This is a genomic window from Roseomonas sp. F4, from assembly GCF_053891155.1.
Window position 1 is genome coordinate 502,654 of record NZ_JBSSHK010000003.1, and the last position, 377,301, is coordinate 879,954.

General features: G+C 69.6%; 358 protein-coding genes, 2 tRNA genes, 2 pseudogenes and 2 riboswitches (1 of these 364 only partly in view). Of the genes and pseudogenes, 179 read left to right on the forward strand and 183 right to left on the reverse strand.

The genetic code is table 11. From position 1 onward, the window contains the following. Together ACVFYP_RS14625 and ACVFYP_RS14630 are read left to right on the forward strand one after the other, a co-directional pair. On the forward strand, positions 1–692 hold the end of the coding sequence (locus ACVFYP_RS14625; protein ID WP_499200921.1) for a HAMP domain-containing sensor histidine kinase. The gene continues 811 nt to the left of window position 1, outside the view; only the last 692 of its 1,503 coding nucleotides appear in the window; its start codon lies off the left edge, out of view; its stop codon occupies positions 690–692. 58 nt (positions 693–750) lie between these two features. Next, positions 751–1,020 carry a hypothetical protein gene (locus ACVFYP_RS14630; protein WP_499200922.1) on the forward strand — a complete coding sequence of 90 codons (270 nt, stop codon included), beginning with the start codon at positions 751–753 and terminating at the stop codon, positions 1,018–1,020. 54 nt (positions 1,021–1,074) lie between these two features. On the opposite strand, the gene ACVFYP_RS14635 is transcribed toward ACVFYP_RS14630, so the two are convergent. After that, positions 1,075–2,043, reverse strand: a complete 969-nt coding sequence (locus ACVFYP_RS14635) for a Bug family tripartite tricarboxylate transporter substrate binding protein (protein WP_499200923.1) — start codon at positions 2,041–2,043, stop codon at positions 1,075–1,077. A 110-nt stretch (positions 2,044–2,153) separates the two neighbouring features. Here ACVFYP_RS14635 and ACVFYP_RS14640 point away from each other — a divergent pair, with 110 nt between their 5' ends. The 3 genes from ACVFYP_RS14640 (at position 2,154) to ACVFYP_RS14650 (ending at position 5,337) form a co-directional block, all read left to right on the forward strand. Further along, on the forward strand, positions 2,154–2,864 hold the full coding sequence (locus ACVFYP_RS14640; protein WP_499200924.1) for a glutathione S-transferase N-terminal domain-containing protein: 711 nt from the start codon (positions 2,154–2,156) through the stop codon (positions 2,862–2,864). Beyond that, positions 2,861–3,559: an RraA family protein gene (locus tag ACVFYP_RS14645; RefSeq protein WP_499200925.1), complete on the forward strand. Its 699-nt coding sequence runs from the start codon at positions 2,861–2,863 to the stop codon at positions 3,557–3,559. Before ACVFYP_RS14640 ends, ACVFYP_RS14645 begins: the two co-directional genes overlap by 4 nt. Positions 3,560–3,654: 95 nt before the next feature. Then, entirely contained in the window at positions 3,655–5,337 is a 1,683-nt protein-coding gene (locus ACVFYP_RS14650; protein ID WP_499200926.1) for a Na/Pi cotransporter family protein, read from the forward strand. On the opposite strand, the gene wecC is transcribed toward ACVFYP_RS14650, so the two are convergent. From wecC to ACVFYP_RS14675, 5 genes are all read right to left on the reverse strand, one after another. Further along, positions 5,338–6,585, reverse strand: a complete 1,248-nt coding sequence (wecC, locus tag ACVFYP_RS14655) for a UDP-N-acetyl-D-mannosamine dehydrogenase (protein ID WP_499200927.1) — start codon at positions 6,583–6,585, stop codon at positions 5,338–5,340. Next, the gene (wecB, locus tag ACVFYP_RS14660; protein ID WP_499200928.1) at positions 6,567–7,697 is read right to left on the reverse strand and encodes a non-hydrolyzing UDP-N-acetylglucosamine 2-epimerase; all 1,131 of its coding nucleotides are present in this window, start codon (positions 7,695–7,697) and stop codon (positions 6,567–6,569) included. Before wecB ends, wecC begins: the two co-directional genes overlap by 19 nt. Further along, complete coding sequence (locus tag ACVFYP_RS14665) at positions 7,694–8,533, reverse strand: LysR family transcriptional regulator (RefSeq protein ID WP_499200929.1); 840 nt, start codon at positions 8,531–8,533, stop codon at positions 7,694–7,696. Before ACVFYP_RS14665 ends, wecB begins: the two co-directional genes overlap by 4 nt. Positions 8,534–8,680: 147 nt before the next feature. After that, a complete protein-coding gene (locus ACVFYP_RS14670) occupies positions 8,681–9,412 on the reverse strand; it encodes a DUF2076 domain-containing protein (protein ID WP_499200930.1) in 732 nt (243 codons plus the stop codon). Positions 9,413–9,545: 133 nt separating this feature from the next. Further along, entirely contained in the window at positions 9,546–9,968 is a 423-nt protein-coding gene (locus ACVFYP_RS14675) for a CoA-binding protein (protein WP_499200931.1), read from the reverse strand. A gap of 96 nt (positions 9,969–10,064) precedes the next feature. Here ACVFYP_RS14675 and ACVFYP_RS14680 point away from each other — a divergent pair, with 96 nt between their 5' ends. Together ACVFYP_RS14680 and ACVFYP_RS14685 are read left to right on the forward strand one after the other, a co-directional pair. After that, positions 10,065–10,463 (forward strand): RidA family protein, encoded by a 399-nt coding sequence (locus ACVFYP_RS14680; protein ID WP_499200932.1) that lies wholly within the window; start codon positions 10,065–10,067, stop codon positions 10,461–10,463. Further along, positions 10,460–11,434 (forward strand): Bug family tripartite tricarboxylate transporter substrate binding protein, encoded by a 975-nt coding sequence (locus ACVFYP_RS14685; protein ID WP_499200933.1) that lies wholly within the window; start codon positions 10,460–10,462, stop codon positions 11,432–11,434. Before ACVFYP_RS14680 ends, ACVFYP_RS14685 begins: the two co-directional genes overlap by 4 nt. 60 nt (positions 11,435–11,494) lie before the next feature. Here ACVFYP_RS14685 and ACVFYP_RS14690 read toward each other — a convergent pair whose 3' ends face one another. Then, positions 11,495–11,884 (reverse strand): ElaB/YgaM/YqjD family protein, encoded by a 390-nt coding sequence (locus ACVFYP_RS14690; RefSeq protein WP_499200934.1) that lies wholly within the window; start codon positions 11,882–11,884, stop codon positions 11,495–11,497. A gap of 218 nt (positions 11,885–12,102) precedes the next feature. On the opposite strand from ACVFYP_RS14690, the gene ACVFYP_RS14695 reads away from it, so the two are divergent. Next, entirely contained in the window at positions 12,103–12,840 is a 738-nt protein-coding gene (locus ACVFYP_RS14695; RefSeq protein WP_499200935.1) for a metallophosphoesterase family protein, read from the forward strand. 43 nt (positions 12,841–12,883) lie between these two features. On the opposite strand, the gene ACVFYP_RS14700 is transcribed toward ACVFYP_RS14695, so the two are convergent. After that, positions 12,884–13,630, reverse strand: a complete 747-nt coding sequence (locus ACVFYP_RS14700) for a maleate cis-trans isomerase family protein (protein ID WP_499200936.1) — start codon at positions 13,628–13,630, stop codon at positions 12,884–12,886. Positions 13,631–13,777: 147 nt separating this feature from the next. On the opposite strand from ACVFYP_RS14700, the gene ACVFYP_RS14705 reads away from it, so the two are divergent. Further along, positions 13,778–14,773, forward strand: coding sequence for a Bug family tripartite tricarboxylate transporter substrate binding protein (locus tag ACVFYP_RS14705; protein WP_499200937.1), 996 nt, complete (start codon positions 13,778–13,780; stop codon positions 14,771–14,773). 138 nt (positions 14,774–14,911) lie between these two features. On the opposite strand, the gene ACVFYP_RS14710 is transcribed toward ACVFYP_RS14705, so the two are convergent. Genes ACVFYP_RS14710 through ACVFYP_RS14730 form a run of 5 tightly spaced genes read right to left on the reverse strand, consistent with a single transcriptional unit; the run spans position 14,912 to position 19,815 of the window. Next, on the reverse strand, positions 14,912–15,901 hold the full coding sequence (locus ACVFYP_RS14710; protein WP_499200938.1) for a Bug family tripartite tricarboxylate transporter substrate binding protein: 990 nt from the start codon (positions 15,899–15,901) through the stop codon (positions 14,912–14,914). A gap of 47 nt (positions 15,902–15,948) precedes the next feature. Continuing rightward, positions 15,949–17,337, reverse strand: a complete 1,389-nt coding sequence (locus ACVFYP_RS14715; RefSeq protein ID WP_499200939.1) for an amidohydrolase family protein — start codon at positions 17,335–17,337, stop codon at positions 15,949–15,951. Further along, positions 17,334–18,266, reverse strand: a complete 933-nt coding sequence (locus ACVFYP_RS14720) for an AEC family transporter (protein ID WP_499200940.1) — start codon at positions 18,264–18,266, stop codon at positions 17,334–17,336. The genes ACVFYP_RS14715 and ACVFYP_RS14720 overlap by 4 nt, the downstream gene beginning before the upstream one ends. 8 nt (positions 18,267–18,274) lie before the next feature. Next, on the reverse strand, positions 18,275–18,913 hold the full coding sequence (gmk, locus tag ACVFYP_RS14725) for a guanylate kinase (RefSeq protein WP_499200941.1): 639 nt from the start codon (positions 18,911–18,913) through the stop codon (positions 18,275–18,277). Continuing rightward, complete coding sequence (locus tag ACVFYP_RS14730) at positions 18,910–19,815, reverse strand: YicC/YloC family endoribonuclease (protein ID WP_499200942.1); 906 nt, start codon at positions 19,813–19,815, stop codon at positions 18,910–18,912. Before ACVFYP_RS14730 ends, gmk begins: the two co-directional genes overlap by 4 nt. A 38-nt stretch (positions 19,816–19,853) precedes the next feature. Between ACVFYP_RS14730 and ACVFYP_RS14735 the strand changes: the two genes are divergently transcribed. Then, on the forward strand, positions 19,854–20,639 hold the full coding sequence (locus ACVFYP_RS14735) for an SDR family NAD(P)-dependent oxidoreductase (RefSeq protein ID WP_499200943.1): 786 nt from the start codon (positions 19,854–19,856) through the stop codon (positions 20,637–20,639). A gap of 4 nt (positions 20,640–20,643) precedes the next feature. Here ACVFYP_RS14735 and ACVFYP_RS14740 read toward each other — a convergent pair whose 3' ends face one another. The 4 genes from ACVFYP_RS14740 to ACVFYP_RS14755 form a co-directional block, all read right to left on the reverse strand. Then, positions 20,644–21,372 carry a TerC family protein gene (locus ACVFYP_RS14740; protein ID WP_499200944.1) on the reverse strand — a complete coding sequence of 243 codons (729 nt, stop codon included), beginning with the start codon at positions 21,370–21,372 and terminating at the stop codon, positions 20,644–20,646. 57 nt (positions 21,373–21,429) lie between these two features. Further along, entirely contained in the window at positions 21,430–22,299 is an 870-nt protein-coding gene (locus ACVFYP_RS14745; protein WP_499200945.1) for a DMT family transporter, read from the reverse strand. 128 nt (positions 22,300–22,427) lie between these two features. Further along, positions 22,428–24,119 (reverse strand): thiamine pyrophosphate-requiring protein, encoded by a 1,692-nt coding sequence (locus ACVFYP_RS14750; RefSeq protein ID WP_499200946.1) that lies wholly within the window; start codon positions 24,117–24,119, stop codon positions 22,428–22,430. 122 nt (positions 24,120–24,241) lie between these two features. After that, positions 24,242–25,219 carry a Bug family tripartite tricarboxylate transporter substrate binding protein gene (locus ACVFYP_RS14755; protein WP_499200947.1) on the reverse strand — a complete coding sequence of 326 codons (978 nt, stop codon included), beginning with the start codon at positions 25,217–25,219 and terminating at the stop codon, positions 24,242–24,244. A gap of 167 nt (positions 25,220–25,386) precedes the next feature. Here ACVFYP_RS14755 and ACVFYP_RS14760 point away from each other — a divergent pair, with 167 nt between their 5' ends. Then, complete coding sequence (locus tag ACVFYP_RS14760) at positions 25,387–26,253, forward strand: serine/threonine-protein kinase (RefSeq protein ID WP_499200948.1); 867 nt, start codon at positions 25,387–25,389, stop codon at positions 26,251–26,253. A gap of 17 nt (positions 26,254–26,270) precedes the next feature. Here ACVFYP_RS14760 and ACVFYP_RS14765 read toward each other — a convergent pair. After that, a tRNA-Ala gene (locus ACVFYP_RS14765) sits at positions 26,271–26,346 on the reverse strand. A gap of 155 nt (positions 26,347–26,501) precedes the next feature. Between ACVFYP_RS14765 and ACVFYP_RS14770 the strand changes: the two genes are divergently transcribed. The 6 genes from ACVFYP_RS14770 to ACVFYP_RS14795 all read left to right on the forward strand — a co-directional run bounded on the left by ACVFYP_RS14770 (position 26,502) and on the right by ACVFYP_RS14795 (position 30,204). Further along, positions 26,502–26,813 carry a YggT family protein gene (locus tag ACVFYP_RS14770; protein WP_216873671.1) on the forward strand — a complete coding sequence of 104 codons (312 nt, stop codon included), beginning with the start codon at positions 26,502–26,504 and terminating at the stop codon, positions 26,811–26,813. A 7-nt stretch (positions 26,814–26,820) separates the two neighbouring features. Next, positions 26,821–27,120, forward strand: a complete 300-nt coding sequence (locus ACVFYP_RS14775; RefSeq protein WP_499200949.1) for a DUF167 domain-containing protein — start codon at positions 26,821–26,823, stop codon at positions 27,118–27,120. After that, a complete protein-coding gene (gene folD / locus ACVFYP_RS14780) occupies positions 27,117–27,959 on the forward strand; it encodes a bifunctional methylenetetrahydrofolate dehydrogenase/methenyltetrahydrofolate cyclohydrolase FolD (protein ID WP_499200950.1) in 843 nt (280 codons plus the stop codon). Before ACVFYP_RS14775 ends, folD begins: the two co-directional genes overlap by 4 nt. Positions 27,960–28,022: 63 nt before the next feature. Beyond that, entirely contained in the window at positions 28,023–28,898 is an 876-nt protein-coding gene (locus tag ACVFYP_RS14785; RefSeq protein ID WP_499200951.1) for a DMT family transporter, read from the forward strand. Positions 28,899–29,045: 147 nt separating this feature from the next. Further along, the gene (locus ACVFYP_RS14790; RefSeq protein WP_499200952.1) at positions 29,046–29,660 is read left to right on the forward strand and encodes an FMN-binding negative transcriptional regulator; all 615 of its coding nucleotides are present in this window, start codon (positions 29,046–29,048) and stop codon (positions 29,658–29,660) included. Further along, positions 29,647–30,204 (forward strand): NUDIX domain-containing protein, encoded by a 558-nt coding sequence (locus ACVFYP_RS14795; RefSeq protein WP_499200953.1) that lies wholly within the window; start codon positions 29,647–29,649, stop codon positions 30,202–30,204. Before ACVFYP_RS14790 ends, ACVFYP_RS14795 begins: the two co-directional genes overlap by 14 nt. Before the next feature lie 27 nt (positions 30,205–30,231). On the opposite strand, the gene ACVFYP_RS14800 is transcribed toward ACVFYP_RS14795, so the two are convergent. Continuing rightward, a complete protein-coding gene (locus ACVFYP_RS14800) occupies positions 30,232–31,215 on the reverse strand; it encodes a Bug family tripartite tricarboxylate transporter substrate binding protein (protein WP_499200954.1) in 984 nt (327 codons plus the stop codon). Positions 31,216–31,259: 44 nt separating this feature from the next. Next, positions 31,260–32,036, reverse strand: a complete 777-nt coding sequence (locus ACVFYP_RS14805; RefSeq protein WP_499200955.1) for an enoyl-CoA hydratase/isomerase family protein — start codon at positions 32,034–32,036, stop codon at positions 31,260–31,262. Between the two features lie 77 nt (positions 32,037–32,113). Between ACVFYP_RS14805 and ACVFYP_RS14810 the strand changes: the two genes are divergently transcribed. Then, on the forward strand, positions 32,114–33,295 hold the full coding sequence (locus tag ACVFYP_RS14810; protein ID WP_499200956.1) for an enolase C-terminal domain-like protein: 1,182 nt from the start codon (positions 32,114–32,116) through the stop codon (positions 33,293–33,295). After that, positions 33,295–34,434, forward strand: a complete 1,140-nt coding sequence (locus ACVFYP_RS14815; protein WP_499200957.1) for a 2-methylaconitate cis-trans isomerase PrpF family protein — start codon at positions 33,295–33,297, stop codon at positions 34,432–34,434. Before ACVFYP_RS14810 ends, ACVFYP_RS14815 begins: the two co-directional genes overlap by 1 nt. Before the next feature lie 3 nt (positions 34,435–34,437). Here ACVFYP_RS14815 and ACVFYP_RS14820 read toward each other — a convergent pair whose 3' ends face one another. Then, positions 34,438–35,445 (reverse strand): alpha/beta hydrolase, encoded by a 1,008-nt coding sequence (locus tag ACVFYP_RS14820; RefSeq protein ID WP_499200958.1) that lies wholly within the window; start codon positions 35,443–35,445, stop codon positions 34,438–34,440. Positions 35,446–35,596: 151 nt separating this feature from the next. Here ACVFYP_RS14820 and ACVFYP_RS14825 point away from each other — a divergent pair, with 151 nt between their 5' ends. The 3 genes from ACVFYP_RS14825 to ACVFYP_RS14835 all read left to right on the forward strand — a co-directional run bounded on the left by ACVFYP_RS14825 (position 35,597) and on the right by ACVFYP_RS14835 (position 39,964). Continuing rightward, complete coding sequence (locus ACVFYP_RS14825) at positions 35,597–35,821, forward strand: zinc-finger domain-containing protein (protein WP_499200959.1); 225 nt, start codon at positions 35,597–35,599, stop codon at positions 35,819–35,821. A 4-nt stretch (positions 35,822–35,825) separates the two neighbouring features. After that, on the forward strand, positions 35,826–38,654 hold the full coding sequence (gene polA / locus ACVFYP_RS14830) for a DNA polymerase I (RefSeq protein WP_499200960.1): 2,829 nt from the start codon (positions 35,826–35,828) through the stop codon (positions 38,652–38,654). 110 nt (positions 38,655–38,764) lie between these two features. After that, positions 38,765–39,964 (forward strand): MFS transporter, encoded by a 1,200-nt coding sequence (locus ACVFYP_RS14835; RefSeq protein WP_499200961.1) that lies wholly within the window; start codon positions 38,765–38,767, stop codon positions 39,962–39,964. A 10-nt stretch (positions 39,965–39,974) separates the two neighbouring features. Here the strand turns inward: ACVFYP_RS14835 and ACVFYP_RS14840 are convergent, their stop codons facing one another. From ACVFYP_RS14840 to ACVFYP_RS14865, 6 genes are read right to left on the reverse strand one after another with little or no spacing between them, the layout of a single operon-like run. Further along, positions 39,975–41,183 (reverse strand): MFS transporter, encoded by a 1,209-nt coding sequence (locus tag ACVFYP_RS14840; protein WP_499200962.1) that lies wholly within the window; start codon positions 41,181–41,183, stop codon positions 39,975–39,977. Continuing rightward, positions 41,180–42,517: an LLM class flavin-dependent oxidoreductase gene (locus tag ACVFYP_RS14845; RefSeq protein ID WP_499200963.1), complete on the reverse strand. Its 1,338-nt coding sequence runs from the start codon at positions 42,515–42,517 to the stop codon at positions 41,180–41,182. The genes ACVFYP_RS14840 and ACVFYP_RS14845 overlap by 4 nt, the downstream gene beginning before the upstream one ends. A gap of 49 nt (positions 42,518–42,566) precedes the next feature. Beyond that, positions 42,567–43,958, reverse strand: a complete 1,392-nt coding sequence (locus tag ACVFYP_RS14850; RefSeq protein ID WP_499200964.1) for an AMP-binding protein — start codon at positions 43,956–43,958, stop codon at positions 42,567–42,569. Further along, positions 43,955–45,199: an acyl-CoA dehydrogenase family protein gene (locus ACVFYP_RS14855; protein WP_499200965.1), complete on the reverse strand. Its 1,245-nt coding sequence runs from the start codon at positions 45,197–45,199 to the stop codon at positions 43,955–43,957. Before ACVFYP_RS14855 ends, ACVFYP_RS14850 begins: the two co-directional genes overlap by 4 nt. 4 nt (positions 45,200–45,203) lie before the next feature. Then, positions 45,204–45,905 carry an alpha/beta fold hydrolase gene (locus tag ACVFYP_RS14860; RefSeq protein WP_499200966.1) on the reverse strand — a complete coding sequence of 234 codons (702 nt, stop codon included), beginning with the start codon at positions 45,903–45,905 and terminating at the stop codon, positions 45,204–45,206. Beyond that, complete coding sequence (locus tag ACVFYP_RS14865; RefSeq protein WP_499200967.1) at positions 45,902–46,939, reverse strand: 2,5-dihydroxypyridine 5,6-dioxygenase NicX family protein; 1,038 nt, start codon at positions 46,937–46,939, stop codon at positions 45,902–45,904. The genes ACVFYP_RS14860 and ACVFYP_RS14865 overlap by 4 nt, the downstream gene beginning before the upstream one ends. A 74-nt stretch (positions 46,940–47,013) precedes the next feature. On the opposite strand from ACVFYP_RS14865, the gene ACVFYP_RS14870 reads away from it, so the two are divergent. Next, the gene (locus ACVFYP_RS14870; protein WP_499200968.1) at positions 47,014–47,433 is read left to right on the forward strand and encodes a MarR family winged helix-turn-helix transcriptional regulator; all 420 of its coding nucleotides are present in this window, start codon (positions 47,014–47,016) and stop codon (positions 47,431–47,433) included. A gap of 132 nt (positions 47,434–47,565) precedes the next feature. Continuing rightward, positions 47,566–48,462, forward strand: coding sequence for an L-threonate dehydrogenase (ltnD, locus tag ACVFYP_RS14875; protein ID WP_499200969.1), 897 nt, complete (start codon positions 47,566–47,568; stop codon positions 48,460–48,462). Here the strand turns inward: ltnD and ACVFYP_RS14880 are convergent. From ACVFYP_RS14880 to ACVFYP_RS14890, 3 genes are read right to left on the reverse strand one after another with little or no spacing between them, the layout of a single operon-like run. Further along, on the reverse strand, positions 48,459–48,656 hold the full coding sequence (locus ACVFYP_RS14880) for a heavy-metal-associated domain-containing protein (protein ID WP_499200970.1): 198 nt from the start codon (positions 48,654–48,656) through the stop codon (positions 48,459–48,461). The two genes, ltnD and ACVFYP_RS14880, sit on opposite strands and share 4 nt — an antisense overlap. Beyond that, entirely contained in the window at positions 48,653–49,045 is a 393-nt protein-coding gene (gene cueR, locus ACVFYP_RS14885) for a Cu(I)-responsive transcriptional regulator (RefSeq protein ID WP_499200971.1), read from the reverse strand. Before cueR ends, ACVFYP_RS14880 begins: the two co-directional genes overlap by 4 nt. Positions 49,046–49,050: 5 nt before the next feature. Then, a complete protein-coding gene (locus ACVFYP_RS14890) occupies positions 49,051–51,468 on the reverse strand; it encodes a heavy metal translocating P-type ATPase (RefSeq protein ID WP_499200972.1) in 2,418 nt (805 codons plus the stop codon). Between the two features lie 176 nt (positions 51,469–51,644). On the opposite strand from ACVFYP_RS14890, the gene ACVFYP_RS14895 reads away from it, so the two are divergent. The 8 genes from ACVFYP_RS14895 (at position 51,645) to ACVFYP_RS14930 (ending at position 60,286) form a co-directional block, all read left to right on the forward strand. Next, positions 51,645–52,721: a trypsin-like peptidase domain-containing protein gene (locus ACVFYP_RS14895; protein ID WP_499200973.1), complete on the forward strand. Its 1,077-nt coding sequence runs from the start codon at positions 51,645–51,647 to the stop codon at positions 52,719–52,721. Positions 52,722–53,091: 370 nt separating this feature from the next. Next, positions 53,092–53,697, forward strand: coding sequence for an ATP synthase F1 subunit delta (atpH, locus tag ACVFYP_RS14900; protein WP_499200974.1), 606 nt, complete (start codon positions 53,092–53,094; stop codon positions 53,695–53,697). Next, on the forward strand, positions 53,697–55,235 hold the full coding sequence (gene atpA / locus ACVFYP_RS14905; protein WP_499200975.1) for a F0F1 ATP synthase subunit alpha: 1,539 nt from the start codon (positions 53,697–53,699) through the stop codon (positions 55,233–55,235). The genes atpH and atpA overlap by 1 nt, the downstream gene beginning before the upstream one ends. An 11-nt stretch (positions 55,236–55,246) precedes the next feature. Beyond that, entirely contained in the window at positions 55,247–56,140 is an 894-nt protein-coding gene (locus tag ACVFYP_RS14910) for a F0F1 ATP synthase subunit gamma (RefSeq protein ID WP_499200976.1), read from the forward strand. Positions 56,141–56,156: 16 nt separating this feature from the next. Then, the gene (atpD, locus tag ACVFYP_RS14915) at positions 56,157–57,587 is read left to right on the forward strand and encodes a F0F1 ATP synthase subunit beta (RefSeq protein ID WP_499200977.1); all 1,431 of its coding nucleotides are present in this window, start codon (positions 56,157–56,159) and stop codon (positions 57,585–57,587) included. Between the two features lie 144 nt (positions 57,588–57,731). Beyond that, positions 57,732–58,142 carry an ATP synthase F1 subunit epsilon gene (gene atpC / locus ACVFYP_RS14920; protein WP_499200978.1) on the forward strand — a complete coding sequence of 137 codons (411 nt, stop codon included), beginning with the start codon at positions 57,732–57,734 and terminating at the stop codon, positions 58,140–58,142. Between the two features lie 129 nt (positions 58,143–58,271). After that, entirely contained in the window at positions 58,272–59,129 is an 858-nt protein-coding gene (locus ACVFYP_RS14925) for a ferritin-like domain-containing protein (RefSeq protein ID WP_499200979.1), read from the forward strand. Positions 59,130–59,131: 2 nt separating this feature from the next. Continuing rightward, positions 59,132–60,286, forward strand: a complete 1,155-nt coding sequence (locus tag ACVFYP_RS14930; RefSeq protein ID WP_499200980.1) for an endo-1,4-beta-xylanase — start codon at positions 59,132–59,134, stop codon at positions 60,284–60,286. Positions 60,287–60,290: 4 nt separating this feature from the next. Here ACVFYP_RS14930 and ACVFYP_RS14935 read toward each other — a convergent pair whose 3' ends face one another. From ACVFYP_RS14935 to ACVFYP_RS14950, 4 genes are all read right to left on the reverse strand, one after another. Further along, complete coding sequence (locus ACVFYP_RS14935; RefSeq protein ID WP_499200981.1) at positions 60,291–60,776, reverse strand: RNA pyrophosphohydrolase; 486 nt, start codon at positions 60,774–60,776, stop codon at positions 60,291–60,293. Positions 60,777–60,793: 17 nt separating this feature from the next. After that, positions 60,794–62,200 (reverse strand): divergent polysaccharide deacetylase family protein, encoded by a 1,407-nt coding sequence (locus ACVFYP_RS14940; RefSeq protein ID WP_499200982.1) that lies wholly within the window; start codon positions 62,198–62,200, stop codon positions 60,794–60,796. A 64-nt stretch (positions 62,201–62,264) separates the two neighbouring features. Beyond that, positions 62,265–63,722: a S41 family peptidase gene (locus ACVFYP_RS14945; protein ID WP_499200983.1), complete on the reverse strand. Its 1,458-nt coding sequence runs from the start codon at positions 63,720–63,722 to the stop codon at positions 62,265–62,267. 121 nt (positions 63,723–63,843) lie between these two features. Further along, entirely contained in the window at positions 63,844–65,142 is a 1,299-nt protein-coding gene (locus ACVFYP_RS14950; RefSeq protein WP_499200984.1) for a murein hydrolase activator EnvC family protein, read from the reverse strand. 90 nt (positions 65,143–65,232) lie between these two features. On the opposite strand from ACVFYP_RS14950, the gene ACVFYP_RS14955 reads away from it, so the two are divergent. Further along, positions 65,233–66,153 carry a DnaJ C-terminal domain-containing protein gene (locus ACVFYP_RS14955; RefSeq protein ID WP_499200985.1) on the forward strand — a complete coding sequence of 307 codons (921 nt, stop codon included), beginning with the start codon at positions 65,233–65,235 and terminating at the stop codon, positions 66,151–66,153. Beyond that, the gene (locus ACVFYP_RS14960) at positions 66,150–66,404 is read left to right on the forward strand and encodes a chaperone modulator CbpM (protein ID WP_499200986.1); all 255 of its coding nucleotides are present in this window, start codon (positions 66,150–66,152) and stop codon (positions 66,402–66,404) included. The genes ACVFYP_RS14955 and ACVFYP_RS14960 overlap by 4 nt, the downstream gene beginning before the upstream one ends. A gap of 167 nt (positions 66,405–66,571) precedes the next feature. On the opposite strand, the gene ACVFYP_RS14965 is transcribed toward ACVFYP_RS14960, so the two are convergent. From ACVFYP_RS14965 to ACVFYP_RS15005, 9 genes are all read right to left on the reverse strand, one after another. Next, entirely contained in the window at positions 66,572–67,231 is a 660-nt protein-coding gene (locus tag ACVFYP_RS14965; RefSeq protein ID WP_499200987.1) for a flavin reductase family protein, read from the reverse strand. A 121-nt stretch (positions 67,232–67,352) separates the two neighbouring features. Continuing rightward, entirely contained in the window at positions 67,353–68,885 is a 1,533-nt protein-coding gene (gene gpmI / locus ACVFYP_RS14970; protein ID WP_499200988.1) for a 2,3-bisphosphoglycerate-independent phosphoglycerate mutase, read from the reverse strand. A gap of 74 nt (positions 68,886–68,959) precedes the next feature. Beyond that, entirely contained in the window at positions 68,960–69,814 is an 855-nt protein-coding gene (locus ACVFYP_RS14975) for an ion transporter (protein WP_499200989.1), read from the reverse strand. Positions 69,815–69,885: 71 nt separating this feature from the next. Continuing rightward, complete coding sequence (locus tag ACVFYP_RS14980) at positions 69,886–70,557, reverse strand: NnrU family protein (RefSeq protein WP_499200990.1); 672 nt, start codon at positions 70,555–70,557, stop codon at positions 69,886–69,888. A gap of 30 nt (positions 70,558–70,587) precedes the next feature. Further along, positions 70,588–71,043, reverse strand: coding sequence for a 23S rRNA (pseudouridine(1915)-N(3))-methyltransferase RlmH (locus tag ACVFYP_RS14985; protein ID WP_499201277.1), 456 nt, complete (start codon positions 71,041–71,043; stop codon positions 70,588–70,590). 10 nt (positions 71,044–71,053) lie between these two features. Then, positions 71,054–72,496, reverse strand: a complete 1,443-nt coding sequence (rsfS, locus tag ACVFYP_RS14990; RefSeq protein ID WP_499200991.1) for a ribosome silencing factor — start codon at positions 72,494–72,496, stop codon at positions 71,054–71,056. A gap of 117 nt (positions 72,497–72,613) precedes the next feature. Further along, on the reverse strand, positions 72,614–73,222 hold the full coding sequence (locus ACVFYP_RS14995) for a nicotinate-nucleotide adenylyltransferase (protein ID WP_499200992.1): 609 nt from the start codon (positions 73,220–73,222) through the stop codon (positions 72,614–72,616). Between the two features lie 4 nt (positions 73,223–73,226). Continuing rightward, a complete protein-coding gene (locus ACVFYP_RS15000; protein WP_499200993.1) occupies positions 73,227–74,084 on the reverse strand; it encodes a 2-keto-4-pentenoate hydratase in 858 nt (285 codons plus the stop codon). A gap of 28 nt (positions 74,085–74,112) precedes the next feature. Beyond that, positions 74,113–75,378, reverse strand: a complete 1,266-nt coding sequence (locus ACVFYP_RS15005; protein WP_499200994.1) for a glutamate-5-semialdehyde dehydrogenase — start codon at positions 75,376–75,378, stop codon at positions 74,113–74,115. A 240-nt stretch (positions 75,379–75,618) separates the two neighbouring features. Between ACVFYP_RS15005 and ACVFYP_RS15010 the strand changes: the two genes are divergently transcribed. Beyond that, positions 75,619–75,975, forward strand: a complete 357-nt coding sequence (locus ACVFYP_RS15010; protein ID WP_499200995.1) for a hypothetical protein — start codon at positions 75,619–75,621, stop codon at positions 75,973–75,975. 72 nt (positions 75,976–76,047) lie between these two features. Continuing rightward, the gene (locus tag ACVFYP_RS15015) at positions 76,048–76,407 is read left to right on the forward strand and encodes a hypothetical protein (protein ID WP_499200996.1); all 360 of its coding nucleotides are present in this window, start codon (positions 76,048–76,050) and stop codon (positions 76,405–76,407) included. A gap of 56 nt (positions 76,408–76,463) precedes the next feature. On the opposite strand, the gene ACVFYP_RS15020 is transcribed toward ACVFYP_RS15015, so the two are convergent. The 4 genes from ACVFYP_RS15020 to ACVFYP_RS15035 form a co-directional block, all read right to left on the reverse strand. Next, positions 76,464–77,969, reverse strand: coding sequence for an ABC transporter substrate-binding protein (locus ACVFYP_RS15020; protein ID WP_499200997.1), 1,506 nt, complete (start codon positions 77,967–77,969; stop codon positions 76,464–76,466). Between the two features lie 66 nt (positions 77,970–78,035). Next, positions 78,036–79,427 (reverse strand): MATE family efflux transporter, encoded by a 1,392-nt coding sequence (locus ACVFYP_RS15025; protein WP_499200998.1) that lies wholly within the window; start codon positions 79,425–79,427, stop codon positions 78,036–78,038. Continuing rightward, positions 79,424–80,212, reverse strand: a complete 789-nt coding sequence (locus ACVFYP_RS15030) for an SDR family NAD(P)-dependent oxidoreductase (RefSeq protein WP_499200999.1) — start codon at positions 80,210–80,212, stop codon at positions 79,424–79,426. Before ACVFYP_RS15030 ends, ACVFYP_RS15025 begins: the two co-directional genes overlap by 4 nt. A gap of 14 nt (positions 80,213–80,226) precedes the next feature. Further along, the gene (locus ACVFYP_RS15035; protein ID WP_499201000.1) at positions 80,227–81,153 is read right to left on the reverse strand and encodes a 2-dehydropantoate 2-reductase; all 927 of its coding nucleotides are present in this window, start codon (positions 81,151–81,153) and stop codon (positions 80,227–80,229) included. Positions 81,154–81,256: 103 nt separating this feature from the next. Between ACVFYP_RS15035 and ACVFYP_RS15040 the strand changes: the two genes are divergently transcribed. Beyond that, complete coding sequence (locus ACVFYP_RS15040; RefSeq protein ID WP_499201001.1) at positions 81,257–81,823, forward strand: TetR/AcrR family transcriptional regulator; 567 nt, start codon at positions 81,257–81,259, stop codon at positions 81,821–81,823. 6 nt (positions 81,824–81,829) lie between these two features. Here ACVFYP_RS15040 and ACVFYP_RS15045 read toward each other — a convergent pair whose 3' ends face one another. From ACVFYP_RS15045 to rplU, 5 genes are all read right to left on the reverse strand, one after another. Continuing rightward, positions 81,830–82,807 carry a Bug family tripartite tricarboxylate transporter substrate binding protein gene (locus ACVFYP_RS15045; RefSeq protein WP_499201002.1) on the reverse strand — a complete coding sequence of 326 codons (978 nt, stop codon included), beginning with the start codon at positions 82,805–82,807 and terminating at the stop codon, positions 81,830–81,832. Between the two features lie 61 nt (positions 82,808–82,868). Then, positions 82,869–83,999: a glutamate 5-kinase gene (gene proB, locus ACVFYP_RS15050; RefSeq protein WP_499201003.1), complete on the reverse strand. Its 1,131-nt coding sequence runs from the start codon at positions 83,997–83,999 to the stop codon at positions 82,869–82,871. Between the two features lie 10 nt (positions 84,000–84,009). Beyond that, positions 84,010–85,035 (reverse strand): GTPase ObgE, encoded by a 1,026-nt coding sequence (gene obgE, locus ACVFYP_RS15055; RefSeq protein ID WP_499201004.1) that lies wholly within the window; start codon positions 85,033–85,035, stop codon positions 84,010–84,012. Between the two features lie 76 nt (positions 85,036–85,111). Beyond that, positions 85,112–85,381, reverse strand: coding sequence for a 50S ribosomal protein L27 (gene rpmA / locus ACVFYP_RS15060; protein WP_499201005.1), 270 nt, complete (start codon positions 85,379–85,381; stop codon positions 85,112–85,114). Positions 85,382–85,409: 28 nt separating this feature from the next. Then, positions 85,410–85,727, reverse strand: a complete 318-nt coding sequence (gene rplU / locus ACVFYP_RS15065) for a 50S ribosomal protein L21 (protein WP_216879195.1) — start codon at positions 85,725–85,727, stop codon at positions 85,410–85,412. A 265-nt stretch (positions 85,728–85,992) separates the two neighbouring features. Between rplU and ACVFYP_RS15070 the strand changes: the two genes are divergently transcribed. Next, positions 85,993–86,832, forward strand: a complete 840-nt coding sequence (locus ACVFYP_RS15070; protein WP_499201006.1) for a substrate-binding domain-containing protein — start codon at positions 85,993–85,995, stop codon at positions 86,830–86,832. Beyond that, complete coding sequence (locus ACVFYP_RS15075; protein WP_499201007.1) at positions 86,829–88,649, forward strand: putative bifunctional diguanylate cyclase/phosphodiesterase; 1,821 nt, start codon at positions 86,829–86,831, stop codon at positions 88,647–88,649. The genes ACVFYP_RS15070 and ACVFYP_RS15075 overlap by 4 nt, the downstream gene beginning before the upstream one ends. A 65-nt stretch (positions 88,650–88,714) precedes the next feature. On the opposite strand, the gene ACVFYP_RS15080 is transcribed toward ACVFYP_RS15075, so the two are convergent. The 6 genes from ACVFYP_RS15080 to ACVFYP_RS15105 all read right to left on the reverse strand — a co-directional run bounded on the left by ACVFYP_RS15080 (position 88,715) and on the right by ACVFYP_RS15105 (position 92,885). Beyond that, positions 88,715–89,437, reverse strand: coding sequence for a class II aldolase/adducin family protein (locus ACVFYP_RS15080; protein ID WP_499201008.1), 723 nt, complete (start codon positions 89,435–89,437; stop codon positions 88,715–88,717). After that, positions 89,434–90,618, reverse strand: coding sequence for a 3-hydroxybenzoate 6-monooxygenase (locus ACVFYP_RS15085; protein WP_499201009.1), 1,185 nt, complete (start codon positions 90,616–90,618; stop codon positions 89,434–89,436). Before ACVFYP_RS15085 ends, ACVFYP_RS15080 begins: the two co-directional genes overlap by 4 nt. Further along, complete coding sequence (locus ACVFYP_RS15090; RefSeq protein WP_499201010.1) at positions 90,615–91,577, reverse strand: Bug family tripartite tricarboxylate transporter substrate binding protein; 963 nt, start codon at positions 91,575–91,577, stop codon at positions 90,615–90,617. Before ACVFYP_RS15090 ends, ACVFYP_RS15085 begins: the two co-directional genes overlap by 4 nt. Positions 91,578–91,628: 51 nt before the next feature. Next, the gene (locus ACVFYP_RS15095; protein WP_499201011.1) at positions 91,629–91,919 is read right to left on the reverse strand and encodes a hypothetical protein; all 291 of its coding nucleotides are present in this window, start codon (positions 91,917–91,919) and stop codon (positions 91,629–91,631) included. 32 nt (positions 91,920–91,951) lie between these two features. After that, positions 91,952–92,059: riboswitch (SAM-I-IV-variant riboswitch) on the reverse strand. 64 nt (positions 92,060–92,123) lie between these two features. After that, positions 92,124–92,456, reverse strand: a complete 333-nt coding sequence (locus tag ACVFYP_RS15100) for an FKBP-type peptidyl-prolyl cis-trans isomerase (protein ID WP_499201012.1) — start codon at positions 92,454–92,456, stop codon at positions 92,124–92,126. A 15-nt stretch (positions 92,457–92,471) separates the two neighbouring features. Continuing rightward, the gene (locus ACVFYP_RS15105) at positions 92,472–92,885 is read right to left on the reverse strand and encodes a DUF3830 family protein (protein ID WP_499201013.1); all 414 of its coding nucleotides are present in this window, start codon (positions 92,883–92,885) and stop codon (positions 92,472–92,474) included. 137 nt (positions 92,886–93,022) lie between these two features. On the opposite strand from ACVFYP_RS15105, the gene ACVFYP_RS15110 reads away from it, so the two are divergent. Beyond that, complete coding sequence (locus tag ACVFYP_RS15110; protein ID WP_499201014.1) at positions 93,023–93,910, forward strand: YihY/virulence factor BrkB family protein; 888 nt, start codon at positions 93,023–93,025, stop codon at positions 93,908–93,910. 22 nt (positions 93,911–93,932) lie between these two features. On the opposite strand, the gene dut is transcribed toward ACVFYP_RS15110, so the two are convergent. The 6 genes and pseudogenes from dut to ACVFYP_RS15140 all read right to left on the reverse strand — a co-directional run. Then, entirely contained in the window at positions 93,933–94,379 is a 447-nt protein-coding gene (gene dut, locus ACVFYP_RS15115) for a dUTP diphosphatase (protein WP_499201015.1), read from the reverse strand. Beyond that, positions 94,380–95,555 carry a bifunctional phosphopantothenoylcysteine decarboxylase/phosphopantothenate--cysteine ligase CoaBC gene (gene coaBC / locus ACVFYP_RS15120; RefSeq protein ID WP_499201016.1) on the reverse strand — a complete coding sequence of 392 codons (1,176 nt, stop codon included), beginning with the start codon at positions 95,553–95,555 and terminating at the stop codon, positions 94,380–94,382. Positions 95,556–95,625: 70 nt separating this feature from the next. Beyond that, the gene (locus ACVFYP_RS15125) at positions 95,626–96,351 is read right to left on the reverse strand and encodes a lysophospholipid acyltransferase family protein (protein ID WP_499201017.1); all 726 of its coding nucleotides are present in this window, start codon (positions 96,349–96,351) and stop codon (positions 95,626–95,628) included. Further along, positions 96,348–96,968, reverse strand: coding sequence for a YdcF family protein (locus ACVFYP_RS15130; protein ID WP_499201018.1), 621 nt, complete (start codon positions 96,966–96,968; stop codon positions 96,348–96,350). The genes ACVFYP_RS15125 and ACVFYP_RS15130 overlap by 4 nt, the downstream gene beginning before the upstream one ends. Beyond that, the gene (locus tag ACVFYP_RS15135; protein WP_499201019.1) at positions 96,965–97,831 is read right to left on the reverse strand and encodes a cell division protein FtsX; all 867 of its coding nucleotides are present in this window, start codon (positions 97,829–97,831) and stop codon (positions 96,965–96,967) included. The genes ACVFYP_RS15130 and ACVFYP_RS15135 overlap by 4 nt, the downstream gene beginning before the upstream one ends. A 275-nt stretch (positions 97,832–98,106) precedes the next feature. Next, positions 98,107–98,775 (reverse strand): annotated as a pseudogene (locus tag ACVFYP_RS15140) (cell division ATP-binding protein FtsE); the annotation flags it as partial. 107 nt (positions 98,776–98,882) lie between these two features. Between ACVFYP_RS15140 and ACVFYP_RS15145 the strand changes: the two are divergent. Continuing rightward, complete coding sequence (locus ACVFYP_RS15145; RefSeq protein WP_499201020.1) at positions 98,883–99,341, forward strand: zinc-ribbon domain-containing protein; 459 nt, start codon at positions 98,883–98,885, stop codon at positions 99,339–99,341. Here the strand turns inward: ACVFYP_RS15145 and ACVFYP_RS15150 are convergent. The 9 genes from ACVFYP_RS15150 to ACVFYP_RS15190 all read right to left on the reverse strand — a co-directional run bounded on the left by ACVFYP_RS15150 (position 99,317) and on the right by ACVFYP_RS15190 (position 106,240). Then, positions 99,317–100,252: an SAM-dependent methyltransferase gene (locus ACVFYP_RS15150; RefSeq protein WP_499201021.1), complete on the reverse strand. Its 936-nt coding sequence runs from the start codon at positions 100,250–100,252 to the stop codon at positions 99,317–99,319. The two genes, ACVFYP_RS15145 and ACVFYP_RS15150, sit on opposite strands and share 25 nt — an antisense overlap. Beyond that, entirely contained in the window at positions 100,249–100,611 is a 363-nt protein-coding gene (locus ACVFYP_RS15155; RefSeq protein WP_499201022.1) for a DUF423 domain-containing protein, read from the reverse strand. Before ACVFYP_RS15155 ends, ACVFYP_RS15150 begins: the two co-directional genes overlap by 4 nt. Before the next feature lie 9 nt (positions 100,612–100,620). Then, positions 100,621–101,298, reverse strand: coding sequence for a deoxyribonuclease V (gene nfi, locus ACVFYP_RS15160; RefSeq protein WP_499201023.1), 678 nt, complete (start codon positions 101,296–101,298; stop codon positions 100,621–100,623). Between the two features lie 73 nt (positions 101,299–101,371). After that, complete coding sequence (locus ACVFYP_RS15165) at positions 101,372–101,827, reverse strand: hypothetical protein (protein ID WP_499201024.1); 456 nt, start codon at positions 101,825–101,827, stop codon at positions 101,372–101,374. Next, on the reverse strand, positions 101,827–103,011 hold the full coding sequence (locus ACVFYP_RS15170) for a CaiB/BaiF CoA transferase family protein (RefSeq protein ID WP_499201025.1): 1,185 nt from the start codon (positions 103,009–103,011) through the stop codon (positions 101,827–101,829). Before ACVFYP_RS15170 ends, ACVFYP_RS15165 begins: the two co-directional genes overlap by 1 nt. Beyond that, positions 103,008–103,703, reverse strand: a complete 696-nt coding sequence (locus ACVFYP_RS15175) for an IclR family transcriptional regulator (protein ID WP_499201026.1) — start codon at positions 103,701–103,703, stop codon at positions 103,008–103,010. The genes ACVFYP_RS15170 and ACVFYP_RS15175 overlap by 4 nt, the downstream gene beginning before the upstream one ends. After that, positions 103,700–104,668 (reverse strand): Bug family tripartite tricarboxylate transporter substrate binding protein, encoded by a 969-nt coding sequence (locus tag ACVFYP_RS15180; RefSeq protein ID WP_499201027.1) that lies wholly within the window; start codon positions 104,666–104,668, stop codon positions 103,700–103,702. The genes ACVFYP_RS15175 and ACVFYP_RS15180 overlap by 4 nt, the downstream gene beginning before the upstream one ends. Before the next feature lie 131 nt (positions 104,669–104,799). After that, the gene (locus tag ACVFYP_RS15185; RefSeq protein ID WP_499201028.1) at positions 104,800–105,240 is read right to left on the reverse strand and encodes an ester cyclase; all 441 of its coding nucleotides are present in this window, start codon (positions 105,238–105,240) and stop codon (positions 104,800–104,802) included. Between the two features lie 109 nt (positions 105,241–105,349). Further along, on the reverse strand, positions 105,350–106,240 hold the full coding sequence (locus ACVFYP_RS15190; RefSeq protein WP_499201029.1) for an SMP-30/gluconolactonase/LRE family protein: 891 nt from the start codon (positions 106,238–106,240) through the stop codon (positions 105,350–105,352). A 55-nt stretch (positions 106,241–106,295) separates the two neighbouring features. Here ACVFYP_RS15190 and leuC point away from each other — a divergent pair, with 55 nt between their 5' ends. The 5 genes from leuC (at position 106,296) to ACVFYP_RS15215 (ending at position 115,155) form a co-directional block, all read left to right on the forward strand. Then, positions 106,296–107,681, forward strand: a complete 1,386-nt coding sequence (gene leuC, locus ACVFYP_RS15195) for a 3-isopropylmalate dehydratase large subunit (protein WP_499201030.1) — start codon at positions 106,296–106,298, stop codon at positions 107,679–107,681. Continuing rightward, positions 107,681–108,277 (forward strand): 3-isopropylmalate dehydratase small subunit, encoded by a 597-nt coding sequence (gene leuD, locus ACVFYP_RS15200; RefSeq protein ID WP_499201031.1) that lies wholly within the window; start codon positions 107,681–107,683, stop codon positions 108,275–108,277. The genes leuC and leuD overlap by 1 nt, the downstream gene beginning before the upstream one ends. A gap of 68 nt (positions 108,278–108,345) precedes the next feature. Further along, a complete protein-coding gene (locus ACVFYP_RS15205; RefSeq protein ID WP_499201032.1) occupies positions 108,346–109,578 on the forward strand; it encodes an efflux RND transporter periplasmic adaptor subunit in 1,233 nt (410 codons plus the stop codon). A gap of 6 nt (positions 109,579–109,584) precedes the next feature. Beyond that, the gene (locus ACVFYP_RS15210; protein ID WP_499201033.1) at positions 109,585–112,737 is read left to right on the forward strand and encodes an efflux RND transporter permease subunit; all 3,153 of its coding nucleotides are present in this window, start codon (positions 109,585–109,587) and stop codon (positions 112,735–112,737) included. Between the two features lie 90 nt (positions 112,738–112,827). After that, the gene (locus ACVFYP_RS15215; protein WP_499201034.1) at positions 112,828–115,155 is read left to right on the forward strand and encodes a xanthine dehydrogenase family protein molybdopterin-binding subunit; all 2,328 of its coding nucleotides are present in this window, start codon (positions 112,828–112,830) and stop codon (positions 115,153–115,155) included. Positions 115,156–115,194: 39 nt separating this feature from the next. On the opposite strand, the gene ACVFYP_RS15220 is transcribed toward ACVFYP_RS15215, so the two are convergent. The 3 genes from ACVFYP_RS15220 to ACVFYP_RS15230 all read right to left on the reverse strand — a co-directional run bounded on the left by ACVFYP_RS15220 (position 115,195) and on the right by ACVFYP_RS15230 (position 117,399). Further along, positions 115,195–115,884, reverse strand: coding sequence for a hypothetical protein (locus ACVFYP_RS15220; protein WP_499201035.1), 690 nt, complete (start codon positions 115,882–115,884; stop codon positions 115,195–115,197). Positions 115,885–115,970: 86 nt separating this feature from the next. Next, the gene (locus ACVFYP_RS15225) at positions 115,971–116,708 is read right to left on the reverse strand and encodes a Crp/Fnr family transcriptional regulator (protein ID WP_499201036.1); all 738 of its coding nucleotides are present in this window, start codon (positions 116,706–116,708) and stop codon (positions 115,971–115,973) included. Between the two features lie 250 nt (positions 116,709–116,958). Further along, a complete protein-coding gene (locus ACVFYP_RS15230) occupies positions 116,959–117,399 on the reverse strand; it encodes a DoxX family protein (protein ID WP_499201037.1) in 441 nt (146 codons plus the stop codon). Positions 117,400–117,554: 155 nt separating this feature from the next. Here ACVFYP_RS15230 and ACVFYP_RS15235 point away from each other — a divergent pair, with 155 nt between their 5' ends. The 5 genes from ACVFYP_RS15235 to ACVFYP_RS15255 all read left to right on the forward strand — a co-directional run bounded on the left by ACVFYP_RS15235 (position 117,555) and on the right by ACVFYP_RS15255 (position 123,130). Next, positions 117,555–118,487 (forward strand): LysR family transcriptional regulator, encoded by a 933-nt coding sequence (locus ACVFYP_RS15235; protein ID WP_499201038.1) that lies wholly within the window; start codon positions 117,555–117,557, stop codon positions 118,485–118,487. Continuing rightward, complete coding sequence (locus ACVFYP_RS15240) at positions 118,484–120,064, forward strand: GMC family oxidoreductase (protein WP_499201039.1); 1,581 nt, start codon at positions 118,484–118,486, stop codon at positions 120,062–120,064. The genes ACVFYP_RS15235 and ACVFYP_RS15240 overlap by 4 nt, the downstream gene beginning before the upstream one ends. Then, on the forward strand, positions 120,061–120,561 hold the full coding sequence (locus ACVFYP_RS15245; protein WP_499201040.1) for a GNAT family N-acetyltransferase: 501 nt from the start codon (positions 120,061–120,063) through the stop codon (positions 120,559–120,561). The genes ACVFYP_RS15240 and ACVFYP_RS15245 overlap by 4 nt, the downstream gene beginning before the upstream one ends. A 79-nt stretch (positions 120,562–120,640) precedes the next feature. Beyond that, positions 120,641–122,524, forward strand: coding sequence for a transglycosylase domain-containing protein (locus ACVFYP_RS15250; protein WP_499201041.1), 1,884 nt, complete (start codon positions 120,641–120,643; stop codon positions 122,522–122,524). Between the two features lie 12 nt (positions 122,525–122,536). Further along, complete coding sequence (locus tag ACVFYP_RS15255; RefSeq protein ID WP_499201042.1) at positions 122,537–123,130, forward strand: histidine kinase dimerization/phospho-acceptor domain-containing protein; 594 nt, start codon at positions 122,537–122,539, stop codon at positions 123,128–123,130. Positions 123,131–123,136: 6 nt separating this feature from the next. Here the strand turns inward: ACVFYP_RS15255 and ACVFYP_RS15260 are convergent, their stop codons facing one another. The 9 genes from ACVFYP_RS15260 to ACVFYP_RS15300 all read right to left on the reverse strand — a co-directional run bounded on the left by ACVFYP_RS15260 (position 123,137) and on the right by ACVFYP_RS15300 (position 130,804). Further along, a complete protein-coding gene (locus ACVFYP_RS15260; protein WP_499201043.1) occupies positions 123,137–123,742 on the reverse strand; it encodes a DNA-3-methyladenine glycosylase I in 606 nt (201 codons plus the stop codon). 4 nt (positions 123,743–123,746) lie between these two features. After that, a complete protein-coding gene (locus ACVFYP_RS15265; protein ID WP_499201044.1) occupies positions 123,747–124,034 on the reverse strand; it encodes a YciI family protein in 288 nt (95 codons plus the stop codon). 11 nt (positions 124,035–124,045) lie between these two features. Further along, entirely contained in the window at positions 124,046–124,609 is a 564-nt protein-coding gene (locus tag ACVFYP_RS15270) for a TetR/AcrR family transcriptional regulator (protein ID WP_499201045.1), read from the reverse strand. 79 nt (positions 124,610–124,688) lie between these two features. Next, positions 124,689–126,725, reverse strand: a complete 2,037-nt coding sequence (locus tag ACVFYP_RS15275) for a DUF4139 domain-containing protein (protein WP_499201046.1) — start codon at positions 126,723–126,725, stop codon at positions 124,689–124,691. Between the two features lie 408 nt (positions 126,726–127,133). Then, positions 127,134–127,520: an H-NS histone family protein gene (locus tag ACVFYP_RS15280; protein WP_499201047.1), complete on the reverse strand. Its 387-nt coding sequence runs from the start codon at positions 127,518–127,520 to the stop codon at positions 127,134–127,136. Between the two features lie 224 nt (positions 127,521–127,744). Further along, positions 127,745–128,488, reverse strand: coding sequence for a RadC family protein (radC, locus tag ACVFYP_RS15285; RefSeq protein WP_499201048.1), 744 nt, complete (start codon positions 128,486–128,488; stop codon positions 127,745–127,747). A 63-nt stretch (positions 128,489–128,551) separates the two neighbouring features. Then, the gene (locus tag ACVFYP_RS15290) at positions 128,552–128,941 is read right to left on the reverse strand and encodes a DUF2306 domain-containing protein (protein ID WP_499201049.1); all 390 of its coding nucleotides are present in this window, start codon (positions 128,939–128,941) and stop codon (positions 128,552–128,554) included. 91 nt (positions 128,942–129,032) lie between these two features. Then, positions 129,033–129,842: a type I methionyl aminopeptidase gene (gene map / locus ACVFYP_RS15295; protein WP_499201050.1), complete on the reverse strand. Its 810-nt coding sequence runs from the start codon at positions 129,840–129,842 to the stop codon at positions 129,033–129,035. Positions 129,843–129,940: 98 nt separating this feature from the next. Then, positions 129,941–130,804, reverse strand: a complete 864-nt coding sequence (locus ACVFYP_RS15300; protein WP_499201051.1) for a methyltransferase domain-containing protein — start codon at positions 130,802–130,804, stop codon at positions 129,941–129,943. 81 nt (positions 130,805–130,885) lie between these two features. On the opposite strand from ACVFYP_RS15300, the gene ACVFYP_RS15305 reads away from it, so the two are divergent. From ACVFYP_RS15305 to ACVFYP_RS15355, 11 genes are all read left to right on the forward strand, one after another. Beyond that, entirely contained in the window at positions 130,886–132,457 is a 1,572-nt protein-coding gene (locus tag ACVFYP_RS15305) for a rhodanese-like domain-containing protein (protein WP_499201052.1), read from the forward strand. Then, positions 132,435–133,220, forward strand: coding sequence for a double zinc ribbon domain-containing protein (locus tag ACVFYP_RS15310; protein ID WP_499201053.1), 786 nt, complete (start codon positions 132,435–132,437; stop codon positions 133,218–133,220). Before ACVFYP_RS15305 ends, ACVFYP_RS15310 begins: the two co-directional genes overlap by 23 nt. Before the next feature lie 31 nt (positions 133,221–133,251). After that, complete coding sequence (grxC, locus tag ACVFYP_RS15315; protein ID WP_499201054.1) at positions 133,252–133,509, forward strand: glutaredoxin 3; 258 nt, start codon at positions 133,252–133,254, stop codon at positions 133,507–133,509. Between the two features lie 28 nt (positions 133,510–133,537). Further along, positions 133,538–134,053, forward strand: a complete 516-nt coding sequence (locus tag ACVFYP_RS15320; RefSeq protein WP_499201055.1) for a DUF1178 family protein — start codon at positions 133,538–133,540, stop codon at positions 134,051–134,053. Between the two features lie 11 nt (positions 134,054–134,064). Then, the gene (locus tag ACVFYP_RS15325) at positions 134,065–134,748 is read left to right on the forward strand and encodes a hypothetical protein (protein WP_499201056.1); all 684 of its coding nucleotides are present in this window, start codon (positions 134,065–134,067) and stop codon (positions 134,746–134,748) included. Positions 134,749–135,185: 437 nt separating this feature from the next. Continuing rightward, entirely contained in the window at positions 135,186–136,163 is a 978-nt protein-coding gene (locus tag ACVFYP_RS15330; RefSeq protein ID WP_499201057.1) for a tripartite tricarboxylate transporter substrate-binding protein, read from the forward strand. A 13-nt stretch (positions 136,164–136,176) separates the two neighbouring features. Then, entirely contained in the window at positions 136,177–137,160 is a 984-nt protein-coding gene (locus tag ACVFYP_RS15335; protein WP_499201058.1) for a dihydrodipicolinate synthase family protein, read from the forward strand. Then, positions 137,157–138,068: an amidohydrolase family protein gene (locus tag ACVFYP_RS15340; RefSeq protein WP_499201059.1), complete on the forward strand. Its 912-nt coding sequence runs from the start codon at positions 137,157–137,159 to the stop codon at positions 138,066–138,068. Before ACVFYP_RS15335 ends, ACVFYP_RS15340 begins: the two co-directional genes overlap by 4 nt. A 75-nt stretch (positions 138,069–138,143) precedes the next feature. Beyond that, positions 138,144–144,659, forward strand: coding sequence for an autotransporter-associated beta strand repeat-containing protein (locus ACVFYP_RS15345; protein ID WP_499201060.1), 6,516 nt, complete (start codon positions 138,144–138,146; stop codon positions 144,657–144,659). A 22-nt stretch (positions 144,660–144,681) separates the two neighbouring features. After that, on the forward strand, positions 144,682–145,302 hold the full coding sequence (locus ACVFYP_RS15350) for an invasion associated locus B family protein (RefSeq protein ID WP_499201061.1): 621 nt from the start codon (positions 144,682–144,684) through the stop codon (positions 145,300–145,302). 150 nt (positions 145,303–145,452) lie between these two features. Next, a complete protein-coding gene (locus ACVFYP_RS15355; protein WP_499201062.1) occupies positions 145,453–146,625 on the forward strand; it encodes a sensor histidine kinase in 1,173 nt (390 codons plus the stop codon). A gap of 59 nt (positions 146,626–146,684) precedes the next feature. Here the strand turns inward: ACVFYP_RS15355 and hemC are convergent, their stop codons facing one another. The 6 genes from hemC to ACVFYP_RS15385 form a co-directional block, all read right to left on the reverse strand. Further along, entirely contained in the window at positions 146,685–147,728 is a 1,044-nt protein-coding gene (gene hemC / locus ACVFYP_RS15360) for a hydroxymethylbilane synthase (protein WP_499201063.1), read from the reverse strand. Positions 147,729–147,730: 2 nt separating this feature from the next. Further along, on the reverse strand, positions 147,731–148,960 hold the full coding sequence (locus ACVFYP_RS15365; protein WP_499201064.1) for a geranylgeranyl diphosphate reductase: 1,230 nt from the start codon (positions 148,958–148,960) through the stop codon (positions 147,731–147,733). Beyond that, positions 148,957–150,288 carry a BCD family MFS transporter gene (locus ACVFYP_RS15370; protein ID WP_499201065.1) on the reverse strand — a complete coding sequence of 444 codons (1,332 nt, stop codon included), beginning with the start codon at positions 150,286–150,288 and terminating at the stop codon, positions 148,957–148,959. Before ACVFYP_RS15370 ends, ACVFYP_RS15365 begins: the two co-directional genes overlap by 4 nt. Further along, positions 150,285–151,184, reverse strand: a complete 900-nt coding sequence (chlG, locus tag ACVFYP_RS15375; protein WP_499201066.1) for a chlorophyll synthase ChlG — start codon at positions 151,182–151,184, stop codon at positions 150,285–150,287. The genes ACVFYP_RS15370 and chlG overlap by 4 nt, the downstream gene beginning before the upstream one ends. Before the next feature lie 4 nt (positions 151,185–151,188). Then, entirely contained in the window at positions 151,189–152,604 is a 1,416-nt protein-coding gene (gene ppsR, locus ACVFYP_RS15380; protein WP_499201067.1) for a transcriptional regulator PpsR, read from the reverse strand. 119 nt (positions 152,605–152,723) lie between these two features. Then, positions 152,724–153,665, reverse strand: a complete 942-nt coding sequence (locus tag ACVFYP_RS15385) for a cobalamin B12-binding domain-containing protein (RefSeq protein ID WP_499201068.1) — start codon at positions 153,663–153,665, stop codon at positions 152,724–152,726. Positions 153,666–153,931: 266 nt separating this feature from the next. On the opposite strand from ACVFYP_RS15385, the gene bchF reads away from it, so the two are divergent. From bchF to ACVFYP_RS15475, 18 genes are read left to right on the forward strand one after another with little or no spacing between them, the layout of a single operon-like run. Beyond that, entirely contained in the window at positions 153,932–154,516 is a 585-nt protein-coding gene (bchF, locus tag ACVFYP_RS15390; protein WP_499201069.1) for a 2-vinyl bacteriochlorophyllide hydratase, read from the forward strand. Then, positions 154,513–155,790, forward strand: coding sequence for a ferredoxin:protochlorophyllide reductase (ATP-dependent) subunit N (locus ACVFYP_RS15395; RefSeq protein ID WP_499201070.1), 1,278 nt, complete (start codon positions 154,513–154,515; stop codon positions 155,788–155,790). Before bchF ends, ACVFYP_RS15395 begins: the two co-directional genes overlap by 4 nt. A gap of 4 nt (positions 155,791–155,794) precedes the next feature. After that, positions 155,795–157,381, forward strand: coding sequence for a ferredoxin:protochlorophyllide reductase (ATP-dependent) subunit B (bchB, locus tag ACVFYP_RS15400; protein ID WP_499201071.1), 1,587 nt, complete (start codon positions 155,795–155,797; stop codon positions 157,379–157,381). Between the two features lie 45 nt (positions 157,382–157,426). Beyond that, positions 157,427–161,029, forward strand: a complete 3,603-nt coding sequence (locus tag ACVFYP_RS15405) for a magnesium chelatase subunit H (protein ID WP_499201278.1) — start codon at positions 157,427–157,429, stop codon at positions 161,027–161,029. Next, positions 161,026–161,928 carry a ferredoxin:protochlorophyllide reductase (ATP-dependent) iron-sulfur ATP-binding protein gene (bchL, locus tag ACVFYP_RS15410; RefSeq protein ID WP_216838745.1) on the forward strand — a complete coding sequence of 301 codons (903 nt, stop codon included), beginning with the start codon at positions 161,026–161,028 and terminating at the stop codon, positions 161,926–161,928. Before ACVFYP_RS15405 ends, bchL begins: the two co-directional genes overlap by 4 nt. A 1-nt stretch (position 161,929) precedes the next feature. Continuing rightward, complete coding sequence (gene bchM / locus ACVFYP_RS15415) at positions 161,930–162,631, forward strand: magnesium protoporphyrin IX methyltransferase (protein ID WP_499201072.1); 702 nt, start codon at positions 161,930–161,932, stop codon at positions 162,629–162,631. Beyond that, on the forward strand, positions 162,628–164,058 hold the full coding sequence (locus ACVFYP_RS15420; protein ID WP_499201073.1) for a BCD family MFS transporter: 1,431 nt from the start codon (positions 162,628–162,630) through the stop codon (positions 164,056–164,058). Before bchM ends, ACVFYP_RS15420 begins: the two co-directional genes overlap by 4 nt. 24 nt (positions 164,059–164,082) lie before the next feature. Next, complete coding sequence (gene puhA / locus ACVFYP_RS15425; protein ID WP_499201074.1) at positions 164,083–164,859, forward strand: photosynthetic reaction center subunit H; 777 nt, start codon at positions 164,083–164,085, stop codon at positions 164,857–164,859. After that, positions 164,856–165,518 carry a photosynthetic complex putative assembly protein PuhB gene (gene puhB / locus ACVFYP_RS15430; protein ID WP_499201075.1) on the forward strand — a complete coding sequence of 221 codons (663 nt, stop codon included), beginning with the start codon at positions 164,856–164,858 and terminating at the stop codon, positions 165,516–165,518. Before puhA ends, puhB begins: the two co-directional genes overlap by 4 nt. A 12-nt stretch (positions 165,519–165,530) precedes the next feature. Beyond that, positions 165,531–165,977, forward strand: coding sequence for a photosynthetic complex assembly protein PuhC (gene puhC / locus ACVFYP_RS15435; protein ID WP_499201076.1), 447 nt, complete (start codon positions 165,531–165,533; stop codon positions 165,975–165,977). 5 nt (positions 165,978–165,982) lie between these two features. Further along, positions 165,983–166,315 carry an O2-dependent cyclase accessory protein gene (locus ACVFYP_RS15440; RefSeq protein WP_499201077.1) on the forward strand — a complete coding sequence of 111 codons (333 nt, stop codon included), beginning with the start codon at positions 165,983–165,985 and terminating at the stop codon, positions 166,313–166,315. After that, complete coding sequence (gene acsF, locus ACVFYP_RS15445; RefSeq protein WP_499201078.1) at positions 166,303–167,406, forward strand: magnesium-protoporphyrin IX monomethyl ester (oxidative) cyclase; 1,104 nt, start codon at positions 166,303–166,305, stop codon at positions 167,404–167,406. Before ACVFYP_RS15440 ends, acsF begins: the two co-directional genes overlap by 13 nt. 4 nt (positions 167,407–167,410) lie before the next feature. Further along, on the forward strand, positions 167,411–168,199 hold the full coding sequence (puhE, locus tag ACVFYP_RS15450) for a putative photosynthetic complex assembly protein PuhE (protein ID WP_499201079.1): 789 nt from the start codon (positions 167,411–167,413) through the stop codon (positions 168,197–168,199). A gap of 52 nt (positions 168,200–168,251) precedes the next feature. Then, positions 168,252–169,463, forward strand: coding sequence for a 5-aminolevulinate synthase (gene hemA / locus ACVFYP_RS15455; protein ID WP_499201080.1), 1,212 nt, complete (start codon positions 168,252–168,254; stop codon positions 169,461–169,463). Further along, on the forward strand, positions 169,463–170,524 hold the full coding sequence (gene bchI / locus ACVFYP_RS15460; RefSeq protein WP_499201081.1) for a magnesium chelatase ATPase subunit I: 1,062 nt from the start codon (positions 169,463–169,465) through the stop codon (positions 170,522–170,524). The genes hemA and bchI overlap by 1 nt, the downstream gene beginning before the upstream one ends. Further along, on the forward strand, positions 170,521–172,260 hold the full coding sequence (locus ACVFYP_RS15465; protein WP_499201082.1) for a magnesium chelatase subunit D: 1,740 nt from the start codon (positions 170,521–170,523) through the stop codon (positions 172,258–172,260). Before bchI ends, ACVFYP_RS15465 begins: the two co-directional genes overlap by 4 nt. Continuing rightward, a complete protein-coding gene (bchO, locus tag ACVFYP_RS15470; RefSeq protein ID WP_499201083.1) occupies positions 172,260–173,150 on the forward strand; it encodes an alpha/beta fold hydrolase BchO in 891 nt (296 codons plus the stop codon). Before ACVFYP_RS15465 ends, bchO begins: the two co-directional genes overlap by 1 nt. Beyond that, a complete protein-coding gene (locus ACVFYP_RS15475; RefSeq protein ID WP_499201084.1) occupies positions 173,147–174,160 on the forward strand; it encodes a phytoene/squalene synthase family protein in 1,014 nt (337 codons plus the stop codon). Before bchO ends, ACVFYP_RS15475 begins: the two co-directional genes overlap by 4 nt. A gap of 7 nt (positions 174,161–174,167) precedes the next feature. On the opposite strand, the gene ACVFYP_RS15480 is transcribed toward ACVFYP_RS15475, so the two are convergent. After that, entirely contained in the window at positions 174,168–174,968 is an 801-nt protein-coding gene (locus ACVFYP_RS15480) for a DUF2189 domain-containing protein (RefSeq protein ID WP_499201085.1), read from the reverse strand. Positions 174,969–175,182: 214 nt separating this feature from the next. Here ACVFYP_RS15480 and ACVFYP_RS15485 point away from each other — a divergent pair, with 214 nt between their 5' ends. From ACVFYP_RS15485 to ACVFYP_RS15545, 13 genes are all read left to right on the forward strand, one after another. Then, positions 175,183–176,055 (forward strand): polyprenyl synthetase family protein, encoded by an 873-nt coding sequence (locus ACVFYP_RS15485; RefSeq protein ID WP_499201086.1) that lies wholly within the window; start codon positions 175,183–175,185, stop codon positions 176,053–176,055. A 125-nt stretch (positions 176,056–176,180) separates the two neighbouring features. Then, positions 176,181–177,203 carry a methyltransferase gene (locus ACVFYP_RS15490; RefSeq protein ID WP_499201087.1) on the forward strand — a complete coding sequence of 341 codons (1,023 nt, stop codon included), beginning with the start codon at positions 176,181–176,183 and terminating at the stop codon, positions 177,201–177,203. A gap of 78 nt (positions 177,204–177,281) precedes the next feature. Further along, a complete protein-coding gene (gene bchC / locus ACVFYP_RS15495; protein ID WP_499201088.1) occupies positions 177,282–178,211 on the forward strand; it encodes a chlorophyll synthesis pathway protein BchC in 930 nt (309 codons plus the stop codon). 41 nt (positions 178,212–178,252) lie between these two features. Beyond that, positions 178,253–179,224 carry a chlorophyllide a reductase iron protein subunit X gene (locus ACVFYP_RS15500; protein ID WP_499201089.1) on the forward strand — a complete coding sequence of 324 codons (972 nt, stop codon included), beginning with the start codon at positions 178,253–178,255 and terminating at the stop codon, positions 179,222–179,224. A gap of 3 nt (positions 179,225–179,227) precedes the next feature. Next, positions 179,228–180,709, forward strand: a complete 1,482-nt coding sequence (gene bchY, locus ACVFYP_RS15505) for a chlorophyllide a reductase subunit Y (RefSeq protein WP_499201090.1) — start codon at positions 179,228–179,230, stop codon at positions 180,707–180,709. A gap of 3 nt (positions 180,710–180,712) precedes the next feature. Beyond that, on the forward strand, positions 180,713–182,173 hold the full coding sequence (gene bchZ, locus ACVFYP_RS15510) for a chlorophyllide a reductase subunit Z (RefSeq protein ID WP_499201091.1): 1,461 nt from the start codon (positions 180,713–180,715) through the stop codon (positions 182,171–182,173). Positions 182,174–182,312: 139 nt separating this feature from the next. Beyond that, positions 182,313–182,492 (forward strand): hypothetical protein, encoded by a 180-nt coding sequence (locus ACVFYP_RS15515; RefSeq protein ID WP_168034689.1) that lies wholly within the window; start codon positions 182,313–182,315, stop codon positions 182,490–182,492. A 36-nt stretch (positions 182,493–182,528) separates the two neighbouring features. Continuing rightward, positions 182,529–182,714, forward strand: coding sequence for a light-harvesting antenna LH1, alpha subunit (pufA, locus tag ACVFYP_RS15520; protein WP_499201092.1), 186 nt, complete (start codon positions 182,529–182,531; stop codon positions 182,712–182,714). A 119-nt stretch (positions 182,715–182,833) separates the two neighbouring features. After that, the gene (gene pufL, locus ACVFYP_RS15525) at positions 182,834–183,658 is read left to right on the forward strand and encodes a photosynthetic reaction center subunit L (RefSeq protein ID WP_499201093.1); all 825 of its coding nucleotides are present in this window, start codon (positions 182,834–182,836) and stop codon (positions 183,656–183,658) included. 21 nt (positions 183,659–183,679) lie between these two features. Beyond that, a complete protein-coding gene (pufM, locus tag ACVFYP_RS15530; RefSeq protein ID WP_499201094.1) occupies positions 183,680–184,675 on the forward strand; it encodes a photosynthetic reaction center subunit M in 996 nt (331 codons plus the stop codon). Then, positions 184,672–185,745, forward strand: a complete 1,074-nt coding sequence (pufC, locus tag ACVFYP_RS15535; RefSeq protein ID WP_499201095.1) for a photosynthetic reaction center cytochrome PufC — start codon at positions 184,672–184,674, stop codon at positions 185,743–185,745. The genes pufM and pufC overlap by 4 nt, the downstream gene beginning before the upstream one ends. Before the next feature lie 114 nt (positions 185,746–185,859). Beyond that, positions 185,860–186,297 carry a YqaA family protein gene (locus ACVFYP_RS15540; RefSeq protein ID WP_499201096.1) on the forward strand — a complete coding sequence of 146 codons (438 nt, stop codon included), beginning with the start codon at positions 185,860–185,862 and terminating at the stop codon, positions 186,295–186,297. Between the two features lie 13 nt (positions 186,298–186,310). Beyond that, positions 186,311–187,828, forward strand: a complete 1,518-nt coding sequence (locus ACVFYP_RS15545) for a phytoene desaturase (protein ID WP_499201097.1) — start codon at positions 186,311–186,313, stop codon at positions 187,826–187,828. Here the strand turns inward: ACVFYP_RS15545 and ACVFYP_RS15550 are convergent, their stop codons facing one another. Beyond that, positions 187,829–189,334, reverse strand: a complete 1,506-nt coding sequence (locus tag ACVFYP_RS15550) for a winged helix-turn-helix domain-containing protein (RefSeq protein ID WP_499201098.1) — start codon at positions 189,332–189,334, stop codon at positions 187,829–187,831. A gap of 187 nt (positions 189,335–189,521) precedes the next feature. On the opposite strand from ACVFYP_RS15550, the gene ACVFYP_RS15555 reads away from it, so the two are divergent. Further along, positions 189,522–190,238 carry a hypothetical protein gene (locus ACVFYP_RS15555; protein ID WP_499201099.1) on the forward strand — a complete coding sequence of 239 codons (717 nt, stop codon included), beginning with the start codon at positions 189,522–189,524 and terminating at the stop codon, positions 190,236–190,238. Positions 190,239–190,330: 92 nt separating this feature from the next. Here ACVFYP_RS15555 and crtD read toward each other — a convergent pair whose 3' ends face one another. Next, positions 190,331–191,812 carry a 1-hydroxycarotenoid 3,4-desaturase CrtD gene (gene crtD / locus ACVFYP_RS15560; RefSeq protein WP_499201100.1) on the reverse strand — a complete coding sequence of 494 codons (1,482 nt, stop codon included), beginning with the start codon at positions 191,810–191,812 and terminating at the stop codon, positions 190,331–190,333. After that, positions 191,812–192,546 (reverse strand): hypothetical protein, encoded by a 735-nt coding sequence (locus tag ACVFYP_RS15565; protein ID WP_499201101.1) that lies wholly within the window; start codon positions 192,544–192,546, stop codon positions 191,812–191,814. The genes crtD and ACVFYP_RS15565 overlap by 1 nt, the downstream gene beginning before the upstream one ends. Before the next feature lie 76 nt (positions 192,547–192,622). Between ACVFYP_RS15565 and ACVFYP_RS15570 the strand changes: the two genes are divergently transcribed. Both ACVFYP_RS15570 and ACVFYP_RS15575 read left to right on the forward strand, forming a co-directional pair. Continuing rightward, positions 192,623–194,008 (forward strand): cytochrome P450, encoded by a 1,386-nt coding sequence (locus ACVFYP_RS15570; protein ID WP_499201102.1) that lies wholly within the window; start codon positions 192,623–192,625, stop codon positions 194,006–194,008. Then, complete coding sequence (locus ACVFYP_RS15575) at positions 194,008–195,123, forward strand: ATP-grasp domain-containing protein (RefSeq protein WP_499201103.1); 1,116 nt, start codon at positions 194,008–194,010, stop codon at positions 195,121–195,123. Before ACVFYP_RS15570 ends, ACVFYP_RS15575 begins: the two co-directional genes overlap by 1 nt. Here ACVFYP_RS15575 and ACVFYP_RS15580 read toward each other — a convergent pair. Beyond that, positions 195,120–196,070 carry a LysR family transcriptional regulator gene (locus ACVFYP_RS15580; protein WP_499201104.1) on the reverse strand — a complete coding sequence of 317 codons (951 nt, stop codon included), beginning with the start codon at positions 196,068–196,070 and terminating at the stop codon, positions 195,120–195,122. The genes ACVFYP_RS15575 and ACVFYP_RS15580 overlap by 4 nt on opposite strands. A 145-nt stretch (positions 196,071–196,215) precedes the next feature. Here ACVFYP_RS15580 and ACVFYP_RS15585 point away from each other — a divergent pair, with 145 nt between their 5' ends. The 6 genes from ACVFYP_RS15585 (at position 196,216) to ACVFYP_RS15610 (ending at position 203,060) form a co-directional block, all read left to right on the forward strand. Further along, positions 196,216–198,039 (forward strand): CocE/NonD family hydrolase, encoded by a 1,824-nt coding sequence (locus ACVFYP_RS15585; protein WP_499201105.1) that lies wholly within the window; start codon positions 196,216–196,218, stop codon positions 198,037–198,039. A gap of 20 nt (positions 198,040–198,059) precedes the next feature. Further along, positions 198,060–199,655, forward strand: a complete 1,596-nt coding sequence (locus ACVFYP_RS15590; protein WP_499201106.1) for an ABC transporter substrate-binding protein — start codon at positions 198,060–198,062, stop codon at positions 199,653–199,655. Positions 199,656–199,657: 2 nt separating this feature from the next. Continuing rightward, the gene (locus ACVFYP_RS15595; protein WP_499201107.1) at positions 199,658–200,185 is read left to right on the forward strand and encodes a GAF domain-containing protein; all 528 of its coding nucleotides are present in this window, start codon (positions 199,658–199,660) and stop codon (positions 200,183–200,185) included. A 2-nt stretch (positions 200,186–200,187) separates the two neighbouring features. Continuing rightward, positions 200,188–201,180: a Bug family tripartite tricarboxylate transporter substrate binding protein gene (locus ACVFYP_RS15600; protein WP_499201108.1), complete on the forward strand. Its 993-nt coding sequence runs from the start codon at positions 200,188–200,190 to the stop codon at positions 201,178–201,180. 38 nt (positions 201,181–201,218) lie between these two features. Beyond that, positions 201,219–202,826, forward strand: a complete 1,608-nt coding sequence (gene ggt, locus ACVFYP_RS15605) for a gamma-glutamyltransferase (RefSeq protein WP_499201109.1) — start codon at positions 201,219–201,221, stop codon at positions 202,824–202,826. Positions 202,827–202,970: 144 nt separating this feature from the next. Continuing rightward, positions 202,971–203,060 (forward strand) — tRNA-Ser (locus tag ACVFYP_RS15610). A gap of 707 nt (positions 203,061–203,767) precedes the next feature. Here the strand turns inward: ACVFYP_RS15610 and ACVFYP_RS15615 are convergent. Together ACVFYP_RS15615 and ACVFYP_RS15620 are read right to left on the reverse strand one after the other, a co-directional pair. Continuing rightward, entirely contained in the window at positions 203,768–204,829 is a 1,062-nt protein-coding gene (locus tag ACVFYP_RS15615; RefSeq protein WP_499201110.1) for a DNA cytosine methyltransferase, read from the reverse strand. Between the two features lie 69 nt (positions 204,830–204,898). Continuing rightward, positions 204,899–205,387 (reverse strand): very short patch repair endonuclease, encoded by a 489-nt coding sequence (locus ACVFYP_RS15620; RefSeq protein ID WP_499201279.1) that lies wholly within the window; start codon positions 205,385–205,387, stop codon positions 204,899–204,901. A 367-nt stretch (positions 205,388–205,754) separates the two neighbouring features. On the opposite strand from ACVFYP_RS15620, the gene ACVFYP_RS15625 reads away from it, so the two are divergent. After that, the gene (locus ACVFYP_RS15625; protein WP_499201111.1) at positions 205,755–207,530 is read left to right on the forward strand and encodes an AIPR family protein; all 1,776 of its coding nucleotides are present in this window, start codon (positions 205,755–205,757) and stop codon (positions 207,528–207,530) included. Positions 207,531–207,555: 25 nt separating this feature from the next. Here ACVFYP_RS15625 and ACVFYP_RS15630 read toward each other — a convergent pair whose 3' ends face one another. The 9 genes and pseudogenes from ACVFYP_RS15630 to ACVFYP_RS15670 all read right to left on the reverse strand — a co-directional run bounded on the left by ACVFYP_RS15630 (position 207,556) and on the right by ACVFYP_RS15670 (position 220,168). Further along, positions 207,556–209,451 (reverse strand): hypothetical protein, encoded by a 1,896-nt coding sequence (locus ACVFYP_RS15630; protein WP_499201112.1) that lies wholly within the window; start codon positions 209,449–209,451, stop codon positions 207,556–207,558. Further along, on the reverse strand, positions 209,448–210,851 hold the full coding sequence (locus tag ACVFYP_RS15635) for a DEAD/DEAH box helicase (RefSeq protein ID WP_499201113.1): 1,404 nt from the start codon (positions 210,849–210,851) through the stop codon (positions 209,448–209,450). The genes ACVFYP_RS15630 and ACVFYP_RS15635 overlap by 4 nt, the downstream gene beginning before the upstream one ends. Further along, entirely contained in the window at positions 210,848–212,680 is a 1,833-nt protein-coding gene (drmB, locus tag ACVFYP_RS15640) for a DrmB family protein (protein WP_499201114.1), read from the reverse strand. Before drmB ends, ACVFYP_RS15635 begins: the two co-directional genes overlap by 4 nt. Beyond that, the gene (locus tag ACVFYP_RS15645) at positions 212,677–216,027 is read right to left on the reverse strand and encodes a helicase-related protein (protein ID WP_499201115.1); all 3,351 of its coding nucleotides are present in this window, start codon (positions 216,025–216,027) and stop codon (positions 212,677–212,679) included. Before ACVFYP_RS15645 ends, drmB begins: the two co-directional genes overlap by 4 nt. 17 nt (positions 216,028–216,044) lie before the next feature. Then, the gene (locus ACVFYP_RS15650) at positions 216,045–217,103 is read right to left on the reverse strand and encodes an AAA family ATPase (protein WP_499201285.1); all 1,059 of its coding nucleotides are present in this window, start codon (positions 217,101–217,103) and stop codon (positions 216,045–216,047) included. Positions 217,104–217,316: 213 nt separating this feature from the next. Continuing rightward, positions 217,317–217,682 (reverse strand): annotated as a pseudogene (locus ACVFYP_RS15655) (nuclease-related domain-containing protein); the annotation flags it as partial. A gap of 265 nt (positions 217,683–217,947) precedes the next feature. After that, complete coding sequence (locus tag ACVFYP_RS15660) at positions 217,948–218,322, reverse strand: hypothetical protein (RefSeq protein ID WP_499201116.1); 375 nt, start codon at positions 218,320–218,322, stop codon at positions 217,948–217,950. Continuing rightward, positions 218,319–219,671: a recombinase family protein gene (locus ACVFYP_RS15665; protein WP_499201117.1), complete on the reverse strand. Its 1,353-nt coding sequence runs from the start codon at positions 219,669–219,671 to the stop codon at positions 218,319–218,321. The genes ACVFYP_RS15660 and ACVFYP_RS15665 overlap by 4 nt, the downstream gene beginning before the upstream one ends. Further along, entirely contained in the window at positions 219,668–220,168 is a 501-nt protein-coding gene (locus ACVFYP_RS15670) for a DUF2924 domain-containing protein (protein ID WP_499201118.1), read from the reverse strand. Before ACVFYP_RS15670 ends, ACVFYP_RS15665 begins: the two co-directional genes overlap by 4 nt. 244 nt (positions 220,169–220,412) lie before the next feature. On the opposite strand from ACVFYP_RS15670, the gene ACVFYP_RS15675 reads away from it, so the two are divergent. The 5 genes from ACVFYP_RS15675 (at position 220,413) to ACVFYP_RS15695 (ending at position 226,661) form a co-directional block, all read left to right on the forward strand. Continuing rightward, positions 220,413–221,372 carry a hypothetical protein gene (locus ACVFYP_RS15675; RefSeq protein WP_499201119.1) on the forward strand — a complete coding sequence of 320 codons (960 nt, stop codon included), beginning with the start codon at positions 220,413–220,415 and terminating at the stop codon, positions 221,370–221,372. A gap of 66 nt (positions 221,373–221,438) precedes the next feature. Beyond that, complete coding sequence (locus tag ACVFYP_RS15680) at positions 221,439–224,273, forward strand: hypothetical protein (protein WP_499201120.1); 2,835 nt, start codon at positions 221,439–221,441, stop codon at positions 224,271–224,273. Positions 224,274–224,516: 243 nt separating this feature from the next. After that, positions 224,517–224,942, forward strand: coding sequence for a hypothetical protein (locus tag ACVFYP_RS15685; protein ID WP_499201121.1), 426 nt, complete (start codon positions 224,517–224,519; stop codon positions 224,940–224,942). Continuing rightward, the gene (locus ACVFYP_RS15690) at positions 224,935–226,239 is read left to right on the forward strand and encodes a site-specific DNA-methyltransferase (RefSeq protein WP_499201122.1); all 1,305 of its coding nucleotides are present in this window, start codon (positions 224,935–224,937) and stop codon (positions 226,237–226,239) included. The genes ACVFYP_RS15685 and ACVFYP_RS15690 overlap by 8 nt, the downstream gene beginning before the upstream one ends. Further along, positions 226,227–226,661, forward strand: coding sequence for a hypothetical protein (locus ACVFYP_RS15695; protein WP_499201123.1), 435 nt, complete (start codon positions 226,227–226,229; stop codon positions 226,659–226,661). Before ACVFYP_RS15690 ends, ACVFYP_RS15695 begins: the two co-directional genes overlap by 13 nt. A gap of 88 nt (positions 226,662–226,749) precedes the next feature. On the opposite strand, the gene ACVFYP_RS15700 is transcribed toward ACVFYP_RS15695, so the two are convergent. From ACVFYP_RS15700 to ACVFYP_RS15725, 6 genes are all read right to left on the reverse strand, one after another. Further along, positions 226,750–227,199 (reverse strand): GNAT family N-acetyltransferase, encoded by a 450-nt coding sequence (locus tag ACVFYP_RS15700; protein ID WP_499201124.1) that lies wholly within the window; start codon positions 227,197–227,199, stop codon positions 226,750–226,752. A 51-nt stretch (positions 227,200–227,250) separates the two neighbouring features. Next, positions 227,251–227,943: a recombinase family protein gene (locus tag ACVFYP_RS15705; protein ID WP_499201125.1), complete on the reverse strand. Its 693-nt coding sequence runs from the start codon at positions 227,941–227,943 to the stop codon at positions 227,251–227,253. Beyond that, on the reverse strand, positions 227,943–228,719 hold the full coding sequence (locus ACVFYP_RS15710) for a DUF3489 domain-containing protein (RefSeq protein ID WP_499201126.1): 777 nt from the start codon (positions 228,717–228,719) through the stop codon (positions 227,943–227,945). Before ACVFYP_RS15710 ends, ACVFYP_RS15705 begins: the two co-directional genes overlap by 1 nt. Before the next feature lie 97 nt (positions 228,720–228,816). Next, positions 228,817–229,044, reverse strand: a complete 228-nt coding sequence (locus ACVFYP_RS15715) for a hypothetical protein (RefSeq protein WP_499201127.1) — start codon at positions 229,042–229,044, stop codon at positions 228,817–228,819. A gap of 557 nt (positions 229,045–229,601) precedes the next feature. After that, on the reverse strand, positions 229,602–230,060 hold the full coding sequence (locus ACVFYP_RS15720; protein WP_499201128.1) for a hypothetical protein: 459 nt from the start codon (positions 230,058–230,060) through the stop codon (positions 229,602–229,604). Between the two features lie 141 nt (positions 230,061–230,201). Beyond that, on the reverse strand, positions 230,202–231,062 hold the full coding sequence (locus ACVFYP_RS15725; RefSeq protein ID WP_499201129.1) for a hypothetical protein: 861 nt from the start codon (positions 231,060–231,062) through the stop codon (positions 230,202–230,204). 172 nt (positions 231,063–231,234) lie between these two features. Here ACVFYP_RS15725 and ACVFYP_RS15730 point away from each other — a divergent pair, with 172 nt between their 5' ends. The 4 genes from ACVFYP_RS15730 to ACVFYP_RS15745 all read left to right on the forward strand — a co-directional run bounded on the left by ACVFYP_RS15730 (position 231,235) and on the right by ACVFYP_RS15745 (position 233,678). Beyond that, the gene (locus ACVFYP_RS15730) at positions 231,235–231,438 is read left to right on the forward strand and encodes a hypothetical protein (protein ID WP_499201130.1); all 204 of its coding nucleotides are present in this window, start codon (positions 231,235–231,237) and stop codon (positions 231,436–231,438) included. 46 nt (positions 231,439–231,484) lie between these two features. Continuing rightward, positions 231,485–232,177 (forward strand): SOS response-associated peptidase, encoded by a 693-nt coding sequence (locus ACVFYP_RS15735; protein WP_499201131.1) that lies wholly within the window; start codon positions 231,485–231,487, stop codon positions 232,175–232,177. A 138-nt stretch (positions 232,178–232,315) separates the two neighbouring features. Then, entirely contained in the window at positions 232,316–232,762 is a 447-nt protein-coding gene (locus ACVFYP_RS15740) for a hypothetical protein (protein WP_499201132.1), read from the forward strand. 4 nt (positions 232,763–232,766) lie between these two features. Continuing rightward, complete coding sequence (locus tag ACVFYP_RS15745; protein ID WP_499201133.1) at positions 232,767–233,678, forward strand: PHP domain-containing protein; 912 nt, start codon at positions 232,767–232,769, stop codon at positions 233,676–233,678. Here the strand turns inward: ACVFYP_RS15745 and ACVFYP_RS15750 are convergent. Both ACVFYP_RS15750 and ACVFYP_RS15755 read right to left on the reverse strand, forming a co-directional pair. Then, positions 233,656–235,917, reverse strand: coding sequence for a Rab family GTPase (locus ACVFYP_RS15750; protein WP_499201134.1), 2,262 nt, complete (start codon positions 235,915–235,917; stop codon positions 233,656–233,658). The two genes, ACVFYP_RS15745 and ACVFYP_RS15750, sit on opposite strands and share 23 nt — an antisense overlap. A 12-nt stretch (positions 235,918–235,929) precedes the next feature. Beyond that, positions 235,930–236,232, reverse strand: a complete 303-nt coding sequence (locus ACVFYP_RS15755; protein ID WP_499201280.1) for a MerR family transcriptional regulator — start codon at positions 236,230–236,232, stop codon at positions 235,930–235,932. 50 nt (positions 236,233–236,282) lie between these two features. Here ACVFYP_RS15755 and ACVFYP_RS15760 point away from each other — a divergent pair, with 50 nt between their 5' ends. From ACVFYP_RS15760 to mcrC, 3 genes are read left to right on the forward strand one after another with little or no spacing between them, the layout of a single operon-like run. After that, positions 236,283–236,762, forward strand: a complete 480-nt coding sequence (locus ACVFYP_RS15760; RefSeq protein ID WP_499201281.1) for an ADP-ribosylglycohydrolase family protein — start codon at positions 236,283–236,285, stop codon at positions 236,760–236,762. Beyond that, on the forward strand, positions 236,763–239,000 hold the full coding sequence (locus ACVFYP_RS15765) for an McrB family protein (RefSeq protein WP_499201135.1): 2,238 nt from the start codon (positions 236,763–236,765) through the stop codon (positions 238,998–239,000). After that, the gene (gene mcrC / locus ACVFYP_RS15770) at positions 239,000–240,124 is read left to right on the forward strand and encodes a 5-methylcytosine-specific restriction endonuclease system specificity protein McrC (RefSeq protein ID WP_499201282.1); all 1,125 of its coding nucleotides are present in this window, start codon (positions 239,000–239,002) and stop codon (positions 240,122–240,124) included. The genes ACVFYP_RS15765 and mcrC overlap by 1 nt, the downstream gene beginning before the upstream one ends. A 204-nt stretch (positions 240,125–240,328) precedes the next feature. Here mcrC and ACVFYP_RS15775 read toward each other — a convergent pair whose 3' ends face one another. From ACVFYP_RS15775 to ACVFYP_RS15810, 8 genes are all read right to left on the reverse strand, one after another. Next, the gene (locus ACVFYP_RS15775; protein WP_499201136.1) at positions 240,329–241,054 is read right to left on the reverse strand and encodes a hypothetical protein; all 726 of its coding nucleotides are present in this window, start codon (positions 241,052–241,054) and stop codon (positions 240,329–240,331) included. 755 nt (positions 241,055–241,809) lie between these two features. Continuing rightward, the gene (locus ACVFYP_RS15780; RefSeq protein ID WP_499201137.1) at positions 241,810–241,956 is read right to left on the reverse strand and encodes a hypothetical protein; all 147 of its coding nucleotides are present in this window, start codon (positions 241,954–241,956) and stop codon (positions 241,810–241,812) included. Positions 241,957–242,249: 293 nt separating this feature from the next. Then, positions 242,250–243,074: an ABC transporter ATP-binding protein gene (locus ACVFYP_RS15785; protein WP_499201138.1), complete on the reverse strand. Its 825-nt coding sequence runs from the start codon at positions 243,072–243,074 to the stop codon at positions 242,250–242,252. Further along, a complete protein-coding gene (locus tag ACVFYP_RS15790; protein WP_499201139.1) occupies positions 243,071–243,856 on the reverse strand; it encodes an ABC transporter permease in 786 nt (261 codons plus the stop codon). Before ACVFYP_RS15790 ends, ACVFYP_RS15785 begins: the two co-directional genes overlap by 4 nt. Continuing rightward, complete coding sequence (locus ACVFYP_RS15795; protein ID WP_499201140.1) at positions 243,853–244,692, reverse strand: sulfurtransferase; 840 nt, start codon at positions 244,690–244,692, stop codon at positions 243,853–243,855. Before ACVFYP_RS15795 ends, ACVFYP_RS15790 begins: the two co-directional genes overlap by 4 nt. A 12-nt stretch (positions 244,693–244,704) precedes the next feature. Then, a complete protein-coding gene (locus tag ACVFYP_RS15800) occupies positions 244,705–246,075 on the reverse strand; it encodes an NtaA/DmoA family FMN-dependent monooxygenase (protein WP_499201141.1) in 1,371 nt (456 codons plus the stop codon). 19 nt (positions 246,076–246,094) lie between these two features. Continuing rightward, entirely contained in the window at positions 246,095–247,066 is a 972-nt protein-coding gene (locus ACVFYP_RS15805; protein WP_499201142.1) for an ABC transporter substrate-binding protein, read from the reverse strand. A gap of 106 nt (positions 247,067–247,172) precedes the next feature. Continuing rightward, a complete protein-coding gene (locus ACVFYP_RS15810) occupies positions 247,173–247,412 on the reverse strand; it encodes a hypothetical protein (protein ID WP_499201143.1) in 240 nt (79 codons plus the stop codon). A gap of 350 nt (positions 247,413–247,762) precedes the next feature. Here ACVFYP_RS15810 and ACVFYP_RS15815 point away from each other — a divergent pair, with 350 nt between their 5' ends. After that, complete coding sequence (locus ACVFYP_RS15815) at positions 247,763–249,166, forward strand: FAD/NAD(P)-binding protein (protein WP_499201144.1); 1,404 nt, start codon at positions 247,763–247,765, stop codon at positions 249,164–249,166. A gap of 171 nt (positions 249,167–249,337) precedes the next feature. Beyond that, a complete protein-coding gene (locus ACVFYP_RS15820) occupies positions 249,338–250,084 on the forward strand; it encodes a phosphoadenylyl-sulfate reductase (protein ID WP_499201145.1) in 747 nt (248 codons plus the stop codon). Positions 250,085–250,095: 11 nt separating this feature from the next. On the opposite strand, the gene ACVFYP_RS15825 is transcribed toward ACVFYP_RS15820, so the two are convergent. The 9 genes from ACVFYP_RS15825 to ACVFYP_RS15865 form a co-directional block, all read right to left on the reverse strand. Further along, the gene (locus ACVFYP_RS15825; RefSeq protein WP_499201146.1) at positions 250,096–251,187 is read right to left on the reverse strand and encodes a sulfate/molybdate ABC transporter ATP-binding protein; all 1,092 of its coding nucleotides are present in this window, start codon (positions 251,185–251,187) and stop codon (positions 250,096–250,098) included. Further along, the gene (cysW, locus tag ACVFYP_RS15830; RefSeq protein WP_499201147.1) at positions 251,184–252,023 is read right to left on the reverse strand and encodes a sulfate ABC transporter permease subunit CysW; all 840 of its coding nucleotides are present in this window, start codon (positions 252,021–252,023) and stop codon (positions 251,184–251,186) included. Before cysW ends, ACVFYP_RS15825 begins: the two co-directional genes overlap by 4 nt. Further along, positions 252,020–252,835, reverse strand: coding sequence for a sulfate ABC transporter permease subunit CysT (gene cysT / locus ACVFYP_RS15835; protein ID WP_499201283.1), 816 nt, complete (start codon positions 252,833–252,835; stop codon positions 252,020–252,022). The genes cysW and cysT overlap by 4 nt, the downstream gene beginning before the upstream one ends. A 47-nt stretch (positions 252,836–252,882) precedes the next feature. Further along, positions 252,883–253,899: a sulfate ABC transporter substrate-binding protein gene (locus tag ACVFYP_RS15840; RefSeq protein WP_499201148.1), complete on the reverse strand. Its 1,017-nt coding sequence runs from the start codon at positions 253,897–253,899 to the stop codon at positions 252,883–252,885. A gap of 93 nt (positions 253,900–253,992) precedes the next feature. Continuing rightward, entirely contained in the window at positions 253,993–254,970 is a 978-nt protein-coding gene (locus tag ACVFYP_RS15845) for a Bug family tripartite tricarboxylate transporter substrate binding protein (protein ID WP_499201149.1), read from the reverse strand. 379 nt (positions 254,971–255,349) lie between these two features. Further along, on the reverse strand, positions 255,350–255,901 hold the full coding sequence (locus tag ACVFYP_RS15850; protein WP_499201150.1) for a precorrin-2 dehydrogenase/sirohydrochlorin ferrochelatase family protein: 552 nt from the start codon (positions 255,899–255,901) through the stop codon (positions 255,350–255,352). Beyond that, complete coding sequence (locus tag ACVFYP_RS15855; protein ID WP_499201151.1) at positions 255,901–256,389, reverse strand: DUF934 domain-containing protein; 489 nt, start codon at positions 256,387–256,389, stop codon at positions 255,901–255,903. The genes ACVFYP_RS15850 and ACVFYP_RS15855 overlap by 1 nt, the downstream gene beginning before the upstream one ends. Further along, positions 256,376–258,061, reverse strand: a complete 1,686-nt coding sequence (locus ACVFYP_RS15860; RefSeq protein ID WP_499201152.1) for a nitrite/sulfite reductase — start codon at positions 258,059–258,061, stop codon at positions 256,376–256,378. The genes ACVFYP_RS15855 and ACVFYP_RS15860 overlap by 14 nt, the downstream gene beginning before the upstream one ends. Positions 258,062–258,075: 14 nt before the next feature. Beyond that, positions 258,076–258,390 (reverse strand): DUF2849 domain-containing protein, encoded by a 315-nt coding sequence (locus ACVFYP_RS15865; RefSeq protein ID WP_499201153.1) that lies wholly within the window; start codon positions 258,388–258,390, stop codon positions 258,076–258,078. A gap of 215 nt (positions 258,391–258,605) precedes the next feature. On the opposite strand from ACVFYP_RS15865, the gene cobA (ACVFYP_RS15870) reads away from it, so the two are divergent. From cobA (ACVFYP_RS15870) to ACVFYP_RS15880, 3 genes are all read left to right on the forward strand, one after another. Beyond that, complete coding sequence (gene cobA, locus ACVFYP_RS15870) at positions 258,606–259,421, forward strand: uroporphyrinogen-III C-methyltransferase (RefSeq protein WP_499201154.1); 816 nt, start codon at positions 258,606–258,608, stop codon at positions 259,419–259,421. A 104-nt stretch (positions 259,422–259,525) separates the two neighbouring features. Beyond that, complete coding sequence (locus tag ACVFYP_RS15875) at positions 259,526–259,675, forward strand: hypothetical protein (protein WP_499201155.1); 150 nt, start codon at positions 259,526–259,528, stop codon at positions 259,673–259,675. A gap of 161 nt (positions 259,676–259,836) precedes the next feature. Further along, complete coding sequence (locus ACVFYP_RS15880) at positions 259,837–260,094, forward strand: hypothetical protein (RefSeq protein ID WP_499201156.1); 258 nt, start codon at positions 259,837–259,839, stop codon at positions 260,092–260,094. A 5-nt stretch (positions 260,095–260,099) separates the two neighbouring features. On the opposite strand, the gene ACVFYP_RS15885 is transcribed toward ACVFYP_RS15880, so the two are convergent. From ACVFYP_RS15885 to ACVFYP_RS15910, 6 genes are all read right to left on the reverse strand, one after another. Continuing rightward, a complete protein-coding gene (locus tag ACVFYP_RS15885; protein ID WP_499201157.1) occupies positions 260,100–260,423 on the reverse strand; it encodes a thiosulfate oxidation carrier complex protein SoxZ in 324 nt (107 codons plus the stop codon). After that, positions 260,420–260,848, reverse strand: a complete 429-nt coding sequence (locus ACVFYP_RS15890) for a thiosulfate oxidation carrier protein SoxY (RefSeq protein WP_499201158.1) — start codon at positions 260,846–260,848, stop codon at positions 260,420–260,422. The genes ACVFYP_RS15885 and ACVFYP_RS15890 overlap by 4 nt, the downstream gene beginning before the upstream one ends. Beyond that, positions 260,848–262,125 carry an FCSD flavin-binding domain-containing protein gene (locus ACVFYP_RS15895; protein WP_499201159.1) on the reverse strand — a complete coding sequence of 426 codons (1,278 nt, stop codon included), beginning with the start codon at positions 262,123–262,125 and terminating at the stop codon, positions 260,848–260,850. Before ACVFYP_RS15895 ends, ACVFYP_RS15890 begins: the two co-directional genes overlap by 1 nt. After that, positions 262,125–262,427: a c-type cytochrome gene (locus tag ACVFYP_RS15900; protein ID WP_499201160.1), complete on the reverse strand. Its 303-nt coding sequence runs from the start codon at positions 262,425–262,427 to the stop codon at positions 262,125–262,127. Before ACVFYP_RS15900 ends, ACVFYP_RS15895 begins: the two co-directional genes overlap by 1 nt. 86 nt (positions 262,428–262,513) lie before the next feature. After that, positions 262,514–263,662, reverse strand: coding sequence for a YeeE/YedE family protein (locus tag ACVFYP_RS15905; protein ID WP_499201161.1), 1,149 nt, complete (start codon positions 263,660–263,662; stop codon positions 262,514–262,516). 66 nt (positions 263,663–263,728) lie between these two features. Then, on the reverse strand, positions 263,729–264,172 hold the full coding sequence (locus ACVFYP_RS15910; RefSeq protein WP_499201162.1) for an RrF2 family transcriptional regulator: 444 nt from the start codon (positions 264,170–264,172) through the stop codon (positions 263,729–263,731). A gap of 252 nt (positions 264,173–264,424) precedes the next feature. On the opposite strand from ACVFYP_RS15910, the gene cysK reads away from it, so the two are divergent. Together cysK and ACVFYP_RS15920 are read left to right on the forward strand one after the other, a co-directional pair. Then, entirely contained in the window at positions 264,425–265,381 is a 957-nt protein-coding gene (gene cysK, locus ACVFYP_RS15915; RefSeq protein ID WP_499201284.1) for a cysteine synthase A, read from the forward strand. 674 nt (positions 265,382–266,055) lie between these two features. Beyond that, the gene (locus ACVFYP_RS15920) at positions 266,056–267,738 is read left to right on the forward strand and encodes a methyl-accepting chemotaxis protein (RefSeq protein WP_499201163.1); all 1,683 of its coding nucleotides are present in this window, start codon (positions 266,056–266,058) and stop codon (positions 267,736–267,738) included. Between the two features lie 275 nt (positions 267,739–268,013). Here ACVFYP_RS15920 and ACVFYP_RS15925 read toward each other — a convergent pair whose 3' ends face one another. The 3 genes from ACVFYP_RS15925 to ACVFYP_RS15935 all read right to left on the reverse strand — a co-directional run bounded on the left by ACVFYP_RS15925 (position 268,014) and on the right by ACVFYP_RS15935 (position 270,205). Beyond that, entirely contained in the window at positions 268,014–268,343 is a 330-nt protein-coding gene (locus ACVFYP_RS15925; RefSeq protein ID WP_499201164.1) for a hypothetical protein, read from the reverse strand. Positions 268,344–268,656: 313 nt separating this feature from the next. After that, positions 268,657–268,890 carry a hypothetical protein gene (locus tag ACVFYP_RS15930; RefSeq protein ID WP_499201165.1) on the reverse strand — a complete coding sequence of 78 codons (234 nt, stop codon included), beginning with the start codon at positions 268,888–268,890 and terminating at the stop codon, positions 268,657–268,659. Between the two features lie 277 nt (positions 268,891–269,167). Then, positions 269,168–270,205: a LacI family DNA-binding transcriptional regulator gene (locus ACVFYP_RS15935; protein WP_499201166.1), complete on the reverse strand. Its 1,038-nt coding sequence runs from the start codon at positions 270,203–270,205 to the stop codon at positions 269,168–269,170. Positions 270,206–270,424: 219 nt separating this feature from the next. On the opposite strand from ACVFYP_RS15935, the gene ACVFYP_RS15940 reads away from it, so the two are divergent. Genes ACVFYP_RS15940 through ACVFYP_RS15970 form a run of 7 tightly spaced genes read left to right on the forward strand, consistent with a single transcriptional unit; the run spans position 270,425 to position 276,835 of the window. Then, positions 270,425–271,348, forward strand: coding sequence for a TauD/TfdA dioxygenase family protein (locus tag ACVFYP_RS15940; protein ID WP_499201167.1), 924 nt, complete (start codon positions 270,425–270,427; stop codon positions 271,346–271,348). Positions 271,349–271,353: 5 nt separating this feature from the next. Beyond that, the gene (locus tag ACVFYP_RS15945) at positions 271,354–272,157 is read left to right on the forward strand and encodes an NAD-dependent epimerase/dehydratase family protein (RefSeq protein ID WP_499201168.1); all 804 of its coding nucleotides are present in this window, start codon (positions 271,354–271,356) and stop codon (positions 272,155–272,157) included. A gap of 43 nt (positions 272,158–272,200) precedes the next feature. Then, positions 272,201–272,971, forward strand: a complete 771-nt coding sequence (locus ACVFYP_RS15950; protein ID WP_499201169.1) for an HpcH/HpaI aldolase family protein — start codon at positions 272,201–272,203, stop codon at positions 272,969–272,971. A gap of 1 nt (position 272,972) precedes the next feature. Continuing rightward, positions 272,973–273,890, forward strand: coding sequence for an SMP-30/gluconolactonase/LRE family protein (locus ACVFYP_RS15955; RefSeq protein ID WP_499201170.1), 918 nt, complete (start codon positions 272,973–272,975; stop codon positions 273,888–273,890). 28 nt (positions 273,891–273,918) lie between these two features. Then, positions 273,919–274,791: a beta-keto acid cleavage family enzyme gene (locus ACVFYP_RS15960; RefSeq protein ID WP_499201171.1), complete on the forward strand. Its 873-nt coding sequence runs from the start codon at positions 273,919–273,921 to the stop codon at positions 274,789–274,791. Between the two features lie 48 nt (positions 274,792–274,839). Then, positions 274,840–275,820: a Bug family tripartite tricarboxylate transporter substrate binding protein gene (locus ACVFYP_RS15965; protein ID WP_499201172.1), complete on the forward strand. Its 981-nt coding sequence runs from the start codon at positions 274,840–274,842 to the stop codon at positions 275,818–275,820. Then, a complete protein-coding gene (locus tag ACVFYP_RS15970; protein ID WP_499201173.1) occupies positions 275,813–276,835 on the forward strand; it encodes a Bug family tripartite tricarboxylate transporter substrate binding protein in 1,023 nt (340 codons plus the stop codon). Before ACVFYP_RS15965 ends, ACVFYP_RS15970 begins: the two co-directional genes overlap by 8 nt. Before the next feature lie 92 nt (positions 276,836–276,927). Here ACVFYP_RS15970 and ACVFYP_RS15975 read toward each other — a convergent pair whose 3' ends face one another. From ACVFYP_RS15975 to ACVFYP_RS15990, 4 genes are all read right to left on the reverse strand, one after another. Beyond that, positions 276,928–277,884 (reverse strand): Bug family tripartite tricarboxylate transporter substrate binding protein, encoded by a 957-nt coding sequence (locus ACVFYP_RS15975; RefSeq protein WP_499201174.1) that lies wholly within the window; start codon positions 277,882–277,884, stop codon positions 276,928–276,930. A 30-nt stretch (positions 277,885–277,914) separates the two neighbouring features. Then, positions 277,915–278,832, reverse strand: coding sequence for a DUF6282 family protein (locus ACVFYP_RS15980; RefSeq protein ID WP_499201175.1), 918 nt, complete (start codon positions 278,830–278,832; stop codon positions 277,915–277,917). Between the two features lie 43 nt (positions 278,833–278,875). Beyond that, positions 278,876–279,724 (reverse strand): DNA-binding transcriptional regulator, encoded by an 849-nt coding sequence (locus tag ACVFYP_RS15985; protein WP_499201176.1) that lies wholly within the window; start codon positions 279,722–279,724, stop codon positions 278,876–278,878. A 114-nt stretch (positions 279,725–279,838) separates the two neighbouring features. Beyond that, on the reverse strand, positions 279,839–280,018 hold the full coding sequence (locus tag ACVFYP_RS15990; RefSeq protein ID WP_499201177.1) for a hypothetical protein: 180 nt from the start codon (positions 280,016–280,018) through the stop codon (positions 279,839–279,841). Positions 280,019–280,294: 276 nt separating this feature from the next. Here ACVFYP_RS15990 and ACVFYP_RS15995 point away from each other — a divergent pair, with 276 nt between their 5' ends. Then, entirely contained in the window at positions 280,295–281,053 is a 759-nt protein-coding gene (locus ACVFYP_RS15995; RefSeq protein ID WP_499201178.1) for a molybdate ABC transporter substrate-binding protein, read from the forward strand. Between the two features lie 106 nt (positions 281,054–281,159). Here the strand turns inward: ACVFYP_RS15995 and ACVFYP_RS16000 are convergent, their stop codons facing one another. After that, positions 281,160–282,839, reverse strand: a complete 1,680-nt coding sequence (locus ACVFYP_RS16000; protein ID WP_499201179.1) for a methyl-accepting chemotaxis protein — start codon at positions 282,837–282,839, stop codon at positions 281,160–281,162. A 305-nt stretch (positions 282,840–283,144) separates the two neighbouring features. Here ACVFYP_RS16000 and ACVFYP_RS16005 point away from each other — a divergent pair, with 305 nt between their 5' ends. Together ACVFYP_RS16005 and ACVFYP_RS16010 are read left to right on the forward strand one after the other, a co-directional pair. After that, entirely contained in the window at positions 283,145–285,952 is a 2,808-nt protein-coding gene (locus ACVFYP_RS16005) for an ABC transporter transmembrane domain-containing protein (RefSeq protein ID WP_499201180.1), read from the forward strand. Then, a complete protein-coding gene (locus tag ACVFYP_RS16010; protein ID WP_499201181.1) occupies positions 285,925–286,713 on the forward strand; it encodes an ABC transporter ATP-binding protein in 789 nt (262 codons plus the stop codon). The genes ACVFYP_RS16005 and ACVFYP_RS16010 overlap by 28 nt, the downstream gene beginning before the upstream one ends. A gap of 23 nt (positions 286,714–286,736) precedes the next feature. Here the strand turns inward: ACVFYP_RS16010 and ACVFYP_RS16015 are convergent, their stop codons facing one another. Continuing rightward, positions 286,737–287,294, reverse strand: a complete 558-nt coding sequence (locus ACVFYP_RS16015; RefSeq protein ID WP_499201182.1) for a phosphonate degradation HD-domain oxygenase — start codon at positions 287,292–287,294, stop codon at positions 286,737–286,739. A gap of 175 nt (positions 287,295–287,469) precedes the next feature. Between ACVFYP_RS16015 and ACVFYP_RS16020 the strand changes: the two genes are divergently transcribed. From ACVFYP_RS16020 to ACVFYP_RS16040, 5 genes are read left to right on the forward strand one after another with little or no spacing between them, the layout of a single operon-like run. Further along, positions 287,470–289,026, forward strand: a complete 1,557-nt coding sequence (locus tag ACVFYP_RS16020) for an ABC transporter substrate-binding protein (protein ID WP_499201183.1) — start codon at positions 287,470–287,472, stop codon at positions 289,024–289,026. Between the two features lie 50 nt (positions 289,027–289,076). Then, a complete protein-coding gene (locus ACVFYP_RS16025) occupies positions 289,077–289,964 on the forward strand; it encodes an ABC transporter permease (RefSeq protein ID WP_499201184.1) in 888 nt (295 codons plus the stop codon). Further along, positions 289,961–290,815 carry an ABC transporter permease gene (locus ACVFYP_RS16030; protein ID WP_499201185.1) on the forward strand — a complete coding sequence of 285 codons (855 nt, stop codon included), beginning with the start codon at positions 289,961–289,963 and terminating at the stop codon, positions 290,813–290,815. Before ACVFYP_RS16025 ends, ACVFYP_RS16030 begins: the two co-directional genes overlap by 4 nt. 10 nt (positions 290,816–290,825) lie before the next feature. Next, entirely contained in the window at positions 290,826–291,803 is a 978-nt protein-coding gene (locus ACVFYP_RS16035; RefSeq protein WP_499201186.1) for an ABC transporter ATP-binding protein, read from the forward strand. After that, entirely contained in the window at positions 291,800–292,600 is an 801-nt protein-coding gene (locus ACVFYP_RS16040) for an ATP-binding cassette domain-containing protein (protein WP_499201187.1), read from the forward strand. Before ACVFYP_RS16035 ends, ACVFYP_RS16040 begins: the two co-directional genes overlap by 4 nt. A 12-nt stretch (positions 292,601–292,612) precedes the next feature. Here the strand turns inward: ACVFYP_RS16040 and ACVFYP_RS16045 are convergent, their stop codons facing one another. Further along, positions 292,613–293,515, reverse strand: coding sequence for a CehA/McbA family metallohydrolase (locus tag ACVFYP_RS16045; RefSeq protein WP_499201188.1), 903 nt, complete (start codon positions 293,513–293,515; stop codon positions 292,613–292,615). A 133-nt stretch (positions 293,516–293,648) separates the two neighbouring features. On the opposite strand from ACVFYP_RS16045, the gene ACVFYP_RS16050 reads away from it, so the two are divergent. After that, positions 293,649–294,605 (forward strand): LysR substrate-binding domain-containing protein, encoded by a 957-nt coding sequence (locus ACVFYP_RS16050; RefSeq protein ID WP_499201189.1) that lies wholly within the window; start codon positions 293,649–293,651, stop codon positions 294,603–294,605. On the opposite strand, the gene ACVFYP_RS16055 is transcribed toward ACVFYP_RS16050, so the two are convergent. The 6 genes from ACVFYP_RS16055 to cobA (ACVFYP_RS16080) form a co-directional block, all read right to left on the reverse strand. Further along, a complete protein-coding gene (locus ACVFYP_RS16055) occupies positions 294,582–295,151 on the reverse strand; it encodes a histidine phosphatase family protein (protein ID WP_499201190.1) in 570 nt (189 codons plus the stop codon). The two genes, ACVFYP_RS16050 and ACVFYP_RS16055, sit on opposite strands and share 24 nt — an antisense overlap. Continuing rightward, entirely contained in the window at positions 295,145–295,897 is a 753-nt protein-coding gene (locus ACVFYP_RS16060; RefSeq protein ID WP_499201191.1) for an adenosylcobinamide-GDP ribazoletransferase, read from the reverse strand. The genes ACVFYP_RS16055 and ACVFYP_RS16060 overlap by 7 nt, the downstream gene beginning before the upstream one ends. Positions 295,898–296,030: 133 nt before the next feature. Then, positions 296,031–297,029 (reverse strand): nicotinate-nucleotide--dimethylbenzimidazole phosphoribosyltransferase, encoded by a 999-nt coding sequence (gene cobT, locus ACVFYP_RS16065; RefSeq protein ID WP_499201192.1) that lies wholly within the window; start codon positions 297,027–297,029, stop codon positions 296,031–296,033. Between the two features lie 14 nt (positions 297,030–297,043). Continuing rightward, entirely contained in the window at positions 297,044–297,694 is a 651-nt protein-coding gene (bluB, locus tag ACVFYP_RS16070; RefSeq protein ID WP_499201193.1) for a 5,6-dimethylbenzimidazole synthase, read from the reverse strand. Further along, entirely contained in the window at positions 297,691–299,004 is a 1,314-nt protein-coding gene (locus ACVFYP_RS16075) for a cobyrinic acid a,c-diamide synthase CobB (protein ID WP_499201194.1), read from the reverse strand. The genes bluB and ACVFYP_RS16075 overlap by 4 nt, the downstream gene beginning before the upstream one ends. Positions 299,005–299,009: 5 nt before the next feature. Beyond that, a complete protein-coding gene (cobA, locus tag ACVFYP_RS16080; RefSeq protein ID WP_499201195.1) occupies positions 299,010–299,804 on the reverse strand; it encodes a uroporphyrinogen-III C-methyltransferase in 795 nt (264 codons plus the stop codon). Between the two features lie 35 nt (positions 299,805–299,839). Between cobA (ACVFYP_RS16080) and ACVFYP_RS16085 the strand changes: the two genes are divergently transcribed. Beyond that, positions 299,840–300,940, forward strand: coding sequence for a cobalt-precorrin-5B (C(1))-methyltransferase (locus tag ACVFYP_RS16085; RefSeq protein WP_499201196.1), 1,101 nt, complete (start codon positions 299,840–299,842; stop codon positions 300,938–300,940). On the opposite strand, the gene cobM is transcribed toward ACVFYP_RS16085, so the two are convergent. Genes cobM through cbiE form a run of 3 tightly spaced genes read right to left on the reverse strand, consistent with a single transcriptional unit; the run spans position 300,907 to position 303,268 of the window. Beyond that, a complete protein-coding gene (gene cobM, locus ACVFYP_RS16090; RefSeq protein ID WP_499201197.1) occupies positions 300,907–301,671 on the reverse strand; it encodes a precorrin-4 C(11)-methyltransferase in 765 nt (254 codons plus the stop codon). The two genes, ACVFYP_RS16085 and cobM, sit on opposite strands and share 34 nt — an antisense overlap. Beyond that, positions 301,668–302,051 carry a cobalamin biosynthesis protein gene (locus ACVFYP_RS16095; protein WP_499201198.1) on the reverse strand — a complete coding sequence of 128 codons (384 nt, stop codon included), beginning with the start codon at positions 302,049–302,051 and terminating at the stop codon, positions 301,668–301,670. The genes cobM and ACVFYP_RS16095 overlap by 4 nt, the downstream gene beginning before the upstream one ends. Beyond that, positions 302,048–303,268 carry a precorrin-6y C5,15-methyltransferase (decarboxylating) subunit CbiE gene (gene cbiE, locus ACVFYP_RS16100; RefSeq protein WP_499201199.1) on the reverse strand — a complete coding sequence of 407 codons (1,221 nt, stop codon included), beginning with the start codon at positions 303,266–303,268 and terminating at the stop codon, positions 302,048–302,050. The genes ACVFYP_RS16095 and cbiE overlap by 4 nt, the downstream gene beginning before the upstream one ends. On the opposite strand from cbiE, the gene ACVFYP_RS16105 reads away from it, so the two are divergent. Next, a complete protein-coding gene (locus ACVFYP_RS16105) occupies positions 303,267–304,025 on the forward strand; it encodes a cobalt-precorrin-6A reductase (RefSeq protein ID WP_499201200.1) in 759 nt (252 codons plus the stop codon). The genes cbiE and ACVFYP_RS16105 overlap by 2 nt on opposite strands. On the opposite strand, the gene ACVFYP_RS16110 is transcribed toward ACVFYP_RS16105, so the two are convergent. Genes ACVFYP_RS16110 through ACVFYP_RS16140 form a run of 7 tightly spaced genes read right to left on the reverse strand, consistent with a single transcriptional unit; the run spans position 303,998 to position 311,888 of the window. Further along, positions 303,998–304,753, reverse strand: a complete 756-nt coding sequence (locus ACVFYP_RS16110) for a precorrin-3B C(17)-methyltransferase (protein ID WP_499201201.1) — start codon at positions 304,751–304,753, stop codon at positions 303,998–304,000. The genes ACVFYP_RS16105 and ACVFYP_RS16110 overlap by 28 nt on opposite strands. Then, a complete protein-coding gene (locus ACVFYP_RS16115; RefSeq protein WP_499201202.1) occupies positions 304,750–305,469 on the reverse strand; it encodes a precorrin-2 C(20)-methyltransferase in 720 nt (239 codons plus the stop codon). The genes ACVFYP_RS16110 and ACVFYP_RS16115 overlap by 4 nt, the downstream gene beginning before the upstream one ends. After that, the gene (locus ACVFYP_RS16120) at positions 305,466–306,092 is read right to left on the reverse strand and encodes a precorrin-8X methylmutase (RefSeq protein WP_499201203.1); all 627 of its coding nucleotides are present in this window, start codon (positions 306,090–306,092) and stop codon (positions 305,466–305,468) included. The genes ACVFYP_RS16115 and ACVFYP_RS16120 overlap by 4 nt, the downstream gene beginning before the upstream one ends. Beyond that, positions 306,085–307,218, reverse strand: coding sequence for a ferredoxin-like domain-containing protein (locus tag ACVFYP_RS16125; protein ID WP_499201204.1), 1,134 nt, complete (start codon positions 307,216–307,218; stop codon positions 306,085–306,087). The genes ACVFYP_RS16120 and ACVFYP_RS16125 overlap by 8 nt, the downstream gene beginning before the upstream one ends. After that, positions 307,218–310,469: a cobaltochelatase subunit CobN gene (gene cobN / locus ACVFYP_RS16130; RefSeq protein ID WP_499201205.1), complete on the reverse strand. Its 3,252-nt coding sequence runs from the start codon at positions 310,467–310,469 to the stop codon at positions 307,218–307,220. The genes ACVFYP_RS16125 and cobN overlap by 1 nt, the downstream gene beginning before the upstream one ends. 4 nt (positions 310,470–310,473) lie before the next feature. Beyond that, positions 310,474–311,514, reverse strand: a complete 1,041-nt coding sequence (gene cobW, locus ACVFYP_RS16135; RefSeq protein ID WP_499201206.1) for a cobalamin biosynthesis protein CobW — start codon at positions 311,512–311,514, stop codon at positions 310,474–310,476. Further along, the gene (locus tag ACVFYP_RS16140) at positions 311,511–311,888 is read right to left on the reverse strand and encodes a DUF1636 family protein (RefSeq protein WP_499201207.1); all 378 of its coding nucleotides are present in this window, start codon (positions 311,886–311,888) and stop codon (positions 311,511–311,513) included. Before ACVFYP_RS16140 ends, cobW begins: the two co-directional genes overlap by 4 nt. Positions 311,889–311,995: 107 nt before the next feature. After that, positions 311,996–312,209: riboswitch (cobalamin riboswitch) on the reverse strand. Positions 312,210–312,261: 52 nt separating this feature from the next. Between ACVFYP_RS16140 and cobU the strand changes: the two genes are divergently transcribed. The 3 genes from cobU to ACVFYP_RS16155 are packed head-to-tail and all read left to right on the forward strand — an operon-like array spanning position 312,262 to position 314,868. Further along, the gene (gene cobU / locus ACVFYP_RS16145; RefSeq protein ID WP_499201208.1) at positions 312,262–312,762 is read left to right on the forward strand and encodes a bifunctional adenosylcobinamide kinase/adenosylcobinamide-phosphate guanylyltransferase; all 501 of its coding nucleotides are present in this window, start codon (positions 312,262–312,264) and stop codon (positions 312,760–312,762) included. 13 nt (positions 312,763–312,775) lie between these two features. Continuing rightward, positions 312,776–313,384, forward strand: a complete 609-nt coding sequence (cobO, locus tag ACVFYP_RS16150) for a cob(I)yrinic acid a,c-diamide adenosyltransferase (RefSeq protein WP_499201209.1) — start codon at positions 312,776–312,778, stop codon at positions 313,382–313,384. Beyond that, positions 313,384–314,868 carry a cobyric acid synthase gene (locus ACVFYP_RS16155; RefSeq protein WP_499201210.1) on the forward strand — a complete coding sequence of 495 codons (1,485 nt, stop codon included), beginning with the start codon at positions 313,384–313,386 and terminating at the stop codon, positions 314,866–314,868. The genes cobO and ACVFYP_RS16155 overlap by 1 nt, the downstream gene beginning before the upstream one ends. On the opposite strand, the gene cbiB is transcribed toward ACVFYP_RS16155, so the two are convergent. From cbiB to ACVFYP_RS16170, 3 genes are all read right to left on the reverse strand, one after another. Next, positions 314,825–315,784 carry an adenosylcobinamide-phosphate synthase CbiB gene (gene cbiB / locus ACVFYP_RS16160; RefSeq protein ID WP_499201211.1) on the reverse strand — a complete coding sequence of 320 codons (960 nt, stop codon included), beginning with the start codon at positions 315,782–315,784 and terminating at the stop codon, positions 314,825–314,827. The two genes, ACVFYP_RS16155 and cbiB, sit on opposite strands and share 44 nt — an antisense overlap. Then, positions 315,781–316,776: a threonine-phosphate decarboxylase CobD gene (cobD, locus tag ACVFYP_RS16165; RefSeq protein ID WP_499201212.1), complete on the reverse strand. Its 996-nt coding sequence runs from the start codon at positions 316,774–316,776 to the stop codon at positions 315,781–315,783. Before cobD ends, cbiB begins: the two co-directional genes overlap by 4 nt. Positions 316,777–316,852: 76 nt before the next feature. Next, entirely contained in the window at positions 316,853–317,371 is a 519-nt protein-coding gene (locus ACVFYP_RS16170; protein ID WP_499201213.1) for a Fur family transcriptional regulator, read from the reverse strand. Positions 317,372–317,399: 28 nt separating this feature from the next. Here ACVFYP_RS16170 and ACVFYP_RS16175 point away from each other — a divergent pair, with 28 nt between their 5' ends. From ACVFYP_RS16175 to ACVFYP_RS16195, 5 genes are all read left to right on the forward strand, one after another. After that, entirely contained in the window at positions 317,400–318,200 is an 801-nt protein-coding gene (locus ACVFYP_RS16175; RefSeq protein WP_499201214.1) for a class I SAM-dependent methyltransferase, read from the forward strand. A 3-nt stretch (positions 318,201–318,203) separates the two neighbouring features. Then, on the forward strand, positions 318,204–320,378 hold the full coding sequence (locus ACVFYP_RS16180; protein ID WP_499201215.1) for a TonB-dependent receptor: 2,175 nt from the start codon (positions 318,204–318,206) through the stop codon (positions 320,376–320,378). 74 nt (positions 320,379–320,452) lie between these two features. Further along, on the forward strand, positions 320,453–321,271 hold the full coding sequence (locus tag ACVFYP_RS16185) for an ABC transporter substrate-binding protein (protein ID WP_499201216.1): 819 nt from the start codon (positions 320,453–320,455) through the stop codon (positions 321,269–321,271). Continuing rightward, positions 321,268–322,239 (forward strand): FecCD family ABC transporter permease, encoded by a 972-nt coding sequence (locus ACVFYP_RS16190; protein ID WP_499201217.1) that lies wholly within the window; start codon positions 321,268–321,270, stop codon positions 322,237–322,239. Before ACVFYP_RS16185 ends, ACVFYP_RS16190 begins: the two co-directional genes overlap by 4 nt. Next, the gene (locus tag ACVFYP_RS16195; RefSeq protein WP_499201218.1) at positions 322,232–322,999 is read left to right on the forward strand and encodes an ABC transporter ATP-binding protein; all 768 of its coding nucleotides are present in this window, start codon (positions 322,232–322,234) and stop codon (positions 322,997–322,999) included. Before ACVFYP_RS16190 ends, ACVFYP_RS16195 begins: the two co-directional genes overlap by 8 nt. A 51-nt stretch (positions 323,000–323,050) precedes the next feature. Here ACVFYP_RS16195 and ACVFYP_RS16200 read toward each other — a convergent pair whose 3' ends face one another. Genes ACVFYP_RS16200 through phnA form a run of 7 tightly spaced genes read right to left on the reverse strand, consistent with a single transcriptional unit; the run spans position 323,051 to position 331,423 of the window. Continuing rightward, positions 323,051–323,926, reverse strand: coding sequence for a transglutaminase-like domain-containing protein (locus ACVFYP_RS16200; protein ID WP_499201219.1), 876 nt, complete (start codon positions 323,924–323,926; stop codon positions 323,051–323,053). 18 nt (positions 323,927–323,944) lie between these two features. Next, positions 323,945–325,564 carry a dipeptide ABC transporter ATP-binding protein gene (locus ACVFYP_RS16205; RefSeq protein ID WP_499201220.1) on the reverse strand — a complete coding sequence of 540 codons (1,620 nt, stop codon included), beginning with the start codon at positions 325,562–325,564 and terminating at the stop codon, positions 323,945–323,947. Beyond that, positions 325,561–326,472 carry an ABC transporter permease gene (locus ACVFYP_RS16210; protein ID WP_499201221.1) on the reverse strand — a complete coding sequence of 304 codons (912 nt, stop codon included), beginning with the start codon at positions 326,470–326,472 and terminating at the stop codon, positions 325,561–325,563. The genes ACVFYP_RS16205 and ACVFYP_RS16210 overlap by 4 nt, the downstream gene beginning before the upstream one ends. Further along, positions 326,469–327,317 (reverse strand): ABC transporter permease, encoded by an 849-nt coding sequence (locus tag ACVFYP_RS16215; protein ID WP_499201222.1) that lies wholly within the window; start codon positions 327,315–327,317, stop codon positions 326,469–326,471. The genes ACVFYP_RS16210 and ACVFYP_RS16215 overlap by 4 nt, the downstream gene beginning before the upstream one ends. Positions 327,318–327,319: 2 nt before the next feature. Beyond that, on the reverse strand, positions 327,320–328,864 hold the full coding sequence (locus ACVFYP_RS16220) for an ABC transporter substrate-binding protein (RefSeq protein ID WP_499201223.1): 1,545 nt from the start codon (positions 328,862–328,864) through the stop codon (positions 327,320–327,322). Then, positions 328,857–330,152, reverse strand: a complete 1,296-nt coding sequence (locus tag ACVFYP_RS16225) for an alkaline phosphatase family protein (protein WP_499201224.1) — start codon at positions 330,150–330,152, stop codon at positions 328,857–328,859. Before ACVFYP_RS16225 ends, ACVFYP_RS16220 begins: the two co-directional genes overlap by 8 nt. Further along, positions 330,149–331,423 carry a phosphonoacetate hydrolase gene (gene phnA, locus ACVFYP_RS16230; protein WP_499201225.1) on the reverse strand — a complete coding sequence of 425 codons (1,275 nt, stop codon included), beginning with the start codon at positions 331,421–331,423 and terminating at the stop codon, positions 330,149–330,151. The genes ACVFYP_RS16225 and phnA overlap by 4 nt, the downstream gene beginning before the upstream one ends. Before the next feature lie 146 nt (positions 331,424–331,569). Here phnA and ACVFYP_RS16235 point away from each other — a divergent pair, with 146 nt between their 5' ends. The 6 genes from ACVFYP_RS16235 (at position 331,570) to ACVFYP_RS16260 (ending at position 339,039) form a co-directional block, all read left to right on the forward strand. After that, the gene (locus ACVFYP_RS16235; RefSeq protein WP_499201226.1) at positions 331,570–332,466 is read left to right on the forward strand and encodes a LysR substrate-binding domain-containing protein; all 897 of its coding nucleotides are present in this window, start codon (positions 331,570–331,572) and stop codon (positions 332,464–332,466) included. A 115-nt stretch (positions 332,467–332,581) separates the two neighbouring features. After that, positions 332,582–333,529, forward strand: a complete 948-nt coding sequence (locus ACVFYP_RS16240) for an extracellular solute-binding protein (RefSeq protein WP_499201227.1) — start codon at positions 332,582–332,584, stop codon at positions 333,527–333,529. Between the two features lie 62 nt (positions 333,530–333,591). Further along, positions 333,592–334,560 carry an ABC transporter ATP-binding protein gene (locus ACVFYP_RS16245; RefSeq protein ID WP_499201228.1) on the forward strand — a complete coding sequence of 323 codons (969 nt, stop codon included), beginning with the start codon at positions 333,592–333,594 and terminating at the stop codon, positions 334,558–334,560. Then, the gene (locus ACVFYP_RS16250) at positions 334,557–336,617 is read left to right on the forward strand and encodes an ABC transporter permease (protein WP_499201229.1); all 2,061 of its coding nucleotides are present in this window, start codon (positions 334,557–334,559) and stop codon (positions 336,615–336,617) included. The genes ACVFYP_RS16245 and ACVFYP_RS16250 overlap by 4 nt, the downstream gene beginning before the upstream one ends. Continuing rightward, positions 336,614–337,804 (forward strand): aminotransferase class III-fold pyridoxal phosphate-dependent enzyme, encoded by a 1,191-nt coding sequence (locus ACVFYP_RS16255; protein ID WP_499201230.1) that lies wholly within the window; start codon positions 336,614–336,616, stop codon positions 337,802–337,804. The genes ACVFYP_RS16250 and ACVFYP_RS16255 overlap by 4 nt, the downstream gene beginning before the upstream one ends. A 359-nt stretch (positions 337,805–338,163) precedes the next feature. Then, complete coding sequence (locus ACVFYP_RS16260) at positions 338,164–339,039, forward strand: Bug family tripartite tricarboxylate transporter substrate binding protein (RefSeq protein ID WP_499201231.1); 876 nt, start codon at positions 338,164–338,166, stop codon at positions 339,037–339,039. A gap of 45 nt (positions 339,040–339,084) precedes the next feature. Here ACVFYP_RS16260 and ACVFYP_RS16265 read toward each other — a convergent pair whose 3' ends face one another. The 3 genes from ACVFYP_RS16265 to ACVFYP_RS16275 all read right to left on the reverse strand — a co-directional run bounded on the left by ACVFYP_RS16265 (position 339,085) and on the right by ACVFYP_RS16275 (position 343,403). Continuing rightward, positions 339,085–339,765, reverse strand: coding sequence for a Fe2+-dependent dioxygenase (locus tag ACVFYP_RS16265; protein WP_499201232.1), 681 nt, complete (start codon positions 339,763–339,765; stop codon positions 339,085–339,087). A gap of 130 nt (positions 339,766–339,895) precedes the next feature. Continuing rightward, positions 339,896–342,136: a TonB-dependent receptor gene (locus ACVFYP_RS16270; protein WP_499201233.1), complete on the reverse strand. Its 2,241-nt coding sequence runs from the start codon at positions 342,134–342,136 to the stop codon at positions 339,896–339,898. A 154-nt stretch (positions 342,137–342,290) separates the two neighbouring features. Continuing rightward, positions 342,291–343,403 (reverse strand): alpha-hydroxy acid oxidase, encoded by a 1,113-nt coding sequence (locus ACVFYP_RS16275; protein WP_499201234.1) that lies wholly within the window; start codon positions 343,401–343,403, stop codon positions 342,291–342,293. Positions 343,404–343,567: 164 nt separating this feature from the next. Between ACVFYP_RS16275 and ACVFYP_RS16280 the strand changes: the two genes are divergently transcribed. From ACVFYP_RS16280 to ACVFYP_RS16305, 6 genes are all read left to right on the forward strand, one after another. Beyond that, entirely contained in the window at positions 343,568–344,728 is a 1,161-nt protein-coding gene (locus tag ACVFYP_RS16280) for a M20 aminoacylase family protein (RefSeq protein ID WP_499201235.1), read from the forward strand. Further along, the gene (locus ACVFYP_RS16285; RefSeq protein WP_499201236.1) at positions 344,728–345,951 is read left to right on the forward strand and encodes an MFS transporter; all 1,224 of its coding nucleotides are present in this window, start codon (positions 344,728–344,730) and stop codon (positions 345,949–345,951) included. Before ACVFYP_RS16280 ends, ACVFYP_RS16285 begins: the two co-directional genes overlap by 1 nt. Positions 345,952–346,081: 130 nt before the next feature. Beyond that, complete coding sequence (locus tag ACVFYP_RS16290) at positions 346,082–347,713, forward strand: (2,3-dihydroxybenzoyl)adenylate synthase (protein ID WP_499201237.1); 1,632 nt, start codon at positions 346,082–346,084, stop codon at positions 347,711–347,713. 17 nt (positions 347,714–347,730) lie between these two features. Beyond that, entirely contained in the window at positions 347,731–347,994 is a 264-nt protein-coding gene (locus tag ACVFYP_RS16295) for a phosphopantetheine-binding protein (RefSeq protein WP_499201238.1), read from the forward strand. Beyond that, positions 347,987–351,865, forward strand: a complete 3,879-nt coding sequence (locus tag ACVFYP_RS16300; RefSeq protein ID WP_499201239.1) for an amino acid adenylation domain-containing protein — start codon at positions 347,987–347,989, stop codon at positions 351,863–351,865. The genes ACVFYP_RS16295 and ACVFYP_RS16300 overlap by 8 nt, the downstream gene beginning before the upstream one ends. After that, entirely contained in the window at positions 351,862–352,422 is a 561-nt protein-coding gene (locus tag ACVFYP_RS16305; protein WP_499201240.1) for a cytochrome b, read from the forward strand. The genes ACVFYP_RS16300 and ACVFYP_RS16305 overlap by 4 nt, the downstream gene beginning before the upstream one ends. Before the next feature lie 26 nt (positions 352,423–352,448). Here the strand turns inward: ACVFYP_RS16305 and ACVFYP_RS16310 are convergent, their stop codons facing one another. Next, the gene (locus ACVFYP_RS16310; RefSeq protein ID WP_499201241.1) at positions 352,449–353,570 is read right to left on the reverse strand and encodes a YncE family protein; all 1,122 of its coding nucleotides are present in this window, start codon (positions 353,568–353,570) and stop codon (positions 352,449–352,451) included. Between the two features lie 176 nt (positions 353,571–353,746). Between ACVFYP_RS16310 and ACVFYP_RS16315 the strand changes: the two genes are divergently transcribed. The 3 genes from ACVFYP_RS16315 to ACVFYP_RS16325 all read left to right on the forward strand — a co-directional run bounded on the left by ACVFYP_RS16315 (position 353,747) and on the right by ACVFYP_RS16325 (position 357,390). Then, positions 353,747–354,121, forward strand: a complete 375-nt coding sequence (locus ACVFYP_RS16315; RefSeq protein ID WP_499201242.1) for a hypothetical protein — start codon at positions 353,747–353,749, stop codon at positions 354,119–354,121. A gap of 69 nt (positions 354,122–354,190) precedes the next feature. Next, the gene (locus ACVFYP_RS16320; RefSeq protein ID WP_499201243.1) at positions 354,191–356,272 is read left to right on the forward strand and encodes a TonB-dependent receptor family protein; all 2,082 of its coding nucleotides are present in this window, start codon (positions 354,191–354,193) and stop codon (positions 356,270–356,272) included. Between the two features lie 299 nt (positions 356,273–356,571). Continuing rightward, the gene (locus ACVFYP_RS16325; RefSeq protein ID WP_499201244.1) at positions 356,572–357,390 is read left to right on the forward strand and encodes a GNAT family N-acetyltransferase; all 819 of its coding nucleotides are present in this window, start codon (positions 356,572–356,574) and stop codon (positions 357,388–357,390) included. 13 nt (positions 357,391–357,403) lie between these two features. On the opposite strand, the gene ACVFYP_RS16330 is transcribed toward ACVFYP_RS16325, so the two are convergent. Next, complete coding sequence (locus ACVFYP_RS16330) at positions 357,404–358,288, reverse strand: LysR substrate-binding domain-containing protein (RefSeq protein ID WP_499201245.1); 885 nt, start codon at positions 358,286–358,288, stop codon at positions 357,404–357,406. 157 nt (positions 358,289–358,445) lie between these two features. On the opposite strand from ACVFYP_RS16330, the gene ACVFYP_RS16335 reads away from it, so the two are divergent. The 4 genes from ACVFYP_RS16335 to ACVFYP_RS16350 are packed head-to-tail and all read left to right on the forward strand — an operon-like array spanning position 358,446 to position 362,284. After that, on the forward strand, positions 358,446–359,414 hold the full coding sequence (locus ACVFYP_RS16335) for a Bug family tripartite tricarboxylate transporter substrate binding protein (RefSeq protein ID WP_499201246.1): 969 nt from the start codon (positions 358,446–358,448) through the stop codon (positions 359,412–359,414). 34 nt (positions 359,415–359,448) lie between these two features. Continuing rightward, positions 359,449–360,126: an RraA family protein gene (locus ACVFYP_RS16340; protein ID WP_499201247.1), complete on the forward strand. Its 678-nt coding sequence runs from the start codon at positions 359,449–359,451 to the stop codon at positions 360,124–360,126. After that, positions 360,126–361,142 (forward strand): C-terminal binding protein, encoded by a 1,017-nt coding sequence (locus tag ACVFYP_RS16345; protein WP_499201248.1) that lies wholly within the window; start codon positions 360,126–360,128, stop codon positions 361,140–361,142. The genes ACVFYP_RS16340 and ACVFYP_RS16345 overlap by 1 nt, the downstream gene beginning before the upstream one ends. Before the next feature lie 2 nt (positions 361,143–361,144). Next, positions 361,145–362,284 (forward strand): alpha-hydroxy acid oxidase, encoded by a 1,140-nt coding sequence (locus tag ACVFYP_RS16350; protein ID WP_499201249.1) that lies wholly within the window; start codon positions 361,145–361,147, stop codon positions 362,282–362,284. A 194-nt stretch (positions 362,285–362,478) separates the two neighbouring features. Here the strand turns inward: ACVFYP_RS16350 and ACVFYP_RS16355 are convergent, their stop codons facing one another. Genes ACVFYP_RS16355 through ACVFYP_RS16365 form a run of 3 tightly spaced genes read right to left on the reverse strand, consistent with a single transcriptional unit; the run spans position 362,479 to position 365,775 of the window. Further along, positions 362,479–363,456, reverse strand: coding sequence for a Bug family tripartite tricarboxylate transporter substrate binding protein (locus ACVFYP_RS16355; RefSeq protein WP_499201250.1), 978 nt, complete (start codon positions 363,454–363,456; stop codon positions 362,479–362,481). Beyond that, positions 363,453–364,652, reverse strand: a complete 1,200-nt coding sequence (locus tag ACVFYP_RS16360) for a 2-methylaconitate cis-trans isomerase PrpF family protein (RefSeq protein WP_499201251.1) — start codon at positions 364,650–364,652, stop codon at positions 363,453–363,455. Before ACVFYP_RS16360 ends, ACVFYP_RS16355 begins: the two co-directional genes overlap by 4 nt. A 4-nt stretch (positions 364,653–364,656) precedes the next feature. Further along, a complete protein-coding gene (locus ACVFYP_RS16365; RefSeq protein WP_499201252.1) occupies positions 364,657–365,775 on the reverse strand; it encodes a 4-oxalomesaconate tautomerase in 1,119 nt (372 codons plus the stop codon). A gap of 99 nt (positions 365,776–365,874) precedes the next feature. Here ACVFYP_RS16365 and ACVFYP_RS16370 point away from each other — a divergent pair, with 99 nt between their 5' ends. The 9 genes from ACVFYP_RS16370 (at position 365,875) to ACVFYP_RS16410 (ending at position 374,166) form a co-directional block, all read left to right on the forward strand. Continuing rightward, positions 365,875–366,789: a LysR family transcriptional regulator gene (locus tag ACVFYP_RS16370; protein ID WP_499201253.1), complete on the forward strand. Its 915-nt coding sequence runs from the start codon at positions 365,875–365,877 to the stop codon at positions 366,787–366,789. 424 nt (positions 366,790–367,213) lie between these two features. Continuing rightward, positions 367,214–367,924 carry a YncE family protein gene (locus ACVFYP_RS16375; protein WP_499201254.1) on the forward strand — a complete coding sequence of 237 codons (711 nt, stop codon included), beginning with the start codon at positions 367,214–367,216 and terminating at the stop codon, positions 367,922–367,924. A gap of 144 nt (positions 367,925–368,068) precedes the next feature. Further along, positions 368,069–368,557 (forward strand): hypothetical protein, encoded by a 489-nt coding sequence (locus tag ACVFYP_RS16380; protein ID WP_499201255.1) that lies wholly within the window; start codon positions 368,069–368,071, stop codon positions 368,555–368,557. Further along, on the forward strand, positions 368,554–368,937 hold the full coding sequence (locus tag ACVFYP_RS16385; RefSeq protein ID WP_499201256.1) for a DUF305 domain-containing protein: 384 nt from the start codon (positions 368,554–368,556) through the stop codon (positions 368,935–368,937). Before ACVFYP_RS16380 ends, ACVFYP_RS16385 begins: the two co-directional genes overlap by 4 nt. After that, entirely contained in the window at positions 368,934–369,491 is a 558-nt protein-coding gene (locus ACVFYP_RS16390; RefSeq protein WP_499201257.1) for an RNA polymerase sigma factor, read from the forward strand. Before ACVFYP_RS16385 ends, ACVFYP_RS16390 begins: the two co-directional genes overlap by 4 nt. Further along, positions 369,488–370,303 (forward strand): anti-sigma factor family protein, encoded by an 816-nt coding sequence (locus ACVFYP_RS16395; protein ID WP_499201258.1) that lies wholly within the window; start codon positions 369,488–369,490, stop codon positions 370,301–370,303. The genes ACVFYP_RS16390 and ACVFYP_RS16395 overlap by 4 nt, the downstream gene beginning before the upstream one ends. A 329-nt stretch (positions 370,304–370,632) precedes the next feature. After that, complete coding sequence (locus ACVFYP_RS16400; RefSeq protein ID WP_499201259.1) at positions 370,633–370,797, forward strand: hypothetical protein; 165 nt, start codon at positions 370,633–370,635, stop codon at positions 370,795–370,797. After that, entirely contained in the window at positions 370,797–372,281 is a 1,485-nt protein-coding gene (locus ACVFYP_RS16405) for a mechanosensitive ion channel domain-containing protein (RefSeq protein WP_499201260.1), read from the forward strand. Before ACVFYP_RS16400 ends, ACVFYP_RS16405 begins: the two co-directional genes overlap by 1 nt. Positions 372,282–372,411: 130 nt before the next feature. Beyond that, entirely contained in the window at positions 372,412–374,166 is a 1,755-nt protein-coding gene (locus tag ACVFYP_RS16410) for a TPR end-of-group domain-containing protein (protein ID WP_499201261.1), read from the forward strand. A 15-nt stretch (positions 374,167–374,181) separates the two neighbouring features. Here ACVFYP_RS16410 and ACVFYP_RS16415 read toward each other — a convergent pair whose 3' ends face one another. Further along, the gene (locus ACVFYP_RS16415) at positions 374,182–374,655 is read right to left on the reverse strand and encodes an ester cyclase (RefSeq protein WP_499201262.1); all 474 of its coding nucleotides are present in this window, start codon (positions 374,653–374,655) and stop codon (positions 374,182–374,184) included. Between the two features lie 246 nt (positions 374,656–374,901). Here ACVFYP_RS16415 and ACVFYP_RS16420 point away from each other — a divergent pair, with 246 nt between their 5' ends. From ACVFYP_RS16420 to ACVFYP_RS16430, 3 genes are all read left to right on the forward strand, one after another. After that, positions 374,902–375,543, forward strand: a complete 642-nt coding sequence (locus tag ACVFYP_RS16420; protein WP_499201263.1) for a helix-turn-helix domain-containing protein — start codon at positions 374,902–374,904, stop codon at positions 375,541–375,543. Between the two features lie 120 nt (positions 375,544–375,663). Further along, positions 375,664–376,200: a fasciclin domain-containing protein gene (locus tag ACVFYP_RS16425; protein WP_499201264.1), complete on the forward strand. Its 537-nt coding sequence runs from the start codon at positions 375,664–375,666 to the stop codon at positions 376,198–376,200. Between the two features lie 186 nt (positions 376,201–376,386). Beyond that, the coding region (locus ACVFYP_RS16430; RefSeq protein WP_499201265.1) for a hypothetical protein at positions 376,387–377,301 on the forward strand (915 nt) is incomplete at its 3' end.

Genomic DNA, 377,301 nt, shown 5'->3' on the forward strand with positions numbered 1-377,301 from the left:
TCGCCCGCGCCCGCGCCAAGCTGGAGGAATCGCTGGATTCGGCGGTGGATGAGGAGGCGCTGCGGGCGGCGGTGGAACAGGGCATCGCCGACCTCGACGACATCGCCCGGGTGTTCAAGGCGGTGCTGCGCATCGCGGAGGTGGAGGCCGGCGCCCGGCGCGCCGCCTTCGCGCCGCTCGACCTGGCGCCGATGCTGGCCGATGCGGTCGAGCTATATGGCGCGGCGGCGGAGGCGCTGGAGCAGGTGCTGGTCGCCGAGCTGCCGGACTCACTGCCCCTGGTGGGCGATCGCGACCTGCTGCTGCAGGCGGTGGCCAACCTTCTGGACAATGCGCTGAAGTTCAACCCGGCGGGCGGGCGCGTGCTGCTGGCCGCGCGGCAGGTGGCGGGGATGGCGGAAGTGACGGTCTCGGATGACGGCCCCGGCCTGCTGCCGGCCGAACGCGCCCGGGTCGGGGAACGCTTCTTCCGCACCGACGCCGCCCGCACCACGCCGGGTTCCGGCCTGGGCCTGTCGCTGGTGCGCGCGGTGGTGACGCTGCATGGCGGAGAGGTGGTGCTGGAGGATACCTATCCCGGCGCGACGCCCTCCGGCCTGCGGGTGACGCTGCGTCTGCCGCTGGGGGCGGCCAGCACCGCCGCCGCCGCGCCGCATCTGGTGATGGAAAGGCCTGGCGCCGCCGGCGGATGAAGGCCTTTTCATCACGTCGCCACGCTGCGCTGCGACGTTCTGCGTCAGCATGCACCGCATGCGCGTACATCTGATTCTTGGCTTCGCTGTCTTCCTGGCCATTCCCGCCAGCGCGCAGAACCTGAATCCCCAGCCGGCCCTGCGCGTCACTACCGACAGCACCGAATATTGCCGAGCCCTCGCCGCCCGCCTGATCGGCCATCCGCCGGATGCCGAGGCGGACCAGCGGCTGGTGGAGGAGGGGCGGCGGCTTTGCGAGGATGGTCACCCGCGCGCCGGCATCGCCAAGCTGCGCCGCGCCCTGCGGGCGGGGCAGCCGACGCGCTGATACCCATCCCGTCTCAGTGGGACCTGGTGGGTCCCGGATGTCGTCCGGCCAGCTTCAGGAAACCCGAAGTCCGGCCTTCTCGATTACCCGCGTCCACTGCGCGTTTTCCGACTGGACGAAATCGGCGAAGGGGCCGGGGGCCATGAAGCGGGCGGTGCAGCCCTGACCATCGAGCTGTGCGATCACCGCCGGCGTTTCCAGCGCCGTCTTCAGCGCGGCCGACAGCCGGTCCAGCACCGCCGGCGTCAGCCCCGCCGGGCCGACGATGCCCCACCAGGGGGCGGCGGTGAAACCGGGCAGCGCGGCTTCGGCGATGGAGGGCACGTCCGGCGCCTGGCTGGCACGCTCCAGCGTGGTCACGCCCAACGCCTGAATGCGGCCGGCGCGCACATTCTCCTGCACCGAGGAGAAGGCGTCGAAGTAATAGTCGACGCGGCCGGAGACGAGGTCGATCGTGGCCTGGGAAGAACCGCGATAGGGCACATGCGTGGCCTCGACCCCGGCCGAGGCGTTGAAGGCCTCCGCCGCCAGATGGCTGGTGGAGCCGATGCCGGAGGAGGCGAAGTTCAGCTTGCCCGGATTGGCCTTGCCGTATTCGATGAAGCCGCGCAGCGTCGTCGGCAGGCCGTTGCGGGTGACCAGGCAGAAGGGGCCGACGCCGATCAGGCCAAGCGCCGTGAAGTCCCGCTGCGGATTGAAGGGCGTGTCCTTGTCGATCAGCGGCCGGTAATAGGTGGCGGCGCCGGAGATCAGCAGCGTGTAGCCGTCGCCGGCCGATTTCGCGACATTCTCGGTGCCCAGCGCGCCGCCGGCGCCCGGACGGTGGTCATAGACCATGGCATGGCCCAGCGACGCCGCCATGGCATCGCCGACGATGCGGGCGATATTGCCGGTGGACCCGCCGGGCGCCCAGGGGACCACGAAGCGGATCGGCCGGCTGGGATAGGCGGCCGCCTGCCCGAAGGCCGCCGGTGCGGCCAGGAGCCCGGGCAGGGCGGCGAGCAGGGTGCGGCGGGTGGTCATCGCAAGGTCTCCGGAAAGCAGAACCCCGATGTTGCGCCGCACACTGAAATCTTCGCAAGATGCATTATTGACGGTGCGAAATTGGGCGCAAGTCGATCGAGGTTAATCGTATGCAAAATGTGCTGTACGTCGGCAGTGCCTGGTCCTCCTCCTGGTCCGTGGTCGGCTGGATGGCCTGCCGGCTGGGTGGCTTGCCGGTGGAACTGCGCCGCATTTTCCTCTCGCGCCCCGACAGCCCGCCAAAGCTTCGCGCCGTCTCGCCTTCCGGCCGCGTTCCTGTGCTGCATCTGGCCGGGCCGCCGGATGAGGCGGAGGCCGGGATGGTGCTGTGGGACAGCATGGCGATCGCCGAATGGCTGTGGGAACGCGACCCGGGCTGCGGCATCTGGCCGCAGGACCCGGCGAGGCGCGCCTATGCCCGCTGCGTGGCGGCGGAGGTGCACAGCCATTTCGATGAGCTGCGCAACGGCCTGCCGATGAACCTCATCAAGCGCTGGCCGCTGCGCGATGGCCTGCCCAGCAACGTCAAGCTGATGAACCGCCCCGGTGTGCGGACGGGGACGGAACGGCTGGAGGCAATCTGGCGCGACGCCCGCGCCCGCTGGGGCGGTCCCTACATCGCAGGCGCGGAGTACTGCTTCGCCGATGCGGTGTTGGCGCCGATGTGCAGCCGCTACGTCACCTATGGCGTGGAGCTGGCGACCGACAGCATGGAATTCATCGCCGCCCAGATGGACAGCCCGCTGATGCGCGCCTGGCTGGCGCGGGCGGAGGCCGAGGCGGAAGAGGTGGGGCGCGATATCGTGCTGATGTATCCATGACGCCCGAAACCCTGGCGCTGCTGCGGCAGGTGGCGGTGCCCACCTTGTCCGCCGTGATGTTCGCCCGCGGCCTGCGCAGCCGCTTCCTGCACGGCATCGTCCCGGCGAACCCGGAGGCCGCGCGTTTCATCGGCCCCGCCTATACCATCCGCGCGATTCCGGTGCGGGAGGATCTGCGGGATGCGGTGGCGGCCGGCCGCCTGCCGAACCTGCACCGCCAGATTTTCTCGGATACGCCCGCCGGCGCCGTGCTGGTCTGCGCCACCGGGGGCGCGGCGCATGTCTCCGTCCTGGGCGACATCATCGCCACGGCGCTGCACCGCAAGGGCGTGGCAGGCGTGGTGGTGGATACCGGCGTCTCCGACCTGCCGGTAGTCGCGAGGATGGCCCTGCCGGTGCATCACGGCGGCGGCTCCGCCCCCGTGCCGTCCTCCGCCGTGGTGATGGTGGTGGACCATTCCCTGCCCATCGGCATCGCCGGCGTTGCGGTGTTTCCGGGCGATATCATGGTGGGCGACGCCTCCGGCGTGGTCTGCATCCCGGCCGAACTGGTCGAGGAGGTGGCGCGGGAAGCCGCGGAGAAGGAACGGCTGGAGGCCTGGATCCTGACCGAGATCGAGGGTGGCGCACCGCTGGAGGGCACCTATCCCCCCGACGCCGCCACCAAGGCGCGCTACCGGGCGGCGCAGGGCTAGAACCGCGCCGCCGCGAGACCGTTTGCATCCGTGGGGGAGGGGTCTAGGCTGCAATATTGCAGTTTTATGACACGACTCAGATGAGGTGAGCGGGATTGTCCCAGGCGCTGCTGCTGGTGGAACTGGCGGGCCATGCGGCCCTGCTGCTTTGGGGGCTGCATATGGTGCAGTCCGGCGTGCAGCGCGCTTTTGGGATGCGGCTGCGCCATGTGCTGGGCATCGGGCTCGGTGGACGCGGCCGGGCGGTGCTGGCCGGGCTGGTCATCACCGCCGCGCTGCAATCGTCCACCGCCACCGCGCTGATGCTGGGCAGCTTCGCCGCCGGAGCTGGGGTGGCGCTGGCGCCCGCCTTGGCCGGCATGCTGGGCGCCAATCTCGGCACCGCGCTGATCGTGCTGGCCCTGTCCTTCCCGAACGGGGCGCTGGCGCCGGGGCTGGTGCTCGGCGGTGTTGTGGCCTTTCGGCGGGGTGGGGCCGGGCGCGTGCGCGATATCGGCCGGGTGGCGATCGGGCTCGGCCTGATGCTGACCTCGCTGCATCTGCTCGGGCTGGCCATGGCGCCGGTCGAGTCCTCCCCCGCGCTGCATCAGGTGCTGGGGGCGGTTGCCGACATGCCGCTGCCCAATCTGCTGGTGGCGGCGGTGCTGGCCTGGGCGGCGCATTCCTCGGTGGCCGCCATGCTGTTCATCGCCGCCCTCGCCGCCTCCGGCGCCGTGGGGGCGGAGGCCTGCCTGGCCATGGTGCTGGGGGCCAATCTCGGCAGCGCCATGAACCCGCTTCTGGCTGCGACCGGGGATGTCGGGCCGGATCGCGCTAGGCTGCGCGTGGCGCTGGGCAATCTGGCGAACCGGCTGGTCGGCGCCGCGCTGGTCCTTGCGCTGCTGCCGCAGGCGGCCGCGCTGCTCGGGCCTGTCACCGCCCTGGCGGCGGCGCAGGCGCATCTGGTCTTCAATATCGGCACCGCCCTGCTCGCCTGGCCGCTGCTCGGCCCGCTGTCGCGGCTGCTGGAACGCTTCCTGCCCGACCGGCCGCAGACCGAGGATGCCGGCGCGGCGCGCTATCTCGATTCCGGCGCGCTGGATTCCGCCCCCGTCGCCCTGGCCAATGCGGCGCGGGAGGTGCTGCGCATGGCCGATGCGGTGGAGGCCATGCTCGCCGCCTCCGCCACTGCCTTCCAGGAAGGGCGGCGGGAGGGGCCTAAGGCCGCCAAGCGGCTGGACGATGTGGTGGACCGGCTGCACCGCCAAGTGCAGACCTACCTGGCCCGCATCCCGCAGGAAAACCTGGGCGAGGAGGAAGCCCGCCGCCTCGACGAGATCCGCGCCTTCGCCGTCTCCCTAGAACATGCGGGGGATGTGCTGGACCGCGATCTGGGCGGGCTGGCGACCAAGCGCCTGCGCCGCGGCCTGGTGCTGCCGGCCGATATCGCCGCCGAGATCACCGGCCTGCATCTGCGCCTTCAGGCCCAGCTTCGCCTCGCCGTCGCCGTCTTCATGCGGGAGGATGCGGAAGCCGCCCGGCGCCTGGTGCGGGAGAAGGAAGGGCTGCGGGAGGCGGAGCGTCTCGCGCTGACCCGAATGGCCGAGGCGGCGGATCGCTCCGCCGCTGAAGGCGGGGCGGCGGCCGGGCTGCTGCTGGATGCGGTGCGCGACCTGCGCCGGATTGGCGCGCATTTCGCCATGGTCGCCCACCCCCTGCTGGAACGCCGCGGCGAATTGCTGCCGAGCCGCCTGTCCCCTGAGGTGCGGTTGGAGGAGGCGGGCCAGCCCGGCCGGTAGTCAGCGGCGGAGCAACCCGACCGCATCCAGCACCGGCCGGCCCCCCATGGCCGCTTGATTCAGGGCGCGGAAGGCACGGTGCGGCACCAGGATGGCGAGCACATCCGCCTGCGCCAGCGCCGCTTCCAGCCCCAGCAGTGCCACACCCGACCGGCCGGCCAGCGGCGCCGGCAGGGCGTCCAGCAACGGATCGCAGCAGACCAGCCGCAGGGTCCCTTCGCGGGAAAGCGTCTCGGCCACCGCCAAGGCCGGGCTGGCGCGCAGATCCTCGACATCCGGCTTGTAGGTCAGGCCGAGGCAGGCCACGACCGGATCGCGCAGCCCGGCCGCCAGCGCACGGATTGCCGCCGCCACCTCCCCGGGCCGGGCGTCGTTCACCGCCCTTGCGGCGCGGATCAGCGGCGCGCCGCCGGGCGCGGCCTCCGCCAGGAACCAGGGATCGACGGCGATGCAATGCCCGCCCACGCCAGGGCCGGGCTGCAGGATCGCCACGCGCGGGTGGCGGTTGGCCAGGGCGATGGCGGCCCAGGGGTCCACCTCCACCCCCCGGCAGATCGCCGCCAGCTCGTTGGCGAAGGCGATGTTGATGTCGCGATAGGCGTTCTCCGCCAGCTTCGTCAGCTCCGCCGTGCGGCTGTCGGTGACATGGCAGGTGCCGGTGACGAAGCCGGCATAGAGGGATTGTGCCTGCGCTGCGCAATCCGGGGTCAGGCCGCCGATGATGCGGTCATTCGCCACCAGCTCCCGCAGCATGGCGCCGGGCAGCACCCGTTCGGGGCAATGCGCCAGATGCACGCAGCCCGGCGGGGCGGGGGCGCCGCGCGCGGGCAGCCGCAGATCCGGCCGGGCGGCGGCGATGCGGGCCGCCAGGGCCTCGGTGGTGCCGACGGGGCAGGTCGATTCCAGGATCACCAGATCGCCCGGCTTCAGCAGCGGCGCGATGGCATCGGTTGCGGCATGGACGGCGGAGAGGTCCGCGCGGTGGTCCGCCCCGAGCGGCGTTGGCACGGCGATCAGGAACACCTCCGCCGGTCCCGGCCTGTCCCGCGCCACCAGCCGCCCCGTGGCCAGAGCGGCGGCCAGCAGCATGTCGAGGTCGGGCTCGCGGAAATGCGCCTGGCCAGAGGCGACCGCCGCCACCACGCGCGGATCGGTGTCGCAGCCCAGCACCGCATGGCCCCGGCTGGCCAGCATCGCCGCCGTCGGCAGGCCGATATAGCCGAGGCCCATTATGCAGAGGCGTCGCACCGGGCCTCCCACCACGCCGCCACGGCCTCCGCGATCCGGTCGGCGGCGCGGCCGTCGCCATAGGGGAAGACCGGGCGGCTCATCGCCGCGAGGCGCGCGGGGTCGTCGAGCAGGTTCCGGGCGGCCGACAGGATCGCGGCGGTCTCCGTGCCGGTCACCAGCGCCGCGCCGGCCTCTACCACCTCAGGCCGCTCGGTCACGTCGCGCAGCACCAGCACGGGGCGGCCCAGCGCCGGCGCTTCCTCCTGCAACCCGCCACTGTCGGTCAGCACCAGGGTCGCGGCGTGCATCAGGGCGATGCTGTCGCAATAGGGCAGGGGGTCCAGCAGATGCACGCCGGGCAGGCCCGCCAGCCGCGACGTGACCGTGTTGCGCACCGCCGGGTTGGGATGCAGCGGCCAGGCGATCTCGACATCGCCCCGCGCCGCCAGCATCGCCACCGCCTCCGTGATCCGGGCCAGGGGCGCGCCCCAATTCTCCCGCCGATGCGCGGTGACCAGCAGCAGGCGGCGGCCAGGGGCGATGGCGATCGGCACCACGCCGCGGCGGCGGTGGCGGAACAGCGCGTCGATGCCGGTATTGCCGGTGACCAGCACGCGGCCATCGCCATATTCGGCCCGCAGATGCGCCGCCGCCGCCGCTGTGGGGGCGAAGCGCAGCGCCGCCAGGGCATCGATGGCGACGCGGTGGAATTCCTCCGGCCAGGGATTGCCCAGGTCGCCGGAGCGCAGCCCGGCCTCCACATGGCCGACCGGAATGCCGGATTGATGCGCTGCCAGCGCCGCGGCGAAGGCGCTGAGCGTGTCGCCCTGCACCAGCACCAGATCCGGCCGGGCCGCCGCCAACGCGCCGGCCATGGCGGTCAGCAGATAGGCGGTGAGCAGCGGCAGCGCCTGGCCGGCGGGCTGGGCGCCGAGGTCGATCTCCGCCCGTTCGTCGAATTCCGCCAGCACCTCCGCCACCAGCCGGGCATGCTGGCCGGTGGCGCAGGCGGTGGGCGTGAGGCCGGGCTGGCGGCGCAGGGCGGCCAGAACCGGCATCATCTTGATCGCCTCCGGCCGGGTGCCGAACACCACCAGCACACGGCAGGGCGATGCGGTCCGGCCCATCATCCGGCGGTCGCGGCGCCGAGCGACTCGCGGATGAAGCCGATCAGGGGCTGCACCACCTGGCTGCGGCCCTCGGCATCGCCGAAGACCGCCATCTCCACCTGCCCGAGCTCCGGCAGCCCCGTCACCTCCCGCAGCCCGACAGGGAAGCCGCTGCGGCCGAGCACGGTCAGGGCGAAGCCGGCCTGGGCGGCGGCGGCGAGGCCCAGCAGGCTGTCGCAGGTGAAAACCGGTTCGAAGGCCAGCCCCGCCCGGGCCAAAGCGCGCAGGGCGCGGTCGCGGAACATGCAGCCTTCGGGCAGCAGCGCCAGCGGCAGCGGCCGGCCCTCCGGCGCCGCCCAGCCCGGCGCGGCGGCCCAGACCACCGTCTCCGTCCAGATCGCCACGCCCGCCACCTCCCCATCCCGGCGCTTGCCGAGCACCAGGTCGAGGCTCCCGGCCTCCTGCTTGGCGCGGAGTTCGTGGCTGCGGCCGACCTCCACCTCCAGCCGCGCCTCGGGATAGGTGCGGGCGAAGCGGGCCAGGATATGGGCGAGGCTACGCGGCACGAAATGATCGGCGACCCCCAGCCGCAGCCGGCCAGCGACCGGCGGGGCGACGAGGCGGCGCACCGCCTCATCATTCAGGGCCAGCATGCGGCGGGCATAGGCCAGCAGGGTTTCCCCTTCCGCGGTCAGTTCGACGCGGCGGCTGGTGCGGCGGAAGACCGGGCGGCGGACCAGATCCTCCAGCCGCTTCACTTTCAGGCTGATGGCCGATTGGGTGAGGCCGAGCGCGGTTCCGGCGGCCGTGAAGCCACCCTGTTCCGACACCATCACGAAGCAGCGCAGCAAATCCAAGTCCAGATCCGGTATTCGCATGGTTAACACATGATGGAGAATTATCGTCGGGTTCGCAACTAGCGGTTGAATAGCAAAAGGGCGCCACGATCCCTCGTGGCGCCCTTCCATCAACCGAAACGCGGCCCCGGCGGGGGCCGGGCGGTGTCAGATATCCTCGTCGTAGCCACCGCCATCGTCATAGGCGCTGGCATCGTCCTGGTAGCCGCCCTGGTCATAGGGCTGCGCATCGGCCTGGCCCGGATCGGTCCAGGGGGAGGAGGTGGGCACCTGTTCCTGCCCAAAGGCCCCGGCGGCATCGCCCGCCGTCGTCGCCGCTTCCGCCGCGCCGCCGCCGGAGAAGGCGGACATCAGCGCATTGCCGAGCATCATGCCGCCGGCCACGCCGACCGCCGTCATCATCGCGGTGCGCATGAAGCCGCCGCTCTGGCCCTGCTGCAACGCCTGCGGATTATAGCCGGGCGGATATTGCGGCTGCGGCTGCGGGCGGGTGCGCATCATCGGGCGCTGCTGCTGGCCGCCGCCGAACATGCCGCCGAACAGCCCGCCACGCGGCTGCTGCTGGGCCTGCTGCGCCTGCATCTGGGCCTGCTCCAGCTCCCATTCCAACTGCTGGATGCGGTTCTGCATCTCGACCACCGCATGCTCCTGCACGAAGGCGGTCTGGGTGATGCGGTAGCGGGCCTCGGGGTAGCGGGTGAACAGCTCGCCGATCAGCCGGTCGGCTTCCGGGTCCACCGGCGGCAGCGGCTGCGCCGGTGCCTGCTGGCCGCCACCCAACGCCCCCCAGGGCGAGGCCGGGCGCGCTGGTGCCGCGCCGGCGGCGCCGCTCACCCGCTCCACATAGCCGGTGATGATCCGGCGTTCCTCGTCCGTCATGGTCCCCTGTTTCCTCTGCGATGGCCGATGACATGCCGGACCCCGGACCAACCCAAGGATCGTTACCGACATTTCATCCGCGGGCGGAATTGGCCCGGCGAAGGGTGATTTTCAAGCGTTGGTCGTGTGACGTTCAGTGAGCGATCCGCGGTGGCAGGCCCAGCCGGCGCCACTCGATGGCCGGGCATCGGTCCATCACAACCACCAGCCCCGCCGCCCGCGCCCGGGCCGCCGCAGCCTCATCCACCACGCCCAATTGCAGCCAGACGGACTTCGCCCCCAGCCGCACCGCCTCATCCACCACCGCGCCGGCTTCCGCGCTGCGGCGGAACACATCGACCATGTCGAGCGGCGCCGCCTGTTCCAGCCCCGCCAGCACCGGCCGCCCCAGAATGGTCTTGCCGGCCAGCACCGGGTTCACCGGGACGGCGTCATAGCCCCGGTCCAGCAGGAAGCCGAAGACGCCATGACTCGCCCGGTCCGGACGGTCGGAGGCGCCGACCACGGCGATCCGCCGGGTGGCCAGCAGAAGGTCTTTGATCTGGTCATCGTTCATAGGCTCAAGATGGGCGGGTCGCGCGCGGGTTGAAATGGGTTTGGGCGCATGCAATCGTTTGCATCCCGCGCTCGCGTCGCCGTGAAAGGGACCGGAATGAGCTTCAGCGTCACCCATCTGGAAGGGACGGACTTCCAGAAATCCCGCGCCTTCTCGCCGGCCGTCATCACCCAGGGCGGCCGCACCGTCTGGCTCTCCGGCCAGACCGCCACCCAGGACCTGGAGGGGCGCGACATTTCCTGGGATTTCGAGGCGCAGGTCCGCACCTGCTACGCGCTGATGGACCGCACCCTGGCCCGCGCCGGCGGCGGCCTGGCCAATCTGGTCTGGACCACCGTCTATATCCTGGACCCGCGCCATGGCGACCTGCTGGTGAAGCTGCGGGCGGAGCATTTCCCGGGCGGCCACTTCCCTTGCAGTGCCCTGCTGACCGTCAGCGCCTTCGCCCGGCCCGGCATTCTGGTGGAGATCCAGGGCATCGGAGTGGTGCCATGACCCGTCTGACCCGGCGCGCCCTGCTGTGCACGGCCCCCGCCTTGGCGCTGGCCAGCCCGGCCCTCGCCCAGGGCTATCCGACGCGGCCGATCCGCATCCTCGTCACCATCGGCGCCGGCTCGGCCGCCGATATCCTCACCCGCGCTTTGGCGGATGAGCTGGGCCGGCGCCTCGGCCAGAATGTGGTGACGGAAAACCGCCCCGGCGCCGGCGGCAATATCGCCGGCGAGGCGGTGCGCCGCGCCGATCCGGATGGCCATACGCTGCTGATGGCGACCGTCAGCACCCACGGCATCAACCCGGCCCTCTACGCCCGCATGCCCTTCGACCCGGTGGCGGACTTCGCGCCCATCACCCTGGTGGCGAGCAGCCCGAACGTGCTGGTGGTCCACCCCTCCTCGCCCATCACCACGGTGGCGGAGCTGATCGCCGCTGCCAGGGCGAAGCCGGGGGAGCTGACCTATTCATCCGGCGGGTCCGGCACGTCCCAGCATCTCGGCGGCGCGGTGCTGGAACAGATGACGGGGGTGAGGCTGACACATGTGCCGTTCCGCTCCGCCCCGGAATCGGTTAATGCCGTGCTGGCGGGTACCACCAGCATGACCTTCGCCTCCGTCCCCGTGGCGCTCAGCCAGGTGCGGGCCGGAAGCCTGCGGGCGATTGGCCTCAGCAGCGCCACGCCGATGGCCGATTGGCCGGAGGTGAAGCCGCTGGCCGAGCTAGGCCTGCCGGGCTTCGATGTCTCCGCCTGGTTCGGCCTGGTGGCCCCGGCCCATACCCCGGCACCCATAATCGCACGGCTGCATCAGGCGACGCGGGACGCCCTGCTGGTGCCCGCGATCCGCGAGCGGCTGGCGGGCCAGGGCATGCAGATCCTGGACGCAGACCCAGCCGCCTTCGCCACTTTCATCCAGTCGGAAATCACCCGCTGGGCGCCCATCGTCCGTGCCAGCGGCGCGACGGCGGGCTGACGCGAAAAGGTCGGGCGACCCTGGTCACCTGGCCCCATCGCGCCCCAGGGCCTGTATCGCTTACCGGTACCGGTCGGGCGAATACCAGGGCCGCGGGGTCGGGCGCTGCGCGATGATGCAGCCGATCAGCACGCCGACGGCCGCCACGATGCCGATGGCATAGGCGGGGTGTTCCTTGACCATCGCGGTGGTCCGCTCGGCACCGCTCACCACGGTGTCCCGCGCCTGGCGCGAATAGCTGCTGGCGGTATCGGCGGCATTCGCCAGAGCGGGCGTCACGCGCTCATCCATCAGCTTCTTCACCTGCTCCCGCAGGGAGGCGAGTTCGGTCTGCACGGAATCGCTGACATCGCGCGCCGTGTCCTCGGCGCGATCTGCCACTTTCCTGGCCGTCTCGCCACCCTTGGCGGCTGCGTCCCGGATCGTGTTCTTCGCCTGCTCGTCGCTCATCATGGATGCTCCATAGCGTTTGGCTGCTGAGATGGTGCCGAGTAGATCGGCATGGCGAAGTAACACTGGGGATGACAAGTGGTTGCGAGGGGCCGGACGCGCTGTGATGGCACAGAGCGCAGATCGTCGGGCCGAGGTCGCGTGCTGCAACGGAGGATGGACATGGCACAGGACGCCTGGGGTTCTGACAAACCCTTGCCCCGAAAGGGCCGGGGCTGATGCGCGTCGCCATCATCGCGGATACCCACGGCAACCTGCTGGCTCTCGAAGCCGTGCTGGCGGATGTGCGGGCGCAGGCGCCCGACCTGGTCGTCAACCTGGGCGACCTGTTCACGGGCCCTTTCGACCCGGCCGGCAGCGCCGATGCGCAGATTGCCTTGGGGTGCCCGACCCTGGCCGGCAACCATGAGCGCGACCTGCTGGAAGGCAACGACGCCAGCGGCTCCGTGGCCTTTGCGCGCCCTCGTCTGTCGGCGGCGCATATGGAATGGGTACGGCGCCTGCCGAAGACACTTCGGCTGGCGGATGATGACGTCTTCGCCTGCCACGGCAGCCCCGCCGGGGGTGACCTCGACTACCTTCTCGACGACGTCGACAGCGGCCGGGCGGTCCTCGCCCCGGAGGATGTCATCCGGCCGCGGCTGGCGGGCATCGGGCCGGCGCGCCTTGTCCTGTGCGGCCATACGCATATGCCCCGCATCGTCCAGATCGGGGCGGTGACGGTGGTGAATCCCGGCAGCATCGGCATGCCGGCCTATACCGATGACAATCCGGTGCCGCACGCGATCGAAACCGGGGCGCCGCATGCTCGCTACGCCGTGGCGACCCGAGGGCCAGGCGGCCGCTGGTCGGCCGACCTGCGCGCGGTCGCCTATGATTGGGATCGTGCCGCCCGGCAGGCGCTGGAGAACGGCAAGCCAGCGGTGGCTCGCTGGACAGCGACCGGGCGGGTCTAGCGGGCGGCCGAACGATCCCCCGTTCAGGCCGCGCCCGCTCTTGTCAGAATCGCTCGAGCAGGCTGCCGCAACCCGCGACCTTGTCGGTGATGCCGCGCGAGCGCAGCGCGTGCCAATAGGTGGCGGTGTTGATGGCGATGACGGGCTTGCCGAGCCACATCTCCGCCATGGCGGCCAGCTTCACCATCGACAGGTTGGTGCCGACCTGGACGATGGCATCCACGTCGTCGCCATCGATCTCCTTGATACCCTGGACGCAGCGCGCCGGGGTCTGGGCGGCGATATCGGTCCAGGAGGTGCAGCGGAAGGCGGTGTCGCGCACCACGGAGAAGCCCATGTCGGTGAAATAGCGCGCGACCTCGATATTCATCGCCGGCCAATAGGGAGACATGATGGCCAGGCGCTTGACGCCGCCATAGGCGTTCAGCGCCGCGGTGCAGGAGTGGCTGCCGACGCTGATCTTCAGGCCGGAGACCTCCTCCACCTCCTTCACGAAGCGGTCGGCGCCCTTGGCACCGTCGAAGAAGGTGACGGCGGACATGCCCATGACCAGCGCATCCGGCAGGCAGGTCATCACCGACTTCACCGCGTCCAGCGTATTGCGGCCGATCAGCTCGGCGCCGGCGCGAAAGGTCTCGTTGGAAACCGCATCGGCATTCGGGGTGAAGATGCGGGCGTAGTGGTTGGTCACGCCGGCGGGCCGCATCATGTCGAAATCGGGCTGCACCACGGTGTTCGTGGAAGGTCCCATCACGCCGAACTTGCACCGCCAGCCGAGAACGTCACCCATCATTCGCATCCTTGCGCCGAAATCGGCGGCAGCTTGCCACATCGCCGGGCGCACGCCAGACCCGATGCGCCACTTTTCAGCGGCTATCCCCTTGCAAGAAGGTAAAGTCGGACGTCTGCTGTCCGTACAAATATGGGAGACATCACGATGGCCTTTCCGCACCTGCCGCGACGTGCCGCGCTGCTGGGGATCGCTGCTGCCGGCCTGCCCTGGGCGGCACGGGCGCAACCCGCCGCCTCGGTCGGGGATTGGCCGAACCGGCCGATCCGCTGGATCAATCCCGGCCCGGCCGGGGGCGCGGGCGATGTGATTTCCCGGCTGATCGCGGATCGGTTGCAGGGCGTGCTCGGCCAGCCGGTGGTGGTGGACAACCGCCCCGGCGCTGGCACCAATATCGGCATGACGGCGGTGGCCCGCGCGGCGCCGGATGGCTACACGGTCGGGCTGGCGACCATCGCCGCCAATGCCGCGAACAAGTGGCTGTATCGTAGCATGCCCTTCGACCCGGAGAAGGATTTCGCGGCCGTCGGCATGATCGCGCTGGTGCCGAATATCGTGGTGATTCCGCCGGCCCTGTCGGCGCGCAACCTGCAGGACTTCATCGCCTGGGCAAAGGCCCAGGGCCGGCCGATCAATTTCGGCTCGGTCGGCGCCGGGTCGTCGCAGCACCTGGCCGGATCGCAGTTCCAGATCATCACCGGGCTGCAATTGCAGCACCTGCCCTACACCAATAGCGGCCAGATGAATTCGGACCTGATGGAAGGCCGCATTGACCTGCTGTTCCAGTCGATCTCGGCCGTGACTCAGATGGCGCAGGCAGGGCGGATGCGCGCCATCGCGGTCAGCGGCACCGCCCGCGTCGACGCCTTTCCCGATGTGCCGACGATGCAGGAGCAGGGCGTGGACATCACCTCCACCGGCTGGTTCGGCCTGTGCACCCCGACCGGGGTGCCGGAGCCGATCCTGGCGAAGCTCGACAGCGAGTTGCAGACCATCGTGCGCGACCCGGCCCTGGCCGGCCGGCTCTCGGCCAGCGGCGCCATCCCGCGCGCCATGGGCCGCGCGGATTTTGCGACCTACATGGCAGAGGAAAGCGCCAAGTGGCGCGTGGTGGTCGAGGCGGTCGGCGCCCGCGTGGATTGAATGACCTTTGCAGCCTCAGGCGCCGGCGCCCCCTCCGGGGGCTAGGCTGCGCACCACCGGGCGCGGCGGCCATTCGGCCGCTCGGCCGGCGAAAGACGCCGGCCGCAGATCGTGCTCCCGCGCCGAATGGTTGCGCGGCTACTGCCGCGCCGCCCCTGAAATCTCCACCAGCCGGCGCCAGATCGGTGTTTCGCGCGCGATCTGCGCCGTCATCGCCGCCGGGCTTTCGCTGACCACCGCGTCGTAGCCGAAGGGGCGCAGCGCAGCGGCGAAGCTGGGGTCCTGGCCGACGCGGCGGATCGCGGCGAACAGGCGCTGCACCTCCGCCTCGGGCGTCGCGGCCGGGGCCAGGATGGTGTTCCAGGACCGGACATCGATGCTCTGCAACCCGGGCGTCTCTGCCAGCGCCGGCACATCGGCCAGGAAGGCGAGCCGGCTGCCGGAGCTGACGCCCATCGCCTTCATGCGGCCGGAGGCGATATGCGGCAGCAGGGCCGCCGGCAGGTCGGCGGTGGCCTCCACCGTGCCGGCGATCACATCCATCGCCTGCTGCGCCCCGCCGCGATAGGGCACGCTCGTCAGCTCCACCCCCGCGGCTGTGTTGATGGCGGAGAGCACGAGATGGGTCACGGTGCCGACGCCGGCATTGGCCACCCGCACGCCGCCCGGATTGGCCTTCGCCCAGGCGAGCAGGGCGGCCATATCCGTCCAGCCATGCCGCGCCGCGACATCCGTGCCCACCGCCAGCACCACGGCGCTGTCCGAGACCTGGGAGATGGCCCGGAAATCCTTGGTCACGTCGAAGGGCATGGTCGGCTGGATGAAGGGCGCGGCGCAGAGCGTGGCAGCGCCGATGACGCCGATGATGGTGCCATCCGCCGGCCCCTTGGCCACCGCATCGGCGCCGATCAGCCCGCCGCCGCCGCTGCGGTTTTCCACCACCACCTGCTGACCTTCCAGCAGCGGCGTCAGGCGCTCCGCCAGCAGTCGGCCCAGGCTGTCCACGCCACCGCCGGGCGGGAAGGGGATCACCACCCGCAGCGGGCGGCGCGTCTGTCCGAAGGCGAGGGAGGGGGTGGCGAGGGCGCCGAGCAGAAGGGCGCGGCGGCCGGGCTTCAGAAGGATCATGCGAGGGCGTCTCCCAGGGATTTCTTACCCTAGGGAAACGGCCCGATTCACTGCAACGCGATCGCGGCCCGCGCGGCGATCGATGCCGGAATCGCACCGCGCCGGGCGGCTTCGCGCCACACCCGCTCGATGGCCGCGCGGCCACGGCGGGTGACGGCGGCAGCATCGGCGGTGAGGACCTTGCTGTCCCGCAGCAGCACGCGCCCCTCCACCATCGCCAACGACAGGTCCGCCGCGCTGCCATTGGTGATTAGGGATTTCAGCGGGTCCCAGACCGGCTGGTAGCGCGACGACCCCAGGTCGAACATCACCAGATCCGCCCGCGCCCCCTTCGCCACCAGGCCCAGATCCTCCCGCCCCAAAGCCAGCGCCGCATCCCGCGTCGCCGCCCGCAGGATGCGCGGCGCGGCCAGGCCGTAGGGTGTGCCCGACTGCGCCTTGGCGAAGACGGAAGCGGTGCGGAGTTCGTGCAGCATGTCGAGCGTCACGCCATCCGTGCCGATGCCGAGCCGCAGCCCTGAAGCCTCCATCCGCGCCAGCGGTACGAAGCGGCCGGAGCGGGCGAAGGCGAGCGGGCAGGAGGCCAGCGCGGCACCCGAGTCCGCGATCATCGCCATCTCGGCATCTGTCGCGAACATGCCATGCGCCAGCACCACGCCGGGGCGCAGCAGGCCCATGTCGCGGAGATGCGCGATGGAGCCCTTGCCATGCGCGGCCTGCACCTTCTCGATTTCGATCAGGTTCTGGGCGGCGTGGATGGAGACGATGGTGTTTCGCTCGCGCGCCGCCGCATCGATGGCGCGCAGCAGCTCCGGCGTGCAGCTATCCGGGCCATGTGGGCCGAAGCCGACGCGCGTGACGCCGCGCGGGCCTTCATCGTAGCGGTCGTACAGCCTTGTGATGGCCTCGAAGCCGGTGTCGCTGGTGGGGCTGTAGGTCGGCTTGCCATCGGGCGTCATGCCGACGGGGGCGGAGAACAGATAGGGGCAGGACCAGCTTCGCAGACCCAGGCGCTTCGCCCTTTCGATGAAGGGCCATTGCGCCACGCGGTATACGTCGAGCAGCGCGGTCGTGCCGCTGCGCAGGCCCTCCAGCAGCGCCATCTCGGCGGCGTCGCCGATATCCTCCTCCGTCATCACCTGCGCAGCGACATCGCCCAGCGGCATCAGCAGCGAATAGACGATGTGGCCGGGCAGATCGCCCGGCGCGAGGTCATCCGCCAGGCCGCGGAACAGCGGCGCGGACAAGGCGTGGTTGTGCAGGTTGATGAGGCCCGGCATCAGCAGGGAATCGGGCGCGACGATGCGCTCGGCCTCCAGCGTCGGCGATCCGGCGACCACATCGGCCACCATGCCGTCCCGCACGATGACCGAATGGCCCGTGCGCAGGCCGTTATCCGCATCCCAGACCCAGCCGGGCTCGATCACCAATGTCATGACAGCACGCCTCGGAAATGCCCGATCAGGGCCGACAGGGTCAGGATGGATATCGCCGTGGAGACCACCACGGCCGCGCCGGAGCGGTCCGTGCCCGTGGCGTAGCGCCGGGCCAGGATGAAGGCATTGGCCCCGGTCGGCAGCGCGGCCATGGTCACGGCAACGGCCGTATCGATGGCGGAGATACGGAAAAAAAGCGCCAGCCCCCAGGTCAGCAGCGGCAGCGCCAGCAGCTTGAGGCCGACGATCGCAGTGGTTTCCTTCCACGCCGCCGCCGCCGAAATCCCGGCGAGCCCACCGCCGAGGCAGAACAGCGCCAGCGGCGGCGCCGCGCCACCCAGCAATTCCAGCGTCCGCCGCACCACACTCGGCACTGGAAGGCTGAAGGTCACCCAGATGAAGGCGGCGATGACGGCCAGCACCACGGGATTCTTCAAAATGCCGGTGAGGGAGGAGGTCAGCACCCGTCGCCAGGGCGCATTGGCATGCAGCCCGACCTCCGTGACGATGGTGGCCAGCCCCAGCAGGATCATGGTCTGCAGGGCCAGGATGCCGAGCATCGGCGGCACGCCGGGGGCGCCATAGGCGGCGACGATGATCGGCACGCCCATCATCACGGAGTTGCCGAAGACGCAGGCCAGGGCAAACAGCGCCGCCTCCGCCAGCGTCACGCCAAAAATCCGCCGGGCGCCGACCACCACCAGCCCATACATCAGGATGGAGGCCGTCAGGATCGCCAGCGCGGCGCCGCCCGACCCCTCATGCGGCCGCGTGCCGCCGGCGAACAGCAAGGCGGGGGCGGCCAGGCCGAAGACGAAAAGGGTCATGCCCTTCAGCGCCTCGTCCCCCACCATCTTCCGCTTCACCGCCGCATAGCCCAGGGCGATCAGGGCGAAGACCGGCAGTACGACCTCCACCACCCCACCCATCTGCCGCGCTATTCCCCCATCAGCCCGGCGATGAACTCCGGCAGCCAGGGCTGCCTTGCGCGGGTGTTGCGGGCAGCGTGCAGGATGGCGCGCACTTCCGCCACCGTGCGGTCGAAATCCCGGTTCACCAGCACGTGGTCGAAATCCGCCCAATGGGCGATCTCGTCCTTGGCGGCGATCAGGCGACGGGAGATCTCGGCCTCACTGTCCTGGGCGCGGCCGCGCAGGCGGCGTTCCAGCTCCGCCATGCTGGGCGGTAGCAGGCAGATGCCCACCACATCGCCGGGAAGCCTTTCCCGCAGCTGGCGATGGCCCTGCCATTCGATGTCGAACAGCACATCCCGCCCGGCGGCGAGGCTCGCCTCCACCGCCGCGCGCGGCGTGCCGTAGGACCGGCCGATGAATTTGGCGTATTCCAGAAATTCGCCGGCCTCGACCATGGCGTCGAATTGCTCGGGCGTGCGGAAGAAGTAGTGCACCCCCTCCAGCTCCCCGGGCCGGGGCGCGCGGGTGGTGGCGCTGACCGACAGTGCCAGCTCCGGCTCCATCTCTAGCAAGGCGCGGGAGACGCTGGTCTTGCCGACGCCGGGGGCGGAGGCGAGCACCAGGCAGACGCCGCGGCGGGGGGGGTGGGAAAGGTCGGTCATTCCACGTTCGCCGCCTGCTCCCGCAACCGCTCGATCGCCGCCTTCAGCTCCAGCCCCACCCGCGTCAGCGCCACGCTGGCCGACTTGCTGCACAGGGTATTGGCCTCCCGGACGAATTCCTGGGTCAGGAATTCCAGCTTGCGGCCGATCGCATCGCCGGAGGCCAGCAGGGTGCGGGCCTCCGTGATATGCGCCGAAAGCCGGTCCAGCTCCTCCCGCACATCGGAACGCTGAGCGAGCATGGCCACTTCCTGTGCCAGCCGCTCCTCCGGCACCCGGGCGCGGACATCGCCCTCGCCGAGCAGATTGGCCAGGTTTTCCAGCAGCCGGGCGCGCTGGGCGGCGGGCTGGCCGGCGGCCTCCACGGCGGCGGCCTCCCGCAGTGCCGCGATCTCGCCCAACAGCGTTTCCAGGATTTTTTGCAACTGCGCCCCTTCGCGGGCGCGGGAGGCGACAAGGCCGTCCAGCGCCACGGTGAAGGAGGCGGCCAAAGCGGCGCGCTTGGCTGCCTCATCGGCCTCATCGATTTCGGACACTTCCGCCCGCAGCACGCCCGGCAGCGACAGCACGGCCTCCGCGCTCGGCACCGGGGCGCCGGGCAGGCGGGCGGAAACCTCGAGCACCAAAGCGATGGCGGCATCCAGGGCCACCGGGTCGGGGGTCAGCCGCGGCGCCCGATCCTCGCGCTTCAGGGTCAGATTGGCGGAAAGATTGCCGCGCTTCAGGCGCTTGCCCACCGCCTCCCGCAACGGCGCTTCCAGCACATCCAGCCCCGGCGGCAGGCGCAGCCGCACATCCAGGCCGCGGCCGTTGACGCTGCGCAACTCCCAGACGAAGGAGGAGCCATCCGGCAGCGAACCGCTGTCGCGGGCGAAACCGGTCATCGAGGCGAGGGTGCTCATGCGCGCCTTGTCCTCCGGGCCGTGACGGAGGGCAAGGTATGCGACACGATTCCTGGCAGGGCGTGCTCATCACCGGCGCTTCCTCCGGCCTGGGCCGGGCGCTGGCGGAGGCCTGCGCCGCGCCGGGCGTGACCCTGCATCTGTCCGGCCGCGATGCCGGGCGGCTGGAGGATGTGGCGGCTGCCTGCACGGCAAAGGGCGCCGCGGTGCGGCCGGTGGTGCTGGACGTGACCGATGCGGCGGCGATGGCGGGTTGGATCGGCGGGGCCGGGCGGCTCGACCTGGTGATCGCCAATGCCGGCATTTCGGGTGGCACCGGCGATGCGACGGAGCCGCCGGCCCAGGCCGCACGCATCTTCGCCACCAATATCACCGGCGTACTGAACACCGCCTTGCCCGCATTGGAAAAGATGGCCGGGCAGGAAGCGGGGCCGGATGGGCTGCGCGGGCGGGTGGCGGTGGTGGCCTCGATCGCCGCCTTCGTCGCCGCGCCGGGCGCGCCGGCCTATTGCGCCAGCAAATCCGCGGTGCAGCGCTGGGCAGAGGCGACGGATGGCAGCCAGCGGTCCCTCGGCATCCGCCTGCACGCCATCTGCCCCGGCTATATCCGGACGCCGATGACGGCCCGAAACCCCTTTCCGATGCCCTGGCTGATGACGCCGGAGCAGGCGGCGGCGCGGACCCTGGCCGGCATCGCGGCGGGGAAGGTGCGGGTGGTCTATCCGCGCCGGCTCTATGCCCTGGCGCGGATCATCGGCGCCCTGCCGCCGGCCTGGCGCAACCGCTTGATGTCCCAGGTTCCGGCCAAGCCGGCGGAGGGCTGAGGTCCTACTCGGTCGCCACGCCCCGCTTCCGCTGGGACGCCCGACGGGCGAACAGGTTCAGCAGCTCGACGCCCACCGAGAAGGCCATGGCGACATAGACGAAGCCCTTCGGCACGTGAACGTGGAAGGCCTCCGCCACCAGCACCATCCCGATCATCACCAGGAAGGCCAGGGCCAGCATCACGACCGTCGGGTTCTTCTCCATGAAGCGCGACAGCGCATCCATCGAGAACAGCATGACGGTGACGGACACCAGGATCGCCACCACGATCACCCACATCACCTGGGTCAGCCCCACCGCCGCCAGGATGGAATCGACGCTGAACACCAGGTCCAGCGCCAGGATCTGCGCCACCACGGACCAGTAGCTGGCCGGCACACGGTCCTTGGCATGGCTTTCCGCCTGGGAATCCGGGTCGACGCGGTGATGAATCTCGATCGTCGCCTTGCCGATCAGGAACAACCCACCCGCCAGCAGGATCAGATCCTTGCCGGAGAAGGTGACGATGCCGAGATCGACCCAGGGCGTGGTCAGCGACATCAGCCAGCCCACACCGGCCAGCATGCCCAGCCGCATGATGACGGCCAGGCCGAGCCCGATGCGCCGGGCGGATTGCCGTTGCGATTCCGGCAGGCGGTTCGACAGGATGGCGATGAACACCAGGTTGTCGATGCCGAGCACGATCTCCATCCCGATCAGCGCGACCAGGGCAATAAGGACTTCGGTCTCCAATTTCGTCTCTCCGCCGGAACAGGACCTTATCGCACCGGGTCCGCGGCGGTTGCAGCGCTATCTTCGTGACGTTGCCAGCCAGACCCCGGCCAGCACGATGGCGCCGCCGACCAGCACCAGCGGTGAGGGCCATTCCCCCAGCAGCAGCGCCCCCACCCCGGCGGCGAAGGGCGGCTGGATATAGCCGACCATGGAGGCATCGGTGACCCGCGCGCGCGCCAGCAGGCGCAGGAACATGGTCAGCGGCAAGGCGGAGGTGACGACACCCAGCAGGGCCAGCACGCCATAGACCCAGGCCGGCTGGGCATAGGATTCGACGCCACCCAGGGGCAGCGACAACCCGCCGGCGACCAGCCCCGCCACCACCTGCTGCCCGAGCACGATCTGCGGCGCCGCGCCGATCCGCGCCTTGCGGGCATAGACGGTGCCGAGCGCGTAAAAGACGCCGGAGACGACGATCATCAGCCCGCCGGTGAAGCTCGCCCCGCCCGTCAGCGCATCCGGCCCCAGGATCACCGCGATGCCGCCAAAACCCAGCAGCAGCCCGGCCACGCCACGCGGCCCCGGCCGTTCCTCCCGCAGCAGCACATAGGCGATCAGCGCCACCAGCAGGGGCGTGCCGGCATGGATCAGCGCGGCCGGCGCCGCCTGGATATGGCCCAGCGCGAAGGCGGTCAGCAGATTGGGCACCCAGCCATTGCAGGTGCCCAGCACCAGGGCCGGCACCGCGTAGCGCCGGATCGGACCCTTCAACTGTCCGCTGGCCGCGAGAAATGCCAGAACCGCCAGGGCCGCGAAGCCGCCCCGCACGGCGGCCAGGGCGAAGGGCGACATCTCGGCCGCGATCAGCCGCAGCAGCGGAAAGGAACTGCCCCAGAGCCCGCCGATGACCAGCAGGCGCCACCACAAAGCAGGGCCGGACAGCAAGGCCCCCATCTCCGACCCACTTCTGCCCGGCACCACAATGCTCCCTGCCCGCCGGGCCATGCGGCGCCAGACATCGCCGGCCGTGAAGGGGCCGTCAATATCGGGGCAGATGGGGGCCGTGGGTCAGATCAGTAGGTGCAGACCACGTTGACCAGCGCCTGGCGCCTCTCCCGCACCACCACATCGACGGCGCGGCGCAGCGCCGCGGGCAGTTCGGCCGGGTCGCTTACCTTCTCGCCATGGCCGCCACTGGCCTGGCACAGCATCTCGAAGGCCGGAGCCGGGCTGAGATCGGCCAGTAGGCTGCCGCCCTCCTTGGCCGAGGCACCGTCGCGATACATCGCCAGGGTGGAATTCCGCACCGCGCCGTACATGGCGTTGTTGAACACCACGACCAGCAGCGGCAGGTCATGCGCGGCGGAGACCCAGTGGCAGGCGGTGGGGTTGTTGAAGACATAGGCGCCGTCCCCGAGCGTCGCCACCACCAGCCGCTCCGGCGCCGCCAGCTTGGCGCCCAGCGCCGCGCCAAACCCCCAGCCGAGGCCGCCGGCGGTGGACTGGCCGTAGAAGGTGCCATGCGTCACGCGCGGGCAATGCGTCTGGCGCAGCGGGTATTCGTTCACCAGCATGGCATCCGGCCCCACCGCCTCCGCGATGCAATGGCTGATCCATTCGGGCGTGATCGGACCCTCCGGCGGCCGCGCCACCTGCGCCGCCCAGGCCGCGCGTTGCGCCGCGCCCATGGTGCCATAGGTCTCAAGTCGCGAAAGCACCGCCGCGCTGTCCGCCGGCAGCAGCGCATCGAGCGCCGCGGCGATGCCATCCAGCCCCGTGGCCGGCTCGGCGGTGATGGCGAGGTCGACCGGAAAGCTGCGCATCGGATAGCGGGTGAACAGCGGGTCCTCGCCCAGATGGATGATGCGCGCCGCCTCCGGCGGGCCCTGCAGATGCGGAATCCAGGGCACGTCCGTATCCACCACCAGCACGCAATCAGCCTCCGCCAGCAGCGGGCCGGGTTCGTAGCCGAGATGCATGGGGTGGTCGGCGGCGATGTTCACGAAGCGGGGCGTGAAGGAGATCACCGGCACGCCGAAACGGTTGGCAAAGGCGCTGAGAGCATCAAAGCCTTCGCGCGTGCGGCCGGCGGCGGAGGTGATGATCAGCGGTCGCTGCGCTTCCGCGATCCACTGCGCCGCTTCCACCAGCGCCGCCGGATCGGGCAGCGGTTTCGCCGGCACGGCGGCGCGCGAGGCATCCACCCGCGCCGCGCCGGCCGGCGCGGCCAGCGTATCGCGCGGCAGGGTGGCATAGACCGGGCCGCGCGGCGCGGTCATGGCGATGTGCATCGCGCGGGTGGCGAGGTCCGCGGCCTGGTCGGGCTGGCGCAGCTCGCCATCCCATTTCACCGCCTCCCGCACCATGCCGGCCTGGTCGAACATCTCCTGCGCCCAGTGGATGTGCCGGGTGCGGGCGCCGTGGCGGCCCTGTTCGGCATAGGGCGTGCGACCGGCCAGCACGAAGACCGGCGTGTGGTCGCGCGCGGCGTTCAGGATGCCGTTGATGGTATTCGCCGTGCCGACATTCACATGCACCATCACCGCCTGCGGCCGGCCGGTGACCATATAGGCGCCATGCGCCATGGCGACCGCCGCATTCTCATGCGGCACCGTCATCGGCACCGGCAGGCGATGGTTGCTGCCTTCGAGTTTCGCGAAGGCTTCGACAATCGGTGGAAAATCGGTGCCGCCATTGGCGAAGAACCAGTCGACGCCACAGGCGCCGAGCTGGCGCAGGAAGATCTCGGCGGCACTTATGGTCATTTTGTATTCCCTCAAACGCCGGGCGCCGGCTCCGCCGGCTTGGCTTCGCGGCATAAGCCGCGGCGGCCGTTTGGCCGCTCGGCCCGCTGGGCGGGCCGCAGGTTGCACATGATTTTGTCGGTTCAGTTCACTGTCGCGCCGGAAAGGCGGATGGCGTCGCGCATCACCGGGGTGAGGCGCTGGATGGAGGCCGCCATCTCCGCCGGCGTGCTGCAGACCGGGTCGGTGCCCAGGCGGATAAGCCGTTCGCGGATGCCGGCATCCTGGCAGGCGCTCTGCATCGCGCTGGCCAGGCGGTCGCGGATGGCATCGGGCAGGCCGGCGGGGGCGGCGATGCCGTTCCAGGTGGTGATCTCGAAGCCCGGATGGCCCTGTTCGGCGATGGTCGGCACATCCGGCAGCACCGCGTTGCGCGTGGCGCCGGTGACGCCCAGCAGCCGGATGCTGTTGCCCTGCATCGCCGGCAACACCTCCACCGCATTGCCCAGATAGGCATGGATGCGCCCGCCCAGGATGTCCTGCATCGCCATGGGGCCGGAGCGGTAGGGCACATGCTCCATCCGCAGGTCGAAGCGTTGCAGCAGATAGGCCATGCCCAGATGGCTCAGCCCGCCGGTGCCGCCGGAGGCATAGTCGAGCTGATCCGGCCGCGCCCGCACATGCGCCACGAATTCCGCCAGCGTGGTCGGCCCGAGGCTTTGCGAGACCACCAGCACCAGCGGGCTGGCGGCGGTGATGGCGATCGGCATCAGGTCCCGATGCGGGTCCAGGCTGATCCGCTGCATCAGTGGCAGCACCACCAGATGCGACGCGCTGGCGCCCAGCAGGGTGTAGCCATCCGGCGCCGCGCGGGCGACGGCTTCCATCCCCACGATGCCATTGCCACCCGGGCGGTTGTCCACCACCACCGGCTGGCCGAGCTGCTTCGCCAGCCATTCCGCGCCGAGCCGCGCCACCCCGTCGCTCAGCCCGCCGGGGCCGAAAGGCACGATCAGCCGGATCGGCCGGTCGGGCCAGGCGGTCTGGGCGCCGGTCTGGGCCCCCGCGGGGGCAAGCGGCACCAGTGCGAGGCTGGCCAGCAGCAGCAGGCGACGGAGCATCTCGGGTCCCTCGGCAAGTTGTCCGGACATGTAAGCAGGATCATTCGCCGGCCGGAACCCTGGTTGTGTACAAGTCTGACTTCGGGAGTAACCGAGCTGTGGCCCTGGCGCCGGTTGACGCTCCGCGATGCGACCGCAACTCTGCCCGCACAGGCAGGAGGATCGCCATGCGACGTGCCGGATCGAAGGGCGCCATAGGAGGTGCCGTCTGCGGCGTCGCGCTGCTGGCGCTGGCCGCCTGCGCGGTGCCGCCCGGCAGCGGGCCTACGGCCTCCGCCGCAGTGGACCCGCAGGATGGCTGCGGCCCGCAGGTGGTGGTCTTCGTCAATGCGGGCGACCTGTTCGCCACCCCGCCCCGCCGCAGCGGCCCGCCCACGGCCGCCGAGCTGGAGGCGGAGCTGGCGCGCGAAAATGCGGCGCTGGAGCGGCTGCAGATCGCCTTCGACGCGCTGATGTATTGCCGCTGGACGGAAGTCCGGCTGATCCGGGCGGAGGCGGCCTCTGGCGGCTTCCCGCCGGCCGAACTGCCGCGCCGGCTGGGCGCGGCGGAGGGCCGGTTGCGGCAGGACCTGCAACGTGGCGGCCAGGCGCGCCAGAACATCGCCGCCCGCGCCGCGCGCATCGAACAGGCGGTGGAGATGGTGGCGCCCGGGACGCGCGCGGCCGCCGAGGCGCGTCAGGCGGATGATTCGGGCCAGACCCGCGCCGTGGCCTCCGCCGCCGTGCCGCTGCGCCTGCGGCCGGAGGCGAATGCGCCGGTGGCGGCGCGGCTGGAAGCCGGTAGCCAGGTGCGGCTGCGCCCGGCGGCGGCGCCCGGCTTCGTGCTGGCCGATGGTGGCCCGGCCCGTCGCGGCTATGCGCCGAGCAACGCCTTCACCCTGCAACCCGAATTGCCCGCCGCGCCGGCGGCAACCGGCCCGGCTGCGCGGCTGCGCAACCTGGCGGCGACGAATCTGGCGCGGCGCGATGCTTTCGCGCAGAGCCTGGAACTGGCGGACCGTTCCGGCACCCAGGGCTTCGAGCCAGCAACGTGAGGATCAGACGGGGACGGTGGTGGAGGTGAGCGGGATCGAACCGCTGACCTCGTCATTGCGAACGACGCGCTCTACCAACTGAGCTACACCCCCACACGACCAAGCGTGGGTCCACCGTAGGGCGCGGGTTATGATTGCGGGTCCGGCCGGTGTCAAGCCAGGGTCCCGCAACTTCCAAGGGCCACGCAAAGCCTTGTTCCCTGGCCTGCCCGCCACTAGGTTTCGCCGGCAACGCCCAGGGGTCGCTGATGCTGCTCGATGCTGTTTTTTTCCTGCTGCGGGCCGGCCTCGACCTGTTCTGGTGGGCGGTACTGCTGGCCGCGATCATGCAGACCCTGCTGTCCTTCAATGTGCTGGACGGGCGGAACCGCATCGTCTGGACCATCGCCGACTTCCTGTACCGGGTGACCGAACCGGCGCTGCGGCGGGTGCGGGGCATGCTGCCCAATCTGGGCGGCGTCGATCTGTCGCCGCTGGTGGTGCTGCTGCTGATCACCGCGGCATCGATCGCGCTGGGGGCGATCCAGGGCTACCTGCTGCGGAGCGGCCTCTACTTCTGACGTCACCATGACGGCCTGGCGGCTGCGGGCGGATGGGCTGGACCTGTCGGTGAAGGTGCAGCCCCGCGCGAAGCGGCCCGCCATTGGCGGCCTCGCCCCCGATGGCGCGGCGCTGCGCGTCGCGGTGGCGGAGGTGCCGGAGGATGGCCGCGCCAATCGCGCGGTGTGCGAAGCGGTGGCCAAGGCACTGGGCCTGGCGAAATCCGCGGTGGAGGTGTTGCATGGCGGCGCCTCGCGCCAGAAAACCCTGCGCATCGCCGGAAACCCGACCGAATTGGTGCCGAAACTGGAAAAGCTGATCACATGAGCGCCCGGATCATTGACGGCAAGGCGGTCGCCGCCGCGCTGCGCCAGGAAATTGCCGCCCGCACCGCCGGCCTCGGCTTCCGCCCCGGCCTGCGCGTGGTGCGGGTGGGGGAGGACCCGGCATCCGGCGTCTATGTCCGCAACAAGGACAAGGCGGCGAAGGAGGTGGGCTTCGACAGCGCCACCATCGCCTTGCCCGCGAGCACGACGGAGGCCGAACTGCTGGCGGAGGTCGCGCGACTGAACGCCGACCCCGCGGTGGATGGCATCCTGGTGCAGCTTCCCCTGCCGCCGCAGATCCGGGCCGATCGCGTCATCGCGGCGGTGGCGCCGGAGAAGGATGTGGATGGCTTCCATCCGCTGAATGCCGGGCGTCTGGCCAGCGGCCAGCCTGGCCTCACCCCCTGCACGCCGAAGGGCGTCATGCATCTGCTGAAGGCGGCCGGCGCCGCTTTGCCGGGCGCGCGGGCGGTGGTGCTGGGGCGCAGCAACATCGTCGGTCGGCCGATGGCGCAGTTGCTGCTGGCGGCCGATTGCACCGTGACCATCGTCCATTCCCGCACCCGCGACCTGCCCGCCGAATGCCGCCGCGCCGAGATTCTGGTGGCGGCGGTGGGGCGGCCCGAGATGGTGCGCGGCGATTGGGTGGCGGAAGGGGCCACGGTGATCGATGTCGGCATCAACCGCCTGGCCGATGGCCGGCTGGTGGGCGATGTCGCCTTCGACGAGGTCGCGGCCCATTGCGGCGCCATCACCCCGGTGCCCGGCGGTGTCGGTCCGATGACCATCGCCTGCCTGCTGGAGAACACGCTGGACGCGGCCCTGGCCCGCCGCGGCTGAGGGTGCAACCTTCGCCGCCGCTGGACTAAGGACCATCCGGGCCAGCAGGGAAGGCACGGTTTCATGAACGCCAGCGCGCTGCTGATTGCCGGCAGCTTCGTCGCCATCTGGGCCTCCGCCTTCACCGTGGCGGGGGTGGTGGTGAAGGAATGGCCGCCGCTCTGGTCGCTGGCCATCCGCTTTTCGCTCACCGTGCCGATGCTGGCGGTGCTGGCCCTGGTGCTGCGCGCCCGGCTGCCGGCGCCGCGCGACATGGCGCGGGTGGCGGTGCTCGGCTTCTGCGGCATGGGCGGCTACCTGGCCTTCGCCTGGCTCGCCATGGCGCGCATCCCAACCGGGCTGGTCGCGCTGATCTGCGCCACCACGCCGCTGATGGTCGCCGCCGGAGAAAGCCTGTTCCTGCGCCGGCCTTTGCCGAGGCTGGCCTGGGTGGGGCTCGCCATCGGCTGGTTCGGCGTGGCGCTGCTGGGCTTTTTGCGCGCGCTGGACGGGTTGGCGGCGGCGGAGGCGCTGGGCTTCGTCTTCGCCCTCGGCGCGGCCATCGCCCAGGCCGTGGGGCTGCTGGTCTATGCGCCGGCCAAGGGGCGCGTCGATATCTGGATGGCGAGCCTGGGCCAGACGTTGGTTTCCGCCTTGCTCTGCCTCGCCTTGGCGGTGGCGCTGGAGGGTGGGCCGCCGGGGCCGGCCAGCGGCTCGGTCTGGGCGGCGATGATCTGGTCCATGGTGGTGGTGGGCATCGGCGCCTATGCGCTGAACTTCGCCATGATGCGCCGCGTGCCGGCCTCCACCGCCACCGCCCTGCAATTGCTGGCGCCGCCACTGGCCGCCGTGTTTGGCTGGGCGCTGCTCGGGGAACGGCTCTATGTCAGCGACATCGTGGGCGGGGTGCTGACGCTGGGCGGGCTGGCCCTGCTGGTCCATGCGCGGTCGCGGGGCTGACCCTTCGGAAATGCAATGCTGCGCCGGCGGCATTCCGGTGCAGAGTTTCGGCATGCAGGCGCGACGACGAGCTACCATCGGCTTCTGAGCCTTTCCCCTCGGCCCTTCCCGGCCGCGTTGCCCGTTCGCCCGCAGGATCACCCCGCCATGTACACCCCCGCCGCCTTCCGGGTGGACGACCCCGACTGGATCCTCGGCCATGTCGAGCGCCATGACTTTGGCATGCTCGTCAGCGCCGATCCGCTGATGGTCAGCCACCTGCCCTTCCATCTGATCCGCCCGCTGGGCGACCAGCCGGCCCGGCTGCTCTGCCATGTCGCCCGCGCCAATCCGCATTGGCGGGCCTTCGCGGGGCAGGGGGCGGAGGCGCTGGCGGTGTTCCGTGGGCCGCATGCCTATGTCTCGCCCACCTGGTACGGCCAGCACCCCAGCGTGCCCACCTGGAACTACGACGTGGTGCAGGCGGAGGGTCTCGCCACGCTGATCGAGGAGCCGGCCGAAATCGCGCTCCAGATGCGCGCCATGGCCGCCGCCTATGAACCCACCCCCGGCTTCGACATGGACGCCCAGCCGCCAAAATACATGGAGGGGATGTTCAAGGCGCTGGTTGGGGTTTCCATTACGGTTCGGCACTGGACAGGCAAGCGCAAGCAAAGTCAGAATCGCCCCGAAGCCGACCGCGTCGCCGTCGCCGCCGCCCTGGAAGCGCGCGGTGAGCGGGATGCCGCTGCGGCGTTGCGGGAGGCGAATGGCCTTGGCTGACGAGACCCCGGATATCGAGACCGTCACGACGCGGGAGGTCTATCGCAACGCCTGGATGACGGTGCGGGAGGATCTGGTGCGGCGCCGGGATGGCTCCACCGGCATCTATGGCGTGATCGAGAAGACCAACTTCGTCACCGTGGTGGCGCAGCATGCCGATGGCGCGCTGCAACTGGTCCAGCAATACCGCTACCCGCTGCGCCGCCGGCACTGGGAATTCGTGCAGGGCCGCTGGGGCCCCGCCGGCACCGCGCCGCTGGAGGCCGCGCGGCATGAATTGCTGGAGGAAACCGGGCTCCGCGCCGCCGAATGGCACCATGCCGGCTTCCTGAACCTCGCCGCCGGCAGCATGACCCAGGGCTACGACATCTTCCTCGCCACCGGCCTGACCCAGGGCGCGGCGATGCCGGAGCTGGAGGAGCAGGACCTGGTGACCCGCGCCGTGCCGCGCGCGGAATTCGAGCGGATGCTGCTCAGCGGCGAGATCGAGGACGCCACCACGGTGGCGAGTTTTGGCCTGCTGCGGCTGAAGGGGCTGTTGTAGGCCGGTCTTTCGACCGGCCCGTCACGATCAGTCGAAGGTGATGTTGGCCCTGCGGATGACCTCCGCATACTTCGCCGCGTCGCGGCGCAGCAGGGCCGCGGCATCGGCGCTGGTGCCGCCGCCGGGGATGAAGCCGGCATCGGCCACGCGCTGGCGCAGGCCGGGGTCGGACAGCGCCTTGTTCACCGCCTGCACCCAGCGTTCGCTGATCGGCGCTGGCAGGCCGGGCGGGCCCATCACCATGTACCAGACGGCCGCGTCAAAGTCCGGAAAACCGCTTTCGGCGACGGTCGGCACATCCGGCAGTGTCGGCACACGCTGCGGCAGCGTCGTCGCCAGCGCCCGCACCCGGCCGGCGCGGATATGCGGCAGGTAGGTGGGCAGCGTGTCGATGGCGATGTCGATGCGCCCGGCCAGGATTTCGTTCACCGCCTGGCCGGTGCCGCGGAACGGGATGTGCGTCATGTCCAACCCCGCCGCAAAACTCAGCGCGGCCGCCGCCAGGTGCTGCTGCGTCGCGACGCCGGAGGAGGAGTAGTTCAGTTTCCCGCGATTGGCCCGCGCATGCGCGATGAACTGGCCAAAATCCTGCGCGGGCGAATCCAGCGGCACAACCGCCACCAGCGGCACCGTGCCGGCGAGCACCACGGCGGTCTGGTCGGCGATGATGTCGAAGGGCGGCGGCTTCATCGTCGGCGGCACGACGGCGGAGGCGCTGACGGTCGTCATCAGCATCTGGTAGCCATCCGGCCGGCCGCGGGCATTTGCCGTGGCCGCGATGGTGCCCGAACCCCCCGGGCGGCTCTCGATGGCGACCGGGTGGCCGAAATCCTCCTGCAAGGCGGGTTGCAGCAGGCGGGAGATGATGTCCGTGCCGCCGCCCGGCGCGAAGCCCATGAGCAGAGAGATGGTGCGGGTGGGGTAGGCGCCCGGCCCGGTTGCCTGGGCCCAGGCGGGCATCGGCAGGGCAAGGGCGCCTGTCGCCGCCCAAAGGCTGCGTCGCGTCAGCATATTTCCTCCGGCTTTTTACTTATGGACCGAAGGATGCCGTGCGGTCAGGTTCCCGTCCAGACCGGCTTGCGCTTGGCCAGGAAGGCTTCCACCCCCTCCCGGAAATCATTGCTGCCGAAGCACATGGTGACCAGGTCGTCGCCTTCGATGGTGCCGGCCGCCAGCCGCAGGCGCTTCAGCGCCACCTTGGTGGCCCGCAGCGTCAGCGGCGCCATGCCGGCGATCTCCTGGGCCAGCTTTTCGGCGCGTTCCGCCAGGGCTTCGGGGGTTTCCAGCATTTCGGAGATGAAGCCGGCGGAAAGGGCCTCCGGCGCGTCCATCAGCCGCGCGGTGAAGATCAGGTCCTTCAGCTTGGCCGGCCCGATCAGCGCGGCAAAGCGGGAGATATTCATGGTGGAGAGGGTGTTGCCCAGAGTGCGGGCCACCGGCACGCCGAAGCGGGCATTGGCGCTGGCGATGCGCATGTCGCAGACGCCGGCAATACCCAGGCCGCCGCCGACGCAGGCGCCGGCCACGGCGGCGATCACCGGCTTCGGGCAATCCTCGATGGCCGACAGCACGCGGTCGATCCGCGTCTCATAGTCCAGCGCGTCCTGGCCGGTGGAAAAGTTTTGGAACTGGCTGATATCGGTCCCGGCCGCAAAAGCCTTGCCGCCGGCGCCAGTGATGACCCAGCAGCGGATGGCCGGATCCTTCGCCACGGCCGCCGCCTGTTCGAACAGGCCTTCATACATGGGGAAGGTCATGGCGTTCCGCTGTTCCGGGCGGTTCAGCGTGGTCCAGGCCACCGCGCCGCGCGTCTCGTGCAGGATATCGGGCATATTGGTTCCTCCTCCCCCTCTTGTGCAGTGGTCCTGTGCGGGGCGACAAGTCGGCAACCGGATGGGGGGCGACAATTATGCGTATCGTCAGCGTCAAGCAGGGCATCGCCCCGATCGCGAGCGACATCGCCAACGCCTATATCGATTTCTCGAAGATGACGGCCTCCATTGTCGCGGTCACGGTGGAAGGGGAGGGTGGCGCCCGCGCCACCGGCTACGGCTTCAACTCCAACGGCCGCTATGCCCAGCCCGGCCTTCTCGCGGAACGCTTCGTGCCCCGGCTGACGGAGGCGACGGAGGCCCAGATCACCAGCCCGGATGGCAAGCTGAACCCCCAGGGCGCCTGGGCCGCCATGATGAAGAACGAAAAGCCCGGCGGCCATGGGGAGCGCAGCGTCGCCGTCGGCGTGCTGGACATGGCGCTGTGGGATGCCGCGGCGAAGCTGGAAGGCCTGCCGCTCTGGCGCCTGCTGGCCGATCGCTACAATGGCGGCACGGCCGATGAGGCGGCCTGGGTCTATGCCGCCGGCGGCTACTACTACCCCGGCAAGGGGGTGGACGCGCTGGTCGAGGAGATGAAGCGCTACCTCGGCATGGGCTATGCCACGGTGAAGATGAAGATCGGCGGCGCCCCTGGCACCGCTTTGGCCGATGCGCTGTCCGAGGATATCGAGCGGATCGAGGCTGTGGTGAAGCTGCTGGGCGGCGATGGCAGCCGCCTGGCGGTGGACGTGAACGGCCGCTTCGACCTGCCGGCCGCGCTGGCCTATGCCGAGGCCTTGGCGCCGATGAAACTGCGCTGGTACGAGGAACCGCTCGACCCGCTGGATTACGCCACCCACGCCACGCTGGCCGAGCATTATGGGCCGCCGATCGCGACCGGCGAAAACCTGTTCTCCATGCTGGACGCGCGCAACCTGATCCGCCATGGCGGGCTGCGGCCGGACCGCGACATTCTGCAGATGGACCCGGCGCTGTCCTATGGGTTGGTAGAATACCTCCGCACGTTGGACATGCTCTCCGCCCATGGCTGGTCGCGCCGGCGCTGCGTGCCGCATGGCGGGCACCAATTCGCGCTGAACATCGCGGTGGGGCTCGGGCTGGGTGGCAATGAAAGCTATCCGGAGGTTTTCGCGCCCTTTGGTGGCTTTGCCGATGACGTGCCGGTGGTCGAGGGCCGCGTGGCGATGCCGGACATCCCCGGCATCGGCTTCGAGGCGAAGAACAAGCTGTATGACGTGTTCAAGGGTCTCGCCTGATGCCGCAGCGCGCCATTCCCGCCGTCTTCATGCGCGGCGGCACCAGCAAGGCCATCATGTTCCACGCCCGCGACCTGCCGGCGGATCGCGCGGAATGGGATGCGATCTTCATGGCGGCACTAGGCACGCCCGACCCCTATGGCCGGCAGTTGAACGGCATGGGCGGCGGCGTTTCTTCGCTATCCAAGATCTGTGTGCTGGCGCCGTCTGAGCGCGAGGATGCCGATATCGACTACACCTTTGCCCAGGTGCTGATCCGCGAGGCGCGCGTGGATTGGAAGGGCAATTGCGGCAATATGAGCTCCGCCGTCGGCCCCTTCGCGGTGGATGAGGGGCTGGTGCGGCCAAACGGCACGAACGCCACGGTCCGCATCTACAACACCAATACGAAAAAGATCATCCACAACACTTTTGAGCTGGAGGATGGCCGCGCCAAGGTTCTGGGCGACCTCGCCATTCCCGGCGTGGGCGGCACGGGTGCGCCGGTGCGGCTGGATTTCGTGCAGCCTGGCGGCGCCACCACGGGCCGGCTGCTGCCGAGCGGCCAGGTGCTGGATGTGCTGGAGGTGCCGGGTTTTGGGCGCATCGAGGCCTCGCTCGTCGATGCCGCCAATGCCAGCGCCTTCATCCGGGCAAGCGATATCGGCCTGACCGGCCGCGAATTGCCGGAGGAACTGGAGGCGCGGCCGGATATCCTGGCGCTGCTCGATGCCATCCGCCTGCAGGCCTCCATCCGCATGGGCATCGGCGCGGACCTCGCCGCGGCCAAGGCGATCAGCTCCGTCCCCTATATCGGCTTCGTCAGCCCGCCGGCCGAAGCGCCGACGCTTTCGGGGGAGAAGATCGCGGCCGGCGAGATCGACCTGGCAGCGCGCATCATCTCCAACGGCCAGCCGCACCGGGCGCTGCCGCTGACCGGCTCGCTTTGCACGGCGGTCGCGGCACGCATCGCCGGGACGCTGGTGGCGGAATGTCTCGGGGCAGTCGCGCCCGGGCCGATCCGTATCGGCATGCCCTCCGGCGTGCTGACGGTGGGCGCGGATGTGGTGCAGGAGGGCGGCGAATGGGTCGCCCGCGCCGGGTCCTTCTACCGCACCGCGCGGCGGCTGTTCGATGGGCGGGTGTGGATTCCCGGCTAAGCGTTATCGCGCCATCCACCCTGGCGCGAAATCCTCGGCGCCCGAAGGCAGTGGCGCCGCGGGATCGGCGGTAAACGCCACAATATCGGCCGCCACCGCCTCGCGGTTGCTGTCGGTCAGAAGCAGATGAAAACCTTCCTCATGGATGGCGATCCGCACCGGGCTGTCCGGCGGCAGGCGGCGGAGCGCGGCGCGGATCGGGCGGGCGGGGATCAGCGTATCCTTGTCGCCATACAGCAGAAGCACCGGTACGGGGCGGTTGCCCACCCCGCGGCAGCAGGTGGGCAAAGCGGCGCTGGCCGCATCCATCAGGTCCACCAGACCCACCGCCGCATCCACCCGCGTGCGGCGGATCACCAGCGGGTCGCGGCCCAGGCGGCGCAGCGCCGCCTCATTGTCGCTGGCGACCACGCCGCCCACCCCGCCCTGGAAGCCCAGGATCGGCATGGTGCGCGCCGCCAGCCAAAGGCCGCCGCGCATCAGGGCGTTCATGCTCTCCCGCCCCCAAAGCGCCGGGGCCAGCAGCACATAGCCATCCACCGGCGCCGCCTCCGCCGCGGTGCCGGCCAGGATGGAAACGGCGCCGCCCATGCTCTCCCCCATCAGGAACAGCGGCAGGTCGGGGTGGCGGGCGCGCAGCAGGCGGGCGGCGGTGATGGCGTCCTCGGCCATGGTCTCCGCCCCCGGCCAGTAGCCCCGGTTGGGGGACCGGCCGAAGCCGCGCTGGTCATAGGCATAGACCAGCAGCCCGCCGGCATTGAGCTGTTCGATGCTGTCGGCCAGGAAATTGCCGGAATGGTCGTTGAAGCCGTGCAGCGCCAGCAGGACCGCCCGCGGCGGGGTTTCGGGCGCGAAGCGGCGCATCGGCAGCACCGCGCCATCGGCGGCGACCACGGCCTCTCCGCGGAGGGTCGGCATCAGCGTGGCCGGGCCGGCCGGCATCACCACCGGGGTGCAAGCGGCGGCCAGCAGCAGCGTCAGCAGGGCCAGGACGCTACGCCACCAAGCCATTCCGTGCCGGACCCCCATGCCGCCGAACCTTCCCACGGCTTACGCAGACCCGTCCCGCCCCGCAAGGTCGGGGCTGGCCGTGCCCCTCCGCCCCCCCTATGTTCCCGCCATGACCGGCACCCCCAGCCGGCCACAGCCCATGAGGACCGCCATGCGCGATGCGCGACAGACCGGCTACACCCCGGTCGCCCTGCCCGGTGTGACGCCGGAGGAAATTCTGGAAGTCACCACCCGCAGCCCGGGTTGCGATGGCGGCGGCGGCGCGCTGGGCCATCCGCTGGTCTATCTGCGCATTGAAGACCGGCAGGTGACCTGCCCCTATTGCTCGCGCACCTATGTGCTGGCCGAGGGTGCAGGCGACGACCACGGGCACTGAGGGCATGAGCGACGCCGCCATCCTCCCCGCCGTCGAGGAAGCCGTCCCGCCGGTGGCGCCGGGGCAGAAGCGGCTGATCCTGGTCGATGGCTCCGGCTACATCTTCCGCGCCTTTCACGCCCTGCCGCCGATGACGCGGCCGGATGGCACGCATGTGAATGCCGTCTTCGGCTTCACCCAGATGCTGTCCCAGTTCCTGTCCCGCCACGCCGCCAGCCATATCGCCGTGGTCTTCGACAGCGCGCGACTGACCTTCCGGAATGATTTCTACCCCGACTACAAGGCGCATCGGCCCGAGCCGCCGCCGGAGCTGATCCCGCAATTCGCCCTGATCCGCGAGGCGACGGAAGCGCTCGGCGTCTGCCAGGCGGAACAGCCCGGCTTCGAGGCGGATGACCTGATCGCCGCCTATGCCCGTGTCTTCGTGGAGGAGGGCGGCGAGGTCTCGATCGTCTCCTCCGACAAGGACCTGATGCAGCTGATCGGCCCCGGCGTGCAGATGCTGGACCCGATCAAGCAGAAGCCGATCCGCGAGCCGGAAGTTTTTGAAAAATTCGGCGTGACACCGGACAAGGTGGTGGAGGTGCAGGCGCTCGCCGGTGACAGCACCGATAATGTGCCGGGCGTCCCCGGCATCGGCATCAAGACCGCGGCGCAGCTCATCAACGAATACGGCGACCTCGAAACGCTGCTGGCCAACACCGCCAAGATCAAGCAGCCGAAGCGGCGCGAGGCGCTGGAGCTGAATGCGGAGAAGGCGCGGATCAGCAAGCGGCTGGTGCAGCTCGACGCCCATGCGCCGCTGCCCTGCCCGATCGAGAAGATGCTGACCCGCGCGCCGCATCCGGCGACGCTCGAGAAATTCCTGCGCGAGAACGGTTTTCGCAGCCTGCTGGCCCGCCTCGGCCTGGGCGATGCCAGCGCGGTCACGCGCGGCAACGGTTTCCGGCCGCCCGCGCCGGCGAGCGAGGCGCCGGTGGTGCCCGCCGAGGCGGCGCCCTTCGGCGACTACGCCACCGTCACCACAATCGAAGCCCTGCGCGAATGGATCACGGCGGCCCAGGCGGCCGGCGTTGTGGGCTTCGACACGGAGACCGACAACCTCAACGCCATGAAGGCGCGGCTGGTCGGCTTTTCGCTCGCCATCGCCCCGGGCCGCGCCTGCTACGTGCCGCTGCGGCATGAGGGTAGCGGTGACCTGATGGGTGCGGCTGACCCCGAGCAGATCGAGGCCGAGGCGGCGCTGGCCGAGATCAAGCCGCTGCTGGAGGACCCTTCCGTCCTCAAGGTGCTGCACAACGCCAAATACGACCTGGAAGTGCTCTGGCGGGGGGAGAATGGCGGCATCGCCGTCGCGCCCGTGGATGACACCATGCTGATGTCCTATGCGCTGCGCGCCGGCAAGCATGGGCACGGCATGGACGAACTGGCGCTGCTGCATCTGGGCCATAGCTGCATCACCTTCGACAGCGTCACCGGCACTGGTCGCAACCGCATCACCTTCAGCAAGGTGCCGCTGGACAAGGCCACCGCCTACGCCGCCGAGGATGCGGATGTGACGCTGCGCCTGTGGCACGCGCTGCGGCCGGAACTGCGCGGCGCGCGGGCGCTGGCGCTGTATGAGCAGGTGGAGCGCCGCATGGTGCCCGTGCTGCGGGACATGGAACTCGCCGGCATCAAGATCGACGCCGCCGAATTGTCCCGGATCGGCGTCGACTTCACGGAGAAGCTGGCGCGCTATGAGCGCGAGATCCATGAGCTGGCGGGCAAGCCCTTCAATGTGGGCTCGCCCAAGCAGCTTGGCGAAATCCTGTTCGACGAAATGGGTCTGCAAGGCGGCAAGCGCAGCAAGCTGACCGGCGCCTGGGGCACCGATGCGAGCGTGCTGGAGGAGTTGGCCGTGCAGGGCCACGCTTTGCCGCGCCGGGTGCTGGATTGGCGGCAGATCGCCAAGCTGAAATCCACCTATGTCGACGCCCTGGCCCAGGCGGCGGATGCCCAGGGGCGGGTGCATACCGATTTCGCCATGGCGCTGACCTCCACCGGGCGCCTGTCATCCAGCGATCCGAACCTGCAGAACATCCCGGTCCGCACCGAGGAAGGCGCGCGCATCCGCCGCGCCTTCGTGGCGGAACCAGGCCATGTGCTGCTGGCGGCGGACTACAGCCAGATCGAGTTGCGCATCCTGGCCCATGTCGCCGATGTGCCGGCGCTGAAGGACGCCTTTGCCAAGGGCCAGGACATCCATTCGCGGACGGCGGCGGATATCTTCCACCTGGCGCCGGAGGCGGTGGACAAGGAAGCGCGGCGCCGGGCCAAGACAATCAATTTCGGAATCATCTACGGCATGTCCGCCTTCGGCCTGGGCGCGCGGCTGGGTATCGGGCCGGGCGAGGCGCGGGCGATCATCGACGCCTATTTCGGCCAGTATCCCGGCATCCGCGCCTGCATGGAAAAGCTGAAGGAGGACGCCCGCACCAGCGGCTATGTGCAGACCCCCTTCGGCCGCAAGCTGTGGATCGCCGACATCGCGAGCAAGGACCCGGTGCGTCGCGGCGGGGCGGAGCGTGCCGCCATCAACGCCCCCTTCCAGGGCGGCGCGGCGGAGGTCATCAAGCGCGCCATGGTGCGCCTGCCGCTGGCCCTGCAAGAAGCCGGGCTCGGCGCCCGCATGCTGCTGCAGGTGCATGACGAATTGGTGTTCGAGGTGCCGGCGGCGGAGGTGGAGGCCACCTCCGCGCTGGTCAAAACCATCATGGAGGGCGTCGCCAGCCTGTCCGTGCCTCTGGCCGTCGAGATCGGTCACGGCGCCTCCTGGTCCGAGGCGCATTGATCGCGAGAGGTCCGCGCCGCGCATCCCTGGTTTGACATCCGCCGGCCCTGCCCCACCTTGCCCGGGGCAGGGCCGGGGTCTATCGGACCCTAAAAGCGGGTGGATGCGCAGTGAGCATAACGGCGGATACCGGCCTTCCCGGCGCGAGCTGGAGCGCCACCGAGCGTCGCACCCTGGGCGCCATCGGCGCCGCCCATGCGGTCAGCCACCTACATATCCTGGTGCTGCCGCCGCTATTTCCCCTGTTGCAGGCGCGCCTCGGCGTCGGCTTCGTGGAGCTCGGGCTGGCCATCACCCTGTTCAGCATCGTCTCCGCCTTCACCCAGGCGCCGATGGGCTTTCTCGTGGACCGGATCGGGCCACGGCGGGTGCTGGCGGCTGGGCTCGTGGTCGGCGGCGCGGCCTTCATGCTGGTGGGGCTGGTGCCCAGCTATGCCATGGTGCTGCTGGCGGGGGCGCTCGCGGGGCTGGCGAATGCGGTCTACCACCCCTCGGACTACGCCATCCTCAACACCGTGATGGCCGGGCCGCGCATGGGGCGCGCCTTTTCCCTGCACACCTTTGCCGGTTTCGCCGGCGGCGCGGTGGCGCCCTTCCTGATGTTGGGGCTGGCGGCCTGGTTGGGGCTTTCGGGGGCGCTGATCGTTGCGGGGGCCATCGGCTGGCTGGTCGCCGCCTGGGTGCTGGCGACCTGTCCGGCCGACCCGGTGAAGGGCGTGGCGCCGAAGGCCGTGGCGGGGCAGCCAACGCGGGTGCTGAACCCGGCGGTGATCTCGCTGACCGGCTTCTTCGTGCTGATCGCGCTGTCGGTCGGCGGCATGAATGCCTTCGCCATCGCGGCCCTGGTCGCCTCCGGCGTCATGGGCCTCGGCATGGCCTCCACCGCGCTGACGGCGCTGCTGGCGGGCTCAGCCGGCGGCGTGCTTCTGGGGGGCGCGTTGGCGGACCGGGTGAAGCGGCACGGGCTGGTGGCCATGGCGGGCTTTGGCCTGGCGGGGGTGCTGACCCTGGCCGTGGGGCTGCTGCCCATGCCGGCGCTGCTGGTGGTGGTCGTGCTGGGCCTGGCGGGGGTGATGAGCGGCATGTGCATGCCATCCCGCGACATGATGGTGCGCGCCGCGGCACCGCCCGGGCAATCCGGTGCCGTCTTCGGCGTGGTCTCCACGGGCTTCAACATCGGCGGCATGATCGCGCCGCCGATCTTTGGTTGGCTGGTGGATAGCGGGCGGCCGGAGGCGGTCTTCATCCTCGGCGGCAGCTTCATGCTGGCAACGGCGAGCATGGCACTGGTGCAGGAGATGCGGCGCTAACCTCGTCAGACTATCCGCGCCCGTCCGCCAGCCGCGCCGCTTCGGCGCTGCGGCCGAGGCGCAGCATCGCGACGCAGCCCAGCGCCGGCCCCAGCGCCAGCACCGCGAAGGCGCCGCCCCAGCCCAGCGACTGCACCATTGGCGGCATCATGTGGATGGTCACCAGGGTCAGGGCGAAGCCCAGGCTGGTCTGCACCGTCAGCATGGTGCCGGTCAGGCCGGGCTCCGCCAGCTCCGCCACGCTGGCCGAGAATTGCGCCGAATCCGCCACCACGGCGACGCCCCAGACCAGGCCGAGCAATATCACCAGCGCCGGATGAAGGCCGAAGAAAAGCCCCGCCAGCAGGCAGCAGGCGCCGGAGACGGCCATGGCCGTGACAGTGACGCGCACCCGCCCGACACGATCCGCCGCCAAACCCGCGGCCACCGAGCCCAGCGCGCCGGCGGCGATCACCGCGAAGGTGGCGAGCGCCGCTTCCGCCGGCCGGGGTGCATCTCCGCGCCAGGCGGCGAAGCTGGCGGCAAAATACAGGCCGATCCAGGCCCACATCGCATAGAGCTCCCACATATGGCCGAGATAGCCGAGGGTCGCGAGCCGGGTGCCCCGGTTGCGGAACAGCGCCAGGGCGGCGGCGGGCCGGAAGGGCGGCGCCGGGGCGTGGCGCGGGCCGAGCCGCACCAGCCCGATCAGCGCCGCCCCCGCCATCGCCGCCAGCGAGGCCACGACCAGCACCGGCCGCCAATCCGCCCCGCCCAGCGCGGCCAGCAAATGCGGCGCGGCGGAGCCGAGCGTCAGCCCGCCGACCAGCAGCCCCACCACCAGCCCCATATCGCCCCGATCGGCCCAGCCGGCGGCGAGCTTCATCCCCACCGGATAGACCCCGGCCAGCGCCATGCCGGTGACGAAGCGCGCGACGATCACACCCTCCGACCCCGGCGGCAGCCAAAGGATCAGCGCATTCGCAGCGGCGCCGAGCAGCGCGGCGGCGGCGAAGACGCGGCGCGGGTCGTGCCGGTCCGGCAAGGCGAGGGCGGCGCTCAGCAGCGTGCCGAGCACGAAGCCCGCCTGCACGGCGCTGGTCAACAGCGCCTGGAAGCCCGCGCCACGGCCTGGCGCCTCCGCCAGCATGCCGGGACCGGCGGCGGTGGAGGAAAACCACAGCGCCAGCGCCAGCATTTCTGCGAATGTGATCAGCGCAATGTTGCGGCGCTTGTTCATGCCCAGCGATGGCCCGCCGCTGGATGACCTGCCGGCAGCAGCCGGTCCGCGCCGAACAGCTTTTCGCGGTAGGTGCCGGGGGCGTAGCTGGTCTTGTAGAGGCCGCGTTCCTGCAGCACCGGCACGACGAGGTCGATGAAATCCACCAGGCTTTCGGGCATCACGCTGCGGGACAGGTTGAAGCCGTCCACGCCCGCCTCCCGCATCCAGCCTTCCAGCGCATCCGCCACCTGCGCCGGGTCGCCGATAATAGGTGGCTGGCGGCTGCCGAGGACGGATTGCGCCAGCAGCATGCGTGGCGTCCAGTCCGGTCCCGCCACCTTGGCCATCGCCTCGACATTCGAGCGGATCGCCTGGCTTTCCCCGGCCCGCACCGGCTCATCCATGCCGAATTTGGCGAGGTCGATGCCGAGTGAGGCGGAGGCATGCGCCAGCGCGCCCTCGGCGCTCGCCCAGCTCGCGTAATCCGCCAGCTTGTCCCGCGCCTCCCGTTCCGTGCGGCCGACCACCACGGTGGCGCCGGCAAAGACCAGGATAGGGCGCGGGGCCGCCGCGGCACGAAGCTGTGCGACCAGCCGCGCGACCACGGCGGGGTTGGTGCCATTCACAAAGACGCATTCGGCATGGGTGCCGGCAAAGCGGCGGCCGCGTTCGCTGGCGCCGGCCTGGTAGAGCACGGGGGTGCGCTGCGGGGAGGGTTCGGCCAGGTGGACCGCGTCGATCCGGTATTGCGGGCCGTCATGGCGGATGCGGCGGACCCGCGCCGCATTGGTGTAGACGCCGCTTGAGCGGTCGCGCTTGACCGCATCCTCGGCCCAGCTTCCCTCCCACAGCGCATAGACGGCCTGCATGTATTCATCCGCCAGGTCGTAGCGGTCGTCATGGCGCATTTGCGCGTCATGGCCCAGCGCGCGGGCAGCGCTGTCGAGATATCCCGTCACAATGTTCCAGCCGATGCGGCCGCCTGTCAGATGGTCCAGCGTGCTCATCCGCCGGGCAAACAGGTAGGGCGGCTCATAGGCCAGGTTGCAGGTCACGCCGAAGCCGAGGTTTTGGGTCACCGCCGCCATGGCGGGCACCAGCATCACCGGGTCCAGCAGCGGCACCTGCACGCCGCCGCGCAGCGCCGCATCCGGGCGGCCGCCATGCACATCATAGATGCCGAGCACATCGGCCAGGAACAGCCCATCGAACAGCCCGCGCTCCAGCAGCCGGGCGAGGCGGGTCCAGTGCTGCAGGCTGGTGTAGTTCACGGCCGTGTCGCGCGGGTGGCGCCACATCCCCTGCTGGATATGGCCGGGGGTCGCCATATCGAAGGCGTTCAGGCGCATCATGCGGGGCGTTTCCTCGGGCATTTGGCCCGATCATGCCCGAGTTGCGGGTTCAGGCCAGTAGCTGGCGCAGCCTGGCCGTTTCCACCTTGCCCAGCGCCGTGCGTGGCAGGGCCGGCACGGTGACCACGGCGCGGGGAATCTTGAAGCGGGCGATCTGCCCCTCGAAATGCGCCAGCACCTGGGCCGCGTCGAAGCCGGGCGCGGGCACGACGACCGCGACCGGCACCTCGCCCCAGCGCGGATCGGGGCGGCCGATGATGGCGCCTTCGACGATGCCGGGGGCGCTGCGCAACAGGCGCTCGACCTCCGCCGGGTAGATGTTCTCGCCGCCAGAGATGATGACGTGCTTGAGGCGGTCGGTGAACCACCAGCGGCCCTCCGGGTCAATGCGCCCGACATCGCCGGTGGCGAACCAGCCTTCGTCATCGAGGGCGGGCACGTCTGGCCAGTAGCGGCGCAGCGTGGCCGGGCCGCGGATCTGGATTTCGCCCTCGCTCGCCCCGCCGGCAATGCGCGCTTCCGCATGCAAGGCAGGGCGGCCAAGCGAACCGGGGGCGGCCAAGGCCTCCGCCCGGTCCTGCAGGATCGCGATGGGGCAGGTTTCGGTCGCCCCATAGACCTGCTGCACCGGGATGCCTCGCGCGTGAAAAGCCTCGATGAGGGGCAAGGGCACGTCGGAGGAGCCGGCGCCGATGGCGCGCAGGCTCGAAAGATCGGCCGAAGCCCAGCGCGGATGGCTGACCAACGCCTGCATCACGGCGGGCACCAGCAGCGTCAGCGTCGGGCGGAAGCGGGCGACATCGTCGAAGAAGGCATCCGGATCGAAGCGCGGATGCAGCAGCACCTCCGCCCCGGCCATCAGCGCCGGCGTGGTCTGGATGTTGAGTCCGCCGACATGGAACAGCGGCAGCACCGTCAGCACGCGATCCGCGGCCGTCAGTTCGAAGGCATGTGCGGCGCTCAGCGCATTGTGCTGAATGGCCTTCTGGTCGAGCACGGCGCCCTTCGGCCGTCCGGTGGTGCCGCTGGTATAGACCAGCAGCACAGGGCTTTGGTCATCCCCACTCTCCGCCGCGTTGCCGCTGGTGGAAAGCGTGGTGACGTCCACCGCCCGGTCCGGCACGGCCGAAGCCATGTCGGGCGTGGCCAGCAGCAGTCTGGCGCCGGCATCTTCCAGGATGAAGCGCCATTCCGGCGGGGCGAGGCGCCAGTTCAACGGCAGCAGCAGTGCGCCGAGCTGGGCGCAGGCGAACAGCGCCACGATCTGCGACGGGTGGTTCTGACCGAGGAAACCCACCCGATCCCCGTGCTGCACACCACGCGCCGCCAACGCCGCCGCCATGGCGCGCGCCTGCGCATCGAGGTCGCCATAGCTCAGCGCCACATCGCCGAAGCGCAGCGCGATGCGGTCCGGCGGCTGCGCGGCGAGCCAGTGCCTCACTGGTCCGTCTCGCCCTTCTCATACAGCGCATCGCGCCCGATGCGGTCGATGCACAGTTCCGCCGTCCAGGGCAGCATCAGGGCGCCGCAGCGGCTATCCCGGAAGATGCGTTCCAGCGGCAGGGATTTGAGCATCGCCTGGCCGCCGCAGGTGCGGATGGCGAGGCTGGCGATGGCCTGGGCATTCTCCATCACCGTGTGCTGCGCGGCCAGCGCGCGCAGCATCTGCTCCTTGCTTGGATCAGGCCCGGCCTCGGTGATCGCCTGGAACCACAGCGCCTTGGTCTGCTCCAGCATCACCCGCATCTGCGCCACCGCGATCTGCTTGGTCGGATACATGCGGCGCTTGACGGGCGGCGTGCCCGGCTGCTCGCCCCGTAGATAGCGGACGCAGAAGTCATAGGCCGCTTGCGCGAGGCCCATGTAAGTGGGCGACAGCGTGAGAAACATATGCGGCCAGCGCATCGCGGCCTGGAAGTACAGCCCCGGCGGCATCAGCGCCGCATCCTCCGGCACGAAGACATTGTCGAAGATGAGGGTGCGGGAGACGGTGCCGCGCATGCCGAGCGGGTCCCACTCGCCGGTCACGGTGACACCCGGCGCCTCCGCCGGCACGCCGAGATACAGCGTGTTTTTGCGGGATGCCTTCTCGCCCGGCAGCAGTTCGGTGCACAAAATGCCGTAGGTATCGGCATGGCCGGCGAGACTCGCAAAGATCTTCTTGCCGGTGACGCGAAAGCCGCCCTCGACGCGCTCCGCCGTGGTGCCGAAGGCCGCGGCACCAGCCGCCGCCGCACCGCCTTCCGAGAAGGGCTGCGAGAAGATTTTGCCGTCGCGCAAAATGGTGTCGTAGTGCAGGCGGCGGCGGCGGCGGTGTTCCGTGCGCGTGGCCCCGTCCATCTCCAGATCTTCGGTCAGTGCGCCGGTCCAGAGCGTGCTGCACACATGCATGTTCCAGGTCAGCGCCGTGGCGCCGCAGTACCGTCCCAGTTCCGCGGCGGTCAGGCAGTAGGCACGGAAATCGGCGCCGAGGCCGCCTTCCTTCGCCGGGATACAGATCCCCAAAAGGCCTTCGCGATGCATGTCGCGGTAGTTGTCGATCGGGAAGGTGGCTTCCCGATCCCATTGCGCGGCGCGCGGTGCCAGCACGCGGGCGCCGAAATCGCGGGCGCGGGCGGTGAGATCGGCCTCAAAGGGCGACAGGCGAAAAGCCTTCGGATCGAAGATCGGCGCGTCGGTCACGCTCTCAGGCCTCCAGGAAGGGCAGCAGCGCGGCGCGAAAAGCGTCCGGCGCTTCGAGATGGATGAGGTGGCCGGCGCCGGGAATCACCACCAGGCGCGCGCCGGGAATGGCCTCCGCCATGCGCTGCATCGTCTTCAGCGGCGCCGCCTGGTCGCGCTCGCCGGCGATCAGCAGCGTCGGTACGCTGATCTTCGCCATGTCGGCGCGGCGGTCGAAGGTGGTGAGGCAGCGCAGCGTGTCACGATAGACCGCATCGGGGATCGCCCGCATCGCCGCCAGCGCGCGTGGCAGCGCATCCGGCGGCGCGGTGTCGGCCAGCATGCCTGCCATCAGCTCGGGCGCCGCATCCTGCATCGAGCGCCCCTCCAGCGGCCCGAGCCGTGCCGCCAGAAACTGTTCGGCAAAAGCGGGATCACGGCCGCCGAAGGCCGGCGTGGTGCCATACAGCACCAGCTTCGCCACGCGATCCGGAAACCGCGCGACAAATTCCTGCGCCAGCATCCCGCCCATCGAATGGCCCACCAGCGTCACGCGATTCAGCCCATGCGCATCCAACGCATCGCGAAGCGCCTCCGCCAGCGCGGGAAAGGTCATCTCCGGCAACGGTGCGGACCCGCAGAAACCCGGCATCGGCCAGTCGATCGCACCCGGCACCATGCCGTCCCAGGACGGCCCGCCGATGCCATGCAGCAGCACAATGGTCATGGCACCAGAACTCCTTCGCGGACCACGACCTCGCCATCGAGGGCGATGGTGCAGCCGAAGACGGGGATGTCGAAATGCCCCTCGGTGAAGCGGCCGGCGAATTCATTGGCGCCGGTGGAAAACAGGAAGTTGCCGGCGGCCGCGCGCAGCTCCGTGCCGTTCAGGTCGCGGCGGTCGTGGAACAGCAGGCCTTCGCGCCGCGCGCGCGGGTTCATGCCCCAGCCGACATGGCTGACGGCATAGGCGCCCGGATCGCCCCAGGCGGCGAGGTAGTCGCGCATCATCCGCGCATCGAGGCCATCGCCCTCCACCGCCACCACATGGTCGTCCCGCAGCGTTAGCCGCACCGGCTGTTCGACGTACCGCTTGAAGGTGAGGTTCGCGTCGCCAGGCGCCAGCACCAGCGTGCCGGCCACGCTGCCCGCCGCGGGGAAGGACACCACCACACCGCCCGGCCAATGCGCGATGGTGCCGGGGCGGTCCGAAAAACCCCAGACGCCGGCGGTGGTCGCGCCCGCCATGGCCACGGTCAGGTCGGTGCCGGCCGCGCTGGTCACGCGCATTTCGCGCGCCGCGCGCAGGCGCTTCACCGCGGCCTTCACCGGCGCCGCATCCTCCGCCCGTGGCACCAGGCGTTCCAGCACATCCGGATGCTCGTCGCTGATCATCAGCACGCGGGCGCCGCTGGCCAGGATGCCGCGCAGTTCCGGCGCATGCAGCAACCCTTCGCGGGTCAAATCCAGGATGAGGGAGGAGGCACCGAGCGCCGCCAGCACGGAAGGATGGCCGGCCAGCGCCCGCGATGCCCCGGTGGAGCGCACCGGCACCGGTGCGGTCTGCGGCGGGGTCGGCACCTCCAGCCGGAAGGGCCGGCAGCCCAGGCGATGCGCCGCCAGCTCCGCGAGGTCGATGTTCAGCCGCCGCGACTGGCTTTCGGACAGCAGGCAGACCGTCTCCCTCGGCTGCGCCGCGCAAAGCCGCAGGACGGATTCGAAGGCGTCGATCCAATGCGGCTCGATCCGGTCGTCGCGCAAATTTCGGCCCCCTGGCTTCCAGTGCGGGAAGGCTAGCGCTGGCGCCAACATATGAAAAGTCATATATTCACGCCGTGACCGAATCCCCCCGCTTCGTCGAGGACTACCTCCTGGCCCTGCTGGCCCAGGCCTCGCACGCTGCCTCGGCCGATTTTCATGCGCGGCTGAAGGCGCGCGGCGTCGCGGTGCCGGTCTGGCGCGTGCTGGCGACGCTGCACGGCGCGGAGGGCGGTGCGACGGTCGGGCAGTTGGGAAACATCTGCCTGATGCAGCAGCCCACCATGTCCAAGCTGCTGGACCGCATGGCGGCGGAGGGTCTGGTGGCGCGCGCCCGCCAGGGCCGGCAGATGCGCATCGCATTGACGCCGGCCGGTGCCGCGCTGGCGGACTCCCTGGTGGCGGAGGCGCGCGCCCATGAGGCAGCCCTGCTGACCCGCCATGCCGAAGTGGCGCCGGCCTTGAAGGCGCTGCTGCGCGGAATCATCTCCGGCTGATGCCACCCATGTCCACGCTGTCAAAAATCGTCCTGATCCTGCTGGTGGTCTCCGCCCTGGTGCAGATTCTGGTCCTCGTCTTGCGCTGAAGCTTTCGGCCGGCCAGCCTGGGCGGGTCAGGGAGGCAAGACGATGCAGGTGGCGGTGATCGGCCTCGGGGCCATGGGGATGGGGGCGGCGCTGTCGTGCCTGCGGGCCGGGCTTTCCGTCACGGGCTGCGATTTTTCCGAGAATGCCCGCGGCAGCTTCGCGAATGCCGGTGGCCAGATCGCGGCCAGTGCCGACGCCATCGCGCCGGGGACGGAGGCGGTGCTGCTGCTGGTGGTCAACGCCGCGCAGACTGAAGCCGCCCTGTTCGGCCCTTCCGGCTGCGCCGCGCGGCTTGCCCCCGGGGCGGTCATCATCGCCTCCGCCACCATGGGCCCCGACGATGCCCGCCGGCTGGCGGCGCGGGCCGAGGCGGCGGGGTTTCTTTATCTTGATGCGCCCGTCTCCGGCGGCGCGGCCAAGGCCGCGACAGGGGAGATGACCGTCATGGCCTCCGGCACCCCCGCCGCCTTCGCCAAGGCGAAGCCGGTGCTGGACGCGGTCGCCACCAAGGTGTGGGAACTGGGGGAGGCCGTGGGCATCGGCGCGACCGTCAAGGTGGTGCACCAGCTTCTGGCCGGTGTGCATATCGCCGTGGCGGCGGAGGCGATGGCGCTGGGCATTCGCGCCGGCGCCGACCCCCAGAAACTCTACGACGTGGTGACCAGCGCCGCCGGCAATAGCTGGATGTTCGAGAACCGCATGGCCCGCGTGCTGACCGGCGACGACGCGCCACGCTCGGCAGTCGATATCTTCGTGAAGGACCTCGGCCTGGTGGCGGACATGGCGCGCGGCCTGAACCACCCGGTGCCACTCGCCAGCCAGGCGCAGCAATTGTTCACCGCCGCCAGCGCCATGGGGCAGGGCAGGGCGGATGATGGCTTCGTCATCCGGGTCTGGCAGGCCCTGACCGGCATCAAGCTGCCAGGTGACAAAGCCTAGGCCGCCACGGCATAGCCTTCCGCCGTCACCAGCGCGGCCAGCTCATCCCGGCTCAGCCGGGATTCGGCGCGCACCAGGCCGGCGGCCAGGTCCACCTCGACCTTCGCCGCCGGGTCCCGCTTCTGGATGGCGAGCGTCACCGCCCGCACGCAGTGGCCGCAGGTCATGCCGGATACGTGCAAAGCCTCGGTCATTCGTGCTGTCCCTCCAACTCCGCCAGGATCGGGCAATCCGGCCGGTCGTCGCCCTGGCAATGCTGCGCCAGATGGCGAAGGCTGTCAGCCACCGCCTGGAGCGAGGCAGCCTTGCTTTCCAGCGAGGCCACATGGTCCAGCGCCATCTGCTTCACATCGGCGCTGGCCCGCGACCGGTCGCGCCACAGCGCCAGCAGCTTGCGGATATCCTCCAGCGGGAAGGCCAGATCCCGCGCATGGCGGATGAACCGCAGCACCGCCACATCCTGCGCGCCGTAGCTGCGATAGCCGTTCGGCCGGCGCAGCGCCTCGATCAATCCGATCGCCTCATAATGGCGGATCATCTTGGCCGAGACGCCGGAGGCGGCGGAGGCCTCGCCGATATTCATGCCGTTCACGCCTTTTGCGACGGGTCGCGGGGCCGCCAGCGGGACAGCAGAAGCGCATTCCCCAGCACCGAGACCGAGGACAGCGCCATCGCCGCCCCGGCGAAGGGTGGCGATAGCAGCCCGGCCGCCGCCAATGGGATGCCGAGCAGGTTGTACGCGAAGGCCCATGCCAAATTCTCCTGCAGCTTGCGATAGGTTCGTCGGGTGATGTCGAGCGCCGCCGGCACCAAGGCCGGGTCGCCGCGCATCAGGGTGATGCCGGAAGCCGCCATGGCGACATCGGTGCCGGTGCCCATGGCGATGCCGAGATTGGCCGAGGCCAGCGCCGGCGCGTCATTCACGCCGTCGCCCACCATGGCGACGCGCGCGCCCTCCGCCTGCCAGCGGGCGATGGCGTCCAGCTTGTGCTGGGGCAGCACCTCCGCCTCCACCCGGGCGATGCCCAGCGCGCGGGCGGCGGCGCCGGCCGCGGCCGGGCCGTCACCCGACAGCATGGCGACCTCCACCTTCATGGCGCGCAGGGCGGCGATGGCACCGGCGGCGCCGGGCTTCAGCGCATCCTCGAAGGCGAGCAGTGCCAGGGGGCGGCCAGAGCCGACCAGCCAGGCGAGGCTGCGGCCGGCGGCGGCTTCCTGCGTGGCCGCCCCCGCCAGCACCCCTTCGGACAGTTCGGATTCGGCCAGAAGGCGCGGGCTGCCCAGGGTCAGCCGGTCGCCATCAACCACACCTTCTACCCCGCGCCCCGGCAAGGCGCGAAAGCTCGACACGGTGGGAGGGCGCCCACCGGGCTGGTCTTCGGCGAAAGCGGCCAGCACCGCGCGGGCCAGGGGGTGCTCGCTGCCGGATTGCAGGCCAGCGGCCCAGGCCAGTGCATCCTGCGCCGCCACGCCGGGTGCCGGGTGCAGCGCGGCCAGGCGCGGCCGGCCCTCGGTCAGCGTGCCGGTCTTGTCGAAGGCCACGAAAGTGATTCCCTGGCCGCGCTCGATCGCCTCCGCATCGCGCACCAGGATGCCGGCGCGGGCCGCGGCCCCGGTGCCGGCCATGATGGCGGCGGGGGTGGCGAGGCCGAGCGCGCAGGGGCAGGCGATGACCAGGACCGCCACGGCATGCAGCAGCGCCGCCTCCGTCCCCGCACCGGCCCAGAGCCAGTAGGCCAGGGTGCCGGCGGCGATCAGCAGCACGATGGGCACGAAGATGGCGGCGACCCGGTCCACCAGCTTCTGCACGGGCGCCCGACTGGCCTGGGCCGCGGATACCAGCGCGGCGACCCGTGCCAGGGTGGTGTCGCCGCCCACCGCCGTGGCGCGCAGCACCAGCCGCCCGTCCAGCACCACCGTGCCGGTGGCCAGGCTGTCGCCGCGGGATTTCTCCACCGCGCGGCTTTCGCCGGTCAGGGCGCTTTCATCGACGCCCGACTCGCCCTGTTCCACCCTGCCGTCCACCGGCACGCTTTCGCCGGGACGCAGCACGACCACGTCGCCCACCACGAGGGAGGCCGCCGGAACCTCGCGCTCCGTGCCATCCGCCGCCAGAAGCCGGGCGCTGCGCGGGCGCAGATCCAGCAGCGCGCGCAGCGCCGCGCCGGTGCCGCGCCGGGCGCGGGCTTCCAGATGCTTGCCGAGCATCACGAACAGGATGACGACGACCGCCGCCTCGAAATACAGCGCATGGCTGTGCTCGCCGCCATGTTGCAGCAGCAGCACCAGCGACAGGCCGAAGGCGGCGGAGGTGCCGATGGCCACCAACAGGTCCATATTGCCCGTGCCGGCGCGCAGCGCTGCCCAGCCGGCGCGGTAGAAGCGCGCGCCGAACCAGAATTGCATGGGCAGGGCCAGGCCGAGCTGCACCCAGCCATTCGGCATCCAGTCCTGGCCGAAGGCCATGCCGACCATGCCGATCAGGAAGGGCGCGGCGAGCAACCCGGCAATCCCAAGGTCCCGACGCTGCGCCTGGAGCTTCGCTTCCGCGGCCAGAGCCTCCGCCGCGCCGTCCTCCGTGGTGGCGGCCAGCCTGTAGCCGGCCTCGGCCAGGGCGGCGGCGAGCACCGCATCCTCCACCGGCAGCAGCAGCCGCAGCGTCGCCTGTTCCGAGGCGAGGTTCACGGAGGCCTCCACCACGCCCGGCACCGCGCGCAGGGCGCGTTCCACCCGGCCGGCGCAGCTGGCGCAGGTCATCCCCTCCACGCCGATCTGTCGCACCCTTTCCGGCACCTCATAGCCGGCCTGCCGCACCGCGGCCGCGAGGGTCGCCACCGGCGCGGTGCCGCGGATGCTCACCTGTTCGGAGGCGAGGTTCACTTGCGCCTCCAGCGTGCCGGGCACCGCCAGCAGCGCGCGTTCCACCCGCCCCGCACAACTCGCGCAGGTCATGCCCTCCACGGGCAGGGAGAGTCGGGGGAGGCTTTGCAGCGGGGCCTCGGGCATCGGGGTGATGTTCTGTTCCATGGCTCGGAGATGGGTCTTCCCAGTATGGGAAGGTCAAGGGGCAGTACGCGGCGTTCCGCCACGGTGCGGCCGCGGCCGGGGCGGTGCATTGATCCAGCGCAGGTTTTGCGCCGCCGCTTGACGGCCATCGCGCCGCGCCCGACATGATCGCCGCCATGCGCCCCACCCTGCCGACCCTGGTTCTTCTGTCCTGCCTGCTGCCGGGGGGGCTGCCCGGGGGATTGCCTGGGGGATTGCCGGGCGGTGGCGCCCATCCGGCCCTGGCGCAGACCGCGCCGCAGGCAGAGCCGGTGCGGATCATCAACCGCACGGGCCAGCCCGCCACGGCCCTGCATGCGGTGCGCAGCGGCCGCGGCGACTGGGGCAGCAACCTGCTGAATCATGGGCCCCTGCCGAACAATGCCGGCTTTGCCATGCGCCCGAATGCCGAGGCCGGCTGCCGATTCGATGTCCGCCTGGTGCTGGCCGATGGGCGCGAAAGCGTGCTGCGCGACCAGGATATCTGCGCGACGCCGCGGGTGGAACTGTTCACGGCCGCCGCCGCGGCGCCGGCCGCGACCCCCCCGGCCACGACCCCGAATGTGGCGCAGGCGCGGCCCAATGCGCAGGCCCGGCGGGTGTCCACCGGCACCGGCTTCGTGGTGGCGCCGGACCGGGTGCTGACCAACCAGCATGTGGTCGATGGCTGCGACCGCATCCTGGCCCGCGCCGCCGATGGCCGTTGGCTGGCCGCGGTGCCGCCGGCCCAGGTGGACCGGACGCTGGACCTGTCGATCCTCAACATTCCCGGCAATCCGGGCCCATCGCTGGAATTCCGCGCCGGCCCGGCGGTGCGCCGGGGCGAGAGCGTGGTGGCCTATGGCTTTCCGCTGACCGGCCTGCTCTCCGCCGATCCGAAGCTGACCCGGGGCGAGATCAACGCGCTCGCCGGGCTGCGCAATGATCCGAACAATTATCAGATCAGCGCGGAGGTCCAGCCGGGCAATTCCGGCGGTCCGCTGCTCGACATGCAGGGCCATGTGGTGGGCGTGGTGGTGGCCAAGCTGGACAGTCGCCGGGTGCAGAATGTGGACAACGTCAATTTCGCGGTGAAGGGGGAGGCCGCCCAGGCCTTCCTGCGCCGGGCCGGCCTCGCCTTCCGGACGGCGACGAGCAGCGGCACGGATCGCAGCGCGGCGGATGTGGGCGATATCGCCCATCGTTCGACGGTGCTGCTTCGCTGCGAGCGGTAGGTTTCGACATCCGGAGACTTGCCGCGGCGAAGGCTGGGGCTGGCGGATGACAAAGCCGCCATGTCCGCGGTCCGGCGGCGGGGACCGCGACCTGCCCGCCACCTGACGTCGCCAGGCGATGCGGAGGCGAGGCCAATTCAGGCCGTTGCCGCACCCGGCACCCCTGAAAAGCCGCCCTTCTAGGCCGATCCTGGCCGTCTCCGGCGCGCGCCGGCAGGCGTTCCCATCCCGGCCCTGGCGGCGGAGATGTGTTGCCGCAACGCAATACGCATGCTAAGGCGCCGCCGCCGCATAAAGGGGGCGGTCACAACTGCCCCCCGGACCCGCGAGCCGCTATTCAGCTCCGCCCAGAGACAGGACCGGGATCCCCTTGGCCTCCGAAGCGACCAACGTAACCTCGGCCTCCACCCAGGCCCCGAACCCCACCGGGTTGTCGGAGCGCTATGCGCTCGCGCTGCTCGGCATCGTCGACGACCTGCGCGCGACGGAGCCCGGCGCTGCCGACGGTGTCGCGAAGGACCTCGACAGGCTGTTCCGCCTTTGGCAGGACGACGCCGGCTTCCGGTCCTTCGTGGCCGATCCCCGGTATGATTCCGCCGAGCAGAAGCGCGCCGTCTTCTCGGTGCTGGAGCGGGTCGGTATCGGCACGGAAGTGCGCAACCTGCTCGGCGTGATGATCGTCAACCGGCGCCTCGCCGCGTTGCCGGAGGTCGCGGCCAGCTTCGGAGCGCTGCTGTCGGCCCGTCGCGGCCAGCAGATCGCCACCGTCTCCACCGCCCATGGGCTTTCCGACACGCAGCGCGCGCAGATCGTCGCGCGCCTGACGGAAGCCGGCTATTCCGGCGTGCAGCTCAAGGAAAACGTCGACCCGTCCCTGCTGGGGGGTCTTGTTGTCCGCATCGGCTCGCGCCTCTACGACAATTCGCTCAAGTCCAAGCTGCAGCGCTTGCAGTACGCCATGAAGGGGGCCGCCTGATGGAGATCCGTCCAGCCGAAATCTCGGAGATCCTGAAGGCTCAGATCTCCAGCTTCGATGCCGAGGCGAATGTCGCCGAAGTCGGCACCGTGCTGACCGTCGGTGACGGCATCGCCCGCGTCTTCGGCCTGCAGAACGTCATGGCGGGCGAGCTGGTGGAATTCCCCAGTGCCGGCATCAAGGGCATGGCGCTGAACCTCGAGACCGACAATGTCGGCGTCGTGATCTTCGGTGACGACCGTGGCGTGAAGGAAGGCGACACCGTCTCCCGCACCGGCGAGATCGTGGACGTTGGCGTCGGCAAGGGCTTCCTCGGCCGCGTCGTCGATGCGCTGGGCAACCCGATCGACGGCAAGGGGCCGATCCAGATCGAGAAGCGCATGCGCGTCGAGGTCAAGGCGCCGGGCATCATCCCGCGCAAGTCCGTGCATGAGCCGATGCAGACCGGCATCAAGGCGATCGACGCCCTGATCCCGATCGGCCGTGGCCAGCGCGAGCTGATCATCGGTGACCGCCAGACCGGCAAGACCGCCGTCATCCTGGACACCATCATCAACCAGAAGGTGGCCAACGAGGCCGCCGGCGGTGATGAGTCCAAGAAGCTCTACTGCATCTACGTCGCCATCGGCCAGAAGCGCTCCACCGTGGCGCAGCTGGTGAAGACGCTGGAAGAGAACGGCGCGATGGAATATTCCATCATCGTCGCCGCCACCGCTTCCGACCCCGCGCCGATGCAGTTCCTGGCGCCCTACACCGGCTGCACGCTGGGCGAGTACTTCCGCGACAACGCCATGCACGCGGTCATCTTCTACGATGACCTGTCGAAGCAGGCCGTCGCGTATCGCCAGATGTCGCTGCTGCTGCGCCGTCCGCCGGGCCGCGAGGCCTATCCGGGCGACGTCTTCTACCTGCACAGCCGCCTGCTGGAGCGTGCGGCGAAGATGAACGACGAGTTCGGCGCCGGTTCGCTGACCGCGCTGCCGGTCATCGAGACGCAGGCCGGCGACGTCTCCGCCTACATCCCCACCAATGTGATCTCGATCACGGACGGGCAGATCTTCCTGGAGACGGAGCTGTTCTTCAAGGGCATCCGCCCCGCCGTGAACGTCGGCCTCAGCGTCTCCCGCGTCGGTTCTTCCGCGCAGATCAAGGCGATGAAGCAGGTGGCCGGCAAGATCAAGCTGGACCTGGCGCAGTACCGCGAGATGGCGGCCTTCGCGCAGTTCGCCTCGGACCTCGATGCCACCACCCAGGCCCTGCTGGCCCGCGGCGCGCGGCTGACGGAACTGCTGAAGCAGCCGCAGTACAAGCCGGTTCCGGTCGAGGAGCAGGTTGTCGCGATCTTCGCCGGCACGCGCGGCTATCTCGACAAGGTCCCCCTCAACAAGGTCGGCGAGTTCGAGCGCCAGCTGCTGTCCGGGCTGAAGACGCAGTCCCCCGAGATCCTGACCTCGATCCGCACCGATCGCGAGATCAAGAAGGACACCGAGGTCAAGCTGATCGCCTTCCTCGACAGCTTCGCCAAGTCCTTCGGCTGAGATAGAGCGCCATGGCCAGCCTCAAGGCACTTCGCGCGCGCATCACCTCGGTGAAAAGCACGCGCAAGATCACGCAGGCGATGAAGATGGTCGCGGCGGCGAAGCTGCGCCGCGCCCAGTCGCAGGCCGAGGCCGCGCGCCCCTATGCCGAACGCATGGAGCGCATGCTGGCCTCGCTCGGCGCCTCCGTCGCCGGCAGCCCGGACGCGCCGAAGCTGCTGGTCGGCAGCGGTTCGGACCAGGTGCATCTGCTGGTGGTGGTCACTGGCGATCGCGGCCTGGCCGGCGCCTTCAACACCAATGTCGGCCGCTTCGCCCGCACCCGGATCCGGGAGCTGGAGGCGGCGGGCAAGACGGTGAAGGTGCTGGCGGTCGGCCGTAAGGGCGCCGCCTACCTCAAGCGCGAATTCGCCAGCCGGATCGTTGGCGAGATTTCGATGGCCGGCAAGAAGCGCGTGGGCTTCGAGGATGCGCAGGACATCGCGCATCGCGTCACCGCGATGCTTGAGGCCGGCGAATTCGATGTCTGCACGCTGGTCTACAACCGCTTCCGCAGCGTCATCAGCCAGGTGCCCGCGGCGCAGCAGTTGATTCCGACCTTGCTGCCGGAAGCAGGCACCGCCACGCCGGCCGCGACCTCGGGCGCGCAGGCCCTGTACGAATATGAGCCGAGTGAGGAGGAGATCCTCGCCACCCTGCTGCCGCAGAACCTGGCGATCCAGATCTACCGCGCCTTGCTGGAAAATTCGGCCGGCTTCTTTGGCAGCCAGATGAACGCCATGGACAATGCCACGCGCAATGCCGGCGAGATGATCAACAAGCTCACGCTGAACTACAACCGCACGCGACAGGCCAACATCACCCGGGAGCTGATCGAGATCATCTCCGGTGCTGAAGCCGTCTGACCAGGGACACGCACCCATGAAGAACAATGTCGGCAAGGTTACGCAGGTTCTGGGCGCCGTCGTGGACGTGCAGTTCCCGGCCGAGCTGCCCGCCATCCTGAACGCGCTGACCCTGAAGATCGAAGACCGCACGCTGGTCCTCGAGGTCGCGCAGCATCTGGGCGAGCGCACCGTGCGCACCATCGCCATGGACACCACGGACGGTCTGGTCCGTGGCACCGAGGTTGTGGACACCGGCGCCGGCATCTCCGTGCCCGTGGGCAATGAGACGCTGGGCCGCATCCTGAACGTCATCGGCGAGCCGATCGACGAGCGCGGCCCGGTGGGCGCCAGCAAGACCTACACCATCCACCGCGCGGCGCCGTCCTTCGAGGACCAGGCGACCTCCGCGGAAATCCTGGTGACGGGCATCAAGGTCATCGACCTGCTCGCCCCCTACATCAAGGGCGGCAAGATCGGCCTGTTCGGCGGCGCCGGCGTCGGCAAGACCGTCACCATCCAGGAACTGATCAACAACATCGCCAAGGGCCATGGCGGCGTGTCCGTCTTCGCCGGCGTCGGTGAGCGCACCCGCGAGGGCAACGACCTATACCACGAGATGGTGGATGCGGGCGTCATCAAGCTCGGCGAGAACGGCTCCACCGAAGGCTCCAAGGTGGCGCTGGTCTATGGCCAGATGAACGAGCCGCCGGGTGCGCGCGCCCGCGTGGCGCTGTCCGGCCTCTCGATGGCGGAATACTTCCGCGACGAGCAGGGCCAGGACGTTCTGTTCTTCATCGACAACATCTTCCGCTTCACCCAGGCCGGCGCGGAAGTGTCCGCGCTGCTGGGTCGCATCCCGTCCGCGGTGGGCTATCAGCCGACGCTTGCGACCGACATGGGCGCGCTGCAGGAACGCATCACCTCGACGAAGAAGGGCTCCATCACCTCGGTGCAGGCCATCTACGTCCCGGCCGACGACCTGACCGACCCGGCGCCCGCGACCTCTTTCGCCCACCTCGACGCGACCACCACGCTGAACCGCTCCATCGCCGAGCTGGGCATCTTCCCGGCCGTCGACCCGCTGGACAGCACCAGCCGCGCCATGGACCCCCGCGTGGTGGGTGAGGAACACTACCGCGTGGCCCGCGAAGTGCAGCGCATCCTGCAGACCTACAAGTCGCTGCAGGACATCATCGCGATCCTGGGCATGGATGAGCTGTCCGAGGAGGACAAGCTGATCGTGGCCCGCGCCCGCAAGCTGCAGCGCTTCCTGTCCCAGCCCTTCCACGTCGCCGAAGTCTTCACCGGCTCCCCGGGCGTGTTCGTGAAGCTCGAGGATACGGTGCGCTCCTTCGCCGCGATCTGCGCCGGCGAGTATGACCACCTGCCGGAAGCCGCCTTCTACATGGTCGGCACGATCGAAGACGCTGTGAAGAAGGGCGAGACGCTCAAGGCTGCTGCGTAAGCAGCAGCCTTCGGCTGATTTCCTGCCCTCAGGCGCCGGGCAGCCGCATCCGCGGCCTTGGCTCGCCGCATGAGCGGCGGGCCGCATTCGCGGCCTCGGCCCGCTTTAGCGGGCCGCCTTTGTTGGATTTGATGGGGTAGCGCCATGGCCACCTTCCAGCTCGAACTCGTCTCCCCGGAAAAGCTGCTGCTCAGCCGCGCGGTGGAGATGGCTGTGCTGCCCGCCACCGAGGGTGAGATGGGCGTGTTGCCCGGCCATGCGCCGATGATCGTCACCCTCCGCGGCGGTGTCATCGCCGTCACCGAGGGCGGGCAGGTCACCGAGCGGCTCTTCATCGCCGGCGGCTTCGCCGAGGTCACGCCGGAACGCTGCACCGTGCTGGCCGATGAAGCCACGCCGGTCGCCCAGCTTTCCAAGGCCGCCGCGGAGACGCGGGTGCGGGAGGCAGAGGCCGCCTATACCGCCGCCGCCATGGACACGCCGGAAAAGCGCGAAGCCAGCATGAACCGGTTGATGACCGCTCGCGCCATGGTGCTGGCCGCTGAGGCGGCCTGACACCTTTCGTCGCTTGAATTTGCCTCTCCGCCACAGAACATTAATACTGCCCGCCGCTGGCCGTTTCGCCGGCACGGGTCGTCGCACCGGTCGGTGCGAAATGCGCTTTTCGGCCGGGCGGGATGCAGGATGAAGCACTGGCGTATCGAGGAGGTGAGTTGGGATCGGTTTGATCCCGCCAAGCTCGATCCGGAGATCATACCCCTGGTCAAGGCCGCGGCCATGGTCGAGCGCAATGGCGACGACTACGCCCTCTATCTCCAATCCGTCTTCCATGACGACCCGGACTTCCACCAGGCCGCCGCCCATTGGGCGGAGGAGGAGGTGCAGCACGGCGACGCCCTCGGCAAATGGGCGATGCTGGCCGATCCGGGCTGGGATTTCGAACAGGCCTTCGCCCGCTACCGCGAAGGCTACAAGATCGACATCAAGGCCGATGCCTCCATCCGCGGTTCCCGCACCGGGGAGCTGATCGCCCGCTGCATGGTGGAGACCGGCACCAGCAGCTACTACACGGCGCTGGGCGAGGCGACCGAGGAGCCGGCGCTGAAGGAGGTCTGCCGCCTGATCGCGGCCGATGAATACCGCCACTTCAAGCTCTTCTACGACCACATGAAACGCTATCTGGGGCGGGAGAAGCTGTCCTTCCTCCACCGCCTGCGGGTCGCCGCCGGCCGCATCGGCGAGAGCGAGGACGACGAACTCGCCTTCGCCTTCCACTGCGGCAATGAAGCCGTGGGCATTCCCTACGACCATGATCGTTGCATCGCTGGCTATATGGGCCGGGCGATGGCCTACTATCGCTTCCGGCATATCGAACGGGGCATGGGCATGGTCTTCAAGTCGGTGGGTCTGCAACCGCGTGGACGAATGGCGGCCCTTGCCGCGCGCGGGGCCTGGAAGCTGCTGGCCTGGCGGCGGGACCGCTACAAGGCCACGCTGGCCCGGCCACCGGCCGCGGCCGCTGTCTCACCCGCGGCGGCCTGACCTTGCGCCTGCCCCGCCGTGCGGCCCTGCCGCTGCTGCTGGCGCCGCTGGTGACGCGCAATGCCCAGGGCCAGGGTCCCGCCCCGCCCAGCTTCACCCCGGCCAGCGCGCCTGACCTGCCGCTGGCCGAGATCGCCCAGCAACGTGGCTACACCTATGGCTGCGCCGTCACCGCCAAGCTGTTGGCCGACGAGCCGGATTTCGCCGTTCTGGTGGCACGGGAAGCCAGCCTGCTGGTGCCGGAATATGAGGGGAAGTTCGCCGCCCTGCAGCCGCAGGAAGGCCGCTTCGATACCGAGCCGCTGGATGCGCTGCTGCGCTGGGCGCAGCATTTCGGCAAATCCGTCCGCGGCCATGCGCTGGTCTGGCACAATGCCATGCCCGATTGGCTGCCCATCGCCCTGGCCGAGGGCCGCAACCGCGCCCAGGGGGTGATGGAGGCCCATTTCGACCGCGTGCTGGCCCATACGCGCGAACGCATCCGCGACTGGGACGTGGTGAATGAGCCGATCGCCAACCCGCCGGGCAGCGACGTGCCGGAGCCCCCTGGCAATAGCGGCGACTTGCGCGACACGCCCTGGCTGCGGGCGCTGGGGCCGGACTACATCGCCATGGCCTTCCGCGCCGCGCGCCGGCGCGATCCCACGCTGCGCCTGACCTTGAACGATTACGGCGTGGAGGCGGACAGTCCTCCCGCCGAGGAAAAGCGCCGCCGCCTGCTCCGCCTTCTGCGCAGCTTGCGAGCGGCCAATGTGCCGCTCGATGCGGTCGGCATCCAGGCGCATCTGCAGATGCGGGAGGCCTTCAACCCCGCCATCTTCACCGCCTTCGTCCGGGATATCCGCGCGCTGGGCCTTCAGGTGCTGATCACGGAGCTGGATGTGCGGGAGATTCGCCCCCCGGTCGGCGATTTCCCGGCGCGCGACGCCGCCGTGGCGCTGCGCGTGCACGCCTTCGCCAGCGCCGCCTTCGAAGGCGGTGCCCGCACCCTGCTGACCTGGGGCATCACCGACCGCTGGTCCTGGCTGTTCAACGACCAGGCTGTGGCATTGGGTCCCGGCGACGTGCATCGCGGCCTGCCCTTCGACTGGGAGCTGAACCGCAAGCAGATGTGGCGGGCTTTGGCGCGCGCCTATCTCGGGCTGGGCGTGGGCTGATCCGTCAGCCTGCGGCGAAGCGGCTGAATTCCCGCACCAGCTCCTCATAGATCGCGCGCTTGAAGTTCACCGCCAGGCCCGGCAGTTCCTCGATCCGCGCCCAGCGCCAGGCGTCGAATTCGGGATGCGGGTCGGCATCCAGGCGGATGTCGGAATCCTGGCCGGTGAAGCGCAGGGCGAACCACTTTTGGCGCTGGCCGCGATATTTCCGGGCCATGCGCATGGCTTGCAGCTCGGCCGGAAAATCGTAGCTCAGCCAGTCCGGATGCTCGGCGATGATCTCGGCGCGGTCGGTGCCGATCTCCTCCGCCAATTCGCGTAGCACGGCGATGCGCAGATCCTCGCCGTCATCGACGCCGCCCTGCGGCAATTGCCAGCCGCCGGCCGATCCCTCTGCATTCGGCATGTCCGCGCGACGGGCCACCAGCACCAGGCCGGCGGGGTTGAACAGCAGGGCGCCGACATTGGCGCGATAGGGCAGGGGGTTCATGCGGGGCTTCTAACCGCTCAGCGCGTCGCCTGCGAGGTAGGGCGGCGCAACATCACGGTCACCGGCGCCAGCACCGCGCCGCGCTCCTCCAGCCCCGCGGCCCAGGCCAGGATGGCGGCGGTGAAGAAGGGCGTCGGGTTGCCGAGCAGGCCGAGCGCGGCGTTGTTGCGCTTGGCCAGCGCCTCCAACTCCACAAGCCGCCGTTCCACCTCGCCGCGTGTTTCGGAGGGATCGTCGAGCACCAGGTCGACGGTGCGGCCGAAGGCGCGGGCGGGGGTGGGGGCGCCGGGGCGCGGGTCGATATAGAGCAGGCCGCGATTGGTCAGCGCCGCCTGGATGGTGCCGAGCAGCTCCGCATTCGCCGCGAATCGCTCCCCGCGCAGGCGGCCGAGCGCGCCGATGGCGCCGACCTGGCCCTGGATGCGGGACAGCGCCCAGTCCAGCCGGTCCAGATTGTCCTCCACCGAAAGTCCGGTCAGCAGCGCGCGGTCACCGGGGTCTGCATCCTGGCCGAAGCCCGCGGGTTCCAGCGGCAGCGCCACCAGCACTTCCATCCCGCGCGCCCGGGCACGGTCCAGCAGCGGTTCGGGTCGCAGCGCATAGGGGCTGAAGGCCAGGGTCACGGCGCCCGGCAGGCGGCGGATTGCCTCCTCCGAATGCTGGGCGAAAAGGCCGACATTGCCGATGATGAGACCGATGCGCGGGCGCCGGTCCTCCCGGTCGAAGGGGCGGGCATAGGCGCGGATGGAGGTGCGGTTCTCTGGCCCCAGCTTGGGCAGAGGCCCATGGCGGCCACGTTCCAGCAGTTCGGGATCCGGCGGCGGGATCTGCGGATCAGGCTGGGCCTGGGATGCCGGGGCCGCATTGGCGGTCAGGGGTGGTGGCGGAGGGGCGACGGGAGCCGCGCCGGGGGCAGCTGCGGGTGGAGGCACTGCGGCCGAGGTGGCGGCGGGCTCCGGCCTTGCCGCCGGCATTGGGGCGACGGCGCGGGAGGCAGGCTCTGGCGCCTGTGGCGCGGCCGTCGGCGACGGCGGGGGCGGGGGACTGGCGGCGGGTGGCCGCGCCTCGGCCATCGGCGCAGGCGCGGCGGGCGCTGGCGGGATGGGCGCGGGCGACGGCGGGGGGCTGGCGGCGGGTGGCCGCGCATCGGCCGTCGGCGCAGGCGCGGTGGGCGCTGGCGGGGTGGGCGCAGGCGCAGCGGGTGCGGGTGGCTCAGATACGCTGGCCTCGGCTGGGCTGGCCTCAGCCGCCCGGCCCTCGGCCGGCGCAGGCTCGCCCGGCGGTTCCGGCGCCACTTCGGCCACCATCGCCGAGGGTTCGGCCGGCGGACCAAGCCATTGCAGCACGCCGACGCCAATTCCGGCGGCCAGAACCAGCACCGCCCAGAAGATAGCCAGCGACCGGCGTGCGAAGATCCGGCTCAATGTTGGCGCGACGCGGTCCGGCGCGTCGCGTCCTTACCCATCATGGCGCTGCGGCGCCGGTGGATCATCGCTGCGCGCGGCGCTGCGGCGCGGGGGCGGCTGCGATGTTGCGCAGAAGCTGGACCGCCTGCTGCAGCTGATGGTCGGTTTCCGGCTTGGTCGGGTCGAAGGCGGCGGCGCCCTCGGCCGGCTCACGCACCACCCGCTCCAGCACGCCGGCCGGCAGGTTCAGCGGCGGCAAGGGCGGGGCCGGGGCGGCTTCCGTCGTCCGCTGCCCGTCATTGTTGCGCAGCGACCGGCGCAGATCGGCCTCCCGGTCCCGTTCCCGCGACCCGTTCGGGTCGGGGCGCGCGGCCAGCACCTCGATATCCGGTTCGATCCCGGTCGCCTGGATGGAGCGGCCGGAGGGGGTGTAGTAGCGGGCCGTGGTCAGGCGGATGGCGCCATTGCCGGGGATCGGCATGACGGTCTGCACGCTGCCCTTGCCGAAGGACTTCACGCCCATCACCACCGCGCGGCGATGGTCCTGAAGCGCGCCGGCGACGATCTCGCTGGCGCTCGCCGAACCGGAATTGACCAGCACGACGATGGGCAGGCCCTGGGCGATGTCGCCCGGCCGGGCATTCCAGCGCTGCGCATCCTCCGGCCGGCGGGCGCGGGTGGATACGATCTCGCCCTGGTCGAGGAAATCGTCGGTCACCTGCACCGCCTGGTCCAGCAGCCCGCCCGGATTGTTGCGCAGATCCAGCACCAGGCCGCGCAGGTTGTTGCCCGCCTGGCCGCGCATGGTGGTCATGGCGCGGCGCAGCGCGCCTTCGGTCTGCTCGTTGAAGGAGGACAGGCGGATATAGGCAACGTCGTTGCCTTCCAGCCGGAAGCGCGCCACCTGCGGGCGGATCACGTCCCGGGTCAGGGAGATTTCCACCGGCCGGGTCTCGCCCTCACGCCGGATGGTCAGGCGGATGGAACTGCCGCGTTCGCCGCGCATCTGCTCCACCGCATCCTGCAAGGACAGGCCCTGGGTGGACTGGCCGTTCAGATGGGTGATGAGGTCGCCCGGCTTGACCCCGGCGCGGGAGGCCGGGGTGTCGTCGATCGGGCTGATGACCTTCACATAGCCGCCTTCCTGGGTCACCTCGATGCCCAGCCCGCCGAACTCGCCGCGGGTGGTCACCTGCATGTCCCGGAAGCTGCGCGGATTCATGTAGGAGGAATGGGGGTCGAGGCCCTGGAGCATGCCGTTGATGGCATTCTCGATCACGTCACGGTCGGTGACCGGCTCGACATATTCGGCGCGGACCCGTTCGAAGACATCGCCGAACAGGTTCAGCAGCCGGTAGGTTTCCGCCCGCCCGCCTTCCTGCGCCCAGGCCTGGATGCCCGGCACCGCGATCATCGGTCCCACCACCGCGCCAGCGATGAAGGCGGCCGCCACGGCGCCCACCAACCCCAGCCTGCGCCGGCGAACCGGCTGCGCCTCGGGATTCGCCACCGGGCCCACTATGGGGCCCAGGCTCGGCATCCTGCCATTCCGACGACCATCCTCGTGCCCAGACACGTCGCTCATGCGACCACCCGATCCTTGGGTCGCGGCCCCACGGCCGCCGACCTGACCAACATGCCCCCAGGAAATGACCTGAGGGTTACCCTCGCGCCGCAAACCACGGGCGCGGATCCACCGGCTGCCCATTGCGCCTTAGCTCCACATAGAGGGAACCACCAGAAGCGCCAGAGCCGCCAAGGATGCCGATAGGCTCGCCTGCCAGCAAGCGTTGGCCCGCCGCCGCATCGAGCCGGTCCATCCCCGCCAGCACGAAATGGTATCCCCCTCCGCAATCCACAATCAACAACAGCCCGTAGGAGCGGAAAGGCGCGGCATAAACCGCCCTTCCCTGGCAGGGCGAGACGACGCGCGCACCGCTCGCGGCGGCATAGGTCAGTCCGCGATGCGGGCCGCCCGGCGCGGCATCGCCCCAATTCGTGGCGATTCGCCCGGTCACCGGCAAGGCGCGGCCGCCGGAGGGCACGGGCATGGACGCCTGGCGCTCGGCCGGCGTCGTCGTGCGGGATGGTGTTTCGGCCCGGCGCGCCAAGGCTGCCTCCCGCGCCGCTTCCGCGGCCTGGCGCGCCTGTTCGGCGGCGCGGGCGGCGGCATCGGCCCGCGCCTCCGCCTCCCGCCGCACTCTTTCGCGCCGCAGCCGGGCGAGCACATCCGCGAGGTCCCCGGCCCGCGCGGCGGCGGCGGCGGCCTGTTCGGCGGCGCGCTCCTCCGCCGCCTCGGCCTGGCTGCGGCGGGTGCGGGCCACGGCCAGCTCCGCCTCGAGTCCCGCCACCGCCTCCCGCGCCGCGCGTTCGGCGGCTTCCAGGGCCAGGGCTTCGCGCCGGGCGATCCATTCGGCCTCCTGCGCCCGGGTCTGGGCCTCCCGCAAGGCGGTGGCCTCCTCCTCCAGCCGGCGGATCATGCCGCGCAGCACCAAGGCGCCGCGCAGCGCGTCGGCTGGTTCCCCGGGCACGGCCAGCACGGTCTCGGCGGGGTAGAGCGACAGGCGCAGCATCACCGGCAGCAGGGGTCGCATGGCGGTGGCACGCTCCGCGATGTCCCGCGCCGCGGCGGTGCCGGCGGCGCGCGCGGCCTCCAGCCGCTCCGTCACCGCCGCCACCTCGGCCTCCGCCGCCTGGGCCATGGCGGCGAGCTCCACCCGGCGGGCGGCCAGCGCCACCTCCTGCTCCGCCAGGGCGCGGGCCTGGGCGGCGGCCCGTTCGGCGGCCTCGCGACGTTGCTCGGCGGCCTGCTCGGCGGCCTGAAGGTCGCGCTGGGTGGGTTGGGCGAGAGCGGGCGGCGGCAGCGCCATGCAGGCGGCCAGCAGCAGCGCCAGGCGCCCTGCGCCACGCTGCCGGTGCCCGCGCGGGGCCGCCGCATCCCTGTCACGCGAAATCGTCAAGCCCTGCATCCCCATGCTGCATAGACCCCGGCCGCGCGCGGGGACAAGCTTGGGCAGAGTACGGCCCCGGCAGGGGGCCAGGAGAGTCGCATGGCCGAAGATCCCTACAAGGTCCTGGGGGTTGCCCGCGACGCGACGCCGGAGGCGATCAAGAAGGCCTACCGGAAGCTGGCGCGGCAGAACCACCCGGACCTCAACCCCGGCAAGCCGGAGGCCGAGGCGCGCTTCAAGGCCGCCTCCGCCGCCAATGACATCCTGTCCGACCCGGAGCGCCGGGGGCGCTTCGACCGCGGGGAGATCGATGCGGAGGGCCAGGAAATGCCGCCCCCCCGCCCCGCCGGGGGCTGGCGCCGGCATGCGGAGACGCCACAGGGCAGTCGCTACGACCCCTTCACCGAGCAGGACGGTTTTTCCGATATCTTCGCCGAGATCCTGGCGGCGCAGCGGGCGGCCGAATCGGCGCCGCGGCCGGGGCGGGATGTGGAGTACCACTTGAAGGTGCCCTTCCTGTCCGCCGTGCTGGGCGCGACCGAGCAATTGGCGCTGCCGGATGGCAAGCAGCTCAGCGTGCGGATTCCGCCCGGCGTGGTCAGCGGCCAGTCGCTGCGGCTGCGCGGGCAGGGCGCGCCCGGCCGCAATGGCGGGCCGCCCGGCCATGCGGTGATCGAGCTGGAGGTGGCGGACCACCCGCTGTTCCGCCGCGACGGCTTCGACCTGCACATGGACCTGCCGGTGACGCTGCGGGAGGCGGTGCTGGGCGGCCCGGTGACGGTGCCCGCCCCCGCCGGCCCGCTGCGCGTCACCCTGCCCCCGGCCAGCGACACCGGCCGGGTGGTGCGGCTGCGCGGCAAGGGCGTGGCGGCGGAGGGTGCCCGCGCGGCCGGCGACCTGCTGCTGAAGCTCCAGGTCGTGATCGGCAAGCCGGATGCGGCGCTGGAGGCCTTCCTGCGCGACTGGCAGCCCGAACACCCCTTCGATCCGCGCGCCAGGCTGGGGGAGGACGCGCCATGATGACCATCGAGACCGTCTGTGCCCGTTTCACCACCCTGGACCCCGAGGAGCTGCGCGGCTGGGTGATGGCCGGCCATGTGCGGGCGGAGGCGGAGGGTGAGGTGCTGCTGTTCCAGGAGATCGATGTGGAGCGCGTGCGCCTGATCCTCGACCTGCGCGACACGCTGGCGGTGAATGAGGAGGCGCTGCCGCTGGTGCTGTCCCTGCTCGATCAGATCTACGCGCTGCGGCGGCGGCTGGGAGAGGGTTGAGAGACCGTTTGAGAATGGCGGCGGCTGAGGGCCCGCAGGGGATTTTTCGTTCCTGCCAGGCGCCGGATGCGGCCGATGCTGGTTGCATCGGCAAATCCGGCAACGCAGCAGGGGCGGAAAAGCGCCGCGGGACCGACCCGCCGGTGTTCTCAAACGGTCTCTAAGAGCTACTTCGGCTTCGCCCAGCCCTCGCCGCCCGGTGGGCGTTGCAGCATCGGCCGGTCGAAGATCTCCCCCAGCGCGGCGTAGTAGGGCCCCCCGAGTCGCGCGACCGGCCGCATCTTCGCGCTGTCCACCCGGCTGCCATCGAACACCGTGCTGGACAGGTGGAAGGCGACAATCTCCCCGATATACAGCGTGTTGACGCCGCGCCCGAGCACCACCGCCTGGTCCAGCCGGCATTCCATCTGCACCGGCGTGGCCGCAAGCCGGGGCGGCTTCACCCGCCGGCTGGGCAGCAATTCCAGGCCGAGCGCCTCCACTTCGCTCTCATCCGGCGGGAATTCCTGGGCGGAGAGGTGCATGGCTTCCATCGTCGCCTCGGTGGCGACATTGACGACGAATTCGCCGTTCTCCCGGATGTTGCGGGCGGTGTCTTTCATCGCCCCATCGCCGGCCCGGGCGGCGATGTTGATCGCCAGCATGGGCGGGCTGGTGGCGACGTAGTTGTAGGAGCTGAAGGGGGCGGCATTCACCCGCCCCTGCGCATCGACCGTGGTGATCCAGGCGATCGGGCGCGGTACGACGCAGCCGACCACCAGGCGATAGGCGGTGGCCGTATCGAGGCCCTCGCCATCGATGAAGCTGAAATCCTGTTCGGGGGTCATGTCACGGTCCTGAAAGCCGGTTCGCCTTGGATCGCAGGCTAACGGCCAGGCGCTGGGCCGAATAGCCCGATCAACTGGCCTTATGGACTTTCGTTTCAGGCGATGGCGGCCGCCGCGCGCATCAGCCGCCGCGCAGCAGCGAAACCCCCGTCATCTCCGCCGGCTGCGGCAGGCCCAGCAGGGCCAGCAGCGTCGGTGCCAGATCCGCCAGCCGACCTTCCGCCAAGGTCGCGCCGGCCGGCGCGCCCATCAGCAGCACCGGCACCGGGTTGGTGGTGTGGGCGGTATGCGGCCCGCCGGTCACCGGGTCGCGCATCAGCTCCGCATTGCCATGGTCGGCGGTGACCAGAAGCTGGCCGCCGGCGGCGCGGATGGCGGCGGCGATGCGGCCGAGACCGGCATCCACCGCCTCGCAGGCGCGGATCGCGGCGGCCAGGCTGCCGGTATGGCCGACCATGTCGGCATTGGCGAAGTTCAGCACGATCAGGTCGTATTTTTTCGAATTGATCGCGGCGACGCATTTGTCGGTCAGTTCGGGCGCGGACATCTCGGGTTGCAGGTCATAGGTGGCGACCTTGGGGGAGGCGACCATGATCCGGTCCTCCCCGGCATAGGCCTTCTCCTCCCCGCCGTTCAGGAAGTAGGTGACGTGCGGGTACTTCTCCGTCTCCGCCATGTGCAGTTGCTTCAGGCCGGCATCGGCGACCACCTCGGCCAGGATCTTCGCCATGGATTGCGGCGGGAACAGCGCCATCATGAAGGGCGCCAGGGCAGCGCTGTAGGCCGTCATCCCCGCCGCCGCCGCGAAGCGAATGGTCGGGTCGGCGGCAAAGCCGGAAAACGCCGGGTCGAGCAGGGAGGCCATGATCTCCCGTACCCGGTCGGCGCGGTAGTTGAAGCACAGCATGCCGTCGCCGTGGTTCATGCAGGCATAGTCGCCGATCGCGGCGGCGGGCAGGAATTCGTCGGTCCTGCCGGCGGCATGCGCCGCGGCGATGGCGGCGGCGGCGGTCGGGAAACGGGTGCCCTTGCCCAGCACCATCACGTCATGCGCCTGCTGCACACGCTCCCAGCGATTGTCACGGTCCATGGCGAAGTAGCGGCCACAGAGGGTGGCGATGCGCACGCCCTCCGGCAGCGCCGCCTCGAAGGCCGCGACGAAGCGGGCGGCGGAATCGGGGGCGGTGTCGCGGCCATCGGTCCAGCCATGCACCCAGACCTTCAGCCCCGCCGCCGTCGCGGCCCGCGCCAAAGCCAGGGCATGGGCCTGATGGCTGTGCACACCGCCTTCAGACAGCAGGCCCATCAGGTGCAGCGCGCCGCCAGTGGCCCGGATGCGGGCGACCAGATCGGTGAAATGGGGCAGGGTGCTGAGGGTGCCATCGGCGACGGCCGCGTCGATCCGCACCAGATCCTGCATCACCACGCGGCCGGCACCGATATTCAGGTGCCCGACCTCCGAATTGCCCATCTGCCCTGCCGGCAGGCCGACATCATGGCCGGAGGTGTGCAGGAAATTGCGCGGCCCGGCAGCCCAGAGCGCGTCGAAGGTGGGGGTATGGGCCTGGCGCACCGCATTGTCCGCCACCTCCTCCCGCCACCCCCAGCCATCGAGGATCGCCAGCATGACGGGGCGGTGGGCGGGAGGGCTCATGGGCAGGGCATCCGGCGCAGGGGAGGGGAATTGCCTAACGCCGGCCACGCGCCCCGGTCAACGCCACCGCCGGGTCAAGCCGGGCGGCGCAGCTCCGCCATCTCCGCCCGCAGCGCGCGGATCTCTGCCAGCAGCACCTGGCTGTCCGCATGCGCCTCGCTGCGCACCGCATCGGCCGCGGCCTGGGTCGCGGCGACATCGGCGCTTTCGCGCTGTTCGCGCAGCGTCTGGATCGATTCGACGATGACGCCGATGAACAGGTTCAGCACGACGAAGGTGGCGACCAGGATGAAGGGCAGGAAGAACAGCAGCGCATAGGGCTCCGCCTCCATCGCCGGCTTCACGATATTGGCCCAGTCATCCAGGGTCATCAGCTGGAACAGGGTGAAGAAGGCGGCGCCCAGATCGCCGAACTGCTCCGGCATCGGCTCCCCGAACAGTTTCACCGACATCACGGCGAAGACGTAGAAGATCAGCAGCATCAGCAGCACGATGCTGCCCATGCCGGGCAGCGCCGCCAGCATCGCCTCCACCACGTTGCGCAGGCTCGGCACCACGCTGATCAGCCGCATCACGCGCAGCACGCGCAAGGCGCGAAGGACGGCCAGCGGACCGCTGGAAGGCACCCAGGCGATGCCCACCACCAGCAGGTCGAAGATGCCCCAGGGGTCGCGGAAGAAGCGGCCGCGGAAGGCGTAGATGCGCAGCGCCAATTCCGCCGTGAACAGCCACAGCAGCAGATGGTCCAGCGCCACCAGCGCATCGCCCATCATCGCCATGACGCTGTTGGAGGTTTCGAGCCCGAGCGTCACGGCGTTCAGCACGATCAGCCCGATCACCAGCTTCTGGAAGCCGGGTGAGAGCACCAGCCGCGCGGCACGCGCCCGCCGCGAATCCCCGGCGTCGGCCGAGGTCATGACTTCCTGCATCGATTCGATTGTCCTTGGAGGCGGCGCAGGGAATGGCCCCTTGGCGCGCCGCGTTCAAGGGGGCGAATCGGTTACATCAGGATCGCCGGCACGCCGAAGATGTGGCGGTGGAAATGCAGCAGCACGGCCCAGAGCAGCAGCCCGACCAGCGGCGGCATCAGCCCGACCTCGCGCAGGACCAGCTGGTTGCGGCCGGCCGCGATGGCAGCGAAGGGGATGATGCTGGTGCGGGCCTCAAAACCCGGCCAGGCCTCGGGATGCCGCGCCGCCAGCTTGGCGTCGATCGAGGGCATGCCCGCGAGCGCCGTGACCAGGAAGGCACCGAAGAAGACGATGGCGGCGGTGTCGCCATTGCCGATGATGTGGATGGCCGCCCAGAGCGCGAAGGACCACAGCATCGGGTGGCGGGTGACGCGCTGGATGCCGCGCGGCTCCTCCCCCAGGCCTTTGGTGCCCACGGCGGTCGGGTTGCGCTTGTGGCTGGTCATGAACAGCACCAGCGTCGGCAGCATCAGCGCGGCCAGCAGCCAGCGCAGCTCCCGCCCCGCGAACCACAGCGGCGTGGTCGGCGCCGCGCGCCAGGCGATGACCAGCAGGAAGATGGCGAGGAAGGAGGTCAGCGAGAAGGCGATCATGAAGCCCTTCTCGCCCAGCGCCGCGACGGCCCGGCCGCGCAGCGCGGTGCCCGAAATGCCGACATGCACCCCGATCCAGAACAGGGCGGCGAGAATCAGCAGGGTCATGGCGTCGTGCTCCGGCGGGTGCCGGCACAGTCAAGCAGGACGCCAGGCCCTGTGATAGGGATGATTGGTGCGGATCGCCTGCACGCGGAACAGTTGTTCGGCCAGCAGCCCGCGCACCAGGAAATGCGGCCAGGTCAGCGGGCCGAGGGACAGCAGATGATCGGCACGGGACAGCACCGCGGGGTCCAGCCCCTCCGTGCCCCCGATCAGGAAGCACAGCGGCCGCGCCGCCTCCTCCCATTTCAGGGCCATGGCGGCGAGCGCTTCGGTTGTCGGCGCCTTGCCGCCGAGGTCGAGCGCCACGACCTGCGCCGCCTCCGGCAGTGCGGCGAGCAGGGCGGCACCTTCACGACGGCGGATCTCGGCGGGGTTGGCGCCCTGGCCCTCCGGCAACTCGGTCACCGCCAGGCCGGGGCGGAGCCGGGCCGCGTACTGTTCGAACAGCGCGCGTTCCGGCCCCGCCTTCATCCTGCCGATGGCAATCAGGCGCGGCGACTTATTCGAAAGTGTCGTCGTCGTCGTCGTCCTCGATGCCTGGCTCTGGCACGCTGCCGTCATCGGGCAGCGGCGTGCGGTCTTCTTCCGCCTCGGTCGCGGCGGGGCTGTCGGGGCCCCACATCCGTTCCAGGCCGTACATGGCGCGAGCCTCTGGCTTGAACAGATGCACGACGAGGTCGCCGGCATCGATCAACACCCAGTCCGGGGAGGCCTGGGTGGCATCGCGGCGCAGCTTGAGGCCTTCCTTCTCGAAGGCATCCACCAGATGCACGGCCATCGCCTGCATCTGGCGATCCGACAGGGCGCTGGCGATCACCAGCCGGTCGGCATAGTCGGCGCGGCCGGTGACATCGAGGACGAGAATGTTCTCGGCCTTGTCCGCATCCAGGCTTTCCTCTGCGGCGGCGACCAGCCGGTCGAGCAAAGCGGGCTCTACCTTCTGACGCTCCCGCGGGGTTCGGGTCGGCCGCGGGCCGGTGGAATCGGGGGCCGGGGCGGCCTCCTCCTCGGCCGCCGGAACGGCCTTCGGCTTGCGCGGGGCGCGCTTGCGCGGGGCGGGCGCCTCGGCTTCGGCGGGCGGCGGAGCTTCGGCCGGGGCCTCGGCTTCGACGGCTGCTTCGGCGGGCATCACCGCCGTGTCGGCCTTGGTCCTGCGTGTCGCCCGAGGCTTGGGCGTGTGGGTTTCGATCGCCGGGATCTCGACGATCGGCTCGGCCAGGCGGGCCTTCGGCTTGCGGGTGGCGGGCGGCTTGGGCGCTGGCGCCTCGACCGCCGGGACCTCGGCGGTCGCGACCTTGGGCTTACGGGTGGCCCGGGGCTTCGGCGCGGCGGCTTCGGGCGCAGCGGTCTTGGGCGCGGCCTTCGGCTTTGCGGCGGGCTTGGCGGTGGTCTTAGGCGCGGCCTTCGGCTTCGCGGCAGCCTTGGCGGGCGCCTTGGCCTTTGCGGGGGCCTTAGGCGCGGCCTTCGGCTTCGCGGCAGCCTTGGCGGGCGCCTTGGCCTTTGCGGGGGCCTTAGGCGCGGCCTTCGGCTTCGCGGCAGCCTTGGCAGGAGCCTTGGCCTTGGCGACGGTCTTCGGAGCGGCCTTCGGCTTCGCGGCAGCCTTAGCAGGAGCCTTGGTCTTTGCGGCGACCTTGGGCGCAGCCTTTGGCTTCGCGGCAGCCTTGGCGGGTGCCTTGGCTTTGGCGGCGGCCTTGGGCGCGGCCTTCGGCTTCGCGGCGGCCTTGGCGGGTGCCTTGGCCTTTGCGGCGACCTTGGGCGCAGCCTTCGGCTTCGCGGCGGCCTTGGCGGGCGCCTTGGCCTTGGCGGCGGCCTTAGGAGCGGCCTTCGGCTTCGCGGCAGCCTTCGCCGGCGCCTTGGCCTTCGCTGCCGGCTTGGCCGCGGCCGTGCGGCGCGCGGGGGCGGCCGCCCGGGCCGCCATGGCGGTCGGGCGCTGCGGTGTCATTGGCTCCCCGGTTGTCGACGCAGCGGTCGTCGATTCAGGGGTTTTGGGCGTGCGGGGAATGGCCGCCTCCTCTTCATGAAAAATGCCGTTGCCGGCGCTGTAGCACAAAAACGCAATTCACGCCGCGCCCGATGCGGCGCGGATCGCCGTGGCGGAGGCGGCATGCTCCGTGGTGGCCACGAAGCACCAGGGCGCATGCGCCACGTCGCGCGGCCTCTTGGCCAGCAACGCACCAGGCCGCCGACGGTGCCGTGCCAGAGCCTGCGCGGCTTGCCCCGCCAGCGCCTTGCGCGTCCAGCCCGGACGCGGCAGCACCGCCACCGGCGTCTTGGCCGCGATCCAGCGCCAGCCGTGCCAGCGTGGCAATTGCCACAGATTGTCCGCGCCGATCACGAAGACGAAGCGCGCCCGCGGAAAGCGTCGCCGCAGCGCGGCCAGCGTGTCGATGCTGTAGCGCGTGCCCATCGCCGCCTCGATTCCCGTGGCGCGGATGCGCCGCCCATCGGCAATCGCCCGCGCCGAGTCCAGCCGCGCCGCGAAGCTGGCCATGCCGCGTGCCGGCTTCAGCGGATTGCCCGGCGAGACCATCAGCCAGACCTCATCCAGCCGCAGCGCCCGCCGCACCGCCTGGGCGACATGCAAATGCCCGGCATGGGCCGGGTTGAAGCTGCCGCCGAGCAGGCCGATTCGCCGCCGCCGGCGATCCCCCCAGGGGTTGAGTGTCACGGCCTCATCGCAGGCGGACGGTGACCGAGGCGGGCTGCGCCAGAAGCCCGGTATAGGTCGCCGTATAGTCACGGCCGGCCTGCGCCGGCAGCGCCGGCGAAAAGCCGCCGAGCGAGACATATTCGCCCGCCCGCAGCCGCAGCCCCTGGGCCCGCAGATCCTCCACCAGCCAGGCCAGCGCCGCCAGCGGATGGCCGAGCAATGCGCGGCCCGGGGCGCGCGCCAGCTCCTGCCCATCGGCGCTCAGCACCACCTGCATATCGGCCAGCGCAGCGGCAAATTCGGGCGTCGCCTGCACCGGGATTTCATCGCCGAGCACGCCGAGCCGGGCACCGACATTGATCGAGACCAGCAGCGGGCCGGACCAGTTGGTGCCGGCGCCATGCACCAGGTCGGGCAGTTCGATGAAGGGGATCACCACATCCAGATGGCGCAGCAGCGCGACGGGATCGGCACCGGCCTCATTCACCCCCTCATCCCGCACCCGCACCAGCAGGTCGCTTTCCACGGCGGGGGCGATGCCGAAGGCGGCCGGGATCTCGGCGCCGGAACGCGCCCGCAGCGTGCCCTGGAAGATGGCGCCGGCCACCGGATGCGGCACGCCGAAGCGCTGCTGCGCCGTCGCATTGGTCAGCCCCACCTTCCAGCCGGCGCGGTCACCCCAGGGCTGCGCGAGGGCCGCCACCAGCAGGTTTCGCGCGCATAGCGCCTCCGCCATGTCCAGAACCGGCGGGGATGGCGGCGCGCGGCGGTCCAGGATGGCGGCGGCCAGGCGCGCCACCTCCGCCGGTTCCGGGCAGGCGGCGGCGGAGGTCAGCGGGGTGGCGAGCACGGCGAGCATCGCGGCGGCGGTCTTTTTCATGGCGACGTTTCCCCCTCGGCGGTGGCGGTCAGGGACGTGTCTGCCCCGTGCCGATCACCTGGTAGCGGAAGGTGCAAAGCTGTTCCGGCCCCACCGGGCCGCGCGCATGCAGCCGGCCGGTGGCGATGCCGATCTCGGCGCCGAAGCCGAATTCACCGCCATCGCAGAACTGGGTGGAGGCATTCCACATGCCGACGGCGGAGGCGATGTTGTCCAGGAAGTGCCGCGCTGCGGTCTCGTCCTGGGTGATGATCGCCTCGGTATGCTCGCTGCCGTAGCGGGCGATGTGGTCCAGCGCCGCCTCCACGCCGTCCACCACTTTTACGGACAGGATGGAGTCCAACCATTCGGTGGCGAAATCCGCATCGGTGGCGGCCGGCAATTCCGGCAGGAGCACCCGTGCACGATCATCGGCGCGGAAATCGCAGCCGAGCGCACGCAAATCGGCGACCAACAGCGGCAGCAGGGTCGGCGCGATGGCGGCGTCGATCAGCAGGGTCTCGGTGGACCCGCACACACCCGTGCGGCGCATCTTCGCATTGGCCAGCACCTGCCGCGCCATGGCCGGGTCGGCGGCGGCGTGGATATAGGTGTGGCAGAGGCCCTCGGCATGGGCGAGCACAGGCACCCGCGCCTCCGCCTGCACCCGCGTCACCAGCCCCTTGCCGCCGCGCGGGATGATCAGGTCGATCAGCCCGGCGGCGCGCAGCATGGCGCCGACGAAGCCGCGATCCGCGGTCGGCGCCACCTGCACGGCGGCTTCCGGCAGGCCGGCGGCGCGCAGCCCTTCCACCATGCAGCCATGGATGGCGGCCGCGCTGCGCAGCGATTCCTTGCCGCCGCGCAGGATCACGGCGCTGCCGGCCTTCAGGCAGAGCGCGGCGGCATCGGCGCCGACATTGGGGCGGCTTTCATAGATCATGCCGATGACGCCGAGCGGCTGCGCCACGCGGCGGATCACCAGGCCATTGGGCCGCGTCCATTCGGCCAGCACGCGGCCCACGGGATCGGGCAGCGCCGCCACCTCCTCCACCGCCGCGGCCATCGCCTCCACCCGCGCGGGCGTCAGCGCCAGGCGGTCGCGGAAGGCGGCGGTCAGCTCCGGCGCGGCTGCCAGATCCTCGGCATTCGCCGCCAGCACCAGCGCGGCGCGGGCCCGCAAGGCCGCCGCCGCCGCCATCAGCGCCGCATCCCGCTGCGGTCGCGGCGCCACGCTCAGGCTGCGCGCGGCCTCACGGGCGGCGCGGGCAGCTGTATCGAGCAGGCGGGCGGTCTCATCGGCCAGGACGGTCATGACGGGTTTCTCCTGATGCGAGAGGTAGCGCGCAGCCGGTGGCGAGGGAAGCGCGCGCATCCTGTTGCAACGAGCCCGGACGCAACCGCGATCACGCGGCCGTGTCATCGCTTTCGGTGATGGCGGCGATGCGGTCTGCCGATTGGTGGTGCGAAGGGGTGGGGACTATCTCACGCTCAACGCTGAAGCGGACCGCCAATGTTGCGGAGGGCATCAGCAAGTATGACGAAGGATACGACGATGAACCCCATCAACCGCATCGCCACCGCGCTGCTTGCCGCCGGAGCCCTGAGCTTCGCCGTGCCGGCCCTGGCGAACGACATTTCTTACCCCCGCGTGGTCGGGACTGGTGAGAATGCTTCCGTGGAGTATGGACCGGCGACGACGCAGAACATCGTGGGCGGCGGTGCCGTGACCACGACGACCGGCCATGACGGCGCCTGGCGCGTCACCCACAGCAACCCTGCCCTCGCCCAGCGGGCGCCGGCCGGGCTGGTGCCGGTGACCATCGGCAGCGGCGAGAACGTGACCACCGCCTGGGTTCCGGCCGCCGAGAGCGCCCGCCTCCTGGCCGGGGCCGGCAGCAACGGCCGCTGAACCCGCATTCCTGAACACCAAACCGGGCCGCGGCGATTCCCGCCGCGACCGCACGAATAAGGAAGAACTGAGATGACCCGTTTTCATCATATCGCCGCCGCCGCCCTGGCCGCCGGCACCCTGGCCCTGGCCGTCCCGGCCTCCGCCCAGACCATCGCCGAGAACAGCTACCCGCAGGTGGTGGGCAGCGGTGAGAATGCCCAGGTGGTCTATGGCCCCGGCCCGGCCCGCAACATCGTCGGCGGCGGTGCCGTGACGGTGACCGAGGAGCCGAATGGCAGCGTGCATGTCCGCCACACGGATAACAGCTTCGTCCAGCAGGGCCGGACGGGCGTCCGCGCCGTGACGGTGGGCAGCGGCGAGAGCCAGCGCACCATCTGGGTGCCGGTCGGTGCCGCGGCGCAGCGTGCGGATACCGGCTTCCGCGGCTGATCGAAGACTTCGCGTTGAACAGGGGGCGGTCCGCAAGGGCCGCCCCTTTTTTGTGGCTACCGCCCGACCCGCAGCCCGGCAAAGCGGATGATTCCGTCAGGGCTGGGCACGAAGCCTTCCACGCCCCGCCCCATCGCCCAGAACCAGCGGTAATGATACAGCATCAGATAGGGGCGATCGGCCAGCCACAGCGCCGTGGCCTGGCGATACAGCGGCTGGCGCTGGGCCGTCTCCGTCACCGCGCGCGCCGAGGCCAGCAGCGCATCGACCTCCGCATTCGCGTAGCGCCCGCGGTTGAGAAAGCCGCCGGTGGCGATCCAGGGCGCGATATTGCCATCCGGATCGGGCCGGCCCGACCAGATATTCATCGAGGCCTCGTAGTCGCCCCGCTCGGTCGCGGCGACCAGCGCGGCGGCTTCCAGCAATTCGACGCGGATGTCGAAGCCGCCTTCGGCCGCCATCGACTGGATGATCTCCGCCACCTGGGCTTCCGTTGGCTGGTTCGGCACCTTCAGCGTGAAGGCCACCCGCTCATGCCCCGCCGCGCGAAGCAAAGCGCGCGCCGCGGCCGGGTCGCGCGGCGGGGCGGCGAGTTCCGGAAAGTGGTAGGCAGTGCCGGGCGGCTCCGCCTGGTTGTTCGCGGTGAAGCGGCCTTCCAGCGCCACCTGGTTGATGATGGCGCGGTCGATGCTGCGCTCAAAAGCCTCCCGCACCCGGGCATCGGCGCCGAGCGGCCTGGCGGCGAGCGGGCCGTGGCCGACATTGATGCTGATGGTCTGGTAGGCGATGGAATCCCCCGCCACTAGGCGGAGCCGCTGGTCACGCTCGACAGAGGGAAGGTCCACCGGCGCCACACGCTCGATCAGGTCGAGCTGGCCGGCGCGCAGATTCAGCAGGCGGACATTGTTGTCGGGGATCGGCAGGAACACCAGGCGATCGGCATGGATGTTCGCGGCGTTCCAATGGCCCGCGAATTTCTGCATCTCGATCCGGTCCTGCGCGACGCGCCGGGTCAGCATGAAGGGGCCGGAGCAGACGGGATTTTCCCAGACCCGCTCGGCCAGCGGCAGCACGGCGGGCGACAGCATCATGCCGGCGCGATCTGCCAGCACGGAGAGCAGCGGTGCGAAGGGGGCGGAGAGCACGAGCCGCACGGTGCGCGCATCCGGCGTTTCCACCGCCGTCACCGGCTGCAATTCCGTGCGCCGGCGGCTTTCGCGCGCGGTGCGGTAGCGATCGAGATTGGCCTTCACCGCCGCGGCGTCGATCGGCGTGCCATCCTGGAAGCGCGCGCCCTCGCGCAGGGTCAGGGTCAGCGCGCGGCCATCCGGCGCCCATTCCCAGGCGGTGGCGAGTTCCGGGCGGAATTGCAGATCCGGCCCGATATCCACCAGCTTGTCGCACATGGCGGCGAAGACCACGCGCTCGACGAAGGAGCCGGATTGCGCCGGGTCGAGCATGTTGGGATCGGCGCCGATGCCGATGCGCAGCGTGGTTTGTGCGGCAACGGGCGCGGCCAGCCATGGCAGCAGGGCGGCGGCGAGGAGGAGGGTGCGGCGCATCGGCGGGACCTTCGGCCTGGGGAGGGTGGTATCCTGCGCGCATCCCAACCCGGCCGGCAAATCCCCTCAGTGGCGGCGCGACCAGCCTCCGGCACGGATGACCAGCGCCAGCATCACGCCATAGACGAGCATGCCGGCGGCCAGCGCGGCGAAGACGCCGGAGAGCGATCCCGTCAATCGCAGCATCAGCCAGCCGCCACCTACCGCGACGATCAGCCGCAGCAGCCCCGCGAGCAGCGGCCAAAATAGCCGCCCGGCGCCCTGGGAGGCGAAGTACAGCGCCAGCCCGAGGCCGAAGAAACCGTAGGCCGGGCCGACGAGGCGCAGATAGGCGCTGCCGGTTTCGATCATGCGCGGATCGTCGCCGAACAGGCCGAGCCAGGCCTGCGGCCAGATGGCGGCGGCGAGGCCCACCGTCTCCGTCATCACGAAGGCCATCGCGCCGCCGACCAGCGCGATGCGCAGCGCGCGGTCGGTGCGGCCGGCGCCGATATTGGTGCCGACCATGGCGACCAGCGGCGCGCCCAGCCCGAAGACCAGCGGCACCAGCAGATATTCCAGCCTCGTGCCGGTGCCATAGCCCGCCACCGCATCGGGCCCGCCGGCACGCGCCACCACAGCGGTGGTCAGCGCGATGGTCAGAGTGGTCTGCAAGGTGCTGATCGAGGCGACGGCGCCGACGCCCAGGATGTCGCCGAACAGCTTCGCGCGCGGCGGCACCGGCCGCAGCCGCAGCGTGCCGCGCCCTGTCAGCACGGCCCAGGCCAACACCAAGGTGGACAGCGCCAGCCCCGACAGCACCGCATAGCCGGCGCCCTGGATGCCGAAGGCCGGGATCGGTCCGAAGCCCTGGATCAGCAAGGGTGAGAGCGGCACCAGCAGCACCACGCCGGCGATGATGGCGGTGGCCGGCAGCAGCATATTGCCGGTGCCGCGCAGCATGCTGGCGAAGGCATTGGACAGCCAGACCAGCACCGCGCCGCCGAACACCACATTGGAGTAGTCCAGCGCGAGTTGCAGCGACCGCCCCTCCCCACCCAGCGCGGCATACAGCGCCGGCCCGCCCAGGATCAGCAGCGCCGAGAAGCCAAGGCCAAGCACGAGGTTGATGATCAGCGCATGCAGCGCCAGCGCATCCGCATCCTCCCGCCGCCCGGCGCCCAGGGCACGGGCAATGGCGGAGGAGATGCCGCCGCCGATCGCGCCGGCGGAGAGCATCTGCATCATCATGAAGCCGGGAAAGACCAGCGCCATGGCGGCCAGGGCATCGGTGCCGAGATGCGCCACCCACCAGGTCTCGATCAGCCCGACGGAGGCCTGGGCCAGCATCACCAGCGTGTTCGGCCAGGCCAGGCGCAGCAGCGTCGGCACCACGCGCCCTTCCAGCAGCAGCCGCGTGCGCGGGCTCATCTGGCTGGCCAATGCCGCGGCGGGCGGCGCGGGGTGCAGCGCGGTCATGACTGGTAGCGCGCCGCGGCCTGGTTGCGCGACAGATTGGGGCCGAGGGCGAAGCGCGCCGCCTCAAAGGCCTGCCAATCCGCGATCTCGGGCAGGGAGGGGATGGTCACGGCCTCCCCGGCATCGAGGCCGGCCAGCGCGGCGTCCACCATCTCCTCCACATCCATCAGCATGGTGGCGGGCAGGGTCGCGATGTCGACGCCCGACTTTTCCCAGATCGCGGTGCGCGTCCCGCCCGGCAGCACTGCCTGGATGCGCAGGCCCCTCGGGCCGAGCTCGCTCTGCATCGAGCGGGTGAGGTTCAGCACGAAGGCCTTGGTGCCGCTGTAGACGCCGTTGAACAACTCCGGCGCCAGGGCGAGGACGGAGGCGATGTTGATGATGGTGCCGCCGCCGCGCGCGACGAAGGCCGACGCCACGGCGGCGGCCAGGCGCATCGGCGCGGTGATGTTCAGCGCCACCATCATCTCCAGCCGATCGGGATCAGCTTCGGCCAGGGTGCCGGAGACGCTCATGCCGGCATTGTTCACCAGCATGGCGATGGACGCGTCCTCTCGCAGTCGCGTCTCGACCCGACGGAGGTCCTGCGGATCGGTGAGATCGGCGACCAGCACCGCGACCGCGCGGCCGGTTTCGGCGCGCAGGCGGGTGGCGAGCGCGTCGAGGCGCGCGGCGTCGCGGGCGACCAGGATCAGGTCATGGCCGCGCCGGGCCAGGCGGTCGGCATAGACGGCGCCGATGCCGCTGGAGGCGCCGGTGATGAGGGCGGTGTTGGCATGTGTCATGGGGACTCTCCGATTCAGCGCGCGGCCTGGCGCGCGGCATGGACCTGCAATTGGCAGTAGGCGGCCTCGATCAGCTTGACGGAAATGGACGCCGTCTCGGCGCGACGGATCAGGTCGCCGAGGATGTGGTCGGCCTCCAGCCGCGGTGCCCCGGCCTCCAGGTCGCGCATCATGGAGGCGGCCCAGCGTGAGGCGGGATCGGTGAGCATGCGCGTGGCCTGCGCGGCCGCGGCGGGGCGCGGCGGATGACCAACCGCGGCGGCGACGGCGCGCGCTTCCTCAAGCAGTGCCTGGGCGAGGGCGGCGCCATGGGTGGTGGCCATCACATCGCCCACCGTGCCGCGCATCAGGCAGCACAGCGCCGCGCCGGCCGCCAGCATGCACCACTTCTCCCAGAGCTCCTGGAGGATGTCGTCGGAGAGGCGGGCGGCGACGGGGGTGGCGGCGAAGGCCTCGGCCAGGGCCGCCATCGCGGCGGCTTGGCGGCCGTCGCGGGCGCCGAAGACCAGCGTGTCGGCGGGGCTGGTGTGGTGGATCAGCCCGTCGGCGCCGAGGGTCGCCGCGATATAGGCGACGCCGCCCAGCACGCGGTCCGCGCCGAAGCGCTGATCCAGCGCATCGAGATGCGCCAGGCCGTTCAGCAGCGGCAGCACCAGGCTGTGCGGGGCCATGGCGGGGGCGATGGCCTCGATGGCGGCCGGCAGGTCATAGGCCTTGCAGGTCAGCAGGATGAGGTCCGCGGGACCGGACTCGGCGGCCGAGAGCACGGTGTGGACGGGCCGCTGCAACAGGGCGCCGCCGGACTGCAGGCGCAGCCCCTGTTCGACGAGTTGCCGGGCACGGCCGGGGCGGACCAGGAAGCGCGGCTCCGCACCGGCCTCGGCAAGGCGCAGCCCATAATACCCGCCCAGCGCACCTGCGCCGAGGATCAGGATTCGCATCCGCCGTCTCCGTTTCATGGCGATCGCCATCAATACGGCGATTGATTGCGCTCGCCATCAAACCATGTCAAGCGGGTGCCGCGGCGCCGAAAGGGGAAGAACGATGCGGGTCTCGAAGCAGCAGGCGGCGGAGAACCGGGCGCGGATCCTTACCGAGACGGCGCGGCTGATCCGCGAATGCGGCATCGATGGGGTGGGGGTGGATGCGCTGACCCGCGCCGCCGGCCTGACCCATGGCGGGCTCTACAGCCAGTTCGGATCGAAGGAGCGGCTGGTGGCCGAGGCCCTGGCCCAGGCCATGGCGGCCAGCGGCGAGAAGACGCGCCAGGCGCTGGCGGAAGGCGGCAGCCTGGCCACGGTGGTGGGGCGCTACCTGTCGCCACGCCACCGCGACGCCCCCGGCGCCGGCTGCGCCATTGCCGCCATCGGGCCGGAGGCGGCGCGGCAGGGCGCGGCGGTGCGGGAGGTTTTCACCACCGGCGTCGCCGGCTTCGCCGGGCGACTGGCCCCTCTGCTGCCGGCGGATGACGCGCGCCCGGCGGAGGAGCGGGCGCTGGCGGTGATGTCCACCATGGTCGGGGCCCTGATGCTGTCGCGCGCGGTGGCCGATCCGGCCCTGTCCGACCGGATTCTGGCCGCCGCGCTGGACAGCCTCACACAGGAGGGCTGAGGGGTCTCAGTCCACCCGCAGCCCGCCCTCGCGCACGATCGGTTCCCACTTGGCGCGCTCGCCGGCCCAGGCCTCGGCGAAGGCGGCGGGGGTGGTGGGCATCGGCTCCAGCCCATTGCGGTTCAGGATCGCCACGACCTCCCGGTCCTCCAGCGCCTGTCGCATGGCATCCGCGAGCCTGGAGACGACGGGCGCCGGCGTGCCGCTGGGCGCGGTGATGGCGTACCAGGAGGCCACGTCGAAGCCGGTGACGCCGCCTTCGGCGACGGTCGGGATCTGCGGCAGCAGGCGGGACCGCCGCGCGGTCGGCACCGCCAGCGCCCGCAGCCGGCCCGACTCCACATGCTGCATGACGGAGGGCGCGGTGGCGAAGGAGTAGTCCAGCCGGCCGGACAACAGGTCGTTCGCCACCTGCGCGCCGCCGCGATAGGACACGCCGATGGTCTCAAGCCCCGCCAGCTTGTCGAGCATCAGGCCGCAAAGATGCGGCGACCCGCCGATGCCACTATGGCCCCAGGACAGCTTGCCTGGCTCCGCCTTCGCCGCGGCCACCAGATCCGCCACGCTGCGCCAGGGGCGGTCCGCCGGCACGGCCAGGATATTGAACACATCGACCGCGATGGACACCGGCGCCAAGTCGCGCAACGGATCGACCGGCATGCGCATGACCATGGGGTTGATCACCAGCGTGCCGATGGTCCCCAATAGCAGCGTATGGCCATCGGCCGGCGATCGCGCCACCGCGTCCATCGCGATATTGCCGCCGGCGCCGGGGCGGTTCTCCACCACCACCGACTGGCCGAGGATTTCGCCCATGCGCGGGCTGAAGGCGCGCACCGCGATATCGGTGGCACCACCCGGCGTATAGCCGACGACGATGCGGATGGGGCGGTTGGGGAAGGCCTCCTGCGCGGGCGCCAAGGAAGGTGCCACGAGGGGCAGGGCGCTGGCGGCCAGCAGGCCGCGGCGCGTGAGACGGTTCATTCTTGGACTCCCGTTTTCTGGCACCTTCCTTGTATACAGGTGCCAGGACGGGGTGAAGCCTTCAGCCCGCCAGGGCCAGCAGCACCAGATCGTCCCGATGGATGATCTCGTCCCGGCCACGCCAGCCGAGGATGTTTTCGAGTTCCTCGCTGCGATGGCCGGCGATGCGCGCCGCGTCGCCGGAATCATAGGCGACGAGGCCGCGCGCCAGCACCCGCCCGGCTTCGTCCCGCACGCTGACCGGGTCGCCGCGCTGGAAACTGCCCTCCACGGCGCGCACGCCGGCGGGCAGTAGGGACGATCCGCGCGTCAGCGCGCGGGCCGCGCCGGCATCCACCACCAGCGCGCCGAGCGGCGCCAGGCTGCCGGCGATCCAGCGCTTGCGTGCGGAACGGCCCTCGCCCTCGGGCAGGAACCATGTGCAGGGCGCGCCCTGTTCCATGGCCAGCAGGGGGCGGTCCCGCGCGCCAAGCGCGATGGCCATGGCGCAGCCGGCGCCGGTGGCGATGCGCGCGGCGATCAGCTTGGTGCGCATGCCGCCGGAGGAATAGCCGGGCGGTGGCTCCCCCCCCATGGCCATGATCTCCTCCGTGATGTGCTCCACCACAGGGATATGGGCCGCGGCGGGGTCGCGGCGCGGGTCGGCGGTATAAAGGCCGTCGATGTCGGAGAGCAGCACCAGCGCATCCGCTTCCACCATCTCCGCCACCCGGGCGGCCAGGCGGTCATTGTCGCCGAAGCGGATTTCGGCCGTGGCGACGGTGTCGTTCTCGTTGATGACGGGGATGCAGCCGAGCGCCAGCAGCGTGTTCAGCGTGGCGCGTGCATTCAGGTAGCGGCGGCGATCCTCGCTATCCTCCAGCGTCAGCAGCAGCTGCGCGGCGTTGAGCTGCACGGCGGAGAGCGCATCGGCCCAGGCGCCGGCCAGGCGAATCTGTCCGACGGCGGCGGCCGCCTGCTTCTCCTCCAGCCGCAGCGTCTTCTTACGGGTCAGGCCGAGCGCATGGCGGGCGAGTGCGATGGCGCCGGAGGAGACGAGGATCACCTCCGCCCCCCGCGCCCGCAGCGCCGCCACATCCTGCGCGACGCCGGCCAGCCAGGCGGCGCGCGGCGCGGCGGTGGCGTTGTCCACCACAAGGGCGGAGCCGATCTTGACGACGATGCGGCGGGCGGTGGCGAGGGAGGGCAGCATCGGCGGGCTCTCAGCCTTGGCGGTCGGCCAGAATCTGCTGGTACAGCGCGTACAGCACCTGCTTCACCCCGGCCCCGGTGGCGCCTGAAACCAGCAGCGCTGGCCGCCCCGCCGCCTTGGACAGAGCCTTGAGGCGGGAGGCGGTGGCCTGCGGGGTCATGGCATCCGACTTGTTCAGCGCCACTACCTCCGGCTTGTCCGCCAGCCCGCCTCCATAGCCGGCGAGTTCCTCGCGGATGGTGCGGTAGGCGGCGGCCGGGTCAGCGGCGGTGCCGTCCACCAGATGCAGCAGGACCGCGCAGCGCTCGACATGGCCGAGGAAGCGTGTGCCGAGGCCGGCGCCTTCATGCGCGCCCTCGATCAGCCCGGGGATGTCCGCCAGGACGAATTCCAGCGAACCGTCGCGCGATGGCGTGCCATCCGGGTTCAGCCGCACCACGCCGAGCTGCGGGTGTAGGGTGGTGAAGGGATAGTCCGCCACCTTCGGCCGCGCCGCGGAGACGGCGGCGAGGAAGGTGGACTTGCCGGCATTGGGCAGGCCGAGCAGGCCGGAATCGGCGATCAGCTTGAGGCGCAGCCAGATCGACCGCTCCTCCCCCGGCCAGCCCTTGTCGGCGCGGCGTGGGGACCGGTTGGTGGCCGACTTGAAGGTGGCGTTGCCATAACCGCCATCGCCGCCCTTGGCGATGACGACACGCTGCCCGACCTCGGTCAGGTCCGCCAGCAGCGTTTCCTTGTCCTCGTCGAGGATCTGGGTGCCGACGGGCACCTTCATGATGACGTCGTCGGAGCCGGCGCCGCTGCGGTCCTGGCCCGCGCCATTGCCGCCCTTGCGGGACTTGAAATGCTGGGCGTAGCGGTAGTCGATCAGGGTGTTCAGCCCGTCCACCGCCTCGATAATGACATCGCCGCCCTTGCCGCCATTGCCGCCATCCGGGCCGCCGTATTCGATGAACTTCTCACGCCGGAAGGCGATGACGCCATCTCCGCCGTCGCCGGCCTTCACGTGGACCTTGGCTTCGTCGAGGAATTTCATGGGGTTGCATCCCAGCCTGGAAACGCGAACGGGGGCCATGCGGCCCCCGTCCGGAACCCTGCCAGGGGGCGGGTCCTTATTCGGCCGCGACGGCCATCGGCGTGATGGAAACCTGAACGCGGCCTTCGGCCTTGCGCTCGAACTTCACATGGCCGTCGACGGTCGCGTGCAGGGAATGGGTGCGGCCGACGAGCACATTGGTGCCCGGGCGCATCTTCGTGCCGCGCTGGGTAACGATGATGTTGCCGGCCTGGACGAACTGGCCGTCCGAGCGCTTCACGCCGAGACGCTTGCCAGCCGAGTCGCGCCCGTTGCGCGACGAACCGCCGGCCTTTTTGTGTGCCATGGTGGGGGTTCCTTTCTGTCGCTACTGATCAGGCGGCGGCGATGGCGGAGATGCGGAGCACGGTCTGCATCTGGCGATGGCCGTTCTTCCGGCGGCTGTTCTTCCGGCGGCGCTTCTTGAAGATGATCACCTTGTCGCCGCGCGTCTGGCCCTCGACCACCGCGGTGACGGTCGCACCCGGAACGGTCGGCGCGCCGACGGTCAGGCCGGCCTCGGTGCCAACGGCCAGCACATCATGGAAGGTGATGGTGGCGCCATGCTCGGCCTCGAGCTTCTCGACGGTGAGCAGCGCATCGGGAGTGACGCGGTACTGCTTGCCGCCGGTGCGGATCACTGCATAGGTCATGTTCGCGCTCGGGCTTTCGGAGGTCCGGTGCTGCTGGGCGGGTTCGCCCGGACAATGTGGGTGGTTCGGCCATGACTGACCGCCAGCATCCCCAGGCAGTTGGCACCTGGGTGGCCGGAGGGCGCAGCGTATAGCGGCGCGGTGGCCTGGGAGTCAACGGCGCCACCGCGGCCGCCACCCGGATCGGGCCCCGGACCGGGCCCCGGCAGGGGACGGGGCCGGGCGCGTTAGCCGTCGTTTAAGGCCGGGTCCGCAAACTGGCGCCATGCACCGTCCTCTTGCCCTGGGCCGCCGCGGCCTGCTCGCGCTTCTGCCGCTGCTTCCAGGCCGTGCCTGGACGGAGGCGCCAACATCGCTGCGCATTGGCGGTACCGGCATGGCGCTGACCATCACCCGGCATCTGATCGAGCGGCATCGCGGGGCCGAGGAGGTGACGGGCGTTGAGGTGCTCGAGAGCCTGGGCACCCAGGGCGGGCTGGCCGCGCTGCTGGACGGGCGGATCGACATCGCGCTGTCCGCCCGTGCCCTGCGGCCCGCGGAGCAGGCGGCGGGACTGTCCGCCCTGCACTTTGCACGCACCCCGATCGCCTTCGCGACACGCCATGACACGCCGGTGGCGGGGCTGAGCCTGGCGCAGATCGTGGCGATGCTGGCCGGAGAGATGCCGGGCTGGCCGGGGGGTGGCAAGGTGCGGGTGGTGCTGCGCGATGCCAGTGAGACGGACTGGGTGCTGGTGGCCGGCAGCGCGCCTGCCATGGCCGCGGCGATGGCCCAGGCACAGGCGCGGCCAGGCCTGGCGCTGGCGGGCACGGATCAGGAAAACGCCGAGCTGCTGGAACAGCTTCCCGGTTCCCTGGGCCTGATCACCCTGGGTCAGACCCGCGTGGAGCACCGCCAACTGCGCCTGTTGACGCTGGATGGCGTGGCGCCGGGGCTGGTGGCGATGGATGGCGGCACGGCCCGCTTCGCCCGTGATGTCTTCGCGGTGACCCGCGAGGGGATTGGCCCCGACATCCGGGGTTTCCTGGACTTCCTGACCGAGCCCTTGGCCCATGAAACACTGAGCAGTTTCGGCTTCCAGCCAATGGCGCGGCGCCGCACATGACCCCGCAGCTGGACGGAGAAGCCCTGCTGGCGCGGCTGGTCAGCAGCTTCGCCGCCGCGACCGCACTGCTGCTGGCGCTGGCCGTGCCCGCCACGCATGCCTGGTCGGCCTGGCGTGAGGAACGGGCGACGATGCAGGCGGAACTGCGCGTCATCGCCCATGGCGTCACCCAGATCGCCACGCGCGCGCCGGATCTGTGGATCTACCAGGAATCGCGGCTGCGCGGCCTGCTGAACGCTGGCGACGGCATGGAATCCAGCCTGCGCATTCGGGCGCTGGATGGCACGCAGCTGGCGGAGTTGGCGGTGGCGCTGCCCTGGCCGCGTCACGTCAGCACCCTGCCGGTCTATGACAGCGGCCATGCCGCGGGTTCGGTGGAGATCGAACGTTCGCTGCGGCCGATGCTGCTGCGCAGCGCGGCGGTGGCGCTGCTGGCGCTGCTGCTGGCGGCGGCGGCCTATACGGCGCTGCGGCTGCTGCCGCTGCGGCTGCTGCAGCGGGCCATGGGGCGCGTGACCTATCTGGCGACTCATGACCAACTGACCGGCCTGCCCAACCGCCGCCTGTTTCACGACCGGCTGGCGCAGGCCGCGCTGCGCGCGGAACGCTATGGCAATGGATTCGCCGTGCTGGCGCTCGACCTCGACCGCTTCAAGGAGGTGAACGACACGCTGGGCCATGCCGCGGGCGACGACCTGCTGCGGCAGGTGGCCCAGGCCCTGACCGCGGCGGTGCGCGACAGCGACACGGTGGCACGGCTGGGTGGCGACGAATTCGCCATCATCCAGTGCAATGCCGAACAGCCCTGGTCGGCGGAGGCGTTGGCGGCGCGGCTGGTGGAGCGGCTGGCCCTGCCTTTCGATCTGCTCGGCCATGTGGCGCATATCGGCACCAGCATCGGCATCGCCCTGTCCGCCCCTGCCACGGTGGGCCAGGCCCCGCTCGGCGAGCAGGTGCTGCACGACGCCGACACCGCGCTGTACCGCGCCAAGGCCGAGGGCCGGAACACCTATCGCTTCTTCTCCGCCGAGATGAACAGCGCCTTGCAGGAGCGGCGGGAGATGGAGCGCGACCTGCGCCAGGCGGTCGCCAGCGGCCAGCTTCGCCTGCACTACCAGCCGCAGGTGGATCTCGCGACGCAGCGCGTGGTGGGGCTGGAGGCGCTGTTGCGCTGGGCGCATCCGCAGCAGGGCCTGGTGATGCCGGACCGCTTCATCAACCTGGCGGAGGAGATCGGCCTGCTGAATCACATCGGCGAATGGGTGCTGCTGGAGGCCTGTCGCGCGGCGACCCGCTGGCCCGGTCAGCGCATGGCGGTGAACATCTCCGCCAACCATTTCCAAAGCGCCGATTTCCTGCGCGCCGTCCGGCATGCCCTGGCGGAGACCGGCCTCGATCCGCAGCGGCTGGAAATCGAGATCACCGAGGGCGTGCTGCTGACCGATACCGACCGCACCCTGGCGACACTGGGCGCGCTGCGGGAGATGGGCATCTCCGTCGCCATGGATGACTTCGGCACCGGCTATTCCTCGCTCGGCTACCTGCACAAGTTCCGCTTCGACAAGATCAAGATCGACCGCAGCTTCGTGCACAGCCTGGCGAATGATCCGCAATCCATGGCCATCATCCGCGCCGTCATCGCCATCACCCAGGCGCTCGGCCTGCGCTGCAATGCGGAGGGTGTGGAAAGCACCGCCCAGGCCGCGCTGCTGCGGGCCGAGGGCTGCACCGAGGCGCAGGGCTGGCTCTATGGCCGTGCTGTGCCGGAGGAGGATCTGGCGGCGCTGCTCGGCAGCGCGCGGGAAGCGGCCGCCTGAGGCCGCGGACCGGTCGCTTGACCGGTCCGTGCTTCCGCGCCCGGCGTTAGACGGTACCCAATATATCAAATTCCGCCGTAATTCGCCCGCGTGATCCAGTAATCCCAGGCGCGGGCCAGTGGCATGTCGGAGAGCAGCATGGCGGCGGTCTTCTCCACCTCGCCCGGCGTCAGGTATTCCGGCGTGCCATGCGGGATGCTGGCCAGCACCATTTCCGCATTGTGCTTCATATAGACGGCGGTGAAGACGGCGGCGCGCAGGTTCACGCCGACATTGCAGGCGCCATGGCCGCGCAGCATCACGCTGCGATTGGCGCCCAGCGCGCGCGCCAGGGAATGGCCACGCGGCAGGTCGTCGATCAGCATGTTGGTGTCGCCGAATTCCGGCTGGCTGTCCCAGAGCGGCACCTCTGACCCCATGACGCTGCCCATGTGGAAGATCGGCTTCAGGGTGAGTGTGCGCACCACCGTGAAGGGGATGACGCTGCGCGCATGGTGGTGGATCACGGACATCACATCCGGCCGCGCCATGAAGATGGCCGAATGCAGCGCGCGTTCCGAATACATGCGCCGCCCATTCTGCGCGACCGGCGTGCCGTCCAGCTCGAACTCCATGATGTCATCAGCCGTCACCGCCACGGGGCTGCGGCTGCGGGACAGGAAATAGCGGTCCGCGCGTTCCGGGTGGCGCAGCGAGACATGGCCGAAATCGTCGATCACATCCTCCCGCGCCAGAATCCGGTTGGCGAGCACCAGCTCGCGGATCGCATGCGCCACGGCGTCGCTCATCTCGTGTCCTCCTGTGGCCCGCCATAGAGCCAGGCGAGCGTGTCCTGCCAATCGGTTTGCGTCTTCGCGGCCATGATGCTGTTGCGCAGCGCCGCATGCGGCCCGGCCGGGTGGTAGATGTGGTCGCCCACGGCGCGGGACTGCAATTGCACCCGCGCCGTGCGCAGCAGCCGCGCATCGCGATAGGCGGCCAGCGCCGGCGCCACATCGCCGTCATGGGCGCGCATCATCTGCGCGAGGCACACCGCATCCTCCATCGCCATACAGGCGCCCTGGGCCAGGTATTGCAGGGTGGGATGCGCGGCATCGCCCAGCAGGGCCACGCGGTCCTCGACCCAGTTCTGCACCGGGTCGCGATCGCACAGCACCCAGAGCTTCCAGTCGCGCCCCTGGTGGATGATCGACTGTGCCAGCGGATGCACATGCTCGAAGCCGGCAAAAACCTCCTCGGCGGAGACCGGCTTGCCGGCCACCGGCTCCGGCGCGTTGTTGTGATAGGTGACGACCAGGTTGAAGGAGGCCCAGCCCTGCAAAGGGTAATGCACGATATGGCATTTCGGCCCGGCCCAGAGCGTCGCCGCGTTCCAGCGCAGCGATTCTGGCATCTGCTCGGTCGGGATAACGCTGCGATAGGTGGTGTGGCCGGAGACGCGCGGCGCGCCATCCCCCACCAATTGCCGCCGCACCTTGGACCACAGCCCATCCGCGCCGATCAGCGCCCGCCCGCGCAGCCTTTCGCCATTGGCGAGATGCGCGGTGACGCCGCTGCCGTCCTGGTCATACCCCACCACCTCCGCCGAAGTGCGAAGGCTGATGGAATCGCTACCGCGGCAGCCTTGCAAAAATACGCCGTGCAGGTCGCCGCGGTGGATGACGGCATAGGGCGCGCCGAAGCGCGCCCGGAACGCCGCACCGAGGTCGATATGGCAGATCTCCTCGGCCGTCAGCGCATCCATCAGCCGCAGCTTGTCGACATGGATCGCCATGGCGCGGGCGGTCTCGCCGATGCCGAGCCAGTCGAAGGCGTGGAAGGCGTTGGGGCCGAGCTGGATGCCCGCGCCGACCTCCCCCATCGCCGCCGCCTTCTCCAGCACCGTCACCGCAAAACCCTGCCGCGCCAGGGCGAGCGCGGTGGCCAGCCCGCCGATGCCGCCGCCGGCGACCAGGATGGGCTCGCTCATTCAGGCTTGATTCCGGCGGCCTCGGCGATCTGGGCGTTCTTGGCATCCTCGGCCGCGATGAAGGCGGCGAAGCTTTGGGGTGCGTCGGTGGTGAAGGCCTCGGCGCCCATCGCCACCAGCCGCTGGGCGATCTCCGCCTCCCGCCCAATGGCGTTGAGGTGCTGCGCCAAGGTCGCGGCCGCATCGGGGGAGAAGCCGCGTGGCCCCCAGACCGCGTACCACAGCAGAAAATGCAGCCCCGGCAGGCCGGCCTCCTCCACGCTCGGCACCTCCGGCATCGCGGCGCTGCGGGTCGGGGAGACGACGGCGAAGGCGCGCAGCCGGCCGGCCTGGACCAGCGGCTGGGCGGAGAGCAGGGGCGCCACCATCAAGGCCACATTGCCCGCGACCACATCGTTGATGGCCGGCGCCGTGCCCCGGTAATGCGCCACCACGGCCTCATCCGCTCCGACGCGGCGCTTCAGCCCCTCCGCCGCCAGATGCGCCATGGACCCGGCGCCGGAGGTGGAGATGGTGTAGTCGCGCGGCGCCGCCTTCATCCGTTCCGCGAGCTGGGTCAGGTTGGTGGCGCGGCTGGCCTCCGGATGGCCGACGATGACCAGCGGCGCGGTGGCCAGCCGGGCGATGGGCGTGAAATCGGCGATCGGGTCATAGGTCAGGCCGGGGACGACGCGGCGGCCCATCAGGTGGATGTCGGCATTGACCAGGAAGGTGGCGCCATCCGGCGCGCTGCGCGCGACCTCCGCCGCGCCGATGGTGTTGTTGCCGCCGGCCCGGTTCTCCACCACCCAGCCCGCCCCGCCGCGCGCCGTCAGGCGCTGGACATAGAGCCGGCCGATGACGTCGATGGCGCCGCCCGGCGGCGCCGGCACCACCAGCCGCACGGGGCGGCCCTGGGCGAAGCCGGGCCACGCAAAAGCGGCCATGGCCGATGCGGCCAGCATGGTCCTGCGATTCATGTTGATTGTTTCCTGCCCTGTGGCGGCAGGATCGCGCGCTGGTTGGCGCTGTCAATCGTCCCTGACGGCGGCCTCCCGCAGCCAGGCCGCCAGCTCAGCCCGCCGGTCGCCGGGCAAAGCGCGTTCCAGATGCAGCGTCACATGGCCGGGGCGGCGATCCGGCGGCACGCGGCAGGCATGGGTCCAGACCTCCCCGTCTCGCCGGTGCAGCACGATATAGAGCAGGCAGGGCCGACAGCGCCCCGCACGGTCGCGCCACTGGGCGGCGCCGACAAATTCCGCCTGGTCGTCAGGCCCGAGAAACAGGGAAAAATCCGGGCGGTCGCCCGTGCTGTCCAGCATGCCGTCCTCCACAAACCACGGACCGACGGCGGCGCTGCCCGAATAATTGCCGGAACGGCCGCATCCCCCCTAATGGAGGCGCCACCTTGCCCGGGAAGGCAGGTTGGCGTTGGGCGTCGGCCCAACTCTTGATGCAAGGGCGGAGATAGCAAGCGGAACGAGGCGGCGGCAAGGGGCATTGCTACCCCTGGCCGCCAAAATCCCTCAACCGACTTCGAGCAACTCCACGTCGAAGACAAGCGTGGCGTTCGGCGGGATCACGCCGCCGGCGCCGCGGGCGCCATAGCCGAACTCGGGCGGGATGGTCAGGGTGCGGTGGCCGCCCACCTTCATGCCCTGCACGCCACGGTCCCAGCCCGCGATCACCTGGCCGGAGCCCAGCTTGAAGCGGAAGGCATCGCCCCGGTCGCGGGAGCTGTCGAACTTCCGGCCCTTCTTGTCCACGGCCGAAGCGTCGAACAGCCAGCCCGTGTAATGCACCGCGACCATCTTGCCGGAGACGGCAAGCGTCCCTTCGCCGACGGTGGAATCAATCATGGCCACGCCCATGGTTTAGCCTTTCCTGAAGGTGATGCTCTTGGCGCCGTCCCAGAGGACGGACCGCCCGATCGTCGCCAGACGGTCGAGCCCGTCGGTGATGGTGAGGAAGTGGTTGCCCGCCAGCTGCCCCGCCTTGGAGGAGAAGCAGCAGGGGCCATAGGCCAGCAGGATCTCGGTTTCGCTGACCCCGCCCGGATAGACGATGACATGGCCCGGCGCCGGATGGCTGGTGGCATTCTCATGCCCGATGCCCAGGTCGCGCTCACCCATCGGAATCCAGCAGGCCTCGCCGGACCAGCGCACATGGATGATGCGGTCGCTGAAGGGCAGCAGCTCCCGGAACCGGGCGACGGTCTTGGGCGCGTCGGCCGCTTCGAAGCGGGCGGGGAAGATCTCGCCCGCGATTTCGATCTCGATATCCGCCACCTGATGCTGCTCCCTGCCTGTCGGCCCGCCCTACGCGAGCGGCCGCGTCTTGCCAAGCCGGAGCGGGCGCAACCTTCGCGGTCCAGAACGGTTTCATTGACGTGGCGGCCCCATCGCGCGGCCCAGGGGACGGTTCTATGCTCAAGCGTGGCTGGCACATCCTGAAAGAGACCGTGGAGGGCTTCATCGCCGATGAGGCGATGACCCGCGGCGCCGCAATTGCCTGCTACAGCATGTTTTCCCTGGCGCCGCTGCTGCTGCTGATGATGGGCATGGCCGGGCTGGTCTTCGGCGAGGATGCGGTGCGGCAGGCGGTGGGGCTGCAGCTCGCCTCGCTGATCGGGCGGGAGGGTGCCCAGGCCATCGATTCGATCCTGGGCGAGGACGGGTTGCAGGAGCAGGCGGAGGCCGGCGGCATCGCCGCGCTGGTCAGCATCACCTTCCTGGTCATCACCGCCAGCGCCGTCTTCGCCGAGCTTCAGGCCGCGCTGAACGCCATCTGGAAGGCGGAGCCGAGGGGTCTCAGCCTGTCCTACCTGCTGCGGGCGCGGCTGCTGAGCATCGGTCTGGTGGCGGCGACGGGGTTCCTGCTGCTGGTCTCTCTGCTGGCCTCAGCGGCGCTGGCGGCGCTCGGCACCTGGGCGGGCACCACCCTGCCGCAGGCCGCGCCGCTGCTGCGGCTGGCGAATTTCGGCGTCTCCTTCCTGCTGACGGCGCTGCTTTTCGCGGCGATCTACAAGGTGCTGCCGGACCGCCGGCTGCGCTGGCGCGATGTGGGCATGGGCGCGCTGTGCACGGCGCTGCTGTTCACGCTGGGGAAGTCGCTGATCGGCTGGTACATCGGCGGCAGTGGCATCGCCGCGCGCTACGGCGCCGCGGGGGCGCTGATCGTGGTGCTGCTCTGGGTGTTCTATTCGACCCAGGTGTTCCTGCTCGGCGCCGAATTCACCCGCGCCTGGACCCGGCGGCCGGGGGCCAAGCGCAACCAGCCGGCCGGGATCGGCAAGGCGGCGGTGCGTCGGTAAGGGGTCTTGGGGGTGGACGCGCTCAGCCCGTGCCGGTCGACCCGAACCCGCCGGCGCCGCGCGCCGTTTCCGGCAGCACCGCCACTTCCCGGAAACGCGCCCGCACCACCGGGGCCACCACCGCCTGGGCGATGCGCATGCCGCGCTCCACGGTGAAGGGCTCGCTGCCGGCATTCATGACGATGACCTGCAATTCGCCCCGATAATCCTCATCCACCGTGCCGGGCGTATTGGGCATGGTGATGCCGTGCTTCAGCGCCAGGCCCGAGCGCGGCCGCACCTGCAATTCATGGTCCGGGGGCAGGGCGATGCAAAGCCCGGTCGGCACCAGCGTGCGGGCGCCAGGCGCGATCACCACCGGCGCGGTGACGGCGGCGAGCAGGTCCATCCCCGCGGCGCCGGGCGTGGCATAGGCCGGCAGCGGCAGGCCTTCGGCATGCGGCAGGCGGGTGACCAGGATTTCGACCATTCAGGCAAGACTCTCCGCGATACGGGTGGCGAGACGGCGCGCCACCTCCGCCTTCGGCAGGCGGGGCCAGTCCTCCACCCCCGCTTCCGTCACCAGATGCACGGCATTCTCGGCGCCGCCCATCACGTCGCCCGAGACGTCATTGGCGACAATCCAGTCGCAGCCCTTCCGCAGGCGCTTTTCCTGGGCGTGGGGCACCACGTGTTCCGTCTCCGCCGCAAAACCCACCACCAGCGCCGGCCGCTGCACCTGGCGCTGGGCGATGGTGGCCAGGATGTCCGGGTTCAGCGTCAGGACGATTTCGGGCGGCGGGGCGCCGGGCACCTTCTTGATTTTCTGGGACCCAACTTCGGCCGGCCGGAAATCGGCCACGGCGGCGGCGAAGACAGCAGCATCGGCCGGCAGCGCGGCCTCGACCGCCGCCAGCATCTCGCGCGCGCTTTCGATCCGCACCACCGTGACACCCGCCGGGTCCGGCACGGCCACCGGTCCGCTCACCAGCGTGACACGCGCGCCCAGCGCCGCGAGGGCCGCGGCGATGGCGTGGCCCTGCTTGCCGCTGCTGCGATTGGCGATGTAGCGCACCGGGTCGATGGTCTCGTGCGTGGGCCCGCTGGTCACCACCACATGCTTGCCTGCGAGCGGGCCGTGATGCAGCATCGCCTCGATGGCGGCGAGGAGGGTGGGGGGTTCGGCGAGGCGGCCGGGGCCGCTCTCGGGCTCCGCCATGGCGCCTTCCTCCGGCCCCACCACCGCCACGCCGCGCGCGGCCAGCGTCTTCATATTGGCGACGGTCGCCGGATGCGCCCACATGGCCGGGTTCATCGCCGGCGCCACCAGCACCTTCGCCCGGGTCGCCAGCAGCACGGTGGAGGCAAGATCATCCGCCAGCCCGGCCGCCATCTTGGCCAGCAGGTCGGCGGAGGCCGGCGCCACCACCACCAGATCCGGCGCGCGGGCCAGGCGGATATGGCCGATCTCGGCCTCCGCCGCCCAGAGGTCGTCATGCACCCGGGCGCCGGAAATCCCGGCCAACGCCTCCTTCGTCACGAAGCGGGCGCCGCCGGCGGTCAGGATGGGCGTCACCTGATGCCCGGCGCGGCGGGCCAGCCGCACCAGTTCCAGCGCCTTATAGGCGGCGACACTGCCTGACACGATGAGGAGCAGATGGGCCATGGGGCCAGCCTAGACCGGCCCGGCTGGCCCGGCGAGAGGCTCCTCCGCTGAACCTGCCGCCCTGCGGGGCCTACCCCGCCCCGTGCTGCGGCTCCGCCATCAGCCGGTCCGTCTCCCCTTCGATCTGCGTCTCCAGCGCCGTCAGCAGCGCCGCGCGCTTCAGCCCGGGCGGCAGCGGCGGCAGGATGGAGATGCGGATCACGCCCGGGCGCTTGAGAAAGTGCCGCCGGCCCCAGACCCGGCCGCTATCGGTCGCCACCGGCACCACCGGCGCCCCGGTGCCGGCGGCGATCGCCACCACGCCGGGCTGGTAGGCGACGCGGTCGCCCACGGCGGTGCGCGTGCCCTCCGGAAAGATCACCACCTGCCGCCCGGCGGCCACCGCCGCGGTCGCCGCCCGCAGCATGTTGCGCAGCGCCACGCCGCCGCCTTCCCGGTCCACCGGAATCATCCCCGCCTTGCGGGCATGCCAGCCATAAAGCGGGATCGCCAGCAGCTCCTTCTTCATCACATAGGCCGGGTCCGACAGCAGGCTCAGCCAGATGATGGTGTCGAAGGCCGATTGGTGCTTGGCGGCGATCACCACCCCGCCGGGCGGCAGGTTTTCCCACCCCCTGATCTCCACCCGGACGCCGACCGTGATGCGCAGCGCGCCCACCACCAGCCAGGCCCAGAACCGCGTCACCGCCAGCGCCGCGGCGCGCGGCATCAGCAGCGCCGGCACGGCCAGAAGGGACACCACGGCGGTGATGCCGAAGAACAGAATGTTGAAGGCCAGGGACCGCAGCCAGATCATCGTTGTGCCGACTCCTTCGCCGGCAGGAATCGGGTCAGCCCGGCGGCGGCCATCACATACTTCAGATATTCGCCGGAGAGCAGGGTCCAGCGCCGAAGCCCAGGCAGGCCGCGGCCCCGGCCGGTCGGCTCCCGCAATGCCGCGGGGGTCACCGGATGCGGCACCACCGCCAGCCCGGGCGCCGCGCGGCGCAATTCCAGCAGCGCGCGTGGCATGTGGTAGCCGGCGGTCACCAGCCGCAGTGATTCGATGCGCCGGCCGCGCGCATAGGCCGCGACCTCCGCCGCATTGCCCAGCGTGGTGGCGGAGGCCTGGCCGAGCGTGACCTTGCCGGCCAGCGCGGCCGGGTCCCGCCCATGCGCCCGCGCCAGCTCCGCCAGGGTCAGGCCGGCGCTGGTGCCGGAGACCAGAAGGCGCGGCGCCGCCCCCTGTTCCAGCAGCCGCAGCCCCGTCTCCACCCGGTCGCCGCCGCCGGTCAGCACGATGATCGCCTCGGTCGGCCGCAGCGGGTCGTCCACCGCCGCATCCACCCCATCGAGGAATCGCACAAACCCCCAGACCAGCACCACCAGCCCGAGCAGTGCCGCCAGCAGCATCCATCGCAGCAGCCGCCTCACGGCAATTCCCGCAGCCAGCGACGCACGGTGGCCTGGGCGGTGCCCCAGCCGAGCAGATAGGCCAGCGGCGGCAGCGTGAGCAGCGCCGCCCAGGGCAGGCCCGCCAGGCTGTCCAGCCGCCCATCCACCCCGACCCAGGGCCCCGCGAGGTTCGCCAGCAGTGCCAGCGCCGGGATGGCGATGCCGGTGCCCACCACCGCGCCCGTGGCCGCCAGCATGCCGAGGCGCCGGGCGAAGCGGCCGGCGATGTCGCCATCCCGCGCACCCAGGCCGTGCAGCACCTCGATCGCATCGCGCCGCGCGGCGAGGCCGGCCCGCGTCGCCACCGCCACCACCGCCGCCGCCACGCCGGCGACCAGCAGCAGCACGCCCAGCGCCATGGCCTGCAGGCTGCGCGCCAGCGCCGCCAGGCGCTGCACCCAGATGCCATGCGCCTCCACCAGCGCCCCCGGCACTTCGCGCGCCAGGCGGTCGCCGATCAGCACCGGGTCGGTGGTGGCGCTGCGCAGCCGCAGTTCGATCACCCCCGGCAGGGCGATGGCGGGGCTGTCGCCGAGCCAGGGGCGCAGCAGGGTGGCGAGGCGATCCGGCGCCATCGCCTCCGCGCTCGCCACCTCCGGCATCCGGCGCAGGGATTCGAGCGCGCGGTCGAGCCGCGCGGCGTCGGAATCCGGGATCTGCACGGTCACCGCCGCCGCCGCCCCGCGTTGCCAGCGCTCGGCCAGCCCCGCCGCGCCCTGGGCGCCTGCCAGCGCCAGGGCGGCGAGCAAGGCCATGGCGGAGACCAGCCCCGGCAGCAGCAGCCCGGACAGTGCCCGGCGCAGCCCGAGCGGATCGCGCGAATAGCGGCGCCGCCTAGCCACGGATCGCGATTCCCGGATCAGTCACGGCGCGGCAATCCGCGACGGAGGGAGGGCAGCCGCCCATAGGGCGGCGCACGGTTGGCGCGGCCGGGCGGTTCGGGGAAGGGGTCCTCCGCCGCCGGGTCGGGCGGTGCCTCATGCGGCGGGGCGAAGCGATCCTCCGGCCAGGGATCTTCGGGATCGGCCTCCGCTTCCGGGGCGGGGGGTTCCGGCCAGCTCTGGCCCGGCGCCTCGGACGGCACCTCCTCCACCCCCCGCGCGCCATCCACATCATGCAGGCGGCCGTCATGCAGCAGCAGGGAGGGGGCGGGGAAGCGCGCCACCAGATCCTCGTCATGGGTCGCCACCACCACGGTGGTGCCCAGCCGGTTCATCTCCCGCAGCAAGGCCAGCAGGCGGCGGGCCTGGTGGCTGTCGAGGTTGCCGGTCGGCTCATCCGCCACCAGCAGGGCCGGGCGGTGCACCACGGCGCGGGCGATGGCGATACGTTGCTGCTCGCCGCCCGAGAGTTCCGGCGGCAGCGCCTCCGCCCGTGCGGCCAGGCCGACCCAGCGCAGCATCTCGGTCACATCGGCCCGCAGCGAGGCCTCCGGCCGGCCGGCGAGGCGCAGCGGCAGCGCCACATTGTCGAAGGCGGAGAGGTAGGGCAGCAGCCGGAAGTCCTGGAACACCACGCCGATCCGCCGCCGCACCGGCGCCAGCGCCGCCCGCCGGGCGCGGGCGGTGCGCAGGCCGAGCACCTCCACCTCCCCCCGCGTCGGCCGCAGGGCCAGGTGCATCAGGCGCAGCACGGAGGACTTGCCCGCCCCGGAGGGGCCAAGCAGCCAGGTGAAGGACCCCTGGGGCAAAGCGAAGGTCACATCGACCAGCGCCTCCGGTCCCCAGGATCCGGTATTCGGGCCACCGCCGGGGTAGCGGAGGCCGACTGCCTCGAAGCGTACCATCAACGCTGTCTGCCACGTGGGCGGCCCGGCGCCAAATGATCCCGGCATGACGTGGCACCAGATGGTCTCTGGACGGGCGGGGCGGGGCGCCGCAAAACTGTGCCGACATGCGAATTTCCTGCCCGAATTGCGCCGCGGAATATGATGTGCCGGATGAGGCGCTGGCCGCCGGCCCGCGCATGCTGCGCTGTGCGCGCTGCCAGCATCGCTTCGAGGCTTCGCTGCCCGCCCCCCTGGCTGCAACCCCGGCTGCCCCCTTGGCCGACTCCGCCGCCGCCGGTGATGCCCCCGCCGAGTCGCCGCCTGGCGCGACCGATCCTTCCGCTGCCCCAGCGGAGGAAACCAAGGCCGAGGCATCACCCGCCGAGACACCACCCCCGCTGCGCGCGCCGGAACGGCTGGCGGATGCGCCGACTAGCCCGCCCGACCGCTTCGCCCTGGCCGGCTGGGTGCTGACCCTGCTGGTTCTGGTGGGGGTCGCCTATGCCGGCTTTGCCTTCCGGGCGGAGGTGATGGCCGCCTGGCCGCCGGCGCAGCGGCTTTACGGCTTGCTGGGGCTGGCCTGATCCGGCGCCAGCCGGGCAAAGGTCAGTTCGTGCTTGTTATGGGCGCCGTGGAACAGAACGGCGCCGGGGATGGCGGCAAAGGCCTCCGCCGTGGCGTGGTCCGTCTCGCCCTGGAATTTTAGCGTGCAGACGAAGTTGCGCGCCGCATCGGCGGCGATCCAGCGCTGCACCAGGGACAGCAGGCGGCTTGGGTAGCAGATCACGTCGCTGAACAGCCAATCGACCTTGGGCTCCGTCCGGGGATCGAGGCCGAAGGCGCTTTCGGCGCGCATCGTCACGCCGGGCATCGCCGCCACGGCCGCATCCAGCGGCGCCTTGTCCACCGCCACGACGGTGGCCCCCAGCTTCGCCAGAACCCAGGTCCAGCCGCCCGGCGCGGCGCCGAGGTCGAGGCAGGTCTCGCCGGGGCCGGGATGGCGGCCGAGCCGGGTCAGCGCCTCCCACAGCTTGAGATAGGCGCGGGAGGGCGGGCCTTCGCGGTCCTCGATGAAGCTGACGGCGCCATTGACGAAGGGGCTGGTCTTGGTCGGGCTGGCCAGCAGCCGGTCCGGCGCCAGCAGGGTCCAGGCGCCGAGATGGCCGGTGGGCGCCGGTTCCGGAAAGACCAGCGGCCGCGCTTTGACGGGTGGCAGCTTTTCAGTGATCAGCGCGCTGCGGCGATGGTGGGTGGCGGCATAGCCGGCCCAGTTGCGCTGGATGGCGCGTAGCGCATCGGCGGCCTGCTTGACGGAGGCGACCGGAATTTCCTGTGGCGCGGTCCAGACCTCCAGCGCCCAGGCGGCGGGGCCGGGAGGATCGGGCGACAGCGCCAGCAGCCCGTGCCAGCCGGAAACCCGCCTGCCCGCGCGGGACAGTTCTTCGGCGAGGTCGTGCTCAAACCCTTCGGCGGCGAGATAGGCGCTGGCAATCATTTCTCGGGCGCGAGCGCCGCGGCGGCGGCCAAAATGCCCCAGCCGACCAGCAGCAGCGTGCCGCCAATGGGTGTGACCGGGCCGAGCGAGGTTTCCGTCAGCACCCGCACATAGACCCCGCCGGCAAAACCCAGCGTGCCGAGCACGAAGCAGGCCGCCGCCAGATGCACCAGCGGCCCGCGCCGCCGTTCCGCCAGCAGCCCGCAGCCCAGCAGCGCCAGCGCGTGCCAGGCCTGGAGCGAGGCGCCGGTATTCGCCAGGCTGGCGAGCTCCGCCGGCAGCCCATGGCTCGCATAGGCAGCCATGCCCACCGCGACCAGCCCCGACAGGGCACCCAAAACCATCCACAAACGTGCCATGGCCCGCATCTACTCCGCGCTGGCCGCCGCCGCCAGCCGGACGCGGCTGGCCGCCTCATGCGCCAGCCGCGTCGGCTCCGGCAGGCGGCGCCCCCGGCCGAGGGCGAGCACCCAGCGCAGCGCGGTGGCCAGCGAGACGCGGTGGCCGATGGAGACATAAAGCGGGTTGGCGCCGCGCCGCGTGCGCAGCGCCACGCCGATCTGCCGATCCTGCCAGACCAGCGGCGCCTGGGCGCCGGCCTCGTCGGGCAGCGCGCCCTGAACCCGGCCGACTAGGATGGACTTCGCCACACCGATGGTCGGCACATCCAGCACCACGCCAAGATGGCAGGCGACCCCGAGGCCGCGCGGATGCGCCAGCCCATGCCCATCCACCAGGATCAAATCCGGCCGCACCGGCAGTTTCGCGAAGGCCTCGGCCAGGACAGGCACTTCCCGAAATCCGAGCAGGCCGGGGATGTAGGGCAGGCCGCCGCTACGGCTGGCGCCGGCCTCGCCCAACGGGGCCAGGCTTTGGGCATCGAGCGCCACCATGGCAGCATGGACCGTCCGCGTCGGGTCGAAGCGCAGCGTGCTGACATCGGCGCCGCCCAGCACGCGCACCGGGCGGAGATCATCCCGCGCCACCACCCGGGCGGCGAGTTCGGGTTGCATCAGGCGGGCCTCGGCGGCGGCGGTGGGGTGCATGGGGACATCCTCGCGCCGCCAACAGCCCGGGTTCAATCCGCGCCGGCCAGGTAATCCGCGATCTGTGATCCCGTCACGCGCATCCGCGCGGCGGGGCTGGGAAGCGGGCCAGAAAGGCCTCCGCCCGGGGCAGTGCGTCGTGCAGGAATTGGCGGGGTTCGCGCAGCCATAACCCCTCGATGCGCTTCGACTCCGCCTCCGAGACCAGCACATGGGGAAGCAGTGTGATCTCCTCGGCGGACCAGCCCGGCCACCAGCGGCTGGCCTTGCGCTGCATATGGCTTCGGAAGGCGTCCGGCCGGCTGTAGCCGTGATAGTCGAAAACCCAGCCCGGCGTCGCCGCGACGATATGGTTGCCGGTGAAGCCGGGTGCCGGGCGGAACCACAGCGGCGTGGCGCCGGACTGCGGATAGCGGCGCAGAAAGGCCCAGGCGAGGATATGGCAGGCGCCGGAGGCGAAGAACACGCGGTCCGGCAGCGCCCAGCGCCACAGCGGATTCTCCTTCACGCCCGGCTTCAGAACATACATCAGCCAGTCAACACGCCGGATGCCCGCAGTGCCGCGATCTCGGCCTCCGAATAGCCCAGCTCCGCCGCGATCGCCGCGCCATCGGCGCCGGCGGGCCGCAGGTCGCCAGTCCCGCCGGGGCGTGCGCCGTCGATGGAGACGGGCAAAGCGGGCAGGCCGATGGGCGTGCCGTCCGGCAGGTGCAGCGGCACCAGCCCACCGGAGCCCAGCAGATGCGGGTCCTCGAAAAGCTCCGCCGGCTTGCCGATGGGGGCGAAGGGCAGGCCCAGCGCCTCGCACTTCGCCATCAGTTCGGGCTTGGTATAGGCCAGCAGCGCCTGGGCGATGCGCGGGATGGTGCGGTCGCGGGCGTCGGCGCGCTGCTTCTTGTTGCTCAGCGTCGGATCATTGGCGAGGTCGTCCAGCCCGAAGGCGCTGCAGAAGGCCGGCCACTGCGTATCCGTCACCACGCCGACGAAAACCTGCCCGCCGTCGGAGGTGCCAAAGATGTCGTAGACCGGCCAGGCGGGGCGGCGGACGGACATGGGCGGCGGCTCCTGCCCCATGATCTTCGTCTGCGCCATGTGCTGGGCCATCAGCAGGGCCACCGTTTCGAACAGCCCAGCCTGAATCTCGCCGCCCTTGCCGGTGCGCTGGCGCTCCGTGATCGCGGCCAGGATGCCGATGACGCCGGACAGGCCGCCCATGATGTCGATGACGGAGCTGCCGGCGCGCAACGGCCGCCCCTCCAGCCCGGTCATATAGGCGAGGCCGCCCATCATCTGCACGACTTCGTCCAGCGCCGTGCGGTGCTCATAGGGGCCGGGCAAAAAGCCCTTGCAGGAGCAATAGACCAGGCCGGGATTGGTGGCCGACAGCTCGGCATAGCCGAGGCCGAGCTTGGCCATGGCGCCGGGCCGGAAGTTCTCGATCAGCACATCCGCCTTGGCCGCCAGTTTCTGGACCAGCGCCAGGCCCTCCGGCTTCTTCAGGTCCAGGCACAGGCTGCGCCGGCCGCGGCCGAAGGCGGCGTAGAAGCCGGCACCGGAACCCCCCAGCCGGCGGGTGCTGTCACCCTCCGGCGCGGGTTCCACCTTGATGACCTCCGCGCCGAGATCGGCCAGCGTCATCCCCACCGTCGGCCCCATGACCATATGGGTGAATTCAAGCACGCGGATCCCGGCGAGGGGTGTCGGGCTGGTCATGCGAAGTCTCCGGTGGGGTGCGGCAAGTCGCCGCCGAGTCGTCGGGTGAGATCGGACGCGGCTTCCGCCATCGTCGCAAGATGGGCATCGGATTGCGCCTGGATGCGGGATTTGGGGCCGGAGAGGCTGAGCGCCCCGGCCAAGATCCCGCCTGGGCCGAAGACCGGCGCGGCGATGGCCGCGGTATCCGGGTTGCGCTCGCCATAGGTGGCGACGACGCCGAGGCCGCGCGGATCGGCGGCGGTCAATATCCGTCCACCGGCGCCGGCGGGCAGCGGGATCAGGTCGCCCACCGCCAGGTCGTCGCCGATGCGGTTGGGGCTGCGGACGCGGGCGAGGCACAGGCGCTGGGTGGCGTGGCGCACCCAGAAGCTGGCGGTTTCGCCGCTGCGCTGGGCCAAGGCGGTGAGAAGAGGCGGCAAATGCGCCTCCACCGGCTGCGCCCGGGCATGCAGCGCGCCCCAATGGAACAGCATCGGCCCCAGCGCCCAGCGCCCATCCGCCAGCCGCGCGGCGCAGCGGCCGCGCTCCAGGGAGGCGAGCAGCCGCAGGATGGTGGATTTGTACAGTCCGGTGCGCGCCGCCAGCTCCGCCAGCGACAGGCTGGCATCGCCGGGGCGGAAGGCGCCGAGGATGGCCAGCGCCCGATCCACCGCCGCCACGCCATCCTTCTGGTCGGCCGTCTGCGTCACCCGGCGCGGACCCCGGCCTCGCGCAGGATCACCGCCCATTTCGCCATCTCGGCGGTGACGAAGGCCTGGGCCTCGGCGGGGGTATTGCCGACCAGGCGTTCCGCGCCGAGTTCCAGTAGCCGGGCGCGGGTGGCCGGTTCGGCCAGCACGGCCGCCACTTCCGCCTGGATGCGGGCGACCAGCGGGTCCGGCGTGGTGGCGGGGGCGAGGATGGCCTGCCAGACCATGAAGGTGGCGCCGGGAAAGCCGCATTCGGCCATGGTCGGCACATCCGGCATCCCTGGGCTGCGGCTGGGGCCGGAGATCGCCAGCGCCCGCGCCCTTTCGCCCCGCGCTAGGCCGAAGGCGGTCAGGCTGGCGTCATAGAGCATGTCCAGCGTGCCGGCGGCGAGGTCGAGCGCCGCCGGGGCGCCGCCGCGATAGGGGATCTCGGTCATCTTGATCCCCGCCTCCCGCAGGAACAGCAGGCTGACGAGTTGCAGCGCACCGCCACCGCCGGTGCTGCCATAGCCCAGCTTGTCCGGATTGGCGCGGGCGAAGGCGACGAGATCGGCCAGGGTCCGGTGCGGCGAATTGGGCGGCACCAGCAGCACCATGGGGCTTTCCGCCACGATGCTGACGGCCTTCAGATCGGTGGCCGGGTCGTAGTCCAGCTGCGGGTAGATCGCCTTGGTCACGGCATGGCCGATATTGTGGAACAGCAGGGTGTGGCCATCGCCGGGTGCCTTGGCGACGAAGGAACTGCCGATGGCGCCGCCGGCGCCGGTGCGGTTTTCCATCACCACGCGCTGCGGCAGGCGCTGCGACAGTCGGTCCGCCACCAGCCGGCCGATGACATCGGTGGCGCCGCCGGCGGCATAGGGCAGCACCATGCGGATCGGCCGGTCGGGCCAGGAGCTTTGGGCTTGGGCTGGCAAGGCCAGCAAGGCCGGGGCGGCGAGCAGGGCGCGGCGGGCGATGTTCATTGTTTCCTCCGTGACGCTTGGGTGGACCTCGCGATCCGTCGTTCTATCAGACAGAATACCGTTCTATTCCAGGGATGACATTCCCCTGGCCCTGCCACGCACGTCAAGTCAGATCAGGCGCGTTCGACGACTCAGGGCGAGATGGAATGGGTGGGTGTGGGCGGCGGGCTGGTCCATGTCTCCTGCGCGACGGGATCAGGCCAGGATGATCCGACCGGCAACAAGGATATCCATGTCTCCGCCAGCTTGCCGTCCTCGATGCGATAGGATTGCAGGCCAGCCTGGCTGCGCGGCGCGCCGGATTCGGGATCGTTCCAGCGGAATTCGAACCGGTACCAGGCCCGGCTGCCCTGGAAGCTGTGATCGTAGACGCGGACCCGGATGCCGGGTCTCTGTGTCCGCACGGATGCCAGTTCCTGGGCATAGCTTTCCGGCGTCACCGCCCGGTCACCAAGCTGGTCGTGTCGGATGTAGCAGGGTGCGACGCAGCTTGGGATCAGGTCGAATTCGCCGCCGTGCCAGACCCGCTCCCAGCGATCGAACAAAGCCGCGGTGATGGCCTCCGGTGACATCGGGCGCGACCTCCTGACCATTCGCCGGGTCAGGCTAGGTCGCCGCGCGGCCATTTGCCAGGGCGGGCGGCCTGATGAGGGCCGCCCGGACATGATCGGGCCGACGACCTCAGGGGGCGGGGATTTCCACCGCCAGCAGGCTACCGGACTGGCTCTCGGTAATCACCAGCGTTCGCCCATCCGGCGCGAAGGCGCAGTTGGTCGGCATGCGGCCGAAGGCGGTGCAGTCCACCCGATGCGTCGCCAGGCCGTGCGGGTCCACCACCCAGACCTGGCCATGGCCGGGATTGGCGACGAACAGCCGGTCATGCGCATCCACCGCCATGCCATCGGGGCCGGAGGTGCCGGCGGGGACGCGGAAGAACAGGTTCGCCTTGGCCACCACCGCATCCGGCCGCAGGGCGAAGCGCCAGACCTCGCAGGACCGGGTCATGGCGACCAGCAGATGCGTCCCCGCCCGGTTCAGCACCAGCCCGTTGGGGCTCGGCCCGTTGGAGATCAGCCGGTCCATCCGCCCATCCGGATGCAGCCGCCAGACCCGGCCGGTGGGGTCCTGCAAGCCGGTCTGGCCCTGGTCTGTCAGCAGGATCGAGCCATCCGCATGCAGGATCAGGTCATTGATCCCGCGAAAACCCTCGCTGTTGATGTTCTCCGCCACCGCCGTCATGGCGCCGCTACGAGGGTCGAGGCTCAGCACGCCGTGGCGGTAATCGGCCACCAGCAATTCATCGTCGCCGCGCGCGGCCAAGCCGTTCGGCCAGCCCTCATATTCCGCCACCGCTTCCCAATGGCTGCCGGAGACACGGAAGACGCGGCCATGCGGGATGTCGGTGCAGAACAGGTTGCCCGCGCCATCGAAGCAGGGGCCTTCCAGGAAGCTGTCCACCGGCGCGCCGCCCCGGTTGGCATCGGCCCAGGCGCTGCGGCGTGGCCGGCGCTGGGCGTCCGGCAGGCGGGAGAGAAGGGTCGGGGTGAGGGCGGCGGGGGGCGTGTTCCACATGGAAAGAACCTGCCCGGGTCTTGCCGTTCCGCCAAGCCGGCGGCAGTGTCCGCCCATGGGCCAGACACTTTCTCAAAAAACGCTCTTCCAAAAGATCTGGGATGCACATGTTGTGCAAGCCCGCGATGACGGCCTCGCCTTGCTCTATGTGGACCGCCACTATTTCCACGAGGGCAGCTTTCACGCCTTCAACATGCTGAAGGCGCGCGGCCTGGCGGTGCGCCGGCCCGACCTGACCTTCGGCTTCGGCGACCATTATGCGCCGACCGTCGGCCGCAGCACGCCGGAGGTGAGGGACCCGGAAATCCGGGGAATCATCGAGACCTTCGAGGAAAATGCCCGCGCCAACCGCATCCGCGCCTTCGAACTGGCGGACCCGGACCAGGGCATCGTGCATGTCGCCGGGCCGGAGCAGGGGCTGACCCTGCCGGGTATGACGGTGGTGTGCGGCGACAGCCACACCTCCACCCATGGCGCGCTCGGCGCGCTGGCCTTCGGCATCGGCGCCAGCGAGGTGGCGCATGTGCTGGCGACGCAGACCATCTGGCAGTCGCCGCCGAAGCAGATCCGATGCAGCTTTGAAGGCACGCTTCCAGAAGGTAGTACCTCCAAGGACATGGCGCTGGCGCTGATCGCCCGGATTGGCACCGGTGGCGGCCTTGGCGGCGCCATTGAATTCGCCGGCTCCGCCGTGCGCGCGCTGTCGGTCGAGGCGCGGCTGACTTTGTGCAACATGGCGATCGAGGCCGGCGCCCGTACCGGCATGGTGGCCCCGGATGCCGTGACGCGCGCCTGGCTCGCCGGCCGCCCCTATGCCCCGGCGCAGCCCGACCCGGCCTGGGACCGCCTGTTCAGCGATGCCGATGCCGTCTTCGCCTCCGAGGTGACGATCGACGCCAGTGCCATCCACCCCATGGCCACCTGGGGCACCAGCCCGGAGGAGGCCGTGCCGCTGTCCGGCCGCGTTCCGCGCCCCGAGGACGCCCCCGACGAATCCCGCAAAAAGGCCTGGGCGCGCAGCCTGGACTATATGGGTCTGCGCGGAGGGGAGGCGATGGCGGATGTGACGCTCGACCGCGTCTTCCTCGGCTCCTGCACCAATGCGCGGATCGAGGATCTGCGGGACGCGGCTGCGGTGCTGCGCGGCAAGCGCATTGCCGTGCCGATGCTGGTCTCGCCCGGCTCGTCGCGGGTCAAGCGGGCGGCGGAGGCTGAAGGGCTGGACCGGATCTTCAAGGAAGCCGGCGCGCGGTGGGAGGAAAGCTCCTGCGCGCTCTGCGTCTCCATGCATGGGGAGACGGTGGGGGAGGGGGAGCGCTGCGCCTCCACCTCCAATCGCAATTTTGCCGGCCGGCAGGGGCGAGGGGCGCGGACGCATCTGGTCTCCCCGGCCTCGGCGGCGGCTTCGGCCGTGGCGGGCCGGCTGGTGAGCGCAAGCTGATGGACGCCTTCACCCAGCTCACCGCCATCGCCGCGCCGCTCGACATGGCGAATGTCGATACCGACCAGATCATGCCGGCCCGCTTCATGCGCCGCCCGCGCGATGCGCGTTATGTGGAATACGGCTTCCATGACCAGCGCTTCACGCCGGAAGGGGAAAAGCGGCCCGACTTCATCCTGAACCGGCCGCCCTTCGATTCGGCTGGCATCCTGGTGGCCGGGCGCAATTTCGGCGTGGGGTCGTCGCGGGAAGCTGCGGTCTATGCGCTGCTCGCCATGGGCTTCCGATGCGTGGTGGCGGAGAGTTTTGGCGACATCTTCTTCTCCAACAGCCTGAAGAACGGGCTGCTGCCGGTGCGGCTGCCGGAGACGGTGGTGGCGCCCCTGCGCCAGGCGATTGTCGCCGCACCGGGCACAACACTTTCCGTTGACCTCCAGGCACAGATCCTGACGGCGCCGGATGGGTCCACGCATTCATTCGTCGTCCCCGGCTTCGCCCGCGACTGTCTGTTGCGCGGGCTGGACGAGATCGGTCTGACCCTGACTCTCGAGTCGGAGATTACCGCTTTCGAGGCGCGGCGGGCCAGCGCCGCATAAGTCTTCGGGAAACTTGACGCGAGGCGTCGGGATAGGATTGGGTGCGGTCCAAATAGTGGATTGCACCCATGATGCCCTTCGTCCCGGCCGCGCCTCGCGCGGCCTTTTTGGCCTTCCGCCCCCTGTTGTGTCAGGCGGTCGCCCTGATGGCGCTCGGCATTCTGGTTTCCGCCCCGCCGGCCCTGGCGCAGTTCGGTCCGCAGGGGCCGCCGGCGGTGGGTGTGATCGCGGTGGAACGCCGACCCGTGACGGAAAGCACCGAATTCGTCGGGCGGGTGGAGGCGCAGGACCGTGTGGACCTGCGTGCCCGCGTCACCGGCTTCCTCCAGGAACGTCCGTTCCGGGAGGGGCAGGAGGTGCAGGAAGGCCAGGTGCTGTTCCGCCTGGAACGCCCGCCCTTCGAGGCGGAGGTCGCCCGCGCCCGCGCCACCGTCGCCTCCGCCGAGGCGGAATTGCAGAACGCGAACAGTGCTTTGGCCCGCGCGCGGGACCTGGTGCGCAGCTCCGCGGGCACGCAGGTGAATGTGGAGAATGCGACCGCCGCCCAGCGCACCGCCCAGGCGACGCTGCTCGGCGCCCAGGCGCAGCTGCGCGTGGCGGAGATCAACCTCGGCTATACTGATATCGCCACGCCCTTCGCCGGCAAGGTCGGCCGCGCCACCTTCTCGGTCGGCGCCGTGGTCGGGCCGAGCACGGACCCGCTGGCCACCGTGGTCAGCCAGGACCCGATGCGCGTCGCCTTCCGCGTCAACCTGCGCACCGGGACGGAGTTGCGCGACCGCTATGCCAGCCGTGGCGGCGCCGAGGCGACGCGGGTGCGCATCCGGCTGGTGACGGGCCAGATCTACAACCAGGTCGGCCGCATCGACTTCATCGACACCCAGGTGGATCGCAACACCGACACGGTGCTGGTCCGCGCCCTGATCCCCAACCCGCCGCGCGGCGCCAATAACAGCGACGGCAGCGTAGACCGGGAATTGATCGACGGCATGTTCGTGAACGTCACCGTCGAGGGCGCGGAGCCGGTGCAGGCCGTGGTCATCCCGCGCAGCGCCGTGTTGCAGGACCAGGGGGGCAATTACGTCTGGGTGCTGGATGCGGAGAACAAGCCGGCGCGCCGCCCGCTCGTGCTCGGCCGCAGCATCGCCGACCAGGTGGTGGTGGAATCGGGGCTGGAGACCGGGGAGAGGGTGGTGGTGGAAGGCGTGCAGCGCGTCCGCCCCGGCCAGGCGGTGCAGCCCGGCCCGGCGACGGCGCCGATCCGTGCCCCCGGTGCGGCCCCCGCCGGCCGGCAGGGCTGATCGGCCATGATCTCCGCCGTCTTCGTCGATCGCCCCCGGCTGGCGATCGTCCTGTCCATCCTGCTCACCCTCGCGGGTGGGCTGGCGATGCTGCGCATCCCTGTGGCGCAGTTCCCGGATATCGTGCCGCCGCAGGTCTCGGTCACCACCAATTACGGCGGCGCTTCCGCCTCGGTGGTGGAATCCACCGTGGCGCAGGTGATCGAAAGCGCCGTGAACGGGGTGGAGGGCATGATCTACATGTCCTCCAACAGCGCCAATGACGGCAGCTACACGCTGTCGGTGTCCTTCGCGCTGGGCACCGATCCCGACATCGCCACGGTCAATGTGAACAACCGCGTGCAGTCGGCCTTGGCCCGGCTGCCATCGGAGGTGCAGCGTTCCGGCGTCACGGTGCGCAAGCAGTCCTCGGCAGTCTTGCAGTTCATCACCATCACCTCGACCAATCCCGAGCATGACGCGCTGTTCCTGTCGAACTACGTCACCATCAACATGCTGGACCGCCTGGCGCGCACGCCCGGCATCGGCTCGGCGCAGTTGTTCGGGGCGCGCGACTATTCCATGCGCATCTGGTTCGAGCAGGACCGGCTGATCAGCCTGAACCTGACGCCGGCCGATGTGATCGCGGCGATCCAGGCGCAGAACGTGCAGGCGGCGGTGGGGCGCATCGGCGCGCAGCCGATCTCGGACGACCAGCAATACCAGATCAACCTGCAGACCCAGGGCCGCCTGACCACGCCGGAGGAATTCGGCAATATCGTCATTCGCGCCGATGCGCAGGGGTCGCTGCTGCGGCTGCGGGACGTGGCACGGGTGGAGCTCGGCGCCGCGCGGATCGACATGGAAAGCCGGCTGAACGGCCGCCCGGCCATCACGCTGGCCACTTACCTGTCGCCCGGCGCGAATGCCGTCACCGCGGCCTCCAACCTGGGCAAGGTGCTGGACGAGATGTCGCGGCGCTTCCCCGAGGGGATGCAGACCTCGGTCTTCTACGACACCTCCACCTTCGTCGTGGACACGATCTACGAGGTCATCAAGACTCTGCTCGAGGCCTTCGTGCTGGTGGTGCTGGTGGTGCTGCTGTTCCTGGGCAGTTTCCGCGCCACCGTCATCCCGACCATCGCCGTGCCGGTCAGCCTGATCGGCACCTTCGCCGTGCTGCTGCTGCTGGGCTTTTCGGCCAATACCGTGTCGCTTCTGGCCATGGTGCTGGCCATCGGCATCGTCGTCGATGACGCCATCGTGGTGGTGGAGAATGTCGAGCGGGTGATGGCCGAACACCCCGAGATGTCCCCGCAGGACGCGACCAAGCAGGCGATGCGGGAGATCACGGCGCCGATCATCGCCATCACCCTGGTGCTGCTGTCCGTCTTTGTGCCGGTGGGCTTCATCCCGGGCCTCTCGGGCGTGCTGTTCAGCCAGTTCGCGGTGACGATCTCCGTCGCCATGGTGATCTCGGCCTTCAATGCGCTGACCCTGTCGCCGGCGCTCTGCGCGCTGTTCCTGCGGCCGCATCCGGTCGGGCATGGGCCGCGGAAGGGCATTTTGGCCGCGGTGATGCGGGCCATCGACTGGGTGCGCGACAAGTACGGCAATATCGTCGCCCGGCTGGTGCGCTTTTCCATCCTGTCGCTGGTGCTGGTGGCGGTGGCGGCCGGCGGCATCCTGTTCCTCGGCGCCCGCACGCCGCAGGGCTTCCTGCCGGAGGAAGACCAGGGCGCCTTCTTCGTGCAGATGCAGCTTCCCGCCGGCGCCAGCCTGTCGCGCACCCGCGCGGCGGTGGAACAGGCGGAGGCGATCATCGCTCCGGTGCCGGGGGTGGACCGCGTGTTGGCCATCGTCGGTTTCAGCCTGATCGATGGCGGGTCGCAGTCCAATGCCGCCTTCATCGTGGTGCGGATGAAGCCCTTCGCGGACCGTGCCTCGGCGCAGGAAAGCGTCTTCGCCGCCATCGGCCGGGTCTTCGGCGCGACGCAGCAGATCCGCACGGCGAATACCTTCGCCTTCAACATCCCGCCGATCATCGGCCTCGGCACCGGCGGCGGCTTCGAATACCAGATGCAGAACCTGGAAGGCCGCCCGCCGGAGGAGATGTTCTCCGCCATGCAGGGCCTTTCGGCGGCGGCGAACCAGGACCCGCGGCTGACGGCGGTGTTCTCCACCTTCACCGCCAATACCCCGTCGCTGTTCCTGGATGTGGACCGCGACAAGGCGCAGGCGCTGGGCATCCGCATCAGCGACATCTTCAACGCGCTGCAGACCACGCTGGGCGGCTTCTACGTCAACGACTTCAACCTGTATGGCCGGTCCTGGCAGGTGAATATCCAGGGCGAGGCGACGGATCGCGACGACATCCCCGATCTGTGGCGCATCCATGTGCGCAACAGCGCCGGGGAGATGGTGCCGCTGCGCTCCATCGCCGATATCCGCATCGTGCTCGGGCCGCAGACCATCAACCGCTACAACAATGTGCGGTCGGTGCGCATCGGCGGGTCGCCGCGGCCGGGCATTTCCTCGGGCGACGCGCTGGCGGCGATGGAGGCGCTGTCGGAAACCGCGCTGCCGGCCGGCTACGGCTATGAATGGACCGGCACGGCCTTCCAGGAAAAGCAGGCAAGCGGCCAGACCGGCATCATCATGGCCCTGGCCCTGCTCTTCGCTTACCTCTTCCTGGTCGCGCTGTATGAAAGCTGGGTGATCCCGATCCCGGTGCTGCTGTCCATCTCGGTCGGCGCGCTGGGGTCCTTTGGGGCCATCGTGCTCGCCGGCCTGTCGCTCGACGTCTATGCGCAGGTCGGGCTGGTGGTGCTGATCGCACTCGCCGCCAAGAACGGCATCCTGATCGTCGAATTCGCCAAGGAGAGGCGGGAGGCGGGGATGCCGATCCGGGAGGCGGCGGTGATGGGCGCTCGGCTGCGTTTCCGCGCCGTCATCATGACCTCGGTGGCCTTCATCCTCGGCCTGGTGCCGCTGGTGATCGCATCGGGTGCCGCCAGTGCCTCCCGCCGCGCGGTGGGCACGCCGGTCTTCGGCGGCATGATCGCGGCCTCGCTGATCGGCATCTTCATCATCCCGATGCTCTACGTCGTGTTCCAGTCGATGCGGGAGGGGGTGAAGCGGCGTTTTGCCGGCCGGGAGGCGGCGGCGCCGGCGGAATAGGCGGCGTGGGGGTCGCAACTGCGCGACCCCCCTTCACGGACGCCCCCGGGACAGCAGATACTCGTCGGAACCAAGCGGGGATGTGACGCCATGGCGAAGTTCGGATTGAGCCAGTCGGTGCGACGGGTCGAGGACCCTCGGTTGCTGACCGGCCGGGGCCAGTACACGGATGACCTCGCCATGGCCGGGCAGGCGCATGGCATCGTGCTGCGCAGCCCGCAGGCGCATGCGACCATCACGAAGATCGACACATCCGCCGCGCTGGCGGTGCCGGGCGTGCTGGCGGTTATCACCGCCGCCGACCTCAAGGCCGCCGGCATTGGCGACCTGCCCTGCCTGATCCCGATGAAGAACCGCGACGGTAGCCCGCGGGGCAATACGCCGCGCCCGGCCCTGGCCGATGGCGTGGTGCGCCATGTCGGCGACCCGGTCGCCTTCATCGTCGCCGAAACCCCCCAGGCCGCCCGCGACGGCGCCGAGGCGGTGGAAGTCGACTACGACGCCCTGCCCGCCGCGACCGACCTCGCCACGGCTTTCCAGCCGGGCCAGCCCGCGGTCTGGCCGGAGATCGCCAACAACGTGGTCTTCGACTGGGAGGCGGGGGACAAGGCCAAGGCCGATGCCGCCTTTGCCCGCGCCGCCCATGTCACCCGCCTGACCGTGGTGAACAACCGCGTCGTCGTCGCCAGCATGGAAGCCCGTGCGGCCGTCGCCGGGTGGGAGGGCGACAAGCTCACCCTGCACACCAATACCCAGGGCTCCTGGCTGCTGAAGAACATCCTTTCGGGCAGCATCTTCAACATCCCGGCGGAGAATGTCCGGGTGGTGACGCCGGATGTCGGCGGCGGCTTCGGGATGAAGATTTTTCTCTATCCCGAGCATGTTCTCGTGGCCTTCGCCGCGCGCCAGGTGGGCCGGCCGGTGAAATGGGCCAGCGACCGCAGCGAGGCCTTTCTGTCGGACACCCATGGGCGGGACAACATCACGCTCGGCGAACTCGCCACGGATGCGGGCGGCAAGTTCCTGGCCATGCGGACGCGTAATTATGCCGGCATGGGCGCCTATCTCTCCACCTTCGCGCCCTTCATTCCGACCGGCGCGGGCACCAAGGTGCTGGCCAGCGTCTATGGCTTCGAGGCGATCCATGCCCATGTGATCGGCGTGCTGACCAACACGGTCCCCGTGGACGCCTATCGCGGCGCCGGGCGGCCGGAGAGCAACTACCTGGTTGAGCGCCTGATCGACGCCGCCGCGCGCGAACTCGGCATCGACCGGATCGAGCTGCGCCGCCGCAACATGGTGCAGCAGAGCGCCATGCCCTGGGTTTCCGCCATGGGCCAGCGCTACGACAGCGGCGATTTCGGCCAGTTGATGGATGCGGCGCTGGTCAAGATCGACTGGGACGGCTTCCCCGCCCGGCGCGCGGAAGCCGCGCGGCGCGGCAAGCAGCGCGGCATCGGCCTCGCCTACTACCTGGAGGCCACCGGCGGCGCGGCGACGGAGAATGCCAAGGTCGTCTTCGCCGATGACGGTTTTGTCGATCTCTATGTCGGCACGCAGTCCACGGGCCAGGGGCACGAAACCGCCTATGCCATGATGACCAGCCATGAGCTGGGTATCCCGATCGACAAGATCCGGGTGCGGCAGGGCGATAGCGAGACGCTGCCCTCCGGCGGCGGCACCGGCGGCGCGCGCAGCCTGTACTCCGAGGGCCAGGCGATCCTGGTGACCACCGCCAGCGTGGTTGAGAAGGGCAAGCAGGCCGCCGCCGAGCAGCTCGAAACCTCCGTCGCCGATATCGAATTCGTCTCGGCCGGCGGCCGGTTCGAGGTGGCGGGCACCGATCGCGGCATCGGCATCCTCGACCTCGCCGCGATCCAGCGGAAGCGCGTGGCCTCCGGCGAGAGCGCGATCCTGCTGGATGCGATGGAAACCGCGAATATCGACAGCCACACCTTCCCCAATGGCTGCCATGTGGCGGAGGTGGAGGTGGACCCTGAGACCGGCATCGTCACCGTGCCGCGCTACATCGTGGTGGACGATGTGGGCCATGCGCTGAACCCGCTGATCGTGCGCGGCCAGGTGCATGGCGGCGTGGCCCAGGGCATCGGCCAGGCGCTGCATGAGCGGACGAGCTACGACAATGGCTCCGGCCAGCTGCTGTCCGCCTCCTTCATGGATTACGCTCTGCCGCGGGCGGAGGACCTGCCAGATATCGACGTCGACCTGATCGAGGTGACCTGCGAGACCAATCCCCTCGGCGTGAAGGGCGCGGGCGAAGCCGGCGCGGTGGGGTCGCCGCCGGCGGCAATGAATGCGCTGGTCGATGCCCTGTCCGGCGCCGGCGTCACGCATATCGACATGCCGGCGACGCCGGAGATCGTCTGGAAGGCTTTGGAGGCCGCCAAGGCCGCCTGAGCGGGCGGCGCGGGGGCCGGCGAGGCCCCCGCACCGGCCCTATTGGAAAACCATATTCACCATCGCGCAGGTATCGATGCGCCGGCGTTCCTCGTTGCGGCCATCCACCCAGACGATGCGGATGTCGTTCACGCAGTCATTCAGCGGCAGCCGCACCGCCAGATGCCGCCCCGGCGGCAACACCTGATCACCCAGGCGGTCGAGGCCCCAATTGGTCTCCCGCGCCGAGGAGACATAGACCTCCCGGATCACCATTCCGCCGTGATTGACCAGGTTGAAGGAGGGATTGCCGCTCGCGGCGGGCGGCTGCCCTGGCCGTCCGGCCGGCGCGCCGCCGCCGAAGACCATCTCGACCAGCCCGCAGGTGTCCTGCCGCCGCCGTTCCTCCGACCTTCCATCGGCATAGACCACCCGCACATCCTGAAGGCAGCCGGCGGAGGGGGCGATGCGGACGGGAAAGCGCCCGCCGGCGGGCAGCACATTCGCCTCCAGCCAGTCATGGCCCCAATAGCGATCCTCACTGGGCGAGACATAGATCTCGCGGATCGCCTGGCTGCCGCGGTTCACCAGTTGGAAGGAGGGGTCACCCTGCGCCTGGATCGGTATTTGCGCCTGGGCTGGCGACTGGGCCAGTGTCGCCTGTGGCACTGCGCCACAGGCCAGCAGCAGCAGGCAGCACAGCCATTGGGCCAGTCTGATCGGCAGGTGACGCAGGGGCAGATTGCGCATGGGCCTGGGGTCCGTCCGGGGTCGGCGGCAAGGCTACCGCAGGAGGCGCCATCGGGAAATCGTCACCCTTGTGGCCCCCGGGCGCTTCAGCCGGCCAGGGTTCGGGGGGCGAGGCTGCCGGCCTGGGGGCCGCCGGCCCAGCCGGCCAGATCCTCCAGCGCCTGCCGGTCCAGGATATCCAGCCGCCCCTTATGCAGCGTCGCCACGCCATCCTTGCGCAGCGCCGCCAGCGCCCGGTTGGCATGTTCCACGGACAGGCCCAGCGCATCGGCCAGATGCGCCTGCTTCAGCGGCACCGCCGCGCCGCGCGAATCGGCACCACCCCGGCGCAGCAGCCGGCCATGCAATTCCAGCAGCAGATGTGCCACGCGCCCGGCGGCATCGCGTCGGCCCAGGCTGGTCAGCCGCTCGCGCATCCGCGCGCGGTCCCGGGTCAGCCCCTCCACATAGGACAGCGCGAGGCCCGGATCATTGCCCATGAAGGCGCAGAGCCGTTCCTTGGACAGGATGCAGAAGGAGGCATCGGTCAGCGCCTCCACCTCCGCCGCATCCTCGGTGCGTTCCACCAGGTCGCCGGGCAGGTGGAAATCCAGCACCTGGCGGCGCCCATCCGGGGTCGCGGTCCAGGAAAAGGCCCAGCCCGCATACATGGTGAAGACGCCATCCATGATGGCATCCCCCGCCCGCACCAGCCGCACGCCCGACCGGATGCGCGCGATTTCCCCCACCCGCGCCTGCGGGATCACCCGGAACAGGGCGAAGGGCCGCACCGTGCAGGCGGCGCAGCTTCCGGGCAACGGGGTGAGATTGGTGTTGCGGGCCATGAAATGGTGAGGTCCTGGTGACGCGCGGCCGCCGTCCTAGAGTTGCAACCCTAGGCCTACCCACCCGCGATTGGAATATACAAAGCCATATCGCGGATGTGGATTGCGCGTGACGCCTGTCTCACCTGCGAGCGCAGGGGGGAGACCGGCCCGGGCAGCGCGCGGTGGCTCCGCGCGGACCTGGGGCATTCTCGTGGCCCAAGGCCGCCGCGGCTTTCGCCGCGGCGGCCTCTCCGGCGGGCTGGAAGGGTCAGGCCCGGGCGACGGCCGAGGGGGCGCGGCCCAGCAGGCGGTTCACATCCAAGGCATGGGCGCCGGCGCCAAGGCCAGCCTGCACCAGCATCAGCAGCGTCCACATCGCCGGGAATTCCCAGCCGCCGCCGGGGGCACTGAAGATCCAGGGGTTGCCGGCGTGCTGCAGCGTCGCGCCGATCATGATCGGCAGTGTCAGCAGCGCGACCGGGCGGACCCAGACGCCGAGGATCAGCGCGATGCCGGCCAGCGTCTCCGCCACCGCCACGATGGCGCCGAAGACCGGCGGATAGCCGAGGGAGCCGAAGAAGCCCATCGTGCCGGCAAAGCCGAAGGTCATGATCTTCAGCAGCAGCCCGTGGGCCAGGAAAGTCACGCCAAGGGTCACCCGCAGCAGCAGGGTGGCATAGGCGGCGGTGGTGCGCTCATTGAGGTTCATGGTCGTGTCTCCGATCCGAAAGGGGCGCGTCCGCGTCCCGGTGTGGCCCGGTTATGGTCGCGCAACGGTGGGTTCTTCCAACACGGGGATGGAACAGCGATCATCACCACCACAAATGATGCGCCTTCGGTGCTTCACCTCCGGGATGCCCCACCTTGGCTGACCTGCAGACCCTCGACTTGAACCTTCTGCGCGTTTTTGACGCCGTGGCGCGCGAACGCCATGTGACCCACGCGGCGGAGAAGCTGAACCTCTCCCAGCCCGCCGTTTCCAACGCCCTGGCCCGGCTGCGTGCCGCGCTGAATGACGAGCTGTTTCTGCGCCGCCCGGGCGGGGTGGAGCCCACCGCGCTCGCCTTGTCGCTGGCCGGTCCGGTGGCGGAGGTGCTGGACCGGCTGCGCACCACCTTGGCCGACCACGCCCCCTTCGACCCGGCGACGACCGACCGCGTCTTCACCGTGGCGCTGTCCGAATACGCCGAAAGCGTCCTGGTGCCGCCGCTGCTGGAACAGATGCATCAGGAGGCGCCGAAGGCCCTGCTTGCCGTGCGCCATGCCGACCGCACCAATGCGCTGGAGCTGCTGGACAAAGGGGAGGCGGAGCTGGCGGTGGCCGTGCTGCCGGACCCGCCGGCGCTCTACACCCGGGTTCGCCTGCTGCCGGAGAATTTTCTGACACTGGTGCGCGCCGGGCATCCGCTGGCGGAGGGGCCGCTGACGCTGGAACGCTTCACCGCCTTCCCGCATCTGCTGCATTCGCCGAACGGCTCCCGCGACGGCGCGCTGGACGGGCCGCTGCGGGAGGCGGGATTTCCGCGCCGGCTCGGCGCCGTGGTCGCGCATCTGGGCGCGGTGCCGGAGATTCTGGCGCGGACCGACATGGTGATGTCGCTCTCCGCCCGGCTGGCGCAGCGCATGGCGGAAACCTATGGCCTGGCGCTGCGGCCCTGCCCGGTGGAATTCAAGCACACGCGGCTGTCGATGATCTTCCATCGCCGCTTCGAGGCCGATCCCGGCCATGCCTGGCTGCGCCGTTCGATGCTGGCGGTGGCGCGAGAGGTGGGGCCTGTGCCGGGCGTCGGCGCGTGATCTTCGACTATGTGGTGGTCGGCGCCGGCAGCGCCGGCTGCCTGCTGGCGGACCAGCTTTCGGCCTCCGGCGCCAGCGTTGCCGTCATCGAGGCCGGCGGGCGGGATCGGCACCCCTATCTGCACATCCCCGCCGGCTATGCCCGCATCCTGACCCACAAGGCCCTGACCTGGGGGTTTTCCACGGCACCGGATGCGGCCACCGGCAACCGTGCGCTCGACTACCCCCGCGGCAAGGTGTGGGGCGGGTCTTCCTCGATCAACGGGCTGGGGCATGTCTGGGGCGATCCCTCCGACTATGATCTCTGGGCGCAGAAGGGGTGCGCGGGCTGGTCCTGGTCCGATCTCGCGCCGCATTTCGCCGCTTATGAACGGGCGGAGGAGGATGGTCCGCATCGCGGCCGCAGCGGCGCGCTGCATGTGCAGCATCTGGCGGAGCTGTCGCCGCTGGTGGCGCGGATGCGCGACGCCGCCGCCGCCATCGGCCTGCCCACGCCGCGCGACATGAACGGCCCCGTGCGGGAGGGTTTTTCCACCTTCCAGCAGACGCGCAACGGGCGCCGTCGGCACTCCGCCGCCACGGCCTTTCTCAAACCTGCTTTGGCCCGCGGCGTGGCACTGTTCGACAACGCCTTGGCGCTTTGCATCGAACTCGAAGAAAGCCGGGCCACGGGGGTGCGCATCCGGCGTGGCGGCGCGGAGCAGGTGATCGCGGCGCGGCGAGAGGTGATTCTCGCGGCCGGCGCGATCGGCAGCCCGCATCTGCTGATGCTCTCGGGCCTCGGCCCGGCGCAGCATCTTCAGGACCATGGCATCGCCGTGTGGCGGGACATCCCCGGCATCGGCCAGAACCTGCAGGACCACTACATCGCACGGCTGACCTGGCGCCTGGCCGATCACCGCTGGTCCGCCAACCGCCGCATCACCTGGCCGCGCCTGGCGCTGGAAGTCGCGCGCTGGCTTGCGCGGGGCGATGGCGTGCTGACCTGGTCACCCGGCATGTTCGGCGTCTTCGCCAAGACCGAGCCGGGGCTTGAGGCGCCGGACATCCAACTGAATGGCGGGCCGCTCTCCTGGGCCGAGGGCCGCATCGGCGTGCCGGAAGACGCGCCCGGCCTGACCATCGGCGTCTGGCAATGCCGGCCGCAGTCGCGCGGCAGCGTCAGCCTGGCCTCGCCCGACCCGGCGCAGGCGCCGGTGATCGCGCCGCGCTTCCTGACCGAGCAGGCCGACCGCGCCGCCATCGCCCGCGGCATCCGCCTGGCCCGGCGCTGGATGGCGGCGCCGCCGCTGGCCGGTATCGTGACGGAGGAGGTGCGGCCCGGACCCTCGGTCGAGTCGGAAGCGGCGCTGATCCGTTTCGCGCAGGAGACCGGCGGCACGGTCTATCACCCGTCCTGCACCGTGCGGATGGGCGGGCAGGGCGCGCCGCTCGACCCGCGTCTGCGGCTGCGCGGGGTGGCGGGGCTGCGCGTGGTGGATGCCTCGGTCTTCCCGGATATTCCCGTCTGCAACATCAACGCGACCGTCCTTGCCGTGGCCCATAAGGCGGCAGGGCTGATCCTGGAGGATGCATGAGCCTGAACGTGGCCGAGGCGACGGAAGCGGACCTGCCCGCCATCCTCGCCTTGATCAACCAGGCGATCGCGGAGACCACCGCCGTCTGGCACCTGCAGACGGAGACGCTGGAGACGCGCCGCGCCTGGTTCGCGGCCCGCCGCGCCGCCGGGCTGCCGGTGCTGGTGGCGCGGCGCGGCGATGCGGTGCTGGGCTTCGCCAGCTACGGTCCCTTCCGCCCCTTTGCCGGCTTCGACGCCACGGTGGAACATTCGGTCTATGTCGACCCGGCGGCGCAGCGCCAGGGCATCGGCGCGATGCTGCTCGCGGCGCTGGAGGCGCATGCCACGGCGCGCGGCCTGCATGTGATGGTGGGCGCGGTGGAGGCCGGCAATGTGGGGTCCATCGCCCTGCACCTTCGCGCCGGCTTCGTCGAGACCGGGCGGATGCCGGAAGTGGGTCGGAAATTCGGCCGCTGGCTGGACCTGGTGCTGCTGCAGAAGCGTTTGCCAGGCTAAAGGTCAGGCTTCTGAATCAACGGTTTCGGGCGCAGGATTTGCGTTTCCTGGCAGCACTTTTGCGCTAAGCCTGACGCAGATGGTCCGCCCTGCCCGCCCCCGCCTCGCCGCCACGCGACCGGCGCCCGCCCGCCCGTCGCGGCGCGAGGCGGAGCCAGTGCGTGCGGCCTCGCGCCCGCCGGCGCGGCGAGGCGGCTGGCGCTGGCTGCGCTGGATGGTGCTGCTGGGCATATGGGGCGCGCTGGCCGTCGCGGCGGTGCTGCTGGTGCTGATCTGGGACCTGCCGCGCACCGATATCGCCCTGAGCCAGACCCGCCGCGCCGGCGTGACGCTGGAGGCCTCGAACGGCGCCATCATCGCCACCTCCGGCGATGTGCACGGAGAGGTCGTGCGGCTGCGCGCCCTGCCGGCGCATCTGTCCGCCGCGCTGCTGGCGATCGAGGATCGGCGCTTCCGCCAGCACTACGGCATCGACCCCATCGGCATCGCCCGCGCCGCCTGGGTGAACTGGTCCAGCGGCCAGATCTCCCAGGGCGGCTCCACCCTGACCCAGCAATTGGCGAAGAACCTGTTCCTGACGCCGGAGCGCAGCTTCCGCCGCAAGGCGCAGGAAGCCGTCATGGCGCTGTGGCTGGAATGGCATTTCAGCAAGGACGAGTTGCTGGAGATCTATCTGAACCGCGTCTATCTCGGCGGCGGTGCCTTTGGTGTCGATGCGGCCTCCCGCCTCTATTTCGGCATCCCCGCGACGCGGCTGAACCTGTGGCAATCCGCCGTCCTCGCCGGCCTGCCCAAGGCGCCGTCCCGCCTCAACCCGCGCACCGCGCCCGAAGCCGCGGCGGGCCGGGCGGCGGAGGTGCTGGCGGCCATGGTGGATGTCGGGGCGATCACGCAGCGGGAGGCGACACTGGCGGCGGAGAACATCCGCCTCGCCGCGCGCCCCTCCCGCGACTCCGGCTGGTTCGCCGATTGGGCGCTGGATGATGTCGGCACGCGCTTCCCCGGCAATGCGGACCTGGTGCTGCGCACCTCGCTGGATCTGCGGGTGCAGGCGGTGGTGGAGGCGCGGCTGGAGGCCTTGTTGTCAGGCCCCGGCCTGCGGGCCGGCGTCGGCCAGGGTGCCGTGGTGGTGATGGAGGCGGAAACCGGGCTGGTGCGCGCCATGGCCGGTGGGCGGGATTATCGCGCCAGCCAGTTCAACCGCGCGACCCAGGCGCGCCGGCAGCCGGGTTCCGCCTTCAAGCCCTTCGTCTTCCTCGCCGCGATGGAAGCCGGGATGGGGGCGGAGGACACGGTCTCCGACGCGCCGATCAACCTCGGTGGCTGGCGCCCCGGCAATGGCGGCTGGCGGGGCCAGGGGGAGATCACGCTGGAGGAGGCGCTGACCCATTCCGTGAACACCGCGGCGGTGCGGGTACTGGCGCGCGGTGGCGGCGCCCGCGCGGTGATGGATCTGGCGCAGCGCTTCGGCCTGCCCGGTCCCTTTCCACGCGATGCGACGCTGGCGCTCGGCACCGGGGAGGTGACGCTGATCGACCTGGTCGCCGCCTTCGCCCCCTTCGCCAATGGCGGGCTGCTGCCCGAGCCGCGCGGGCTGGTGGCAGCGCGGGCCGATGGCCAGGCAGTGCCCGCGGGCCGGCCCACTTTGCTGCGGGTGACGACGCCGGAACGCGCCGCGGCGATGCGCGGCATGCTGGAATCGGTCGTGGCGCGGGGCACCGGCCGCGCCGCCCAGCCACCGGGGTTTCGGGCCGTGGCCGGCAAGACCGGCACGACGCAGGATTTCCGCGATGCCTGGTTCATTGGCCTGACCCCGGCGCCGCGCGGTTTCACCATGACCGGCGATCTGGTGATCGGCATCTGGCTGGGCAATGATGACGCAACGCCAATGACCGACGTGCGGGGCGGGACACTGCCGGCCCGGCTGTTCCGCGACATTCTGGAAGCGCTGGCCACACGATGAGGGAGAGCCGGCATGTCCGATGAGACAGCCCAGCCCGGGCCGCAGCGGCAAGACCGCCTTCGGCGCGTGGCGCCGGCGGTGCAGCACGAGATCAACAATGCGATGATGGTGCTGGCTTCCAACCTCGATCTGCTGGCGCGCAGCGTGACGGAGGAGGCGCCCCGCCGCCAGCTCGACCGCGCCGTGCAGGCCAGCCGGCGGCTGGAGGAGACGATTCGCGGCTTCCTCGATGCGGCGCGGCGGGAGGTGGTGGATGAGGCGCCGGCCTGCCTCGCCCTGCTGCTGCGACAATACCTTCCGCTGCTGCGCGTGGCCCTCGGCGCGCGGCTGGGCGTGGCGCTATCGGGGCCGGACAGCCCGACGGAGGTGCGGCTGGACCGCGCGGCGCTGGAACTCGGCCTGCTGGCCATGGCGCAGGATGCCGCGGGACAATTGCCGCATGGCACAAAGCTGCTGCTGGATTTGCGCGAGTCGCCGGCGGAGATGGCGCTAGCCTTGACCGTGCCCGGCGGCGTGGCGCCGGGCACGCTGGAACTGCTGGGGCGGGGCTGCGCCCGGCTGGAGGCGCAGGCGGATGGCTGCCTGCTGGTCTGGGTGAAGGCCTGACGGCGGTCAGCCGGGCGGCCGAAACGCCGCCCGGGCCTGCGCCGCCTTGTCGCGGATCACGCAGCCCTCGGCATGGTCGTTGATCAGCCCCATGGCCTGCAGGAAGGCATGCACCGTGGTCGGACCGACGAAGGCCCAGCCGCGCTTCTTAAGGTCCTTGGACATGGCGATGGAGGCCGGGGAGGTGGCGGCGCCATGCGGCGGGATATCCCGCGCGGAGGGCTCGAAGCGCCAGACATAGGCGGCCAGCGAGCCTTCCTGGCGCACCAGCTCCTGCATCCGCTTCGCGTTGTTGATCACGGCTTCGATCTTGCCGCGATGCCGCACGATGCCGGCATCGCCGAGCAGGCGTTCGACATCCGTCGCGGTGAAGCGCGCGACCTGATCGGCCTCGAAATTCGCGAAGGCCGCCCGGAAGTTGTCGCGCTTGGCCAGGATGGTGCGCCAGCTCAGGCCGGACTGGAATCCCTCCAGGCACAGCTTCTCGAACAGCCTCCGGTCATCGGCGACGGGAAAGCCCCATTCCGTGTCGTGATAGGCAAGGTAGTCCGGCGTGGAGAGGCACCAGCGGCAGCGGTGCTGGCCATCGGGTCCGGGGAGCGTGCTGGTCATTGTCTCAACCCGCCAGGAAGGCGAGCCGCGCATCGGCGCGGCCCGGGGTGATGGCGATGATGTCAGTGGTCACAACGCCCTCGGCGATGAAGGGGTCCAGTCGCAGCCGGTCGTCCAGGGCGGCGCGCGACAGGCCATGGGCCAGGATGGCGCCCCCGGTGGCGGGTTGCAGCGTGCCGCTCAGCAGGAAGACGCCCTCGGCATGGCCCTGGTCGAGCCAGGCGCGGTGGCCCTCCATGAAGCGCGGCGCCGCCGCACGGTTTTCGCCGAAGCGCAGCAGCACGATGAACATCTCCACTCTCCTCAAAGCAGGGCGTCCAGCCAGGCTTCCATCGCCGCGACCTCCCGCTGGATGAAGTCCTCGTCGCCAAAGGCATTGGCCAGCGTCGCCACGCCCTGGCTGTGGGCGAGCAGATGCAAGGCGAGCGCCTCCGCCTCCGCCCCCTGGCCGAGGGCGGCGAATTGCCGCGTCAGCCAGTCGCGGAACAACGCCATCACCGCATTCGCCTGGTCTCGTGCAGGGTGGTCCAGCTTTGCCAACTCGCCGCACAGCGTGCCGACCGGGCAGCCATGGCGCATGATCGGCGCGCGGTTCGCCACCAGCATCCGGATGAAGCCGCGGATGCGCGCGGCGGGGTCGCCACCCTCAGCCTCCCACCCCGCCAGCATCGCTTGCGTGCGGTCCCGGCGCAGCGCGATCACCGCCGCCAGGATCTCGTCCTTGGTTTTGAAGTGATAGTAGAAATTGCCGCGCGAGATGCGGAGTTCAGCGGCGATGTCGGCGAAGGAGGTGGGGTCGTAGCCCTGCGCGTAGAACAGACGATCGGCGGCCTCGACGATCTGTTCGCGGGTGATCGCGCCGCTCATGACCCCGTGCCGCCTCCGATGAGAATTGGACGCTTGTCCTAATGAGTTTTTAGGACAAGCGTCCAAATCACGTCAAGGCTCAGCCGCCGCCCCGCGTCACCACCGCCTGCGCCTGGTTGCGCCAGGCGGTCCAGGCGCGGTCGGCCTCCGCGCCACTGCGGCTGGCGGCGAGGCTGGCGGCGTTCAGCGCCTGGCGCGCCTGTTCGCGCTCCGGCCCCGTCCGGTCCTCCACCGCGCGACGGGCGCGGGCCAGCGCCGCTTCGGCGGCGGCATGGGCGCGGGCGGCTTCGCGGAAGCTGTCCATCGCCCGGCGGGCGGCGGTGAAGTCGGCGATCAGCGCCGTCAGATCGGCGCGGCCCTCGGCCTCGGCCGGCAGGCGTTCCAACAGGGTCCGCAACGCCTCCAGCCGATCGGTGCCGCCGGGCAGGCGGGCGATGTCGCGGTCCAGCGTCAGGTCGCGCCAGATCGGCGGCAGCGGTTCGGCGAGCGACGCATCCCAGAGCGGGATCTGCTGCGTCTGGCTGCGGTCCCATTCCCAGGTGAAGGTGGCCGGCGCGCCTTCCAGCCGGGCCTCGACGCGAACCCCGAAATCGCCCTCCGCCACCGGCGTGAAGCGCGGGGTCTCGCCGCGCCGCGCCGGCAGGTCCAGCAGCATGCGGCCGCGCGCGGAGCCGCCATCCACCGCGAAGGTCACGGATTGGGTGACGCGCAGCGTCGCCTGCACCGCGCCGCGCCGCAGCGCCGCGGCGGTGGGGAGGGAGGCGCTGCGTTGGGCCACCGTGTATTGCACGCCCTGGTCACGCGCGAAGGCCAGCAGTCTTTCCTGCCCCGGCGGCAGGCCGCGCAGTTCCGCATCGCCGAGGAAGCCGCCGGCTTCCACGCCGCCGCTGCCATAGATGGTGGCGAGGCCGCCCGGCAAAGCATGCGGTGTGGTGTTGCGCAGCCGCACCGCCTGCAAGGGGTGGCGCCCGCCAAGGCCCTGCACCCACCAGACCCGTTCCGCCGGCAGCCGCGCATCGAGGAAGGGCAGGTTCGCGGTCTGCCCGGCGGGGACCGTCACCGGATCGGCCAGGGTGAAGGCGACGCGGCCCAGCGAGGCGGCGGCCACCGCCTCCGCCACCGCTGGCGCGGCCTCCGCGATCGGGGCCGGGGCGGGCAGGACGCGTTGCAGGGCCTCGCCACGGGCCGCGAAGCTGGGCGCCACGGCGGCCGGCGGCGGCATCGGGCGCGCACCGCTATCGGCCTGGGCTTCGACGGGACCACTGCCCAGAATCGGCAATTCGCGGCGCGGCAGCAGTACCGGGGAATACAGCGCCTGGCGGAAAGCCGCGGCCTCGCCGGAGACCAGGGACAGGCGGATGCCGTCCCAATCGGCGCCGCTGTGGTTTTCCACCACCGCCCAGCCCATCAGCCGCGCCTCGCCCGCCGCGCCATGTTCCGGCACGGCGATGCGCCAGGAGGGTTTCCACAATGGCGCGCCGGCAACGTAGCTCAGCGCCACTTCGCGCGCGCTGGCGGCGCCGGGGCGGAGCGCGATGGCGATCTGACGGGTATCGGCGCTGCTGGTTTCGGCCAGGGCCTCGGCGGCGCGGACCAGCCGGGCGGCGAGCGCCGCATCCAGCAGCCGCACCTCCTGGGCCTCTCGCAATGTCAGGCTGCGCAGGCCGGTGGGGGTGAGGAGGGTGAGGCGCATCTCCTCCTTGCCTTCGGAGGCCTCGGTGATGCGACCCTCCGTCTCCCCCACCGCGACGCGCTGGCCGCGCAGGGCGTTCAGCAGGGTGGCGCGACTCGCAAAGTCCTCGGGCTTCACGGGCAGGCCGCGGAAGGCCTCGGCGGCGAGATCCTGGGCCGGCAGGCGCAGCCCCTCCACCCGCCCGGCCGGGTCGGCCACGACCAGGGAGCGCAGGATGTCGTCCACATCGGCGAGTGGCACACGGAACAGCGCCGAAGGGTCATCGGCTGCGACGCGCCCCGCTCGCTCGATCTGCGCCAAGCCGGTGGAGGAGAGCGTCACGCCGCGCACCGGCAATTCGGCGGCCCGGGTCGGGGACAAGAGAGTCGTGGTCAGGGCGGTGCCGGCGAGCAGAAGGGCGGCGAGGCTGTGGCGCAAGGTCATGGCGGGTTTCCTCCGTTGGCCACAGCCTGGCTGGGAAAGCGGGCAGGAATGCGTCATCGCCCGATGTTGAATCGCGCGCCGAACGATAAAGGAATGATGCGGTTGGTTTGGCCCTGGTGGTGAGCGGCGCCGGCTACCGAGGCGCTTCGCTTCAAGCGCCGAATAATAACCCCGGATAAGTCGCCACTGTATCCCGGAAGACGCCGGCGAGCATCACGCCAGGGGCGGATGCGCCAAGGTTCAAGCGGCGGTGCCCATCTTTTCCAGGCCCATCGAAAGCGCCAGCCAGGCCGCAATTCGATCCGTATTCAAAATTAAAATCAGCCCGGCCCAATACGGCGGAATGCAGCAGGCCATTATACAATAAGATGCGCCCGGCGTGCCATCAGGCAGCCGGGCGGCAGGCTTTCAGCGCTTGATCGCGAAAGTCTCGCGGGATTTTCCCTCGGCCTCGGCGACCTTCAGCCAGATCGGCATCCGGCCACGCCCGGACCAGGTCGTGCCCGTCGCCGGGTCGCGATACTTGGCTTCCACCGGCGCCTTGGCGCCGGCCTTGCGGCCGCCACGGCCCTGCGGCGCCGGTCGGCGCGAGGTGCCGCCCACCAGCTCGTCGAGGGAAAGGCCGAGGGCCTCCGCCTTGCTGCGGAATTCCTCCATCAATTCCCTTTTGTCGCCCTCCATTCGTGCATCGCGCTGCTCCTCAGCTGCGGCGATAACCTGGATGAGCTCGGCAGCCGAAAGGCTTTCGAGGGCGGAGATCACGTCGGCGACCGACGTCTTGGATTCGCGTGCCATAAACCGGCATCTACGCCGTTATTATTTGAAAGGCAAGATTGGCGATCTCGGCGCAAAGGCTGCTCGCCAAGATGTAATTTACAATGCGAGGGGGATGGCGGGCAGCGGGAATGCGGGCGGCATGGCCCCTCTTATCCCGGCTTCCGGAGCGCGCTGCTTTCAGGGCATCGGCATTCAGAAAAAGATGAAGGATCGGTTGGCTTCGAAACGTTGCCAAGCCTTCCTCAAAGCAATCCTTCCCGCCGGAAGGACAGGTGGCGGCCATTGCCGACGATCAGGTGGTCGTGCACGGCAATGCCGAGCACGGCCGCCGCGGCCTTCACTTCCCGCGTCATCTCGATATCGGCGCGGGAGGGGGTGGGATCGCCGGAGGGGTGGTTGTGCACCAGGATCAGCGCGGTCGCCTGCAATTCCAGGGCACGCTTCACCACCTCGCGCGGATAGACGGGCGTGTGGTTCACCGTGCCGCGGGCCTGGGCCTCATCCGCGATCAGGCGGTTTTTCGAATCGAGAAACAGCAGGCGGAACTGCTCGATGGAATCGCGGGCGAGGGCGGCGTTCAGATAGCCGATCAGCCGGTCCCAATTGTTCAGCACCGGCTGGTCGCGGATTTCCGCCCGCATCAGTCGAAGCGCCGCGCCATGCACGGTCTTCAGCGCGGCGGCGCCGGCCTCCCCCATCCCCTCCACCTCCTGCAATTCGCGGGCGGGGGCGGCGATGGCGTTCGCAAAACTGCCGAAGCGGGTCAGCAGGGCGCGGGCGATGGGCTTGGTGTCCCGGCGCGGCAGCGCCTGGAACAGCAGCATCTCCAGCATCTCATGGTCCAGCAGGCTGTCGGGGCCGGAGGTCAGCAGGCGTGCGCGCATGCGGGCGCGGTGGCCGAGATGTCCAGGCGGCGCCGAGGCCTCCGGTATCTCCGGCGCGAAAAGGCCGGCGCTGGCCTCCGAGAATTGTGGTGTCCGGGCCATGCTGGTCCCTCGGCGTGGTCGCCAAGGGTGCAATGGCCGGCGCGGATGTTCAACCGTCGCGCGTCACCAGCCGAAGACGACGGCGCCCATGATGCGGCCGGGCAGCAGGGTAAAGCCGCCGGCGATGATGAGCGCGCCGAAGAACAGGCCGGCCATGCTGCGGTGATGGGCGTGGATGCGGCCGCGCCGGGCGGCGAGGACGGCCAGCGGCAGCAGCAGCAGGGTCCAGGCCGAAATCATGTGGATCCAGGACAGATGCCCGCGCGTGGCGATGCCAAAGGAGGACAGGGCGACGATGGCCATCAGCCCGACCCAGGCCCAGCCCATCAGCCGATGCGGCAGTCGCCCCTTGGGCGCCAGCATCTGCACCGTGCCGAGTGCCAGGGCGGCAAAGGCGGCGAAGGCATGGAGCTGGATGGTGGCGGAGGCGGCGAGGAGCGGAGCGAGGGACATGGCGACCAGTATGTGAATGTGACGAACATTCACATACAAAACCCAAAAGGTCGGCGTCAAGCCCGCTTAGCGGCGGGCCCGACGCCGGCGGTCAGGCGATGGCGTAGGGCGGGTGGTGCAGCCCGGCCGGCGACAGGGTGAAGATCTCCACACCCTCCTCCGTCACGCCGACCATGTGCTCGAACTGCGCCGAGAGGCTGCGGTCGCGGGTAACGGCGGTCCAGCCATCATCCAAAACCTTCACCTCCGGCCGCCCGGCATTCACCATGGGCTCTACGGTGAAGAACATGCCCGGCTTCAGCGTCGGGCCTTCGCCGGGGCGGCCGAAATGCAGCACATTGGGCGGCGCGTGGAAGCGGCGGCCGATGCCATGGCCACAGAAATCCCGCACCACGGAAAAGCGGTTGCGTTCGACATAGGCCTGGATGGCATGGCCGATATCGCCCAGCGTGGCGCCCGGCTTGATGGCGGCAATGCCGCGCATCATGGATTCGAAGGTGACATCCATCAGCAGCCGCGCCTTGGTGGAGGGCGTGCCGGCGACATACATCCGGCTGGTATCGCCGTGCCAGCCATCCAGGATCACGGTGACATCGATATTGACGATGTCGCCATCCAGCAGCGCCCGCTCCCCCGGGATGCCATGGCAGACCACATGGTTGATCGAGGTGCAGGAGGATTTGGTGTAGCCGCGATAGCCCAGCGTGGCCGGGATGGCGTTATTGGCCAGGATGAAGTCATGGATCAGCCGGTCGATCGCCTCGGTCGTCACGCCCGGTTTCACATGCGGGGTGATCATGTCGAGGGTCTCGGCCGCCAGGCGGCCGGCGCGGCGCATCCCCTCGAAATCGGCGGGGGCGTGGAGGGTGATCCGACGGCTCTCGCCGCCCTGCTGGTCCATGGTGCTGAGGCCGTCCTGACTGGTGCCAAATAGAGGTAGCAAAGATGCGCCGCACCCCCCGTGGATGCAAGAAGCGGTGGTGCAGGGCAGGGCTGCGATCAGCCGCGTGTCTTGTGTTCCACCGTGCCGAGCGCCTCCGCCAGGCGGTGGGTGGCGCTGCCGGGGCGGGCCGGTTGCTGCTGGCTGGCATGCGGCGCCCAGCCGGTGAGCATCAGCAGGCGCAGCCCGGGCGCGATGCCCTCACGGCCCTCCGGCAGGGCGGCCGCGGCCATGGGGAACAGGGCGCGGGGCGGGGTGCGGCCGTCGCGGGCCAGCACCGCATTGCCTTCCCCGGCCGCGCGCAGATCGGCCAGCAGGGCGAGCGGGCTGCGATAGGCGATCGCCACCTCCTCCACATCCGCCACCGGCAGGGCGAAGCCGGCGCGTTGCAGCAGCCCGGCGGCGTCGCGCAGTTCCGGGAAGGGGGAGATGCGCGGGGACAACCCGCCGCGCAGCGCCGTCTCCGCCTCCGCCAGCGCCTGGCGCAAAGGCTGCAAGGTGCCGAGGCCGGGCAGGGAGGCGAGAAACAGCCCATCCGGCGCCAGCGCCCGCCGGATTTGGATCAAGGCCCCCGGCAGGTCGTTGACCCAGTGCAGGGAGAGCGAGGCGACGATCAGGTCGAAGCTCTCGGGCGCAAAGGGCAGGAATTCCTCATCGGCTGCCACTGCCAGGCCCCCGGCACCTGCCGCCATCGCCGGCGACAGGTCCGTGGAGACGATCGAAGAAATGCCGCGGGCGCGCAAAAGCGGCGCCACCACGCCGCGGCCGCCGATCTCCAGCGCGCGGCTGAAGCGGTGGGTGGTGTCGTCCAGCCGGTCGAGCAGCCGCTCCGCGCAATCCGCCAGGATTGGCGCCACTCGCTCCACCGTGGCCGCGGCCCGGTCGCGGCGGCGGCGCACCAGCTTCCGGTCAAAAACCTGCATCGCATCCATCCCCCGCAGATGCGCCGGCTTCGCCCCGCCCGCAAGGCGGTCTAGCCTTTCGGAAATCGGAGGATGCCCGCCATGACCACCCGCCAGATCGCCCCCGCCACGCTGAAGGGCTGGCTCAGTGATGGTCAGGAACTCGCCATCCTGGATGCGCGGGAGGAGGGCGAGTTCGGCGCCTCCCACCTGTTCTGGGCCGTGCCCTGCCCGCTTTCCCAGGCCGAGCTGCGCGCGCCGGGCCTGCTGCCGCGCCGCGATGTGCGGGTGGTCTGCACCGATGGCGGCGAAGGCTATGCGGCGCGGTTGGCGGTCGTGCTGCAAAACCTCGGCTGCACCGATGTCGCGGTGCTGGAAGGCGGGACGCCGGCCTGGCAGGCGGCGGGCTACGAGCTGTTCTCCGGCGTGAACGTGCCCTCCAAGGCCTTTGGCGAATGGGTGGAGCACCATTACGAAACGCCCTCCGTCGATGCGGCGGAGCTGGCGGCGATGCAGGCGGCGGGGGAGGACCTGCTGGTGGTGGACAGCCGGCCGATGGCGGAATTCCGGAACATGTCCATCCCCGGCGGCATCGACGTGCCGGGGGCGGAACTCGCCTATCGCGTCCCGAGCCTGGTGTCGCGACCGGAAACGCTGGTGGTGGTGAACTGCGCCGGCCGCACGCGGTCCATCCTCGGCGCCGAGAGCCTGCGGCGGTCCGGCCTGCCGAATCGCGTGGTGGCGCTGCGCAACGGGACCATGGGCTGGGAGCTGGCCGGCTTTCACTGCGACCGGGGCAAGGAGGCCCGCTATCCGGAGGGCACGCCCGCCGACGCCGCCGAAAGCTTTGCCCGCGCCCGTCGCTTCGCGGAGGGTGTTGGCGTGCGCTGGATCGATCGGGCGGGGCTTCAGGCGCTGCGCGCCGAGGCTGGCCGGAGCCTCTATGTCCTGGACGTGCGCGACCCCGCCGAATTCGCCGCCGGTCATCTGCCGGGGTCGCTCAGCGCGCCGGGCGGGCAGTTGGTGCAGGCGACGGATGGCTGGGTGGCGGTGCGGGGGGCGCGGATCGTTCTGGTGGACGACACCGGCACCCGCGCCGCCATGACCGCCGGCTGGCTGCGCCAGCTCGGCGGCTGGGAGGTCTTTTGTCTGTTTGGTGGCCTCGAAGGCGACCTGGAAACCGGGCCGGTGGCGCCCGCCTTGCCGCAGCGGCCGGACATGCCGTGCGTCGGCCTGGATGCGGTGCGGGGCGGGGAGGTGACAGTGGTGGACCTTGCCCGATCGCTCGCCTTCCGGGCGGGGCATATCCCCGGCGCGCTCTGGGGTGTGCGGACGCGGCTGGCGGCACTGCTGCCAAATCTGCCGTCGAGCCGGCCGGTGGCGGTCACCGCGCCCTCCGCCGATCTGGCGGCGCTGGGCGCGGCGGAACTGGCCGCGCTGGGCGTCACCCCCGTTGCGGTGCTGGAAGGCGGCACTGCCGGCTGGGTGGCGGAGGGTTTTCCCCTCGAATCAGATCGCACCAACCCGCCGGATGAGGCCTGCATCGATGCCTATCTGCGCCCCTATGACCGCAATAGCGGGGTGGAGGAGGCGATGCGCGCCTATCTGGCCTGGGAGATCGATCTGGTGCAGGCCGTGGAGCGCGACGGCGATGCCCCCTTCGGCGCCTGGTAGGGTTGTCCGCCAAGGACTTGCCCGGCTCGGCGCCGGGGTGCTGGACGCGCTGCTGCCGCCGCATTGCCTGAGCTGCGAGGCGCCGGTGGCACGCCAGGGCACGCAATGCGTCGACTGCTTCCGGCAGTTGACCCGCATCACCGCGCCCTTTTGCACCCGCTGCGGCGTGCCCTTCCTGCATGCCGGCCAGGCCGGGCCGGGCGGGCTCTGTCCCACCTGCCTCGCCCGGGCGCCGGCCTTCGCCGAGGCGCGGGCGGCGCTGCGCTACGATGAGGGCGCGCAGAAGCTGATCCTGCCCTTCAAGCATGCCGATCGGACGGAGCTGGCGCCGGCCTTGGCCGCGATGATGGCGCAATCCGGCGCGGTACTGCTGGCGCGGGCCGATCTGCTGGCGCCGGTACCTCTGCATTGGCGCCGGCTGCTGCGCCGCCGCTACAACCAGGCCGCGCTGCTGGCCCGTCGGCTGGCGGCGATGTCGCAAAAGCCCTGCATCCCGGACCTTCTGCGCCGTTCCCGCGCCACGCCGGCGCTGGGCGATCTCGGCGCGGCGGAACGCGCGGCGCTGCTGGCCGGCGCCTTTACCCTCTCCGCCCGCGCCACGGCACGGGTCGCCGGGCGGCGGGTGCTGCTGGTGGATGATGTCATGACCTCCGGCGCCACGGCGGAGGCCTGCGCCCTGGCGCTGCTGGCGGCGGGTGCCGGCGCGGTGGATGTGCTGGCTGCGGCAAGGGTGCCGGACCCCCGGCTGCAGCGGGAGGCTTGACCGCAGGCCAGGACCGCCCGATGTGAGAAGCATGGCCAAGATCGAGATCTACACCCAGGATTTCTGCCCCTACTGCGCCCGCGCGGTGGCCCTGTTCACACGCAAGGGCGTGGCCTTCGAGGAGAAGTATGCGCCGAACGGGTCCGAGGCCCGGGCCGAGGCCGTGGCACGCTCCGGCGGCCGCACCTCCGTGCCGCAGATCTTCATCGACGGTCAGCATATTGGCGGCTGCGACGACCTGATGGCGCTGGACCGCAAGGGCGGGCTCGACCCGATGCTGGCGGGCTGATGCCGGGCGGGGGGCGGGGTCGGTCCGGATGATCCATTATCAACTGCGCTGCCAGTCGGGCCATGAATTCGATGGCTGGTTCCAGGACAGCGCCGGCTTTGAGAAGCTGGCCGCCGCCGGGCTGGTCGATTGCCCGCATTGCGGTGGCACTCAGGTGACCCGCGCGCTGATGGCCCCCGCCGTCCGCAAGTCCCGCAAGAAGCTGGCCGCGCCGGCGCCTGAGGAAAAGGCGGAGGACAAGCCCGCCGAGACCCCCGCCGCGCCGGTGCCCGTGCCGCAGGAACCGGGTGGCATGGGCCAGCGCGTCGCCGCCGGGCCGATCCCGGCGCAGCTTCTGGCCATGCTCCAGCGGATGCGCGCCGAGGTGGAGAAGTCCTGCGACTATGTCGGCGAAGGCTTCGCCGAGGAGGCCCGCAAGATCCACAATGGCGAGGTTGAGGCCCGCGGCATCTATGGCGAGGCCACCGAGGCCGAAGCCGAGGCCCTGGCCGAGGATGGCATTGACATCGCCCGCCTGCCCTGGGTGCCGCGCGCCGACGGCTGAAGGGAGGCGCGATGCTCGTCTTCAGCTACGGCATCCCAAAATCCGGCAGTACCCTGGCCTTCGAACTGGCCAAGGCGGTGGCGCGGCTGGGCGGGCACAGCCAGCGCAAGCTGCCGGCCGCGTTGCTGCCCGGCGGCCATAAGGTGAACTTCGCGCAGGATCTGACGCCGGAGGCGTTGCGCGGCCTAGCTGCCCTGGCGGAAGGGCGGCTGCGCATCATCAAGACCCATGCCTGCCCGGGGCCCGACTGGGTGGCGGAGTATCGCGCGCTGGCGGCGCGCGGCTTGGTCTCCGCCCATGTGAACCACCGCGACCCGCGCGACATCTGCCTGTCGCTGCTGGATGCCGGGCGGCTGGCGCGCGGGCGGGGGGAGCAGGCCTTCTCGGAATTCGTGACGCTGGAGGATGCCGCTGACAGGGTGCGGCGCTACCTCGGCGAACAGGCGATCTGGTCCGGCCTGCCGCGACGGCTGGACCTGCAGTACGACGACTGCGCCTTTCGTATGGACAGCGCGATCGAGGCCATCAAGGCCGATCTCGGCATCGCCTGCCCGAACTGGCCCGTGCGCCTCTGGGTCACCCGCTTCGCCTTCACTTACCGCAACAAGGCCGTGCCGAGCCGGCATGCGGCGGAGCTGACGCCGGATGAGGCCGCCTGGCTGGCCCGTGAATTCGCGGCCTGGCTACCGGCCTAACCGCCACCGCCGTGCAGGCATCGGCGCTGCCCGACGTTGATACTGCGAAATATCACCGAGGGACTGTCCGTGGCTGCTGCTGACTTGCCTTGGCGGTGCAGCAGGTCTCGAGAGTCAATCGGACTTCCAGGCAAAAGATGCCGGGAGTTATCGGGCGGTTTCTCCACAGCTTTACCCCCGAAAATGTGGACAACTCATTCTGTTGCTTTGTGGAGACACCCGGCGGCGGGATAATATTTAATCGCCTTGTGCGAACACAGGGAGAACACCGTTGGGAGGCCCCGTGGCGCCAAGTGTCCCACAGGACATCCGGCGCTTTATCCCCAGGGAAATCCACCGCTGTGGGGATAACCACCCCCTTGACCACCCCGGCGCGACGATCGCGCACAGCCGCCCCCGTCTCGACAGCGGCGCGGCACCGCGCGCATCCTGACGAAATGATCCTGACCCGCCGCGCGGCGCTCGCCGCCCCTGCATTGCTGCTGTTGCCGCGCCGTGCCGCGGCGCAGCCGGCCTATCCCAGCCGCATCGTCTCCATCGTCGTCGGCGTGGCGCCGGGCGGCACGGCGGACAGCACGGCGCGCATCCTGGCGCAGGCCTTCCCGGCCAGCCTCGGTGGCCCCGGCTTCGTGGTGGAGAACCGCCCCGGCGCCGGCACGCAGATCGGCACCGCCCATGTGGCGCGGCAGCCGGCCGATGGGCACACGCTGCTGGTGGCCGGCGCGCCTTTCGCCATCAATCCGGGGCTGGTGCCCAACCTGCCCTATGACAGCGCGCGCGACTTCGCGCCGATCACGCTGATGGTGCGCAACGGGCTGTTCCTGGTGGTGCCCGCCGCCTCCCCGGTGCGGGACATGGCGGGGTTTCTGGCGCGGGCGCGGACGGCCAATGGCGTGAATGTCGCCTCGGCCGGCAATGCCTCGATGAGCCATATGGCGATCGAGCTGCTGGGCAGCCGCGTCCCCGGAACCACGTTGACCCATGTGCCATTCCGCGGCAGCGGCCTCGCCCTGCCGGCGCTGCTGGGCGCGCAGGTGGATGCGATGTTCGAGAACCCGGACACCTGCCTGCCGCATGTGCGGGAGGGTAGGTTGCGCGCCATCGCCTTCACCGGCGCCACGCGCAGCGCGGCGATGCCGGAGGTGCCGACCCTGGCGGAGGCGGCGGATCTGCCCGGCTATCTGGCGCTGAACTTCTTCGGCCTATGGACCCGCGCCGGCACGCCGGAGCCAGTGCTGGACCGGCTGCATGCCGCGACCGCCGCCGCCTATGCCGCGCCGGATGTGGTGGCCCGCTTCGCCCGCGACGGCGTGGAGGCGGCGCCGATGCCGCGCGCCGAATTCGCCGCCTTCATCACCGAGCAGATGCGTATCTGGGCCGAGGTCGTGCGCGAGCGCGGCATCCAGCCCGGTTGAGGACAAGATAGCCATGACGCTTCCCTATACCCGCGCCACGGCCAAGGCCTATGCGCGCCAGAACATGCGCGGCATCTGGGCGGCGGCGATGACGCCCTTCCGGCCGGATCTGTCGATCGACGAGGCCGGCTTCCGCGCCAATCTGCGCCATTGGTTCCGCGACCTGGGCATCGATGGTGTCTTCGTCGCCGGCAAGCAGGGCGAGTTCTACGCGCTGTCGCTGGCCGAACGGAAACGCCTCTGTGACATCGCGGTGGAGGAGGCGAAGTCCGCCAGCGCGCAGGTGATCTTCAGCGCCTCCGACCAGAACATGGATGTGGTGATCGACCTCGCCCGGCATGCGGAAGCGGCAGGCGCCGATTACGTGGTGGTGCATGCCCCGGTGCTGCATTTCGTGCACGACCCGGCGGAGACGCTGCTGGCCTATTACAGCAGGATCAGCGAGGCGAGCGGCATCGGCATCGCGCTGTGGTCGCATCCCGACAGCGGCTATCTGATGCAGCCGGCACTCTGCGCGCAGCTGGCGCGGGAAGTGCCGAATGTGGTGGCCATCAAGTATTCCGTGCCGCGCGCGATGTATGCCGAGCTGACGAAGCTGGCCGGCGACACGCTGATCGTCTCCACCGCCTCGGAGGAGGAGTGGCTGGACAATGTGCTGCAGCTGGGCTGGCAGCTTTACCTGTGCTCCGCGCCACCGTTCCTGTTGCAGACAGCGGTGGATCGGCGGATGCGCGACTATACCGACGCCGCCTTCGCCGGACGCGCGGCGGAGGCGAAGCGCATCTCCGCCAGCCTGGACCCGGTGCGCGCGGCGCTGAAGGCCACGCGCCCACCGGGCAAGCCGCATGCGCAGCAGAAGGCCTGGATGGAATGCCTCGGCCAGGCCGGCGGCCCGGTGCGGCGGCCGATGCTGGAGCTGACGGTGGCGGAGCGGGAGGCGGTGCAGCGCGCCTTCGCCGCCAGTGGCCTGCAACTGCCCGCGAAGGCCGCCGAATGACCCAGCCGCCCCGCATCGCCGGCCCCGTCGCGCAGCCGCGCATTCCGCGCATCGCGCCACCGCCCGGCGCCGTCGATTCGCATGCCCATCTGTTCGGCCCGGAGGCGCGCTTTCCCTATGCCGAAGGGCGAGGCTACACGCCGCCCGATGCGCCGGTCGAAGCCTATCTGGCGCTGCTCGACCGGATGGGCCTCGCACGGGGCCTGCTGGTGCAGGGCAATGCCCATGGCTTCGACAATGCCGTGCTGCTGGATGCGCTGGAACGCGCGCCGGACCGGCTGCGGGCGGTGGCCATCACCGATACGCGCATCCCGGCCACGACGCTGCGCGACTGGCATCGCCTGGGCATGCGCGGGCTGCGCTTCCACGAACATGCGGCGGAGGCGAAGCCCGGCTACGTGCGTGGCGTGGGGCTGGAGGCACTGCCGCATTTCCGCGCGGTGATGCGCGACCTCGGCTGGGTGGTGCAGGTCTTCTGCGACCATCGCCGCCTGCCCGCCATCGCTGACGACCTTGCCGCCATCGCCGAGGAGATGCCTGTGGTGATCGACCACATGCTGATGGTGCCAGCCGCGCGCGGCATCGCCGACGCTGGCTTCCAGGCGCTGCTGCGGCTGGTGGGAGAGGGCAAGGCGTATGTGAAAGTCTCTGGCACCTATCGCCTGTCGAAGGCTTTTCCTGACTATCCCGATGCGCGGCCCTTCCATGACGCCTTGCTCGCCGCCAATCCCGCGGCGCTGCTCTGGGGCACGGATTGGCCGCATACCTCGATCGACGCGGCGGTGATGCCGGATGATGGCGCGCTGCTCGATCTGTTCATGGACTGGACGCCGCGCGCGGAGGATCGGCACCGCATTCTGGTGGAGACGCCGGCGCGTTTGTTCTGGGACGATACGAAGGCGGCTTAACCCTAGGGTAAGGTCCGGCGGCTAGAGGTCCACGAGGCAGAAAATCCTGTCGGCCTTGTGGAAAGACTCCGCCGTATGAAGTCCAAACGTCCCCGGAAGAACCGTCCGGCCGCGCCGCGCGCCGTGGTGATTGTCCCGGTCTTTATCTTGGCCGGCATGGCCGCCCCCGTCGGGGCGGGCGAAATCCTGACCAGCGACCGTACCCTGTCCGGCACCCTCGATGGCGCGCTCGGCAGCGGCTATCTGGTGCAGAGCGGCACGCTCACCATCAACAACGCCACCGTGACCAATTTCATCACGCAGGGCGGCACGGGCTCGGGCGGCGGCGCCGGCCTTGGTGGCGCGATCTTCATCAATTCCGGCGCGGCGGCGGTGCTGAACAGCGTCACCGTCGCCGGCAATGCCGCCATCGGCGGCACCGGCGGCAGCGGGCTTCTGGGCGGTGTGCTGAACGGGCTGATGACCTCCAGCGCCAATGGCAGCGCCGGCAGCAACGGGTCTGTCTTCGTCGACAATGTGGTGCTGCTCGGCGATGGCAACGGCAACGGCGTGGGTGGTGGCAATGCGGGCAATGGCACGGCGGCCAGCGCCGGCTTCGGCGGCAGCGGCGGCATCGGCGGCCACGGCAGCGATGGCTGGTCCACCAATCCGAAGCTGATCTACGAGGTGACCCAGGCGACCATCGCGGAGGCGGTGGCGATCGCCGAGGTGACGGCGGGTGCGGCGGAGGTGCCCCCCAATCCGGCACAGGCCACGGCGGCGGCCGCGGCACTGGTCGCGGCGACGGCCGCGCTGGGTGAGGCGACGGCGCAGCTCGTGGCCTGGGAACTGGCGAATAGCGATGGCTATGTCGGCCTCGGCGGCGATGGTGGCGCGGGTGGCATCGCCGGCGCCGGCAGCTTCGGTTTCGGCGGCGGCGCGGGTGGCAGTGGCGGTGCGGGCGGTGACGGCACGGGCGGCGCGCGGGATGGCCTCGGCGGCGATGGCGGCACGGGCGGCGCGGGCGGCTTCGGTGGCGGCGGTGGCCGGGGCGGGCTTGGCGGTGCCGGTGCCGTTATCGGCAGCGGCGGTGCGGGCGGCGCAGGCGGCTTCGGCGCGGGCGTGGGCAGCAACGGCTCCGGCAACGGAGCCTCCTCGGTCGCGGGTGGCGGCGGCGGCTCCGGCCTCGGTGGCGCGATCTTCGTGCGCGATGGCGGCAGCCTGACGGTCACCGGCAATTCCACCTTTGGCCGCAACAATGTGCAGGCGGGCGGCAGCCTGAATGGCGGCGCGGCCGGTGAGACGGCGGGCAGCGAGATCTTCATGATGCGTGGCTCCACGGTGGAATTCGCCGCCGGCGCCGGGAATGTCATCACCATCAATGGCGGCATCGCCGATGACAGCTCCGCCAATGTCAGCTTCGGCGGCGTGCCGGTCGGCGCGGGCGCGAGTGTCACCATCAGCAGCGGGCTGACGGTGTTCAACGGGGCCAATACCTATACCGGTCAGACCATCATCACCGGTGGCGCGCTGCGGGCGCAGGATGGCGTCGGCCTCAGCGCCAATAGCAACCTGAACCTGGCCGGCGGTGTGCTGGAATCGAGCGGCGTCTTCGACCGCTTCACCGGCACCTATGCCGACCGCGTGCAATGGACCGGGTCGGGCGGCTTCGCCGGCGTGGGGGATGGGCTGACGGTCCGGCTGAATGCCGGCGCTGCCCTGACCTGGGGGCAGGACAGCTTCGTCAGCGGCAGCAATGCGCTGATCTTCGGCTCCGCCACCGGCACCGCCGACGTCACCTTCGAGAACAGCATCAACCTGGCCGGCACGACGCGGAACATCCATCTCGGCCATGGCACCGACGTCAACACCACGCTGTCCGGCGTACTGTCCAATGGCGGGCTGACGCTGACGGCGGACAATAACGGCGCGCAGCTGATCCTCACGGGCACCAACACCTATACGGGCGCCACCACCATCACCGGCGGCACGCTGGCCTTGCAGGGCACGGGCAGCATCGCCCAGTCCAGCAGCGTCACCATCGGTACCAACGGCACACTGGATATCAGCGGCACCACCGCCGGTGCCAGCTTCGTCACCCTGGCGGGTGATGGCGGCCTGGCGCTCGGCGCGCGGACGGCGACGGTGACCAATGGTAGCACCACCTTCGGCGGCGTGATCTCCGGCACCGGCGGGTTCACGGTCGCGGGCGGCACCCAGATGCTGACCGGCATCAATACCTTCAGCGGCGCCCTGACCATTGACAGTGGCGCGGTGCTGGCGCTGTCCGGCGCCGGCAGTGTCGCCGGGGCCTCGGGCGTCGAGGCCAATGGCCAGTTCAACATCGCCGGCACCACCGCGGGCGCGACCATCGCCACCCTGTCCGGCAATGGCTCCGTCACGCTGGGGGCGCGCAGCCTGACCATTGATGATGGCTCCACCAGCTTCTCGGGCGTCATCAGCGGGTCGGGCGGGCTGACCGTGGCGGGCGGCACGCAGACGCTGGCCGGCACCAATACCCTGACCGGTACGGTCCTGGTGCAGGAGGATGCGACGCTGGCCTTGTCCGGCGGCGCCATTGCCAGCGCGAGCCTGGTGCAGGTGGACGGCACCTTGGATGTCTCCGCCAATACCAGCACCAATATCACCACCCTGTCGGGCAGCGGCGATGTGGCGCTGGGCACGGCGGCGCTGCGCATCACCAATGGCAGCACCACCTTCGCCGGTGACATCCAGGGCGCGGCGGGCAGCGCGCTGACCATCGCGGGCGGCACGCAGACCCTCAGCGGCACCAATACGATGGCGGGCGCCGTCACCATCGACAGCGGTGCGGTGCTGGCGCTGACCGGCACGGGCAGCATCGCGGCGGCCTCCGGCGTCGCCGCCAATGGCGGCTTCGACATCTCCGCCACCACGGCCGGTGCCAGCATCACCACGCTGTCCGGCAGCGGCACGGTGGCGCTTGGCGCGCGGACGCTGACGACCACCAACGGGTCCAGCACCTTCGCCGGCGCGATCGGCGGCACCGGTGGGCTGACCGTCTCCGGCGGCACGCAGACGCTGAGCGGCACGAACGGCTTCACCGGTGCGGCGACCATCGCCGATGGCGCGACGCTGGCACTGACCGGCACAGGCAGCATCGCCGCGGCTTCGCAGGTGCAGGCCGATGGCAGCTTCGACATCTCCGCCACCAGCGCGGGCGCGAGCATCACCACCCTGACGGGCACGGGCGATGTGGCGCTGGGCGCGCAGCGGCTGACGGTGACCAATGGCAGCACCACCTTCGCGGGCGATATCGCTGGCACGGGCGGGCTGACGGTCAGCGGCGGCACGCAGACGCTGAGCGGCGCCAATAGCTTCACTGGCACCGCCGTGGTGAACAGCGTTGCCGGCCTCTCGATCACCGGCACGGGCAGCGTGGCCGATGCCGCACGGGTGCAGGCGGATGGCGAGTTCAACATCGCCGGCACCAGCGCTGGCAGCGCTATCCGCAGCCTGTCGGGCAGCGGCTTCGTGGTGCTGGGCGCGCAGACCCTTTCGGTGACGGCGGGCGGTGACGATTTCGCCGGCAATATCCTCGGCACCGGCAATCTGAACGTGAGCGGCGGTACGCAGGCCCTGTCCGGCAGCAATGCCATGACCGGTCAGGTCGTGGTGGCCGATGGCGCCCGGCTGAACATCCTGGGCAGCGGCAGCATCGCCAGCGCCAGCCAGGTGGAGGCGGCTGGTCAGTTCGATATCGCCAGCGCCACCAGCCCGGTGCAGATCCGCACCCTGACGGGCACGGGTGATGTGACGCTGGGCGCGCAGACCCTGCGCATCACCGCCGGCAGCACGGAATTCGGCGGCGACGTCTCCGGCACCGGCACGCTGGCGATCGGCGGCGGCACGCAGCGCCTGTCCGGCAGCAACAGCCTGACTGGCCTCGTGCATGTGGAATCGGGCGCGACCCTGCAACTGACCGGCACGGGCAGCATCGCCACGGCGTCGGAAGTGCGGAGCGACGGCGTGTTCTCGCTGGCCAATACCAGCAATGGCGCCTCCATCACCACGCTGTCGGGCGGTGGCGTGGTTCTGCTCGGCGCGCGGGACCTGGTGGTGACGGCGGGGAGCACGACCTTTGCCGGCGGCATCGCCGGCAGCGGCGGCGTCACCATCACCGGTGGCACGCAGCGGCTCAGCGGCCAGAACATCTTCCAGGGTCCGCTGACCATCGGCGCCAGCGGTGCGCTGGACCTGCTGGGCACCGGCAGCGTCGCCGAGGCCAGCCGCGTCGATCTGGCCGGGCGCCTCGACATCTCCGGCACCACGTCGGGAGCCTCCATCACCACGCTGACCGGCGCGGGCGTCGTGGCGCTGGGCGCGCAGACCCTGACGGTGACCAACGCCTCCACCGACTTCGCCGGCACCATCGGCGGCACGGGTGGCTTCGCGGTCAGCGGCGGCACGCAGATGCTGAGCGGCCTCAACACTTATTCCGGCGGCACGCGCGTCAGCAACGGCACGCTGGTCGTGGCCAGCGATGCGGCACTGGGCGCGGCGTCCAGCGGCGTCACCCTGCAGGATGGGCGGCTGCGCTTCCTGACGGACACCTCCTCCGCCCGTAACTTCACCATGGGCGGCCAGGGCACGGTCGATACCAATACCCGCAATATCACCCTGTCCGGCACCATCGGCGGCAGCGGCGGGCTGGTGGCGGATGGCGGCGGCGTGCTGACCCTGACCGGCGACAACAGCTACGCCGGCGGCACGCTGGTGATCGGCGGCACAACGCTAGCGGTTGGCAAGGACTCGGCGCTGGGCGCGCCGGAGGGCGCCGTGGTGATCGACAATGGCAAGCTGTTGGCGCTGGCCGACTTCGCCTCCACCCGCGCCATCCAGGTGAACACCGCGGGCGAGATCGATGCCAATGGCTTCGTCCTCAGCCTGAGCGGCCCGATCAACATGCAGCAGACGGGTGCGCCGGATGTCGTGCTGTTCAACGGCGATGCGACGGTGCAGGGGCCGATCACGGTGGACTCGACCGGCCTGACCGTGCTGTCCAATGCCACCCTGCGCGGCACGGGCGAGGTCTTCACCAACACCACCATCAACGGTGTTTTGGCGCCGGGCCAGAGTCCTGGCACCCTGACCTTCCTGGCGCCGCTGACCATCTCCTCCAGCGGCACCCTGCGGCTGGATATCGATGGCACGGGCACCGGCACGGGCGCGGGCAATTACAGCCGCGTTCTCCTGAGCGGCAGCGGCAGCAGCTTCACCGCCCAGGGCGGCACCATCGTGCCGCTGCTGCGCGGGATCAGCGGCGATGCCAGCAACAGCTACTCCCCGCCGGTGGGCCAGGGCTTCAACGTGGTGCAGGCCGACGGCGGCGTCTTCGGCAGCTTCGCCAGCCTGACGCAGCCGGAGGGGCTGCTGGCCGGCAGCCGCTTGGATGCGCTCTACACCGACCAGGCCTTGACGCTGTACGTCACGCCCAGCAGCTACACCAACCTGAACCCCTTCGGCGTCGGGCTGACGCCGAACCAGGCGCAGGTCGGCCTCGGGCTGGATGCGCTGCGCCCGACGCCGGGCCTGCGCACGAATGCGGAAACGACGGCGGTGCTCGGCACGCTGTTCAGCCAGGTGCCCGCGGCGCTGCCGCCGCTCATGACGCGGCTCGCCGGCACCATCTATGGCGACGCGCTGATGGTCGGGATCGACCGCAGCCGTGGCTTCGGCGAGGTCATCGCCGACCAGGCCGCGGCGCGGCGCGGCCTGACCGGACAGGCGACCGCCAGCGGCGACGGGCGGCGCACCGCCTGGGCCACGGGCTTCGGCGGCAATGCCCGCTTCGACGCCACGGGTGACACCGGCTATCGCAACAGCACCAGCGGCATGGCGGCGGGCGCGGATATCCGCCTCGATAGCGGCATCCTGGTCGGCATGGCGCTGGGCGGCAGCAGCGGTCGCATCAGCTCCTCCGCCACCGATGCGCGGGTTTCGGGCGAGATGGTGCATGCCGCTCTCTATGGCGGCTGGAGCGGCGAATCCGTCTATATCGATACCCAGCTCGGCCTGAGCCATGCGGAGGTGAATGCGCGGCGCAATCTGGGCCTGAACGGGTTGACCGCGCATGGTTCCGCCAGCGGCTTGGGCGGCAGCGCGGCGATTGAGACCGGCACGCGGCATCGCTTCGGCAACTGGCAGATCCAGCCCGGCATCGGCCTGCGCTACGACGCGCTGTCCCGCGACCGGCTGACCGAGGATGGCGCCAGCGTGCTGTCCCTGGCGGTGGAGGACAGCCAGGCCAGCAGCCTGCGCGCCACCGCCGGCTTCCGGGCCGAGACCAGCATCATGCTGGGCGAGGGCTACCACCTGCGGCCGCATCTGCGCTTGCATGTGGCGCAGGAGATGGGCGACACGGAAACCCGCACCACCTCCGCCTTCGTCGGCGCGCCGGGCGCGGCGATGGTAGCGCGGACGGCCGATCGTGGCCGCACCGCTGGGCTGGCGGGGCTGGGCGCGGAACTCGCCTTGCCGAATGGGCTTGCGCTGTTCGCGGGCTATAGCGGCGCGGTGCAGCAGAACGTCTCGAACCATGCCGGCTCCGTCGGCCTGCGGTTCCAGTGGTGAATGAGGGGTAGGGGGGTAAGCCATGCGCGGTTTCACCAGACTGACGGCGCGGCGCCCCTGGGCGCTGGCGGCCGGACTTGCCGGCCTGCTCGGTACCGTCCTGCTCTGGCCGCTGGCCGGGCCGGTGGCCCAGCCGGCGGGTCGCGCCCCGGCGCCAGCGGCGGCGCCCGCCCCGCCCGCCGCCCCCGCCACGCCGGAGGGGCCGGAAAGGACCAGCGCGCAGTTCGGCGACTGGTCGGTGAACTGCACCGGCCGTGCCCCGGCGCGAAGCTGCGAGATGGTGATGGCGGTGCGCGACCCGGCAAGGCAACTCGCCGCCGCCCTCGCCATCGGCCGTGTCGCGCGGGAGGCTCCGCTGCGGCTGGTGGCGCAGGTGCCGGTGAACATCCGGGTCGCGCAGCCGGCGCGGCTGGCGATGGAGGGGACGGAGGCGCTGCCACTACCCTTCCAGACCTGCAACCGCCTGGGCTGCTTCGCCGAAATCGAGTTGCGGGATGAGATATTGCGCCGGCTGCGCGCCCGCCCGGCGGAGCAGGTGGCGCGGCTGGAATGGCGCGATGCGGCGGGGCAGGAGGTGGCGCTGCCAATCTCCTTCCGCGGCTTCACCGCAGCGGCGGAGGCACTGGGCCGCGAGTCGCGCTGAGCCCGGCGTGGAAAATCGCGCCACAGGCCGAAACCGTTACGCGGGCACGGCTTGCACGGCGCCCGCCGCCCATGGGATGGAGAGGCAGCGTCGACCGGGGCATGGGGTTCCGGCACAGGAACAGACCGCTCTGCCAATGGATTTCCGCTGATGTCGGGCCTGATGCAGGGCGAGAACGGCCGGGAATTACGCCGTCGTCTGCGCCAGCAGCAGCTCATCTCCGCCTTCGGGCGGGAAGCCTTGCGCGGCGCCGGGCTGGACGGGTTGTTGCAGGATGCTGCGCGCGCGGCAGCGGAAGGGCTGGATACCGACCTTTCCAAGGTGTTGCAGCACGTCCCCACGGAACAGGCGCTGCTGATCGTCGCCGGGGTGGGCTGGGGGCCGGATGTGGTGGGCGTGGTGCGCTTCGGCACCGACCTCGAATCCCCTGCCGGCTTCGCGCTGCGCACCGGCGCCCCGGTGATCTCCAACCATCTGGGCGGGGAGGGCCGCTTCCGCACCCCGCGCCTGATGGTCGAACACGGTGTGCGCCGCGCGGTGAACGTGCTGATCCGCGGTGAGGCCGGCGCGGCGCCCTTCGGCGTGCTGGAAGTGGACAGCCGCGATGCGGAGGAGGAATTCTCCGACAGCGATGTCGATTTCCTGCAAGCCCTGGCCAATGTCGTGGGCCTGGCCATCGACCGCGACCGGGACCGCCGTGACCGTGACCTGCTGACGCGGGAGGCGCATCACCGCGTCAAGAACAGCCTGCAGATCGCCCAGACCCTGCTGCGCCTCCAGCTCCGGGAGGTTGAGGATCCGGAGGCCAAGCGCCAGCTGGAACAGGCCGCCCGCCGCATCATGACCATCGGCGCGGTGCATGAAAGGCTGTTCTCCGGCCCCGCCATCGGCCTGGTGGTGGTTGCCACCTATCTGCGTGGACTGGTGGAGGATCTGCGCGCCTCGCTCGGAGTCGGCGATGGCGGTCGGCCGCTGGCGCTGGAAGTGACGCCGGCGAGTGAGGAGGCCGTCTGGGACGGGGACCGGGTGACGACGCTCGGCCTGGTGGCGACGGAGCTGGTGACCAATGCCTTCAAATACGGCCGCGGCACCGTGACCCTGCGCTTCGAGATCGCCACCCTGACCGGCGCCGGCACGCTGGTGGTGGAGGATGAGGGCGATGGCCCGGCCCAGGGGACCGAGCAGGTCAAGGGCGGCCTCGGCATGCGCATCCTCAAGACGCTGCTGCGCGGCGGTGGGCTTGTGGCGGAACGACCCGGCCCGGGCCGCTTCCGCTTCATCGCCACCCTGGCGCCGCCACCGCCGGCCAATGGCGCGCAGTAGCCGCCGGGCCTGACATCAGGCGAAGGCGGCGCGCCGCATTCGCCTGATGAGCCGCTTCCTCAGCCGAAGATATCCGCCGGGCTGTCCGCGCGCAGGCTGTCGCCCAGCTCCCGACCCATCCGCGCCGCATCGGCCGGGGCGCCCCACAGCTTGCGCTTCAGCAGGAAGGACCCGTCGGCGCGGGCCACCAGCCCGGTCAACTGCAATTGGCCATCGTCCAGCAGCCGGGCATGGCCGCCGATCGGGGTCCGGCAGGACCCGTCCAGGGCGCCGAGCAGGCCGCGTTCGGCGGCGCTGACGCAGGCGGCGTCGCGATCCTCGATGGCGGAGAGCAGCTCACGCAGCTCCACGTCATCGGCGCGGACGGTGACGCCGACGATGCCCTGGCAGGCGGCCGGCACCATGACCTCCGCATCCAGGACCACCGCGGCCTCATGCGCCATTTCCATGCGCTTGAGCCCGGCGATGGCCAGCAGGGAGGCCTGCGGCCCGCCTTCCGCCCGCACCTTGGCCAGGCGCATCTGCACATTGCCGCGGATGATCTCCACCCGCAGATCCGGGCGGGCATGCAGAAGCTGGCTCTGCCGGCGGATGGAGGCGGTGCCGATCAGCGCGCCCTGTGGCAGGCAGGCATAGGGGTCCTCGGCCGCCATTCCCTCAGCCGTCCGGCCGAGCACGATGGCGTCGCGGTTGTCCTCCCGCTGCAGGGCGCAGGCGAGGACGATGCCGGGTGGCAACTCCGTCTCCAGGTCTTTCATGCTGTGGACGGCGAAATCCACGCGGCCATCCAGCAGCGCCTCATGGATTTCCTTGGCGAAGAGGCCCTTGCCGCCGATATCGGCCAGGCGCCGGTCCTGCACCTTGTCGCCGGAGGTGGCGATGACGCATTCCTCGAAGGCGTTCACCTGGCGCAGCAGGGGGCACACCTTGGTGATGAGGCCGAGGAAGTGCCGGGTCTGCCACAGCGCGAGGGGGGAGCCACGGGTACCGACCCGCAGCGGCAGGGTCCGCGTGGTGTTGCGGTGCTGCGGGGAATGGCCGTGGATCGCGCCGCGCTTGCGCATCGCCTCGGCGGCGGTGGAGTCCTGGGAAGATAACAACATGCTCAGGCGTCTCCACGCGAGGTCGAGGCAGGATGGTCGAGGCGCGGGCCTGCGAGGCCCATAAGATGCGCCATGTCCTTCAAGAATATCTTGATATGGGTCAAAGGACTTGGCCGGGAGAGTTCCTTGTTCATATAGGCCTCCCAGGTCAGGCGCTGGACGTCCTTGTCCTGGCAGATCGCAACGAACTTCTCGCGGCGCTTGTCCGACGAATACCAGAAATACTGCATGATCCCGAGGATCAGGAAGACGCGGCCATGCGCCTTCATGAAGCGCTTGCGCGCCGTTGCCAGCGCGCTGGCGCGGCCCGTGGCGCAGAATTCCGCCGCTGAATCGGCAGCCAGGCGGCCGCAGAGCATGGCGTAGTAGATGCCTTCGCCGGAGGAAGGTGCCACGACGCCGGCGGAATCGCCCGCCAGCACCACGTCGCGGCCATTGTCCCAGCGCTTCAGCGGCTTCAGCGGGATTGGCGCACCCTCCCGCCGGATCGTCGCCACCTTGTCGAGCCCGGTGGCGGCGCGCAGCTCGCCCACCGATCCGCGCAGCGAGAAGCCCTTATGGGCCGAGCCTGTGCCGATGCTCACCTTGTCGCCATGCGGGAAGATCCAGGCGTAGAAATCCGGCGAAAGCTTGCCCTGGTAGAAGACATCGCAGCGCAGCGGATCGTATTTCGGCGCCTGGTCGGTCGGGGCCTCGACGATCTCATGATAGGCGAAGACGCAGGGGATCTTCTCCGCGCCCTTCACCGACTGCTTCGCCACCTGGCTGCGCGCGCCATCGGCGCCGATGATGCAGCGGGTGCGCAGGCGCTGTTCCGCCGTGTCGCCCTTCGCGGTGTAGACGATGACGGCCATGCCATCGGCATCGTGCTCGATGCGCTGGAACTCGCCGGTCAGGCGCTCGGCCCCGGCCTCCGCCGCGCGAACCCGCAGGAACTCGTCAAAGGAGGCGCGTTCCACCATGCCGACATAGCCGCCGTCGATCGGCATATCGACCTCGCGGTCGGAGGGGGAGATCATGCGCGCGGCATTCACCCGGGCCACCAGCAGATGCGCCGGGATATCGAAATCGCGGATCAGCCGGGGCGGGATGGCGCCGCCGCAGGGCTTGATCCGGCCCGCCTTGTCCAGCAGGGCCACATGGCGCCCCTGCCGTGCCAGATCATGCGCCGCGGTGGCGCCGGCGGGACCGCCGCCCACCACCACGACGTCGAAGGCCTGTTCCAGGCTCATGCGCGTTGTCCCCCCATCAGCGACGGGACCTTGCCCGCGCTGGTCCTTGGCGTTGGCGCGCGCCCGATGCGCAGCGCCAGCATCGCCGCGGCGAGGAACAACCCCGCATCGGCCAGAAATACCGTGACGTAGCCACCCTGGGCGCTGCCGGTCAGCAGCCGCCCCGCATCCAGCACCAGCGTGCCGGCCAGCCCGCCGGCGCCGAAGGCCACGGCCTGCGCCGCGCCGAACATGCCCATGCGCACGCCCTGCCGCGCCGGATCGCCCTGCGAGACCAGCTGCATCATCGCGGCAATGGCCGCGGCGGCGAAGGCGCCGTTGGCCAGGCCCAGGGCGAAGAAGGTCTCGGCCAGTGGAAAGGCCGCGCCGGCCATGCCGGCTCCGGCCAGCGCCACCAGCATCGCCGCCGCCGCGAGGCAGCCGGCCAGGACGCAGCCGCGCAGCACGGCCACCCGGCCGCCGGTCCGGCTGCCAATGAGGGCGATCAGGATCATCCCCGCCAGCACCCCCCCATGCTGGACGGAGGACAGCCGCGTGGTCTCGCCGAGCGACAGGCCGAAGACGGTGCCGGCGAAGGGCTCCAGCACCAGGTCCTGGGCGCTGTAGGCCAGCATGGAGACGAAGACGAAGATGGTGAAATGCCGCGCCACCGGCTCCGCCCAGACTTCCTTCAAGGCGGGCAGGAAGGCGCTGCGGCTGCTGGCGGGCGGCGCGGCGCGGCTGGGTCCCTCGATTCCCGCCACCGCGACAAGCGCCAGCAGGAAGGCGAGAAGGGACACGCCGGCCGAGACCGCCACAAGGCGCGGCCCCGAATAGGGATCCAGCAGCCGGCCGGAAATCGCCGTGGTCAGCACGAAACCCGCGATCATCATGATCCAGACGAGCGAGGCAGCCGCCGGCCGCCGTGCCGGGGCGACCCGCGCCGCCAGCAGCACCAGCAGCGAGGTACCGGCCGCGCCGACGCCCAGGCCGACCAGCAGGAAGGCGACCACCGCGAGCGCGATGCCGGGGATCAGCGCCGTGCCCATCCAGGCCGTCGCCACGGCGGCGATCACGCCGCCCAGTCCGAGCACCGCCATGCCGCCTACGATCCAGGGCGTGCGCCGCCCGCCCTGGTCCGAGCCATGGCCGAGTCGCGGTCGCAGCATCTGCACCGCGTAATGCAGCGCCACCAGCACCCCCGGCAGGGAGGCGGGCAGGGCGTGTTCCACCACCATCACCCGGTTCAGCGCCGCCGTGGTCAGCACCACCACCGCGCCCAGCGCCGTCTGCACCAGGCCGAGCCGCACAATGCCGAGCCAACCCAGGGGCGCGAGGGTCGCGTTCATGGCGCCAGCGCCACGGCGGCGGCCATCATGCCCGACACATACAGCGCGATGCCGGTGCCATTGTACCAGGGCGCCAGCCCGCGCGGATCGCGCAGCAGCTTCCGCATCAGCAGCAGTTGCGCCAGCAGCGAGGCCGCCACCAGGGTCGCCGAGATGGGCGAGTCCCAGGCCGCCAGCAGCGCCACGACCACCGCCTGCGGCAGCGCCATGAACAGGCAGGCCACCTTCGCCGCCCGCGCCGCGCCGAGGATCACGGGCAGGGAGCGCAGGCCGAAGCGGGTGTCGCCCTCGATCGACTTGAAGTCGTTCAGCGTCATGATGCCATGCGCGCCGAGCCCGTAGAGCACGGCCACCGCCACCACCTGGGCATCCGGCGCCGCGGCGGAGAGCACGGCCACGGCGGTCAGCCAGGGCAACGTCTCATAGGACAGGCCGCAGGCGAGGTTGCCCCACCAGCCATTCTGTTTCAGGCGCAGCGGCGGCGCGGAATAGATCCAGGCCATCACCACCGCCAGCACGGTCGCCGCAAATCCCCAGGGACCCAGCGCCGCGCCCAGCAGCAGGGAGGCGAACGTCCAGAGCAGGGCGACATACAGCCCGGTCAGCCCCGGCAGGCGGCCGGAGGGAATCGGCCGGTTCGGCTCGTTGATCGCGTCCACATGGCGGTCGAACCAGTCATTCACCGCCTGGCTCATGCCGCAGACCATGGGGCCGGTGAGCAGCACGCCCAGCGCGATCAGCGGAAAATGCTCCAGCACATTGGCGCCGGAGGCCGCGACGCCGCAGCCAAAGGCCCACATCGGCGGGAACCAGGTGACCGGCTTCAACAGCTCCAACACCGCCGCCGGCTGAAGCCGGGGCGTGGAAAGGCCGAGACTGGTCACCGGATTCGCCATGCGCCTATCCCTGCTGCTCGTCGAGGTCGCCGAGGCCGTAGCGCCGCAGCTTCACGTAGAGGCTCTGGCGGCTCAGCCCGAGCATCTCGGCGGCGGAGGCGCGGTTGTCGCCGGTCAGCTCCAGCGCGGCCTCGATGCACAGGCGCTCGATCGCATCGGTCGCCTCCCGCACCAGATCCTTCAGCGGCACCCGGCCGATCAGCTCGGTAAGCTGTTCGACGGAGCGTGTGGCGCCTTCCGCGGCGCGCGCGGCCGGGCGCGAGCGTGGGCCGATATCGCGGATCTGGAAGCCGAAGCAGGGCTGCCCGCCATTCATCACGGAGACGGCGGAAATCTCCACCTCCACCTGCCCGCCAAGCTCCCCCTGCAGCGTGGTGGCATAAAGCCGCACGGCGCCGCGGTTCCGCAGATTGGACAGCAGCACTTCCAGCTCCACCCCCTGGTGCCCGATCCAGCGGTCGAGCGAGGCGCCGCGCGCCTGCTCCTCGCTGGTCAGCTGGGCCATGTCGAGGAAGGCGGCATTGGCGGTCAGGATCTGCGCGCCGGAATCGGTGACGACAAAGCCGTCCGGCGCCACTTCCATCACCTTGAGCTGCTTGCCCTGCGCGTCGGCCAGGCTGGCCGGGGCCAGTCCGGGCGTGGACAGGCGCAGCAGGAACAGCAGCCCACCCTCCTGCCGGAAGGTGGAGGCGGAGACGACCACCGCTTCGCCGCCCTCGGCCAGATGGGCGGTGACGTCATCGGCGCGCCCGGCGCTGCGCACCGTGGCGAGCAGCGCCTGCACGGCGGCGCGGCCGCTGGCATCGAACAGCTCGCTCAGCGTGCGGCCGGAGCTGCGCTTGGCGCCGCTGCCGAACAGCCGCTGCGCGGCGGGGTTGGATTCCAGGATACGCTGCTGCTCGGCATCCAGGATCAGCACCGGGTCCATCGACATCTGGAACAGCAGCCGGTAGCGGGTTTCCGCCTGGCGCAGGCGGGAATAGTCCCGCTCCATGGATTGCTGCACCTCCACCAGGCGCTGCTGCAATTGCGACAGCGGCCGCAGGTCGCGCCCGAACACCACGCGCCGCCCGGCCGTGCCCAGCGGCGCGGTGGAGCAGAGCAGCGGGATGGAGGTGCCGCGCGACGAAAGCTGGTTCACATGGCGCCAGCGGGCCTGTTCCGGCGGCGGATCGGCCGTCAGCAGGGCTTCCACCTTCTGCCGGCTGTCCTTCGCCACCGTTTCGATCCAGGGGCGGCCAAGCCAAGCCTCCGGCCCCTCAAACTCCCGGGCCAGCTCGGCATGGCTGAAGGCCAGGTCGCGGATGATGCCGGCCTCGTCAAGCACGAGCGCGATATCCGCGGCGGCCGCGATCAGTCCCGCCGCCGCATCCGCGTCGAGTGGGCCGAGCGACGTCCTTGGTGTAGCGAAGGTCTTCACGGAACACAGCGTCCTTCATCCCAAGGGTCCCCTCCCCAGCCGAGCCTCCTGAACGTCACTGCCGCACACTCAAATCGGCCGGGGTGGCCCCGGACAATCCAGCCGGGGCGGCCCCCGGATTAGGCTTCCCGCATCAGCAGCGCCAGCAGCGTTTCCGCCTTCAGCGCGGCCTGTTGACCATCCGCCGCCGTCGCATCCGCGCCGACCAGCGCGGCGAGCTCCGGCCGTTCGTTGAACACCCGTCCGCCGACGAGCACGCCGATCTGCGGATTGCGCGACGCCCGGCGGACATCCCGGATGGTGCCCGCCAGCACCTCCAGCCGCTCCTCGCCCGCCACCGACAGGCCGATGGCGGCGAACCACTGCCGGCGGACCATGGCTGCCAGTTCCTTCGACGTACCGCCGGTGCCGGACACCACCTCCCACCCCTGGCGGCGAAAGAACTCGCCTACCATGAGCAGGCCGAAGCTGTGCTGTTCACCCGGGACCGGCGCCAGCAGCACCCGCCGGTCGGTATCGGCGCGGCCGAGTCGCGGCTGGAACGAGGCGCTGTTCTCCAGCACCACCTGCTGCAGGCAGCACAGGCCGATGGTCACCGCGGTGAAGTCGCAGCGATCCTGTTCCCAGAACTCGCCCAGCCGGCGCGCCACCGGGGCCAGCAGGTCCAGATAGATGCGTTCCAGCTTCATGCCCCGCGCGGTCAGCCCGCTGACATAGGCGAGCGCCCCGCCGAGATCGCCCTGCATGGTCAGGCCAGCGAGGACCGAGACATCTTCCTCCCGCGGCATGCTGGCGGCGGGGCTGTCGATATAGGCGGGGGTATTGGCCTCGCGCCGTGACAGAACCAGGCGCGGAATCACTTCCATCTCCAGCGTCCGTGCCAGCAGCGCCACGCGGCGCCGTTCAGCGCGGGCGGGGGTGGTGGGTGGAGGTGCGCGGGAGATGCCGCGGCGTTCGCCGCCGGCGGGTTCACGCGCCGAAAGCGGGGCGGAGATCGCCTCCGGCTTCGATGTGGCGCATTCCGCCGTGTGAGATGTGGCCATCATTGGCTTCGCGGACATTGCCCCCTCCGGTCGTTGCAGTTGAGCCTCAGCGCCCTGGCGTGTCAATCATGATTTACGTCAATCGTGCTTGACACTCGAAGCGGCTGGCCTCTAGCCTCCCTGAACAGACGCGGTGTGGGGGAGAAAACGATGCGCAATGAAAGGGCCGAAACGGCCACGGAGCGCGGATTTCTCGGATACTTCCCCCATCGCGGGCTGTCGGCCAGGGGCTTCGACAGCCTTCTGGTGACAGCGGACCGCCTTTGACGGAGGGTTGTCAAGCCATGCTTACAACGAACAGCCTGTCCGGATTGCTTGACGCATGGGATGCCGCCCCCTGGGGGGCCACGGCCGGCCGCAGCGCGCGGCACAGGATGGAGGCCGCGGAGCGCCGCCGCCCGCTCTACACCGCGGAAGAACGGCGCCGCCGCGACGCCACCCCTTGGACCTTGGTGCAGGGCGTGCTGGCGCCGATCCAGTTCGCCGCCTTCCTGGTCAGCCTTGGTCTGGTGCTGCACTTCCTGGCCACCGGCGAGGGTCTGGCGGTGGCCACAGCCTCCGTCGTGGTGAAGACGCTGCTGCTCTACACCATCATGGTGACTGGCTGCGTCTGGGAGAAGGTGGTGTTCGGCCGCTACCTGTTCGCTCCCGCCTTCTTCTGGGAAGACGTCTTCAGCATGCTCGTGCTGGCCCTGCACAGCGCCTATCTGCTCGCCGTCTTCACCGGCTTCGGGGATGGCCAGGGGCAGATGCTGCTGGCGCTGGCCGCCTACGCTGCCTACGTCGTCAACGCCGCGCAGTTCCTGATGAAGCTGCGCGCCGCACGACTGGATGAGGCCCGCGCGACGGCCCGCGGCGTGACAGCATGAACGCCGCGGCCGCCCTTCCCCAGCTTGGTTGCGCCGACGCGCCCGTGCTGCGGGAGCGTGGCCAGCGTGAGGTGTTCTGCGGTCTGACTGGCATCGTCTGGTTGCACCGCAAGATCCAGGACGCCTTCTTCCTGGTCGTCGGCAGCCGCACCTGCGCACATCTGCTGCAATCCGCTGCCGGCGTGATGATTTTTGCCGAACCGCGCTTCGCCACCGCGATCATCGATGAGCGGGATCTCGCGGGTCTCGCCGACTGCAATGCGGAACTCGACCGCGTGGTGACGCGGCTGCTGGAGCGGCGGCCGGATATCCGCATGCTGTTTCTGGTCGGCTCCTGCCCCAGCGAAGTCATCAAGCTCGATCTGTCACGCGCCGCGCAGCGCCTGTCACAGCGCTTCCTGCCGCAGGTCCGCGTGCTGAACTATTCCGGCAGCGGCATCGAGACCACCTTCACCCAGGGCGAGGATGCCTGCCTCGCCAGCCTGGTGCCGGAAATGCCGGCGGAGCCCGGCGCCGCGCGATCCCTGCTGGTGGTTGGCGCGCTGGCAGAAGTGGTGGAGGATCAGTTTCTTCGCATCTTCGCCGCGCTGGGCGTGGGGCCGGTGCGCTTCCTGCCATCGCGACGCGCGACGGAACTGCCGGCGGTTGGCCCCGGCACGCGCTTCCTGCTGGCGCAGCCCTTCCTCGGTGACACCGCGCGGGCGCTGGAAGCCCGCGGCGCGACGCGCATCGCGGCGCCATTCCCGCTCGGTGTCGAAGGCACCACCGCCTGGCTGGCGGCACCCGCCGAAGTTTGGGGTACGGCGCCGGCGCGAATCGCGGAGGCAACATCCAGCGCCTCCGCCCGCGCCAGCGCCGCACTGGGTCGTATTCGCGAAAGGCTATCGGGCAAAAGCATCTTCTTCTTCCCGGACAGCCAGTTGGAAATTCCACTCGCGCGCTTCCTGTCGCGCGAGTTGGGCATGCAACTGATGGAAGTCGGCACGCCCTATCTGCACCGCCAGCATCTGGCGGAGGAGCTGGCGTTGCTGCCGGATGGCACGATGCTGTCGGAGGGTCAGCATGTGGACCGGCAGCTCGACCGTTGCCGCGCGCAGCGGCCGGACATCACCGTCTGTGGCCTCGGCCTCGCCAATCCGCTGGAGGCGGAGGGGCTGACGACCAAGTGGTCCATCGAGCTCGTCTTCACGCCGATCCAGGGCTACGACCAGGCCGCCGATCTCGCCGAACTTTTTGCGCGCCCGCTGCTGCGGCGCGCGAAGCTGGCGGTGTAGGGCCATGCAACTCGCACTCTGGACCTATGAGGGACCGCCACATATCGGGGCGATGCGCATCGCCACCGCGATGGAAGGCGTGCATTACGTGCTGCACGCGCCGCAGGGCGACACCTATGCGGATCTGCTGTTCACCATGATCGAGCGGCGCGCCAAGCGCCCGCCCGTCACCTACACCACTTTCCAGGCACGCGACCTGGGCGGCGACACGGCCAATCTGTTCCGCGAATCCGTGCTCGACGCCTATGCCCGCTTCAAGCCGCAGGCGATGTTAGTGGGCGCGAGCTGCACGGCGGAGCTGATCCAGGACGATCCGGGTGGTCTGGCCAAGACGCTCGGCCTGCCGATTCCCATCGTGCCGCTGGAACTGCCCGCCTATCAGCGCAAGGAAAACTGGGGCGCGTCCGAAACCTTCTACCAGCTGGTCCGCGCCTGTGCCGGCCCGCATGTGCCGCCGCCCGGTACGGTGCGGACCAAGAATGCGAAGCCCCGCTGCAATATCCTTGGCCCCACCGCGCTCGGCTTCCGCCATCGTGACGATGTACCGGAAGTGGAGCGGCTGCTGGCCGCCCTTGGCATCGAGACGCATGTGATCGCCCCGATGGGCGCGACGCCGGCCGATCTCGCCACGCTGGGCGAGGCCGATTTCAACGTCGTGCTCTACCCGGAAGTCGCCGGCCAGGCGGCCGCCTGGCTGCGCCGCAGTTTTGGGCAGCCCTGCACCACCGTCGTGCCGATCGGCGTCGGCGCGACGCGGGATTTCGTGCAGGAGGTCGCGAAGCTTGCAGGCGTGCCGGCTACCACGCCATCTGGCGCATTGCGTCTGCCTTGGTACTCACGCTCCGTGGACAGCACTTACCTGACCGGCAAGCGCGTCTTCATTTTCGGCGATGCGACGCATGCCATCGCCGCCGCGCGCGTGGCGCAGGAGGAAATGGGCTTCAACGTCGTCGGTCTCGGCAGCTATTCGCGCGAATTCGGCCGCGAAATCCGTGCCGCCGCCGCGCTGCATGGCGTGGAGCCTTTGATCACCGACGATTATCTGGAGGTCGAGGCGCAGATCGCCGCGCTGCAGCCGGAGCTGGTGCTGGGCACGCAGATGGAACGCCACGTGGCCAAGCGCCTTGGCATTCCCTGCACGGTGATCTCCGCACCGGTGCATGTTCAGGATTTTCCGGCACGGCATTCGCCGCAGATGGGAATCGAAGGCGCGAATGTGCTGTTCGATACCTGGGTCCATCCGCTGATGATGGGCCTGGAGGAACATCTGTTGGGCATGTTCCGCGAGGATTTCGAGTTTCATGACGATGCGCGTGCGAGCCATCTTGGCCATGCCGCGCCGTCACAGTCGGGCAGAGAGGCCGCGCCCGCCGCGCAGCCCATGCCCGTGCCCGCGGCGGAGACTCCCCACTCCGCCGCGGGCGCCCTTTCCCTTAGCTGGGGTCATGACGCGGAGAAAGAGCTGAAGAAGATCCCCTTCTTCGTCCGCGGCAAGGCCCGGCGCAACACCGAACGCTTCGCGCAGGAACGTGGCATCGGCACCATCACCATCGAGACGCTCTACGACGCGAAGGCGCATTTTTCGCGGTGAGATATTCCTCTCGCCGCCGGACCGGAGGGCCTTATGCCTGAGGGTATGAATTGGCACGCTGCGACCACGATGCGTATCGTCGTTGTCACCATGGACAGCCACCTTGCCGGGGCCATGATGCAGGCGCGCGAGGCTTTGCGGCGCGATGTGCCTGGCCTGGAGATCGCCGTGCATGCCGCCGATGAATGGGGCACGGATTCGGCGGCCCTGGCCGCCTGTCATGCGGATATCGCGCGTGGTGACATCGTCATCGCCACCATGCTGTTCCTGGAAGATCATATCAATCTGGTGCTGCCGCAGCTTCAGGCTCGGCGCGATTCCTGCGATGCGATGGTTTGCTGCCTGTCGGCTGGTGAGGTGATGAAGCTGACCCGCATGGGTCGCTTCGACATGGGCGCCGAGGCCCGCGGCATGATGGGCCTGCTGAAGCGCCTGCGCGGCAGCAAGAAGGGCGGGGCAGCCTCCTCCGGCAAGGGCCAGATGAAGATGCTGCGGGAGCTGCCGAAGCTGCTGCGCTTCATCCCCGGCACGGCGCAGGATGTGCGGGTGTATTTCCTGGCGCTGCAATATTGGCTGGCTGGCAGCCAAGCGAATCTCGGCAATCTCGTGCGGCTGCTGGTGAATCGCTACGCCGCCGGACCGCGCGCCGCGCTGGCTGGTTCACTGAAGGCGGCGCCGCCGGTGGAGTATCCCGAAGTCGGGCTGTACCACCCGCGCATCCCGGGCCAGGTGACGGACCGCCTCTCGCAACTTCCGGCGCGGGGCGGCCAGGGCACGGTCGGGCTGCTGATCATGCGGTCCTATGTCCTGGCCGGCAACGCCGCGCATTATGATGGCGTGATCACGGCGCTGGAGGCGCGCGGCCTAAACGTGGTGCCCGCCTTTGCCAGCGGGCTCGACAACCGTCCTGCCATCGAGACCTACTTCCTGCGTGATGGTGTGACGACGGTGGATGCGGTGGTCTCGCTCACGGGATTCTCCCTGGTCGGCGGCCCCGCCTACAATGATGCGCGTGCGGCGGAGGAGACGCTGGCGAAGCTGGATGTGCCCTACATCTCCGCCCATCCACTGGAATTCCAGACGCGGCGGCAGTGGGAGGCCGATCCACGCGGCCTTCTGCCGGTGGAAGCGACCATGATGGTCGCGATTCCGGAGCTGGATGGCGGCATCCTGCCCATGACCTTTGGCGGCCGCAGCGGTGACGCGCCGGATGGCACGCCCGGCAGCCGCGACATGGTCTCCTACAACGAACGCGCGGCCACTTTGGCGGATCGCGTGGCGCGCCTGGTGGCGCTGCGGCGTTCCGCCCGCGCCGATCGTCGCGTTGCGGCCGTGGTGTTCAACTTCCCGCCCAATGCCGGCAATACCGGCACCGCCGCCTATCTTTCGGTGTTCCAGTCGCTGTTCAACACGCTGCGCGCGATGCAGCTGGCCGGCTACACGGTCGAGATGCCGAGGGATGTGGACGCACTGCGCCGCGCGATCGTGGAGGGCAATGCGCAGCAGTTTGGTGCCGTGGCCAATGTCGCGGCGCGCATCTCGGCGGATGACCATGTGCGGCGGGAACCGCACCTGGCGGAGATCGAGCGCATATGGGGTCCGGCGCCCGGCCGCGCGCAATCGGATGGCGCCAGCATCTTCGTGCTCGGTGCGCAGTTCGGGAATGTGTTCATCGGCGTGCAGCCCGGCTTCGGCTATGAGGGCGACCCGATGCGGCTGCTGTTTGAGCGCGGCTTCGCCCCGACTCATGCCTTCAGCGCTTTCTACCGCTGGATCCGCGAGGATTTCGGTGCCCATGCCGTGCTGCATTTCGGCACGCATGGCGCGCTGGAATTCATGCCGGGTAAGCAGGCGGGGCTCTCCGCCGCCTGCTGGCCGGACCGGCTGATCGGCGACCTCCCGAACCTGTATCTGTACGCCTCGAACAACCCCTCGGAGGGCATGCTGGCGAAGCGGCGCGCGGGTGCCTCGCTCATCAGCTACCTGACGCCGCCGGTGACGAGCGCCGGGCTGTATCGCGGCCTGCTCGACCTGAAGGCAACGTTGGATCGTTGGCGCGCGCTGGAGCCTGATTGCGACGAGGGCGTGCGCGCATCGCTCGCTGAGTTGGTGCAGGCGCAGGCGGCAGCGGTGGATCTCGTGCCGGCCGAGCCCGCCTGGGATATGGCGGAAGCGGCGGGCGTGATCCAGCGCCTGGGCAACCAGCTGCTGGAACTGGAGTATACGCTGATCCCGCATGGCCTGCATGTGGTGGGCGAGGTGCCGGATGCGGCGCAGCGCAAGGATATGCTGGACGCGGCCGGGGTGGTCGAGCCGGCAGAGTTCGCGCGGCTCGACGCGCTGCTGGCCAAGGATCACGAACTGCCGGCGATCCTGCATGCGTTGGACGGCGGCTATACCCGCCCTGCGCCCGGTGGCGACCTGCTGCGTACCACCGATGTGCTGCCGACGGGACGCAACCTGCACGGTTTCGATCCCTTCAAGATTCCCTCCGCTTTCGCGGTGAAGGACGGTGCGCGGCAGGCGGACCGGCTGCTCGCGAGGCATGCGGCGGATGGCAAGGGGCTGCCGGAGACGGTGGCGATCGTGCTGTGGGGCACGGACAACCTGAAGACCGAGGGTGGCCCCATTGCCCAGGCGCTGTGGCTGATGGGCGCGGAGCCGCGGCATGACAGCTATGGTCGTCTCACCGGCGCAAAGCTGGTGCCGCTGGAACAGCTCGGCCGCCCGCGCATTGACGTGATGGTCACCCTCTCCGGCATTTTTCGCGACCTGCTGCCGCTACAGACCAGGCTGCTCGCTGAGGCTGCGCTGCTGGCGGCGAGCGCTGAGGAGCCGGTCGATCAGAACTACATCCGCAAGCACGCCCTGGCGCATATCGCGCAGCATGGCGGCGAGATGGCGCAGGCGGCGCTGCGGGTGTTCGGCAATGCGGATGGTGCCTATGGCACCAATGTCAACCAGATCCTCGATGCGGGGCTTTGGACGGATGAGGATGAGCTCGCCGAGGCCTATGTGAAGCGCAAGGGCTTTGCCTACGGCGTGGATGGCAAGGCAGCGCGGCAGGACAAGGTTCTGACGCAGCTTCTCGGCTCCGTCGATGTCACCTACCAGAACCTCGACAGCGTCGAGGTTGGGCTGACTACCATCGACCAGTACTTCGACACACTCGGCGGCATGAGCCGCGCGGTACGCCGCGCGCGCGGTGGGCAGGAGGCGTCGGTCTATGTCGGCGACCAGACCCGCGGCGAGGGCACCATCCGCAGCGTGGCGGAGCAGGTGGCGCTGGAGACGCGGACGCGGGCGTTGAATCCAAAATGGTTCGAGCCGCTGTTGGCGCATGGCTATGAAGGCGTGCGTCAGATCGAGGCGCAGGTGACCAACACCGTGGGATGGTCCGCGACGACCGGCCAGGTGGCGCCCTGGATCTACCAGAACCTGGCCGAAACCTACATGCTCGACCCCGCCATGCGCGCGCGCCTTGCCGCGCTGAACCCGACCGCTTCCGCCAAGATCGCCAACCGGCTGATCGAGGCGCAGGAGCGCAGCTACTGGCAGCCGGACGCCGAAACGCTCGCCGCACTGCGCCGCGCGGGTGAGGAACTTGAAGATCGGCTCGAAGGCATTACCGAGGAGATGGCGGCATGACCGTGATCGTACGACCGCGGCCCGATGAGCGCCTGATCGGCGATGGCGACGGCAGCGTACAGGTGCACATGCACGACCCGCTGAAGATCGATGGCGCCAAGGTCTTTGCTGTCTATGGCAAGGGCGGCATCGGCAAGAGCACGACCTCCTCCAACCTGTCGGTAGCCTTCGCGAAGCTGGGCAAGCGGGTGCTGCAGATCGGCTGCGATCCCAAGCACGACAGCACCTTCACCCTGACAGGTCGCATGATCCCGACCGTGATCGATGTGCTGGATGGCGTCGGCTTCCATTCCGAGGAGTTGCGCGCCGAGGATTTCGTGGTGGAAGGCCGCCATGGCGTGATGTGCGTCGAGGCCGGCGGCCCGCCTGCGGGCACGGGGTGCGGCGGATATGTGGTGGGCCAGACGGTGAAGCTTCTGAAGGAGCATCATCTTCTGGAAGACACGGACATCGTCATCTTCGACGTGCTCGGCGACGTGGTGTGTGGTGGCTTCGCGGCGCCGCTACTGCATGCGGATCGCGGCGTGATCGTCGCGGCGAATGATTTTGACAGCATCTTCGCCATGAACCGGATCGTGGCGGCAATCAAGGCGAAGTCGCAGAATTACGGCGTGCGGCTAGGCGGTGTGATCGTCAATCGATCCAAGGACACCGACCAGATCCAGAAATACAACGATGCGACCGGCATGAAGATGCTGGCGCATCTGCCGGACCTCGATGTCATCCGCCGCTCCCGCCTCAAGAAGGCGACGCTGTTCGACATGGAAACCTCGCCAGAGGTGGAGGGCGTCTGCAACGAGTATCTGCGCCTGGCCGCGGGCCTGTTGGCGGGCGTTACGCCGCTGGATGCGACGCCGCTGAAGGACCGCGAGATCTTCGACCTGCTGGGGTATGACTGAGATGCCCACCGCCAGCTATGCCACCCGCCGCGGGGAACTTGAGACCTATTTCGACCGTACCGCGGCCAAGGCCTGGGAACGCCTGACCTCGGACGCGCCGGTCAGCGGCATCCGGGCGACCGTGCGTGCGGGCCGCGACGCGATGCGGGGCAAGCTGCTATCCTGGCTGCCGCCGGATCTGCGCGGCAAGCGCGTGCTGGATGCGGGCTGCGGCACCGGCGCGCTGGCGGTGGAGGCGGCGCGACGCGGGGCGGAGGTGGTGGCGGTGGACATCTCGCCCACGCTGATCGCGCTGGCGCAGGACCGCGCCGCGGGGCAGCATGGCGCGGGCTCCGCCAGCTTCCATGTCGGCGATATGCTGGACCCGGGCTTTGGTCGCTTCGACCACGTGGTCGGCATGGACTGCCTGATCCACTACAAGCCGGCCGATGTGCTGCGTGCTCTGGCCGGCCTCTCGGCGCGGACGGAGCGCAGCATCATCTTCACCTTCGCCCCGCGCAGCGCCTTCCTGATGGCCTTCCTCACGGTGGGGCGCCTGGTGCCGCGTGGCGATCGCTCGCCCGCCATCGTGCCGGTGGCGGAAGCCACGCTGCGGCGGCTGGTTAGCGGCGATGCCGCAATGGCGGGCTGGCATCCGGTGCGCACGCATCGCGTGGCCAGTGGCTTCTACACCTCCCAGGCTCTGGAGCTCGTGAAGCGATGAAGCGCCCCGGCAGGATCATCCGGATGTGGCAAGGCGTGGGGCCGCACCTGCTGCCCTTCGCCGCGGCCTCCTCGGAACGCCTGCCGATGGCGCGGCTGCTGCGACTGTCGCTGTTCCAGATCTCCTGCGGCATGGCGGCGGTGTTGCTCGTAGGCACGCTGAATCGCGTGATGATCGTGGAGCTGAGCGTCCCGGCCTGGCTGGTGGCCGGCATGGTGGCGCTGCCGCTGCTGTTCGCGCCGGCGCGGGCGCTGATCGGCTATCGATCGGACACCTACAAGTCGGTGCTGGGTTGGAAGCGCGTGCCCTATCTGTGGCTCGGCACCATCATCCAGTTTGGCGGATTGGCGATGATGCCCTTCGCCTTGCTGGTTCTTTCCGGTGACACCTGGGCTGAGCCATGGACTGGTCAGTTGGCGGCGGCAATCGCCTTTCTGATGACGGGCGCCGGCATGCATATGGTGCAGACAGTGGGCCTCGCTTTGGCCACCGATCTTACGCCGCGAGAGCAGCAACCCAATGTGGTGGCGATGCTGTCAGCCATGCAGCTCCTCGGCATGGTGCTGGCGGCACTGGTGTTCGGTGCGCTGCTCGCGGACTTCTCGCAGCTTCGGCTGATCCAGGTGGTGCAGGGCGCGGCGGCGCTGACCTTGGTGCTCAACCTGATCGCTGCCTGGCAGCAGGAAGCCCGCGATCCCTCGCGCACGGCACGAGGCGACGTGCCGGATCCGAGCTTCCGAGAGGCCTTTCGGACCTTGCGGCAGAGTGGGCCTTGGAACCGCCGCCTGCTCGGGGCAGGCATCGGAACGGCGGGCTTCACCATGCAGGATGTGCTGCTGGAGCCGTATGGCGGTCAGATTCTCGGCCTTTCGGTTGGCGCCACCACAGCGCTATCGGCGCTGCTCGCCGGCGGTGCCGTACTGGGCTTCCTGCGTGCTGCTAGGCGCCTGCGGCGGGGTACCGATCCGCATCTGGTCGCGGGCCATGGCGCGCTGTTCGGCATTCTGGGCTTCAGCCTGATCATCTTCTCCGGCGCCTTTGGCAGCAGCGCGGTCTTCGCAGGCGGCGTGATCATGATCGGCTTTGGCGCGGGCCTGTTCGGCCATGCGACGCTGACCGCCTGCATGCGCGCCGCGCCGCCAGACAAGGTCGGCCTGGCGCTGGGCGTATGGGGTGCGGTGCAAGCCACGGCGGCGGGCGGCGCCATCGCACTCGGCGGCGTGCTGCGGGATGTGCTGTCGGCCCTCGCTGTCTCGGGCGCGCTGGGCGAGGGGTTGAATCAGGCGGCAACGGGCTATGTTGCCATCTATCTGATCGAAATCGCGCTGCTGTTCGTGACGCTCGCCGTGGTCGGACCCTTGGTGCGCGCCCGCGGCCTGTCGCATCGTGAATCCGCCACCGGCCTTGCCGGCCAGGCGACTGTCTGATCCCAGGGAGTGGAGGCTCAAGAAATGCCCGGCGCACATCAGTTTGTTCAAATCGATTTGGCGGCAGGGCTGCTCTATGCCTTCTTCGCCTTCTTTTTCATTCTATGCCTGTGGCTGCATCGGGAGGGGAAGCGCGAAGGCTACCCGCTGATCTCCGATCGCCCGAGCCATCCTCTGCGCGTGCCGATCCAGGGCTTTCCGGGCGTACCGCCTGTCAAGCATTTCAAGCTGGCGCATCCCGATACCCATGCGCAGAACCGGCAGGAGCGGGATCTGACAGATCTGCTGGAGCCGGCCGATGGCTATCCCGGCGCGCCCTTGCTGCCGACCGGCGATGCGATGCGCGACGGCGTCGGCCCGGCCTCCTATGCCCAGCGCGCCGACGTGCCGGACCTGGCCTTCGATGACGGATTGCCCAAGATCATTCCGCTTCGCGCCGCGCCCGGCTTCGTCATTGGCGAGACGGATCCGGACCCGCGTGGCAAGCCGGTGGTGACGCTGGATGGCAAGATCGCCGGCGTCGTCGTCGACCTCTGGGTCGATCGATCGGAGATGATCCTCCGCTATCTGGAAGTGGAGGTCAGCGGTGGCGCGCGGCGCGTGCTGGTGCCGATGTTCCTGGCCACGATCAACGCCGCGGGCACGGTGCGCGTGATCTCCGTCACCGCCGCACAACTGGCTTCGGCGCCAGGTATCGCGCTGCCGGAGCAGATCACGCTGCTGGAGGAAGACAAGGTGTCCGCCTATTTCGGCGGCGGACATTTCTACGCCACCGCCGCGCGCAGTGAGCCGCTGCTGTGACGCCCCGGCCTGAAATCTCCGAGCATGATGGGGAAGTCGTCCCCGGATTGCCCGGCCCTCTGCCGGCTGGCGAGAGCATTTTGTGGCAGGGCGCACCGGGCTGGCAGGGCGTGGCACGCCGCGCTTTGTTCGTGCGCGGTGTCGCCATCTACTTTCTTCTGCTCGCGCTGCTGCGTGGAGCCGATCTGACCGCGAGCGGCGCCGGCCTTACGCAGGCGTTGGGCGGTGCGCTGCTGCTGGTGGTGATCGGTGCGGTGCCGGTTGCGCTGCTGTTACTGTTCGCGGCGCTGTCGGCGCGCAGCACGCTTTACACCATCACCACACGGCGCATCGTGATGCGGGTGGGCGTGGCGTTGCCAATGACCATCAACGTCCCCTTCGCGGTGATCGAGTCGGCCGGGGTGATCCGCCAGGCCGATGGGACCGGCGACATCGTAGTGAAGGTCATGTCGCCCCATCGCGTGTCCTGGATGGCGCTCTGGCCGCATATCAGCCCGTTTCGGCTGGCTCGGCCCGAGCCGATGCTGCGCGCGCTGGTGGATGCGGATGAGGCGGCGCAGATTCTCGCCCGGGCGCTGGCCGCCTCGGCGGAGCGCCCGGCCCCTGCGCTCGTCGCCGCGGATAAGCGCGTGCCGGATCGTGCCGAGGCGATGGCCTGAAGGGAGGGGAGCATGGCGCAGACCTTGTCCGAAAATCCGCTGCTGCGTCGCCCGGCCTTGATCTGCAGCGCCATGGTGGCGGCAACGCTGGCCTTTGTGCTCGCAACGCCCCTGCAGCAACATGGCCATGATGGTGCTGCGTCGGTGGCGTTGGTGCAGCGCGATCTGTTCTTCGCGGACCGCGCCGATGGGGGCGTCACCATCACCGATTCCCGTAGCGGCGCCGATGTGGCGGTGCTTCAGCCCGGCGAGGGCGGCTTCGTGCGCGGCACGCTGCGCAGCCTGGTGCGGGAACGGCGGCGGGAGCAGATTGGCACGGCCACACCGTTTCGGCTTACCGCCTGGCAGAATGGCCGGATCACGCTGGAAGACCAGGCCACGGGTCGTGAGCTTGATCTGAGCGGCTTCGGCCAGACCAATGCGGAAGCTTTCGTGCGTTTCCTGACCAACAAGGAGTAACCAGGATGAACGGCCGCTGGGGAGTGGGCCGGGCGATCTTCGGTAGGGAAGAATCCTTCGAAGTGCCCTGCACAGTGGATATCGAACGAACCGCCGACAGCTTTCATGCCTATGCGGTACCGGAGGGTGTGTTTCTTCGCCCGGGCGATCGGGTGATCGTGCATGGCACGCCGGATCACGTGGCCTTTGGGGAACGCATGCGCTTCGAGACGCGCGCGACCGTGCTGCGCGCCGGTCCGCTGACGCGTTTCTGGACGCAGTGGGTGGCGATCTTCGAACTGACAGAATTGTACCACTGCGGCTTCGAGCCGAAGGAGGACATGGCATGGAACGCTTGATCCTCGACGAGGCGGCGCCGATCGGCACGCCGGGCGGCCGCCCCGGTGCCGGCGGCATCGCCACCAAGATGGCGCTGACCGAGACGGTGCTCTCACCCCGCTTCTACACCACCGATTTCGCGGCGATGGACCGCATCGATATCTCTGCTGTGCGGCAGCAATGGGATGCGATGATGGCGGAGTTCCAGGCCGATCCGAACAAGGGGCACTTCACGCGAACCGAGGAATTCGACCGGTTTGACATCAAGGCGCTGCCGGAGCCGTTGCAGAAGGAACTGTTGGAGTTTCTTGTCAGTTCCGTCACAGCGGAATTTTCCGGATGCGTTCTCTACGCCGAGATCAAGAAGCGCGTCACGAATCCCGATATGAAGGACATCTTTGGCGTCATGGCGCGGGATGAAAGCCGGCATGCGGGCTTCATCAATGACGCGCTGAAAGATGTCGGCGTCGGCGTCGATCTCGGCTTTCTGACTAAGGCGAAGAAGTACCACTACTTCCAGCCCAAGTTCATCTTCTACGCCACCTACCTGTCGGAGAAGATCGGCTACGCCCGCTACATCACCATCTTCCGCCAGTTCGAGCGCCATCCGGAGCTTCGCTTCCACCCGATTTTCAAGTGGTTCGAGAACTGGTGCAATGACGAGTTCCGCCATGGGGAGGCCTTTGCCCTGCTGATGCGGGCCAATCCGCATCTGCTTTCGGGCGTCAATGTCTACTGGGTGCGGTTCTTCCAGCTCGCCGTCTTCGCGACCATGTATGTGCGCGATCATGCGCGGCCGGAATTCCACAAAGCCCTCGGCATGACGCCAACGGAATACGACATGAAGGTGTTCCGCATCACCGAGGAGATCTGCCGCCAGGTTTTCCCGGCGACGCTGGATGTGGACAATCCCAGCTTCCTGCGGGGCCTTGAAAGGCTGCGCCGGATCGGGGAGGGGATCGCGGCGGCGAAGGCGCAAGGTGGCGTGCTCGGCGGCCTGAAGCGCGCGGGGCTGACGGCGGCGGCGGCCGCCAGCTTCGCGCGGTTGTATCTGCTGCGTCCGCGCCGCCAGGCCCTGCCGGCCGATCCGCGCCTCCAGCCGGCCTGGTAGCGGCATGGCCGAGCATGGTCTGCCCGCGCTGTTCACCTTGTTCATCTGGTGGTTCAGCACGGGCGTCATCCTGTACCTGGATGGGCTGCGGCGGGAGACCTTCCGCTGGACCATGCTCGGGGCCACCGTGTTGCTGCTGGCGGCGCTCGCCGGCCTGCAGGTCGTGGCCTGGGATGTGACCATGCGCGGTGCCTATCTTGGCTTCTTCTGCGCGCTGCTGATCTGGGCCTGGGTGGAGATGGCCTTCCTTACGGGCATGGTCACAGGGCCGCGTCGCATCGCCTGTCCCGAAGGGGCGCGCGGCTGGGTTCGGCTGCGCGCGGCGGTGGCGGCGATCCTGTGGCACGAGCTGGCGATCATCGCCGGCCTGGTCGCGATCGCGGCGGTCAGTTGGGGGGCGCCGAACCAGTTCGGGCTGTGGACCTTCCTTGCCTTCTGGATCATGCGTCTGAGCGCCAAGCTGAATGTCTTCCTCGGTGTGCGAAATCTGGCGGAGGCGTTTCTGCCGGAACATCTGCGCTACATGGAAAGCTTTTTCCGCAGGCGGCGCATGAATGCGCTGTTCCCGCTCTCCGTTCTCGCGGGCATACTGGCCTGCGTGATGCTGGCCAGGGCGGCCATGGCCGGCGATGCCTCGCCGCACGAGGCCGTCGGCTATTCATTGCTCACCACACTGGTGGCGCTCGGATTGATTGAGCATATTTTCATGGTCATGCCCGTGCCGGCAGATGCACTCTGGCGCTGGGGGCTTGCCTCACGCAAGGGACGGCCAGCGCCGTCGCCCGTGACGTGATAGGGTGCGAGCCAACGCACCAGGGACAAAGACCGGCCATAGGGGGTCCGCGATGAATTACGAATCCTTCTTCCGTTCCCAACTCGACACCCTTCGGCGTGAAGGCCGCTATCGCGTCTTCGCCGATATCGAGCGTCAGGCCGGGCAGTTCCCCAAGGCCATGCGGCACCGGAACGGGAAGACCACGGAAGTCACCGTCTGGTGCTCCAACGACTATCTCGGCATGGGACAGCACCCCAAGGTGCTCGCGGCGATGCACAAGGCGCTGGACCAGCATGGCGCGGGCGCCGGCGGCACGCGCAATATCTCCGGCACCAATCACGAGCATGTCCTGCTGGAGCGCGCTCTGGCCCGGCTGCATGGCACTGAGGACGCGCTGTTGTTCAATTCGGGCTACATGTCCAACTGGGCGTCTCTTTCGACGCTGGCGGGGCGGATGCCCGGCTGCGTTATTGTCTCCGATGAGATGAACCACGCCTCGATGATCGAGGGCATGCGCCATTCCCGCGCCCAGCGCCGCATGTTCCGGCACAATGACATGGCGGATCTGGAACGGGTCCTTTCCGAGATCGACCCATCCGCGCCGAAGCTGGTAGCCTTCGAGAGCGTCTATTCCATGGATGGCGACATCGCCCCCATCGCGGCCATCTGCGACATCGCCGAGAAGTACGGTGCGATGACCTATTGCGACGAGGTCCATGGCGTCGGGCTCTATGGGCCGAATGGCGGTGGCATCACCGATCGCGACGGCGTGGCGCATCGGCTGACGGTCATTGAGGGAACTCTGGCGAAGGCCTTCGGGGTGATCGGCGGCTATATCGCCGGCTCCGCCGCCATGTGTGACTTCGTGCGCAGCTATGCCAGCGGCTTCATCTTCTCCACCGCGCTGCCGCCGGCCATCGCCGCGGGCGCGCGCGCGTCCATCGAGCATCTGATGGCCAGCGATGTGGAGCGCGTGCGGCTGCATGAGCGGGCGGCAACACTCCGCCGGCGGCTGGATGCGATCGGTGTGCCGCATCTCGACAATCCCAGCCATATCGTGCCGGTGATGGTGGGCGATCCGGTGGTTTGCAAGGCGATCAGCGACATTCTGCTGGATGATCACGGTGTCTATGTGCAGCCCATCAATTATCCCACCGTGCCGCGCGGTACGGAGCGTCTGCGTATCACGCCGAGCCCGGTGCATAGCGACGCCGACATGGATCGGCTGGTGGAGGCGCTGTCCGCCGTCTGGTCGCAGTTCAGCCTGCAGCGAGCCGCTTGATGGATATCGGCACCACGGCGGTCGCGGCACACAGCCGGGCGGCATCGCGGCCCGTCTTCCCCTTCGCGGCCATCGTGGCGCAGGAGGAGATGAAGCTGGCGCTGCTGATTGCGGCGGTCGATGCCTCGGTCGGCGGCGTGCTGGTCTTCGGCGATCGTGGGACCGGCAAATCGACGGCAGTGCGCGCCCTGGCGGCGCTGCTGCCGCCGATGCGCGCCGTGGCTGGCTGCCGTTTCGGCTGCGATCCGGGGCGTCCCGCGGACCTATGCGAGTCCTGTCGCGATTCGACGGAACTCGTCGCCGTGAGCGTGCCCGTGCCCGTCGTCGATCTGCCGCTTGGCGCGACGGAGGACCGTGTGGCGGGCGCGCTGGATATCGAACGTGCCCTGGCGCATGGCGAAAAGGCGTTCGAGCCGGGGCTGCTGGCCCGCGCGCATCGTGGCTTTCTCTATATCGACGAGGTGAATCTGCTGGAGGATCACCTGGTTGATCTTCTGCTGGATGTCGCGGCCTCGGGCGAGAATGTGGTGGAGCGGGAAGGCATCAGCATCCGCCATCCCGCACGTTTCGTGCTGGTGGGCAGCGGCAATCCGGAGGAAGGGGAGCTGCGGCCGCAATTGCTGGACCGCTTCGGCCTTTCGGTGGAAGTGCGTACCCCGACCGACCTCGCCACCCGTGTAGAGGTCATCAAGCGGCGTGATGCCTTCGAGCGCGATCCTACTGCCTTTCTCGCCCTGTGGGAGGTGGAGGCGGAGGCGGTGCGCGAGCGCATTCTGGCGGCGCGGGCGCTGCTGCCCGGGGTCGCCGTGGCGGATGCGGTGCTGGAGGATGCGGCGCGGCTCTGCATGGCGCTCGGCACCGACGGGCTGCGCGGAGAGCTGACACTGCTGCGAACAGCGCGGGCGCTGGCGGCGTTGGAAGGCGATGCAGCGGTGACCGTGGCGCATTTGCGCCGGATCGCGGCGCCCGCCCTGCGCCATCGTCTGCGCCGCAATCCGTTGGACGAGGCCGTGGCAACCACGCGCGTCGATCGCGCGGTGGCGGAGTTGTTCGGGTCATGACCGAAAGCGCCGCGCCCGCACCCGGCATGGATGGGGCGCGCGCGGCGTTGCTGCTGGCGGTTGATCCGGAAGGGCTGGGCGGCGCCGTGCTGCGCGGGCCGCCGGGGCTGGCGCGGGAGGCCTGGCTGGCCGCGCTGCGGGATTCGATGCCGGCGGGCACGCCCTGGCGCCGCCTGCCGCTGGGCATTCCGGATTCGCGCCTGCTGGGTGGGCTCGACCTGGCCTCGACACTCGCCACCGGCCGCGCCGTCGCGGAACGCGGCGTGCTGGCGGAGGCCGATGGCGGCATCGTTCTGGCCGCGATGGCGGAACGGCTGGCGCTGGGCACGGCGGCGAAGCTGGCCGCGGTGCTGGATGGTGGCGAGGTGTCGGTGCAGCGCGATGGCCTCGCTCTGTCCCTGCCGGCGCGTATTGCCCTGTTGGCGCTGGATGAAGGGCTGACGGCGGAGGAGACTGTTCCAGCCGCGCTGTCCGAGCGGCTGGCTTTCTGGCTTGAGCCCAATGACCTGTCCCTGGATTCTGTGGATGTGACCGCCGCGCGCGCCCTGTTGCCGCGGGTCGCGGTGCCGGAGACGCTGTTGCCGGCGCTTTGCGCCGCGGCCCTTGCCTTCGGCATCCATTCGATGCGCGCGCCGCTTTTCGCGCTGCGGGCCGCCCGAGCGTCGGCGGCGCTGGAAAGGCGGGACATTGTGGACCAGGCCGATGCGGCGCTGGCGGTGCGGCTGGTGTTTGGGCCGCGCGCCACGCAACTGCCGTCCGAATCGCCGCCCGAATCTGAGCCTGCTCCGCCGGAACCCTCGCCGGAGACACAGGCGGAGTCACCACCCGAGGCGCGGCCGGATGCCGCCATGATGGAAGACATCCTGCTCGCCGCGACACGCGCCGCGATGCCGGCGGGTCTGCTGGCGGCACTTGGCGCGGGCGTGCGGGAGTCGGCGCGCCGTGCGGCGGGTGCGGAAGGGCGTGCGGGCCAGCGAAGGCTCTCTGCGCGGCGTGGCCGTCCCATCGGCACGCGCCCCGGCACGCTACGCGATGGCGCGCGACTGTCGCTGATCGAGACGCTGCGCGCCGCCGCGCCCTGGCAGCGCCTGCGCCGCCAACAGGCGTCCGGCGGGCCGCTGGTGCGCGTGCGGCGCGACGACATCCGCCTGCTGCGCTTTCGCCAAACCACCGAAACCACCGCGATCTTTGCCGTCGATGCCTCTGGCTCCGCCGCCCTGGCGCGGCTCGCGGAGGCCAAGGGCGCGGTGGAGGCGCTGCTGGCGGATTGCTATGTGCGGCGCGACCGCGTGGCGGTGGTGGCTTTTCGTGGCCGTGCGGCGGAGCTGCTGCTGCCGCCGACGCATTCCCTGCTGCGCGCCCGCCGCAGCCTCGCCGGCCTGCCCGGCGGTGGCGGCACGCCATTGGCCGCCGGACTCGACGCGGCTATGGCGCTGGCGGAGGAGGCGCGGCGCAAGGGCCGCACGCCCTTGCTTGTGCTGCTGACCGATGGCCGCGCGAATGTCGCGCGCGACGGCCGGACGGGGCGCGCGGTGGCGGAGGCGGATGCGCTGGTCGCGGCGCTGCCACTGCGGCTGTTCGGCCTCGCGACGCTACTGGTCGATACCGCGCCGCGCCCAGGCCCCTTTGCGCGCCAGCTCGCCACCGCCATGGGCGCGCGCTATCTCGCCCTGCCGGCCAGCGATCCCGCGCGGCTCTCCGCCGCCGTCACCGCCACCAACCGGGCGGCGGCGTGATGGCCGATCGCCCCAACTGGCAGATCGACGGACGGGACTGGCCGAACCGCGCGGCCAGCCGCTTCGTCACGGCCGCCGGGCTGCGCTGGCACGTGCAGGTGATGGGGGATGGGCCGGTGCTGCTGCTGCTGCATGGCACCGCCGCGGCGACCCATTCCTGGCGCGACATGCTGCCACTGCTGGCGCGCCATTTCACCGTGGTGGCGCCGGATCTGCCGGGGCACGGCTTCTCCGATCCGGTCCCGACGGCGCGGCTGTCCCTGCCGGGCATGGCGGCCTCCGTCGCCGCGCTGCTCGATGTGCTGGAACTGCGGCCGGTCCTGGCGGCGGGCCATTCGGCGGGGGCGGCGATCCTGCTGCGGATGGCGCTGGATGGGCGCATCGCACCGGGCGCGATCCTCAGCCTGAACGGCGCCTTGCAGCCGCTGGGCGACCGCCATGCGGCGTTTTTCACCCACGCGGCGCGGCTGTTGGTCGGCCTGCCCTTCGTGCCCAGCCTGTTCGCCTGGCGCGCCGCCGATCGCGCGGTCGCCGAGCGGCTGCTGCGGGACACCGGCAGCCGAATCGACGCGCGCGGCGTGGATCTCTATGCGCGGCTGTTCCGGCATTCCGGGCACCTCGCCGCCGCGCTTGGCATGATGGCGCATTGGGACCTGGTGCCACTGCTGCGAGACCTGCCACGGCTGGTGCCGCGGCTGGTGCTGGTGGTGGGGGAGGGTGATCGTGCCGTGCCGCCCGCGCAGGCGCAGGCTGTGCGGCGCCGCCTGCCTTCGGCGCGTATCATCGCTTTGCCAGGTCTCGGCCATCTGGCGCATGAGGAACGGCCCGCCGAGGTCGCGGCGCTGATCCTGGCGGAACGGCCGGACACCACCGCGGAGTTGGCGGCATGACGGATCTCAGCGCCGCGGACCTCGCCGCCTGCCGTGTGCTTCTCGCCGGCGGATCGAAATCCTTCCGTGCCGCCTCGCGCCTTCTGCCCGCGCGCATCGCGACGCCGGCCGCCGCGCTTTACGGATTCTGCCGCGTCGCCGATGACGCGATCGACGAGGCGCCGGACCCCGCCGCCGCCCTGCCGGCCTTGCAGGCGCGGCTGGATGCGATCCTGGCCGGGCGTCCCAACCATCACCCAGCCGACCGCGCATTTGCTGTCGTTGTCAGGGATTTCGCCATTCCGCGTGCCCTGCCGGCAGCCCTGCTCGAAGGCTTCGCCTGGGATGCGGCTGGGCGGCGCTATGCCGATCTGGCGGCGCTGGAGGGCTATGCCGCGCGCGTCGCCGCTTCGGTCGGCGTCATGATGACGCTGCTGATGGGCGTGCGCGATCCGATAGCCCTGTCGCGCGCCTGCGACCTGGGCGTGGCCATGCAATTGACGAATATCGCCCGCGATGTCGGCGCGGATGCGCGGATGGGCCGGCTGTATCTGCCGCTGGATTGGATGGCGGAAGCCGGTTTGGATGCCGGGGCCTTCCTCGCCGCGCCGCGCTTCACCCCGGCGCTGGGCGATGTGGTGCGACGGCTGCTGCGCCATGCCGATACGCTTTATGCGCGGGCGGAGCAGGGCTTTGCCTATCTGCCCTGGGATTGTCGCGCCGGGATTGGCGCGGCGCGGCATGTCTATGCGGCGATCGGCCGCGTGGTGGAAAGCCAGGATGGGGATTCCGTCACCCGCCGTGCCGTGGTGAGCCGCTCCGCCAAGGCGCGCTTGATGGCGCTTGGGGTAACGGCGCTCGCCGCCCGCCCCGCCCGCCATCCCGCGCCACCCTTGCCGGCGGTGCGCTTCCTGGTGGAGGCGATCGCCGCGCAGCCCGCCGCGCCGAGTTTGGCGGACCGCATCGCCCGCGCCGTCGCATTGTTCGACCGGCTGGCGGAGGATGCGGGACTCGGGCGGTTGGCGCGATAGGCCGCCTTCAGCGCGCCACCACCAGGCGGTAGAGATGCCAGGTTGCGTGGCCCAGCACCGGCAGGACCACAGCAAGCCCGATGAACAGCGGCAGCGATCCGAGCAGCAGCAGCACGGCGACGATCAGACCCCAGGCCGCCATCGGCACCGGGTTCATGGCCACCGCCCGCAGCGACGTTCCGACCGCCTCTCCGAGGCCGGTGTTTGGCCGGTCCAGCAGCAGCGGGAAGGACACCACCGTCAGTGCCAGCACCGCAGCCGCGAAGCCCAGACCCACCACATGGCCCAGCAGCAGCATGCGCCGGCCTTCCGCCGTGCCGAAGACCTGTCCCAGCAGGGCCTGCGCGCCAGTCCCTTCCGGGGCCAGCATGCCGAGCGTGGCGGCATGGATCGCATGCGCCGCCCAGATCCAGCCGAGGAACAGCCCGACCAGCATCAGGCCGAGCAGCAGGATCGCGGGCAGGGACGGCGCGCGCAGCACGGTGAAGACGTCGGACCAGCGGGCGGGCAGCCCGGCCTCGCGTCTGCGGCTGATTTCGTAAAGGCCGAGCGCGGCAATGGGACCGATGAGGGCGAAGCCGGTGGCCATCGGGTAGAAGAGGTGCATCACCTCCCCGCCCGCGGCCAGCGTCGCGGCCACAAGTCCGATTAGGGGATACAGCACGCAGAGGAACATCAGCTGCGTCGGCGCCGCGAGGAAATCCGCCCAGCCGCGCCGCAGCGCCGTGGCCAGGTCGGGCAGGCCGATGCGGCGAAGGGCCGGGGCGGCCTCTCGCAAGGCGTGGGTGGTGGTCAAGACCTCAGCCATCGTTCGCTTCCCCCTATCTGGGTTCCGCGGACGGCCCGGTGCCGGCGATGTCCGGCATGGACCCCGCGATTGTCATCTATGCATGACAGTGGCGCGCGCCCTCTCAAGCCCGCGTGATCGATTGATGGTTGACTTGTGTGTCAAGAAAAGATGACAGTCACGACTGACAAGCCGGGATGACAATCAAGCCGGGCACAGGTCGGGGAGAGCTCCCATGGATGCCGTATCGCGCATCGAATCCAGCCTGGCGGATGCCGTGCTTTACGCGGAGGCCGCTGGCGCCCCGCTGCGCCTCGCCGCCGCGTTGCGACATGCCGTGTTTCCACGCGGCGGGCGCATTCGCCCGCGGCTGACCCTGGCGGTGGCCGCGGCCTGTGGCGATGACCGCCCGGCCTTCTCCTCCGCCGCCGCGGCCGCGATTGAGCTGCTGCACTGCGCCAGCCTGGTGCATGACGACCTGCCCTGCTTTGACGATGCCGCAACGCGGCGGGGCAAGCCCAGCGTACACCGCGCCTTTGGCGAACCGCTGGCGGTGCTGGCCGGAGATGCGCTGATCGTGCTGGCCTTCCAGACCCTGGCGCGGGCCGCGCCGGCAGCGCCCGAGCGGCTGGGGCCGTTGCTGCTGGCTGTGGGCGATGGCGTCGGCGTGCCCTTCGGCATCGTCGCGGGCCAGGCCTGGGAATGTGAGCCGCGCGCCGATCTTTCCGAATATCAGCGCCAGAAGACCGGCAGCCTTTTCGCCGCCGCGACCATCGCCGGCGCCACCGCCGCGGGCCATGCCGAGCCCGAGTCCTGGCGCCTGCTCGGTGACCGGCTGGGGGAGGCCTATCAGGTGGCCGACGACCTGCGCGACGCGGTGGAGGATGCGGAGACGCTCGGCAAGCCGGTGGGTGTCGACAAGGCCTTAGGCCGGCCGAGCGCCGTGGCGGAATTCGGGTTGGAAGGCGCGGTGGCGCGGCTGCGCGCCTTGTCCGACCAGGCCGTGGCCGCGGTGCCCTGCTGCCGAGGCCAGGCCGCGCTGCGCAGGTTGATGCTGGCGGAGGTGAAGCGGCTGGTGCCGCAAAAGCTCGCCACCCTGGCGGCGTGAAAACCGTCTCGCCCTCGGTGCCGGTCAGCGCCGGCCTGCTCGACCGCCTGCGCGGGTGGCGGGAGGCAGTCACGGCCGATCCACGCTTTCGCGCCTGGGCTGCGCGCTTTCCCCTGACACGCCCGATGGCACGACGCCGGGCGCGCCAGCTGTTCGATATCTGCGCCGGCTTTGTCTATGCGCAGGTGCTGACCGCCTGCGTGCGCCTCAACCTGTTCGAGATCCTGCATGAGGCGCCGGCCAGCGAGTCCGCGCTGGCGCATCGTCTGGCGCTGACGCCGGAGGCCACGACACGCCTTCTGGAAGCCGCGGCCTCGCTGGAGCTCACGCATCGTCGCGCCGATGGGCGCTGGGTTCTGGGGCCGCTTGGTGCGGCGATGATCGGCAATCCCGGCATCGCCGCCATGGTGGACCATCATGCGCTGCTCTACGCCGACCTCGCCGACCCGGTGGCGCTGCTGCGACGCGAGCGCGGTGGCAATGCGCTTTCCGGCTACTGGGCTTATGCCGGCGCGGAGGCGCCTGCCGCGCTGCAAGGCACGCAGGTGGCCGACTATTCCGGTCTGATGGCGGCATCACAGCCGATGGTCGCGGCGGAGGTTCTGGCCGCCTATGATTTTCGCCGCCATCGCGCGCTGCTGGATGTCGGCGGCGGAGAGGGCGCCTTCCTCGCGGAGGTGGCGCCCAGCGCGCCCGATCTGCGCCTGATGCTGTTCGATTTGCCGCCGGTGGCGGCGCGCGGCCAGGTGCGTCTGGCCACACGGGGTTTTGGCGCGCGGTCAAGCGTGTTCGGGGGGGATTTCACCGCCGATTCGCTGCCGCGGGGCGCCGACCTCATCAGCTTCGTGCGCGTGCTGCACGATCATGACGACAAGGTGGTGATGCATCTTCTGCGCAGTGCGCGGGCCGCCCTGCCGGCTGGTGGACGGCTGCTGATCGCCGAGCCGATGGCCGGCACGCCGGGCGCGGAGCCGATGGGCGAGGCCTATTTCGGTTTCTACCTGCTCGCCATGGGGCGCGGCCGGCCACGCCGTGCCGAGGCGCTGCAGGCGATGCTCAGCGAGGCCGGTTTCGCCCGGAGCCGCGCCCTGCCGACACCGACGCCGCTGCTGGCGCGCGTGCTGATTGCGGATGTCAGCGCCGCATGACGTTTCGAGTGTCAGTTTAGCTTGACATAGCTATACGTCAGGCTAGGCTGACACGTAACGAAAGGGAGCGGTGCCAAGGTGGACACCACGGCTGTCGTGCTGGAAGCGCCGGAACGCCTCGTTCTGAGCCGCCTCGAACTCTCGCCGCCCGTTGCGGGCGACGTGGTGGTGGATGTGGACTGGAGCGGCATCAGCACCGGCACCGAGCGTCTGCTGTGGTCCGGCCGCATGCCCACCTTCCCGGGCATGGGTTACCCGCTGGTGCCTGGCTACGAATCCGTGGGCCGCGTGATCGAGGCGATGCCCGGCGCGGGATTGCCTGTCGGTGCAAGCGTCTTCGTGCCGGGTGCGCGCTGCTTCGGCGACGTGCGCGGCTTGTTCGGCGGGGCCGCGTCGCGGCTGGTACTTCCGGCGACGCGTGCCGTGCAGATCGATGATGCGATGGGTGAGACAGGCGTGCTGATGGCGCTGGCGGCCACCGCGCAACACGCCATCGCCGCGGAACTGCCCGAACTGATTATCGGCCATGGCGTGCTCGGCAGGCTGCTGGCGCGGCTGGTGGTGGCGGCGGGTGGAACGCCCACGGTGTGGGAAACCAATCCGGTGCGTGCCGATGGCGCCGAAGGCTACAGCGTGCTGACGCCGGAGAATGACAGCCGGCGCGACTATCGCAGCATCTGCGATGTCAGCGGTGACAGTGGCCTTCTGGACAGCCTGGTGCAGCGCCTGGCGCCGGGCGGCGAGATCGTCCTCGCCGGCTTCTACAGCGCGCCGCTGAGCTTCGCCTTTCCGCCCGCCTTCATGCGCGAGGCCCGTATCCGCGTGGCGGCCGAATGGAAGACGCCGGATCTGGTGGCCGTGCGCGCCTTGCTCGATGCCGGGCGGCTTTCGCTGGACGGGCTGATCACGCATCGGCGTGACGCACAGGCCGCGCCCGATGCCTACCGCACCGCCTTCAACGACCCCGCGTGCCTCAAGATGATTTTGGACTGGAGAGCATGCTCATGAACGCACAGACCGGTTTGCACGTGGCCTCGGCCCAACAAAGCATGGCAGATGCGCTGCGCGCGGAAGCGGAGCAGGAGCCGGATGCGGTGGCGACGGGGCCTGTGAAGAAGGAAACGCAGATCATCGCCATCTACGGCAAGGGTGGTATCGGCAAGTCCTTCACGCTGGCGAATCTCAGCTACATGATGGCGCAGCAGGGCAAGCGCGTGCTGCTGATCGGCTGCGATCCGAAGTCGGATACCACCAGCCTGCTGTTCGGTGGCCGCTCCGTGCCCACCATCATCGAGACCTCGTCGAAGAAGAAGGCGGCGGGTGAGGCGGTGAAGATCGGCGATGTCTGCTTCAAGCGCGACGGCGTCTTCGCCATGGAGCTCGGCGGGCCGGAAGTGGGCCGCGGCTGCGGCGGGCGCGGCATCATCCACGGCTTCGAACTGCTGGAGAAGCTCGGCTTTCATCAGTGGGATTTCGACTACGTCCTGCTCGACTTCCTGGGCGATGTGGTCTGCGGCGGCTTCGGCCTGCCGATCGCACGGGACATGTGCCAGAAGGTGATCGTGGTTGGCTCCAACGACCTGCAGTCGCTCTACGTGGCGAACAACGTCTGCAGCGCGGTGGAATACTTCAAGAAGCTCGGTGGCAATGTCGGCGTGGCCGGCATGGTCATCAACAAGGATGACGGCACCGGCGAGGCCGCGGCCTTCGCCAAGGAAGTCGGCATTCCGGTGCTGGCTGCCATCCCCGCCGATGACGACATCCGCCGCAAGTCGGCGAATTATGAGATCGTTGGCGTGCCCGGCGGCCAATGGGCCAGCGTCTTCGAGGAACTCGCCTTGCAGGTCGCCGGCGCACCGCCGATGCGGCCCTATCCGCTGACGCACGAGAACCTGCTGAACTTGTTCAAGGGCGATGCGGTTGGCCGCGGTGTGGTGCTGGACCCGGCGACGATGGAGGACATGTGCGGCGCCGAGGTGCTGAACAAGCCGTCCCTCGAAGTCGTCTATGAGGGCGCCTGAGTCATGACCGAGACCGCCGCCTGCCACGGAGGCCGTGAGACATTAGAGGCCGCCGCGCGCGCCGCAGGCAAGTCTCTGGTCATGGACGAGCTGACGAAGAACTACCCGCGTGGCCCGCATGACCAGCCGCAGAGCATGTGCCCGGCCTTCGGATCGCTGCGCGTGGGGCTGCGGATGCGGCGCACCGCGACCATTTTGTCGGGCAGCGCCTGCTGCGTCTATGGCCTGACATTCACCAGCCACTTCTACGGCGCCCGGCGCACGGTGGGCTACGTGCCCTTCAACAGCGAGACGCTGGTCACCGGGAAACTGTTCGAGGATATCCGGGATGCGGTGACGGAGACGGCGAAGCCGGAAGACTACGACGCCGTCGTCATCATAAATCTCTGCGTACCCACCGCCTCCGGCGTGCCCTTGGACTTGCTGCCGAAGCAGATCAACGGCGTGCGCATCATCGGCATCGACGTGCCGGGCTTTGGTGTGCCGACGCATGCGGAGGCCAAGGATGTGCTGGCCGGCGCCATGCTGCGCTATGCCCGTGGTGAGGCCGAGGCCGGTCCCGTGGCGCGGCCGCGGCAGATGGTCGATGGCGAGCGGACCGTCGCGCTGATCGGCGAGCTGTTCCCGGCGGACCCGATGGGTGTGGGTGCCATGCTCGCCCCGATGGGGCTGACGGTGGCGCCTCAGACGCCAGCGCGCGAATGGCGCGACCTCTATGCAGCACTCGATTGCGAAGTGGCCGCCGCTGTCCATCCCTTCTACACCGCCAGCATCCGCGAATTCCGTGCCGCTGGTCGACCTGTCGTGGGCTCCGGCCCCGTGGGGTACGACGGAACGGCGGCCTGGCTGGACGCCATTGCGCGCGCCACGGGTACCACTGCGGCGCAGCTCGACGCGGCCAAGGCACGCGCGCTGCCGGCGATCAAGGCGGCGCTGGAAGCCGCGCCGATCGCCGCGCGCATCACCGTCTCCGGCTACGAAGGCTCCGAACTGCTGGTGGCGCGGCTGATGGTCGAGGCGGGTGCCGAGGTGCCCTATGTCGGCACGGCCTGCCCGCACACCGAATGGTCCGACGCCGACCGCGAATGGCTGGAGGCGCGCGGCACGCATGTGCAGTACCGCGCCAGCCTGGAACAGGACATGGCGGCGATGCGGGAGGTGAAGCCCGATCTCGCGCTGGGCACCACGCCGCTGGTGCAGAAGGCGAAGGAGCTCGGCATCCCCGCGCTCTATTTCACCAATATGGTCTCCGCGCGGCCGCTCTTCGGCGCGGCGGGTGCAGGCTCCATGGCCAGCATCGTCGCCGCGCAGACCAAGGGGCGCGAACGTTTCAGCCGCATGGTCAGCTTCTTCGAGGGCGTCGGCACGCCGGATGGCGCAGGCTACGGCTTCCGCGACAAGCCGGTGGACCCGCCGGGCTTCCGGGAACGCCAGCGCAAGATCCAGGCCGCCAAGGCGAAAGCCGAAGAATCGGTGGGAACCTGAATCATGCTCGTCCTCGATCACGACAGGGCTGGCGGCTATTGGGGCGCGATCTACGCCTTCTCCGCCGTGCGCGGATTGCGGGTGGTCATCGACGGCCCCGTTGGCTGCGAGAACCTGCCGGTCACCGCCGTGCTGCACTACACCGATGCGCTGCCGCCGCATGAACTGCCGGTGGTGGTGACGGGGCTCGATGAGGACAGCCTGTCCAAGAACGGCACCGAGGATTCCATGCGCCGCGCCGCCGGCACGCAGGACCGCGAGTTGCCGGCCGTGGTCGTCACCGGCTCCATCGCCGAGATGATCGGCGGCGGCGTGACGCCGCAGGGCAGCAACCTGCAGCGCTTCATCTGCCGCACCATCGACGAGGATCAGTGGCAGGCGGCTGATCGCGCCATCATGTGGCTCTGGACCGAATTTGGCGCCCGCGGCCGCAAGATGCGCGCACGCAACCCGAAGCTCGGGCCGACGCCGCGTGTCAACATCATCGGTCCCATCTACGGCACCTTCAACATGCCCTCCGATCTCGCCGAGATCCGCCGCCTGGTGGAAGGCATCGGCTGCGAGGTGAACTTGGTCTTCCCGCTCGGAAGCCATGTCGAGGACATCGCCAAGCTGCCGGATGCGGATGTGAACATCTGCATGTATCGCGAATTCGGCCAGAAGCTCTGTGAGGAGCTGGAACGCCCCTGGCTGCGCGCGCCGATGGGCCTGTTCGCCACCACCAACTTCCTGCGCAAGCTGGGTGAGATGACGGGCCTCGACCCCGAACCCTTCATTGAGCGGGAGAAGCACACCACCATCAAGCCGATCTGGGACCTGTGGCGCAGTGTCACCCAGGACTTTTTCGCAAGCGCCAGCTTCGCAGTCGTCGCGACGGATACCTACGCACGTGGTTTGCAGCGTTTCCTTGGCGAGGAGATGGGCGTGCCCTGCGCCTTCGCCTTCAGCCGCAAGCCCGGCGAGAAGCCGGACAATGCGGCGGTGCGCGAGGCGATGAAGAAGTCGCCGCCACTTGTGCTCTTTGGCAGCTTCAACGAGCGCATGTATGCGGCGGAGCTGAAGTCTCGTGCCATGTACATCCCAGCCAGCTTCCCGGGTGCGATCATCCGCCGGGCCACCGGTACGCCCTTCATGGGCTATGCCGGCGCGACCTATATCGTGCAGGAATATTGCAACGCGCTGTTCGATGCGCTGTTCCACATGATCCCCCTCGGCACCGATCTAGACCGCGTCGAACCCACGCCCGCGCGTGCCGCTGAGACCTGGGAAGACGATGCCGTCGCCTTGCTCGATGCGCATGTCGAGGCGGAGCCCTTCCTGCTGCGCATCTCCGCCGCCAAGCGTCTGCGGGAGGCGGTGGAACGCGCCGCCCGCGCAGCGGGCGAGCCGCGCATCCTGCGCGAACGCGTGCAGCGCGAACTGGGCGACCTCGTCGCGCATCAAGTTGCGGAGGGCGTCGCGTGATGCGGCCCCTGCATCCTTCCGATCCCGCCAGCCGCGCCAAGCGGTTTGCGGATCGGCTTCGGCGGTATCCCGCCAAGTCCATCCCAGCCGCGCGGGATCAGCGCGGTGGCGGCCGAAAGGCCAGTTGGAGGTCAAGTTGATGGCCGAAGGTTCGAAGACCGGCCTGACCGAAGGCGAGGCGCGAGAGATCCATTCCCTGTTGATCCAGGGTTGGGCTTTCTCCGTCTTCGCCTCGATGGGCGCGCATATCCTGGTGTGGCTGTGGCGGCCGCTGGTTTACGGCAACCAGATCGTCCCGCCGGATTGGCGCTTCTTCTGAGGCGCCAGACCCTGCGAGAGAGAGGAGACAAAGACAATGCATAAGATCTGGATGGTGGTGGACCCGCGGCGATCGCTGTTCCTGGCGATGGTCGGCGTGATCGCCGTGTCGGGGCTGCTGCACATCGTGGTGCTCAGTTCGCCCCGTTATTGCGACCACTGGGGCTGGTGCGCGACGCCGGCGACCTTCACCCCGGGGCAACCGGTCGGAACCCTGCGCTAGCAGGGCGAAGACGGCGTTGTCGGGTCGCGGGTGGGGTTGGCAGTGCAGATCCCACCCGCTGCCCGGGACGGTGTCACAGGCGGGTACTACGCAGCCCGCCCATTTGGGAGCGTCATGCGATGGCGATACTGACTTTCGAGCGGAAATATCGCGTCCGCGGGGGCACCCTGGTGGGCGGCGACCTCTTCGATTTCTGGATAGGCCCGTTCTGGGTTGGGTTCTTCGGGGTGACCACGGCCTTCTTCACCTTCATCGGTGTCGGCCTGATCCTGATGGGCGCGGCGATGGGCGGTACCTTCAACCCGTGGCTCATCAACATTGCGCCGCCAGATCTCAGCTACGGTCTGCGTCTCGCGCCCATGGCGCAGGGTGGGTTGTGGCAGGCGATCACGGTTTGCGCCATCGGCGCCTTCGTGTCCTGGGCGCTGCGCCAGGCGGAAATCTCACGCAAGCTCGGCATGGGCTATCACATCCCGATCGCCTATGGCGTCGCGGTGTTCGCCTATATCACGCTTGTTGTCATTCGGCCCGTGCTGATGGGCGCCTGGGGGCATGGATTTCCCTACGGCATCTTCAGCCATCTCGATTGGGTCTCGAACGTCGGCTACCAGCATCTGCATTTCCACTACAACCCGGCGCATATGATCGCGGTGACCTTCTTCTTCACCACGACTCTGGCGCTGTCGATGCATGGTGGCCTGGTTCTGTCGGCCTTGAACCCCGCCAAGGGCGAGGTGGTGAAGACCGCGGAACATGAGAACACCTATTTCCGTGACCTGATCGGCTACTCGATCGGCACGCTCGGCATCCACCGCCTCGGCCTTTTCCTGGCGCTGTCGGCCGGGTTCTGGAGTGCCGTGTGCATCGTCATCAGCGGACCGTTCTGGACGCGCGGCTGGCCCGAATGGTGGGGCTGGTGGCTCAACCTGCCGATCTGGCGCTGACGGGGAAGGGGAGAAACGCAGATGCCTGAATATCAGAACCTCTTCACCCGCGTGCAGGTCCGGGGCCCAGCGCCCTATCCCGGCACACCGATGGGCGATGGCCAGCTCATCGTCGGCAACACTGTTCGCGAAGGACGGGGCGGCTTCGTCCACCTGTTCGGTCGCATCGGTGATGCGCAGATCGGCCCGGTCTATCTCGGCACGCTTGGCGTTCTGTCCCTGGTCTTCGGCTTCATCGCCTTCGAGATCATCGGGCTGAACATGCTGGCCTCGGTGAACTGGAATCCCGTGCAGTTCGTCCGGCAGCTCTTCTGGCTGGCGCTGGAACCGCCGTCAGCGGAGTATGGGCTGCGCATCCCGCCATTGCGGGAGGGTGGCTGGTGGATTGTCGCGGGCTTCTGCCTGACGGTATCCATTCTGCTGTGGTGGGCACGTACCTATCGCCGCGCCAGGGCGCTCGGCATGGGCACTCATGTGGCCTGGGCCTTCGCCGCCGCGATCTGGCTGTACCTGGTGCTCGGCTTCATCCGCCCCGTGCTGATGGGGTCCTGGAGCGAGGCGGTGCCCTTCGGCATCTTCCCGCATCTCGACTGGACCGCCGCATTCTCCATCCGCTACGGCAACCTGTTCTACAATCCGTTCCACGCGCTTTCGATCGTGTTCCTCTATGGCTCGACGCTGCTTTTCGCGATGCACGGCGCGACCATCCTGGCGCTCGGTCGCTACGGCGGTGAGCGGGAGATCGAGCTGGTGCTGGATCGCGGCACGGCGGCGGAACGCGGTGCGCTGTTCTGGCGCTGGTGCATGGGCTTCAACGCCAGCTTCGAAAGCATCCATCGCTGGGCCTGGTGGTTCGCCGTGCTCTGCCCGCTGACTGGCGGCATCGGCATCCTGCTGACGGGCACCGTGGTGGACAATTGGTACCTCTGGGCCGTGGAACGCCATTTCGCACCGGCCTATCCGCAGCTTTGGGCCCCGGTCCTCGACCCCGCCCTGACGACGGGAGCACCGCGATGAGCCTCACGGCACGGGTTGGCCTGGTCTTCGCCGCAGCGCTCTGCGTCGTGATCGTGCTGATGACCTTCGAACGTCCGCCGGTTCGCGCCACGCAGGTGGGCTTCCGCGGTGTGGCGATGGAGCAGGTGGTGAATCCGCGCACGCAGGCCGTGCGCCTCGCCGCCAACCGCATTCCGGAAGCGCCGGAGGCCGCGGATACGGAGGGTGAGAAGGCCCGCGAGATCTATGAGAACGTCCAGGTCCTGGGCGAGCTCAGCGTCGCGCAGTTCGGTCGTATCATGCAGGCGATGACCGAATGGATCGCGCCGGAACAGGGCTGCGCCTATTGCCACAATGTGGAGAACATGGCCTCCGACGAGATCTACACCAAGGTGGTGTCGCGCCGCATGTTGCAGATGACGCGGCATATCAACGCGGATTGGACACCCCATGTGGGTACCACCGGCGTCACCTGCTACACCTGCCACCGTGGCCGCCCGGTTCCGGCGGAGGTCTGGGCCTCGGTGCCCCTGGCGCAGAATGGCTTGCAGGCGCCGCGCGGGCAGAACCACCCGTCGGCTGTGGCCAATGACAGCTCCCTGCCCGGCGAGCCCTTCACGCCCTTCCTGCTTCAGGACAATGAGATCCGTGTGATCAGCACGGCATCGCATCCGGCGGGCAACCAGGCCAATATCATGGGCACGGAATGGACCTATGCGCTGATGATGCATATGTCCGAAAGCCTCGGCGTGAACTGCACCTTCTGTCACAACAGCCGGTCCTTCGCGAACTGGTCCGCCAGCCCGCCGGCTCGGTTGAATGCCTGGCATGGCATCCGCATGGTGCGGGATCTGAACAACGCCTATGTCGTGCCACTGACGCCGCTCTGGGCTGCCAATCCGCGTGGTCCGGCGGAAGGGCCGCATATGCCGCGGCTCGGTGTCGCGGGCGATGCGCTGAAGGTGAACTGCGCCACCTGCCATCAGGGCGCCAACCGGCCCTTCTATGGCGCACCGATGCTGCAAGACTATCCCGAGCTGGGGCTGGTGAGCCAAGGGCCGTTGCGCGCCGCCTCGGCCACGCCACAGTGATCGCCAGCGCCGCCCCGGTGGGCGTGCGCGGAAACGGGCAGGCCGGTCTCGCAGCGATGCGTGGCCGGCCTTGCCGCATTCCCAGGACGGCGCGCATGCGGCATGAAGACCTGCATGTCGCCCCTGCTGGAATTGCTCGGATTGTTCGTGGTGGCGCTGGGCGCTGCCAGCCTGCTGCCCATGCAGTCGGAACCGGTGCTGGTGGCGCTGCTGCTGCTGGGGGAGCACCCCGCCTGGCTGCTGGTGCTGGTGGCCAGCGCGGGCAATACGCTGGGCTCCGTGGTGAACTGGCTGCTGGGCCGGCAGCTCATCCGCTGGCAGGATCGCCGCTGGTTTCCGGTGAAGCCTGCGGCGCTGGAACGCGCCAGCGGCTGGTATCGAAAATGGGGGCATTGGTCGCTGCTGCTGAGCTGGGCACCGATCATCGGCGACCCGCTGACACTCGCCGCCGGCGTCTTGCGCGAGCCTTTTGGGCGATTTCTGCTGCTGGTCGCCCTCGCCAAGACGGGGCGCTATGTGGTGCTGGCGCTGGTCACGCTGGGTTTCACCTGAACAGGGGGGACGCATGATGGATGGCAGTCTGCATTGCGATCCGCGCCCGCATGCAGTGGTGATCGGCGCGGGCTTTGGCGGCCTCGCCGCTGCCATCCGCCTCGGTGCGCGGGGCTGGCGCGTGACGGTGGTGGAGAAGCTCGATGCGCCGGGTGGCCGTGCCTATGTCTTCCGGCAGGATGGCTTCACCTTCGATGCTGGCCCCACCATCATCACCGCGCCCTATCTGCTGGAGGAATTGTGGACCCTGGCCGGGCGCCGCATGGCGGATGACCTCGACCTTCGGGCGATGAATCCCTTCTACCGCATCCGCTTCGACGACGGCACGGTAATGAGTTGCAGCGCGGACCTGGAGGCGACACGGGCCGAGATCGCGCGCATCGCGCCGGAGGATCTGCCGGGCTTCGAGCGCTTCATCCGCGACAGCGAACGCATCTTCGACGTGGCCTTCGCCAAGCTCGCCGACCAGCCCTTCCATAAGATTGGCACGCTGCTACGCGCGGTGCCGGATATGCTACGCCTGCAAGGCTATCGCACCGTCCATGGCAAGGTCAGCGACTATTTCAGCAATGATAAGCTGCGCATTGCCTTCAGCTTCCATCCGCTGCTGATCGGCGGCAATCCGCTGAACACCACAGCCTATTACTGCCTGATCGCGCATCTGGAGCGTATCCACGGCGTGCATTATGCCATGGGCGGCATGGGTGCGGTGGTGCAGGGGCTGGTCGGTCTGATCCGGCACTTTGGCGGCACGCTGCGCCATGGCGTGGAGGTGGAGCAGATCACCGTGCGTGATGGCCGCGCCAGTGGCGTGCGCCTGGCCGGCGGTGAAACGCTGGAAGCCGACATCGTTGTGTCCAACGCGGAAGTCGGCTGGACCTACACAAAACTGCTGTCGGAACACAAACGTCGTCGCTGGACCGATGCGAAAGTCGCGCGCGCCAACTACTCCATGGGCCTCTTCGTCTGGTATTTTGGCACCGATCGGCGCTTCGAGGATGTGTATCACCACACCATGGTGCTCGGGCCGCGCTACGGCGAGTTGTTGACCGACATTTTCGAGCGCAAGATCCTGTCCAAGGATTTCTCGCTGTATCTGCATCGGCCGACGGCGACGGATCCGTCGCTCGCGCCGCCAGGTTGCGACAGCTTCTACGTCCTTTCGCCCGTGCCGAATCTCGGCAGCGGCACCGATTGGGCGCGGCAGGCGGAGCCCTATCGCGCCGCCATTCAACAACGATTGGAGGAGACGGTGCTGCCCGGCCTCGGCCAGCATCTCGTCACATCCCGCATCCTGACGCCGCAGGATTTCCGAGACCGGCTGCTATCGACCCAGGGCGCGGCCTTCTCGCTGGAGCCACAGCTTTTTCAATCGGCCTGGTTCCGGCCGCACAATGTCAGCGAGGATCTGCCCGGCCTGTATCTGGTGGGCGCGGGCACCCATCCCGGTGCCGGCGTGCCCGGCGTCGTCTCCTCCGCCCGCATTCTCGACCAGGTGGTGCCGCATGGCAGTGCGGTGGTCCGTGCGTAGTCAGCCCGCGGCGGCCGCGAAGGCCGCGGTGAAGCGGGCGAGGTCGGCCGGGCGGCGCAGGAACCATAGCACCGGGCGCTGGCCAGGCACCCAGTTGGGCTGAAGCCGCTTCACGTCCCGCAACGCCGCGCGGGCTTCCTCCGGCCGGCCCATTTCCATGGCCGCCACGACCAGCGTGCGGAAGCAGGGCGCATAGTCGGGCAGGCGCGCGGCGCACCAGCGCAGTTCCGTCAGCGCGGCCTCCGCCTGCCCCGCCAAAAGCAGCGCACGTCCGAGCACGGCGCGGCTGCGCGGCGCGCCATGCTGGTCGAGGGCCAAGGCCTCCCGCACCGCTGCCGCGGCCTCCTCCGGAAATCCGGAGGCGGAGAGCACTTCGGCGCAGGAGGTGCGGGTGCCGAGATCGGCCGGACGGCCGGCCCGCAGCGCCAGCCGCGCCATCTCCGCCGCTTCGTCCCACCGCTCGCACAGCGCCAGCGCGAAGGCCAGGGCGGAGATGCAGAGTGGCGAATCCGGTGCCAGCTCCACCGCCTGCCGCGCGAGCAGCAGCGCCTCCGCGCGCTCGGCCTGGTGGTCACCCTCGCCCCAGCCGTGGGTGACGAAGCGCATCACGGTGAAGGCCTGCCAGGCATGTGCCACGGCGTGTTCCGGATCGGCGGCGATGGCGGCGATGAAATGCGCCCGCGCGGCCAGCGTTTCGGCCTCCGTCCCGCGCTGGTGCAGGTCGCGGCCCAGCAGGTAGTGATCGCGCGCGGTCAGGGCGGAGGGCGGCCGATGGCGCGCGCGGCGCAGGCTTGCGCGTGCGATCTCCATGTCGAGCACGCTCGCCAGCCGAACCAGCAGCGTCGCCGGCGGCAGGCCGGAGTCCGGCAGGTCGAGCCGATCCGCCCAGAGACCCGCGCCGCTGGGTGCATCCTCCAGCCGGATCGCCAGCCGGTAGCCGGGGTGCGTCGCGAAGACCTCCGCATGCAGGCGAAAATCCTGCGGCGCGGCGTCGGTGACGATCCGCAGATCCTCGAAGCGGATCAACTCGGCGGTCAACTCCGCGGCCAGGGCACGGGCGAGGCGTTCGGTAGCGCCGCCGGCCGCCTCCGCCAGAAAGGGCGGGACCTGCAGTGTGGCCCGGCGCGCGGTGAAGGGTGAACGGGGCGGTGGCGCGGGGGCAGGCAGCGGCGCGGGACCTGGCATCGCCTCCTGGTGCCGGACCTCCGCCGTCAGCACATAGCCGCGGCGCGGCACGGTGCGCAGCACGCCGGCGGCGCGATCGCCCAAGGCGCGGCGGATATCGCTGACGCATTGCGTCAGGCTGTCATCGGTGACGATCAGGCCGGGCCACAGCGTCTCCAGCAGCGCCTCCCGCCCCTGGAGCAGGCCGGGATGGTCGAGCAGGTGCCGCAGCAGGGCGAAGGCCTTGGGACGCAGGGTCAGCTCCGGCCCGTCCTGTCGGCGCAGTGTGCCGCGCCCCAGATCCAGGCAGAAGCGGTCGAAGTGGTAACTGCCTGTTTCCATGGGCGATCTCGCGCCCCCCGGCGCACGGCACGAAAGACTTCCGAACGAGTCCCGAAATGAGTCTGGCAGAATTTCTGACTTAAATCAGCCCGGCTTCAGGACTTCGGCGCGGCCTCGGGAATACCTCCCGCCGCAGCCGGACAGGGCGCATGGCGCGCCCGGATCGAACGGCGCGGAGCTTCCTTCCATGTCTGTCCCGACCTGCATCGGCGCCCTGCGTGGTGCCGTGCTCGCCTGCCTTGTTGCTTTCGCCGCCCTGCCGGCCCATGCCGGCCAGCCGCCGGCCTCGCGCCGGCCGCATCCCGAGGCGGTGCAGTTCTGCCATGCGCAATGCATGTCCCTGGCCGGGGAGCGGTTGAGCACGGCGCAGCCCCAGGCGGCGCAGGCCTGCACCATCCGCTGCGCCGCCGGTGCCAGCTTCGCGGCCCAGCAGCAGCGCGACGGGGCTGCGGCGACGGGCCGGGGCGTGGCGGCGCAGACCCTGTCGGGCGCGGTGACGCAGCCGCGCATGGTGGCGATGGCGCGCCCGACCTCTCAACAGCGCCCCGTGGCGATGAGCGTGGTCTATGCCGCCCCGGCACCCTCCGCCGCGCATGGGCTGGTGACCGCGGTGGCTGACCGCGTCTCGGCGCATCGCGAGGCGCAGCAGCGTTGCGGCGGGCAGGCATGCCGGCTGCTGGGCGAAAGCGCGCAGGCCTGCGGTGCGGCGGTGCAGGGGGTGCGGCGCAGCCAATGGGCGCTGTTCATCACCAGCGATCCCAACAGCTATGTCATCACCTCGGTCAGCGCCGGCTTCGGCGCCACCCAGCCCGAGGCGGAACGCTCCGCCATGGCGGAGTGCCGCAGCCGTGGCCAGGGGCTGCATTGCCGCGTCATCGCCGCGAGCTGCGCCAGCCGGAGCTAGAGCATGATGACCGCAGGTGCGAAGGCACCGAAGGTCTGAATCATGCGATCAACCAGAAGGCAGAGCGTGGTGCGTGAACGAAGGTGAACGCATCACGGTCTGAGCGGCGCGTCCCCCAGCAGCCGCGCCGCCGCCAGGCGGCCGGACATCGCCGCCATGGGCACGCCCGGCCCCGGATGCACCGAGCCGCCGGCGAGATACAGGCCAGGCAGGCGGGATGCCGCGCCAGGCCGGGCAAAGGTGCCGGTGGCGCCATGGCTGGCGCGGCCATACAGCGCGCCGCCGGTGCCCGGGAACAGGCGATGGAAGCCGGTGGGCGTGGTGGCGGTGGTGGTCGCGGCGCTGGCCTGAATGGTCAGGCCGCAGCGTTGCAGCAGCGCCATGCTGCGTTCCCGCAGATCGGCCAGCGCGTCGGGCGCCATCTCGCCAAGGTCGCCATCCGCCGGCGCATTGACCAGCAGCAGCAGCCGCTCCGCCGCACCGTCGGGGACCGTGCCGTGGCCGCGATCCTGGGCGCAGAGATAGACCGTCGGCGCTTCGGTAATCCTCCGGTCGCGGAAGATGGCAGCGAATTCGGCGGCGTAGTCCTCGGCGAAGAAGACGTTGTGATGCGCCAGGGGGAAGCCCTGCGTGGGCGCATGCAGGCACCAGGTGACGGCGGAGAGAGACCGTGCGGCGCGGGGCGTGTCGCGCGCCGCCTGCCGGGCGCCGCCACCGAGCAGCCCCTGCGCCAGGGTGGCGACATCGCCGTTGAAGACTACGGCATCGGCGGCCAGGGCCTCGCCATTGGCCAGCCGAACCCCGGCGGCGCGGCCGTTCTCCACCAGGATGTCCAGCACCTCCGCATCGAAGCGGAAGGTCGCGCCCTGGCCCTCGGCAAGTTCGCGCACCGCCTCCGCCACGCGCCGCATGCCGCCTTCCACCAGCCAGACGCCATCCTGCTCGACATGGGCCACCAGCATCAGCGTCGCCGGGGCGAGGAAGGGGGAGCAGCCGCAATAGGTGGCGTAGCGGCCGAACAATTGGCGCAGGCGCGGATCGGTGAAATGGGTGCCGAGCGCCTGCCACATCGTCGCCCAGGGCGCCGTGCGCCACAGCGCATCCAGCCGCCCGACCCGCCGCACCAGATCGAGCGGGGAGGGCCGCTGAGCCGCAATGAAGCTGTGCTGCAATGTCTTGAAGATGTCGGCGCTGCGCGCGGCGAATTCCCGAAATCCCTGTGCGTCGCGCGCGCCGGCGAAGTCGCCGATGGCGTTGGCGGAGCGTTCGACATCGGCAAAAAGATCCAGCCGCCCGCCCTCGCGCCAGGCGTGCCGCGCCAGGATATCGGCGCGATGCAGGATCAGCGCATCCTCCAGCCGCCGCCCCGCATCCGCGAAGAGTTGGGCAAAAATCCAGCGCATGGTGAAGACGGTGGGGCCGCCATCGATATCTGCGGTGCCGGCCCGCACATGGCGCATCTTGCCGCCCGCCGTCGCCGCGCGTTCCAGCACGGTGACCTGCACACCCTGGCGAGCGAGATCGGCGGCGGCCGTCAGGCCACCGATGCCGGCGCCCACCACGATGACATGCATCAGGCCACGGCCCTCCGGCGCGGCCGTGCCTGGCGTTCCACCGCCAGGCGATGCCAGATGATCAGCGCCAGCCCCACGATCAGCGGCACGCTCCACATTGCCGGGTGCAATGCCAGCTCGGGAAAGATGCGGACGGAGCCGAAGGCCATGAAGGCGGTGTAGACGGAAATGCCGGCGCCGATCAGCGCCTTGATATGCTCCTTCAGCCAGTCCTGCCGTTCGACGCGCGGCTTGTGCAGGAACCAGAGATTGGTCAGCCCCGTGGCCACGCCGACCACGGCGATGCCGATCATCAGCTTCTGGCCGATGATCCAGCCCTGCGCCGCGCAGGCCAGCGCCGCGGCGATGACGGCATATTGCAGCGCGAGGTTCAGCGGCGTGCGATTCGCGGCGTGGTTCGCCTTGTTGGTGATAACCAGCCAGCCATACCAGGCGAGGTTGATGGTCAGGATGCCGGTATGCAGCATCATCCAGCCGAACATGCCGCGCAGAAAGGCCGCGTCGTAATCGGCCGCGAGATGCGGATGCGTGCCGAAGGGATCGGCCAGGGTCATCAGGCTCATCGCCACGGCGAAGCTGCCGGTGGCGAGCATGGCATAGGTGAAGACGCGCCCCCAGCGCCGGTGCCGCGCCCCGCCCTTTCGGCCGATCACCGGCACCCAGAAGGCGATCGCCCCGGTCGTGCCGGTCAGGATATGGGCGGCGATCAGCCCGTGGAACAGCAGAAGCTCCATGGTCTGTTCGTCTCCCCTGACAGAAAGTGACAATGACACTTGACAGTTCGGGCTGTAAAGCGCGGGAATGATCCTCATGGAAGGGTTCGACGCGATGCCGGGGGCTGACTTCGTCCCGCCACACCCGCATCCGCGCTCGCCCGTCGTCGCCCTGTTCCGCGCGCTGCTGCAGGGGGAGGGCGACCTGCTCGGCTTGTTGCCCGCCGAGGCCTACACCATGCCGATCGGCCCGCTGGGCTATTCGCGCCGTTCCATCGTGGTGGTGAACGACCCGAAGCTGGTGCGGCATGTGCTGGTGGACCCGGAAGGCATCTTCCCGAAATCCGACCTGATGGTGAATGCGCTGGACCCGCTGATCGGCGACAGCATCTTCGTCAGCTCCGGCGAGACCTGGCGGCGCCAGCGGGCGATGATGGATCCGGCGCTGACGCTGATGCGGGTGAACCGCGCCTTCCCCAGCATGCAGGCGGGCATCGACGAGGCGGAGCTGACTCTGGCCCGCGCCGTCGCGACCCGGGATAGCCTGTCGCTCGACCTGATGATGAGCCATCTGACGGCGGACATCATCTGCCGCTCGGTCTTCTCCAGCGGCCTCGAAGGCCGCGTCGCGCATGCGGTCTTCGATGCCTTCACCTTCTTCGAACGCAGCGTGGCGCAGGTGGAAATCCGCCGCCTGATCCTCGACCGCGCCTGGACAAAGATTCCGCAAAGCCAGGCCGTGCTGGAAAGCTGCGCGCTGATTCGCCGCAGCCTCGGCGAATTGCTGGACAGCCATCTCGACGCCGGAAAGTCCTTCGACGACATCGCCAGCGCCGTGGTCGCCGCGCGGGATGGCGAAGGCCGGGCCTTCACGCGGGAGGAGCTGATCGACCAGCTCGGCGTGCTGTTCCTGGCCGGGCACGAGACCAGCGCCAGCGCGCTGACCTGGGTCTTTTTTCTATTGGCCTCGCGGCCCGATCTGGTCCGTCGGCTGAGGGCGGAAGTGGCAAGTGTTTGTGGCGATGGGCCGATCGGCTTCGAGCACACCAAGCGCCTGGTCTTCACCCGCAACATCTTCCGGGAAACGCTGCGGCTGTATCCGCCGATCACCTTCCTGCCGCGCGTGGCCAATGCGGCGACAAGCCTCGACGGCTATCGGGTGAAGCGTGGAGCCCTGGTGATGGTGGCGCCCTGGCTGCTGCACCGGCATCGTCGCTACTGGTCGCGTCCCAACCATTTCGACCCGGACCGCTTCCTGCCGGAGCGGGAGGGGGAGATGGTCTCCGGCGCCTATATCCCCTTCGGTATCGGCCCGCGCATCTGCGCCGGCGCCGCCTTCGCGACGGTGGAGGCGGTGCTGCTGATCGCCCGGCTGTTCCGCCGCTTTGATTTCCATCTGGAGGCACCGGACGAGGTGCGCCCGGCGGCCCGGCTGACGACGCGGCCGGCGCGGCAGGTGATGCTGCGGGTGACGGCGGCCTGATGCCCACCGTGCTGCTGACGCTGGGCCGGCTGCCCAAGGCGCTCGATCTCGCCCGCGGTTTTTCGCGGATCGGCTGGCGCGTCGTGGTGGCGGAGCCCTTTGGGCGGCATCTCTGTGGGTCGTCCCGCGCCGTGGCCCGATCCATCCGCGTTCCGGCACCAGCCACGGACCGCCCTGGCTATCTTGCGGCGCTGGCAGAGGTGGTGGCGGCCGAAAATGTGTCGCTGGTGCTGCCGGTGTCGGAGGAAATCCTGCACGTCGCGCATCTCCCGCCCTTGCTGCCGCCGGGCGTGAGGGTGGCGGCGATGCCCCCCGACATTCTGCTGCGCCTGCACCACAAGGGCGGCTTTTGCGACTTTGCCCGGGCGCAGGGGCTGGATGTGCCGGAAAGCGCGCCGCTCGGCACGGCCGCGGCCCAGGCCATCGTCTCGGCCGGCAGAGTGGTGGTGAAGCCGGTGCATAGCTGTTCGGGGCGCGGCGTGTTGCGGCTGGAACAGGGCGCGGCGCTGCCCGCGCCCGACCCGCCGGCCATCGTGCAGCGCTTCGTCGAGGGGCCGGAATTCTCCACCTGCACCCTGGCGCATCAGGGCCGGGTGCTCGGCACCAGCATCTATCGCGGCACGCTGATGGCGGGCTCCGTCGCCGTGGCCTTCGAACGTGTCGCGCATCCGGCCATCGCCGACTGGGTGACGCGCTTCGTCGCCGCCGCGAACTGGTCCGGCTTCATCGCCTTCGACCTGATCGTCGATGCGGAAGGCCGCCCCTGGGGGCTGGAATGCAACCCCCGCACCACCAGTGGCCTGCATTTTTTCGAAGGCGAGGACATCGCCCGGGCGCTGCTGGATCCGGACGGCGCCGCGCCGCGCCTGCGCCCGGAAGCGCATCTCCAGCAATTCTGGTCCTGCCTGACGGAGACGCAGCTCTCGCTGTTCCGCGGCGGCCCCTTCCGCCGTAATCTGCGCGCGCTGCTGACCACGCGCGATGTCTGCTGGCGGGCGGATGACCCGATGCCGTTGCTCGCCATGCCTTGGACCACCTGGCCCATCATCCGCATGGCCGCCCAGCGCCGCGTGCCCTTTGGCGAGGTCGCCACGCTGGACCTGGCCTGGAGCTAGGCTGAGGGCGGTTGGCCCCGGCGCTGGGTCGGGTACAGGGTCCGGCGCAGGGCCGCGGCCTCCCTGCGCGCGGTCTCCACCACCAGCTCGGCGAATTGGTCGACGATGCCGGGGCGCGGTTGCCAGGCCGGAAAGAACAGGCCGTAGGGAATCGGGATGGCGCAGGCGAAGGGCCGCATGACCAGCTGCGGCGCGGGGGTGGACAGCACCACGAAGGGGTCCGCCAGCGCCACGCCCAGCCCCTGCGCCACCAGCTGGCAGACCACTACGCCATTCGAAGCCTCGAAGCGCGGCCGCGGGGTGAGCCCCGCCTCGCGGCAATGCCGCTCCAGCCCCTGCCGCAGCAGGGACCGCGCATGCGTGCCAACCAGGTCATGCGCCAGAAGCTCCGCCAGCCCCACCTGCCGCAGCTGTGCCAGCGGGTGGTCGCGCCGCATCACCACCACCGCCTCCAGCTCACAGACCGGCTCCACCTTCAGCCTGGGATGGGCCAGGGGCAGAACGGTGACGCCGAGGTCGAAATGCTCCTGCTCCACGACGGTCTCGGCATCCAGGCGGATGCGGGTGTCGACCAGCGCGGTGAAGTCCGGCACCCGTGCCGCCATGCTGCGCAGCGCCGGCCCCAGCACCAGGCTGGCGACCTGCGGCGCCGTCAACAGGCGCAGATGGCTGTCGCTGCGGCCATCCCGGATGCCGGAGGCCAGCCGTTGCAGACCGTCATGCCCGGCCAGCACCCGTTCCGCCTGCTGGTAGAAGCGCAGCCCCTCCGCGGTCAGGGTCAGGCGACGGTTCGCGCGGTGGAACAGCCGGAAGCCCAGATCCTTCTCCAGCGCCGCCAGCAGCCGCCCCACCTGCGGTTGGGTGCGCCCGAGCCGGATGGCGGCCTGGGAGACGGAGCCGGTATCGACGAAGGCACGCAGCGCATCCAGTGACCGCAGGTTGTGCATTCCGCCCCTCTGCTTCATGCGGAAACCGCATATATTGGCACCCATAACGCATTTGACGCAGCTGCGCAGCGGCGCGCATGGATGACGGACAAGTGACACCGCCGGCGGCACAGACGCTGTCCGCCGGCGCCAGCAAGGCTCGACCATGTCCGACCGCGACCACTCCGGCGCCGCCTGGCGTCTGGCCCCTTCCAGCTACGCCGCGGCCCGCGAGGTGGAATTCACGCTGCCGGAGGCGCCGGCCTCCCGCTACCTGACCATGCGTGACGGCTGCCGCATCGCGGTGGATGTCTGGCGGCCGGAGGGCGCGACGGGGCCGGTGCCGGCGATCCTGATCCTGACCCCCTACTACCGCCGCTTCCGGCTGCGGGAGGGTGGGCAGGGCGATGCCATCCCCAATGCCGGCAAGTTCGTGCGCTATCTGGTGCCGCGCGGCTATGCGGTGGTGGTGGTGGATGTGCGCGGCACGGGCGCGTCCTTCGGCACGCGCGACAGCTTCCGCTCGCCGCGGGAGCGCGAGGATTCGGCGGAGATCACGGATTGGGTGGTGGCGCAGCCCTGGTCGGACGGGCAGGTCGGCGCCACGGGCATTTCCTATCCCGGCGCGGCCTCCGACTTCCTGGCGAGCACCGGCCACCCTGCGGTGAAGGCGATCGCCCCGCTTTTCGCCGTCTGGGACACCTATGCCGACAACTACTACCCGGGCGGCATCCAGCTGAAGCAATTGGCAAAAAGCTATGACGACCTGATGGTCGCCATGGATCACGACCGTCGCGACCTGCTGCGCAACTACGTCTACTACGCCAATCCCGACCTGGCCGGGCCGCATCCGGTGGATGAGGATGCGGATGGCACCATGTTGGCGGAGGCGCTGCGCGAGCATGCGGGCAATTTCCGCCAGCCCGATTTCATGGCCGAGTTCCGCTTCCGCGAGGACCCGCTGCCCTATGATGCGGGCTTCAGCTCGGCCTCCTTCAGCCCCTATTCGGTCGGCGCCGGCATTCGCCCGGATGTGGCGGTGCTGGCCGTCTCCGGCTGGATGGACGGGGCCGGCTATGCCAATGGCGCGATTTCCCGCTTCCTGACGCTGCGCGACAATCCGGTGCATCTGATCCTGGGGCCATGGGATCACGGGGCGCGCTGCAACATCTCCCCCTGGCGGCGGGAGCAGACGCCGGAATTCGACCTTCTGGGCGCCGTGCTGCGCTTCTTCGACCATTACCTGCTGGGGCGGGAGACCGGGCTGGATCAGGAAGCGCCCGTGCATTTCTTCAGTCTGCATGCGGAGGCCTGGCGCGCGGCCGAATCCTGGCCGCCGGTGGAGAGCACACAGCGCCTGTACCTCGCCGCCGAAAGCGCGCTTGCCGATGCGCCGGTCGCCGCGGGGCAGGATGTGGCGCAGGCTGATTTCGCCTGGGGCTCTGGCGACGGCACGCGCTATGAGCGCATCGCCGGCATCAACAGCACCAACTACTATGCGGATTGGGGCCAGCGGCAGGCGGGGCTGGTCGGCTGGTCCTCCGCCCCGCTGCCGCAGGATATGGAACTCGCCGGGCACGGCCTGGCCGATCTCTGGCTGGAATCGAGCGAGCCGGATGCGGCGCTGTTCGTCTACCTCTCCGAGGTCGAGGCGGATGGCACGGTCCGCTACGTGACGGAGGGCCTGCTGCGCGCCCTGCACCGCCACGAATCCCCGGCGCCCGAAACCTACCGCACCAGCTGGCCGTTCCGCAGTTTCACCCGCGCCGATGCGGTGCCGCTGGTGCCCGGCGAGGCCACGCGCCTGCGCATTCCGCTGCTGCCGACCGCCTGGGTCTTCCGCCAGGGCAGCCGCATCCGCCTGTCCCTGTCGGGCGCAGATGCCGATCACGCGGCGCAGGTGCCGCATGGCAGGCCGCCGCGCCTGACCCTGCTGCGCGGCGGCGATCGGGGCTCCGCCCTGGAACTGCCGCTGCGGCCCTGCGCGTGACATTCGAATAGGAGATGCCCATGCATCGTCGCGATATTCTCGCCGCCGCCGGCGCCCTGGTCACCACCGGCTGGGGCGCGCTGGCGCCCCGCCCGGCGAGTGCGAACAGCACCACCCTGCAGATCGGGCTCGGCGGCGCCTTCACCACCATGGACCCGCATTTCTACCACGCGGTGCCGAACCACACCGTCGCGATGCATATCTATGAGCGGCTGATCAACCGCGCGCCCGATGGCCGGCTGATCCCCGGCCTGGCGACGGAGTGGAAGCCGCTGACCGACACCTTGTGGGAATTCAAGCTGCGCCCCGCCGTCAAATTCCACGATGGCGGCGACTTCACCGCGGACGACGTGGTCTTCACCTTCGAACGCGCCCGCGACGTGCCCAACAGCCCCGGCGGCTTCGGCGGCTTCCTGCGCGCGGTGCAGCGGGTGGAGGTGGTGGACCCGCTGACCATCCGCCTGCACACGCCCGTCCCGGCGCCGGATCTCGGCCCCAACCTGACCTATGTCGGCATCGTCTCCCGCCGGGTGGGGGAAGGTGCGACGACGGCCGACTACAATTCCGGCAAGGCGGCGGTGGGCACCGGCCCCTATCGCTACGCCTCCTACACGCCCGGCAACCGGGTGGAGATGACGCGCAATGACGCCTGGTGGGGCCCGAAGCCGGCCTGGGAGGCGGTGTCGCTGCGCCTGCTGAGCAACCCGGCGGCGCGCAGCGCCGCGCTGCTGTCCGGCGATGTGGACATCATCGACACCCCCTCCGTCAGCGATCTGCCGCGGATGCGCGCGGATGATCGCTTCCAGGTGGCGGCGATCCCGGGCATCCGGCTGATCTACCTGGTGCCCGACCTGTCGCGGGAGGGGGAGAGCCCCTTCGTCACCGATGCCAGCGGCACCCCCCTGCCGCGCAACCCCTTCCGTGACGTACGGGTGCGCCAGGCACTGTCGCTGGCCCTGCGGCGGGAGGCGCTGGCCGATCGCGTCATGCTCGGCACCGCCACCCCCACCGGCCAATGGATGCCGCCGGGCGCCTATTCCTATGCGCCGAAGGTGACGGCGCCGGAGGAGGATGCGGCGCGCGCTCGTCGCCTGCTGGCCGAGGCCGGCCTGCCGAACGGCTTCCGCCTGACCCTGCACACGCCGAATGACCGCTACCCGAACGACGCCCGCCTGGCGCAGGCCGTGGCGCAGATGTGGACGCGCATCGGCGTGCAGACCACTGTGGAGGCGCTGCCCTGGGCGAGCTACGCGGCGCGCGGCGGCCGGCAGGAATTCTCCATGGGCCTCTGGGGCTGGGGCAGCGCGACCTTCGAGGGTGGCTACATGCTGACCCAGTGTTTTGCCACGCATGACCGGGCACGCAGCCTCGGCCTGTACAATTATGGCCGCTACAGCAACCCGGCGCTTGACGCGCTGGCCGCCCGCGCCGTCTCCACCGTGGACGAGGCGGCGCGGGAGGCGCTGCTGATCGAGGCGACGGAATTCGCCATGGCGGATACGCCGATCATCCCGATGCTGATGCTGCAGAACCTGTGGGCGGTGCGGAAGGGCATCGCCTTCCAGCCCCGCTCGGACGAGCGGACGCTGGCGGTCGATGCGCGGATGGGGGGTTGAGCATGGGCCGCCCCGACCCGCTGCCGCATCTGGCACACCTGGCCCTGGCGCTGGCCGAGCCGGCGCAGCCCGCCGCGACGCTGGCCGCGCTGGATGCGGCGCTGGCCGGCGCCGTCGGGCACATCCTCTGCACCATGCAGGTGCATCATGCGGGTGGCGAGGCCGAGCGAATCTGGTCCAACCTGCCGGAGGCCTATCCGGTGGGAGGTCGCAAAAAGGCCTCCGCCGCGCCGCGGATGCAGGAGTTGATGCAGCATGGCCGGTCCATCCTGATCCGCACGGAAGATGAGCTGCGCGCCAGCTATCCCGACCATGCGGGCGCCAGCGCGCTGGGCTGCGGCAGTGCCATGAACACGCCGGTGCGCTGGCAGGGCCGTACGCTGGGCCAGGTCAACCTGATGCACCGCGCCGGATGGTATGGGGAGGAGGACGTGATGCTGGTCCGCAGCTTCGTCCAGCTTGCCTTGCCCGCCTTCCTGATCCTGGCCGAAGGCGCCACTCTTCGGTCCCCCTCAGCCACAGGAACATGACCATGACCGCCGGACCCCGCCGCCACCTGCTGAAGGCTGCCGCCCTGGCGGCCGCCAGCCCGTTTCTGCCCCGCCCCGCCGCTGCCCAGGCGCAGCCGTGGCCGCAGGCGCAGCCGATCCGCGTGATCGTGCCCTTTGGCGCCGGCGGCGCCACCGACATCGCCGCCCGCGTCATCGCGCAGGAGATGCAGGGCACGCTGGGCCAGAGCTTCGTGATGGAGAACCGCGCCGGCGCCGGTTCCACCCTCGGCACCGGCTATGTCGCCCGGCTGCCGGCGGATGGTTACACGCTGCTGATCACCACCATCAGCGGCTTGGCCATCGGGCAGACGCTGTACCGCGACCGCATCCAGTATGATGCCGACAAATCCTTCGACCACATCGCCATCATGATGGGCACGCCCTATCTGCTCTGCGTCAAGCCTAGCCAGCCGATCGCCAACGTGGCCGGCTATGTCGCTGCCGCCAAGGCCGCGCCGATGTATTACGGCACCTCCGGCGCCGGCGGCGTCGCGCATCTGCTGGGCATGCGCCTGGCCCTGGCCACCGGTGCGCCGCTGGAACATGTGCCCTATCGCGGCTCCACCCAGGCGATCACCGATGTCATCGCGGGCGTCGTGCCGAGCGTGCTGGACAGCCTGACGGCGACCAGCGCGCATATCCGCTCCGGCGCCTTGCGGGCGCTGGCTACCACGGCGCCCGAACGATCCCCGGATTTTCCGGATGTGCCGACCTTCCGCGAACTCGGCTATCCGGAGGTGGTGGCCGATGGCTGGGCCGGCCTCGCCGCCCCCGCCGGGACGCCGCGGCCGATCCTGGAAAGGCTGGCGGAGGCGGTGCGCGCTGCGCAGGCCAGCGTCAATGTTCAGCGCCGCTTTGCCGAGACCTCGACCAGCCCCGGCCGCTATTATCTGGCGGAGGCGCAGGACTTCGTGCGCCGCGAGGTGGCGGCCTGGGCGCCGGTGATCCGCGCCTCCGGCATCACGCCGGATTAGGTTTTTGGGTGCGGCGTGGCGGGGAAGGGGGGAATACGATGCGGGGCATGGTGGTCGCGGCGCAGCCGGAGGCAGCGGAGGCGGGGGTGGAGATCCTCCGCCAGGGCGGCAATGCGGTGGATGCCGCCATCGCCTGCGCCTTCAGCCAGGGCGTGGTCGATCCGCAGATGTGCGGCATCGGCGGCTTCGGCGCGATGCAGATCTGCATGCCTGCGCGCGGCGTGCACACGGTGCTGGAGTTCTTCGCCAAGGCGCCACTTTCCGCGACCCCCGACATGTGGGCCGACAAGTTCATCGGCCAGTCGCGCGACGGCTTCGTCTTCCTGCTGCGCGACCAGGCCAATGACAGGGGCTATGGCGCGGTTGGCACGCCGGGCAATGTCGCGGGCTATACCGAGGCGCTGACCCGATTCGGCAGCATGCCGCTGCGCGAGGTGACGCGGCCGGCGATCCGCCAGGCGCATCGCGGCGTGATGGTGCGGCCCTACATGCACTACTACTGGGACATCGACCATGGCGGCGACGGCCAGGTGAATGTCGCCGACAAGCTGCGCTTCAGCGAGACCGGCCGGCAGGTCTATTTCCGCGCCAATGGCACGCTGAAGCGCCCCGGTGACATCCTGCACAACCCGGACATGGCGCGCAGCCTGGAGCGCATCGCCGAGGGCGGCGCCGAGGTCTTCTATCGCGGCGACATGGCGCGCGAGATCGCGGCCGACATGGCCGCGCAGGGCGGCGGCGTGACGCTGGAGGACCTCGCGGCCTATCGGGTGCGGGAGAAGGCGCCCTGCTGGGGCAGCTATCGTGGGCTGCGTGTCGCCTCCAACCCCCCGCCGGCCGGGGGCGGGTCGCTGATCGAGCTGCTGCACATCCTGGGCTGCTTCGACATCGGCGCCCTGGAGCACAACAGCCCCGAGCATCTGCGCATCCTGGCGGAGGCCATGAAGTGGATGACGATCGACAAGGACGCCCATATGGGCGACCCCGATTTCGTGGACGTGCCGCTCGACCGGTTGCTCTCGCAGCAGCATGCCGAGGCGCTGGCCGCCCGCATCCGCGCCGGCGACAAGGCGCGCGTGCCCCGTGCGGAGGAGCCGAAGGACCCGCCGGATACCACGGTGGTCTGCGTGGTGGATGGGGAGGGCAATGCCGTCTCCCTGACCCACACGCTCGGCATCCCCTCCGGCGCCATCACGCCTGGGCTGGGCTTCATGTACAATGGCTGCATGAGCGGTTTCGACCCGCGTCCCGGACGCGCGGCCTCGATCGCGCCGGGCAAGAGCCGCGGCAGTGCCATGGCGCCGACCATCCTGTTCCGGGAACAGGCCATCGCCATGGTGCTGGGCGCGCCGGGCGGCACCTACATTGTGCCGGCGCTGGCGCAGGCCATCAGCAATGTCGTGGATTTCGGCATGACGATGGCGGAGGCCGTGGCGGCGCCGCGCATCGTGGCGCTGAGCGACACCATCGATGTCGCCAACCGCATTCCGCATCGGGTCACCGATGCCCTGCGCGACATGGGCTACCCGGTGGCCAGGTCCTACCAGAGCTACGCCTTCGGCGCGCCACACGGCGTGATGATCCGCGACGGCGCCTGTTCAGGGGGCGCTGACCCGCAGCGGGACGGGATGGCGCTGGGCGCGTGAGCGAAGCCGGGTTTTAGTCACCGGGACACACCATCCGTGAACCAGGCTTCGCCGCTTGCCGGAATCAGGGAACAGATCGCCCCGCTGCCAGGGGCAGGGTGTTGCGCGTCGCGCCGCCTGTGACTATACGGCGGCACCGCCTGCGGAGAGGTGGCAGAGTGGTCGATCGCGTCGGTCTCGAAAACCGAAGTAGGTGCAAGCCTACCGTGGGTTCGAATCCCACCCTCTCCGCCAGTTTCCATACGAGCCGTGCTCTCCGCCAGACCGAGCGTCGCGCTGAGTGGCAGGTTTCCTGGGGTTTTCGGGGTAGACCTGTTGGCTGGCTGGACGCGGAGACGGCCGAAAATCGCTCTCCGGAGGCCAATTCTCTCCGGACCTCCTGACTTGGCCGATTTAGTACGGAACTCAAAAACCTAGGTAAAAAGCCAGTTTCCGCGCGGTCGGCGCTTGCTCCGGTTCGAACCCCACTTGCCCGAAATCCGTACTTCGAGAGCGAACACTTTGGTACGCTTTGCCCAGTGCAGAGCTTCTTTGGCAGGAGGCCCGCACAGTCTGGCTGCGGCACGACCCGGCTTAAGGCCCGACCTCTGCTCGTTTAGCCAGAATTGCTGCCAAGCAAGCCACGGCCGCATCGGAGAAGTTCGAGGTTGGCCGACCGAGCGGTCTGACCTCGAGTAACTCAGGAGCCTTTCCGACCCAGGGGTTGCCCTCCATGACTGCGAGCCAACCGCTCAGATCTTGGGAGAGCAGCGCCTTTTCGGCGGCCAGGATTTCTCCCTCGCTGGGGTCACTATGGCGTCCAAGGGTTACGTATCGGCCATCAGGGGCGATAACCACCCATCGGCGCTCGCGAGATCGTTCGGGTTCTGACGCCATGGGCGGACTATGGCTCGGATACCGGGAACCAGGAAGCGACAGCCTCTCGCTATCGAAAAACAGCGCTAGCCAGAAATTTGAGGTCCGGCAAACGATGACATCGCTGATCGATCTGGAAGCTGGACTGGCGGTATTGTTTGCTCAGCCACTTGAGCAACACGCAAACGATGATCCTGGGGCGTCTGGCTGGTCAATGCACTCACGACACTCTGCATTACAGGCGGGCAAACCCCATTTCCCAACATTTTGATTTTGTCTCTTCTGGAACCTTGATCGAGTATGTAGTCCTCGCCAAAACCCATTGCGCGCTGCAACTCGTCAACCTGCAGCATTCGCATGCGCGGCTCACCATCAATCCACTCGACAAGCCCAAATCGATCCAGCGTCGTAAGCGTGCGGATTGGTCGATCGAGCGGCTGCCATCCGCCGGCGCCATCACTGCTGTAGTAGACAATCAGGAACGGAACATCGCGCCCAAGTGCATCGATAGCTCGCTTGGCGCGCGCGACAGTCGGTTCCGCCAGGCCGCTGCCAAAAACCGAACGGGTCTTATAGGTTCCGGTGGGCGCCAGGATATCTAACACAGTCAGTCGACGCTCGGCGAGCGGAGTTGGAGGCTCAGGCGGCCCGTCTTTACTGCACATCAGAAAAAGCCGACGGCGGGTCTGGGGTGCGCCGAAGTCCTGGGCGTCGAGCACGTGCTCCGTGACGTACATATGCTCCTTGAGCGCTGCCAGAAAGTTCGGATAACGCTCCCAAGTCCGCATTTGAATTACGTTTTCAATGACCGCCCATCGCGGACTCAGCTTCCTGATGAACTTGAGTACATGGAAGGCTGTGGCCCGGCTCCCCTCATCCTTCACCCTCGCTCCGCGAGCCGGTGTGTGGCTCGTGCACTCGGGCGACGCCAGGACGAGATCGATATGCCCGATGTCGCCAAGGAGAGCCTTGTCGGATCGGCGGTTCAGACGCGTCTCGACGACCCGCGCACCGGGAAAGTTCCGACGGTAGGTCGAAGCCGCCATGCTCCAGGCGTCGACGGCTCCCACCATCTCGACACCCGCGGCGCGGGCACCCCAGGAGCTCCCACCACCGCCACAGAAAAGATCTATGCCACGAATCGCCATCAAGGACGATTCGTAACAGGCTGAGCGTAGGAGCGCGAGCCTGGGCGAAGGCTCGCGAAAGGCGGAGTATCAGCGCGTAGAGTCCAAGGCCTGTTTCACCCGGGCCACGCTACCCTCGGGATCGCGAGCAAGCTGATGTTCCCAGACACGGACCACTCGCCAGCCCGAACGCCTCAGACGCCGGAAATTCCTGGAATCTCTGAGTCTTGTTGCCTCGATCTTTGCCTCCCAGGCTTCCGACAGCTTGTCGCGCCACACTGGGAAGCGCCAACCGTGCCAGAAGTCACCGTCGACAAAGACGGCAACGCGGCGATCCCGAAACACGAAGTCTGGACGTCCAGGGAGATCACGGGCGTGGGATTCCCATGCGAGGCCGACCTCGGAGAGCAGGGCGGCGAGGCGAAGCTCCGGGCCTGTGCCTTTCCCCTTGATGCGGGCCATAACCCGACTGCGCGTCTCCACCGACATGATATCCCCGCGGTGACGCCGCGCCGGCTGCGGTGTCCCGCAGGGAACGTTTCGACTCGCGTCTTCGTTTCGCACCATTTTTGCTTTCATCTTGCGCCGGAACACCAAGGACCTACGCTGTTGCACGATGGCTAATGCTGGGCGCTCCCTTCTACCGATCTACTGTGTGGCCCGGGAGCGACTTGCCCGTTGGAAGGAAAAGTTGTGTCCCCATCGTGACGATCTTAAGCGAACATACAGGGTTCGACAGGGCGAGCGACTAACGCCTCGCCGGCAGCGCCGCCCCGAACGGCCCAGGATGTCGGGAAGAATTCTTACCGCACCCAAAACCCGCTGATGCCAATAGTGCGGCTTAGAGGGTCGACCGGCGGACTTCGGGGGTGGATCGTGGTGATAGGTCGCCTCGGGACGGAGGCGCCTTTGGCCGTGTTGGCCGGAACAACACTGGAGGAAGCATTTGATCGAAGACCAGCTGCTCACGGAATTCGTCGCGAACCTGCGCGCAGATGCCGATGACCGGCTAGGTGAGATCGAGCCCGGAACGCCACTCGCAGAACACGTGGCGCTTGCCGAGGTCATGCTCGGCTACCTCGAGGAGGCGGGCTCGGTCGCGTCTCATGACCTCTGTCCGCACGAGGACGCCTCCGGCCGCTCGCGGAGCCGCGTGATCGCATACTTCCTTCCTGACGAATCGTCGCGGCTCGAACTCTTCACCGCCTACCGCAGGCCGGACAACAGCGCCGCTGAGCTGCCGCGAAGCGATGCCGTTCGCATAGGGATAGCGGCGGCGCGCTTCTTTGAGCACGCCGCAAAGGGCGGCCTAACCCGCTTCGCGGGGAGCGCCCTTGCCGATGCCGCTGCACGCCGCATCGCGGTCGAGCTGCCGCGCATCGAGGACGTGCGCGTACATGTGCTGACCGATGCCGTGGTTAGGGGGAGCGACGTTCCGCCGATTCAGGTCCATGGCCGTCGTGTGGAGTTCGAGGTCTGGGACGCGGAGCGCCTGAGACGCGCGGCTGCCGAGGGCGTGACTCGAGAGCATATCGATATCGACTTCGTGGAGATGCTTGGCCGACCGCTGGCATGCCTGGAAATGAGGCCGCCCCCATGCGAGTACCAGACGTTCCTAGCGATCCTCCCCGGCGACTTGATCTTCGCGTTATACGAGCGGTACGGCGCGAGGCTGTTCGAGTTCAACGTCCGCTCCTTTCTTCAGGCAAAAGGAGCTGTGAACAAAGGCATCCGGCGGACGATAGCCGAAGAGCCGGACCGATTCTTGGCTTACAACAACGGCATCACAGCCACCGCAGACGAGATCGAGGCCGGCTCCTGGCACGGCGAGACCGTCATCCGTCGCGTCAGGGGCCTCCAGATCGTGAACGGCGCCCAAACCACCGCCTCCGTACACCGCGCGAGGAAGATTGACCGGATGGACGTCAGTCAAGTCGCCGTAGCCATGAAGCTGACACGGGTCACGGCCGACCGACTCTCTGAATTCGTTCCCCTGATCTCGCGGTACGCAAATACGCAGAACGTGATTCAGGTGGCTGACCTGTCAGCCAACAGCGACTTCCACATCGAACTCGAGCGGCTGTCAGAGCAACTGTGGTGCCCTGGCGAGCGGACGCACTGGCTTTACGAGAGGACGCGCGGAGCCTACCAAGTCGCCCGCGCCCGGTTCGGCTCGACAGCGGCCAAGCGCCGCGAATTCGATGCAGTGTGCCCGAAGAGCAACGTCTTCAGCAAGACCGACCTTGCCAAACTCCTAATGTGCTGGTGGGAGCGGCCGCAGACTGTCAGCCGGGGCGCGCAGAAGAACTTCATCATCTTCATGTCCGAGCTTCCGGATAGATTCCAGCGGGAATGGAAGCCGGACGCCGCGTTTTACCGTGAGGCAGTGTCTCTCGCGATCATCTTCAGGGCGGCCCAGACTGCCGTCAGGAGCACGGGGCTCGGTTCGTACGGTGCCAACGTAGTGGCGTTCATGATGGCCCGTCTCGCCTCCGACTTCGGCGGTCAGTTCGACCTCGACACCGTCTGGCGCGCGCAACGCGCATCTGACGAGATCCAGGCGCTCTTCGTGTCTTGGGCTCGCCCGCTCCACGAGGCGCTCCTTGCCGGTGCCGGGACGCGGAACGTCACCGAATGGTGCAAGCGCGACGACGCTTGGGAGCACGTGCGCATGGTCAACCTGCCGGGTCCGCGGTCCAGGCTGCCGGAGCTATTCGACTGAAATCTGAGCCGCTGGTTGGGGCCGGTCAGGGGACGTCATTCTTGGGCGCTGGATCGGCACCCCGTTCCCCCGCATCAGCATCTCGTTCCGCGCCCTGCCCGGGGATCGTCTCCGGAACAAGGAGGCTGGCTTGGTCTGCGGTTGTCCGGTCCCGCTCAGCGCTGATCTTCCTCACTCGCCGCTTCCGGGCTGGCTTCGAAGCCTCGCCCAAAGTCGTCCCTGTACCCTTCCGGGATATTTCCGCGCTCGTATTGAGACCGATCGAATCTGTGCCCTGGGCTGAGGAGGAAGCTCCTGGCTGCTTGCGGCCCCCTCCGCCTCGCGGCTTCCTCGCCTTCTTCCCGCTTTCCGCGGGTGCATCGCCTCCGGCCGCCTGTGCCGCGGGCGCAGCGGCGGCGACCCAGCGTCGGGCCAGGTCGACGTTGCGCCTAAGCGCGAGTGGCGCGTGTTGCGCCGCCCCCTCACCGATGGGGAACACCAGCTCAAGGTCGCCTGAGCCCGGGGCCTGCCAGAGCACCGAACCCGGTTCGGCAAGAAGAGCGCCTGAGAGCGCCTCGCGAACAAGCGCCCCGCCAGCGATAGCGCCGAGCACAACGCGGAGACCGAGCCTCGGTGCCTCGGTGGCACCGTCTGGCAAGGAGGAGATCAGGGCTCCTACGCCAGTGCGATCGCAGGTTCCCAGGATGCCATCCTCAGTTCGTGAATGAGAAAGGCCCAGCGCCTCCGCCACGCTTTGCAGTTCCCGGACCAGCGCAGCAACAGGCATGCCTCCGTCCACACTGCCCGACGGAACGGCGGTGTCCCTGGCCGGCGAAGTTGCCGCGTCGGCGGTAGGAACCGCTGGGAGCTGCGCCTTCAATGGGGCAGTGAGATCTTCTGCCCGGGCCGACGGGTCAGACTCGACAGCGGAGGCGAACTCGCCGAGGATCTCGCGGAGTGGCTGCTTGATCGCCGACGGCATCCTCGCGAGGCCCTCGCGGAAGCCAGCGAGTGCTGCGGCCGTCAGGTGAACGGTCGGGCCGGGCGGCACGCCATCGGCCAGGTCGTCAAGGATTTCGTCCATCCGGTCCCTCTGAAGGACAAGGAGGAGCGCCCGGAGCAGCACGTCGCCTCCGTCCGCGAGGTCCTGCGGACGCCTCGCTCTGCGGGAAGTGACAACGTCCGAGACGAAGTTTTTGAACCTGTCCAGGTTGTCAGCGGCGTAACCTGAGGACCCAAGCGCTTCTGCGTACAGGTCGACCATTTCCATAGGGTCCTGCCCAGGCATCCCACGCAGACTGGACATGACCGCGGCGACAGCGCTGCCCGGTGTATCCCAGGGGCCGTCCGGCGAATGCAGGGCGTTGGCGAAGGCGGTGAGGTCGACGGAGAGAGCACCGCTTCCGTCAAGAAAGGCGGTAGCCGCGGCAACGGCCTCGGGGCGTCGGTGTGCAAGCGCGAGGACGGCGCCGACAGCGCCGGCCAGCGCATCTGCGCGAATCCAGTCTGGTGTCTCGCCTGCCGCTAGGTCAGTAGACTTCTCGCCGCAGCGGGACGGACCCTCCCGGCCGAAAAGCCCCGGCGCCACCTCCATGGGCAATCCGTCGGTGCTGATGTTCTCGAACATCTTTCCCGCGACTTGGTCGCGCTCGTCTTCCGTGCGGAAGATGAATGCGGTGATACGCCCGAGCGGGATGCAGGCGGCCTGAAGGTCGCCCACGGGGCAGGCGGACGCGCCAACGCGGCAGAGCACCGGGAACTCGCCGTCCAGCCCCCCAGTCACTGCCGTCAACTCCGATGCCCGCAGCGCGTCCACCACGGGCCGCCTTGCCAGGTGCCGCATTCCCCTGCCGGGCCGGGCAGAAGCACGGAGGTTCTCCAGGATCGAGAGGGATTCCCGAAAGTTGGAGACAAGGTGGGGTCCAAGGCTGTCCGAGCTCATGCCAGAATCCTGATGGCCGGCGCCCGCGGCATCAATCCGAGCACCTGGGGCCTGTCTGAAGGCCGGCCGACCCAGAGTAGGACAAGGCTCCGACGTGCCCTCGCGGACATCACGTACATGCCCATCTTGAAGAAGTCCTCCTGGCCCTCCTCGATCCGGGCGGCATGGATATTCACGATGAACACTGCGTCGAACTCCAGCCCCTTGCAGCTGGCCCGATTCAGCACCGTCACAGCCGGCTCGTCGAAGACGAGGTGCCGCTTGGGCCAGTTAAAGTCCGGGTCGCGAAAGGCGTAGGTCTGGACGCGTACGCCCGAAGGAGCAGCCGTGCGGAGCGCATCGAAGTAGGCGCGGCGGGCCGCATCGTCATCAGGTATGAGCACTCCAATCTCGTGCTTCGGGTTGTTGCGCTGGTACGTGACGATCTGCTCGACAGCCGCCTGCACGCCCTCGCAACGGCGCATTTCGGGGGTTGGCCCCCTTCGCTCGGGTAGCAACGGGATGCCAGTGCTCGCCCCGGCAAAGAAGTGCTGTGCGACCAGAGCGACCTGCCTAGTGTTCCGGAAGTTCGTGCGCAAATGGTAATGACGCGAAGCAGGGATCGCCAAGGCCGTCTCGATGTCCGATATGGTCGAGTGCTGCTTCGCACTGAGCCGCTGGTTCTCGTCGGCCAACACCATGACAGACACCGGTCGTCCCTCTGGCCCTAACGCCCCTTCTGACAAGAATCGCAGGAGCCTGAAGAACTCCGGCGGGAAATCCTGGCCCTCGTCGATGATCAGCTTGTCGAACGACAGGGCGTTCCAGCAGGCGATGTCCTGGTGCTTGAGGAGGTGTCGGGTAACGGCGTCCCAGTCGACGGCAAACTCGCTCTCTTCCGTGGCGGGAAGGTCAGACGTGGGAGACCAACGACTGAATGCGGCGGGGTTCCTCCAGTACCGGTCGGGTTCGACTGCCCAGCTGTAGCCGCGAGATTTCCCTCCCTTCGGACTCCAAGGCGCCCAGACCGCAGGCTTCCATTTTGCACCGAGTTCCTTGGCCGTCTCCCGCTCATCAAATGGAGTGTCCAGGAAAATGGATGATGCATTTGCGACCGGGGGAACCCGCAGGCCAAACCACAGCTCCTTGAAGAGTTGGCGCACGGTCCGCACGTTGACGCCTTGGGCTTCAAGCGACCCAATGCCGTCTGGTAGGCGTGAAGCGTAGGCCTCGAGCATCCTGTTGAACATCGCCACGGCGGTCCGTCGACCCTTCTTCGCGGCCTCCATCGCCCGGAGCACGGCAAGCACGGTCTTCCCGGTGCCGGGCGGTCCCGAGACGAGGACGCGGCCGTCTTCGGGCGCGTACAGGTAGACCCGTTCCTGCTCCTCGTTCAGGTCACGTGCGTTCGGCAGCCTCACGTTAGGCCCGCCAGCACGCCCTCGAGCAGCCCTGGGAGGGACGCCCCGCGACCTAGGAGGAGGCTCCTGTCGAGCAACGTGTTGGCGAGCACGCAGGAGGTCTCGGGGACGAGCGAGCAGGCGTGGCAGGCAGCCCGGTTGAAGCCGCCGAGTCCCTGCCCCTGGGTCTCCCGGCACACCGGATCCGCAGAACACCAGACCCCGCGATCCAGCGCCACGCGGATTAGATCGCCGAGTCTGTCCGGCCGTCCCTGACGTACCAGGCCGCCGAGCGAACCCTCGGAGTCGCCGTCCGCCGTGTAGATGAGTAGCCCCGCCATGTCGGGACCTGCGTAGATTCTCTCGCGAAGGGCGGAGGAGGAGTAGCCAGACTCGAACACGAGTTGCCGCATCAGTAGGTGGGAAAGGGTGTGAATCGCGATCAGCCTCGCTGTCGGCTTCGGCAGGAACCAGTATCCCTCGTCCTGCCAGTGGCGCTCGAGTTCGGCGAGCCGCGCGGACTCTTCGCGGTCTGCCCGTACTGCAGCCTCCCATCGTGTGACGAAGCCGAGGTCAAAGGCTATGAATATACCCTCGCCGAATACCTCAACCGCGGGGAGCCAGGGGCGAATTCCCGCAGGGAATGGGCGGCCAGCCTCAGGCCGCACTAGCGCACCGTCGGGCTTGATGCGCCTGAAGCCTAGGAAGGCCCGGACCTCCCGTAGGCGCTCCGCCAGCAGGACGCGCGCGAACGGCGCCCCACCGCCGATCGCCGGCGGAGGAGTCTCCCGGCAGACGAGATCCTCCGACTCAAAATCGGCGGCCTCGGCTGACGTTAGGAAGCGCCACTCCTCGGCCAGGATGTCCTCGGGGTCCCAATCCGGGTCACCTTCCTCCGGGGCGGCGGTGGCCTCCCCACCAACAGGTGCGGCCGCGCGGAGGTTCTCCAAAACGAGTTCGAGGGGTAGTGCAAACTCAGTCGCGAGCATCTGAGCGAACCGGGCGACACGCGGGTGAGGTACGTTGCCGGTCGACGCAAGATCGGCAGCGACCTCCTTAGCCATCTCAAAAGTCGTCGAGGCCAGCATCCTCGCCACCGCTGCGTCATGTGCCGACTCTCCGCCGCCGTCCCCGAGCGAGAGGGCGGACGCGGTGACGGGGTAGTAGAGGTTCGTGGCGCCACGCTGAAGCACTGACGGCTCCTTGGTGCAGGTAAACCCGCCTGTCCGCGCCTGCCAGGGAAGGCACGAGGGACAGCGCGCCCCGACGGCCTTCAGGGATCCCTTTGACGTGATGCCTTCGAGGGACTCGGATGCCCCGCAGTCCTCGCAGAACACCTTGAGCGTTTCGAGGCCGCCGGTCCCAGTTTCGTCCACCAATAGCTTCAGTCGCTCATGCGAGCGGCAGCCACCCCTGGTCGACTTGTGCACCCACAGATGCCACGGCACGTCATCCAGGTGGCCGTCTTCACAGGCGACGACGAACCGCATCGGGACCAACGTGCCCTCGTGCTGGCATTGGGGGCACCTCATTGGTAGTCCGGGGCGCCCGTGCCGGGGCTCCTGCCAACGGACAATCCGGCGGCACCGGGAGTTGTTGCAGAACATCGACTCGGGAAATCGATGCAGGAGCACACGACCTAACGACCCCGGACGGTCGGCCGGGGGCTTCCTGAGGTCGCGACGGAGCCGCTGCTCCATTCTCTGGAGACGAACGTACTCCGACGGCGAGCCCCAATCCACGGCGTCGCAGACAACGAAGGACTCATCGCCGATGTCGATGACAGCCCCGATGCCCCCGGCACCGACCAACTGGGTGCGCCGGAGCTCGTAGTTCTTGCCAGCGCTCATGTCCCGCTTCTCCGCCGAGCGGCGCTGCCCCGTGGTCTCGGATTGGCGGCGCCGCCGTCTGAAGGCGCATCGGGCGGGCGGGCGCCTCTGATCCACACCCGCACCCCGACGTCGACATGGCGCATGGACTGGAGGGTTTCACGCGCCTCGGGATGGGCCTGCTCGCCGAACTGTTTCATCAACACGGGGAAGTTCACGGCCTGCGGTGGCATTGCGTATTTGAGGTTCTGCGCAATCCGCGTCTCCCACCACCGCTCCACCTCGGCCGCCTTCGAGTTGATGCCCCGCACCTCGGTCGGGTCGGCCCGCCGCATTCTATCGTACAAGCGGTCTGCCAACGCGCGCACCTGGGGGTCCGTCGTGGTGAAGCGGGCCGCGTCGGCGTTACCTGAAAAGGCGGTTCCCATCCTGATCGCACTGATGATGGCGGCGTGAAACACGCGTTCCCGCGCCGGCAGCGCGAAGGGGGTGACGCTCGTCGGTTCGACGAACCTGTAGAGGGCGTCGTGGAATGGCCGAAAATTCTCGTAATGCGAGCGGTCCCGAGGCTTCGTGGGGGAGTAGAGGGCGAGAACAACACCGGGTAGTCGCATACCGTCGCGGCCGACGCGCGAAGTCGCCTGGATGTATTCCGACGCCGTCTTAGGCTGCCCGAGCACCATCATCAGGCCAAGGCGGTCGATGTCTACGCCGACCGACAGCATGTTCGTGCAGCCGAGGTAGTCTATGGCACGGGGGGTGCCCTTGGACGCGGAAACCTCGTCGATCACGTTAGGGATATCCTCGCCCCTGACATTTGCCGAGAGCTCCTGGACCCGGCGCAAGGCCCTTGTCCCGGGCGTTCCCGGCGGGTGCAGCGCGGCGATCCGGGAGGGGATGTCGTCTCGGGCCAGCGTGAGGCTGCGCCCGAGTTCGCGACGGCTGTTGTGGTACGCGACCAGCGTCCACCATGTGTCGTCCACCGCGTCAGGCAGCCCGAGCCTTGGGACAGCGGTCAGCAGCGAGGCCGAGGCAAGTACGTTGCTGAATGTCGGGGTATGGCCCTGCGCCATAGCGCCGAGATAGAGCCGCCCGGGGACGTCGGGGTCCGGGCGAGAGAAGAAGGTTTCCCCGGCCGTCAGCCCCGCGGGGGGGAAGACAGATCCCCTTCTCGCGAAGAGTGCTTTCGCCTGTTCGTCCGAGCGCCGGATAGTGGCGGTCGAAGCAACGATCTTTGGACGCCCGCCGCGGTGGGCGATCACTGCGTCGAGTGCGGCCTCGTAGCCACCGGCTACCGTGCCCAGGGGGCCAGCGATGAGGTGGAGCTCATCCTGAATGACGAGGGATGGAGGTGTGTTGCGATCTCCCGCCCCGAAAAACCTCGCAGCTTTCTCCTTCCACGCCATCATTGCGAACTTGTCGAGCGTCGCCAGAAGCATCGTGGGTGGCCTGTTGTAGAGTGCCTCGTCCACGATCTGCACGGGTATGTGCGGGTTGAAGTCGCACCGGGGCTCCAGGCAGAAGAATTCGAAGCTCCCAGGTGTGCAGCGGATCCCCACGCCGTCATCCCCATCGGTGTGTCGCGTAGGAGAGACAATGGGACTGCCGCACGCCGGGCAGCGCAGAAGGATGAAGGGGTTACGCACTGGGCCCGGCTGTTGTCGGATGAGGCGGTCGAACTTGTTGGCGGCGTCGGCGAGTGAGTTCGGCGCGTTGCTGGAGCCTATCCAGAGCCCCAGCGAGAACGGCTCATCTCCCAGAGCACCCGCAGCCTGCATCCGCAGGCTCTCGAGCGCACAGATGAGGTGCCCGGCGCGCTGGAACTGCTGCTGCGTGAGCAGACGCAGGGTGTAGCGCATGATGACGGCGGTGCCGCCACCGCGACCAAGTGACACCATCCTGCGCCGGAGCATGTCGAACGCCGCGGCGGCGAGGTAAGCCTCCGTCTTGCCACCGCCGGTCGGGAACCAGATCAGGTCGACGACGTCGTGGAACGGGTCGTTCTCGTCCCACATGCTACGGAGAACCAGCAGCAGGAATGCTAGCTGGAAGGGACGCCACTCGTAATCCGCGTGCCTCGCGTCATCCGGGTCGATGCTCCCTGGGACTGGATTGCCTCCCCTCTCGGCCGACTTGACCCGGCCCGAGTAGGCCATCTGGACGAGCATTGCCCGGTTCGCGAGGCGAAAGCACTGGAGCGCCTCCGGATCGCGAGCAAGTAAGTCGCAGCCGTCGCGCATGCGCCGAAGCGCCTCGTCAATGCTGACCAGAATTCGCTCGCGAACCTCAGCCGGGTGGCCGTCCGTCAGCTCCTCATCGAGACCCCGTCGCCAGACGGCATACGCATCCACAAGGGCCCGCAGATCACCCAGAAGGTCGTCCGCAACGGCGGCCTCGGACTGCAGGCGCTGGAGGTTGAGCGCCCGGCTCGCGCGCTCGTCAAGGTCGCGGATTCTGGTCGTGACGGGTGCGACTTCGACGGACGGCAGAAACTCGACACCTATCCGGGTCCTACCGTCACCCGCTGGCCTCCAGTCAGCAGCGCATCCGTGCCCAACCGCGAGCGCGGGCCGGTGCCGATACTGGAGTGCGAGTTCGTCCTCCTCGGGGTCGGCGGTGAGCCGTTCAGGGGAAGGCCACCTCAGGACGGCCACGGAGGGCACAGCCTCGAGCGAGACCTGGTACAAACAGTCCTCTGGGTCATACCGGCCGTTCTCGTCCGAGACGGTCCTTTCGTTCACGAGGGTTACCGTCACGATCCAGGAGCCTTCCGGGCCGCTTCGTGTGGATAAATGGATCTGCGCCCAGCCCCCAAATGCACGGCGCCGCACCGTGCCCGTGGACGGGATGTTGATCGTCTCCGCTTGGCCGGACGTCGGATAGCACAGGCTCGACCGCATCCAGGATGGTCTCCTTCGCCGGCTCCCGCTTCGCGGCGGCCTGCTTCCAGGAGCCGTCTCCTCCTGCGCGGGAACCCGCTTCGCGTAGATGCCGGCAACGGCACGTATCTCAACGGAGAGTGGGTTCCCGGCTGGGACCGCGAACGAGAAGCCTACGGAGGAAGGGAGACGCTGGAACAGTAGGTCAGTCGGGGCCTCAAAGCCCTCCGCGGCTTCGTCCCCGTCGCTGCTCCCGGCGCCAACGTCCGGTGCCGATGTCTCCTCCTCTTCCACGACAGGCGCTGCCGTCGCGTTTCGGGGAAAGAGCATTCCCATCAGGTACCGCTTGTCCGGCCGCTCCGGCAGATCTTCGACGGCGCCGAGTGATGGACCTACGAAGTCCCCGCGTAACGTGGCGACTAGTTGGTCCCGAGCGGCGCGCTTCTCCTGCGCCGTGAGCGTTGGGGCTGCTGGCCTGGGTTCGGACAACGACTCAATCCTTCGGGTCATTCGACTGTTTCTTGGTCGCTGCGTGATTCCTGATCGGCCTGAAGGCGTCTGAACCAGACGTCGGCGCCGTCGGCCAGGAACACGGCAAGCCCTGCTCTCGGGCGGGTCATGGCGACATACAGGAACCGCTCGCTCCTCGACTGATCCGAGAAGCTGAGCGTGCACGCGACAGCCACCCACGCCCGCTCCATTCCTCGAAACGTCGAGGGATCGCTCACCACAACTCGCGTGCGCGCCGTGTCGAGCGCGGTGGGGTCGATCAGTAGCGCCACGTCGTCGCCCAAGGCCCGGCGCGCAATCTCGAGCAACGAGGGCACATCCTGTTCAGCGGCGAGCAGCGCGACGTCACCCGGCGCGACGCCGGTGTCCATCCAGTCGCGTACCCGCTCCACCGCCGCTTCCATGCAGGCGGCTGCAGGGCCAAGCACGTGAGCGATATGCGGAAGGACGCCGCGGGAGTCGATGTCGGAGACGCCCACGTCGGCCCCAACTGTGCTGCGGACCAGGTTAACAATGTTGCGCGTGGATCGGACGTTCCGCGCCAGACGATAGCAGGCGGACGTCGCGCGCAGCTGGGCGAGGCTGCCGGGCTCAATGGTGGAGTGAAGCGCTTGGTTTGCGGGGTCCATGAACCAGCGCCAACACCCACCTTCTAGCCCTCCCCTAAGCAGTCGCCCGGCTTGGCGCAGACCCTCAGGATTGGCCAACTCCTGCCCTTCATCCACGACGAGGACATCGAGGGATCGCTCGGGAAGGTGTCGCATCGTCGCCGGATCCACCACGGTCACCCTGGGCATTGCGGTGGCGAGGTGGGCCGCCAGGACCGGCGCGGCAACGATCAGGCCAACACTGCTCCCGGAGGCCGCTGCCTGTCGCGCAGCCGCCGCTGCCAGCAGAGTTTTGCCGGTCCCGGCCCCCCCCTCGACGAGCAGCCGCTGGTTGCCCGAGAGCCCCTCAAGTATCTCAGCCTGCCGTTCGGTGAGGCGAACAACATCCTGCTCGATCGCCTCCGCACAGCGGGCGGGGGCGGGCGCATACTGGAACTCGGGGAGCAAGTGCCGCGCCAGGGCGGCAGGGTCGAGCGGACCTGTGGAGCGGCCCGACGCGACCGCCCTCGCTCGCCACCACCGGAAGGCGCCATCCAGTGCATCGGTGAAACTAGAAGGCGTGGCGCATGCCGAGCGGTCGAGGAGCAGCGGGGCCGGGATCTCGGGGTGGGGCGTGGCCCAAAAAGTGAAGGGTGTCACAACCGCCCATCCGAAGATCCCGATGGGGGGGGCCCCGGCGCCGGCGAGCGTCCGGAGAAGCGCGTGCACGCCCGACTCCGCCTGCCTGTGTGGCCCCTCAGAACGCTTCCTCGCCTGCCCCCGCCCGTTCGCGAAGCTCCAGACGCCCCCCGAATGCCGGACGATGCCCCCCTTAACCTCGATGACCAGTAGCCCCCGCTGGTCGGCAACTACGAAGTCGGCCTCACCATACCGCTTGTAAGCGTGCTCTGGCAGGTTCAGCGAGTGGACGGCGAACGCGCCGGGAGATGCAGGCACTGCGGCCAGCAGCGATCGCACATAGCGCTCGCCGTCCGGCGTGTCTGGGTTCAAGACGGTAGTGGGAAGAAGTCGCAATGCGTTGCACACTCGGAGTTGAGAATCTTTCTCGAGCTTAGTGTGGAACGATTGAGCGGGATACAGTTAGGAGGGGGGTTAGAAACTCGGGGAACGATAATTCGCCGCACTGAGAAAACGGAGTTGGGGCTTCCCCGAGGTCTCAGCCAAATCGGACAGGTATCTGCAGCCGGGGCGCGCCACCACAGTCGGCGCGCACGAGGCGTTGCATGCCTACGATTCTTGCTGCGCCGACAGCCGTATCTTGTTTCATAAGGCTCGGGGCTAGGTTCCGGTCTCAACGAAGCTGGGCCAGCCACTCCACAGGAAACGGCTCCATGAGGGCTGGCAGCGTCATCCCCCCTGGCTGTCGCCCATCCAGGATTGCCTCCACGATCCCCGGCGCCAGCAGCGTCAGGCGGAGCAGGCGCGAGACATAAGACGAGTTGATCTTCTCGGCCGCCGCCAGTTCGTTGATGGTGGCGAAGCGGCCCGCCTCCATCATCCGCCGCCAGCGGAACGCCCGGGCCAGCGCCTTGACCAACGTGGTGTCCGCAGCCGAGGCGCTCCGGTTCGTGGTGCCGCCCGGCGTGAGGATCAGCTTCCGTCCGCCCCGCGGCTTCCGGATCGCCAGCGGCACCCGCACGGTCAGCATCTGCGCTGCGCCGGTCACGCCGCCGCCCTCGGCGATTCGGCCGGCGGCGTGGCCAGGTCCCGTGCCAGGCTCGCTAGCCCCTCCAGCTTCAACCGCACGTCGGCGCCGCCCGCCCCTATGTCCACTCGGTCGACCAGCAGGCGGATGATCCGCGCCTGCTCGGCCGGAAAAAGCTCCTCCCAAAGCGGATCCAGCCGCTCCAGCGCCAGCCGCGCCTCGTCCTCCGTCATGTCCGGCGCCGAGGCCCGGGCCGCGCGCCAGGCTCCAAGCACCACCTCCGGCTGGCGCAGCAGCCCCCGGACCTGGGCGATGACCGCGCGCTCGATCTCCGCGGCGGAAATGCGCGCGATGGCCGGGCCGTCCGCGGCGCTGCCCTTCAGCACGGACTGGCTCACATAGTAGCGGTATTGCTGGCCGCGCCGCCCCCGCGCGTGGGTGGGCGACATGGCGCGCCCATCGCTGCCGAAGATCAGCCCGCGTAGCAGCGAAGGCGTTTGGCAGCGCGTGCGGTTGGCGCGGGTCCGCGGGCTGATCGTCAGGAGGGCGTGGGCCGCGTCCCACATCGCCTGCGGCACGATGGCGGCATGCTCGCCGGGGTGCGACTTCCCCTTGTGCATCGCCTCGCCGAGATAGGTGCGGTTGCTCAGCACCCGGTAGACGTCGCTCTTGGTGAAGGCGCGGCCGCGCTTCGTGGTGGCGCCCTCGGCCCGAAGCGCCTGGACCAGCTTGGTGCCGGATTCCGTCTCCACGAAACCCTCGAAGATGCGTCGCACCAGCGCCGCCTCGGTGTCGTTCACCAGCAGCTTGCGGTCTCGGGCATCATAGCCCAGCGGCACGAAGCCGCCCATCCAGATGCCGCGCGCCCGCGACGCTGCCACCTTGTCGCGAATGCGCTCACCAATGACCTCCCGCTCGAACTGCGCGAAGCTGAGCAGGATGTTCAGCGTGAGGCGACCCATGCTGGTCGTCGTGTTGAAGGACTGCGTCACGGAGACGAAGGTCACGCTGTTCGCGTCGAACACCTCCACCAGCTTGGCGAAGTCCATCAGCGCGCGCGACAGCCGGTCGATCTTGTAGACCACCACCACGTCGATCAGCCCGCGCTCGATGTCGACCAGGAGGCGCCGCAGCGCCGGACGTTCCAGTGTCCCGCCAGAAACGCCGCCGTCGTCGTAGCGATCGCGGACCAGCACCCAGCCCTCCGAGCGCTGGCTGGTGATGTACGCCTCACACGCCTCGCGTTGCGCGTCGAGCGAGTTGAACTCCATGTCCAGCCCTTCCTCGCTCGACTTGCGCGTGTAACCGGCGGCGCGGATTTTCCTCACCGTGGCGGGCATCGCGGTCTCGGCGGCTGGCTTGCGCTTCATGCCGTGCCCCTCCGGTTCTTCAGGCCGAAGAACAGCCAGCCATTCCAGCGCGTGCAGGTGATGGCGCGTGCGATGGAGGACAGCGACTGGTAGGGGCGGCCCCGATACTCGTAGCCGTCGTGCAGCACGGTGACGCTGTGCTCGACGCCCTGATACTCCCGGATCAGCCGCGTGCCGGTGATCGGCTTGTCGTCACCGCGGATGCGTCGGAGGACGGGATTGCCCCCGTCCAGCTGCTCGCCCAGCGCCTCGAGGCGCTGGATCGTCTCGGGCTTCAGGCCGCCATAGGCTAGCTCCTGAATCCGGTATGCCAGACGGCTCTCCAGGAAGCGTCGGTTGTAAGGCGGCGGCTCGGCGGCGAAGAGCTCCCGCCATTGCTGCTTCAGGTCCAGCGTGGCGGTGGTCTTCAATGCCGCCAGCCGGCCCAGCACGTCGGCCTGTGGGATGGCGGGGATGGTAACCGCTGGTGGCGCGGCGGATTTGGTCTTGCGTGTCATGCGGGTCTCCGGTTGGGCCGGTCCGCACACACGCTCTGATAGGCAGTGAAGTGTAGCGAACTCTCTCCGGCTGCGTCAGAATTCGCCGCGTCACGGGCCTGATCTTCCGCTGCACGCTGCCGGAGGCGCACCAATCCCACGGCCAGGATCGTGCAGACCTCCCGGAGATGCGGCGGGAGGTGATGCAGCTGGGTTCCGGACGCGCGCATCACGCGCCACGACCTGAAAGAAGGACCAGAGCAGCATGGCTTCCAAAGGGCCGCAGCCTCAGCCAGAGACCCCGTCGACTGCCGCGCACGCCAGTTCGGGACACAACGACGTTCGGGACGCTGCACCGGACTTCCCGCTCCACCTGCCACTTCGACAGGCAATCCTCACCTGGTGCAAGCCAGATCTCGTGGCTGCCGTTCGACGGGAGGAGGTCCGGCTCACCGAGCACGAGCATGCAGGGCTCGACCTTCCGCTGCTGTGCGATGTGTCGGAGCTGGCGGTTCCGCATCGAGACGGTTGGATGGCCGGGCATGCAAGCCACACGGCCCTGTGGGGCGCCTGGGACCGGCTGTTCAACGATCTGCGGCGCAAAGTCGAGGGCGGTGAACTGTTTCTGGAGGGGGTGCGACTGGCACCGGAGCATGGAACCACGCCGGAGGAGATTAGCAGCAGCTGGGCCGCCGACATGAAGTTCGACCTGGACCGGAACACGGTTCAGGTTGGTCAGGCCCGGTTCGGCGCGATCACGGTCTCCACGCGCCCGTCGCCATGGCAAACTGCCGTGGAAACCCCCTTCGCCCAAAGTCTGGCGGCGCCCGCGCAGTCTCGGGCGGCCAGGGTGGCTAACCGCGACGCGCCTGAGCGGCTGACGGTAGATCAGGTCGCCAGCCTGTCCGACGACGTCATTCTGGTGTTGCTGGAGGAGCACGCGCGGCGTGTCATCGACACACCCGACGCGAAGCTGATCGCCCCGGGCAAGATCTCGTTGATGCCGATCATCAGACGGAAGATGCTGAAGCGGGCTGACGACGGCGAGTTGCTGTCCACGCTCGCCGCCGAGGGGCTGTTTCTCGCGCAGTGGATCACCAGCAAGGTCGAACATCATCACGTGCCCTCGGAGCGCACCATCACCAAGGTGCTGGGCAAGGAGTACGGAGCAGCCAAGGCGCGATCCAACGCCGCGATTCAAAAATCCAAGACTTTGGGTCGCTGAAACGCGGTCCTGGATCGCGGTGCCACAACGGTCCTTCTCTCCGCCATCTTTGCGCGGGGCCAACCGGTGGACGATCAGGGCGACAGCCAGGACTACCAGGACCTTGCTCCGCGGCCGACCGGAGCGGCGGCTGGGACCGATGTGCGCCACTACCGCGTCACCTTCGGCAGCGGCGATAGCCAGACGGCGCCGTGGTCTGACGTTCGCAGCTTCACCTGGCCCGAACTCTGCGACCGCCTGACGCAACACGAGATTGGTGCCAAGGAGGGCAACTGCATCGTGCCCGCCGTCTTCCGTGCCGGCCGGCGCAAGAAGCTGGACGCCGAGCGGATCGAGATAGCAATGCTCGACAGCGACGCGGGCGCCACGCTGGAGCAGATCGCGACCGCAGTCAGGGGGCAGGGTTGGGCTGCCGCCATCAGCTCGACCCACTCGCACCTCGGCACCCGGACCATCGCCAAGCGCGGCAACTGGGACAAGTTCCGTGCCGCCCATCCGAATCTGTCCAATCCGGCGCAGGCATTTCTGGAGGCCGAGCGGAGCTACAGGCCCGGCATTGCAGATGGCGCGCGGGTCGTGGCCGAGACGGATGACCAGGTCACGTTCGACCACGCGCCATGCCCGAAGTTCCGGATAACCCTGCCGCTGCACCGTCCCTGGATCGCGTCAAGCTACGACAGCCAGGCCACCGCGAACCGAGCCTGGAAAGAGCGCGTGACGGCGCTGGCCCAGGCATTGGCTCTGCAGCACGACCAATCCTGCACCGACACCTCCCGGCTGTTCTACCTGCCGCGTCGCCCGGCGGACGGGCCGCCCTCGGAGATCCTGGTCCTGGAGGGCCAGCCCTGCGACCTGTTCAGCCTCCCGAGCCCGGCTACGGCGCCACGCGCTTCTGTGCAAGGGAAGCGCAAAGGTCGAGCCTCCCGCGCGACTACGGACGCCAGCGGCCCGTTCGGCCTCGACTTCGGCCGCATCACCTTCACCGATCCGGACACCGGCGAAATCCTCGATCTCACGGCCTGGGCGGCCGCTTCGGCACGCCACTTTGAGATCGTCGCCGCCCTCCGCGCCCGCAGTCCGCACATCCTGCTCGGCAAGGTGGCGGACGGTACCAAGCACCACATCTGCTGCCCGAACGAGGCGGCCCACACCCAGGCTGGCGCTGACGCCGCGACCTTCATCGTCAACGCCAGCCAGAGCGAAAGCCGCGGCTTCGTCATCCACTGCCGCCATGCCCACTGCGACGGACGCGACCGCCTGCTCTTCCTGCGGCAGATGCTGGAGCAGGGATGGCTCAAGATCGAGGACCTGCAGACCCCGGAGTTTCTGCAAAGTCAGCCTGCCGAGCGCCCGCTGATCCGCATCTCAGGCGGAGCACTCCCAGAGGTTGTCCAGCAGGCCGAGGAGGCGCTGCTGGCTAAGCCGCACCGGGTGTATCAGCGCGGATCCTTCCTGGTACGACCAGGCGTCATCCGCCTCGGTGTCGGCCACGACCCGCACCGAAGCCACCTACAGATCCTGGAGATTGAGGATCAAGCGCTGGCCGAGGTTCTCACCGCCGCCGCGTCCTGGGAGCGCGTCGATAGGCGCAAAGATGAGTGGGTGTCCATCGATGCACCGCTGCGCGTGGCCACGATCCTTCGCCAGCGGCGAGGGCATTGGCGCCTGCCGGTCCTCGCCGGCATCCTGTCGGCCCCGACGCTTCGGGCCGACGGCACGGTGCTTGACCAACCCGGCTACGACGCCACCACCGGGCTCCTTCTCGACTTTCGGGAGAGCCAGTTCCCGGACGTACCGGATCGTCCCAGCAAGGAGGATGCGCGCGCGGCGCTCGGTCTTCTACTGCGGCTGATCTCGACATTTCCGTTCGTCGACGAGGCCAGCCGCAGCGTGGCGCTGTCGGCCATATTGTCTTCCGTGATCCGCCGGGCGCTACGAACCGCCCCGCTCCACGGCTTCTCGGCACCGGTGGCAGGATCGGGCAAGTCGATGCTGGTCGATCTGTGCAGCGTCATTGCCACCGGCCGCGTCGCCGCGGTGATCTCCCAGGGCAAGACGGAGGAGGAGTTTGAGAAGCGCCTCGGCTCGCTGCTGCTGGAGGGTGAGCAGGTCATCGCCATCGACAATTGCGAAGCTCCTCTTGGCGGTGAGTTTCTCTGCTCGCTGCTGACCCAGGAAACCGTGCGCTGCCGCATCCTCGGCCGATCGGAGGCGCCGCAGCTGCCGAGCAACAGCTTTGTCACCGCCACCGGGAACAACCTAGTGATGTTGGGCGACATGACCCGCCGCGCGCTGCTCTGCCAGTTGGACCCACAGGTCGAGCGGCCGGAGCTTCGTCAGTTCGATTGCGATCCTCTGGCAGAGGCGCAGGCGAACAGGTGCCAATTGCTGGTCGCCGCGCTGACCGTTCTCTGCGCCTACCACGTGGCTGGCCGTCCCGGCTCGCCTCCCCCACTCGGATCGTTCGAGGCATGGTCGGATTGGGTGCGGGGCGCGCTGCTGTGGCTGGACCAAGCCGATCCCGTGGCCACCCTTGATGTGGTCAGGGCACAGGACCCGCGGCTCGACGCCATTACCGCCCTGCTCAGCCAATGGCACGAGTACCTCGGCACCCGTGACGTCACGGTGCGCGAAATAATCGAATGCGCGACCGCCGGGCCCTCGTCTGCGGGCAGCAGCTTCGGTCACCAACGGCAGCATTTCGAGCGCGCCGACTTCCGCGAGGCACTGCTCGTCATCGCCGGCGACAACGGCGCGATCAACAGCAAGCGCCTTGGGCGCTGGATCGGCGACCACCAGGGGCGTGTGGTGAACGGCCTGCGCATCACCCGCGCGCGCCTGCTCGCTGGCAGCCAACGATGGAAGCTCAACGTGGAGGCCAAGCATGCTGACGCAGCCTGATTTAGGTGGATGTGGTGGGTTTGGTGGATCTCTCCCATACCCCACGCGAAAACTGTCAGAGCAGTACATGTACATACACATGCTGTGTGTGTTTGACAGTTTATATAGAGGGGCCGGAACAAAGGCACCAAACCCACCATATCCACCTGCCGCAGCGCGTCACGCCGGATCGGCCGGATGGGCTGGCGCCTTCCCCTCTAACAAAGCTGCTCCCGCCCGTCGCCACGTCGGCAGGGCCTACCGATGACCGGCCGCCCGCCCTTCGCACCAACCGATGAGCAGCGGCGCCTGGTGCGTGCCATGGCCGGCTACGGCGTGCCGCATGAGGACATCGCTCGCGTCGTCCGGTGCAGCGCGCCCACCCTGCGCCGGTACTTCCGCGACGATCTTGACGTTGCCGTCATTGAGGCCAACGCGCGCGTCGCCCAGACGCTGTTCCAGCAGGCCAGCACCCCCGGCAACATCGCCGCCACCATCTTCTGGCTCAAGGCCCGCGCCGGCTGGCGCGAGAAGCGGCCCGATGAGGCCGCCCCGCCACCCGCAGCCACCGCGCCACCCGAGCCTCTCGTCATCCTCCGCCGCATCGTCGATGCCCAGCACCGCGATGACCATGCGCCGCCGATGGTGCTGCCGCGCCTCCGTCCACAGAAGGTTGAATGCAGTGAGTGACATCCAGCCCGCCGGCGCGCCGATCCCCGAGACCACGACGTTGTTTCCGCCCTACAAACTCGCGGCCGTCGCCGCGTTGGTGCCCTATGCGCGCAACGCCCGCACCCATTCCGAGGCACAGGTCGCGCAGATCGCCGCCTCGATCCGCGAGTTCGGCTTCACCAACCCGATCCTCGTCGATGGCGACCGCGGCGTCATCGCCGGCCACGGCCGCCTGCTGGCCGCCCGCAAGCTCGGCATGGCTGAGGTGCCCACGCTGGAACTGAGCCACCTCACGCCCGCCCAGCGCCGCGCCTACGTGCTGGCCGACAACCGCCTGGCGCTCTCCGCCGGGTGGGACGACGCCATGCTCCGGCTCGAGCTCGGCGAGTTGCAGGCCGAGGGCTTCGATCTGGCGCTAACAGGGTTTGATGAGCTGGAGATTGCCGGCTTCCTCGTCGGACCCGCGGACGGCCTCACCGACCCTGACGCGGTGCCGGAGCCGCCCGCCAATCCCGTCAGCCGCCTAGGCGACGTCTGGCGCCTCGGCCGCCACCGGCTGATCTGCGGCGACGCCACCGAGACGGCCGTGGTCGAACAGGTGCTGGCCGGCGTGCGGCCGCACCTCATGGTCACGGACCCGCCATATGGCGTGGAGTACGACCCAGGCTGGCGCAACGCCGCGCTGGAGGGCAGCAAGACCGCCCGCACCGGCAAGGTGCTGAACGACCACCGGGCGGACTGGCGGGAGGCCTGGGCGCTGTTCCCGGGCGATGTGGCCTATGTCTGGCACGGGGCGCTGCACGCCAGCACCGTGGCCGACAGCCTCATCGCCTGCCGGTTCGATATCCGCGCGCAGATCGTCTGGGCCAAGGAGCGCCTGGTCATGGGCCGCGGGCACTACCATTGGCAGCACGAGCCCTGCTGGTACGCCGTCCGCGGCGGCGCGACCGGCCACTGGAGCGGCGACCGGAAGCAGACGACGCTCTGGCAGATCGCCAGTCGCGGGCAGGATGCCGAGACCACCCACGGCACCCAGAAGCCGGTCGAGTGCATGCGCCGGCCGATCGAGAACAACTCCAGCACCGGCCAGGCCATCTATGAGCCCTTCAGCGGCTCAGGGACGACGCTGATCGCCGCCGAGATGTCGGGGCGGGCCTGCCACGCCGTGGAGCTGTCGCCGGCCTATGTCGATGTGGCGGTGCTGCGCTGGCAGGCCTTCACGGGGCAACAGGCGGTGCTGGAGGCCGATGGGATGTCGTTCGCAGAGGTCACAGCAGCGCGCGGTGCTGAGGAGGCTGTGCCATGCAGGGCGTGACCTACGTGCCGACCGACGAGCAACGGCGGACGGTCCGCGCCATGTCCGGCCTCGGCATACCGCAGGACGACATCGCAACCTTCCTGGAGATCGACAAAAAGACGCTGCGGAAACACTTCCGGGAGGAGCTCGACCGAGGCTCGATCGAGGCGACGACGAAGGTGGCGCAGAGCCTGTTCCGGATGGCGACGGATGGCGGCTCGGTCGCGGCCGCGATCTTCTGGATGAAGGCGCGGGCTGGCTGGCGCGAGAAGCACGACGGGTCGATGAGCGCGTCCACCGACGTCGAGGACAAATCGCTGAGTGTCGTCTTCCAGATCGTCGATCCGAAAGAGCCGGTTCCGCCGAGGCCAATCCTCGATGCGGCGCTGAGCCGGCCCGATGGGCGCCTGCCTCGGATCGAAGATCAGGAGCGCGACTGACGCATGTTCAACACCGACCAACGACCGTTGATCGGTGTTGAACAGGGTCAAAGTGGGAAGGTTCGTGCACCTGCGCCTGGCCAGGATGCTATCCCCGCTTACGCAGCGAGCGCACAAAGCGCGGCCCGGCCTCCGCAAAGCCGGTCGATCGAGCGAAGTCCTGCAGAGATGCTTCGCCCGATGCCGTAGCAATCTCCACTTCGTCGCAGCCAGCAACCCGCGCGGCCTGCGCTGCCGCCTTGACGAGAAGTCGCCCGATCCCCTGGCGCCGGGCATCGGCCGCCACCAGCAGTGCGGTGATTTGTGCGACCGGGCGTGTCCCCGCCAAGGTGTGATACCAGTGCATGCTCAGGAGGCCGCTCGGCGGGCCCCACTGGACGGCCAGCAACACTGTGCCGGACGCCTCTCGCAATGCGATAAGCCGCTCCGCAAGTCGCAGCGGGTCGACCGTGCGTCCAGCCTCAGCAAGCAGCTCGACCATACCACTGGCATCGGCGGCCGTGGCGGCGCGTATCTCAAGGCCGTAGCGTGACGTCACCAGCGTGGTCCGTATTGTGGCGAGCTGTTTCTCGCAGGACTGACTACAGCCTCAGCCGGTCCGCGCAAGCACGCGGGCGACGGTGGTGTGGGTCCAGGCGCCTTGGCCGCGGGGTGTCGGCACGCACCTCTCGTTCAGCGCCCGGGCTAACGCGGCCCGGCCAACCACGCCCTCGTCGCGGAGCCGCTCGACCTCAAGGTGGATCCTATGTGCTGCCTGCTCCGCCGCCTCACGCCGCGCCAGGGCCGCCGCGCCGCTGTCTGGGCCCGCCGCAGGCCTATAGCCCCTGTCGCCGCCCAGCACCGCCCCACGCGCCTTGGCGGCCGCCAGCGCCGCCCTGGTGCGCTCGCTGATCAGCTCCCGCTCCTTCTGGGCCATCGCCGCATAGATCCGCAACATCAGGTCGTCGGCGCCCGGCATGTCCGCCGCCCTGATGGAAACGCCGTCCTCCAGCAACTGCGACAGGGTGTGGGCGCGCCGGGTGATCCGATCCAGCCGCGCCGCCACCAGCACAGCGCCGAGCTGCCGGCAGCGGGTCAGCGCCGCCTGGAAGCCGGGTCGGCGGTCGTCCTTGCCGCTGGCGATGTCGGAATACTCAGCGACCAGGGGCCAGCCCTGGCTCGCCGCGAAGGCCCGGACGGAGGCGGCCTGCGCCTCCAGCCCGAGCCCGCTCTGGCCCTGCTCCGCGGTCGAGACCCGGTAGAGCCCGACCGCGTAGCGCGGCGCCGCAGCACCATGCCGCATCAGTTGGCCTCGGCGATGCGGTAGATGCTGTAGGAGCCCTTCGCGCCGGTGTTATTCGGCCCGACCTGCCGCACGCGTTCCATGACCTCCACGGCGATGCCCTGGCGCTTCTTGAGGCCGGCGAAGAACCCGCGGACCGTGTGCTGCTGCCAGCCCGTGGCCTCGGCGATCTGCGCGACGGTGGCGCCTTCGGGGCGGCGCAACAGGGCAAGCACCGTCTCCTGCTTCGTGCCCTCGCGTGGCTTGCGCGGCGCGCTTGTCTCACGCGGCTTGCCGGCGAGCGAGGCGCGGAGCGTCTCGACCGCCTTGCTGATCGGGCTGCTGGTGGCGTCCTCATTGGGGCAGGCGTCCCACGCCGCCAGGAAGGTGAGCGCGGCATCGCGCAGGCCGGCGCGGACGGGCGCGGCGGGCGTCTGTGGCGCCGCCTGGGCGGCGTCGGCGTCAGCGCCGGAACTCTCCCCCGCCGCGGCGTCCGACGCCGCCCTGGGCGCCCTGTGGGCCACCGCGTCGCCCTCGTTCGGGTCCAGCCCGATGGCCCGCATGCCCTCGTCGGTGATGCGCGCCACGATCCAGGTGCCGTCGTCGTCCTGGCGCCAGCCCAGGCCGACATGCTTCCGCGGGGCGTTGATCTCGGTGAGCAGGTTGTTCTTGATCAGGCTGCGGAACACCGCGTTGCGCGCCGCGGCCGGCAGGCCCTTGGGCGCGCGAGCCAGCCGCGTCTCGTGCTGCGCGGCAGCCAGCAGGATCATCGACTGCGTCTCGGAAAGCTTGGTCATCGTGGTGGTCTCCGGTTCCGGGCGCCGACCATCGGCCCCTACTGCCGGGAGCCCCGCCGGGCAGAACCCGGTCGGGGCGGTGCGGGAGCGACCCGCTTCAATCGGCGTGTTCGCCGCGCTTCAGGTATGCGTCAGTCACCCGCGCAAGCAGGCCGTTCCAGTGCTGCAGGCTGGCATGCGCACTCCAGAGCACCGCGTCGGCGTCCGCGCCGAAGTGGTCCGCGCTCATCTGCTGAAGCTCGGCGACCATCGTATCGAAGCGCGCCTTCTCGGAGAGGAAGGCTTCGAGGCTGCGTTCCTGATTGCGGGCGGTGCGGTCGGTCATGCTCGTCTCCGTCGGGGTGCAGGAATCCCCTGCGCGTGACGGACCATTCGCGTATTGCCGCGCACGAGCCAAGCGCATCTCGTCGTCGTCGGATTGCTAAGATCGGAGGCGTTTGATCATATCATGATCGCAGCCACTCCCGATGCGCTGATGTCCACCCATGGCTAAACCGAGCGGGAGGCGCTGCTGCGGCATGCGCGGCAGGTGGTGCCAGAGGGAGTTTCGTTTGCCGTGGTGGCTGAGGACGCAATTCCGGCCGACCGCATCTGGCGCAACGCCTGGACCATGGACATAGCCGAACCAGGCGCCGTCACGGTGGACATGGTACTTGCGCGCTAGGTCCATCGCACCCGGCTGCGTGCCGCGCGCGCGCCGCTGCTGGCAGGACTCGACGCTGACTTCCTGCGGGCGCTGGAAGCGGGCGACGACACGCGCAAGGCGCAGGTCGCGGCACGCAAGCAGATGCTGCGGGATGCACCTGGCGCCGAGGCGCTGGCCAAGGCCGCGACATCGGACGCGCTGATCGCGTCGATACCCGATGACGAATTACGCCAGCGCTACGTGCGATTTGCCAATATCGCGAAAGGAGAAAGCTGATGGCCGCGGACGATCTGGGCGACGCCGCCCGCATGGCGGGCCTGGCCGCCGTTACCGGCGGTGCCGCACGCGTCCTGGTCGCACTGCACGGCGGCGCCCGGCGCTGGCAGGTGCTGCTGCTCGAGGCGGGTCTCGGCGGCATGCTCGGCATCATGGCGGCAGGCGCCGCGGTGTGGTGGGATCCGAACCTGCGCGACGTGGGTTGGCCGCTGCTCATCGTGGCCAGCGCTGCAGGATGCGCCGGCGCCATTGGGACCAGGGTGATGGATATCGTCGTGGCCGCGGTGGAGCGGAAGGTCGGGTGTTGCCCTCCAGCGTCTCACCTGTGCCAGGGGCATGGCGGCGATGCGGACCATCCGCGTGACTGCCGCGCCGAGGGCGCGGATCGCGGCATCGCGCTGCACCGCGGTGGAGGCCAACTTCGATTTCCGCGCCGCCTTCAATGCGACGGCCACGCGGATAATGACGGCAGTGCTGCGCAACCAGCAGGCAGGGACGGAGTATGCCTAGAAACCGGGGGCCTGCGGGGTTCGGACTGGGAAGCTTACGATCAAATGCCTTCAGCTTGTTTTCCAGGCCTTCAGCCACGCAGCTTCCAGCGCTTCCTTGGTGCAGTGTACACGCTCCCCGTAAAGCTGCGTGTCGGCAAACGATCGTAAGACTCGCTGCTCCATGGCAAATGCTTGATCCGCAGATGCCCACTTTTGTGTCCAGCCGCCCCCCCACCTCTGCCCCAGAATTTCGTGTGGAACATGCTTGTTCAACTCATCTAACCTCGTCACCCAGTCGTGCGCCCAGCCAATCTTCCACACGTTCGCGGTCCCAAACTGAAACGCGTATGTGCGCGCCTCTCGAAGCGCATCGCGAATCACGGTCGTCGCGAATGACGATGGTACGGGCCCCATTGTGCCTCCAGGCCCAATCGCCGCGGCAATACGCTCTCTTTCCTCGCGTATGGCCTGGGTCTGCCCAACGTCCATCTCTTCGCGCGGAAGTGCGAGAATCCGCTCTTGCTCATCTGCGGTAAGCAGCACCGCGTTGCTCATCGCCGACATAGGGAGCTGTCTACCGAGTACATCTGTCATTTCAGGAAACGGAACATCCGTAAACCGCCACGCGCGCGTGATGAGCACCGCGTGCGGCCACTTGATGTCGCCGTTGGGACCCTTCTCAGCCTCTGAAAACGACGTCGGTGGAAGCGCTTGTCGGCTGTGGAATTTGCTGCGGCCAAACTCGGCAATGCCCAGCAGCTTCCCCCGCTTGGTTTCCTGGGTTTCAGGGCCCTTCGTACCGACAAAGGCGATCGTATCGCCGGCTTCTGATTGTTCGAGGAGCGCATCCAAACTCCCCCGCATGCTGAATGCGACTATTGGCCAGTAGATCGGGTCGAACCCCCAAAATCGCTTGATGAACATTTTCATGAGGGAAGGTCGCTACCTTTGCTTCGTTACTGGTGACCCGCGATCTCGCGCCGCCGACCCGAAAGCAGACTACATCGACGCCAAGCTCCTTCAACATACTCCTCGCCCGTTCGGCGCTCGCTCGCTTCGATCCTTACGAACCCAGGAAGCCAAAACACACGAGGACCTTCGCATGCTCACCCTCGACGTCCCGGTCGAGCCGTATTGGCTCGACCTGCCACGCGGCGGGCGCGTCAGCATCCGCCCCGTCACCGCCGCCGTGATGGTCGCGGCCCAGGCCGGTTCCGCCAGGCGTCTGGGCGCGCTGCGGGCCGCGGAGGCCGATCTTGATCCGACATGGCGCGCGGCTTGGCCGTCCACCCTGGACCGCACTTGACGGGGGTCGTCGGCCCGTCACCATGCCGCAGGACGGAATTCATGCCATGTGCAACCTCTACGCGATGACGGCCAGCCAGCAGGCCATCCGAGACCTAGTGAAGGGCTGGCGTCGTGCTGAACAGGGATGGCTGGACCTGACCGGCAACCTGCCGTCGATGCCGGGCATCTTTCCCGACTATCCCGCGCCGATCCTGAGGCGCGAGGGGGCTGGGCTTGCTCTGGCCACGGCGCGGTGGGGAATGCCCTCGCCGGCGTTTGCGCTGAAGGGCCGAAACTCCGACCCCGGCGTGACCAACGTGCGCAACACAAGCTCGCCTCACTGGCGCCGCTGGCTGGCGCCTGAGGCGCGCTGCCTGGTGCCGCTCACGTCCTTCTCAGAGCCGGAGCTGCAGCCGGACGGCAAACGCCCGCCCACGTGGTTCGCCTTGTCGTCCGACCGCCCGCTGGCGTTTTTCGCCGGCATCTGGACGGCGCAGTGGCGTTCGGTGCGCAAGGTGAAGGAGGGCGAGGTGTCGGCGGACCTCTTCGCCTTCCTGACGACGGAGCCGAACGCCGAGGTCGGCGCCATCCATCCCAAGGCCATGCCAGTGATCCTGACCGAGGCCACCGAGTGCGAAACCTGGCTGGATGCGCCCTGGGAGGTCGCGAAGGAGCTGCAACGCCCGCTTCCGGATGCCGCGCTCACGATCGTGGCCAGGGGTGAGAAGCAGGATCCTCCGGTGGCAAACCTGACATAGGACGCTACGGCTCGAGGCATTCCGATCCACCGCCGCCTCCGCCCGCATTCCGATCGGACCGCCATCACCCTGCGTAACACCTCTTCCCACGGAGCACATGTTCCCTATACGTTCTCCTCCAGTGGAGGACGCCTAGGCATGCCCGCAGACGACACACCCGCCAGTCCGATGCCTCCCGCCTGGGTTGCTCCGGCCCTGTGGCGCACCATCATGGCGGCCTATGAGGCGGCACTTGCGGCTGGGGCATCGGGGGCTCAGGCGATCACACGGGCCAGGGAGGTCACCGCCGCCGCCTGGCCCGCCTTGCCGGCAAGCCACCTGCGGGAAGCCATCTCGGCCCTCGCAGCGCATGGCGAGCCGGTCGTCTCGGAGGCGAGCTTCCCAGCAGCAATGACACCTGCGCCGCGCGATACGGTGGTCGAATGCCTCGCCTATGCCCTTCGGTATGACGCCAGGGGTAAACCGGCGACCAGCGCCCGCGACATGAACGCCAGGCTGGCGGCGGAATGGCTAGCCGATCATCTGGCGCGGTCGAACCTGATGGTCATCAGCGCCCCGCCCGGCGCGCTGCACCGCATCGGATAGCCCCGTGACGGCCTTCGCGGAATTGGGAGCGCGGTCGCACTTCAGCCTCCTGGATGGCGCCTCCTCGCCCCAGGAACTGGTGACGGCGGCCAAGGCATTCGGGCATGCCGGCATCGGCATCTGCGACACCAATTCCTTGGCTGGCGTGGTGCGCGGCCACGTCGCGGCCAAGGCCGCCGGGTTGCCCTATCTGGTCGGCGTCCGGTTGAACATCGCCGATGCCGGCGAATACCTGGTCTGGCCGACCTGCCGCACGTCCTACGGGCGCCTGACGCGCGTGCTGTCGGAATCCAAGATGGCGGCCCCGAAGGGCGAAGCCGTCATTGCATTGGAGGCGATGCACGCGGCGGCGGAAGGCTGGGTCGTCGCGGCAATCCCGGGTGCCGACCTCGGCCCTGCCTTCGCTGCCCGCGTTGCCGGTGATCGCGCGGCCATGCGAAACCGTCTCGCACTACCCCTGCACGTCACCGCACGCGCCGTCCGCGATGGCAGAGACCAGGAGCGGATGGATCGCCTGGCTCAACTCGCGCCGCTGCTGGCCACCACCGACGTTCGCTATCACCACCCTGCACGCCGGCGGCTGGCCGACGTGCTGACCGCAATCCGGCAGATCCGCCCCGTCGACGCCATCGGCCACGATGCCGAACGGGGCGCGGGCCGGCGACCTGGCGCACGCATCGCTGGTGTCTTCGACGCGGTTCATCGAGCTCGACGCGGCAGTGTGGTCGAACAACACGGTGCGCGTGATGGCGCGGAACATCTCCGCGGCCACGTTCGACCTGGCGGCGGCGACGCTGTCGGTGGGGGTGACGAAGCGGCAGGTGCCTTAACTGAAGAGGAGCCGACCCAGCGGCGCAGTGACGCAGTGACGCAGGGTCGGCCCTCTGGTGACGCTATGCGTTCAGCGAGATTCTAACCTCACCGCCTGCGGCCTCGATCGCCTCATGAACAATCCTTCGCATACCCGCCAGAAATTCGCGGGCCTCGTTGGTGACGATTGAGCCCGGAACCGGCGCGGCGGCATCGTAGATCTCATTGATATCGTATGCCCGCAGCGTCGCGGATCCCCTTCCTGCCCGCCCATATGCCTCACGCCACTCCTTCAACGTGTTTGAGACCATGCGGCCGTGGAGGAAGGAGTGAAGAGCGCCGAAGACCGACTTCTTGACGACGGCAGTTGCCTGCTGCGCGTCATCATCGGTATCGGGGCGCCTCGTCCAATCCGCGGGGGCGTCCAGGAACTTCGAGATCTCTTCCATGAGCCGTTCTTGCAGATCGGCCAGAGGCTTCAGGTTGTCGTACTCGACGTCCCACTCGCCTTGGATTCGGCGCGTAAGCGCTTTGATTCGAGTCCAGTGCTCCTTGTTGACGCCCGGAGACGCCTCGAGGCCCAGCCTCGCCGCCCACGGTTCGTGAAACTTCCTGGACGCGAGCTGCACAGCGAACAGAATACCCGTCGTGTCGTAAACGGGCCGCGCGGCCGCCGGCTCTGGCTCGCGGATGGCATCCGCAAAGGAAGCGATCAGCTTTTCCAATTCCATCACCACGCCACGCGGGAGCTTTTTTGTGGGCGCTTGCAGGCCGCCCAACATGAAGCACCGCGGCATAAGGGATCGCTCCAGCGCGTTTGCTGTCAGTGATCCGAGCGCGTCCCGGAGCGACGAGATGCCGTTTCGGACCGACGCGAGCACATGCGCGCGCTTCGCATCGGCAGTGGGGAGGTTGTGCCCTTTCACTAGGTCGAAGTGAGTGAAGGCAATCGTCAGCTTATCGTAGTTGCCGCTGGCGGCGACCACGCGAAGCACTGACAGAGGCGCAGCCTGCATTGGTTGCTGCGCACTATCGACAAGCAAAATGACGTCGACGTCGGCAAAACGGCGCGTCACATGCGTCGTGACGCTCGACGCAGAATCAGGCGTATGGCCAAGGCCCTGGCCATCGAGAAGTGCCAGCTTCGGGTGATCATCCATGAACCCCGGGAAGAGCGGGCCCGAAACTCGAATGCCATCGACCAGCGGTGTCAGAAGCCTGCCGAAAGCCGGAGCATAGTTGCTCGAAAACCAGCGAACCTCTCGGATAAACTCATCGCGGTCATCAGTCTCGAACAGCCACACGTTTGGCCAGCCATCGCCGCGCCGCTGAAGTTCGCCCGCCTCGATCGCTTCGAATCGGCCAAGCATATCGTCCACAATATCGTGGACCAATTCACCGAGATCGCTGTCGTCCTGGAGGGCCCAAAGGAGGACATCGAGCGCTTCGTCGCGCTCGCGGCCGGTCATTTTGGTGATGTTCTCCCCGAGGCCTTCAGAGACCTCCTTGACGCAACGCGTGAAGCTCCGCCGAATTCGCTCAATGTATGCCGCGAGCGCGGCGTGGTTGCGAGCGCGGTCGCCATCGGGGGTGTCATCGTCGCTGGGCGCAGGTCCATCAGCCTCTTCACCAAAGGACCAGTCGTCAGACGTAGCAGCGGCCTCAGTAGAGGGCGCCCAACTACCCAGGATGTAGCCCATACGAAACCGCTGGTCGGGATGGTTGAGGAGACGGTCACCGACCCTTGCCTCGTCGTCTCCGTCCCAGATCGCCGTGCAGGCATTCATCACGCATTCCTCCACGCTCGCTTGGACGGCGAAGCGAGGGAAGAACGTGACCACTGCGCGGTAGGGTCCCTCCGCCAGGACGACTTCGGTGTCCGCAATCGTAGTCCTGGATGTGGACGTGGAGGGGAACCTGTCTTCGTCCGGGTCGGAACCGATCAACTGGCGAAGCAAGGAAGTCTTGCCGGCCCCAGTCGTGCCCACAAAAAGCACTCGGGCATATCCTTCGTCGCGCCCAGGGAGAGGGACATGCCTACCGCGCACATCCCAAGGATCGGCAGCCAGGGCGAGCAGTTCATCGTAGAAGGCATCCACGATGGGCTTTTCGAAGCGGAGCTCCGCGTCGCTCCGCCTGGCGCTGTTCCACCATGTTTCATCTGCTAGAATATCGTTCATCTGAGCGACCAGCCGGTCGGCCTCGGCTTCATCAACCGTGCTGAGCCCGCGTCGAATCTTTCTTCCCGGCTTCCCGCGGGTGTCGTTACGGAGCGGGTGACGGAAGGTCACCGACCAGCCCGGGCGGTTTCCGGTCTTTGATTTCGCAGCGGTGTATGATGCCATGGTTATCTCCAATCATGTTGTTCCACGATGTACCGGAACATGATGGGGCGCGCCGTTGTCGTCAAGAGGGAATTTGGAACATCGCGGAACAACGTCGTTGTGGCCGATTTCGGCACATATCCCGACCAGGAGTTCCTTGCGAATTTCGGCTAGCGGCATCCCGAGGACGTCCCGCATGGCGCGGATGGCCAGAACCCGTTCGAGAGTATCGGCGGGGTAGCGGGCTGCGGGTCCGCGGTTCAGGGGCGCCGGGAAGGCCCTGCGCGACCCACGAGCGAATGGTCCGCGCCTCGATGCCCGAGGCGGCGGCCAGATCGGAGAGGGATGGCTCGGTGGCGATCATGGGGACGTTCAACCGGGGGGAAATGCTGACGGCGGCGGAGGCAGCGATGCCAGAGCCTTACGCGGCGCCACTGCGTGCAGCGCTTGCACGCGCGCGGGCTGGCGAGGGGCCCGGAGACTTCATGAGCCAGCAGGGCTGGGTTCAGATCGCATTCCAGAATGCGTTTCGCCACCTGGCCAGCGGTACGGCCATCGAGGACGCACTCATTGAGACGGTCGGCGCCGGCGGCGATACCGACACCAATGGCGCGATCTGCGGCGCGCTGCTGGGCGCAGCGCAGGGGCGCGTGGCAATCCCGACGCGCTGGGGAATGGCGGTGCTGGCGTGCGGGCCGCTGGCGGAGGCTGGTGTGGGTCAGCCACGGCCCCAGCGGTATTGGCCAGATGATCTGCCTGCATTGGCGGAGGCACTTATGGCGAGGCGGTTACCGCCGAGAGCGGAAAGATTGAACGTGCGCGAATACTGTCGCACGGTTGCAACCCAAGCGTCGGTGGGACAGTGAATGAACGTAAAGGCTGAGAGCCCGGGAGCTCAGTGCTGGTTTGTCGGCGCCAGTTACGGCGCGAAGGGCGATCAGACGGATCGCTTTCTCGCCGAAGGCATCTGGGAGAACGGTTACACCGACAAACTCCTCGACCTCGTGAAGTCGATGCGACAGGGCGATCGCATCGCGATCAAGTCCTCCTTTACGCGCAAACACGGACTGCCGTTCGACAATCGGGGCCACACCGTGTCGGTCATGGCGATCAAGGCCGTCGGGACGGTCACTGAAAATCTCGGCGATGGGAGAACAGTGCGGGTCACCTGGACGAAGGTCGATCCTGTTCGCGAGTGGTATTTCTATACCCACAGGGGAACGGTCTGGCACCTCCTTCCCGGCGAGTGGGATAATGACGGACTGATCGGCTTCGCCTTCGATGGGCAGGCACAAGATATCGAGCGCTTCTGCAATGCACCGTTCTGGCGGGAGCGGTTTGGCACAGCCGGCGCCGGAGGGCAGAATCGCTTCGCCTGGACCTCATTTTACGAGGCGGTCGCATCCGCGTTGCTGGCCCATCGCGAGGACAGGGGCGCGCTTGTCAGCTTCATCAAAGGCATGTCGGAGCGGCTGCCGGGGATGGGCTATCTGGGGAAGGACAAATACGCGGACGGTACCCAGGGCTTCATCAGAGACATCTGTCCCTTCACGGCAATGGGTCTATTCAACCGCGGCGTGACCCCAGCGAACCGCCGAGTCATCGCAGCCGAACTCGCGGGATTTCTTGCGGTGAAGGAGCCCGTGCCGAATTCCTACGACGGCGTTCCAGTGCTGTTCAACATGAAGTCCTGGTTCTTCCCAAGAGAGGCACAGCGTGCTTCCGACCATATCGACGCGCTTTGGCGAGTCTTCGCTGTCTGCATCGAGTTCGCCGATACAGAGGACGATGCTGCAAGGCCTGCGTTCGCAAGTGCGTTCGAGGATGCCGCTGGCCGCCCACTGGTGGGATGGAACCTGAGCATTGGTCTTTACTGGACGCGCCCATGGGCGTTCGCCAGCCTCGACAGCAATTCGTTCGCCTACATCACCGGCTCACTGCGGATACCAATCGGGGCTCACGGACCAAATGGCCGCTGCAATGCGGCCGACTATCTGGATATCACGGCCACCTTGAAAACTCGGTTCCAGGAATTTGACTACCCGGTTCATTCATTCCCGGAACTTTCTCTTGAAGCGTGGCGACACAAGGCTCCCACGGACGCCGCAGAGCAACCCGCTAATAAAGCAGATATGGAAATGGAGGAGGACGACGAGGACGGCGAAAATGGGGGGACGGCAAGCGATGACTTGCGCCTTTTACCGCCAATGGTTCCCTACACAGTGAATGACATCCTCGCGGACGGCTGCTTCCTCGATCTATCTGAGATCAATCGGTTGCTCGCACGTTTGCGCGACAAGAAAAACCTGATCCTTCAGGGGCCGCCAGGAACGGGCAAGACGTGGCTTGCGAAGCGACTTGCCTTTGCACTGGTTGGGCTGCGCGACGAGAGCAAGGTGCGTGTCGTCCAGTTCCACCCCAACTTGTCATACGAGGATTTTGTCCGGGGTTGGCGTCCGGTTGGCGACGGCAAGCTTGCGCTTGCGGACGGTGTCTTCATGGAGGCGATCAGCGCCGCCTTGAAAGATTCAGCATCGAAGCACGTCGTCGTTATTGAGGAGATCAACCGCGGCAACCCCGCGCAGATCTTTGGTGAGCTTCTGACGCTGTTGGAGGCGGGCAAACGCACTCCGAAAGACGCCATCGAGCTCTGCTATCCCGACGCAGACGGCAAGCGGCGACCGGTCCATGTCCCCGAAAACCTCTTCGTCATCGGGACGATGAATATCGCAGATCGGTCGCTGGCGTTGGTCGATCTCGCATTGCGCAGGCGCTTCGCCTTCGTCGGACTCGAACCCAGGCTTGGGCCGGCATGGGAAGAGTGGGTGGTCACCTCGTGCAATGTCGATCGGAAGCTTGCGAAGGATATTGAGCACCGCCTCACGAAGCTGAACGAATTGATTGCAGCTGATTCACGTCTTGGGAAGCAGTTCCGCATCGGGCACAGCTACGTGACGCCGTCCCATCTGCTCGAAGCTGGGAGTACGAGGGATTGGTTCAGGCAGGTCGCAGAAACTGAAATCCTGCCTCTGCTTGAAGAATACTGGTTTGAAGGTGGGGGGGAGGCGAAAAAGGCCTTCGATGGCTTCATGCAAGGCTGGTGATGATCGTCGCCGAGAATCCGCCAGTAGGCCTGAGCCAGCAAGCGGCGGGCTATGTCGGTCGGATCCCCGTTCGGAATCTCTGGCTGCTGATGCTGTACGGTTCAGACCTTTTCCGGATGCGTGGCAGAAGCGAAGTTGCGCTTGAAGAAATGCCGGACGATCTGCCGGATGTCGTAGCCGAGATTCTGGCAGGCGCAACGGAAGCGCGCCAGCGCCGGCACCTTAGCCTCGGCTATCAGCATCGCCATGAGGTACTCAGCCGGGTCCGAGGTCGCATTGATGTCCTGACGAGCGAGCGGCGCCAATTGCTGTCTCGAGGCGCTGTATCGTGCCGCTTTGACGAACTCACCATCGACACGCCTCGTAACCGCTTCGTCCGCGCGGCCCTCGAGATGATTTCGAAGATCGTTCAACGCGATGAAGTCGCGCATCGATGCCGGTCACTCGCAGGTGCCATGAAGGCGTCCGGTGTTTCTGGGCACGCCCCGACCCTTCGCGAAATGAGCCTCGATCGGTTCGGTCGCCATGATGCGGAAGATCGGTTCATGGTTGCCGCGGCAAGGTTGGCTTTCGATCTGGCGCTTCCCACCGAAGCCGCGGGCACAAACTCGCTTGCGATGCCGGAGCGCGAGGAGGTTTGGGTTCGACGGCTGTTCGAAAAAGCTGTCGGTGGATTCTACCGCGTAGTGCTGGATCCCTTGGAATGGGAGGTCCAGCGCGGCGGAAAGCTCGAATGGCAGATTGATCATCGAACCAGCGGCATCGACGGGATGATGCCTGGCATGGTGACCGACGTCGTGCTGATACACCGCCTTGCCGCTCGCCGCATCGTCATCGATACGAAATTCACGTCGATCCTAACCAAAGGACTGTATCAGGAGGCAACACTTCGGAGCGGATACATCTATCAGATCTACGCCTACCTTCGCTCACAGGCGGGCCGGGGTGATGCCCTTGCCGACAATACGACGGGACTTCTCTTGCACCCCGCGATTGGCGAGAGAGTGGATGAGGCCGTGGCGATACAAGGACATGTACTACGGTTCTCGACAGTAGACCTCGCTGGCACCGCGGCGGAGATGCGGGAACAGCTGCTGCGGGTTACTGAGCCGCATCCAGGGTGACCATGAAGGGTGTCTCCAAGGCTGCAGCCTTGAGACCGTTTGTATCAGGTCGCACCTCCTCCGCCAGTTTCGCCTGTTCTGCGCCGCTAGGGTGCTTTCGCTCCGTCACGCCCCTACCCACCGCCGACCTGACCTTTATCGGTAGCCGACGGGATTTTCGTCCTGTCGTGTGCGCATGCTTGGCGGCGCGATAGGGAGCCAAAACTAAGCTTTTTCGAACGGGAATGGAGTGCGGCGCCAGAAGCGCTGGAGACCGTTCTGAGTGATTGTGCGCTCCTCCATCTGATGTAGAAAAGCCGCAATGATGGCGCTGTCGCCGGTTCGCAGAACATCCCGGATCGCTTTCTCCTCACGCCCACTGTCGGTGCCAAACGCGGACCAAGATGGTGTCATCCAGTCCAAATAGGCTTGAAGCCTGTCAGCGGCGGTCACGAAGTTCCCTTGCACAGTCGCAAGCCAAGAAACGGACTTATCGATAACGCCTCGGCCCTCGGGTGGCAGACAGAACCGGCTAACCCAGCTTGCGATATCGTCAAAGGTACGGAACGAAGCGAAAAACGCCGGCACCTTTGCGTTGAAATTGCGTAGCAGGTGCGCTTGGTACTCTGGCTCGAACATGTCCTGGAAAATGCGTGGAGGCCGCCCCTCCTCTTCAGTCCGTACCCACCGGTTGGGAGCAGGCACGCCGATCACGCGTTCGACTTCGAACGGTTTGTCATATCCAAGCGTAAGGGGATGCTCGAAGCGCGACAGCGGAATGACCGACAGCGCCATTCTGGAGCCGCTCGCTGAGGAAGTCCGCCCGATATACAGGCCCACAATTGCGATCTCGATCGGCGGCCGGAACAGCCAGCGGCCCCGCAGGATTAGGTCAGGATGCTCGGCCAGGATCGGAGCGAATACGTCTCGAAGCTGCTTCAGCGTTGCCATGCTCAGGGCGTCCGGCGAAGTTGGATGACCAGGATCCGCGGATTGCTGACGTTGTTGTTACGCCCGATTATAAGCACTCGCATAGATCCGCGCTGCCTGGGTTGCACCTAAAGTGGTCGCCCCCCGTCTTTATGTCATAGGCGCAACATTGTCCGTTCCCGCCATGTGATGGTAGAGGTCGAGGCCGATCGATCCGGCTGTGCCGTAGGGACGAGTCTGGCCACCTACGAGAGACAATTCTGCTCTTACCATGGTCATCCGTGGATCGCATTGGCGCTCGATCGCACGCTGCGTGACCCCTATGCACATCCATGCCCCATTGCCGTGGTGAGCGTCCGTCGCGCGGCATCCCTGCGGCGATCTCGCCCAGCCCTGGATCGCCCTGGCCTTCTTGCCTGCCCGAGTGGCGCAAATGGCCGCTGACTTCCTCCGTCTCGGAGGCGCTAACGGGAAATTTGGTCGGCAATGGCCACCTCCTGCGATGTGACCGTTATCCTAGGTCGCGTGCGCGCGCACACTGGTGCGGTCGATCATCGACAGGATGAGCAGGCCCGTCGGGTTCCGTCGCTCGACGTGCCGCTCGCAGCGGTCGAGGACGCCGAGGCGAGCCGCCGGCATGGTTCTGTCGCGCTGTCGGCCTCGCCGCAGCCGTCGGCCAGCGCTTCCAGCATCACTTCCCGCAGGCCGGACGCGGTCCATAGTCGGAATTGCCGAAACACCGAGTGCCAGTTGCCGAGTTTAGCCGGCAGGTCACGTCACGGCGCGCCGGTGGGCGCAATCCAGAAGATGGCGTCCAGCACCCGCAGATGGTCGCGGGCGGGCCTGCCGCCGGGCGGACTGGCCGACACCACGAAGAGCTCGAAGAAGGACCATTCCGCGGCCATCAGCAACCCGCGGATCAACGCCGATCTCCATGTCACAGATCAGCGTGGAATCACGCCGCGCCCGGCTGGGAATCCCCCTACGGCCGGTTTGTCAACGCGACCTAAATCGTCTGTTCCGCCGTCATCAAGCGACTACATCGGTACACTTCTGCCGTGGAATTGCACGTCTACCAGTGATGGTGGCAGGAATCGGCTAACGCTTACTATCAAGCAGAGCCAACCTTTTTCGAAGCGCCGTTGAGATGACACGGAAGATGTCTCCGCGAAGTGCGCAGGCGCGGCTCCGCGCACACCAATAACTGGCGCTGTTCCTATTCCGACGGCAGGTCCAGCGCGCTCCACAGCTGAGTGCATAAGGCGCCGAATTCCGCGGAGCCACGCAGTGCCCGTCCATCGCGTGGTCGCGCAAGGCTAATCGGCAGGTCCAGCTTGATCCGCCCCGGCCGCTGCGACAGCACCACGACGCGATCCGCGAGCGTCACGGCCTCTTCGATGTCATGCGTGACAAAGACGACGGAGCGGCGATGCGTTGCCCAGACCCGCAACAACTCACGGCCCATCACTGCCTTCGTCTGGCTATCGAGGGCACCGAAAGGCTCATCCATGAGATACAGATCCGGCTCATAGGCCAGCAGCCGACCAAGTGCGACACGCTGGCGCATACCGCCGGAAAGCTGGTGCGGCAGATGCCGCTCGAAGCTCGTAAGGCGCAGGAAGGCGACAAGCTCTGGCACCCTGAGCGCGATGTCGTCCCGCGAATGGCCAGCCAGTTCAGCGCCCACCGCGATATTGTCGAAGACGCTGGCCCAGGGCAGCAGCGTGTCACGCTGGAACATGAAGCCCAGGCGGGGTGGCGGGCCTGTCACCTCCACACCATCGACACGCACCCGCCCGCCGGCCGGCGGTAGCAGGCCGGAGACCACGCGCAGCAGCGTGGATTTGCCGCAGCCGGAGGGGCCGACGATGGCGAGGAACTCGCCGGCCGCGACCTCAAGGTCCAGCCCGCGCAGCACCTCCACCGGCTGGCCGCCAACGCCGTCGAAGACGATATCGAGTTGCTCCACGGCGATCTTCGGCGGCGGCGATGCGCTGCCGGAGGGCGGTGCCAGGTGAATCTGGCTGATGCCGTCGTTCATGCGGACCTCCAGGAGGAAAAGCGTCTCTCGAGCCAGCCCACCGCGGCATTGCCGATCATGGCAATGGCCATCAACGTGACGAGGCCGGTGAAGACGCCGGTGGTGTCGAGATGGCCGGCGGAGCGTTCGATGTACCAGCCAAGCCCGGCACTGGAGCCGATCAGCTCACCGACCACTGCGCCGATCAGCGACAGGCCAACGCCGAGCCGCAGGCCCGCGATCATCCACGGCACCACCCAGGGCAGCAGCACGCGGCGGGTGACGAAGCTGCGGGAGGCGCGCATGGTGCGGAACAGATCCACCAGGTCGCGATCGATCGTCTTCAGCCCCTCATGCACATTCAGCATGAAAACGAAGAGCACGGTGGAGAAGGCCATCATTACCTTGGAGAACAGGTCGATACCGAACCAGATGATGAACAGCGGCGCCAGCGCCACGCGCGGCAGGCTGTAGAGACCCAGCACCAGCGGCTCCGCAACGCTGTTCGCGTATTTGTAGCGCGCCATGCCGATGCCGATCGGCACACCAACAACGAAGGCCAGCGCCAGACCCAGGCCTGCTTCCGTGACGGTACGGGATGCGTGGGACCAGAGCTCCCCGGTCAGTGCCAGCGCCCAGAGCCGTTCGGCGATAAGGCTCGGCCGGCTGACCCAGATGGGATCCACGCCAAAGCGGCCGGCGGCTTCCCAGGCACCGAGGATGAGGGCGAAGAGCAGCAGGCGGTCGCGCAGCAGCGCGGCCTGGCCACTGCGCCGCGCCGGGAGGGCGAGGCTGGCGCTCATGCCGCGCTCTCCGCCGCCGGGCTGGTGGCGATGGGGCGCGATGGATCGGCGCTCCATCCAGACCAGGAGGCTGGGAACAGCGCCGCCTCGATGCCGATCGAGGCCAGCGCCGCGATCTGATGCGCTGCGGAGACGCCGCCGCCGCAGGACACGGCAACTGGCCGCGTGCCATCGACGCCCAGGCCCAGGAAACGCTGGCGCAGGACCTCGGCCTCCGCAAAGCGCCCATCGGGGCCGAGATTGCCGCTGGTCGGCGCGCTGATCGCGCCAGGGATGTGACCGGCGTCGAAATGCGCCGTGCCGCGCGCATCCAGCAACTGCCCCTGGGTGGCCAGCGTCGCCGCGGCATTGGCATCTACGACGGGAAGATGGCCCGGCGAGAGGACGACATCGCCCGGGTCCGGCAGCGGCACCTCCGTGGTCACCGCGCCCTTCCAGGCCTGCAACCCGCCGCTGAGGATGCGCACATCCGCGATGCCCGCCCAGCGCAGCACCCACCAGGCGCGCCCGGCGCGCTGGCCGCGGCTGCCATCATAGACGACCACCGACTGCCCCTGGCGGATGCCCCAGCGCCGCGCATCGCGTTGCAGGATGGCGATGTCCGGCAGCGGCCGCTTGCCCGCCGCACCGGCCGGCGGGCCGGCGAGTTCGGTGGCGAGGTCGACAAAGACGGCGCCAGGGATATGACCGGCGCGGTAATCGGCACGACCATCACCCTCCTCCCCGGGCACGCGCACATCCAGCAGCACGGGTCGGTTGGGCGTGGTGAGCTGTGCCGCGAGTTCATCGGCTTCGATGAGGACGCGAAAGCGGGATTCGCTGCTGTCGAATGGCATGCTGGTGACCCCTCAGGCCGTCGCGCGCTGGCTGGCCGCGGCCTCGCGGCGCGCGCGGCTGTGGCGGTTTTCCGGCCAGGGCAGGTTGAAGTGGGACCGGAAGGTCGCGCCCTCATATTCCTTGCGGAACAGGCCGCGGCGCTGGAGTTCCGGCACGACGTGGGTTGTGAAGTTGCGCAGCGCGCCCGGCATGGTCGGCGGGAACAGGATGAAGCCGTCGGAGGCGCGTTCCTCGAACCAGAGCTGGAAATAGTCCGCGACCTCTTTCGGCCCACCCACCACCTCCGCCCCGCCACGGCTGCGGCGCCAGGTGCGGAAGACGTCGAGCAGCGTGATGCGGTCCTCGCCATAGGAGAGCTTCGCCTGTTCGACGATGCGTGCCGCATCCGGCGCCAGATCGGCGAGCGCCGCGACCTCCCCGATCCAGGCATCCGGCCGCTCGCCGGACAGGTCCACGCCAAGCGCGGCGGAGAGCGGCGAAAGGTCGGACGGCGCCACGGTCAGCTCCTGCACCTGGCGGTACAGCGCGTGGCCCTCCGCCTTGGTCTCCCCAACGTAATAGGCGATGCCGCAGACCAGGCTCTGACTGTCCGGCCCGCGGCCGAAGCGGGCCAGGCGCGATTTCACCTCGGCGTAATAGGCCTTCGCCTTGTCGAGCTGCAGCGCGGTGCCGAAGCGGATATCGGCGTATTGCGCGCCGAAGTCGCGCGACCGCTCGCTTTCCCCTGCCGTCAGGATCGGCACCTGGCCCTGCGGAGGCCGCACGATGTTCAACGGCCCGCGCACCTGGAACTGTTCGCCACGATAGTCGATGCGGTGCACGCGATCCGGGTCGAGGAAGCGGCCACCCTCCTTCTCCGCCACCAGCGCGCCATCCTCCCAGCTATCCCAGAGCTGGTGCACGATCTCGGTGAATTCGGTGGCGGTGTCGAAGCGCTGGTCAGTCGCCCAATGCTCGCTGCGGCCGAAATTCGCCGCCGCCTCCGGGTCGCGGCCGGTGACGATGTTCAGCGCCAGACGCCCGCCGCTGAGATGGTCCAGCGTCGCCGTGGCGCGGGCCACGTTGAAGGGATGCGCATAGGTTGTGTTCACCGTGGCGACGATGCCGATCCGGTCCGTCACCGCGGCGACGTAGCCGGCCAGCGTCAGCGCCTCCGGCCGCAGCACCAGGTTCGGATGTTCCGTCTGCTGTTCCGGCAGGCCGACGACTCGGTCGCCGATGAAGTAGAAATCCAGCTTCGCCGCTTCGGAAAGCTGCGCGGTGCGGCGCAGGAAGGCGGGGTCGAAGGTGCCGTCGGCGCGGGCATCGGGCAGTCGCCAGCCCGCCGGGTGGAAGCCGGTCGCCCAGATCGAGAAACCAAGCCGGATATGCTTGCGGGACATTGAAGAGAATCCTTCCGCGTCAGCGGGTGGCGGCCTGGCGCGTGACTAGCGCCGGCACGATGGTTTCGTAGGAGACAGCGCGGATCGCCGGGTCGGTGGCGACCAGGTCGTCCTGCAGCCTCTGGATTTCTTCCGGCGTGTAGATGCCGTCGCGGCTCAGCCGGTCAGGCAGGCCGGCGGCGACGCGGGCGAGAATCTCGGGCGGCAGGGAGGGGTAGAGGCGGGTCAGCGTCGCCGTTGCCAGCGGCTGGTCATCCAGCAGCGCCGCCTGGCTGCGGAGCAGCACGCCGCGCAGCCGCGCCGCGAGTTCCGCATTTGCCTCCGCCCAGCCCTGCCGCCCGATCAGGGCGAGGGAGGGCACGGATTGCGTCCGCCAGTCATACAGCACGCGATAGCCCTGGCCTTCCAGTCGCAGCGTATCGAGGTTGCCGAACATGCCCGCGGCGATGCGCCCGGTATCCAGCGCCGCCTTCTGGGCCGCGCCGACGCCGGCGCCGAGCAGTTCCACGTCGCGACCCACCTGCAACTGCGCCTCGCGCGCGAAGGCCAGCCGCGCCAGGTTCTCGGTCAGGCTGCCGGCGGAGGTGATGCCGACGCGCTGGCCGCGCAGATCGGCCAGGCTGCGTGCCGGCGATGCCTCGCGCACCACCAGCGAATAGGTGTGCCGCCGGTCCAGCGCGAAGGCGATGATGCCGTCGATGTTGCGATTGCGCAGCCGCACCGCATGCTCGGGCGCGCAGATGCAGTAGGTGATGCCGCTTCCGACCAGAGCCTGCACCGCCGGCGCGCCACCGCGGAAATCGACAATGCGCGCGGCGATGCCGGCCTCGGCGAACCAGCCGCGCTCGATGCCGAGGGCAACGGCGGCAGAGGCGTCCCCCAACTGGCCCGCGGTGCCGAAGGTCACCTGGTCCTGCGCCCGTGCGGGCAGGGCCAGCAGCAGGATCGAAGCCGCCAGGCTGGCGATACGAAGATGACGGGATAGAGCCATGGGCATGTCCAGAATTCCAGATCCGCGCCTGCCGCCATGCGGGCATGGCGGCAGGCGCGCGGCGGATCACCGCGCGTGAAAAGGGCTTCAGCCTGAAGGGGCCGTCTCAGCTGCGCGCGGCGACGCCCTGCTGCGCTGCCGCGTGAAGCCGCGGCGGATGCAGCACGCCGCGGGCGCGCTGCAGCACGAGCCGCGCGACACGCGTGGCGTCCGCTACGCTTGCAAAGCGCGAGCCATCCAGATCCTCCAGCGCGGGATCGACGGCGACGATGTGCCAGTTGGTGGCGGAATGGACGGCGACGGCGACGAAACGGCCATCGATCTCAATGGGGCGGGACTCGATCATGTTGGGGCTTCCCTCTCGGTTGCGGGGTGTAGCGGGATCAGCCGCGACAACAGCGCATCATCATTCCGAGGCCGAGCGGCATGGGCGCGGGACGGAGGAGAGCAAGCGGCATCGATCGAGCCTTCCAGAGAAGCCGCCAAAGCAATCGAGCCATGATCGCTCCGGGCAATTCCTATTTGCCGATCCATAGGCGTGGAGTCAAGAAAATACACCGATGTATATCGTCGTTTTAAGCTACCAAGGGCCGCTCCGGCCCTGCGGCGCCGCGTGTTTCGTGGGTTCGTGAGGAGGTGTAGCCTTGGACGACACCGGCTGCCGTGGTGCCCGCCGGGGGTGAACAGGACGAACGCATGCCTCAACCAACCATCGCCATCGTCGGGGCTGGCTTCAGCGGCACGCTGCTGGCGCTGCACCTGCTCCGCCGATGTCCGCCGACGACCCGCGTCGTCCTGGTGGAACGCAACAGCCAGTTCGGCCGCGGCCAGGCCTATGCCACCGGCAATGCCGACCATCTGCTGAACGTGCCCGCCGGGCGGATGAGCGCCTTCCGCGACCGGCCCCATGACTTCCTGGATTGGCTGCAGGGCCGCGCCGCGGAGGATCCCTGCATGGCGCAACCGACCGCCGGCTGCTTCGTCGCCCGCGGCCTGTTCGGCGACTATGTCCGTCATCTGCTGAACGCCGAACTGGGCCGTGACGACACGGGCGACCGGCTGGATCTGGTGCGCGGCGACGCTTTGGCGTTGGAGGAGGACCGGCTGGGCCTGACGCTGCGGCTGGATCGGGACCGCAGCATCGCCGCCGACCTCGCCGTGCTCGCCGTGGGAAATTTCCCACCCGAGACCCCTCCCGGCATCGCCAGCGCGGCGCTCGATCGCCCCTGGTACCGGGCCGATCCCTGGGCGCCGGATACCTTCGAAGGGCTGGACCCGGAGGCGCCGGTGCTGCTGATTGGCACCAGCCTGACCATGGTGGATGCCGTGGTCTCGCTGCTCGGCCAGGGCCATCGCGGCCCGATCCATGCGCTGTCCCGGCGTGGCCTGTTGCCGCGCGCCCATGGCGGCCCCCCCACGCCGCCGCCTGAGGCGCGGAGCCTGCCGACCCGGTTGAGCCTGCTATCGCGGCAACTGCACCAGGAAGCGCTGGCACGCGCAGCCAAGGGCCAGGCCTGGCAGCCTGTGGTGGATGCGCTGCGGCCATTCACCCAGGATCTGTGGCAGGCCATGACCCTGGCCGAGAAGGCGCGTTTCCTGCGCCATCTACGGCCTTGGTGGGACGTGCACCGCCACCGCATGGCACCGGATGTGGCGGCGCGCATCGCCGCGGTGCGGGAAAGCGGCCAGCTTCAACTGCATACCGGGCGGATCCAGCGCGTCGATGATCTCGGGGAGATGCTGGAGCTGGTGTTCCGCCGCCGTGCGGATGGGCAGGACCAGGCGCTGCGGGCTGCCCGCCTGGTGAACTGCGCCGGGCCGGGCGCCGATTACGACCGCATCCGCCACCCGCTGGTGCGCAACCTGCTCGATTCCGGCCTGGCGCGGCCGGACCCGTTGCGGCTCGGCCTGGATGTGACGGCGGCCTGCGCGCTGCGGGACCGGGAGGGGGCGATCTCCCGCCGCATCTTCGGTGTCGGGCCGGTCACCAAGGCGGCATTCTGGGAGATGACGGCAGTGCCCGACCTCCGGCGGCAGTGCGAAAGCCTGGCGGAGCATCTGGCCGGGCTGGTCGGCGCCGCCCCGTCGCGCCGCGGCTGAGGCCGCCGCGGCAAGGATGGCGCCGGCCATCCTTTGGGGCGACCGGACCAACCCGGCGCCCCACAATTATCGCTATAAAATTTCGTGATTCATACTATTCACTTATGATGTGCGGGTTATAGTGCATCCGGGCGCACCGATCTCGGGTTGCGCCAGCCTGGAATCCGCACCGTGGCAAGCAGCGCATCAAGCCTTCCCGTCGTCACAGAGAAATGGGCGGAACACCTCGCCTGCATGCCCACCGAAACCGCGATCCGGGACGTTCTGGCCCGGTTCGCAGGGCGCGCGGCGCTGGTGTCTTCCTTCGGCACGCAATCCGTCGTGCTGTTGCACCTGGTGGCTGCCGTGGACCGGGCCGTACCGATCATCTTTCTCGACACCGGCAAACTGTTCCCCGAGACGCTGCGCCATCGAGATGCGGTGGTTGCCCGACTTGGCCTGACCGATGTTCGTAGTGTGAAGCCTGATCCCCGCATGCTGGCGCAGCAGGACCCGCTCGGCGGCCTCTGGGCCAGCAATCCGGATGCTTGCTGCGGGCTGCGCAAGGTGGTGCCGCAGGCGCGTGCGCTGGAGGGGTTCGATCTGATCCTGACCGGCCGCAAACGCTACCAGACCCTTGCGCGTGCCCGCTTGCCGATCCTGGAAGCGACGCCCGATGGGCGGCTGCGCTTCAATCCCTTGGCTGATTGGGATGCCGCGGCGATCGAGGCCTATCGCCTCGCGCAGGGTCTTCCGGCGCATCCCCTGGCCGCGGCCGGCTATCCTTCCATTGGCTGCCACCATTGCACGGACCGGGTGGTGCCAGGTGAGGATGCGCGTGCCGGCCGCTGGCGTGGCCGGGGCAAGTCGGAATGCGGGATGCATCCGCGGGCGGAGAGCCGCCCCGAGCCGCGGCTGGAGCCCGGCCATGCCGACTGAAGCGCCAGCGTTCAGCGTCGCGCGGCCAGTGCCTGGACCAGCGGCGCGGCCTCCGCCACCGCGCCATCCGCGCCGAACACCTGCGCGCCATGCAGATGCAGCCGGCAGGCGGCGCCACGTCGCGCCCAGCCGGCGCCAGCCGGCAGCGCGGCCTCCAGTGTCGCGGAGCCGGCCTGCACCACGGCGCGCGCCGTGCCATCGGCATGGGGGTGCAGCAGGCTGATGGTGACGCCGCCGACGGCTTCCTCCGGCGGGCTGGCCGAAAGGTCGCGAGGCCGCAGGAAGACCTGTGCCGGGCCGTCCGGAAGCGCCACGCGCAGCGGCGGCAGCGGCAGCGTTCCGAAGCGCAGCACGCCGCCCTCGACATGGCCCGCCAGGCGCGTCGCACCGCCGACGAATCCCGCGACGAAAGGGGTCGCAGGGCGGGACAGCAGCGCGGTGGGCATATCGAACTGCACGACCTTGCCGCGATCCATCACCGCCACCCGGTCGGCGAGTTCCATCGCCTCCTCCTGGTCATGCGTCACCAGGATGCTGGTCAGGCCCAGCCGGTCATGCAGGCCCCGCACCCAGCGTCGCACATCGCGCCGCACCAACGCATCCAGCGCGCCAAAAGGCTCGTCCAGCAGCAGCAGGCGCGGCTCGATCGCCAGCGCCCGGGCCAGCGCCACGCGCTGGCGCTGGCCGCCCGAGACCTGCTCGGGGTAGCGCTTCTCGAGCTCCGGAATCTGCACCAGTTCCAGCAATTCGCGCACGCGGCGGGCGATCTCGGCGCTGGCGGGGCGGCGCGTACTGGGGCGGACCTGAAGGCCGAAGGCGATGTTGTCGAAGACCGTCATGTGGCGGAACAGCGCGTAGTGCTGGAACACCACGCCGATGCCGCGCGCGCGGGCCGGCACGCCTTCCATGTCCAGGCCATCGATCCGTACCTGGCCGGCATCCAGCCCTTCCAGCCCCGCCAGAACGCGCAGCAGCGTGGTCTTGCCGGAGCCTGAGGGGCCGAGGAGGGCCACAAACTCCCCGCTCTCGATGCGCAGCGAGACGCCGTCGAGCGCGGCGGCGGCGCCGAAGCGGCGGGTCAGGCCGGTTGTGTCCACGGTCATACGGCGATCCTTCGCGTCTGGCCGGTCAGCCGTTCCAGCACCGCCTTGGCGGCCAGCGTCACCAGTCCGAGCAGGGCCAGCAGCGCGGCGACGGCGAAGGCGCCGGCGAACTGGTATTCGTTGTAGAGGATCTCGACATGCAGCGGCATCGTATTGGTCTGCCCGCGCACATGGCCCGAAACCACGGCGACCGCGCCGAATTCTCCCATGGCGCGTGCATTGCACAGCAGCACGCCGGAGAGCAGCGCCCATTTGATGTTGGGCAGCGTGACGCGCCAGAAGATCTGGAGACCGGAGGCGCCGAGCGTCGCTGCGGCCTCCTCCTCCTCCCGCCCCTGTTCCTGCATCAGCGGCAGCACGGTGCGGGCGACGAAGGGGAAGGTGACGAAGATGGTGGCCAGCACGATACCGGGCAGCGCGAAGATGATCTGGATGTCGCGCGCCTGCAGCCATGTGCCGAGCCAGCCCTGCAAGCCGAAGATCAGCACGAAGACCAGGCCGGAGATGACCGGCGAGACGCTGAAGGGCAGTTCCACCAGCGTGGTCAGCAGCCGCTTGCCCCAGAAATCATGCTTGGCGATGCACCAGGAGGCGGCGACGCCACCCACCAGATTCACCGGCACGGTGATGGCGGCGACCAGCAACGTCAGTTCGATCGCGGCCCAGGTATCAGGCTCGATGATCGCGGCCCAGGCCACGCCGAGGCCGCGGCGCAGCGCCTCCACGAACACCGCCAGCAGCGGCAGGCCGAGCAGAACGGCGCCCAGCGTCAGCGCCAGGATGGCAATGACCGTCTGCGTGGTGGTGGAATCGCGGGTGACCGGGCGAAAACTCATCGTCGGCCCCGCCGCAGGGCGCGCTGCGCCAGGTTCAGCGCCAGCAGAATCAGGAAGGACAGCGTCAGCATGGCCAGGCCGATGGCGGCCGCGCCCGCATAGTCGAACTGTTCCAGCCGCACCACGATCAGCAGCGGCGCGATCTCGCTGATCATCGGCATGTTGCCCGCGATGAAGATCACGCTGCCATATTCGCCGACTGCGCGCGCGAAGGCGAGGCCGAAGCCGGTGAGGATCGCCGGCAGCAGCGCCGGCAGCACCACCCGCGCCAGCGTCTGCGGTCGCGTCGCGCCCAGCGTCGCCGCTGCTTCCTCGACATCCGCCGCCAGGTCGCGCAGCACTGGCTCGACGCTACGGATGATGAAGGGCAGGCCGACGAAGATCAGCGCCACGACGATGCCGGTGGGCGTGAAGGCCACCTGCCAGCCGGTGGCCGCCATGATCGGCGCGCCGAGCCAGCCATTCGGCGCGAAGAGCGCGGTCAGAGCGATACCGGCCACCGCGGTGGGAAGCGCGAAGGGCAGGTCCACCGCCGCATCCAGCACGGCGCGTCCCGGAAAGCGCTGCCGCACGATGGCCCAGGCGATCAGCAGTCCGATCGGCACATTCACCGCGGAAGCCAGCAGCGCCGTGCCGAAGGACAGGCGCAGCGCGGCCAGCACCCGCGGTTCCGTCAGCGAGGCCCAGACCCCCGCCAGCCCCAACTCCCACGGCTTGATAACCAGCGCGAACAACGGCACCAGAACGATGGGCACCAACCAGGCCAGCGTCACGCCGAAGGCCAGGCCGAAGCCCGGAATGGCACGCACCATCCCGGGCCGGCGCGCGAGGGGCAGTGCCAGACTGGAGACGCCTTCACTCATCGGCGCTGGATTCGGTCGAACACGCCGCCATCGTTGAAATGCGTGCGCTGCGCCGTCTGCCAGCCGCCGAAGACATCATCGATCGTCACCAGATCGATCCGCGGGAAGCGGGACGCATTGGCGGCGAGGATCTGCGCGTTGCGCGGCCGGTAGTAGTGCTTCGCCGCCAGCGCCTGGCCATCTTCCGTGTAGAGGCCGCGCAGATAAGCCTCCGCGATCGCCCGGGTGCCGCGGCGGTCGACGTTGCGATCCACCACGGCGACGGAGGGCTCGGCCAGGATGGAGAAGGGCGGGTAGACGATGTCGAACTTGTCGGCGCCGAATTCCTGCAAGGCGAGATGCGCCTCATTCTCCCAGGACAGGAACACATCGCCCTGGGCGCGCTGCGCGAAGGTGGTGAGCGAGCCGCGCGCGCCGGTATCCAGCACCGGCACCTGGCGGAACAGCTGCTGCGTCGCGGCTTCCGCCGTGGCGTCGCTGCCGCCGGGCTGGCGCAGCGCCCAGGCCCAGAAGGCCAGGTAGTTCCAACGCGCGCCGCCGGAGGTCTTCGGGTTGGGTGTGATGATGGAGACACCGGCCTTCAGCAGGTCACCCCAATCCTGGATGCCCTTCGGGTTTCCCTTGCGGACCAGGAAGACAATGGTGCTGGTATAGGGCGCGCTGTTGTCCGGCAGGCGCGTGGCCCAGTCCGTCGCGATCAACCCGCGTTCCGCGATGGCGTCCACGTCATAGGCTAGCGCGAGCGTCACCACATCCGCCGCCAGCCCATCGATGACGCTGCGCGCCTGCCGGCCCGACCCACCATGGGAGGTGTTGACGCGGACATTCACACCGGTCTGGCCGAGCCAGCGGTTGCTGAAGATGGCGTTGTATTCGCGATACAATTCGCGCGTTGGGTCGTAGGAGACGTTGAGCAGCACGGGCGGCTGCTGCGCCAAGGCGGGCAAGGCGGCCAGGGCAGCGCCGGTGGCCAGCAGGGCACGGCGCGAAAGCTTGCTCGAAAGCGCGGTCATGTCGCGGATCCTTCCTTGCGTGTGGCAGGTTGCGGCCGTGTCGCGGCCAGTGTCGGCAGGATGGCGAGAAGGGTCAGGCGGAGCAGCATGGCGTCAGCTTCCCTGCCCGGCGGGGGCAGCTCGTCGGACCACGCCGGCGAAGCGCGCGGTGGCGGCCTCCGCCCGCGCGCGGAATTCCTCCGGCCCGGCGGCCACCACCTCGAAGCCCAGGCCGGTGAGACGCGCATGGGCGGCGCTGTCGCGCAGCGCGACGGCAATGGCCTCATGCAGCCTGGCGATCACGGCCGGCGGCGTGGCGGCGGGGGCCAGGATGCCCTGCCAGGATTCCACATCGAAGCCGGGCGCCACCGTCTCCGCCAGCGTCGGCACGTCGGGCAGGGCAGGGTCGCGGCGGGCGGTGGTGACGGCCAGCGGGCGGATCGCGCCCTGGCGCACCTGCTCCGTGATGGCGGGCAGGGTGATGACCAGCGCATCCGTGTTGCGCGCGATCAGGTCGAGCGTCGCCGGACCGCCGCCGCGATAGCTGACGAATTCCACGGGCAGCCCGCCGAGCTGCTGGGACAGCAATTCGTGCACCACCTGCGCAATGCCTCCCTGAGAGGGAATGCCGACATTCAACGCGCCGGGTCGCGCCCGGATGGCGGCAATATAGCCTGCGATATCGGAAAAGGGTGCGCCTGGATGCGTGGCCAGGATCTGTGCCGCGCGCACCGCCTGGACCACCGGCGCGAAGTTGTCGCGCACGGTGAAGCCGGCCTGCGGCAAGGTGAGCTCCGCCAGCACGATGGCATCGCCGGTGACCAGCAACGTGTGGCCGTCGGGTTCGGCGCGGGCGACCTGTTGCATGGCGATCAGGCCATTGGCGCCGCCCTGGTTTTCCACCACCACCGGCTGGCCGAGGCGCGCGGACAGCGCCGGGGCCAGGACCCGGGCCAGCGTATCCAGGCTGGCGGCGGGGGCGGAGGAGACCACCAGCCGGATCGGGCGGGTCGGGAAGGCGTAGGCGGGGCGGGTCAGGATGGCCGGAGCGAAGGCTGCGGCGGCCAGGACCTGGCGTCGTGTCGGTTTCATCAGATGTCCTCGTCATGGGGTGCAGGCGTGACGAAGGGCGAGGGCGCGTCGGGCGGCTTCAGCCGGGCCGGCGGTGAGCCCTCGCCGGGCGACATCGCGGGCCGGGCCGGGCCGAGGTGCCGGAGAAAGGGCAGATCGGGGCGGGCATGGCGGGCACTCCTGCCGATACAAGCGGCCCGCTTATTACACTTACGCCAGTAGTCTTTGTCAAATATTTCCGCAGATAATTTGTGAATTATGCGCGGGGGTGCGGTCGCGTGGTCAGAGCACCAGCAGGCAGGCCAGCGCGACATCGTCCCCGGCCTGTGCCGGCATGATGGGCGTCGCCGCCAGCAGCAGGGCCAGCGTGGCGAATTGCACCAGGGATTCCGGCGGCATCTCAACCATTCCAGATTGGTTCCCGGACCGGCGCCGGACGTGGCGGCGGCAGCCAGTCTTCCTGATCGAGATGCTCATGCACGGCCCGGCGGACCTGCCCCATGCTCAAGCCCTGCGCGCGCAGCGCGGCGCGCATCGCCGCCACCTCCTCCAGACGCCCAGCCCATTCCGGACCGAAAGCCTCCTCGAGCCAGGCGCGCAGCGCGGAGGAGAGCGCCGGCGCGGCGCCGTTGGTGGAGACGGTAACCAGCAGCCGGCCACGCCGCACCATGGCGGGGACGTGGAAATCGCAGAGGCGGGGCACATCCTCGATGTTCACCGGAATGCCGCGCTGCCGCGCCGCCTGCGCCAGCCATTCAGATCCAGCATCGTCGAAGCCGGCGCCGAAGACGAAGTGCATGCCGTCCAGGGCCGACTCCGCCGGCAGGCTGTCCTTGACCACGGTGAGCTGGGTCAGTCCCGCGCCCCGCAGCATGGCAAGCCGCTTCTGGAAGCACGGTCCGGTGCCGGCGAGCAGCGTGGGCGCGGAGGGGAGAAACACCAATGGCAGCATCACACCCCTCCGATCCGGCGGCGCAGCAGCGACAGCGGCACTTCGTCGGTGACGGCGGCCTGATAGGCGATGGGAATCACGGCCCTGGCCGCATGCCACACCGCCGCATCGGCCTCATCCGGCAGTTCCACGCTGGAGAAACCGCAGCGCAGCAGGAAGGCGTACTGGTCCGGCAATACATGCCCCGTGGCCCGGATTTCGCCGCCGAAACCGTACTTCTCCCGCAGCGCCCGTGCCTGGGTGAATGCGCGCCCATCCCGATGTTTTGGGAAGCGCAGTGCCACCAGTGCCAAGCGCGTAAGATGCGGGCGAAGCTGCGCCGGATCGTCACCCGGCTCCAGCGTCACGCCCAGCTTCGTCTCGCCCGGAAACTGCTCGCGCAAAAGCCGGGCCAGCGGCACCAGCGCGGCGCGGCCGTTGCTGCCCTCGCCTTCCTCCAGCGCCACGAAATCATCGTGCCGCAGCTGGCCATTCTCAAGCAGCACCATAGAGCGCCTCCTTGAAGGGGGCCGCGCCGATGCGGCGGTAGGTGTCCTTGAACAGCTCGCCCGGCTGGCGATGCGCCAGGTGCACGCGGATCAGCGTCTCCACCGCATCCACCACCGTGTCATAGGAGAAGGCGGGGCCGATCAGGTCGCCGATGGTGGCATCATTGGTCGCGCTGCCGCCGAGGGTGATCTGATAGACCTCCTCTCCTCGCTTATCGACGCCGAGCAGCCCGATATGGCCGACATGATGATGGCCGCAGGCATTGATGCAGCCTGAGATATTCACATGCAGCGTCCCGATCTCATGCTGCCGATCGAGGCTCGCGAAGCGTTCGCTGATGCGCTGCGCCACGGGAATGCTGCGCGCGGTGGCCAGCGCGCAGTAATCCATGCCGGGGCAGGCGATGATGTCGGAGATCAGTCCGATATTGGGCGTGGCCAGCCCATGCGGTTGCAGCGCCTGGAACAGCGCGTGCAGATCTTCCTGGCGCACATGCGGCAGCACCAAGTTCTGCACATGGCTGACGCGGATTTCGCCGAAGGAAAAGCGATCCGCCAGATCCGCCACCGCCTCCATCTGGTCGGCCGAGGCGTCGCCCGGAATACCGCCGATCGGCTTCAGCGAGATGACGACGGAGACATAGCCTGGCGCCCGGTGCGGATGCGTGCAGTTGCGCGCCCAATGCGCGAAATCCGCATCCGTGGCGAAAGCGCGTTGCAGGCCGGGCGGGTCGTGCGGCAGAAGCGCGAAGGGGGGCGGCGCGAAATGGGTGGCGATGGCCTGCACCACCTCCGGCGCCAGGTGGTAACGGCCTTGCGGCATCTCCGCGAGCTCCGCCTCGACCAGCCGCTTGAACTCCTCCCCCAGGTCGCGAACCAGGATCTTGATGCGCGCCTTGTAGATGTTCTCGCGCTGGCCGAGCGCGTTGTAGACGCGCAGCACCGCCTCCAGCGTGGCAAGGAAATCCGCCTCCGGCACGAAGTCGAACAGCTTCGTGCCGATGATCGGCGTGCGGCCGAGGCCGCCGCCAACCCAGATCTCGAAGCCGACGTCGCCTTCCGCGTTGCGCTTCGCCAGCACGCCGACGTCATGCACCTTGATCGCGGCGCGATCATGCGGCGCGCCGGTGATGGCGATCTTGAATTTGCGGGGCAGGTAGGTGAATTCGGGGTGCAGCGTGGACCATTGCCGCAGGATCTCGGCATAGACGCGCGGGTCCACCAGCTCATCCGCGGCGGCGCCGGCGAATTCATCCGTGGTGACGTTGCGCACGCAATTGCCGCTGGTCTGGATGGCGTGCATGTCCACCTCGGCCAGCGCCTCCAGGATCTCGGGCGTCTCCTCCAGCTTCACCCAGTTGAACTGGATGTTCTGGCGCGTGGTGAAATGGCCGAAGCCGCGGTCGTAACGCCGTGCGATATGGCCGAGCTGGCGCAGCTGGCGGGCTTCGAGCACGCCATAGGGAATCGCGACCCGCAGCATATAGGCGTGGAGTTGCAGGTAGAGGCCGTTCATCAGGCGCAGCGGCTTGAACTCATCCTCCGTTAGCGCGCCGGACATGCGCCGCGCCACCTGGCCGCGGAACTCCGCGATGCGGGAGGCCAGGAAGTCCCGGTCGATCGCGTCGTAGCGATAGATCCGCGGGCTGATCGGGCTGGCCTGTGTGTCCATGGCGTGGAGGCTCCTCAGGAGGCGAGGGAGAGGGCGGGCTTGGGTTCCGCGTCGACGGAGGGGCCCTTGGCGCGCAGCCTTTCGCGCAGGCGCAGGGGCCGACCGGTGCCAGGCTCGACCTCCACCGCATAGACGCCGACGACATGCTGCGCGCGTTCCGCCGCCGCCCCGGCCGCGAGGCCTTCCGCCAGCTCGGTCGGGGCAAAAATCCGCGCCTGGCCGCAGGATTCGGACCAGGCATTGTCGGCGCGCAGCCAGACGACCCGACCGTCGCCAAGCCGATTGGCGGTGATGATGGCGGGCCGGGAAGGCGCTTTGGGGACGGACATCGATGAACCCTTCTCCGCTCCCAAGGTCTGCGGGAGAGGCCCCATAATTCTACGACTCGTGACAAGGAAATCAATGGTCCGACGCCGAAGGCTCCCGAAGATGGGTAGAATTTTCTACCAAGGCAGCCAATTTCCGATTCCTACGACATAAGATAAGCCTTTTCCGCAGGCCAGAAGCATGGTTTTCTTAGTCAGAATCTCGGATATCACGTCATATGTCTGTTCAATATGGCTCCTCACTCGCTTCGGGCATTGGCCCAGCGGCGGGTGAGGTCTGGCTTGTCGGTGCGGGCCCCGGTGATCCTGGCCTGTTGACCCTGCGCGCCGCCGACGCGCTGCGGCATGCCGATCTTGTGCTGCATGATTCGCTGGCCGGGCGTGGGGTGCTGCGGCTGATCCGTTCGGGTGCGGATGTGGTGAATGTCGGCAAGCGGAAGGGCCAGCCCTCCATGCCGCAGGCTCGCATCAATGCCCGCCTGATCACCGGTGCACGGGCCGGGCTGCGGGTGGTCCGCCTGAAGGGGGGCGATCCCTTCCTGTTCGGGCGGGGCGGCGAGGAAGCCGCCTGCCTCGACGCGGCCGGCATCTCGTGGCGCATCGTCCCCGGCGTCTCCGCCGGCACCGCGGCCCCGGCGGCGGCGGGGATCCCCCTGACCCAGCGCGGCGTGGCCAGCGCCGTGACATTCGTCACCGGCCATGACGAGTCGGGAGCGCTGCCTGGCTCGACCGACTGGGACGCGCTGGCACGGGCCGGCGGCACCATCGCGGCCTTCATGGCGCTGAGCCGGCTGGACGAGATCGCGCTGCGCCTGCTGGCCGCCGGACGCTCGGCCGCCACGCCGGTCGCCGTGATCTCCCAGGCCTCGCTGCCCGGCCAGGCGGTGCTGCGCACCACCCTGGGCGGCTGCACGCTCGCCTTGCGGCGCGCGGAATTGCCGGGCCCGGCGCTGATCGTGATCGGCGAGGTCGCGGCGCTGGGTGCCACAGCCGAGGTCGCGCCACCCGCCTTTCGCGACGCCATCCGCCTGTGACCACGACACGGCTGGACCCCGTTGCGGCGAGGCGCGGTCGTGGCGTGCCACGGGCTGATTCTGGCCTGGACTGCGGAGCCAGAGGAGATGAGGAGACGGATGCGATGCGTGTCACGGACACCATGAGGGACAGCCTGTTTCTGCCCGGCCCGAACGACCTTTTCAGGGAAACCTGGCTGCCGGCGCGCACCGTCGCCTTGATCAACCTGGGCTTGCTGGCGCTGATCGGACTGATCGGCCTGCTCTCGGGCTGATCGGCCGCCTGATCCGCACGTGGTGTCGGTTCACGTCAGCGATGGGCGCGCGCAGCCTCAGCATTCGCGCGAACGCCGAGCGCGCTGTTGATGCGATTGCTGAAGTTGAATAGGCGACGAGGGCCGCCGTCTCCACGATCTCCAAGTCGCTGACGCCAGCCTTGCGCAGCGCCTCCAGGCCTCGGCCTGCGCGGCTGGCAGCTCACGCTCCGCATCCTGGTGCCGGCGGCGCTGCCGGCGGTGATCGCCGGGTTGAAGATTGGCTGGGCCTTCGCCTCTTCGAGCGGCGCAACAACCTGCAGATCGACGAGGTTTTTGCGGGGCTGCCGGCCGTGATCTTAATCGGGCTGGTGGTGGAGGGCGCGATCTTCCGGGTGCTGGAGGCGCGGACTCTGCGGCGCTGGGGCATGCAGCGCTGAAGCGCTCAGCCCACGCTGATCCGCGTGCTGGACCGGGCGCTCTGCCCGGCCTCGTCGGTGACGATGACCTCGACCTCGCTGGTCCGGTCCAGGCGCAGGAAGAAGACGTGGTAGGGATTGGCAGAGGAGCCGTTGCGCAGCTCCGCCTGCATCGCCACCGCGCCATTCACCCGCACCACCAGCCGGTTGATCAGGTCCCGCGGCACCAAGGCTCCGGCCTCCTGACGCAGGCCGGTTTCCATGGGATGCGCGATCAGCGTGCGGATCTCCACCGCCTCCCCCGCCCGGGCGCTGCGCGGGGCGCGGATGCGCGGCGCGGTCAGGCTCATGACAGGCACCCCCCGGTGGTGACGCGGATTTCGACGGCCGCCTGACGCACCGTGCCATCGCTGAACTGCGCAAGGACGAGGATGCGCTGCGCCTCCGCCAGCCGGATGCGCGTCTGCACCTCGGCACGCGCCAACAGCGGCGTCAGCCGGAAACTGGCGATACCAGGCGTCGGGTTGCGCGTGGCAAAAAGATGGATGGCGGTGACGTGCTCGGCCTCGGTCTGCGGGCTGTCCACCCGCACCGTCACCGGCACCTGCCCGCCATTTTCGGCCACGGTCGGCACCACCAGGGTGATGCCGCCCTCGGCCGGGACCGCATCGCCTATGGCCTCCCGCATCGCCGCGCGCAGCGCCTCATCGGGCGTCTGCGCCAAAGCGGTGGCGGGCAGCAGGATCAGGGTGAGGGCGGCGCGGCGGGTCAGCATCAGCCATACATGTCCCTGGTGATGCTCTCATACCAGGCATCGGCGTAGATCGCCTCCAGCCGCCGCTGCTCCGGCAGGTCGCCACGCGGGGAGATGCCGCCGGATTGCGGGACCTCGACGATCGCCGTGCCCTCCGCATTCGGGCGATAGATGCCGACGACCGAGATGCCGTATTCGGCGCCGACATGCGAATAGCAGGTGTTGTAGTAGACCGGGCTGGGCGGCGCCTCGCCCCGCAGCGACGCCGCGGCGCTGGCCACCGCCTGCTTGGCCGTGCTGTTGGCGATATAGCCGGATTTCGGCATCGGCCCGGGGATGTTCGCATCGCCCACCACATGGATGCCGGGGGCTGCGCGGGATTCGAAGGTGACGGGGTTCACCGGCACCCAGCCCGTCTCGTTCGCCAGGCCGGCCTCGATCGCGATGCGCGCGGCGGATTGAGGCGGGATGACATTGGCCACCGCCACCTTGTGCTTCTCGCCGAACTCGCTTTCCAGCACCCGTTCCCGCGCATCGACGCGCACGACGCGGCCGTCGCGATTGGCCGGCACCCATTCGATCAGGCCCGGATAGAGCGCCGCCCAGGCATCCTGGAACAGCCCCTGCTTGCTGAAGGCATCCTTCGCATCCAGCGCCAGGATTTTGGAGCGCGGCTTGTGACGCTGGAGGTAGGCCGCGATCATGCTGATCCGCTCATAGGGGCCGGGCGGGCAGCGGAAGGGATTGGCCGGGATGGCGATGCCGACCACGCCACCGTCCGGCATCTCCTCCAGCTGGCGCCGCAGCAGCAGGGTCTGGGCGCCGTCGCCGGGCACCCAGGCATGCGGCATGATCTCGGAGGCCGCCTCGTCATAGCCCTCCAGCGCACCCCAGCGCAGCGCGATGCCGGGGGACAGGATCAGCCGGTCATAGCCCAGCGTCTCCCCACCCTGCAGACGCACGCGGCGCGCCACGGGGTCGATGCCGCTGGCCCAATCCTGCACCACCCGCACGCCGCGGCCGCGCAGCCCGTCATAGCCATGGCTGATGTCGCCGATCTGCTTCGTGCCGCCGATCACGAGGTTGCCGTAGGGGCAGGTGACGAAGCGCGCCTTCGGCTCCACCAGCGTCACTTCCAGCCAGGGGTAGCGCTTGCGGGCGAAGCTGGCAGCGGAGGCGCCACCGAAACCGCCGCCGATCACCAGCAGCCGGGCCTGGGACTGCGCCCGCACGGTGGCGGGGGCTGCCAGAAGGCCAGCGGCGCCGAGCAGGGCGCGGCGCGAGAGGTTCGGCGTCATCAGCGGCTCTCCCCACGCGCAAAATGCTCGGCGATGGCCGTCAGTTCGGCCTCCGTATAGCCGCGGGTGATGCGGCCCATGATGGTGGCGGGGCGTTCGTTGGCGCGGAAGGCGGCCAGCGTCGCGCGCAACTCCGCCGCATCGCGGCCGGCCAAAGCGGGCACGCCTGTGGCGCCGCTGCCCGCCGGGCCATGGCAGCCGAGGCAGGCCTCGGCCAGAAGCGGGGCCTGGGTCTGGGCAGTGGCCGGCGACAGCAGCCCGAGGCTGGCCGCGGCGATGGCGAAGGACAGGCGGGCGGGCATCTGCGTTTCCCCGTTCGTTTCTGTGGAATTTTTCATATTCCACAGATGTCCTATAATTCACCTGTCGTTGCGGTCAAACCCTGATTTCAACGCGCCAGCCCGAAGGCCGGCCGCAGCCGCAGCCCCACCGTATTGCCGATCAGCGCCGGGACGATCCAAACCCAGCCATGCAAGCTGCCGCTGGCGATTCCGCCGAAATAGGCACTGACATTGCAGCCATAGGCGAGCACCGCGCCGTAGCCGAGCAGCAAGCCGCCGATCACGGACGCCGCAGCCTCCCCCGGGCGTGGCCAACGCCACCTGGCCCTGTGCCCGGCCAGTGCCGCGGCCAGGAAGGCGCCAGCCATCAGGCCGAGATCCATCACCGTGGTCCGGTCCGCTAGCAGGGGCCGCAGTATGGCCTCGGCCCGCGTCGGATCCTCCCAATAGGCCCAGAAGGCCGGGTCGTCCCAGCCCAGCGCCTCCACCGCGCGCGACCCCCAGAGCGGGAAGGCGGCGGTGATGGCCCAGGGGCGGCCCGCGATCCACAGCGTGGCAAAGTTCAACAGCGCCAGCCCCACCGCGCCCCAGACCATCGGCCAGGGGCCGCGCAGCAGGTGGCCACCGCGCCAGGCCAGCGGTTCCACAGCCCCATGGCTTTGCCGCTCCAGCCGGGCTGCGACCCACCAGACCAGCGCCAGCGCCGCCAAGCTCAGCAGCAGCGCCGGCCAGGTGCCGAGCAGCGCGGGCAGGGAGACGGGTGGCAGCGCCGGCCAGTCCAGCCAGCGCTCGGCATCCCAGGCGGCCAACGTGGCCCCGGCGATGAACGCCGCCAACGTCAGCCACATCCGCACGCCCTGGCCGCCCGCCGCGGTGTAGAGCGTGCCGGAGGCACAGCCGCCGCCCAGCTGCATGCCGATGCCGAACAGGAAGGCGCCGAGCAGCAGGCCGAGCCCCACCGGAAACACGAAGCCGCGCACCGGTTGCCAGCCCAGTACACCCACCTCCAGCGCCGGCAGGAACAGCGCCACGGCCAGCGCCAGCATCACCATCTGCGCCCGCAGCCCGGCGGAGCGGCGTTCCGCCAGCAGGCGGCGGAACGCGCCGGCAAAGCCGAAGCTGGCATGAAACAGCACCAGGCCAAGCGCCGCCCCAAGACCCCAGGAGAGAGATTGCCCGGCGCCCTGGCCTACCGCCACCCAGGCCGCGCCGCCGGCCAGCAGCAGCAGCGCCATACCCTGCCGCCCGTCAATCATCGATTCACCTCACGCATCGTCGGCGTGATATCGGCCACCACGGCCTTGGACCAAGGCGGCCCCGGATCAGATCGCGAAATCCAGCGGCTCGGATGTCGGCCGGCGCAGGCCGGCGGCGGCGGCCTGGCGCAAAAGGTCGTGGATCGTCGTTTTCGCCAGACGCTCCCGCAGCCCGGCATCCAGGTCGCGCCAAAGCGGCGCGGTCACCGCGACGGCCAGGCGGCCGGGGGGTGTCTCCTCCTCCGTCTCCGTGACCGCGTCCACGATCTCGGCCAGGGTGATGGCGCGGGGCGCCCGGGCCAAGCGATAGCCGCCTTTCGGGCCTCGGGTGCTGTCCAGGATGCCGCCGCGCGACAGTCCCTGCAGCACCGGCTCGATACCACGGCGCTGGGCCAGTAGGCGGTCAGCGATTTCCGCGCCGCCGGTCGCGTCCAACCCTCTTCCGGCATGAAAGGCGACGTCCAGGACGATGTCGATGGCCAGCAGGGCGCGGTCTCGGCGGAGGATCATCGGGTTGGCCTTCTATCGGTCAACGAGGGCGGATTTCACGCGGCGCGGGTTATCCGGCCCCGTGCCGGGCCGAATTTTCAGTCGTTTAGCGGATCCAACGGCTGCTGATCTACGCCATTATGGCGTGTATTGCCAGCCTGGCCCCTTACGGCCGTCACGCCTGACTTGTATGGTCCGCCCATGGCAAGACGAACCTCCTCCAACCCCCGCGCAACCCCGGTGCGCGCTGTCGCACCGGTCCCATCCGCGGCTATTGAGCCGGCCAGGTCCCGGGGGCGTCTCTACGGCAGCGTTTTGGAGACAATTGGTGGCACGCCGCTCGTCCTGCTGCCCAGGCTGGGCGCCTCCGCCGGTCTGAAGGCGCGTCTTGCGTTGAAGCTGGAATATTTCAACCCGCTCGGCTCGGTGAAGGACCGCATCGGCCTGGCCATGGTCGAGGCCGCCGAACGCGACGGGCTGATTACGCCGGGCCGGTCAGTTCTGGTGGAACCGACCTCCGGCAATACCGGGATCGCGCTGGCCTTTGTCGCCGCCGCGAAGGGCTATCGGCTGATCGTGGTGATGCCGGACGGCGCCAGCATGGAGCGCCGCAAGATGATGTGGCTGCTGGGTGCCGAGCTGGTCCTCACACCCGCCCGCGCCGGCATGGCCGGGGCCATGGCCCGGGCGGAGCAGATCATTGCCGAAACTCCCGACGCCTGGATGCCGAAGCAGTTCGACAACCCCGCCAACCCCGCCATTCATGCCGCCACGACGGCCGAGGAGATCTGGGCCGATACCGGGGGTGATGTCGCGGCCATCATTTCCGGGATCGGCACGGGCGGCACGGCCACCGGTATCGCGCGGACGCTGAAGCCGCGCGCGCCTGGCCTGCGCGTGCTGGGCGTAGAGCCGGCCGAGAGCGCGGTGCTGAACGGCGATGAGCCAGGCCCGCACCGCATCCAGGGCATCGGCGCCGGCTTTCGGCCAACCGTGCTGGAACTGGACCAGCTCGATGGCGTGCTGCGCGTGACGGAGCGAGAGGCCATTGCCGCCGCGCGGCGCTGCGCGCGCGAGGAAGGCCTGCCGATCGGCATCTCCTCCGGCGCCGCGCTTCATGCCGCCATGCAGGTGGCGAGCGACCCTGCTTTGTCGGGCAAGCTGGTCGTCGCCATCGCCGCGAGCTTTGCGGAGAGGTATCTCTCGACCGAGCTGTTCGAGGGATTCTGAGGGGCCTGCTCCACCCCGCTGTTTCATGTGCCTGGAGACGAGCAGCCGCGTGGATCAGCTTGGGTGGAAGGCCAGCGGGCGAGCTCGATGTTCTCGCGCGACGGTGCGTCCGGCGGCGTTGTCGGGTCCGAAGTAGGCCCCCGATCCACAACAGAAGCTGCGTGCTGTTCATCGCGGAAGCCGTAGCCAGATTCATATCGGGCCGAGGGACGGCACACTGCCCGCCACCCCGCCGTACCACCACTCTGCTCTCACGCGTGTTGAACCTCGATAGATCTGACGCCCATCGTTGTCGCGCGCCCGCCTCGGCGTCTCCGCCGCGGCAGCAAAACGGGGACCAGATGTCCCTGCAGCCGCCCACTGGGCGGCGTTTTGCGTTTCATCCAGCCCATCTCGCCGGGCTACGCACCGGCACTGGCCGCTCTGCATGCCTCGGAGCACAAGGCTGCTGCCCCGAGGCCAACTGGTTCCCGTCAACCCATGGTAAGGCTCCACTCTAGAGGCTGCGTGAAGATCGGGTGAGGAATCGCAAACGGCGTCCTGTATCGGGTCGCACCCTGGCGCGATCTGCGCTCAGACACGGCCATACCAGCACCGGAACCAATTTTTAACAGCATTGCGGCATAACATGCGGGGAAAACGCCCATGACAGGCGTGGTCCCTGGAGCCCATCCATGCTCGGCAACGTCTCCATCCGCGCCAAACTCGCCGCGACTTTCACCCTGCTGCTCACGCTCACGGCGCTGCTGGGCGCGATTGCCCTGAATCGCATGGGCGCTGTGCGAAATGTCGCGGTGGAGTTAGAAAACAACGCGATGCCAAGCGTGCGTGGATTGGGTTCACTGAACATAGTTGCCGGCGACCACCGCTTCAACGTGGCCCTGCATGTCGTGAAGACGACCGAGACTGAGATGCTTCGGATCGAAGCCCGGATTCAAGGTTGGGAGAGCCGCTTCGCGGAAGTGCTGGCCGAATATGAACTGCTGGTCGATACATCGGCGGAGCGAGAGCTCGTGGCCAGTATGCGCAGCGCCTGGGACAGATACATCGCGGCAGCACGGGATACGCTGACCCCATCCCGCGCAATGCGCAAGACGGAGGCGGCGCAACTGCTGGAGGAGCGCGCCATCGCCGCCTACCGCGTGCTGCGTGATGAACTCGACAAGCTGGTGCGGTTCAACCTGCAAGCCGGCGCGCAATCCGGGCAAGAGGCCGCCGAGGCCTATTCGCTGACATGGGCGCTCGTGGTGGGGCTGATCGCAGTGTCGGTGCTGGTGGGTGGTGGACTCGCCTTCGCTATCCTGCGCGGTGTTGACCGCGGCATCGCCTCGGTCGTCCGACCGATGCAGGCGATGGCGGCAGGGGATCTTTCCACCAGCGTGCCATCCTTGCCGCCGCAGACGGAAATCGGCCGTATCGCCGCCGCCCTGACCAGCTTCCGCACGGCGCTAGTTGAAAAGCGCGCAGCGGATGAGGCGATGGCGCGGGAAAGCGCCATCAAGGCCGCCCGCGCCGCGGAGCTCGAAGCTCTGGTCCGGGGCTTCGAGGCCGAGGCGACCGCGGCGCTCGTGCGGGTCACGGAAGCTTCCGCTGAGCTCGACACCACGTCGGGCGAGATGGAGGAAATCGCCTCGAGCGGCGCGGAGCGCGCGGCATCACTCGCCGCTGCCTCGGAGGAGGCCAGCGCCAATGTGCAGACCGTTGCCGCCTCCGCGGAGGAGATGGCGGCTTCGGTGTCGGAAGTCGCCCGGCAGATCCATGGCAGCGCCGGGGCCGCGCGCATGGCGTTGGGACAGGTGCAGGCGACCGATTCCGCGGTTGCGGAGCTGTCCGGCTCCGCGCAGCGGATCGGCGAGGTTGTGCGCCTCATCACCGGTATCGCGTCCCAGACCAATCTCCTCGCTCTCAATGCAACGATCGAGGCGGCACGCGCCGGCGAACACGGCAAGGGCTTCGCCGTGGTGGCCGGGGAAGTGAAGGCGCTTGCGGCCCAGACCGCGCGCGCGACGGAGGAGGTTGGCGCACAAATCAATGCGATCCAGGCGGGTACGGTCAAAGCGGTCGACGCTATCCAGGACATCGCACGTACCATCGCAACCATGAGCGATGCGACGCAGCAGGTGGCAGCGGCGGCCGAGGAACAGGCGGCAGCAACGCAGGAAATCGGCCGCGCCGTGGCGGAAGCCGCCTCCGGCACCCAGGAGGTCAGCCGCCACGCCAGCGGCGTCACGCGCGATGCGCGCCAGACCGGGGACACAGCGCGAAGAGTGCGTGGCGCATCATCCGGCCTGCGGCAGGATGCAGCCGCATTGCGGGGGCGGATTGATGACTTCCTGGGGCGGATCAGGGCCGCCTGACCGCAGCACCCGCGTCCAGCAGCGCGTATGCTGAACTCCGCCTCGTGGCTGAACTCCGCGAGGCGAATTTTGGCGTTTCAGTGTCTGGCGGCGGGCTGCATGGTACCGTGCCATGCACCGGGCCATAGCCCTCCCGAGGCAGCACGCCCCAAGGTAGTGCGCCGCACAGCGGCTAATTGTCGACCGCGACTCTTGCTCCGGTTCGCACTGCTACTCGGTTTTTCGCTCCATTACCCCTGGCGTGTAATACTGAGTATAGCGATTGGCAGCCAAAGCTACGCTCTCTCGAACGGAAATGGCGTGCGGCGCCAGAAGCGCTTCAGGCGGTGATGAGTGATCGTTCGCTCCTCCATCTCGTGCAGAAAGGCGGCGACACGCACCCAGTCGCCGGTCTGCAACGTGTCCAAAAGCCCTTCGCGTTGCTGATGCTCTTGAACGCCAGAAGGCGAAGACGGTGTGCCTGTCCTGTCGATATACGCCTTTAGCCTGCCAGCGGCTGTGGCAAAGTCGCCCCGCATCGCAGCCAGCCAGCCGTCGATGAGGTCGACCGGCCCACTGTCGAAGAACGACTCACGCAGGGAGCTGCGTTTGATGTTCGGGCGCAAGCATGTCCTGGAAGATGCGCGGGGGGCCTTCGTCCTCGCCCCGAATCCAATGTTCGGGTGGCGGTGCCAATAACACGTTCGACTTCGAAGCCCCGCCTGTCACCAAGCGCTGAGGGTGGCGAGAAGCGCGAGAGCGGAAGCACTGACAGCTCCACGTCTGAGTCACCAACATAGGCTGTCCGGCCAATATGAAGCCCAATGATGGCCGTCTCGATGGGCGGGCGGAACAGCCAGCGGCCCTGCAGGACCAGGTCCGGATGCTCGACCAGAATCGGGGCAAAGATTTCGCGAAGCTGCTTCTGGCTGGCCATGATCAGGGTGTCCGCCGCAGTTCGATGACGAGAACGCGCGGGGAGAGAATGTTGCCGCTCTGTTGCCCGAAAACATATGCTTCCACAAAAATTCTGGCTGCCTGCGCTGCGCTCAATCCGGCAGCACCGGTCTTGATGTCATAGGCGCAGATGGTGTCTTTTCCGTCGACGCGGTGATAGATGTCGAGGCGCCTTGATCCTGCCGTACCGTAGGGACGGACTAGATTCTCGACCAAGGACAACTCAGACCTGACCACGCTGGAAGTCGTACCATATTGCCGTCGTAAGCCGTGGTGCATCGCCCTATGGACATCCATGTCCCTCGCCGGACTGCAAACCCTGCACGACGACACCGCCATCCGGCATCGCCAGCGTGCAAAGTTGGCTGCCATCCGAGAGAATCTCACGGCGTCCGATAAGGCTGCCTGATGGGCCGCGCACAGTGGTGCGGCGGTCGACGCCGCGGCCTGGCTCGTTCTCCACCGAAACTGTGCCGCTGCGCGCATCGTTACCTCAGCTGGTCGCCCGCTGAATGATCTCCACGGGTACCGTGATGTGCCGTGGCGCCGGGTCGCCGGACAGCCGGGCGATCAGACAGCGTGCCGCCATCTCTCCCATTGCCGCCCCATCCACGCTGACCGTCGTCAGCGCCGGCTCCATCGCCCGGCCAATTTCGAGGTCGCCGAAGCCGCATACCGCCAGATTGCGCGGAACTTCCAGGCCGCGCACCCGCGCCTCGATGACCAGCCCGGCTGCCAGCAGATCGGAGCTGCAGAACACGGCGCCGCCGCGAGGAAGCGCGCCCAGCAACGCATCCAGCGAGCGGCGGCCTTCCATGATCGTGCTGGGCGGCGCCACCAGGCGCTGAAAGGCGATGCTGTGGCCGCGCCGCCCAAGTGCCGCACGAAAGCCCTCCAACCGCTCCAGCGCACGCGAATCATCGGAGGAGATGATGCCGAGGTGTTCGTAGCCACGGCCCAGCAGGTGCGTGGCGACAGCCTCACCGGCGCCGACATGGCTGAAGCCGACCTGCAGGTCGCCATCCGGCGATCCGTCGCCCCAGATCTCGGCGATCGGGATGCCGGCCTGGGCGAGTCGCCGCCTCGCCGCCGCGGAATGGACCGCGCCGACCAGCAACATGCCGTCGGGCTGCCGGCCCAGCAGCGTGGTCACGAGCTGCTCCTCGTTGCGGTCATCGAAGCCGCCGAGCCCGAGGACAACGTTGTAGCCCGCCGCCGACAGGGTGCTCGTGAAGGACTGCAGGGTCTCCGCATACATCGGGCTGGCGATCGTCGGCACGATGGCGACCACCATGCGAGAGCGGCGTGAGGACAAGGCACCGGCCGTCAGGTTTGGCACATAGCCCAACTGCTTCACCGCGGTGAGCACGCGTCGCAACGTGCCCTTTGACAGAAGATCAGGCGTGTTCAGCGCGCGCGACACCGTGATCGCGGAAACGCCGGCGGCAGCCGCCACGTCGGTGATCCGTACCGGTGCACGGCCCGGCGGCTTGCCGGATCGATCGGCATCGGAGTGGTCGTTCGAAGGCATGCGCTGCGAGGAAAATCCAGGTTGACCGGGGACGTCCCACCTAACCACGCGGCAACATGCGCCGCCAGCCGATGATCTGTTGACGCGGCTGCCGATAATGGTATCGTTACCATTAATTCCAAATATCGGTCGCGCCATGCACGAGGCAAGCTGCGGCCGTAGAATGGTATCGATATCATGAAGGCCGCCGCCAAGGTGACCTCAAGGGAGAATGCCCGAATGTCCGAGCTCTACTCTTCCATGCTCACCAGGCCGTCCATGTCCACGGATGGCCCGCGCCTGCGCGCCATGGCGCCGGCCCTCGGCGCCGAGATCACCGGGCTCGAACTCGGTACGCGCGTGACGCCCGCCGTCATCACGCTCGTGCTGGATGCCTTGCACCGCTACGGCGTGATCGTGGTCCGCGACCAGCACCTGACGCCGGGCGAGCAACTCGCCTTCATGGAGAAGCTCGGCCCGGTCAAGAAATCCGCCTATAGCCGTGCGAATGCTTTCAGCGTGCCGGGTCAGCCGGACATGATGGTGATCTCCAACATTGTGGAGAACGGGCGCAACATCGGCCTGATGGATGCGGGCGCGATGTGGCACGCCGACGGCACGCATATGGCGCACCCCGACATGTACACGGCGCTCTACGCGCTCGAGGTGCCCTATAGTGATGGCAAGGCGTTGGGCGACACGCTGTTCGCCAGCGTGGCGGAAGCCTACGACGCGCTGCCCGATGCGCTGCGCGGCCGTATCGCCGGCCGCAAAGCCGTGCACAGCTTCACGCATCACCTGGAGAAGAAGCGCCGTCAGGGCGACCTGCGCCGGCCACCGCTGACGGATGCCCAGAAGGCGGAATACCCGGATGTCGAGCATCCGATCGTCGCCGTGCATCCGGTGACGGGCCGCAAGGCACTGTTCGTGACGGAGGGCCATACGGCGCGGATCGTCGGCCTGTCGCCCGAGGAAAGCGATGCGCTGCTGGAGGAGCTCTGGGCGCATATCCGCCGCCCCGAATTCATCTACCGCCACAGCTGGAAGGTCGGCGACCTGCTGATCTGGGACAACCGTGCGACGCAGCATCTCGCGATCTTCGACTATGGCGACCTGCCGCGTCGCATGCATCGCGTGGAGACCCTTGGTCCGGTGCCGGCTTGAGCGCGGTGCCGGCACGGCCCGTTCTGCTCACGGGTGCTTCCGGCGCGCTGGGCAGCATGCTGGCGGCCCATCTTTCCGAGGTGGGTTTCGACCTGGTGCTGACGGATATCAAGCCGTTTCCCGGCCCGCTGCCACCCCGCGCGCGCTTCGCGCAGGCCGATCTCTGCGATCACGCGGCGATCCTGGCCCTCGGCGGAGGCTGCGGCGCCATCGTGCATTTCGGCGGCGTCTCCACTGAGCGGCCCTTCGATGAGGTGTTGGGCCCGAACGTCGGCGGCCTGTTCAACATCTATGAGGCGGCGCGGCTGGCCGGTGCGCGGGTGATCTTCGCCTCCTCGAACCACGCCATCGGCTTCCACGAGCGGAGCTCGCCGCTCGACGCCGATTGCGAGCTGCGGCCCGATACCTATTACGGCCTGTCCAAGGCCTATGGGGAGCTCATGGGCCGGCTCTACTGGTACAAGCACGGCGTCGAGAATCTCTCCATCCGCATCGGCTCCGGCTTCCCGGAACCCAGGGACCGGCGGACGCTGTCGAGCTGGCTCTCCTACGCCGATCTCGCACGTCTGGTCGCCGCGGCGCTGCGGGCCGAGGAGGTCGGTTGCGACATCATCTGGGGCGCCTCCGCCAATAGCCGGAGCTGGTGGCGCCACGATGCGCGGGCGCGCATCGGTTGGGCACCGCAGGACAGCGCGGACGACTACGCCGCCGCCTTCGCCGGCATCGTCAGCGACGACCCGATCACCGAGCGCTACCAGGGCGGCCATCTCTGTGCCCGCGACTACACCCGGACACGTCCGCCACCCTAGCCAAGGCGTGCCGGCGGGTGAGCGGATGGGAGGAAAAGACAGAATGACAGAGACACCATCGTTCAAGGCCAAGCTGCGCGGCGATAAGACGCTGTACGGCTTCTTCGTCGGCATCCCGTCCCCGGCCACCGTGGAGATCGCGGGCTGGTCCGGCTTCGACTTCGTCATCATCGACACGGAACATGGCGGGGCAGGGCTGGAGACGCTGGAGCACATGCTGCGCGCGGCGGCAGCCTCCGGCATCGCCGCGCTGGTCCGCGTGCCACGCGGCGGAGCCGATGATATCCTGCATGTGCTGGATCTCGGTGCCGATGGAATCATGGTTCCGCATGTGACCAGCGCGGAAGTCGCGGCGCGGATCGTGCAGCATTCCTACTACCCGCCGCTCGGCCGCCGCGGCATCAGCACCCTGTCCCGCGCGGCGCGGCACGGCACCGGCGATGGCGCCACTATGCTGCGCGAACAGGCGGGCCGCACCACGGTGATCGCGATGATCGAGGATGCGGAGGCGCTGAGCCAGGTGGGCGCGATTGCGCGCGTGCCGGGCGTGGACGCGTTGTTCGTCGGCCCCAACGACCTGGCCTCCTCCATGGGCCATCTGGGAAACCTCGCGCATCCGGAGGTCACCGGCGCCGTCACGCGGATCCGCGAGGAACTCGCCGCGATGCCGGATGGCCCCGCCTTCGCCACCATCGCGCGTGCCGCACCGCAGGCGCGCGAACTGGCCGCGCAGGGGGCGCGCATGATCTGCTTCAACACCACCAATATCCTGGTCAACGCGCTGCGCACGCTGCGGACGGATCTGCATGCGTGACATGTCGCGCCCCGACGAGCTGCAGGCGGAACTCTTCACCGCCCTGCCGGAGGATCTGCGCTGGCGCGGTCCCCCGAGCTTCTGGGCGCAGAGCCGAACGCATGCGGCAGGGCCTGTGCATTCCTTCCTGGAGGGACCGTCCTTCGACCGCGACGGCCACCTCTGGTGCACGGATATCCCGCATGGGCGGATCTTCCGGATCGACCCGGAGGGCCGCTGGGTGCTCGTCACGCGGTATGAGGGCGAGCCCAACGGGCTGAAGATCCATCGGGACGGCCGCATCTTCCTGGCGGACAGGGCGCAGGGCATCATGGTGATGCATCCGGAGGAGAAGATCGTCCGGCCCTACGTGACCCGTCCGAATGCCGAGCGATTCCGCGGGCCGAATGACCTGTTCTTCGGCCCTGACGGGACGCTCTACCTCACCGATCCCGGGCGGAGCCACCTGGGCGACCCCACCGGCCGCGTCTTCCGCATTCCGCCGGCAGGCGGGTCAGCGGAACTGTTGATCGACAATGCGCCGACCCCGAACGGCCTGGTGCTGGATCATGCCGGGCACAACCTGCTGGTCGGCGTGACGCGCGGCAATGCCGTGTGGCGCTTTCCCGCCGCGGGCGATGCGGCTTCGCGGCAGATCGACCTCTTCATCCAGCTCAGCGGCGGCCTGGGGCCGGATGGCCTGGCGCTGGACGAGGCGGGCAACATCGCCGTGGCGCATGCCCGCAACGGCACGGTCTGGCTCTTCTCACCGGATGGGGAGCCCTTGCTGCGCATCCGGTCCTGCACCGGCAAATCCGTGACCAACATCGCCTATGGCGGGCCAGACCGGCGCGACCTGTTCATCCTGGAGGCCTCCACGGCCTCCGTGATGCGGGTGCGCATGCCGGTGCCGGGCCGCGCCATGTTCTCCCACGCCTGACGTGCATCGAATTGGAAGCCAGCTGCCCATGCCGACCATCATCTCCTGCGCCGTCACCGGCAATATCACCACCCGGGCGAACCATCCCGAACTGCCCTGCACGCCGCAGGAAATCGCGACCGCCTGCATCGATGCGGCGCGCGCCGGAGCGGCGATCGTGCATATCCATGTGCGCTATCCGGATGGCCGACCCTCGATGGAGCTCAGCCATTACCGCGAGGTGGTGGAGCGCATCCGCGACAGCGGCACCGATGTGCTGATCAACCTGACCACCGGCCCCGGCCAGCGCTTCGTGCCGAGCGCGGAGGATCCGAAGGTGGCGGCGCCAGGCACCACGCTGATGCATCCCGAACGCCGCGTGGAGCATGTGGTGGCGCTGAAGCCCGACATCTGCAGCCTCGACTTCAATACCATGTATTCGGGCACCTCGGTGGTGATCAATACACCGCAGAACCTGCGCATCATGGCGAAGCTGATCCGCGAGGCAGGCACGAAGCCGGAGCTGGAGTGCTTCGACAGCGGCGACCTCCAGCTGGCCAAGGACCTTCTGGCCGATGGCACGCTGCCGCCCGACCCCTTCGTCCAGCTCTGCCTCGGCATTAAATACGGCGCCGCGGCCAACGCCGCGACCATGTCCTACCTTGCCTCCCAACTCCCGCCAGGCGCGCGCTGGAGCGCCTTCGGCGTCGGCCGGTGGGAATACCCGATGCTGGCACAGGCTTGGCTGCTGGGCGGCCATGTCCGCGTCGGCCTGGAGGACAACGTATTCATCCGCAAGGGCGTATTGGCACCGAGCAATGCAGCCTTGGTGGAGAAGGCCGCGAGCGTGCTCGATGCACTGGGCGGCGCGGTCGCCAGTGTCCAGCAAGCGCGGGAGATACTCGGCCTCACCAGACGATAGTTGAAGAAGCGGCCACTGAAGCCGCGACAAATGGGAAGGAACAACACCATGACCATCACACGTCGTCGGCTCGGCCAGATTGGCGCGGGCCTGCCCCTCGCCACGCTGGCCGCGGAGCGCGCCTTCGCCCAGGCTTACCCTTCGCGTCCGATCACCTGGGTCGTGGCCTATGGCCCGGGGACAGGCACGGATCTTCTGGCACGACAAATCGGCGAACGCGTCAGCAGCATCCTCGGCCAGCGCATCATCGTGGATAACCGCCCAGGCGCGAGCGGGATGATCGGCACGGAGTTGGTCGCCCGCAGCCGTCCCGATGGCTACACCATGCTGTTCGGCAACAACCAGACGATGGCGGTGAATATCAGCCTCTACCGCGATATCCGCTACGATCCACGGCGGGACTTCACGCCGATCGCGCGGCTCGTCAGCCAGGATTCGGTGCTGGTCGTGAATGCACGCGTGCCGGCACGCTCGGTCGAGGAGCTGGTGCAATACGGTCGCGCCAATCCGAACCGGCTGAACTTCGGCTCGCCAGGCGCCGGCGCCAGCGCGCATCTCGCCGGGGAGACCTTCAAGGCGGCGGCGCGCTTCAGCATGACGCATGTGCCCTACAACAACAGCCAGCTCTTCGCGGACCTGCTGTCCGGCGTGGTGTCACTGAGCTTCTACCCCTATCTCACGCTGAAGCCGCATATCGAATCAGGTGCCCTGGTCGCCCTGGCCACCACGGGCAAGACGCGTTCTCCATGGCTGCCTCAACTGCCGACGATGGTCGAGCTTGGCTATCCCGATATCGTCTTTACATCGTGGTTCGGCCTGTATGGTCCCGCTGGCCTGCCCGCCGAAAGCACGAGCACGCTGGCCGAGGCGACGCGTCGCGCGCTGGCGGACCCCGAGCTGCAGAGCGCCATGTCGGATAGCGCGACGCGCATCGAATATGGCGGGCCGCAGGACCTGGCCGCGTTCACCGCTTCGGAGATCGAACGCTACAAGCCGATCATTGCGCGGGCCGGCGGTGCCGTTGGCTAGCTGCCTGCGCAGGGGCGCGAGCCCGGACACAGAAATCGAGGAAACGGACATGCCCAGTTACATCGGCCGTCGCGCCCTTCTCGGCAGCCTGCCCTTCGCGGCGCTGCCGGCTCAGGCGCAGGATGCCTTCCCTTCGCGCCCGCTCACCATCGTCAACGCCTATGCGGCCGGTGGACAGACCGACATCGCGACGCGATTGACGGCCGATCGGCTCGGCGACGCCATCGGTCAGCGCGTGGTGGTGGAGAACCGCGTTGGCGGCGCGACCTCCATCGCCTCCACCCTCGTCGCGCAGGCCCGGCCTGACGGCTACACGCTTCTGGCGGGCACCAGTTCGCTTGCGATCAATCCGACGCTGCAGCCGCGGCTGACTCCCCGCGACCCTCAGACGGAGCTGGCGCCGGTCGGCATGGTGTACCGCGGCGCCTTCGTGTTCCATGTCTTCCCCGGCGTGCCCGCGAGGACGCTGCCGGAGTTCATCGCCTATGCGAAGGCCAACCCGGGTAAGCTCAACTATGGCGGCGTCGTCGGCACCGTCGTTCATCTCGCGATGCAGATGCTGTGCCAGCGGGCCGGGATCGAGATGACGGCGGTGCCTAATCGGGGCGGGGTGGAGGGGCTGCTCGACCTGCAGGCGGGCCGCATCCACTGCAACTTCCAGTCACCGGTGGAGGCCATGCCCTCCCTGGAGGAAGGCAAGACGCGGGCGCTGGCCATTTCGTCCCGGGAACGCCTGGCCAATCTGCCGGACGTTCCAACCGTCGCGGAGACGCTTCCAGGCTTCGAGGCGGTGCTGTGGATGGCGCTGTTTGCCCCGGCTGGGACGCCTGCGTCGGTGGTCGAGAAGATCGCCGCCGCGCTCAACAGCGTGACCAGCGATCAGCAATACCAGTCGCGCATGGCGCGCATCGGCCTGACGGCGGAAAGTGGCGGACCATCCGATGTGCGTTCGCTGCTTGCGGCGGATACCGTCAACTGGCGCAAGGTCATCACGGAAGCCGGCCTTCAGAACTGACAGATGCTGCCGCCTCGATTGACGGCAGCTGGTCGCGTGCGATGCAGCCGGGTCCTGGCTCGGCTTCCCGAATAGGCCGCGAGCCCGGCCGGCTACGCCGGGGATAGCAGTGGAAGGATGGCTTTCCACACCTCCACCTCATCACGCATCAGCTCCGCGAAGGCCTGGGGCGTGCCGTAGCGTGGCGTCACCCCCATGCCGGTGAAGCGCCCGATAACATCGGGCTGCTGGAGAATGACGTGGAACTCGCTATTGAGCCGCTCGATGATGGCTTGGGGCAGTGCTCGCGGCCCGATGATCCCGTTCCAGCTCGTATGCACATAGCCGAGGCCGAAGGCGACGGCGGGGCGTACCTGCGGCAGGATCGATGACTGCTGACGCCCGGTTGTGGCCAGGGCGCGCAGCAAGCCGGATTGGATCAATGGCAAGGTCGGGCCGATCACGTCGATGCCGGCATCCACCGTTCCATTCGCGATCGCGGCGAGCAATTCGGGCGTGGTGCGGAAGGCAACCGGCTCGACCGGCAGAGGCCCCTGGACGCGCAGCTTGTCGACGCGCAGCGTTCCGATGGCGCCGACCGTGATATGGTCCGGCTGCACGCGGGCGGCGGCGATCACCTCGTCCAGGGTCTGGAAGCGCGAATTCCGCCCGACCATCACGACGTGGTCGAAGTAGCCGCATTGCGTCACGAAGGCGAAGTCCGACAGCGGACGATAGGGCAGGTTAGGCACCAGGAACGGCGAGACCGCCAGCGTTTCCGCCGACAGCATGATCGTGTGTCCGTCCGGCGCTGCCTGTGCCGTGGCCTCCGCGGCGATCACCGCATTGGCGCCCGGCCTGTTGTCCACCACAACCGGCTGGCGCAGCGCCTCGGCCAGCTTCGGCGCCATCAGCCGGGCCATGGTGTCGGCCACGCCGCCGGCGGCGAAGCCGACGATGATTCGGATGGGGCGGTTGGGCCAGGCGCTCTCCCGCACCTGCGCGGCGACGCGGACCGTGGGCGCCAGCGCAAGCGCGGCGGTCAGGCCGCCCAGTTGACGTCTGTTCATGCTGTTATCCTCCCTGTGGTGCGTGTCTGCTCAGGCGGCGTCGGGTTCGAGGCCCAGCATCGCAGCGGCATTGGTTGCGACCAGCTTGCGGATGTCGGCCTTGGACACCTGCTGGTCGAGCAGCAGCCGCACCATGCCCCGGAAGCCGTCGATCGGCATCGGCGCGCCCTGCTGGCCGAGGTCGGAGCCGAGGATCGTGCGGTCGACCCCCGCCACCTCGATCATGTGCAGCATGTCCGCCGGCGTGAACCGCGTCTTGCCGCCGACCCACATGCAGATGGAGTGCTCGATATACGCGCCCATCGCGACCATCTCGCGGATCTGATCGTCGCTGGCGCCGACGAGATAGCCGGGATGATTGACCAGCATGCGGGTCACGCCGCGGCGCCTGGCCTCCTCGAACACCTTGATCATCTCGGCGGCGTCGAGATGGCCACCGGCCAGAATCGCGTCCCCCTCGGCGATGAGGTCCAATACCTGCTTCGTTGCATCGCTCACCGGGCCATTGGCGTCGGTGGCGCGCAGCGGGATGGCGTCGAGCATCTTGCGCGCGGTCTTCGGGAAGGTCTTGCCCTGGCCTGAGAGCTGCCCGATGTGGTTTGCTGCGGAGAGCGTCGGCATCCAGACGATCTTCGCGCCCATCGCCATCGCATGGTCGACGGCATGGGGGTTGATGCCGCCCGAAGCGTTGTTGAGCGCGATGCCGGAGAACAGCTTCACGCCCAGATCGGGGAACAACTTCTCGAGGATCACGGCGTGGGCGACGCCAAGATAGAAGTGATCCTTGTAGACCAACGCCCGGAACCCGGCCGCGGCATAGTCCAGCAGCGCCTGGTGATGGTCGAGGATGCGCGGCATGGCGGCCGGTCCGCTATGGCAGTGAAGGTCGACAGCGCCGACCAGCAGTGCCGTGACCTCGGCATCCCTATCAAGGGTTGGCGTATGCATCCTGGTTTCCCCCGTGGCCGACTTGGTGCGGCGATGGGGGAGGCTAACGCGGCGTGCTTGGGCGGGATGGACCGATGTGGGCTATTTCACCTGATGAAACATCGGTGGCGGCTAGCTGGCCGCGTAGGGCGGTGAGCCGGCGCTCCGTTGCGCGCACCGCGGCGCGCAATTCCGGCAGGATGTCGTCGCGCAACATCGCCTCGGTAACCGCCGATCGATAGAAGCCGATCCCCATGGTCGCCACGACGCGATCCTTCTCCCGCACGGGTAGCGCGACGGTGTTGGAATTGCGCGGCTCCGCCTGAGGGTCGCGTTCGGCGAATCCCTGGCGGCGCACCGTCGCGATCGCCGCGCGCGCTGTCGCCATCAGGTCGGGCGGATTGTCTTCCCCCGTTGGTCGCGTGGCCAGCATACGAAGCAGAAGTTCCCGCTCGTCATCCGGACAGAATGCTAAATAGGCACGGCCGAGCCCGCGTCCCACCAGGCTAAGCCGCAGCCCGACTGTCGAATGGATGGGCGCCATGGGGCTGTCGGGGATCGTGCTGAAGCAGATCACCATGGCGTCCTGCTGCAGCACCGCGATCGCTGCGGGCCATTTCAGCCGCTGTGTCAGACGGATCGCGAAGGGGCGTGCCGCTTCGACGACCAGCGGACCGCCGTGATAGCCCGCACTGAGCTTGGTGACCCGTGAGGTGACCTGATAGCCCTCCAACCTCCGGCCGCTGGTGACGTAGCCGGCGGCCACCAGCGTTTCCAGCAATCGGACCAGCGTCGACTTGGGCAGGCCCGTGGCCCGGTGCAGCTCGGCGATGCTGACGGTGCGGTGGCGGTTGAGCTCCTCGAGTACGGTGAGGGCGCGCAATACCGACTGCACGGCTTTGTAGGATGGCATGGCAGCATGCTCATGCCGTTCCTGGCATTCCGCAACATGCCGGCCCGACGGGGCATCCCGCTGCTGACTTGGTCGGTGGGTCCGCGGAACCGGTCCGGCCTCCCGGCCCGGCAGTTACGCCTTCTTCGGATCTTTCGCCCCGGGGACGCCCTTCCCCAAGTTGCCATTGCTGGACGTGGGGACGCCTTCGCCCGGCTGATGCGCGTTGCCGATGCGGCCGACATGCGCGGCCTTCTCCGGCTCCTTGGCGATGTTGTCGGTGTTGGCTGCGGGATCGCCACCAGAATTTGCCATCTTGTTTACCTCCTCCGTGTTGTAGGTGCATGGCGATATTTGCCTCGCCACAATGCTGAACGGACAGATCGCGACGTAGTTCGTCGCTGAACCGTGCCGGACCGCTGCTATTGCCGTGATTCGGCACCGGGTCTGTTGCGCAGGTCATCGGCCGGAACCCCTGCGCGGGAACCGAAGCCTTTGCGCCGGTGAAGGCGGGGTCGATGACGACGGACAAGGTGCTCGCGGGGCTGCTACTGGCCGTGCTAGCTAACCGTTACATCAGGGATCATTGCCATGTTCACACGTCGCTGGACGCTGGTCGCAGCCGGGTTGCTGGCACCCATGACGGTACGTTCGCAGCCGGTGCCGACGCCGATCTACGCCGCCGGCGCGGTGAAGCACGCGGTCGAGGAACTCCAGGCGATGTTGCGCAGCGCCGGCCGCCCGGTACCGGATGCCAGCTTCGACACGGTTGGCGCGCTGCGCGACCGCATCCTGCAGGGTGAGCGCCCGGCACTGACTCTCCTAAGTGCCGCGGCCATCGAGACGCTGGTGCAGCGCGGCCTGGTGCGGGCCGATGGCGTCAGCTCGGTTGGCCGGACCGGCGTGGCGCTGGCCGCACCTGCCGGTCGGCCGGCGCCCGATATCAGCACCGTGGACGCACTTCGCGCGGCGCTACTCGCGACGGACAGCCTCGCTGTCGCCGACCCGGCCCGCGGCGCCACCGCGGGTCAGCACTTCATGGCCGTGCTCAATCAGCTCGGCATCGCAGAGGCCATGCGCCCGAAACTGCGGCTGGTGCCGTTTGGCGTGGTCGGGGTGGAAATGGCAAGCCGCGGTGAGATTGCGCTGGCGGTGAGCCAGGCCACCGAAGTGATCGACCGGCCGGGTGTGCAACTGGTCGGCCTGCTGCCGGACGCCCTGCAATTGTGGACGGAATACCGGGCGGCGATCGTGCAGGACGGCGACGAGGCACGGCAGTTGCTGGCGCTGTTCCAGGGCGAAGCGGCCAAGGCGGCATTCGAGCGGATCGGGTTTCGTCGCCTGAACTAGCCCCGGGCCGGGGGGCTGTTCGCGCCGACGGGTCGCGCGATGCCGCGGCAGCGACAACGGCAGCGCCACCGGGACCGCTGCCGCGGGCGCCTTTCGCCACTTCGGCTCAGGCGGCACGCACGCCGCTGGCGAAGCTGCCGACTTCCGCGGTCAGCTGGTCCGCCTGCCGGGCCAGATCCCCAGCCGCCGTCAACACCTTACCGGCGGCCTCGCCGGTCTCGCCGGCGGCCCGGCTGACGCCGGTGATGTTCAGTGTCACGACCGCCGTCGCTTCCGCCGTGTGCTGCACCGTGCGGGCGATCTCGCCTGTGGCTGCGCTCTGCTCCTCGACAGCGGCGGCAATGTCGACGGTGATGCCGCTGATCTCGCCGATGGTGCCGACAATGCCGCTGATGGCGCGCACTGCTTCCTGGGTCGCCGCCTGAATGGCCGCAATCTGGGCGCCGATCTCACCGGTGGCCCTGCTGGTCTGTTCGGCCAGGCTCTTCACCTCGCCGGCGACCACGGCGAAGCCCTTGCCGGCATCGCCAGCTCGCGCCGCCTCGATCGTCGCGTTCAGCGCCAGCAGGTTGGTCTGTCCGGCGATCGAGGTAATCAGCCCGACGACCTGGCCGATCTTGCTGGCGGACTCCGCCAGCGCGCGGACCGTGGCGTCGGTGCGCTGTGCATCCTCGACGGCGCGGCGGCTTACACCGCTCGCCTGTGCGACCTGCCGGCTGATTTCGCCAATCGAGGCGGTCAGCTGCTCGGCGGCCACGGCCACGGTCTGCACGCCGCTGCTGGCGGTGCTCGCCGCATTGGCGACCGACCCGGCCTGCGTGCTGGTCTCACCGGCGCTATGGCCCATCGTCCGGGCCGTGTCCTCGAGCTCTGCCGAGGCAGTACCCAGGATACGCGCCATCTCCGCGGCGCGGGCTTCGAAGTCACGCACCAGGCGCTCCAGCAGTGCGGCGCGCTGTTCCTTGACGGCGCGATCCGCGGCCTGCTCAGAGGCCATGCGATCGCCTGCCAGCATACTGTCGCGGAACACGGCCACCGCCGCGGCCATGCCGCCGATCTCGTCGCCGCGCTCGGTCCCGGGAATGGTGACGGCCATGTCACGCTCGGCGAGGCGGCGCATCGCCGTGGTCATCCGGGTGATCGGGATGGAGATGCCGCGCACCAGGGCGACGCCGCACAAGGCGCAGAACAGACCCATCGCGCCGATGGCGATCAGGATCCAGCGATGCGCCGAAGCGCCAAGGTCGCGACCGCGATCGGCCGTGCGCTTGCCTTCCTGGGCGTTGAATTCAATGTTGGTGTTGAGCGGCGTGCGCAAAGCGGTGACCGCCGCACGCACCGTGGTGTCGCTGAGCCGCTGCGCCAGAGCTATGTCGCCCGCCGCCATTGCCTGGTCGAAGGTCGCCTCCGCCTTCAGCAACTCGGCCCAGCCTGCGGTGATCGCCATGGCCAGCTGCCGCTCTTCCGCGCTGGTCACCAGGGGAAGATACTCGGCGAGACCGGCTTCGAGCCGCTGCTTCGCCATCCGCGTACCGTCGAGGTAGGCCTGACGGCGTTCAGGTGTCACCGCCGCGACGCGGGCCGCGTAGTTGCCCCTGATCCGTTCAAGCTCGGTCGAGATATTGCCGAGCAGCGTGATCGATGGCATCGAATTGTCGCGCAGGTCCGCCGCCACGGCTTCAACGGCAGCAAGCCGGTCGACCGCGAAAGCGCCCAGGCCAAGCACGCCGACGACAACCAGCGCGAATGCGCCGATAACCTTGCTACGCAGGCTGACGTGGTTCAAGGTTCGGAGCATGTCTGTGGGTCTCGGATGGGGGCTTCTCGGTCTATCAGCCGGCCCATTAACATCCTGCTAGCGAGGCGCGGGGTGCTGGGTGCGCGAATCCGCACGGGACCGCTCTCGCCCCAGGCCGGCCGGGTCCATAATCCCAACCGATTGGTGGGGGCCGGCGTAAAGCGGTGGGAGTTGTGCGGCCGGCTCTCAGCCGTCGGTCGAAGGTTTTCGTGGGACGTTCTCGGGGCGAACGAGTTGCATCAGCCTGCCGAGGGCGGTGCCGACGGAGTCCCGGGCACCGGGGAGCATCTGTCATGTACTTCGATCTGCGCCTCTGGCGCCTGACGGCGGGATTGCGGCTCGCCATGGCCCGGGGCGTGCTGCTCGGCCTGCTGGCGCTGGCCGCCGGCATTGCCCGCTTCGCCTTCCTCGGTATTGCCTTGGCGCGGGTCTTCGCGGGGGCGGATGCGGCCGCCATTGCCTGGCCGCTTGGCGGGGCGGTGATTGCCGTGCTGATCCGCGCGGCGCTCGACCAGATGCGCGCGGTTCAGGCAAACCGGGCGGCGGCGGCGGTGCAGGGCCGGCTGCGCGCCATGCTGTTCGACCGCATCGCCGCGCTCGGCCTGGCGTGGTTCGCCGGCGAGCGTACCGGCGGCGTGATGCTCTCCATGGTCGATGGCGTCGAGCAGTTGCAGACCTTCTTCGGCCAGTACATGCCCCAACTCGCCATCGCCGCCTGCGCGCCGGTCGCGATCTTCCTCTTCATGGCCTGGTGGGACGTGCCCGTGGCGCTGGTGCTGCTGGCCGCGGCGCTGCTCACGCTGGTGCTGCCCGTGCTGGTGCATCGCGCCGACCGGCGCGCCGCGCTGGCCCGCCAGGTTTCCTTCAAGGCCTTCGGCAGCGAATTCCTCGACGCGGTGCAGGGCCTGCCCACACTCCAGGCCTTCGGCCAGAGCCGCTCCTATGGCGAGAAGCTCGCCGCCAAGGCGCGCGCGCTGTACCAGAGTACCTTCTGGGTGCTGGCCCTCGGCGTGCTGACCCGCGGCATCACCGACACCGGCATGGCGCTGGGGGCGGCGATCGCGCTGATCCTCGGCGCGCATCGTGTCAGCGCGGGGGAGATGAGCCTCGAAGCGCTGCTGGTCGTGTTGATGGCCGGCACCGAGATCTTCCGCCCGTTGCGCGACCTGCGTTCCGTGCTGCACCAGGGCATGGTCGGCCAGTCGGCAGCCATCGGCATCAATGCCCTGCTTGATGCGCAGCCGACCGTGGCGCCGGGCGGGACGGAACTGCGCCTCGGTGGCGACGGTCCCCGGCCCTCCATCACCTTTGAAGGCGTGCGCTTCGCCTATCCGGGCGGGCGCGCCGCGGCGCATGATGGGCTGGATTTCGCCATCGCGGCCGGGGAACGGGTGGGCATCGTCGGGCCGAGCGGCGCCGGCAAATCCTCGATTCTGCGGCTGCTGCTGCGTCAGCACGACCCACAGGCCGGGCGCATCACCATCGGCGGGCAGGACGTCGCGGGGCTGGATCCCGCGAGCATCGCCGCCCAGGTGGCGATCGTCGCGCAGGACGCCACGCTGTTCCACGGCACGGTGGCCGAGAACCTCCGCCTCGGCCGGCCCGACGCCAGCAAGGCGGAGATGGAGGCCGCCTGCCGCGCCGCCAATGCGCATGACTTCATCGCGGCGCTGCCCGGCGGCTATGAGGCGGTGATCGGCGAGCGCGGTGCGCGCCTGTCCGGTGGCCAGCGCCAGCGCCTGGCCATCGCCCGTGCGCTGCTGCGCGACGCGCCCATCCTGATCCTCGACGAGGCGCTTTCCGCCGTGGATGCCGAGAACGAGGCGGTCATTCAGCAGGCGCTCGACCGGCTGATGCAGGGTCGCACCACGCTGATCCTGGCGCATCGCCTGTCGAGCGTCATCGGCGCCGACCGCATCCTGGTGCTCGACCACGGGCGTGTGGTGGAAAGCGGCTCCCACGCCGCGCTGATCCGCCAGGACGGCATCTATCGCCGCCTGATGGGCGGGCAGGCCGCCGAGCGTGGCACCGCCGTGATCCCGGATCGCCTGGACCAGGCGGCCGGCCCTGCGGCGCCAGCCGAGGCCGGCGGCCCGCCGCCCATCGAGATCGGGGCCGAGGCCGCCGCCATCGGCTGGCGGGAGACGCTGGCGAGCCTGCTGCACCACATCCTGCCCTGGCGCGGCAAGATGGCCATGGTGGTGCTGCTCGGCATCGGCCGCGTCACGGCCTTCATTGGCGTAGGCGTGCTGGGCGCGCTGCTGATCGCCGCGCTGCGCGACAACGCACCAACCATCTGGCTGGCCATTGCGCTGCTGATCGTGGCTCCCGTGGCGGGGCTGCTGCACTGGCTGGAATCCTGGCTCGCGCACGATATGGCGTATCGACTGCTGGCCGAGATGCGCATCGACCTTTTCGCGCGGCTGGACCGGCTGGGCCCGGCCTATCTGATGCGCCGGCGTTCGGGCGATCTCGTTACCCTCGCGACCATCGATGTCGAGACAGTGGAGTATTTCTACGCGCACACCGTTGGCCCGGCCGTGGTGGCGCTGCTGCTGCCGCTGTCGGTGCTCGGGGTGCTTGCCGTGATGGCTTGGCCGCTGGCCGTCGCGCTGCTGCCTTTCCTGCTGTTCGCGGCCCTTTCGCCGATGCGCGGTCGGGCGCGCATCGACCGGCTGGGGACGGCCGGGCGGGCCGCGCTGGGCGCGATTGGCGCGCATGTGACGGAGACGATCCAAGGGCTGGGCGACCTGCTCGCCTTCCGCGCGGTGCCCGCGCGGCGGGAGGGGTTCCTGGAACGAATCGCCATCTATCAGCGCCATCGCCTCGCGCTGCTGGACGACCAGGCGCGGGCCGCCGCCGGGCTGGAAGTCGCCACCGGGCTGGGCGGCATTGCCGTCGCCGCGGTGGGGGCGTTGCTGGTGGCACAGGGGACGCTGCCGGCCGGGCTGTTGCCGGTGGCCATACTGCTCGCCATCGCCGCCTTCCTGCCGGTGTCGGAGATTGCGCAGGTGGGGCGCCAACTCGCCGACACCATCGCCTCCACCCCCGTCTTCGGGTGGTGGAACGTGAAGTGCCGCAGGTCGCCGATGGCCGGTTGATCCCGGCGCGCCCGGCGGGTGGGTCCGCCGTCGCCTTCGAGGAAGTGGGCCTCACCTATCCCGGTCGGAACCGGCCGGCGCTCGCAGGATTGGACCTGTCCATCCCGGCGGGACGCACCATAGCGCTGGTCGGTCCGTCCGGCGCTGGCAAGTCCACGGTCGCGAGCCTGCTGCTGCGTTTCTGGGACCCCGATGCAGGCCGCATCACGCTGGACGGGGTGGATCTGCGCGGGTTGTCGCTGGACGGGCTGCGCCAGCACATCGCGCTGGTGGCGCAGGACACCTACCTGTTCAACGACACGCTGGAGGCGAATATCCGCCTCGCTCGGCCCGAGGCGACGGCGGCCGAGCTGCAATTGGCATTGCAGCGGGCCGCGCTGTCGGACTTCGTCGCCAGCCTGCCGGAGGGGCTCGCCACGCCGGTCGGCGAGCGCGGCGTCCAGCTTTCAGGCGGGCAGCGCCAACGCATCGCCATCGCGCGGGCCTTTCTCAAGGACGCGCCGGTGCTGGTGCTGGACGAGGCGACCTCGCATCTCGACACGATCAGCGAGGCACAGGTCCGCACCGCGCTGGAGGCGCTGATGCAGGACCGCACCGTGCTGGTCATCGCCCACCGCCTGTCCACCATCCGCAACGCGGACAGCATCATCGTGATGCAGCAGGGGCGGGTGGTGGAAAGTGGTTCGCATGCCGTGCTGGCGACGAAAGGCGGCGCCTATGCACGGCTGATCGCCTGGCAGACGGCCGAAGCGGCGGAATGACCAACCGGAGACCGCCCGCGCTGCTATGGCATCAGGCAGCGCGCCACCGCGGGCAGGAAATGCGCGATGGCGGGCGTCTCCAGACCCTTGACCTTGGCCTTCTCATCGTAGCGCCGCAGCCGAACCGCCTCGGCGCTGTGCGGCAAGGCCTCGAAAGCCTTGACCTCCTCGGCCGACATCGGGCCGCCCTGTAGCGCGAGGCTCGTCACACTGTCGGGCGAGAGCTTGGCGAAGTAGTCCGGCTCCACGGCGCAGAGATAGCGCTTGGCGGCCACATGCAGCCGCACGGGCGTGGTCACCTCCGGGCCGAAATGGTTGACCAGCCAGGCATGGCCCAGCTCCTCATGCCGGTCGTCAATGCCGGCATCGGCCGGGTTCTCGCCGAGGTCGTGCACCATATGGCCGATATCGTGCAGCAGGGCCGCCACGACCAGCGCATCGCCGCAACCTTCGCGTTCCGCGAGTGTCGCCGCCTGCAGCGCATGCTGCTGCTGGTTGATCAGCGTCAGGCCGTAGCGGCCATTCGCCTTCTGCTCCAGCAGCTGGCGGATCTCGGCGATGATGTCAGCGGCTTCAGTCATGGTGGGGATTCCTTGCAGGCAGTGCTTGGCCCGGCAGCGTCGGGCGTCGTCATCATCCTGTCATTTGATTTATGCATGTCGCAGTATCTAGATATAGATCGATCCTATGGATCAGCGCCAGCCATTTCCACCGCCAGGCCATCGGCAAGGTCGCCACGAAACGGGAGTTCCGCCCATGTCCCTTGCTCGCCGCGACCTGATGGCCGCTGCCGCCGCCGGCACCCTGGCCTCCGCCCTGCCGATGCCCGCCATGGCCAACCCGCGTGAATTGCGCGTCGGTGTGCAGACCCACACCCGCACCCTCGATTTCCAGGCTGAGACCGGCAACAACACGGCCCAGTTCCTCGACTGCCTCTGCGACACGCTGGTCGAGATCGACACGCGCAGCGTCACGCCGCGCTACCTGCCCGGGCTCGCCACCGAATGGCGCCAGCTCTCCCCCACGGTCACGGAGTTCCGCCTGCGCGAAGGTGTGCGGATGCATGACGGCACGCTGATGGATGCCGATGACGTCGTGTTCTCGCTCCAGCGCGTGTTCGCACCGACCGATGCGCGCTATCGCGGCAATAACGGCCGTTATTTCTCCAACTTCGCCCGCATCGAGAAGCAGGATGCGATGACGGTGCGCATCGTGACGCACCGGCCCGATCCGTTGGTCGAGGCGCTGCTGTCCTGCCGCAATGCGGGCATCGCGTCCAAGGAGCAGGCCGAGGCCATCGGCCTCGACCGTGCCGCGCAGGCCCCGGCCGGCAGCGGGCCCTATCGCGTCGGCAGCTTTCGCCCCAATGCCGAATTGACGGTGGAGCGTTTCCCCGATCATTGGGGCCCCGCCGCGCCGCTGGACCGCGTGCGTTTCACCCGCGTGGCGGAAATGGCGCCGCGCGTGACCGCGCTGCTCAATGGCGATGTCGATTTCATCGTCTCCATCCCGCCCGACCAGCAGGCGCCGATCCGAGGGCGGCGCGGACTGCGCCTGGTCGAGACAACCTGGCCGATGTTCTTCCTCTATGTGCTGAACATGAACCGGCCGGAGATCGCCGATCCGCGCATCCGTCGCGCCATGAACCTCGCCATCGACCGCGATGCGCTGGCCGCCGCGCTGTGGGGCGGCAAGGCGCATGCGCCGCGCGGCCACTACTTCCGCGGCTTCGCCGACCATGACTACCTGAACGATCTGAACCTGCTTCCCTACGACCCCAGCGAGGCACGGCGCCTGATGCGCGCTGCGGGCTATAATGGCGCGGAGATCGTGCTGTCGTTCCAATCCGCCTACTACACCTATGGCGATCAGGGGGCGCAGGCGGTGCTCGACATGTGGAAGGATGTCGGCTTCCGTGCGCGGCTGCAGGTGATCGAGGGTTTCGGCCAGGACAGCAGCCAGTTCTTCACGCGCGACTGGTCGAACCCGCTTTACTACCCGGACATGCTCGGCGCCTTTGACACGCATTGGGCGCAGGCGTCCTGGGTGACGCGCGACAAATGGTTCGCCCCGGAGAAATTCCCCGCCTACCAGCCGCTGTATGACGCGGTGCGCTTCGGCACCGACCCGCAGGCGCGGCGTGACGCCTATCGCCGCCTGGTGATCCTGACAGAGACGGAGATGGTGCCCTGGGTGCTGCTGTATCAGCCGGCCGAGGCCTATGCGATGCGCGCCAATATCGCCTGGGAGATCCCGCATAATGTGCGGCCCTACCAGCTTCCCTTCCGCGCTGGCCTGGTGAGCGTCAGCTGATCGGCTTCCTCGCGGGACGGCTCGCGCGGGCCGGCGTCACGCTGCTGCTCGTGCTGGTGGTGACCTTCGCCGGCGCGCGCATCTCGGGCAATCCCTTCGACTACCTCTACGACGATGGCCTGACCGCCGAGCAGCGCGCCGAGCTCTCCGCCGAGTTCGGGCTCGACCGTCCGCTGCCGGCGCAATTCGCCGCCTATGTCGGGGCGCTGGCATCGGGGAACTTTGGCGTCAGCATCGCGCAGCGCCGCCCGGTGATCGATCTGTATGCGGAGGCGCTGCCCTCGACACTCGGCCTGGCCGTCTCGGCCTTCGCGCTGACGCTCGCACTCGGGCTGCCGCTGGGCGTGCTGGCGGCGGTGCGGCGCGGGCGTATCTGGGGTGGCATCGCGATGGGCGTCGCCTTTCTCGGCTATGCCGTGCCGCATTTCGTCCTGGCGATCATCCTTGTGCTGGTCTTCGGCCTGGCGCTGTCCTGGCTGCCATCGGTCGGCGGCGACACGCCCTGGCACTACGTGCTGCCCACGGTCACGCTGGCCGCCGGGCTGGTCGCCGCCGTGGTGCGCTTCCTGCGCGGCGAGATGCTGGAGGTGATGGGCCAGGATCATGTGCGCACCGCGCGTGCCACCGGCCTTTCCGGCTCGCGCGTGCTTTGGGGCCATGTGGCGCGCAACGCCGCGCTGCCCGTGCTGACCATCATGGGCCTGCAACTCAACGGGCTGATCAATGGCAGCCTGATCATCGAGACGGTCTTCGCTTTGCCCGGCATCGGCCAGACCTTCGTCGGTGCCGTTCAGCTGCGTGACTATCCGGTGCTGCAATTCGGCGTCATGGCCTATGCGTTGGTCGTGGTGGTCATCAATCTCGGCGTCGATGCGCTCTATGCCGTGGCGGATCCGCGCATCCGCCGCGGCGGCGCAACTCGGATGGCGGAGGCATGAGCGCCGCCGCCACCTTGCGCCGCGTCGCGCCGCGAATCCCCTGGCCGATCGCGCTTGCATTGGCCACGGCGGCCAGCTTGCTGATCGCCGCCCTGGCGGCGCCCTGGATCGCGCCTTTCGACCCGGACCGCACGCAGTTGCTGCACCGGCTGCGCCCACCGCTGGGCTTCGAGGGCGCGCATCCCGCCCACTGGTTTGGCACCGACCAGCTTGGCCGGGACCTTGCATCGCGCGCGCTGCACGGCCTGCGCACCTCGCTCGGCATCGCGCTGATCGGCTCGGTGATGGGCTGCCTGATCGGCACCGGCATCGGCCTGCTCGCCGGCTATCTGCGCGGGCGGGTCGAGACGGCGCTGATGGTGATCGTCGATGCGCAGATCGCGCTGCCCTATCTGCTGCTGGTACTGCTGGGCCTCGCGGTGTTCGGAACCTCGACCTGGGTGTTGATCGCCTTGGTCAGCCTGGCAGGGTGGGAGAATTACGCGCGGCTGGCACGCGGCCAGGTGCTGTCGCTGCGCGAGCGGCCTTTTGTGGAGGCGTCGCTGGCGCTGGGCGCGGGGCCGGGCTGGGTTTTGCGCCAGCACATCATGCCGCATCTGGCGGCACCGCTCGCGGTGCAGTTCACGCTGGGATTGCCGGCGGTGCTGCTGCTGGAATCCTCGCTGTCCTTCCTCGGTATCGGCGTGCAGCCCCCCACGGCGACGCTCGGGCGCATGATCGGGGAGGGGCGGCACCAGATGCTGACGGCGCCCTGGGTGGTCGTGGTGCCGACCCTGGTGATCCTGGCCCTGACGCTCTGCGTGCAGGCCATCGGCGACTGGCTGCGGGACCGCGCGGATCCGCGGGCATGAGGCCGGGCGCATGACTCCGCCACTGCTCTCGGTGCGCGGCCTGGCCGTGACCTTCGACACGCCCTTTGGGCCTGTGCGCGGATTGGATGGCGCGGATTTCGACGTTGCCCCCGGCGAGATTCTGGCCCTGGTGGGCGAGAGCGGCAGCGGCAAATCCGTCGCCTCCCTCGCCCTCATGGGCGTGCTCGGCCCAGGTGGCGACGGCGCGCGCGCGCGGGTGGAGGGCAGCGCGATCTGGGACGGGAAGGGCGATCTCCTCCGCGCCGCCGCGCGCCCCGGCCTTGCCATGGTGTTCCAGGAGCCGATGACGGCGCTCAACCCCGTGCTGCGCATCGGTCGCCAGATCGGGGAGGCGGTGGCGCTGCATGATGGCGTGTCGGGCGGTGCGGTGGCCGATCGGGTGATCACGCTGCTGGCCGAGATGGGCCTGCCCGATCCGGCGCGGGTGGCGCGCGCCTATCCGCACGAACTATCGGGCGGCATGCGCCAGCGCGCACTGATCTCGCTGGCCATGGCCTGCCGGCCGCGCCTGCTGATCGCCGATGAGCCGACCACGGCGCTGGATGCGACGGTGCAGGCGCGCGTGCTGGCGCTGCTGGCCGGGCTGCGGCGCAGCCATGGGCTCGCCATGCTGCTGGTGACGCATGATTTCGGCGTGGTCGCGCAGGTCGCGGACCGGGTCGCGGTGATGTATGGCGGGCGGGTGATCGAGACCGGCCCCGTCGCGGCGCTGCTGTCTCGTCCAGCACATCCCTATACGCGCGCTTTGCTGGCCGCCGTGCCGCGCCTTGACCTCACGCGGGGCGAGGCGCTGCCGGCCGAGGAGATGCCCGGCACGCCACCCGATCCGCGCCATCCACCGCAGGGCTGTCGTTTCCACCCGCGCTGCCTTCTGGCGAGCCCGGGACTCTGCGACGTTGGCGCGCCACCGCCGATGCGCGCCCTGTCGCCCGACCGTGGCGCCGCCTGCCACCTGATGGCCGCATGACGCCGCTGCTGGAAGCGGTTGGGCTGACACGACGCTTCGGCGCCGGGCTGCTGCGTCGCCAGGTCGGCGTCACGGCGGTGGCCGATGTCAGCCTGCGCCTGATGCCCGGGGAGTCGGTGGGCATCGTCGGGGAATCGGGCAGCGGCAAATCCACGCTGGGCCGGCTGCTGCTCGGCCTTATCCCGCCTTCCTCCGGGGTGGTGCGCTATCGTGGCCAGCCGCTTGGCGCGGCGCTGGCCAGGGACCGGCGCGGCGTGCGGCGCGCGCTTCAAATCGTGCAGCAGGACCCCACCGCCTCGCTCGATCCCCGCTGGGATGTGGCACGGCTGGTGCGGGAAGGGCTCGACATTCATGGTCTCGGCACCCCGGCCGAGCGTGCCGCGCTGGTGGCGGGGCTGCTGGCGGATGTCGGGCTCGATGCCGGCTTCGCGGCGCGCCGGCCGCATGAGCTGTCGGGCGGGCAGAAGCAGCGCGTGGCGATCGCGCGGGCCCTGGCGCTGGCGCCCGACTTCCTGTTTGCCGATGAGCCGGTTTCGGCGCTGGATGTCTCGGTGCGGGCGCAGGTGCTGGGACTGTTGAACCGCCTGCGCGCGGCGCGCGGCATCGGGCTGCTGATGGTCTCGCACGATATCGCCGCCGTCGCCGCCTGCTGCGACCGCATCCTGGTCATGCAGGCCGGTCGGATTGTCGAGGATGCGCCCCGGGCGACCCTGCTGCGGGGCCCGCGGCACCCCCATACGCGCGACCTGCTGGCCGCGGTGCCGCCACCGCCCCTGGCGCTGGCGGCGGCGGTTTGAGGCCGTCCCGAGTCAGCCGAAGAAATACGGGTTGGACCAGGCGCGCCGTCCCTGCGCGTCGGCCACCACGATGCGGGCGAAGCCACGCTCCCGCAGCTTGCCGAGCGGCAGGCTCACGCGCGTCTGCAAGGGCGCGACGGATTGCGCGGCGCGCGAGCCATGGCCGAGCACCATCACGCTGGAGGCGGGCGAGCACTGCACCTCCACGCTGTCCGCGCCCCAGGCGATGCCCTCGATCCGCGGGCCCTGCGTGGCATAGAAGTGGCCGGCCTTCAGCGCGGCCAGCAGCGCCTCAGGCTCATTCTCCGTGGCCTTCACCATGACCCAGCCGCCAAACCAGTCGGGGCAGTGGAAATGCGCGTCATCGACGGCGATCAGGCTGATGCGCCGCCCCTCGGCCAGCAACTGGTCCGCCAGGTGGCTGCCATCGCCGCGATCGGTGCGCAGCTGCGTGGTGTGGTTGTAGATCTCCACCGCATGCGCGCCGGGGAGCGTGTTGGCATCGGCCGCCGACAGCGCATACCAGCCTGGATGCGCGATGCCGACGAAGGCTCCGGCGGCAAGGCAGCGCGCGGCGAGCTCCGCGCCCGTCTCGCTGGGCGCAGTCGGCGCGAAATCCAGCGGCAGGCCCACCGCGAGAATGTGCCAGATCTCGCCGAGCGAGGTGGCGGGCGCATGCACCTCCGCGCCCAGCAGGGTGGTGAAGCCGGGCGTGCGGAAGGGCCGCGTGTCGACGATCGGGAAACCGAACTTCGCCAGGAAATGATCGGTCAGCGCCATGAAGTCGTAGCCGCCCGCGCGATAGGTGGCGCAGACCTCCGCCGGGCTGAGGCGGGCGTCGGAGACGTTGGAATGGGTGTGGATATTGCCCTTGAGGAAGTGGCCGGGCGCGGCGAAGGTGGGGTCGGTCTGCATCATGGTCTCCGCGTCGGGGCAGGGCGGTGTCGCCGTGCTCCATAGAATTTTTCTATAATTGATCGAAGTATGATGTATTTATCTAAGACAATGGGTGACAGCTTGATGATGGCGACATGGTCGATGCGTGACGATGGCTGAGGCGCCCGGGAACGATGCCCTGCACAACGACGCGCCGGCCGAGCGGCGGGAAGGGCGGATCAGCCTGGCCGCGCTGCGCTGCTTCGTCGCGGTGGTGGACGGCGGCGGCCTTTCCCGCGCGGCCGAACATCTTGGCCTGAGCCAGCCCACGATCTCGGTCACTCTGGCAGGGCTGGAACGCGCCTGCGGCACGCTGCTGCTGCATCGCCGGCCGCGCCTTCTGCTCACCGATGCCGGGCGTGACATGCTGGTGCGGGCGCGGCTGGTATTGAGCCGCATGCAGGAGCTGGAGAGCTCCATCAGCGCCTTTCGCGGGCTCAGCCGCGGCAGCCTGGCGATCGGCTTCTCGACCCCCTTCTTCGCCATGCCGATGATCGCGGCCTTCTTGCGCGATCACCCGGGCATCGGGCTCCGCACCCGCCTGGGCAACACCGCCGGGTTGCTGGAGGCGGTAGCCGGCTGCGAAATCGAGGTCGCGGTGATCACGCTGGTCGATCCGGTGGAGGGGATGGCCTGCACGAAGCTGGCGGATCAGCGGCTGGTGGCCTGCATGCCCCGGGGCGCCGCGCCGACGAGCATCTCGCTGGAACGGGTCGCGGCGGGGCCGCTGGTGCTGCGCGAGCCGGGCTCGATGACACGGCTGATGCTGGAGCGCGCGCTGGCGTCACGAAACCTGTCGCCGCAGGTCCGGCTCGAAGTCGGCAGCCGTGAGGCGGCGCGGGAGGCGATCGCCGCCGGAATCGGCATCGGCGTCGTGCTGGACGGGGAGCTGGGGGAGGATACCCGCCTGGTCGCCGTGCCGATCGAGGCGCCGTCCATCAGCGGCGGCGTCTATGCCGTGGCCTTGCCGGAATCCCTGGAGCTGCCCGCTGTCGAGGCCTTCATCGAAGCGGGGCGATGCGCGACCAAGCCGTACGAAGGCGCGTCACGGCTCCGTCCTGACGCCTGAGCCATGGCGCCCATCCGGCAGGCACACGGCTTCGCCAAGGGCCGGCACCAGCCCGAGCCAGTCCCGCGCGGGCAGCCCTGCCAGCCTGCCTCGCAGCGCCGCCACCGGCCCGCCATGCGTCACGGCCAGCACGCCCCCCGCGGGCAGGGCCTCGAACCAGGCCAGCACGCGCTGCGCCAGCTCCGCCGTGGTCTCGCCACCGCCGGGCCGAAAGCTGTCGGGCGCGTCGATCATGCCCATCATGGCATCGCCCTCCTCCGCGTGAATCGCGTCCCAGCGCCGGCCTTCCCATGCGCCGAAATCGCGCTCCCGCAAGGCGGGCACGATCTCCAGCGGCAGGCCGAGGCGGCGGCTCAGCATCCCGCCGAGGCAGCGAGCCCGTCGCAAGGGCGAGGACTGGAGGCGCGTGACCCCTGCCACGGGCAGCGTATCGGCCAGCGCGCGGGCCGCAGCTAGGCCCTCGGCGGAAAGCCCCACATCGCTGGCGCCATAGCAGCGCCCGCGCCAATGCGCGGCCACCGCCGTATGGCGCAGCAGCGTCACCATGCGGCCAGCGCCAAGGTGGTGCCGACCAGCCCGGCATAGGCGGCCGCGCCCATCGCATCGCCATTGCTGCCGCCCAGCCGGCGCAGCAGCAGTGCGCGGTACCAGGCCAGGAAGCCCAGCCCGGCCCCCAGGGCCAGCGCCATCCCCGCTGGCGCGACCCAGACACCCGCCAGCAGCACCGGCGCCGCCAGCAGCAGCGCCATGGCGAAGCGCCGCCCATCCATCGCCCCCGCCACCTTTGCGCCGAGCCCGGGCAGCGCCGGCACTTGCCACATCACCGCCAGCATCAGCAGGCGGGAGGCAGCCCCTGCCACCACCAGGGCCATCATGGCCCGCCCTGGATCTTCCAGCGCCACCATTCCCGCCGCGCGCAGCGCCACCGCGAAGCCGAGGGCCAGCGCGCCGAAGGCGCCGATCTGGCTGTCCTTCATGATGCGCAGCACATCTTCCGGCGTGCGGCCGCCCCCCAGCCCGTCGCAGAGATCGGCCACCGCATCCTCATGCAGCCCGCGCGTCAGCCAGGCGTCGAAGGCCAGCGCGACCAGCACGGCGAGATACAGCGGAAACACCAGCGCCGCCGCCCAGAGCACAAGCGCCGTGATGGCGCCGAGCAGCGCGCCCGCCAGCGGGAAGAAGGCCAGCGCGCGCGGCAGGTCGCGCTCAAAACGCGCCATCTCCTCGCCGGGGGGCGAGAGGCGGCTGAGGAAGCGCAGCGCCAGCGCCGCGGGCTGGGCCCAGTCCCGCATCACCCGCCCATCACCTTATACCAACGGCCCTTTCGCGTGACCGCTCCAGGGCCCCTCAATCGCCGGGCGGAAACCTCCGGTTTCCTTGGCTGCGCGGCACTTGCCGCGGCGCCCATTCGGGCGCTCAGACCGGTCAAGAGACCGGTCCGCCGATATCAGACAGCGTCGCCACCTCGGTCAGCAGCGCTGCGGCGGCATCGAGCAGTGGCAACAGCAGCGCCGCGCCGCTGCCCTCACCCAGCCGCAGGCCCCAGTCGAGAAAGGGCTCAAGCCCCAAAACCTCCAGCATCTGCGCATGGCCCGGCTCCGCGCCGACATGCGCGGCGATTGCCGTCTCTAGCGCGCCGGGCACCAGGCGCTGCGCCACCAGCGCCGCGGCGCCGACGATCAACCCATCCAGCACCACCGTCACGCCAAGCCGCGCGCAGCCCGCGATGCAGCCCGCCAGCGCCGAGATCTCGTAACCACAGACCGCCGCGATGGCCGCGCGCGGATCGGCCTCCGCGCGGGCGCGCAAAACGCCGGCGGCGACCACGGCCCGCTTGCGGGCCAGTGTCTCCGGATTGGCGCCGGCGCCGGGGCCGACCATCGCCTCCGGCGTCGCCCCGGTCAGCAGCGCGCCAAGCGCGGCGGCGGCGGTGGTATTGCCGATGCCCATCTCGCCCAGCGCCAGCACGGCGATACCCTCCGCCGCCGCTTCGGCCGCGATGCGCGCGCCGAGCGCCCAGGCAGCGTCGAACTGCGCCGGGCTCATCGCCGGGCCCTGGGCAAAACTCACCGTGCCGTGCCCAATGCGGGCATCGAGGAAGCCGGGCCCCGGCGCCATGCCCTCGGTGCAGGACCCCGCATCCACCAGCAGGAAATCCGCCCCCGCCGCCCGGCCCAGCGCGCTGGCGGAGGATCGCCCTTCGCGCATCAGCCGCATCATCGCCCCGGTCACGGCGGAGGGCCAAAGCCCCACCCCCTCCGCCACCACGCCGTGATCGCCGGCGAAGACCACCAGGCGGCGCGGCCGGGTGCGCGGATCGAGCCGGCGCTGGGTGGTGGCGAGCCGCGCGGCCAGGCGCTCCAGCCTGCCGAGGCTGCCGGGCGGCTTGGCCAGTGCGTCGAGACGGGCTTGCGCGTCAATCAACGGTCGCGTTCCTCTCATCGCACCTCCACGCAGGTCTCGAGGCTGTGCCGGCTTTCCCAGCCCTGCCGCGCCAACTCGGGTTCATCGGCGCTGGATTGCGGCCAGCCGATGGCGAGATAGGCGACGAGCCGCCAGCTCGGTGGCACATCCAGGATGCCCTCGACGATGTGCGGCCGAAGGATCGAGATCCAGCCGACACCAAGCCCCTCGATTCGCGCCGCGAGCCAGAGCGTGTGGATGGCGCAGACCACCGAATCGCGCAGCGTCTCCGGCTGCGTCTGCCGCCCCAGGCCATGGCCGCTCCGCGGGGCGGAGTCCATGCAGACCGCGAGATGGACGGGGGCCTCGGCCAGCCCCTCCAGCTTCAGCGCGCGATACTGTGCGGCCCGCGCATCGGCATAGATCGCGGCCGCCTCGATGTTGCAGGCCTTGAATTCGGCGCGGATCGCGGCCCTGCGTGCGGCGCTTTCGACGCGCAGGAAGCGCCAGGGCTGCGACAGCCCGACAGAGGGAGCGAGGATGGCGGCTTCCAGCAGCCGCGTGACCAAAGCCGGCGGGACCGGGTCGGGTCGGAAGCGGCGAACATCGCGCCGCCAATGCAGCAGCGCGGCGAAACCTTCCGCAAAGGTCGCTGTCTCGAAGGGCTGGGCCGGGTGCGCGGTCACGGCTCCTCCGCCGCGATCATGTGGAAGAAGCTGCCGGAGACCAGCCCGCGCTGCCCGCCGGCCGGGCCAAGGTCGCGCCCCTCGCCGTCGGCCAGCAGGGCGAAGGCCGTGTCGCGGGTGGGATCGACCTCGGTGGCGTAGTGGAATTCATGGCCGCGCAGTTGCCGCCCCGCCGGGCCGAGCGGCCCCTCGGCCAGGAGCCGCGCCCGGCGGTAGCCGAGATGCAGCCGGCGCTTCGCGAAGCTGGTGCCATGCGACAGCAGCCCGGTCATGGCGTGGTCCTGGCCCACGGCGTCGGTCAGCCCGGCGCCCAGCACCATGTAGCCACCGCATTCGCCATGCACCGGCCGTGTCGCCGCGAAATGCGCCAGCCCGGCGCGAAAGCGCCCCGCCGCGGCCAGCCGCCCGGCATGCAACTCCGGATAGCCGCCGGGCAGCCAGCAGGCGTCGCAGGAGTCGTGCGGCGCTTCATCCGCCAGCGGCGAAAAAGAAAGAATCTCGGCCCCCGCCGCGCGCCAGCCCGCCAGCACATGGCCGTAGACGAAGGAGAAGGCGGCATCGCGGGCCAGCGCGATGCGTTGCCCAGGCGGGCGCAGCGCCACGGGCGGCCGGCTGGCATGCAGGTGGAGCGGCGCGGCGGCGGCCAGGATGCCGTCCAGGTCCAGGTGCGCCTCCGCCATGGCAGCGAGTGCCGCCAGCGCCGCGGCCAAAGCCGGGTGTTCCTCCGCCTGGACCAGGCCGAGATGGCGTTCCGGCAAGGCCGGCGGCGCCTCCTTCGGAATGGCACCCAGCACCGGGATGCCGAGCGGCGCCATCGCCTCTTCCACCAAGCGGCGATGGCGCGGGCTGCCCACGCGGTTCAGCATCACCCCGGCGATGCGCACGGCCGGGTCGTGGGTGGCGAAGCCGCGCAGCACGGCGGCGGCGGTCTGCGCCTGGCCGCCGACATCCAGCACGAGTAGCACCGGCAGCCCGTGCCGCGCGCAGAGATCCGCCGCCGAGCCGCGCTGCCCCTCCGGCCCTGGAATGCCGTCGAACAGCCCCATGGCGCCCTCCGCCAGCAGCAGATCGGCCCCGTTCGCGGCCTCCGCCAGCAAAGCGTCGCGCAGCGCGGCGGGCATGGCCCAGCTATCAAGGTTCAGCCCCGGGCGGCCGGTGGCGGCGGCGTGGAAGGCGGTGTCGATGTAGTCCGGACCGATCTTGGCGGCGCGCACCGCCACGCCGCGCGCCGCCAGCGCCGCCAGCAGCCCCAGCGTCACCGTGGTCTTGCCGGCGCCGGAGCGCGGCGCCGCGATCACCAGCCCGCGCATCCCGGTCAGGCCAGCAGCCGGCTGGCATGGGCCAGCAGGCGTTCCCGCACCGCCACGATGGCGCCGATGCCGATGATGGCTGGGGAGGGGATGTCCAGCCCCGCCAGCGCATCCAGCCGGGTGAGCAGCACGGATTGGTCCGGCGTCGTCGCCCCCACCACCACGGCGGCCGGCGTCTCCGGTGCCATCCCGCCCGCCATCAGCCCGGCGACGATCGCCGGCAGCGTCCGGGTCGCCATGTAGAGCAAAATGGGCTGGCCGGTGCGGGCGAGCGCCGCCCAGTCCAGCCCGCCGCCGTTTTCCGCCGCATGGCCAGTTGCCAGGATGATGGCCTGGTTGGTCTCCCGCATCGTCGCCGGGATGGTCGCCGCCGTCATGGCGGCGAGGCCCGAAGTCAGGCCCGGCAGCACGCGGAAGGGAATGCCGGCCTCGGCCAGCGCCACCGCTTCCTCCCCGCCCCGTCCGAAGACGAAGGGGTCGCCGCCCTTCAGCCGCAGCACCCGGCGCCCGGCGCGGGCTTCCGCCACCAGCCGCGCCGAGATCTCCGCTTGGCGGGCGGAGGGGCGGCCGCCGCGCTTGCCGACGAAGGCGAGTTCGGCGCCGGGGCGGGCGAGGGCCAGCACTTCGGCCTCGATCAGCGCGTCATGGATGATGATATCGGCCTGGCCGAGGGCGGCCAGCACTTCGAGCGTCAGCAGCCCCGGGTCGCCGGGGCCGGCGCCGGCCAGCCAGACCTCGCCCGGCGCCATGCGGCGTGTCTGGGCAAGCAGGGCGGCGATGGCGTCGGTATTCATGGCCATGGCGCGGCGGCCCGCTTGGCGCTACCGGGAAGCGCATGGATGAGGGCAAGGCCTTGCGGCGCGGCTGGACCACCGGCGCCTGTGCCACGGCGGCGGCCAAGGCCGCCTATGCTGCGCTGCTTCATGGCGCCTTCCCCGATCCGGTGACCATCCGCCTGCCCGGCGGCGAAACCCCGGCCTTCGCTTTGGCACAGGCCGAATTCGTGGCGGGTGGCGCGCTGGCGGCCGTGGTGAAGGATGCCGGGGACGATCCCGATGTGACGCATGGCGCGCTGATCCTGGTGACGCTGCGGCCGCTGCCGCCGGGCGCGGGGGTGGTGTTCCGGGCCGGGCCGGGGGTGGGCATGGTGACGCGCCCCGGCCTGCCGATCCCGCCCGGCGAGCCCGCCATCAATCCCGGCCCGCGCGCCATGATCCGCGCGGCGCTGGCCGAAATCGCACCCGATCCGGATGTCGAGGTGGAGATCGCCATAGCCGATGGCGAGCGGTTGGCGGAGCGCACACTGAACGGCCGGCTGGGGATTGTCGGCGGGCTCTCCGTGCTGGGTACCACCGGCATCGTCATCCCCTATTCCTGCGCCGCCTGGATCGATTCCATCCATCGCGGCGTCGATGTGGCCCGCGCCATGGGCATCGGCCATGTGGCCGGCAGCACCGGCTCCGCCTCCGAGGCCGCGGTGCAGGCGCTGCACGGGCTGCCCGATCTGGCGCTGATCGAGATGGGCGATTTCGTCGGCGGGTTGCTGAAATACCTGCGGCGCCATCCGGTGCCGCGCGTGACCATCGCCGGCGGCGTGGCCAAGATGACCAAGCTGGCCCAGGGCCGGCTCGACCTGCATTCGAAGCGCGGCGAGGCCGACCTGGCTGCACTGGGCGCCCTGCTGCCGGATGTGGCGTTGGCCGCACGCATTGCCGCCGCCAATACCGTCGCCGAAGCCTTCGCCATCGCCGAGGCTGATGGCCACCCGCTGGGTGATGCCATCGCGGCGCGTGCCTGGGCAGTGGCTGCGGAAGCGCTCGCCCCCGCGCCCAGCGCATTGGAGGTCGTCGTCTTCGATCGCACCGGCCGGATGGTGGGCCGTGCGGATTTCGCGCCGCTGCCTCACAGCCCCTCCCTCCCGCGAAAGCGCCGCTGATAGTCGGGCGCGTACAGCGCGCTTTCGCGAAACCCCTCTGGCGCCAGAGCCGGGCCGACCAGGATCAGCGCCGTGCGCTCCACCCCCGCCGCGGCCACGACCGGCGCGATATCGGCCAGCGTGCCACGAAACAGCTGCTCATCCGGCCAGCTCGCGCGCACCACCACGGCGGCGGGGCAGTCCGCGCCGTAGAAGGGCGTCAGCTCCGCCACGATCCGCGCGAGTTGCGGCACGGCCAGGTGTATGGCGAGCGTGGCGCCCGTGGCGGCAAATGCCGAAAGTGTCTCGCCGGGCGGCATGGGGGAGGCGCGGCCCGGCATGCGGGTCAGCACCACCGATTGCGCCAGCGCCGGCACCGTCAGCTCCCGCCCCAGCACGGCGGCGGCGGCGGCGAAGGCGGGCACGCCGGGGGTCAGGGTCACGGGGATGCCGCGCGCCTCCAGCCGGCGTTTCTGCTCGGCGATGGCGGAATAGATGGAAAGATCGCCGGAATGCAGCCGCGCCACATCCTGCCCGGCTTCGTGGGCGGCGACGCATTCGGCCTCGATCTTATCCAGGCTCAATGGTGCCGTATCCACCAGCCGCGCGCCGGGCGGGCAATGGGCCAGCATCTCGCGCGGGATGATGGAGCCGGCGAACAGGCAGACCGGGCAGCTTGCCAGAATGTCCCGCCCGCGCAGCGTCAGCAGATCCGCCGCCCCTGGCCCGGCGCCGATGAAATGCACGGTCATGGGGTGGTCTCCGCCAGGGCGCAGGTGACGGCGCGGGCCACGGAGACGCGCGGCCCCAGCAGCCGCGCGCCCGGCCCGGCGGAGGCCAGCGCCGCTGCCTCGGCCAGTGAAGGCAGGCCCGTCTCGGCCAGGACCCGCGCGGAATGGCTGAGGCAGCCGGGCGCGGCCGCCAGCAGGGCCGGCTGCGCCACGGCGTCGAGCGACAGGCCCAGCGCCGTCGCCGCCGCGCGAAGGCCTGGTTCCTCCGCCTTGGTGGCGCTGGTGGCCAGCCGTGCCAGTTCCGCCGGCCGACGCCCGGCCGTTCTTAGCGCCAGGGCGACGGCCGCCGTCACATCCTCGGCCAGCGCGCCACGTCGGCAGCCTAGACCTGCGACCATCATGGCTGGTGCCAGACCCATTGGGTGACCGGCATGGCCGGGCGCCAGCCCGTCATCCCGCCCACGGCGACCGCGCGGGAAAGGCCGATGCGCAGCAGCTCGCCGCCCAGCATGGCGTGGCGGGCCAGCAGCAGCGCCTCGGTCTCCAGCGTCACCGCATTGGCGACGAAGACGCCGCCCGGCTTCAGCGCCGCCAGCGCAGCGTCGAAGACACCCGGATCATTCGCGCCGCCGCCCAGGAACACCGCATCCGGCGGCGGCAACCCGGCCAGCGCGGCGGGCGCCTCGCCCACAACCAGGCGCAGGCCGGGCACGCCGAGGGCGGCCGCATTGGCCTGGGCGCGCGCCGCGCGATCCGGCCGCGCCTCGATGCCGATGGCGCGGCAGGCGGGATGCGCCAGCATCCATTCGATGCCGATGGAGCCTGCCCCCGCCCCCACATCCCAGAGCAGCCCGCCGGGGAAGGGCCGCAGCGCGGAGAGGGTGATGGCGCGCACCTCCCGCTTGGTCAGTTGCCCGTCATGCTGGAACAGATCGTCCGGCAGGCCGGGCGCGCGCGGCAGCCAGCGCGCATCCGGCCCGGCCAGGATCTCGATGGCCAGCGTGTTCAGCGGATGGAGGCCGTCGAGTGCGAAACCCTCCGCCGTGGCGTGGCGCAGGCGTTCATCCGGCCCGCCCAGCGCCTCCAGCACCGTCATCCGGCTGCCGCCAAAACCCTGTGTGGCCAGCAGGGCGGCGATGGCGGCGGGCTGGGCGGCGTCGCTGGTCAGCAGGATCAGCCGCGCGCCCGGATGCAGATGCGGGCGCAGCAGCGCCGGATCTCGGGCATGCAGGGACAGCACCGTCACCTCCGCCAGCGGCCAGCCCATCCGGGCGGCGGCGAGGCTGGCGGCGGAGGCCTGCGGGAAGCCCCGCGCCTCATCGGCCGGAAGCGCCCGCAGCAGGGTGGCGCCGACGCCGTGCCACATCGGATCGCCGGAGGCGAGCACCGCCACCGCCTGCCCGCGCAGCGCCAGCACCGGCGCCACGCTGAAGGGGGACGGCCAGGGCTGCGCCGCGCCGGTGATGCCGCCGGCCGCCAGCCGCAGATGTCGCGCGCCGCCAAACACAGTGCCTGCGCCGGCCAATGCTTCGCGCGCGGCCTCGCCCAGCCCGGCCAGGCCGTCCTCGCCCAGCCCGATGATGGACAACCAGGGCGCGGCGCGCGAAGCCTCATCCATGCGACCACACCTTTTGCTGCTGGGAGGCACGACCGAGGCACGCGCGCTGGCCTTGCGGCTGGCAGAGCGCGCCGATCTCACCGTCACGCTGTCGCTCGCCGGCCGAACCTTGAACCCGGTGGCCATGCCGGTGCCCGTGCGCAGCGGCGGTTTTGGCGGGGCGGAGGGGCTGGAGGCGTTTTTGCGCGAGCATCGCGTCACAGCGCTGCTGGATGCGACGCATCCCTATGCCGCACGCATCTCCGCCAATGCCGCGTTGGCCGCGTGCCGGGCCGGGGTGCCCCTGCTGGTGCTGCACCGCCCGGCCTGGCTGGCCGAGCCTGGGGATGACTGGCGCTCGGTGGCCGATGTCGCGGCGGCCTGCGCGGCGCTGGGGTCGGCGCCGCGCCGCGTCTTCCTGGCGCTCGGCCGGCAGGAGGTGGCGGGTTTTGCCGCGGCGCCACAGCACCGCTACCTGATCCGCAGCGTGGACCCCATCACGCCGCCGCCGCCCATGCCGGAGGTGACCTGCCTGACCGCCCGCGGCCCCTTCACCCTGGCCGATGAGGAAGCCCTGCTGGACGCGCACGGCATCGAAGCCATTGTCTGCAAGAACAGCGGCGGGGTCGCGAGCTTCGCCAAGCTGGTCGCCGCCCGCGCCCGCCGCCTGCCGGTGTTCCTGCTGGAACGCCCGGCCCTGCCGGAGGCGCAGCAGGTCACGACGGTGGAAGCGGCGCTCGACTGGCTCGATCATGCGCTGAGCCGCCGCGCGGTATAGGCCAGCGGCGCCAGGCCGGGCCGGGGCACGATGCGGGTGTGCAGCGTGCCGATGATGATGCAGCTCGCCATGCTGGCGGGCTGCGCGGCGGCCTCCGCCAGCGGCACGATCACCACCTGCTCCGCCGCGCGCGCCACGGCATGGCCGAAGATCACCGGCACCTCCGGCGGCAGGTGCCGTTCCAGGCAGGCGAAGGCCGCGCCCAGCTGCCAGGGCCGCGCCCGGCTGATGGGATTGTACAGCGCGATGGCGAAGCCGGCGCCCGCCGCCGCCGCCAGCCGCTGCTCCACCACCGGCCAGGGCTTCAGATTGTCCGACAGCGAGATGGCGCAGAAATCATGCCCGAGCGGCGCGCCGGCCTTTGCGGCCAGGGCTAGCATGGCGGTGATGCCGGGATGCACTTCGAGCTCCACCGCGCGCCATTCCGGCCGGCCGTGCTCAATGGCCTCGCAGACCGCGGCGGCCATGGCGAAGACACCGGGATCACCGCCCGTCACCATGGCGACGCGCGCCCCAGCGGCGGCGGCCTCCAGCGCGGCCGCGGCGCGGTCCATCTCCTCGCGGTTGTCGGTGGGGTGGCGCTGCTGGCCCGCGCGTTCGGGCACGCGCGCGAGATAGGGGCCGTAGCCATACAGCGCCTCCGCCGCCGCCAGCGCTGCGGTCGCGGCGGGGGTGATCAGCGCCGCACCACCCGGGCCGATGCCCACCACATCCAGGCGCCCTGTCATTGCGCCCAGCCCGGCACGAGGATCAGCGAGAAATAGGGCGCGGGCGACGCATCGCGCTCGGCCAGCCGCAGCACGCGCTGCACCGGGGTGCCGACATGCTCCGCATAGAGCGCCTGGTCCAGCCGTCCCGCACGCGCCAGCGCGGCGCGCACCCTGGGCAGGTTGCGGCCGAGCTTCATGATGACCGCGGCCTCCGTGCCCGCCAGCCGTGTGGCCAGCGAGGCCTCGTCCAGCGTGCCTTGCAGCACGGTCAGCACATCATCGCCCTGCGCGATGGGCAGGCCGGCCAGCGCCCAGGCGCCGGACATGGCGCTGATGCCGGGCACCACCTCGGTCGGGTAGCGATGCGCCAGGCGCAGATGCAGATGCATGTAGGAGCCGTAGAACAGCGCATCCCCCTCGCTCGCCACTGCCACGTCGCGGCCGGCTTCCAGGTGGCCGGCGATGGTGGCGGCGGCCTCGTCGTGGAAGGCATCCAGCGCGGCGCGATAGGCCGGGTCGCTACGGGGGATTTCGGTGGTGACGGGGTAGAGCAGCCGCAGTTCCACCACCCCCGGCCGCAGCCGATCCGCGATGATGGCGCGCGCATGGCTGGCGCTGCCCTGCTTGGCGAAATACGCGACCACCGACACGGCATCGAGCAGCCGGGCCGCCTTCAACGTCATCAGCTCCGGATCGCCGGGACCGAGGCCCAGCCCGTAGAGCCGTCCTGTCACAGTCCGGGCCTCGCCAGCGCATTGAGCGCGGCCGCTGCCATGGCGCTGCCGCCCATCCGGCCGCGCACCACGGCCCAGGGAATGTCGAGCGGCGCAGCCATCAGCGCCTCCTTCGATTCGGCGGCGCCAACAAAACCCACCGGCATGCCGATGATCGCGGCCGGGCGCGGGGCGCCCGCTGCCAGCATGTCCAGCAAATGGAACAGCGCGGTCGGCGCATTGCCGATGACGACCACCGCGCCAGCCAGATTCGCGCCCCACAGGGACATCGCGGCGACGGAGCGCGTATTGCCCATCGCCGCCGCCATCTCCGGCACGCGCGGGTCGCGCAGCGTGCAGATCACCGCATTGTCGGCGGGCAGGCGGGCGCGGGTGACGCCGCGCGCCACCATCTCGGCATCGCAGAAGATGGGCGCGCCGGCCCAGAGCGCGGCACGGCCGGCGGCGACGAAGCCGGGCGCGAAGGCGAAATGGGCGGCGGCCTCCACCAGCCCGCAGGCATGGATCATCCGCACCGCCACATCCTCCTCCTCCGCCGAGAAGCGCGCGAGGTCCGCCTCGGCGCGGATGATGGCGAAGGAGCGCTCATAGATCGCCGCTCCGTCGCGGATATAGTCATGCATCGGCGGCAAACTCCCGCGCCAACAGGGCGCGCGCTTCCTGGGGGTGGAGGTGATGGGCCACCGTGTCGCCCGCCCGTCCGTGCCGGATCAAGCCCAGCCCTCGCGGCGTGCCGACCAGGGTGCGGGTGGCGGGGCGCGGATGAGCACAGCCCTTGGCGCAGCCCGAGACATGCAATAGGGCGCCCGGTGGCACCAGCGGCGCCAGCGCGGCGGCCATCGCGCGCGTATCTAGCAGCGCGGAAGCGCAACCGGGCGCGCCAGTGCAGGCGGCAACGCGGCGGCGCGGATCGTCCGGCTGCGTGATCAGGCCGAGCGCGTCCGCCTGGCGGCGCAACCCCGCCGGGTCCGGCACGCCAAGCGCCAGCAACACGCGGCCCGGCGCGCCGCGCAGCGCCCGCGCGCCGCTGGCCTCCGCGAAGGCGATCAGCGCCGCGGCCTCCAGCCGGCCGAAGGGCAGGCCGACGCCGAGTGCAACGCCTGTGCGGAGCCTGTGCACGCCGATGGCCTCCGGCGCCGGGGCCGCAGGCGGGGCAGGGGCCGGGGCCAGCATCCGCGCGGCGGCGGCGCGGGACTCGGCCGAAGGCGCGCGCGTGCCATCCCGCGCCATGGCGTCCAGCAGAAGCAGGGTCGCGGCCAGGACGGCTTCGGCATCGCCCAGGCCAAGCCATTCCTCGCCGCAGCCCAGCAGCCAGCCCTGCGGCCGCGCCACCAGCCGCAGATCCGCGGTTTCGCCGGCCAGATGCAGCGCGCCACCGCCATCGACCAGCACCGTCGCCTTGGGCGGCAGGCCGGCGGGCGCGGCGGCGCCGATGCCTTCGGCGAGGCGGCGTGGATCCGCCACCTCCTCCACGGCGTCGCCCGCCAGCGGCGAGGTCATCACCAGCGCGCCGCGCGGCCAGTCCGGTGGCACCAGGCTTTCCGCGAGGTCCAGCGTTTCGGCGCGGAGCCCGCGAATCTGCACGCTGCCGCGCGCGGTGATGTCGAGCAGCCCATTGCCGGCACGCCGCGCCGCCTGCGCCAGCGCCACCCAGGCGGCGGGCGGCATGGTGGCGGGTGGCAGCCGGGCGAGCAGCCCGTCACCGGTCTGCATCGGGGCCGCGAGGCTCGGGCAGGCGCCGCGCCGCATCAGCCGGGCTCCATCAGCAGCGCCAGCTCGGCGGGGATCGCATTGCCGCGCGGGTGCCACAGCCCGCGCCGCAGCGCTGCCCCCAGGCGCAGCGCGATGGCCCGCGCGGCGGCCGGATTTTCGCGCCGCAGGAAGTCGCGCACCGCCGCGTCCCGCACATAGGCGGCGTGGACGCGGTCGAGTAGCGCGCTGTCCACCGCGTGGGTGGTTTCCGCAAAAGCCACCAGCCGGTCCACCGTCTCCGCCAGTTCGGAGGCCCCGCGCGGGCCGTGCCGCATCTGGCCGGCGAGGAAGCGCGGATCGACCGCGCGGCCCAGCACCAGCCGGCGCAACGCATCCTCCAGCGTCCGGGCGCGTGGGCGGGCGGGGTCGGTGGTGTCCAGGGTAATTAAACGGGGCGCCCCCCCCAGCGCCGCCGCCGCCGCCGCAAAGCCGCCGAGATGCGCGACATCGGCGCCGCCTTGCAGCAGGTCCCGCCCCGGATCGTCGCCGGGATGCAGCAGCGCATCGGCCGTGGCGACCCGCGCGCCAAAGCCCGCATCGGGCGTCGCCTCGCCGCCGGCCCCGCCATAGCGGTGGGAGGCGCCGGCGAGATAGGCGCGGCCCAGCTCCTCCCGCGCCGTCCAACTGCCGGTGGCCAGCGCATCCTCCAGCCCCGCGCCATAGGCCCCGGGGGGCGCGCCAAAGATGCGGGCCAGGGAATGGCCGGCCAGCCGGGCCTCGGCCAGCGGATTTTCCTCCGCCGTCTCGTCGCGCGCTGCCACGGCGCGCACGGCGGCATCCAGCAGGGCGATCTGTGCCGGGAACAGGTCGCGGAACAGGCCGGAGATGCGCCAGGTGACATCGACGCGCGGCCGCCCCAGCACCGCCGGCGGTTGCACCTCCACCCCGGTAACGCGGCCCGTCGCCCGGTCCCAGATCGGCACGCAGCCAAGCAACGCTAGGCCTTGGGCGATCTCCTCCCCGCCGGTGCGCAGCGTGGCGCTGCCCCAGAGGTCCAGCACCAGGCGGCGCGGCGCCTCGCCCTGCTCCTGCGCATAAAGCCGCAGCGCCTCCGCCGCCGCCAGGCGGCCGAGCTCCATGGCGGTGGGGGTGGGCAGGCCGCGCGGGTCGGTGGCGGTAAGGTTGCGGCCGGTGGGCATCACGTCGCGACGGCCACGGGCGGGCGCGCCGGAGGGGCCGGGCGGGACGTGCCGCGCATCCAGCGCCGCCAGCAGCCCGGCGCGTTCCGCTTCGGCGCAGGCGGCGCGTTCCGGCGTCGCCCCGGGCGCGGCGCGGCCATAGATGTGCTGGCCGTCCTGGATGGCCAGCTCCTTCACATCGCAGATCCAGGCATCCAGTGCGCGCAGCCGGTCATCGGGGTCGGCGGGGAGGGCAGGCAGGCTGGGCACGGACTCGGCGGCCTGCTGGATGAGCTGCGCCAGACGCTCGCGACGGCGGCGGTCCATGCCGTCCGCGGCGGCGAATTCGTCGAGCAGGCGGTCGAGGTCGTGCAGCTCCGGCGCCAGGCCGGGCGTGGTCAGCGGCGGCGGCAGGTGGCCGAGCGTGACCGCGGCGATGCGCCGCTTGGCCTGCGCCGCCTCGCCGGGGTTGCTGACCAGGAAGGGATAGACCACGGGCAACGCGCCGAGGATACGCTCGGGGAAGCAATCGGCGGTCAGCGCCACGGCCTTGCCGGGCAGCCATTCCAGCGTGCCATGCGCGCCCATATGGACCAGCGCATGCACGTTTTGTGCGTGACGCAGCCAGAGGCCGAAGGCGCGCAGCGCATGGCGCGGTGGCAAGGCGGGATCGTGATAGGTGGCGCGGCGATCGCTGGCGCGGCCACGATCCGGCGCCACGGCCAGCAGGATGTTGCCGCAAGGCACGGTACGGAAGCGGAAGGCGCCCTCGGCGACGTCCGGGTCCTGATCCGGCGCGCCCCAGGCGTCGTCCTCGGCGCCGCCCAGTGCCGCGTAGTCAGCCACGGGCCAGCTTGCGGCGGGCGTGGCCAGCGCATCCAGCAGGGCGCGCGGCGTGGGCGGCGCCTCGCCCAGGCTGTAGCCGGCGGCACACAGATCCTCGAGCAGCGCCAGCACGCTGGCCGGCACGTCGAGCCCCACGGCATAGCCGGTGCGGCCGCCCGCGCCGGGGTAGTCGGGCAACAGGATGGCCAGCCGCCGTTCGGCGGGCGGCGTGGTGCGCAGGCGCAGCAGCGCCATCACCCGCGCGGCCAGTTGCGCCACGCGGTCAGGCTCGGCGCGGTTCACCTGGCGGGTGAAGCCCAGCGCGGCATCGCTCGGTGCCTGATCCTTGAAGCCGATGGCGCCGCCCAGCACGCGGCCATCCAGCTCCGGCAGCACCACATGCATGGCGAGGTCCGCCGCCCCCAGGCCGCGCGCCCCGCCGACCCAGGCGGTGCGGGAAGTGGTGGCGATGACGGCCTGGATCACCGGCACGCCACAGGCCGCCAGCACGGGCTGGTCCTGCCCCTCGGCGAAGGCGGTGCAGGCGATGATCAAAGCGGGGTTCAGCCGGGGCAGTTCGGCGCGAAGGAAGGCGACCGCGCCGGGCTCCTTCAGGCTGGCGACGAAGATCGGCACGGGCACCGCGCCCTGGGCGGCCAGCGCTTCCGCCAGCGCGGTCACCGGCGCCGCATCCTCCGCCAGCTGCATGGAGCGGTAGAAGATGATCGGCACCACCGGCCGTGATTCGTCCTGCACGGGTGGGGCGGCTCGGAAACCTGCCAGCGGCAGGGTCTCGGCCTCGGTCAGCTCGAGCGTGGTGCCCGCGTACCGCGCCATGCGCCGCAGCACGCCGCCGAGATGCGCCACGCCGCCCGCGCGAAAGCCGGCCAGCAGCGCCGCGCAATCCTCCGGCGGCAGGGTGGACAGCGCAGGCAGGCGCGGGTCCGCCCGGTCCTCGCCCGGCAGCACAGCCAGGGCGATGCCGCGTTCGCGGCAAAATGCCGAAAGTTGCTCGGCGCCGTAGCGCCACCAATCCAGCCCGCCCAGCAGCCGCAGCACGATGATGCGCGCGCCCACCGCCGTGCGGTCCAGCCAGAGGTCCACCGACATCGGGTGGCGCAGTTCCCGCAACGGCACCAGGCGCAGGGCGGGCAGCACATCCCGCTCCACCTCCCAGGCCGCCGCGAGGCCCGCGAGGTCACTGTCGGTAAAACTGAGCACCGCCATCGGCGCGGGTGGCTGGCGGAGGTCAACGGGCTCCGTCTGCTCATCCAGCGTCGCGGTGGTGGTGTTCAGCAGGTGCATGGATTCAGACGGCGGCCAAAGCGTCGGCGACGGCGGCCGCGTCGAAGCCATGCAGGCCAAGCACCACCAGATGCCCCGTCCGCGCCTCGCCCGGCGCCCAAGGGCGGTCGAAGTGATGGCCGACGCGCTGGCCCACCGCCTGCACCAGCAGCCGCATCGGCTTGCCCTGCACCGCGCCGAACCCCTTGGCACGCAGCACCCCCGGCACGGCGCAGGCGGCGGCGACACGGCGGGCGAGTGCTGTGGCGTCCGTCACCTCTGGCAGCGGCAGGACCACGGAATCGAAATCCTCGTGATCGTGGTCCTCCTCATTGTCGTGATGCGTTCGGCGGGCCTCGATGTCCGATTCGGTGGCGAGGCCGAGGCCCAGCAGCAGCGCCGGCGCAATGCGACCTTCCCGCGCCTCCAGCACACCGATGGCGCGCGGCAGGGCGGCGGCCAGCGCGGCGCGGGCGCGGGCCAGCGCATCGGCGTCCAGCAGGTCCGCCTTGGTCAGCACGATCAGGTCGGCGCAGGCCACCTGGTCTTCGAACACCTCCTCGACCGGGTCGTCATGGTCGAGCGCCGGATCGGCCGCGCGCTGGGCGGCGAGCGCCGCCTCGTCATGCGCGACGCGGCCCTCCGCCAGTGCCGCGCCATCCACCACCGCGATCACGCCATCCACCGTGACGCGGCCCTTGATGGCGGGCCAGAGGAAGGCCTGCACCAGCGGCTTGGGCAGAGCGAGGCCCGAGGTCTCGATCAGGATGTGATCGGGGCGCGGCTCCCGCGCCAGCAGCTTGTCGAGCGTCGGCACGAAGTCATCGGCCACGGTGCAGCAGATGCAGCCATTGGCGAGTTCCACGATATCCGCCTCGGCGCAGGCGGCGATGCCGCAGCCGCGCAGGATCTCGGCATCCATGCCGATATCGCCAAATTCGTTGACGATGACGGCCAGGCGCCTGCCGCCCGGATTTTCCAGCAGATGCCGGATCAGCGTGGTTTTTCCGGCGCCGAGAAAGCCGGTGACGATGGTGCAGGGCACCTTCTGCAAACTGGTGCTCATGGGGCGGGCTCCGCGGGCGAAAAGTCGAAGGGGGGGATGCGGGCGATCATGTTGCGCTTCAGCAGATCGGGCCGCCCCTGCCAGGGCATCAGCCCATCCGCCGAGCCGCCGAGCAGGGCGGCGCCCTTTTGCAGGGCCTCCGGCGCGCTCTCGATGTCGAGCTGGCCGAAGACGTAGCTCCAGCCGCCTGGGCGGACGATGGCGGCGGCGGGGCCGCGCTTGCAGCTCGACAGGCATTTGACGGGCTGGACGCGGAAGAGACCGGGGGTGGAGGTGGCGGCCTCGGCCAGGGCGGCGCCGGCGCGCGGCGCATCGGCGGCGTCACCCTCCCGCTTGCAGGTGGTGCAGACGAAGATCACGACGTCGGGCGACACACAAAACCTCCTGCCCGGCGCGGCGCGCGGGCAAAAGGGGTGCGTGCGGCGCGCGCCAGCCGGCGCGCCCCTGCCAAAATGGCCATGCTCCGAGGCACCCCGCCCGGCGCGTCCTGTGTTCGAGGGCAGGTCTCCTGGCTCACGGATCGCCGCTGGGCATCGTCTTCCCGGGCTGGAGTCGCGTGACTCCGGGGCCCAGTGACAATTGATGCCTGCTCACCGTTCACAGTTGCGGGGGCAGCTTCGGCCTGGGGCGGGGAGGCCCCTTCCGAATTCCCTTTTCATCCCCCTTCCGGGGGAACCTTCGAACCCGCGCATCAAGCGTCGCGGGGCGGGCCGTGTCAATCGCAGCCGCATCGGGCATGCTGGGGGGGTGAAAACCCTGACCTTGATCCTGGGGGGCGCGCGGTCCGGCAAGAGCCGGCGCGCGGAGACGCTGGTGACAGCGCTGCCCCCGCCCTGGACTTACATCGCCACCGCCGAGGCTTTTGATGCCGAGATGGAAGCGCGAATCGCCGAACACCGCGCCCGTCGTGCGGAGGGTTGGGACACGCTGGACGCACCGCGCGACCTGCCGGCGGCGCTCGCCCGCGCCCGCCCGCCGGTGCTGGTGGATTGCCTGACGCTGTGGCTGTCCAACCTGATGCTGGCCGAGGCCGATCTGGCGGCCGCGCAATCCGCCTTGGAGTCGGCTTTGCTGGCCCGCACCGGCCCGGTGGTGCTGGTTTCGAACGAGGTGGGCTCGGGCATCGTGCCCGCCACCTCGCTCGGCCGGCGTTTCCGGGATGCGCAGGGCGTGCTGAATCAGCGCATGGCGGCGCTGGCGGATCATGTGGAACTGGTGGTGGCGGGTCTTCCGCTGCGGCTGAAATGAAGGAGCGCGGGCAATGAGCGACGACGAAGCCGCGCGCCACCGTGCCAAGATGGAAGCCCGCAAGGCGGTGCAGGATGCGGAAGTCGCCTCCAAGACCATCACCCAGAAGGGCCTGCTGATCGTCCACACCGGGCCGGGCAAGGGCAAGTCCACCGCCGCCTTCGGTCTGGCGCTGCGCATGCTGGGCACGGGCGGGCGCGTCGGCGTGGTGCAGTTCATCAAGGGCGCCTGGGAGACCGGGGAACGCGCCGCGCTGACGCAATTCGGCGACCGGGTGCGCTGGCACACGATGGGGGAAGGCTTCACCTGGGAAACCCAGGACCGCGCTCGCGACGTGGCGGCGGCGGCGCGGGCCTGGGAGATGGCGCGCGACATGCTGGCGGACCCCGCCATCGACCTGCTGCTGCTGGACGAGCTGAACATCGCGCTGCGCTACGACTATCTGCCGCTGGATGGGGTGTTGGCCGACCTCGCCGCGCGCCGCCCGCTGCTGCATGTGGTGGTCACCGGGCGCAACGCGAAGCCGGCGCTGATCGAGGCCGCCGATCTCGTCACCGAGATGGGCGCCCAGAAGCACCACTTTGCCGCAGGCGTTAAGGCGCAGAAGGGCATCGAATTCTGATGGCTCTGGCGTTGATGTTCCAGGGCACCGGCTCCGATGTCGGCAAGTCGCTGATCGTCGCCGGGCTGGCGCGCGCCTTCACGCGGCGCGGGCTGAGGGTGCGACCCTTCAAGCCGCAGAACATGAGCAACAACGCCGCCGTGACGGCCGATGGCGGGGAGATCGGGCGCGCCCAGGCCTTGCAGGCGCGCGCGGCCTGCGTCCAGCCCTCGGTGCATATGAACCCGGTGCTGCTGAAGCCGCAGAGCCTGGTGGGCGCGCAGATCATCGTCCAGGGGCGCGTGGTGGGACAGGCGCGGGCTGCGGAATACCAACGCCTGAAGCCCGGCTTCATGGCCGCCGTGCTGGACAGTTTTGGGCGGATGCGGGCCGAGGCGGATATCGTGCTGGTGGAGGGCGCGGGCAGCGCGGCGGAGGTCAATCTTCGCGCCAACGACATTGCCAATATGGGTTTCGCACGCGCCGCCGGCGTGCCGGTGGTGTTGATCGGCGATATCGACCGGGGTGGCGTCATCGCTAGCATTGTGGGGACGCATGCGGTGCTCGACGCCGAGGATGCCGCGATGATCGGCGGCTTCATCGTCAACCGTTTTCGGGGCGACCCTTCGTTGTTCGCGGACGGCATGGCGCTGATTGCGGCGCGCACCGGCTGGGCGGCGCTCGGGCTGGTGCCGCATTTGCCCGATGCCTCCAAGCTTCCCGCCGAGGATGCTCTGGCGCTGGACCATCCGCTGGCCCGCAAGCCCGGCGCGAAGCTGCGCATCGCCGTGCCCATCCTGCCCTCCATCGCCAATTTCGACGACCTCGATCCGCTGGTGGCGGAGCCAGAGGTGGAGGTGATCCGCGTGCGGCCAGGCCAAGCGCTGCCGGGCGACGCGCAGCTGGTGATTCTGCCCGGCTCCAAATCCACGCTTGCCGATCTGCGCGTGCTGCGGGCGGCGGGGTTAGATGTGGATATCGCGGCCCATCTGCGGCGGGGTGGGCATGTGCTTGGGCTCTGTGGCGGCTACCAGATGCTCGGGCGCAGCCTTGCCGATCCCGAGGGCGTGGAAGGCCCGCCGGGCAGCGCGCCGGGCCTGGGGTTGCTGGAGGTGGATACCATTTTGGCCGGCAACAAACGCCTGGTGCCGGTGCACGGCCAGAGCCACGACGGCGCGGCGCTCTCTGGCTACGAGATGCATATGGGCCGCACCGAAGGTCCCGCTTGCGCCCGGCCCTTTGCCACCCTGGCGGAAGGCGGCGCGGAGGGCGCGGTCTCGCCGGATGGGCGCGTGACAGGCACCTATATCCACGGCCTGTTCGGCGCCACGGCACAGCGCGCCGCCTGGCTCGCGCGCTTCGCCGCCGGCGCGCCACGGCTGGATCATGAGGCGCAGGTGGAGGCGGCGCTGGATGCGCTGGCGGCGCATCTGGAAGCGTATCTGGACCTGGACGCGCTGCTCAGCCTGGCAGCGCGAGGAACAGCGCCACCAGCAGGCCGATGAGCAGCGCATCGGCCGTGCGATAGAGGCGCAGCGCGGCGCGGATATCGGCCGCGGTGGCGTTGCGCCGGCCGTCGCCCATGAAGGCATCCTCCACCAGCACGCCGCCATACTGGCGCGGCCCGGCCAGAGCGAGGCCCAACGCGCCGGCCATGGCCGCTTCCGGCCAGCCGGCATTGGGGGAGCGATGGCGGCCCGCATCGCGCCGCAGCGCCCGCCAGGCTGCGCGCGCATCCATCCCCGGCAGCAGCGAGGCGGCCGCGATGATGGCCAGGCCCGAAAGGCGCGAGGCCGGCAGGTTCACCCCATCGTCGCAGCGCGCCGAGGCCCAGCCGAAGGCCTCGTGCCGCGGGGTGCGATGGCCGATCATGCTGTCCGCCGTGTTCACCGCCTTGTAGATCGCCGCCCCCGGCAGCCCGCCCACCGCCATCCAGAAGGCGGGGGCGACAACGCCGTCGGAAAAGTTCTCGGCCAGGCTCTCGATGGCGGCGCGGGCGACGCCGGCCTCATCCAGCGAGAGCGGGTCCCGGCCGACGATATGGGACACCGCCTCCCGCCCCGCCTCCAGCCCACCCCGTTCCAGGGCCGTCGCCACGCGGGCCACATGGTCGTGCAGGCTGCGCTGGGCGAGCAGGCTGCTGGCCAGCAGCGCCAGGGCCAGCAGGCCAAAGGGCAGTGCCAGCAGGGCCGATTGCAGAAGCAGCCCGACACCGCCCGAAACGCCCACCAGCACCAGCAGCGCCACCACGCCGGCCGCGCGGCGTGTGGCGAAGCCGCGGGCGGCCTGGTTCCAGCGATGGTCCAGGATCGAGATCAGGCGCCCGATCCAGATCACCGGATGGCCGATCCGGTCCACCAAGCGCTGCGGATAGCCAAGCGCCGCTTCCAGCAGCAGCGCGAGTAGCACCAGCCCGATCACGCCAGCGCCGCCGCGAGCCGGGCGAGTCCGGCGTCATCCGCCGGCAGGCCGATGCGCAGCCGATCGGGCCAATGCGCGAAGCCGCGCACCAGGATGCCGGCGCGGCCCAGCCGGTCGAAAGTGCCGGGCGTGGCCTCCACGAAGCGGAACAGCGGCGTGCCGCCCAGCACGCGCAGCCCGCCCGCCGCCAGCACGCCGTCCAGCCGCGCGGCCGCCTGCCGCAGCCAGGTCCGCTGCGCCGCGGCCCAGCCGTTATCGGCCAGCGCGGTGAGGCCGGCCTGCAAGGCCGGTCCGGACACCGCCCAGGGGCCGAGCAGCGCCTCCAGCCGCGCCGCCACGGCCTCCGGCGCCACCGCGAAGCCGAGGCGCAGCCCGGCCAGCCCGTGGAACTTGCCGAAGGAGCGCAGCACGACCACGCCGCCGCCGGGGATCAGCTCCAGGGCACTTGGCAGCTCCGGATCGGTGTCTAGAAAAGCCTCGTCCACCACCAGCAGACCGCCTGCCGCGCGCTGCTTGTTGGCGAGTTCGGCCAGCGCCTCGGCCGGTAGAATGCGGCCGGTCGGGTTGTCGGGGTTCACCACGGTGGCGAGGCTGGCCGGCACCAGCGCGGCCAGGGTCGCGACCTCCCGCGTTTCATGCCCGGCCAGCGCGGCGGCGCGGGCGTGTTCGGCATAGGTGGGGCCGAGGATGCGCGCGGTGCCGGGCGGGCGCAGCGCTGCGATCATCGGCAGCAGGATCTGCGTGCCCGGCGCGGCGACCACCCGCGCGCCCGGCGGCACGCCCCAGCGAGTCGCCGTCAGGGCACAGAGCGCGGCGAGCTCCGCGGGCTCCGGCAGGCGGGTGACGCAATCGGGCGGCAGGGGCGGCAGCGGATAGGCGCGGGGGGCGATGCCGGTCGACAGGTCGAGGAAAGGCGCGGGCGCCCCCGGGAAGCGCCGGCGCGCGGCATCCAGATTGCCACCATGGGCGAGGGGAGGGGCGGCGCGGTCCATGCGGCCTCTAACTCGCGCCGTCCGCGCGCGACGGCAAGCGGCCTCAAGTGATGATGTTATTGAATAACATCACAGATCAGATGCGTGTCGCCGCCTCTGCACAAGCGGGGCAGGTGCCCACCAGCTCCACCACTTGGCTGTCCACCCGGAAGCCGGTGCGATCGCCCAGCACGCCCAGCACGGCGGCGAGCGCCGCATCTTCCAGGTCCCGCACCGAGCTGCATTCGCGGCACACGGCGAAGGCAGAGGGATGGGCGTGGTCGTCATAGGGGGCGGGGGTGCAGCCACAGCTGCCTTGCGTGCTGACGCTGGCCACGAAGGCGTTCAGGCTCTCGATCCGATGCACCAGGCCGGATTCGCGCAAGGAGTCGAGCGCCCGATAGACGGTCTGCGGCCCGCGGACGCCATCCGGGGCGAGGCGTTCGAGCACCTCATAGGCGGTCATCGCCCGGCCCGGCTGCGTGCGCAGCACGCGCATCACAAGCGCCTGGTTGCGCGACAGCCCGGCCCGCACAGCCTCGGCCGGCGCGGCCACGAAAGCGTTTCGGACGGCCATGCCGGAGCCGAGCTGGGAGAAGGGAACGCTCTTGCACATATTGTGATCTTATCACATAGGCCTGCGGATGACACCTCATCCTACGCTGTCAGGCCTGCCGAATCGTACCCCCCAGCCAGGCACTGAGACTCGCGCCGTCTGGCCCGACCGGGCGGCGCGCTTCTATGCCATGTCGCTGGACCGCTCCGACTATGGCGCGGCCATCGCCGGCGCGCTGGGCCGCGAGGTGCCGGCCAGCCTGCTGGATATCGGCGCAGGGGCGGGCCACCCCGTCGCGCCCTGGCTGCCCGCGGAGGCCCGCTGGACCGCGTTGGAGCCGAACCGATACCTGCGCGCCCGGCTCGGCCGACTGCACCGTAGCGGCCGGCGCGGTCTTCGCCCGATGGCGGCGCGGTGGGAGGCGCTGCCCGACCTCGGCCTTGCGCCACATGACTGGGCCTTTGCCGCCAATATCGGCGCGACCCTCACCGCGCCACGCGCCCTGCTCGGCCGCATGCGCGCGCTGGCGCGGCGGCGCGTGGTCTGGGTGGTGCCGGCCCAGCAGGGGCCGCGCCGCTGGTGCCTCGCCGGCGCGCTGCCGGCCACCTTGCACGGCGAGGATGAAACGCCCGCGCTGCGGCAAGTGTTGGCGGCCCTCGGTCCCGAGGCGCCGCACGACATCCGCCTCGCACCCTGGACCTTTCGGGCGCATTTCACGGGTCTCGATGCCGCGCTGGCGCATTGCGCCGCGCAGCTCGCCTTGCCGCCCGGCGCCGCCGCCCGGGACACGCTGGCCGAAACGCTGGCCGCCACAGCCGAGCCGCTGCCCTGCGGCGGCGTCGCCCTGGCCGCGCCGAAACTTTCCGCCCTTCTGATCTGGAATCTGTGATCGATGCGACAGCTTCTCCTGGCCGGCTCCGCCCTTGCCGTGCTCGCGGCCCCGGGCCTGACGCCCGCCGCGGCCCAAGGCGGGCCGCGGCCACAGGAGACGACGCTGGATGATCTGGTGGTCACCGCCACGCGTCGGCCGGAGCCACGCTCGGCCCTGGCCGGCACGGTGCAGGTGATCGACGAGGCCACGATCCGCGCGAGCACCGCCCAGAATCTGACCGACCTGCTGGCCGAGAATGCCGTGGGCTTCTTCAGCGAATGGACGCCGGGGCAGACCAGCATCAACATCCGCGGTGGCGCCTCCGACGGCCAGGGGCGCGACTTTCGCAGCCAGGTGCTGGTGCTGGTGAATGGCCGGCGCGCCGGCACCGCCAACCTCTCCAAGCTCAGCCCGGCGGAGGTGGCGCGCATCGAGGTGATTCGCGGTCCGGCGAGCGTGGTCTATGGCAGCCAGGCGATCGGCGGCGTCATCAACCTGATCCTGCGCGACGGCCTGAATTCCCCCGGCGGCCAGGCCGAGATTCGCACCGGTTCCTGGGGCCTGCTGGACGGGCGCGTCGGCCAGGGTGGCGCCGTGCCGGATTCGGGCGTGGATTATTATCTCGGAGTCGCCGGCGGGAGGCGCGATTCCTACAGCGCCGGCGGTGGCCGCGAACAGGGCGGCACGCAGTGGAACCGGATGGGGGCGCTGGGCGCGCTCGGCGTGCAGACGGGCCTCGGCCGCCTCGCCACCACGCTGCGGACGGATGGCATCTACGATGCGGGCTTTCGGGGCTCCGCCTGGAACACCACCAATAGCGAGGACCGCACCAACGCCTCGGCCGATGTCACGCTGGATGGCGCGACGCCGGATGACCGCTTCCGCTGGTTCGGCCAGTTCTACGCGGTGCGCGACCAGGATGATTTCCGCTGGCGATCGCCGGTGCTGCGCAGCAGCGCCGGGCTGCCTGTGCCCGGCACCGATTCCGACCACAACGAACGCACGCTGGATATCCTGGGCCTACGACTGCAGCCTTCCATGCGGCTGTGGCAGGGGGCGGAGCTGGTGACGGGGCTGGATGTGGAGCATTCCACCCTGCGCTCCACGCGTACGCGAGTCGGCCTGCCGGGCAGCGGCATCACCACCCAGGTCTCGCCCTATGACAATGATCAGACCGAGCAGACGCTCGGCCTGTTTTCCGAACTGTCGCAGCGGTTGCTGGATGATCGGCTGACGCTGCGCGCCGGCGTGCGCCAGAGCTGGGGTGAGACGCAGCTCGATGCCACCGACAACCAGCCCCTGCTGCGGCTGCGCAGCGCCAATTACGACGCCACCACCTGGTCCGCCGGCGCCAGCCTGCGCGTGGCGGAAGGCGCCGTGCTGCGCGCCAATGCCGCGACGGGATTCCGGGCGCCGACGGCCACCGACCTCGCCGCCGATTTCACCGCGCTCGGCGGCGGCCGCACCTTCGGCAATCCGGATCTGAAGCCCGAGACCAGCGTGCAATACGAGGTCGGCGCCGCGCTGTTCCGCCCGGGCTGGCGGGCTGATCTGGCGCTGTTCCAGAACACCATCAGCGACCGTATCACCACCGCCGCGCGGCCCGGCGTGGCCAATACCTCCGACTACGTGAACAATCCCGGCGACATCGTGGTGCGCGGGGTGGAGCTGCAATGGCAGGGCGATGTGGCGCGCGCGCTGGGCATCACCGATTGGCGCTGGACCACCTTCGCCAATGCCTCCTGGAATTTCGACATGGTCGATGAGGGCGCGCAGCTGGGCCCGACGGTCAATACCCGTACGGCGCAGCGCATGTACCGCTACCAGGCGGCGCTCGGCACCACGGTGGGGCAGCCGCGCTGGGATGTCACCGTGATGGGCGTGCTGCGCGGCCCGATGTACTACGACACGGAGGAGAATCTCGTGGTGCCGACGGCCGAGCCGTACCGCAGCTTCATCCATCGCAAGGACCCAGTCTGGGTGTGGAACCTGCGCGGCAGCTTCCAGCCGGCGCCCGATGCGGCGCCCGGCCTGCGCATCTTCGGCGCGATCAACAACGTCTTCGACACCAACTACCACCCGATCTTCATAGCCACCGCTGGTGGTTCCGAGGCCGATGCCCGCTTTGCGAATGGCGGGCTGGGCAATTCGGCACCGGGGCGGGAATTCCTGGCCGGGCTGCGCGTGTCATTCTGAGGCTTTCGCGCCGCGCGCTGCTGGCGGCGCCCCTGCTGGCGCCGGGCAGCGCGCGGGCGGATGGCTGGCCGCGCGTGCTGACGGATGGCCTCGGCCGTCGCGTCAGCATCGCGCGGCCGCCGCGCCGGATCGTCGCCATCTTCGCTTCCAACACCGAAATGCTGGCTGCGATCGGCGCGCTGGATCGCGTGGTGGGGATCGAGGCCTATACAAACTACCCGCCCGAGGTGCGGGGCCTGCCGCTGGTGGGTGGGCGGCTTGGCTTCTCGGCGGAGGCCATCGCGCGGCTGGGGGCGGACCTCGTGGTCATGACACCCGGCCGCAGCGCGGCCCATGCCCTGGTCGAGCCCATGGCGCGCATCGGCGTGCCGACCCTGGTGGTGACGCATCGCGACCTGCCGCAGGTCTTCGGCAATCTCCGCCTGCTCGGCGCCGCCACGGGGCAGGAGGCGGTGGCGGAGGCGCTGGTGGCGCGGCTTCAGGCGCGGCTTGATGCCGTGCAGGCGAGCCTTGCGGGGCGTGCGCCGGTGCGGGTGTTCATGGAAACCTCCAGCACCGGGCGCGGCGTCTACGGCACCATCCGTCCCGGCAGCTACAGCTGGGATGCGGTGCGGCTGGCCGGCGGCGCAAGCGTTTTCCCGGAGCTTTCGGCCAATGGCCCGCCGCTGGTTTCGGGCGAGGCGATCCTGCGCGCCGATCCGGACGTCTACCTGATGGCTGGGCGGCCGGATCAAGCGGCGGAGGTGCCCGCGCGCACCGGCTTCGGCGCGCTGGCCGCGGTGCAAGCGGGCCGCGTGCGGGTGGTCAGCCGCGCAAACTTCCTGATCCCCGGGCCGCGCGTGGTGGACGGGGTGGAAAGCCTGGCGCGGCTGCTGCACGGGGTTGGCGGATGATCGCCTGGCTGCTGCCGCCGCTCGGCCTGCTGGCCGGGCTGATGCTGGGCGCGGTGACGCTGACGCCGACCGAGGCCTTCTCCCTGCTCGCCGATCCAGCGCAGCCCCTGGCGCAGCTGCTGCTGCAATGGCGGCTGCCGCGCGTGCTGGCGGCGGGCTGCGTCGGCGCGCTGCTGGCGCTTGGCGGCGCCGTGTTCCAGGGCGTGTTCCGCAACCCGCTCGCCGAGCCCTATCTGCTCGGCAGCGCCGGCGGGGCCGCGGTGGGGGCGACGGTGGCGCTGCTGGTCGCGCTGCCCCTGCCGCAGGGCCTGGCGCTGCCGTTCTTCGCCTTCTGCGGAGCCTGGGCCGCCACCTGGCTGGTGCTGGCCCTGGCGCGACTGGCGGATGGCACCTCCGTCGCGGCTTTGCTGCTGGCCGGCGTGGCCGTCGCGGCGCTGCTGGGGGCGGTGCGGTCCTTCCTGATGCTGGCGCTGTCGGATGAGACGGTGAGCCTGCAGGCGGTGCTCGCCTGGGCGCTGGGCGGGGTGCAGACGCCGTCCTGGCCCGAGCTCGGCCTGCTGGCCGCGCTGACGGCCGCGGCGCTGCTGCTGTGCCGGGGGCTGGCGCGGGGCCTGGACCTGCTGGGGCTGGGGGAGGCCATGGCGGAAAGCTATGGCCTGGCGGTGCGGCGCTTCGTGGCGCTGGCGGTGTTGGCCGGGGCCTTCGTCGTCGCCATCAGCGTGGTCTGGGGCGGGCTGGTGGGCTTCGTCGGGCTGATGGCGCCACATCTGGCGCGCTGGACCTCCGGCCCGCTGCATGCCCGGCTATTGCCGCGGGCCGCGGCGATCGGAGCGGGGCTCGCCATGCTGTGCGACGGCGCCGCCCGCGCCCTGCTGCCGCCGGCCGAAATCCCCCTCGGCCTGGTGACTGCCACCATCGGGGCGCCCTTCTTCCTGCTGGTCCTGGCGCGGGAGACGCGGCGTGGCTGAGGCGGTGCTGCGGGCGGAGGGGCTGGGCTTCGAACTGGGCGGGCGGGCGCTGGTCCAGCATGTCGCGCTGGAACTGCGCGGGGGTGAGGTGCTGGGCCTCATCGGCCCCAATGGCGCGGGCAAGAGCACGCTGCTGCGCCTGATGGCCGGGCTGCTGCGCCCCACGGCCGGGCAGGTGCATCTGCGCGGTCGCGCTCTGGATGCCTGGCCGCCCCGCGAACGCGCCCGCCGCATCGGCTACCTTCCCCAGCATTTCGCGCCGCACTGGGACTACACGGCGCGGGAATTGCTGCGCCTGGGGCTGGAGCGCGGTGGCGATCCCGCCGGGCTGGAGTCGGTGGCGCGCCAGCATGACATCACCGCTTTGCTGCCTCGACGGTGGCAGAGCCTTTCGGGCGGGGAGCGGGCGCGGGTGCTGGCGGCCTCCGTGCTCGCCACGCGGCCCGAGCTGGTGTTGGCCGATGAGGCGACGGCGGCGCTGGATGTGGGGCAGTCCCTCGCGCTGATGCGGCGGCTGCGCGCGGCGGCGCAAGACGGCGCGGCGGTGGCGGTGGTGGTGCATGACCTGAACCTGGCCTTCGCCTGGTGCGACCGCATCGCGCTGCTGCATGAGGGGCGGCAGCAGGCCCTGGCCACCGCGCCGGCCTTCGCCGAGGATCCAAGGCTGGATGCGGTGTTCGGCGTGGTGTTCGAGCGAATCCGGACCCAGGCCGGATGGATGCTGACCGCGCAGGCCGATGGCGGCGCGGCGCGGCCTTGAAGCCGCCTTCGGACAGGCGACCACACCTTCACCCGGCGACGGGACAAGACCTCAGCAACTCGGCCCATCAGGCGAAAAGCGGTCGGCGCCGGCTTCGTTCGAATCGACGAGCAGCGCATGCGCGGGATGGTGCTCGCGCCCATCCTCGGTCAGCCAGACGAATTTCGCGAAATGGGCCAGCTCGATCCGCTGGTCGCTGACCTGGAAACGCAGGCCCTTGCCCACGGCGGCCAGGAAGCGCAGGCCCGGCACGGGATTGAGTCCGGGCAGCACCGGCCAGGTCGGAAGCTTCAACTGATGCGAGACGTCGTAATGGACAATCGCACCATCGACCTTCGCCACGAACCAGCAATGCATCCCCGGCGCGTGGTTGCTGCCGGCCTTGAACCAGAAGCCCGCCGTATAGGCCGCGGTGATTCCCGTGGCGAGGCAGGCGGCGACGCAATAGCCATGCATGTCGAGGCAATGCCCACGGGTTGGCCCGGTGAGCAGCGGCACCGTCGCGCGCCCCTCCATCAGGCTTCCCGGTCCATGCCCGTACCAGAAATGGCCTGCTGCGTGATCAACGATCCGCCGTAACGCTTCGGCCTCGTTCGACGCTCCCTTCACCAGTTCGGCGACGAAGCTCCGTAGCTCAGCCGATGGTTCGACATAGCGCGTTGCCGGCGGCGTCCATATCCAATCGGGCGGGTCGCCGGCAAAGACGTCCATGCGGTAATGCAGAACGGGCCGGGTCGGCGCCGAGGTCGGGCGGATCAGATAGGCTTCCTGCGCGGAATTGGTGGCCTTCACCGCGCCCAGAACTTCGCCATGCTCGACCTCGAAGCGATCGAGGCGGAAGCCGAAGGCGTCCGGAAAGCGGGGTGCCAGCAGCAGCGGCGCGCCGGGCGGCACCGGATCGGTGAAGTTGACGGTGACGATGGGCAAGGCTGGACCTCCTTCGGATCAGGCGCCGGCTGTCGCCAGCCACGCGGCGGCGCCGGCCTGCTTCGCCAGGCGGCGCGGCATGGCGGCGACCAGGGCCTGCGCATAGGGGGTGGCTGGGCGTTGCAGGATGACCTCGGCCGCGCCGATCTCCACCACACGCCCATCCTTCATCACCGCGATGCGCTCCGACACCGCGCCGACGGCTTCAAGGTCATGGCCGATGAACAGCAATGCGAGGCCGCGTTCGCGCCGGATACGGCCCAGCAGATCCAGCACCTGCGCCTGCACCGTCATGTCGAGCGCCGAAACCGGCTCGTCACAGACCAGCAGGCGTGGATCGACCGCCAGGGCGCGGGCGATGGCAACTCGCTGCCGCTGCCCGCCCGAAAGCTGATGCGGATAGCGATCCAAATGCATTGCCGTGAGCCCGACCTCCTCCAGCAGCCGCTGCGCATGGGCACGGCGTTGGGCGGGCGGGGCCAGCGCATGCACCGCCAGCGGTTCGGCCAGGATCCGCGCGATGGTCAGGCGCGGATTTAGGCTGCCGGCGGCGTCCTGGAACACCATCTGTACGGCCCGGGCCATCGCCTTGCGGCCGCCCGGCGCGGCCGGGTCGTGGCCGAAGACGCGGATGGAACCACCGGCCGGCGACACCAGCCCGACGGCCGCCTTCGCCAGCGTGCTCTTGCCCGAGCCGCTTTCCCCGACCAAGCCCAGCGCCTCGCCGGGTACGATGCGGAAGGAAACGCCATCCACGGCGCGCAGCTTCGCGCCCCCCAGGCGATGCGGCCGGAACAGGACCGACAGGTCACGCACCTCCAGCGCCGGCGTGGCTACGCCCTGGACCGTGCTGGCGCGCAGCACCCGCCCGGGGCGGGCTGCGAGGAGCGCCGCGGTATAGGGGTGGGAGGGTGCTGCAAAGACCTGCGCCGTGGGCCCGGCCTCCACCACTCGGCCATGCCGCATCACCGCCACGCTCTGCGCGATGCCCTCGACCACCGCCAGGTCATGCGAGACGAACAGCATGGCGAGCCCGCGCCGCGCCTGCAACGCCACCAGCAGCGCCAGGATCTGCGCCTGCACGGTCGCATCCAGCGCGGTGGTCGGTTCATCGGCGATCAGCAGCGCCGGATCGGCGGCCAGCGCCATGGCGATCATCACGCGCTGCTGCTGCCCGCCGGAAAGCTGGTGCGGGAAGGCCGCGGCCTTGCCCTGCGGATCGGGCAGGCCGACTTCGGCCAGGGCATCGAGGACACGGCGCGCAATCTCGGCCTTCGGCAGGCTGCGATGGGCGTTGATGGACTCGGCGATCTGCGCGCCGACCCGCATGGACGGGTTGAGGCTGCCCATCGCCTCCTGGAAGACCATGCCGATGCGGGCGCCGCGCAGCGCGCGCCAGGCGCGTTCCGGCGCGCCGAGCATCTCCACACCGTCGATCCGGAGGCTGCCCGAAAGCCGGGCCGCGGGCGGCGCCAGCCCGGCGATGCCAAGCGCGGTCAGCGATTTGCCGGAGCCGCTCTCCCCCACCAGTGCCAGGGTCGCGCCAGGATGAAGCGACAAGGAAACGCCATCCACCGCGGTCGCATCGCCGAAGCGCACCCGGTAGTCGCGCAGGGCCACAAGCGGGGTTTCGGTCATCGGCGGAGCCTCGGGTCCAGGCTGCGTTGGGCCAGATCGGCCAACCAGTTCACCACCACCACGCCGGCCGCGAAGACCAGCACCACGGCCTGAATGACGGGATAGTCGCGCCCCGAAATCGCCTGGTAGGCTAGCGTGCCCAGGCCCGGCAGGCCGAACAGCACCTCCATGGTCAGGGCGCCGCCGATCATGCCGGCCAGGATCAACCCGCCGAGCGCGACCACCGTGGTCAAGGCGTTCGGCAGCAGGTGGCGCAGCACGATACGCGCGGGCGACAGGCCCTTGGCGCGGGCGGTGCGGATATGGCTGGCCGTCGTCGCTTCCTTCAGGTCCTCATGCAGCGGCTTTGCCACCTGTCCCGCGATATCGACGCCGAGGATCAGCACCGGCGAAAGCCACTGCCCGATCACCGGCAGCCAGCCGAGCCAGACCGAGAAGACCAGGATGGCGGCAAGGCCGACGCAGAAGGTGGGCAGCGCGATTGACCAGAGGTTCAGCGCCTCCACCAGGGCGGGAAAGGCCGAACGTGGCCAGAGCGCCGCCGCAGTTGCCATCCCGATGCCGAGCGCGAGCCCCGCCGCGAGCGCCAGCGTCGCCAGGCCGAGCGTGGTCGGCAGCGCCGCCAGGATCAGCTCCGCCGCCGGGCGGTCGAAGCGCAGTGAATTGCCGAAATCGCCGACCAATGCGCGCGACGCCCAGATACCGAACTGCGTCAGCGCCCCGGCATCCAGGCCCAGCTCGGCGCGCAAGGCCGCGATCGCCTCGTCGTCGAGGCTGCCTTCCAGCGCCATGGAATCCACCACGTCGCCGGGGACGATGCGGATCAGCAGGAACACCGCGATGGCGATCCCGGCCAGCAGCAGGGCCTGGCGCAGAAGGCCCAGGCCGGCATGGAGCGTGAAGCTCATCGCCCCCGCTCCCGCAACGGGTCGAGCGCGAGGCGCAGCCGGTCGCCGACCAGCGCGAAGCCTAGTGTCACGACACAGAGCGCCAGGACCGGCGCCAGCACGGCATGGGGGGCTGATTCGGCGAAGCGCGAGGCGCCCGCGATCATGCGGCCCCAGCTCGGCGTCTCTGGCGAGACGCCCAGGCCGAAGAAGGACAGCACGCTTTCCGTGGTGATGGCGCGGGGCATGATGATGGCCGCCTGGGTCACCAGGGCGCCGGCGATATTGGGCAGCACATGGCGCCAGAGTGTCGCCAGCGGCGCCGCCCCCATCACCCGCGCGGCGGCGACATAGCCAGTCGCACTCTCTCGCCGCCATGCCGCGCGCGCGACCAGGGCCATATGCGGCGCATAGGCGACGCCCAATGCGAGGATCAGCGGCCAGATCCCGATGCCGAGCGCCACCATCAGCGTCAGCGCCAGCAGGATGGAGGGCATGGCCCGCACCATGTCGAAGGAGCCGAAGACCAGGAAGGAAGGCCAGCGCCCCAGCGCCTCCGCCGCCAGCCCCAGCCCCGCGCCGAGCAGCAGCGACAGCAGGGTCGCGCCAAAGGCCACGGCCAGGGAGATGCGCGTGCCCGCGGCCAGGCGCGCCAGCACGTCGCGGCCGAGATGGTCGCGGCCGAGCCAGTGCGCCAGATCCGGCGGCGCGTTGCGCGCCGCCAGTTCCTGCGTCAGCGGGTCATGCGGTGCCAGGACCGGCCCGAGGATGGCGACCAGCAGCGCGAAGCCAAGGATTGCCATGCCGAGCGCGAAGCCGCTGATCCCGCCAGCGCGACGCGGCACCGCCATCGTGCTGGCGGACATGCTCAGCCCCGCGCCGTCAGCGCACCGAAGGCGAGGCCGCCATCGACGCGGTGCTGGCCCCAGGTGAAGCCGGGCGAATAGCCCGTGACGTCGCGCCGGTTGACGATCGGCTCCGGCGCATGGCCGATGACCACCGTGTAGTAGTTGTCCATCGCGCGCTGCCAGGCGGCGAGATACAGACGCCGGCGCTCGTTCAGATTGACGGCGGCGACGGCGCCCTGCACCAGCCGGTCGAATTCAGCATCGCGCGTGCCGCCCCACAGGCCGACATTCGGCCCATCCGACATCATCCGCACGAAGCGCAGGAAGATGTCCGCGCGCGGACCGGAGGCGAAGGGGGCGAGGTCCCAGTCATACTGGCCAAGCCGGCGCTGCGCGCCGATATCGTCCAGCGCCAGATGCTCCACCTGGAAGCCGAGCTTGCGCATCGCCTGCACCGCGATCTCGGTATAGGCGCTTTGCCAGGACACGATGCGGCAGGGCGTGTTCGCCGGGTTCACCCCGGCCTCGCGCAGCAGGGCACGCGCACGCTCCTCATTTGGGGCCGCGTGCATATCCGCGTCATGCATCGCCTTGTCCCAGAAGAACTGCCCGGGGGCGGCCATCTGGTTGGTGACCGTACCGGCCTCACCGGCCACGAAGCGCATGAAGGCGGGCTTGTCGAGCATGAAGCTGACCGCCTGGCGCACACGGATGTCGTTGAAGGGCGGGCGCGGGTTGCGGTTGTTGAAGGACCAGAACCACCAGGTGGTGTCCTTCATGAACTGCACTTCCAGATTCGGATCGGCACGCACCGAGGCCAGCTTGTCGTAGCCAACGCGCGCGATATGCAGATCGCCCGCGCGAAGCGCCAGCGACAGGTCGCTGTCGTCGCGCAGCGAGAATTCCACCGCTTCGGCGCGCGGCAGGCCGGGCTGCCAGTACTGCGCGAAGGCCGGCGCATGGAAGCTGACATTGGGCTGCCAGCGGCCGAAGCGGAACGGGCCGGTGCCGATCGGCTGGCGGATGGTCTGCGCCCAGCCTTCACTTTCCGGCGCGACGATCCAAAGCTCCGACAGCAGGTTGAGCAGCGGGCCGTAGGGCTCCTTCATGGTCATCACGAAGGTCCGCGCGTCCGGCGCTTCCAGGGACTCCACAAGGCGCATCGGCGCGGAGAGCCAGCCGCCGCGCACCTGGTCGCGCACGCGCACCGCATTGGCGCGCACATCCTCGGCGGTCAGCAGTCGGCCATTGTGGAAGCGCACACCCTCGCGGATCGTGAAGCTGTAGCGCTTGCCGTCCGGGCTGATCTCCCAGGCCGTGGCGAGGAAAGGCTTGACGGTGCCGTCATCGGCGATCGAGGTGAGCGTCTCGACAAAGACCTGCTGCACCGCGATCGAGCCGGTGTGGCGATGCGGGTCCGCCGTGTCGAGGCCGAGGAAGGCGACCTTCAGCGTGCCGGCGCGGGGCGCAGTCTGGGTCTGAGCCAGGGCCGAGGTTGGCAAGGCCAGCGCGGCGCCGCCGAGCAGCAGGTGGCGACGCAGAAGGTTCAGCGGAACATCAGTCATCGTCGTTCTCCCCTGTGGGTAGCTGCAGCGCCCTGCCATCGCATCCATCCGCGGGCAGGCGCAGATGACGCAGGATGGTGGGGGCAAGGTCGATGGGGCTGCTCGGCGCATCGCGCACCGTGCCGGCCTCGAAGCCAGCGCCATCGATCATCAGGAACGGCATCTGCTCGGCCGCGCCCAACCCGCCATGCTGGCCGCAGCCCAGCCGGTCCGGCTTGGCGCCGGCGGGCCGCGCGGCGAAGGCAAGGCCGGGAACGCCGTATTCGTTCGGCGCCGGCCGCGTTACCATCGCCACCGCGCAGAGCAGATGGTCGCGCGGCGCGTGCCCAATTTCCGCCAAGGCGGCGCCGCTGAACACATTGCCGGCCCAGGGGCGCGTGGCGAGGAAGCCCAGCACCGCATCGGCATCGTCCACGCGATCCGGATGCAGATAGACCAGCGCGGCCGTGCCGTTCGAGACGGACAACAGGCTTGCATCCGCCGCATCGCGCTTCAGCCCGGCGGCGACGAACTCGGCTTCGATATCCACCACCGCCTCGACGGTTTGGTGGCCATGGTCGGAGCAGGCCAGCAACAGGATGTCCTCCCCAGCCTCGCGCCGCGCCGCGACGGCGGCGCGAACCTCCGCGAAGCGCGCATCGGCGGCGGAAATGGCGGCCATGGCGCGCGGCGCGCCGAGTGGCACGGCATGCTGGGTCGCATCCGGCTCACCAAGCCACAGCACGCCAAGCGCCGCCTGCCGCCCCGCCAGCGCACGGCCAAGAAAGGCCTCGGTCAGCATCGCATCGCCCGCGGCATCGAGTGTGACGGAGGCGACCGCCTCATCCCCCTCCAGCCGCCGCAGGCCGGGGCCATGCGCCCAGGCGCGATGCAGGACCCAGCCATGCCCGTCCGGGTCATGCGCGCGGGCCGCGCCGGGCGAGACATTGGAGAATACCATCGCTTCCCGCCCCGCGCCGGCGAGACGCTCCGCCAGCGTCGGTACCTCCAGCGTCCTGCCTCGGTTGCGGCGCAGATCGTCCATGAAGTCCGGGCGGCCGACGTCATGCGCCACCAGCACGCCATCCTCCATCAGGGCCAGGCTGTTGCCAGCCAGGCCATGGCGTGCCGGCACGCAGCCCGTCGCGAAACAGGCCGAGACGACGCGGGTGGCGGAGGGAAAGACGGAGCGATACGCCGCGAAGGATGTGGCGCCCGCCGCGAAGCGCGCCAACGCCGGCGTGGCATCGGCGCCGAGCATGTCACGGCGTAGCCCATCCAGCACGACGACGACGACACGGCGCGTCATGGTGCCTGCGTCCCGTTCAGGGCGGCATCGATGATGTCGTAGTTGCGTGGCATCGGGTGCGCCGCCTGCCAGGCGGGATCGAGTGGCCGGGACAGCAGGAAGGGCACTGCGCATTCGAACAGCCCGCCATGTGAGCGCAGCCGATCACCGGCCAGCTGGCTGAGGTCATGCTCCGCGGCGCGTGCGCCCAGGGCGACGCCGCGCGCGCCCAGCACGGCGACATCGCCTTCCATCTGCGGCACCAGCTCATAAAGCGCGCAGGCCTGGGCGCCGGTGATCGCCTGATGGATACCAGGCACGTGCTGGAGGCAGTCGATGACGGCCTCCGGCGTCGGGCCGCCTTCCGCCAGATAGACGCGCACGAAGCCGCCGAGCGCGCCGTGATGGCGCACGAAGGGGTCCGTGATGGGGCAGATCACGCGCGCCATCCCGGCGCCGAAGCGCGCATCCAGCACATCGCCCACGAAGACGATGTTCGGGCTGCCATCCACGAGTGCCATGTCCGTCATGCCATGGTCAGCCGTCGCGGCGACCAGGGCACCTTCCGCCATCAGCGCGCCGATGCGCTGATCCACGGCGCGCAGAAAGGCCCGCGCCTCCGGCGCTTCCGGTGCATGGCGATGCTGGACGTAGTCGGACAGCGACAGATACAGGAAGCGCGCGCGCCCGGCCCGCAGCAGCGCCAGCCCCGCATCCAGCACGAACAACGACAGTTCCGCCGAATACTGCGCCGGCACCGGCGCGCCCACCAGGCCCGGCAGGTCGTCCACGCCATGCGTTGCGAGGGTCGCCTCCGACGCCCGTTCCGCCGAGACCGCGATGCCGCGCGGGCCGATCGGCAAGCCCTTCGCCAGGGCGCGGCGCAGCTTGTCCTTCGCGGTGACGATCGCAACCGGCACGCCGGCATCGGCCAGCGCGGCCAGGATGGTGGGCACGCGCAATTCGGCGTCGCCGGTGACCATCACGGTCTCGCCGGTCGCGCGATCCAGATAGGTGTTGCCGGACACGCCATGCACCGCCGGCGGCACGCCGGTGACCAGGGAGAAGTTGTTCGGATTGGTGAAGCTCGGCATCGCCGAGACCGCCGGGCCATGGAAGCCCTCGGCGATGCAGCGCGCGATGGCGGGCAGTTCGTTAGCAGCGAGGGAAAGCGCCAGATAGGCCGGGTCCCAGCCATCGAGGCAGATGACGGCGATGGCGCCGGCGGGGCGGCGGTAGTAACGCCCGTTCACCAGCATGTCGGGCCCTGGCGAAGTCCCTGTCGCTTGCATGCTGCGCATCACCCTTCCGAAGCACCGGTTCGGGGCGGTATATGTCGCAGGTGAATGGCACGGTCGAATGACGAATATTCGTCAGGGACGCGCCGCTATTTCGTGCAGATATCTGAATTTCACGATTTATTCGCGGAACCATCACGATGGCACCCTCCCCACGGCTCCGCCCGCCGCTTCGCATGATCGAGGCTTTCGAGGCCGCCGCGCGGCTTGGCTCCCGCAGCGCCGCGGCGGCGGAGCTGAACGTGACGCCGGGCGCCATCAGCAAGCAGCTTCGTGCACTGGAACAATGGCTCGGCCTGAAACTGTTTGCCGAGGACGGGCGCGACGTCATGTTGAACGAGGCCGGGCGCAGCCTGGCGCAATCCGTCACCGCGGGCATGGCGCAGATCGGTGACGGGCTGGCGGTGCTTCGCCCTCAGCAGGGCGAACGCTCACAGCTCAGCGTGCTCGCGCCGGCGACCTTCGCGATGAAGTGGCTGGTTCCGCGCCTGCACCGGCTGGAACGCGTCGCACCGCTGCTGCAGGTGACGCTCCGCCAGACGAACACGCATGACGACTGGCTGACACTGCCGCACCATGTCGCGATTCGTCGGGACGGCTTCGTGCCCACCGGCTACGAGGCGCAGCCACTGCTTCGGGAAACTCTGACCGCCTTCATCGCGCCGACTCTAGCGGCGCCGGCGATGACGCCGGATCAACTGCCGCTGCTGGAAAGCGGCACGCGATCCGGCGACCTGGAGCGGTGGCTCATCGCCGCCTCCGTGCAGCGGCTTGGCCAGCCATGCCGCCGCTTCGCGCATTTCTACATTGCCTATGAGGCGGCGCTGGCCGGGGAGGGTCTGATCGTGGCGCCGACCGTGCTGGCCTCCGCCGATGTTGCGGCGGGGCGCCTGGTGGCGCAGTGGCCGGGGATCACGGTGCCTGGTGCCGCCTACAACATCGTCATGCCCGCGACCGCGGCCATGCGGAACCGTGCCGCGCCGTTCCTGGATTGGCTCTATCCGGAGATCGAGGCCCTGGCGGCTGCTTCGGCATAATCCTCGTCGCGCGTGACGTCATCGGTTGGTCAAGGAACTGTCATCCGGTTGTCTGCACCAATGGCTGATCTTTCACCGGAGGCCATGAATGGCCAGCCGGCGAAGGATACCCTTGATGCGCGCCCTTCTGACCTTCTGCGCCGCGATGCTGCTGGGCCTTGCCGCCCGCCCAGCCGAGGCGCGCGAGTTGGTGATCTACAACGCCAGTGACAGCGTCAACACGCCGCTGGTCGCCGCCTTCCGCCAGGCGCATCCGGATATTCGCGTCACCTTCGTCTCCGGCTCCACCGGGCCGATCACGGAACGCGCCATCGCCGAACGGCAGCGGCCGCAGGCAGATGTGGTGTATCTGGTCAACAACCTGGCGCTCGAACAGCTCAAGACCGCCGGTGTCTTCGAGCCCTATCGCCCGCGCGGCGCCGAGCTCGCGCCGCAGTTCCGCGAGCCGGACGATTTCTACGTCATGCACTTCGCCACCACGATGTGCATGGTGGTGAATACCGAGCGACTGGCTGAGCGCCGACTGCCGATGCCGGTCGCCTGGGAGGATCTGGTGCGCCCGGTCTATCGCGGGGAAATCTCACTGCCTTCGCCGCTGCGCTCGGGCACGGGTGTCGCCATCCTGACCACCTTTGTCGATGCCTTCGGCTGGAACTTCGTCGAGAACCTGCACCAGAATGTGCGCAGCTATTCCGATGGCGGCTCGGGTGGCGCGCAAATGGCGGCGCGCGGCGAGTTGGCGATCGGCCTGTCCTTCGACTCGACATGCCACGCGCAGAAGGCGCAGGGCCGCCCGGTGGAGGTCGTCTATGGCCGCATCACGCCCAATGTCATGGAGGGTGGCGGGTTGGTGGCCGGTGCGCGTAACCGTGCCGAGGCGCAGCTTTTCCTCGACTTCATGGCAGGCGAGGCGGCGGCGCGCGTGCTGACCAACCTGGTCGGCGCCACGGCGGTGCCGGGCTTCGGGTTGGTTGATCTGAACACCATCACGCTGTGGCAGATGCGGCGCCCCGTGGATCAGGCGGCCTTCCGCCGCACCTTCACCGAACGGTTCCAACGCTGAGCGGCGCCACGCCGCGGCTGCGGCTGGAGGCGGTTCGCAAGGCCTTCGGCAGCGCCCGCGCGGTGGATGGCGTCAGCCTCTCCGTCGCCGCCGGCGAATTCGTTTCGCTGCTTGGTGCCTCAGGCTGCGGCAAGACGACGCTACTGCGCATCGCCGCCGGCTTCACCGCCCCGGATGCCGGGCGTGTCGTGATTGACGGCGCCGACGCCACGAATGCACCGCCGGCCGCGCGGGGCATGGGCTTCGTGTTCCAGTCCTATGCGCTGTTCCCCACCAAGACAGCGGCCGAGAATATCGGCTTCGCGCTGCGCGTTGCCGGCCGCCCGAAGGCGGAGATCGCGGCGCGGGTGCGGGAGGTTTCGGCGATGGTCGCTATCCTGCCGTTGCTCGACCGATATCCGCATGAATTGTCGGGGGGACAGCAGCAACGCGTGGCGCTGGCGCGCGCGATCGCGCCGGCGCCGCGGATGCTGCTGCTGGATGAACCGCTCGCGGCCCTGGATGCGCGTATCCGCCACAGGCTGCGTGACGAGATCCGCGCTTTGAGTGACAGGCTTGGCATGACCGCGCTGTATGTGACGCATGACCAGGAGGAGGCGCTGGCGATCTCCGACCGGGTGGTGGTGATGCGCGATGGGCGCATCGAACAGGCAGCGGCGCCAGCTGATCTCTACCTGCGCCCAGCCAGCCGCTTCGTCGCCGAATTCGTCGGCCAGGCCACGTTGCTGGAGGCCGAAATCGTGCAAGGCGTGGCGCAGGCGCTGGGCATTGCCTGGCAGACGGAAAAGGGGCTGGCCGATGGCCCCTGCCTGATGGTGCTGCGGCCGGAGGAGTTGGCCGCCGATCCCGACGGTCCCCTGCGCGGCGTCGTCGAATCCACCCGCTTTCTGGGTGCGATGTTGCGGGTGGGCCTTGTGCTGGGTTGCGGTACCCGCATCGCCGCGGAGCTGCCTGCGCGGCACCTGCGCCCCGCCCCGGGCGATGTCCTGGCGTTGAGCCCCATCGCGGCGCCCGCGCTGGTGCCCCGGTGAACTGGCGCCGCCGTCTGCCGGGCTGGCTGCTGGCGATCCTGGTCGCGACACCCGTGCTGCTGTTCATCGGTTGGCCGATCGCCGCTGTGCTGGGGCGCGGCTTTGTCGTCACTGGCCCGATGCCGGAATGGCGCCTGCATGAGACGACGCAACAGGCCCTGGCCCTGTTGCCGCAGGAACGCCGCGACGCCGCCCTCGCGCGCTGGTCCGTGCCGCGCAATGCGCAGGAGGAGGTGGAGGCGCTGGCCACGGCCTTCCGCCTTGCCGGCGTCACGCCGCCCTGGGACCTCGCCGCCCCCTTCGAGGCGCAGCGCGAGGCCGCCTTCGCGGCGCGCAGCGCCCTGCCGGCGGAAGTGCAGGCACGCCTGGAAGGCTTTCTGCCGCTGGCCGCGGTGATGCGCCATCGGCGCGTCGCGCTTGCTTTCCAGGTTCGCGACCAACTCTCCCCCGAGGCCTTCGAGGCGCTGCGCACGGGCGAGGAATGGCGCATCGGCCTCGACCACTATCTCGCCCCTCTGAACGATCCGCATCTGCGCCGCGCCGCGCTGAACAGCCTGGGCTTCGCCCTGTTCGCCTGCCTCGTCACCACGCCGATCGCCTTCGCCCTGGCCTTCGCGGTGAATCGCCGCGGCGTGCGCTGGCCGGGCCTATTGCGCGCCGTCACACTGCTGCCGCTGGTGGCGCCGCCGGTGTTGGTGGCGAGCGCCATCATCATGCTGTTCGGTCGCCGGGGCCTGCTCACGGACCAGCTGCTGGAGAAGGGGCTCGGCCTGATCGACGCCGACGAGACCAACATCTACGGCATCGCGGGCGTTTTGCTGGCGCAGGTGCTGTCCTTCGTGTCCGCCGCCTTCATCGTGCTGGACAATACGCTGCGCCGGCAGGATGGGCGGGTGGAGGAAGCCGCCGACATTCTTGGTGCCTCCCGCGGGCGGACCTTCCGCGAGGTGACTCTGCCGCTTGCCAGCCCCGGTCTGAAGCGCGCCGTGGTGCTGGTGTTCATTCTGAGCCTGACGGATTTCGGCAATCCACTGCTGCTGGCCGGGCGCGACGTGCCGGTGATTGCCGCCGTCATCTACGATGAAATGACGGCCTTCCGGAACACCGGCCTTGCCTCGGCATTATGCGTGCTGCTGCTGGCGCCGGGCCTTGTCCTGCATCTGGCGTTGGAGCGCATCGGCCGGCGCAAGCGCTACGATACCGGCGCGGCGGCAGGCACTACGCCGGAGGCGGCACTGCCCCGTGCTTGGCGGCGCGGTCTTGGGGCGCTGTCGCTGCTCGTCGCCGGTGCCATCCTGGCCGTCTATGCAACCGTGGTCGTCGGCGCCTTCACGGTGGAATGGGGCATTTCCTGGCGCCCGACGCTGGAGCATTTCGCCGCCGCCGGCACCGGCTATGGCAGCAGCGAGCGCGGTGTTGCCGTGGTGTGGGACAGCCTGTGGGTCGCCGCCCTGGCCGCGCCGCTGGGCGGCGCGCTGGGTGTGCTGTTGGCCTTCGTGATCGAACGCATCCGCCCGCCGGGGCGCGAGGCTCTGGCCTTCCTCGCCCTGCTGCCGGCGGTGCTGCCGGGGCTGATCTTCGGCATCGGCTACATCCTGGCCTTCAACCTGCCCTTCGGCCTGGAATCCCTGGCGCTGACGGGCACGGGCGCGGTGCTGGTGCTGAACATCCTGTTCGGCAATATGTTCGTGGCCGTGCTGGCGGCACGCGCCAGCCTGCAGCGCATGGACCCCGCCATTGAGGAAGCTGCGGAGGGGCTCGGCGCTGGCGTGCTTCGTCGGCTGGCGGAGGTCACGCTGCCGCTGCTGCGCGGTGCCCTGCTGCTCGGCACGCTGTATGTCTTCGTCGATGGCATGACCACGCTCTCCTCCGTGATCTTCCTGGTCAGCGGCGATCATAAGCTGGCCTCGGTCGCCATCTTCAACCATGCCGGCAGCGGCGACTTCGGCCAGGCGGCGGCGAAGAGCGTGGTGATACTGTGCTGGGCTGGTGTGGCGATGGCGGCGATCTGGTGGCTGGAACAACGCGGCGGACGCCGCCTGGCGGGGCTTCGATGAACGATCTCGTGGCGCGCGATGCCGTGGCCTTCTTCCACCAGCGCGGCTCCTCGCCCTGCCTCGCCGCGCTGCGCGCCGTGGGCGGATGCTGGATCGAGGATGCGGATGGGCACCGCATGCTCGATTTCCACGGCAACACCGTGCACCACATCGGCCATGCCCATCCGCGCCTGATCGCAGCCTTGCAGGCGCAGTTGCTGGACCTGCCCTTCTGCCCGCGCCGGCACACCAACGCGCCGGCCGTGGAACTGGCGGAGGCGCTGCTGGCCCGATGGCAGGGGCCCCGCGCGCGCGTGCTCTTCGCCACCGGCGGATCGGATGCGATGGAGATCGCGCTGAAGCTGGCGCGGGTGGCGACCGGGCGGCATGAGAGCATTTCGCTGGAAGGCAGCTACCATGGGGATGGCCTTGGCGCGCTCGGTCTTGCATCGGCACGGCATGACGCGCGGCTGGGACCGCTGCTGCCGGGGCGGCATCATGTGACGCCCTACTGGGTGGATGCGGACCGGATGCGCGATGAGATTCGCGCCGCCTTCGCCACGAGCCGCACCGGCATCGCCGCGGTGGTGGCGGAGCCGATGCGTTCCAACTGCCATGTGCCGCCGCAGGGGCTCTGGCCCGCCGTGCGCGCGCTGTGCGATACCCACGGCGCCAAGCTGATCTTCGACGAGATCCCCTCCGGACTCGGCAAGACCGGCCGTTTCTTCGCTTTCGAGCATTTCGGCGTGGTGCCGGATGCGGTGGTGCTGGGCAAATCTCTCGGCGGCGGCATGGTGCCGATCGCTGCCGTGATCGCCGATGCGGCGATGAACGTGGCGCCGGAACTCAACCTCGGCCACTACACCCATGAAAAGAACCCGCTGACCTGCCGCGCCGCGCTGGAGACTCTGCGCATCATCGCAGAGGAGGGCCTGGTGGCGCGGACCGAGCGGATGGGCGCGGCGCTGCGGGTCGCGGTGCAAGCGGCCACGGGACTTGCTCCGCGCGGGCTCGGCCTGCTGCTGGCACTGCCGCTGCAAGGGGCTTGGGAAGGACGGGCAGCGGACCTGGTGGCGCGTCTGCGACCCCTGGGTTTCTCCTGCACTGCCAAGGGCAGCGACGCGATCGGCCTGTCGCCGCCGCTGGTGATTGACGAGGCCGAGATCGCGCTGGCGGTGGGGATGCTGGAGCAGGCGCTCAAGGGCTGATACGACGCGCGCAACGTCAACTTCTTTGTGAAGCTCTACATCTGAGTCACATGACGCGCAGCGGCACCAGCCGCACTTTACTTGTCGGCGAGTGTCCGGCATTCCATCTGCGCGTTTGCCTCTCGCCGGACTTTCCTTGGCGATTGAGATGGCTCGAGGATTTCATGGCGACCTTGTCTCGTGCTGCCGTCGATCATGGCGGTTGTTCTGGTGTTGCCCGTGCTGGCAAGGCATCTGACGAAGCAACAGCGCAGCATGCGGCAGCGGGAAGCTGGTCCCGACGCGCCGTGGTGCTGGGGGCTACGGCAGCGCTTGCCTATCCCGCCACCTTGCGGGCTCAGACACTTTCCCATCGTCCGGTGACCCTCATCGTCCCCTTCACGCCAGGCGCGCCACCCGATGTCGTGGCGCGGATCGTGGCGGAGGGTATGCAACGCCGGCTCGGCAATGCCGTGGTGGTCGAGAACCGGCCTGGCGCCAGCGGCAATATCGGCGCCGATGCCGTGGCGCGCGCCACGCCCGATGGCCACACCTTGCTGGTCCACACCACGACGCTGGTCATGAATGCGAGCCTCTACCGCGCATTGACCTACGATCCGCTGCATTCCTTCGCGCCCATCACGGCCATGGTGGATGTGGACTACGCCCTGGTTCTGCACCCATCCGGCGGTGCTTCATTCGAGGCGTTCCTGGCGCGAGCTCGGGCGCAACCGGGTGTGCTGAATTATGCCTCGCCCGGTGTCGGCACACCGCATCATCTCACGATGGAGCTGTTCAAGCGCGCAGCGGCGGTGGATGTGACGCATGTGCCTTATCGCGGCACCGGTCCGGCGGTGACGGATCTTCTGGCAGGGCAGGTCGCCGCGATGTTCATGCCTGTGAACGCCGCCTTGGAATTGGCCCGGGGCGGCCTGGTGCATACGGTCGCGGTCGCATCCGAGGCACGGCTGTCACTGATGCCGGATGTTCAGACGGTCGCGGAGCTGGGTGTGCCTGGCGTCACGATCAGGGACTGGTTCGCCCTGCTGGCACCCGCCCGCACACCCGCGCCGATCATCGAGCGCCATGCGGAGGTCGCCCGCGCGGTGCTGGCATCGCCCGAAGTCGTGAGAACGCTGACGGCGCAGGGCTTCAACGTGCTGGGCGGCCCGCCGGAGGCGCTTGGCGCCACCATGGCCGCTGACCTGGAGCGTTGGGCCAGCGTGATCCGCAGCGCCAATATCACCACGGATTGACCGGCGCAGCGACCGGCGGCGGGATTCGGCCCGCCGCCCATCGCGTCAGGTCTTGCACCACATGCGCATGAGGTTGTGGTAGCAGGCGGTCAGGCCCAGCACGCTGGGATGGTCGTCCGGAACCGCCATGCGCATCTGGATGATGGACATGTCCATCTCGAACAGCAGCCGGCGCTGCCGATCATCGTCGATCATCGATTGCGTCCAGAAGAACGAGGCCCAGCGGCTTCCCCGCGTCACCGGATTGACGCGGTGCAGACTGGTCGAGGGGTAGACTATCATGTCGCCGGCCGGCAGCTTCACGGACTGCGCGCCATAGGTGTCCTCGATCACCAACTCACCGCCCTCATAGTCTTCCGGCGATGACAGGAACAGCGTGGAGGACACGTCTGTGCGCATGCGGCCGCCGCCGGGCAAAGCGCGGATGGCGTTGTCCACATGCATGTCGAAGGTCATGCCCACATCATACCTGTTGAACATGGGCGGATAGACCCGCAGCGGCAGCACCGCGGAGGCGAAGAGGGGGTTCCTACCCAGCGCCCGCAGAACGACATCACCCAATTCGCGCGCCGCCGCCGAATCCTCCGGCACCTGGAGATTCAGCTTCACCTTGGCGGATTGGTCGCCGGCCGTGACCCTGCCATCCACCCAATCGGCCCGCTCCAGCCTTTGCCGGCACTGCGACACTTCATCCGCCGTCAGCACATTCTGGATATGCACCAGCATCGCATTCCTCCTCGCCGTCTGTGCCTTTTGCGCGACCGGCTCCGTCGCGCGCAAGAGAAAGGGGCTGCGCGGAGCGATCTCCGTGCAGCCCCTTTCCGGTTGGTCGCCCGGCCACGAAGGGCCGGCGCATTCAGAAGCTCGCGGCCACGCTCATGGTGAAGGCGCGGCCGGTGCCCAGGGCGGCGCGGCCGCTGGAGAGCTGGGTGTAGTTGCGCTGATCGGTCAGGTTGTAGCCGTTCACCCGTACCGTTACCTTGTCGTTGATCTGATGCGAGGCGAAGGCATCCAGCGAGAAGGTCTCCGGCACTTCCTGGCTGTTCGCGGCGTTCAGATAGATGCTGCTCGCATAGGTGATGCCGCCACCGATGGTCAGGTTCAACCGGTCGCCGCGGCCGATCTCATAGGCCGTCCACAGCGTGGCGGAATGCTCCGGCACCAGCTGCACATCCTTGCCGACATTGGCGGCGGTCAGCGAGCGCGTCGTCTCGCTGTCCATGAAGCTGTAGCGCGCATTCAGCGTCCAGTTCGGCATGAGCTGGCCGGTGGCGCCGAGATCGACGCCCTGGATCCGCTGGCGGTCGCCGGAGGAGAAGGTGGTGCCGGTCAGCGCATCCGTCTCGGTCGCGTTGTTCTTGGTGATCTGGTAGACGGCCGCGCTCAGGCCGAGCCGCCCGTCAAGGAAGTTGCCGCGCGCGCCGGCCTCGTAGATCTCGTTGCGCTCCGGCTCGAGCCGCGTGTTGTTGGTCGAGGCCTGGCCCGGCTGCGTGGCCCAGTTGGAGCCGGGCGCGAAGGACGACTGCGCGTAGGACACGTAGAAGGTGTAGTCCCGCGTCGGCTCCCAAATGATGGAGGCGCGTGGATCGACGAAGCTGTTATCCGCGTTCAGTTCGGTCTGCGCGATACCCGGGCCGGAGGACTGGTAGTCGGTCTGGAAGCGGTTCCAGCGGACACCGCCGAGCACGGAGAATTCCGGGGTCAGCCACAGCCGCTCGCTCGCGAAGACGCCGACGGCGGTGGTCTGCGCGGCGCGCGTGGCGGTCGCCGCCGTGGAGCGCGTGTAGCCGTAGGAGGTATCATTGTCCGGCGCGAAGAGATTGCCGCGGAAGGCCGTGCGATCGGCGCCGTAGCTGTAGCCGTTGCGCTCGAAGTCCTCGTACCAGCCATCCAGGCCCAGCGTCGTCTCGTGCCGGAACCCGTAGGTGTTGTAGCGCGCCACGGCGGTGGTGACGTTCTGCACGCCCCAGGTGGTGGATTCGTAGGGCGAGCCGGCGCCGCTATAGGTGTATTGCGGCGTGCCGGTGCGGTTGAAGAAGTTGCTTGTGCAGGTCGCGTCGCAGCCGAGGATGCTGTAGCTAAAGAAGCGTTCCTGGTGGCTCGCGCGCGTGTCGTTGTAGATGGTCAGCCAGTCCGTCGCATTGTGCTGCAGCCGCGCGGTGATGCGGTCCAGCGTCGACTGGTCGCGATCCGTCGGCGTGCCGTACCAGTTGCGGCGGCTGACACCATATTCGGTGATCGGCTGGCCGACCGAGCTGCCCGGGCGCGTCAGCACCGGCACGCCTGTGTCGGTCGGCTCGTCATACTCGTAATGCAGGTATTCCAGCGTGAGGATGGTGTTGGTGCCGAGCCCGAAAGCGATGGAGGGTGCGACGCCCCAGCGGCTACCCCAGGGCATGTCGCGGCCCGAGGTGCTCGACTCCTGCCCCATGACGTTGATGCGCATGGCCGAGGTTTCGCTCAGCTGGTAGTTCGCATCCGCTGTGCCGCGGAACATCGGGCCCATGCCGGCCGTCGCCTCGGCATTGAAGAAATTGCCCAGGCGCGGCGTGCGGCTCACCACATTGACGGTGCCGCCAGCCGAACCGGCGCCAAAGGTCTGGCCGGAGGGGCCGAGCAGCGCCTGCACTTCCTCGAAGGTGAAGGCATCACGGCGGAAGGTGCCGAAGTCGCGCAGGCCATCGACATACAGGTCGTTCTGCGCGTTGAAGCCGCGGATGCGAAGCTGGTCACCATTGACGCCACCATTGCCTTCACCAACCGAGGAGGTGATGCCGGGAACGTTGCGCAGCGCCTGCTCCAGCGTCGTCACATTCTGCTGCCGCAGCACTTCCTGCGGCACCACCTGGATGGTCTGGGGGATGCTCTGGATCGGCCCGGAGAGCCGGCCGAGACCGGTTTCGCCCCGCAGCGTGTTCTCGGGCCGGTCGCCGACCACGTTGACCCCCTGCAGCCGCACGGTCGGCGCGCCGGGGTCCGGCTCGGCCTGGGGTTGGGTCTGGGCCACTGCGCCGCCGCCGAGCATCATTCCAGCCGCGAGGCTGGCACCGAAGGCGGTGCTGGATACGATCATGCGCAATGTTGGCTTGGCGGTCATCACTCGTCCCCTGAATCGCGGGGCGCGAATGCACACCCGACGGACAGCCGAGCATTGATGCAACTGAGAGTCACTCTCAAGTACACTTCTTAATACAACCGGCGGGAGCGTCCGCTTTTGACAAGGTGTGACATTCGGGCAACGTGACCCGTCCTCAGATATCGCGCGCCGCCGGCGCTGGCCAAAGCCGTTGTGGACCGATGTCCTGCAGCCTCCGGCACCCCGTCATCGCCATCGCCACCTCGAACTCGCCGCGCAGAATCTGCACCACATGCGCGACGCCGGCCGGCCCCGCCACGGCCAGTCCGAAGACATAGGGCCGTCCCACCATCACCGCGGTCGCGCCGCGCGCCAGCGCCTTCAGCACATCCGTGCCGCGGCGTAGGCCGCCGTCGACCAGCAGGGGCACGCGCCCGCGGACGGCCTCGGCGATCATCGGCAGGACATCGATGGTCGCGGGCAGCGAATCCAGCACCCGCCCACCGTGGTTGGACACCACGATGCCATCCGCACCTTCGCGGATCGCACGCTCCGCATCCTCGGGCGCGGTGATGCCCTTGACCAGAAGCGGCAGCCGCGTGGCGGCCCGCAGCCATGCGAAATCCTGCCAGCGCGCGGCGCTGTCGATGAAGCCGTCGAACACCAGGCTCTGCCCCAGCCCGGCCTGGGGCATCGGTCCCGGCCGGGCGCCGCGCAGGTGGATCGGCTCCCCCAGCAAAGCGGGCGTGACGCCGGCGCGCTGTTCCCGGTTGCGGAAGCCGCTCAATGGCGCATCGGCGGTGACGACGATGGCACGCGCGCCGGCACGTTCGGCCCTGGCGAGGAGCGCCAGCGTGAAATCGCGATCATGCTGGATATAAAGCTGGAACCAGAAGGGACCCCGCACCGCCGCCGCGATCTCCTCGACCGCGCAATCCGCCTCCGTGCTCACCACCATCAAGGCCTGCGCGCCGGCCGCGCCCACCGCGGTGGCGATCTCCGCCTGGGGACAGGCCAGCCGCTGATGCGCGACGGGGGCCAGCAGAATCGGATGCGCGAGGCGGTCCCCGAACAACTCCAGATCCGTGCCGCCGCCGCGCAGATCGGCCCAGACCCGGCCTTGAAGCTGGATCGCGTCATAGGCCGCGTGGTTGCGCCGCAGGGTCAGCTCATCCGCCGCGCCACCGGCGATATAGGCCCAGGCCGCCTCCGTCAGCCGCGTCCGGGCATGGCGCTCGTAATCGGCGAGGCAGACGGCATCCGCGGGAATCTCGAAGGCGGCGGACATGACGTATCCTTAATGCCGGCGTTTCCGGCAGCGCGACGGGGCCGGCGGCTTTGTGCTTGCCGCGCGCGAGAACTGCAAGTAGCACGCATAATCATTCGCATCTGATCGGTGAGCGCCGCGTGGATACCCACCTTCTTCCGCTGCTGGCGCGACAGGAGGCCGAGATGACGGCCATCCGTCACGACCTGCACCGCCATCCCGAACTCGGCTTCCAGGAAAGCCGCACGGCCGCGCTGGTCGCGGCGAAGTTGCGCGGTTGGGGGATCGCGGTGACAGAGGCCATCGCCCGCACCGGCGTGGTCGGCACGCTGCGCGGCCGGCGCGGCCCCGGCGGCGCCATCGCGCTGCGGGCCGATATGGACGCCCTGCCGATTCAGGAGGCGACCGGCGCCGCCTATGCCTCCGCCACGCCGGGCGTGATGCATGCCTGCGGCCATGACGGCCACACCACCATGCTGCTGGGCGCCGCCCGCCACCTGGCCGAGCATCCGAATTTCCACGGCACCGTGCACTTCATCTTCCAGCCGGCGGAGGAAGGCCTCGCCGGTGGCCGGCTGATGGTGGAGGAGGGTCTGTTCGACCGCTTCCCGGCCGACGCGGTCTTCGGCCTGCACAACGAGCCAGGGCTGGCGCTGGGCCGCTTCGGTCTGCGGTCCGGGCCGATGCTGGCCAATGTCGATGGTTGGTCCGTGCGCTTCCAAGGCAGTGGTGGCCATGGCGCCGTGCCGCATCGCGCCACGGACCCGACCCAGCCCATGGCGCAGTTCATCGGCACCTTGCAGAGCGTGATCGGCCGCAACATCCCGGCCGGCCAGACCGCGGTGCTGAGCGTCGGCCATGTCGCCGGCGGCGATGCGCGCGCGCCGAATGTGATCCCCGCCGAGGTCTTTATCTCCGGCACCGGCCGTTCCTTCCTGCCCGGGGCGCGGGAGGTGATGGAACGCCGGCTGCGGGAACTCGCCGCGGGCTGCGCCATGGCGCATGGCTGCGTGGCGGAGGTCACCTACCAGCACGGCTACCCGGCCCTGGTGAACACGCCGGAGGAGGTGCGGCTCGCCGCCCGCGCCGCCGCGGCGGTGGTGGGACGGGATGCGGTGGATGATGACTATCCACCGATCACCGCCGGCGAGGATTTTGCTTACATGCTTCAGCAAAGGCCTGGCGCCTTTATGCTGGCCGGCAACGGTCTTGCGGCTGATGGCAGCTACCACCACGTCCACACGCCGCATTTCGATTTCAATGATGGCCTGCTAACGGTCGGTGCGGCCTATTGGGTCAGCTTGGTGGACCACGCGCTGGGTGACGCGGCGGCGGCCGCAGGGTGATGAGCCCTCCGGCGGAGGCGGCCTTGGCGCCGCGCGATCCGGTGCTGCTGGCGCTGATGGCGGCGGTGTTTTCCGGCAGCGTGGCGATGATGGCCTTCGTGGCGCTGGTCGGCCCGGTGGCGCGGCTTGCGGGGCTGGCGCCCTGGCAGGCCGGGCTGGCGGTCACCGCCTCCGGCGTCGCCTGGATGCTCGGGGCGCGACCCTGGGGCCTGGCGAGCGACCGCCATGGCCGCCGCCCGGTGCTGCTGGCCGGCGCCATGGGCTTCACCCTGGCCTATTGGGTGCTCTGCCTTCTCATTCTGGCCCTGCTGTACTGGGAGGTGCCGGCGGCGCTCGCCTTCCTCGGCCTGATGCTCTGCCGCGGTCTGGTAGGCGGCGCCTATGCCGCGATTCCCGCCGCCGGCATGGCCCTGATCGCCGACCGCACCCCGCCGGCAGGGCGTGCGCAGGCCATGGCCAGGCTTGGCACCGGCAGCGCCGCGGGGTTGGTCGCCGGGCCGGCCCTGGCGGCCCTGCTGGTGCCCTACGGCCTCGGCATGCCCCTGGTCGTGACCGCCGCGCTGCCGCTGCTGGCCTGTCTCGCGCTCTGGTGGAAGCTGCCGGCGACGCCGCCCCGGCCGAGTCCGGCGCGGCGGCGGCTGAAACTGACCGATGACCGGCTGCGGCCCTCGCTCGCCATCGGCTTCACGGCCATGTTCAGCGTCTCCATCGCCCAGGTCAGCATCGGCTTCTACGCCATGGACCGGCTGGGCCTGCCGCCGGATGCGGCGGCGCGCGTCGCGGGCCTGGCGCTGACGCTGGTGGGTGTCGGGCTGGTGCTGTCGCAATCCGCCGCGGCGCGCTGGACGATCCGGCCGGACCGGATGGTCCGGTACGGCACGTTCGTGGCGGCGCTGGGCTTCGGAAGCGTCGTGCTCGCCGACCAGGGCTGGATGCTGGCCGCCTGCTACTTCGTCGCCGCGCTGGGCATGGGCTGGGTCTTCCCGGGGTTTTCCGCGATGACGTCCAACGCCGTCGAGGCAAGCGAGCAGGGCGCGGCGGCCGGGGCGGCGGGTGCGGCGCAGGGGCTGGGCATGGTGGTCGGGCCGGTGGTGGGGTCGCTGCTCTATGCGGTGACGCCGGCACTGCCCTATGCGCTGGCGAGCGGGCTGCTGCTGGCCGCCTCGCTGATGGTGTGGCGGCTGCGCCCGGCCCTGACGCAGGCGCCCGGGCATCCGGGCTGATCCACGGGCCGGGTCACGCTTGTCGCCGCCCTTTGTGAGCGCTAATGAGGATCATTCGCAGTTGAGCCCCGGCTCCGCGGGGCTTCTGGTCGGCCTGCTCGCCTTGCCGCAGATAGAACGGACATCTGCCTTGCTCCCACTTCGACAGGTCTGGCCCGCCGAGGCCGCCGCCCGGTACCGCGCCGCGGGCCACTGGCGCGGCGAGACCCTGCCGGGCTTCCTGCGCCAGCGCGCGGCCGAACGGCCGGAGGCGCTGGCCGTCATCGGCGGCGACCAGCGCTGGAGCTATGCCGAGCTCTGGGCACGGGCGGGCAGGGCGGCCGCCGGCTTCCTCGCCAGCGGCCTGCGCCCTGGGGACCGCGTGGTGGTCCAGCTCGGCAATATCCCCGAATTCTTCGCCGCCATCTTCGGCCTGTTCCGCGCCCATCTCGTGCCGGTCTATGCCCTGCCCGGCCATCGCCTGACCGAGATCACTCACTTTGTCCGTAAGGCGGAGGCCGCCGGCTATATCTGCGCCGATCGCGGCCCGGATGGCTTTGACTATCGCGCTTTGGCGCGCCAGGCGCGGGAGGCGGAGCCCGGCCTGCGGCATGTCTTCGTGGTGGGCGAGGCCGAGGAGTTTACCTCCTTTGCTGAACTGGATGGCGATGTTGCCGCGCTGCCCGGCGATCCCGATCCGGCCTCCGTCGCCTTCCTGCAAATCTCCGGCGGCACGACGGGCCTGTCAAAACTGATTCCGCGTACCCATGACGACTACATCTACAGCTTCCGCGCCAGCAACGAGATCTGCGGCGTCACCGCCGACAGCGCCCTGATGGTGGCGCTGCCCGCCGCGCACAACTTCCCGATGAGCTCGCCCGGCCATCTTGGCGCGCTGCATGCCGGCGCCCGCGTGGTGCTCAGCCCATCGCCGAGCCCGGAGGTCGCCTTCCCGCTGATCGCGCGGGAGCGGGTGACGATCACCGGCCTGGTGCCGCCGCTGGCGCTGCTCTGGGCCGAGGCCGCCACGGCCACGCCGCACGACCTTTCGAGCCTCCAGGTGCTTCTGGTCGGCGGCGCCAAGCTGACCACGGAAGCGGCGCGGCGGGTGGTGGAGGCGCTGCCGCGCTGCCAGCTGCAGCAGGTTTTCGGCATGGCCGAGGGCCTGGTGAACTACACCCGCCTCGACGACCCGCCGGAGCTGGTGCTGACGACCCAGGGCCGCCCGATCAGCCCGGATGACGAGGTGCTGATCCTGGACGACCAGGGACATCCGGTGCCGGAGGGCCAGCCCGGCAACCTGCTGGCGCGCGGCCCCTACACCATCCGCGCCTACCACAACGAGGAGGCCGCCAATGCGCGGTCCTTCACGCCGGATGGCTACTACCGCACCGGCGACATCGTCAGCCGCACGCCTGAGGGCTACCTCATCGTGCAGGGCCGCGCCGGGGACCACATCAACCGGGCGGGCGAGAAGATCTCGGCCGAGGAGATCGAGGACCACCTGCTGGCGCATCCCAGTGTCTTCGATGCCGCCGTGGTCTCCATCCCCGACCCCTATCTCGGTGAGCGCAGCTGCGCCTTCATCATCGCGCGTGGCGAAAGACCGAAGGCGGCGGCGATCCGCGGCTGGATGCGCCAGCGCCAGATCGCCGACTTCAAGGTGCCGGACCAAGTCGTGCTGGTGGAGAGCTTCGAGACCACCGCCGTCGGCAAGATCAGCCGCAAGGAGCTGCGCGCCCGGCTACGCGCGCGGCTGCTCGCGGACGAGCCTGAAATCTAGAGCGGAGGCCCACTGCCATGGCCGCGGAAGCAACCTCGCCGATGACGCGCGACCGTATGCGCGCCGACCTCGCCCGCGTGCTGCGGATGCCGCCGGAGGAGATCGGCGACGAGGACGAGCTGATCGACCTCGGCCTCGATTCGATGCGCGCCATGGCGCTGCTGACGCGCTGGGCGGAGGCGGGCGCGCCGCTGGAACTCGCCGCGGTGGCGGAGAAGGTGACGCTCGGCGCCTGGTGGGCCCTGGCCGAACGCGCGCTGGCCAGCCGCCGCGATGCTTGACGGCGCCATGCCCGGCGCGGCGCTGACCGAGGCGCAGGAAGGCCTTTGGTATGCGCAGCGCCTCGACCCCGGCAACCCGCTGTTCAACACCGGCCATTACCTGGAGCTGCGCGGGCCGCTCGATGTCGAAGCTTTCCGCGCGGCGGTGGATGGCATGTTGGGGGAGGCCGATGCGCTGTCCTTCCGCATCACGGATGGGCCCGATGGCGTCACCCAGCGTCCGGACACGGCGCTGCGGCCTGTGCTGCAACTGGTCGATTGCACCGACGAGGCGGATCCGCTGGAGGCGGCGCGCGCGGCCATGGCGCGGGATATGGGCACGCCGGTGGATCCAGCACGCGGGCCGTTGGCGGCCGAGATGCTGTTCCGCCTCTCGCCGCAGCATCATCTCTGGTACCACCGCGCGCATCACTTGGTGCTGGACGGCTTTGGCACGGAGCTGCTGATGCGGCGCGTCGGCGCGCTCTATGCGGCGCGTATTTCGGGCCGCGATCCCGGCCCGCCGCTCTCGCCCTTCGCGGCGGTGCTGGCGGAGGATGCCGAGTACCGCACCTCGCCACGCCGCGTGCGCGACGCCGCCCATTGGCGCGCGGCCATGGCCGATGCGCCGGAAGTCACCGGCATCGGCCAGGGCGTCGCACTGACCGCGCGCGCCGTGCATCGCGTGCGGGCCGCGATTCCGCCGGAAGCCGCCGCCGCGCTGCGCCGCTTCGTCGCCGCGCATGACCTGGCCTGGCCGGATGTCATGACGGCGCTGCTCGGCGCCTATATCCGGCGGCTGACCGGGGAGACGGAATCGAGCATCGGCATCACCTTCATGAACCGCTTCGGCAGCGCCGCGGCGCGGGTGCCGGCCACGCTGATGAACGTGCTGCCGCTGCGCATCCGCTTCGACGAGGCGCGCCCGCTGCAGGAGGGGGTGGAGGATGTCGCGGCGCAGCTTGCCGCGCTGCGCCGGCACGGCCGCTATCGCGGCGAACAGCTGCGCCGCGATCTGGGGCGCGTGGGTGCCGGAAGGCGCCTGCATGGGCCGATCGTCAATATCCAGCCCTATCACGCCTTGCCCGATTTTCCGGGGCTGACGGCCAGCCTGCATCTGCTCGGCACCGGCCCGGTGGATGACATCACCTTCGACCTGCGCGGCGACCCTGCGGCCCAGGCGCTGCAGCTGGAGGTGGAGGCCAACCCGGCCCTGCATGGCGCCGAGGCGACGCAGGCGCATGCGACCCGCGCCGCCCACTTCATCGCCGCCGCGCTGGAGGCTGGCAGCCTGGTCGCCCTGCCCACTGCGACGCCAGATGAGGCTTTTAACTTCGTACATACTGTGAACGCCACCGCGCATCCCGTGCCTGACACGACGCTGGTCGGCCTGATCGAGGCGACGCTCGCGGCACAGCCGATGGCGGAGGCGCTGATCTTCGAAGGTCGCGCCATGACCTATGGCGAGCTCGACCGGCGCAGCGCTGCGCTGGCCGGCGCGCTGGCCGCGCGCGGCATCGGACCCGGCGATGTTGTCGCGGTCGCGCTGGAGCGGTCCTTCGAGCTGATCGTCGCGCTGCTTGGCACGATCCGGTCCGGCGCCGCCTATCTGCCGCTTGATGCGACGCATCCGCCCGCACGCATCGCCCGCATCCTGGCGACCGCCGCCCCGCGCCTGACGCTGGCGGAGGCGTCGCTGGCCGGCGGCAGCGCGGTGCTGCCGCCCGCCGAATGGCCGGGGGAGGGAAGCGCCCCCAAGGGGCCGGCGCCCGACGATGCGGCTTATGTGATCTACACTTCCGGCTCCACCGGGGAGCCAAAGGGTGCGGTGATCGAGCATCGCGCCATCGTCAACCGGCTGGAATGGATGCGCGTGCAATATGGCATCGGCCCTGGTGATCGCGTCCTGCAAAAAACACCGGCCACCTTCGACGTCTCGGTCTGGGAGTTCTTCCTGCCGCTGATCGCCGGCGCGCCGATGGTGATCGCCGCCCCCGGCGCGCATCGCGACCCGGCGGCGATCGCCCGGCTGATCCGCGAGCAGCGCGTGACCACTGCGCATTTCGTGCCTGCCATGCTGGCCGCCTTCCTCGCCCATTCCGCAGCTGCCGGCCTGGCGATGACGCGCGTCTTCTGCTCGGGGGAGGCGTTGACGCCCGAGCTGCGCGACCGCTTCCACGCCACGATGTCGGCGCAACTGCACAACCTCTACGGCCCCACCGAGGCGGCCGTGGATGTCAGCCACTGGGACGCCTCGCGTGGCGACCGCAGCGACCCGATGCCGATCGGGCGGCCGGTCTGGAACACGCGGCTTTATGTGCTCGACCATGCGCTGCGCCCGCTGCCACCCGGCGTCACGGGCGATCTGTTCATCGCGGGCGTGCAGCTTGCGCGCGGCTATCTGGGTCTGCCGGAGCGCACCGCGCAGGCCTTCATCCCGGACCCTTTTGTACCCGGCGCGCGGATGTACCGCACGGGCGACCTCGCACGCTTCCGGCCGGAAGGTGCGATCCTGTATCTCGGCCGGAAGGACGGCCAGGTGAAGCTGCGGGGCCAGCGCATCGAACTGGGTGAGATCGAAGCCGCCATCGCCGGCTTCCCTGGCGTGCGGCAGAACCGCGTGATCGCGCGGGAGGATCGGCCCGGCGACAAGCGGCTGGTTGCCTATCTGGTGCCCGGTCCCGATTACGACGCCGCCGCGCTGCGCAACCATGTCGCGGCGCGCCTGCCGGACTACATGCTGCCCTCGGCCTTCGTGACGCTGGAGGCGCTGCCGGTGAATGCCAGCGGCAAGCTGGACCAGGCGGCCCTGCCGCGGCCCGACCACGCACCGGGTGCGGGACGTGCGCCAGCGACCGGGACCGAGCGCCGTGTCGCCGCGCTGTTCGCCCAGGTGCTGGGCGTGGCGACGGTCGGCGCGGAGGATGACTTCTTCGCCCTCGGCGGCCATTCGCTGCTGGCGGTGGAGCTGATGCAGGGCGTCCAGCGGGATTTTGGCCGCGATCCCGGGCTGGGCGCGCTGTTCGAGTATCCAACGGTCGGTCGCCTGGCCGCGCTGCTCGATTCCACCGCCTTGCCGCCGCCTGATGACGGGCTGCGGCCACTGATCGTGCTGGGGCGTGGCGCGGCGGAGTGCGCGCCGATCTTCACGGTGCATCCGGCCGGCGGCATTGCCTGGTGCTATGGCGGGCTGGCGCGCGTGCTGGCGCCGGAGCGCACCGTCTATGGCCTGCAATCGCCGGCGCTCGATCCAGCTATCGCCCCCAAGGAAAGCCTGGAGGCCTTGGCGGCTGACTATGCCGATCGCGCGCTGGCCGCCGCTGGGTCAGGCCCGGTACATCTGCTCGGCTGGTCGGTGGGCGGGCTGATCGCCCAGGCGATGGCGGTGCGGCTGCGCGAGCTCGGCCGTGAGGTCGGCCTGCTCGCCATGCTCGATGCCTATCCGTCGGACACCTGGCGCGCCTCGCCGGAGCCTGACGATGCGGCGATCTATGGCGCGCTGCTGAACATTGCCGGCCATGATCCCACGCTGCACCCCGAGCTGCGGATGGAGCGGGGCGCGGTGATCGAGTTCCTGCGCCGCGGCGGCATGCCGCTCGGCCGGCTGCCGGAAGCGGCGCTGGATGGCGTGGTGCGCGTGGTGGAGGGCAATAACCGCCTGGTGCGGGTGCATCGGCATCGCCGCTACGACGGCACCATCCTGCACTTCCGCGCCGCGCGCGACCATGTCGGACGGGCGATCTCGCCGGAGATGTGGGCGCCCTATGCGACGCGGCTGGATGTGGTGGAGGTGCCGGCGCTGCACTCGGCGATGCTGGGCGAGGCTGCTATGGCGGTGATCGTGCCCGTGCTGCGGGCGCGGCTGGCGCGCGGGCAGGGGGTTTCAGGATGACGGTGCAGTGGCGCGATACGCCGGAACGCTATGGCTTGGTCTCGCGGCTGCTGCACTGGCTGATGGCGGTGATCCTGCTGTGGCAGTTCACCGGCATGATCCTGCGACTGATCCTCGGCCGCACCCCGCTGATGGGCTTTTGGGTTGGCACGCATCAGTCGATCGGCACGGTGCTGCTGGCGCTGATCCTGCTGCGGCTGGCCTGGGCCTGGAGCAATCGCCGGCGGCGGCCTGCGCCGACGCGGAATCTCGCGGGGCGTGCGGCACGGATGGGCCATGCGGCGCTGTATGGGCTGATGGCGGTCATCCCGGCGCTCGGCCTGCTGCGCGCCTTCGGCAGTGGCAGGGGCTATGCCTTCTTCGGCCACCAGCTGGTGCCGCGCACCGGCCAGCGCATCGAATGGATGGCGGCGCCGGCGGACCTGCTGCACAGCAAGCTCGCCTGGTTGCTGCTGGCGCTGATCCTCGGCCATGTGGTGATGGCGCTGCTGCACCATTTCGTCTGGCGGGACGGCCTGCTGCTGCGGATGGCAGGCCGGGCGCGACGGGTGCCCTGAGCCCCGCCGCGACCGCCTGGACTATCTCAGAGGCGGATGATGCTCACCGTGTCGCCATTGGGATCCTCGACCGCTACCGGCTGCGGCGGCGGGGCGGCCGGCGCCTGACCCGCGGCGGGGCGTGGACCGCGCGGCTGGGCGCGCGCCTTGTTCGAGACATAGGCGAGGCCGCTGCTGGGATCGACGGTGACCGTGTTCGGATGCGTGCCGGTGGCAAGGCTCGCCACCACGGCCATCGTCCGCGTATCGACCAGGCTCACCGTGCCGGCGCCGCGATTTGCGACGTAGCAGATGCCGCCATCGGCGGAGAGGGTGACGCCGAGGGCGCCGGCGCCCGTCTCGATGGACTTCACCACCTCGCCCGAGGCGGCATTCAACACCGTCAGCGTGCCGCTGCGCTGGTTGGCGCAGAACAGCCGGCCGCTGGCCGGGTCGAAGGCGATGTTGACCGTTCCCTCGCCGCCAGAGGCAAAACGCCGGATGCCCGCATTGCGCGACAGGCTCACCTCAACAACCTCGTTGGCGGTCAGCGCCGTGGCGAACAGGCGGTCATTGGCCGCATCGAAGGCCAGGCCGGTGATGCCTCCCTCAAGACCCTCGGTGATGACGTTCGCGATCCGGTCGCCGGCGGTGTCGACCACCCAGATGGCGCTGGGCCGATCGCGCGCACCGAAGGAGGTGGCGAAGGCGCGGTCGCGCGCCACATCCGCCACGACCTGGCGCAGATGCGACGATTCGCCCTGCGTCAGCTTCGCACGGACGCTGCCGCTGCGGATGTCGATGATTTTGAAGGCGCCGGAGCGCGTGCCGGTGGCGAAGAGAAGGCCGCGGCGATCATTCGTCGTCAGGCCGAAGGCCGCATCCTCGCCCAACGAGATGACCGAACGGACCGCCAGGCTGCGGGCGTCGAGCCCGAGGATCTTCGCGTCATTCGCGCCGCGCGCCCCGACGGCGGCAACATGCACCAGGCCGCTGGTGCTGCTGAAGGCCAATTCGTAAAGGCCATCGCCGACTTTGGCCGAGGTTTCCACGACCGGCGCCGCGCGCAGCGTACCGGGGCGCAGAACGGCAAGGCTGGCGCCGGCGCCGAGCAGTCCGAGAAACTGCCGGCGCGAAGGCGCCGTCGCGGCGATGGTTCTGTTGCGCATGGGGGCCGTTCCTGAAAAGCGGGTGGTGTCTTGTGATAATGACTCGCATTATCATCCGTGCCCGGTGCCATGCAATGCCCCACCACCCTGGCGGATCGAACCCAAGACCCGGGATGCGACAGGCAACCTAGTCCCCATGTTGCTCCGGTCCGGCCTCGCGGATAGGTTCCCGCGCCGTGAAACGTCCACTCCGCCCCTTGCTCTGCCTGTTCGTCGCCGTTCTGCTCATGCAGACCCTGGTGGCGCCCGCGCATTGCTTTCTGCGAATGGCGGCCTCCGCTGGCTGGGACGTGCTCATCTGCTCGCCGGAGGGGATGCGCAGCGTCCATATCGGGTCGGATGGCCAGGAAATTCCCAGCCACCCGATGGCACCCGGCTTCTGCGCCGCCTGCCACGCCTTGCCGGAAGCGATCTTGCCGGAGGCGCCGGCTGTTCCCGCCCCGGCCTGGTTCGCCAGCGCAGTGGATTACCGACCGGCAGCGGACCATCGGCTGCTGCCCCCGGCACGCGCGCCGCCCTACGCGCCCACGGGTCCACCACAGCTCTCCTGAGGTCGTCCGCTCGGTGGACGACCGGTTGTCGCTCGCCGTTTCGACGCCACAGGATGAGGTCCTGATCCAATGTCGCATATCCACTCCGGGCCGCGTTTCGCGGCCGCGGTGACGCTTGCCGTCGCCGCATCGCCCGCCTTTGCCCAAACCGCTTCGCCCACCGCCGACGTCACCCTGCCACAGATGCTGGTGACCGCCCCAAGGGTCGCCGGCAGCAACACGCGCCCCTCCGATGAGGAAGCGATCGCCCGTGCGCGGGAAGTGCCTGGCAATGTCTCGGTCGTCCCCGCCACCGAGTTCCGCGACCAGGCCGGCGTCACCACGATTCGCGACATGCTGCGCTATACGCCCGGCGTCTTCGCCGAGCCGAAATGGGGCGAGGACAGCCGCATCTCGATCCGCGGCTCCAGCCTGTCGCGCAATTTCCACCTGCGCGGCATCCGCCTGTATCAGGATGGCGTGCCGGTGAACCAGGCCGATGGCAGCGGCGATTTCCAGGAGCTGGACCCGCTGACATTTCAGCGCGTCGAGGTCTATCGCGGCGCCAATGCCTTCACCCTCGGCGCCAATACGCTGGGCGGGGCGATCAACTTCCTCACCCCCACGGGCCGCACGGCGCCCGGCGGCGTGGTGCGGCTGGAAGCGGGTTCGGACGGCTTCGCGCGTTCCCAGACCTCCTACGGCTATGCCCATGGCCCGCTCGATGCCTGGGCCAGCATCAGCGGGTTGACGCAGGAAGGCTATCGCGACCACAGTGCGGGCCGCTCCATTCGCTTCAACGGCAATACCGGCTACCAATGGTCGGGCCAGGCGGAGACGCGCTTCTTCGCCGCCTATAACAACATCTGGCAGCAGATCCCGGGATCCGTCAGCCGCGATGCGGCGCTGAACCGCCCACGCGGCGCCGCGGCCGGCAATCTGCGCCTCGACTACCAGCGCAATATCGAAAGCACGCGGCTGGGCACCGTCACGGCCATCCGGCCGCAGCAGGGCGTGCTGATCGAAGTCGGCGGCGGCTATGTGCGGCGCGAGCTGGACCATCCGATCTTCCAGTACCTCGACAACACCTCCGACGACATCTCCGCCTTCGCTCGCACGACGCTGGAGGGTACGGTCGGCGGCTTTGCCAACCGGCTGACCTTCGGGGTCAATGCCTCCATCGGCCGGATGCTGAACAACCGCTTCGTCAACAATGCGGGCCATGCCGGCGCGATGACCTATTCCTCGGTCGATCGCGCGACCAATCTCGACACCTATTTCGAGAATGCGCTGACCGTCGCGCCGGGGCTGTCGCTGATCGCCGGCGCCTCGATGGGCACCTCGCGCCGCATCAGCCGGGACGAATTCCTGAGCGATGGGGACCAGTCCGGCAGCGGCACCTGGTCCTGGGTCAATCCGCGGGTCGGCTTTCTGTGGCAGGCAACGCCGGAAGCGCAGCTGTTCGGCAACCTGTCCTGGGCGACGGAGCCGCCGACCTTCAGCGACCTGATTGCGCTGGTGCCGCAGGGCGGCTTCTCCCGCCTCAATGCGCAGCGCAGCACCACGGCCGAGATCGGCACGCGCGGCCAGCGTGGCGATCTGGGCTGGGAGCTGACGCTATACCGGTCCTGGATCCGCGACGAGATCCAGCTTTTCACCCTGCCCAGCGGCGCGTCCTTCGCCCTGAATGCGGACCGCACGGTGCATCAGGGTGTGGAGGCGGCAGGAAGCTGGACCTTCGCCCGCGACATGGTCGCGGCGGGTGACGGCCTGACCTTCCGCCAGGCCTATACTTTCAGCGACTACCGCTTCGACGGCGACGCGACCTATGGCAACAACGAACTGCCCGGGGCGCCGCGCCATCTGCTGCGGGCGGAGCTGCGCTATCGCCACCCCTCGGGCGGCTGGATCGCGCCGAATGTGGATTGGGTGCCGCATGCCTTCTACGTGGACAATGCGAATACGACGAAGACCAGCGCCTATGTCCTGACCGGCCTGCGGGCGGGCTGGGACTTCGGCAATGGCGTTTCGGCCTTTGTCGAGGGCCGCAACCTGGCCGATACCCGCTACATCTCCTCCGCCTCCGTCGCCACGCGCGCGACGACGGCGAGTGAGCTGTTCGAGCCGGGGCAGGGTCGCTCCGTCTATGGCGGCATGCAGTTCCGGTTCTGAGAAAAGCGGCCTGGAACGGCATTCCCCCGTCGTGAAGTCGCGGCGGGGGCGAACGGTACCGGGCCGATCGACACGAGGTTCGTCAGGGACGTCGCAATCTTGGGCCGAGGGGCGATCCAAGCAGTCAAATCCACCGCTTTCTGCGGATTGCCCGCTGCCGGCGCTGTCCCCTGCCAACTCAAGGCAAAGCCGGCAGCAGATGTTGGTGGAGCTGGCGCAGCGCGAGAACCTGTCCATCTGCCAGCTTGCGCGAAGCGACACCACCGCGCATGGCCCCGAGCCAAGCAGGCCGAGTCAAAATGATGGCAATGTCGCATTGCAAGCGTCGCCTGACGCTCATCCGTGATAGACAGGAAGCCGTTGCAGATCACTTCGAGCCGCCGAAGCGGACCAGTCTTGGCGCCAGCGTGACGCGAACCACGTCGCCGGAGCGCCAGGTGCTGGCTAAGGCCGCGGGCACGGGTGGACCCGTGGCGGGACCGGAGCGCCCGGCCTTGCTCAACTCGGGCGCGACGAGGACGCGATCAACCTGCCAAGGCCTCATGCATGATCGAGAGCGATTGATGGACGCCATTCAGACGGAGCGGTTGATCCTGAGGAACTTCAGGAAGGCGGATGCTGCCGGTCTGCTGGCATATCTCCACGAGCCAAGGGCGGGCTGCTTTCTGTCCGAGCGGCTCGAGGATATGGCAGCAGCGGAAGCGGAAGCGGAACGGCGTGCCGCAAGCGACCAGCATGTCGCGGTCGGCCTGAAGGGCAGTGAAACGTTGATCGGTGACCTGTTCTGCTTCTTCGAGGAACCGGATACCTACAGCGTCGGCTGGAACTTCAGTGCGGATTTCGGGGGCAAGGGATTTGCCCTGGAAGCCGCGCGGGCACTGTTCACGCATCTCTTCGAGACGAGGCAGGCACGACGCCTTTATGCCTATGCGGAAGAAGACAACGCACCATCATGGCGGCTCTGCGAGAAGCTTGGCATGAGAAGGGAAGGCGCTTTCATCGAGTTCATCTCCTTCGGACCCGACGAGAAGGGCGAGCCCATCTACGAGAACACCCTTCAATACGCCGTCCTGCGCAAGGAATGGAATCGCTCCGCCTGCCAGCAACACGCGCGATAGCACCAAGGGCGCATCAATCGCCGGGCAGCGAAGCGACAGCCGCGGCGACCGAGGCGACGAAGCGCTCGATCCAGCCCATCTGGTCACCCGTGCGCCAGGCATAGGCGCTGAAGGAGAAATCGATCGCGGGTTCGAAGGCGTGGCTCACGCCGCCGGCCGCCTCATGGGCCCGGGCCGTCATCGGGTCGACGATGGCGCAGCCGAAGCCGGCCTGGACGAGTTGCGCCGCCGAGAAGGCCTGCATCGTCTCGATCGCGACGTGAAAGGCCACGCCGAACCGGGCGAAGGCCTGCTCGGTTTCCACCCGCATCACGGAATGGGCCGCTAACGCGACCATGGCCTCCCCTGCCAGCAACTCCGGCGTCAACGCCCGGCTGGCATCCGCAAGGCGGTGTGCGGCCGGGAGGATAACCCGCCCGCGCATCGGGAAGGTAGCGACCTGCCTGCCGATCTCGGGCGCGGGGGCGATGGAGGCGAAGGCCAGGTCGCAGCGCCGCTGGGCGAGCATGCTCAAGGCCTGCTGCGACGGCACGATGTGCAGATGGACAACCGGGGCGCCGCGCAAGGCCTGGAATCCTCTCAGCACCTCCGGCAGGAGCGTATTGCCCAAGGCCGGGATGGTGGCGACCGAAAGCACTTCCGAATGGCGCGTGCGGATCCGCTCCGCCGTGTCGATCACGCGCGCCAGACCGAGGAAAGACCGTTCGACCTCGTCATGGAGTTCGATGCCTTCACTTGTCGCTGTCAGGCGCGTGCCGCGCCGGTCGAACAGCCGCAGGCCCAGACCCGCTTCGAGATCCGCCAGAAGTCGGCTCACCGAAGGCTGCGAGATGTTCAACATCCCGGCCGCCCGCGTGACGCTGCCGCTTTGCATCACGGCGCGGAAGGCTTCGACCATTCGATGGGTGACCATCAGTAGCGCCCGTCTTTCATAGTATTTTTGCATGGATAGGCGAAGAAATACGATTGGACACTATCTGAAATCCACCGTGATGATTGCGAGGTGGTGCCAAGGCGTCGAGCGCCCGGCGGTCCTTCGCAGGAGATCAGGTTCAGTGCCCATCTACAGGAGAAGCCTGCTGGCCGCGGCCAGCGCGAGCCTGCCCATTGCGGCCCTGGCCCAGTCTGGCGGGGCGGGACCGCTCCGGCTCGTCGTGCCCTTCGCGCCGGGTGGTTCGGTTGATGTGCTGGCCCGCCTGATGGCGCCGCATCTCAGCGAGCGGTTGCACCAGGAGGTGGTGGTGGAGAATCGCACCGGTGCGGCTGGCCTGATCGCGGCGGAGAATGTGGTGCAATCCCCGGCGAATGGGACCAGCCTGCTGGTCGCCTCGGGCGGGCAGGTCACGATCGCGGCGGCGCTGGCGCAGAATCTCAGCTTCGATCCGCTGCGCGACCTGGTGCCGGTCACGCATCTGGTGGACGCACCCTACATCTTCTCCGCAGGTCCCTCGCTGCGCCAGCCGGGGCTGAACGAGATGATCGCCGACACCAGGGCGCGGCCGCGCAGTATCACCTACGCCTCGCCGGGCATCGGCTCGGTCACGCATCTGATGATGGAGATCCTCAACCAGGAAACCGGCGCCGGCTTCCTGCACGTCCCCTATCGCGGCACCGGCCAGGCCATGGCGGATCTGATGTCCGGCCGTGTCGACATGACGCTGGGCTCCGTCGCGTCGGTGAAGCCGGCGCTGGATCGTCGCGAATTGCGCGCCATCGCCGCGGCGGGTCCTGCGCGTCTGGCGCAGTTCCCGGATGTGCCGACGACGACGGAACTGGGCATTCCGGGCATGGACGTGCGCGTGTGGATCGGGCTCGTCACCCGTGTCGGCACGCCGGCCCCGGTCATCGCACGGGTGGATGAGGCGGTACGCGCGGTCATGGCGCTGCCGGCGCTGCGTGCGCGGCTGGAACCGCTGATCCTCGTCCCTGTGGGCGAGGGGCCAGCCGCCTTCGGGGCGACGCTGGCGGAGGATGCAGCGCGTTGGAAGCGTGTCATCACGCGCGGGAACATCACCCTGAACTGACGCACGGCGGGCGCCCGCCGCAAGGACGACACGCATGGATACCGAAGCAACCATCGCCACGCTGCGGCGCTACGACACGCCCACCGTCTGGAATGCCCTGACCAAGCTGCGCGGCCACCGCATCGAGGGGCTGACCTTCGGTCGGCCAATCGCGAGCGATCCCACCATGCGCATGGTGGGCTATGCGGTGACGGCACGTATGACTTCCGACCAGCCCGCGCCGCTGACCCAGGCCGAAAAGGACGAGATCCGCTTCGGCTACTACCGCATGGTGGGCAATGGTCCGGCGTCGCGCATCGTGGTGATGCAGGATGTCGGCGAGAGCCCCGGTCTCGGGGCGATCTGGGGGGAGGTGCATGCGGCGATCCATCGCGGCCTCGGCTGCGCGGGCGTCATCACCAACGGCGCGGTGCGCGACCTCGATTCGCTGGACGGCTTTCCGATCCTCGTTGGCAGCATCTGCCTCGGCAATGGCTTCACGCAGATCCGCGGCTTCGGGGAGCCGGTGACCGTTTTCGGCCTCACCGTGCATCCGGGCGACCTGATCCATGCCGACCGACATGGCGCGATGATCGTGCCGCCGGAGCATGTCGCGGCACTTCCCGGCGCGATCGAGGCCCTGCTCGCGAATGAACAGGCGATGATCCACGCCACAAGGGCGCCCGGCTTCGATGCCGAGGCGCTCATCTCCCTCTGGCAGAAGTCCCACTGATGAAGATCCTGGTCATCGATCCCCTCTACGACACCGTGCCCGATGTGGAGGAAGCAGCGGCCGGCCAAGGCGTCGAGCTGATCTACCGTCGCTCGGTGCAGGGCACGCTGCCGGATCCCGGCGATTATGCCGATGCGGATGCGGTGCTGAATTGCCGCAGCGCGCACCGCCTTCCTGCCGAGATCATCGCCAAGCTCGACCGCTGCCGTTGCATTGCGCAGGGCGGCGTCGGCTATGGCCATGTCGACCTCAAGGCGGCCGGTGAGCGTGGCATTCCGGTGATCAACACGCCGGACTATGGCACGACGGAGGTCGCGGACCACGCGGTCGCCTTGTCACTCGCGCTGCTGCGCGGCATCCAGGCCTATGATCGCCGCTTGCGGCGATCCAATGACAGTTGGGATGCCAGGCTGCTGAAGACGGTGAAGCGGCTAGGCGACGTGCGGGTGGGGCTGGTGGGGCTCGGCCGCATCGGCACCGCTGCCGCGCGCCGCTTCGAGGCCTTTGGCATGAAGGTCGGCTACTACGATCCACATCTGCCGGTCGGGCACCAGCTCTCCTTCGGCTGGGAACGGTTTGACACGCTGGATGCGCTGCTCGCGCGCAGCGACCTGCTCAGCATCCACTGCCTGCTGAATGAGGAGACGCGCAGGATGGTTGATGCGCGCGCGCTGGCCCTGCTGCCCAAGGGTGCGGTGCTGGTGAATACGGCGCGTGGCGGCATCATGGATTTCGGCGCCGTGGCCGATGCGCTGCGGAACGACCACCTCGCCGCCGCCGGGCTCGATGTCTTCGAGGAGGAACCGCTCGACCGCGAGGACCCCCTCATCAAGGCCTGGGCCGCTGGCGAGGAATGGCTGGATGAGCGGCTGATCCTCACCCCACATTCGGCCTTCTACAGCACGGCGAGCATCCTCGATATCCGTCGCCTGTCGATGACCTATCTGGTCGATTATCTGCGCAGTGGCCGCCTGCGCACCTGCGTGAATGCGCAGTACCTCGTCCATCCGCGGTGAGGGTGCTGCCGACCAGCATCGCCGGATTGCGCGAACAGGCGCATCGCTATCTTCCGCGCTTCGTCGCGGATTACCTTGAAGGTGGTGCGGGGCAGCAACGCACTCTCGCGCGCAACCGGGCCGCGCTGGATGCACTCGCCCTGTTGCCGCGCACGCTGCGCGATGTGTCCCAGGTCGATGTAAGCACCCGTCTGTTCGGCCTCGCCATGGCGGCGCCTGTCATGGTGGCGCCGACCGGTGTGGCCGGCATGATGCGGCCGGGCGCGGATGGCATGCTGGCCCGCGCGGCGGCGCGTATGGGCGTGCCGTTCATTCTCAGCGCCGCGTCGAACATGCCGCTGGAGCAGGTGGCGAAGGCCGGTGGGCAGGTGTGGATGCAGGTCTATCCGCTGCGAGATCCGGATGCGACGCAGCGGCTGATGGCGCGGGCGCAGCGTGCTGGCTGCGTCGGGCTGGTGATCACGGTCGATACACCGGTCGCCGGCATCCGCCATTGGGAGGCGCGGCATCTCACGCCGTCAGGGCGCCCGCGCCTGCGCACGCGGATCGACGCGCTGCGCCATCCCGCCTGGCTGGCCGCGTCGCTGCGGCATGGACCGCCGCGCTTTCCGAATATCGCGATGGAACTGCCGGACAACAGCATCCAGGCCGAGCGCAGGGCGATCAACGAGGGCAAGGATCCGACCTTCACCTTCGAGGGCCTCGCCCGGCTGCGCGATGCCTGGCGGGGACCGATGATGGTGAAGGGTGTGGTGCATCCGGAGGATATCGCGCGCGTCGCCACCATCGGCGCTGACGCGGCCGTGCTGAGCAATCATGGTGGGCGGCAGCTCGATGGCATGGTCTCGACGGTGGAGATGCTTCCTGCCTGTCTGCTTGCCGCGAAAAGCATGCCGTTGTTGCTGGATGGCGGTATCCGCGACGGCGTGGATATCGCGAAGGTGCTGGCCCTGGGCGCCAGGGCCGTGCTGGTCGGCCGCGTGCCGCTCTATGGTGTGGCGGCCGCCGGGGAAGCCGGCGCGGCCCGGGCGATCGAACTTCTGATCCTTGAGCTGCGGCGGGTGATGGCCTTGCTTGGGCGGACGGGAACCGAGGCGATGAATCCATGCAGCCTCGCGTCAGGGGCGATACCGCCGAACTGACCGCTGCCCCAGCCGATAACCCAATGGGGCGCGAGCCGGTGGGCTCCATGGCGTAGCGCCTGGCCGCATGAGGCGGCGCGCCGCGCGCGGAAGACGGCTCAAGCCTGTCCCAGGGCGCGCGGCCGATTTAAACTGGGCGCTGACATCGCGGGACGGGCTCCGGCGCCCCTCCCACGATGCGATGCATACGGTCGTCAGTCGACGGCGATCGGCGACAGGCGCAGGACTTCCTCCCAGCGCACCCGTTCGTCATGGATGAAGCGGCCAAAGGCCTCACCGTGCAGCTCGGAAGGCTCGGCGCCCTCGGATCGCAGCCGGGTGATGACATCGGGCTGGCGCAGGGCCACGCCGATGGCTGCGGCCAGCTTGTGCTTGATCGCGGCTTGCGTGCCCTTCGGCACCAGCACCCCATACCAGGCGGAGCTGTCATAGCCGGGCACGCCGGCCTCGGCGACGGTGCGGATGTCGGGCATGGTGGATAGCCGGTTCTTGCTGGTGACCGCGAGGGCGCGCAGCAGACCGCCCTCGATCAGGCCGACGACGCTCGGCAGCGCCGTCACCATGAAGGGGATGTGCCCCGCCACCACGTCGTTCAAGGCCGGGCCGGCGCCGCGGAAGGGCAGGTGCTGCGCCCGCAGATTGGCCTGTTGCAGCAACAGCACCGTGGCGAGGTGGCTGGCGGAGCCATTGCCGGCGGAGGCATAGGCCATGTCGCCACCCTTGGCGCGGATCTCCGCCAGCAACCCCTCCATCGTCGTGGCCGCGGTGCCCTTGCCGGAGACGACGATCAGCGAGGTATTCGCCAGCAGCGCCACCGGCTCCAGCGCCACCGCCGGATCGACGCGGAGCCTGTCGCCGAACATCTTGGGGTTCACCGCCATCGGGCCCTGGTTGCCCATCAGCATGGTGTAGCCATCGGGCGCCTGGCCGGCGACATATTCGGTGGCGATGTTGCCGCCGGCGCCAGGGCGATTCTCGACAACGACTGGCTGGCCCAGGGCCGCCTGCATCGCGGCGGCGACGACGCGCCCAACGGTATCCGTACCGCCGCCGGGGGCATAGGGCAGCACGAAGCGGATCGTGCGGGTGGGCCAGTTGTCCTGGGCGGTGGCGATCCGTGGAGCCAGTCCGGCGGCCGCGCCGGCCGCCAGAAGGGTGCGACGGGTGATCATGGTGTCTCTCCGATGTCCCGGCCTTGCCGCGAGAGCGGCTGGCCTGTTGTGATTGGTGCCGGGCGTAGGGCCGAGGACGGAACCAGAACCTCGCCCTGCATCAGGCGGCGCGCGGTGCGGTAGACCACCACTTCCTCCGCGATGCCGTCCCGCAGGCTGGCGGCCACCAGCAGCGTGCCGCCCGCATGTCCGATGCGCACATCGCCCGCCAGGCCGGGCCGCAGCATGGCGGCGGGGATGCTGCCGGGCACGCGCACGGCGACGGCGGTGCACATCGCGCCGGTCAGCGGCGTCGCCTTGTGCGGCTGGCCGGCCGAGATCATGCGCACCGTGACATCCACCGCCCCGGCCTCCAGCGCCCGGCCACTGGCCAGCCTGGCGGCTTGCGGAGGGGAGATGATGCAGACCAGGGGCAGGTTACGGAGCGTGGTCCACGCCTCAGCATCGCTGCCCAGGCCCATGGCGACGGCGGCGGCGACGCGGATCGATTCCAGGCGCGCGGCGATGCCGGTCTCGCCCAGGGCGTCCGACACCTCGACCCCGGTCAGGCCGAGCGTGGTGGCGGCGATGAACACAACCGGGTTGGCCGCATCGACCAGCGAAACCTCGACGGGTTCGCCGATATCCGGCACCAGCCTGTCGCGTACCCGGCCGGTCGGCAGCAGCCTTCCCGTGGCGGCGCCGCCCGGGTCGCGGAAGCCGAGCCGTACCGGCGCGCCGGTGCCCGCCACGCCGTCGATCGCAAGCCCACCCTCCACCGCCGGCACGCCGTCCTCCAGCGGAAAGGTGGAGACGATGATCTTGCCGGTATTGGTGTTGTGGATGCGCACCGTCGCGGTATCGCCGCTGGCGGCCACCAGGCCTTCCTCCACCGCGAAGGGCCCGATGGCGGAGGAGATGTTGCCGCAATTGGCGCGATAGCCAACGACCGGCGCATCCACCGCCACCTGGGCGAAGGTGTAGTCCACATCGGCATCGTCGCGCGTCGGCGGTCCGACCACGGCGATCTTCGACAGCGAGGATATCCCGCCACCCAGACCATCGAGTTGCCGCTTCCCGGGATCGGGGCTGCCCAGCGCCGCCAGGAAGATCGCGTCCCAATCAGCGCGATCCGCCGGCAGCGCCTTCTGGTGAAATATCAGCGCGCGGCTGGTGCCGCCCCGCATATAGATGGCGGGGATCCTGATCTGCCGCATGCGTTCAGGCTTCCACGAGTTCCTGGGGCGCGACAGCGATGGCGGCTACCTCGTCCGGCGCATAGACGGTGCCCGCAAACAGGCGCCGGGCGGTTCGCAGCACGCCGGCGCGGCTGACCGGCGCCTCGGCCGGGCCTTCTAGCTCCAGCGCGACGGAGATGCTGCCGGAGGGGTGCTCCAGCGTCGCCAGCTTCTCGCCACTGGGTGACAGCGGCGCGGTGGCGGCGACGTCATGGGCGACAGTGCCTTCCAGCACGCTGGCGGTGGCGACGCAGACCGAGCCTGTGGTGGCGAAGGATTTGTGGCAGCTCCACGGCACGAAGTAGCGCGCGGCAATGGTGCCCTCCCGCGCCGGCCTGGCGACCAGGCCGATCTTCGGCACGACCTTGCCGGTGACATCGCCAAAGCCCATGCGACGACCGGCTTCCTGGCGGATCGCCTCCATCCGCGCCATCAGCGCCGTGTCGGCGTCCAGCTCCGCGGCGCCCTCATGGCCGGTCTTGCCCATCGCCTCCGCGGGGATCAGGACCATGGGCATCGACATGTCGATGCAGGTGACACGCACGCCCTTGATGAGCTCAGCCCGGTTGCCGGAGGGAAACAGCGCGCCCGTCTTGGACCCCGCGCCGTCCAGGAAGGCCAGCTTCACCGGGGCCGCTGTGCCTGGCACGCCGTCGATGCGGGTGGTACCGGCATAGGTGACCGCACCGCCCGGCGTCTGGATCGCCGCCTCGATGATCTTGCCGGTGTTGACGTTGTGGATGCGGATCAGCGTCTCGCCAGGCTTGGCCGGGACCAGCCCCTGCTCGATGGCGAAGGGGCCCACGGCGGCGAGCATGTTGCCGCAATTCGGGCCGGTGTCGACGGTGCGATTCATGATGTGCACCTGGGCGAACAGGTAGTCGACATCGACGCCCGGCAGCTTCGAAGGGCTGATAATGGCGACTTTGCTGGTCAGCGGGCTGCCGCCGCCGATGCCGTCGATCTCCAACTCATGGCCCGAGCCCATCAGCCCGACCAGCAGCCGGTCGCGCGCCGCCGGGTCGGCCGGCAGATCCTTGGCATGGAAGAAGGGGCCGCGGGATGTGCCGCCGCGCATCATCACGCAGGGAATGCCGTGCATTTCGGGGTTTCCTCGCCGGGTTTTCACGCCGGAGATTAGCCCTGGGCATTGATGCTGTATAATGCGTTTTCCAGGCTTATTATCCCTGTAGGAGCAACAATGTCCATCGACCTCGACGGCCTGCGCGGCTTCGTCAGCGTGGCCGGTCTCGGCACCTTCCATGAGGCGGCCTCCGCGCTGGCGGTCTCGCAATCCGCGCTCAGCCGCCGGGTGCAGAAGCTGGAGGAAGGGCTGGGAATATCCCTGCTGGCGCGCACCACCCGCCGGGTGACGCTGACCGCCGCTGGGCGCGACTTCCTGCCGCGGGCGCAGAAGCTGCTGGAGGCGCTGGATGACAGCCTGCTGTCCGTGCGCGACCTGGCGGCGCGCGAGGCCGGGCGCGTCACCATCGCCTGTGTGCCCTCCGTCGCCTATTATTTCCTGCCCGCGGCGTTGCAGCGCTTCGACGCCCTGTTCCCCGACATCCATGTCCGCATTGTCGAGGACGCCGCGGCGGCCGTGCTGCAACGCGTTCGCGAGGGCGAGGCCGAGGTGGGCGTGACCTTCCTGGGCCAAGCGGATGAGGATATCGACTTCGTCCCCGTGATCCGCGACCCCTTCGTGCTGGCCTGCCGCCATGACCACCCGCTGGCGCGGCAGGCCGTGGTGCGCTGGCCGGACCTGCGGCCGTATCGGTTCATCACCGCTGGCCTGTCGAGCGGCAACCGCCTGCTGCTCGACCGCGCCTTCGCGCAGGCTGAATGGCGGCCGACCGCCTTCTATGAGGTGCGGCATCTTCCCAGCTCGCTGGGCCTGGTTGAGGCGGGGCTGGGCGTGGTGGCGCTGCCCCGGCTCTCGCTGCCCGGGGCGGCGCATCCGGTGATCGCGGGGCGGCGGCTGGTGGAGCCGGAGATCATTCGGACGGTTGGGGTGGTGCGGCGGCGCGGGGTGGCACTGGCTGCGCCGGCGCGGGAATTGTTCCGGGTCCTGGCGGAAAGGCGGGTGGAGGACAAGCCGGGATGGCTGTCTTCCTGATCGGCCTGCCGCGGCTATTCCGGCGGCAGCTTAAGCAGCTGGCGCAGACAGCGCAGGCCCTCTGACGCCGGACCCTCGAAGAAGAAGGGTCACATGGCGTAGGGCACCTCGCCGACATACAGGCAGGTCGCCGTGCGAAGCCACCGCGAGACCGTGCGGCCCCAGAAACTGATCCGGCCCGAGGCCTGGCGTGGCGTGCCGATGCGCGTGATCGAGCATCCGGTCGCCCTGTCACCCGCCAGACGTTTTCTTCCTGAGCCCGGGAATAAACCAGCGCTGCCGGCATCTCACTCGCAAGCCGTGTCGCCCCAGCTCGGGTCGACGCCTGACAGGAGCGCCCCGAGTGACCCAGAGCCCCACCCCCCCCACGTCCCGGCGCGAGGCGTTGACACTGGCCACGGGCCTGATCGCGGCTGTGGGGAGCATGGCTACCGCGCCCGCCCAGGCACAGCCGGCGCCCGCCGCTCAGCTTACGCCCGGCCAGGCTCCAGCCGCCGCGGCCTCCACGGGCGACGGCGTCTGGATCTGCTGCGAGGACAGCAACACGCTTGTTGTCATCGACCCGGTGCGCCTCGTGGTGCAGACCAGCGTCAATCTCACCTCCTTCGATGAGGATCGCCGCCCGCCGTTCCGCTTCGTGACCGGCGGCATCATGCCGACGCATGGCGCCATGGTGCAGAAGCCGCTCTATCACGGCGCCATCTCGATCCACGGCGCGGTGCCCAGCCCGGATTCCACACTGGTTGCCACCACCGGGCGCGGCACCAGCAACCTTTACCTCATTGATACCGCGACGCGGCGCATCGTCGGCAACCGCCCCAATCCTCAGGCTTCGGCGGAAACCAGCCCCGAACGCCTGACCAGCGGCGTCTTTCTGGGTCGCGAGCCCCATGAGCCGACCTTCACCCGCAATGGGCGGGAGCTTTGGGTGACCGTGCGCGGCGAGGATCGCATCGCGGTGCTCGACGTCCAGAAGGCACGGGAGGAAAGTGCCGGCGGCCGTCCGGGGCACGCCATCCGGGGTTTCGTCGATACCATGCCCGGCCCGGCGCATGCCTGGTTCTCGGCGGATGGAAGCCGCGCCGTGGTCATCAGCCAAAAGACCTCCCTGATCGACCTGCTGGACGTCACCTAAGATGCGTCGGGCTTCAGCACGGCGCGGCGCAGCGCGCAGATCGATGTCAGCACGCAGGACCGCTTCGGATTCAGCCCCTTCCTGAAGCTCAGCCCGGATGGGCGCGAATTCTGGATAAGCCACAAGCTGGCGGATTCGCTCTCCGTGCTCCCGGCCGATGGCCGGGCCATCGCGGAGACCCTCCCTCTCGGTGCCCTGGCGCGGCCCAACCATGTGGAATTCGTCGAAAATGCCCAAGGTCGCGCGGTCTATGCCAGCCTTGGCCGGATCGACGACGGCGCGGGGCCGGGCGGCGGCGCATCTTCCAAACTCGCCATCATCGACCGCTCGGCGCCGCTCGGGCAACGCCGGGTCGTGGGCGAGATCGCGACCGGCGGGCGGGAAGCGCACGGGCTGTGGCTCGACCCTGCCGGCACCCGGCTGTTCGTCGCGCATGAGCAGGATGAGCTGCCGGGCACGCCTGGCGCCGGGCAGACGCTTTGCACGGTGCTCGATGTGACGGATCCCTTCCGGCCGCGCTTCGTCGATCGGGTGACGCTTGGCGATCTGGCGCTGCCGTCGGGCGGACTGCGGAACAAGAAGGGCATCAACCTCGTCTTCATCCGCCCCGGCGCCAGGAGCGTCACGGCATGACCGATACGGCGCACGCGCATCATCATCATGGGCAGCTGGGCGGTGCTCCGTCATGGGCAGATGCGGCCGACCCTTTCGCGCGGGCGATGTCCGCGGCCATGGAGCGCATGATGGCGGACATGCATGCCGCCCCACCCACTGGTGATCCGGATCAGGATTTCCTCGCCATGATGGCGCCCCACCATGAAGGAGCGATCGAAATGGCCCGGCTGCTGCTGCTGCACGGCCGGGACCCTCTGACGCGCCAACTGGCGGAGGAGATCATGGCGGGGCAGACCGTCGAAGTCGCAGCGATGCAGGCCCGCCTCGCGGCCCTGCGCAGACCGGGCGACGAATTCCCCGCCCTGGGCGGCACGCGCGGGAGTTCCCCTGCGCGATGATGGCCGGCGGCGAGCGCGCGATGGCTGCTTTGATCGAGCCGCATATCCCGGCCCTCCGTCGCTTCGCCTGGGCGCTGTTGCGCGATCGCACGGCCGCCGATGATCTGGTGCAGGATTGCCTGGAGCGGGCGGTTTCGAGCTGGCAGTTCCGCCGCCACGAAGCCGATGCGAAAGCCTGGCTGTTCGCGATCCTGCATAATCTGTTTCGGATGGGACGGCGCAGCGCATCCCGGCGTGGCCCTGCGCTGCCGTTGGATGAGCAAGGCGAGGAGGGTTTCCAGATTGCCGATCCCATCGCCGATCAGGTGGCCGAGCATCGCCTGATCTGGCGCGATGCGCTGACCGCCCTCGAAGCGCTGCCCGAGGATCAGCGCGTTGTCCTGTTGCTGGTTGGCGTCGAGGATTTTTCCTACGATGCCGCGGCGCTGCTCACCGGCGTGCCCGTCGGGACCGTGATGTCGCGGCTGGCACGCGGGCGCGAAAGATTGCGCCGCCTGATCGCCGGCGACAGCAGCGTTGATGCCGTCAAACCCCCATTGCGGAGAGTGAAGTGACAGAGAATGGCGCTCCCCTGCCAGTGGGCGAGGATGACCTGCAGGGCTGGGTCGATGGCCGGCTGAGCCAGCAGCGACATGCGCTTGTGGAAGCCTGGCTGGCCGAGAACCCGGAGAGTGCGGCGCGGTTCCGGGCGATGGCGGCACAGCGCCAGGCGCTGCGTGCCGCGCTGGGCGAAGGGCAGGCGGAGCCGGTTCCGGCGCGGCTGCGCGTCACCAACTTGCTGGCAGCGCGGCGCCAGGCCCGGCTGCACGGCGTCCGCCGGATCGCGGCCGTGGCGGCATGGCTGATGATCGGCGGTGGGCTGGGCTGGGCGGGGCATGGGCTGGTGCCGCAGGGCGCCGCGGTCACGGCGACGCGGCCGATGGTGGCTGAAGCGCTGTCGGCGCATCGTGTTTTTGCCGCCGACGCGCTGCGTCCCGTCGAGGTCGCGGCGGCGCAGGAGGCGCAGCTGGTGGGCTGGCTCTCGAACCGCCTCGGCCGGCCGCTGGAGGCGCCCGACCTGGCACCGCTCGGCTATCGCCTGCTGGGCGGGCGGCTGCTGGCGGGTGCAGCGGGCGACCCGGCAGCCCAGCTCATGTATGCAGGCCCCGGTACCGAGCGCCTGACGGTCTATCTCCGCGCCGACCGGGCCGGCGGCGCGGGCACCGAGTTCAGCTTTGCCGAGGCTCCGGCGCAGGGCATCACCGCCTTCTGGTGGGTGGATCGGGGCTTCGGCTTTGCCGTCGCAGCTCAGGGGCTGGAGCGGCTCGCGCTGCAGCGTGTTGCCGAAAGTGTGCATCGGCAGGTGGCCCGGTCGCAGGCATTATGACCGGTGCGGCGTGCGTTACCAGAACGAAGGAAGCAGCTGCCGCCCGCCTTTTTACCTCGGGCGACGAGGCGGAAGCAGCGGCTCAGTCGCCGCCCCGAGATCGTTGGGAAACAGCGGACGTGCCATGCCCGGCTTCGCTAGTCGCTCCAAAGGCCCACGCGTCCTCACGGAAATGAGGGCGCCGGAGCCCGGAAGGTAGGCTGGCCCCGGCAGGGCCAGGCTCGCCGCCTTTTTGCGTGCCGGTGGTTGTTGCTGGTGCTCGCTCGCCTCACGCTGCGCTCACCTCATCTCACCTTTGCTGCGCGCCTGCCTCTGTCACGGTCCGCCGCATGCCAGACGACCAGCACGCCGCACCGCCGGCGCTCCGCGACAGCCCGGCCACCCGCGCCACCGGTGACTTCGACCGTCGCACCTTCGAGGTGCGGGCGCGCCCGAGGCAGCCTCTGCTCGGGCTGCGCCCGGGCATGAGCGCCTATGCCGAGTGGTCGCGGTGATGCCGCGCGACGCCATGATGCTCGATCCCGTCCTGCCCTGCGGCCTGCTCGCGCTGTTCGGCCTGGTCGCGGCGCGCCTCGTGCTGCGCGGGCGCCCGCTGGCGCGGTTGCTGGCCGAGGCCGTGCTGCTCGCCGCGCTCACGCTGGCGCTGCTGGTGCAGGGCGTCGCGCCCTACGGGACGGAGGCGCCGGAGGCCGCGCCGCTGCACCATCTCGCGCTGAGCCTCGCGCGCATCGCCTGGTGGATCGGCGTCGCCCTCGTCGCCGTCGGCTTGGTCCGGGCCTTCCTGGTGCTGGAGCGCCGTCCGCGCGATGCGCGGCTGATCCAGGACCTGGTGGTCGGCACGGTCTATCTCGGCACGCTGCTGGCGATCGTCACCAATGTCTTCGGCGTGCTGCTCGGCCCGGTGATCGCGACCTCCGGCGTCCTCGCCATCATCCTCGGGCTGGCGATGCAGAGCACGATGGGCGATGTCTTCTCCGGCCTCGCGCTGAATCTCAGCCGGCCCTACGGCGTCGGCGACTGGGTCGTGCTGGATGACCGGATCGAGGGCCGGGTGGTCGAGACCAACTGGCGCGAGACGCGGCTGATCAGCCGCCGTAACAACCTCGTCGTGGTGCCGAACAGCACGCTGGCGAAGTCCACGCTGACCAATCTCAGCAGCCCGGAACCCAGCCGCGACGTCAGCATCGCGGTGCGCTTCGCCCTCACCACCTCGCCGGCCGCGATCCCGGAGGTGATGCAGGCCGTGCTGGCAAGCGCCAACGCCATCCTGCCGGTGCCCCCGCCCACGGCCCGCGCCCGGTCCATCGAGGCGAACCAGCTGGAGGTGGAGCTGACCTTCCGCGTGCTGGATCTCGTAACCGCCGGCATCGCGCGGAGCGAGGTGCTGGACCTCGTCTATCGCCACGCCAAGGCGGAAGGCCTGCGGCTCGCCTCGCCCGAGGGCGCCGAGCCTGTGCAGGGCCCGGACCCACGTCCACCGGCCCTGCGCCTGCTGGACCCCGTGCCGCTCTTCGCGTCGCTGATGGCCGAGGAGAAGGCGGTGCTGGCCGGGACGATGACCTTGCACAGCCATCCCGCGGGCGCCGTGCTGGCGGAGGCCGGCGCGCGGCTCGAGACGCTGTTCGTCCTGCGCAGCGGTGTCGCCGAGGCCGAGACGGGTGAGGGCGATCCAGCCACACGGCTCGCCCCTGGCGATTGCTTCGGCGAGGCCGGATTGCTGACCGGCGCGGCAGAACCCGCCACGATCCGCGCGCTGACGTCGGTCGCCATCCAGGCGATTCCGCAGGCAGGCCTGCGGCACCTGCTGCAGACACGGCCCGCTTTGGCCGAGGAGCTGGGCCGGATCCTGGCGCATCGCGCAGCGCGGGCGCGGCATCCCCTTCAGGCGGAGATCGCGCCCGACACACCGGGCGCGCTGCTGCCGCGGATCATCGCGCATATCCGTCACATCTTCGACGTCCATCACGGATCACCCTGAGACGCCACATCGCGCCGGGGTTCGTGGTGGACACACGACGACAACCGACGGTATTTCCGCCTGCGAAAGGCTGGGCACATCCGGCCGTGGGGCGCGGGCGATGGCCATCACGCAGGCTTGGGCTTGAACGATGCCGGACCCGGTATCGCGCGAGGACGTTGTTGCCGAACTTGCGCGCATCGAGGCGAGCAAGGATTTCCAGGACTCGGCCCGCCTGGTCGCCCTGCTGCGCTTCCTGGTCGAGGAGACGCTGCTGGGCCATGGCAGCCAGTTGAAGGAAGTGGTGATCGGCAACGCCCTGTACGAGCGGGAGCCGGCCTACGACCCGCGCATCGACTCCACCGTCCGCGTCGAGATGCGCCGGCTGCGTCGCAAGCTCATCGACTACTTCGCCGGCGAGGGCCAGGCGGATCCCGTGGAGATCGCGGTGCCGACCGGGCAATACGCCGCCATCTTCACCCATCGCGCGGCGCCCCTTGTCACTGTCGCCGAAGAGCCGGCCGGGGCGCCGCTGTTCGAGGCGGGGCAGGGCGCGACCGCGGCGGTCCTGCCATTCCTGGCGCTGTCGCGCGATCCGGCCGAGCAGGACCTGGCGGATCGCCTTACGGACGAGATCACCTTCATCCTGTCGCAGTGGGAGGGGTTGCGCATGGCCCCACGCGGGGCCGTGCTGCGCTACCGCGAAAGCGCCAATACGGGAAAGGCGGCCGCCGCGGAGCTCGGCGTGGACGCCGTGCTGCATGGCAGCCTGCGGCGGCATGGCGACATCCTTCGTGTGATCGCGGAGCTGTCGGACGAGCAGGGCTACGTCCTCTGGTCCGACCGCTTCGACACCCCCGACGCCGATCAGCTGCAGCTGCTGGAACGGATCGCCCGGACGCTGACGAGCCGCCTCGGCATCGACTCGTCGCAGGTTCGCGCCCGGACGATGCGGCCGCGGCCCGGCGCCGTGCAGGTGATGGCCACCATCAGCCAAGGGCGGCGCCTGATGGACAGCCAGCGTCCGGACGCCCTGCACAGGGCCATGGCGCTGTTCGAGCGCATCGCGCGTTCCGCGCCGGATGTCGCGCGCGGCCATACGGGGGTCGCGGATTGCGCCTGCGACCTCTATCGGCTTGGCCTGCTGGACCGCGCAACGGCGGCGCGCGTGGCGCGCGACGCGGCGCAGCGCGCCCTGCGGATCGACCCTGCCTCGGCGGAGGCGCATGCCGCCTTCGGCACCATCGCAGCCTGGATCGATTTCGATCGTGCGGGCGCGGAAGTCTGGTTCGCCCGCGCCGCGCAGCTTGGCGAAACCGCGCGCGCGGCCCGCATCCGTGGCGTCGCGCTGCTGCTGCTCCAGCGCGAGCCGGAGGGTGCGGCGCGCCAGCTGCGCATCGCGCGCACGCTGGAGCCCATCTCCGCCCATCAGGACATCGCGGAGGCCATCAGCCTCTTCCAGGGCCGGCAATTCACGGCGCTCGCCGAACGCTTCGGCCGAGCCCCGCGCGTCCCGGCTGCGGCCGAGGCGCGCTACTATGGCGCCCTCGCCCTTCTGGAGACCGGCGCCCCGCAGGCGGCGCGCGAGGTCATTGCGGAGATCGCGGACGAGCTGGCCGACCTGCCGGACCTCGCCTTGGGTGTTTCGGAAATCGCGGCCCGGCTGGGTGATCCCGCGCCGGCGGCCAGGGCTGCCGTGCCGGGCCGCCCGGTCTCGCATTTCGCGCGCGCGACCCTCGCCATGGCGCTCGGCCGCCATGCGGAGGCGATCGAGGCGCTGGCCGCCTGCGTGGCGCGGGAGGATCTGTCCCGCGCCTGGCTGCGCACTGACCGTCGCTTCGACCCGCTGCGCGGGATGCCCGCCTTCGAGGCGCTGGCCGCCGCGGTGCGCGATGCGGCCAGCTAGAGCTGTTTCAAAGTTCTAGCCCGCGCCACCCGCCTGGGGGTCCGGCATCGCGCGCAGCTGCTGGCGCATCATCTCCGTGTCGAGGTAGCTGTGCTGCTCCGCCACCTTGCCCTCCTGCCAGCGCGCGATCACGGTCAGCGTCACGTCGAAGCCGCGCCGGAACGGCTCCAGCAGCATGCCGTCGAGCGGCGGTGGCCGGCAGACCGCGTGGCCCACGAGGCGCGTGACGGCGACGCTGCGCGCGCCGTCATGGCTGGCGAAGAGCTGGAGGTAGGCGTCGGTGACGATCCGGCAGTCCGGGAAGGCGGCGCAGAAGGCCTGCGCCCAGGCCAGCTGCTCGGCTTTGTCCTGCGGCGCCAGGCTGCCGGCGACATGGGTCATGCAATCCTCCGCCAGATACGCGGCATAGTCCTGCCATCGTCGGTCGTTCCAGGCCCGATGGAGCCCACGTATCCGGTTGAGCGTGCCACGCGTCGCCATGAGTCGCATCGGTTCCGGCTGTCACGATGCGGGCCGCGTGGTTGCGCCGGCATCGGGATCGAGAGCCTAGCGCTTCACCGCGCCGCGGCGGCAGTGAGCTGCCGGCCACACGGGGTGAGCCATCCGCGCCACCGCGCAGCCTACGGAAGCGCGCCGCGCCGCTCACCGTGAGACGGCCGCAGTCTCACCTCCTCACCCGTCCGGAGGCGGGTGCGCCTCCCTAAGGTCCCGGCCATCACCAGAGGGATGAGGACGATGATGGCGACCTGCTTGCAGGCCGTCCGGGACGACGGTTCGCCCGGCGAGGCCGGGCCCCAGGCCGGCGATCTGCGGATTCCGGCCGGGACACGGCCCTTCCGCCTGCTTGCCGAGGCGATAGCGCAGCTGTGTGAAGGCGATGCGGGGCTGCTGCGGGAACACCACGCGGCGGCGCTCGTCATGCTGGCCGATGCCACTGCGCTGCTCTCGGCGGGCGCGCAGCAGCCGGCCAGGCGGGGTGGCCTTGCGCCATGGCAGGTGCATCGGTTGACCCGCTACATCGACGGCCATCTGCAGGATGCGCTCGGCATCGCGATGCTGGCCGAGATCGCGCGGCTGAGCCCGGCGCATTTCTGCCGCGCCTTCAAGGTAAGTTTCGGGCGCACGCCGCATGGCTACGTCCTGCACCGCCGGCTGAAATACGCGCAGCGGTTGATGCTGACCACGGATGCATCGCTGGCCCAGATCGCGCTGGACTGCGGCCTGTTCGACCAGGCGCATCTGTCGCGCGTGTTTCGCCGGGCGACCGGCACGACGCCGAATGCCTGGCGCCGCCAGCATCGCCGCCCCGCCGTGCCGGCAGCGCCGAACGGCATAGCAACTTTGTCAAAGAACCAAGCGCGCATGCAAGCCGCATGAGCCGCGCGCCGGCATCCTGCACCTACGCCGCATCCAACCGGACCGGCGAAGGTGGCGGGTGCAAGCAGGGCGCCCTGCCACCGTCCAACTTCTCCAACCATCCAACCAGGAGTTCATCCCATGACCATCTCCCGCTTTGCCCGCCGCACCACTCTGGGTGCCGCCATCCTCCTCGCCGGCGCCATTGGCGCCCAAGGTGCGATGGCGCAGACTGCCAACTGCATCGACACGCTGGCCGGGCTGCAGGTCGCCTCCCGCTTCGTCGGCGTCGCCTCGCGCGTGCATGTTGCCCAGGACCTGCGCGAGACCGGCCCCTTCACGATCTTCGTGCCGACGAATGCGGCGATCGACACCGTCCGGCCGACCGCCGTGCCGTTCCTGTTCCCCGGCACCGGTGAGGGCGGCGGCTCCGTCGACGCGGTGCTCGGCCCGGCGGTGGTGAATGCGCATATCCTGCCGGGGCGCTACACCTCCGCGGCGCTCGAGCCCGGCTCGACCGTGACGGCGCAGAGCCGCGCCGGCACGCCGATCACCCTGTCCAACACCGACGGCAAGGTGACGCTCATGGCCAATGGTGTCACCGCGACGGTCGTGCGCTCGGACATTCTCTGCTCGAACGGCGTCATCCACATGATCGACCGCCCCTTCGTGCGCTGAGTCCGCGACGCTGCGCCGCCAGTCTGGGGGGCCGGCCAGTGGAAGCACTGGCCGGCCCTGCGGACGGTGCGGGTTCGACCCGCTCCAGCATCGCCGTGCGCTCGGCGTTCCTGCTGCTGACGCCGGATGGCATCGCCGGGCCCGATAGCAGGCCGGTTCGGGCGCACCGCTGATGGAGTGATTCACATGAGATTGCCCAGTTTCTTTCCCGGACCGTCGCTTGCTGCGAGCAGGCGGGCCTGGTGCTGCATTTCGCTTGCCGTCCCGCTGCTGCTCTGGACAGCGGCGGCCGAGGCGCATGTCAAATGGTTCGCGCCCTACATCGTCGCGGCGCCACAGCGGCCGGTTATCGCCACCCTCACGGACGGCTGGTTCTGGCTTGGCATTGCCCTTGTCCTGGTGTTCTTCCTCGCTGCGCGCCTGGTCGAGCAGAGCCAGTACGGCGCGGCCCTGCTCGATGTGCTGGATCGCGTCACCGCATCGCTGTGGCGGCGGTTGGACGACTACGTGCGTGCCATCGTCGGCGCATTCTTCGTCGCGACCTTCGCGGTTGGCGGGATCTATCTCACGCCGGATCTGAAGACCCCGCATGAATGGGTATCCTGGATCCAGCTGCTGATCGCGGCCGGCGTGTTCTCACGACGCACCATGCCGCTCTCCGCCGCCGGGATCATCCTGCTCTGGGTTCTGGCGCTGCGCGACTACGGGACTTACCATCTGCTGGACTATCTGGCGCTCGGCCTCGCCATCGCGGCCTATCTGGTGCTCGCCGCCTCCCGTCGCGAGGTCTGGCGCGCCCATCGCTTCGAGGTGCTGCGCTGGGGCGTAGCGATTGCGCTGATGTGGTCCAGCCTGGAGAAGTTCGCCTATCCCGACTGGTTCTATCCACTGGTCGAAGAGAAGCCCTTCCTGACCTTCGGCCTGCCGCGCGACGCCTTCATCCCCATGTCTGGCATCGCGGAATTCACGCTCGGCTTCGGACTCGTCTGGACGCCGCTGATCCGTCGCCTGTCCGGCGCGGCGCTGTTCGTGATCTTCAACGCGGCGGTGCTTCCCTTCGGTCGCATCGACCTGATCGGTCACGGCCTCATCATGGCCATC

Excerpts from the sequence above, each read along its gene's own strand:
- ACVFYP_RS15670 (WP_499201118.1), bottom strand. The coding sequence starts at position 220,168 with ATGACACGCAAGACCAAATCCGCCGCGCCACCAGCGGTTACCATCCCC.
- ACVFYP_RS15950 (WP_499201169.1), top strand. The coding sequence starts at position 272,201 with ATGACAGAGACACCATCGTTCAAGGCCAAGCTGCGCGGCGATAAGACG.
- ACVFYP_RS16215 (WP_499201222.1), bottom strand. The coding sequence starts at position 327,317 with ATGTCCGCCAGCACGATGGCGGTGCCGCGTCGCGCTGGCGGGATCAGC.
- ACVFYP_RS15790 (WP_499201139.1), bottom strand. The coding sequence starts at position 243,856 with ATGAGCGCCAGCCTCGCCCTCCCGGCGCGGCGCAGTGGCCAGGCCGCG.
- cobM (WP_499201197.1), bottom strand. The coding sequence starts at position 301,671 with ATGACCGTGCATTTCATCGGCGCCGGGCCAGGGGCGGCGGATCTGCTG.
- ACVFYP_RS14670 (WP_499200930.1), bottom strand. The coding sequence starts at position 9,412 with ATGACGGACGAGGAACGCCGGATCATCACCGGCTATGTGGAGCGGGTG.
- ACVFYP_RS15600 (WP_499201108.1), top strand. The coding sequence starts at position 200,188 with ATGACCGCCGGACCCCGCCGCCACCTGCTGAAGGCTGCCGCCCTGGCG.
- ACVFYP_RS16360 (WP_499201251.1), bottom strand. The coding sequence starts at position 364,652 with ATGCGGCAGATCAGGATCCCCGCCATCTATATGCGGGGCGGCACCAGC.
- ACVFYP_RS14825 (WP_499200959.1), top strand. The coding sequence starts at position 35,597 with ATGCGCGATGCGCGACAGACCGGCTACACCCCGGTCGCCCTGCCCGGT.
- hemC (WP_499201063.1), bottom strand. The coding sequence starts at position 147,728 with ATGTTGTTATCTTCCCAGGACTCCACCGCCGCCGAGGCGATGCGCAAG.
- ACVFYP_RS15265 (WP_499201044.1), bottom strand. The coding sequence starts at position 124,034 with ATGTTCATCGTGCTGCTGCGCTTCGGCGAAAACCGTGCGGCGGCGCCG.
- ACVFYP_RS16265 (WP_499201232.1), bottom strand. The coding sequence starts at position 339,765 with ATGCTGGTGCATATCCAGAATGTGCTGACGGCGGATGAAGTGTCGCAG.
- ACVFYP_RS15040 (WP_499201001.1), top strand. The coding sequence starts at position 81,257 with ATGCGGGTCTCGAAGCAGCAGGCGGCGGAGAACCGGGCGCGGATCCTT.
- ACVFYP_RS15350 (WP_499201061.1), top strand. The coding sequence starts at position 144,682 with ATGCGCGGTTTCACCAGACTGACGGCGCGGCGCCCCTGGGCGCTGGCG.
- ACVFYP_RS16320 (WP_499201243.1), top strand. The coding sequence starts at position 354,191 with ATGTCGCATATCCACTCCGGGCCGCGTTTCGCGGCCGCGGTGACGCTT.
- ACVFYP_RS15785 (WP_499201138.1), bottom strand. The coding sequence starts at position 243,074 with ATGAACGACGGCATCAGCCAGATTCACCTGGCACCGCCCTCCGGCAGC.
- ACVFYP_RS15515 (WP_168034689.1), top strand. The coding sequence starts at position 182,313 with ATGGCCGAAGGTTCGAAGACCGGCCTGACCGAAGGCGAGGCGCGAGAG.
- ACVFYP_RS15975 (WP_499201174.1), bottom strand. The coding sequence starts at position 277,884 with ATGAACAGACGTCAACTGGGCGGCCTGACCGCCGCGCTTGCGCTGGCG.
- ggt (WP_499201109.1), top strand. The coding sequence starts at position 201,219 with ATGCGGGGCATGGTGGTCGCGGCGCAGCCGGAGGCAGCGGAGGCGGGG.
- ACVFYP_RS16365 (WP_499201252.1), bottom strand. The coding sequence starts at position 365,775 with ATGCACGGCATTCCCTGCGTGATGATGCGCGGCGGCACATCCCGCGGC.
- ACVFYP_RS15540 (WP_499201096.1), top strand. The coding sequence starts at position 185,860 with ATGTCGCCCCTGCTGGAATTGCTCGGATTGTTCGTGGTGGCGCTGGGC.
- drmB (WP_499201114.1), bottom strand. The coding sequence starts at position 212,680 with ATGAGCGCTGGCAAGAACTACGAGCTCCGGCGCACCCAGTTGGTCGGT.
- ACVFYP_RS16310 (WP_499201241.1), bottom strand. The coding sequence starts at position 353,570 with ATGCGCAACAGAACCATCGCCGCGACGGCGCCTTCGCGCCGGCAGTTT.
- ACVFYP_RS16155 (WP_499201210.1), top strand. The coding sequence starts at position 313,384 with ATGGCTCTGGCGTTGATGTTCCAGGGCACCGGCTCCGATGTCGGCAAG.
- ACVFYP_RS15805 (WP_499201142.1), bottom strand. The coding sequence starts at position 247,066 with ATGGCTCTATCCCGTCATCTTCGTATCGCCAGCCTGGCGGCTTCGATC.
- ACVFYP_RS15080 (WP_499201008.1), bottom strand. The coding sequence starts at position 89,437 with ATGAGCGACGCCGTGGCGCATGCGATCCGCGAGCTGGTGCTCGCCAAC.
- ACVFYP_RS15910 (WP_499201162.1), bottom strand. The coding sequence starts at position 264,172 with ATGATCCTCCGCCGAGACCGCGCCCTGCTGGCCATCGACATCGTCCTG.
- ACVFYP_RS14935 (WP_499200981.1), bottom strand. The coding sequence starts at position 60,776 with ATGAACCCCCTGCCCTATCGCGCCAATGTCGGCGCCCTGCTGTTCAAC.
- coaBC (WP_499201016.1), bottom strand. The coding sequence starts at position 95,555 with ATGGCCCATCTGCTCCTCATCGTGTCAGGCAGTGTCGCCGCCTATAAG.
- ACVFYP_RS14690 (WP_499200934.1), bottom strand. The coding sequence starts at position 11,884 with ATGAGCGACGAGCAGGCGAAGAACACGATCCGGGACGCAGCCGCCAAG.
- obgE (WP_499201004.1), bottom strand. The coding sequence starts at position 85,035 with ATGAAATTCCTCGACGAAGCCAAGGTCCACGTGAAGGCCGGCGACGGC.
- ACVFYP_RS15075 (WP_499201007.1), top strand. The coding sequence starts at position 86,829 with ATGACCCCGCAGCTGGACGGAGAAGCCCTGCTGGCGCGGCTGGTCAGC.
- ACVFYP_RS16220 (WP_499201223.1), bottom strand. The coding sequence starts at position 328,864 with ATGACTGATGTTCCGCTGAACCTTCTGCGTCGCCACCTGCTGCTCGGC.
- nfi (WP_499201023.1), bottom strand. The coding sequence starts at position 101,298 with ATGCACCCCACCGCCGCCGCCGAGGCCCGCCTGATGCAACCCGAACTC.
- ACVFYP_RS14925 (WP_499200979.1), top strand. The coding sequence starts at position 58,272 with ATGAAGCACTGGCGTATCGAGGAGGTGAGTTGGGATCGGTTTGATCCC.
- ACVFYP_RS16375 (WP_499201254.1), top strand. The coding sequence starts at position 367,214 with ATGGCTACCGCGCCCGCCCAGGCACAGCCGGCGCCCGCCGCTCAGCTT.
- ACVFYP_RS15035 (WP_499201000.1), bottom strand. The coding sequence starts at position 81,153 with ATGCGAATCCTGATCCTCGGCGCAGGTGCGCTGGGCGGGTATTATGGG.
- ACVFYP_RS15015 (WP_499200996.1), top strand. The coding sequence starts at position 76,048 with ATGACCCGTTTTCATCATATCGCCGCCGCCGCCCTGGCCGCCGGCACC.
- ACVFYP_RS15255 (WP_499201042.1), top strand. The coding sequence starts at position 122,537 with ATGTCCGATGAGACAGCCCAGCCCGGGCCGCAGCGGCAAGACCGCCTT.
- ACVFYP_RS14960 (WP_499200986.1), top strand. The coding sequence starts at position 66,150 with ATGATGACCATCGAGACCGTCTGTGCCCGTTTCACCACCCTGGACCCC.
- ACVFYP_RS16305 (WP_499201240.1), top strand. The coding sequence starts at position 351,862 with ATGACGGTGCAGTGGCGCGATACGCCGGAACGCTATGGCTTGGTCTCG.
- ACVFYP_RS15885 (WP_499201157.1), bottom strand. The coding sequence starts at position 260,423 with ATGAGCCTGACCGCGCCGCGCATCCGCGCCCCGCGCAGCGCCCGGGCG.
- ACVFYP_RS15340 (WP_499201059.1), top strand. The coding sequence starts at position 137,157 with ATGACCCAGCCGCCCCGCATCGCCGGCCCCGTCGCGCAGCCGCGCATT.
- ACVFYP_RS15440 (WP_499201077.1), top strand. The coding sequence starts at position 165,983 with ATGAACGGCCGCTGGGGAGTGGGCCGGGCGATCTTCGGTAGGGAAGAA.
- radC (WP_499201048.1), bottom strand. The coding sequence starts at position 128,488 with ATGGCCCGGACACCACAATTCTCGGAGGCCAGCGCCGGCCTTTTCGCG.
- ACVFYP_RS14710 (WP_499200938.1), bottom strand. The coding sequence starts at position 15,901 with ATGATCCTTCTGAAGCCCGGCCGCCGCGCCCTTCTGCTCGGCGCCCTC.
- ACVFYP_RS16255 (WP_499201230.1), top strand. The coding sequence starts at position 336,614 with ATGAACGATCTCGTGGCGCGCGATGCCGTGGCCTTCTTCCACCAGCGC.
- ACVFYP_RS15000 (WP_499200993.1), bottom strand. The coding sequence starts at position 74,084 with ATGAAAAAGACCGCCGCCGCGATGCTCGCCGTGCTCGCCACCCCGCTG.
- ACVFYP_RS15595 (WP_499201107.1), top strand. The coding sequence starts at position 199,658 with ATGGGCCGCCCCGACCCGCTGCCGCATCTGGCACACCTGGCCCTGGCG.
- ACVFYP_RS14945 (WP_499200983.1), bottom strand. The coding sequence starts at position 63,722 with ATGCCGAGCCTGGGCCCCATAGTGGGCCCGGTGGCGAATCCCGAGGCG.
- ACVFYP_RS15620 (WP_499201279.1), bottom strand. The coding sequence starts at position 205,387 with ATGAAAGCAAAAATGGTGCGAAACGAAGACGCGAGTCGAAACGTTCCC.
- ACVFYP_RS14980 (WP_499200990.1), bottom strand. The coding sequence starts at position 70,557 with ATGACCCTGCTGATTCTCGCCGCCCTGTTCTGGATCGGGGTGCATGTC.
- ACVFYP_RS15355 (WP_499201062.1), top strand. The coding sequence starts at position 145,453 with ATGTCGGGCCTGATGCAGGGCGAGAACGGCCGGGAATTACGCCGTCGT.
- ltnD (WP_499200969.1), top strand. The coding sequence starts at position 47,566 with ATGCAGGTGGCGGTGATCGGCCTCGGGGCCATGGGGATGGGGGCGGCG.
- ACVFYP_RS14680 (WP_499200932.1), top strand. The coding sequence starts at position 10,065 with ATGAGCTTCAGCGTCACCCATCTGGAAGGGACGGACTTCCAGAAATCC.
- ACVFYP_RS15170 (WP_499201025.1), bottom strand. The coding sequence starts at position 103,011 with ATGACCAGCCCGACACCCCTCGCCGGGATCCGCGTGCTTGAATTCACC.
- ACVFYP_RS15270 (WP_499201045.1), bottom strand. The coding sequence starts at position 124,609 with ATGAGCGGCGCGATCACCCGCGAACAGATCGTCGAGGCCGCCGATCGT.
- ACVFYP_RS14910 (WP_499200976.1), top strand. The coding sequence starts at position 55,247 with ATGGCCAGCCTCAAGGCACTTCGCGCGCGCATCACCTCGGTGAAAAGC.
- ACVFYP_RS15590 (WP_499201106.1), top strand. The coding sequence starts at position 198,060 with ATGCATCGTCGCGATATTCTCGCCGCCGCCGGCGCCCTGGTCACCACC.
- ACVFYP_RS14720 (WP_499200940.1), bottom strand. The coding sequence starts at position 18,266 with ATGGGTGGGGTGGTGGAGGTCGTACTGCCGGTCTTCGCCCTGATCGCC.
- cobA (WP_499201154.1), top strand. The coding sequence starts at position 258,606 with ATGTCTGTTCAATATGGCTCCTCACTCGCTTCGGGCATTGGCCCAGCG.
- ACVFYP_RS14790 (WP_499200952.1), top strand. The coding sequence starts at position 29,046 with ATGTACACCCCCGCCGCCTTCCGGGTGGACGACCCCGACTGGATCCTC.
- ACVFYP_RS15095 (WP_499201011.1), bottom strand. The coding sequence starts at position 91,919 with ATGCTGGACAGCACGGGCGACCGCCCGGATTTTTCCCTGTTTCTCGGG.
- ACVFYP_RS15825 (WP_499201146.1), bottom strand. The coding sequence starts at position 251,187 with ATGACCGTGGACACAACCGGCCTGACCCGCCGCTTCGGCGCCGCCGCC.
- proB (WP_499201003.1), bottom strand. The coding sequence starts at position 83,999 with ATGCTGCCCTCCCTCGCCACCGCCCGCCGCATCGTCGTCAAGATCGGC.
- ACVFYP_RS15420 (WP_499201073.1), top strand. The coding sequence starts at position 162,628 with ATGAAGCGCCCCGGCAGGATCATCCGGATGTGGCAAGGCGTGGGGCCG.
- cysT (WP_499201283.1), bottom strand. The coding sequence starts at position 252,835 with ATGGTGCGTGCCATTCCGGGCTTCGGCCTGGCCTTCGGCGTGACGCTG.
- cysW (WP_499201147.1), bottom strand. The coding sequence starts at position 252,023 with ATGAGTTTTCGCCCGGTCACCCGCGATTCCACCACCACGCAGACGGTC.
- wecB (WP_499200928.1), bottom strand. The coding sequence starts at position 7,697 with ATGATGGGCCGGACCGCATCGCCCTGCCGTGTGCTGGTGGTGTTCGGC.
- ACVFYP_RS16400 (WP_499201259.1), top strand. The coding sequence starts at position 370,633 with ATGCCAGACGACCAGCACGCCGCACCGCCGGCGCTCCGCGACAGCCCG.
- ACVFYP_RS14785 (WP_499200951.1), top strand. The coding sequence starts at position 28,023 with ATGAACGCCAGCGCGCTGCTGATTGCCGGCAGCTTCGTCGCCATCTGG.
- ACVFYP_RS15845 (WP_499201149.1), bottom strand. The coding sequence starts at position 254,970 with ATGAAACCGACACGACGCCAGGTCCTGGCCGCCGCAGCCTTCGCTCCG.
- ACVFYP_RS15205 (WP_499201032.1), top strand. The coding sequence starts at position 108,346 with ATGATGCCCTTCGTCCCGGCCGCGCCTCGCGCGGCCTTTTTGGCCTTC.
- ACVFYP_RS14735 (WP_499200943.1), top strand. The coding sequence starts at position 19,854 with ATGCGACACGATTCCTGGCAGGGCGTGCTCATCACCGGCGCTTCCTCC.
- ACVFYP_RS15325 (WP_499201056.1), top strand. The coding sequence starts at position 134,065 with ATGCTCGTCTTCAGCTACGGCATCCCAAAATCCGGCAGTACCCTGGCC.
- ACVFYP_RS15775 (WP_499201136.1), bottom strand. The coding sequence starts at position 241,054 with ATGGCAACGCTGAAGCAGCTTCGAGACGTATTCGCTCCGATCCTGGCC.
- ACVFYP_RS14805 (WP_499200955.1), bottom strand. The coding sequence starts at position 32,036 with ATGCCCGATATCCTGCACGAGACGCGCGGCGCGGTGGCCTGGACCACG.
- ACVFYP_RS15750 (WP_499201134.1), bottom strand. The coding sequence starts at position 235,917 with ATGGCATCATACACCGCTGCGAAATCAAAGACCGGAAACCGCCCGGGC.
- ACVFYP_RS15300 (WP_499201051.1), bottom strand. The coding sequence starts at position 130,804 with ATGCAGGTTTTTGACCGGAAGCTGGTGCGCCGCCGCCGCGACCGGGCC.
- ACVFYP_RS15585 (WP_499201105.1), top strand. The coding sequence starts at position 196,216 with ATGTCCGACCGCGACCACTCCGGCGCCGCCTGGCGTCTGGCCCCTTCC.
- ACVFYP_RS16285 (WP_499201236.1), top strand. The coding sequence starts at position 344,728 with ATGAGCCCTCCGGCGGAGGCGGCCTTGGCGCCGCGCGATCCGGTGCTG.
- cobD (WP_499201212.1), bottom strand. The coding sequence starts at position 316,776 with ATGGACCGCGCCGCCCCTCCCCTCGCCCATGGTGGCAATCTGGATGCC.
- phnA (WP_499201225.1), bottom strand. The coding sequence starts at position 331,423 with ATGCAAGCGACAGGGACTTCGCCAGGGCCCGACATGCTGGTGAACGGG.
- ACVFYP_RS15675 (WP_499201119.1), top strand. The coding sequence starts at position 220,413 with ATGGCTTCCAAAGGGCCGCAGCCTCAGCCAGAGACCCCGTCGACTGCC.
- ACVFYP_RS15695 (WP_499201123.1), top strand. The coding sequence starts at position 226,227 with ATGCAGGGCGTGACCTACGTGCCGACCGACGAGCAACGGCGGACGGTC.
- ACVFYP_RS16060 (WP_499201191.1), bottom strand. The coding sequence starts at position 295,897 with ATGCGGGACTGGGCCCAGCCCGCGGCGCTGGCGCTGCGCTTCCTCAGC.
- ACVFYP_RS14760 (WP_499200948.1), top strand. The coding sequence starts at position 25,387 with ATGCGACGTGCCGGATCGAAGGGCGCCATAGGAGGTGCCGTCTGCGGC.
- ACVFYP_RS15935 (WP_499201166.1), bottom strand. The coding sequence starts at position 270,205 with ATGCCTTCGAACGACCACTCCGATGCCGATCGATCCGGCAAGCCGCCG.
- ACVFYP_RS16190 (WP_499201217.1), top strand. The coding sequence starts at position 321,268 with ATGATCGCCTGGCTGCTGCCGCCGCTCGGCCTGCTGGCCGGGCTGATG.
- rsfS (WP_499200991.1), bottom strand. The coding sequence starts at position 72,496 with ATGACACCGCAGCGCCCGACCGCCATGGCGGCCCGGGCGGCCGCCCCC.
- ACVFYP_RS15815 (WP_499201144.1), top strand. The coding sequence starts at position 247,763 with ATGCCTCAACCAACCATCGCCATCGTCGGGGCTGGCTTCAGCGGCACG.
- ACVFYP_RS16240 (WP_499201227.1), top strand. The coding sequence starts at position 332,582 with ATGCGCGCCCTTCTGACCTTCTGCGCCGCGATGCTGCTGGGCCTTGCC.
- ACVFYP_RS15155 (WP_499201022.1), bottom strand. The coding sequence starts at position 100,611 with ATGGCACGTTTGTGGATGGTTTTGGGTGCCCTGTCGGGGCTGGTCGCG.
- ACVFYP_RS16330 (WP_499201245.1), bottom strand. The coding sequence starts at position 358,288 with ATGGTCGAAGCCTTCCGCGCCGTGATGCAAAGCGGCAGCGTCACGCGG.
- ACVFYP_RS15190 (WP_499201029.1), bottom strand. The coding sequence starts at position 106,240 with ATGTGGAACACGCCCCCCGCCGCCCTCACCCCGACCCTTCTCTCCCGC.
- ACVFYP_RS15005 (WP_499200994.1), bottom strand. The coding sequence starts at position 75,378 with ATGACCGTCCTGGCCGATGAGACCGCCCGCCTGCTCGATACAGCTGCC.
- pufC (WP_499201095.1), top strand. The coding sequence starts at position 184,672 with ATGAGCCTCACGGCACGGGTTGGCCTGGTCTTCGCCGCAGCGCTCTGC.
- ACVFYP_RS14635 (WP_499200923.1), bottom strand. The coding sequence starts at position 2,043 with ATGACCACCCGCCGCACCCTGCTCGCCGCCCTGCCCGGGCTCCTGGCC.
- ACVFYP_RS15220 (WP_499201035.1), bottom strand. The coding sequence starts at position 115,884 with ATGCGCAATCTGCCCCTGCGTCACCTGCCGATCAGACTGGCCCAATGG.
- ACVFYP_RS14730 (WP_499200942.1), bottom strand. The coding sequence starts at position 19,815 with ATGAGCACCCTCGCCTCGATGACCGGTTTCGCCCGCGACAGCGGTTCG.
- bchY (WP_499201090.1), top strand. The coding sequence starts at position 179,228 with ATGACCGAGACCGCCGCCTGCCACGGAGGCCGTGAGACATTAGAGGCC.
- ACVFYP_RS16045 (WP_499201188.1), bottom strand. The coding sequence starts at position 293,515 with ATGCAGACCGACCCCACCTTCGCCGCGCCCGGCCACTTCCTCAAGGGC.
- ACVFYP_RS14645 (WP_499200925.1), top strand. The coding sequence starts at position 2,861 with ATGACGCCCGAAACCCTGGCGCTGCTGCGGCAGGTGGCGGTGCCCACC.
- ACVFYP_RS14770 (WP_216873671.1), top strand. The coding sequence starts at position 26,502 with ATGCTGCTCGATGCTGTTTTTTTCCTGCTGCGGGCCGGCCTCGACCTG.
- ACVFYP_RS16180 (WP_499201215.1), top strand. The coding sequence starts at position 318,204 with ATGCGACAGCTTCTCCTGGCCGGCTCCGCCCTTGCCGTGCTCGCGGCC.
- bchO (WP_499201083.1), top strand. The coding sequence starts at position 172,260 with ATGGCCGATCGCCCCAACTGGCAGATCGACGGACGGGACTGGCCGAAC.
- ACVFYP_RS14895 (WP_499200973.1), top strand. The coding sequence starts at position 51,645 with ATGCGCCCCACCCTGCCGACCCTGGTTCTTCTGTCCTGCCTGCTGCCG.
- ACVFYP_RS14845 (WP_499200963.1), bottom strand. The coding sequence starts at position 42,517 with ATGATGCGCCTGAACGCCTTCGATATGGCGACCCCCGGCCATATCCAG.
- ACVFYP_RS16170 (WP_499201213.1), bottom strand. The coding sequence starts at position 317,371 with ATGTGCAAGAGCGTTCCCTTCTCCCAGCTCGGCTCCGGCATGGCCGTC.
- ACVFYP_RS15500 (WP_499201089.1), top strand. The coding sequence starts at position 178,253 with ATGGCAGATGCGCTGCGCGCGGAAGCGGAGCAGGAGCCGGATGCGGTG.
- bchM (WP_499201072.1), top strand. The coding sequence starts at position 161,930 with ATGCCCACCGCCAGCTATGCCACCCGCCGCGGGGAACTTGAGACCTAT.
- ACVFYP_RS16120 (WP_499201203.1), bottom strand. The coding sequence starts at position 306,092 with ATGCATGACTATATCCGCGACGGAGCGGCGATCTATGAGCGCTCCTTC.
- ACVFYP_RS14955 (WP_499200985.1), top strand. The coding sequence starts at position 65,233 with ATGGCCGAAGATCCCTACAAGGTCCTGGGGGTTGCCCGCGACGCGACG.
- ACVFYP_RS14750 (WP_499200946.1), bottom strand. The coding sequence starts at position 24,119 with ATGACCATAAGTGCCGCCGAGATCTTCCTGCGCCAGCTCGGCGCCTGT.
- bchL (WP_216838745.1), top strand. The coding sequence starts at position 161,026 with ATGACCGTGATCGTACGACCGCGGCCCGATGAGCGCCTGATCGGCGAT.
- gpmI (WP_499200988.1), bottom strand. The coding sequence starts at position 68,885 with ATGAGCCCTCCCGCCCACCGCCCCGTCATGCTGGCGATCCTCGATGGC.
- ACVFYP_RS16340 (WP_499201247.1), top strand. The coding sequence starts at position 359,449 with ATGGATACCGAAGCAACCATCGCCACGCTGCGGCGCTACGACACGCCC.
- ACVFYP_RS15480 (WP_499201085.1), bottom strand. The coding sequence starts at position 174,968 with ATGGCTGAGGTCTTGACCACCACCCACGCCTTGCGAGAGGCCGCCCCG.
- ACVFYP_RS16325 (WP_499201244.1), top strand. The coding sequence starts at position 356,572 with ATGATGGCAATGTCGCATTGCAAGCGTCGCCTGACGCTCATCCGTGAT.
- ACVFYP_RS15475 (WP_499201084.1), top strand. The coding sequence starts at position 173,147 with ATGACGGATCTCAGCGCCGCGGACCTCGCCGCCTGCCGTGTGCTTCTC.
- pufM (WP_499201094.1), top strand. The coding sequence starts at position 183,680 with ATGCCTGAATATCAGAACCTCTTCACCCGCGTGCAGGTCCGGGGCCCA.
- ACVFYP_RS15100 (WP_499201012.1), bottom strand. The coding sequence starts at position 92,456 with ATGATTGATTCCACCGTCGGCGAAGGGACGCTTGCCGTCTCCGGCAAG.
- bchZ (WP_499201091.1), top strand. The coding sequence starts at position 180,713 with ATGCTCGTCCTCGATCACGACAGGGCTGGCGGCTATTGGGGCGCGATC.
- ACVFYP_RS15615 (WP_499201110.1), bottom strand. The coding sequence starts at position 204,829 with ATGGCGATTCGTGGCATAGATCTTTTCTGTGGCGGTGGTGGGAGCTCC.
- ACVFYP_RS15305 (WP_499201052.1), top strand. The coding sequence starts at position 130,886 with ATGACCACCCGCCAGATCGCCCCCGCCACGCTGAAGGGCTGGCTCAGT.
- puhC (WP_499201076.1), top strand. The coding sequence starts at position 165,531 with ATGGCGCAGACCTTGTCCGAAAATCCGCTGCTGCGTCGCCCGGCCTTG.
- ACVFYP_RS15565 (WP_499201101.1), bottom strand. The coding sequence starts at position 192,546 with ATGGAGCTTCTGCTGTTCCACGGGCTGATCGCCGCCCATATCCTGACC.
- gmk (WP_499200941.1), bottom strand. The coding sequence starts at position 18,913 with ATGACCGACCTTTCCCACCCCCCCCGCCGCGGCGTCTGCCTGGTGCTC.
- bchI (WP_499201081.1), top strand. The coding sequence starts at position 169,463 with ATGGATATCGGCACCACGGCGGTCGCGGCACACAGCCGGGCGGCATCG.
- ACVFYP_RS14965 (WP_499200987.1), bottom strand. The coding sequence starts at position 67,231 with ATGACCCCCGAACAGGATTTCAGCTTCATCGATGGCGAGGGCCTCGAT.
- crtD (WP_499201100.1), bottom strand. The coding sequence starts at position 191,812 with ATGCATGTCATCGTGGTGGGCGCCGGCATCGGTGGCCTGACGGCCGCC.
- ACVFYP_RS16030 (WP_499201185.1), top strand. The coding sequence starts at position 289,961 with ATGAGCGCCGCCGCCACCTTGCGCCGCGTCGCGCCGCGAATCCCCTGG.
- ACVFYP_RS15260 (WP_499201043.1), bottom strand. The coding sequence starts at position 123,742 with ATGACCAGCACGCTCCCCGGACCCGATGGCCAGCACCGCTGCCGCTGG.
- ACVFYP_RS15895 (WP_499201159.1), bottom strand. The coding sequence starts at position 262,125 with ATGACGCCGAACCTCTCGCGCCGCGCCCTGCTCGGCGCCGCTGGCCTT.
- ACVFYP_RS14705 (WP_499200937.1), top strand. The coding sequence starts at position 13,778 with ATGGCCTTTCCGCACCTGCCGCGACGTGCCGCGCTGCTGGGGATCGCT.
- ACVFYP_RS15145 (WP_499201020.1), top strand. The coding sequence starts at position 98,883 with ATGCGAATTTCCTGCCCGAATTGCGCCGCGGAATATGATGTGCCGGAT.
- ACVFYP_RS15545 (WP_499201097.1), top strand. The coding sequence starts at position 186,311 with ATGATGGATGGCAGTCTGCATTGCGATCCGCGCCCGCATGCAGTGGTG.
- ACVFYP_RS16410 (WP_499201261.1), top strand. The coding sequence starts at position 372,412 with ATGCCGGACCCGGTATCGCGCGAGGACGTTGTTGCCGAACTTGCGCGC.
- ACVFYP_RS15330 (WP_499201057.1), top strand. The coding sequence starts at position 135,186 with ATGATCCTGACCCGCCGCGCGGCGCTCGCCGCCCCTGCATTGCTGCTG.
- puhA (WP_499201074.1), top strand. The coding sequence starts at position 164,083 with ATGCCCGGCGCACATCAGTTTGTTCAAATCGATTTGGCGGCAGGGCTG.
- cobN (WP_499201205.1), bottom strand. The coding sequence starts at position 310,469 with ATGCACCTGCTGAACACCACCACCGCGACGCTGGATGAGCAGACGGAG.
- hemA (WP_499201080.1), top strand. The coding sequence starts at position 168,252 with ATGAATTACGAATCCTTCTTCCGTTCCCAACTCGACACCCTTCGGCGT.
- folD (WP_499200950.1), top strand. The coding sequence starts at position 27,117 with ATGAGCGCCCGGATCATTGACGGCAAGGCGGTCGCCGCCGCGCTGCGC.
- ACVFYP_RS15230 (WP_499201037.1), bottom strand. The coding sequence starts at position 117,399 with ATGAACCTCAATGAGCGCACCACCGCCGCCTATGCCACCCTGCTGCTG.
- ACVFYP_RS15125 (WP_499201017.1), bottom strand. The coding sequence starts at position 96,351 with ATGATCTGGCTGCGGTCCCTGGCCTTCAACATTCTGTTCTTCGGCATC.
- ACVFYP_RS15345 (WP_499201060.1), top strand. The coding sequence starts at position 138,144 with ATGAAGTCCAAACGTCCCCGGAAGAACCGTCCGGCCGCGCCGCGCGCC.
- ACVFYP_RS15550 (WP_499201098.1), bottom strand. The coding sequence starts at position 189,334 with ATGGAAACAGGCAGTTACCACTTCGACCGCTTCTGCCTGGATCTGGGG.
- ACVFYP_RS15070 (WP_499201006.1), top strand. The coding sequence starts at position 85,993 with ATGCACCGTCCTCTTGCCCTGGGCCGCCGCGGCCTGCTCGCGCTTCTG.
- ACVFYP_RS15025 (WP_499200998.1), bottom strand. The coding sequence starts at position 79,427 with ATGACCGCGCTGCACCCCGCGCCGCCCGCCGCGGCATTGGCCAGCCAG.
- ACVFYP_RS15735 (WP_499201131.1), top strand. The coding sequence starts at position 231,485 with ATGTGCAACCTCTACGCGATGACGGCCAGCCAGCAGGCCATCCGAGAC.
- leuD (WP_499201031.1), top strand. The coding sequence starts at position 107,681 with ATGGACGCCTTCACCCAGCTCACCGCCATCGCCGCGCCGCTCGACATG.
- ACVFYP_RS15765 (WP_499201135.1), top strand. The coding sequence starts at position 236,763 with ATGAACGTAAAGGCTGAGAGCCCGGGAGCTCAGTGCTGGTTTGTCGGC.
- ACVFYP_RS15245 (WP_499201040.1), top strand. The coding sequence starts at position 120,061 with ATGAGCCTGAACGTGGCCGAGGCGACGGAAGCGGACCTGCCCGCCATC.
- ACVFYP_RS15990 (WP_499201177.1), bottom strand. The coding sequence starts at position 280,018 with ATGGCAAATTCTGGTGGCGATCCCGCAGCCAACACCGACAACATCGCC.
- ACVFYP_RS16125 (WP_499201204.1), bottom strand. The coding sequence starts at position 307,218 with ATGCGGCGCGGCGCCTGCCCGAGCCTCGCGGCCCCGATGCAGACCGGT.
- ACVFYP_RS15985 (WP_499201176.1), bottom strand. The coding sequence starts at position 279,724 with ATGCCATCCTACAAAGCCGTGCAGTCGGTATTGCGCGCCCTCACCGTA.
- pufL (WP_499201093.1), top strand. The coding sequence starts at position 182,834 with ATGGCGATACTGACTTTCGAGCGGAAATATCGCGTCCGCGGGGGCACC.
- ACVFYP_RS14715 (WP_499200939.1), bottom strand. The coding sequence starts at position 17,337 with ATGACATTGGTGATCGAGCCCGGCTGGGTCTGGGATGCGGATAACGGC.
- puhE (WP_499201079.1), top strand. The coding sequence starts at position 167,411 with ATGGCCGAGCATGGTCTGCCCGCGCTGTTCACCTTGTTCATCTGGTGG.
- ACVFYP_RS15030 (WP_499200999.1), bottom strand. The coding sequence starts at position 80,212 with ATGACACATGCCAACACCGCCCTCATCACCGGCGCCTCCAGCGGCATC.
- ACVFYP_RS15215 (WP_499201034.1), top strand. The coding sequence starts at position 112,828 with ATGGCGAAGTTCGGATTGAGCCAGTCGGTGCGACGGGTCGAGGACCCT.
- ACVFYP_RS15280 (WP_499201047.1), bottom strand. The coding sequence starts at position 127,520 with ATGGCACGCGAATCCAAGACGTCGGTCGCCGACGTGATCTCCGCCCTC.
- ACVFYP_RS15320 (WP_499201055.1), top strand. The coding sequence starts at position 133,538 with ATGATCCATTATCAACTGCGCTGCCAGTCGGGCCATGAATTCGATGGC.
- ACVFYP_RS16085 (WP_499201196.1), top strand. The coding sequence starts at position 299,840 with ATGGATGAGGGCAAGGCCTTGCGGCGCGGCTGGACCACCGGCGCCTGT.
- ACVFYP_RS16370 (WP_499201253.1), top strand. The coding sequence starts at position 365,875 with ATGTCCATCGACCTCGACGGCCTGCGCGGCTTCGTCAGCGTGGCCGGT.
- ACVFYP_RS15875 (WP_499201155.1), top strand. The coding sequence starts at position 259,526 with ATGCGTGTCACGGACACCATGAGGGACAGCCTGTTTCTGCCCGGCCCG.
- ACVFYP_RS16075 (WP_499201194.1), bottom strand. The coding sequence starts at position 299,004 with ATGCGCGGGCTGGTGATCGCGGCGCCGCGCTCCGGCGCCGGCAAGACC.
- ACVFYP_RS16225 (WP_499201224.1), bottom strand. The coding sequence starts at position 330,152 with ATGACGCGCCGTGTCGTCGTCGTCGTGCTGGATGGGCTACGCCGTGAC.
- ACVFYP_RS15810 (WP_499201143.1), bottom strand. The coding sequence starts at position 247,412 with ATGATCGAGTCCCGCCCCATTGAGATCGATGGCCGTTTCGTCGCCGTC.
- ACVFYP_RS15705 (WP_499201125.1), bottom strand. The coding sequence starts at position 227,943 with ATGCGGCATGGTGCTGCGGCGCCGCGCTACGCGGTCGGGCTCTACCGG.
- ACVFYP_RS15085 (WP_499201009.1), bottom strand. The coding sequence starts at position 90,618 with ATGAGCGAGCCCATCCTGGTCGCCGGCGGCGGCATCGGCGGGCTGGCC.
- ACVFYP_RS14755 (WP_499200947.1), bottom strand. The coding sequence starts at position 25,219 with ATGCTCCGTCGCCTGCTGCTGCTGGCCAGCCTCGCACTGGTGCCGCTT.
- ACVFYP_RS15575 (WP_499201103.1), top strand. The coding sequence starts at position 194,008 with ATGCCCACCGTGCTGCTGACGCTGGGCCGGCTGCCCAAGGCGCTCGAT.
- ACVFYP_RS14775 (WP_499200949.1), top strand. The coding sequence starts at position 26,821 with ATGACGGCCTGGCGGCTGCGGGCGGATGGGCTGGACCTGTCGGTGAAG.
- ACVFYP_RS16275 (WP_499201234.1), bottom strand. The coding sequence starts at position 343,403 with ATGTCCGCCGCCTTCGAGATTCCCGCGGATGCCGTCTGCCTCGCCGAT.
- ACVFYP_RS15580 (WP_499201104.1), bottom strand. The coding sequence starts at position 196,070 with ATGCACAACCTGCGGTCACTGGATGCGCTGCGTGCCTTCGTCGATACC.
- ACVFYP_RS16390 (WP_499201257.1), top strand. The coding sequence starts at position 368,934 with ATGATGGCCGGCGGCGAGCGCGCGATGGCTGCTTTGATCGAGCCGCAT.
- ACVFYP_RS16095 (WP_499201198.1), bottom strand. The coding sequence starts at position 302,051 with ATGATGGTCGCAGGTCTAGGCTGCCGACGTGGCGCGCTGGCCGAGGAT.
- ACVFYP_RS14840 (WP_499200962.1), bottom strand. The coding sequence starts at position 41,183 with ATGAACAAGCGCCGCAACATTGCGCTGATCACATTCGCAGAAATGCTG.
- dut (WP_499201015.1), bottom strand. The coding sequence starts at position 94,379 with ATGGTCGAAATCCTGGTCACCCGCCTGCCGCATGCCGAAGGCCTGCCG.
- leuC (WP_499201030.1), top strand. The coding sequence starts at position 106,296 with ATGGGCCAGACACTTTCTCAAAAAACGCTCTTCCAAAAGATCTGGGAT.
- ACVFYP_RS14815 (WP_499200957.1), top strand. The coding sequence starts at position 33,295 with ATGCCGCAGCGCGCCATTCCCGCCGTCTTCATGCGCGGCGGCACCAGC.
- ACVFYP_RS15840 (WP_499201148.1), bottom strand. The coding sequence starts at position 253,899 with ATGACCGCGCTTTCGAGCAAGCTTTCGCGCCGTGCCCTGCTGGCCACC.
- chlG (WP_499201066.1), bottom strand. The coding sequence starts at position 151,184 with ATGGCGAATCCGGTGACCAGTCTCGGCCTTTCCACGCCCCGGCTTCAG.
- ACVFYP_RS15485 (WP_499201086.1), top strand. The coding sequence starts at position 175,183 with ATGGATGCCGTATCGCGCATCGAATCCAGCCTGGCGGATGCCGTGCTT.
- ACVFYP_RS15715 (WP_499201127.1), bottom strand. The coding sequence starts at position 229,044 with ATGACCGACCGCACCGCCCGCAATCAGGAACGCAGCCTCGAAGCCTTC.
- ACVFYP_RS14820 (WP_499200958.1), bottom strand. The coding sequence starts at position 35,445 with ATGGCTTGGTGGCGTAGCGTCCTGGCCCTGCTGACGCTGCTGCTGGCC.
- ACVFYP_RS15900 (WP_499201160.1), bottom strand. The coding sequence starts at position 262,427 with ATGCCCGCCCGCCTGTCCTTCGCCATCGCCGCGGCCAGCCTCGGGCTG.
- ACVFYP_RS14630 (WP_499200922.1), top strand. The coding sequence starts at position 751 with ATGCGCGTACATCTGATTCTTGGCTTCGCTGTCTTCCTGGCCATTCCC.
- ACVFYP_RS14880 (WP_499200970.1), bottom strand. The coding sequence starts at position 48,656 with ATGACCGAGGCTTTGCACGTATCCGGCATGACCTGCGGCCACTGCGTG.
- ACVFYP_RS14975 (WP_499200989.1), bottom strand. The coding sequence starts at position 69,814 with ATGCAGGAAGTCATGACCTCGGCCGACGCCGGGGATTCGCGGCGGGCG.
- rplU (WP_216879195.1), bottom strand. The coding sequence starts at position 85,727 with ATGACCTATGCAGTGATCCGCACCGGCGGCAAGCAGTACCGCGTCACT.
- acsF (WP_499201078.1), top strand. The coding sequence starts at position 166,303 with ATGGAACGCTTGATCCTCGACGAGGCGGCGCCGATCGGCACGCCGGGC.
- ACVFYP_RS16385 (WP_499201256.1), top strand. The coding sequence starts at position 368,554 with ATGACCGATACGGCGCACGCGCATCATCATCATGGGCAGCTGGGCGGT.
- ACVFYP_RS15665 (WP_499201117.1), bottom strand. The coding sequence starts at position 219,671 with ATGAAGCGCAAGCCAGCCGCCGAGACCGCGATGCCCGCCACGGTGAGG.
- ACVFYP_RS16035 (WP_499201186.1), top strand. The coding sequence starts at position 290,826 with ATGACTCCGCCACTGCTCTCGGTGCGCGGCCTGGCCGTGACCTTCGAC.
- ACVFYP_RS15150 (WP_499201021.1), bottom strand. The coding sequence starts at position 100,252 with ATGATTGCCAGCGCCTATCTCGCCGCCGAAGGGTTTGAGCACGACCTC.
- ACVFYP_RS16050 (WP_499201189.1), top strand. The coding sequence starts at position 293,649 with ATGGCTGAGGCGCCCGGGAACGATGCCCTGCACAACGACGCGCCGGCC.
- ACVFYP_RS15335 (WP_499201058.1), top strand. The coding sequence starts at position 136,177 with ATGACGCTTCCCTATACCCGCGCCACGGCCAAGGCCTATGCGCGCCAG.
- ACVFYP_RS16105 (WP_499201200.1), top strand. The coding sequence starts at position 303,267 with ATGCGACCACACCTTTTGCTGCTGGGAGGCACGACCGAGGCACGCGCG.
- rpmA (WP_499201005.1), bottom strand. The coding sequence starts at position 85,381 with ATGGCACACAAAAAGGCCGGCGGTTCGTCGCGCAACGGGCGCGACTCG.
- ACVFYP_RS14800 (WP_499200954.1), bottom strand. The coding sequence starts at position 31,215 with ATGCTGACGCGACGCAGCCTTTGGGCGGCGACAGGCGCCCTTGCCCTG.
- ACVFYP_RS15010 (WP_499200995.1), top strand. The coding sequence starts at position 75,619 with ATGAACCCCATCAACCGCATCGCCACCGCGCTGCTTGCCGCCGGAGCC.
- ACVFYP_RS16040 (WP_499201187.1), top strand. The coding sequence starts at position 291,800 with ATGACGCCGCTGCTGGAAGCGGTTGGGCTGACACGACGCTTCGGCGCC.
- atpD (WP_499200977.1), top strand. The coding sequence starts at position 56,157 with ATGAAGAACAATGTCGGCAAGGTTACGCAGGTTCTGGGCGCCGTCGTG.
- ACVFYP_RS14795 (WP_499200953.1), top strand. The coding sequence starts at position 29,647 with ATGGCCTTGGCTGACGAGACCCCGGATATCGAGACCGTCACGACGCGG.
- ACVFYP_RS14700 (WP_499200936.1), bottom strand. The coding sequence starts at position 13,630 with ATGGGTGACGTTCTCGGCTGGCGGTGCAAGTTCGGCGTGATGGGACCT.
- ACVFYP_RS15730 (WP_499201130.1), top strand. The coding sequence starts at position 231,235 with ATGCTCACCCTCGACGTCCCGGTCGAGCCGTATTGGCTCGACCTGCCA.
- cobO (WP_499201209.1), top strand. The coding sequence starts at position 312,776 with ATGAGCGACGACGAAGCCGCGCGCCACCGTGCCAAGATGGAAGCCCGC.
- ACVFYP_RS16210 (WP_499201221.1), bottom strand. The coding sequence starts at position 326,472 with ATGAGCTTCACGCTCCATGCCGGCCTGGGCCTTCTGCGCCAGGCCCTG.
- ACVFYP_RS15370 (WP_499201065.1), bottom strand. The coding sequence starts at position 150,288 with ATGAACGCGACCCTCGCGCCCCTGGGTTGGCTCGGCATTGTGCGGCTC.
- ACVFYP_RS15725 (WP_499201129.1), bottom strand. The coding sequence starts at position 231,062 with ATGAAAATGTTCATCAAGCGATTTTGGGGGTTCGACCCGATCTACTGG.
- ACVFYP_RS15405 (WP_499201278.1), top strand. The coding sequence starts at position 157,427 with ATGAATTGGCACGCTGCGACCACGATGCGTATCGTCGTTGTCACCATG.
- ACVFYP_RS16280 (WP_499201235.1), top strand. The coding sequence starts at position 343,568 with ATGACGGCCATCCGTCACGACCTGCACCGCCATCCCGAACTCGGCTTC.
- ACVFYP_RS14860 (WP_499200966.1), bottom strand. The coding sequence starts at position 45,905 with ATGACCATTGTGCTGCTGCATGGCATCGGCGGGCCGTCCTGGGACGGC.
- ACVFYP_RS16005 (WP_499201180.1), top strand. The coding sequence starts at position 283,145 with ATGTACTTCGATCTGCGCCTCTGGCGCCTGACGGCGGGATTGCGGCTC.
- ACVFYP_RS16270 (WP_499201233.1), bottom strand. The coding sequence starts at position 342,136 with ATGACCGCCAAGCCAACATTGCGCATGATCGTATCCAGCACCGCCTTC.
- ACVFYP_RS15020 (WP_499200997.1), bottom strand. The coding sequence starts at position 77,969 with ATGCGCCGCACCCTCCTCCTCGCCGCCGCCCTGCTGCCATGGCTGGCC.
- ACVFYP_RS15795 (WP_499201140.1), bottom strand. The coding sequence starts at position 244,692 with ATGCCATTCGACAGCAGCGAATCCCGCTTTCGCGTCCTCATCGAAGCC.
- ACVFYP_RS15210 (WP_499201033.1), top strand. The coding sequence starts at position 109,585 with ATGATCTCCGCCGTCTTCGTCGATCGCCCCCGGCTGGCGATCGTCCTG.
- map (WP_499201050.1), bottom strand. The coding sequence starts at position 129,842 with ATGGACCAGCAGGGCGGCGAGAGCCGTCGGATCACCCTCCACGCCCCC.
- ACVFYP_RS15890 (WP_499201158.1), bottom strand. The coding sequence starts at position 260,848 with ATGCTGACCCGCCGCGCCGCCCTCACCCTGATCCTGCTGCCCGCCACC.
- ACVFYP_RS16205 (WP_499201220.1), bottom strand. The coding sequence starts at position 325,564 with ATGACCGAAACCCCGCTTGTGGCCCTGCGCGACTACCGGGTGCGCTTC.
- mcrC (WP_499201282.1), top strand. The coding sequence starts at position 239,000 with ATGATCGTCGCCGAGAATCCGCCAGTAGGCCTGAGCCAGCAAGCGGCG.
- ACVFYP_RS14675 (WP_499200931.1), bottom strand. The coding sequence starts at position 9,968 with ATGAACGATGACCAGATCAAAGACCTTCTGCTGGCCACCCGGCGGATC.
- cbiE (WP_499201199.1), bottom strand. The coding sequence starts at position 303,268 with ATGGATGAGGCTTCGCGCGCCGCGCCCTGGTTGTCCATCATCGGGCTG.
- ACVFYP_RS15045 (WP_499201002.1), bottom strand. The coding sequence starts at position 82,807 with ATGAACCGTCTCACGCGCCGCGGCCTGCTGGCCGCCAGCGCCCTGCCC.
- ACVFYP_RS16300 (WP_499201239.1), top strand. The coding sequence starts at position 347,987 with ATGCTTGACGGCGCCATGCCCGGCGCGGCGCTGACCGAGGCGCAGGAA.
- ACVFYP_RS16425 (WP_499201264.1), top strand. The coding sequence starts at position 375,664 with ATGACCATCTCCCGCTTTGCCCGCCGCACCACTCTGGGTGCCGCCATC.
- ACVFYP_RS15490 (WP_499201087.1), top strand. The coding sequence starts at position 176,181 with ATGGCACGACGCCGGGCGCGCCAGCTGTTCGATATCTGCGCCGGCTTT.
- ACVFYP_RS15275 (WP_499201046.1), bottom strand. The coding sequence starts at position 126,725 with ATGACCTTGCGCCACAGCCTCGCCGCCCTTCTGCTCGCCGGCACCGCC.
- ACVFYP_RS15980 (WP_499201175.1), bottom strand. The coding sequence starts at position 278,832 with ATGCATACGCCAACCCTTGATAGGGATGCCGAGGTCACGGCACTGCTG.
- ACVFYP_RS15960 (WP_499201171.1), top strand. The coding sequence starts at position 273,919 with ATGCCGACCATCATCTCCTGCGCCGTCACCGGCAATATCACCACCCGG.
- ACVFYP_RS15965 (WP_499201172.1), top strand. The coding sequence starts at position 274,840 with ATGACCATCACACGTCGTCGGCTCGGCCAGATTGGCGCGGGCCTGCCC.
- cobA (WP_499201195.1), bottom strand. The coding sequence starts at position 299,804 with ATGGCCATGAATACCGACGCCATCGCCGCCCTGCTTGCCCAGACACGC.
- ACVFYP_RS15630 (WP_499201112.1), bottom strand. The coding sequence starts at position 209,451 with ATGAGCTCGGACAGCCTTGGACCCCACCTTGTCTCCAACTTTCGGGAA.
- ACVFYP_RS16055 (WP_499201190.1), bottom strand. The coding sequence starts at position 295,151 with ATGGTGACGCTGCTGCGCCATACGGCGGTGGCCGCGCATTGGCGCGGG.
- ACVFYP_RS15955 (WP_499201170.1), top strand. The coding sequence starts at position 272,973 with ATGTCGCGCCCCGACGAGCTGCAGGCGGAACTCTTCACCGCCCTGCCG.
- ACVFYP_RS15860 (WP_499201152.1), bottom strand. The coding sequence starts at position 258,061 with ATGGACACACAGGCCAGCCCGATCAGCCCGCGGATCTATCGCTACGAC.
- ACVFYP_RS15760 (WP_499201281.1), top strand. The coding sequence starts at position 236,283 with ATGCTGACGGCGGCGGAGGCAGCGATGCCAGAGCCTTACGCGGCGCCA.
- ACVFYP_RS16295 (WP_499201238.1), top strand. The coding sequence starts at position 347,731 with ATGGCCGCGGAAGCAACCTCGCCGATGACGCGCGACCGTATGCGCGCC.
- ACVFYP_RS15685 (WP_499201121.1), top strand. The coding sequence starts at position 224,517 with ATGACCGGCCGCCCGCCCTTCGCACCAACCGATGAGCAGCGGCGCCTG.
- polA (WP_499200960.1), top strand. The coding sequence starts at position 35,826 with ATGAGCGACGCCGCCATCCTCCCCGCCGTCGAGGAAGCCGTCCCGCCG.
- ACVFYP_RS15185 (WP_499201028.1), bottom strand. The coding sequence starts at position 105,240 with ATGTCACCGGAGGCCATCACCGCGGCTTTGTTCGATCGCTGGGAGCGG.
- grxC (WP_499201054.1), top strand. The coding sequence starts at position 133,252 with ATGGCCAAGATCGAGATCTACACCCAGGATTTCTGCCCCTACTGCGCC.
- ACVFYP_RS16415 (WP_499201262.1), bottom strand. The coding sequence starts at position 374,655 with ATGCGACTCATGGCGACGCGTGGCACGCTCAACCGGATACGTGGGCTC.
- ACVFYP_RS15740 (WP_499201132.1), top strand. The coding sequence starts at position 232,316 with ATGCCCGCAGACGACACACCCGCCAGTCCGATGCCTCCCGCCTGGGTT.
- ACVFYP_RS15800 (WP_499201141.1), bottom strand. The coding sequence starts at position 246,075 with ATGTCCCGCAAGCATATCCGGCTTGGTTTCTCGATCTGGGCGACCGGC.
- ACVFYP_RS15465 (WP_499201082.1), top strand. The coding sequence starts at position 170,521 with ATGACCGAAAGCGCCGCGCCCGCACCCGGCATGGATGGGGCGCGCGCG.
- ACVFYP_RS15225 (WP_499201036.1), bottom strand. The coding sequence starts at position 116,708 with ATGGCCCGCAACACCAATCTCACCCCGTTGCCCGGAAGCTGCGCCGCC.
- cueR (WP_499200971.1), bottom strand. The coding sequence starts at position 49,045 with ATGAATATCGGCGAGGCCTCCGCCGCCTCCGGCGTCTCGGCCAAGATG.
- ACVFYP_RS14890 (WP_499200972.1), bottom strand. The coding sequence starts at position 51,468 with ATGCCCGAGGCCCCGCTGCAAAGCCTCCCCCGACTCTCCCTGCCCGTG.
- ACVFYP_RS15920 (WP_499201163.1), top strand. The coding sequence starts at position 266,056 with ATGCTCGGCAACGTCTCCATCCGCGCCAAACTCGCCGCGACTTTCACC.
- ACVFYP_RS15110 (WP_499201014.1), top strand. The coding sequence starts at position 93,023 with ATGCTCAAGCGTGGCTGGCACATCCTGAAAGAGACCGTGGAGGGCTTC.
- ACVFYP_RS16015 (WP_499201182.1), bottom strand. The coding sequence starts at position 287,294 with ATGACTGAAGCCGCTGACATCATCGCCGAGATCCGCCAGCTGCTGGAG.
- ACVFYP_RS16355 (WP_499201250.1), bottom strand. The coding sequence starts at position 363,456 with ATGATCACCCGTCGCACCCTTCTGGCGGCCGGCGCGGCCGCCGGACTG.
- atpC (WP_499200978.1), top strand. The coding sequence starts at position 57,732 with ATGGCCACCTTCCAGCTCGAACTCGTCTCCCCGGAAAAGCTGCTGCTC.
- ACVFYP_RS15395 (WP_499201070.1), top strand. The coding sequence starts at position 154,513 with ATGAACGCCGCGGCCGCCCTTCCCCAGCTTGGTTGCGCCGACGCGCCC.
- ACVFYP_RS14695 (WP_499200935.1), top strand. The coding sequence starts at position 12,103 with ATGCGCGTCGCCATCATCGCGGATACCCACGGCAACCTGCTGGCTCTC.
- ACVFYP_RS15940 (WP_499201167.1), top strand. The coding sequence starts at position 270,425 with ATGTCCGAGCTCTACTCTTCCATGCTCACCAGGCCGTCCATGTCCACG.
- cobW (WP_499201206.1), bottom strand. The coding sequence starts at position 311,514 with ATGAGCACCAGTTTGCAGAAGGTGCCCTGCACCATCGTCACCGGCTTT.
- ACVFYP_RS14685 (WP_499200933.1), top strand. The coding sequence starts at position 10,460 with ATGACCCGTCTGACCCGGCGCGCCCTGCTGTGCACGGCCCCCGCCTTG.
- ACVFYP_RS16420 (WP_499201263.1), top strand. The coding sequence starts at position 374,902 with ATGATGGCGACCTGCTTGCAGGCCGTCCGGGACGACGGTTCGCCCGGC.
- ACVFYP_RS16020 (WP_499201183.1), top strand. The coding sequence starts at position 287,470 with ATGTCCCTTGCTCGCCGCGACCTGATGGCCGCTGCCGCCGCCGGCACC.
- ACVFYP_RS14810 (WP_499200956.1), top strand. The coding sequence starts at position 32,114 with ATGCGTATCGTCAGCGTCAAGCAGGGCATCGCCCCGATCGCGAGCGAC.
- ACVFYP_RS14640 (WP_499200924.1), top strand. The coding sequence starts at position 2,154 with ATGCAAAATGTGCTGTACGTCGGCAGTGCCTGGTCCTCCTCCTGGTCC.
- bchB (WP_499201071.1), top strand. The coding sequence starts at position 155,795 with ATGCAACTCGCACTCTGGACCTATGAGGGACCGCCACATATCGGGGCG.
- ACVFYP_RS16405 (WP_499201260.1), top strand. The coding sequence starts at position 370,797 with ATGCCGCGCGACGCCATGATGCTCGATCCCGTCCTGCCCTGCGGCCTG.
- ACVFYP_RS15180 (WP_499201027.1), bottom strand. The coding sequence starts at position 104,668 with ATGAACATCGCCCGCCGCGCCCTGCTCGCCGCCCCGGCCTTGCTGGCC.
- ACVFYP_RS15850 (WP_499201150.1), bottom strand. The coding sequence starts at position 255,901 with ATGCTGCCATTGGTGTTTCTCCCCTCCGCGCCCACGCTGCTCGCCGGC.
- ACVFYP_RS15310 (WP_499201053.1), top strand. The coding sequence starts at position 132,435 with ATGCCCCCTTCGGCGCCTGGTAGGGTTGTCCGCCAAGGACTTGCCCGG.
- bchF (WP_499201069.1), top strand. The coding sequence starts at position 153,932 with ATGCTTACAACGAACAGCCTGTCCGGATTGCTTGACGCATGGGATGCC.
- ACVFYP_RS15570 (WP_499201102.1), top strand. The coding sequence starts at position 192,623 with ATGGAAGGGTTCGACGCGATGCCGGGGGCTGACTTCGTCCCGCCACAC.
- ACVFYP_RS15090 (WP_499201010.1), bottom strand. The coding sequence starts at position 91,577 with ATGAATCGCAGGACCATGCTGGCCGCATCGGCCATGGCCGCTTTTGCG.
- ACVFYP_RS15995 (WP_499201178.1), top strand. The coding sequence starts at position 280,295 with ATGTTCACACGTCGCTGGACGCTGGTCGCAGCCGGGTTGCTGGCACCC.
- ACVFYP_RS15710 (WP_499201126.1), bottom strand. The coding sequence starts at position 228,719 with ATGACCAAGCTTTCCGAGACGCAGTCGATGATCCTGCTGGCTGCCGCG.
- ACVFYP_RS15855 (WP_499201151.1), bottom strand. The coding sequence starts at position 256,389 with ATGGTGCTGCTTGAGAATGGCCAGCTGCGGCACGATGATTTCGTGGCG.
- ACVFYP_RS15365 (WP_499201064.1), bottom strand. The coding sequence starts at position 148,960 with ATGAGCCTGGAACAGGCCTTCGACGTCGTGGTGGTGGGCGGCGGTCCC.
- atpA (WP_499200975.1), top strand. The coding sequence starts at position 53,697 with ATGGAGATCCGTCCAGCCGAAATCTCGGAGATCCTGAAGGCTCAGATC.
- ACVFYP_RS16110 (WP_499201201.1), bottom strand. The coding sequence starts at position 304,753 with ATGACAGGGCGCCTGGATGTGGTGGGCATCGGCCCGGGTGGTGCGGCG.
- ACVFYP_RS15555 (WP_499201099.1), top strand. The coding sequence starts at position 189,522 with ATGTCTGTCCCGACCTGCATCGGCGCCCTGCGTGGTGCCGTGCTCGCC.
- ACVFYP_RS16345 (WP_499201248.1), top strand. The coding sequence starts at position 360,126 with ATGAAGATCCTGGTCATCGATCCCCTCTACGACACCGTGCCCGATGTG.
- ACVFYP_RS15165 (WP_499201024.1), bottom strand. The coding sequence starts at position 101,827 with ATGTATGTTCTGAAGCCGGGCGTGAAGGAGAATCCGCTGTGGCGCTGG.
- ACVFYP_RS15250 (WP_499201041.1), top strand. The coding sequence starts at position 120,641 with ATGGTCCGCCCTGCCCGCCCCCGCCTCGCCGCCACGCGACCGGCGCCC.
- ACVFYP_RS16235 (WP_499201226.1), top strand. The coding sequence starts at position 331,570 with ATGGCACCCTCCCCACGGCTCCGCCCGCCGCTTCGCATGATCGAGGCT.
- ACVFYP_RS15865 (WP_499201153.1), bottom strand. The coding sequence starts at position 258,390 with ATGTCCGTCCCCAAAGCGCCTTCCCGGCCCGCCATCATCACCGCCAAT.
- ACVFYP_RS15905 (WP_499201161.1), bottom strand. The coding sequence starts at position 263,662 with ATGATTGACGGGCGGCAGGGTATGGCGCTGCTGCTGCTGGCCGGCGGC.
- ACVFYP_RS15385 (WP_499201068.1), bottom strand. The coding sequence starts at position 153,665 with ATGTCCGCGAAGCCAATGATGGCCACATCTCACACGGCGGAATGCGCC.
- ACVFYP_RS16175 (WP_499201214.1), top strand. The coding sequence starts at position 317,400 with ATGACACCTCATCCTACGCTGTCAGGCCTGCCGAATCGTACCCCCCAG.
- ACVFYP_RS15290 (WP_499201049.1), bottom strand. The coding sequence starts at position 128,941 with ATGTCCCTCGCTCCGCTCCTCGCCGCCTCCGCCACCATCCAGCTCCAT.
- pufA (WP_499201092.1), top strand. The coding sequence starts at position 182,529 with ATGCATAAGATCTGGATGGTGGTGGACCCGCGGCGATCGCTGTTCCTG.